This window comes from Priestia megaterium (assembly GCF_041941685.1).
Taxonomy (GTDB): domain Bacteria; phylum Bacillota; class Bacilli; order Bacillales; family Bacillaceae_H; genus Priestia; species Priestia megaterium_C.
The window spans coordinates 2,077,796-2,539,168 of sequence record NZ_CP130958.1 but is presented as its reverse complement, the minus strand read 5'-3'; the positions used below and the strand labels follow the sequence as shown (position 1 = coordinate 2,539,168).

Here is a 461,373-nt window from a genome sequence, read left to right as displayed (position 1 = left end):
CTCAATTTGAAGCTGACAAAGATACTGTTGCGCCAAATAAACCTATTGTTAATAAAGTAGACAATAACGATAAAGTTATAACTGGTAAAGCGGAAGCAGGTTCAACTGTAACTGTTAATGTAGGTAAAAAACGAATTGGGTACGCAAAGGCAAGTTCAAATGAATCATTCTCTATTAGTATTCCAGTTCAAAAAGCAGGCACTACGCTGAATGTAACTGCTAAAGATAGTGCGGGAAATGTAAGTAAACTTACCTATATAACAGTTGTAAAGGCTGACGTTACTCCACCAAATAAGCCAGCAGTTAATAAAGTAGATGATAATGATAAGGTTGTGACAGGAAAAGCAGAAGCTAACTCTACCGTAACTGTTAATATAGGGAAGAATCGAATTGGGTATGCAAAAGCAAATTCAAAGGGATCATTCTCTGTTAGTATCCCTGTACAGAAAAAAGGAACTAAATTAAATATAACTGCTAAAGATGCTTCGAATAATGTAAGTAAAGTTACGTATGTAACGGTTGTGAAACATTAAAATTGATGAACTGTTTAGATTATCTGCGATGCATTAAGTGGTAAATCAATCCAATAATAATCACAAAAACTAAAATCAGACTGTTAGGATAGCAGGATAGATAATATTATAAGCAGACCAATTGTGTCTGCTTTTTTATTTAGTGTAAAATACATAATTCCGTAGTAAGTACACTTATTTAGACCTAATTGAGGCCTAAAACTTTATTATTAATAAGGGAAGATTATAATGATGATTCCGTTCTTGAGGGTTTATAGAATGAACGGGAACAAAGGGATAAGGAAAGAGCTAAATTATGTACCAAAGAGAACGGATTTTCATCCTCTCTTTAAAGAAAGCTGGTTTAAAGGGTATAGAGTGCTCTCATCTAAAATGATAATTTTCGATGAATATTCGAGATGTTCATTATAACAAAGCAGCAAATTATGATAAAAATCCAGTAAAAGACCGACATAAAAACCATTTTCCTCCGAAAACAAACCAGAGCGATTGATAAGAATATTTTCGTGTTTTTTAACGATTCTTTGAGTTCTCTTTATAATTTTTACCGCATCTTTCATTTTATACATTTCATTTAACTCTTCCGCAAATATGTGGAGGTCTTTTTGTATGGTCTTTCTAAGCGCTGCATTCATTTCTTTAATATTCTGCGGTACTTCTTCCAGAATAAATTGCTTTATCATCTTCCGCAAATATGTGGAGGTCTTTTTGTATGGTCTTTCTAAGCGCTGCATTCATTTCTTTAATATTCTGCGGTACTTCTTCCAGAATAAATTGCTTTATCATAATGAAATCAGACTGTACTGGCTCGTGCAAAAAGCTTAGGTAAATACGAAGAGTGTTATACGCATCATACATCGGATTGTGCTTTTTACCCTCAAACTGCAAATTATATAAAGCTAACCCATTTTCTACTGATACGTTATTTTTAGAAACACGCTTTGTAAAAATCGCTTGAAAATCAACATAACGCTGTTCTATTTTTTTTATAGTAGCAAGAGAGATTTCGTGCTTTTCCGCATCTATTTTTAAACGAGATAAATCGCTGGTAGACCAAGAGAAAAAACGGGATTTTTTAATTCCGCCAATCCAGGTTAAAAAGTCTTCAAAAACATTTTTAAAATTACTTGCACCGACTAAATCAGTATCTTTAATACCGGTTAACTCTGTGCAGAAGCGGCTTAAGGACACCCGTTTTGTCGGTTGAATATAACGGTCAAAAAACTCAATGTCTTCTGTCTCGATATTGTACTTCACCGCGCCGAGCCGAATGGCTTCCATATCTTCAAACGGCATTCCTTTGTTTGAACACAGCATTTCAAAATCAAAAAAAATAAATTGTTTTACATCTGCCATATTCTATGCTCCTCTCTCTAACAGGTTATTATAAGGGAATAGCGGTGAAAGAGAAAGAACCAATAAATTCCAAACGTTGAGAATAACAATAAATTATTTCAAAAGGCTAGGGGACGCTTATCAGTTTCTAGGTAGCGGAAAAGTTTTTGAAGCTCTTCGAGGGACATATAAACAGGAAGCTTTTTGTCTGATTTTGGCGCTTGGATGTCAGCAGTGAAGTCTGACTTCATATAATTTTCTTTTAAACGATATTGACTAAGTAGCTTGATATATGGCGTTGTAACGTTCTAGGCTTAATTCGATGATTAATTACTTAATTCTGTACAAAACGACGTATGCTTGAAGATGTAAGGTCATCCAAATCAAGTGAGCGATTATTTTCTTATAGGAAGTCTTGATAAAGCCTTAAAGCAAACGAGTAACCAAGACAAAGCAATAGGTGATATGTATTCCAAGGATCTAAGAGCAAGGGAGACCCTAACGATTTTATTTCTTTTTCTAGTTTACATAATATATATTCTAGGAACCAATAGATAAAACAAAAATTCTGTCTCGTTATAAAAGTATACTTATGATAGTGAGACAGAATTTAAAAATGAGATAGGGTTTGTGTTTATATGTTTTAACTTACTAAACTAATTATCAGCAAGGTTTGTTCAATTAGAACAAATCTGAATATGATTTTATAGAATGCATATTGATTTCACCAGATTGTTTTTAAGTTTGATCAGTTCGATTTATATTTATAGATTTTGAAAAATAAATGAGTTTACTTGTAGGATTTAGATTTTATACTCATTTATTTTTTCTCATCGTATTCTCAATGAACTCTTTGCAAATTGATAAAATCTGTTTACGTTTAATCTTTTAAGGATTTATTTGCTACAGAACGTATATTTTTCATTTAGTACATATGTTTGCATTAAATGGATTTTTATTCATTCACAAAATTCAAAACCTCGTATTTTCTGTAATAAAATACATAAAATAGTATTTTTATTCTATCTGATTCCTTGTTAAAATCACTGAAAACCCCTTTCTTATCAGCTTTTTAGTGATTTTAGTTGTAGTTTCCTTTTTCATCGGGTATAATATTAAACAAATAGATGACGGTATAAATTGGATGTCATTATCCAGTTTTAAAGGAGCGATACTCATGAACATTACAATTTATTATGGAAATCATGAAGATAAAACAATTCATACAATGGATTGTCACGTAGATATCGATTTAGATGATGAAGATATGGTAGCTTTAACAGAAGCTCGTTAATGAATATATAAAAGGCTGTGGATGCTTTTCATCTGCAGCCTTTTATTTTTTGCTCCCCCTCTCCTCTTTAACTTCTACTAACCGCTACGTTTTAGAAACCTTAGTTACTTTTATTATAAAATTTTAAATTCTCCGTTAACTTCTCTTTACTTTTCGACATTTTTTTTGTATCATTAGATAAGAACGTATGTTCGATTTATTTTTTATCGTATTGATGATCACAAGGAGTGTTTTTGAATGACGGTACGAAAAAGAAAAAGAAAGAAGCTCCCTCCTACCCTATCCAATACAGGCTTTATTGGAGCAACGTTTGCTGATACAGATGAATTAGCACGCAACGAATATCACTTTCCTCGTAAGCAAATGAAAATTACCCATCATGTCTTAGATGCCTTGCTTCAAGGGGCAACGCACTTATTTCAACAGCATAAAGTTGAAGCCGCTATCTCATGCGTGTATCTGCCTAAGTACAAGAAGATTGGTTTAGTCCTTTCTAAACAGCCTTTTGGCCGCAATGAAGGCATTGGGTATTTTATTAATTACTTAAAGGAAATCGGACATATTGAGTGGGATGAAAAAACGAAAGACTACGAAATACATAATACGAGTTTTATCGGCGTGGTATTTGCAGATCTAGAAAAAATTGCTAAGTTCACCTTCGACTTTGAGCTGGAATTGCTGTCGAAATTCGTTAAAGACTTAATTATTCCTGCCAAAGAGCTGTTCTTGCAGCATAATGTAAAAGCGTATCTCTCAGGCGTTGAAAATGAAGATCAGCATAAAGTAGGGTTTGTTTTATCGATCAAGCCTTATGATGAACGTAAGGAAGCAGACTTATATTTTGTGGAGTATTTAAAAGAACGTGGTTTATACGAAGAGGACGAGTCTGAAGAAGAGCTAGTACCTATTCATACAAAATGGAGCTTATTTAAATAACATACGTTATACCCGCTGTCTTAATAAGACAAGCGGGTCTTTTTTTGCTTTTTTACTAAAACCCAAAACAAATTAGTAGCAAGTACTAATAGTTAGTAATATAATAATAGTAATGATAAAAAATCATTGATATCTATAATATAAGGAGTCGTTTTTATGATTCAACTAAAAGATTTAGTTCCAAGTGAACATTACAACTTAACAGAGGAAATTGAAAAACATGCATCCGATCAGCTTGCGTTAAAGTGGCAGGACGCTGACGGTGTGCGTGAAGAAATTACATATAACCAGCTGTTAGCAAAAGCCAATAAAGTGGCAAACGGGTTAACAGAGCTAGGTTTAACAAAAGGCGATCACGTTTTAGTTATTGCGCCTCGCCTTATTGAATCGTACGCTATTTACTTAGCATGCTTAAAAGCAGGTATTATTGTAATTCCTTCTTCAGAACTATTACGCGCAAAAGATATCCAATATCGTTTACATCACGCTGAAGCAAAAGCGATTATTTCTTACCATCCTTTCTGCAATGAGATCGATAAGATTGAAAACTTCCCTACTTCTCTACAACATAAAATTACGTTTGGTGCTGATGTTACGTCATGGACGCGCTTAGAGTCACTTACGGTTGATGCATCAGAACAGTTCCAAGCAGCTAAAACAACTAAGGATGATACGGCATTCCTTCCTTATACATCTGGTACAACAGGACAGCCAAAAGGCGTTGTTCATACTCATGGATGGGCTTATGCTCACCTTCGTATCGCAGCTGCTGAATGGTTAGATATTAAAAAAGGAGATACGGTCTGGGCAACAGCAGGTCCTGGTTGGCAGAAATGGATTTGGACTCCGTTTTTATCTGTGCTTGGACAAGGTGCAACAGGCATTATCTATAATGGACGTTTTGAACCTAAAAAGTTTTTAGAAATTTTACAGGATGAAAAAGTAAACATACTGTGCTGCACGCCAACAGAATACCGCTTTATGGCTAAAATTGATGAGCTTGAACGTTTTGACCTGTCTCACCTTCATAGCGCTGTATCTGCCGGAGAACCGCTAAACGAAGAAGTGATTAATGTGTTTAAAAAATATTTTAATATCCAAGTACGCGATGGATACGGACAAACGGAAAATACCCTTTTGATTGGTACTTTAAAAGGTGTAAAAACGAAGATTGGTTCAATGGGTAAACCGATGCTTGAAGGATTTGTAGAAATCATTAATGAAGAAGGCCAACCTTGTAAGCCTGGAGAAGTTGGAGACATTGCCGTTCGCAGAGACCTCCCTTCTCTTTTCAAGCACTACTATAAAGACATGGAGCGCACTGAGAAAACGTATAAAGGAAACTACTATTTAACAGGTGACCGCGCTTCTAAAGATGAAGAGAACTATTACTGGTTCCAAGGACGCGGAGATGATATCATTATCAGTTCCGGCTATACAATTGGGCCATTTGAAGTTGAAGATGCATTAACTAAGCATCCAGCGGTGAAAGAATGTGCCGTTATAGCTAGCCCAGATGCTGATCGCGGCCATGTTGTAAAAGCGTATGTTGTTCTTGTCGATCATGTAAAAACAACAGATGCAGGTTTTATTAAAGAGCTGCAAAATCACGTAAAGACTTTAACTGCACCTTACAAGTATCCTCGCGTAATTGAATTTATTGATGAATTGCCAAAAACTAATTCAGGTAAAATTCGACGTGTGGAACTTCGTGAACGCGAGCAACAAAAAGCATAATAAATGAAAAAAAGACGTATCTGTTAGGATACGTCTTTTTTTATTAGATAGCATGCTGTGAAGTACGAACATCTACCGTTAAAACACCGGTATTTATGTTTGCGTACGCTTTAATGATGACAGGGTAATCTTTGTTGTTTGTGAACTTAAAATCAGGTCCTCCCCACGATACGGTTGCATCTCTTCCTTCAGGTACATAACCTACATGTTTTGAATGGTGAGACCTAGCTGTCACTTGAAGACCAGCGCCGTCAATAGCATTGAATAGCGTAGAAGATGTTTGGCAGATCCCTCCGCCAATTCCCATCACCAGCTGTTTGTTGATAATTTCAGGAGCAGGCTGATAGCCTCTTTCTGCTGTGCGCTCCCCAACTGTTTGATTATAAGAAAATGAATCTCCTGGACCTAATACAACGTTATTAATCGCTTCTGCGGATAGCTGAACATTTCTGTTTCGACTTGTATCACTTGGACGAAAACGTGTAGAATACGAAGCTAGCGATACATCAGCGATCCCTTGAGCAGATGCTGCCGTTACATTTGGAGCGGTTTCGTAAATCGGAACCTTTACATCCAATTGTTTCGTATTTAAGTTCTGCAGATTTTTAACAAGCTCTGCTTCTTTTAAAATGATTTGTTTGGACCCGCCGGTTAACGATCCATTTGCATCCATTTTTATGTTTTGCATAGGCGTGTCGATCCCTTTTGCCAGCTCAGAGGCTAATTGCTTAATTTCTCGGTCGTATACGTCTTTATCCTTGTAATGAACCGGCTTGAATTCTTTCATTACTTGTCCTGTGCGGGAATCTTTCAGCTGATACGTCAGGTCTTCGACTTTAAGGACTGGTTTTTTCTTTTTCTCAGTCTTTTTTTCTGCTTTTTTCGCTGCTTGTTTTTGTTCTATCGCGGCTGTTTGCTTTGCAGAATGATTGGTATACATGCTGTACGCAATAAACGCACTAACAATTGTCGCGCCAAGCAAAAGCGCCCCTAAGACTTTCTTCATGTAATTGAATCCCCCCATATCTCGGCTTTACCTCAATATGTTTTTTCTATAAAAATATGTATACATTCATTTTATACAAACATCTTATAAAAGACGACATGTCAAAGCGAATAATCACCATTTTTTATATTTTTTTCTTTGTTCAACACATGAGGTAAAGCGGAATGATGTTCATAGACCCCATTTTTTCTTATGAACTCAATAGAAAACAAATGTTGTATGCGTTTCCTATTATTACTATTCTTATATATAATAGCACGAAAACAAGGATTTTTTAACGAATTATGGTAATTATTTTTAAATTTTTCTGACAATTTTCGCAGTGTTGTTCATTTTTCTATGGGCATTATACATGGTATAATGGTAAAAATGGAATTTGTTTTATGAGGAGGATTTACGCTTGACTGAACGTTATAGCAAAGAAGAGATTAGTCATCAGCTAGAAAGTATAGATCATGTAAAAGAAGCTCTTTTAAAATATAAAAACACCGTAATCGGTGAGAAATATGATTTGCTTCCCTACCATTTAACTTCAACAAAAGAGGCAATCTTAAAGACCATTCACGATAAAAAAAGCTGTATTGTTAGCGATATCACAAAAGTACTTGGGCTCTCACCTGGTGCTATCACCATTGTATTAAATCAATTAGAAGATGATGAGCTTGTGAATCGTATTTATAAAAAGCAAAACCGCCGAAGCGTGTGGGTAGAGTTGACGGAAAAAGGCGAAAAAGTTGTCGAAATATTGCAAGCTACTCGTGTCGATTTTTGGTCAGATTTACTTTCACACTTATCAGAAGAAGAAAGAGATCAATACTTTCACATTATGAAAAAAATATCTCAAAAATTACAGCAATAAATATAAAAAAAGCGGCTATAAAGGCCGCTTTTTTATTATGCGTGTGCTAAGGCTTGTTTTTTCACTTCGTTTTTCAACACTTTTCCTACACTGTTTTTAGGAAGTGATGAAACAAATACAACAGTTGGCACTTTATATGGTGCTAATCGTTCTTTACAGAAGTTCACTACATCTTCTTCAGTTAAAGCAGATGCTTCTTGTTTAACAACAAATGCATATGGAACTTCGCCGTACACATCATCAGGCATGCCGACAACTGTCGCTTCTAACACACAATCTGCTGCTAGGACAACTTCTTCTACTTGATCTGGGTAGATGTTGTCTCCTCCATATACAATTACATCTTTATAGCGTCCTTCAATATAAAGAAATCCGTCTTCATCTAATCGACCTGCATCACCCATCGCTAACCAGCCATCTTGTAAGACACCGTTTGTTGCTTCTTCGTTTTGCCAGTAGCCTTTGAAAAGATAAGGGCTTCGTACAAGTACTTCACCTTTTTCTCCAGTTGGTACTTCTTGACGTGTATCCGGATCTACAATTTTCACTTCTACATATGGAGCAGGTTTTCCAGCAGAGCTTACTTTCTTCCATCCCATTTGAGGATGCCATGAACTGATAATCCAAGCTTCTGTGCTTCCGTACCCTTGAGCTAAAATCATTCCGTTACGATCATATTGTTCGATTAAAGACTCAGATACTTTTGTTCCGCCTGACACAGCAAGTTTTAGAGGGAAATCATAGTGATCTCCTTTTTCAAGCTCTTCTACAATGTACTTTAATGCCGGTGGTAGTGCAAACAGCATTTTAATGTTTTCTTTTTCAATTACCTCAATTACTTTAGCTGGATCTGTTTCTTCAGAACATACCATTGTGTTTCCTGTGTTAATGCACATGAATAAAATGCTCATCGAACTCATGTGAAAGAATGGATGAACAAACAAATAACGCATGCTTTTATCAATATTTGCACGTTCTTCCTGTCCGCCAGAATTTAAAAAGGCACTTACTGATCCGTGTGCAATCATACATCCTTTTGACTTACCTGTTGTACCTGATGTGAACATCATCAATGCTAGATCTTCAGGAAGTACTTTAGGAAGTGCTTCTGGTGTGTTTGTGTTATACCCTGAGAATTGAGTTGTAAATTCTTTTGCATCCTCAATTTTTAACGTAAAGCTAAGTCCATCCGTTTGTTCCGCTTTTTCTAATACAGACGTAAATTCATTGTGGTGGATAATCGCTTTTAACTGTCCGCTCGTAATAATGCTATCAAGCTCATAAGGTGTCATACTCTTACTTAATGGAACAACGACTGCTCCCACTTGTAAAATCCCCATTGTAACGACTGGGTAAGCAATGCTTGTATGAGCTAAAATACCAATACGATCTCCTTTTTGAATTCCTTTCTCTAAGAAGTAATGAGACAATTGATTTACTTTTTCATGAAATTCATTAAATGTATAACGTTCATTATGTTCAACTAGTGCTTCATGTTGAGGAGAAATCTCTGCACGTTCTGCGATTAAGTATTGTAATGTGTTCATTTTATCCTCTCCTTTGTCCGCTCGGACTAAATATTTCGTTCGTGAATATTTTAATGACTAAAACATAATAACAAAAATTTTTTCCGAAGTAAAAGTTTAAAATTATCAAAATGTGTTTATATAGGTTGTATCGGGAAATGTTAAAAGAGATACTGTTTTTAAGAAGTGTTGTATTACCAAGGGTTTGAGAAAATTTTACAAAATTTAAATAGTTCAGACACTGGGTTTAACGAACTATTTTTTTCCTTTTTTTGTTTGTAAATTAGTTTTTATTTCTTGTTTTTCATTTTTTTAATATATTTTCTTACTTTCCCCTTATTCACCGGATTTTGAGCTCATTTATTGAATGAAAACGGTGAATATGAAACAATAATGTATAAGTATTTGGATTTGAAAGGAGCAAATTTAGATATGAAAGTTCTTGTAATTGGTGCGAATGGTCAAGTAGGCAAACATATTGTAAACATTTTGAATGAAAGTGATGTGCACACTGTACGTGCGATGGTTCGTAAAGAAGAACAAGCAAAAGAACTTGAGGCAAGAGGTATCGAAACGGCTTTTGCAAGCTTAGAAGGCACTGTACATGAAATTAAGGAAGTGATGAAAGGCTGTGACGCCGTTATCTTTAGCGCAGGATCAGGCGGAAATACAGGCCATGATAAAACACTTTTAATTGATTTAGACGGTGCGGTAAAAGCGATGGAAGCTGCAGAAGATTTAGGTATTAAACGATTTGTGATGGTAAGCGCACTTCAAGCACATCACCGTGAAAACTGGAATACTTCACTAATTCCTTACTATGTAGCCAAACATTACGCAGATAAAATCTTAGAAGCAAGCGGATTAACATATACAATTGTTCGACCAGGCGGATTGTTAAACGAACCAGGAACAGGACGTGTAGATGCTGGGGAGAACAAAGAGCGCGGATCCATTCCTCGCGAAGATGTAGCGCGTGTGGTAGTGGAAACGTTAAGTGAAGATCATACATTCGGACGTTCTTTTGATTTAGTTTCAGGCGATACGCCTATCGCAGAGGCTATTCAATCTATTTAATATAAAAAAAGCAGCGAATACGTATTCGCTGCTTTTTATTTATCATTTAATACATGTACTAAATGATAAATCACTTTTGCTGTCAGTCCCCATATGACTCGATCTTCATAGTAATAAAAATGTTCTTCCATCTCTCTTGTTTGCCAATTATAATTTTCACCACCAATAATCGCGTCATAAGGAAAATTATGTTCGGGTTCTACTCTGAAATGGATATTGTGTATATCAGGTTCGGTACGCTGAAAAAAAGAAAGAGGCACGGTAAATACTTCTGCTACTTCCGAAGGATTCGGTCGAAGTTCAAGCGACTCATCAATAAAACCTACATAAGGATAAATGATTGTTCCGAATTGAGAAACAATATAATCTAAAGCTTGTACTTGCTGAATAGATTCAGGCGTAATCCCTAACTCCTCGGATGTTTCACGGATAGCCGTTTCTTTTTCGTCTGCATCCGTCTTCTCGACACGCCCTCCTGGAAAACAAATTTCTCCGGGCTGTCTTCGTAAATCGAGCGCTCTTACCTCAAATAAAACATGTAGTTCCCCTTGTTTTTCAATAAGCGGAACAAGAATACCGAAGCGAGAAAACTGCTCCATCCCAAGAATTGCCGGTATCCGATTTTCTAACTTAGCTATAATACGGGATGCATCCATACGTTCACTTCCTTTCACAAAATGAATTATCAAAAGAATAGCGAGTTATAAGCTACGATGTCAACTAACCTGCAAAAGAAAGCTGTTATCTTTAGTATATGAAGAGATCCATTCAATTGACACTACAATTGATAAAAATATATAACATGAATATAAATAAAAACAGATAGCATCGGCTACCTGTCTTTTTGTTTTGTTTTTAACAACCCATAAATAAGTAAAAAGAATGCAACCACACTGATAAGCAATCCTCCTACTTGCTTATCAGTGAGTCCAAAACGAAGCTGAAGCCAAAAGATAACCAAGCAAATCAAAATGACGCTGGTAGCTAAATAAAAGTAAATGCTGTAGAAAAACGGATTCGTTCTTTTCCGTTTGTAGACAAGTAGTGAGATGCCTATATACGTACCCAATAGTGTGAGTAATACAACAACTTCCGTTAATGTTCTCACCGCATTCTCCCCTCTCCCTTTTTCTTCTATACCCCGTTTCTTCTTTCATCAAAAGGAAGTTTGACTAAGGTATTTACAAAAAAACGCCCTTATGCCATAAGGCGGTTTCCTTCAATACGCTTTATCCTGGTTTGTATCATATATCAAGAGCAAAGGTAATGACTGCTTCACAAGCTAACTCGCTGTCTACAAATGCTTTTCCTTTTCCTCTTACAATCTTTCCGCGCTGCTTGAGAATCTCAAATTCTAAACGCAGTGTATCTCCTGACCTTACTTGACGCTTAAAACGACATTCGTCTATCCCCGCTAAAAAAGCAAGTCTTCCTTTTGGTTGGTCATCCGCAGCCATGGCAAATCCACCGAGCTGAGCAAGAGCTTCGACAATAAGTACCCCTGGCATTACCATATAGTCGGGGAAGTGGCCTTGAAAAAAAGGTTCATTTGCTGTTACTTGTTTAATTCCTATCGCAAGCTTTCCTTCTTCTTGCTCTAAGATGCGATCAACAAGTAAAAAAGGATAGCGGTGTTGAATGGTATGTTTTATTTGTTTTATATCTTTCATATGTATCGCTCCTTTTTCTTATAATAAGGGGTCCTTGCCGTCAAATGCAGGAAACGTATCTGGATGGAGGAGCGGCGCGAGTTTTTTTAACCCTAACAGCAACCTAGGTGAAGGACGACAATACAGCCATTCTTCTAGTACATATACGCGATGTTCTTTTATGGCAGACATGTCAGACCAGTTCGGTCTCTTGTGTAAAATCGTTGGATTCACTTTGTTTGTCTGTACGCCCACCCAAGCCAAACACACATGAAGTGGATTTCGTTTGAGCACTTCTTCCCAATCACTCTGTACATTTGCTTCTTTATGATCAGCAAATATATTTTCTCCTCCTGCTAATTCGCTAATTTCAGTCAGCCAGTTTGCTTTTCCAGGAGTAAAAACGGGTTTTGGCCACCATTCCCAGTATACAGTGGCTTTTTCGTCAATTTGATTTGCAATCCCTTTATATGTAGAAAGAAACTGATCATAACGCTTTAACAGTTCAGCTGCTTTTGTTTCAATGTTTAATCGCTGACCTAAATCCTGTAGATTTTGACGGATATCTTCTAGCGAATTAGGATTATATACGACGTAAGGAAGCTTTCGTTTTTTAAGTTCTTCAATATTTCGCTCCATTCCAGGAACGCTTAATGATGCTAGGACTAAATCTGGTTTAGCTTCTTCCACCGCATCCATATTAATAGATAAATCGGGACCTAAACGCGGCAGACCTCCAATAGACTGCGGCCAATCGGAATAATCATCTATTGCTACGAGCAAATGCTCACATTTTAAATACGCTATTAGTTCTGTATTGCTTGGACAAAGCGAAACAATTCGCATAGTTCCCCTCCTGCATTCATTTCTTTTTTTCTATTATACAATAGACCTAAATGTAAAAAGCAGCGACTTTCACTGAAGCCCCCGCTTGTGGTGCTCTTTATCCGCCCATTGCATGATAAAAGAAATAAAAGAAACCTAAACAGCCAAGTGAACTAATGCTTGTAGTTAAAATGCCGATTGAAAGCAACACCTGTCCGTCTTTTTTTTGTTTGTATCGCAGCATATAATAAAAAGCTAAACAGGTGCCAAGAAGTAAATAAATAGCCCATATGTAAGGTAGATTCTTTAGCTGAAAGATGTATCCTTGATTAAATAATAAACAGTAAATAAAAAAAAGATTTACGATAAAAAATATAGGAAGTACACTTTTCTTCATCTATTAAACCCTCTTCTATTCTTTATTTTCTGCTATAGTTGCTCTGTTTTGATTTCTCAGTTCATCCCTTATTTCACGTAAATATTGATTTCTCTCTTTCATTCGCTTTAACACTATAACGATAACAGCTATAATACCAGCAATCATTCCTATATAAAGAACTCCAAACACTAAGATAGGTACTACACCCCAAAGCTCCATCCCATTCCTCCTACTTTTTAGTTATTACCTTATTTTACCGTATTTTGTAAAGATGTCACGTCTTTTATCCATGAAAAAGGGAGTTTGAATATACATTCAAACTCCCTAAAGAGATAATAAAAAATAATATTTATTATAGCGCTTTGCTTTTGACACTCGCTCCCGTTCCGAAAAACTTATCAAAAATTTGATAAAGAGCAGACAGGCCAACTAACCAATAAATCGTTGTTACTAACCAATCCCAAGAGCCAAATAGCTCTTCTACTACATTCACGCCTAATGCTACAGCTAACCAATTTAAACCGCCTAAAATCACAAGAAGAGTCGTTAAACCTGAAAGAAATTTCACGTTGTCACCTCCTTGCGAACTGCATTAGGAAAAGCAGCTCATGTTAGATCTTATGCGCTGTATAGATCAGTATATGCATAGGCGCTATGTAAAATAGTTATAAAGAATATGTGATTTATTCTTTTTTATTTCCTTATTATTGTGCAGCTGCAGCTTTCCCGACTTGCTTAATCGTTTCTACATGCATCGCTTCGTGATAGAAGCTGAATAAAAACGTTTCGCCAACTGTTGTAAAGTTGATGCCGGCTTTGTTTGTAAAAGGTGTGATCAACTGCTTATCAAACTGCCCGGGCATGAAATCTTTAATACGATGTGCTTGATCTTTCAACACATTCGCAATTTCTTCAAGAGAAGGAGCAGCCTCCGTCCAATCGGCAGGTTTTGTTCCTGCGCCGAAAAAGCTTTCATAACTCTCGGGCGTTTGCATCGGTTCACCAGCTAATCCAAACACAAGCTTTTCTTGAATAAAGGCAATGTGCCCAAGATTCCAGCGGATATTGTTATTGAATCCTTTTGGTGTGATGTCCGCTGCCTCTTCTGTTGTTTTCTGGAGGATACTAATCGTAATTCCTCTTACAACGTCCATATGTTTTAAAATCATGTTTTCCATCGTCTAATCTCTCCTTACGTTGTCGTATTAGATAAACTATTTGATGTCTATTGTGCACAAATTACCTCTTAAATGCCACTCATAACATGTAAACCTTGAAATAAAAGAAAATTCAAAAGAAACATCCCCCTATATAAAAACTAGGGGGATGTTTTAAGCAGAAGACTTCAAATTTGAAACAGGTCCTTTGTTTGGCTTCGGTTTTAGCTGACCAAGCTTATTTTTCAGATAATCTTTTAATGCGCTGCGTTTTCTCTTGCGTCTTTTATCACGATTTTTAATGGTAATCTCCTCCTTGCCTTTTAGTTTTAAGACCTGTGTATTAAATGGATTCTTCTTTTATACATAAAATCCTTTTGAATTCTCAAATTTACTTTCATGTAATTCTTTCCTTTTTATGAAAAAAGACCAAAGTAGCAAACTTTGATCAATCAAGCTACATACGTAATCGATCCAATAGTGGAAATAATAGCGCTGTTTCTGTCGTACCAAACAACAGGTTCGTATCTAACGGCAAAATAACTGAGATGAGGGGTGTGAAGCCTCACAATTTCATCTGACAGGTAAGCTGAGCGCTTTGCGTCGTCTTTTCGCTTTGAATTTAACACTTCAATAATTCTTTCCTTCGTCGTAATTCCAATTCCATGACCAAAATATAGAGTCTCATCTAATACAATGGTGTTTTCACCTTTCCACTGAGGAGTATCAGGGTTATAATCAGGATTTTTAAAATATGCACAGTCTCCTGGCAAGTAGTCAGACCCTTTATAACCATGAAGTTCAAGATCTTCATCGTATTGCCAATCGTGTAAGTAAAGATCAGCAAAAAGCCGGTTAAAGTTTTCTTTTCCAATATTGTTCAATACGGCTTTATAAAAGATGATAATAACAGCCATCGCGCATTCAAACGCATATTCGTGCCCGTTGTAAAAAATATCATCAATGGCTTTATTCGGAGAAACTGTAGGCAATAGCTGAAATCCTCCATCATCGGTTCGTTTCCAATACTTTTCATTGCACCTAGAACGTGCAAATGTAGCAAACCTGGCGCCGCTTTTGCGCAGCAACACAGACGATTCAATAATTTGTAATTTAACAGATACATCAAAATCAAGCTGGTCAAATGTAGCATACTCATACACTTCCCTATAGGCATCCATCTGTTTTAAAATGTCTGCTTTTTCTTTTGTTAACGAACTATTATTTAGATCACTTATTTTCACAATTTGTTGGTTAACTTTAATCATAGACGTTCTCTCCTTTACAGAAAATGATATCAATCACTTTCTCTAACAGGATATTGATAAAAAATTTTTTTGTGTATCTTCATTTATTTAAAATCGTGAAGATTAGAAAAAACGATGAAAGAAAGTAATTTAACCAATAATCTTTTCCTTTGTTCCTTTTTGTCCTTTTGTAACCTTTTTAAATATAAAGCGAGCAACTAACAAGTACATTGGTAACACAATAATGACGGCAATAACATTTAAAATCCAAGGTATTGTCCCCATAAAAACGTTTGAAGATGCTTTATCATACCAGCTCACAATAAGTATTAAAAAGAAAACACTGGATATAAAAGTACTTATATATCCCTTCTTATAGTTTGTACTTATCACAGCAACAACAAAGCCAATTACCAATGAAATGCCTGCTGCAATTAAGACAAAAATCAAAAATAAGTTTGCTACCTTTTGAACGTCCATTACTTCCCTCTTTCTTGTGGAATTTTCAATTAAAACAATAGTTTCTTAATTTTATTAGAAACATATGGAAGGTGGTTATAAGAGTGACATTTAAACTATGTTGCTAAGTAAAAAGTGATAAAAAACATTTAATGCAGGTCGGTTTATACAATGTACCGTTATGCATCTACCACCTTAATAATTATTACATTATGTATGTATACTCATTTCACCAAATGATTTGGGGCTCTTCCTCTCAAGCAATAACATTTATCGTAGGGCCTCCGCATACAACCGGATAATGTATAAACGGTGTATCAGGATGAATTTTTTTCAGTATAAGTTGTAGCTCATCTAAGATTTCAAAGACACAGAGATTGTCTTTACTGCATCTTTGAACTATTGTAGTTTTTTGCGGCAAAGAACGTAGAGCACACAAGGAATACCGTTCCTATTCCCACTGCAATTAACATAGCATATTTAAATGTATTGCTTAATGCTAATCCTCCCGCAATAGATACGACAAAAAGCATAAGAAATAGTACCGTATAGTTCTTTTTCATTTAATCACCTCCTCATTACCATTATTATACTATTCAATGTATCTTTTAACATCCTACTTTGAAGAAATGTTTTATTTTATCCATATATGGATTATTTTAACTATTTATATTAAGATTAAAATTAAAGAAATTAATAAAATGGGGGTTTGTATGAAAAAGTTATATTCTGCATTACTCGCACCTCTACTGTCAGCAAGTATACTAACGGCTTGTTCAGAAACGAACGTAAACGGTAAAAAAGACGTGGAATTCTATTCTAGTGAAGATGAAGCCTTTGAAAATGCAAAAAAAGAGTCTACAGGAATACAAGATATTATCGGTGAAAGTAAATATGTAGATAACGAAAAGATTGTTATCTATACAATTAAAGAAAAATCGAATGTAGGTGTAGGAACAGCTACATTAACTCAAAAGGATCAAAAAATCCGTTGGTATTTTAATGGGAATCCAGCTATTATCAAACAATCAAAGGGAAATACAGATATCACTAGTGAAATAACGACTCCAAAAGGTGTAAAGTACGATTTTTATGCCGGTACTCCCACAAAATCAAATATGACAATTGAAACCCGTACCGATACTGAAGCAGTCCCTCATCCAAGAAATTAAGCAGCAATTTTTTTACTAGTCGCAGCTAACTAAGGGGGACATTATATATGAAAGTGTTTATAAAATTATCTCTGTTTACGTTTATTATCGTTGGATTATCAGGGTGTATAGGCGAGGAATATGACTTCTCTCCCCCTACGGTTACATTATCGGTCAATGATGTTGTGGATGTTGAACTGAAAGAAACTAATGTAGATTGGCGCGGCGAAGAAGGAAAACAGTACAGAAAGGAAACAAATACAAGGAATGGTATAAATAGAGCTAAAAAGCAGCAACAGCTAACTGTAGCCCCTGAAACACAAGGAAATTTAAGGTTTGATAGCGAAGATTTTCTTGTTAATGACATTACTTCTTATACAATAAGCACTAGTAATGCGAAGCAAGACATTAGAATAAACGAACAAGATAGAACTTTTACGTTCCCAAAGAAAAAAGGGAATTATGTTTATGTGCTAGAACTTCAAACTGATAAGGGCTACGCACAATATGTAGGGAATGTTGTTGTTAAATAAATAACATAGAAGCTAATAAAACCCAATCTCTTTGTAGAGATTGGGTTTTATTAATACTATAGTATTCTACTATATCTACGTGAGAAGTCACTTATTATCATTAGTAAGCTCTATAGAAAGATCTTGTCCAGATATTTTTCGACTTACGTATGAGAATAAAAAAGTGCTAACTACAAGCATTGATACTACTACAGAAAGAATTGTTTTATAATCTATAACAAACTTCCCTGGATCCATTAATAGCAGAATTAATGTCACTAAAAGTCCCATTACAATTCCACATATTACTCCAATTGTAATATATAAATTCACCTGTGAAAGAATGACTTTACGAATGGATTTTGGCGTCATGCCCATCGCGCGTAAAACAGCAAATTCTTTTCGTTTTGAATAAATATTATTTGCCAATGAATTAAATACTCCTACCATGGTAGAAACAACCAATGTGACAATAACAACTATAAAAATTCCCCAGCGCTGATAAAACATTTCGTTTGCTTCCTTAACAGATTGATCATAGCTGCTTACCTTTAATTCGGGATAGTGGCTTTTTAAGCCTTCAATTTCTTTTAAAGCGGCCTTTACATTCTTTGAATCCACATATAATCGATAGAACTCTAAATCTTCAAAGTTATTCTTTAAGTCTAAAAATGCTTGGTTATGGTTAAGAAGGTGATTAGGTGTAGCGGATATTACGTAATCGCCTTTAGGTATTATTTTTTCTGTTATATAAAATCCGTTTTGATCTTGTGCGTATAATCCTAAATATATTGTTTGTCCTAATTTTAAGTTATTCTTTTCAGCAAACTTTTTTGAAAGTACAACCCTGTTATTTGAAGTTGGTTTTTTATTGTAAGGAAACTGTTCTAACAGACCTTGTTGTTGTAACCTTTTAATATCGACTACCGAGTAATTAACACCTTTGTTGTTTTCTGACGTTAGAAGTCGAGCTGTACTTTGAGAACTAATATTACTAACACTCTTTACATTAGGTAACTCTTCTACCTTTTTAGTCAGTTCTTCGGTATCTATCTTTAAGTTGTCAGAACGAGTTTCCACAATAATGGGCATTACATATTCTTTTTTTAAGTAGGTTAGTCCATTAACCTGAATGGTCCTAAATGTAATTGACCCAAATACAGTAATGATCATTAATCCGCATATTATTAAGATAATCATTGTGTTTTTTTTAACTTGGGGAATTAGGTTTTTTACCGCAATATAAAATTCTTTGCCAAATACTTTTTGTCCATATGGTAAAAACCATTTTAATTCTTTAGTCACTATGATAGGAAAGATTAGTATAAAGGCAAGCAAAACTAAAATAACTGTAATTAGTAACATCCCAGGTCCGTATGTGCCTCTTGTAGGAAATACCTGGCTTCCTATAACTAAAAATAAGGACAGTGCTAATAGTACCTTAAAAACTACTATTCTTGTCTTGGAAAAACCATAGTTAATTTTCTCGTTCTTCTGCATTGTTTTTAGCGGCAATACTTTTGTACTTCGATAAGCTGGAACGAGTAAAAAGAATTGAATAATAACAAACATTACAACTGTAATGATAATGGCAGTACCTACGTTAAAATCAGATAGAGAGGAAGATATTTTTGACACTGTTCCTAACCAGCTGTATAAGTACCTTTGACTGCAAAAGGTTAGCAAAAATCCTACACCTGTACCTACGGTGTTTATAATGGTGCTTTGAAGTGTGATAATCTTGCTAATCTGTTTAGCAGTGGCTCCTATTGAACGCATAATGGCGAACTGATTTCTCATCTTATAAAGCAAAAGCTCAAAGTTTGAAATGAGAATAAGAGACGTGATAATTAACACCAATGCCGATAAAACAATAATAAATGTATGTAAGGATTGTAAATTATTTTGCACACCTGCATCTTGTTCAGCTATATCAATACGTAAGTCCTTGCTATAAGATTTTATACGATCGGCCAACTTTAAGGCGCTCTCATTCTTGTGTGCCTTTATTAATAAATAAGTTGCTTCTGCACTGCTTTTTTCTTTTGCTTGAATATAGCCTTTTACGTTTTTTTGATTAAGTATTAGCATATCCGGTGCTACTCCAGTAGCGGATAAATCTTTTACCGTTTCTGCTAATGTATATGTTTTATTTTCTATAAGAACTTTATCTCCTACTTTTGCGTGTAAATCTTTAGCTAGTCCTTTGTTCATTGCGACAGAATCCTTATTCAGTGGTTTGGAAAAGTGATACCGACTTTTAACTAAATAATCATTTTCAACACCTACTGTATAGACAGAGGTATTTAGTTTATTTAGATTCAAATGAGCAATAGATACTTTTGATACCTTATCTACCATTTTATCCTGGTGAATTTCTTCCACTAAAGTTGATGTCAAAATTTTGCCTTGATCCATATCAAACCCTACGGACAAATCCATCTCACCGTAAGTTTGTTTTAATTGACTTTTTAATGTGTCCTGCGCATTAAAAGAGAATAAAACCATACTAAGTACAAGCATTGTAGAAATAGCTATACTTACAATAGACGAAAACACTATAAATTTATTGGACTTAAATAAACGAAAAGCTAAACCTCGTAGTGTTTTCATATCTTAGGAGTCTCGACTTTTGTAATAAGCTTAAACTTCTCTAGTATATGATCCAAATCACTATTTCCGCTACAGATATACGTATCGACAATAGAGCCATCATGAAAGAATAGAACGCGATCTGCATAAGTAGCTACATTAGGGTCGTGAGTAACAAGAAGTATGCTTTGGCTAAGTTCGTTTTTTGTGGTTACCAGTGTGTCTAGTATGACTTCGGAAGTATTAAAATCAAGGTTACCTGTAGGCTCGTCTGCCAGAATAATAGGTGGTTCAGTTATAATTGCCCTTCCTATAGCTACGCGCTGCTGTTGTCCACCTGACAGTTGTACAGGGCGGTGTTTTTTCCAAGCTGTTAAGCCCAAGAGCTCAACAACGTTATTTACTTTTAAATCAATTACATCCGATGTAAGTCCCTTTAAAACGAGCGGCAGAGCTATGTTTTCTTCTACAGATAAATCCTTTAATAAGTGGAATGATTGAAAGATAAATCCAATATTATCTCGTCTGTACGCTGAAGCTTGAGGTTCTTGGAACATATCTTTTGAAAGCGTTCCTTTTAATTTAATCGTTCCACTAGTTGGTTCATCAAGTGCTCCTAAAATGTTCAGCAGCGTACTTTTTCCTGAACCACTTGTGCCCATAACAGCAACCATTTCACCTCTCCTCAACTGAAAGGATATATCATTTAGTGCAGTAACTTCATAGCCCTCTCCTCTATAAACTTTAGTTAAATCTTCTACCTCTAAAATATATTGATTTTTCACGTCTTCACCTCGAAGTAAGTTTCTTTTTCTGTAGTAACAAAAGTAGTTCACGCTTTTATTACGTCTACCTCCTAAATTTCTACTATATTTAGTACGTTTCAAAACAGGAATGGTTTTACATTTTGAAAAAAAAGTAAAAAAGTTTTAATTATTTACAAGAAACACAAAAAAGTAGAAGCTTATTAGATGATCCGCTACATTCAAATTTAAAAGAAAACAGAGTCATATTTGACTCTGTTTTCTTCTTTCAATTAACTTGAATTTACGTAAAACATCCCCATATTTAACCTTATGTCTTGTGGTCCAATACGTAAACTATTACACTTATTTTAGTAAATATTCATAAAAAAGGAAGGAGGGAGAAGTCATGCCCCCAAACCTATCACACCATCCTATTATTCTATTTGATGGTGTTTGCAATCTCTGCAATCAATGGGTTCAATTTGTCATCAAGCGGGATTCACGTGCTCTGTTTCGTTTTGCATCGCTTCAATCCGATACTGCGGGAACCTTGCTGAGTCAGCATAACTATGAGCATCCACCACTTCAATCGGTCATTCTTCTTATGAACGGGAATCTTTACACAGAGTCTACGGCCATCCTACATATTGTCCGCCGGCTTCGGGGGCCCATTCAACTGATGGCGTGTTTCCGAGTTGTTCCCGCATTCATTCGAAACCAACTCTATCGTTTCATTGCACGTAATCGGTATAAGTGGTTTGGAAAACAAACGTCATGCATGTTGCCAACCCCTGAAACTAAAATGTGATTTTTGGATTAAGCATACAAATGGAGGAAAACAATGCGTTTATCAACAAAAGAGAAATTTCGTTTAAGTATTCTTGCGACCCTAAGGTGGACCATGGCCATTACGTTTCTTATTTATGGAATGGCCAAAATCTACCCAGGACAATTTATAACAGGCGATTTCGTGTTCGATTCAACAAAAGATTCTGCGATGAAACTGGCGTGGTATTTCTTTGGGTATTCCGATTTCTACAACTATTTTATTGCCACTGGCGAATTATTAGCTGCATTGTTATTGGTGATTCCGCGTACCGCAACACTAGGGAACATTATTTTTCTCCCCATTATTGCCAACATCACCGTCCTTAACTATTGTTTCAACATTCCTGCCAAAGTGGTGTGTGTTCCGCTGCTGGCAATGAGCTTGCTATTAGTATTGATGGAATATTCAAAGTTAAAAGGCATCTTCTTTGTTAACACTGCTACCCCAATGCAGAAAGTAGACGTTCAATCATCCGAAAGGAAGGTGACCGTTAAATGATTGTCTTTGTTTTGCCGCCCATTATCTTCGGTTTGGCATGTACCTATTATTTTGGTCTTCGGAAAGAAGACTGAACACAGACAATTCCTATTTTGTTTTGACTAGTAGTTACGAAAACCAGAGAAGTTCTCCATAAGATACTAAAAATAACTGCTGCAGGTAAGCTAATAAAAGCGCAACTTAATGCCACTCTCAAAAACAATAAAAAAGGCAGCAGCTCAACTTATGAGCTGCTGCCTTTTATTTATAGAAACACAGGAAGAAACTTTTAACGATACCAAATCGTTTTATCTTGATATGGAATACGTTTTGATGAAGCTTCTTTATTAGGATGTCCGACGTAAATTAAGCCTAAGAGCTTATCGTCTTCCTCTAGAGATAAAAAGTCATTCAGTTCTGTCTGATAAACAATTTCACCGGTTCTCCAAATTGTAGCCAAACCTTGTTCTTCCGCTACTAATAGCATATTTTGTATGCTTGCCGCTACGGCAGAGATTTCTTCAATTTCAGGCACTTTTCCAGAAGGACTTACTGCTACAGCAATAATGACAGGAGCGCGAAGCGGTCCTTTTTTTGCTTTTGTTGTTTTTTTCAACGCTTCTTCGTCACTTAAGTGAGCAGTTTTTTGCTTCATAATACGTTCCATTTCGTCTCCTAAACGAACGCGTGAATCCCCTGCAAACACGCGGAACTTCCAAGGCTCTGTCTTTTTATGGTTAGGAGCCCAAGTGCCGGCTTCTAACATAAGGTTAATAGCATCTTCTGATACGTCTTTGTCTTGCATGGCCCCAATCGTTCTTCTGGCTTTAATAATATCTAATACGCTCATGCTTTTTGTCTCCTTTTCTACATTCAATTTATTAGTATAGGTATGTATATATCTTATATATAGAATAATTGAAAATCATTCTCACTGTCAATTGTTTTGCCCTCATTCAGGTCGCGATGAATAAATATGCCAATTTTTTAAGCGTGTTTGTTTTTTTAGCAGTTTTTCTTTTAATTATTTGGCAGTTCCGGTAAATAAAAAACGATTTGGAACATAGAGTCCAAATCGTTTTTTCATCTTATACCCAGCCGCGGAAACGAGAAGCTTCAGCTGATTTTTTGATTCCTGCCATGTAAGCAGCAAGTCTCATATCTACGTCATTTTCTTGAGAGATTTGATAGATCGTTTCAAATGAATCCACCATTACCTTGCGTAATTTGTAAGCTACTTCTTCTTCAGACCAGTAGTAGCCTTGATTATTTTGCACCCATTCGAAGTATGAAACCGTTACGCCTCCAGCACTGGCTAAAATATCTGGCACTAAAAGCACGCCTTTTTCATCTAAAATGCGCGTAGCCTCAAGCGTAGTCGGTCCGTTCGCTGCTTCTACTACAATAGAAGCTTTAATGCGATGAGCGATGCGAACCGTAATTTGATTCGAAATGGCTGCGGGTACTAAAATATCACATTCTTTTTCTAATAGTTCTTCGTTTGTCATCACATTTGTAAATAAATTCGTTACGGTACCAAAACTGTCGCGTCGATCAAGCAGGTAATCAATATCAAGACCAAGCGGATCATAAAGAGCTCCGTATGCATCTGAAATGCCAATTACTTTTGCTCCTGCATCATGCATGAACTTAGCGAGAAAACTGCCGGCATTTCCGAAGCCTTGAATAATAATTCGCGCTTCTTGCAAGTTAAGGTTTTTCTTTTTAACAGCTTCTTCTATACAAATGGTTACTCCTTTAGCCGTTGCAGTTTCGCGTCCTTGAGATCCTCCGAGTACGATAGGTTTTCCAGTAATAAAACCAGGAGAATCGAACTCACGCAGTCGGCTATATTCATCCATCATCCACGCCATAATTTGAGAGTTTGTATAGACATCCGGTGCAGGAATATCTTTAGTAGGCCCAACTATTTGACTGATGGCTCTTACATAGCCGCGGCTGAGTCGTTCTAGTTCACCAAAAGACATGTTTCTTGGGTCACATACAATTCCGCCTTTACCGCCGCCGTACGGAAGGTCGACAATTCCGCATTTTAAGCTCATCCAAATGGATAATGCCTTCACTTCCTCTTCATTTACTTCAGGATGAAAACGTACTCCTCCTTTAGTAGGCCCGACAGCATCATTATGTTGAGAGCGGTAGCCGGTGAAGACTTTTACCGATCCGTTATCCATTTTAACCGGAATGCGAACCGTCATCATGCGCAGCGGTTCTTTCAATAAATGGTATACTTCTTCACCATAACCTAGCTTTTGAAGCGCTTCTTGAATAACCGTTTGAGTAGATAAAAATAAATTAAGTGATTCCTGTTCTTGCTGCTGTTCTTTTTTTAATTCACTAGCTGTTTTTGTAATGGACATTCTGTTCACCCCATATTTAATCATTGAATTTTCTCAACGATTTAACATGCAATTCCTGTGCCAATTTCCGCTGCTTTACAACGCTTTTATATTATAAATAATCTGCATTAGCAAGCCTTATATTCCCTGCATAGGCTGATATTAGTATATACTTAAAGAAATAAGACAAACTATTTATACTGCAAAGGAGGAAAGTGCTATGTTACATGAAAGAAAAGAACAAGAACGAAACAATCACTGTATAGAATGCTGTTCCATCTGCGGAGAAAGGCTAACATCTTTTCAAGAAAAAGAAATCTTCACATGCGACAGCTGCTTTGAACAGAAAGTCAACGATGTGCTTTCTGAGCTGTAATCAGGTACTCTATTTTTTAGAAACAGGTGTCACAATATTAAAGTTTGGATCGATAGAATCCTGACAAGACAAAAAGAAATCCCATTTCGATTTATCTCCTTGAACAAATATGACCGAGGTATAAGAGTGATCATTTGTAGTTGTGAGTCGATATAAGGTATCTTGCCACATCGTTACCGTCACCTCAGCTTTCTTTCGCGTATCTCCAAGATACCTAAAGATTCCATGCTTAAGTTCTGTGAGAGCTACTTCATTACGATCGGGTATCACAAACAATATACGATAGTTACATGCACCTGCCTTTAATCCATCTACGCGAATGCTAAATAGTTCTAAAATATTTTTCAAAGGAAGTGTATCCCATACTTCTTTTGTGATAATGTTGGCAGGCAGCGGTATATTACCTAAACGAAGCTCTTTGGCTCCTGTTAAATACTCATTTCGCCAAGGGCCAGATTCAGCTGTATACCCTAATTGTTCAAGCGCGTCTGCACATAAAAGTTTTGCCTTTACATGGTGAGGTTCAGCGTAAATAACTTGTTTGGTCACTTCAGCTACCCATTGATAGTCGCCTTGTTGAAAACAGCGCTGCGCTTTTTTGACAATGTTGTCCGCTCCCCCCATATACTCTACATACTTCTTAGCTGACTCTTCAGGAAACAGTTTATTTAAATCTACAGGATTGCTGTTATACCAGCCCATATAGCGCTGATAAACCGCTTTTGCGTTGTGGTTAACCGTTCCATAAAAACTGTTGGTATACCACTCGTGAGATAGGATTTCTGGCAGCTTCATCATTCGGCCGACGTGATCAATGGTATATCCTTGATTCATGAGCCTTAATGTCTGATCATGAATATATTGATAAACGTCTCGTTGATTTTCGATATAGGTAATACACGACTCGTTTCCGAACCTTGGCCAATTATGTACCCCAAATACAGTTGTTAGTTCTTGGCCAAATAAATCGATTGCTTGCTGCAAGTACCTTGCCCATGCTGCTGCGTCTCTTACTTTTGCTCCTCTGAGCGTATAGAGGTTGTGCTGAGTAGCCGTACAGTTTTCTGCAATACACAGAGACTTTTCACTAGGAATATAAAGGGAGGGAAAATAGAGTCAACAAAAAAGAAGATGCGCTTAGCACGCATCTTCTTTTTTATACTGAATGTTATGTTTGAATAGTCGAGTATTCTGTCTTAATTAGACAGCCTAGCACTTAGTATAACGATTGTTTACCAATGTGCCTTTTGTAATCAAAACAAATCTTCCTTCTAAGGTGCTCAATACGTTTCTTGAAGTCGCTGTAAAACAATGCATGTGTACAGTCTCTCCTTTCTTGTATTGGCCTTACATAGAATGTATACCCTCGGAAAAATAATTGAAACCTAATTGGGAGATTTTTTCAAAAAATAATAAATCCATTATGGTTAGGCTCTTTTGTCTCTATTTTTTCACCCAGTTGTCATTATCATCTTTTTTGTACTTCGTTTTCACCGCGTTCCAAGCAACTTTGTGAGCGGTAGCTTCTTCTTTGTATTCATCACTTGCTGAATTGAATGCTTCTTTATAAATTTCCTGAGCGTGATGAGGAAGATTATCTTTTACTCCATCCGGCAGTTCTTTTAATGAATTGTAAGGCATGATAGTATTCCTCCTTGAAAACATCTTTTACTACTGATTTACCTGTTTTCAAATAACATAAACATTTAATAAATATAGTCCCTATACAAGTCGGACTGAGTGACCTTTTTATAAGCGAGTCCGTGTTTTTTAGCAAGGGCTTTTACTTCATCTACACAGCTTTGAGCGCTTCTTGGGGATACGTAAATTTCATTGATAAGCTGATGCAAATTACATGTAAGGAGGTTGCCATGCTCGTGAGAAAACTCATACGATCTTTTTTCAAGGATATCCATTCGTTTTTGCCATTGATTTGGGGAAATACCTTGAATTTCGAATAGCTTTTGCAGCTTCCAAGCGTGTATACGACTTGCTACAATAACAAGCCTCAATTCATTTTCATGCTGATAGGATTTGCGCTTGTAAAATAACGTGTCATATACAGAGTGACTGATCATTTCTTTTTGGAAGTCTATGTACTGCACTTTGCCAGAGAAGATTTTATAGCGCAAATCTTTAATACTGCACAATAAATTTTCATAGGTGGTTTTAATAGCTACGCCATCATTCCCCTTTAAATATAGATCCCACATTCCAGCGGCTTCGTAATCATTGATATGCCAGGATGAAACAGCAGAAAATTCATGGATTTTTCTTATATAGGTTCTAGAGGTACGGTTATGACGTTCGCCTTTTTTTCTTAACTCTTCTATGTTCCACATTGAAGAGCATCCTTCAAGGGGGTCCGAAAATGCATCAGGTTTTGCGAAAAAAAGCGCATTGGTTTCCAGTAAATCTTGAAAATCAGACAGTGGCATAAATCGCCACACCGTCGGATTATTGTGCACCTTATAGCGTTCATCATAATCGTCATAGCTAGATTCGAATCTTTTGGCATATTCGTAAGCTTTATCTCTATAAGCTAAATCCATTGGTTTTCCTCCTCTGAATGCATATTCATACTTGAATTATAGCACTTAATTGTTGTAATTTTCAAAATTATCCACCTGTATTAAGAGAGTTCTGTTATCAGAAAAGAAGACACGCCTCAACATCTGCAGCGTGTCTTCTTATTTAATGAAATGAATGTTTTGCTTAACACTTTCACTTTCTGGCTGATTTAATTCCAATAAATAAATTTTATCCGCTCGAAAATCAGTATTCTTCATTTCTTTTTTCAAGGTACGAATAAAGGCAGCTGAACTTTTTCCGTAGGCTTCAAAATAATGAAACGTGTGTACAACAAATAGAATCGATGCTCCACTGTAATCTTTTTTGCTCTTTTTTTGGATGTTTTCTAGCACTTTTTCTATATACTCTTCTACAGAACCTTCCGTCTGGATACGAGGTAGAGCAAAATTTCCTGAATTCACCCTCTGTGCATCTTCAAATTCCAGTTTCCCATCTTTGTAAGAAGTAATTTCAATTCGTTTTTCAGTACCATCCGGTTGAAGAATTAATCCGTCGTATCCTTGACTTCCAATAATAAGCTTCAATTTTGAATTCCTCGGACAATAGGAAGATTGGCTGAAGCAATAAAGCGGATAAAACTCTTCAAAAAACTTTTTGAAACGCCCTTTTTTAAGTCGAGCTAATTTTATATATTCTCTGTTTTGATGAATCATTTGCTGCGTATGTTCAAAATACTGCTTCATTTCTTCTTGCGTCCTGTACACATCAAGATCTTTAAATAATTCATCCATCTTTTTCACCTTCAATCCCACCCACTAAAAAAGTCTTCTTACTTAGTAGATACATATTCATAAATGTGTGTGACAATTTTCTTTTTTTAAGATATAGCTTTTTTAAAACAAAACGTGCACACTTTTCATTTTTTTGCATATCCTGTTATTCGTGCGTTCAATCATGAGCGTACATTTCAGCCTTTAGTTGTAAAAGATGAACCGCAAAGTTACAGCTGATGGCAGATGATATGCGTCTGATTATTTCATAAACTATAACAAACAGGAAACTTAACAATAATTGAGGTGTTGAAAATGTTTGATAATGATTACGTAGTTAAAACCATTCACGATTTACATGTAAAACATACAGAAAGCAAATTAAAAGTCTTCTTAACTTATTTTTGTCATAAAAGATAACATGTATTTATAGGCAGTAATATATAGTCAATTGTTAGTTGGAGTTTTTTATAGGAAGAAGAGTTTGATACAAATAAAAAGGAATAGTGGGTAATCCGCTATTCCTTTTTACTATACTTGCAATTCCCGAATAAGTTCAGCAAGAATTTTAATGCTTCTATCGATATCTGGTAAAGAAGCATAGGCGTAAGAAAGCCGAAGATAACTGCCGGTTTCTTGTGCATAGATACTTCCGGAATTAAGCAATATTCCTCTTTTTAAAGTACGAGAGTATAAAGATTTCATTGAAATAGAAGGTTGAATATGCACCCATATAAAAAAGCCTCCTTCAGGATTCGTCCATGTCGCTACATCTCCTGCATATGTTTCTAAAGCATTCAGCATAACTTTTCTTCTTGTTCGCAATTCGGTTCGTACCGTTTCCATATGCTGTTGATATAAGCCATGTTCAAACCATTCTGCTGCTACTCTTTGAGACAATGAGCTGGATCCATAATCCGTTTGCATTTTAATATCCGCCAAACGCTCAATGACTGGTTCTGGGCCGACTATCCATCCGATACGTAATCCCGGGCTTAATGTTTTAGAAAGACTGCTAACATATAACACGTGTCCATTTTTATCTAAAGCTTTTAATGGCAACGGAGGCTGTTTATTTAGCCATAATTCGCGGTATAGATCATCTTCAATAATAGGAAGCTGATGTTCCTCACATTCTTTCAACAAATCATAACGCCTTTTTTGAGACATTAATGTTCCCGTTGGGTTATGGAAGCATGGATTTGTATATAAAATAGCTTGCCCTTCTTGAGGGTCAGCGCGTTTTATAGCTGTTACTTTTATTCCTTCCTCATCCATAGAAAGACCTTTGAGTTTCATTCCGGCTGATTGAAATACATGTAAGGAGTATAGATAAGAAGGTTTTTCTAGCAAAACCGAAGAGTTCTTTTGCAGCAGTCCAATTGAAATAAGCTGAAGAGCTTGAAGAGCGCCGGAAACAATTAAAATAGAATCTGGAGAAGATTCAATCCCCATTGCTTTCATATACGCACTTAACTCTTTTCGTAAAGGAAAATACCCCTTTGGTTCTTCGTATCCCAGAACCTCCATGTTTTTTGCTACTTTTTCCATAGCGTATTTCATTTTATCTTTAGGGAATATGTCAGGTGAAAGCTCTCCTTTGCTTAATTGAATAAGGTTTGAGTTAAATTCGGATTCATTAATATCTTGGACCATTGCTTGACTCGGACGATGCATCCCTGATTTCACATGAACATTCCAATCGGGCGGAGTCGTAGCCAAAAGCGTCCATGTATTATTTATAACGATTGTTCCCTTTCCCATTTTACCTTCAATTAAACCGTCCGCTGTTAATTCCTCTAATGCCGTGATGACCGTACTTCGGTTAACGTCAAACATAGCAGCAAGCTTTCGCTGACTAGGAATTTTACTTCCAATCGGCCATTCTCCACGCGCAATTTTCTCTTTCATAAAATCAATGATTTGCTTGTATTTTGGATAACTCGAGCTGTTCTCTTGATTCATACATTTACTCCTGTTTTTAAAGTGGTTGGGTTAATTGCTTTTAAACTGGTTGAAGACATTTTATCAAATGTTTATTAACATGGGAACCACAATAGATACTGGTTGGATTCAAAATGAAAAATGGAGATGAATAGCATGAAATTAACGTTTAGTTTGGTGTTCTTACATATACTGATGATTAGCTTATGGGCTTCAGCATTTCCAGTTATTCAAATAGGGCTGGAATCGTTTTCTCCTCAGCACCTCGCTTTTGTTCGGTTAAGTATTGCTTCTGTAGTGCTGTTAGTTATTGCAATAGCCACACGCATGCGCATGCCTGATATAAAAGATATTCCACTTCTTTTAGCGCTCGGTTTTTTAGGTTTTACCGTATATCACACGGCATTAAACATTGGAGAAAAAACGGTGAGTGCGGGTATTGCAAGTTTACTGGTCTCGACTACTCCTATTTTTTCTTCGCTTTTAGCTATTTTTCTTTTTCAGGAGGAGTTCGGAAAAAGAAAATGGATTGGATCTGCAGTAAGCTTTGCGGGTATTGCACTTTTAACCTTCAGCAAAGAGAATTTTGTACACTCAGTTAATGGAATCTTACTGATTCTGCTAGCTGCCCTTGCAGAAAGCATCTATATAGTACGTCAAAAAAATTTATTAAAAAAGTATGGTTTCCTTTCTTTTGTGACGTACAGTATTTGGGGAGCTACAATTTCTATGCTTGTTTTTTTACCTGGGTTAGAAACAGAACTTGCACATATCTCTGTCAGATCAGCGATAAGCGTGATATATTTAGGATTATTTCCAACCGTTATTCCCTATATGGTACTCGCTTATCTAACATCGCGTATAGGTTCTGCTGAGGCTGCCATTTCTCTTTACTTAACTCCTGCGCTGTCCTTTTTCTTAGCGTGGCTGCTTTTAAAAGATATCCCGAGTGCAGCTTCCATTGTTGGAAGTATCATTACGTTATGCGGCGTGTTGCTTACACATAGTAAAAGAAAAGTAGTGATAAAAGAGACAAAGTTCACAATGCAAAGGTAATGTGTATGCTTTAAGGAATTCTCTTAGATGATATGTTTTTTATTTATATATTTTATTTAGAACATACTTTAATTTCTTCTTTTTGCAATTTAATTAATAATTAATAAAAAAGCGCCTTTCTTTAAATCTTAAACCAAGATTAAAGAAAGGCGCTTTTTTATGTAGTTTCTAATTCTGCTTTTATTTTTCCAGCCACTGCGTGAGTCAGCTGCTGAAGATCGTAAATCTCTTCTCCTGAAAGTACTACATGTCCGTTTAAAACGTGGTTATGTTTATATGCTCGATACGTCACTTCGATACTTTTTATCGCACGCTCTACTGCATCATTCACCATAATACTTTCATAGTGATAGGATAGTGTTTCAATTCGAATCTGCGTATTTTTCATATTCATTCACCCTCCATGAGCCGTTGACTAAAAATATGACTGTTAGAGGTGAACTATACATAGAAACTTTTTTGTTACCATCTACTTTGTTATTTAGAACATATTTTAATTAATTAATTGATCTCTGCTATTCTTTTTTTACAAAATAACAAAATAAACCCCCGCTCTTCGGAGCGGGAGTTTATTGCTTGTAGTACCAGCCTTTTTTATCTAAAAACTGCTTAACTTTTACAAAATCCAGTCCTGCTGCGGTAAGTTCAGCGGACGGATTACCTATTGTATGTACGTTTAATTCACTGTCAATTCCTTCATTTTTTAAGAAAGCACGAAACTCTGTTTCCATGTCTTTACTTAATCCGCCTGTTTTAATTGTAATTGGGATAGGTTCTACGTCTTTCATTTGCACAAATCCGCCTGGAACAGCCCATGCTGCATTCGTATACCCATATACGCTAAATACCGTGCCTTTTTTTATAGTTCTGAAATTCTCTGTTACATTCGCATATTTGTAGACTCCGATATCCTTCTTCGCTTTTACTTGAAAAGAATATTTATCTCCGAGTGAAGTAACCTTTGGTAATGATTCTTCTATAGGATTACTTACACCCTTAAGTAATTCCATCATTTTAGCTAATGTTTTCTCATCAGCTTTTCCAGTTGACGTTAATCCATACTTTTCTTGAAGAGCTTTAACAGCTGCAACAGTTTCGCTGCCATATTGACCATCGGTTCCTTGCTGGGAAAGCTTAAATCCTAATTTAATTAAGTTTTGCTGCAGTTCTTTTACAGCTAGTCCGCTATCACCTGGTTGTAATTGTGCTGATGGCTTATTATTTTCCACCACCGTCACGCCTGTATTAATACTATTAAAGAAATCCAGATCCATTTCATTGATATCAACATTGCCTTTAATCCCGTTTACTTTTCCTTGATCTGTATATTGAAACATAGACCATCTATCCCAAATCGCCGTATCACCTGGGTTAGCAAATCCCTTAGAACGGTTGCTTCCACTGTAACGAGCTATCCATAGCGGATATCTTGCCACAGCGCTTGTGAAATTGGATTTAATAAAACTATACCCCGTGTAAAGAATAGGCGTAATGCTTGTTTTCCTTTCAATGTACTCCATCCATCTAACTGCAAAGGCTGTGACCTGCGCTTTTGTTTTCCCTTTGTTTTCTTCCAAATCTAAGCAATGAGGCAAATCAACCTTCATGCTGCCTAATTTATTTAAAAAGAAATTAACTTCTGCAATGGGATCATTATCAGCATGAGCAAAGTGATAAAAGCCTACACGTAGACCTGCATTTTTTGCACCTATATAATTATCATATGATTTTTTATCTAAGAAGGTTGTACCTTCTGTTAATTTAATATACGCGCCTTTTACACCATCCGACGCCACTTTTGCCCAATCAATTGTTCCGTTGTGATGAGAAACATCAATGATCTTAATATTTTGTTTATTACGGTTTTGCATTGCTATCACTCCTTCATACAAACTATGAATAAAAAAGGAAATGGCAACTGATACAGGCCTATTAAATAGATATTAGGCTTTATAAAAAAACTACAATAAGAAGGGATTTTGGTAGCCTTTCCTTATTATAAGAAATGAATTTGTGCAATTTTATAAAGTGAGGAAAGCCATATTCGTTTATACTAATAATATGAAGATATACTGAATAAAAAGTGGAGGAATATGATGTCTTTAATAAAAGAAGCACGTAGATATGCAGAACACGCTCATAGCGGCCAAATGCGCAAGCTGTCCGATATACCTTATATTGTTCACCCTATTAACGTAGGTAATATTTTAGAAAAAGCGGGTTTTAGTGAAGAAGTAATTGCAGCAGCTTATCTGCATGATGCTGTAGAAGATACAAGTGTAACACTCGAAGAAATTATACAAAGATTTGGTTTAGAGGTAGCTGGTATTGTTGAAGCTCATACAGAAGACAAATCAAAAAGCTGGGAAGAACGTAAACAGCATACAATTCAAATCGTGAAAACTGGTTCTCTTGAAGTGAAATCTTTAATTGTAGCAGATAAATTAGACAATTTACGGTCTTTAAAAGAAAGCTACGATCAGCAAGGAGATACGATTTGGAATAGCTTTAAAAGAGGATTCGAAAAACAGAAATGGTACTACGAATCCATCAGCAAATACGCTGCAAAAGGATTGGAACCAAGCCAAATTCCAAGTTTTTTTATACGTACAAACAAGAAGTAAATGATTTTTTTAGAAGTTAATATTCATATGAAGAAATTAGAAAACACTGAAAATAACTATTGCGAACGCGCGCCATACGTATTAGAATATAGTAGAGTCAACACGCAATAAAGGCTCTACATAATCGGGACTGTAGTTCAGTGGGAGAATACTTGTCTGGCAGACAAGGGGTCGTGGGTTCGAATCCCATCAGTTCCATAAAACCAGTCGTATCAAGAGTTTAAAACACTTTAAAACTCTGCAGGATGGAATGGTTGCAATACTATTTCATCTGACCTCTTCATGATTTCCATGAAGAGGTTTTTTATTTTCTTTTTACGATTGATCCTCATGATTTTTATGATTATTCTTTTCACTGCTCCTACTGACAATTTCTCTAAGTTCGCCCTCGTCGCCTTTTGCATTGATGATTTCAAAAAGCTGATTCAGCCCTTCACTTGTTTCATCATTTGGTTCTTTGCCCATTCTATCCCCTCCTTTTGCTTCTAGGATGCCCATTTTTTTCGCATTGTTTCATGTAAAAAGCAATTCATCAATATTAATCGGCCGTAAAAGTATACCTTTACGAACCTTGTACGATTAATGGTTATACAGATATAATCAATCAATTCTTTAAATTTTGCAGCGTTTTATAGGGCTTCTAATACTCATCTATAATGAAATGATCATCACAAACTTCGTTAAAATCGTTCTCTTCGTGGAGATCTACTTCTTTATCTTTAGATATCTCGGTTTCTGGTGTAAATAGTTTAAAAAGCTTGTTTAGCATTGTTCCACCTCATATCTTTCATTAATACATTCAGTATGATTAATTTATATGAAGCCAGTATGAATTGAAACTTAAGATAACGTAAAAAGATAGACCCGGTACTGAGCCTATCTTTTCCTATCGCTTTTACAAAATGAAATTTCCCCTTGGCCTTTTCCTTACTAGTGCCCTCGTCGACTACTGGTGTATAAACGGATTGTTTTGTGACTTTATATTCCGATGCTTTTTTAATACTTCTACTATCACTTCTTAAAGTAGTAATCACCTATTCTTTTGTAGTCATAAAATGAAGAATCCTTACCTTTTTTTCACAATATTCAACAATTTTATAACAGGTTGTGAGGATATCATGTCTAGACAGTTCTATTTCATCAAATACAAACTTTGAAAGCTGCTTCTGCAGAACCTCCAGCTTTTTGCTGTCTTCTTCATCGATCCATGGTCCTTCCGTAATACACACATCTGCTAGTTTGTTAATAGATTGAGCCGTCCAGTTTAAGCCGGCTGAAGAAACGGTTTTTGTAAGTAAATCATTTTTTATAGCTAGAATAACTTGACACACATGGGTATAGGCATCAACTTTCTTTTGGATAAATGCTTTGCGAAGCTCTTGTTTGTATTGCTCTTTCGACATCACTATAGCTACGACAGACGTAATGAATGTTCCTGCCAGCGCGATGAGCGACCCTATCAAAATTCCTATCAGTTCTCCTGACAAAACGTTCACCTCTTTAAAGGTATTTCTATATGCTATGAGAATAAAGGAAATGATATGAGGTAAACACCATGTAAAAACAGCCCTAACTTAGAAAAGTTAGGGCTGAAACACTAAAATATGATGGGAACCAAATTAGATAATACGACTTGTAATAATTCCTTCAATTTGACCAATTTTTTCTTCTAGCTCAGGCACAATCTCATCACTTACTTGATTGTCAATATCGATCATTGTATACGCATATTCACCGCGGCTTCTGTTCACCATATCTGCGATGTTTAAATTGTAGTTTGAGAATACTTGTGTAAGTTGTCCTACCATATTCGGCACGTTGTGATGGAAAGCAGCTACGCGTTTTTTCCCAGTGTAAGGAAGAGATGCATTCGGGAAGTTCACTGAGTTTTTAACGTTTCCTGTTTCTAAGAAATTTTTCACTTGACGTGCTGCCATTACCGCACAGTTTTCTTCTGATTCTTGAGTTGATGCCCCTAAATGAGGAATTGGCACAACATTTTTCATGTTCAAGACATTTTGATTTGGGAAATCTGTAATGTATCGGCCAACTTTTCCACTTTCAAGAGCAGCTTTCATATCTTCTTCGTTTACAAGCTCACCGCGTGAGAAGTTCAAGATATGAACATCTGGTTTCATGATACTAAACGTTTCTTTATTGAAAACCCCTTTTGTATCGTCCGTTAATGGAACGTGAACCGTAATATAGTCAGATGCTGCAAATAGTTCTTCTAGAGACATTGCACGCTGTACGTTGCGAGACAAATTCCAAGCTGTATTAACAGAAATGAATGGATCAAAACCAATTACGTCCATATCTAAATCAAGCGCATCGTTTGCTACAAGAGCACCAATTGCACCTAAACCAATAACGCCTAATGTTTTACCTTTGATTTCTTTTCCAACAAACTGTTTTTTACCTGCTTCAACTAACTTAGGAATTTGATCACCTTGGCCGTCTAATCCTTTTGTCCATTCAACTCCAGCAAATAAGTTACGAGAAGAAGCCATAATTGTAGTTAAAACCATTTCTTTTACTGCGTTTGCATTAGCCCCTGGCGTATTAAATACAACGATACCTTGCTCCGTGCAAGCGTCCACCGGTATATTATTAACCCCCGCTCCAGCTCGTGCAATAGCTTTTAAATTTTGGTCAAATGCCATGCTGTGCATGTTAAAGCTACGCACGACAATCGCATCTGGGTTTTCGCTGTCGTTGTCAATTTGATAACCTTCTTGATTAAAAACATTTAGACCTTTTTGTGCAATGTTGTTTAATGTTTTGATTGTTTGTACTTTTTCTAATGTTAATGTGCTCATTTTGTACTCTCCTCTGATTATCATCGTAGTTTTACATGTTTTTTACCCTTGAATAAAGGAACTTCAATTTTAATTTTTTTAAAAGTCTGGTTTTTCAGCCTACATGTCTGGTAACTTCCATATCCTCTCCCCTTAAACAGAAAGAGGTAAGAGATATGTATTAATCCCTTACCTCTGCCCAGGCGAACGGCTACGTCACTATATGCTTCCTCACGGTTATCCGCGTTTCGCCAGTCACATATAGTCTTTGAAATTAAGTATATTCTAGCAAACTCTTTCAGAACGTTCAACCTTTTTTTAAAAGTTTGCTTTTTTCAGTCTAATTTTCAATCTCTTTAGTTAATCTCCTAATATGTTGACAAATATCCTAATACATGTTAAATAAGAAGAGTGATTAGCACTCTATCCACTCAAGTGCTAATTATTTTATAACCCCTATTTGGAAAGGAGAACTTCTTATGTCAAAAAAAGAATTCAAAGCCGAATCAAAGCGATTATTAGAGATGATGATTAATTCCATCTATTCTCAAAAAGAAGTGTTTTTGAGAGAACTTCTGTCAAATTCAAGCGATGCAATCGATAAAATTTATTACAAAGCTTTAACAGACGACTCCTTGCGTTTTAACAAAGAAAGCTATTACATAAAAGTAACACCAGATAAAACTAACCGTACCTTAACCATTACGGATACTGGGATTGGCATGACGCAAGAAGAGCTTGAAAGCAGCTTGGGCACAATTGCGAGAAGCGGTTCTCTTGCGTTTAAAAACGAAAATGAAACAAAGGATGGGCACACAATTATTGGCCAATTCGGCGTTGGGTTTTACGCAGCGTTTATGGTGGCAGATGTCGTAACGGTGATTAGTAAAGCGTTAGGCAGCAATGAAGCCTATAAATGGGAATCTACTGGTGCTGATGGTTATACAATCGAACCTTGCGAAAAAGAAACGATTGGAACTCAAATCATTTTAAAAATTAAAGAAAATACAGAAGATGAAACATATGATGAGTATCTAGAAGAGTATCGTTTAAAAGAGATCATTAAAAAGTATTCAGACTTTATTCGCTACCCGATTAAAATGGGCATAACGGAAAAACGTCCTAAAGAAGGTTCTGATAACGAGCTAGAAGATTATACAGAAGAACAAGTTATCAACAGTATGGTGCCGATCTGGAAGAAAAACAAAAATGAATTGACTTCAGAAGACTATGAGCAGTTTTATTCAGAAAAGCGCTACGGATTTGATAAACCGCTCACTCACCTTCATATTAATGTGGATGGAACGATTCGCTACAATGCCATTTTATTTATTCCAGAAAATAGTCCGTTTGATTACTACTCAAAAGAATTTGAAAAAGGACTTGAACTGTATTCAAACGGCGTCTTAATTATGAATAAATGTGCAGATCTTCTTCCAGATTACTTTAGCTTTGTAAAAGGCATGGTAGATTCTGAAGATTTATCTCTTAATATTTCACGTGAAATTTTGCAGCAAGACCGACAGCTTCAGCTGATTGCCAAAAACATCGGCAAGAAAATCAAAAATGAATTAAAAAGCTTGCTTAAAAACGAACGTGAAAAGTACGAGAAGTTTTATGAATCATTTGGCCGCCAGCTGAAGTACGGCGTTTACAGTGATTTTGGCAGCAACAAAGATGTATTAAAAGACCTGCTTTTATTCTATTCTTCTACAGAGAAAAAGCTCGTAACACTAGATGAGTATGTATCGCGCATGCCTGAGGATCAAAAGTATATCTATTATGCATCAGGCGAATCGTACGACCGAATTGAAAAACTTCCTCAAGCAGAATTGGTTGCAGATAAAGGGTACGAAATTCTATATTTTACAGAAGATATCGATGAATTTGCGATTAAAATGTTAATGACGTACGAAGAAAAAGAATTTAAATCTGTTTCAAGCAGTGACTTAGGGATTGAAGCAGAAGAAGAACAGCTCAATGAGTCTGAGGAAAGAGAAAATAAAGAGCTATTTGACTATATGAAAAAAGCTTTGGCGGGAAAAGTAGGAGATGTGCGTGCGTCTAAACGTTTAAAAACACATCCCGTTTGCTTATCAGCTGATGGTGAAGTAACGATTGAAATGGAGAAAATTTTAAGTGCTATGCCTGACAATCAGCATGTAAAAGCAGAAAAAGTGTTAGAAATTAACGTAAATCATGATGTATTCGCTTCTTTAAAAGATGCATTTGAAAATGATAAAGGGAAATTAGACCTTTATACAAATTTATTATATAACCAAGCTCTTCTAATTGAAGGCTTATCTATTAGTGATCCCGTTGAATTCACAAATGATATTTGTAAAATCATGATATAAAAATCAGGCGCAGAATCATTCTGCGCCTGATTATATGTATGGCATAATAAAATTAGTTATATAGTAAGAAGCGATAAAAATGGGTACGGGCAGTTCTTCTGTTACTCTTATTGAGTGTTTGCCTTCTTTAAAATGAAAAAGGTCTGATTTAAACTCTGCGACTTTTTCTCTTTTTTGATTAAAAATACACGCTTCCTCTACAGCTTCATGACTGCTTAACATGTAGACGTTACTTCCCCATCTAATTTCTTGTGCTCTTTCGTTTTTAATTATTTCTTTACCTAATAGATCTCCCACTGTTTTTCCATTTTCTTTTATCACCCACCGGTGTTTTTTCACGTAATCAATAAACATCGTTCTTCCTTCCCATTGAACTTGTAAATGTACCTTTAAGCCGCAGGAAAAGATAGGAAACCAAGAAATAGAATCTAAAACTGGAAGTCCATCACGAGTTAAAAAATCAATACTTTTCGTCCACATATTTTTATGCATTCTCTTAAGCTGTCCGACATTTTCTCCATTTTCATTTGTAACTGCTACGGTCTTCCCCGCTGATTTAAAATAGGGAAGATAAAAAATATATTCTTGCATATAAGCCTCCAAAGATTCTGCACTTCATATTAATAGCGTGTACATAGTTATGTTTCTATCTTTCATATATTTCGTTTGTTTCTTTTGATTTCTTCCTTTGTTTAAATTGGCTTTGATTTTCTTTTAAATGCTTTAGTAAAGCAACAATCAAGAAACTAACAATCACAAGAAGAAGCCAAGAGCTAATTTTACTTATATGAACCATTGTCCACTGCTGCTGTTGATCTGGATACTGCCATGCTCCGAAAAATGTTGCGATATTTTCAGCGATCCAAATGAAAAAGCCAATCAGTACAAAAGACAATACTAAAGGCATGCGATATGTACGTTTGTTAACCGTAAAATATACAAAAGTTCGATAAAAAATAAGTAAAGTAAAAAGTTTTAAAAACCAGCGGAAGTCGTAAATAAAATGATGCGTGAAAAAATTAAGGTAAATAGCCATACTTAGTATACTGACGATCCACGTAGAAGGCCAATTCGCAAGCTTTAATTCAAGCCTTCTCCACACTTGGCACATGTAGCTGGCTACACTAGCATACATAAATCCGCTGTACAGCGGCACTCCCCAGACTTTAGTAAAAGCTTTTTCCGGATAGCTCCATGAGCCCATATGAACTTTGTAGAGTTCTAGCGCTAGTCCAATTAAATGAAATACTGCGATGACTTTTACTTCATCAAGCGTTTCTCGTTTAAACATCACCATTAAAACTTGAGTTCCTAGACAGACTAACAAAATAAGGTCATATCTAGAAATAAACGGTACTTCAATTATTTTTGTCATAGCCAATGTAAGGAAAATAATAACAGGAAAAACACAAGATTTTGCTTGTTCTAAACCAAAATAGATTAATTGCTTCATTGTAACATCCTATCTTTATAGTATTCCTTAGTATTTTCACAGAAATGATTCCCTGAAAATTATTGCAGATTTTTCAAATTTATTCAATAAGCATCTCCGCTGTTTTTGTAACTAAACTATCATACCCAGCGGAGATTCGTTTTCTCCGTTAACTTTTCAAAAAATCAGTGACTCTCTGTACATAGCACTCTTTATCGTAAGATAAGTACAGATAACTGGTTAACTGTACAGGCTCTCCAAAGAAAAAACGTTCATACAGCGTTTCTCTTGTGCCAAACGGACTCATAGTTAAATCCCACGCTAGTCGAAAAAGCTTAATTCGATCTTCTGCCCCTCTCAATTTAGCTTGCAAATAACGCGTAATATCTTCTTTAACCAATGAGCGCCACGTATTTTCTGTTGGTATTGCCATTAGTCCGCTTGCACCTAAAAGCTGGATAATCTCTGTAAAGGCTGGATAATCTCTGTAAAGGTAGGATATGTTTTTGAAAATATATTTGCGGCAATACGAAGTGTAGTTTCATTCGGACGCATGTATCCCCATGGATCAATCTCCGCTTCTTCTTCTGCTTTCATCACGAGAGCTTTCATCGTTTCTAACGCAATAATAAGCTCCGTTGCTTTTTCTCGTACATGCGGATAGTCCTTAATGTTAATCGTTTCAATTAGAGATTGTACAATCCCTAATACAAACTCTGTTTTGACAATTCTCCTTGAAGTTACTTGATGCAGAGCAAAAGCTGAGAAGGAACTAGAAGAAAGAAATGTATTTGATACGTCTACATTTTCATAGAAAAACACGCGGTTCCACGGTACTAATACATGGTCAAAGACAACAATTGTATCCATTTCTTCAAATCTAGAACTCAATGGATAATCAAACGTCGAATCTTTTCCTGCAAATGATTCTCTACAAATAAATTTAATTCCTTTTGTATTGCTTGGAATCGAAAAAGCAAATCCTTTTTCTTTTCCTTGAATGCCCGCTGAAGACAGTACGAGTAGCTCATCCGTCATTCCACCCTGTGTAGCAAGCAGTTTCGCGCCTTGGATAACGATTCCCTCATTGTTTTTATCAACTACTATTGCTGCTATCGGTTAGTCGTTTTGCTCGTAATAAAATGGGATTCGATTGACTTGAGGATCGATGAATGTATGAGTGAGCGATAAGTCGTGCTCTCTCACATATTCATAATAAGAAATGATGTTTTCAGGAAAGCAATTTTCTGTTCCTCTCAGGAGTTCTGCAGAGGATGTAAAAGCCATCAATACGGTATTCATATAATCTGGACTTCTTCCCATCATACCATGGGTTAATTGCGCCCATTGCTGAGTCATCTCTCGTCTTTTTTTTAACTCTTCTTTTGTTTTAGGCTGTAAATAAGATGTACCAAAAAAATCCTCAGAATCCGGAGATTGGTATGTCATGATATCTTTAATTTTTTTATCATGCTGAAAATCATAAAGTTTAGCTTGACTGTTAATGGCTCCTTTAAAAGCCGGATGTTCTGATATATCGCCTGTTACGAGCTTGCCATCAACCCATACATTTGCTTTTAATTGATTAATTCTCTCTACATATTGCTTCCCATTAATTGCTGACATACTCCCACTCCCAGACTTTCGATAAATATTTTTACCTATTGCATTTTTATCATATTACGATGTCTTTTCCATGTTTCCTTCATACATCACAGCTTTGAGCATAAAAAAAGAAGGTTACAGTAACCTTCTTTTGTTATGAGTTATTTATATTGAATATCATTTCTTAGGGATTCAACTTTACTTAATGCTTGGTCAATATCAGGCTCTTCAACATTAAAGTGAGCAAGTGCATCGTGAAGATGCTTAGCAATTGCATTAAAATGTTCGGGTTGAATATTCATATTTGCATGTGCTTTGGCCATCGACTTTCCTGAATATTGATTCGGGCCACCTAAGGCAAAACTTATAAACTTGGCTTGATGCCGACGCTGTTTATCCATGTCCGTATGCTCGAAAAAGTGACTGACCGTTTCGTCTTTTAATACGAGTTCAGAATAAAAATAATCAACTACTTTTTCAATAGCTTCTTGTCCGCCCACTTTTTCATACAATGTTTGTTCCAAAACAATTCCTCCTTTTGTACCTTTCCCCATTATTACCCAATAAAAGTGTTCATATTCTTTAAAAGGCTTCTCTATGGAAATTCGTTGTCCACATATTTTATTCCTCTTCCTCATAAAGAATAAAATGTAAAGAAGTGAACACAATGTAAAGGAATTGTAGAAGCTGCTTGTAACATCTCTCGTTACTGGGCTTTAGGAATCATTACATTTTTACAAGCGCTTATCTAATATACGTAAGTATAAGCCGGCACGCCTTTTACTCCTACTCGGCATGAAAAAAGAGAGCCGGCAGCTTCTTCGTATTTTTCTTCTTCCTTAGCTGTGGTGATAAATAAGGTTTGTAAATCGTCTCCTCCAAATGTACAGCAGGTTACATTGGAAACAGGAAGATGAATAGATTCTATAATTTCTCCTTTATCTGGATCTACACAAATAACTTTCGAACCTCCCCAAAGCGCTACCCATAATCGGTCGTGTTCATCAATTGTCATTCCATCAGGAAACCCGTCCATATCTGAAAGGTCAATCACCACTTTTTCATCTTCGAGCCTGGTTGTTTCTTTCGAAAATGAATAAGACATAATTTTATTTTTCGGTGAATCAACCAGAAAGAATTTGTCTCCTGTTCGATTCCAAGCTAGCCCGTTTGACACGCTTAATCCTTCTTTAGCGCTCTTAATGACACCTTTTTCATCTACTACGTACAGCTGGGCTTTTCCTTCTTCATCTTCTTCACTCATCGTTCCAATCCAAAAGCGATTATATGGATCACATTTCCCATCATTAAAACGCATGGTTTTTTCAAGAGTATCTAAACGGATATACTCTTCATGATTCTTTTTGTTTTTATCAACTAAAAGCAGCTGATTACGGGTGGAGACAATCAATTTTGAATGATTGGTTTTAGAAACACTTGTAACGACTGAAGGAAGAGCAATACCTTCTAAAGTTGTCGTTTTTGGATCGTACGTAAGAAGCTTGTTATCTAAGATGTCTACTAGCACTAATTTTTGATTTTCTTCATCCCATAGGGGTCCTTCAAGCAAACGGCCATCGTACTTTTTTTCAATTTTCGCTTCCATTTTCAAGCTCCTTTTTCGTTTTTATGTACAACCTTTTTTATAATCGCTTTCTCAAAAAAATATTCTTTTAAACAAATAAAAAAAGCTAGGAATATCTTTCCTTTTTCATAAATACCCGTTGTATGACATTCTTTAAACACCAGGTTCTAAGAGAATCTTTTCATAAAAAAAGCAGCACGCTTTGTATAGCGTGCTGCTTTTTTTATTATAAAGTTACGTGTTCTTTTTCAAGCGCTTTAACACGTGCTGCAAACTCTTCTTCTGTTAAACCGTGTTCTTTTACATAGCGGTTACGAGGGCTCACTCGGCATTCATGTGAACAAGCGCGTAAATATTTGTGTTCATTTTCTTCAGAAGCTAAGATTTTCTTATTGCATTCTGGATTTGCACAGTTAACATAGCGTTCACAAGGCTCGCCGGTAAAGTGGTCTTTTCCGACAATCACATGCTCTTTTTGGTTAACTGGTACGCTGATGCGCTCATCAAATACATAGCACTGACCGTCCCATAGTTCACCTTGTACTTCCGGATCTTTTCCGTATGTTACAATACCTCCGTGAAGCTGGCTTACATCTTCGAAACCTTCTTCAAGAAGCCATCCAGAGAATTTTTCACAGCGAATACCGCCTGTGCAGTACGTTAAGATTTTTTTATCCTCAAACTGATCTTTGTTGTCGCGAATCCATTCAGGAAGCTCACGGAAGTTTCGAATATCCGGACGCACAGCTCCTCGGAAATGACCTAAATCGTATTCATAATCGTTTCGTGCATCAATTACGACCGTATTCTCATCTTGCATCGCTTGATGAAATTCTTTTGGGCTTAAGTAATTACCCGTTACACGAAGAGGATTCACATCTTCTTCTAATCGAAGAGTTACTAATTCTTTGCGGTGACGCACGTGCATTTTTTTGAACGCATGTTCATCTGCTTCGTCTATTTTAAATACAATACCTTCAAAACGAGGATCATTTTTCATCGTTTCCATGTATTTATCTGTTTGTTCAACTGTTCCTGATACCGTTCCATTGATCCCTTCAGCCGCAATTAAAATGCGTCCTTTTAATTCAAGCTCTTTACAAAATGCCAAGTGCTGAGCTGTGAACTCTTCAGGATTTTCAATTGGAGTGTACAAATAATATAGTAGTACTTGATATGGTTTTCTTTCAGTCATGTTGCTTCTTCCACCTATCTGTTTATATTTGCAAGATATAATGCATGTAGGTCGGTTATTGTGAACCGAATTGATGGTAACAATTCATTACTTAAAGGTACATTACGACAAAAACAACATCCTTTTTATAAGGATGCTTCTATCTAAAAAGTATTACAGTGAATGATTGTTTCAAAAACATACAGTATTTAAGCCTGTAATAGTATAACATATCAAAGCGTTCACTTCTAGGATTTGTTCTTCAATAAAAATTTTATTGACGCGATACGTTCTACATGAATGTTCCCGCGCATACATGATGAGATATAAATCTTTGAGATTGGGGGCGAAAATGATGCCTTTTTATACATTAAAAGACGGTGCAACTTTGTACTATGAACAACAAGGGGAAGGAACACCTATTATTTTCATTCACGGAGTTTGGATGAGCAGTCGTTTTTTTCATAACCAGCTTTCTTTTTTTCAAAACAGTATCAAACTATTCTTTTGGATTTAAGAGGACATGGAAATTCAAGTCATACTCCATACGGCCATACAATTTCCACTTATGCTCGTGATGTGCATGAGTTTATAACCACTCATCAATTAAAAGACGTCATATTAGTAGGCTGGTCGATGGGTGCTTTTGTTGTGTGGGAATATTTGAAACAATTTGGTCAAGAAAATGTAAAAGGAAATATTATTGTAGATGAAATGGCTTCAGATTTTAAATGGCCCGACTTTCCGATCGGTGCATTTGATTTACCTGCGCTTATTTCGCTCATGCAGGGTATTCAGCTTGATCGAACAAGTACATTAGAAAATTTTATTCCGCTTATGTTTAAGGATGAATTAACTGAAGAAGATAAACATTGGATTATGAAAGAAGTAACGAAAATGCCTGAGTCGATAGCCAGTGCTATTTTGTTTGATCAATCCATTGTGGACTATCGAGATTCTCTCCCGTTTATTACAATCCCTACCTTACTGTGCTTTGGAAAAGAAGAAAAGCTCATTCCGGTAGCAGCTGGAAGACATATTCAAAAGCTGGTTTCAGGTTCTGCACTTGAAGTTTTTGAGAACAGCTGCCACTGCCCTTTTCTTGAAGAAAGCGACCGATTTAACAAAGTTGTAAGCGACTTTATCGAACATATCTAATTTACAAATTTAAAGAAGCAGCGCTTTAGCTACGCTGCTTCTTTAAATGAAACCTTTTATGCGTTTATGTATTGCTATACTTAGGGTAATAAAATCTCGCGTCCGTCATAGGCAAAGCTTACGTTTTCATCTGAGAGCATCTCAGCGTGCTTTCGAATATCGATATCATGTGATAAATGAGTAAACACCATGTTTCTTGCCTGTAGCTTCGCTTTGATCTCCATTGCCTCTGTCACGTCATATACGGATCTTTTTTCTTTTTGAAGATATTCTTTCCAGAAAGATGTACCAAATATCAGTAAATCTAAGTGGTAAAAGGGCTGCCACTGTTCTTTTGTCACATTAAAAGAATCGGATACATATGCCCAGCGTTCGCCTTGTTTTTGATGAACCACAATGCCGTAGGAATGACCGTTAAATCCGTGATTTACTTTATGAAACGTAATGGTTGTTTCTCCACTATCCCATTTTAACGTTCCTTTAAAGGTAAGCCCTTTTCTTTTTGCGAGATAAGGAAATCTTTCGGTTAACTCGCTGATGACTTCAGGTGCTCCTACGACTTCTGTATTTACATTATTCCAATAGCATAAATCAGCTAAATCTCCTAAACCAGCCACATGGTCATTGTGAGGATGAGTAATAAAAACGGTAGAAGGGATTTTTTATTGATGTTTAAAATCAGGTGATACGTCAATCAAAAACACGTTACCGTCCATTGTAAACTGTGCACTAGGCCTTGTGCGCTGATTTAATTGATCTTTTTGTGTACATACTTTACAGTCACATAATAATCGAGGCACTCCTTGAGCATCGCTCGTCCCGTAAAATAAAAGCTTGTTCATTGCTCTGTTTCCCCCTCTTTTCTTCTAAAGGTCTATCTTTTTATTTCAAGAAATGTCCTATGTTGTTCTGCATCTTTCTTTTATTTGTCCTTCTAGAATAAAATCAGCTTTTATGTAAAACAGCCAGTCTTTTTAACGACTGGCTTTGCTATATTCCCTATAAAAAACGTTTTTATGCTTTTTCTATTGATTTCTTTCTTCATCTCTTTCAACAATATGCTGAAGAATAGATAATTTGTTCGTCCAAAATTGCTCGTAGTAAGAAAGCCAATCTTGTACTTCTTTTAAAGGCTCTGGCTGAAGATAATACACTTTTTCTCTGCCTTTTTTCTGTCCATGGACTAAGTCTGCTTCTGAAAGTATATGAAGATGCTTGACAATAGCGGTACGGCTTATTGAAAAATGAGACGTTATTTCTGATATAGGCAATTCTTTTTTAGAAAGCAGCTCAAGTACTTTTCTTCGAGTAGGATCAGCAATGGCTTGAAAGATATCATGCTTGGCAGCTGATGAAGTCATTTAGTTTTCAACAACCTTTCGAAGTTTTTCATTTACGAGACTAATCCACCCGTAGCTCATTCTATCTCGTACCACTGAACTCTTTTCGTTTGCTTTTTCAAGAAGTGTTTCAGCTTCTTTCCACCCGCTATGAATAAGCGTAAATTCAGTTTGATTACCCATTTCTTTTAAGGTAAACGAAACGACCCATCCATCCGTATCCCAAGAGAAAGAAAGATAGTTTGGTGCATCTATTTCTAATACTTTACACGGAGATGGTCCAAAAGGCGATTGCAAATGAAATTCATATCCTACCTGAGGCTGAAAATCATTAGGCATGAACCATTGTTGGAGCCCTTCTGCGGTTGCTACTTTATCCCAAACTTTTTGAATCGGCGCATTAAAGATTATCGTCTGTTTTACATCTTCTACTACACTTTTATCATTCATCGTTATCTTCATTCTCCTTTTTTAAAAAATAACACCAAAAGGTTGTATAAAAAATAATATAACACCTTTTAATTTCATGTCAATTCCTCTTTTGAAAAATGAAATCCTTCAATACATTTCCGTTCTTTGATAAAGAGATTTGTTATGATGCTGAATGAGTGCATTTTGTTATATTTCAAATATATCTTTTAAACGATGCTTCGTCCGCTTTGTGCCAATGCATAATGAATGCCGTGCTGCAATGTTTGAAAACAATCATATTTTGATAAATCAATATGGGTCTCTGATATAACTAAGCCTAAGTCAGCAGAAATTCCTACTAAAATTGTTTTCGTACCAATCAAGGACGCTGCTGCACCTAATTTTTCAATAAGACTTGCCGTATATTCAGTAAGTTCTTTATCCAATCCGGTTAAATCCAGCACAAGATAATTAGCCTGATGTTTTGGGAGGTTATTTAATGTATTGACAATCAAATCTTCAGTTCGATCCTCGTCGTATTTGCCAATCAAAGGAACGACGACTATGCCTTCCAAAACCGGAATAATAGGAGAAGAAAGCTTTTTAATAAGATCTTTTAACTCTACTGTTTTTTCTGCTACAATGTTTTGCAAATGTTCTATTTTCTGCGCTTCTTTTCTTCTGGCTAATTGATGAATATTTTGAGTGATATCAATGTTGGAAGGGAAGTATTCTACTGCAGTGCATTCATGCCCTTCTATTTGATGTTGAATCACCTTGTACCAAATATTTGTTCCGAATAGTCCTGTAAAAATCCCTGCATAATGGGCCGGAAGAAAATTTCCTCCCTTTGTTTTCTTTTGCGCAACGTTAATTTTATGTTCCCAACTGTCTTTTAATTCAGCAGATAGAGTTTTACTTTCAGGATTTAAATATTTGATAGTAGTTTTTCCCCATCCAGCCGAAGCGTATGTATTTGTAATTAACTCAGCCGCTTCAAAAACCGTTACGCCTTTCATATTTTGAAAGTACTCTCCTACTACTAATCCCTGTCGGAAACCAGTGGTTTCCAGTACTACAGAAGCTGCCTCTTCTCCAGATATTTCTTCGATTGTGTCAAACAATGTTTTCATCGCAGAAGAAATCCAAAAAAGGATCGCATCTTCTCCTTCAAAGCTAAATTGTCCTTTTTCTAAATCCCAAGCAAAACTAAGACCACCTATATCAATCTTCTTTTTTTCACCCATGGCGGAATCTCCTTTTTATAAAGTTCTTACCTTCTTTATAATTTATCTTATGTTGAAGAAGCTGGTAATAAAAATTGTTGCATATTTTCTATTGCTTGTCTAACCATTACCCATGTTTTCAATTAATGAAAAAGAAAGGTGAATGCTATAGAACTTTGAATTCGCCAACCTTTCTTTCTTTTGTATCAAACATACATGATAAAAAGGAAGGAAAGCAAATTGTAATATAACATCACATTACGTTATAATATAATTATATTCAAAAGAAAGTATTTAGGAAAGAGGAGGAAAAAGATGAAGCTAAATACTCATAGCTCTACGCCTTTATATATGCAGTTAAAACAGGCTATTACAGAAGATATTAATAAAGGAGTTTATACTCCGGGTGAAAAACTTCCAATTGAAACGGATTTGTGCGATATATACGGAGTAAGTCGGATTACGGTAAGAAAAGCCGTATTAGATTTAGTAGAAGAAGGCCTTCTGATACGTCAGCAAGGAAAAGGAACCTTTGTTCAATATCCCAAAGCTAAGAGAGAGCTGTTTGCCGTTAATGGGCATACAGAATATATGTCGGAATTAGGGAAAGTACCGCAGACTAAAATTTTGTCTTTTGGTATAAAACCTGTAAAAGCTCATGTGGCAAAGATGTTATCAATCCCTCCAGAAAGTGAAGTCCTTGAACTGCAGCGCATCCTGTATTATGACGACCAGCCTCTTACCTTAGAAATTTCTCATTACTCCTTAGAATTGTTACCACACTTAGATCAGCACGTCCATAATTCAGTTTCAATGTACGATACTATAAAAAATAAGTACAATATTGCTCCGGTTCATAATAAAAAATTATTGAACATGGTATTTGCAAATGTGGATGAAGCAAAACATTTAGAATGTGAAGTCGGAGAGCCGCTGTTTAAAGTGGAAAAAGTGGCGTATGATGCAAAAAAAAGACCGATTCATTCATCTTTTCTACACTACCCTGCGAATCGCGTTACGTTCACTATAGACAGTTCTAATTCTTAATAAAATAGCGCCTTGCTTTAAAAGCAAAGGCGCTATTTTATTCATTTTAAAACTATCGCACAGTCTGCGTTATATTCTTTTCCATATCCAAATGCTCCGTAATTCTGACAGGTTTGTGATGCCACCAATGCTCCATTATGGAGGGCTTTGGCTATGTTTTTTTCTGGTAGATAAGAAGAAAGAAAACCAGCTATAAAAGAATCTCCAGCCCCAAGCGTATCCACTACATTTGTAGGAATTATAGGCTGTTTAAATAATTGATTTTCGACTGATAATAACGCTCCCTCTTCTCCTCTTGTCACGCATACGACACTGGTTCCTAACAAGTGTACTCGCTTTATTAAATTCATACACTCTTCTTCTGGCAGGCTGCTTCCTGAGAAAAATGCATAGCTGATATATGGACATACTTGCTGTAAATATTCCTCATCGTATCTCGTAGAAAAATCAAAGGAAATATCAATGACTTTATGTAACAGTGGAAGGTCAGATTCTAAATGACTAAAAACGCTCGTATGAAGAAGATCGTGCTGACGAATATAGGTTAAATCCGATTCATTCAGCATTAGTTTTAATCTAGATTGAACGCCCCCTTTATTTGATCCTACAAAAATTCGATCACCTTGTTCATCAAGTGTTACAACCGCCATTCCATTCTCTCCTACAGCTCTTCTTACTCTGCTAATATCCATCTTTTCTTGCTGCAGAGTATTTACTACATGCTCTGCCGATTCGTCATTCCCCACGATTCCCATATAGGAAGAGTGATGATTGCTCAATCTATTATAAAATACGGCCACATTTAGTGCGTTGCCGCCTGGATAGATCTTTCCTTGGTCTTTATAGTAATCTACTACATTATCCCCTACTCCAATTAGTTTCATCTGCTTATCCTCCTATTATTTAACACTTCCGTTAGCAATGCCACGGATAAAATATTTTTGCATAAATAAAAACAACATAACAATCGGTGCTGCTGAAATGGTCAGTCCAGCTAGTAATACCCCCAATCTGTTTGCAAAGCGTCTCTAAATTGCATTAATCCTGCTGGGATTGTACGCAAACTGTCGTCGTCGATAAAGATAATGGCAAACATAAATTCATTCCATGTGTAGTAAGCTGTCAAAATTGTCGTTGTTAATAAAATGGGCGTGCTCATTGGAATGAAAATTCGAAATAAAATCCCCAAGCTTGTACATCCATCTAACCGAGCTGCTTCCTCCAGTTCTTTTGGAATCGAAAGAAAATAAGCTCGAATTAACAAGATGGTTAAAGGAATTCGATAAGCAACATAAGGCAGAATCAGTGCCAAGTGTGTATTATAGATTCCAAGTTTTTGAATAATGCTATACAAAGGAATTAAACTTACCTGAGGGGAAAGCATAAGCCCTCCAAGACATATAATAAGGACAAAAGCTTTTCCTTGAAACTCAAAGCGTGATAATCCATAAGCTCCTAACGCACTGACCAGGACCGTCAAAAAACAAGACGCGCCCGTGACGATCACACTGTTTAAAAAGTAAGAAGATATTCCGCTTTTCCACGCTGTCACATAATTTTCAATTAGCCAAGTATGCGGCATAGACCAGCTGTGAGTAAAGATTTCATCCGTGCTTTTAAAAGAACTTATAATCATCCAAAGCAAGGGGTACGCAATGACGATAAAATAGACAATCAATCCGACATATACTATCGTTATACCTGTGTACCTCTTCTTTTTTCTTTCTTTAGTGGCTGTATTGACAACATTAGGTAAGGTGACATTTGTTTTAGGCATCTGCATCAAGCGTCTTCCTTTCCTGTTTTAAATGCTTTCATTTGAACAAGAGAAATCAACAGCGTAATAATTAAAATGACAGTAGCAATTGAGGAAGCGTAGCCCATCATATCTTTCGAAAAGGCTGTTTTGTATAAATACGTACTTAGGACTTCAGATGATGTACCCGGTCCGCCTCCAGTTAAAATATAAGGTTCATTAAATACTGTAAAAGCACCAGTGAGCGTTAAAATAACGGCAACAAATGTCATTTCTTTTGTTTGCGGTACAGTAATATGAAAGAACATTTTAAATTTATTAGCGCCGTCTATCTCAGCTGCTTCATACAATTCAGGCGAGATTTTTTGTATCGCTACAATATACAGCATGGCGATATAGCCGGTAGACTGCCACTGAGATACAGCAATAACTGCATAAATAGCTGTATTACTGTCTCCTAGCCAAGGTTTTGCCAATGCGTCTAATCCGATCATTTTGAGCACTTGATTTAAAAGCCCTACTTCAGGGTTGTAAAAAAAAGTAAACAACAAGGCAATAACGGTCATCGAGACGACTACTGGTAAAAAATAAACCGTTCGAAAAAAAGGAGAAAACTTTCGAATAAGTTTATCTTCTAAAACGGCAGCCACAATTAGACCGCCACCCACTTGAAAAATAATTGAAATAACCGCATAAAGAATATTATTTTTGAGTGCCTGATAAAAGACAGGGTCTTTAAATAAGTGCACATAATTATCTATTCCTACAAAAACTTTGTCTGGTGAAAATGTGCTCCACTCATAAAGACTATCCCAAATATTCTGAAAAATAGGGATGTACACAAGTAGTAAAAAAGCAAAAGCAGGAAGAAGATATAAATAAGGGGTTAGCTTATTGCGTTTTAACATCGCTTTTTCACTTCCTTATTTTTTAGATTCAGCACGAACACTCGCTGCAGCTTTTTGCACATCTTTCATTACTTCTTTAGGTGTTTTATCACCATTTAGCATAAGCTGAGCCCCTGTTAAATAAGCATCTGCAATTCGAGCATCGATTGCCATATCAAACCATGGAGCCATCTCTTTGGCTTGTAAAATATTATCTACTGCTTCTAATTGCTCTGGTGTTGAATTACTGCTGTTAGCTGTATCATTTACTGCACTGTATTTCCCTACTTCTTTTACTAGCTTTTCACCCATTTGTTTTGATGTTAAAAATTCAAGAAATTCCATCGCTTCTTTTGGATGCTTGGTTTTAGAAGAAATCATAAACCCTTCAGGTGATCCAGTTAAATTAGTAGCATTTCCTTTTCCATCCTCTAATTTAGGAAAATTAAACATGCCAATCTTAAATTTCGTTGGACCGAAAAGCTTAATTTCAGCGGTTTCAGCATAAAACATAGCTGCTTTTCCATTTGAAAATTGTTGTCTTGCATATTCATGATCAATCGAGTTTGTATTTTTATTAAAGTAAGGAACTAATTCTTCTAATTTTTCTAGAGCTTTTACATAGCCTTTATCCGTGAATGTCCCAGTTTTTGAATTATAGTCTTTTGAAAGAACGTCACGTTTTACCATGCGCTGATTCAAGGTTCCTACGTAGTGAGAAATGGTCCATGTATCCTGGCTTCCAAATTCTAAAGCTGTATAATGCTTCTTTTTTAACACGCTTAAAACATTTAGTAGCTCGTTCCAGTTTGTAGGCGCTTTTAATCCTAATTTATCGAAGATATCTTTGTTGTAAAAAAACATTTTCCCATCCATCGTGACAGGAACACCGTAAATTTTCTTATTAACGGTATATGGTTTAATTTGAGATTGAACAAGCTTGGAAGACCACGCTGAATCCTTCTTATAATAAGAGGTTAAATCTAAGGCTTTGTTTCCTCTGACAAATTGTCTAGCAAACTCATCGCTCCAAGAAAAGTACACATCAGGAGGGGTATTAGTGCCTGTCATAACTTTAATTTTGTCTTTATATGAATCGTTTAAGACCGCTTCTGTTTTAATATCAATATCAGGGTGCTGTTTTTCAAATTCTTTTACAACTTCTTCAAAGTAGCTTTTTTCAGGTTCTTTTGGCCATCTGTGAAAGAATGTTAATGTTGTCTTTCCTGTGTCTGAGTCTGAAGACGTTTGTTTTCCAGCACACCCCCCGAGCATTAAAGAACAACTTAAAAGTGAGGCTAAGATTAAATTTGTCTTTTTCATATAGAAACCCCCTTATTGTAAGTGCTTTCATATATAAGTTATACTATAATGTTTTATAACATTATAGTATAACTCGTAAGGAAAATATACAGATTTCTATCTTTATTAGAAGATTATTAATATTCTACTTTCCACATGTAGCGTCTTTTACTTAAAGGATGATTGCGTGCTTCAGCTAATTCTTCGGCATACTGACGCAGTACACGGTTTAATACAAGAGGAGCAATATACCCTTGCACATCTTTATCAATTCCTTCGAAGTCATATGCTTTTGCATCTAGAACAGTTAATTTCTTTCCATATCGTTTAGAGAATGATAAGGCGCGTTCTTCTAAAGGTCTCGTTTCATCTAGTCCAGCTAGGATGATAAACGGTACGTTTTCATCAATAATTTCGAATGGACCGTGGAAATACTCTCCAGCGTGAATAGCGTGAGAATGAATCCACTGCATTTCCATCAAGATACAGATGCTGAATGAATATGCTGCTCCATAGTTCGAACCGCTGGCCATTGTATAAATAACCGGTTCAGACTTATGTGATTCAGCAAATTTTCTTGCGTTGCTCGCTTCGTATTCTAGAGCTTTTTCATAAACAGACTGTAGATTTTCTAAGCTAGTAACTAACTTTGCAAATTTATCATTTTTTTCTGCTACGTATAAGAGACCAAATACAAGCTGATATAAAACGCCTAAGTTTGTTTCAAAAGCATCGATATCATTGCCCCATTCATACTTAATAAAAATATCTGCGCTGTGTGCTAAAGGTGAAGTAGGTTCATTTGTTAAGGCTAAAGCATAAGCGCCTTTGCTTTTAGCGAACTTAGCTGCTTCTGTAGTCTCAGGAGTTGTTCCTGACATGGAACATAAAATAACTAAGGAGTCTTTTCCTAGCTGCTGCGGATTGCGGTGGATAAATTCGTTCGAGCTATACAAATCGGATGTAATATGTTGAGCTTCTCGATCTAGTACATACTTAGCTGGATACATGATCGCAGAAGATCCTCCACATGCGACGAAAAACACATTACGAATTTGCTTGCTTTTTAATTCGTTTAATACGGCTTGCACATCACTTTTTACATTCACTACTGTTTTGCTCATTTTCCCCACTCCTCAAATAAAATATGATATACAACATTATGTAATGTTATATATTGTTATATTAAACCGCAAGCGTTAACTAGTCAATACATTTATCAGAATATTTAACTTTTTTATCTATATTTGTAGAAATACGCTCTTCTGTTTCTCCATCAAAGAAATGCACGTAGGTTAAATTCAACGAAAAAGCGCTTTTGTCCCCTGCTTCAAACTCACATAAAAGAGGCACTCGAGCCACAAACGTTTGCTTTTCTAAACTAGCATATAAAATTGTTTCAGCACCTAGTACCTCTATCATATCTAGTGTCGTAGTGAAGCAAAACTCATTGTTCAACTCTCTCTTACTATCCTCTTTATTATATACAATGTGTTCAGGACGCGCACCCATTATGACCTTTTTCTCATTATAACCTTGAGAATGTAAAGCGTATATTAGAAAATCAGGAAGCTGTATTTTAGTTTTTCCCATTATAAAATAAGTGCCTTGGAGATACCCCCGAAAAAAATTCATTGCGGGCGATCCAATAAAACTGCCTACAAATACATTCCTAGGATGTCTATAAATATCTTGAGGAGTTCCGATCTGTTGAATAATCCCGTCTTTCATAACAACTAGGCGAGTAGCCATTGTCATAGCTTCCACTTGATCATGCGTCACATAGATTGTTGTTGTTTGCAGCCTTTGATGCAGTTTAATAATTCAGCACGCATCTGTACTCGCAGCTTCGCATCCAAATTAGATAATGGTTCATCCATTAAGAAAACTTTTGCTTCTCGAACAATAGCACGACCTAAAGCAACTCGCTGACGCTGCCCTCCGGATAAAGCTTTTGGCTTTCTATCTAAATATGTTTCTAGACCTAATGTTTTGGCTGCTTCATTTACACGTCTATCAATTTCATCTTTCTTTATTTTTTTTAACTTCAAACCAAATGCCATATTTTCTCGAACAGTCATATGAGGGTAAAGAGCATAATTTTGAAAGACCATAGCAATGTCACGATCTTTTGGAGCTACTTCGTTCATATGATCTCCATCAATGTAAAAATCACCTTTTGAAATCGTTTCTAGACCTGCAATCATTCGCAGCGTAGTAGATTTACCACAGCCTGAAGGTCCAACAAATACAACAAACTCTTTCTCTCCAATCTGAAGGTTAAAATCATTTACGGCGATATTTTTTTTATCATATATTTTATATACTTTATCTAAACGTAACATTGTCATCTCACCTCAGCTCCTTATATTTAAAGTTTGAGATACATTATTGCAAGTTACGAGTCTCTTTTTCCTTCATCCTTTCCTCCTTTTTATGTAAATTGTTAACTTGAGACATTAAAGTAACTTAATAACTATACTAATCGAATCTAGTTAGGCAGAAAATAAATATGTAAAGTTTTCTAACACAAAACATACAAGCAACCGTTTATCCTCAAAAAATAAAAACCTTCTCTAAAATAAGAAGGTTTCACATCATAATCTGCATAGAGACTGCCTTTGCCTTACTTGTGAAGATTTTATTACATATCTTCTTTGCCTTGACAGCTCGGACACTCATAAACATGCACAAAATAAAGTCCAATATGGTGAAATCGTTTCCCTAAGCAATCTGGACATGTTCCTGCTTCGCGCATTTGTTCCCGGCGTTTGTCTCGCTGATTAGCTAAGAAATTTACAAATTTCATAAAAAAACCTCCCTCATGTTTTTGACTATAGGTTTTCCTGATGGGAGGTCTTTTATTCGACTAGGTGTATTTATAACAGCACCTGCTTGATTGTGCTTCTAAACTATAATGACGTTTTCCAATAATACAAAAAGGATAGATAGAGCAGTCTTATGACGCTCATCTATCCTTCATTTTTATCATATATAATGTTTAACGCTATACAGGCATCTATCACTATTTCCTAACAAATATCTGATTTTTGATACAGCTATCAAGTTATTCTTCTACTTTGTATTTTTCTTTTTTCGAAGAAACGGCCACCAGTTTCCTTCTCCAAGCGTTACGACAATCGCTGGCATAAGAAGCGGAAGAATAATAAGGCCATAAAGTAAAAGACCAATAATAACGACCGTTGCTACATGAACAAGTGTTAATACACCTGATGGCATCATAGCCCCAAACGTTCCGGCTAAGATAATAGCAGCAGTAATAATAACCGATCCCATCTTACTCATGGACGTAACCATCCCTTTTGCTACGCCGCTTTTCACTTCTTCGTTAAAACGGTCTAACAAGAAAATAGAATAGTCAATTCCAAGGGCAACTAAAATAACAAAACTAAAGAATGGCACGGCCCAGCTGATTCCGTCATTCCCCATTATATCCACGAATAGAAGCTCTGAGATTCCCATTGCAGTATAATACGTAAGCAGCAGTGAAGCAATCATGTATACAGGTATTATCATTGAACGGAATAAAATGGTCAGCACAATAAACAGTCCAATCATCATAATAACCATTGTGCGTGAAAGATCAGTTGTAGATAAATCTTTTAAATCCGCATTTGAGCTCGATACCCCTCCGTACACAATTTCTGTATGCTCAAACGGCGTATCAACGACTTCGCTTGCCACCGCTTTTTCAATATTTTTTACGGTTGAAATGGCTTCTTCAGAATATGGATTTTGATCGAGCACTACGCTGAGCTTAACTCCTTTTCCACCTGCAAAAGAATAGTTATCGATGGATTGTTTAAACCCTTTATCTTTCATCACTTCTGCTGGAAGATAAATACCCGTATCTCTAACTGTTGAGCTGTCACTCATGTTATCAAGCATATCTGTTGCTTTTGTTAAGCCATCTGAGATCTTCGTCAGTCCGTCATTCGCACTTTTAACTCCTTTTGCCAACTGATTGATACTGTCTGATAACGTTCCAACTTGACCTTGCTGAGCTGAAAGATTCTCATTTGCTTGTTGGAGACCGGTTTGAATGGTAGTAAGCTGTTTACTGATTGCAACAAGCTGCGGAACCGCTTGCTGCACATTTCCTGTTGTAGAAAGCTGAGTGCTGACAAGCTGCAGCTGTTGATTAATTTGAGCTAATCCGTCTGCAGCAGGTGCAAGCGATCCTCCAGATTTCTCTTTAGAAGCAGAACCTGTTTGGTCAGCTATTTGATTTAGCCCTTTTTCAACATCACTTAATCCTTTTTGTACATCTCCGATTCCTTTAACAGCATCTTTGATTCCGTCTGATACAGAGCCTAGCTGTGAATTAACATATAAATCATCAATCTTTTCTCCGGTAGGCTGTGTGATAGCCATAACAGAATCCACGTGATCCACTTTTTCAATCGCTTTGCTTATATTTCCTAAATAAGGAATAACATCCGCCTTTGTTAACTCTTTATCTCCTTTAATAATAACATTGACAGGAAAAGCTTTTCCTTCTCCCAGTGCATCACTGATAGCATTTAGTCCTTTTATAGATTTATAATCACTGCTTATTTCAGCAGTAGAGTCAAACGATACTTTTGAGTCGTACGTTACAATAAAAGGCACGGTAATAATCGCTGTAATGACTAAAAACACGAACGGTCGCGCCACTGCCTTTTTTCCTAAAAAGCCCCACAGCTTATTATCGCTATGTGAAGCCACTTTTTTAGACGGCCAAAATAATTTTTCTCCAAGCGTAACCATAAAAAGTGGAAGCAGAGTAAATAAAATGACTAGCAGTACACCTACGCCCACTGCTACACCGACAGCCGACTGGAAAATGGCAAACTTGGCAAATCCGATGGCTGCAAACCCAATAAATACGGCAATTCCGCTGATAAATAGCGTTCTTCCTGCTGTACGATAAGCCGTGATCGTGGCTTCTACTTTATCATGTCCGTTTGCCAATTCTTCACGGAAACGATTAAGTAAAAGAATGCAGTAATCCGTACCAATTCCAAACAAAATAGCTACTAAGAACGTTTGTGTGAACGTTGAGATTGGAAAATCGGCATTTTTAACTAAAATCCCTAGTAACGATTGACTGATTAAGTATGTGATTCCCACAATTAAAATAGGAATAAACGGCGTCACGACTGAACGGAAAACGAGTAAAAGCAAACCTAAAATCAAAAAGATAGTAATAAACTCGGTTTTCTTTAACCCTTCTTCTGAACTGTGTGCAAAATCCTGATTAATAAGAGATGCACCTGTTACATATGCCGTAATGCCTTTTGGCACGTTATCATAAATCTGATTCGCTATTTTTTCAACTTTTTCATCCGATCCACTGACAGTAACCGGAACTAAAACGGTTTTTTTGTCTTTAGACATTAATTGATTACGAACATCTTGATCATCTGTTAAAGGCGTTGTGACATCTTTTACACCTTTAATTTTCTCTGTCTTATCAATGATTTTCTGTATTTGTTTCTCACTATCTTTATCTAATGCGTTATCTAGCTTGATAACCATGCTGATGGTATTACTGTCTTCTCCGGCATTTTTTAGAATTTGGCTGGCTCTAGATGAAACGGCATCGGCGGGAAGCTGAGACTGTCCTTTTTCACTTGCGAGCTTTGTTAAATTTGGTGCCGTTAGCATCAATATAACCGTTAAAGCTAAAATAAAGGCCGCAATCACCCATTTAAATTTCACAATAAATTTCATTCTTTGCTTTCCCCTTTTATAGTTAACTTTTCTTTTGCCATTGTAAGAATTTCAATAAATGTATCTATTTTTTCTTCTTCTACATCATCAAACAAATTCTCAATGATACTAAAACAAGCGGCATTTCCTTCATTTATTACCTTTTCGCCTTCAGCCGTAATCTTAATAAGCTTAGAACGTTTATCGCTCTCTAGTTCATTAGTGTCCCACTCCACAAGCCCTTTTTCGAGCAGTTTTTTGATTCGATTCGAAATGGCACTTTTATGAACACCTTGCAAGACTGCAAGACTGCCAGGTGAAGACGGACCTTTAATCATTAAACTATTTAACAAATCAAACTGCTGCCTAGAGACATGTTCAAAGAGGTTATGGCTAATCTCTCTGTGAATTACTTCTGTTCCTATAAACAGCACTTCTTCAAAAAGTTCTACAGCTTGATATAACTTGCTTTTCTTCACTTCTTTCCCTCCTTCACTCATTTAGTTTATAGGTTTAAACTATTCAACTTTAAAAATAGTTTATAGGGCTAAACTTTATTCTGTCAATAAATTTATGTCTGACTGTCTTCATATATGATAAAGATAAATAGAAATCCCAAAAAAGATACCGCTTACATTATCTTTTTTGGTTGTCAAAGCTCCATCACTTAAGTATTATTAGTAATTGACTTCTTTTCAAGGAGATATAAATTTTATACACAGAAAGGGTGATCACACATGAATACAATGCATGCTAATGAGCAGGTCAGTAAGAAAGATTCCTTTCCGATTGCTCTCATCTCGTTGACTCTTGGGGCTTTTGCTATTGGAATGACGGAATTCGTTATTATGGGGATACTGCCTAACGTTGCGGAAGACCTTCATGTTAGCATTTCGACTGCTGGTCAGCTAATTACGAGCTATGCGTTAGGAGTGGCGATCGGTGCGCCAATTTTAACCATTTTTACTCACCGACTTCCTCAAAAGCTTCTGCTTTGTTTACTTATGCTTCTATTTATTCTCGGAAATGCGATTGCTATTATTGCACCTAGCTATGGAATTTTGATGGGAGCTCGTTTAGTTACGGCATTATGTCACGGTACTTTCTTTGGAGTAGGCGCTGTTATTGCTTCACGGCTCGTGCAGCCCCATAAACGTGCAAGTGCTGTCGCAACGATGATGGCGGGTTTAACCATTGCAAATATCATCGGGGTTCCTGTGGGAACATTCATTGGGCAACACTTAGGCTGGAGAGCTTCGTTTGGGGCTATTACGATCATGGGGATTATTGCATTTATTGGTATTATTCTGTTTATCCCAAAGCTTGGTCAAGACAAATTAACGGGTCTAAAACAGCAGTTTGCTGCTTTTACTCAACCAAAGCTTCTTGTGATGCTTCTTTTAAGCGCAATAGGATGCGGCAGTTTATTTACTGTTTTTACGTACATTACACCGCTTCTTGAAGATGTTACAGGAGTAAGTGAACATAGCGTTACATGGATACTTGTATTATATGGATGCGGCGTTACGCTCGGAAACGTTGTTGGAGGCAAGCTTGCAGACTGGAAGTTAATGCCTTCGGTTGTAGGTATATTTGCTTTTCTTTGTATTGTGCTGACTATTTTTACGTTTACTGTTAAAAGCCCAACAGCAGCAATTATCACGCTGTTTTTCTGGGGAGCAGCAGCATTTGCTGTAATGCCTGGTATTCAAGTGAAAATTATGAACTTAGCACAGGAAGCACCTGCTTTAGCTTCTACTTCGAATCACTCGTTTGCTAACTTAGGAAATGCTTTTGGCGCCTTTTTCGGAGGCGTAATTATTAACCATATGGGTCTTACTTCACTTCCTTGGGTTGGCGCCATTTTTGTAGGAACGGCTTTTGTTATTAGTACTTGTCTTTTTATTGTGGAAACACGCAAAAAACATAGTGAACAATCGTCCTAACTGTCTAACAACTGAACAAAAAGAAAAAAAGAGCCTTTCTTTGATGAAAGGCTCTTTTTTTGTTTCTAACTCGCTTTTTTCATTTCTTTGCTTGTTAATCGACTGTGCTTACGAGAGTAACCTATATACACAATAATACCAAGCACAATCCATATGCTAAAATACAGCCACGTTGTTTTAGGAAGGTTAATCATTAAAAATAAACAAGATAATACAGATAAAATTGGCAAAACCGGCACAAACGGCATTGTAAATCCACGTTTTAAATTTGGATGCGTTTTACGTAAGATGATAATACTGACGCCCACCATGCCGAAAGTTAAAAGAGCTCCGATATTTGCTAAATTCGCAAGTTCTTTCAAATCAATAAATCCTGAAATTAACGCTCCAATAACGCCTACTAGCCAAGTAGAAAGAGTTGGAACTCCTGTTTTCTCATTTGTTTTAGCAAATGCTTTTGGCAGCAAGCCGTCGCGGCTCATGGAGAATAAAATGCGTGTTGCTGCATAAATGTAGGCGAAAATAACAGCCATGATTCCAATGACAGCTCCTGCAGCAATAACTCCTGCCACTGCATTTTGTCCTACTGAATGAAGAACATAAGCCATTGCCTCTGGAACATTGAGTTCCTTGTACGAAACAACTCCAGTCATAACAAGGCATACTGCTACATAAATAATCGTGCAGATCACAAGTGAACTAATAATTCCTATTGGCAAATTGCGCTGCGGATTCTTTACTTCTTCTGCTGATGTAGATAAAGCATCAAAACCTAAAAAAGCGAAAAATACCGCTGCTCCCCCTGTCACAACACCTTCAATTCCATAAGGCATAAAAGGTGTCCAATTAGACGGCTTCACATAAAAAGCCCCTACAATAATAAAAAGCAGGATAATGAATAATTTAACAAGCACCATAAAATTATTTACTTTTTTACTTTCTTTTGTTCCTCTTGAAAGCAGCCATGTAATAAGAAGCGTAATACAAATAGCAGGAAGGTTCACTAGGCCTCCATTTGCAGGGATCGTAATTAATTCTTTTGGCAGTGAAAAACCAAAGCCTTCTAAAAAGTTGTTAAAATAAGAAGACCAGCCGTTTGCAACTGCTGACATTGTTAATAAATAGACGGAAAGCAACGTCCAACCCATTAAGTGTGCTACTACTTCTCCAATAGTTGCATATGTATAGGTGTAAACGCTACCAGATACAGGTATAGTTGAAGCGAACTCCGCATAGCACAGCGCTGCAAAACCGCATACAATAGAAGCCAATATAAAAGAAAAAATAACGGCTGGTCCAGCATCATTAGCAGCCACCAAGCCTGTTAACACTAAAACCCCCGTTCCTATTACGGCTCCAATACCAAGAAGAGTCAAATCGAATGCTCCTAATGTTTTGACTAGAGATTTGTTTTGACTTTGTTCTAATAATTGCTCGATGGACTTCTTTTTAAATAGTTTTCCCATTGCACTCTCTCCTCTCTGTTGCCACTCATCCCTTAAAAAACTTAAAAATGACGTTTTTCCCCATTTGGCTGCGCGTTTTTACTTCAGATACAGAAGTAATTATATAGAAATAATTACTAACTTGTCTATTAGTATACTAATATCATTATATATATTTCAAGAGTTTTTGTAAGCGATTTCTTAATATCGCTTCATTTTGGATTTATAAACTAAATAAAGAGATTATCATTGTGCTTATGTATAATAAGTTTGAATAAAAATAATATTCTGAAAAATTATTTTATATGTTTTTAGATAACTTTTTTACTAACTATCTTCAGATGTGAATTTCTGACATAGAGATTATTTACAGAACGATGAATGTTTTATCTTACCGGGTGTTATAATGATGAAAACTGAAGTGTGTGAAGGGCGGAGAGATGCTTAACTTATTTATTGGCTGTATTTTACTAGCATTAGGGGTGTACTTTATGTTTAAATTTCTTTTTTACTCTCCTTCTAAAAAGAAGCGAGATCAGCAAAACATAAACAAACCATCAGATGAGGCTTCAGCTTCCTCCCGTACAAATGATTCGAATGGAATAAGATAAATTTTTTTATAAAATACCGGCGTTTGTCTAAGGCAAAAGTTATACTGCTGATATATATTATCTTATACCCTTCTAGTTCAATATTCCCTTCATTTTGGTGTAAGACAAGATGAAGGGAATCACTATCCGACTTAAAAAATCGGATTTTTCTATTTAGTAAGGTAAATAGCTTCAATAAACTCTGTTTGAATTCTTTTCTTTATTCAAGTGTACAGCTGCCTCTTTCACACTTACTGTTCCTATGTTTTTCTTCCCGTGCTTTCGCATAGCAAGCGATTCATTTTCCACTTCTTTATCTCCTATCACGGCCATATAAGGAACTTTCAGCATTTCTGCTTCTCGAATTTTCAGCCCTATTTTTTCAATGCGATCGTCTACTTCAACACGATACCCTTTTAACTCCAGCTCGTGTTTCACTTTATATGCATATTCCACATGCGGCGGTGCAATAGGCAATAGTTTGAGTTGAACAGGAGCCAGCCAAAGAGGAAATTGACCTTCATAATGTTCAATCAAGATGGCCATAAATCGTTCAACGGAACCGTATATAGCGCGGTGAATCATTACGGGACGATGAGGTTTATTGTCTTCTCCAATATACATACAGTCAAACTTCTCTGGCATTAAGAAATCAAGCTGAACTGTTCCGCACTGCCAGCTGCGACCTAAGGAATCTAAAATATGAAAATCGATTTTCGGCCCATAAAAAGCTCCGTCTCCTTCATTCACCTGATAGTCTAAGCCTTTTTCACTTAACACAGATTGAAGCGACTTTTCTGCTTGGTTCCATGTTTCAATATCTCCCATGAATTTTTCAGGTCGTGTGGATAGCTCCACTTTGTAATCGAAGCCAAAATGTGAGTAAAAGTCATGGATAAACGCTAAAATGCGGCTAATCTCAGCTTCGATCTGACTAAGTTCTACGAATAAATGAGCGTCGTCCTGTGTGAATGAACGGACTCTTAGCAATCCGTTTAAAGACCCAGAAAGCTCGTGACGATGAACTAATCCAAGCTCTGCGTATCGAATCGGAAGTTCTCGGTAGCTTCTTCGCTTGCTGTTAAACAATAAAATGGCTCCCGGACAATTCATCGGTTTAATCGCATAGTTTTGTTTGTCAACATTTGAAAAATACATATTCTCATGATAGTGTTCCCAGTGCCCTGATTGTTCCCAGAGTTCCTGTTTCATCATGATGGGTGTTTTTATTTCTTGATAGCCTGCTTTATAATGCTTTTGTTTCCAGTAGTTCTCTAACTCGTTTCGAATAATCATTCCGTTAGGTAAGAAAAATGGCATACCAGGAGCTTCTTCCATTGACATAAACAGCTCCAGTTCTTGACCTAATTTTTGATGATTTCGCTTTTCTGCTTCCAATTGTTTTGACATGTTCATTCCTCCAATATGTTTTTATTCAACAAAAAAACCGCACTCATCCCTAGTAAAGGGACGAATGCGGCCGTGGTACCACCCTAATTCCGTAAAATAACCATACGTATTTTACGCTTAAAAAGATAACGGTTTTACCGGTTGCGGTTTCAGTGTATACACATTCCCCGCCGCAGCTCCAAGGTGGTAAATTCATTTCGTTTTCTAAGGGTTCTCAGCCAGTGACCCTACTCTCTGTAAAGAAAATTCAAAAATGATTCATGTCCTTTTCATTGCTTGTATATTTTTTTCTACATAAAAAACCGCACTCATCCCTAGTGAAGGGACGAATGCGGCCGTGGTACCACCCTAATTCCGTAAAATACCTATACGTATTTCACGCTCAAAAAAGATAACGGTTTTACCGATTGCAGTTTCAGTTATGCACGTTCCCTGCAATAGCTCTAAGGTGGTAAATTAGATGATTTCTTAAGGGCTCTCAGCCAGTGACCCTATTCTCTGCGAAGAAAACAGCATCTAATTCGTGTCCTTTTCATTGCCAAATACTGTTTATTAGTTGTTAAAAGCGATTATAGTGTATAAATTTAACAGAAGTCAAGAAGTAATTTTTTATTTTTTAATGGTATAGAATTACTTTATGCTTGAATTATTGAAAAGTTACTTAAGAATACACAGACTTAAAAAGTTTTTTATTATACTATTAACGACTACATTCCATTCTTATTTTTACCTTTTTTTCACAGCAATAAAGCGCAAAAGAAAGATACCATAAGTCCTTATTTGTTCTATCTAAGCGGTATTAACGAAGTTAAACCCAATACTATCCCAAATCAGAACAAGTAACATGGCAGAAGCATTATCAGGTTTTTTATTTATATACTAAAATATTAAATACATCTTTTTCTGCTCACCCAAATAGTTGACTTCAATCCGCAGAAACTATTTTTTATCTATCTTTAGAGGGAAGCTCATCATGCATGCTTCCACTTTGCGGAAAAATCCGTTTTTTCCTGATTTGTTCTTTAAGAATAACATCAAGCTGCCGCTGAATTTTCCTTGTTTCATTTGTCGAAAAATACGGGTGAGCCAGATTTACTGTTTCTAACGGATCCTTGGTCAAATTGTACATTTCAATTTGATCGGGAACACGTGTTGTTTTAAGGGTAGTAAAACTTACAGGGTAACCTTCATATTGCTCTCTTGGATGTTATTGTCTTCTTCAAACAATCTTTAGCTTATAAAACTGAGCCTTTTATGATTACGTATTAGTTGCACTTCTAAATCTTAAACAAATTATCTTTTTTCTGTTTGAAATATAAAGTTTGAACTGTATATTTCCTTAACTACTGAAGAAAGAATATCAATTCCTTTCTTTAACTCCTCATCTGCAGCAGTAAGACTTATGCGAATGCACTCCCGGTTGTGAGAAGAAGATTGGCTGCCGTGAAAGAATGATCCGCCTGGCACTACAATCAAGTTTTCTGCTTTTAATTTATTGTATAGATCACTATCACTGAAAGGCAAACCTTCTAACCAAAGCCAACCAAATAACGAACCTTCCGCTTTGTGCAAATACCAAGGAATATCATCCGGCATACGTGTAGTTAAAAGTTTTTTTAAATAGTCATGTTTTTGTTTATAATGAGTTCTTATATAGTTAGCTGAAATTTCGGCTAACTGCCCGCTCTTTAAGGTGTTAACCACCATCCGCTGACCTAACCTAGAAGAGTGAATCAAAATATTTGATTGAAATGCTTCCATTACTTTTATGAAGTCACCTTTTCCTATAGCAATTCCTATTCTCTCTCCAGGCAATCCGGCTTTAGAAAGACTCATGCAGTGAACGATATTATCATGTATGATTGGATCCATTTCAATAAAATTAATAGCAGGAAAAGGCGGTGCGTAAGCTGAATCAATTAGCAATGGAATGTGATAGTCCTTGCACACTTGGGATATAAGCTGTACGGCTTCTTCGGAAAGAATGTTGCCGCTTGGGTTATTAGGCCTTGATAATACAACAGCTCCGACGTCTGGGTCCTGAGCTATTTTATCTTTAAATGCTTGTTTGTTAAATTCATAACGAAACGTATGATGATCAAGCTTTGAGAGGATAGGAGGAATTCCTTCTATTACACCTTCCTCAAGCGCGACTCCACTATACCCAGCGTAATCTGGCAGCATAGGTATTAATGCTTTTTTTACTTTTCCTTCTTTACTTGTACCGCAAAACGAATTTAAAGCTAAAAAAAGAGATTTTGACTTCCCGAAGTGATCAAGACTTGTTCTCTGTCCAGTTTAATACGATAATTCGTAAAGAAGTAGTCTCTTATGCAATCAATTAATTCATGCGTACCGTAACTAGAACCATATTGGCTAATCAAATTTTTTAATTGTTTGTCGTTCACAATATCTCTTAAAGCTTCTTCCCACATTTCATAAACTTGAGGGAGGATGGCGGGGTTGCCAGCACTTAAATTCACATATTGATTAAGATTGGAATTGAGCACTTCTTGGATGTCATGCATAATAGCGCGAACGCCTACTTTATTAGTCATTTTGTTTCCTATTTTACTTAAATGCAAAGCAGTCACTAGTGCACCGTCTCCTTAAAGATTATGATCATCGAATAGTAAGTATGGAACTTCAATCTTCTTATTTTGCTGATTAATAAAGTAATTGTCCGGGATAATAAATTTATCACCGTTCTCACTAGGTAATAAGTATTTTCGAACATAATGTTCAGCTTCTTCTTTATAGTCAAGGTCACTTTGAATCGTTTCAAGTTCTTCAATTTCTTTTACTAAAAGATCCAGTTCTTTTAAGCATATGTCTAAATCTAAATAAGCATGGTCTCCTTTTCGGGATAGTGAACGCCCATTTGCAACTAACCAGCTAAAAAGAAAAAATCCTGTTCCAGAATCAAAGTTTCGGGGTGCATTATGCTGACTAGGGTATCTTAAAAGGCGTTCAAAGAGAACAAATTCCGTTATTTCTTCCCAAAAAGGATATTTTCTTTTATGAAGAGTCAGCACCGTCTGGCAATCTACTTTAACTTCTTCTAGTATGCCTGCAAAAAAATTCATTTTCGCCTGTATATGTTGGTCAAAAGGTTTATTTCCGCAGTGATGGTAATAATCATGCAGATATCCCCAGATCACCCTTGCCTGATAGGTGTCTTCTCTATTCATAGCGCGAGATTTAAGGTTAAAATCAGGAAAGATAGAATACGCTCTTTTTAATGTATCCTCATTGTATATGCTGTGAAATTTATTAAAGAAAAATATCGCGAAGTTTTGACTTGTTACCTTTTCTTTTGTTTTTACATTCTCAGGGAAAAATACAATACACTTCCCTTCCATAAATCCTTGAGTACCAGCCAACAGCTTTAAAGATTCACATCCATTTTTAGGATGAGGAAGGTCGGCTTCAATGGATTTCATGATTTCAGGTTCATCGCGAACGGCGATAAAGGCTTCTAAATAAAACCCTCTTTTTGTAGGGCCATTAGGCGTTACAATCGGTCCTAAAAAGAACGTCGTCTCCCCGTTTGCAGGCGGGCTATAAGCAATTAACGTTTGATCAAAATAAGGAGCTTGATCGAGTCCTCTTTCAATCCAATCACATACGTCATTTTTTAATGCATTCCACACTTCAGGTAAATTTAAAGAGTTATATATTGTTTCAGTTTCAGCAACTACTTTTAATAAGAGCTCTCTAGCTTTTTCGTAATTTCTTTTGACCTCTCCATTTGGGCCCTGATATTTTCTTATCTCATATAGAGCAGGTACTATTTTATCGTTTAATAACTCCACTAAACTTTGAGTATGATTTTTTGTTAACATGATTAAAACCCTCCTTTTTTAGAACAGCTACTTAGCAGAAATATTTTTAGATGATTTAAGAGTAGAGTTATTTGTGTTTTTCTCTATTTGCTTTTTCAAGTTAATAAATATAACCCCTGCTATTACAAATGCTGTACCTATATAGACCTGTTTGTTTAATGTTTCACCTAAAAAGACAAATCCTACATATAAGGCGATAACCGGTGAAATAAATAAATGCGCCGTTGCTTTTGATATATGCCATTTTTTTAATAAATAAATATTAATAGAAAACCCCAAGACCGATCCTATAATGGCCAAGTATAATAATGAGATAAGACTAATCCCAGAGAAAGTACGGTTTCCATTTTCTACAAATAAACTAACAATCAGTAAACAAGCGCCTCCACTGAGCATCGAAAAAGAATTAAAGGTCATAATAGGCAAGGATCTTATGCGAGATTGAACTTGAACAGTTATAAAAGCAGAACCTAGCATAGCCATTAAAATGACAATCATTGCTACTATTTGAATAACATTTCCCTGTATAAACAGCTGATTTCCAAATACAACGCTCATACCAATTAAGCACATGACTACACCTATCTTTTGTCCTTTTGTAGCTGGTGTTCCTTTAAATAAGCGATTAAATAAAAGAGCAAACACTGAAATGCTGGCAGCTAAAACGGAAACAAGCCCGCTTGGCAAATAGACGGATGCCCAATAAACAGAACCAAACGGTAGAGCAAAGTACAAAATTCCGTTTAATGCTGAAATGATTACTACTTCTTTTGAAACGGCCATTTTTTTTGTGAATAAGAGGTAGAGGGCAATTATTAAACTAGCAATTAAAAACCTCATACCTGCTGACCATAGAGGCAAGCTATCTTTTAATCCAGTCTTTTGAAAAGCCCATGTCGTTCCCCCGATGACGGCTAATAGACAAAACAAAAGATGTACATGAATACGGGTTAATTTAGAAATCACTGTTTCACCTTATTTCTTTTTTAAAGTTAAGCCTATTTTCTTCCGTGGAGCGTAAAACACATCGGCACTTCTCCAAAATCTTTTACAACTGTTAACCCCTGCTCGTTAGCAGCTTTACTCGTTGTAATACATGCGTCTACCTTTCCTTCTAAGCAATCAATCGCCGCTTGAGCATTACTATTTACTAACTGAACATTAGGACTGATGGAATGAGCTAAATCAACAGGGGCAGGATGTGAAGCAATTAACAGGTTATTGTTTGTTATCACCTCTTCTTTTGAGGCAAGCACCATGTTATACGTTGGCATAATAAAGCTATCTACTAGCTCTAAACTAGTTAAATTTTTGAACACAATATCATGTAAGTAAGGATATACCGCGCAGCCTAGAAGAGCAGAACTCTTTGTTTCTTTCACATGAACTAAAGCTTCTTCCAACGTTTGATGCAAAAAGACCTGACCTTGTATGCTTTGGCGTTCGAACCACAAATAGCCTGCTTTTTCACAATTTGTTCCTTCAGGCCCTAAGGTATGGATAATGCTAATTTTTTGAAGCTGGTTATTTTTCTTACTAGACGACTCTGCAACTATCATAGCCTTTGATACCCCCTATGCGTTTACTTTATTTTTATAAACGATTTTTACTTTGTTATCTAAATAGCTGTAATACCGCTCACAGTCGGAATAAGAGTCATGAGTGGTTAAAATAAATCCAGGGTAACCTGAAAAGTGCGGATATGGTAAAATGTCTGTCCCTTTAGTTATAAATTGAATAACCCTTTTTACTTCAGTATCTCTACGCACGTCTTCTAAGCCTCGAATTTCTTTAAAAACCCCACGGCCTTGCACTGGGATAATGTAGTTACCCACCACTTTCTTTCGTTTTCTTTCATTTTTTAATACAGGAGGTTTTAAACCTAATACATAGTAAAAAACTAGCTCCATATAGTTAATACCTGTACTTTCCTTTACGATATAATGAGAAATTCCAGATCCTCCAATGCGCGCTCCTATTTCAATTACATAAGGTTTTCCCGCTGGATCCAGGCGTAATTCAATATGAGCCGGGCCATCCTCAATTCCTAAAGCATTTGCTGCTCTAGCTGCTTCTTGTGCAATAGATTGCCAAACGTTTTCTTCTAGCTGAGCTGGAGCTATATAAACACCTTCTTCAAAGAAAGGTCCTTTGGAATTTCCTTTATAACCTATAGAAAGTACATAAACTTCTCCTTCTACAGAAAACGTCTCAATAGCAAATTCTGGTCCGTCTATAAATTGTTCAATTACCATGCCCGTTTTATTTTTTGTGAATTTACTTAGATCTTCTTCATTTACGCGTCTCACTTTTTCTATGCTGTCAATCAGTTCCTTTTTATTATTCGCTCGCGATACACCTTGACTGGAAAATCCGTTAGAAGGTTTTACTACGACAGGATAAGGCAGTGAAAGATTCTTTAATTCCTCCGTATTTTCAACCTCTTTAAAATACGGAGTGTTAAGATCATTATCTTTTAAAACCTCTCTCATCTTCTGTTTGTTACGACAGTTACTAATCACAAACGGTGATAAGCCCGGTAAGTTTAATTCTTCTGTCAGCTGAGATACAAACTCTAACGCAGGTTCATATAATGTCATAATGCCGTTAAAAGGATTTTTCTGATGCTCTGCTTTAATAATCTCAAGAGCTTTGTCTGGGCTGTGAAATAAATCAATGGGTATGAAATTTTGTACGCTTTTAAGATGCTTAGGTTCTACCTCTTCTTGGTTATAAAAAAACGTCACTTTAATTCCGAGAGCTTCTGCTTCTTCAAAAATAAACGGTAGATATGTATTTTGTAACACAACTGCTAGATGCTTATTTTGTAACGGCATTTACTTCCCCCCTACTTTTAAACAGCTCTTCACTGTTCGATGACTAAATTCTAATGACCGCTTCATATATTTGTCAATTTAATTTTATATAACATTAGGAATATATAGAATATTTGATATATTAGTAAAAAGTAAAGAAAAGAATGGTTTATAGGGTTAATACTATAGCGAAATTAAAAGCAGGAATTTTGCTATTTGATTATAAAGATATTGTTAGAAAAAATTTAATGAGAATTTTTATAAAAAAAAGAAAAGGGATTGAGACTTAACTAAATCAATAGACGAATAAATTGGATAAAGTAGCTAGTATAAATCACTCATTAAACCGCGTTGCTTTCCGTGCCAGACTTCGCTTTCCGCGGGCGGCCGATGAGCCTCCTCGTCACTTCCGCTCCTGCGGGGCCTTATCTATTCCGCTTTTCCCATAGGAGTCTTCGTCTTGCCCTTCAATCACCAGCTAGAAGCACCTCCACACATGAAATCTACGTTCATCCTAACCATAAAAAAATCCGAACGATTCATCGTTCAGATCTTCCATCAATTAAAATAATTTTATCCCAGCCTCTTTTCGACTTAGCATTTATTTCATAGCCTGCAAATGATTATTAGATTTTTGTTTTGCATCACGCTGAACGAAAAAAATGATGCAAAGCGCCAGAAGATATAAACATGCAAAAGCTGTTATGTACCAAAGTGCCGAGGTAATTCCGCTTTCGTCCATAGTAAAGCCAATAAGTGCAGGAAAAATAGCTCCTCCAAGTCCTGAAAAACCAGTAATTAAACTTGTTACAATACGAGCAGATCCGGTAAATGTATGATTAGCATATACCATCGTAATCGAATAGATACCTGACATTGCAAGCCCTAAAAACCCTAATAAAATATAGCCTGCAACAGCTTCTTTTAATACGATAAACAGCAATAAACTCACAATTGTTCCTCCAATGCTGCCAAAAAGATAGCGTTCGTATGTAACGATTCGAATAATCCATCCAGTAGCCACTCGTCCCATTAGCATAGCCACCCAAAAAACGCTTATGCTCAAAGTAGCCTGTGACGGAATTACATCTAGATACGTGATAAAAATAGACGAAAGAAAATTATTCATACTGCTTTCTACTCCGGCGTACATAAAAATCATCACACTAAAAAGAGCAAGTATTTTCCACCTTTGACTTTTAGCAAGCACAGGCGCAGGTTCTGAGCTGGCGTCTGAAGCGTCGCTTTCTGAAGTAGAAACAGTCTCTTTTTTAAAAGGAATCATTTTACAAACTACAACCATTAGTAAAGCTAATACACTTGTTATAAAAAATGAAAACCTCCAGCTGTTCTGTGAAATCAATAAGCTAGCTACTAACGGCATCAACAGTGCACCTAGACCAAATGATACTTCTAAATAACTCATAACAATAGCTCTTCTACCGATAAATACTTCCATCATTAAAGTAGCTACAACTACTTCCAATGCGGCTACACCAATACCGTTTAAAAAATTGAATGCAATAATCCACTCAAATGGAGGCAATAAAAGCATACCTATTTGTGATAGCGCTATCATTAGTGCGGCAATTGTAAGTAAATTCATTTCGCTGAAGCGTCCTAATAGAAAAGAAGATAGCGGAACTCCTATCAAAAATCCTAAAGAACCTAATAATACAAGCTGCCCCCCGACCGTATAGGACACATGATAATGTGTTAACAATTGCGGTAAGACGGACCCAACGGCTGTAATGACTAATCCGCCCAGCAAATAAAGCGCATATGAAGCTAGCGCAAACTTTTTCATCTCCCCACCCCCTTAAATTCTCTAAAACTTTCTTTCTGTACTTAATTATAAAGCTTTTCCTTTAGTTGTTAACTGAAATTTTTAAAAAAACCATTCTTCCTACTCTACTTAATTTCCAGTCATTTATAAGATAAAACAAAAAGAAGAAGACGTATGTCTCCTTCTTTTTGTTTTTCACTTTACAGTGACGCTTTTAAAATAGCTAAAATATCATCTTTATTTAGTTTTTTAAAGTTACCGAAACCTCCGTGCTCCATTTCACGAGCAGCAATTCCAGCAATTTCGTCTAGTCGCTCTTCTCCGATATCGTAATCTGCTAAGCGAGAAGGTGCACCAAGGCTTGACCAAAAAGCGCTTAGTTTATCGATTCCTTCTAACGCAATTTCTTTGTCGCTTTTACCTGCAGTTTCAATATCGAACATGCTTGTCATTACACGCTTCATACGAGTTACATCTTGATCTACAACGTGTCGCATCCAATTTGGGAATAGGATTGCTAAACCGCCTGCATGAGGAATGTCATATACCGCTGATACCGCGTGTTCAATTGTATGTGAAGCCCAATCGCCAAAGTAGCCCATTTGAAGTGTTCCGTTTAATGCGATTGTTCCGGAATATAATATCGTTTCGCGGTGCTCGTAGCTTTGCAGATCTTCTAGTAATTTCGGTGCTGTTTCAATTACTGTTTGTAATACGGAATAGCACATACGATCTTGTAAAGGCGTGTTTTTCACGTTATGGAAATATTGTTCGAACACATGGCTCATCATGTCTACCATGCCGTAGATAGTTTGATCTCTAGGAACAGACATCGTGTTCACAGGATCTAGTATAGAAAATACAGGGTGCGTAACGGCGCTTCCCCAAACGTATTTTTCATTTGTTTCCCAATTCGTAATAACAGAATCAGGATTCATTTCAGAACCTGTTGCTGCCAATGTTAATACCGTTCCAAACGGCAGTGCTTTTGTAGCCGTTACTTTTTTGTTAATAATATCCCAAACGTCTCCTTCATACTCAGCTCCGGCAGCGATTGCTTTTGTGCAGTCAATAACACTTCCTCCGCCGACTGCTAACATGAAGTCAATGTTTTCATTTCGGCAAATTTCAATTCCTTTTCGTACCGTAGATAGCCGAGGATTTGGCTCTACGCCCGCTAACTCATGTATATTTACGTTTAACTCTTTTAACAGCGTAAGAACTTGATCGTATAAACCGTTTTTCTTAATGCTTCCTCCGCCGTAAACAAGCAAAATATTTTTTCCGTATTTCGGGAGTTCTTCTGATAATGCTTGAAGCTGATCCTTTCCGAAGATTAATTTTGTGGGATTATGATAAATGAAATTTTCCATACTATCTGTATACCTCCTAGTTGAATATAAAGTAAGTTGTCGCATTACGCGAACAAGAATGTAAGTATAAATGTAAAACAAAAATTTTTCAAGAGTTAAGTTCTCAAATCGCGTACTTTATTTTATTGAGTAATTAAAATGAAGAAAATGGCTTCTTAGATATAAAAAAGAGAGCAAGTAAATGCTCTCCTTAAAGTTCTTTATAAGCCATTTTTCTATACGTAACAAATCCTTCTTTTTCGTAAAAGCTCTCGGCAATCGTATTGTCATTCCAATAATCTAACTCAATTGTAGTGATCTCTTTTTCACGAGCAATGCTATAAATTTCTTTCATCAAACTCGAACCAAACCCTTTGTTTTTATAGGGTTCTGCGATATTTATTTGATGAACGTAAATTGACTCGTAAGCTTTTTTAAACACGGTCTCTGAATACTGCTTTATTTCTAGCCAAGCGAATCCCACATGCTGTCCTTCGTCTTCTGCTAAAAGAAAGATAAACCTATCGTCTTTCATCACTTTCTTAAAAAATTCATGTACCTGATGAAAATCATATGTTTGAAAATGCTGCGGGTATAATTCTACATGCAGTTGATGAACAGACTGATTAAGAATGGCAATTGTATCAGCATCGAAAGTACGGCTAATCTTCAATTTTCTCTCTCCTATATATCTCGATTTAGTAGTGGTCGTTATGAATTTATTTCGTTTAATATAGCCGGTGCGTTTGAGGTAAATAACAGATAGTTTTTATTGGTCGTTTTTATAAAGATGCGGTCAGTCGTTCCGTACGGAGGGCCAATTCGAATGGCGTTTGCTTCTTTACCTCCATACGTGTCATCTTCCGTTACTTCAAGAATGTCTTCTAACGGAATCGTAAAGTGTGAAAGCTGCCATTTTATAATGAGATTATCATTTATTTTTCGGACACTGATAGTTGGTGTAAACATTTTATACATCCCCTTTGGTTTCTATTTTCCCTTACTTGTTCTAGCAGAAAAAACAAGTTCATTTCCCCTTAACTTTCTCCCTGTGTTGTAATGTGTTCTTTTATCTTTAAAATCGCTTCTTTCGGACAGCCTTGAAAATACCCTCCATGATAACAAATAATATGCTCAATGTCGTAGTGTAAGAATTTTTCCAGTGATTGAACTGCTTGATCCATATTTAAGGTCGTTTGTTTAACAGGTCCCATTAGTCGTCCATTTGCCAATACTAAAGCATCTCCAGCAACCAGTGTTTTTGATTTTCTTAAATAAAAACTTACATGCCCAGGTGTGTGTCCAGGGGTAAAAATCGGTTCAATCCCTTCACAGTATGGGAGCATTTGACTCCCTTTTAATACTATATCTACGTCAACTTTTGGAGGGTTTTTATACAAATATTTTATTTCATCAGGTATAGCTGCTAGTTCTTCGTTACTCATTCGACTCGCATTCGTTTTAATAAGCGGAAGTTTCCCTTCAATATACGGCTTATCAAATTCATGAGCATATACGATGATATTTTCATTTGATTTTTTTTGTATATCAGTCGCACACCCTATATGATCTAGATCTTGATGTGTTAAAAGAATTACTTTTAGCTGTTCAATAGATATATTCAATTCACCCAAGGCCTCTTTCAGTTGATTGGTTTGCCCAGGCATTCCTGTATCAATTAGAATAGCTTCATTGTTATTCCAAACTAACGTAGGATTTAATATTATGTCTTGGTCAAAAGCTCTGGCATTCAACTGTAGCATTTCAACACCTGCAGAAATTCTCATTACAAACCCCTTTTCTTATTAAAGTACAAAGATTTTTAACCTCCATAATCGCTTAGCATGCAGTGGTATTCTTGAATTTTATCAATAAACAAAATAAAAACCAGACTGGAAAAAAATCACTTTTTATGCTATGATATCTATAAAATAAAGCTTACTATGATAGATTTTTATAAATAAAAAGGTGAACCTTGTTGTCCAAGGTTCACCTTTTTATTTATCGTTAGCCGTATAGCTTTTTTATTTCTTATCTTCTCTTTGAATACACTCATGTAAAGGTACAACCTTGGTTTTCTTTGCTATTTTATATCCCCACCACGTCGCTAAAAAGAGAGGCAGACCGATGTATGAGACCGTCAAGCCATACCAATCAATTTTGTCAGAAAGTACCGCTTGATAATTCTGTCCTAGAATAACGATGAGGCACATTCCAAATGCAAGAACAGGGCCTAGAGGAAACCATTTTGCTTTATACGCCAGTGCATTTATATCCCGTCCTGAAGCAACATATGCTTTTCGGAAACGATAGTGACTGATTGCAATACCAATCCACGCAATAAATCCGCTCATGCCTGAAGCGTTTAAAAGCCACATATACATTTGATCGCCAAAAATTGATGTTAAAAAGGCAAGACCGCCAATGATAGTGGTTAAAACAAGCGCGTTTACTGGAATTCCTCGACGATTAATTTTTCGAAGCGCTTTAGGCGCTTGCCCTTCATTGGCCATGGACCATAACATTCGCGTAGAAGCATATAAGCCAGAAGTTCCGGCTGATAAAACCGAGGTAAGAATAACAGCATTCATCACTGAAGCAGCTGCAGCAATTCCTGCTTTTTCAAAAACAAGCGTAAATGGACTAACAGCAATGTTATCCACATCTCCTCCTAGAAGAGATGGACTTGTGTAAGGAATGATAAGCCCGATTACAGCAATGGCTGCAATATAAAATAGAAGAATGCGCCAAAAGACTTGGCGAATGGCTTTGGGTATATTTTTTTGAGGGTTTTCACTTTCCCCCGCCGCAATGCCGACTAGCTCTGTACCTTGAAAAGAAAATCCCGCGATAAAGAAAATGCTTAGTACGGACAGAAATCCGCCGTTGACCGGCGCTTCTTCTAATGTAAAGTTTTTAAAACCGATATATTCACCGCCGAAAATGCCAAAGATGGTCAGAAGGCCCACTCCGATAAACACAATGATGGTTACTACTTTTACGAGAGCAAACCAATATTCAGATTCTCCATAGCTTTTTACAGATAGGAAATTAAGTAAAAAAATTAAGCCTAAAAACAAAGCGCTCCAGATAATACTTGGCACATCAGGGAACCAAAACTTCATGATAATAGCAGAAGCAGCTATTTCTACAGCGAGCGTAACAGCCCAGTTAAACCAGTAGTTCCAACCGAGCGCAAAGCCGAGAGCTGGGTCTACATAATGACTTGCGTACGTTGAAAAAGAACCTGATACCGGCATAAACGTAGCCATCTCTCCAAGACTAGTCATGAGAAAGTAAACCATAATTCCAATAGCCCCGTAAGCAATCAGCGCTCCTCCAGGTCCAGCAGTTTGGATGGATGATCCGGTAGCTAGAAATAAGCCAGTTCCAATTGACCCTCCAATGGCAATCATGGTCATATGGCGTGCTTTTAAATGGCGTTTTACATGCTTATCGTCCTGCTTCTTTTCTTCCTCATTACGATTTATATCGACCGCTTCCATACTTATCCCACCTTTATAAATGAACTATGCGAACATGTTTAACGTAAAGCGTATAAGAATATCCATCTCCCACAAAAAGCAGGAGATGGACCCTTCATTGCTTACTTTGAAAAATCAAAGTAGTTTCGTTTTAATAGACGAGGCAGGCTCATAAGCTGTTCGTACGTTACACTTTTTTCTAAGGCAGAGGTGTTGATTAAAAACAGTTGATCTTCAATGTGTCCAACCGTTTCATCTGTTTGATACGTAATTCCGCATTCTGAACATGTAATGGAAGGCGTCTCTTTAATTTCTATAGCTTTTGTGCCGTCAGGAAGCTCCCAATAAACTGTTGCATCCGCCTCTTTCGCTTCACAGGATTCGCACCATTGACATTTCAATATTATTCCTCCTTCGCTCCCGCCGTTTCGTATTTTTTCATTTGCGTTTCAAATTTTTTCTCTTTTAATTGATCGCGCTTTTCACGCTTGTCTTTTAAAGAGCTATGCTCTGGATTTTGGTCATACGTTTTCCGGCGGTCAAGACGGTTTAGACCTTCCGGTGTTAAATTGAACTTTGTATCATCAATAATCGAAAGAACACCGTTGCTTTCAAATTTTTCAAACACTTCAGGATATACTTTTTTATAAAATTCTTCTGCGCTTCCACTTTGGTAATTTTGCGGCTCCGGATAAGATGTAATAACACCTTCAAAGTTTCGAAGCACCACTTTATTGGAGCTTTGAGAAATAATATAGTTTGGCTGCAGTGGAATTTTACCGCCTCCTCCAGGAGCATCCACGATAAACGTAGGAACTGCATAGCCGGACGTATGGCCGCGAAGTCCTTCCATAATTTCTAGCCCTTTACTAATCGGCGCACGGAAATGGCCGATTCCTTCTGATAAATCACATTGATAAATATAATAAGGACGAACGCGGATTTTTACTAAATCATGCATAAGCTGCTTCATGATTGGCACGCTGTCGTTAATTCCAGCTAAAATAACCGCTTGGTTTCCAACGGGAACTCCTGCGTTCGCAAGCATTTCACAGGCACGCTTTGATTCTTCTGTAATTTCAATTGATGTGTTGAAGTGCGTATTTAGCCAAACCGGATGATATTTCTTTAAGATATTGCACAGGTTTTCTGTAATGCGCTGCGGGAACACCACCGGTGCTCTTGTACCGATACGAATAATTTCTACGTGCGGAATATCGCGCAAATTTTTCAAAATATATTCTAAAATATTGTCATTGATTAATAGGCCGTCTCCTCCGGAAATTAATACATCACGGATTTGAGGGTTGGCTGCAATGTAATTAATAGCTGTATCCAGCTGTTTTTTAGGAACGCCCATGCCAATTTGTCCTGAAAAACGTCTTCTTGTACAGTAGCGGCAGTACATAGAGCATTGATTTGTAACTAAAAACAGTACGCGGTCGGGATAACGGTGCGTTAAGCCAGGAACCGGTGAATCTTCATCTTCATGAAGCGGATCTTCTAAATCATACCTTGTTTTATGCAGTTCTTCTGAAATAGGGACAGACTGCATTCTGATTGGACATTTCGGATCGTTCTCATCCATTAACCATGCGTAATAAGGAGTGATGTTTAACGGAATCGTTTTGGTTGCAATTTTAACACCTTCTTCTTCTTGAGGTGTTAAATTGATAACTTTCTTTAAGTCTTCCAATGTTTTAATCGTGTTTGTCAGCTGCCATACCCAGTCATTCCACTGCTCGTCCGTTACATCTTTCCAAAGCTCGATTTCTTTCCAGTGTCTGCTTGCTTTATATAATGTATTGTTCATTTTATATTCCCTCCAAAGTTCATTTTTTGAATAGATGTTCTACTAAGAAATTGACCGCACCATATAATAGCGATCTTCTCCTTCGCCAAACTCTCCTGCTCGCCTTTCTTTAATGGTAAAGCCCATTTTTTTATACAGCTTCACGGCGCCTTCGTTTTTTACATTCACCGTCAAACAAACGCTTTGGAAATTATCTTTTTTTAGAATCGAAAATATTTCTTCTAAAAACAGCTGTCCAATTCCGCTTCCTTGTTTATCAGAGCGGACGTAGAACCCAAAAATATAAGCTTTTGTGACATCTTTGTAATCTCGAAGCAGCTCGCAAATGGCAATTGGCCTTGTGTCATTTTCCTGGAAATATTGAATAAGCTTGCCGTAGCGGGCTAAAGGTACAAGCGTCTGTTCATCAACGGCTCCCATGCCCGGAAACGCATCTTTTTCAAGTTCAATCATCATCTTTTGCTGCTCCGGATTTAACGATTCCGGCACTTCGATATAATACTGCTCTTTTAATGCATCCATTTTTCTTTCCTCCTTTTTTCACTTTCATATTTGACATCTTGCAGCGGCCAGATTGGATTTGGAATGTGCTGGTAATTAAAGGTCGTTAAGCGATTTGATGCTACGCCTGGTGCATCCACATAGATAATAGATCCTACAAGAGGTTCAAAAGCGGCTCTGAAATGATTTTTAGCTTTTAAACCGATGATTTTTTTCGTCGCTGGCTCAATACCGATATGGCGAAAAAGTTCAGGATCGTTTGCTGATGCCGGCCTTCCAATCAGCAAAACATCCAATTCTCCTACTCGAATATGAGCTGCACCTTTTACATTTACTTTCAAATGCTGATTAAACGGTCCCGAATTGTAAAACTCACCTTCTGATAAGCCAATGACCTTTGCTTCAACTTCAACGGGCTTTCCAAACTCAGGAGAAACTTTTCCTCCTAAGGAAAGCGAGACGTAATTCCCAACTCCCGCTTGCACGCATTGTTTAATAGATTCAGGGTCATAAAGACCTCCAAACAGTGTCCCCGGCATATTTAGCTTCAGCATGTATTCCAAAAGCTCTGTTGTATCGCCGCTTCCGCAGCTTAAAGGATTGTCTGCTATATCAGCGAGTACTGTCGGCTTTGTGTTTGATAGTTTTAACGCTGTTTGCAGACCTTCTTCAACGGTAGGCAAATCCACGATAAACTCTTCTTTTATACTCCAAAACTGAGAAGCTAGTTTCTTTGCCATTTTTTCTGCTGTTTCAGGATTCAAAGCTATTACGAGCACGCTTGCTCCGGCAATTGGAATATCAGAATACGGAAAGCCTCCAAAAATGGAAACATTGTATACATCTGCTTCTTGCTCGGCTTGTTTAGCAAGATCAATCATTTTTTTCATTGGTCCTTCTGCTGTTCGCATATTAATTGACGGCAAAAGCATAGGCAATTTCTTTAAAGACGCATAATAGATAGCGCTTTCTTTTATTTGTGTTAAAAGCGCTCGCGCAGCGTTCACTCCTTGTTGGTACATATCAACATGAGGATATGTTTTAAAACCAAAATGAAGCGGCGTGTGCGTAAGCATATCTTCACTGATATTTGCATGCATATCGAGCGTAGTAGAAATAGGAACGTTGCTTCCTATACAGCTTCTTATCTGATTTAATAAATGAGCTTCAGGATCGAAAAGATGTTCTACAACCATTGCGCCGTGCAAAGCGATTAACAAACCATCTAGCGGTCCCGCATGAGTAAGTGAGTGCAGCATTTGCTTTTCAATTATGTGATAAGCTTCAGAAGATACAATTCCGGACGGAACTGCAGCTGCACAAACAAGGGGAACGATTTCTATCTGCTTCTCTTGCTTTAATACATCTAAAAATCCCCCTACTTCTGTTTTGGTTCCTGAGTATGCTTTATATATTTCCGTTCCAACAAAATAGCCTTCTTGTACAAACTGTTCTATTTCTGTTTTTAATGGACTAAAGCTGTGAGATTCATGATAAAAAAAGGCAATGCCAATGCGATATGAAGACATGTGCTCCTCCTTTTCGCTAAGGTGCGAGATTAATAGTTGGTGTAGACAGACTTCCATTCTGTCATCACATCAAATGCATGATGAGAAACTTCCCTGTGACCGTTTCCAGACATCTTCATTCCTCCGAATGCTACCCCCATTTCAGCATTAGATGTTCCATTATTGATATAGACTAATCCGCTAACAGCGTCTTTTGCCGCTCGGCTGGCATAATGTAAGCTGCTTGTATAAATAGAAGTGGAAAGTCCATACATCGTTCCATTATTAACGCTCATTGCTTCTTCGTAGCCATCTACTTCAATAAAAGCAAGCACGGGACCAAAAATCTCTTCTTGAGCAATTGTGTGGTTCGAACGGACGTTATCAATGATCGTAGGCATGTAATAACAAGTCCCTAACTCTGATAGAGCATGACCTCCGAGCGCAATATTCCCGCCTTCTTCTACCGCTTTTTGCACGTAATCTTCTACTAAATGGCACTGCTGTTCATTTACAAGCGGGCCTATTACAACCCCTTCATCAAGACCATTTCCAATCTTCATTTCCTTTGTAAGAGCTACTACTTTTTTCAAAAGCTCTTCTTTTACTGAACGTTCTACAATCACTCTGCTAGCTGCGGTACAGCGCTGCCCCGTTGTTGTAAATGCTGATTTGACAATTCCTTCTGCTGCTTTATCCAAGTCCGCATCTTTTAACACGATAACAGCGTTTTTTCCTCCTAGCTCTAAAGAAATTCGTTTTAAGGTTCTGCTGCTCATTTCTGCTAACTGCTGACCAACTTCCGTAGAGCCTGTAAATGAGATGATTTTCACTTCAGAGTGCGTAGCAAGCTTTTGTCCGACGATTCTGCCCGATCCTGTAAGCAAGTTAATTGTTCCTTTTGGAAGCCCCGCAGCGTGCAATACTTCCATAAAAATCTTCGCTGAGAGCGCCACTTCTGAAGCCGGCTTCCAGACAACGGTATTGCCAGCGATTAAAGCGGCAAACATTTTATAAGAAGCGAGAGAAACAGGAAAGTTCCAAGGTGTAATACATGCCACAACTCCAAGCGGTTCGCGAACCATTTTTATATCTCGGTCAGGAAAGCCAGCGGGCACTATTTCGCCAAACAAACGTCTTCCTTCTCCCGCCATATACTGAGCTGTGGCAATGACGACACCAACTTCGCCTATGGATTCTGTCAGCGGTTTTCCCATCTCTTTTGTCATCACTTGAGCTAGCTCTTCTTTTCTGTCTTCAAAAAGCTCAGCTGCTTTTGTTAAAAATGCTGCACGTTCAGGAATAGATGTATTTTTCCAGTGGCTGTAGGCTGTACTAGCCGCTTTTACTGCATCATCGACTTGACTAGCCGTAGCGGCCGCGCACGTTCCGACGAGCTCTTGTGTTGCAGGGTTTATACTTTCAAAATAGGCTTGCTCCTCTTCACTTACCCACTCGCCGTTAATATATAAATTTCCTTGTAACAGTTCGGTTTTAGTCTGACTCATATTGTTACCCTCCTTTTCATTTTAAAAGCTAGTTAATTGAAACTGCTTCTGTGATGACTTCTTCTAGTAAAGACAGCCCTTGATCCAGCACGTCTTTATCAATATTTAGCGGCAGCATTAAACGAATAGTTTGCCCTTTGACTCCACAGTTCATAATAAGCAGTCTTTTTTCCAGCGCTTTTGATTTAATAACAGGGACATAAGCAGCTGCTGTTTCAACATGAAATTCAATACCAATCATCATACCAATTCCTCTAACCTCTTTAATAGCCGCTAAATGTCCGATAGAATGCTGAAGGCGTTTAACAATATCAGCGCCTACTTTTTCACTGCGCTCTACAAGCTTTTCTTCTTCAATGATTGAAATATTGGCTAAAGCAGCTGCGCACGATACTGGATTTCCTCCAAAAGTAGAACCATGTCCAGCTGTTGGCCATTTCTCATGCAGTTCTCGGCTTGCTACAATGGCTCCTAATGGCATGCCACCCGAAAGAGCTTTTGCTAAAACTAAAATATCTGGTGTGACTCCAGCATGTTCTGCCGCAAACATTTTTCCAGTGCGCCCAAATCCCGTTTGCACTTCATCAAAAACAAGCAGAATGCCATAATCATTCGCTATGTCTCTCAGTGCGCGTAAAAAGCTAGAAGGAGCAGGGTAATAGCCTCCTTCGCCCATGACTGGCTCAATTACAATCGCTGCTACGCGTGAAGGATCCACTCGCAGTTCAAACAGCTTTTGCAGTTGATTTAAGCAATATGCTTCCGCATCTTCCTCGTCAATATTAGGAAGCTGACTTGGATACGGATAAGGAGCATGATACACTTCTCCTAGAATCGGCTCGTAGTAGCTGCGGTATTTTGAGCTTGAAGCCGTAATAGCTGTAGCTCCTAGTGTACGGCCGTGAAAAGAACCTTCAAAAGCAATGATCGCTGGTCTGCCAGTGGCCGCTTTTGCTAATTTGAGCGCACCATCAATGGCTTCTGCGCCTGAGTTTGAAAAAAACACCGTGTCTAAGTTTCCAGGCGTAATTTGCGCAAGTTTTTCTGCCAAATTAACTGCTGTTTCGTAATAGCCGTAGTTTAAGCCTAGGTGAAGCAGGTGATCTGCTTGTTTTTTTATCGCTTCTACCATCTTTTCATGCGTATGCCCCACTGCATTGACAGCTACTCCTGATACAAAATCAATGTATTCCGTGCCATCAGCTGTCCAAAATTTCGCACCGTGCGCTTTTTCAATAACAAGCTCTGTTACTCTTGTCATCACCGGTGATAAATGTTTTTTTCCTTTGATTTGAAGCTCTTCTGTTTTATTTTGCACTTTCATATGACTCATCCTTTCTTATGTGCTGATGAAAAATAGAAAACGCATGATCTAGCAATCTCACTATTTCATCAACTTCTGATTTCGTTATATTTAAAGGAGGACTGATAATGATATGTTCTCCTTTATGTCCATCTATAGATCCGGATCCTGGATAAAAGACGCCTCCAAGCTCCATACAAATTTCATTGAGCTTTTCGCTGGCTGCTTCACGTGGCTCGAAAAATATCTGTTGATTGGCGTCTTTCATTAGTTCTAATCCAATTAAAAGTCCGCGGCCGCGAATATCTGAAATATAAGGATGCTTGCGCTGCAGCGCTACTAAATATTCCATTAAATACGCGCTTTGAGTTTCAACGTTTTGAAGGATATTTATTTCTTCGTACATATCCAAAGCAGCAAGACCTGCCGCTATTGAAACAGGATGTCCACTGTACGTATAGCCATGAAGAAATTTCCCGCTGCTATTTTCTAACAGACCTTGAATTAGACGGTCATGGACAATCATTCCTCCTAAAGGAGCGTACCCAGCTGAAACTCCTTTACCAAACGTTAGGATATCCGGTTCGATTCCGAATTGTTCCACTGCAAAATCAGTTCCTGTTCTCCCAAAGCCTGTCATAACTTCATCAACAATCAAAAGAATGTCATAGCGGCTGCACAGCTCACGTACTTTTCTAAAGTAATCAAGCGGAGGTACAACAGCTCCTTGCTGACTTCCTACGATGGGCTCTGCAATAAAAGCTGAAATGTTTTCTGGACCGAGCTCTAAAATGGTGCGTTCAATATCGGTGATGCAGCTCCAGTTTTGATTTGCCACGCAGTCTTCTTGATTGCGATTATACGGACAGCGATGACAATACGGCGAATAGACGTGCGCAAAATGTAAAAGGTTGGGTGTGTAAGGATATCGTCTTTTTACATCTCCTCCAGCTGATAGTGCGCCTATCGTATTTCCGTGGTAAGACTGCCACCTTCCGATTACGATGTGTTTTTGCATCTTTCCGGCATCTCTGTGATATTGCCTTGCTAATTTTAATGCACTTTCATTTGCTTCTGATCCTCCTGATGTAAAATAGACTTTGTTTAAATGAAGCGGCGCCATTTTACCAATTTTTTCTGCAAGTTTATGCAAAACATTCGTTTCAAAACGTAATGTATGAACAAACGCCGCTTTTTTTGCTTGCTCTGCCATCGCCTCGGCTATTTTTACAATGCCGTGCCCTAAATTTGCCGCCACGGCCCCGGAGCAGCCGTCTAAATACTTTTTTCCTTGTTCATCTATTAAGTAGCTTCCTTCACCATGGGTAATCATTGGATACTTTTTTGTTAAATCTCTATGAAACACATAGTCTCTTTTTATTTCGTCCATCTTTCCACCACCATCGCCATTCCTAATCCTCCTGCAACGCAAATAGTTGCGAGACCGTATCGTCTTTTTTGCTGTTGGAGCTCATGACACAGAGTTGTTATGATTCTTGCCCCGGAGCAGCCTAAAGGATGGCCAAGCGCAATTGCTCCTCCGTTTACATTCACTTTTTCTGATGTGATATTCCATTCTCTTAAGCAAGCAATACTTTGGGCGGCAAATGCTTCGTTTAATTCAATCAAGTCCATATCACCTAAGCGTAAACCGACTTTATTTAAAGCAATTTGTGAAGCAGAAACAGGGCCAATTCCCATTTCCTTTGGAGAGACACCGGCCGCGGCAAATGACACAATTTTTGCCATAGGTGTTAATCCAAGCTGCTCAGCTTTTTCTTCCGACATCAACAGCAGCATCGAAGCGCCATCGTTTCTGCCGGATGAATTTCCAGCTGTCACCGTTCCATTTCTTTGAAAAACAGGTTTAAGCGTACCAAGCTTTTCTTTGCTAGTAAGACGAGGAAATTCATCTGTTGCAAAATGCTTCATTCCTTTTTCCCCTTCTTTTACAGGTACCGGGATAATTTCTTCTTCAAATAAATCAAGTTCTATAGCCCGCCTAGCTTTTTCCTGACTATAAAAAGCAAACTCATCCTGCTCCGCGCGGCTAATGCTATATTTTTCAGCAAGCCACTCCGCCGTCTGTCCCATTGTAAATGTTCCGTATAACGTTTCAGGCTGTGATTTTGGCTGACTTTCTGTATTAGAGTCATAGAGTGTTAAATCACCAACGCGAAAACCGAAACGAGTGCCTACCGTATAATGCGGTGCTTGAGACATGCTTTCCACTCCTCCAGCTAATACCACTTCGGCTTGACCCGATAAAATGGACATGGTTCCATTCATTACAGCCTGCATGCCTGAGCCGCACTGGCGGTGCACCGTATAAGCTGGAATACGTTCAGAGAATTGAGCTTTCAGTCCAGCTACTCTTGCTATATTAGGAGCATGAGCGCTTTGTTTCGTTTGTCCGACGATAATTTCATCAACAATCTCTGACGTATATCCGGCTGAAGACAAATTGTTTTTCATCACAAGAGAGACTAGTTCTTCCGGAAGCGTATCTGCAAGCGAACCGCCAAACTTTCCAATAGGAGTTCGAAATGCATTTACAATCACTGCCATTATGCCGTCACCCCATTGTCTTTACTAAACAATTTAGAAACGTGAAAAGAAGCCTGTGTTTTTTGTTTTACTTCCTCTAAAGAAACACCCGGAGCTGTTTCAAGAAGTTCAAGACCAAGGTCCGTTACGGAAAAGACAGCTAATTCCGTAATAATCATATCGACTCGTCGCTCTGAAGTGAGAGGATAGGTCAACTTCCCAACTAGCTTTGACTCTCCTTGACTATTTGTGTGAAGAGTCGTCACAATCACTTTTTTTGAGCCTTCTAATAAATCCATTGCTCCTCCTACGCCAAGAACGCTTTTCCCAGGAACAGCCCAGTTCGCAATTCGGCCTGCTTCATCTACTTGAAGCACTCCAAGAATAGATACATTCACATGGCCTCCGCGTATCATGGCAAAGGAATCCGCACTGTTAAAAAATGAGGAACCTTCCAAAACCGTGACGGGCAGCTTCCCAGCATTCACAAGTTCTGGATCTACGTAGGCTTCTTCAGGAGTAGGCCCAACGCCGAGAATCCCGTTTTCTGAATGTAAAAACACGTGAACATCGGGTGAAATATAGTTAGCAACCAGAGTAGGAATGCCTATTCCTAGGTTCACTATATCTCCGTGACAAAGCTCTTTTGCAGCACGCGCAGCAATATACTGTTTGACGTTCATCTTAATTTTCTCCTTTCACTACGATATAAGTAACGTATAAATGAGGAGTTACGATTTCTTCAGGAGAAATCTGTCCAACTTCAACCACTTCTTCTACTTCTGCAATGACGATATCAGCGGCTGTTGCCATCATTGGATTAAAATTTCTTGCTGATTTGCTGTAAATAAGATTTCCCAGTCGATCTGCTTTTTTAGCTTTTATAAGAGCTACATCTGCGTGCAGCGATTCTTGCAAAACATATTTCTTTCCTTTTAATACTCGTTCTTCTTTTCCTTCCGCCAGCTGGGTCCCTACGCTCACAGGCGTATAAAATCCTCCGATGCCTGCTCCTCCTGCCCTAATAGCCTCGGACATTGTTCCTTGTGGGATGAGCTCCACTTGGAGTTCTTGTTGTTGATAAGCGTGTACAACTTCAGGGTTGGAAGTAAAATAAGACCCTATGGCTTTTTTTACTTGTTTTTTTTGAACCAATACACCTAATCCTTTTCCAGGTTCACCGAGGTTATTACTAATAATCTCTAAATCTTTAAGGTTTGATTTGGCAATCGCTTCAATCAGACTAAGCGGGCTTCCAACAAGACCAAATCCACCTACCATAATGCGTGCGCCATCTGTTATTTTTTCTATTGCTTCTTCGCGCGTGATGATTTTGTTCATTTTGTTTCCTCCTTTTCTTTTTATATTTCACAGCGCTTTACGCGAAAAAAACCAAGCAGGACACAATGACTCCCCAAAGAAACAGGGATGTCCCCACTCTTTGTAAAGTGTGTGTGTCTGCTTGGTTTTAATAAGACCATGAAAAGAGGTTGTCTTCTCACTTTATTCTAACCAAACGCTATGTAATTTTTTGATTCACATTATCCCAGTAACGTTGGATTGCAGCCTGAAGCGCTACGATAATCGCCTGTTGAGATGGAGCAAAATAATAATTTTGAATACGTTCAATAAGAGGTTCAATTCCATCTGCAAGGCAGTAACCAATAAGCAGCTTCCGGAAAAAATTTTGCGTCAGCTCCGTAATAAACGTAAACTCAGCATTTACAATTTTATGCTCTGTCAGATCCACTTCTAGTACAATTCCCGCATGCTTATACATTTCATACATGGAAGTTCCCTGTGGAGCTTTTGCATATCCTGTCACAATGACTGTATTCAGTATTTGCATGCCCCTTAATCTCCTTTTAAAAACTATTTAATTACTCCGCACTTTTACAATAATAATTCTGAAAGGTCAAATGAGATTAACTCATATGCTTTTAGTTATGTAAGTGCTTTCATTTTTAAAAAGATATGTTCTTACACAACTAATATTTCGCCTTTTCTAGACAAAATCCTTCTTTTCTTTTAAAAAAATTTTCTATTTTTTTATTTATTCCGCTTTATTGAAATTTATTCGAGTCTCCATCAAACTTTTCATCTGCTATACGGATGGACTCTGTTGGACAGCCTTCAAACGCATCTATTAAATCGTCTTCCAGCTCTTGGGGCACTTCAACCGTTCCTTGATTATCATCAAGTATAACGAACGCAATTCCTTCATCATCATAATCATAAATATCAGGTGCCGCAGCTCCGCATGCACCGCACGCAATACACGTTTCTTTATCGACTATCGTATATTTCCCCATGATCATTCTCCTAACTAAGTTTAAAAGTTATTACTCATTACCAGCCGCGTTCTTGCATACGATTTTCTGGTAATAATGATGAAATTTCAATTCCTTTCATTGCACTTCCCAATCCTTTTGACAAGTTTGCAATAAGTTCATAGTCTTGATAATGCGTTGTTGCTTCCACGATTGCTCGCGCAAATTTTTCAGGATTGGCTGATTTGAAGATTCCTGATCCAACGAACACACCGTCTGCTCCAAGCTGCATCATTAACGCTGCGTCCGCGGGTGTTGCTACGCCGCCTGCTGCAAAGTTTACAACCGGTAAGCGGCCTTCACGTTTAATTTGCAGTAATAACTCATAAGGTGCGCCTAATAGTTTAGCTTCTGTCATTAACTCGTCTTCATCCATGCCTACAACTTTACGTACTTGAGCGTTTACTTGGCGCATATGACGCACTGCTTCCACGATGTTTCCTGTTCCTGGTTCGCCTTTTGTACGAAGCATCGAAGCACCTTCACCAATTCGTCTTGCTGCTTCCCCTAAATCACGGCATCCGCATACAAATGGAACCGTAAATGTACTTTTGTTAAGGTGATATTCCTCATCAGCTGGAGTGAGTACTTCACTTTCGTCAATGTAGTCTACACCCATTGCTTCTAGCACGCGTGCTTCAACAATATGGCCAATACGAGCTTTCGCCATAACTGGAATGGATACAGCGTTCATCACTTCTTCAACAATTGTTGGGTCTGCCATACGAGACACGCCGCCTGCTGCACGAATATCAGCGGGAACACGCTCTAACGCCATAACAGCAACAGCGCCTGCTGCCTCTGCAATTTTTGCTTGTTCTGCATTGATCACGTCCATGATAACGCCGCCTTTTTGCATTTCTGCCATTCCCCGCTTCACGCGGTCCGTTCCATTTCTCACCATATTCAATTCCTCCTTTATATGTTCAAACACTTATTATGCAACTTCCATGCCAGTGTTAAAATATAGAAGAAATTAGTAAAAAACATTGATTTTCATGCCAAATTATTAAGCGGTTTTTAAAAAATTGGCAGGTGAAAGCCAATTTTTTAAACCAAAACAGCTCCCATCCCTATTAGAGACGGAAGCTGTTTTGTTAAGGAACTAACACTAATTTTCCGGTCGTTTTTCTTCCTTGAAGCAGACGATGCACATCTGCCGCTTCATCAAGTGAAAATGTGCCGCCCAGCATTAATTTTAACTGACCAGAATTCACGTGGTTTAATAGCTCATGCAGACTTTGCTGATAAAGCGTTGGTTTTGCCATCATTTGAGGTAAGAAAAAGCCTAGAACCGATTGATTTTTTTCCATCAGGCGGGCAGGGTTAAATTTTACAGGTTTTCCGCTAGCCATTCCGTAAAAAACGAGGCGCCCAAATGGTGCAAGACATTGAAGAGATTCATAGAATATATGCCCTCCTACCATTTCTAAAATAATATCGGCTCCTTTTCCTTCCGTTACTTCTAAAATTTGTTTTTCCCATCCTGTTTCTGTATAGTTAATCGCTTCGTCAGCTCCGAGTTTTTTTGCAAGCTCAAGCTTTTCTTTGGAGCTTGCTGTAGCAATAACTTTTCCAGCTCCAAAAATTTTGGCAAGCTGGACAGCTAAGGTTCCGACACCGCCTGCTGCCGCATGAACGATGACGGTTTCTCCTTTTTCAAGGCGACCCATTGTTTTTAAAATATGATAAGCCGTGAGTCCTTGAAGAGGCAAAGCAACCGCTTGTGTTAAATCCACATTCTCCGGCAACGGAATAAGGCCTCTTGAGTCAGCCAGCGTGTACTCAGCGTATCCTGTTGCTCGATTAGATCCTAGCAGCGTCACAACTTTTGTACCTACTTTTATCCCTTTTACATCCTCGCCTACTTCAACCACTTCGCCCGCTACTTCAGAACCTGGGATAAAAGGCAGCGGTGTTTCGACTACGTATGCTCCTTCACGCCGCGCAGCATCGGCGTAGTTAACGCCGATTGCCGCAACTTTAATGAGCACATCTTTCTTTTTTGGTACAGGGCGTGCAATATCGATAACTTGAAGAACATCAGGTCCTCCGTACTGCGTAAATTGAATGGCTTTCATCTTATATCCCCCTCTTATTTCCCTTGAAATAGTGGCTTTCTTTTTTCTTTAAACGCAGATATTCCTTCTTGATGATCCCTCGTTTCTACCATAAGAACTTGCGTTAGCCTTTCTTGCTCAAGGACTTGTTCTAACGTTAAATGAAAGGAATTGTTGACAATTTTTTTCATTTTCCCATACGCTTTCGTTGGTCCTTGTGATAAGCGACTTGCAAAGGATGTGACCTCATCTTTCAGCTGATTTAACGGTACTACACGGTTTAAAAAACCAGTTTTGTAAGCCGTGTCCGCATCCATAGGCTCTCCTAAAAATAACAGTTCCTTAGCTCTATGGGGACCAACGACCTTTGTAAGAAAGTAAAGGCCTCCTCCGTCTGAAATCAATCCAACTTGAGAAAAGCTTAATACGAACCGACTTTCTTCTGACGCAATGATAAAGTCAGAAGCGAGAGCTAAATTAAAAGCCGCTCCTGCTGCAAATCCATGAACTGCTGAAATAATTGGCTTCTCTAGATTTTGCATCGCTAAAATACATTCATTTAAACGGCCGATATGTTCATAAACATCAGATCCAGATGCTTGGCCCATCGTTTTTACATCGCCTCCGGCAGAAAACGAGCGCCCTGCTCCATTTAATATAACCACTTTAATAGACTCATCGCTTTGTGCCTGTTTTATTTCAGATGTTAACTTTTCAATCATTTCCTCACTGAATGCATTTAAACGCTCCGGCCGATTTAACGTTAAAGATAAAATAGTCCCCTGCTTTTCTACTACTAAATCACTCATAATTCGGATTCCCTCCTCTTTAATTTGCATTAAACGATAAGCCACCCGCCATCTACTAATAAATCACTTCCCGTCATATAAGATGCCTCTTTAGACGCTGCAAAAGCAATAACATTTGCAATTTCATCTGGCTTACCTACACGTTTTAAAGCCGTATTTTTTTCGATTGCCTTAGTGAAGCGCTCATTTTCAAGTCCAGGCTGCGTTAAAGGTGTTTCTACGAATCCAGGAGACACAGAGTTTACTCTGACTCCACGGGGAGCTAACTCAAAGGCCATTGCTTTCGTAAAATTAATTAAAGCAGCTTTAGCAGCGCTGTAGTGAGGAATTTGTGCCCCGGCTTTATGTCCTGAAAGAGAAGCGATGTTAACAATAGATCGATTTTCTCCTATCTCTTCAGTTAAAAAAGGAATCAAATGTTTTGTTACAAGAAATACGCTTGTTAAATTGACGTCCTGCACGTGTTTCCACTGTTCAAGCGTTGTTTCTTTGATTGTTGAATTAACTGATCCGCCTGCGTTATTAATTAATAAATGAATTTGTCCGTACTTTTCTTTTATAAACCCAGCCAGCTCTTTGACGTCTTCTTCCTTCGTTACATCAGCTGGGAAAATATCCGTGCATTTTCGTTCACACCGTGTGTCAATAGCCGATGCAGCCTGTACTAGTTTTTCTTTCGTTCGCCCGACAAGAATGACGCGAGCTCCTTCTTTCGCCATTCTCTGAGCGGTCGCTTCTCCAATACCGCTTCCAGCTCCTGTAATAACGGCTATTTGCCCTTCAAAACGCATAATATCCCTCCTTATACAACATATCGCCCGCTGTCGATAAATTCACGGGCGATGTCTCGATTGCGCGTGAACTCTCCTTCACTTTGCAAATCATTCATCCATTTTCCAAGAATTGTGCGGTACTGTCGGTGTTTTTCACCCGTTAACATCCCGTTTATTAATTGTCGAGCCTGCTTTTCAATTTCAAAGAGCGTTTCACTAACAACCGTTGCTGTCAGCTTGCTTTTTAACTTTTCTTTTTCTTCTCCATTTTTGTTCACGGCTTTTTCCACGCGCAGCACAGATGACTCTATGGCAAATAGTCCAACAGCAATTTCTGCGAGCTTCATCAGCGTTTCTTGTTCTTGTGCTAGATTGGCGTTAAACGTTTGGAATGCTGTTCCTAACAAAGCAAGAAATAAATGTCTTGTGGTAATAACCGCCTGCTTTTCTCTTCCTAGAAGTTCATTTGAAGATATTTCCCACTGACCGCTCATCAATTCACTAACAGCATGTTCTACTTGTTTGCTCAGCTCTATTTCTCCTTTGCCTGCTTTTTTTAGAAGCTGAGTTGGAAGCAAAAGGCGGTTGATTTCATTTGTACCTTCAAAAATACGATTGATGCGTGAGTCACGATATACTTGTTCTATTTTATATTCTTGAATAAACCCTGCGCCGCCATGAAGCTGCAGCGATTCATCGGCAATTAAATCAAGAGTTTCCGATCCATACACTTTACAAACTGAACATTCCATTGCAAATTCAGCCAGCTGTTTAGCTACTAACTTATGATTTTCACTTTCATATAAGCCACCAAGCGCCTCTTCTAGTAAACCAGCTGTACGGTACTGAATAGATTCAGATGCAAAAATACGAGCCGCCATTTTTGCTATTTTTTCTTTTGAAGCATTAAATTCCGCAATAGCCGTTTTAAACTGCTTGCGTTCTTTTGTATAAGCTAAAGCAAGTTCAAACGCATATTTCGCTGCGCCCATACATGCAGAACCTAAGTTAAAACGTCCGAGGTTTAAGACGTTCAACGCAATCAAGTGACCTTTTCCTACTTGTCCAAGTACGTTCTCTACGGGTACTAAGCAATCTTCATAAATAACTGGACGAGTAGATGACCCTTTGATTCCCATTTTCTTTTCTTCTGGCCCGAGAGACAGTCCTTCAAAACCTTTTTCTACAATAAAAGCGGTAAAATGTTCACCGTCTACTTTTGCATACGTGATGAACGTATCTGAAAAGGCAGCATTGGTAATGTACTGCTTCGTTCCATTTAATATATAATGCGTTTTTTCAGGATTTAATACGGCTTTTGTTTGGGCTGCAAGAGCATCAGAACCTGCTTCTGGCTCTGTCAAACAGTAGGCCCCAATATATTCGCCGCTTGCCAATTTAGGCAAGTATTTTTCTTTTTGCTCCTTGGTGCCAAAATACGTAATAGGAAGTGTCGCAATGCATGTATGATTAGAATGAGTGACTCCATATCCGCTTGTCCGGCCAATGATTTCACCGACGAGTCCTTTGCTTACTTTATCAAGACCTAGTCCTCCATATGTTTCTGGAATACTGTGAGCAAGAAGTCCAAGCTCGCCTGCTTTAAGCATCAATTCTACTACTTTATTAAAATCCTGCTGCTCAATGTCATTATGGTAAGGGTCTACTTCTTTTTCAATAAACTGCTTTGCTGTCTGAGCAATCATACGGTGCTCATCCGTTAAGTCTTCGGGTGTATAAACGTGATGCGTAGATGTTTTTTTTAGTAAAAATGATCCGCCTTTTGCTTCTGTTTTCATTTCAGACATATCGTTTCCTCCCCGTTTACTAGCTTTTTTTTCACTACCTTAGGAACTACGGAATAGACGTTTTTCCGGCTTACAAAGCCAATTTCGTCTAGAAAGCCATACTGAGTGAGCATTTCTCCTACGGCTGAGCGCTTCAATATTTCAACAGGTGAATGCTCATAAGCCTCATACAAAAGCAGTGCGGCTTTTGCAGCATCCGTCAAATGAAATGTTTTTAGTTGCAGCAGACAGCTTATAAAATACCCCGCTCCATACAAATCTTCTAGACAGAAGCGATCGGATGAACCTGAACAAACTAATAAAACAGTTTCATCTTGACCTTGCTGACAAACAGCACTCGCAACCGCTTCTCCGTTTAACAGTGAAGCTGCATATACATGTTTTGCTTTCTCGGCGTTATGGATGGCTACCGTTCCATTAGTGGTAGACAAAATAACTGCTTTGTTTTGAACATGCTCCTTTAACGTGCTGGGGTTTGGATCAAAAAAGCCTTCAATCGTTTTCCCTCTATACTCGCCTACAAGCGCAATTTCGTCAGGCTTATACGTTTTTGCTTTTTTACGCGCTTCTTCTTCATTTTTTACCGGAATAACTTCTATTGCTCCTTGCTGTAAAGCAGCCGCAATTGTTGACGTAGCCAATAAGACGTCAAATATAACAACCGTTTTTCCTTCTAGCTTTTTGGCAAAAAGCTCTTCTTTTTTGAGTATTACGTGAATTTTTCCTTTCATATATGTCCTCGTTCTGTGTGCAGAGCATGAATAATTAGTGTTTTTACATAATCTTCAAATTGTGAAAATCGTTTATCATTTGTTTGGCCTTTTTTATAACGGTAATAAATTTGCTGACAAATGACAGCAAGCTTGAAGTACGCAAATTTCAGGTAAACGTCAATGTGTGAAACATCCCGTCCACTTTTTTTAGCGTATGCTTCTACAAAATCTCGACGGGAATAAAAGCTTTTTTGCACAGTAACAGGTGGATTTCCGAGTCCTCTTTTCAAAAGTTCAGGATCGTTGTCTTCCATCCAGTAGCTCAGCGCCACTCCCAAATCAGCAAGCGGGTCTCCAACGGTTGTCATTTCCCAGTCAAATAATCCTACAATTTTATTTCCATCCGGTGAAAATAACGTATTGTTAAGCTTATAATCATAGTGAATAATGGTCGAATGCTGTGAAGTGGGGATGTGTGTGGTCAACCATTTTTTTAGGGCTTCTACTTCCGGTATGTCACTTGTTTTTGATTTTTCATAGCGATGAATCCAGCCGTGTACCTGACGTTCTAAAAATCCTTCGGGCTTGCTGATTTTTTCAAGAAGCGTGCCTTTATAAGGAACATCATGAAGTTGAGCAAGGACATCCACCATTTGTTCTGAAATACAACGGCAAAGTTCGCTAGTTCCTTTCACGTCTTCTGGAAACGCTGTGTCGATGAGAACACCGTGCTTTCTCTCCATTAAAAAAAGGATTTCCCGACCACCGTCTCATCTTCACAAAACACATACGGCCTAGGAGCGAGAGGGAAAGACTTCGATAAAACAGATAAAATCTTGTATTCTCTTTGCATGTCATGCGCTTTTGGCGCAACTGGCCCAAAGGGAGGGCGTCTCAACACCGCCTCCCACTCTCCGACTGAAAGAGCGTAGGTTAAATTGGACGCACCTGATCCAAATTGCTTGATTAAAAGAGGCTCTTTAGGTAAATCAGGAATCGAAACACGGAGAAACTGATGCAGTTTTTCCGTGTTTAATTCCTCTCCTTTTCGTACAGGAATGATTTGTGACATTCTTTTACCACCTGCTTTTTTATAGTTAAACAGCTACTTTATAATTCATCAAAAACTGCTTAATGTCCGCTGGAATAGACACGCTTTTTTCTGCATCAAAATCAAAGTACACGATGACAGCTTCTCCTTTAGCAATCAGCGATCCCGTCTTGCTGTCGGTAATTTCATGTCCAATTGTAAAGCTTTTATTGCCGACATTAGATACAAAGGTTTTAATCATTAGCACTTGATTAAAATAACCTTTCGCAACAAAATCACATTTAGTAGACGCTAAAATATACTCCCACTTTTTTGTATGCATAGATGCTCCCATTTCTTCAAAAAAAGCAATACGGGCCTCTTCTAAATAAATGAAATAGCTCGTATTGTTAATGTGACCGAGTGCGTCTGTTTCGCAAAAGCGCACTTTGACCTGTGTTTCATACATGATCTTCTCCTCCTTTACTTATGTGAAAAAACAGCGGGACGCTTTTCAATAAATGCTGATACTCCTTCTTTAATATCTTCTGTTTGAAAGACTTCTTCAAACAGCTCTGCCTCAAGTTCAAGACCTTCAGATAATGTACGATTCATTCCTTCGTTTACCGCTGTCTTAATTCGAGAAAGTGACGGAAGAGAGTGACGGTTAAATTTCTTAGCCAGCTCTTTTGCTTTTTCGAGCCCTTTTCCTTTAGGCGTTATATGGTTGGCAAAGCCTGCATGAAGCGCTTCTTCTGCAGAAACAGGACTGCCGGCAAACATCCACTCTTTAGCTTTAGAAGCGCCGATTACGCGTGGAAGACGCTGAGTTCCGCCGCCTCCAGGAAACAATCCGAGCTTCACTTCCGGAAGACCGATTTGAGCATGTTCTTCGGCAATGCGTATATCAGCGGTTAGTGAAAGTTCGCATCCTCCTCCAAACGTTAAACCGTTTAACACGACAATTGTTGGTTTTTCAATGTTTTCAAGTTTTTGCAAAACACGATGGGTTTTCATAAACTCTTCTTTAATGCCGCTTTGCCCCATTAACTGAGGAAACTCTTTAATATCAGCTCCAGCCATAAACGCCCGGTCGCCCGCTCCTGTTAAAATGATTGTAATTACATCAGGATCTTTACTAAGCTCTTCATACGTTTCTTCAAGCTGCTGCACAACAGTCTGGCTCATTACATTTAAAGGCGGGTTATCAATGGTTACAATTGCCGTTTTCTCCTCTTTTTCAACACGTATAAATTTTTTCATCATTACTTCACTCCTTGTGTGTGGTATGTGTAAAAACCTTTTCCTGTTTTACGTCCAAGCTCGCCTTTTTGAACTTTTTCTTCAATACACGCAGCTGGCTTGTCCTCTGGATCCCCTGTTTCGCTATAGCGCTGCTGCATCACAAAATATCCGACGTCAATTCCCGAGAGATCCATCAATTCAAAAGGACCGATCGGGTGATTGAGCGCTTTTTTGCAAATCGTATCAATGTCTTCAAAATCTGCGTATCCATTTTCATAAAGGAAAACGGCTTCTTTTTGCAACGCTCCTAAAATTCGATTAGCAATAAAACCTGAGATTTCTTTTTTCAGAAGGACTGCTGTGCGATTAATTTGCTTGCAAACTTCCATTGTCGTTTGAGCTGTTTTTTCACTTGTCTTTTCACTCATCACAACTTCTACGCAGTCCATTACAAGGGGAGGGAAAAAGAAATGCATGTTAACGATTTGCTCTGGACGGTTTGTTGCACTTGCAATAAGCGAGTTAACAATTGTTGAACTATTCGATGCTAAAATGGCGTGACTTGGTGCGTACTCATCTATTTCTTTAAAAACACTTTGTTTTACATCTAACTTTTCTACCACAGCTTCAATTACAAAATCAGCACTTGAAACCGCTTCCTTTAATGTGTTTGTAAAAGACAATCTTCGAAATGCGGCTTCTTTAGCCTCAGAAGAGATTTTTCCTTTATGAACCCACTTGCCTATAATTGCTTCCAGCTTGTTTTTTGCATCAATGAGTGATTGTTCATTCATATCTTGAATAATTGTTTCATATCCTCCGAGTGCACAAAGCATACCGATTTGATGTCCCATTTGTCCTGCTCCAATAACAGCAATACGCTGTATATCTTTACTATTCATGTTTTAGCCTCCTTTTGATATAAAAGGAGAGAAAGAGCTTATACTTTCCCGCCTTTTACGAGCACTGTCTAGCCTAGCAGCTACTATGACTCAATACCTTTCATCAGCATCTTATAAAAAATAGCCGCAACTTCTCGATCTGTCTTTTCACCATCCGGCTGAAACCAAAAATAACTCCAATTTGTCATTCCTAATATGCCTAGCGTCACGATATCTGAAGGCAAATCTGAATGGAACTGCCCTGCTTCCATTCCTTTTTCAATAATTTCCTGTACGTTTTCTTTAAAACGATCGCGCTTTGGAATGATTTGTTCTAAGTGTTCTTCACTCAAATGACGCATCTCTCGAAAAAACACTTTAGCTCGAAGGCCTTCTTTTTCAATATCATGAACAAGTTTAAAAATAATGCTGTGCAGCTTTTCTGGATAAGATGTTGTCTTATCTGCAAGAATCGTCTCTTGGTTTTCTATTAATCTTTCAATATATTGAAGGTGAATATCCATTAAAAGCTCTTGTTTGCTTTTAAAATAATAATAAAACGTTCCCTTTGTGACGTTTAATTCATTTACAATATCTTGAATAGACGTTTCTTTGAAACCTTTTTGAGCAAAAAGCTGAATGCTTCGTTCCATCATCAAATCTTTCATCGTCAAACCCTCTCTGTCTTTTCTCATTTTCACAAATTATACCATGGCTTAGAGGGAGCTTTTGAAAAAGTTTGTTTATGTTCAGCTTATTTACATCGTTTCTTTCACCACTTCTTCTCGTAGTGCCCGTCGCAAAATTTTTCCTACATTGGTCTTAGGAAGCTCAGGGCGAAACTCAAAGATTCTCGGAATTTTGTAAGCTGCAAGGTGATGTCGACAATAAGAAGTAAGCTCTTCTTCAGAAAGAGATTTCCCTTCTTTCACTACCAAAATCGCTTTAATTGTTTCTCCTCTGTAAGGATGCGGCACGCCAATTACAACGGCTTCTTTAATGTGGCTGTGTTCATATAAAACTTCTTCAATATCTCGAGGGTACACATTAAAACCACTCGCAATAATCATATCTTTTTTGCGATCAACAATGGATAAATACCCGTCTTCATCTATCTGTCCAATATCTCCTGTGTACAGCCAGCCGTTTCTAAGCGCGTGAGCCGTCTCTTCAGGTTGATTCCAATAGCCCTTCATAACTTGAGGGCCTTTAATCACTATTTCTCCAAGCTCTCCTCTTGGCAGTTCTTTTGTTCCGGTAGCCACGTCTACAATTTTATAAGCAGTTTGGGGAACGCCAAGTCCGACTGTACCTGGCTTTCTCTCCCAAAACGGCAGGTTGCAATGCGTCACGGGAGATGCTTCTGATAAGCCGTACCCTTCTAACACTTTAGCGCCCGTTTTTCGTTCGAACTCTTTCATCAGCTCAACAGGCATCGGCGCACTGCCGCTGTTGCAGATGCGAATACTTTCGATGTTGTATTCTTCTGCCCGCGGATGATTGGTAATAGCAACATACATAGTTGGCACGCCAGGAAAAATACTAGGCTGCTCTTTTTTTATTGTATTTAGTACTTCTTCCAAATCAAAACGCGGCAATAGCAATATTTCATTTCCGCAAAGAATCGATAAATGCATACAGGAAGTCATGCCAAATACGTGAAACAATGGAATAACGGTTAAGCATTTTTCTTTTCCTAATTCAATATCATGCTTAAATATTTCGTATGATTGAACTGCGTTTGTGTAAATGTTTGTATGTGTAAGCATCGCACCTTTAGATGGTCCGGTCGTTCCTCCCGTATACTGAAGAACAGCAATATCGTGTGCTGGATGGATGACCGGCTGATTAAATTCATGTTTTATGGTTAAAAAATCTAGGAAGGAAAGGTCTGGTGATGTAGGAACAAAAGGTTTTTGCAAGCTGACAGTTATCGCTTCTTCTATATCAACGCGGTTTCTTATCTCTTGAAGCCTCGTATAAAAATCATCGAGCAGAATTATTTTTTTTGCCCCGGAATCGTTTAAAATATGCTCTAGCTCTTGTTCGACAAGCATAGGGTTGACCTGAGTAACAATGCCGCCCGCTGCTACAATGCCGAAATAGCTTATTATATATTGCGGACAGTTTGGCAGCATAATTGCTACACGATCTCCTTTTTCAATTCCTTTTTTCTGTAGTGCTCCTGCAAATACGCGAACTGAGTGATACACCTCCTGGTACGTTAACGTATGCTGATACATGCGTGTTGCCGTGTGAGCAGGATAACGTTCGGCTGTTTCTTTCAGCATATCAAATAGTGAAATATCTTCGATGTGAATGTCATGAGTGTAGGCTTCTGGATAAGGTGTAAACCATTTTTTAACGTCTTCCATCAAGTTACTCCTTTCTTATTCACATAGCATGAACTCCACCGTCTACTGTCAGAATATCTCCCGTAATATAATTAGACGCCGCAGAAGCAAGAAAAACAGCCGCTCCTTTTAAATCAGCTTCGGAGCCAAAGCGCTTTAAAGGGGTTTGACTTAGAAAATAATCTTTGCCTTGTTCCATAATCGCACCTGACATTTTAGTAGGGAAAAATCCCGGCGCAATCGCATTAACTTGAATATTATGCTGTCCCCATTTGACAGATAAATCTTTCGTAAACGTAATGACCGCTCCTTTACTCGTGTTGTACCCGATTGTATCCATATACTGAGGATCTGTTCCTCCAAGACCGGCAATTGAAGCAATGTTAATAATCTTGCCAGCTTTTTGTTTAATCATTTGTTTCCCAGCTTCTTGGGACATTAAAAACGTTCCTGTAACATTAATATTCATCACTTTTTGCCATGCTTCAAGAGGCATTTCTTCAACCGGAGCACCCCACGTAGCTCCGCTGTTATTAATTAAAATATCAATACGTTCAAATGTTTCAATCGTTTGATGCACGACATTTTTAATATCTTCAGGCTGACTGATGTCGCATGCTAAAGCGAGGGTTTTTACGCCCATGGTGGCCAATCGATCGGCCACTTGCTGACATGCTTCTTTTTTCTCGAACATAGGACAATATTTGCTCCTGCCTCTGCAAGCCCTTCTGCCATTTGTTCTCCTAATCCTCTGCCTCCGCCGGTAATAATAGCTGTTTTCCCAGTTAAATCAAACAAATCATTTATGTGCATAGGTTTCCTCCTTTTCTTGATAGGGTTTTAATTCAAGTCTTGCAAGCTGTGCTTTGTGCACTTCGTCTGGACCATCAGCGAGGCGAAGAGTGCGGGCATTCGCCCAAAGTGCCGCAAGCGGCGTGTCTTCTGAAACACCTGCTGCTCCAAATGCTTGAATAGCGCGATCAATGACTTTTAAAGCCATAGCAGGAGCCATTACTTTAATCATAGCAATTTCTTTCCGCGCTTTTTTATTTCCAACTGTGTCCATCATATAAGCAGCTTTTAATGTTAATAAGCGAGCTTGCTCAATTTCAATACGCGATTCTGCCACCCATTCTTGGATAGCCCCTTGCTGGGAAAGCAACTTATTAAACGTAGAACGACTTTGAATACGCTTACATAATTCTTCAAGCGCTCTTTCCGCTGCTCCTATTAAACGCATGCAGTGATGAATACGTCCAGGCCCCAATCTGCCTTGAGCGATAGCAAATCCTTTGCCTTCACCTAAAAGCATATTGGACGCTGGCACACGCACATTATCATAATGAATTTCAGCATGTCCATGAGGAGCGTGATCGTATCCAAAGACTGGCAGCATTCGTTCAATTTTAACTCCAGGAGTATTTAATGGAACTAAAATCATAGACTGCTGTTCATATTTAGATGCGGTAAAATCGCTTTTTCCCATGACAATAGCAATTTTGCAGCGAGGATCTCCCGCACCTGAAGACCACCATTTTCTTCCGTTGATTACATATTCATCGCCTTCTCTTACAATACTGCACTGAATGTTTGTGGCATCAGAAGAACCTACATCCGGTTCTGTCATAGAAAAGCAGGAGCGAATGTCTCCATTTAACAGCGGCTTTAGCCATTTTTCTTTTTGTTCGGGCGTTCCGTATCGAACCAGTACTTCCATATTGCCGGTGTCAGGAGCTCCGCAGTTAAAAACTTCTGGTCCAATAATAGAACGGCCCATAATTTCGCAAAGGGGGGCATATTCGACATTTGTTAGACCCGCTCCGTATTCGCTTTCTGGCAAAAATAAGTTCCATAATCCAGCTTGCTTTGCTTTTTCTTTTAACTCTTCCATGATCGGAGGAACAGCTGACCATCTAGATGTCTGTTCATTCAGCTGTTGTTCGTATAGCCGTTCATTTGGGTAAATATGCTCTTCCATAAAAGAGGTCAATTCTTTTTGCAGCTTCACTACTTTGTCAGAGTAAGAAAAATACACGGTAGTCCCTCGCTTTCATTTACTTACTAACCGGTTGGTATGTTACATATTCATCATAAATGAAGGGGAATAATTCAGCAAGATATTTTTAGAAAAATTCTAAATATTATATTATTTAAAAATAAAAAAAGAGAGGTTTTAACCTCTCTTTTTACGCGGATGTCATTTCCTCAAATACTGCTGATACCTTTTCAAACTCATCATCATCTTCAATTGAAGACCATTCCCCGTCATCTTCAATTTTCAAAAAGAAAACATCAATTTCTTCTTCTGTTTCAATTAAAACTTCTTCCACAAACGCAACAGCAATATAATCGTGCCCTTCAATCGTCATTTTTCCAAGCACTTCAATATCTTGCTCTTGATCATTTTCATCTAAAATTGTAAAAATCTCTCCCGTTTCAATACGTTCCATCTTATTCCCTCCTATTTTAACCTCATTATTCGTTCACTAACATGTATTCCCCTTTAGAAAAGGTTTCATGCTTATAAAAGTAGAATCTACTTTTTAAAAGGCAAAAGAATGTCTACAGTAGTTCCTTTTCCAAGTTCACTTACAAAGTTAATTTCTCCTCTATGTTCTCGAATGATCTTATAGCACACCATCAGTCCAAGCCCCGTTCCTTTCTCTTTGGTACTATAAAAAGGTTTTCCTAAATGCTGCATTCTTTCCTGCGTGATGCCTGGCCCCTCGTCGCTAAACCGGACAACAAGGTTCTCCTGATTAAACCTTTTTAGTTGAATCGTTACGGTTCCTCCACTTGGCATAGATTCGACTGCATTTTTAAATATATTGCTAAACACCTGTTTCAGCTGATTTTCTTCGCATAATACGAGAGGAAGATGAAGATCAATTTCTTTTTTTACGTGAATTTTCTCTGTAATCCCCTGCACCTCAGCTAGCTTTAAAGTATTCTCTAAAATATCTTGAACATGTTTGTCTTTGTAGGTTTTCGCCTGAGGCTTTGCAAGACTCAAGAACTCATCGGTAATCAATTCAATTCTATCTAACTCATGATTTATCATTTCTACATAGTAAGGCTGAGCGCTCGTTTCTTTTAATAACTGCATAAATCCTTTTACTGCCGTCAGAGGGTTTCGAATTTCGTGAGCAATACCAGCCGCTAACTGTCCGACTAAGGAAAGCTGAGCGGATTCACGCAGCAATTTTTCAGTTTTTTTACGTTCTGTGATATCACGAAACAAAACTTGAATGGCCTGCTTTCCCATATAGGGAATAGGAAAGGCAATGGTTTCGGCATCAATCGTATGACCGTCTTTATGAATAAACTTTTCTTCCTGTAGGTCTACAGATTTATTTTCTGTTTTCATTCGATAAATTCGCTGTTTTACAACATCAGAGTAATCAGGGTGAACAAACTGATAAACACAAGCTCCTAATACGTCTTGAGGACTTTTGTATCCTAGCGCTTTGGCTCCTGCAGGGTTGATGTAATCAATTTTCCCTTCACTATGAACGATAATCGCTTCCGGCGATAACTCAATCAAGCTTCGGTAGCGTTCTTCACTTTCTTTTAAAGCCGTTTCGGCCTGCTTGCGTGATGTTATATCTCGATAGACAAAAGCAATGCATAGCGGCCAATCATTCATATTTTCAACGCGGAATAGTGTGACGCTTACATTAATTAAATGACCGTCTTTATGCTGTCTGACCGTCTCAAATTCCGTTTTCGATTCACCTGATTGAATGGTCTTATGAAGTTCGCACACTGGCTCCTTTAAAAACGAAGGTATAATTGGAAGAGGCTTTTGATAAATTTCTTCAAACGTCCAGCCAAATGTATTCTCAAACGCAGGGTTCACTTGAAGCGTTTTACATTCTAAGTCAACAACAGCAACAGCATCTGCGTTATGATAAATAAAAGGCTGAATCTGTTCTTTTTTCTTCTGATAACTAGTTATATTCACGCAATGTCCCATAATTTCAGGCTTTTCTGTGTAAGATAAAGGGGTTAAGTTTACTACATAGCGTTTATCATTTATTTGAAGCTCGTACATAAGCTTTTTCTTTTTATTTAGTGCTTCGAAAAAATGCTCATACGAGACCCATTCTTCTAGAGGTATTTTTTGCTCATGAACGCTTTCACCTTGATACATACTGTAAACAAGATGGTCATCTTTTTGTTTGTAAGCAAATATGATTCCTAGCGCCTCAGCTGAATGATTTTCTGCATGTAATCGGACTATTTTTTTATTTTCGTTCATCGTTCATATTTACCTACCCCTCACTAACATCTTTCCTACTCGTTCTCATTCTCTTAATTTTACATGAGGATTTTAGAATTTACTAGATAAAGAAGCGGATATTTTCCATTCACTCGCATAAAAAAAGCGCCTGTAAAGGCGCTTTTTTTATGTGAATAGGAATTACTTTGAATGATGCATTTTATGACAGTGTCGCTTTGGCACAAAACCATTTTGCTCCATATGCTGATAGCGATTTTCCATATGTGAAGAAATGTTTTGACTCTCCGTTTTGCTTAGCACGCCGTACTCGACATATTTTGAAAGTATTTCTTTCTTTTTTGCTAGCATTTCTTTGTACAGCACGGACAGTTCCTGCTTTTGCTGAGACGTCAGCTGCACGCCTTTTGTTTCTGGCTGAGGATTGTTTTCCGCTAATACAGGCGTCGCGCTCATAAATAAAAAAGCTGCTGCTGCACTTACCATAATCTTTCGCAAACAATCTACTTCCTTTCATCATATAGTAGTTATAGCTTGCGAACTTCTATTTGTTTTCATTCATTCTATTTGCTTAAGACTCGATAGCTCCTCTTACATCATAGTCACTAAGATCAATTTCCATTTCCATTTCAAGTGCTAATTTAGCCAGCTCTGAACCAAGATAAGGGCCCGACGTTAAGCCTGAAGCTCCGAGACCATTCGCTACTAGTATTCCTTCGTAAGGCGGAAGAGCCCCAATGACTGGCAAGAAGCCTGGAGTAAATGGTCGAAACCCTACCCTTGTTTCTAAGACTGTGCTTTCTGTTAAGCCGGGAGCAATTGATAAGGCCTTTGAAAAAATCTCATGAAGCCCCCCAGCCGTTACTCTCAAGTCATAACCCGTGTCGTTTTCATGTGTTGCTCCAATGACAATTTGACCTTGTTCAAATGAAAGAATATATTGGTCGCTTGGAGGCATCACAACGGGCCAGTCTTTTGTATCTAAATCAGGGAGATGCAAGTGGACAATTTGCGCTTTTTGAAAGCTTGCTAAAAATTTCACTCCAAGAGGCTCTAGTAATTGATTTGCCCACGCTCCTGCTGTTACGATTGTTGTACTTGCTAGAAGGGTTTGTCCATTTACGGCAACGCCCGTTACTTGATTATTTTCATAAAGTAGTTCTGCGTTTCCTTCTATTATTTTTGCACCGTTTTTCTTCGCTGCATTCACAAGTGCGTTTCGAAGAGCTCTTCCGTTAACGCGAGCGGCTCCACTAATATGAACTGAACTGTATTCTTCCGAAAGAACCGGAAACAAAGCCTGTGTTTCTTTAGCGGATAAACGTGTAATCTCGCCTATTTCAGGAGCTTCTTCCCGACGCTTATATGCTCGCTCTTCCATTTTTTTAAGCTTTTGTTCATCAGTATGTAAGCTAATTGCTCCTACTCGCTTATATCCCGTATCCGTTTCTCCATCTTCTTCTAATTGCTGAATTAATGTTTGATAGTACTTGGCGCCGCCTTTTGCTAAGCGGTACCATGCTTTATTTCGACGCTGCGAAAGCCATGGACAAACAATTCCTGCTGCTGCATCAGTAGCTTGACCAGCATCCTTGCGGTCTATCAATGTCACATCTGCTCCTGCTTTTGCTAAATGATATGCTGTAGAAGCTCCAAGTATCCCAGCTCCAACTACGATGTATGTTTTCATACCAAAACACCCTTTTCTTTCTTCTAGTATTCTCATGCTATATGTACGCAATTTTAGCATAGCAAAAAAAGAAGTCACATACTAGGCGAAGCTATTTTAAGCTTATTTTTGAGTCTTGCTGACTTTGACATATAGCTCCTTTCATTGTAAACAAAAGCGCAATAAGTTCTGTTACGGAGATTATAGTGAGATGAAGCAAACCACAAATAGTGATCGCGCATATTTAACACTGCGCTTACCGCTTTTTTATTATGGTTTCTGAATAAAAAAATGAAAGAATAAAACCACTATAATATGTAAATAAAAAGAAATAACCATTAATTTAAGGAGAGCGTATGCAATCTTCATTTGTATTATTTTTCATCATTCTTGGTTTACTATTTGGCAAGTGGCGAAGGTATCAAGAATACTATCCTACTTTGCTGTTTTGGGTCACGGGGAATTTGCTTTATGAAGTGCTGCTGTTTCATCACCGCGTATGGGTATTTCACCCTGTTGGTGTTGATCACCTTGTTCTACCCGATCACCTAATGGTTTCTCTTGGAATAACCTTAATTATTTATCCGTTTGTTATACCGGTTTTTTTAGGAAGGCTGCCGCTGCATGTAAGCGGCCGGCTGTGGTGGATTCTTTTGTGGGCGCTTTCATTTACTATGATTGAGTTCATTGCTTATGTTAATCATAGTATCACTCATCATTATGGATGGTCGCTGCTGTGTTCTTTTCTCTTCAATATTGTCACGTTCTGACTTTTAATCATTCATCAGAAGACAGCACTGGCTGCTTGGATTCTATCTGGAAGCTTCATAGCTTTCTTATTTATTTTTTTTGATATTCCTATGCCTTAACTTTTCATTGACTAGACGAAGTAAAAGGAAATATAATAGGAATTACATTTAAATATAATTTTCCTCTCTGAGAATAGAGGTGCATGAAATCAAGAGTCACTTATTGGAGACTAATGGAGTCTGTGAAGATAAGTAAAAGGGATTTCGTGCCGAAGTATATAAACATCCATTGTGTTCATATACTGGTTCAGTATTGAATAAATGCTGAGCTGTCACAAACCATTTGGTTTGTGGAGAGCTATTGAAGAGATGTTGATGCCTAGAATGTAATAATACTTTATTATTATGAAACCAAGACGCGTGAACATCACTTCACGGGTCTTTTTTGTGTTTTTCTACTGACCATCAAAGTTCAAAGTTATAGTTGAATGATTTAAATGGAGGGATACGGATTATGTACTTACATGGAACGAGTAAAATTAACAGCAGCAATCATTTAGAAATTGGGCAGTGCGATACGGTCGAACTGAAAAAACAATACGGCACTCCCCTATACATCTACGATCAAGAATTAATTGAGACGAAATGCAAGGCCTTCCATTCAGCCTTTCGAAGAAGCGGATTTTCATATCAAATCGCCTATGCAGGGAAAGCCTTTCTTTGTATGGAAATGGCTAGCCTTTTAACGAAGCTTGATATGTCCCTAGATGTGGTCTCAGGAGGCGAATTATTTACAGCGCTTGAAGCTGGATATCCAGCTGAACGCATTCATTTTCACGGAAATAATAAAACGATTGAAGAAATGGAAATGGCTCTTGATGCGAATATTGGCTGTTTTGTTGTTGATAACTTTACCGAACTTGAAGTTTTGCATGCCTTAGCAGCTGAGCGCAAACAGAAAGCATCTATTCTTCTGCGTGTTACTCCAGGGATTGAAGCCCATACACATGAGTATATTATGACCGGACAGGAAGACTCCAAGTTTGGATTTGGTCTTTCCAATGACCAAGCCATGAAAGCGGTAAGTTCTGCGTTAGAAAAGCCTTACTACGATCTTTTAGGCATTCATTGTCATATTGGTTCGCAAATTTTTGAAGTAGATGGTTTTTCTCGCGCCATTGATATTTTAACTGATTTCTTATTTAGCATTCGTGATAAAATGGAATTTGAAGTAAAAGTTTTAAACGTAGGTGGTGGTTTTGGTATTCGTTATACCGAAAGCGACTCTCCTCTTCCAGTTGAGTATTATGTAGATGCACTGACAGAAAAGCTAAGCCGCACGTTAACTGAACAGAATTATACCCTTCCAGAAGTCTGGATTGAGCCTGGAAGAAGCATCGTAGGAGAAGCAGGTACAACGCTTTATACAATTGGATCAACGAAGGAGATTCCAGGTGTACGAAAATACGTAGGAATTGACGGCGGTATGACCGATAATATCCGTCCTGCTCTTTACGATGCAAAACATGAAGCTGTCTTGGCTAATAGAGTGACGGATAAAAAAGATGAAACAGTATCAATTGCGGGTAAATGCTGTGAATCAGGAGATATGCTTATTTGGGATATTGATTTACCGCGCGTTAATCAAGGAGATTTATTAGCAGTGTCCTCTACAGGTGCCTACAACTATTCAATGGCTAGCAATTACAACCGTATTCCGCGCCCTGCTGTTGTATTTGTAAAAAATGGAGAAGCTCGTCTTGCTGTAGAACGAGAAACATACGAAGATTTGGTGCGTAAAGATGTAAAGCCAATCGTTACTACGTATGCAATGAGCAAATGATAGCTGTTCTTGCGTAGTAAAGAAGCTATTGTTGTTTGGAGGAAATCTAACTATGGTTTTAAGTGTATTTAAAACGTACAGATCATCGCTTATTCTGCTTCTCGCTATTTTAATTGGCGGGATAGCAGGATATGCTATTGGACCCGATGTGGCAGTCGTGCAGCCTTTTGGTGATTTGTTTCTTAATTTGATGTTCATGATTATCGTTCCCCTTGTCTTTTTTAGTGTTGCTTCGGCGATTGCAAACATGAACGAAATGAAACGTCTTGGTAAAATTATGCTAGGTATTGCCGTTGTGTTTGTCGCCACTGCTGCTGTTTCAGCCGTTTTAGGCTTTTTAGGGGCATCACTTTACAATCCTCTACATAATGTAGATACTTCTGCCATTAAAGAATTGATGGGTGACAGTGAAAATACAGCTGAAAAAATGACGCTTTTAAATCAGCTTGTTAGCACATTTACTGTACCTGATTTTGTTCAGTTATTTTCGAAAGAGCATATTTTACAATTAATTGTCTTTGCCGTTATTTTCGGTATTGCTACCACAATGGCCGGTGAAAAAGGACAGCCTATGGCGAAATTTCTGACTTCGGGTCAAGAAGTATCGATGAAGGTTGTTAAAATTGTGATGTACTATGCTCCAATTGGTTTAGGATGCTATTTTGCTACTGTAGTAGGAGAACTTGGACCAAAGATCTTACAAGGGTACGCTAGAGCATTTATTCTTTATTTATTAATTGCAATCGTTTACTATTTCGGTTTCTTTACGCTATACGCATGGATTGCTGGCGGTAAAGCAGGAATTAAGCTGTTTTGGAAAAATGCAGCTGCTCCTTCTATCACCGCTATTGCTACTTGTTCTTCTGCTGCATCTATTCCGGTCAATTTAGATGCAACAAAGAAAATGGGTGTGCCGCTGGATATTGCTGAAACGGTGATTCCATTAGGAGCAAACACACATAAAGATGGTTCTGTTATCGGTGGTATTCTAAAGATTGTTTTCTTATTCAGTTTGTTTGGCAAAGATATGACGTCTGCTACGAGTATTTTGAGCATTTTAGGCGTAGCCTTTTTAGTTGGAGCCGTAATGGGAGCAATCCCTGGAGGCGGTATGATTGGCGAAATGTTAATCATTACAATTTATGGATTTTCGCCAGAAGTTCTGCCCATTATTGCGGTCATTTCCACAATTATTGACGCCCCTGCTACGCTTTTAAACAGTACGGGAAATACAGTAACAGCGATGCTTGTTACAAGGTTTACAGAAGGAAAAGACTGGATTAACAAAATTATCACCACCGATAAAGTCGCTTAGTAAAAAAGCAAAGGGAACAGTCTTAGGGACTCTCCCTTTGCTTTTTTCGTGTGCAGTAATATCGATAGCGGTGTATAAAGTCTGTAAATACGCACATTCTATAGGTATGTTTCATAACCAGACTGGAGGTGTCGTCTAATGAGTAACGCTGCAGGAGGTTCAAAGAAGAATCAACCGAATGATGCGAATCACGTAAGCGCAGAAACAAAAGCTCATCAAAAACGTCTCACTGAGCAAAATAAACAAGAGCATCAAGCTGAAGAACGAAAATAAAATTACGTCAAAGAGCGTTTGGCACAGGCCCTGCGTTCTTTGACGTAATTTTATTTTTAGAGGGAGCTTCATTACGCCGCTTGTTATAGGTCTATCGTACAACCTTCTTTTAAACTTTTACATATTCTATTAATAGGTTTGTAAAAGGAGGAATGACATGGTGTTTTCTTGGCTAGAGATTACAGCCGCAGCCTTTGGACTTTCAGTTATTTTGATAAGTTTTGCATTTTTGCCCGAGCGCACATGCAAAAATCTTTATATCCCCCATCAGCTAGTAGCAAAATCTATGTTTCTCTATAAAAAGATTATTCGTTTTATAAATCAATTTCGACAGAAACTTTAGTTCATTTCCTTTCCCTGTTTTTATTCATTGGATATATCCTCCCCCTTTTTAATCAGCGCATTTACAGTAAATAATTTAGTGGTTAAAATAAAGAGTAAAGAAAAAGGATAAGCAGTTTGCAGAAATGGAGTTTCACATGGAAATCAGAGACTTAGAATACTTTATAGAGGTAGCGAATCATAAAAATTTTACAAAGGCAGCGCTGCAAGTTCATTTGTCACAAACGGCTTTAAGTAAAGCCGTCAAAAAAGTAGAAAATGAACTAGGATTTGAGCTTCTTGATCGTTCAACAAGAGAATTAAAGCTAACCGATGGAGGAGAAGTCGTGTATCATCAGGCAACTAAAGCTCTGTCGGTGTTAAAAGACATGCCTCACTTGTTGGGAGATTTAATGAACTTGCAAACAGGGCAAATCAAGATGGGAATCCCTCCGCTCATCGGGACCTTGTTTTTCCCGAAGATTGCAAAAGCATTTAATGAACAATACCCTAAAGTATCTCTAGAGCTTATTGAATTTGGAGCAAAAAAAATTGAAGCACTTGTGGAAGAGGCTGGTGTAGATATGGGGATTGTTATGCTTCCTCTTACAAGTGGTCATGATGAACATTTTCACGTATACCCGTTCGTTAAGGAGAGATTCCTTTTATACGCGCATAAAAACCATCCTTTAGCGAAACGTTCTTCCGTCTGGATGAAAGAATTGGAGCATGAAAAATTCATTATGTTCAGTGAAGAATTTACGCTGCACGACCGGTTAATTCAAGATGCTTTAAATTCAGGCTTTGTTCCTTCTATAGCGTATAAAAGTTCTCAATGGGATTTAATTATTGAATTAACAGCGGCAGAACTAGGTATTGCTATTTTACCCGAATCGCTTTATGCCAAAGTGAAAGATCCCAATATTACTACCATACCTATTGCAGATCCTGAAATGATGTGGGAACTTGGAATTATTCTGTTAAAAGAACGCTACAGTTCATTCGCTGTACGAGAATTGATTAATTTTTTAACCGAAAAACAAATGACAGATAAATTGGGGCCTATTTAAAAAGAGTCTGGAACAAAAGTATGTTAGTTGAAGGACAATCCGAACAAGTTTGGTTGAGAATCCAACTCGTTCGGTTTTTTTTAGGGTGATGATGAACGTAGGTTTCATGTATGTATTTGCTTCTAGCTGTTGATTGAATGGATTTAGTTATGTCTCCGTCTCTTTTTATGTGTAATACAAATTTTATCATTCAACAATCCCTACAATGAATCCATCATAGCCTTTGCTTCCAACCGTTTGTATAGCCGTAGCGCTGATTCGTTTTTCTTGAGCCAGAGCATTCATAAATTGACGAATTCCCTTTACATTTTCATCTTCACTTTCTGAGTTCACCACATGCCCTTGACGAACAACATTATCACAAATAATCGTACTTCCTCTTTTCGATAATTCTAGAGCCCACTTTAAGTAATTTGGGTTATTCGTCTTATCAGCGTCAATAAAGATAAGGTCAAACGGCTCTGTTCCCTTATCCTTTAACACAGCTAATGTATCAAGCCCGGGGCCGACAATGACTTCTACTAAATGGCTTACTCCCGCTCTTTTTAAATTAGCTCTTGCTACTTCTGCATGCTGAGCGCTTAATTCGAGCGTAATCAGCTGTCCGTCTTTCGGAAGAGCTCTGGCTAGCCAAATCGTACTGTACCCTCCAAGAGTACCAATTTCCAAAATGCGTTTAGCTCCTTTTAATGAAGCTAACAAATGCAGAAACTTTCCTTGACTAGGCGATACGTCGATGGCAGGTAATCCAGCCTCTTGATTTGCCTTCAATACCTCATCAAGAATAGGGTCAGGTTGTATAAGCTTATCATTCATATAAAGATCCACTTCATTCCAAATTTCATATATAGACATTTTCATACTCCTCCACATAAGTAATAAAAGCTTTATTATTTCAAAGATACAAATATGTTTTTCCCATATCCAGATTGTTGCCGTAATGGTTCGTATTATGAATGTGTTCTAGCTCTCTAATAAACTATCCTGCTCGCTCTTAAAAAGAATTGTTATATGTCCATAAAAAAAGACCTTCAGAGAGGTCTTTTTTATCTTTAGATAATCGTAACTTTACTAAGATCTATCTTGGCACTTTTTAAAAAGTTATATGTCAGTTTATCCATTTTTGCACCTTCAAAATCCGATTTCTTTAAATCTGATCCTCGAAACTGTACATTTAGCAAAGTTGCGCGGCGAAATGAGGCTTTTTTTAATGATGTTCCTTCAAAAATTGTTCCGTTAAATGTTTCTTCGTCAAATACAATGTCTGTTAAATTACATTGCTTAAAGTACGTGTTGTCATAGATACAGCCTTTAAAACTGGCCTGTTTAAAATTTGCCCATTTAAATTGTACGCCTGTTAAATTAACGTGATGAAATATTGCTTTCGTTAAATTGCTGCTTTTAAACATGCTGTCTGTAAGATCTGCGTGGCTAAAATCAGATTCATTCAAATTACTGGCATTAAATTTCCCTTTATACACCGATACAGAACGAAAATCAGATTTTGTAAGCTCGGTCTTTGAAAAATCCATAGGGACGGTTTGCTTTAATTCCTTTGTTTCTACATTCATTGATTGAATCAGTTCTGTGATATCACCGATAGAATTGATTGTCATATAATAAGCCTGTTCTTCATTATGCCCGTCTTTTTTGTAATCTGTAAATTTTTCCTGCAAGTTCTGTGATAGTTCTTCTTCTAGATCTTGAACATTTTCTACAACCTGATAAGGAGCCAAAATGTTATGCACATGATTTTTTATTTTTTCGTTCATTTATAACATCGTCCTTTCTTACAACAATAAATCAATAATTTTTTTCGCTTGCTCCCAATTTTCTTTGTTTTGTTTATATACGCTTTTTCCTTGTTCTGTAATTTTATAATATTTTCTGCGACCGCCTTGTACAGCATCTCCCCAGTAAGAAAGAATATGGCCGTCTTTTTCCAGGCGCTTCAAGCTTGAATACATTGTGGCTTCTTTTAATTCATATTGCTCTTTAGAGTAGGTATAAATAAGCTTACTAATTTCATAACCATACTTATCGCCGCTGAGAAGTAATTTCAAAATCATTGTATCTGTATGTCCCCGAAGTAAATCTGAAGACATTTTTGCATATACCAAATTATCACCTCTTTATGTATAATTTAAATCATATTACTATGACAGTCAAGGTATTATATTGAGTAAAATAAACTAATATATAATTGGACATATGTAAACAGCTTAACCAGTAGAAAATAGCCGGTAGAAACGTACCGGCTATTTTCTAGTAGACACCTTATTCTTCGTTATAACTGAGCTTAAATACTATTGGCGTGCGTTCTGCCGATATTTTCCAAACCATGTGATGATACCCCTTGCTCCAGTAATCTTTTATTAAATAATCAGGGATTCCAAATATGTTTTTCCATACTTCCTGAGCATTTTTGTATCCGCTGTCCAAACAAATTTTTTTAATTTCTCTGCTTTGAAGTGTAAGCAGCATAGTATGTAAAAGCAGTGTCCCTACACCTTTTCTCTGGTACTTCGGATGAACAAAAACTGTGCCGATTTCAATCCATCCTTGCAAATCTCCTTTTGTACACGCCGTAATTAATTCACTAGCAGGACCATATTCAATACAGCCAATAATCTTATTGGTGCACGCATCTATTCCGAGCCAAAAGAATCGATGTTTTCCATCGCTATCAAGGTCACTTTTTAAATATTGTTCTTTACTTTCAATTTCTATTTGTATATCGTTCACCATGTCAGATAGACCCTCTTTCTGAAAGGTATCTGTGATTACTTCATTAAAAAGCTCATGAAGTTCTGCACGGTCTTCTATTTTTGGTCTTCTTATTTCAATATGATGCAATGTTCATTCCTCCTTGTTATTTCATCTCCGAATATGAAGCTTTACCACTATTATTTATCCATATATGTTGATAATCCTTTTCTCTTTCTACAGTTTTTCCAATAAAAAAGCACGAGAAACTTTGAGTTCTCGTACTTTTTTATAATATAGATTCTACTTTTCTATTGGGAACTGTTAATACTGATTCACAAAGCTCTGGATTTTACATACGAATTCAGAAAGATTCTCCTTTATCTCTTTATCCTCTGTTTTCTCTACTTGCTCCTGTATGACATCAATCATTAAACGCGCTCTTTTAGGATCTATAGAGGCCGGCTGGCTGCTATTGTTTGATAGACTTTTCAAAATTTGATTAGTCATTTTGTTTTTATCATGAATATAAAATAATATTTGAGGAACTTGATTAATTAACAAATTTACGTATCTGCGAAACTCCTCTATCTCATATAATTCTCTTGAATTGCCTTTAAAGCCATCAACGGAAAGCATAAGACTCTGGTAGCCTTTATCAGTGCGTTGATTAAGTGCTTTAATCACTTTCAAAAACCGATCGAACTTTAGATAGCGTATTTCGTCTTTCCTTAATTCTAAGAATTCAATTTCTCCTTTTTCCAAAAAGGGATCCTTGATAAGACTATTATCATTCATATACATTCTCTCCCTACTAATTTATTAGTTGCAGAGCTTGTTTTGAATTCATTTGTCTATCGTTTTAGTAATTGTTTACCCCTTTTAGGCCCGTTTTAAAACCTTTATTTGTAAAGCGCTTACATAAATGTTCTCAATTTCCTGACGTGTTGACGGAATTCTGCTTATTATCTGATAAATGACGAATGAAAAAGAGCTCCTTTACAGAAGCTCTTTTTTTAAAATTATAGGGATGCTGATAACTTTATATCTTATTTGCTTCTTTCAATACTGCTAATAAGTATTCCCATGTCTTAATAGTAGACGGAATGCTCAGGTGTTCATCAGGTGTATGAACGTCGTACATATCGGGTCCGAGCGAAATAGCGTCTAATCCAGGGATTTTTTCTAGGAAAATACCGCATTCAATTCCAGCATGGATGGCGATGATCTCCGCCTCTTCCCCATATTTTTCTTTGTAAACCTTTTTACATAATTCACGAATTTTTGAATCTCCATTGTACGCCCATTCAGGATAATTACCTTTTGTTTCAACTCTTCCTCCGACTACTTGAGCAAGTATGTGCACTTGACTTACTATTTTTTCTTTTAAGCTTTTTACTGAGCTGCGGATTTCATTTTGAAAAACAATCTCAGACTCTGTCGTCGTAATCACACCTAGGTTGGTAGAAGATTCTACTAATCCTTCGATATTCATACTCATGCTTTGAACCCCGTTTGGTGTTAGCATAATAGCTTGTACAATTCGTTCTGTCGTTTCTTTTGTAAAACATTTTTCAACGGAAGAAGATTTGTTTATTTTTACATATACGCTCGGATCAGCCGCTTGTAATTCATTTTTTACTATTTCGTTCCACTCACGAATCTTATTTTCTAGCTTTCCTACCTCAGAAGGCTCAACTGATAGAATTGCTTCTGATTCACGGGGAATCGCATTTGATTTTAATCCTCCACTAATGCTGCTTAAAGAATAGGGAAGTTCTTGTTGTAAATCATATAAAACTCTCCCTAGCAGTTTATTAGCATTTCCTCTTTCTTTATCAATTTCCATTCCAGAATGTCCGCCGCGCAATCCACCGATGCTTAAGCTATATGTTTCTGAGTTATTGGAAGGCGATTCCAAGTTTACGGGAATACGAAGCACGCCTTTTACCCCGCCCGCGCTGCTGACAAGCAGCTTTCCGTCCTCTTCTGTATCAAGGTTAATAAAGATTTTTCCTTCAAAATGAGCTGGATTTACAGCAATGGCTCCGCCCATAGTTGTTTCTTCCTCAGTAGTAATGACTACTTCAAGAGAGGGGTGATCTATATCATGAGCATCTAGTAAAGCCAGTGCATATGCAACGGCAATCCCGTTGTCAGCTCCTAGCGTAGTACCATTTGCGTAAAGCATCTCTTCCACAATTCGCAGTTGAAGCGGATCTTTTTCGAAATCATGGACAGTTCCTTTATTTAACTCGCATACCATGTCCATATGCCCTTGCAAAATGATGGCTGGGGCATGTTCATATCCTTTAGTTGCCGGCTTTTTAATAATTACATTTAAAGCCTCGTCTTGTATAACTTCAAGGCTTCTTTCTTTTGCAAAAGAAACTAAATAGTCACTAATTTTCTTTTCATTTCCAGATTCTCTAGGAATAGCTGAAATTTCGTTAAAAAAATAAAAAACCGGATGTTTAATTAATTCATTTACTGTTTGCACCATATATATCATCCTTTCTAATCTGTAGGCTTTTTTATCATACTATTTATCTTTACAGGAGAAATAGTATAAGGCTTCTTTTATGTATAGCCTAGTTATATTTTAACGTTGATTAACTCGATAGAATAGATATAACATAAAAAAGCATAAAGGAGCTCATTAGACTCCTTTATGCTTTTAATGACTTATTCTATTTTTTATTGAGCTGTATATCCGCCGTCCATTACTACCGCTTGACCAGTTACACCTTTTGCTTTATCACTCGCTAAGAAAATAGCATAGTCAGCAATTTCGCTCACGTCTAGTAATCTTTTTTGAGGGACTAAAGGATAAATAACTTCTTCAAGCACGCTCTCTAATGGTACATTTCTTGTTTTAGCTAAACCATCTAACTGACCTCTCACTAGTGGTGTATCCACATAGCCAGGACAAAGTGCATTCACCGTAATACCGTGTGCTGCGCCTTCAAGAGCAGCTACTTTTGTTAGCCCAATTACACCGTGTTTAGCACTGTTATAAGCTGCTTTGCCCGCAAAACCGATTAAACCGTTGATAGAAGAAACGTTAATAATACGTCCGAACCCTTGTTTTTTCATAATCGGAAACGCGTGCTTAATCGCCATAAATGGAGCGATTAGCATAATTTTAATCATTAACTCATATTTTTCAGTTGGAAACTCTTCGATTGGAGAAACATGCTGCAAGCCAGCGTTATTAATGAACGTATGAACCGCTCCAAAATGTGCGTTTGCTGTTTCAATTAAATGTTTGATTTCTTCTTCTTTTGTTACATCAGCTTTGACACCAAGCGCTTCAAATCCAGCTTCATGAAGATTTTGTGCTGCAGCTTCTACAGCAGCTTGATCAATATCGGATAACACAATTTTTCCTCCGTTTTCTGCGAATCGTTTACCTATTTCAAACCCAATTCCTCTTGCTGCTCCTGTGATTACAATTACTTGATTTTCAACCATGTGTATTCTCCTTCTGTTTTTAAATAATACCGGCTGCCGCTAATGCGACTCCTGCATATAAAGCGATTGTCGGGATGATAAATGCAACAACAAATACGTCTTTATACGTTTCTTTATGCCGAAGACCAGTTACGGCTAATAGCGTTAACAACGCACCGTTATGCGGTAAAATAGTTGCACCTGACGCAACACTTCCAATACGGTGAAGAGCATCGGCACTTAAATTCGTCGTTTGAGACAAGTGATACCACGTATCTCCTAATGCTTGAAGCGCAATACCCATACCACCGGATGCTGAACCCGTAATCATCGCTAGCACTTGAACGCTTAACGCTTCTGAAACGAGCGGATTACTCGAAATGTTTAGCAACACATGCGTGACATCTTTAAACTCTGGAACTGCTGTAATAACCGAGCCAAAACCTACTGCTGCACTCGTGTTAATAACAGCCATCACGGATCCTTTTGCTCCTTCATTTATAGAAGAAATAAATGTCTTATAGTGTTTAAAATTAATAAGTAAAATAGAAAAAATACCAATTAATAACGAAACGATAGGCTCTCATTCTAAAACGTTTAATGTCACGACAACGACAATCAGCGGTAAAATAGCTAATATTACATTCATCGAGTCCTCCCCTTCACTCGCTGCGACTGATGATTCATTAGGCTCAGTAAACCCTTGATTTTTAGCTTTTAATTTTTTATCGCGATAAGCTAACCATAAATATCCTCCCACCGCCATAATAAGACCTGAGACAATTCCAATAATCGAACCCGACATTGCATTGGTTTTAAATGTAGCAGTCGAGATCAGATTTTGAATTTGAGGCGTACCTGGAATCGCTGTCATTGTAAACGTAAATGCTCCGAGTGCAATGGTTGCTGGGAGTAAATTTCGCGATACGTTAGCTTCTCGAAATAGCGCGATTGCTAAAGGATAAATCGCAAAGACAACAACGAATAGACTCACTCCGCCGTATGTCAAAATGGCTGAAGCAATCAGCACCCCTAAAATGGCTCTTTTACTTCCAAATAATTTAGCAATACGCTGCGCCAACGATTTAGCTGCGCCTGTATCTTCCATTAGCTTTCCAAAGACGGCTCCTAATAAAAAGATGGGGAACCATTTTGCAGCGAAATCTACAAATCCTCCCATATACACATCTGTATAAGTAGGCAGTACTTTTAAACCGCTAAAATAAGCAACGAACGTGGCTACAACAGGTGCCACCCAGATAATAGACCATCCTAGATAAGCAAAAAACATCAACAATAACAATCCTACAATAATAACCACACGGTAACCTCCTTTCCTTTTAATACATATACATAATGGATTATTTCACAACACAACAAGTTTACACCCGTTATTTTTATAAGTAAAATGAATAAAAGGAATCAAAACTATGAATAAAAGTCGTAGTTTATTTAAAAATTCACACTCAATTATTTTCCCTCTATAATTTTACTTTGAGTAGAAGCTATAAAATACACTTCCTTCCTTTTTCTTTGTACAAGCTAAGTTTTTTCTGTCACATCTCGCTTTCTTCCTTTATTTTCTTTTCTTTTATAAGTTTTTCCGAACATATAGATGGGTATTTGAATGTTATGACACAGAAAAAGAGGCGATCTTATGCTACATTTCATAACAGACTTACTGAAACAATTTGGAATTTGGGGACTTTTAAGCGGACTGGCCATTGAGGCTTCCTCCCTGCCGTTTCCTGGTTCTCTTCTCACCCTTACCTACGGATACTTATTAAACATGCACATAGTAAAATTATTATTAATTGCTCTTGCAGGAAGCGCCGTTTATACAGCTTTTAGTTTTATACCGTATGGGATAGGCTATAAATTAGAAGATAAGGTAAAGAAAAAATTATCAAAAAAGAAAAAAGCATTTGAGAAATCACAAAAATGGTTTAAAAAATGCGGATTATGGAGTATTGCGATTGCTCGTCCTTTAGGGCTCGGCAACTACATTTCCTACCTTTCAGGGCTATCTAAAGTGAAACCTATGCCGTTTGCTCTACTTACATTTCTTGGTATCTTTCCTTTGAATATTGCCATGCTTTGGTTAGGACAAATCGGAAACTTTAAGTCCATTCAATCTTTTATCTCAGATGCACAAACCTATATTTTAATTGCAGCGGTGGTGGCTGTATGCGGATTTTTAATTTATAAGTTCTATTTTAAAAAAAAGCAGCTGCAGCGAACAGTCTAGTTCAACGTAAGAGTATAAAAAAAGACCCTTCGGGGTCTTTTTTTATCAAATAGAAATAACACCTAAAATTAATGAAGCTATTGTCATCACTGCCGTAGTTCCTAGCGCCCACTTAATTAAAAAGCGTTGCAAATCACTAAATTCAATTCCTACCATTCCAATTAATAAGTGAGCTGCTGCTACCAAGGGACTTATTACATGAACAGGTTGTCCTAAGATAGCAGCTCTTCCAATTTCAGCTGCGCTAATGCCATAGCTTTCGGCAGCTTGAGCAATAATCGGCAATACGCCAAAATAAAAGGCATTATTAGACATAAAAAATGTAAAAGGAGCACTTAAAAATGCTACTACAACTGGCAAAAAAGGGCCCATTGCATCTGGGATTATTCCTACAAGTGTATTTGCCATAGCATCAATCATCTTTGTTCCAGACATAATTCCTGTAAAAATACCTGCTGCAATAACAATTGAAACGACGGCTACCGCATTATTTGCATGAGATGAAATTCGCTGCTGTTGATCTTTGATGTTTGGATAATTTATTAATAATGCAATAGCAAACGCTACCATGAATAAAAGCATCAGCGACATAAAGTCCATAATTAAGCACACCATAAGACTAACAGTAAGGAAAAAATTAAACCATACTAACTTAGGACGTCGATAGTCTGACTGCTGCGCTGTTCCCTCTAATTCATGTGCATGTGCAATTTCATTTGCAGAATGTTTAATATTGATAACTCCTAACCTTTTTCTTTCCCTTCTTCCAAGGACAACAGAAACAAACAGCACCCATAGAAGCCCAAAACCCATTACAGGTATTAAAGGCAAAAACAACTGAGACGAATCTAAATTTAATGAACTCATAGCCATAGCAGAAGCACCTCCCCACGGAGTCATATTCATTACTCCCATAGATAGCATCGCAACTCCTGCTAGGATAAGCGGATTCATTTCTAGGCGTTTATATAATGGAAGCAAAGAAGAGACCGTTATCATATAGGTAGTAGTTCCATCGCCATCTAAAGCAACCATCATTGAAAGAACAGCAGTTCCGACGACGATTTTTAGAGGATCTCCTTTTACAACCTTTAAAATGAATGAAACGAGAGGATCAAACAATCCTGAATCAATCATTAATCCAAAATATAAAATAGCAAATAAAATCATAATAGCTGTAGGAGCAATATCTTTTACACCCTCTAGCATCATAGGTCCCATTCCACTAGCAAAACCACCTATTAAACCAAATATAATTGGAATAAGGATAAGAGCAACCATTGGGGTAAGTCGTTTTGACATAATTAAATACATGAATACTGCAACCATTAAAAATCCTAATAAAGAAAGCACGGATATTTTTCCTCCTTTTTTGATAACGTTTTCATTTTTGTTTGCTACACGTTACTAAAAAGGTATCACTTGTTAAAGCAAGTTCATAGATAACCACCATAAGTTTAATATCTTTTATAAAAGTAATTCTTTTCATTTTTTTCATGCATCATTTCTACATAAAAACGAGATAGCGGTTCTTTGTCCGCTATCTCGTTTTTATGCAAAATTAGTTACTCGGTATTTCCGCTCAGGCCTCCCTACACTTCCATACACTATTTCCACCTGCATTTCTTTACAAGATACTAAATACTCTAAATACCTTCTCATTGTTGAATAACTGATACCTACTAGTTGAGCAAACTCATCTACATTCAAGCTCTGCTGAACTTCGCGGACTTTATCTCTTACTAAACGAAGAGTATGTTTATCAATCCCCTTAGGAAGTTCTGTTACTGCAGCTGCTGATTGAGTGCGGCGGTTATGATGTGTTCTAAATAAGTGGTCTATTTTGTCCTGGTTAATCATTTTATTTTCGGTTAATTCTATTCTCGTAGACTGATAATGTTTTAAAGTAGATAAAAATTTATCAATAATTACAGGTTTCACCAAATAACCAAATGCTCCTCCTCTTATTGCTTCCCCTACTGTTTCAACATCATTGGCTGCCGTTATTAAAATAATATCGATTCCTCGATACTTCTTTCTGATTTCCCATAGCAGTTCCACTCCGTTGATATCTGGTAAAAAGACGTCTAATAAAATTAATTGCGGGGTAAATATTGTTAGTAATTCTAAAGCCTGTTCTCCAGATCCTGCTGTCGCAACAACAGTGAAATGCTCTAGTTTCTTAGTAAACTGTTCATAAATTTGTGCAGCTGTAGAATCATCTTCTATAACCATGACATTAATTTGATTTTCAGTCATATCGATTCTTCCTTTTCATTATTTAATAGCTTTGGGATAACTAATGTAAATCTTGCTCCTTGTAACATACTTTTGCTTATGTATAGTTCACCTTTAAGCAGCTCTACAGATCTTTTAACAATAGTCAATCCAATTCCGTGATTTTCACCTTTTTTCGTTGTGTAACCATCTATGAAAATCATATTTTCTACTTCTTTTGATATCCCTTGTCCATTGTCTTCAACTTCAAAAATCAGGTCATTTCCTACATCTGTAAAAGATACCATCACGTTCCCTTTATGTTCTCGCACAGCCTCGAGCGCATTATCAATTAAATTCCCCAAGATAGAAACAACGTTTTTTGCGTCTTCGATATCTAAAGTACTTGTTAAGTTACTATCTTGGTCAATTTCTAAAGTAACATCTAATTCTTTCGAACGATTGATTTTTCCAAGTAAGCATGCCGCAATCAAAGGATCCTTTACAGAAGACATTAAAAAAGAAATAATATCTTGGCGTTCCTTTACCTCTGATGAAATCATTTGCATGACATGCTCATACTTCTTTAACTTTAACAATCCATAAATCACGTTCAGCTTATTTAAAAATTCATGATTTTGAGCACGTAAATTATCAGAAAACATTTTAATTTTAGAAATCTCTTCTGTCAATTCTTCAATTTGAGATAAAGTTCTTATAGTAAGGACGATACCCTGCACTTCTTTTTTCTTACAATAGGAGATAAATCTAAAATATACTGCTGACCATCTAGTACAAGGGACTGGTTAGAATACACCCACTGCTTTTCTATCGCTTGATCAATTAGCTGTCCTAAACGGGCGTTCTTTATCTCTCCTCCTATTTGAAGATGACCAAATAGTTCTCTAGCCCTTCTGTTCATCGACGTTACATATTTTTCAACATTTACAGTAACAGTAGCATCTCGAATAGATTCAAGGGTAGCCTCCTTTTCTTTAAAAAGAAAGGAAATCTCCTCCGGTTCCAGTCCAAATATTAGTCTTTTTACCCGCCTTGCAATGAAAAAAGCTCCAAATGCTCCAATAAGAAAAGGAATACAGGACAATTTAATAATTTTTATTCTATAATCATTAATCTGTTTTTCTATATTGCTTACAAGAAATCCTACTGACGAAACGCCTATTACGTTTCCTCGACTATCCCATATGGGGGTCTTCGCTTTAATTGCAAATCCTGAAATTCCTTTTCCTTTATAGATAATGGATTGATGCTCCTTTAAAGAAGCTTCGTTGCTTGTTTTGGTATGTTTTCCAATATAGCTACTATTGGGATGAGAATAGCGGATTCCTTTATCATTAGCGATGGTGACGTAATCTGCCCCAGTAGTTTTTCTTATTTTTTCTGCAACAGGCTGGATGTGCTCAGAAGGATTTTTATTCTTAAAAGCTTTTACAATCATTTTGTCTTCAGAAGCTAATTTTGCTACTGTCATAGCTTGCTTACCTACATATTTTTCAACAACTTCATCTATCATTGCAGAAAATAAAATGCATACAAGGACGGTACTCACAAGAATAACTACCGTAATAAGTAATGTAATTTGGGCAAGTAAGCTAGGTCTTCTATTCACATTGAGAAAACGCATACATTCCTCCTTTTAATGAAATGAAATTTCGGCTGTTGTTTCAAGTGTAGCATAAAAGCAAAAAAGTTTAGCACCCAACTTCAAATGTTTATAAACAGACTTCTAAAGGGAAAAATAAATCGAATAAACGCTTGACTTAAAGTATACTTTAACAATTATAATCAATTCGAAAACATCGAAAATGGATGAATCAACATGAAATATACAGTAATCACCGGCGCAAGTTCAGGAATTGGATATGAAACAGCTTTAGCTTTTGCAGCACGCGGAAAAAATCTTATATTGGCTGCACGTAGAGAGGACAAGCTAGAAGAGTTAAAAGAAAAGATTGAAGAACTGAATCAAGATGTAAAGGTTATTGTCCAAACGGTTGATTTATCCGTGGCAGAAAATGCTCATACGTTTTATGAGTCACTCAAAGAGTATGAATTAGAAACTTGGATTAACAATGCTGGATTTGGAAACTTTGCTTCTGTCGGCGAACAATAGTTAAATAAAATTGAAACGATGCTTCATTTAAATATTGAAGCCTTAACTATTCTTTCATCTTTATTTGTAAGAGATTATGAAAACGTTGAAGGTACACAGCTTATTAATGTCTCTCCGGGAGGCGGCTATACCATTGTTGCTGATGCAGTCACTTATTGCGCAACAAAATTCTACGTTAGTGCATTTACAGAAGGTCTTTCTCAAGAATTAAAAGGAAGAGGTGCAAAAATGCAGGCTAAAGTTCTAGCTCCAGCTGCTACTGAAACAGAATTTGCACAGCGTTCGATGGATATGGATGATTTTAAATACGAAGGACGAGTACCTAAGTTTCATACGTCAAAAGAAATGGCTGCTTTTATGCTAGATCTTTATGATAGCAATAAAACGGTAGGACTTGTAGATGGAGTGACTTACGAATTTCAATTAAAAGATCCTATCTATCCATACGCAGACAGAGCGACAAGCTCAGATTCTTAAACAGAAAACACCCTGGCAAGGGTGTTTTTCGTTTAAATGAGTAACTATCTTGTTTACGTAATGAAGATACTTAAAGATAATCTTTTCCTATTTATTTTTTGGCCCTTTACTTCCTAATTTTTGTTTTGCTTTTTGCACATACTAACCGAACGGAGGTGACGAAAATGGGTACAAAAAAATCTGCTAACCGCGGTCAAGTAGCTCCTGGAGTTAACCCTCAAGGACACGGAAAAGATGTTGAATTTTCAACAGAACCTAAAAGTGAACTTGAAAACAAAGCGAAAAAGTCAAATACAAAAATTTAATTAACAAGGAGAAGACCACTCTTCTCCTCTCTTCCTCTTAATTACTTTTTCGAAAACGAAACTCCCCAGATTGTTGACTCCTTTCTGCTTCTTATGAAACTGCATCAATAGTATAAAAAAGTATACTATACAACAAAAATGTGCGTACTTGTTAGAATGATTTATATGATTTATGATAAATCTGCAAACGGATTTTATGACAAATTGTATGTTAACAGTTCATCACTACATATTTTTTACAGAAAGGTTGTTTACACATGAACAATACAGATAAAAAACAAGAAATTTTAGACGTATTTAACTTTCGTCATGCTACAAAAGAGTTTGATCCAACGAAGAAAATTTCCGATGAAGATTTCCAATTCATTTTAGAAACAGGGCGCTTATCTCCAAGCTCAGTAGGTTATGAGCCGTGGAAGTTTTTAGTCGTTGAAAATAAAGATTTAAAAGAAAAATTAAAAGCTGTTTCTTGGGGAGCACAAGGTCAAATTCCTACAGCAAGTCATTTTGTTATTATTCTTTCTCGTACAGACGCAAGATATGACTCTGAATATGTGTTGAATCTTCAAAAAAACGTAAAAGAAATGCCGGATGATGTATTAGAGACATTAATGCCTCGTTATAAAGATTTCCAAGAAAATGATTTTCACTTGTTCGAAAGCAAGCGAGCACTATTTGATTGGGCTAGCAAACAATCTTATATTGCACTAGCTAATATGATGACATCAGCTGCTCAAATTGGTATTGATTCTTGTCCGATTGAAGGATTTAACTATGACCAAGTACATGAAATTCTAAAAGAAGAAGGATTACTAGAAGACGGTAAGTTTGATATTTCCGTTATGGTTGCGTTCGGCTACCGAATTCATGAACCTAAACGCGGAAAAACAAGAAGAAGTATGGATCAAGTTGTACAGTGGGTAAAATAAAAATATAAAAAGCCGCTGTCTTTTGAAACACATTTGTAAGAAATGTCCAATACGTCATTAATGTGAAAGCAATCGTTTTGTGTTTCAATACTATCAGCGTATAAGCACATGTCTTTTGAATGCTGAATCGTCACCTTTTGTGTTCGTTTTATTTTTCTTTCAACGTATGTATAAGGAATCATAGAAATAATGCTCATAGCACCGCTCAAACCCCTTCCTCATGAATGTTTTTCTTTTAAAAGTCAAAGCAACTTGTTAACAAAACTCTATCACTTACCAAAAAACAATTCCAGAAATACTCTTTCTGGAATTGTTTTCAAGATTTCTGCTCTTTATTTTCTTCGCCTTTACAAAAGTCGATATTACTGTTTGTCATAGAGGCAATAGCAGGAGAGCCGTTTCCAAACGAAAAACAAGCTCCTACCGATTTTGTATTTGCCGTGTGACTATTTTGTACAACACAGCCTACGCTTACGTTCGAATTGTCTTTTAACCCGTTAGTCACGATATTCTCAATGTTAATAATACAGCCCATTTTAACACCTCTTTCGTTTCTATTAACGTATGTCATCTCTGCATATATGTATAGGATGTTCGCCTATTAATGATAAGTTGTTTGCTACAAAATAGAAAAAAAGAATCTTCGTATACCCTTTAAGCAGAGAAGACACTAAAATGATGTCTTCTCCTTAAGTGAATTTAACTTTTTACAGCTTTTTCCAGTCTGATGCAAATTTTTCAATTCCTTGCTCTGTTAACGGGTGTTTTACTAATTGTTCAATTACGGCATACGGAATTGTAGCAATATGAGCCCCAGCAAGAGCTACTCGTGTGACGTGATCTGGGTGTCTGACTGACGCTGCTATAATTTGTGAGTCAATGTGTTGAATTCGAAATAGCTCTGCAATTCGAGATACCAGATAAACACCGTCTTCTGAAATATCGTCTAAGCGTCCTAAAAATGGCGATACGTATGTGGCACCGGCACGAGCTGCTAGAAGCGCTTGATTCACTGTAAAAATTAACGTTACGTTTGTTTTTACACCTTTTTTAGCTAGATAACGGGTTGCTTCCAATCCAGCAATGGTCATAGGAAGTTTAATCGTTATATTTTTGTCTCCTCCATTAATTTTTATAAGCTCTTCTGCTTGAGCAATCATGTCATCTGCTGTTACTGTGTCGGGCGTGACTTCTGCTGAAACGGATTCTACTTCCGGGACGGTTTTTAAAATTTCTTCGATGCGATCTTCAAACTTTACGCCTTCTTTAGCTACTAGCGAAGGGTTTGTGGTAACACCTGACAATACCCCAATTTTATATACTTTTTTAATATCTTCTAGGTTAGCTGTATCAATAAAAAATTTCATCATGTATTCCTCCACTCGTTATGGTAAAAACAGCTTTTCAGGGGCGTTTTTGCATGACTTTATGTTCAAATGGAATTGCCCTCTTCATATGGTCTTCATAAAATAAAATTTATTTCCTTTCAAATGCTGTATGTTTTTCTCCAAGTTTTCCCTTCCTTAAATTCATCGGAATAACTTTTATTTGCATGTATCATACTAATGGTGTTGAAAAACCCCTCATCTACTCCACTAAAAAACCTTCAGCATTTATGCTGAAGGTTGAGATACATTCTATTCTTAATTTTTTAGTCCTCTATAGCGAGCTGTTTTTAATTCTTGAACGTAGGGTTCAAAGTCTGGCATCTCTACAGCTCTCGCCAATTCGATAGCCTTTTCAATATCGTATGGAATACGTACAAATTGAATAGAAAATGCTGAAGGACTTTCGTCTTGATCCTTTCCTTCTAAGATAAGGTAGGAAGCTTGTGGTAAATCAAGCGGGTTTCCTACACTTCCTACATTACATAGCGTTTTCCCTTTAATATGTTGAATAAATGCATTATGTACATCTCCGTAACAGATGACATCCGGCTCTCTTGATCCTTTTATATTTTCCGTATATTCCGTATTAGCAAATAGACTAAGGCGCTTTTCAAGTAAATCCCAGGGTTGAATTCGGTCATAAAGACTTCTAGGTGAAGCATGAAACATTCTAATTAATTTTCCGCTCATCATAAACTCAACAGAAAAAGGAAGTTCCTTTAAGTATGCCTCTTGGGCTGAACTTAACTTCTTCTGATGCCATTTCAACGCTTCAAATTCCGCAGGCTTTGTAATGAAGTCATCCCAGTTTCCCATTACTGTTACTTCGCACTTTTCTTTTATGATATCAATCGCTTTACTTGAATCCGGTCCTTTTCCTACTAAGTCACCTAGACAAATGATGCGATGGATATCTCGTTGTTGTATGTCAGCTAAAACTGCTTCTAATGCAGGAAGATTTCCGTGGATATCTGAAATAACAGCAATTTTATCCATTGATTCCTCCACTCCTTTTTCATATGTATGTATTTAATTCTTTTCTTTATTATAACATTTTATAATAAGACCGTTTACTAAAACGGTTCCTCTTCATTTAACAAACAACGGTATAATTCGAATGGACATAAAAGGGAGGAATAAGACGTGGATTTTTATAGATCAAGAAGAAATCTGTTTTCCTTATTTATTAACATAAAATAAAGGAGTACTGTAATATATTTATACGAGTACTCCTTTATTGGTAGTAAGGTAGTATAGAGAGTCGTAAGATATTTCATTTATCTTGCGACTTTTGGTTTATAACTTATTGAACACCGACTGCGTCAAATGATTTACCTACTGAAATTACTTCTTGAGAGCCTGAACCGTATAGATCAGCAGCAGCTTGTACTAAACCTGTACGCGCTTGGCTAAACGTTGTAGACTGAGTGAAGTATAGCGTATTAGCACGGTAATAAATTTTTCCTAGCTTATCTCCGCCGATGCCTGTTACAGTAACCCCGTAATGCGTTCCTCCGTTAGCTAGCAAGTAGGCAGCTTTGTTGATGATACCGCTGTTTGTATGAACTCCTCCGTTGTCACTAGAACCTGTATAGCGCTTTGAATAATGATCTGGATCTCCATATTTTGCTGGGTTGCTCATTGAACGAAGGGCATCACCGCTTGTTCCAGGCGTATAAATATCTTCTCCAATTTCCCAATCTGGATTGCGGTTGTCATAGTATTCTACCAATGTTCCGAAAATATCGGAAATCGCTTCGTTTAATGCACCTGATTCATATTGATAGATTAAATTAGAACTTCTTTCTGTGACCGCATGCGTCAATTCATGTCCGATAACGTCTAATCCTCCTGATAGGGGAACAAAAGTAGTTCCATCTCCATCTCCATATACCATTTGAGAGCCATTCCAAAACGCATTGTTGTACCCGCTGCTATAATGAACAGTCGATTTTAGCGGAGCTCCTGCATTGTCATAGGAGTTGCGGTTAAATTTATTTTTATAATAATCATATGTCACGCCTGCATAATAGTGAGCATCTACTGCAGCTGCATCGCGGGTTGCATTGTACGTATTATCGGTATCTGCCCATAGTGTACCTGGAAGAGATGTACGATTTTTTGCATCGTACGTATAGATTGTGGCCCCTCTTGTATTATCTTGTAAGTAGTAAGTAGAACTAGATAACGTTGTCTTTAAGGATTTAGTATCTCCAAGCACTCCTTTACCTGAGCCAATAGCATTTGTGCCTGTTACAGGTTTCGCTGCCGGCTTTGCCGCTTGCCTCGCATCGGCTTTTGGACCAGCTACGGAATCAATCGTATTGTACTTATCTAGCACTTTACCGCTAAGAGCATCAACAAAGTAATAATAATTGCCTGGTTCAGGATTTAAGAAATTTAGATTTACTACATAAGCATATGTAGTGTCTGAACCATTTTGATAAATATACAGTTCAGATGAAGGAGATTTTTCATACGTCGGCTTAAATCCTAAGTCTTTTTCAGCTGCTTGAATCGCCTTTTTGCTGTCAACTTGCTTCTGGCCTTTTAGCTTTTCCTTTTTATCTAAATCAGGAGCTACTGTACCTGATACAACTTTTAAGGTTCCATCTTTCGCTACGTGTGCTAATTGAGTAGATCCCCAAACAGGAATATTATTATATACCTGCTGCAAGCGTACAACGGTTGCTTGTTCAACGGGATCTTTCACTACTTCTGTCACTTTAAATGAGTTTTGAGCATTTTCGTTTCCTAATTTATATTTGTCTTTATTTGTATTCATATAGTGAAATACGACGTCTTGAGCTTTCTGTGATGATGGGCCTGAAAGCTTTCCAGAAATAAACTCAGGAGATTTAATTTCTTTGTTATACTTTTCGGTTGAAAGTACATTATTTGGCGCGGCACTGCTCGTATGTGCAAAAGCAAATGATGAAGAAAGGATACCAACTGATAATAATACCTTTAAAGCCTGTTTTTTCTTTTTCATAGTTTTTTCTCCCTATCCCTAGTAAATTTAATCACCACGATTTTTCTGTTAATTGTGATAATTAGCAACATTATAGCAACTAAAAATTACTACGTCTATATATTATTTCAATATTCCTATTGTTATGAAAATTTAAAATAAATCTTTTACAATAAGTCTTTTCTACCTATTTAAACTATATGAAAATCATTTATGTTGATTTTCATATAGTTTAAATAATTCTTCTAGTCAGCTGATAAAAACTAGCGGCCTATGGAGTATTATTCGGTCTTACTATCAGTCCTGAGAAGCATTTTACAAAAATTACTTATAAGGAAAATTATAAATTTCAGACCGTTTTTGAGGCTTAAATCAACTCTTCCTCTTCATTTTTTTATTTTTTTAATCTATTAATTAAATTTTTTGTATGTTTTTTATGTACGTGTACAACATTATTTTATTATAGTACTGCCCTTCTTATGAACATAAAAAAGCACGAATCTACTAAAATCTTTGCAAATCCGTGCTTTTTCTGTTTATTTCAAGCATGTACAACCAACGATAACTAATAAAACAAATAGTACAACGATTAATGCAAAACCGCCACCGTAACTACCGTAGCCGCCGTAGCCATAACCACCGCCGTAACCCCAGTTACAAAATCCCATTTCACTTCACCTCCGTAGCCTGTTTACTCTATAGCATATGTACAGGCTAGAAAAAATGCTCGCCCATTTATCGCCCTTTTATAACGATAAAAAAGAGACGAGACATAACGAAATCACTCCAATCAACCGCTAGAAGCAACCAGCTAGATTAAACCCATTTTCACCATAACAATAAAAAATCCGAACGATGAATCGTTCGGATCTTTCTTTAACTAAAATCCTTTTGTCACAGCCTCTTTTAAGATAACAAATATTAACTTATTTACTTTTAGAAGCTTGTTCTTTAAAGCGAAGTATGTAATAAGGAACAATACAGATAACCGCCAAAACAAGAGCCGTTAAACTGACTATGCGGGGATTATTAAGCCCAAAAGAATAGTCTCCAAAAGATGCTCCAATCGCAATAATAGCAAAAATAATATACAGAATACGAAATATGTTAATCCACTTTTTCTGTTTAATCGTAACCACTCCTTTGCTTATTTTACTCCAACATAGAATATTATAACTTTACTAAACAACTTGTTGCAAAATTTCTTCTTCCTTTAACTGATTACCTTTTATTCTAACGGTAAACAAATTTCCACACTCGTCCCTTTGTTTACTTCACTTTCAATACTAAGAGTTCCTTTATGCTGTTGGATAATATTAAAGCAGATCATTAACCCTAACCCGATTCCGTCTTCTTTAATACTGTAAAATGGTTCACCTAGATGTTTGATGCGTTCTTTTGAAACTCCTACACCTTCATCAATAATTTGAATATGAATATGATTGTTGTCCTTTTTTTCAGCTCAACTTTAATTTCTCCTCCGTAAGGCATTGCTTCAATCGCATTCTTAAGAATATTTATAAACACCTGTTTCATTTGATTGCTTTCACAATATACAAAAGGCATTTCTCCATATGAGTTAAGTTCAATAAAGATGTTTTTCATGGTTGCTTGAGGCTGCAGCAATAAAATCACTTGTTGAATTAACAGCTGCAAATCAATCGACTGAAATGTTACGGCCTGTGGTTTTGCCACAGACATGAATTCATCTGTAATCATTTCAATACGCTCAATTTCAGAGGATATAATGTTCAAATAGGTTAACTCTTCTTTACTCGCTTTTTCAGTTAATAGCTGCATAAACCCTTTGATGGCCGTTAAAGGATTTCTAATTTCATGAGCAATAGCTGTAGCAAGCTGCCCGACCGCTGCTAATTTCTCAGATTTCTGCAGCAGCTCTTCTGTTTTTAAATACTCTGTTCTGTCTCTTGAAACAATAAGAAGCACTTTTTTGTTTTCTATATTGAACAACTTTCCACTATATTCCAGTTTTTTTATTTCGCCAGACTTAAATGTAAACTGTGATTGCAGCGTAAAAGAAAGATTTCCGTTGCGAATTTCTTCGACTGTTTTTTGAACAATGTCAGAATCTCTAGGTATAATATCGTGGCAAGACATGGATAAAAGCTCTTCTCTCGTACATCCAAAGCGCTTACATCCAGCTTCATTTACTTCAACAAAACGAGAAGGAAAATGATCCGATCTTATTTCAAGTAAATAAATTGCGTCGTTTGCGTACTCAAATAACGTGCGATATTTCAACTCACTTTCTTTAAGCCTACGATGCAGCAAGTCAAGCTCTTCCTTTGCTTTTTTAGCTTCAGATATATCCACACATACTCCAGACAAACCTATCAACTCATCTTTCCCATTAAAATTGGAGAAATGGTGATGCGAAGGTCTACTAAACTTCCATCTTTACGAGCTCTTACAACTTCTACTCGATTGATTGCCTCTTTTTCAGCAACAGTCTTTTTTATATTCTCATGTACATCCTTACTAAAAGCTCCTGCTATATCGTAATATTTTTTCCCAATGACTTCATGGGATTTCCAGCCATATACTTTTTCATAAGCTTCATTAACTCGCAAGATTAGCCCTTCTAAATCAGTTATAATAACCGCATCCATGTGATGATTAATAAAAGACTCCAACTGTTCTTTTGTATATTCTAGTTCTTTTTTTATTATTCTGACAAAAAAAGAATCTTCTTCATCCTTACATGAATCTGATCCAGCATAAGCAGCTTCTTCTGCTACAGCGTAAAATTTACGATAAAATTCTATCGTCGCTACGGCTACTCCCAGTCCGAGAATTCCGAACACTAAATATTCTATTTCGCTATAAAACGGCAACTGAATAGGTGTATTCCAGAAATAATTTGTCAGTAAGACATGAACGATAAAATGAATAAAGAAACAAAGAAGAGATTGTTTTAATAAAGAAAACCGCTTTCTATATCGAATAAGAGGAAGGGAAAACAAAAAGGTAAAGATTAAAATTAAGATAGTCAGTAACCAATGACTTTCTAAATAGATACTACACACAGCCATAGTGATACCTGCAACTGCACCGGCTCTATAACCAAAGTATAGAACGGTCAAAATAAGAGGAAGAAAACGTAAATCATATGTAATCTGTTGATACGTAACGCTATATACCATAAGAATAGCAGAAACAATACTTGCATAAATACCACTCATCCATTTGTATTTATGGGCTAGACGCTGTAACAAAAATATTCGTATCGCAATCATAATACTGACAAAAAACGAAAAAATACATAAGTTAACAAATAATCCGCTACTAATCACTCCTTCTATTCCTCCTTTACTTGTAAATATGCGTAAAATAGTTCCCTTATATAGAGAGTGTAACATGAATAAGCGCTACTATTTATAAAATTAATAAAAAAACTAGTCCCGCCCGAGGCAAGACTAGTTTTTTATTATCTATGCTGATCTTGATACATAGGTCCTTCTGAAATCATATTGCTTTCAGAAACGTACGTAGGATCTGAATGTGCATCTTTATTTAGGCTAGCATTTACCTGCTGTTTTTTAGATAAGCTTGAAAGTTTTACTTTGGCACTTCGAACAAGTCCTTTTACTTTTCTCCGTTTCGCAGCATCGCTTAATATATAAGACGTAATGCCGACTCCTACCGTTGATAGCGTAATACCTGATATCAATGCTTTTTGTTTTCGTTTTCTCATAATAGCTCCTTCCTTGTACCTTTTTGAATCTTACAGTAACTTTTCCCCCTCAGGTAATCTCTCAAACCAGATTATTCAGATTATTCACTTCTTTAACAAGACGCGGCAGTGTGTCCGCTCCTGCTATCCCATCTGGAAAAAGGCCATAACGATTCTGGAATTTTTTCACTGCAGTGATTAATTCATCTCCATAGAAACCGTCTGCTCCAAACTTCGGAAGAGAAAAACCTAGCGCAAGTAAGTTTTGTTGAATTTGTTTGACTCCTAACCCTCTATCACCTTTGGAATACACAAAGGGGCCTTTTGTATTATTCGTCATAGAGAGATTTGTTGTGACTTCTTTAAAAAATGAGCAGTCCATTTCATTTATATCCACATTTGTAGAAATTCCTTTTACTCTGCCAGAATCCGTATACTGAAACATTGCCCATCGCTGCCACTGACTTAGCTCACCAGGGTGCTGCATACCGCCTTGTCTGTTGGCTGCACTATATCTTGCTACCCACAAAGGATACTTACTTATTTCGTTTGCAAAAAAAGTTTTAGCAAAATGATAATTCGTATATACGATAGGCTTAATCCCTGTTGTTTTGTGAACATGCTCGAGCCAGCTTACGGCAAAGCGAGAAACAAATTCTTTGGACTTTTTCTTATCTTCTTCTAGATCCAAACACGGCGGAAGGTCTAGTTTCATTTGTCCAAGCTGAGCAATAAAAAAAGCAGCCTCTTTTTCCGGACTATTTGTACAGTGAGCATAATGATAAAACCCTACTCTCAAGCCCGCATTTTTAGCACCTATATAATTTTCATAGGATCTAGGGTCTACAAAAGTTCCGCCTTCTGTTAACTTTATATACACCCCTTTTACTGAGGTGTTTTTTATTTTTTTCCAATTAATGATTCCTTGATGATGAGAAACGTCGAGAATAATAGGATTATTTGAATGTCGCCTTTGCATAGTTTTCACCTCTTTTGCTAGCTTCCTTATGTATACGACGAATCTTTCAAAACCCCTGTCTTTTCCGGATCCTGATATTCTTTTATAACGATGTGTAAAACGTTGCTCATTTGAATAGCTAAATAAGCTTCGTGTTTTTTGTCATAATAACGATACCATCCTTGCGTATGAATAATAGACTCCTCAAGCTCTTTTACATTTTCTGATTCAATCAATGTACTGATTGATTTTTCATTTCCAAAATAAAACTTCACTTCGTACGTCACTTGAATCCCTCCTTTATAAAAATGTAAATACCCTAATCGTATGTACTTGAATCTAGTATAAGGTAGTGTAAAATTTCTTTTAATCCGCAGTTTCTTTTTATATGTTTATTTAGAACAATGTTTATTTTATTAAAAAACAAGAAGCCAAGCAGCTCAGAATGCTTGGCTTCTTGTTTTATTTTGATGGATGAATCATATTAGCAGGATTTACCCATTGCTCAAATTGTTCTTCTGTCAGAAGGCCTGTTTTCACCGCTGCTTCTTTTAAAGTCGTTCCTTCCTGATGAGCCAGCTTGGCGATTTTAGCCGCATTTTCATAACCTATGTGCGGATTTAACGCTGTTACAAGCATAAGAGAATTTTCTAGATTATGCTGAATCTTTTCTTTGTTGGGTTCAATTCCTACTGCGCATTTATCATTAAAAGCCTGCATGGAATCTGTCAGCAATCTGACTGATTGTAAAAAATTATAAATAATAACCGGCTTAAATACATTTAATTCAAAGTTTCCTTGACTAGCCGCAATGCCAATCGTCACGTCATTCCCAAGCACTTGTGCAGAAACCATTGTTAGAGCTTCACTTTGAGTTGGATTTACTTTTCCAGGCATAATAGAACTTCCTGGTTCGTTAGCAGGAATCGTAATTTCGCCTAGTCCGCTCCGAGGACCGCTTGCCAGCCAGCGTACGTCATTGGCGATTTTCATTAAGTCAGCTGCTAAGGCTTTGAGTGCACCGTGGGCATAAACCACTTGATCGTGACTTGTTAATGCATGAAATTTATTAGGTGCTGAGATAAATGTTTTTCCAAGCGTGCTGCTGATTTCTTTCGCTACTTCATCGCCGAAGTCAGGATGTGCATTTATCCCCGTCCCAACAGCTGTACCGCCAATAGCTAGCTCCTTCATATACTCTACGCTTTGTTTAATCATTTCTTCATTCTTTTCGAGCATATGATGCCATCCGCTAATTTCTTGTCCTAGTGTTAGCGGTGTAGCATCTTGTAAATGGGTTCTGCCTATTTTAATAATATCTTTAAACTGCTCTTGCTTCGCAGCGAACGTTTCTTTTAATGTTTTTAGAGCAGGCAATAATTGATCTTCGACTTCTAGTACAGCTGCAATATGAAGAGCTGTAGGAAAAGTATCGTTAGAACTTTGTGACATATTCACATCATCATTTGGATGGAGCGTTTCGTCGCCATTTATTAGCTGGTTTCCTCGGTGGGAAATCACTTCATTTACATTCATGTTTGATTGCGTTCCGCTTCCTGTCTGCCATACCACTAAAGGAAAATGTTCATTCCATTTCCCTTCAATAATTTCGTTAGCAGCTTGTACGATGGCTTCCGATTTCCGTGCTGATAGTTTGCCTAGTTTATGATTACTAATAGCCGCACTTTTCTTCAAAACCGCAAAAGCGCGTATTACTTCAATCGGTATTTTTTCAATCCCTATTGGAAAATTTTCTTTACTTCTTTGCGTTTGCGCTCCCCATAGTTTATCTTCTGCCACTTTGATTTCTCCAATTGAATCTCTTTCGATACGATAGCTCATAGTTAGAACTCCTTTTCAATATTTTCTTTACCTATTAGTATTGATTATATGGATGAATTTCATGACATAATAACAATTATTCACTGTTGAAAATTCCCTTTATTTTATTTTTTAAACGGCATTAAATACTTTGATTATTTAGCTCATAGTTTATTTTGATTTTCTAACATAAAAAAAGATCCGAAGAGTACGCTCTTCAGATCTTTTTTGAATACGTCTAATTTTACTTATGAATCCATACAGTACCAGCTGAATTGTCTTTTGCTTCACCAATTACGTCTAATTTTAATCCGTTTTGAGGAAGTAAGCGGCCCGCATCTTTAATTCTTTCATCTAAATACGATTTTTTGTCGTTGAAACTTGTAACTCCATTTGATTCTTTAGATGAAATAGTTCCCCACGTTTTATGAGAATATGACCAAGCAGGTGATTTATCAAATGAGAACGCCGCATCTGCAATTTGATATCGGCTTGAATTTGCTGTAGTGCTAATACCATTGACATTAAAGTAAAGAACTTTATGAGCATGTGAATCAACTACACCAAGGAATCCTTCACCTGGATGTTGTCCTACCCAGTTATCAAGATAGCTTTCATCTGCGTACCAAAGCAGCATGCCTGTATTATATTTGGCACCGCGCGCGAATTGAAGTGCTTTATCGCTGCCTGCATAGTTTCTCCACTCAAGGTAATAATAGTTGTCTTTATAGCTGATGCCATTTGTCTTTTCAAATCCATCTAACGTTACTTTTGGCGCTCCTTCAGCATCATCCGTAAATACCGTTTTTCCATCTACCACTAAACTGGCATTATCAAGCGCAAATCCTTGAAGAGCAAGTCCTCCGTCTGTTACGTATTCAAATTGAAGCTTGATTTTTTTACCTAAAACCTTCGTTAAGTCATAGCTTTTATCTTCCCATTTTCCGCCGGAAGTTTCAGCAGAACCGTCTGCATTATTCGCTTTATCACCAATTGTATCTAACAGAACTTTTGAACCGTCAGGAAGAATCGCATTTACATATAAATAATCGTATTCTGCCTCTACTTCATAGAACGCCTTATAATTGAACGTCGCTGTTTTGGCCGTTGTTAAATCAAACTCAGGCGTCGTCATTGTCGTATGCAGATCGTCTCCGCGTTTACTGTAGTAGTAATTGCTTCCAAACTCAGGCTTAATCCCTTGAACAGCTTTTTTAGGTAAATTAATCTTCACAATACCCGGTCGTTTAGATTTTGTCACGCTTTGATCAACCACGCTCACAGATCCGGATTTTGTAATGTTTTTGCTGTCGATTTGTTGAATATTTGCCCAGTTTCCACCCATATTTGCTTGAAAAAACTCTTTATTTTGCGGGGAGAAACTTGTCGGTTCTGTTCCAGCTACTTCACCAGCCCAGCTCCCTCCGCTCATAATTGACCAAACGCCTACCGGCTCACCTTGACCCGTATACTGTGTATCATACTCATCCGGCAAACCTAAATCATGGCCAAATTCATGAGCAAAAACGCCAACTGCTCCGTCTTCTGGTTCAATTGTATAATCATAAGCAGCCATGTTTGTTCCAGGAACTTTATACACTTGTCCCAAAGTAGAGCGATGAGACCAGATAGCATCGTTTCCTAGTTTACCTCCACCTGCTTCTTGCCCAGTTCCAGCATGAATGACCATTAAGTGGTCCACTATGCCGTCAGGCTCATTGCGGTTGCCGTCTCCATCGATATCATATTGATCGAACTGATCATAATCTGAAAGGTTAATGCCGCTTTTTGCTGCTGCAGCAAGCGCTTCTTTTACAAGATTACGAGGCCCTTTAGATCCAGGCGCATTATCGTTTCCTCCCGCGGGATTATCTGCTCCGTATTCTTTTGCGTTTCCAGGTACAGTTAACCAGTCAGAAACCGTTCCATCTACTGTGTAACTACCTCCAGACTGTTCTTCATAATATTGTTTAAACGTTTTAATTTTCTTTCCGTTAAATAGCGTAAAGTCTTTCTTTCCAAACATTAATTGCTGATAGTGATTTCGGTTAAAATCTTTTGCATACATGTAACCAGGTTCTTGAACGACATTGTTGTGCTTAAAGTCTGCGTATTCAACTAAAAGAACAAGAACTTTATCTTTTCTCACTTTTCCGTTATATTTGGCCTGAGCTGCAGGTTTAACGTTTACCCCGTTCCCCGAATTGTTTCCTTGAGACTTAATACTAGCAAATTCGCCTCGTTGAAACTTTTCTTTTTGTTTTGTTTGCATTTCTTTCGCTTTCAAATCAATTTTGCTAGCTTTATGTCCCTTCATGCTCTCTTTATGTGCATCTTTTTTGTTTATGTAAGAAGTAACGGCTTTCTTCACTTCTTGCGGTGTTGCACTTTGAGAAATAACTCCTTGGTTTTTCAGTGCGTTAGCCAATCTTTCTTCCGGTACTGTATTCATATCAATTGGTGAACTTGGAAGTTCCTCCGATTGTGCGGTTTTAGCTGAAGCAGTACTTCCATTCATAAGTACTGGTCCCACTCCGCTTAATGTAACAGTTGTGGCAAGAAAAGATGTCCCCAAAATCTTTTTCCAGCTTTTCAAGTAAACCCCTCCATTTTAGAATTTTCAAACTATTAGCAAGATTTATTTTATATTCTAAAACTAGGAAGGTCAACTACATTTTACTATATTATTAAAATTTTTTAATTCTAGTAGATAATGTAAAATAGTTTTATAGTATGTAACTAGTTTTCTTTGACTGACAATTAAAATGTCTGATAAACCCTTCTTACATATGCAAATTCTATACCAAATCGATAACCAAAACTAAAAATATATGAAGCGTATTTTTTAGGAAATTAGAACCACCTTTTTCGTATTACTATTATATAAAAACAAAAAATTTCCCATTATGGATACAGAAAGATAAAAAAATCACTTCTCAATAGACGAGAAGTGATAATTTCTGTATGCAAGTAAATTTAAGAATGTTCTTTTTGATGCTGCAGCAAGATATGATAGAGCGACATGCTCCAAATAGACATATTACGCGCTGCGATTTCATAAGGTTTTTCATCAATTTTAAACAAGAAATCCCCTTCATAACTCACGGATTTCCCTTGCTTTTCCAGCTCTTGTTTAACAGCTTCAATCCATTCTACTGCATTCGTATAATGCTTGTTCAAACGAACTTTAATAGTTTGATTCCTGTAATGAATAAAAGATGTAATTCCCCAAAAAATTAAGACAAGAAAAAGTACCATATACAGCAATTGCATGATAACGATCCCCTTCTTCCTTCATTTCATTATTTTCAATGAAGACTTAATTTAGATGAGTAAATATTACTATTCTCCTTTCCTATCGTCATCTCCTTTAAAAAAGTAAATTCCTTTTCCACGTGGGCGTATAAAATAAATCCATGTACGTGCTCCCTCATCTTTTTTACTAACGTTTTCTGTTGAAAAATGATAAGCTAATAGAATGATAAATAGAAAGGGAGGGCGACCAGTTGTCAACTGAACAAGTGAAATTAGCAGCCGTTTTAGATGTTGAAACAACGGGATTAAGTGCTCAAACATGCGATATTATTGAACTAGCAATTGCTGTTGTTTCTTATGATTCCTCTACCGGAGAAATAATCGACATTGTAGAAGAATATGAAGAATTTAATATGCCTTCAACTCCCATTTTCCCGTATATTACAAACTTAACGGGAATTACAAATGAGATGGTCAAAAATAAAACATTAGACGATAAAAAAGTGGAAACGCTGTTAACTAGCGTTTCGGCTATCATCGCTCATAATGCTTCTTTCGATCGCAGTTTTCTTTTAAAACGGTATCCATCTTTATTTAACCAAAAATGGCACTGCTCTATGCGTGCTGTCAAATGGAAAGAGTACGGCTTTCCTAATAAAAAACTAACAACGCTCCTCGATCATCATAATATTGAGAGAGAGCACGCTCACAGAGCTATGGATGACGTGAAAGGAACCATTGACTTGCTCAGACAGCAAAATCCTAGCGGAGAGCCCTATTTTTCTGAAGTATTAAAAAAAGCAATGAGCAAACCTAAAAGAACAGCGGCTTCCACTCGTTTTTAACTCAACAAAAAAAGCGCAGCTTCTGCGCTTTTTTTGTTTTTATTCGCATATTTCTTAAGTGTTGAGTTATATGTTTGAGGAGTATGATTGGAAACAGCGAGGCTGTAAACGCACCGGAAGAAAAAGAAAAGTGCCTGCTTTCAAGCAAAAAAAGCCGCGGAGGAACAAACTGAACAGCTGGTGTTTACACACGTATACGAAATCAGCTGAATTTCTAATAATCTGGGAGATTTCAATTATGCTTCTCTTACCTTTTGGTTTTGAAGATCTTGATGCGTTTGTTCTAGTTCACTTAAATTCAATTCGTACAAATGTCTCCCGTCTTCTGTTTTAAAGTAACCCGATTCAATAATTTGATTCATTAAAAGATCTTTCTTTTGCTCAAATGCTTTTTCAGATGTCATGTTATCATCTCCTTTTTTAGGTAAATATCTTTCATAGAAAAGACGTACACCGCTTGTGGCATACGTCTTGTTGCTTTTCACACTCGTTACCTATGTTTAAAAACAACGCAATCGTTACATTTTATCGAGAAGGCTGCTTATATCTTGCAGCCATATTGAACATTTTGGTGATGCACTACTTTTATACCCTTCATGATGTTCTTAAAACGCAATTGGAAAAAGATTTTCACAAAATTTGTTTTCCATCTACTGCCCCGCTTTCAAAATGCGGCTGTGCGGCGATTTTTTTCGTTGCTAAACTGACCACCATTAATACAACTAAATTAATAAATAAAGAAATAACGCCGACATTTGTATCTTTAATGATTTGTGGCAACGCAGGAAACAACGTGCCAAGCGTTGTTTCAGTAATCGTTATATACATCACAGACGCAATGCCGGCAACAATACCTGCACATGCCCCGTATTTAGTCACGATATTGTTTTTCATTAAACTAAAAATAAAAGCAGGAAACAGCTGCGTCACAATGCTGTAGCCCATTAGTAAAAGCGTTACAATCGTATTCCCTCCATGAAGTGTAAAATAGACTGAAACAAGCGCAATGGCCGGTACGAAGCATTTAGCCAGTATCGAAATTTGTTTGCCCGTCGCTGAAGGAACAAGAACGCCATAAACGTTTTTAGATAGTGACGTAGAAGCTGCCATCAAAAGCATCGATCCAGGAACAAGTGCTGTTAATAAACCAGCTGCCCCAATAAAGCCGACAATCCACGGATCAAATGTTTGAATGGAAAGATGAAGCAGTGACAAGTCCGCTTCTGCGCCTTGTAGTCCAGGTACCTGCATAAGAGCAGTAAACCCTACAAAAAAGACAAAAAGCAGCATTAACGTATAAATAGGGCTTATAATAGAATTCTTTCGAAATACATTCTCGTTTTCAGCTGAATACGTTGCATTAAACGTATGCGGCCACATGTAAAATCCTAATACGGTCAGCATGACTGTAGAAATAAACCACGAAATACTTAGACCTGTCTTGGGAAGAGTAAGAAACGTTGGATTTGCTTGATGCACAGCCTCAAACATCGGCTGTAAGCCTCCGTAGTAATGAAACGGCATATATATTCCTAAAAATAAGACAACAATAAAAATCATAATATCTTTAACAATAGCCGTCCACGCGGAACCATGTATGCCTGATATCATTAAGTAAACCGTTAATGATATGGCTCCAATCCAAATGGCTGCGGTTGAAGAGATAGAGCCATAAGAAGCTTCAGATACAATAATACCTAAGCCTTTGAACTGTAAAATAATATAAGGAACAATTGCCAGCACACCTGCGCAAGAAACAACGATGCCGAGAAACGGGCTGTTGTATTTTGAAACAAAAAAATCCGGCTGAGACATAAGCTTATGCTGCTTCGCATACCGCCATATTTGCGGACCAATCCAATACCCTAACACGTACGCTAAAGAAATGTAGGCTAAAATATAAAACGCTGGCCCTCCTTTTCCATATGCCCACGCGCTTCCTCCTAGAAACGTAAAAGTAGTATAGATTTCACCCGCCATTAAAAAGAAGATAAAAACAGTTCCAAAACCTCTGCCGCCTACGCTCCACTGTTCTAAATCCATTTTTTTGCCCCGCGTAGCTCGAATTCCAAGATAAATAGCTAAAAGTAAAAAACCAAAAATAATAATCAAAGCGGGATTCATTATTTATCTCCTCCTTTAACAGCAGGATCGAGCTTGTACACAATACCCATAATAAAAGACGTAAGGATTACCCACATAACAATCCAAAAGAGAAAAAAAGGCATCCCTAAAATAAACGGCGTTACTTTGTTAACAAAAGGCAATAAACCTAATATTCCTACAAACGGAAGCAAGCAAAGAAGATAAATTATTTTCATAGAACTCCTCCTTAATCACACGGCTTATCAGTACTTATCTAAGACTTTAACTATCTCATTATGTACTTCTCTTATTCTTCTCTTTACACCTCCATTCTTGAGCTAAACGAGACGTTTGGCATAGAAAACCGCCGTTTATTTGTTCCTTAGTATCTTCCATTTGTCCCCATGTGAAAAGGAGTTTGTAAGGCATGCTTACAAGATTTTGAATGCAGCAGAATATAGAAAAACAAAAAGAAACGGAACTGAAAGTAAAGGTCTCAGTTCCGTTTCGATTTAGCATTTCTATACTTTATTCTTCTTTTTTCTTTACACCAAGCGAAGACAGAGCTTGTTTTAAATGCCCAAACGTTTCAATTTTATTAAAACTAATTCCTACATTAACAGCCGTCTGAGCCATGTCAGGACTCACTCCTGACATAATCGCATGGATGCCTAGCAGCTGCAAAATGTTAATCAAATCAAAAAATTTGTGAGCGACATACGTATCTACATAATTTACACCCGATAAGTCAATGACTAGATGCCTTATATGTTTTTCTGCACACCTTTTTGGAACAACCTCGATAATAGAATCACCTTTGATTTCATCAATAAGCCCTACCAAAGGCAAGACCGCGATGTGATCTACAATTGGAATGACAGGAAAACTCGTTTCGTCGATTAGCTCTTGCTGAAGACTTATTTTTTGCCTTGTGATTTTATAATACTGTTCGGAGAATTCATTAATGAGTTTATCAAATGTTGTATGATAAACTTCACTCCAAGACAGTATATCTTCTTTTGTAATAGATGAATGTATCAGACTATATGTTTTGACATACGTCCAAATAATTTTTCTTGTTTTGCTTAGCGCTTCTACTACCTCGTAAATCGGCGTATCAAATTTAATTCTGCTGTTTACTACTTCCGTCGTCCATTTCACCATACGTTGTTTAAAAATCTCTTGATCGTCAAGAAAGCCGCTCGCAATTGTTTCGATCGTATAAAGATGCTGCTCGCGCAGCTTTTTCTCAACTGAAGCGTCTGCGTCCTTTGAGTAAATCGATCCTTTAATATTACTTCTTTGGCGCAGCCATTCTTCACTGATAGAGGCTGAACTCTCTAAAATATATTCAAAAAGACGTTGATTTTGTTCACTCACTACTGTTTACCCTCCGTTCACTTTCTCCTTCTATCCAATTACTTACAAAACGTACCTTATGATAAATTCATGCTTCATATTTTTTCCTCGTCCATCTCTATCATACACGATAACCGCTTTGCATACTTATAGAGAATTAAATACAAACAAGCAGGTATTTGATTATCTACATAGATAAACTGCCGTGTATGATGCAACTATCATTTATTTTCACATGAAAGGATGTTAATTGTATTGAAAAAATCAATTATTTTGTTGGGGATTCTCGCTACAAGTATTGGATTATCCGCTTGTTCAAACAATACAACAACTTCTTCTGCCACAAACTCTTCTGCACATTCAGGTCATGAACATCACAAAGCTGCAGTTGCTGATATTCGCGAAGAGACTCCGGGAGCAGATGTTTTACCACAGTTTTTGAAGAACCAGTCTAAAGATATGAAACTAGTTTATCTATCCGTTGCTAAAAATCGTGAACTACTTGAAAAAATCCCTTGCTACTGCGGATGTGGCATGGAAGTGAATCACAAAAATAGCTATGACTGCTTTATTTTTAAAAACAAAAGAAATGGAGCAGTTGTCTGGGATGATCATGGAACCAAATGCGGATTGTGTATAGAAATTGCAGCTAAAGCTATGCTCGACTATAACCGAGGCAAATCAATAAAAGATATCCGCAAAGACATCGATGAAAAATATAAAGAAGGCTATGCACAGCCCACTCCTACTCCTTCCTTGTAGAACATTGGCAGTTTTTAAGTAAACATTCGCGACAGGTATATATAAAAGTGGAAAATATCAAAAACACGTTCTTTTTTAGCGTTTTGAAAGCTGATTCATCTTTGAAACAGCAAAAAACACTCAAATAGCTATTTGAGTGTTTTTTGTATACTATTCTTTCACAAACTCTTTTGTACTTCTTACTGTATCAATCGGACGCACGAGCTTCTCAATTTCTGCACGTTTTGGCTCTAAAAACGGAGGCAGTGATAATTTTTCTCCGAGCGTTTCGTAAGGTTCATCTCCCATAAATCCTGGTCCATCTGTCGCAAATTCAAATAAAATTTGTGGGGCTACTCTTGCATACAACGATTCAAAGAAGTGACGATTCACATAACCAGACGTATGGAAACCAAAGCTTGGCATTCGGTTAATCCACTCTTCAAGAGCCTGTCGATTTTCTACGCGAAAAGCAACGTGATGAACCGTTCCAAAACCTTGCTGAGCCTGCGGAAGTTTTTCATTGTGTTCGACTACTACTTGCGCACCGTTTCCTCCTTCTCCCACTTCAAATAGGTGAAGATCTCCTTCTTGAGCAATCTCTTTAAATAAAAGGACTTTTTCCATCATTTCTTTAAAGTAATTAAACTCAGCAATACGAATAAAGATAGGCCCGAGTCCCGTAATAGCGTATTGAAGAGGGACAGGGCCTTTTTGCCAAGGAGTACCTGATTCAACTCCTTGATTTCCTTCATCGGAAATTAACTGATACTGCTGATCATCAAAATCAACAAACGAAAGCGTCTTTTTCCCAAATAGCTCTTGAATCCCCGTATGCTTTACTTCTAAGCGATCAAAGCGCTTTACCCAATAGTCTAAAGCCTCATCATTTGGAACGCGGAAAGATGTTTTTGAAATTTCATTTGTTCCGTGAAAACCTTTTGGAATGCCAGGAAAATCAAAAAAAGTCATGTCCGTTCCGGCGCTGCCTTTATCATCTGCAAAAAACAAATGATACGTTTGAATATCATCTTGATTGACCGTTTTTTTAACTAAGCGCATGCCTAACACATATGTGAAAAATTCATAATTCTTTTCTGCACTGCTTGTAATAGCCGTTACGTGGTGTATTCCTTTTAAGTGGTTCATTCTACATTCCTCCGGATAAATCGTCTAGTTTATCATTCATCATTTATCTTTAATTTAAATATCTTTAATTAAAGATAATATACCATGATTAATTTTCCTTTGTCAATAAAGTATGGATGATCTCGGAAGGAAATATGTATATTTTTACATTTAACCAAAACATTATAAATGAGGACGAGCCAAATCGGCAATAAAACATCGTATAAACAAAGAGCTTTTGAATTGTAAAAGCTCTTTGTTTATTCTTTAATTTTCAATATGCTTGATTATAACTGCAGGATTGCCTCCGACTACCACGTTATCAGGAACATTTTTTGTCACAACGGCACCCGAAGCAATTACCGCATTGTTGCCTATTTTCACTCCAGGATTAATAACGGCTCTTCCCCCAATCCAGACGTTATTTCCTATTTCTACGCGTTTTCCAAACTCAGCTCCTGAAATTCTTTCAAGAGCATGCAAAGGATGAATTGCTGTATAGATATGTACACCTGGTGCAAGAAAACAATTATCTCCTATTCTTATTTCACATACATCTAAAAGTACGCAATCAAAGTTAGCATAAAAATTTTCTCCAACATGAATGTTAGAACCGTAGTCACAGCGGAAAGTAGGCTCTATGCAAACAGAATTCCCCGTAGACCCAAACAGTTCTTTTAATAAGTTTGTACGTATTTCTTCTTCCGTTTCTGTTGTTTGGTTATAAAGCCTTGTTAATCTTCGAGCGTTTTCACGTTCTTTCATTAATTGCGGATCAGCGGAAAGATATAATTCTCCATCCAGCATTTTTTGTTTTTCTGTTTTCATTTTGCATCCCCTTTTTTGTAGTTCCTTCTCTAACCTATACTGATTTATTCTCTTACACGATATCATGTTTTTAAAGCTTTGTCCGGTATTCGCTGAGATTATCACCCACCAGTCAAACATTAGTTAATTTAATAACTCCCGGAAGCTAATTTTTTAATCTTTTTATATAAAAGGAATAGTAAGAGAAAACTTCATCACATATACTATATAAATTTATATAAAAGGCAGGGATATCATGAAAGCACAGCGCTTGGTAGATGACCAAAAAGGAACATACAGCAAGGAGGTTCAGAAGCACTTTAAACTAAAAATAAATGGAAAAATTTACACCCAACCCTCACCACAATCACCTTCCTCACCCCCTATACAGAAGAAAAATCTTAAATACAAACCTCAAAATAAAGTTCTACGCACGTATGATAAAAAAGATAAAACATTAAATGATACACAAGAAAAGCTCATAAAATCTGCAAAAACTAGATTAACTAAATATGAAAAGCTTCTATTAAGCAATCAGCTTTCAGAATCTGGGGCTCTTTACTCGCCTTTTGGGTTAGAAGAACTGGTACGAATGGCTAGTAGAGAGGAGTGAACGATTTGTGTTGGGTGAAAAAGTAATCATTGATACAAACATTTGGGCTTCACATGCGCTTAATTATCCAGAAGTTGTGGAATATATTAATGAACTTATTTCAAATAATGCGGAATTTTTAATGCCTACCGTTGTACAAATGGAACTTCTGTCGCATTGGGAAGTAGAAACAAATCCTCAAGTCAAAGCAGTAAAAAATCATTATATTTACGATATGACAGATAAAATTGTAGACGTTACAAGTGAAATTGCACAGCTAGCGGCTCAAATTCGCAGAAAAGCCAAAATAGAATCCAATAAAAAAATTAAAGGCCCGGATGCGATGATTGCCGCATCTGCTTTTATACATAATGCGAAACTGATTTCCAACAATAATAAAGATTTTGCTTGGATTACATTTAATTTCAGCTACCGAGGTCAACCATTATCTTATGTAAATCCTATTAAAGACACGATTGCTTACGCTTCTTTTATTAAAAGCTTTGAACTTCCCAACCTTCCCGATGCTGATAACTTACCAGAAAACGAGAAGGAAAGCTAATTTGTTTTTATTTTCAAAATACTCCTTGTCTCCCGCCTTTTTCAAATTAAAAATTTGATGGGTACATACTCCAATTCTTTCTATAATGAATACAGTAAAAAGCATAAAAACTTAGGCGGTGAAAAGAGTGAATTATCAATATTACCCGGAACAACCTTTAGAAGAATATCAACATGGCTATGATTATTATTCGAATCCCCATGAAACTGACGAAAGATTCCCTTATGGTTATTATCCATACCCTCGCCCTCGTCCATTTTATCCTTACCCTTATCCTCGTCCTATTTTTTACCATCCCCCTTACTTTTACCCTCGTCCTCGTCCATTTTACCCACACCCAGTGTATTGGAGATAAAAAAAGAAGAGCTATCAGCTCTTCTTTTTTATTTCTTGATATTTAGACATCTCTTCTTTAATAATGGTCACAAACGCTTCATTTTGCTCAATTTCAAAAACAGTAATAGCTTTTTCTAGGTAGGCTATTCCTTCTTTAAGCTCACCAAGCTGACAGAGTGCTTCTCCAATTTGATAGTGCAGTTCTCCTAATAAATAAAGCGTCTCATGCTGAATACACAGCTCAAGTCCTGCTTGTGCATATTTAACCGACTTTTCATAACGTTCCATTTGCAAAAGCGCACGCGATAATCCATATAAAATTCGAATTTTGACAAGAGGATCTTTTAACTTAGGAAGCAGAGCAATATGCTGCAATCCTTCCATAAACGTACTGAACGCTTTTTTTAAATGACCTTCTTCTTCATAAATAATGGCAATACTATTTAAAATAGCAATCTCTTTTTCTGAATAAAACTGTTCGCTCGTACGCGTGAACGCAATAGCTTTTTCCAATTTACGAAGCGCTTGTTCAAATTTATTTCCAATATAATAATCACATATGGCTTCGTGCCATAGGAAAAATTGTGCGTGAAAAGGATCTTGAAACATAGGATTATCTTTTTCTTTGTTCACCATATGTAACACGGTTTCATAATCGCGTTTTCGTATATAATGCCTAATGGTCGATTTAATTTCTTTTGAATAATCGTTTGGCGTTAGCTCTCCTGCTTCAAAGAAATAATTCATCGGAACCCCTAAGCGTTTCGATAAATGATAGAGAACTTCACTGCTTGCATGAATTTCACCTTGTTCAAATCGATGTAGCTCTTCTTCTGTACAAATTCCTTCTGATAACTCGACAGTTGTCATTTCCGCAATCTTTCGCAGATCTTGAATCAGCTGACCTACTTGTTTTTTATCATTCAAAAAATCACCTTACTTAATGTCAATAAACCCTGTCAAAACAACGTTCCATGATATAATTATAAGTATATTGTACATTTAGATAGTTTTTTTATCAATAGAATAAAGAAAAATATTCCAATTATTTTTTTCAAATTATAATTAAATTATTTCAAACAACCTCCAGCCTCATCTTTAGACATATCACCCCTTTGCACAGCAGTCATTACTTGATCACAGTAATATGAAGTTTTACTGTATCCTTCCTCATCAATCTCTTTTCGAATTTGCTCTTTTGCTTCATCAGAAAAATTAGCATCTTGTTCTGCGATTATTTGTTTTTCGTATTCTTCTTGCTCTTTAGCCAATTTTTCTTCCTCTTCTTGATTTAACTGTTCCTCGATCTCAGCCTCTTCAGCCCATGTTTCAGCTTGATTTGCTTCATAATTATCGATTGTTTCTTGACTAACTGGAGCTTCCGCTTCTTCTTTTGCTGTTTGCTGTGCTAATTCCTTAGCCTTTCTTTCTTCTTCAACTTTTGTAGCGTACGCACGTAAATCTTTCTGTTCATCTTGAATTTGTAGAGATTCAGATTTCTTATTTAATTCTCTTTCATTAGTCTTTTTTTCTGGCTTTACAGCAGTTTCTTTCTTAGAAGTCTCAGCGTTCTTCCCTTCCCCTTGGTCACATGCTCCCATAGTTAAACTCAAAGACAACAAAATGCTACCAACTAACAACTTTTTCACAACATTCTCCCCTTAACTTTTCTCTGTATAGAGTGTTACATTAAACTGATAAACTAATTTGACTAATTAATTTTTCTAATTCAATGATTAATTCTTTAGGGCTGCAACTATTGTTCATTACGTTATTACATATCTTTAGAAGCTCAAGTTTAATTTCTATGCTAATTTCCTCAGATTTCAATTGTTCATTCACAACACACAGCTCCTTTAATAAGAAAATAATACCATATAAAAGGTTATTTTTGTTATAATTTCAATTGTTTTTCTTCTTTGTTTTTCGATAATTTTCTTTTGGAATCATCCCCATTCTCTGCATCTTTTTCTTTATAATTAATGTAATCCACCATCATACTTTCTATAACTTTTAATAATTCTTTTCCTTTCTCTTCTGTAGATGAGCATTCTCTCATAGATTCTCTTACCTTCTTAATCTTCGTGTATTTCTTACCATCTACTCCAAAGTGAATCTTATGATGATGTGCTTTACAAACACTTTATAAGTTACTAATAAATAAACGTTTACTCTAATCCTCTTTCATTTCCATAAGGTGATAACAGGAGTAAGCCTGCCTCCTTCAAGACAGACTTCACATAAAGGATTTAACCTCTTCTTCCTATTGCGTAATTTAATCCATAGGCTACTAGAATAACAGGCTTGCTCTTGCTCTTTCTTATCTACTCTCTGTTCCTTGTACTCTTTATGAGTATCTTTTTTGCACTTGTCACAATATGTATCATAAGCTAATTGACGACATTTCTCTGTGTTACATATCTTAGGTGACTTTTTAGGCATGTTGTTTAGCTACCTTTTTTACCCTTTATTATTTAGCACATATTTTAATTTCCATACTATAGACATAATAAGAAGCCACTCATCAGAGTGACTTAGCATTAGATTTATTCTTTACTTCTTCAGGTACATAATCTAAAAGTGTAGATATTATCATATTAAAATACCATGGAGTAAGGTTATTTCCAGCACTTTCTTTCAATTCATTTCGTAGCTTTTCACCCCATACAGGGTATCTGTCATTACTTTTTGCTTCTTCTAACATATGATCTACAACATTTAATACCTTATAATACTCATTTTCTTTTGCACTAATATAATAATTCTTCTGTTCATAATTCATAACTCCACCTCCTTTTAGTTACCTATGATTTTCCCTGTTTTAACCAAATTAGACTTGTTAACTCCCTAAAATAAAAAGCCGACCTTATGACCGACTTTCCTTACTGAACTAAATATCATCTCTTCCAGGCACTTTAAATACTGCTTTAATTTTGTATATATCTTTCTTACCTTTTAAGGCAGTAACCCTTGTAATCAGTTCAATAGTAACCCCTGAAACTAAAAGGTATGGCAGGTCCTGAAATAGGCGTCTGTCCCCCACCCAAAAATTTTGGAGCTTTAGCAGGATACCCTAGTGGATAATTCCCCCACCAACTTTCAACTTCACCACTAGAATTCAGTACATATCCAGTAGGACGCCCAAAGGAAGGCATGAAATAAGGATAGAAAGCATAGTTAAAAGGAGTATAAAAATTAGAATAGAACATTTAATCACCTACTTTGTTCCAGCATGTAAAAAAAATCCTTCATTAAGGTATGAGAGCTTTTCTTTTATTGTGAATCATCATTTTCAACAACTTTTTATTATTTGCACAAAATAAAAAACACCCAAGCTATGGGTGCTTTTTATACACTTAACATGTTAAAGGAGAAAACGATTCGTCAGCAAAAGAAGTACTGACCATTAATATTATGCTCGAATGTGAATTTACCTATACTGTGCGGTTCTCATTTTTTATTATAAAGCTTGCTAGTCCAATATCAAGAACTGTTCTTTCATGAGATTGTATGTCCCATAATTGTTGATGGTAATCTGGTATATATACACTTCCGTCATATTGAGCTTTAATAACACGTCGGAAATTCTCACTTGAGCATTGCACAATGTAGGACTTTACGCCATTTTCCTCTACAACATTTAGTACTTTAAAATCAAATTGAATTTTCATTCTCTAACCACCGGCTTTCTACCTAATAATTTCTACAAAAAGTGTAATAATCCTTCTCTATATATTACTAAAAGAATATTTTTAGCTGTCATTAATCAATATAACTTTTAGCTGCTCCATACGAAAAACCATAAACTCCAACTAACCATAATCTCATTTCATGCCTTTGCTCATCAGTTAACTCTATGTCCGTATCTTCTGGAACGTCTTCATATTCAATATTTCCCTCTAACAACTGTTCGAAGAGTACTTGATTCATTAATATTAGCTCCATTCTTAATAATGATTTTATGTTTCAGCATATTAACTTCTACAAAATAAAAAGCCACTCTAAATGAGTGACTTAAACTTATAAAAATATTAACTTTCACCTCAGCTCTACAAGTAAATAACTTAGTGCCCTATCTAATGCTTCAGGTATAGTTTCAACCTCTTCAATCAACTTTGAACCAGTTTTTAGTTGATAAGTTAAACCTGTATCGAAAATTTTAATTCCACCAGCAACTTGATTGTTAGATTTTAAAACTTTACTCAAACTCAATATAGAGCCTTGAACTTTTAAAAAAACTGAACAATCTGGAAATGAAATTTTATTTTCCTCTTTAATAAATTCAACTTCTGGTTGTTGGTTTTCATTTAATTTTACATTTAACATGTCAATAAAAGAATCAATGACACTTTGAACCGATAACAATTCGAAATGTTTTCCTGAAACTTTAGAAACATAAGCATCCATCCAGTTTTTACTTTTCCCCATTAATATTCCCACCTTTTGTGTAGACTATTTTATTCTACAAAAGGCTAGTTATTCTCAATTTTTTAAATATTAATCAATTTTCAAGATTCTTTCCGACATAGGTAAATCTGAATTCAATTTATGAAGTTATAACAATAATAACCTCGCCTATTTCTCTAGCCCGTCTATACATAATTGACAAGCTAAACATATGTTAGTATATATTCTATTTCTTCATCAATGAAAGGATGAGAACGTGTGGTAGCTAAAATCAATTCACTTACGATTGGTAACATTTCTGGAGGAACTTTTATTTTTGGAAATGTAAATCAAGTGTGTCCCGTTACAAGTACAGAATCCAATTCACAAACAGGTTTGGGATCAAATGCAAGTCCTAATTCAAGTTCAGTAACAGGCTCTCAAAACACTTCTTCTCAACAGTCACCTAGTTCAACACCTACTCAGACGCCTACTTTAGGAAGTGGAAATACAAATACACTTTGAAAAGCATCTCTACGTATAAGGATGCTTTTTATTACAACATTTAATTTACATACACTTTTGATAGAATGTAAACTAATAATTGATATATTCAAAAGTAACTTGATAAGCTTCATTCTTGGTTAAACCTTGTAAACTCATTAAATACTCAACCAACATTACTCGTTAATTACTAGCTAAAGGTTCATCATCTCCTTCACTAATACGTAATATTTCTTCATCACTGAGTTCTCCATCTAATATTTTCTGATAAAATTCATCGATTATTATACAACCAACCTTTCTAGACATTATTAAAAGTAGATACTATGTTCTAATTTCACAATGAACTTAATATCATTTATTGTATTTAAGACAACGGGAGATGATACTGATGAGCAAATTTGATATTGAAACCTTAAAAAAGATTCGTGATGATTTACAAGAAATTCACTCTACTGCTATTTCTAATTATCATGACTATCCAGAACTTATGGATACAATTGATCATTTAGCAAGAGTTGCTAACATGTTCGCAAATGATAAAATTGAGAACCTTGTGAATAATAACTTGCGTGCTGACCCACAAGGTTACATTGTGTCAAAATTATCGTCTGCTTCTTCACGTATGAAAAATTATCAAAAAGGCATCGGCAAGCGTGAAGTAGGTTCTTATGAAAATTGAATACACAGGCTGGAGATTTTATGATGACTATACAGAAATTTATGGTAGAAACTACTTAATTCATCATGCTGGCTCAATGTTGGTGCCAGTTTCAAGAATAAAAGGCTTGACTCATGATAATGTTTTGTCTGTAGAAAAGTTAAATCGTCTTCTTAAATCGATTGAGAATCACGGATATGTAACAACTAGTTCCTCTCATATGGATATTAATCTAACATTATTTCCAAACGGTGATTTCTGCGTTAGCAATGGAGGTAATCATAGACCATATTTAGCAAAGAAGCTAGGTATAACTATTATTAGAGCCGTTGTGGATGTGTGCATTCCACTTAATCTTTTGACAGATGAACAAATTCAATATTTTGAGTCTATAGGTTCTTACGATTTACCTAATAGCCCAGAATTAAAAGATGTAGCATATGCCCTAGAACTAATGCCTAGCCAACAACTTGCTAAACAAACTATAATTCATATTCAATAAGCACCTAATAGGTGCTTATTTTTTATTAGCTAAAATAATAAATATACTGACGAATATATCAGAATCCTTTAATTTATATCGTTCAGAAAGTCATAAGTTTTAGACAGAGATAAACCGTTTTAAAATGTATACTTATATGGGCTATTTTAAGTAGTTAGTGCTCATAAAAGCAACAATGTTATCCCCATGATACAAGCGAGCTCTTTGATACAATAAGGGAGTTCGCTTATATTTTTAGTTATTGTGGAACAACTATAGCTTTTAGCCCATACCAGGGAATCCACCCATACCAGGGAATCCACCCATACCAGGGAATCCACCCATACCAGGGAATCCGCCCATACCAGGTGATCCGCCCATACCAGGGAATCCACCCATACCAGGTGATCCACCCATACCAGGGAATCCACCCATACCAGGGAATCCACCCATACCAGGGAATCCACCCATACCAGGGAATCCACCCATACCAGGGAATCCGCCCATACCAGGGAATCCACCCATACCAGGTGATCCGCCCATACCAGGGAATCCACCCATACCAGGTGATCCGCCCATACCAGGGAATCCACCCATACCAGGTGATCCGCCCATACCAGGGAATCCACCCATACCAGGTGATCCGCCCATACCAGGGAATCCACCCATACCAGGTGATCCGCCCATACCAGGGAATCCGCCCATACCAGGTGATCCGCCCATACCAGGGAATCCACCCATACCAGGTGATCCGCCTATACCAGGGAATCCACCCATACCAGGTGATCCGCCCATGCCAGGTGATCCACCCATGCCTCCATGTCTATCAAAACTTTGTCTTGTGCTATCCATATTATCTCTCCTTCAAATAGGTTACAGTCTAGACTATGTAGAAACAGTAATAAGGCATAGACATATACCTATTCCCCCAAAAAAATAATGAAATTCCCAAAAATTTATTACTTATATTTATTAGATAACGTATTGGATTAAAGAATAACAATATCATAATTGCTAAATATTTATATACCCCACACTTTTAACGCCTTCATCACATCATCATTTTCACCTGGTGGTCAATTGTTTCGGTAATATTGAGCAGCAAGTGACACAACACTTACTGTTCTTTTTTATTTAAGTTATTTAAATAAATAATTTGTCGTCATTTCATCACAATAAATAAGTTCAACCTAAATTAACCTTGAAAGACTAACTTAAGTTGAACTTATTAAGATATAAAAGCACCTTCGAAAGGATGCTCTTTTTTTCGCAAAATAATTTCGTAAGAGTACAAATCGCTATATCTTCGTTCTAAATCACCGAATTGAATAGTACTATTTAGTTCTTTACCTTTTTGGATTAATTCAAGCTTCTTCTTTCCTACCTACCTCTATTTTTGATAGCAGAGCATCTATTTTAATATTAACTTGACTATTAATAAATAATTGTAATTATTTATTAATTCTTTTCCCTTCAGTTTTTTCTTTTTCGTAGACTGTGTCCCTAAGGTCATCAAACTTCTCAACTAAATCTGCTCTTCCTAATTTTATTAAAGAATTATACCACTCTTCAATAGAAATTAATTTTATGTCTTCATTTCCATGGTTGAATTTATGACCTCTTAAATATAATAGCCAAAGTTCTCTACATTCTTTTCTAGCTGTATACTTTTTTACTGTATCGTCTGTGAAATAAGCAAATGGGGATAATTTAGCATCAATCCAAATATCTTCATTTATAATAAAGTCGGGTCTAACATTGTCTATCCATTTATTATAAGAAACCTCATTGAATAAAAGCTCAATAGCTTCTTTTGCTAATTCTTCAAACTGCAGCCCATAAGACCACAATTCCTTGCCTAAATGCTTCATATTAGCAAATTTATCCTCCATATTATATTTCACAAAAAATTCTTTAAGCCCACCATGTGTTTTAATAATCCAATCTCTCATTCTAGTTAATTTATAAGTAACAAAGTCGGCCGAAATAAGCACTTGCCCCTTTTCTTTTAGCATTTCATTTATTTTTTCTAAAACAAGTTCATCTGAATATATAGTGTTATTAATCTCAACGTAATCTTGCAAATCAAAGGTATTTAAAAACTCTTCAAAACTTCCATGTTGGTTATAAATATATGCATAAGCCCCCTCATATTTGCCCTTTATTATTTCTGGGTTAAATACACCACCATTTAATATGAATTGTTCTTTAATCAATCGATAGCATAGAGCATCATTCCAGTTATATTGAGCGTAATAACTCTTATTAAAGGCATTAAAAATTCGCTTTATTTCATCTACCGTCAATGTTTCAACCTTATGTTTTTGGAACTTTACATTTCTAATTTCATTAAAGACATTCTCTGATAAAACTCCCTCACGTTTTAAGATATTAAAAGCAGCACGTGTCTTTTGAAGGTAGTTATTAACGCTAGATGCCTTTACTCCTTTTCGAGCAACCTGCTTAAAGCGGCTACTTGTATCAGACTTTTCATGAAGCAACCAATTAATAAAATCTCTCGCATCATCCAAGGTAATATCAGAAACCTGTTTGCTGGTTTCGAAGAATGTAATTAAATCGTTAAAAATGAAATTGTATTGATTTAAAGTAGATTGAGCCATGCCTTCTAAAGTTTTAATCTTAATAATTTTCTCTTTAGCTTGTTTAAGATTTATTTGAGTTACTTTTGCTCCCTTTCTTATTCGCTTTGCACACAAAAAAGGCAACCCCCTTTGAATATGGAAGTTGCCTTAACAGTTCAGGTAGTTTTTTTATTATAGACAATTTTTAGCCTTCATGACTATTTACCTACCCTCTAAAAACCTTATTATATCAACGTTTAGTAAGGATTTCGCAGATCTTGAACCAGCTGACCTACTTGTTTTTTATCATTCGAAAAATCACCTTACTTAATGTCAATAAATGTTTTTATCCTACTTTTCTACTATACTCCAAACAAAATGACTTTAAAAGAGATAATGGGCTATTTTTTGAAACTCTTGTCAATCTTTTCTCCCTATCAATAAAGAAAAACAGCACATCAATGTGCTGTTTTTCTCAAGTTTGTATGATTTATGACACTATATATCCTTAAATAGAATCAAATACTTGACGCAGTTGAGCTGCGCTTTTATTGATCGCCTGCTGAGCGAGTGGGACAAATTCATGAAACCCTAAAAATCCGTGAATCATCGTTTCATAATTTTCATAGGTGACGGGAACACCGTGATTTTTTAATGCGTCCGCGTAGTCTTTTCCGCTATCTCTTAGAGGATCATACTGTGCTGTAATAATGGTAGCGCTCGGTAGACTCGATAAATCTTCTAGTAATACCGGAGCGTTATAGGGATGCTGTTCTTCTTCTTTATTGTTTAAGTAGTGAAGACGAAACCAATCCATAAGATCTTTTGAAAGAAAATATCCTTCCCCATTTTCTTTCATAGAGGCAGGGTGCTGATTTTTAAATCCTACAGATGGATAAATAAGCAGCTGATGAACAATAGACGGACCCTGCCTTTCTTTTGCTAAAATGCTCACAACCGCAGCAAGGTTGCCACCGGCACTGTCGCCACCGACGGCAATTTTATTTGAATTGATATTTAATTGAGACGCATGAGCTGAAATCCAATCCAGGGCGTCATAGGCATCGTTTACTGCAGCGGGAAATTTATCTTCGGGAGCAAGACGATAATCAACAGAGACCACAATACAGTTTGCTTCATTTGCATACGACCTGCATATAGAGTCATGAGTATCCAGGCTTCCTAATACCCAGCCTCCTCCGTGGTAGTAAACAAGAGCGGGAAATGGCCCTGTTCCTTCAGGTTCATACACTCGTATAGTGAGCGTACGTTCATTTAATTCAATTTCTTTATTATATACTTTTTTAACTGCTTCTTTGGAAGGAGTTAAAGACATCTTTTCCATTTCTCTCAGCTGCGGGGGTGTAACGTCCTCTAAAGAAGGACGGGGCATTTCATTATATTGATTTAGAAATATTTGAATATGCGGATCTAACGGCATTCTTCTTCTCTCTCCTTTCAAGGTAACTCTATATGTAATGATGAATGAAATTTCAGAAAAAATCCAATATATTGTCTTCTCAGCAGACTTTTGTTTGTTTTAATTAAAAATGGGTATAACAATTAAATAAAGAGGATGATATTCGTATATATTTTATTCTCACCTATATAAATATAAATACGTACAAAGGAGGCACACCGATGATTATTGTTTATATAAGCTTAGCTGTTGTTTTGGCATCACTTGCGTATCTTATTTACGCAGGCGTATCATTTAATAAAAAAATCAAACCAACTGTGAACTCTGTAAATGCCACTTCTCAACATCTTCAAAACGAAACTGATCATATCAAAGAAAAAACAAATCATTTAAAAGTAACACAAGCAGCGATTAAAACGGATGTACAGTACAAAAAAGATTCGGTCAAATATACAGCCAACTCATTTAAACAGCTTGTTAATAGCTTTAAACGTTAAAAAAGGAAACCTCTATAAAGGTTTCCTTTTTTATTACATCGCCTGAGACGTATCTTTAGGAGGCGCAGCCGTTTTGTTTCGGTGGTAAATAGCGTTAATCTCTCCTCCAATAACGAGAATTAACCCCGTTAAAAATAGCCAAAGCATCAGAACAATCACGCCTCCTAAGCTTCCATAAGTAGCAGAATAATTGCCAAAGTTGCTTACGTAAAATGAGAACCCTAACGATGTCAGCTGCCATAACAGCGTAGCAGCGAGCGCTCCGGGCCATACATGAGCAAAAGGAAACGTTTTGTTTGGAGCTAATCTGTATAATACGGATAAAACAAGTACCATAATGCCGACACCGATAATCCAGCGCAGAATATTTAAAACCACTGTTGTACCTGAAGGAAGAGAAAACCATTCGCTTATCCAATTTAACAAAACCCCTCCGAACACTGGTAAAAGAAGCGATACAACAATTGTTACAATTAATCCAATTGTTAAAAGAATGGACAAGCCTCTTACTTTAATAAACGAGCGCTGTTCTTTCACGTCGTAGGCTTGGTTCATTGCACGGATAAAGGCGTTCATACCGTTTGAAGCAGACCAAATGGTTCCTAAAATCCCTACAGTCAGTAACCCGCCGTTTGGTTGGCTTACAAATTGAGCTACGTTATCTTTAAAGATTGCAGCTGTTTCTCCCGGCATAACGCTTTGAAGGACATCGATTGCCTCTTCCGGTTTAATAGATAGATACGGAACGATGGATATCAGTAAAATAAGCATAGGGAATAATGATAGCATATAATAATAGGCTTGCTCAGCCGCTAGTCCCGTTGCTTGGTCTTCTTGAATTTCTTTACCAAGACTTTTTCCAAATGATAATAGCTTTTTCATGATAAACCTCTACTTTCTCTTTTTTTTGTTCTTTTCCCATTTTATGCACCTTTCAACCTTGAAAGTGGAGAATTTCAAGCGAAATCTCAAATCAAACGACCAAGAGAAAGTAGAATGATGTTTCCTACAAAAAAAAAGTTCCAGCTCAAAAGAGCCAGAACTTTTCATCAGAGTATTTATGTAGAGCAGACTAGCGAATGTGTCCTTGTGCACCACTTAATTGCTGTTGCGCCATTGCAACAAGATGCTTCGTCATTTCTCCACCAACGGAACCATTTGCACGAGCCGTTTGCTCAGCTCCAAGCTGAACGTTAAGTCTTCCCGCGATTTCCGTTTTTAACTGATCAAGAAGCTGTTCAGCACCTTGAACTAAAATAGGATTACGATTTGCCATGTTTATCACTCCTTTCCTTCAACAGCTTATATAGGTTAATGTTCCTTTCACTTGAAATTTTATACAACATCCTTCAAAAAAAAGATCCCTGGCTATCGCCGAGATCTTTTTTCTTTTTAAGCTTTTCTACACTCGTTCAAGAGGCATTGTGCAGCAGCGGAAAGAACCGCCGGACTTAATAATTTCAGATATATCAACTTCAATTACTTTATAGCCTCGTTTCCTTAACTCTTCATTCACTTCTGTATTCATTGGCAGGCTGATCACCCGTTGATTACCGATTGATAATACATTGGTTCCCATCGTAAACTGCTCTTCTTTTGTTACTTCAATTAAGTCATATTTCATACGAAGTAAATTTAATTCTTTCTCATGTAAAGCTGGTGAAAATACAAGCGCTTCTGTAGGTGATAAAATATTTAACACACAATCAAGATGAAGATAAGACCGATCAATAGGAATCGGAACAACCTCATACGCCGGAAGCAGCTCTTGGATATGCTCCACGCCTTCTTTACTTGTACGGTCGCTGAGCGCAATAAAAATAGCTTGTCCATCAATCAGCACATCTCCACCTTCAATGGGATGGTCCGGTACCTGATGGAAAGGAATACCTTGCTGCTGCAGCCACTCTGCTAGCACTTGTTCTTCTCCACTTCGAATTTCGCTGCCCATTTTCGTGACAATAACGGTGTCTCCGAGCGTATAGCCAATATCCCGCGTAAATACTTGTTCTGGAAATGGCTCTTGAGCAGATAGCCCGATGACCTCCACTCCTTCTTTTTGAAGGCATTCGACAAATTGACGGTGCTGCTTTGAAGCCAAGCTCTCATCAATATTTTCGTCCGCATAATGCTTTTGTGTTTCATTAATAATTTCTTCAATTTTCATATATGTAGGCGGGCAAACAATCACACGTTTTAATGTATCATATTCATTTTTACACCCATAACTATTCGTCATTTTAGCTGGCTGTTTCATTTGCATCTTTTTAAATCCCCCTTCGTGCATTTATGTACAGTGTTCCCTAAATCTCCTGAAACATAAACACGATTTTACTGAGGAAACACCCCTGCGCATCTATCTAAAAAGCTTTTTCAGGCAAGAAAAACAAAAAAACACAATACTTCTTCTAATTACAATAACTGTTAGTATAAAATAGTCTAGTAACTGTACAAAAAATTGGAGGTTAATATGAATAAAGTAGCGAACGCATTATATGCGGGCAGAAAAATTTTATTAATACTGTGGATCATCCTAATTGTCGGATTTGGCTTTTATGCGGCTAAGCTTCCTTCTGTGCTGGGAGGAAACGGATTTGAAATGAAAGGAATGTATAAAGATACCGAGCAGCTTTTAGTTAATAAATTTGATGTTAGCGAAGCTCAGATCATCGTTTTGTTTGAAAAAAAAGACGGAGTTTCTGACTCGAAATTCCAGCAAACGATCGCTCAGTATATGCAAAAAGCAAAGGACAAATCAGACGCGTCGAAAGTTGACATACCAACGGCTTCTAACAAGATGATAAAAGGAAGCACAGCGTATGGAATTATCCACTTTAATCACGATGATGGAACGATGGATAAACGAGTGGAAAAGATCAGAACTCTTTCAGCCGAAGAAAAAGAAGTTAGTGTAAAATTAACTGGTGGTCCTATTATTGAAAAAGATATGAATACAGCAAGCCAAGCAGATTTAGCAAAAGCAGAAGCTATTGGCATTCCTGTTGCTTTAGTTGTGCTTCTTCTAGCTTTTGGCGGCGTGGTAGCCGCTGCAATCCCTCTGATGATAGGAATTGTAACCGTCGTTACCACCATGGGTGTTGTCTATTTCTTTCATCCCTACACAGAGCTGTCCATCTTCATTTTAAACGTGGTTCCAATGATTGGATTAGCTCTTAGTATTGACTTTGCCCTTTTATTTATTAATCGCTTTAAAGAAGAAATCCAAACAAAATCAGTAGAACAAGCAATCAAAATTACCATTCAAACAGCAGGACGCTCGGTCATCTTCTCAGGATTATGCGTATTTATTGGATTAGCGGGAATGCTGTTTATTCAAGTGGATATTTTTCAAAACGTCGCTCTTGGAGGAATGGCTGTTGTTTTTATTGCTGTGTTTTCAGCTCTTACGCTGCTTCCTTCCATACTGGCTATATTAGGTACACGCATTAATCGTTTACGCATCTTAAAAGTCAGTGAACAAGGCGGTCAGTCTAGGTGGCGTTCATTCGCTACATTTGTTATGAAAAAGCCTGTAACTATGACTATTGTTTCTCTTATCATTCTGTTAGTAGCACTTATTCCCGTTCGAGACATGCATCTAGAAATACCGTCTTCAGAAGCGCTGCCAACAAAATACGAGTCTCGTCAAGCTTTTGACACGTATAACGATACGTTTATAAATAAAAACACGGCAGACGTTTATTTTGTGCTAGAAGCTAAGCAAGATATGCTGAATGAAAAGCCTTTAACAAATGCCTTTACTTTTATAAAACAATTAAAAGAAGATTCGTTAGTTAAGCAAGTCGATTCTATTTCTACCGCTTTAAATGTAAAATCGAGTGATCAGCTTCAAGCTATGCTGGAAAACCCACAGATAAGTGCGCAGACAAAGCCAGCTGTAGATTCGTTCATTAACGGACATTATATGCTTATAAAAGCTACGCTAGATACAGACCAAAATTCAGATGAAGCAAAAGATTTTGTTCGAAAATGGAAAGACAAACGTTCACCTTTCACCGTTCATATTGGCGGCTATCCAAAATTTGAACAAGAAATATTCGATGAAATTTATGAAAAAGCTCCATATGGTTTGGCTCTTGTTTTATTTTCAACGTATGTCATTTTAATGATTGCTTTTCGTTCTGTCCTCATTCCTTTAAAGGCTATCATTATGAATATTTTAAGCTTAACAGCTACGTTTGGTTTACTTGTATGGCTGTTTCAAAATGGCCATTTAGGTCTTACCCAATCTAATATTGCTTTAGTGCTGCCGGTCTTTGTTTTCGGCCTTGTATTTGGGCTCAGCATGGACTACGAAGTCTTTTTGATTTCGCGCATCCACGAAGTGTATCATCAAACCCACGATAATAATGTGGCAACGGTAGAAGGCTTAGCTTCCACTAGCAAAATTATTACGAGCGCTGCTTTAATTATGATTGTGATTACAGGAGCCTTTGCTTTTACAGATGTAACGCCTGTTAAACAAATGGGTGTAGGAATTGCTTTAGCTATATTTATCGATGCAACGATTGTCAGAATGCTTCTTGTCCCTTCTCTTATGAAATTGCTCGGAGATGCCAACTGGTGGTTTTTCACTAAAAAACGCGATAAGTCCAGTTCCAATGAACAGTTAAAATCATAATAAAAAACCCCGCTCACTTGAGCGGGTTTTGCATTGAAGATTTCTTTATCGACTTAATTTTGCAAAAGCGATAATGCCTTCTTCATCGTCTAATTCCAGTTCTAGTCCTGCTGCGTATGGGTCTACGTTCATTTCCGTATCCAGCCAAAAGCGCAGCGCTTCAATAATGTTCAAAGTAATATGAACCTGCTTACGATCATGCACGTATGACTCTGCTGAAAAACCGTAGTCATCATCATACATTAGCTCAATCTCTACTTCTTGAGGCTGAACTTGTTTTTTTTCTGCGATATATAGGCACATCGCATTGATAATATCTTGTTCAGAAATTTTTATTGTCTCCAAGATTTCACTTCCTCATTTTTACGCTTGTTGCTACGTACGCTTTGGAATAACTTTACTACAAGAAGGATTAAAGCTACAATCACAAGCATGTTTACCATAAAGCCTAAAATTGGGCCTAATGGTCCTAAGCTAGATAGTAAGCTTCCGAATAATAAGCCCGCAATTCCTCCCATTAAAAGACCTTTCATTAAGCCGCCGCGCTTTGAGCTAGCCGCTGTACTTTTAGATGATGAGTTTTTAGACGTATTGTTTTGCTTAACCGAATTACTGTTATTGTTTTTAAATAAGCTTGATTGGTTATTGCTTCCGCTGTCAAAAGAGCGCTTTCCTGATTTATACCCTTTTGCGCTTGCTACGTTTGAACCGTCATGAATAAGTGATCCACCAACTGGTGAAAACACAACCGCTAATGCGATAAATGCGGCCAATAATTTTTTTACCATTGCTTTCCCTCCACTAAATGACTAACGTCACATATGTTTTTTCATATATGATTTCCATATATGTTCCTACGTTTTATCATACCAAAAGGTTTCACTTTTTTATATAAAAATGCATCAAGCTCCATCAAATGTTCACAGGATCAAACTTTTGCACGTATTTCGTGCTTATATAACATCATTTAGATATAAATCAAAGACATTCATAAAACTAACAAAGGTCCTTCATCTTCATTAAATACAGCTTATTTTACACTTTCCTAAAAATATTATCTAAAGTAACTGTTGTAGAGTTCTTTGGTTTTTCCACTTCTTTAATAATGTCTTTATAGGCTACCTTTGCCTTTATTACTAATTAAAGGATATAGGTGCTTATAGGACGAATACCATACAGGAAACAGCGCCTCAAACATATAGTACAATGCATTAAAAATTGGCTCTGAAAGCTTCTAATGCTGTACGTTTGCAGTTAATTGATGGTCAATGCTTCACGTTATCTACTTGCCTTTCATAAATAAGAGTTTTCTCTTATATGAATATGTATAGATAGACTAAAGTTAAAAAGGAGAGATACGATGTTGAATGAACAGCTCCCATTATCAACAGCAAATTTATCAGATGCAATGGAAGGTGCAAACCACTTAGACTTTTCTATTAAGCCATTGCAGCGTCATTACAAACTATTTGGACCGGCTCTTACTGTAGATACGCCTGCTGGCAATAATTACTCAGTGCTTGAAGCGATTCGACTAGCGGAGCCCGGAAGCGTGCTCGTCATTGATGGAAAAAGCTACTGTAACCGTGCCTTAGCAGGAGATTTCGTAGTAGCCATGGCGAAGCTTGTTGGAATAAGCGGTATTGTACTAGATGGTGTTATACGAGATCAGGAAGACATTGAAAAGCTCAATTTCCCCGTATTTTGTAAGGGCTCTACGATCGCAGCAAGCAGCAAAAAAGAAAAAGGGATAGTAAATGGAACCATTTCCTGCGGAGGCGTAAAAATCCATCCTGGTGATTTTATTGCAGGTGACGACGGTGGAGTCATTGTCATTCCTAAGGAGGAAACCGAAGAAGTATTAGCAAAAGCACGAGAAAAGTGGCAAAAAGATAAAGATAGAGAAAACGAAGTATTAATCAGCAAAGAAACTGTGTATACGTATTTAGATAAAGCTCTAAAATAAAAGACCTCCGCTTGGAGGTCTTTTATTTGTCATATTGTAAAAATTCTAATCGATTTCCGAACGGGTCGTGGACAAAAAAACGCTCTCTCCCTGCAATAGGCTCTTCTTCAGAAAGAGTGCATCCTGAATGTGTCAGCTTACGTTTAAGCGTATTGATATCTTCTACAACAAAAGCAGGATGCGCTTTTTCAGCAGGTATGTAGTCATCTTGAATACTAATATGCACTTCTTGAGTTCCACATTGAAACCATATGCCGCCTCTGTGCCTTAGATTTTCCGGCTTAGGCACAGTTTTCATTCCTAAAAGATTTTCATAAAAATTTCTTGCTTCTTGCTCGCATCCTTCTGGACCAAGAAGCTGAACATGATCAATTCCTAGAAACATCCACAAACCCCTTTCCAAACACGTCTTCCTAGAAGTTATTAATCAATGACTCTAGGATTGTGAATAACCTGCAGCTCTTTTACAGCTTGCTTCATTTCGCTTTTACAAATTGGACAAATTGGCTGATCTCCGCTTTTGAAATTATCTCGAACCCAACAATTACACGTATCTGATGTACATTCCCAAACTTTTGTTTCTTCAATAACAGCCGGCTCTAAATTTTTACGATTATACATACACATCGTCTCCTTTAAACAGTACTTTTTAAGTGGATAATAAATGAAGATTAACTTAGCGTGTAAATGTGGTAAATGGTGCAAGATAAAGTGATACTATACATCCGTAAATCAATCTTTGAGGAATACATACGGCGTCTTGAAAGACTAAAATATAAGTGAAGTCATAACAAAGCAGATAGCAGTTGCTATTCTTAAAACAACGGGATAGTCTGAAAAGAACAAAAATGAAGATCACAAAAATTATATATTTTACTATTATAACAGAGTTTATATTTTTTTACAAATCAGCTTCCATTTACTTATTTTTCTTTGCATAAAAAGAAAAAAAGCGAGCAAATAATTCTGCTCGCTTTTCCATTTTTATCGAGTTTGTCCGTTTCCACTCATAATATATTTAATTGTCGTAAGCGCAGGAAGTCCCATTGGACCGCGTGCATGGAGCTTTTGAGTTGAAATACCAATTTCGGCGCCAAATCCTAAAGCTCCTCCGTCAGTGAAACGCGTAGAAGCATTATGATACAATGCGGCTGCATCCACTAAAGACATAAAGCGTGATACGGCTTGTTCATCTTCCGAAATAATGGCTTCAGAGTGTTTTGTACCGTATGTTTCGATGTGGTCAATCGCTTCGTCCACACTTTCTACTACCTTCATCGCGATAGCTAAACGCAAATACTCTTCAGCCCAGTCTTTTTCAGCCGCTGGCTTTGCTCCAGGAATTTCAGCCACTGCTGCTTCGTCACCGTACACTTCAATATTATGATCGTTGAATGCTTGAATTAATTCATCTTTATGAGAATCGAGCCAGCTCTTGTGCACAAGAACCGTTTCCGCTGAGTTACACACCGCAGGTCGATCTGTTTTTGCGTTAATTAAAATTGGAATGGCCTTTTTAACATCAGCTTGTTCATCGATATAAATATGGCAGTTTCCAACTCCCGTTTCCAACACGGGTACCGTTGCGTTATTGACGACTGCTTGAATCAGTGAAGCTCCTCCGCGCGGAATTAGCACGTCAATATGCTCTTTCATGGTAAATAATTCTTGCGTAGCCGAACGATCCGTACTTGAAATAAACTGTACCGCTTCTTTAGGAACCGGCGTTTCATCAAGAGCCTTATGGATAATGTCCACGATAGCTTGGTTAGATGAAATAGCTGAAGAGCCACCTTTTAACACAATGGCATTTCCAGATTTCAATGCTAGCCCTGTTGCATCTACCGTTACGTTTGGACGTGCTTCATAAATCATTCCGATAACGCCAAGAGGCACGCGTACTTGCTTTACATCTAGACCGTTATCCAATGTCCAGCTTGATAAGATATCTCCTGTTGGATCGTCTAGCTCAGCAACTTCACGAAGGCCGTTGGCAAATTCTTTTACACGTTCCGCTGAAAGAGCAAGGCGGTCCATCAGCGCTTCGTAAAACCCTTTTTCTTTCCCGTTTTTTAAGTCTACTTCATTTGCTTTTAAAATATACTCCGTGTTGTTTTCAAGTGTAGAGGCAATCGTTAACAGCGCATCGTTTTTTTGTTCTGTTGTTAGTAAACTTAATTGCTTAGCTGCTTTTTTTGCTGAAATAGCTTGTTCTTCTACTGAATACTTTTCATTTGTTTGTAACACCAAATCACTCCTGGATTCGTTTTAGTTTTGTTTGATTTTAAAGTGTGAGGCATAAGAGGTAAATGCAATCATGCAAAGAAAAGGAAGGGCTCCTTTTCTTTACAGCATGTTTGCTTACAAACCGACCGGTACTGGAATTTCTAAGTGACACACTAGACCTTCGCTGTCTACAATCGGTTGATCAATTGGCTCATTCAGTGCAAGTTCATCAGATGAATAATTTGTCACGCCAAGAGCCAGCTCATTTTCGTCTTTATCTAGAATACGTACAACTGCTCGTTCACTAAAGTGGCCTTTAATATATTTAACGTGCTCGCGAAGTAAAGGCTCTTTATCTTCAATAATTGCACGTTTCGCGGCGTCTTCGACTACTATTTCCCCTTCAGGACCAGAGTTAAACGCAATCCACTGCTTTTTCTGATTAAGGTTCGCAGAATTATCTTCAGATTCAAAATACGTTCCTGTTGCATCTCCATCAACCGCTTGTGTTAAAATGTTTGGCACGCCAGCTCTTCCTAAAAATGCTGGGATTCCTGACGCCATAGCGATTTTGAACGCGTCAATTTTCGAGCGCATACCGCCTGTTCCAACTGAACTTCCTGAATCTCCTGCAGATTCTTCGATTTCTTGTGTGATTTCCCCTACGTGAGGAACTAATTTTGCATTTGGATCCTGGCGAGGGTCCGCGCTGTATAAGCCATCGATATCCGATAAAATAATAAGCAGGTCGGAATCCACTAGTCCAGCAACTTTAGCTGAAAGTGTATCATTATCGCCAAATTTTAATCGATTGATGGTTACCGTGTCGTTTTCATTGACAATTGGCACAATGCCGCGTTCTAACAGCACGTTAATTGTATTTCGTGCATTGTTGTAACGATTTTCGTCTGAAAAATCATCTCTCGTAATTAAGATTTGAGAAGCAACGTATCCATGTGATAGAAACAGTTCTGAATAAGCCTCCATTAACAGTCCTTGACCGATTGAGGCAGCTGCTTGTTTTTCAGGTAAAGAGCTAGGTCGCTCTAAGCAGCCAAGCTTGCGGTACCCTGCAGCTACAGCTCCTGATGAAACTAATAGCACTTCATGACCGCTATCTTTTAAGTCTACGACTTGATCCACAAGGCGCTCGAGCTTCCGTCTGCTGATTTCACCGTGTGAACTTGTTAATGAACTACTTCCAATTTTAATTACAACCCGCTTCTTATTGTCGGGACTCATCAAATCACTCCTAGTGTGTTCTGTATGTTTTCTTGTTTATGATTATTTTTTTGTGGTGAGGAATTCACGAAGAAGATAAGTGACGAATTAATTAGTACTTGCCACTTTTTGTAGTTGAGCACTCATTTCTTTTGAACGCTTTGATGCTCCTTTGACTGCTTGCATCATTGCTTCTCCGCCGCCGTGTTTAGCTAAGGCGTCTAAACCAGCCGCTGTTGTACCGTTTGGAGACGTCACATTTTCACGAAGCTCCGTCGGCGTTTCATCTCTTTCCATCATCATTCTTGCTGCACCGTAAATGGTTTGGGCGCCAATTTCACGTGCTAGCTCAGGATCGAGACCTTCTTCTTTAGCTGCTTTTTCGATATGCTCCATAAGGAAATAAAAATAAGCGGGTCCACTTCCGGCAATTCCTGTGAAAATGTCCATTTGAGGCTCATCAATCACGTATACCTTTCCGATTGCAGAAAGCAGCTCTTTTGCTGTTAGCACAGCATCCATTGCAGCATATTGACCTGGAGATATAGCCGTTGCTGATTGCTGAATCATACTTGATGTATTCGGCATCACTCGAATGACCTGCTGTTCATCATGCAATAACTCTTCCATGTAAGAAGACGAAATCCCTGCAAGAACAGATAGGACAAGCTGGTCTTTGTTGATTTGAGGCTTTAATTCGTTTAATGCCTCTTCAGCGCCTTTTGGCTTCATCGCTAGAATAAAAACGTCAATGTCATCTGTTTTCAGCTCGCTGCGCTTTACTGCTGTGATACCATATCTATTTTCAAGTTCATGCAGTCGCGCATCATTGCTTCGATTTGTTACGATAATATTTTCAGCAGGTAATTTCTCTGCATTGACCATACCAGAAATCATCGCTTCTGCCATTGATCCAGCACCTAAAAAAGCAACTTTTTGTTTTTGATCCATCAAATCTCCCCTGTCATTTGTTCGTATTTTTGTTCTCGTTTCTTTCAACGGTTCCTATAGTAACATGCTGAAAAAGAGTGTCAAGTTGAATTTAACCGTTTTTTTCCTCCTTGAGCGTATAACCTTATGCATATGTAAGCGTAAACAAAACTTTTTTTAAATATTTTTTTCTGCAAAAAAAAACGATTTTTTTTATAAAAATACGTTTATATAAAGAAAATCGGGGCATACTATATAGTTTGGACTTTAAAATTTTTTTTGCAAAAAATAGAGGAATTTTGAAAACGTTATTTGAACAATATAATAGGTTTGCTAAAATGAACCTATGTACCAGCATCTTGGTTTTTTTAAAAAAATTTACTTTTGATGTAAACCACGCTGTGCTGTCGACATTAAAATAAACAAAACGACATACAGTCTAGGAAGTGTCTAAACATTATTGGAGGTTCTATTATGAAGAACAACTCGTTTTCTACAGTTCCATCGTCTTCAGAAGGAATAGAGAAACAGGATTTACACGTTGTGGGAATTGGCGCTTCTGCCGGAGGGTTAGAAGCTATTGAGCAGTTTTTCGCTAATATGCCTTCACCAAATGGAATGGCGTTTATTATTGTGCAACACCTTTCCTCTAAGTATAAAAGTTTTATGCCAGAACTTTTAGCAAAAAAAACAGGAATGAATATCAAACTGACACAAGACGGGATGACTTTACAAGAAGACACAATTTATTTAAATCCTCCCCATCATTACGTGACCGTTGTTGATCATACTCTTCGCCTTCGTCCTTATGAAGAAAATGATCAGGTAAAGTACCCGATTGACGCCTTTTTTCATTCTCTGGCTGCTGCAAAAAAACACCGGTGCACAGCCATTATTTTATCGGGAAAAGGAAATGATGGAACAGGAGGAGCAAAAACGATACGAGAGTATGGCGGAACTGTACTTGTACAAGATGAAAGCACAGCAAAGTACAGGGATATGCCCCTAAGCGCTATTGATGCACACCTTGCTGATTATATTCTTTCTCCTGCTGATATGCCTGACCTTGTGCAAACGCATGTCAGCCAAACTGAATTTACATATAATGAAGAAACGCTGCAATACATATATTCATTAATAAAGAAGAAAACAGGCATCGACTTCTCTATGTATAAAAAAAACACGGTGCTGAGACGACTTGAAAAGAGGATGGCTTTACTCGATCCGCCCTCTCAAACGATGGAAGAATACCGGGACTATTTATGTAAAGAAGCCGAAGAAATCGTCGAACTGCAGCGAGACTTGCTGATTGGAGTGACACAATTTCTTAGAGATAAAGAAGCATTCTCTATTATTGAAGAACAAGTCATCCCTCAATTAGATGAAATCCGCATCTGGGTAGCAGGTTGTTCTACTGGTCAAGAAGCATATACATTAGCTATTTTGCTTCATGACTATTTATCAACAATCAACCGTTATTTCGATGTCCGAATCTTTGCTACGGACATCGATCGTCATGCAATCAAAAGAGCTAGTCAAGGTATTTATGAAGAAGCGGAAGTTCATTCCTTCTCAGCAGCTCAGATTAATGAATATTTTGAGCAAACAAAACACGGGAATTATCAAGTTAAAAAAACAATCCGCAAAATGATTGTTTTTGCCCCGCATAATATAGGAAAAGACTCGCCTTTTGTAAACGTTGATTTAATTAGCTGTCGAAATATGATGATTTACTTCCAAGCTGAACTGCAGCAGCGCATTCTGTCTCTTTTTCATTTTTCTTTAACAGAAGAAGGCGTACTTTTTTTAGGACCTAGTGAAACAACGGGAAACTTGTCTGATTTGTTCCGCCCTATCAACAGTAAGTGGAAAATATTTAAGCGTTCCGGGCAGCCCAGCCGACAAATTACGGGAACTTTTAATCTTTCGAAATCCAACTTGCATGAAGGTGATTTTTCTAGCGTGCCGCTGCCAAGTCAACTTTATAAGCCTCTTCCTTCACTTAAATTAGATGAGATGTATCAGTCAATGATTGATCACTTTATGAGCCCTTGTCTTGTATTAAATGAATATAACGAAGTGATATTTTGTTCAAAAGAAGCGACTCAGCTTATTAACGTTCCTGTAGGGAAAATTAATTATACAATTTTCAAAATGGTTCCAGTTCACGTCTCTTTAGCCATTGGAGCAGCTATTAAACGCGTAAAAGAGCAAGGTATGAGCGTATGCTGTCAGCACATTGAGTTTGTCATAAACAACGTGCAGCGCCGTTTTAATATTACGATATCTGCCCTTCCAACAAATCACTCTCTTTACTTACTTATGTTTGATGAACAGACAGATGGTGCCATTATTGATAAGGAAGAGCCCATGCTTCTTAATCAAACAAGCTCTATTAGTGAGCTTGTAGTAGATTTAGAGCAAGAGCTTCATTACACGCAGCAGCATTTGCAAACGACGATTGAAGAGCTAGAAACAGCAAATGAGGAGCTAAAGTCCACAAACGAAGAACTGATTGCTTCTAACGAAGAACTGCAGTCTGTTAATGAAGAGTTAATTAGTGTTAACAATCAGTACGAGCGAAAGATTGAAGAATTAACGGACTTAAACAACGATATCGATAATTTATTAATCAGTACAACTATTGCTACCATCTTTTTAGACGAGCAGCTGAATATTAAATTATTTACGCCGAAAACGAAAACAGTGATCAACGTTCTTCATCAAGATATTGGAAGACCTTTCTTTCATATTTCGCATAACTTTAGATATGACCATCTAATCGAGGATGCAATGCACGTTTTAAGAACAAATAACACCCTTCAAAAAGAAATTCAAAGCTACGATAACCAATGGTACAGCATGAAAATGATGCCTTATCGTACAAATGAGAATTTAATTAACGGTGTAGTTATTACGTTTATTAATATTACAGAAATTAAACGATCAAATGAAGAATTGGCTATTACATCATTTGCAGTCGCTCACAGTCCTACGGGCATTTTTATTACCGATCATCAAGGTAAAATTAAGTACATTAATCAAAAATTCATGGAGCAAAAGCATGCGCCGCAGGAAGTATTTGGGTTACATCTCTATGACTTATATACAAAAAAGCTGGGGGTTAAAAGATTTCCCAAGATTTGGAATGAAGTATACAGAGGAGAAAAATGGAACGGAGAAATTTCCTACGTTCAAGAAGACGGAGAAACCGTTTGGGAACAGTTAGCCTTAATGCCTGTTAAAAATGATCAGGATGAAATCATCCATTACATTGGGTTAAGCGAAGACATTTCACAGCGCAAACAGTCGGAAATGATGCTCAAAAATTCAGAGATGCTGTCAGCACTTGGACAGCTGGCTGCTGGCATTGCCCATGAAATACGAAACCCTCTTACATCATTAAAGGGCTTTTTACAGCTTATGATGCAAGAAGAAACGTATAAAAAAGAATATATGGATGTCATGATGTCCGAGTTTAACCGCTTAGAACTAATCATTAGCGAACTGCTCATTCTAGCCAAACCCAAAGTCGTAAAATATGAAAATAAACAGATAAATTTAATTCTTCAAGACGTATGTACGCTGCTGCATACACAGGCCATTCTTAAAAACATTACTATTTCAACAGATTTTGAAGAAAAATTACCTGTTGTTCATTGTATTGAAAAAGATATGAAACAAGTATTTATCAACATGGTGAAAAATTCTATTGAAGCGATGGATGACCCCGGGTCTATTCTGGTGGTATCTAAATTTGATCCAGATACAAATCAAGTAGTCGTCCAAGTGATAGATGAAGGAAAAGGCATGCCGAAAGATCGATTAACACGAATTAGCGAGCCTTTCTATACAACAAAAGAAAAAGGAACAGGATTAGGATTGATGGTGAGTCACAAAATCATTAGTAATCATAAAGGAAGCATTTCGTATGATAGTGAAGAAGGAAAAGGAACAACGGTAGAAATCCGATTGCCGCTTTCTTAATGTACTTTGTTCTTCTGCCTTAAACATTCAAGCTCCTGATTAATTACATCTTGGATGTCAAACAAATGTGTAGAGACCAATTCAATATATTCTCCTTTTCCTGCTTCAATTACGTCGGAGCGGATAATACTTAGGAGGTCTTGAATGGTTAGCACATTTGTTTTCATTTCTCGAAAATGACGCTGAAGATCAACTAGCTGCATTTTTTTCGCCGTTTCTACATCTGTTTCCCTGACTGAAAAATCTTGGTTCACTTGTGATGAGTCTTGCATAAGTATAGAGCGAAACTGTTGAAGAGTTGATTGAACACTTGTCATATGCTCATGAATAGGATAACAGAAAACAGCGTGCAGCGAATGATAGGCTTCAGGCTTAAAATGAAAATCAAAAAGAGCAACCGGATTAGAAAACGTGCGCATATTTACTTCGATTTGCACTTCTTCCTTTCCCTGGAGTGCTCTTTTTACTTTTTCTTGGCTGTCTTCATCAACTAGATCTAAAAAGTTCTGAAGAGGCGGGAAATTTTTCGTGACGCTTGGTGTAAATTCAATTATTTCGTTGTCTTTATTGAGTAAAAACATTGGAACCGGAATGTGTTGAATCGCAAACTGATCATATTTCTTCCCCCATTGCTAACATTTTATCTTGCGTCGAACTTTCTTTATTGTTGATTAGAAGCCCGTCTTTAAAAGTTTGAATATGATTAATGAATATGGTTCTTGAAGATCCTGAAGCCGACAAATCGTGCTTGTTGAGAAGCCTGCTGCCTACCAATACAAGTGGGTGTTGCGACATGCTTTCAATCTCAGCAATATACTTTTGTAAATCCGGCAAGAGGTGTACTTGCGAGACAGACAAGCACACTACATCAAGGTCCCATCTTTCAATGCTTTTTAGAGCAAACGGCAGCGGCAAATTTGCTCCTAAATTTTTAACTTCCCATCCCTGTTCTCTCATAAGTCCTGCAATCATTTTAATGCCTAAGTAATGCTCTTCTCCTTCAATGCAAAAAAGAAGTGCTCGATGGCGCTGAGGCAATTGATGCTGTGATAGCTGAAAGCGAGTTAACATATAGTCACAGGCTGCAGTAGCCAAATGCTCGTCCGCGACTGAAATTTTATTTTCTTGCCACCTTTTCCCTATCTCGTACATTGCTTCTGTCAGAAACGTGTATACGTCAGTTGAAGAATGGCCTTCTTCTATATACATAGCAATGAGCAGCCAGCTTTTTTGAACGTCTCCTTCTAGCAAACAATCAGCTAAAGCCACTACATTACGAGAGTAAACGATAAGATCACGCCCTTTTCCTAAAGTTACAATAAATCTCTAGGCAAAACTTCCTTTTTGCAAGATGGACAACATGCATAGACGCCTTTATTTTCATCATACTCTACGTTCATCGGCTGCTTGCATGCTTTACATACAGCATGTACGTAGTTTAAATATTTTTCCACTAATAAACGTGTTGCTCCACTTGTTTTCCCGCAATAATAGCAAATAAACCTTACTTTTCCTTTTTTTGTTATCTCTACTTCTCGCATATGCTGACAAGATTCACAGCGATCCCAGCTGCGAAGGTAATTGCTCAAAGAATATTGTGGTTTATTTGTTTCTATATACATTTTCGTTTCTTGATTTCTTGTTTTATCTTCGGTAAAGTCAATTGACCGAATAAGCTGTTTAGCGCCTAGCTTTGATTCAATTCTAGCTGCCATAAATGCTTCATTCTTTCCGCCATAAGGCATATTAATCCATATAGTGGATTCATCGATTATAAGCAGTGACATCGGAACAGCAGATGAAATGACATGAGCACCGTCAATTCGAACTTTTGTTGGTTCACGAGTAAGAACGGTCACTTCACCTTTAAGCGAATTTAACACATCCCGTATTTCTTGAGGAACAAGGGAAGCATAAGGAATACACAATAAAATCTGCTGCCGAGCTTGATATAAGTCTTTTTTTAACTGACTGCTGTTCGATGGATGGTACCAAATCAATTTAGGATGCTGAATGACTTCTTTTAAAAATTGCTGAGGTTGATATACTTTTTGATTTTCGTTAAAGTGGTTGACCAACTTCCATAACGCTCGCTCCTTTGGCACATGCTGCTGGGCAAACGACTCGTCTGAAAGCATAATAAATTTTCCTTTTGAACGCGTCACCGCCACATTTACCAATCGATCGCTATTTTCATTTGTTAAAAGTAACCCTGGTTTTGACTGCGGCTTTGTATCGACCGTATCAAAAATCATGATATCTCGTTCCGCGCCTTGAAATTTGTGTACGGTTGCTGCAATTATATCGCTAGCTGGTTCAATATCTTGAAGAAATGCGTTGATCAATTTAGCTTGAGACTTATAAGGAGTTACATAGCCAAGAGTAGCCGAAGAAGCTTTGCGTGCCCGCAGCATCAAACTTACCGCCAAAACAGCCGTTATCACATTGTAACGTGAGCCGGAAGCGACATCTCGCATAGCGGAAGAATGCAAATGACCAATGTTAAGCATAAACGCTGCTTCATGAGCAAACGGCCGGCTGCCTGCTACCACTTCTCGACTTGTTGTGACAGATGGATGATCTGCTACTCGATTGCTGTAAATATAGCGATTTGTAAAAGCTGAGATATCTTTATGCATTCTTCTTTGCTTCGTCAACATAAAAAGATGCGGGTGTATCTCACCGCTTTCTACTTGCTCTACAAGACCCGTCTGCTCAAATAAATCTCGCTGCAGCCACTTCTTCACTTCAGCATGAGAAGATTGAGATACCGGGGGAAGCTGTTTAAAATCGCCGCATACGACAATTCGTTTTCCTAACGTAGCTGCAAAAGCAATTTGCGGTGCATATGCCATGCTAATTTCATCTACCACAACCATATCAAATTCACTTTGATAAAGTAATCGGTCAATAGCCGCTTTTGATAAAGTAGTGCCTACAATATACGCTTGATCAAAAACATTTTTCTCCGCTTCAATCCACTTGTTACGAAGGGCGTTTAGCTTTTTGTTAACTTGCTGAAGCTGGTGAGCTCTATTGGGATACCTGCTTAAGTAAACTCGTTCTTCTTGTAAATCACGCATCTCCTGAGCTAAATCCGGATCATCTTCTCCAATGACTTCTTCTACTTTTATATTTTCTAAGCCGCTGCTTTTTGTTGCTCCGTATCGAATGAGTTTTCCTTTTTTCCAAGCTTCTTTCTTTTTTAACTGACGCGCAGTTTCTTGCAGCAAACCGTCCACCGCTGCATTACTGTGAGATAATAAAAGGATCCGCTTTGATTTCCGGTAATAGCTTGCCGCGATTTTGGACAGCGTGTATGTTTTTCCTGTTCCAGGAGGCCCCCAAATATACGTAGTACGGTTATAACGCGCTCGCATCAACACTTCATGAAGAGCATTCTTAGACGTATACTCCTTATGACGAACAGGACTATCACCTCTCATAAGACGTTTGATTCTCACTATTTTTTGCCTGTAATCTTTTGCTTCCGTGAGTCTATCAATGAGAGCCTGCAATAATTCCCATGGTTCGTTATATATATCGAGTTCGTCTACTTCTTGTCCAATAAACGCATCTATTTTAAGGTACAAATCAAACCCTTCTGTTCCGATAACTTCTCCTTTACTTTCTTTATGCTGGTGGACAAGGCGTACCTGAGCTCCATCAAAAAGGTATAAATCGGCTGTGCGTTCAAACCGGTAAAGATACGCATCCTCCTGCTGCCCTAAGTACTCTCCTTTTCCTACCGTATACTTTTCTCCGCCGTGTTTCTTCATATAATTAATCTCAATTGAAAGTGCGCGCACCCATGCTTTTAAATATGAAGAGATAGAGCGTTTTTCCATAGATGTCTAACTCCCTTTTTATCCGTTCATTTCTAACTTGTCTATTCTATCATGTCATTTGAATATAGCATAGCTTCTTTCTTCTTCATTTTTATAAAAGCAGAACACCTTTTTTACTATTCTATCTCTACAGACAAATTAAGACTTTTTTCATCATAATCGTAGAAAAACCGCGTTTTTTCTATAACTTTAGACGTATTGTTACAAACTTGTAATATAAAACCTACCATTTTGTCATGAGTTTGTTACATATTGCTGATAGAATAAGAGACAACTATTGGAAATAAAGGAGAAATATTAGATGAAAAAACACATTTTTACATTAGGGGCTACAGCTTTAGTATCAATTGGAATTGCAGACGCAGCATCAGCTGACACAGACACGCATAAAGTAAAAGCTGGAGAAACGTTATTCAGCATCTCACAGCAGCATAATGTAACAGTTGAAGACTTAAAAAAGTGGAACGGTCTTTCTTCCACATTAATTTATGCAAACCAAACATTACAAATTGGATCTACATCTACTGACTCTTCATCTAGTTCAACTCCAACTACGACATCTTCAAATCATACATATACAGTAAAATCAGGCGACACGCTTTATCGTATCGCTAAAAACAACGGTACTTCTGTACAGCAGCTAAAAGAGTGGAATAACTTATCTAGTCATTTAATTTATGTGAATCAAGTACTAAAAATAAGCGGAACAGGGACTGTTTCATCATCACCTTCAGCACCTGTACAAGAAAAAACAAACGAAACGCAAGCATCCCCGGCTCCTAGCAACAGTAAAAGTTACAAAGTTCAGCCTGGAGATACAATGTGGAGCGTAGCACAGCGACACGGCATTTCAATTTCTCAATTAAAACAGTGGAATAACTTATCGTCTAATACGATTTACATTAATCAAGTGCTACAAGTAGGCGGACAAGCTGCAGCTCAGGCGAAACCATCAACGCCATCACCTGCTGCTCCTTCAACACCGTCGACTTCAGCACCGGCACCTGCTCCAGCGCAAGAAAGCAAGTCGGTTTCAAAAGAGATTACGGTTGAAGCAACAGCTTATACTGCTTACTGTGCGGGCTGCAGCGGAATCACTGCTACAGGCATCGACCTAAGGTCCAATCCTAATCGAAAAGTAATTGCAGTTGATCCTCGCGTGATTCCATTAGGTTCTCGTGTATACGTAGAAGGTTACGGAGAAGCAATTGCTGGAGATACTGGCGGTGCCATTAAAGGCACTCGCGTTGATTTATTTATGGCATCTCAAAGCTCAGCTTTAAATTGGGGACGCAAAACGGTAAAACTTCAAATTTTAGATTAATCACTAAAAGCAGAAGCGTGTTAGTCGCTTCTGCTTTTTAATTTTTTTTCAAACATAATCATATCGATAGCTTGCAAGCCATTCTCGTAAATCGGTGGAACGTACTGCAAAAAGAAATTCTTTTTGACACCACTTTGATAAAAGCCTGCCTTTTTATAAAATGCTATGTTTTCAAGACTGGAGTCCGCTGTTCCTACAATCATTTTAGAATAATGGTTACACTCATACAATGCTTCTAACTTTTTAATGACTTTGCTGCCGATTCCTTTTCTTCTGTATGCTTCTTTTAAACCGATATTCTTTACTTCTACTGCCGATTCCTTTTCATCGGTGAGGCACTGCACAACTCCTATCTCCTTCTTTTCATACACAATGGTAAATAAGGAACCTTCATTTATATACGACTTTACCACTTTTTCGTCTTCATCCCCTATTAATAGCAGGTTCAAATAGGAAGCGCGCCTATCTTTGTGGATTTCAATAAGGTCGATACTCATCTTTATCCTCCAAAAAATAAGTCAATAATATTGCTGCCTCTTGAAGATGATTTATTATATAGCTCTGAATATCCGCAGTTCGTGCAATATACCACTGTAAAGTGATTGTGCTGAACATCTAAGTATCTAGACAGTCCCGTTCCCGTTGTAGCAATTTCTTTTGTTTGTGCTTCTGTATGTCCGCATTTTACACAACCGTTTTTCCCCATTGTCATACTCCTTTATAAATAAAATAATTTCTTATTTATATAAACGGATAGAAAAGGGAAAAGTTTCATTTAATTGATAAATAAAGGAATCAAGGAAAGAGGCTGGGACAAAAGTAGTTTAAATGAAAAAAATCCAAATTATTAATCGGAATTCTCGATTGATAATTTGGATTTTTACGTTGTCATGGTGAACCTAGGTTTTATGTAACTGCTTCTAGCTGTTGATTGGAGGACAAGGCGAAGACTCCTGCGGGAAAAGCGGAACAGGTGAGACCCCGCAGGAGCGCAAGGGACGAGGAGGCCCAGGGACCGCCCGCGGAAAGCGAAGCCTTGCACGGAAATCAACAGCGGTGTAACAAGCTATTTGTACTAGCTCATGCATCCAATTTATTCGTCTTTAGATGGGATTGACTTAGTTATATCTCAATTTCTTCTTACTTTAATATCAACGTTCTAACTGTACACTCGATTTCTATGACAGCATTTCTCTTTTCATAATTTCAACGTTTTTTTGATGACATTGTGCGGTGAAATCAGAGGGAAACGCCAGTTTATCATTTAGCTTATCGAGCGCTTCTTTACTTTTTTCTTTCACTGCCGCTTGCAGTTCATCTAAATAAGAGCTGGCCATCTCCACTCGCCTTTGAATTTCAGCTCGGTAATGTGTCGTTTTCCCGTGCCCGGGAACTAGCGTTAGATTTTGGTGCTTAGCTAAAATGTGTCGCGCAGTGGCAAGTGTGTCGCGGTAATCGTTTACACTTTCATATATGTACGGATATTCAAAATCCGATAAATAATCCCCTGCAATCCATATTGAATCATCGACAATCATAAATAGGCCATCGTTTGTATGACCTTTTGCAAAATAACAGGTAATGGATGTTTCACCTAAAGTAATATGCTGTTCATTTTCGGTTACAACAATATCCAACTCTGGGAATATAATATCATGAGATCTTTTTATATAATAGTCATGATCAAACTGCTTAATCATTTGAACTTTTTCTTCTTTGTCCGGATGATGTTCTAAAAATTTGCTGCCGATAAAGGTGGCATTTAATTCTAAGAAAGCCCCATACCCAATGACGTGATCAAAATCTCCGTGAGTAAAAAACACATACAGTTTGCGGTGGTTTAAGATCTCTTGAACATGCTGTTTAATTTCATTAATTTCGTGAGGAAGCCACGTTGGATCGACAACAATGACACAGTCTTTTGTTTCAATCACTGCAGATGTTGTTTGAAATAGCGCGCTTTCAAAAACCGTCATTTGCTCCGTTTTATATTGAATCATGAGAACAGCTCCTTATTTTTTCTATCACCTTTATTATAGCGGAAATAGAGAGATAAGGGCGCGTATGACGGTTTATAAAACGAAACTATGCAAGATGTGATAAAATGCGGAACCAGCCAAACAATGAAATCCAAATAGGAATACTAAATAAGGTTCCCCAAAATAAACCTTTCAAAAAGTTCCCTTGATTCATTCTGATATTCCTCACCTTCATCGTATGTTGGTTCTTAGTCTAGCGCAGCTTAATGAAATTTTAGTGAAAAATAAAAAAAGAAGCAGTTGCTTCTTTTTTTATTTATTATAAAATTGGTGATCATACTTAATTTTCGGCAGCTCGCGTACTTCCTGCGACATTTCCGTTCCGCACATCGGACAGTTATAATCAACCGTAACAAAATCTTCTCTCATCCACCCATTACATGATTCAGATTGACACGCATATACAGTCGTATCCATCATTTGATCTACTTCTTCTTCTACGGCTTTTTTTGCAAAATACATGTGCACAGCTCCCTTTTTTCTTAGTATATGTAAAATTCCCATTTTTTATTTACAGCTTGATTACTTTTTCATCCGGCGTTATTGGACACCACTATTTAATTGTGTATAATTAAATAAAAAGCAATAGACTGGAGGCAACATGAATGGAACAACTTTATAAGCAGCTGCAGCTAGAAAATCAGCTTTGTTTCTCAATTTACGCCACGTCTCGAGAGATTACAAAGGTGTACAAGCCGCTGCTCGATAAATTAGGAGTAACCTATCCGCAGTATTTAGCCCTTCTTGTTTTATGGGAACATGAAACACTCAGCGTAAAAAAAATGGGCGAACTTCTGTATTTGGATTCAGGCACCCTTACTCCTATGCTAAAAAGAATGCAGGATCAAGAATTAGTGATTCGTCAGCGTTCTCATGAAGATGAACGCGTCGTTTTTATTAGTTTAACCGAAAAAGGAAAAAAATTACGTGATAAAGCTTGTCATATTCCAGAAGAAGTTTTTAGTATGACGAATAAGTCGCAAGGAGAATTAGAGAAGCTGAAAGAAACTCTGCAGGAATTATTGCAATCACTGCATACGTACAATCAAAAATAGACCATATAAAATTGCACATAAAAAAACGCCTGGATTCAAGAAAAATCCAGGCGTTTTTTATTTACTCAGCCGTTGTATTTAACGTTACGTTAACATTTCCACGCGTTGCTTTAGAATACGGGCAGAATTGATGTGCATCTTCTACTAGCTTCTCAGCTACTTCTTGTGAAACGCCTTTAATATGAGCGTTTAACACCACTCCAATTTTAAAGCCATCATCAGTGTGGTCTTTTAGTAGACTTACCTCTGCAGTAATAGACGAATCAATGTCTTTTTTTGTTTCTTAGCAATTAAATTTAAAGCACCGTCAAAACAAGCAGAATATCCTGCTGCAAACAGCTGCTCGGGATTTGTTCCTTCTTCTTTGTTATTTGGAGAAGGATTTACAAGGGTTAAATCAATAATACCATCATCTGATTTAACTCGACCATCTCGGCCTCCTACCGCTGTTGCTTTAGATGTAAATAGTACGTCTGACATAAGATCACCTCATAGATTATTTTATGTAATTTCATTGCAGACAATCAAAAAGTCGCAATCAAATTCATTTTGTAATCACTTTGATTACCGTGATAGTAATGTACTTCCCCTTCTATAATGAGTGTAAACCTATTATTTTATACAAAAAAAGAGAGTTACCTCTCTTTTTTTCCTCTTTGTTTTTTTAAACCGCTTTGAATAATGTTATCTCCATATTTTTCACGCAAACTTTCGACCGCTTTGTATAAAGGCTCTTTTTTTGCTTGCTCTCCATATGTAAACAAATCTAACTGTTCTTCTTCCTGAAGATGGTGGCTCACTTGAAGAGCAGCTACGCCTAATAAACGAATCGGTTCTCCGTTCCAATGCTTTTGAAATAATACCGCACTGTAATGAAAAAGATCGTTTGGCTCGCTAATTGCTTTTGAAATAGTTTGGCTTCGAGTAATGGTTTTAAAATCACTGTATCGTATCGTTAATTGAATCGTTTTGCTTACAACTTTTTTCGCTTTCATACGAGAGCTTACAGAATGCGATAGTTTATTTAAAATAGGGAGAACTTCATGTTCATCTACTGCATTTTGAGATAGGGTCGTAGAGTTTCCAATAGATTTAAACTGTGATTGGCGATCAGGGTTCACCTGTCGATCATCTTGGCCCCATGCTCGTTCTTTCATAACTTCTCCTTTTACTCCGAGAGTTTGTTTAAGAAGACCGGGAGCGGCTTTTGCTAGATCACCGATGGTCACGATCTTAATCGCATTTAGCTTCTCAGCTGTTTTTTTACCGATTCCGTGCATTTCCTCTACGGCTTTTGGCCAAAGAACTGTTTGGACATCTCTTTTTCGAAGGACGGTAATCCCTAAAGGTTTTTGCATATCACTTGCCGTTTTGGCTAAAAATTTATTCGGCGCGATTCCAATTGACACAGGAATTTGCAGCGTCTGTATTAAATGCTGCTGAATTGACTTTGCTATGTCAAGAGGAGAGCCTAATTCAGCACAGTTTGTAATATCCAAATAGCCTTCATCAATTGAAGCAGGCTCTAAAAGAGGTGAAATGGTTACTAAATAATCAAACATGTTTTTGGACACTTGGCGATATAATGGAAAATTAGGTTTTATAACAACCAGCTCAGGGCATTTTCTTTTCGCTTCCCAAAGAGGCATTGGCGCATATACTCCGCGTTTACGAGCAATATAGTTACAGGTTACAACAATTCCTCTTCGTTCCTTTGGATTGCCAGCAATAGCAAGAGGCTTATCTTTGAGCGTATGATCATGTGCGGTTTCAACAGATGCATAAAAAGCATTGGCATCAATATGAAGAATAACTTTGCCGTTTTTAGGGTACATCATTTTCATACTATCACCTCTTTCTGTATAATTAATCCCCGAAAGAAGAACGTACATTCTTATTTATTATAACTCTTTTTTTCTAAGTTGTGCGTACCTATACTTTATTTTTATTTTAAGCGAACACTGTGTGTCACTCTCTCGTATTCTAATGAAGAAAGGAGGAAGAAAACGTGATTGATCAGCTTATCGGAGCCATTAACCAATTAGGCTACGGATATTTCTTTTTTATCATTTTAGTTGGAGCCAACCTTACTCCTATTCCTGACCCAGTATATATTATGCTTGCGGGCAGTCAGGCTACTTCTCCATCCGTTCAGTATATTCCAGCTTTTATACTTACCTACAGCGGCATGATGATTAGCCTATATCTTAAGTTTTTGATAGCCAGTCTTTTTTCAGCTCAGTCGCTTGCGCTATTAAAACGCCCGCGATGGGAAAAAAATGTGATGAAAGTCGAGCGAACGATTCAAGAATATGGATCTCACGCCATCATCGCAAGCTACTTTTTACCAGGAATGCGACATGTGATGCCTTTTTTTCTCGGAGCAAGCGGAATGAAGCATGGGCATTATATTAAAGTCTCATTTTCTTTCGGTTTTATTTGGACGCTCGCTTTATTTATTTTCGGTTCCTTTTTTAATACGACATCTTCTTATACTGACGTGATTGAGATCACTTTAGCTTTTTGTGCGATCAGTTTGATTATCTATGCCGTCCAAAGAAGAAAAATACGAAAAAAACAGCAGTAGTTTGTGTAAAAAGTTCTTTTTCACAAACTGCTGCTGTTTCATTTATATTAAATGACTTCATTATATCCCTTTACAAAGTATTTGCGCGCGCGGTAAAGAGCTGATTTTAACGTAGTCATCTGCATATTTAATAACTCCGCAATTTCTTCATATTTAAATCCAAATCCATATTTTAATAGAAGCAAATTGCGATACTTAGGATTCAATTTATTTAAAATCGCCTGACATTCAGCCGCTTCTTCCTTTCTAAGCACCTGCTGAATAGGCGTATACATAACGGGCTCTTCTTTGTAAGAAGACGTATAGCGGTCTTTCACTATTTTACGCCTTCCTAAATCACACCGTTTATTTAATGCGACGCGAAACATCCAAGCTTTTACTTTTTCAGGATCGACCATTTCTTGTTTTTCTAAATATTTTAATGCTACTTCCTGCGTAATATCTTCGGCGTCTTGTCTATTCACGCCATTTTTCAATAAATAAGCCAGCACCTGATTTAAATAATCTTGCAATTCCTCGCCGCACATAATAAGTTCTCCCTTGTTATTTTAGTTTTTCTTTTAGTTCTGTTGGAATCATGTTAGCATCAAACATTTGAACTTCAGGACTTGAATTTTTATAACGGAAAACAACTATATAACCCCCTTGTTCTTGAATGGTTGTATGCGAAAGAAAATAATTGATTTGTTTGGAATCTTTAATAGTTAACGCACCTTTTCTTTTAGTTAGAATAGAGGGCGTGTCTACCCATGCATTATGAAGAATTTCGTGATCTTTATTCTTTAAAACTACAATATTTGAAACGTCTTCTGGCATTACTCGAGCATCTTCGAACATTTTTTCTTGCTTGAGCCACTTTTCAACTTCTTTATATGATTTCTCAAAAGGTATGGAGTCTACACTTCGTCCATTTCCGTCCATAAAGTCAATGCTAGACCAGCTTTGTTGGTTACTCTGAGTATCTTCATACGTTTGATTTTGTATGGATTTTCTTATTGCCTGTTTTAAATCTTCAATTTTGTTTGGATCTTTAATTACAATAGGTTCGCCACTTTTATACATTGCATTAATTTGAACTTCTTTTACATACCTCATATTTTCATTATCAGGTTCTAAAATATAAAAAGAATGTTTTTTGTACTCAGGTGTTTCTATAATTCGTTTATAAAAAGCTTTATAATCAGCTTCCCTTATCGCATATTGTCGAACAACTTTTTTATCATTTTTTAAATTGTAAGCAAATGTTATTTCACGAGCATCTCCAGACTGTATTTCTCTTTTAGAAATATTAGGCTGATCTTTTATAATTTGTTTGTGCAATGCTCGTATAAAATTAACGGTATTTTTATCAGAATAATAGTAAGGTGGTCTATAATAGTCACCATTCTCTGGATCATGACTTTTAGGTTTATCTGTTAAGGAGTAATCATCTTCATCAAAATATACAGACTGAATATTTTCTTGATTTGGTAAGTAACTAGAGTGACCAAAAACATCCACTTTCAAGCCTATACCTATAATGATGACTGCTGCCACAAACAATAAGTAGCCCTTCCATTTATTAAACACACGCCATGTTTTAGCTAAAATCATATGTCCAAGGATATACCCTAATAAAGATCCAAAAACATAACCAAAAATAAGCCATTTAAAAGAATCCTTTATCTCTCCGAAGTACATCCCCCATAACAATAATGAGCATGTGGTCAGCCCATAGATAAAAATAGGTTTTAACCAATTAAAAGCGATTGCATGCGTAGCGATTTCTAAACTTCTCTTTCGATATGCAATAAATGCAATGAAACAAAGTACACAAGCTACAATTGCATATATTACTAGACTTATATAACTTTCTTTTCCACTATCTAATAGATCTATAATGTGGATAAAAGGAACCAAATCTTGTAAGTTTTTCCCTGAATAATATGTTGTAGCAAACCCATACCAATAAAACTTAACATTCATAATAAAAAACTGAATGAGCGCAGCCGGAAGAATGAATAATATATATATAAACGCACCTTGCAGTATTGACATACCTGTGAACATACCTGCAAATACCGTCCCAGAAAAAACAAAGATATTAAAAATAATAGTATCAATAGCCCATCGTAAAATTAATTTTATCGTATATAAATCGTCAACATTTACTGAATCTTTAATAAGAAAAAGGACGATGGCTGAAATAATAACAGGTAAAACTAATGATACAATTCCTAATAATACGTTTTGCCAAAATAGCACACCTCTGCTTATTGGTAAGCTATGAATATAATCAGCGGCTGATTTTGTTTGGATATATCGAAATAAAAATATAGCTAGCACTACAGGAACAGTAAACATAAACAAGAATTGAAGGCTTCCAACAACTTCAAACAGAGTCTTTAACTTTTCTGTATACATTCCATTTTCGTTAACTTCACCTGTATACCTCAGAATAATTTGAAGTGGCAAAATAAATAAAAGAACAAGTGTATATAAAGCACCAATCCATCCCACGTTTCTCATAGATTGAATCCACATGCCTCGGTTAAACGATGATGTTTTCGATTGCATAACCCACATCCCCCATTTCATAAATAAAGATTTCTTCTAGCGTAAGTGGCAAGATGTCAAAAATTAAAGGCTTATACGATCGAACTTTGTTGACTAAGTGATTTTCTTTTCCTCGAACAATACAAAGCAAGACGCTTCCTCGTTTTTCTTGATATAAAATGTCTAGCGTGTCATAAAGCGCTAGCGGCACATCTCCTTCAAATGCAACTTGAATTTTGTGCACGTCTGATTTTAAATCATCCAGCTCTTTTTCAATTAATAATTGACCGTGATGCAAAATGCCTACATGATCACAAAGATCTTCCACTTCTCGCAAGTTATGTGATGAAATTAAGATCGTCATTTCCCGTTCTGCCACGTCTTGAACAAGAAGGTTTTTAATTTTTTGACGCATTACCGCATCTAACCCATCGAGCGGCTCATCTAAGATAAGTACATCAGGCATAGCAGACAGCGCTAACCAAAAACCTACTTGACGCTGCATTCCCTTGGACATTCTATGTACTTTTTTATGTAATTGAATTGGGAAAGCTTCTTTTAATTTTTGAAACCGCTCTTCGTTCCAAGTCGGATAGACACTTCTATAAAAAGACGCTAATTGCTTAATCGTTGTTTGAGGGAAAAAATAAAGAGAATCTGGCATAAAAATAAGACGTTCTTTTAAGCCAACGTTTTCAAATACTCCCTCGCCGTCTATGGCGATTTTTCCGTGATCTTGCTTGTAAATACCTGCAATGATTTTTAATAGCGTTGTTTTCCCTGCCCCGTTGGAGCCAAGCAGTCCGTAAATAGATCCTTTTTTTATAGAAAGTGTGACGTCTCTTAGAGCTTCCATTTCTTCAAACTCTTTTTTTATCGCCTTCAGTTCAATCACTATCGCTTCCTCCTTTTACTGCTTTTTCAGCCTGTGAAATAAGTGATAGAATTTCATCTTTATCCATCCCTAAATACATAGCTTCTGCCAACAGTTTTACTAATTCTTCTTTCATCTTTTTCACCTTCTCGTTATTTAGTGTATCAACTTGAGGCGTTACAAAACTTCCTTTGCCTGGAACTGAATAAATATAATTCTGATGTTCTAGTTCACGATACGCTTTTTGAATTGTATTTGGATTAATCGTTAATTCTTTTGCTAACAGCCGAACAGATGGAAGCTTTTGATCGGCCTTAAAGACTTCATGAATAATAAGCTCTTTCAATTTATCTACTAATTGCTCGTATATCGGCTTGCGACTACGAATATCTAAATCGAACATAGTCTGCCTCCCTTCATCTACCCAAAATCATGATGTGTGTACTAGGTGTATTAACTGTATTACTCATCGCATTACAGTTAATATTATAGTATATTTTTTGGAAAAAACAAGTACTTTTTTTACTTTTGTTACAAACAGATGACAAAAAAGTGTTTAATAGCTTTATAGATAAAATGCAAATAACTGTAACTAAATACGTGTGCTACCTTCGTTATAAGTCAAAGTACTCCTTTAAATCAGCACCTCGTTTTATTTTTCTTACCCAAGTGCCTCTAGTTATTACAATAGTAATGTTTTATAATGTTTATAATTAATTTTTTTAATATAAAAGGAGCCATACTCTATGTACTATGATGCGTTAAAGACGTTTGTTTCTGTTGTAGAAGAGCAAAGCTTTACAAAAGCTGCGGAAAAGTTAATGATTTCACAGCCAAGCGTAAGCGTACACATCAAAAATCTTGAAAAAGAATTTCAAACTTCCCTGTTCCTGCGTTCACCTAAAATGTTAAAAATCACACCCAGCGGCGAAATTTTATACGATCGTGCTAAACAAATGATTCAGATATATGAGCATACGAAACGAGATATTTATGAACATCATCACCGTGTCAAAGGAATGCTAACGATTGGCGCCAGTTTCACGATTGGCGAATATATTCTCCCTTCATTTTTAGCAAAGCTTCGTGAACAATATCCTGATATTGATGTAGAAGTGACTATCGGTAATACAAAAGAAATCGCTCAGCTTGTTCGTCATTTCAAAGTCGACGTAGGGCTTATTGAAGGTCACACAGAAGAATCCGACTTACATATTCAGTCCTTTATGGACGATGAGCTTGCCATCGTTGCGTCAGTGGATCACCCTTTAGCTCAGCTTAAAAAAGTAGAAATTGATGATTTACAAAATCAGCGGTGGGTAGCGCGTGAAAAAGGCTCTGGAACAAGAGAATATTTAGATCACGTTTTAATGTCCAACGGTTTAAAAATGAAAAGCATGCTAACGATCAGCAGCAATCAAGGAATTAAAGAAGCCATCGTTCACGATTTAGGGATGTCTGTGCTGTCGCTTTGTGCTATTAAAGAAGATGTAGAACAAAAGCACCTATCGATTCTCAACGTTAACACCGCTCCTTTTAAGCGCCGTTTTTCTTATATCTATCCTGCTAACAGCGCTCATAAAAAAGTAGCCGAGCTTTTTATTCAGCTTTTAAACTAAAAAAAGACTTTCCACACTGAGTGGAAAGTCTTTTTTAAGTCAATAGCCATACATGTCTTTACATTCTTTTTTAGTGAACATGCGTCTGCTGAGCCGGCATTTTTGACAAACGAACAGCTAGGAGAAAGGCTGTTGTCAGAAACACACCAATTAAAGCAATAACACCTTTCCAGCCGTACGCACTCCAGCATAAGCCAGCCACCGTCCCTCCAACGCTTGATCCTGCATAGTAAAAAAACAAATACAAAGACGAAGCCTGAGCCTTGTCATGAGTGGCTCTTCTTCCCACCCAGCTGCTTGCGATAGAATGACTTCCGAAAAAGCCAAAAGTCAGCAGCAAAAGCCCGGTAATTTTTATCCATAAAACCGGATGCAGCGTAACAATTGAACCTATAAGCGTAACAGCAATCGTACATAACAGCACTTTTTTCCGGCCGTATCGATCCGCCAGCGTCCCCATCCAGACCGAGCTGAATACTCCCACAAAAAAAATAACAAAAATAAAACTTACAAGCGTATGATTCCAAGAATACGGAGGAGCGGATAAAGCGTATCCAATATAATTGTATAAAGCTACGTTACTTCCAAGCAGTGCAAAACCAATAGCAAAAAGGCAAAGCATCCCTTTATCTTGAAGATGACTGCGAAGAGAGCCGGTAAGCTGACGAAGTTCAAAGGACCGGGAAGTAAAGTTTTGTGAATCTGGCAAGTTCATAAAAAAAACAAAGGTGGCCAGTAAACTGATTGCGCTTACAACATCAAGAGCTACGGACCAGTTGAAATATTCCGTGAGCACCCCTGTCATAAGCCTTCCCGCTACGCCTCCAAAGGCGTTGCCGCTTATATAAATCCCCATCGCTTTTCCTAAACTCCCTGGTTCAATTTCTTCTCCTAAGTAAGCCATGGCCACAGAAGGCAGCCCTGCTAAAACGATTCCTTGAATGACGCGAAAGACTAACAGCGTTTCAAAGGTAGAGCTAAATGCTGTCATGATGCATAACAATGACGCAAAAATTAACGATAGACCCATCAGTTTCTTTCGTCCCCACACTTCTGATAAAGAACCTAAAAAAAGCATACTAACCGCAAGCGTGATGGTTGTTAACGAAAGAGACAAGCTGGCAAACGCCGGAGATATCTCAAATTCTCTAGAAAATTCGGGTAAAATGGCCTGTGTACAATATAAAATCGAAAATGTGTTGAAGCCTGCTGCAAAAAGCGCAACATTTGTTTTGCGAAAAGCTGATGTTCCAATTACGGTATAACTCACAGTTGGTCACTTCCTTTTTTCTCTAAAAAAAGCATATCACGGTTTTTTTATTCTGTATAATTCATTATGTAAATCGTTTTCATGCATTTCGGTAATGAGTAAAGTGAAAATAGGAATGGACAACAGCCTGAGTATTTTCAAACGACTGTATGCAAGACTGTTATGCTTTCCTGTTTTACACAAACATTAAAAAAGTTGAGCCAGTTTTTCATGGCTCAACTTTTTTAATCTAACACATAAGATGCTAATACTTTTTGCACGTCGTAAATGCTTTTATCTTTACGAAATTCTTTTGAAATCGGTGCACTAGAACCCGATACCCAAATATTTAATTCGGCATCTAAATCGAACGTTCCAGCCGTTTCTACGCTAAAATGGGTAATCGTCTTATAAGGAATGGAATGATAATCTGTTTTCTTTCCCGTCACTCCTTGCTTATCAACGATAATTAAGCGTTTCGTCGTAAACACCATTAAATCGCGAATGACTTTATACGCTTGTTCCACTCGCTCGTTGGCAATTAAGATATTTTGTAAGTCTTTTTCAGTTCCTCTTATATCTGCTTCTGATGCATTTCCTAATAGTCCATCTAATATACCCATGCTGATCACTCCTTTATATCTACACTACCGCATTTTGTTCTGTCTGGAAACCCAAAACGTGTTTTTAATGAATTAATTTACTTTCACGCGCTTTTTTTGTTAATTTTGCACTCGTTTTACTAAGAGGCTTATGAAGAAAAATGCCAACGAGCAGCACGCCAAGCCAAATGCAAAGAAGCACCGTAACGTCTTTTCTGACAATATCCGCTAACATGCCTCCTACCACTTCTCTCATCATGCTTATTGCATAGGTAAATGGTAAAAATGGATTGATTGCTTGGAAAAAAGCAGGCACGACTTGAATCGGAAATGTACCGCCCGCAGCGGAAAGCTGAAGCACAAGTAAAACAATCGCCATCGCTTTTCCTGCATTGCCAAATATCGCAACAAGCGTATAGACAATTGTCATAAATACGAAGCTGCACAGCAAGCCCAAAAAGATAAAAGGCACTTTATCTACGACATACGTTTTGATTATAAATAAATCTCCTAGCGTCACAATAAAAGCTTGCACGAGAGCAATAGACAAAAACGTTAAGAGTCTTCCAAGATAGACTTCATAGCTTTTGAATCGCTCTTCATCCGCTACTTCTACGCTTAAAATCGAAACTAACAGCAAAGCTCCGACCCACAAGCAAAGCGTTGTATAAAACGGCGACATAGCCGAGCCATAGTTCGGAATCGGGTAAAGTCTTTCTTCTTTCAAAAGAACCGGCTTAGCAAAAAAATCACTTTCTTTTTGCACGTCGTTTTTTAGCAAATTAATAATATCTTCAATATTTTCTTTTTGCTGAAATTCTCGTATTTTATCCGCTATATTGTGTACGTTTTGTTCAATTCGCGGAAAGTCTTTTGCTATTTTCCCAAGCTCCTGCTGCCCAAGCAAGATGCCACTGGCTGTTTTAGACAGGACGTTAGAAACATCCGGCATGCTTTTATTGGCTTCATCAAGCAGTGAGTTTGCTCTTGCCGTTTTATCTTTCGCTTCTTTGATTGCTTGTTCAACAGCAGGCACAATCGTAGAAGAATACGAATTCGTTAACGCATTTAATCTAGAAACAGCTTGGTCCGTACGAGAGCTGAATCCATTAAGTACGCTTTGATTTGGAGCATTCCCATTCTTTGTTTGTTGCTGCATACTGTTTACATCGGAAAGCTGCTGCTGTAAAAGCGTGTTTACATCTTTTACGTCATTAATAACAGGTGAAAGAACTTTTTGTTGAGATAACGCATTTAAATCTGTAAGAAGCGTAAGAGTCTCTCCTGTGTCAGCAATTTGTTTTGTTAACTGCCCTTTTAGCTGTTCCGCTGCTGCGCTGACTTCAGCCGGTGCTATATCTTTTTCCATCAGCTGATTCTTCAATTCTTGAACTCGGAGAGCTCGTTGCTGAACCCGATGCAGTGTTTCGTTAATCGTTGGCTCAGCGTTTTTTAAAACTTCATCGCTTTTAGTTAAAAAAGTGTTTAGCTGCTGAGTCATCTGTGCGCCGTCAGCTGTTAGTCTCTCTACTTCAGGAAGAGCGGCCTGAGCTTTTGATACAATAGCTCCAGCTTTTTGAGTGGTGTCATTCGCTTCATTAATGACTTTTTCGATTTCAGGAAGACGATTTTCGAGCTCAAAAATCCGTTGTTCAACTTGTTGAATGGTCGGCAAATCCCGCTGCAGTGTAATACCTAGTTCGTTAAACACTGAAAAAATAGCTCCATTCGCTGTTTTGACGAATTTTTCACTGATTTGTTGTGTTAAGCTGCTGGCTCCTTTGCTTGTAATTTTAGGCGCCACTGCGTTTATTTTTTCGTTCACTTTATAAATAATGACCGGTTTTTCCAAACGATCTTGAAGAACGGTACCAAGCTTTTGTGAAAAATCTTTTGGAATAACAATACTTGCATAATAGTCACCGTGCTTTACTCCGTGATCAGCTTTTTCTTTGGAAACAAACGTCCATCCAAGCGTTTTATTTTTTTTAACGTTGCAATAATATCTTTTCCCACGTTCACGTGCTGCCCTCTTATCGTAGAACCTTCATCTTCGCTCGTTACTGCAATGGCAATACCTTCAGTCCGCCCGTATGGATCCCAAGATGCTTTTATATTAAACCATGCGTAAAAAGACGGCAGAATCATAAGCGTCAGCACAATGATAATCATCGCCCAATTGGTGAAAATTCTTTTTAAATCCCTCGTATAAATATAAACAGTATTTTTCATATGTCCCACCCAGTTTTATTGTTACAAGTTAGCTTATCCATGTTCGAAGAAACATATTTCTGATACTATAGAAAAAGTTAGATATGGTTTTACTAGAAAGGATGATGAATATGACAGAAAGACTTTATTATAGCAATCCCTACATAAAAACATGGGAAACTGAAGTGATAGAGACGCGCTCTCTTTCAAATGGTTACGCATTAACGTTAAAACATACCGCTTTTTATCCAGAAGGAGGCGGACAGCCTTCTGACTACGGTAATATTGCCGGAATCGACGTAAAAGATGTGTACGAAGAAAATGGAGAAGTATATCATATCGTTGATACACTCCCTGAACAAACGAACGTCACATGTGAAATTGACTGGCATCGCCGCTTTGATCATATGCAGCAGCATAGCGGACAGCACTTGCTTTCGGCTCTATTAATCGATACATATGATATTTACACCGTTAGCTTTCACTTAGGAAGCGAAGCAGTCTCTATCGATTTAAATGTACCTCAGTTATCTCATGAGCAGTTATTACACATTGAAAAAGTTGTAAATGACGCTATTTACAGCAACCGTCACATTAAAACGTACGAAGTGAAAAAAGAAGATCTACATACTCTTGCGCTTCGCAAAGTACCCGACCTAGAAGACGAAGTGGTACGCATTGTGGAAATTGACGGCATTGATGTTTCCGCCTGCTGCGGTACTCATGTGAACCAAATTGGAGAGCTTGGCCTTATTAAACTTACGAAAACAGAAAAGCAGCGCGGCAATACACGCCTCTTTTTTAAATGCGGTATGCGTGCATTAGCTGATTATCAGCAGTCTCAAGAAATCGTAGCAGAACTTAGCAATAAATTCAGCACAAGCCGTGAATTAGTTGTAGAATGCATTAAAAAATTGGAGACTGAACAAAAAGAGCTGCAAAAACAACTAGAAGAATTAAAAAATGAAAATGCAGCTTATTTAGCAAGTGAATTAGAAGCAAAAAAAGAAGGTTCATTTCTATGCCATCACTTTGAAAACCGCACACTAAAAGATGTGCAAGCTTTGACGAAGCAGCTTCTTCAAACACCTGATACAACGCTTCTTTTTGCTTTTTCAAGTGATCAAAAAGTCTTGCTGACTCACAGCGGCAGCGAAGTAAAATGCGGAGAGCTTTATAAAGAGCTGCTTCCACTTTACGATGGAAAAGGCGGCGGCGGACCAAAACAAGCTCAAGCCAGCTTTTCATCTTCTGAAAATATGAACGCATTTATTAGCGCAGTAAAAGAAAAAATAACTGGAGCATAACAAAAAGCCTGTCTTTTTAAAGACAGGCTTTTTCCATTCAATCAGCTTACTAAATAGCCAATTAATAATCCAATTGATAAAGTAAATCCAAAAAACGTATTTGTTTGCGCAGTTGCTTTCATCGCAATAAGCTCTCCGCGTACAAATGCTTGTACGGCTTGAATTGGCTTAGGTGCACTAAGAAACACTAAGAAAATCCAAGGGCTAATATCGAAGAATACCACTAATGCAACGGTCCAAATATACGCAATGCCAAACAAAGTAGCTAAAAATCCAATCGCATTTTTAGAACCTAATAAAATGGCTAGCGTACGACGTCCGCCTTTTGTATCTTCTTCTATATCACGAATGTTGTTAGACAAATTAATCGCACCTACTAAAATCGCAATCGGAAGTGAGACAAAGATGCTTTCAGACGTTACGGTATTCGTTTGAATAAAAAATGAAATCAACACGAACATCGCGCCCATGCAAAGACCTGAAAATAATTCTCCAAACGGCGTATACGCAATCGGAAGCGGTCCGCCCGTATACAAATAACCAATCGCCATACCTACTAATCCAACTAAAGCAAGCCACCAGCTGCTGTTTGCACATATATATACACCTAAAATAAGAGCAATTCCATAAGAAATCAGTGCTAAATTTAATACCGTTTTCGGTTTCATGCCGTGTCTAACGATGGCTCCTCCGATACCTACGGAGTCTTCTGTGTCTAACCCGCGTTTAAAATCATAGTACTCGTTAAATAAGTTCGTCGCAATTTGAATCCACAAACATGAAAAAAGCATCGCAAGAAACATCCAAACGTTCACATGGCCATAAAACATGGCTAGAACTGTTCCAATTAAAACCGGTACAAACGATGCTGTTAGCGTATGAGGACGGGTTAATTGCCACAAAACCTTCCCTTTACTGTACTGCTCGACTGCAGCTTTGTTTTCTTTGTTATGACTTGTCATCATCCTCTTCCCTTCTATTACGAACCGTATCTCTATTTAAAAGTGCTGCTTTTAACATAACGAATGATAGCAAACTTACTCTAATACAATACACGTCCGCCCAACAAAAAAATCACGGAACTCTTTAAAATATAAGTTCCACTCTATATCATAATAATTTATTGGTCTTTTTACAAGATGACCGCTTATACATTTCCGATTTTTTTCTACAAAAATCTCCTTTGACGCAGAAATTCATAGGAAAAAGATAAAAAGCCTATACGAAAAATAAGATTGAGACATAAAGAAATGAATCCAATCTAAAGACGAGTAAATGGGATGCATGAGCTGAACCGCCTGTTACACCGCAGTTGATTTCCGTGCAAGGCTTCGCTTTCCGCGGGCGGCCGCTGAGCCTCCTCGTCGCTTACGCTCCTGCGGGGTCTCACCTGTTCCGCTTTTCCCGCAGGAGCCTTCGCCTTGCCCTCCAATCAACAGCTAGAAGGAACGAAACACATGAAAGCTACTTTCACAATGAAAAAAAGCCGAACGAATTGGATTCTCAATCGAAAATCGAACTCGTTCGGACCTTCCTTTAACTAACATACGTTCGTAAAAGCCTCTTTTTTATCACTACATCTTATTAATTAAAATCGTCGTCTCCATATCTTCTGCGGAATCTTTTATGAAAACACGAATCGCATATCGCATGATCATGATTCCAAGGAAGGTCTTTAGCACATGTACTGCACGTTCTTTTAAATTTTTTCATATCTTTTCTTAATACGTTATGGATTTTATCGGTAAGCTCTTCTCGGACACGTTCCCAGTAAATAGCTTCTGGCCTTCTGTCCATTCGATATAAAAATAAAAGATGCAGGCCAATCGCCTTATAAGACAGCTCTAATTTTTCCAGTGAACCTTCTATCATCCGTGGTTCAGGTAACTCTTCTCTGTTAACAATCGTATTCATGCTGGCAACCCACTGCTTTTTCAAAGAGCTTTCTTTGGCTGAAAAAGGCAGCTGCAAGTAGCCATATAAATCAACAATTGGCATTTTCGCTTCAATCAGGGTGTCTTTCACTTCCTCATAAAGCTCACGTTCTTGTGCAAGGTTTGATTTTTGTGTACCTTTTGGATTTTTAAATTTAGCCCACATGTCAAAAAACGTTCCGAGGTCATGATGATATTCTTTAAATCTTCTTAGCATATCTGAAGTAGGCGCAATTGAAAATTTGCTGATTTGCTCGTCTGTTGAAAATAACAGTTCTCTCATTTGCTTTGCATCTTTAGCGAATGCAACTTCTCCAACATTGTAGAGGCCCTTCCTTCCAGCACGACCTGCAATCTGCTTTAACTCTTGAGAAGTCAGCAATCTCCTCTTTTGCCCGTCAAACTTCATGTTTTCTAAAAGCACAATTCGTCTAATTGGAAGATTTAACCCCATTCCAATCGCATCTGTAGACACAATGACATTTGTTTCTCTATTAATGAACTGCTCAATTTGTTTTCTTCTCGTTTCAGGCGGCATACTTCCATAAATCACGCTAACTTTATGACCATCTTTTTCTAGCTTAGCCGCTGTCTGCAGAACTTTTTTACGGGAGAAAACAATTAAAGCATCTGCGGGTTTTACTTGTTCAATTTTGAACTTTCTAAGATCTACTTTTAAAGGTATATCTCTTTCATACTCATGAATTTCTGAGATCACACCGTCTAACATCTCTTCTAACATACTTCTAATGCTTAAACTCCCGATAACATGAACTTGTTTGGCATTGGCTCGTGTGATGGCTTTATACCATGAAAACCCTCGGTCTCTGTCTTGAATCATTTGTGCTTCATCAATTACGGTTACATCGCCATGTTCCAATTCACTAAACATCTCTACGGTACCGGCCATATGCTGAGCATCTTCAACAATCTTTTCTTCTTCACCTGTTTTTAACGAACAAGGGACTCCGTCTTTGTTCAGCTTTTCAAAAACTTCTAAAGCTAACAGGCGAAGCGGCGCTAAGTAATTACCCGAAGCAGCTTTTTTTAATGACTTTAATGCGGTATACGTTTTTCCTGTGTTTGTATCACCGAGATGAAGGATGTATTCCGTTTCTTTTCTTGGGTCCATTTCGTATTCTGCACCAAAAATATAATTTAACTGTCGCTGTTCTTCTTCAATCAGCTTTTTCTTTTCTTCACGTTCACGTTCTTGTTGTAATCGTCTTTCTTCCAGCTGCTGTTGATATCTCTCTTGATGCTCTTCAATCGTCAAGTTGTGATCTGAAACTTCTAGCACATCGGAAAGCTTTTCTTCTACGAGCATTTTTTTATATTCATAGACCAAATCCGATAAATCACTTCTAAGTGCTTTTATAATATCCATTCGTGTTACCGAAGCATTTGTATAAGATTTATATTCTTCTTTAAATGAAGTAGGAAGGTCATCCATAATCATAGTTGGAATGATTTCATAAATCTTATCGGTGATAAATACCTCGTATACATCTTCATATGTTTCAAACAAGATAATCGTTGAATATCTGTCTAATTCTGAGCTTACGCCGCCGGTGAGCTCTTGAAAAAAGTCATTAACCGTTTCATAATCATGACGTGTTAAATCACCGTTTGTTATTAATTCATCTTCAAGTTCAGTATGCGGCGCATAGTTTTCAATATACTTTGAGTTTGTTTTAATGTCTTTTGACAGCTGATGTGAAAGCTGTTCTCTTATATGTAGATAGTACAGCTCTTTGTTTACTTCCAAAATAGGAGCTGCTTCTAAGTTTAACTGTAATTGATATCTGGCTTTTCGATCATTAATACTTTGCTGTCTTTCTTTCTCTTTTCTTTCTTCTTCTTTTTCGGCGAATTCAGCTCTTGCTTCTCCGTATAGTGATAGCCACTCTGCTTTATTGCCCTTTCCGTATTGCTCTTCTAGCCAAGAAAAAGAATCAAACTCTATACCTTTTCTCGTTTCTTTAGCAAATAACTTATCTATAGCTTGAGGTTTATACCCTTTCACCTCAAAGCCTTTCTCTGTTAAATATGACTTTCTGCTTTTTTTAGATACAGAAGAAACAACTGCTTTTCTCCACGTAGTCCCCCAGGCCTTTTTAATAAAAGAGTGCCTGTCTGTTAAATAAGTCTCAAAATCTGGACATTCGTCTTGTTCACCTATTACGCTTTTTATATCCTGTAGTAATGTATGTTTAGTTTTTTCAATGGCCCTGCTTTGAATAGCCTCTAATTCGAGCATAAAATTCTCCTTTGGAAAGTTTTCCTACATTTATTATAGGAAAGACCCCTGACAGAATCAAATACATGTTATTACTTTATTTTTAGCTAGATCAAGAACCTCTCTTCTTCCTGCTTTTGCTTATTTCTTAGCTATTTTTAACACAAAAAGCTCCTCTAAATAGGAGCTTTTTGGTTATTTTTGATAATTCAGTCTATTTTAAATATATATCAAGCATTTTTGTCGATTCCCTTTGAGTAAGGGATTGAAAGCTGTGAAAGTTTGGTTAACAATACATGTAAAACACCTGTAAATAAAAAAGCTAAGATCGTTGCGCCTGTGGCTAGCGGGTGAACGTAGGTAAAATAGTAGGCAAATACAGCCCCCACTATGTAAGATACATACACATGAAGGTTAAAGCCTTTTGTATACCAGTACAGTTTATTTTGTTTTTCTAAAATAGCTGAAACGTCATAGTGTTTTCGGCGAATGATATAATAATCAACAAGAACAATCGCAATAATGGGAATAAATAATACGCCGATCATAAGCAAAAAGCTTTGAAAATTTGTCATCAACCACTCTTTTAATAAAGAACCTAGGACTGTGACAACTCCCATGGTTAGTGCCGGTATCCAGAACCTCTGCTTTGGAAAAATAGATAAATAAGACATCGTCGCGCTATACAATACCATTACGTTGGTTGACAGCACCGATAAAAAAATTACGATGGCAGCTACTAACCCTAACAGCGGACTATATGCGCCAATTAAATTTACCGGGTCATACGTTTGCGTCATATTTCCGAGAATTGAAAAACCAGAAACCGTTGCGCCTAACCCCATCGCAATTAAAGTTGCGACGTTATATCCTAAATAAGTTCCCGCAATGCCCGTTTTTTCAGATTTACAGTTTCGGTTATAATCGCAAACAATGGGAATCCACGTAAAAGCTGTAGCTACTACAATATCAAAAGCTAACATTCCTGTAATACCAGGATTTTCGCTTGCTTTCATTTGAATTAATTTTGCTGCATCAAATTCGATAAACAAATAGCTAAACACAACGGTTGCTAAAATGACCATAAGCGTAGCTACTAATTTTTCCGTTGCTTCAATGCCTTTATGTCCGTATATAGAAATAGCTACTACCAACACTTGAGTAAGAATTGTAAATAGATTGATATTGCTGTAACCGGTCAAAAAAGTAATGGCATGATTTAAACTTAGCCCTGCCATGTAGGCTTGAATCCACGCCCAGCCGATCAGTGTAATAAGATTAACAGCAGCAGGAAGCATAGCTCCTCTTTGTCCAAAAGCTGGTCTCATCAAAACCATGGTTGGAAGACCGGTTCGAGTTCCGATATTTCCCATCAACACGAGCGGTATGGCACCAACTAAAGAGCCAAGCACAATAATAAATAATGCCTTTAAAAATGTCATATCGGGTACAAACAGCATTCCGGTAAAAACGGTCGTTACCACCACATTGGCTCCTATCCACATGGAAAATGTAGAGAAGAAGCCCATACTTCTTTTATTCATTGCAATCGGCTGCACATCATCATGGGCGAGACCACTTTTTGTTGTCATTCCTATTCCACCTTTCACTTTTATTGATACCAATTGGCTCGAGCTAGCTTGGAATTTGTATTCACATGTTTTGTTTCAGTAAAAGCAGCTAATCCTGATGGACCTAACTCCCGGCCAATGCCGCTTTCTTTAAAACCGCCCCACACCGTTTCAATATGAGGCGTATGGTAGCCGTTGATCCAAATCGTTCCCGCTTGAAGATGTTCAGCAACTCGCTCTGCTTTCATTAAATCATTCGTTAAAATTCCTGCAGCTAAACCAAATCTCGTGCCGTTGGCAAGTGCTATGGCTTCTTCTTCACTTGAAAAAGATTGAACGGTAATAACGGGACCAAATATTTCTTCTTGTACGACTTTCATATGCTGCTCCACATCGACGAGCACAGCCGGCTTTATATAGTTTCCACCTTCGCAGTCAATTAACGTTCCTCCTGTTAATAAATTCGCGCCTTCTTCTTGACCTAACTTGATAAAATGCTGTATTTTGTTCAGATGCTCCTTGCTAATAACCGGACCCATCTCCGTTTCTTCTCTTAAGGGATGACCAATTTTTATAGCAGCAACAGCCTCCGTAAGAGCAGAAAGAAACGGCTTATAAATAGATTCATGTACGAGTATACGCGATGAAGCTACACACACTTGTCCTTGGTTAAAAAATGAGCCAAACATTGTCCAGTCTACTGCAATATCAATTTTACTGTCTTCAAAAATAAGAAGCGGAGATTTCCCTCCCAGTTCAAGCGAAACTCTTTTCATCTCTTTTGCGCACTGCTGATAAATACGTTTGCCTGTTTCTAATCCTCCTGTAAAAGAGACTTTGGCTACGTCTTTGTGTTCAACCAGTGCACTTCCCACTTCACCGTCTCCTGTAAGTAAATTAAACACGCCTTCTGGTATACCAGCTTTTTCACATAATGAAGCTAACTTTAAAAAAGAAAGTGGCGTTAATTCTGACGGCTTAAACACTACCGTATTTCCAGCTGCTAAGGCAGGAGCCAGCTTCCACATACCAAGCAGCAAAGGGAAATTCCAAGGAACGATTAGCGCGCATACGCCGATAGGTTCTTGAATGATTTTACTGTTTGTATCGTCGAACATGTCTTTTGTCCACGGCTGATTTTCTTCTATTAAATTTGCGTAATATCTTAAACAATTAATCGTATCTTCAATATCTAACTGCGCTTCTTTTATCGGTTTGCCAGTATTTAATGTTTCTGTTTCAGCGAATATATTCGCTTCATTTTCTAATAAATTTGCTAGTTTCTTAAGCACCTCTACACGCAGTGATTTATTTTTCTTCCATTCACTCTGCTCAAAAGCCTGCTTTGCTTTACCTACCGCTTCCTCTACTTGTTGAAGCGACGAATCAAATACTTTCGCTATGATCTTATTGGTTGCTGGGTTGAGTATTTCTCTTTTACATGGTTTTGCTCGTTTTTTATCTACTGTTACATTTACTTGCTCGTTCATAGTCCAACACTCCCCATAGAGAACTCTTATATAAAAGTGGGAAGATAATAGTACCTTCCCACTTTTACGGTCTTGCTTATATTCAGTCGCGTGCTTTCACTAACAGCGCTTCTTCTTCTTTTGCTTTTTTCTTAATGCAATAAGCGTGATAAATTCATAGACAATGTTAGCAGCCGCTGCTGCTGTAATTTGGCCATGGTCATAAGCTGGCAGTACTTCTACTAAATCAAAACCGACAAAATCAATATTTGTTAAGCCTCGAACGAATTGAAGCGCATCGTCAATACTTGCACCCGATACTTCAGGCGTTCCTGTTCCCGGTGCGTAAACCGGATCTAAAAAGTCAATGTCAAACGATAAAAATACAGGTCCTTCTCCTACACGCTCATGAATAATTTCTAGCATTCTTTCAACGCCCAGTTTTTTATATTCATTTGTCGTATACAGAGCTAGACCTAAGTTCTTTGCATCTTCTAAATCTTCAATGCCGTATAGACCGCCTCGCATACCAATTTGAATGGAGCGCGACACGTCAATTAGCCCTTCTTCAATTGCTCGTCTAAATACCGTACCGTGATTGTATTTTTGTTCAAAATAGCTATCCCACGTATCAGAATGAGCATCAAACTGTAAAAGCGCTACGGGTCCGTGCTTTTTCGCGATGGCACGAAGTTCACCAAGCGTCATTGAATGATCACCGCCTAGTGAAATAGGAATAATTCCTTCATTCACAACCGGCGTTAACCCTTCTTCAATTTTTTTATATGTTTCTAAAATATATCCCGGAACAACTGACAAATCGCCGTAGTCCACGCCTGAAATGTAATCAAAAATATTAATCTTTTGTTCTGGGTTATACGGACGAAGCAAAATGGAGAAATCTCGAATAGCTTCCGGTCCAAAACGTGCTCCTGTGCGAAAAGACTGCCCTGAATCAAATGGAATACCCGTGACAATAAAATCCATATCTGAATTTACTTGTTCTACATACGGAAGTCTCATAAACGTTCGAGGTCCGCAAAAACGCGGAGATTCAAATGAATTTTTCGGCTGATATTTTGGCATGATTTATTCCTCCTAATGGGTTTCATTCATTAGCGCCGTGTCAACATGTTAGATACTGACGCTTTTTATTTAGATACTTTTTATTAATGCAAAATGCATGCCAAATTTTATCACCCTTTTTCGTGTAATTATGGACGATTTTTAATTCATAATAGAATCAAAACAAAAAACCGATTCAAAATTGAATCGGTTAATTCATTTTGAATTAAATTTTCCTTATTTAATATTGTACTTTCGTAAACGTCTTACAACCGTAGGCTGACTAATTCCTAGTGCATTTGCCATTTCATACGTTGTTTGACACTGACGATAAGCGCGAATCAGCCAGTTTTTCTCCACTTCTGCAAGTGCTTGCTGAAGCGTCATTCCCTGAGAGGTTAACGTATCAAGAGTCTCCCATTCTTCTTTTTCTCTTCTGATATTTTCTGAGTAAAACGGGAGGTCTTGAGGCGAGATGCTGTTTTCATCTGTTGTTAACACGAGGCGTTCAATTGTATTTTCAAGCTCGCGCACATTTCCGGGCCACGGATATTCAACCAATTGATTTAATGCTTCTGCATGAAAAAATTTCTTCATTTTATATTTTTCATTTTGTTTATGTAACACGTGATAAAGCAGTGCCGCGATGTCTTCTTTTCGCTCGCGAAGCGGAGGAATTGTAATCGGAATAACGTGTAGCCGATAAAATAAATCTTCGCGAAAGGTTCCTTTTTTAACCATTTCCTCAAGCGGCTGATTTGTTGCTACAATCAGCCTGAAGTTTACGTGCTTGGCTCGTTCACTTCCAATTTTGGTGACTGTTTTTTCTTGCAGCACTTTTAACAGCTTCACTTGCATATCAAGAGGCAGCTCTCCTATTTCATCTAAAAAAAGCGTGCCGTTATGAGCTAATTCAAACTTTCCTATTTTTCCTTTTGTACTTGCACCTGTAAAAGAGCCTGCTTCGTATCCAAACATTTCAGATTCAAACAAACTAGCTGGAATGGCTCCGCAGTTGATTTCAATAAACGGCTCTTCTTTTCGTTCACTTCCATAGTGTAAAGCACGAGCAAAAGCCGTTTTACCAACACCCGATTCACCTAGCAACACAACCGTTGCATCGCTGTCTGCCACGCGATTAATAATCGACCATACTTTTTTCATCGATTCACTTCGTATGACCATATCATTTGACTGCTGTTCCCGAAGCTCTTCCACTTCTAGCTGATATGTTTTCATTTTCACTTCAAGCTGCTGATAATCTTCTTTTAAGCGCTGAAGCTCTGTTAAATCATGTGAAAAGCTGATTACTCTTTTCATACACTGATATTCATCATACACGGGAATACCGGTTGCCATTACAACTTTACCCGTTTCTGTTTTTTGCATCAGCTGTACTTCTTTCTTTTTCTTTAATACTTCAATCGTAACGGAAGGTGAAAATATCCCGCGTTCTTGCAATTCGTATACGGTTTGTCCCACTAACTCTGACACGTCATACCCGTATATATCACGGCAGTTTTGACTCGCTCGTAAAATACACCCTTTTTCATCAGTGATGACGATATTGTCGTTAGAAGCATGCAAAATAGCTTCAAGCTCTCGTTCAATCATCTCAGTGCAGTACTCCTTTTCATTCAATCTGACTTTTCAAATATTTCTTTCTTCTATTTTATCAATAAACTCCCTTATTCAACACAAAAAGCTCCTTTAATAGGAGCTTTTTGTTTAAGATAGCTGCTTCATTTTTTGTTTAAATAACGCTACTTTAATCATAAAATAAGTAATGTTTTCAGGTAATTCTTCTTTGATTGGCTTTAACTTTTCATCGCCTACTGACGAAGCAGCTTGCAAAATAAGCTGTTCGCCTTCATCCGAAAGAAAAGATGACCAGTCAATTTCTTTTTCTTCTTCAGCGCATTTAAACAAGTGATTTTCAATGGTAATGCGGCTTAATTCACGTTCTTCAGCAATTTCATCTAACGATTTTCCTTGCTGAAATAGCTCATACGTTATTAAATGAGACCCTTCTTTTGATGACGCTCTTGCTTTTTTCGGAGCAGGCGCAGATACTTCTCGCTTTCGATCTGGATTTTCTTCACAAAACTGTTTGATTTCAGCTGTGAATCGTTCTCCGTATCGCTCTTGTTTTTGCTCTCCGACTCCTTTTACAGTGGCGAACTGTTCAAGCGTTACCGGAAGTTTTGCACACATATCATGAAGAGTATCGTCTGAAAAAATAACAAAAGGAGGTACGCCGGCTTCGTCTGCCAGCTGCTTTCGAACGGAACGCAAATGAGCAAACAGCTCGTCATCTTGGACAATTTGCTTCACTTCCATTTGTTCTTTTCTCATCACTTTTTCCGTCCCAAGAAGCACGCCTTTTCCTTTGGCCGCTACGGATAAGGTAGGAAATGACCCTTGTCCTACTAAAATAAACTGCTCGGAAATCAAATACTCAATAAAATCGCTCACTTCTTTAGCCGATCGGTCGCTCATGACGCCGTACGTTTTTAGTTTGTCAAAACCAAAATCAACTACTTTTTTATTTCGTGAACCCGTTAATACTTGAGCAATCATCATTTTACCGAAGCGTTCGCCCATACGAATCATACAAGATAATACTTTTTGCGTATCGACCGTTACGTCTATTTCCACACGATCATCCGTACAGTTGCTGCAGCGGCCGCACTCATGCGCTTCACTTTCTCCAAAATAATGAAGAATATACGCTTGCAAGCAGCCTTCTGTATGACAGTAGTTCACCATACTTTGCAACTTTTCAAGATCTTGAAGCTGCTTTTTAGGATTCGACGTTGACTGTTCAATCAAAAAGCGCTGCACGCGAATATCCTGAGGTGAATAAAGCACGATACACTCACTTGGCAGCCCGTCACGACCGGCACGTCCTGCTTCTTGATAATAGCTTTCCATATTTTTCGGAAGCTGATAGTGAAGAACAAAGCGAATATTGGATTTATCGATCCCCATTCCAAAGGCAGAGGTAGCCACCATCACCTGCACATCATCTTGCAGAAAGCGGTTTTGCTCTTCATCACGGCTGTTCGCATTCATACCAGCATGATATTTTGATACGTTAACTCCTGACTTTTGCAATCTAGCATGAAGCTCTTCAACATCTTTACGCGTAGCGGCATAGATGATTCCTGCTTCTTGGTCATTTTTACGAATATACTGCTCGATATAGCTGATTCGATCCTGGCCTTTTACCACAGCGAACGATAAATTTTCACGTTCAAACCCAGTCATCACCGTGTACTCTTCGTTAATATGAAGAGCTCGGCAAATATCTTCACGCACTTGAGGCGTCGCAGTAGCCGTCAGCCCCATCACAATCGGAGCGTTAGACAGCTTGCCGATCAGTTCATTGATGCGCAAATAACTCGGTCTGAAATCATGGCCCCACTGTGAAATACAGTGCGCTTCATCTACCGCCACAAGCGGAATAGGAAGCATTTGAAGCTGTTCCAAAAATTGCGGAGACTCCAGGCGTTCCGGCGCTACATAAAGTAACTTATACTCCCCAAGCGCCACTTCTTCTAAGCGCTGCTGTACTTCCGTATGTGTCAGCGAGCTGTTAATATATGTGGCTGGAATACCAGCTGCGTTCAGCGTGTCCACTTGGTCTTTCATCAAGGAAATCAACGGAGAAATAACCAGGGTTGTTCCTTCTAAAAGCAACGAAGGAATTTGATAACAAAGCGATTTCCCTCCCCCTGTTGGCATAATACAAGCGGTATTGTGCCCTTCTAAAACATAACGAATCGACTCTTCCTGTCCTTTTCGAAACGAATCATAGCCAAAATAGGACTGTAAATGTGTTAAAGCTTGTTCAAAATACAAAATAGCGTCCTCCTTTAAAATAAGTAGAAATAGTAGTTGAGGGATCCATTGGAAGGATTTGAGACGTAGGGTTTTATTTTATCAAACATTAAGGGATGTTGCACAGAATTCGTTGATTTAAGGATATAACAAAAATGATAAGCGAAAAGCCCTCAATTTATAACTCTCTTTCCTATCACAAACAGTCTTTTTATGTATGTCAGGACTCCTTTCCTAAAAATCTTTCCCCATTCCATTCTTTTTTCCTGTATACTTAAGAATAGGAAAGAGGTGCTTACCACGAGACATCCTGTAGAAACGATTTATTATTTAGAAAATCCACAGCGTAATATTTCAACATATGCTTCCACAACTCAGTTAACGGTTGAGTCTGTTGTGAAAGATGTGTTTGGTGTTGCTTGCGTAGCAGATATTAAAATTATGCTTCAATATAATAAAGAATTCCGCAAAAGTATTAGTCAATTACACAATGCAATGGACGATGATCTTACGTTAGAAATGGTTTTTCGAGTTGCTTCAAAAGAAGATTTGCTTCGATTTAAAAAAAGTTTACTTGAAAGTAGTTTAGATGACGCAGAAACGTCAATAGACTGTCCATTCAGCGCAACCATTCAATTACAAGATGGTCGATATACATGGAACGAGTCTACTTCTGTTTATGAAAAACAAAAAGAACGTCTTTCATCTTAAATTTCTCTATTTTTATGTATGCAAAAAGCCTAGATCTTAGCTGTTTAAGATCTAGGCTTTTTGCAGTTTGTACTGTACCTTAAAAGATCAAAAAAAAAACCGATGCAGGAAAAAGGATGGCTAAAGCTTCTTCCCGCTTATTCTTCACCAGTTTCTCCTTAAAAATAACAGCGCTGCTTCCCCTTCTTCTATGTTAGGCTTTTTAACTCAATTTCATGAAATAGGTTTTATCACTTCCAATAACGTGTATACACAAAACAAGGAGGTAAGTTGATTAAACTTCTCTTCATTACTCAACGTATTCAAAAAAGTTGTCTATCATACAAGGAGGTTTTTTGAAATGGTAAATGTAAAAGTAGTTGAAAATGGCGTACAGGCAAAAGATACAATTGAACAATTTTTGCGTGAAGGATTTACAAAAGACGAAGTTTATTTACTTGCACACCATCAAGATCGCTCCGAGGATTTAACAGCTGCAACAAATACAAACAATATAGGTCTTTCTGAACAAGGTGTTTTTGATGCGATTGCGAATGTATTTCGTTCTCGAGGAGACGAGCTTCGTGCCAAAATGCGTTCATTAGGATTATCACAGCCGGAAGCTGAACGCTATGAAGAAGAATTAGATCACGGTAAAGTAATCGTCGTTGCATCAAAAGTTGCTTAATCTAAAAGCCCTACAGCAGGGCTTTTTTATTTTTGTCTTACTCCCTTACTACGCTTTCATTAAAGAAGTCATTCATACATATGATTATGAAGATAAGAGTTACTACGAGGAGTGATATATTTGATTATAGGAATTGAATACACAAAACGTGTAAAAGATGGATTAGTCGTTAAAAATATTCCTTACAAGATACACGATAGACCTTGTGATGAAGGCTGCTGTAAAAATGATAAAACGATAGGCCCAAGAGATAGATTGAGGGTTAATTGGCTGTTAAATGTTTTTATGCCTAGCAAAAATATAACGGTATTTGATTATAAATATTGGTCAGAAGAACTAACTTCGTTATGGAGAGAGCACCGAAGAAAAACTATATAATACATCTGATAACAAAATCTCCTTAAGAAATAAGGAGATTTTGTTATTTACTTTATCTTCGCACCAATCTATTTACCAAGCATTTCAACGATTTTATACCTTTAGATGGGGGTACCATCACCATTATAAATTGCTGCGTGAGATGCTTTTTCTTCCACTCATCATAATCAATTTTATATGTAACATTTCTTAGCTGTGTTTATCCTTTTCTGCTGAAGGTAATAATGAAGATGCATAAACTATATAAAGGGTGAAAAGTTATGATTAACGTCATTGAGACACTACTTGATTATATAAAGAACTCTTCTACAGATGATTCGCCCCCTCGCCCACATATCGGTGAGACTATGGGATGCTGGCTGTATTTTACTGCTTTAGCGGAAGAGATACCTGCCTTAGAGACCTGCCTTAATACAACAACCAACAGTGAACTACTTAAGCTTACTCAAGACTCAAAAACCCTGGCTGAATCTCAAATTGATACACTAAAAAAATTAATGATTAAAGAAGGAATTCCACTTCCTGAAATACCGGCTACCAAGCCGAAATCCGACCCTAACAGTATTCCATTAGGAGCAAAAGCCACGGATTCTGAAATCGCTAACTTAATATCTGTAAAAATCGCCTCTAATATCGTCATGTGCAGCACGAATATGGGACAGTCTATTAGAACCGATATTGGATTAATGTGGCTAAAATTCCATACTGAAAAAGTCATATTGGGATCAAAAGTGAAAATTCTAATGCAGCAAAAAGGATGGCTTAAAATTCCTCCTTATTATTATCCACCTGGAGCCCCTCATAACTAATTGAGGTGTTCTAAGGTAAGAAACCTAGATAACCTTACATCTAACACATTTAACGAGGTGCTTGACCATGGATTTCCCTACAATTCATACAAATTTTTGGGACGCGGTTATTGGTGTTCCTGTCGTATTAATCGTTACGCAGCTGGTAAAATTGCTTTTTCATCCTAAAAAGCAATATGTGCCGACTATTGCTTTAGCTGTCGGCGTGCTCTTTTCAGTATTTATTAGTCATCCCCATCATATTATTGCCGGATTGTTTATGGGCTACTTTTATGGATACGCGGCTATTGGCAGCTATGCCGGTCTTAAAACAACATGGAGAACGATTAGAAAAGATACGTCTCCTTATTCGTCAGACTAAAAAACCAGCGCAATATTCGCTGGTTTTTAGTTTTCACTACTTATTTCTTCTGCTCCTAGCTCTTTGGCTAAGTGAACAACCGATTGATTAATTTTCCATACGTAATAAATGTTATGCAGCAGCTGCAGATGCTGTAAGTTTCTTGATTGAACGGACGTATCAAAATAATCTAAAGATTGTTCAATCTTTTGTCTTACATCTTCAAGTGTGTATACATACGTCCCTCGCTCTCCTCGTAAAGCTTTTTCAAGCTGAGTGAAGTTGCTTGCCACTTTCTCTTCCACTTCCTTTATTACGCCATGAAATTCCACTTCTTTATAAAAAGCCTCGTTTCTAGTAGAAGATGCTACCAAATGCTTGGCGTAATAATTAATGGCGGTAAAAACGGTCAAAAATTGCTGAAGACGTGAACGGCCAACGAAACCTTTGATAATAGGATCTGAGTCGACCTGAAGCTGTTTTAGCTTTTTTTCTAATTCCATTCCTTTATCAGCTAAATTGGCAAACAAATACTGATTCGTAAAACGATACAAATAAGTGTGAACAAATTCTTTTAAGGCCGCTACGTATTCTACTGAAGTGTCGGTTATTTTATCTCTTGTTCGTTTAGGAAACACAAGAGCAGATACGGCTAAGCCAATTCCAACTCCTACGACTGTATCTAACACGCGAGCTAGCAATAAGCTCTCTGAAATTCCGCCAAGAAGCATGTCATACATAAAGGCTAGCATCATCGTAATCCAAAAGCTCATAAACGAATACGTAATAGGAAAGAAATAAAAAGCCATGAACACACAGATAAAAAGCAGCGTTACTTCTAGTATTCCGGGGGAAACATAGCTTGCGACAACAAAGCCAACCGCTGCTCCTAAAAGCGTTCCTACACTTCTCTGGACTGCTTTTACAAACGTACTCCCTATTGTTTCTGTGCCAAGAAGCACTAAATAGCCTGCTAACAGCGCCCAATATTGATGCGATGGAGATAAAAAAGAGCCAAATATTAATGTCGCAACTGCAGTGATGACCGCTTGAATAGACTTTTTCGTAGATGGTTTTAATCCTTTTTCTTCATCATTGTCCTCTTCGTCTTCTTTTTCTTCCGCTTCTTTTTGGGGCTGTTTTTCTTGTTTCACAATTGCTTGCTGCAGCTCATAGGCTTCATCAATCACGTGATTTGATATCGTTTCGATACGGCGGATTAAGTAAAGCCAATCTTTATACCTTTTATCCTGAGGTTCGAGTTCACTTAATTTTTGGCGCAGCTCTTGCAGATGCTGAGCTGCATCCGTTAAGGAATGAGTAGGATTTTCATTTAATACTTCTGCTTCGCGAATCGATTCCACTAGCTTTAACAGTAGCTGCTGAATATCAAAATGATTAAATGCTTTTAATTCACTGAGCTTTCGAATCGCCGGGGAATATGTCTGAAGCAGCATAACTGTATCAAATACATAAAGGCGCATCTGTTCAGCTGTTACGCCAGGCCATATGTCGTGGGGATCTGTATTTCCAAGCTCTTCTGATGCTACACGGGCATACTCCGCTAGTTTTTTAATATTGCGGTTATATTGTTTGATTTGAGCCGGTTCAATTTGTTTCTTTTGAATTAACTCAATAATTAAATCAAGCACCAAATTCACTTGAATATGAAATGATTTCATTGAAGACCTCAGCACGTTGGCAGGTCGGTCTTTAAAGATGACAAAATTATAGATAAATGCACAGCAGGCTCCTACTACAACTCCAGCTAACAGCCACGGCAGCTGAGAAAACGTAACGTGTAAAATAGAAGCAAAATAAAAAGACATAAATGCTACCATCGATAAAGAGAAATAGCGAATACCAAATTTTTGTAAATAAAAAGACATAAACGCCAACAGAACGAGAAAAATATTTTCTGCTTGTCCATATCGTGATAGAAACGAGCCAATGCCGAGAGAAACGGCGCTAGAAAGTGCTACTAAGCCTGTGGTAACTTTTTTTGCTTTCGTTGTTTCATCATTTACAACCAATATACCCATCAGGCCAATTACGCCTGCTAAAATAGCAGCGGTAATTTGTGAGCTTCCCGCTGCTTTTAATACGATAAGCATAATAACGACTGCTGTAATTACGCTGATCGTAGCTTTAGAAGCCGTTTTGAGCCTTTTTCGTCCAGGATCTGCAGCGACTAAGCGACTAAACCAATATGAAAAAATAAACACCCTCTCCTTTCGTGCTGTAGAGTTCTTTGTAGAAAGAGTAATATTATTACTTATACCCTTTTTTATTCTTTTCTATCGTATGTAAGCACGTTTTTCCACTATAACATTGCGAATGGCTAAAGAGCTAAACAAATGCTTAAAAACACATCTGCTTTCTGTCAGATGTGTTTTTAAATAAATAATCAGCTATTACAATGTAAGAGAAGAAATTTCCCACCCTTTTGTTAACGAATTTCTTTTTAAAGTAAAAACCATCGTTGTCTTTTGAGCCCCTTTATCTTCGTAATAAATAAGGCAATCTACGGCGATTTTCTCTTTTGTTTTATACTTTTTTGCATGAAATAAGTCCGTTTTATAATAAATAGTCGAGATCCTATGCAATTTTGCCCATAGCTTATGCTCTTGTTTCACGCGCAAAACCTGCTGCATTAAAGCATCGTCATCTTGCTTTAACCCTGTTAAAAACATATTTACGACTTCTGCCGGCTCAGCTTTTAATGCATATTCATCAAGTTTTCCTCCTGCTTTTAATACCATTAACTGATGACCTGGATCCACATTTTGAGACTTGTGAGTCGTACTTCCTGCAAAATGAATGCAAAAATGACCGGGGAACCCATTTTCAAGCGCACCGGCTCCGTGAGGCATTCCGTTCATGGAAGCTGCAAGCATTTGGCCTTTAAACGGAATGAGAACAGCTCTTCGGTTCCAGCTCCATTTCCCATTATATAAGTGCTTCATTACTTTCGTATCTTGACGTGTAAGCGGCTGAACATCTGCATGGTGTGAGCCTGCTCTTCGCTGCACGTAAAAGTAAAAACCGGTTTCTACATCGATAACTTTAAATTTTTTCCCCTTCGGCAGTAAACTTTCTACACGTTTCCACTTTAATACTTTTCCTGTGTCACTTACTGGAAAGTACGTAAGGTTTTCTTCTGCTTTCATCTTTTGGGGATGCACAAAAAAACTAATAAGCATAAAGACTAAAATCATTAATTTTGTCATTGTCTACCCTCATTACCTTGTAGTTTCTCTATGTAATATGCGAAAGTACACATACAATTATAAATAGAAATTTTTACACGCTCGACTTATGGAAAATAATACAAAAAAGAGCTTGTGAATCCTATACATTAAACGGTTCATTTTATTCATACTAACAGGTGAAAGCGAGGTATATGATATGAATTTCACTTGGATGGTTGGACTTTTAATGCTCATTCAACCTCTTTCTACACAAGACCACCTATCTATTACTCATGACGGTAAACCAATTGAACGGATTGAACGGGACAAAGTGGCCGTGCCTCTTCTTCCTGTACCTATGGTTGATCATGATCAATACAATCTTCTTCTAAAAGAATTGGATAAAAAAACATATAGAGAGCCCATAAATGCCCGCATTGACAAAAGCGGACAAATTGTCCCTGAGCAAGTGGGTGTCAAACTATATCATAAAGATTTTGCGGAGAAATTTTATACTTATTTTTTTAACGGCGGTACGTCAACATTAGAAATCCCGACGCTTCCTGTTCCGCCTCGCGTGGATAAGGAGCTGCTTGCAACGATTCGAATTAAGCAAATCGGTCATTATCATACGGTATTTAACCCTCATAATAAAAATCGTTCTCACAATATTTCTCTTGCGGCTGAATCGCTAGACAGCAGCGTCATATTTCCTGGGGAAGTTTTCTCTTTTAATCAAACCGTTGGAAAAAGAACGGCAGCAAAAGGGTATATGCGTGCGCCAATTATTGTAAAAGGAGAGTATTCTGAAGGAGTTGGAGGAGGAATTTGCCAAGTTTCTTCTACCTTATTTAACGCCGTCGATAACGCTGGCGTAACGATTACGCAGCGTTACTCACACAGTCGCAGTGTTTCCTACGTACCTCCTGGGCGAGACGCTACCGTCAGCTGGTATGGACCTGACTTTCATTTTAAAAATACGTATAGTGATCCTTTGCTGATTCGAGCGCAGGTACACGGAGGAGTCGTAAGCGTGGCCGTTTACTCTACTGATGCGATTGAATATAAGCCTCGGCGCGTGCCTTGGGCTTCTATTGATCAATTGCCGAAAGGGAAAAAAATTGAATCGCATGTTGATACTGAGCCTGCCGATTAATCATCTCTTCCAGCTTTTTATAATGAACATAAAAAAGCCTAAAGGGTATCCTTTAGGCTTTTCAGTGATATAATTAGCAGCCGTAGCCGCCACCGTAACCACCGCTATAACAACTACATCCGATAATTACTAATAGAATAAATAATACAACTAATAAAGCGAAACCAGAACCGAATCCACATCCAGCATTAGACATACAAGCACTCCCTTTCAACGTAATTTTCTGTTGCTAAAACAAAGAAGGTTCAAACATGGGGTGTTTCTCATGGATAGGTTATTGTATGTCTGCCTAGACGTTTTGGTTTGCTGTTCTGCTCATTTTTTTAAAATTGGGCTTGTTTTCGTCTTTACAACTCGGAAAATGTAATTCTGTAAAAGTAAAGCTCATTTCCACTCTTCCTTTAAAATCGCGTAATAATATTCATCCCACCATCCTTTTTCAGTTGGAATACATTTTTTAAAATACCCTTCTCTTCTCATCCCGATCTTCTCCATAACACGATAAGAAAACGTATTCTCAGGTTGACAAGTAGCAATAATCCGATGCAGTTTCATTGTGTTAAAACCATAGTCCACTATTGCTTTTGCCGCTTCTGAAGCATATCCTTTCTGATGATAGAGAGAATTAAATACCCAGCCAATTTCATAAGTATGGTACCCAAAATAGTTAAAAAAGACGATATGACCAATTAGAATTTTTTCGTCTTTTAATACAACTGGAAAATTCCTAACATTTCCTTTCATATTTTCATTTACAAATTTCTTCGCATCATCCTTACTAAAAAGACCTTCTGGTATGTACTTCATGACATTAGCATCAGATGTATATGCGTAGACATCTTGCCAATCTTCATATTTAAATTTGCGTATTAGTAATCTGTTAGTCTTAATGTCCATGTGGTTCTCCCCTATCTCTAAGCTATCTTTCTATACGCTTGTTTCGATAGTGAAGATATAAAAACCTCTTTGCCCTAAGTTACTATTGCTTTTGTTGCCGCTTCTTTAAAACAAGATAAAGTGACTCTGCGAAAAAGAAAAACAAAAGAGAAAAAAGGACAAATAATTCGGCCACTTCCATTACACGAAACGGGCTTAAAGCATTGTATAGTGCCTGCAGTACCTTCGTTCCTTGAAAAAGATCAATTCCTACAGAAAGAGCGATCACAGATCCAAATAGCAGCAGGCTAACTCCAATAATTCTCATCATTTTCCCTCCTCACCTAATCATTACTTACCTCATAGGGTCGTCATTTTCATTTACCGTCATGCAAAAGATATTTTGTTAAAAATTACATAATTATACGGTTTTTGTTCAAATTAATAAAAACTATAGTAAGGGTGTTTTCATTTATGCCTTCGTTCTTTAAAAATCAAAAATCTAAAAATAACCTTCCACCTCAGGCAGATCAAACAAGCAGCGAACAAACAGCTTCTTCTCTTAAGAATCTGCTGTCTGAGAACCTTACCCTCATTAAAGAGAAAACTGGAAACAGCTCAGAGATTGTGATTCGTCATTTTAAAATAGACGTCAATAACAGCTTGGCTGCTGCTATCGTCTACATAGAAGGGATTGTAGATAACCAATCCATTCAAGATTACTTACTGCAGTCTCTTATGAAAGATAATCAAAAAACCGAACTAAACGATCAAAATGCATTGGAGTTAATTTCCGAAGACATCGTAACAATCGGCAACGTATCGTTTGCAGACAACTGGAATGATTTACTTTCTTCTTTAATGTCAGGAGACAGCCTTCTTATTGTCGACGGCATAAGCCGCGTACTCAGCGTAAGTACACAAGGGGGTGAAAAGCGTTCCATTTCAGAATCTACTACCCAAATGGTAGTGCGGGGACCAAAAGGTGCCTTTACTGAGTCAATTGGCACAAACTTAGCCATGGTGCGCCGAATTATTAAAACACCTGACTTATGGCTAGAGTCTATGAAGATTGGCCGGGTAACTAAAACGGATGTCACTCTTATGTATATTCATGGCATCGCAAACGATAAAGTTGTAAAAGAAGTTCGAAAGCGATTAAAAAACATTGATATTGATAGTATTTTGGAATCAGGTTATGTTGAGCAGCTAATTGAAGATCAAACGGTCACTCCATTTCCAACTATTTATAATACAGAAAGACCCGATGTGGTGGCGGGTAACCTTTTGGAAGGAAGAATTGCTATTTTTGTGGATGGAACTCCTTTTGTACTTATTGCTCCAGCGTTGTTCATTCAATTTTTCCAATCGGCTGAAGATTACTACGCACGCTTTGATATTGCGACGTCCATTCGTCTTTTGCGGGTGTTTATGTTTATGATTTCACTTATCGCTCCTGCTACGTATGTGGCGGTTACGACATTTCATTAAGAGATGGTACCCACCACGCTTATTGTAGCTCTTGCGGCACAGCGAGAATCCGTTCCATTTCCCGCGTTCGTGGAAGCTTTTTTTATGGAAGTCACATTTGAAATTTTGCGTGAAGCAGGGATTCGATTACCAAAAGCTATCGGCTCGGCTGTATCGATTGTGGGAGCTCTTGTTATTGGGCAAGCAGCGGTTCAAGCAGGTATTGTCTCACCAGGTATGGTTATTATCGTATCGATTACAGCCATTGCTAGCTTTGCCACACCATCTTTCGATATGGCTATTTCAGCGCGTTTAATTCGTTTTTTATTTATACTAGGAGCGGCTACATTCGGTTTCTATGGTATTAATGGGGGTTGGACACCTGTGCAGCTTACGTTCATTTGATGTTCCTTACATAACGCCATTAGCCCCCTTTATTCCTGCAAGCAATGAAGATACATTACTGCGGTTACCTTGGTGGACGATGAGAAGAAGACCTAAATTAATTAGTGATAACAAAGTTCGTCAAAGCAAACATCAAAAGCCTGAGCCTCCTTCTTCACGAGGCATGATTAATCAGGAAGTTGAAGAAGGTGATCAAAATGAAACGTAAAAGTTTATTTTTACTGTTAATGACCATAATGATGGTATTGCTTACGAGCTGCTGGAGTAAAAAAGAGTTAACGGATCTTGCATTTGTATCAGCAATGGGTATTGATAAAACGAAAGAGGGGCGGTATGAGCTCACCTTTCAAATTATTAATACTGGAAACGTAGCTGGCTTACAAGGAGGCGGCGGTACTCAAAGTCCGCCTGTTACTATCTATTCTGCTTCTGGCGATAATTTAGTTGAAGCAAGCAGACGCGCTTCAGCTAGAATTTCTCGAAGACTTTATTTTGCCAATACAAACTTAGTCGTGATTGGCGAAAAACTAGCACGTGAAGAAGGAATTAATATCCTTATTGATTCTATTGATCGCGACCCTGAGTTTCGAATTACGACTTCCTTAGTCATCGCAAACCAGTCAAGCGCTGCTGATTTGGTAAAAGCACTAACGCCTGCCGATAAAATTCCAGCTAACAAAATTATGAAAACGCTGGAGTTCACTCAAAGAAAATGGGGAGAAAACTTAAAGGTTTCCTTTCAAGAAGTGATGAGATCTCTTGAATCTCCTGGAGGGGAGGCACTAGTTTCAGGTTTTCGTTTAGTTGGAAACCCTCAACAAGCAGAAAAATTAGATAATCTCCAGCAAAGCGCACCAGAAGCTACCCTTCGTGCTTCTGGCATTGCTGTTTTTAAAAATGGAAAGTTAATCGACTGGTTTTACAATAGTCCAGCCAGAGGCAGCGTTTGGATCCTTGATAAAATACAAGGAACCGATATTAATGTAGATTGGAAAGGAAAAAAAGAAGCGCTTGCCTATCAAACAGTTCGTCAAAAAGCGCAGGTATCTGTAAAAGTGATAAAAGGAAAACCTTATGCGTCCGTTCATACTCGCGTAGAAGGCGATCTTGGAGAAGTGGAGGTCCCTGTTAATACACGTCAACCTGCTGTAATCAAAAAAATGGAAAAAGCTGCAGGTAAAGAAATAAAAAAAGAATTACAAACAGCTATTAAACAAGCTCAGACAGACAAAGTTGACATTTTTGGGTTTTGAGAAGCGCTGGAACGCAAGCGCCCCAATCAGTGGGAAAAACTCAAATCAGAATGGGATGACGTTTACTTTCCAAAATTAGATGTAGACGTTACGGTAGAAGCTTATATTCGCCGAACAGGTCTGCGCAATAAATCATTTCTTTCTAGCGTAAAAGAAAAACAACACTAAGATAAGGAGGTACTGGGTATATGGAAAAAGCAAAAATTAGCGCCACTCAATTATTTATTCTCATGGTTTTATTTGAACTGGGAAGCGCTCTATTAGTCCCTCTTGCAATGGGAGCGAAACAAGATGCGTGGCTAGCTATTTTAATTGGAATGCTGTGCAGCTTTCTTTTCTTTTTAGTCTATCATAAGCTCTATTCCTACTATCCGGACCTCCTGCCTACAGAGTATATGCAGAAAATTTTAGGGAAGGTATTGGGAACCCTTCTTGCATTTGTATACATTGTCTATTTTTTATACGATGCATCACGAGTTCTAAGAGATTTCGGAGAGATGCTTCTTACTTTTGCTTACCCCGATACCCCTTTATTTATTGCCAATGCGTTATTAATGCTGGTCATTATCTATATTACCCGAAAAAGAATTGAAGCCATAGCGAGATCAGGAGAGCTTCTGTTTATTTTTATGTACTTTCTGGCTGTTGCAGGCTTCATTTTAATTATTAGCTCAGGATTAATTGATTTCAAGAACTTACAGCCGGTATTAAAAGAAGGAGTACTCCCTGTTGCTAAAGTTGCTTTAACCGAAACGCTGTATTTTCCTTTCACAGAGGCTATTGTATTTACCATGCTTCTTCCTTACTTAAGTAATCCTAAAAAAGCAAGTGTTACCATGATATGTGCAACGGGATTAAGCGGAATTAATTTAATTATTACGATGATTATTAATATTAGCGTGCTTGGAGTTGATTTGACAACAAGATCACAGTTCCCTCTTCTTAGTACTGTACAAACGATCCAAGTAGCTGATTTTTTAGAGCGTCTAGACGTATTTTTTATGTTCGCGATGGTTATTGGAATTTATTTTAAAGTTAGCATCTTGTTTTATGCCTCTATAGTAGGTACAGCTACTTTATTTAAAATTAAATCTCCTTCACAGCTAGCTTATCCTTTAGGCATCATTGTGTTATTTTTGTCGATTACAATCGCTAGTAATTTTCAAGAACACCTTTATGAAGGATTACACGTTGCGAGATTTCTTTTACATATGCCACTATTTTCTATCATACCTGTACTGCTTCTGATTATCGTATTTTTAAGGAATAGGAAGAAGCAGCACGGATAGTTGTATCTCTAATAAATAGAAAAAATAGCGTTAAAATGATCGAGGTGATGTTCGTGTATATATGGTTTTATGATCATTTTGTTAATACCATCTTATTTCCGCTTACTTGTATCATGCTAGTGTGCGTATCATTAGGACTGTATGCATACTTTAAGCTAAAAAAAATGAAAAATTGATACTAGATGGCTATTTCCCTCATTCAAAACAAGAAAGATACAACAAGATAAAAAGCAACTGTTATTCCCGCTGCAATTAAAGCTGGCTTTAATTTATACTTGGCATATTCAATAACAGATAAATCTAATATTTTGGCGATGGTATTCGTATCGTCGCTTAAAGGTGAAGAAAATGCTCCAAATGAACCGCTTGCAAATACTGCACCGATAATCAACGGCAAAGAAAGATCTGCAGAACTTGCAAGCGATACGCCAAGCGGCATTAAAATCCCCCACGTCCCCCAAGCAGATCCGATAAAATAAGAAATAGCAGCTCCAAAGATAAACATGAACGGGGTGATGAACATATGAGGAATCCACTTGGAATGTGCGGTCACAAAGTTGGAAAACCCCAAGTCTTCTGTAACAGCAGATAATCCCCATACTACCGATAACAACAGAATAACGGACATTAAGTCATTGCCTCCTGTGATAAAACCATTAAGCAAATTCTGTAAGGTAAAGCGCTGAAATAAGAAAAAAATAAGGGTAATTAATATAGTTATAATTAAAGCTACTACCATCGCTTCTAGCACGTCTGCTTTAATAAATGCTTCAAAAAAAGTGTGACTCTTATGATGTCCACTCCACCATGTTAAAAATAAAGTGAGCGAAATCACAACAAGTAAAGGCACTAACAGATTCCAAGGCTTAGAAGGCAAATCCTTCGATACGCAAGGATGACAATCATGCCAATCTTTTTCGTCTTCTTCCTCAAGCTTCATAGGAGCCGTAGATGTTGAATGATGAAAAAAGCTGAAATAAATCCCTACTAAAATAATCACAATTGAAAAGAAATTATAAGGAATGCTTTGAATGAATAAAGAATAAGCGTCTTGCTTTATGCCTTGATGATCAATCGCCATTTGAATGATTGATACCATATATCCGACAAATGCGGTTGCCACGGGAATTAAGACGATAACAGGAGTAGCAGTTGTTTCAATAACAAACCCTAGCTCTGCTGTCGTCATTTTCACTTTTTTCAGCAGCGCTCTCATGATGGGCGCGATCGTAACAAAACGAAATGTCGGAGCACTGAATGTCCCAATGGTTGAAACATAGGTTAAAATAAGGGCTTTTTTTCTTGTATCAATTCTTTCAGCAGCTTTTTCCACAAAACCTTTAACTCCTCCAGCCATCTTAATCATTCCGATAAGCCCTGAAAACGCGTATAAAAAGACGACGATTTCTATATTACTTTTATTTCTAAGAGCTTGTACAACGTAGTGAAGTAATTTTTCAACACCTCCGATAATCGAATGATCAATCAAATAAGCGCCTATCAATAAGCCTAAAAACAACCCTGGCAGCACTTGTTTGGTGAAAATAGCTATTGGAATAACAATTAAAAACGGTATAATTGAAAACCAACCAGATTCCATAGGACTCTCCCCTATCTTAAAAACCATATTAGATGTCTTCACGTATCGTTCATTAGCTTTTAATGTAACCCCAATATTATGTGTATATTCACGAAAACAACACGTATAAGCAGTACTGCTTGGATAAGATATTTCTGATTAAAAACAGCATAATAAAACTCTTTATTTCTACAACAAAAAAAGCAGTTTGCACATGCAAACTGCTTTTGAAAAGAAGCGGAAGACGAGGTTCGAACTCGCGACCCCCACCTTGGCAAGGTGGTGTTCTACCACTGAACTACTTCCGCGCGTATATGAAAGTAAAGATGCGGGTGAAGGGACTTGAACCCCCACGTCATAAGACACTAGATCCTAAGTCTAGCGCGTCTGCCAATTCCGCCACACCCGCGTGTGAATTAAAAGATAACTCCAAAATGGCAGGGGCAGTAGGAATCGAACCCACACTGACGGTTTTGGAGACCGTAGTTCTACCTTTAAACTATGCCCCTAGAAATGATTTCTTCAAAAGAACCTCGTTTATTAACGACGCTATATCATAATAAAACATATATGGAATTTCGTCAATAGGTCTTTTGATGAATCATAACTAGTACTAGCGGTTTCAAAAAAACTGTGAGGCATATCACAGCTTTTTACACATTCCCTTCACCAGCTGCAGTCCTCTTTAATCTCCGCTATTTGTTTTTAGAGACTCTGCTGTAACAACGTACTATACAAAATGTCTCCAAAATCGTGTAAAGACCGAAAGAATATGTAGCAGTGCAGATTTTATAGGAGGCACGTTTTTTTGAGAATCCGTATTAAAATCCACAGGTTCTCCCTCATTTCCCACAAGCGTACTGTAAGAAATTTTAGTTTCAATAGCTCCTGTTAACTCGGCTGCAAATTCTTCACTATCTATCATAACCATGGATTCAGTATTTAAAAATGCAGAACGTGAATCTAAGTTAAAAGAACCAACTGCACTTAAACGCTGATCATAAACAACAGATTTCCCGTGAATTGAATAGGGCTTTTGATATTCATAAAGCTTTGAACCAGCTTTTATGACGCGATTCTTCACTCCCAAGTATGCAGAAAAAGCCATAGCATTTGGAGTGGATGTAATAGAATTAGTTAAAATAATTCTTTGCACTTTTGGTTTTACTTGCTTATCTATATACTGTTCCATCTCTTTTGTTGGTACGATATAAGGACTTTGAACAACAATGGATTTTTCAGCTTGTTGCGAAAGCTTAATAAATGTTTTCCATATAAAAGGACTTTTATTAATTCTTTGAATAGGATTTGTAATAAAAGAAACTTTTCTTGTAGGCATCGTTGATTCTCTCCATACAATATAAGGATGGACAAAAGGTTCGTTTGCTTTTTTGGCCTCTTCGTATTGATCTATCAACAATTTTTTTCCTGAAAGACCACGAAATTGTTTAGTTTTCTTGAGCTTTGGAAAAGCTTGGCGTGTATACGGATGATTCCATAATTTCTCTATATACTTCTCCATTGAGAGAATGACACTATGACTTTCTTGCTTTGTGTTATAAATCAGCACATCACGGTCATAGACAAAATTTTTATCTGGTTGACTGGCCAAGTATTTATCTCCAATGTTTCGTCCTCCACTAATACCTAATTGGCCATCGACTACTATTATTTTATCGTGAAGACGATTATGCCATGTCCAAGGTTTAAAAATAGTAAAGGGCTCATAGTACTTTAATTCAATATTATTGTGGAAAGCTAGAGCATAAAGAACATTTTTTCTCTTACCTTTTAACCCATGAGAGATCCCATCTAACAGCACGCGAATACGTATACCTCGATCCGCAGCTTCGAATAAAGCGCCCATAAGTAAATCCGAAGAACGACCTTTACCGATGGAAAAATACGCAATATCGATTGTATGCCTCGCTTCTTGAATCATCTGCATCCGAACAAGCCCTGAAAAATAACCATTTTCCAAAAGCATAACTCGGTCTGTGGATTCTTTCTTCCCGTAAAAATTCTCAGTATTCATTACTTTTAAGTCTTTTCCCTTATGCAAAGGGACATAAAACAGTACCACTGCAGTTACGAATACATATATGAAGTACAATACGACAATCATTATTAGTATGTTTATTAGCATGTTTCCTGTCACAATCCCTTTCCATTCTTATCGTTCTGTTTTTATTAGGATTCTTACTTTTTTAACTTCTATACCTTTTAAAATAAGAATGGAATGATGGATTATTTGTTACATCACTGTTGATTTCCGTGCAAGTCTTCATCTTGCCCTCAAAACAACAGCTAGAAGCAATTATATACATGAAACCTACGTTCACACTACCAATAAAAAAAGCAGAAGTTCATTATCTTCTGCTTTTACAATTTATACTCTCTATTGTGAACCTGCTCTAAGTAAAACAGCGGCTCTTTTATTGATTAAGGTCGTTTTCCATATCTTTTATATCTTGCTGAAACTCTGTTAAACGCTGACGCTGTGTTTCAGAAGCATTTTCAAGCGCATTTTCAATTTGCTGAGAAGCTTCATTCACTTCACCTATCGCTTGCTTCGCTTCATGGCCGTACGATGCATCATTTTTAGCTTCATTTGCCTGTTCATATGCATCTACTGCCTCTTTATGCCCCTGCTGTGCTGCTTGAAACGATTGTTGTTTATCTTTATTGTATGGGTATTTTTTCATCATAGTGCTCCTTTCCATTTGTTCACTCTTTAGTGTGGCATTTTTCTACTTATTCATACGACGCTTCAATAGGTTAAAGCTAATTGAATATTCCCCATAACAAATCCTTCAATCATTTAAGAGCCCTAGAAAATATCTTCTATCTCCTGAAATAATTTCTATATTTTACAAAAATGTACAATCACTTTCTTTGGCGGACATCATACGAATAGCTTATCTGAACGAAAAAATGTATTGGGGTTGACTGCATGCACTTGTTTCTTTCCTTCTTGATCATTTGTGCAGGGATTATATGGATGGAAATAAAAAGATTACCTCAACACTCTCATAAAAGAACAGAACATTTTTATTGTGTTCATGACAATCAGTATCATAATCGCTCTTGCAAAAATCTTTCGGCTGCCTCTACCGAATCCTTCTGATTGGGTAGAAGTAATGTTTCAACCTTTAAGTCACTTATTATTCCGTTGGATCACTTAATTAGTGTATATGGCAAAAGGATGTGCTCATTTTGCTTAATGAAATCAATATTTCAGCTGCGCAGTTTCGCAAATTAGTAACTTTGTATAGCATCGGAAGCACAATTATTGTTGTACCTGCCGCTATTACAGCTGATGCTCATCAAGATGCCTGGATTGCCGCACTTTTCGGTGTAGCATCAGGCATTGGCTTAGTTTTTCTTTTTACCTCACTAGGAAAAATGTTTCCAACGCTTACGCTGATGGAAATGAACGAAAAAATTTTAGGCAAACTATTTGGAAAGATTGTTTCTGCTGTTTTTGTGTTATCCAATTTATTTATCAGCAGTCAAGTTCTTTACTATGTAGGAAATTTTCTCACTACACAAATTCTTCCCTACACGCCGCTTACAGCCATCCACATTGCATTTATGGGTGTGGTCATCGTAGGAGTACGCCTAGGAATAGAAGTTATTGCACGAAGTGCCGAGATTTTATTTCCTTGGTTTGTCGGATTATTCGGACTTCTCTTTTTGTCTATGATCCCTCAAATTAAAATAGAGCATATTCAGCCTGTGTTCGAAATCCATCCAAAAGCTTTTATTCGTGCTGTTTTAACGTTTTTAAGCATGAGTTCTTTGACTTATACCATTCTGCTTATGATTTTTTCTTCCCATACACCAGACACAAAAAAGGCAACTCAATCCTTTTATATAGGTAATATAGCCGGCGGACTAGTGATGGTTACGTTAATCTTACTCGGAATTTTAGTAGTTGGTCCTTATTACTCCCAAATCACCATGTTTCCAAGCTATGAATTAGGAAGAAGAATTGATGTAGGAAACTTTCTTCAAGGAATTGAAGTAGTCATTGCTATTTTGTGGTTCATTACTCTCTTTTTTAAGCTTTGCATTTACTTTTACGCTACTCTTTTGGGGTTTGCCAATGTATTTCATATAAAGGACTACAAGCTATTTTCTTTTCCAGTCGCACTCATCATGATTACCCTTTCCCTTATTGTGTATCCAAGCGTTTCTTATCAAAAGGATTGGGATACAAAAACGTGGATTCCCTACAGCTTACTTGTAGGCATCTTATATCCACTTTTTCTTTTAATTGCGGGGTTTATTCAAAACAAAAAGCGGCGTTCTAGCAATGGATAGAAACTCACAAACCTTTAATAAAGAATGCACCTTCAGTATAAGTAATTATTTTTCAGGAAAATATAACACTAATTATTCATGTATAGGAGCTAGTGTATGCTAGGGGTATTGGGGTTACTTATTGTTTACACGCTCATCATTTGGTTTGAAGTACCTAGACTACGGCAAAAAAAAGCGAAGAAAGAACTGTGGCTATTCTATACAGTTCTTGCAATCGGAATGGTCGTAAGCATCTGTAAAGCACTTGGTTTAAATGTTCCAAATCCTTCTGATTTATCAGCCGCTATCTTCAAGCCAATCAGCATATTTTTACTTTATTAGTTTTTTCGTAGGGGCTTTTTATCCTTTTATTCTCCTTATTATAGGCTGGGTCCGCTTTAGACCTGCTAAAATAAAAAAGATAATAAAATCCACATAAAAAAAAGCAGGTAGTCACCTGCTTTTTTATCCTTGAAGCGCTTGAAGACCTGCCTGATTTAAGAAGTGCCAAGGCTTATTAAAATGCGGCTGAAAGAAAAAGTCCATAAATCCAAGCTCATCGATGGTCATTTCCTGTTGTACGCATACAGACAATGTATTGATTGCTTGAGTAGCATCAATTTTAGAAATAACCTGTGCGCCTACAATTCGTCTTGTTTCTTCTTCATATACTACTTTTAACGTAATATTTTCGTACGTTGGCATGAATTCTGGTCGGTTATTCTCTGATATTGTGATACTTTTCACATTCATATCAAAAAGAGAAGCTGCTGTTTCTGTTATGCCGGTAGATGCAACATTGTAATCATAAATATGCAAGCCTGATGTTCCTTGTGTTCCCATATACTTAATCGTCGGCTTAACAAGGTTTTGAGCTACTAATGTTCCCATTCTAACCGCATTGGTAGCAAGCGGAATATAAGCATGTTTCTTAATGGGATTGTAGTAAATAGCACAGCTGTCTCCGGCAGCAAATATATCTTTTTTGCTTGTTTGCATATATTCATCAACCACAATTGCGCCGTTTGGAAGCATGTCTACTTGTCCTTTTACTAAGTCTGTATTTGGACGGAAACCAACACACAGAATAACAAGATCTGCTTCGTATTCGCCTTCAGTTGTCACTACTTTTTCAACAGATCCCTCGCTGCCTACAAATTTAGTAACTGCTCGGTTTAATGCTAATTTAACTCCTCGATTTTCAAACTCAGTTTCCATTAAATTCGTAAATTCTGGATCAAGATATTTATTTAAAATGCGATCAGCACTATCAATAAACGTGACTTCTTTTCCATACACTTCGAATGCTTCTACTAATTCTGCACCAATATAGCCCGCACCGATTACGGCTATTTTCTTCGCTTGCTTCGCTTTTTCAATAATGTGATTAGCATGCTGATAGTTTTTACAAAGCACAACATTATTTAAATCGATGCCTTCAAGGTTTGGAATAATCGGCCATGATCCAGTTGTCATCACTAATTTATCAAATGTATCTTCAAATTCTTCGTTGGTTTCTAAATTTCGTACAGCTATTTTTTTACCATCTGTGTCAATATTCGTAACTTCATGTTTCATTTTCATATTTACACCCATCTCTTGCAATTCAGACGGTGAAGAGTAAAATAAACCATTTGCATCTTTTACGACTCCGCCTACATAGAGCGCAATTCCACAAGACAAAAATGAAACATTATCATTTCGCTCATAAACTGTAATTTTAGCTTCTGGATAAAGTTCTGCCATATTTTTTACTGCTGCCGTTCCTGCATGTGTACACCCTACTACTGCAATTTTCATAGATGATATCCCCCTTAGGATTATAGAAAATGTGATATTGTGAAGTTTTTCACATATATTGTGAAATGTTTCACATATCTTTTACAATTCTTATTATACAAACATGTTTGTCCTTTTTCAATAGATATGTGAAAAAAATCACATACTTTTTTTAAAAAAATATGTTACAGGGTTCTTTAAATAGCTTTGAAGCTTGATATGATGCGCTTTTCTTGCTGATGCGCTGCGGATGTTACAAATAGTACTCTATTCAGTCTGGCACTCTTCATTAAAAAAATGAGTGTCTTTGAAAAAAGCTCTGTGATAGAGCCAAATACAAAAATTAAAAATAGAAATAAACATATGGCCCAGTAGGACTCATATTCCACTCCACCTTACTTACTTACTCATCACTTAATCCATATTATACGAAAAAAAGTGCGATACCGTGGTATCGCACTTTTTTACGTTACTTATCTTTTTTATCTTGAAGGGCTTGTTTCAAAGCATCACCCAAGCTTGAACCAAATGCTCCGTCATCGTTATATTTGTTAAGGAGCTTTCGTTCTTCTCGTTTTGAAATCTTTTTCTTTTTGTCCTCAGCTTTTTCCACTACTTGACATGAACGGCATTGGAAGTACGTGCCTGCTTTTCCTGAGTGAATTTCCATTCGCTTGTGACACTGCGGACAGCGTCGATTCGATAGTTTAGGGTCTTTTGCCCGTCTATAGCTGCACTCCAGGCTTGAACAAACAAGCACTCTTCCTTGCTTTGTTTTCTTTTCTTTTAAGAAAGAACCGCATTCCGGGCACTTAGAGCCCGTTAAATTATGAGGTTTGTACGTTTGATTACTCGTTTTCACTTGCTTAACTAGCTTTTCTGTTTGTTCGCGAATATTTGTTAAGAACTCTTTTGCATTTCCTTTTCCTTTAGCAATTGCTTCTAAGTCACGTTCCCACTTAGCCGTAAGCTCAGGCGACTTTAACTCATCTGCTACTAGGTCAATCAGCTGCTTCCCTTTTTTGGTTGCGTGCAGACGATTGTTTTGGCGATCAATGGATTCATTTTGCAGAAGTTTTTCAATAATATCTGCACGTGTTGCCGGCGTACCTAAATTATGTTTTTCCATTTGTCCAAGAAGATCCGCTTCTGTATAGCGCTGCGGCGGCTCTGTAAATGCACTTTTCATCGTTACATCTTTAATGAGCAGCTTGCTGCCTTCTTCCATATCAGGCAGCTTCACCGTTGCTTCTGAGTCTCCACCAGAAACTTTTTTGAAGCCTGCATTCACGACTTGCTTTCCGCTTGCTACTAACTGTTCCCCATTTACTTCAAGCTCTGCTTTAACCACTTCATACTCATATGCAGGATAAAATAATGAAATAAATCGCTTTGCAATTAAGTCATACAGTTTTCGTTCATCAGCTGATAAATCCTGTAGAAACACAGGCTGATCCGTTACGATAATAGCATGATGATCACTTACTTTTTCGTTATTAACCACTCGCTTTGGCAACTGTGCATTTCTTAAAATTGGACGAACCTCTTCTTTATATACAGCAGAGATGCTTTCCAAACGCTCTTTCATAGTAGAAACCATATCTGTTGTTAAATAACGAGAATCTGTACGTGGATACGTGACTAACTTATGCTGTTCATATAACTTTTGAAGTACATTCAATGTCTTCTTAGCAGAGAAGTTAAAGCGTTTGTTAGCATCGCGCTGCAGTTCGTTTAAGTCATAAGGAAGCGGCTGCGCTTCTTTATGCATCTTGCGCTTAATTGTTTTTACAACTGCCTCACCTGATAATTTTGAGTGCAGCTCTTTTGCACGTTTTTCATCAAAAATGCGCTTTTCATTGCCCTTTTGCCAAGCCGCTTCAAAAGATGAAAACTGAGCTGTAAGCGTCCAATATTCACTAGGTTTAAATGTATTGATTACCTGTTCACGCTCAATTATCATCGCCAGCGTCGGTGTTTGTACCCTTCCTGCCGATAATGGTTCTTCGTATTTAGTCGTTAACGCTCTCGTCACGTTTAAACCGATAAGCCAATCGGCTTCTGAACGGCAAACCGCTGAATCATACAAGCGATTAAACTCTTTTCCTGGTTTTAACTGTTTAAACCCGTCACGAATTGCTTTATCCGTTTGAGACGAAATCCAAAGGCGTTTAAACGGCTTGTTCCAGCGTACCTTTTCCATAATCCAGCGTGCTACAAGTTCTCCTTCACGCCCTGCATCAGTCGCAATAATTAACTCTCCAATATCCTTTCTTTTTGCTAGATCGGATACTGTGTGAAACTGAGAGCTCCCTTTACGAATTACTTTTAATTTCATTTTCTCAGGCATGATTGGCAGATCTTCTAATCGCCACGTTTTATATTGGTTATCATAATCCTCTGGTGTTTGTAATTCAACTAAATGACCGAGTGCCCATGTTACGACATACTTTGGTCCTTCAATATACCCTTTTTTTGTTTGGGTGCTGCCAAGTACGCGCGCAAGATCACGTGCTACACTTGGCTTTTCTGCTAATACAAGTGATTTCATTTTATGTATACCTCCAATTCACTTGTTCCATTATACATGATTGTATACTTTTTGTACGACTTCAAGATTAAGTTTACATAATAATATTATAATAAATAAAGCTGAAGAATTTCTCTTCAGCTTCTAGCTACTTCTTATAAAATAGTCGCGAGATAATTAAACCGATAGCTCCTAAGACGATAAATAACAAGGCCCGTATAGCCATTGGGATAAAAGGTAAATCGTATAAAACAAGTTTAAAAAGTGTTAAGAACAAAATTCCCACGCCGATATACGTTGCTGTTTTAAACGTTTTAAGTGATCCTATTACAAATGCTGCAATGGAAAGCCCTAACCAAACGGCCGTCATAATAAGCGTTTGCGGATTAGCGGAAAGATGATTGGTGCCAGCGGCCGTAACTTCCGTAGCAAAAATTAAAGAAAGAATAGAAAAAACAATACTTCCTCCAACTTTGAACGTATCGTGCTCATCCTGTTCTGTTTTTTGAATGCTGATCCATATAAATACTAGAATAGAAGCTAACACAACAACCTAATTTAATGCCGGAAGAGACAGCACTTGTTCGATTGGTGTAACTAAGATATACGTTGCGCTCAGTATATAAATCGTATAAGAAAATAGTTGATGAAGTAGATTTTTATACGTCATGGCGATATAGTAAACAGCAATTCCTTGAATCACATATAAAATGACTCCTTCTCTTAAATCGACGAGCTGATGAATAAAAAACGCTACTGCAACAATTAAATAGGTAATAAAAAATTCAAATTTCTCTTTAGAACTTCTTACTGCGTAAACACCTAATGCGTAAATAATAACTAGCGCAAGCATCACCATTGTGATCGTGCCATCGTCAAAAACGGCGAGCAGCCACCCGTACGTAACTGCTAAACTCGATAGAAGGGTAAACGCATATACTTGGAGTACGGACTGTGATAGAAAAAAACTAGAAATTAAGCATAAATGCTGAATAAGAATCGCCATACCTAATAACTCTTTTACACCATTATCACCAACAAACGAGTAATAAATTAGTAGCGTAAGATTTAATAATACTGCGGAAAGAACATATAAAATTGAATATTTTTGTTTGATTGCCACATATAAAAAGGCAATATACAGAAGCGTTTCATAGCCAATGAAAACGGGCGCATTAGGCGAATTACTTTCAATAAGAAAAGGAACTAGTACGCCTCCAACCGCGCTAATAATACCTAATGCCTGTGAACGATAAAAGACTGTCGCGATAATCCCTAGGATAATCCAGCTCGCATTTAGTATAAAAGCAAGCGTTGGTCCCGCTAAATGATACAGGCTATGCATCGCAAACGTCGTTAATATGAGAATAGGAATAGCTCCTCCTACAAGTACTTGCCCGAGCACCAACCTGTCCTTTTTAATTTGGAAATGACCTGTCACAGCAAAACCTATTGAAACAACGAAACCGAGAACAACTTTTGCTTTTTCATTCATTAACCCATAGTCAGAGGCTGCTTTAAATCCCCATAGTACGCCAATAATAAATACAAAAATAAAAATTCTCGGCAGCCATGTTTGAAAAAGGACTTTTTCCCAATCAACAGGTTCTTCTATTGCCTGTGAGCTTTTAGCTGCTGTTTGAGCAGGACGTTTAGTGGTCTCCTCGCGCTGCTCGGGAGGAGCGTGAACTGTTTTTGATCTTGGAGAATTTGTTTTATATACGAGCGACTTTAGCCTGGCTACGTCTTCTTCTAAACTGCTTATTTTTCGTTCAAGTTCTTCTATTCTTTCTTTTTCCATATTTCCTCACCCCTTCTCTTTAAAGTATTTGTGATGTTTATATGTGTATCTTACAGTGCTTAACTATTATACCATTAAAAGGAATATCTCTTAGAAACATTCTATTTTTAGCAAAAAAAAATACAGCGCCCTTTTCAAAAGAAAAGTTCGTTGTATAGGATGTGCTGCATTTTTTATGTCACTTTCTCGCTGTATGTACTATGAAATCCCGCTTCGATGTGGGCTACTTGAAAGCTATGGTGACCAATTAAATATTTAACAATATCCACACGGTCAATTTTACCGGGCTTATTGTTCATTGCTTCTCGCACCATAGATTGAAATGTTTCTTTGCAAAACTTCTTTTCATGAAGCAGAATCGTTTCACAATACTCTTCATGGTCTCCCTCTGAAATACGATAATAATGCATTTCTTTCACCCCTTTTTAATGTTATACCTATTACATACCCCAAATATTGCTATTTTAACAAATTAATTTTATTATTCTTTATTTTTCCATATATATGGTTTATAGGGCAACGTTTCGAAACTCGTCGTTATAAATGCTAATTTGAAGCCGCTGAGAAAAACGTTCTTGTTCGATATATGTTTCAGGCATTAATCCAACAGGATATACCTTAGGGTTTTCGCCACTGCCTAATATGTATACATACATCTTTCCTTCGCTTGTATATCGAACTTTCGTCGAAATACCCCCTTGCTCTTGAAGAGGCGCATAAACAGCTCTTACATTATCTCTTATTTCTTGTACAAACCCATGTAGTTCAATATCAGAATCATAATAATGGTTTGCTTCATACAAGCCGTAAATACGAGACTTATCGATATCACATAATATGTTCCAAAATTCAGATAAATCTTCTTGAAACAACACTTGAATAAAATTTCGTGCAGCTTCTTGCTGTTCGTTTGTTAATTCTTTTGTTAGCGCAAACTCTTCATTTTTTAACATCTCAGTCACCTCCCTTTTGTATGTAATACGACAAGAGATAAAAATAACCTCTTTTTTTCAACTTATTAGCAAGCAATTTATTTTTTTACATTAAAAATTGAAAAGTTATTTTGACTAAGGCGTCAGAATAACTTTTCAATTACTGTAGAATAATTACGTAAAATATTCGATTTTTGCATTCGGAAAATACTGATCAATGTAATATTCTAATGTTTCTCTTAATTCTTGTTCTTCATCTTTTGCGTATACATATTTTCCAATTCCGTAACGTCCCCATTTGTAGCGGCGCTCCTCTTCATTCATCTCAAGCTTTGTTTTCGGATAATTTTTCTCGATTACCCGCTTGGCCGGCTTGGTAAAGCGATGCTGAATCATTTCAAACGTAATATCATCTCTTGACTCCTCAGGTATAGAGGCGTCAAGCTTTTCAAACAACTGACGGTATCCCTCTTGCCAACCTTCATGAATGTAAATAGGCGCCACAATAAAGCCAAGTGGATATCCGGCTTTTGCAACTTTATTAGCAGCTTCAATCCGGTAATCAAGAGGAGATGTACCAGGTTCAAAGTTTTTTATAACATAATCTGCATTTATGCTAAAGCGGAAGCGCGTGCGACCATTATGTTTAGCATCCAATAAATGATCCACGTGATGAAATTTAGTCACAAAGCGCAGTTGACCTAGTTCACTTTCCCCAAAATATTCAATCGCGCGCTTTAATGAATGTGTTAAATGGTCAATTCCTACGATATCAGATGTACAAGCCGCTTCAAATCGCGTTATTTGAGGGGCTCTTTCCTGCATATATTGCTCTGCTTGACCTAGTATTTCTTCAACATTCACGTATGTGCGAATATATGGTTTGCTTCCCATTGTGGTCTGCAAATAACAATAGTGACAGTGCCCCATACACCCTGTTGCAAACGGTATTGCATATTCAGCTGACGGTTTAGATGTATCAAATTTCAATGTTTTACGCACGCCAACTACTAAAGTCGACTTGGCATTGCGGTATTTTTGCAAATCATTTTTTCCCGGTATATTACGCACTTGATTATGAGAAGTTGTTTGACGAATCTCAATTCCCATCTTCTCAAATTTTTCTTTTAATTGAACACCAAGCGAGTACTCCATCGCCCCTGGCTCAATATATACTAATTGAGGTACAAAAGGTTTTATCATCATCTACACTTCCTTTTTTCTAATACTAATAGCGTTTGAAAAATAAAAAGACTCTATCCTTGGTAATTATTTTTCAAACAAAAAAGACTCTCCGTTTAAGAGAGCCTTGCGTCAGTCATATTGTTCATAATCAAATATCTTATTATACATTTTTTCAGCTTCTTCATACGTTGAATACACGGCATCATCTTCAGCTAACAAATGATAAGACTCATGTAAAAACAGCGCCTTTTCACCTTTGTTTTCAGGATGTTCAACAATTTCAGCTTGATTAATATTCGCAACGTTTGCCGTATGAGGATTTCGGTAAATAACAAATACTTGATCTCCCACTTGATATTCTTTTTTCTCCACGATCATCATCCTTTTCTTCTTTCTTTACTCGTATGATGTCCGCTTTTGCTCATTTTATCCGGTAAAAACACTTCATGGCATCATCAAGAATTCATACGCTTTTACGCTCAATAAACCGAAAAGGGAGCTCAATTTTCTGAGGAGCCTTGCTTCCCACTAATGTAAAAAGCGTTTCTCCCATTTCCCTAAGAGGAAGTTCGATCGTTGTTATTTGTAAATAAGAAGAAAGCGGATGATTATCAAAACCAATGATAGCTAATTCACCAGGAACTGAAATACCCGCTTGTTCGCACTGAGCTTTTATTCCGATAGCTACTTGATCGTTTGTTACTAAAAGCGCCTGAGGCCGATTTTTCATCTGCACTAGTTTTTCCACCACTTTTTCACCATCTGTCACGTTCAAACAGCCTTGAAAAACCCATTCCGGATGATAAGGCTGATTTATTCTTTCTACATATTCTTTGTATGCTTGTTGCCGCTGCAGGCTATTTGTACCCGTCATTCTTCCAATGCAGTAGCCAATATCCGTATATCCTTTTTCGTTTAAATAAATAAGGGCTTGCTTAAAAGCTTCATAATGATCAACGTATACGGAGCGAATAGAACGATTCTGTACGTTTTCGCACACGGCTATCGGCCCGTACTGCTGATAATATTCAATCATGCTCCAGCTGCTTGCTCTAGAACAAATAATCACTCCATCAACTTGCTTTGTTTTCAGCATATGAAGCGCTTCTTCTTCTTTTTTTACATCATAGTTCGTCTGACAAATAACAAGCTGATACTGCTTTTCTAACGCGTGAGATGCCACTCCTTCTAAAAGCAGACTGAAATACGGATGATTAATAAATGGCAAGACGACGGCAATCATATTTGTTTTCCCTTTTGATAAGTGAACGGCATTAATGTTTTGTTCATAATTAAGTTCGTGAATAACCTGCTCTACCAGCCGGCGTTTTTCTTCTTTTACATACGGATGATGATTTAGCACCCGGGATACAGTCGAGACAGATACACCAGCTTTTTTTGCGATATCTCGGATATTTGTCATGTTTTCACCTTTTTCTCTTGCGCTGAAACGCGTTTCATACTTTATTCTCATTATAAAGTGAAACAGCAAGAAGCTAAACCCGTTACCATCGTGTTTTTATTCATTTATGTAAGGAGGTCATTTCATGGGTATTTTATTATTCATTTTATTATGCGGAATTGAAATTGGAGGAGCGGCTTATGCACTTAAACAAAATGAGACGCTTTGGAAGGAGTTAGATGAAGAAAAGCCGACTGATTTTTTCAAACAGTAAAAAGCCCTTAAAAAGAACATCCTTTTTAAGGGTTTGATATTACGCAGCTTCTTTAGATGACTTAGACTTTTTATTTAAACGAGGAAATCCAATTACAATCGCAATGATTCCGCAAACCGCTGTTAACATTGGATAGAATGTAAATGGAATAATCTCAATCGGTGAAACTTTAGCAAATCCTGCTGCGAGAAGCATTTGTGCGCCGTAAGGGATAAGCCCTTGAACGCTGCATGAAAACAAGTCCAGCAGACTGGCTGATTTACGATTATCAATTGAATACTTATCAGAGATTTCTTTTGCTAACGGACCTGCTGTAATAATTGAAATCGTGTTATTAGCCGTTGCTAAATTTGTTAAACTTACCAGTCCAGCGATGCTGAATTCTCCGCCTTTTTTTGTTTGAATGCGTCGTGTTAATAAATTCAATAAGAACTGAATACCGCCGTTATAGCGAATAAGCTCAACCATTCCGCCGATTAGCAGAGATAGAATAATTAACTCTGACATTCCGCCGATACCTTCTGTCACAGTTTTAGCAAGAGAAGAAAGCGTATAGCTTCCGTCGGCTAATCCGATCACGCCGGCCAATACAATTCCTCCGGTTAAAATACTTAATACGTTTGCACCAAATATGGCAGCAGCTAGTACGCCGACATAAGGCAAGATTTTAAACCAGCTAAAATCTTTAATTTCTACTGATGACGTGTTGCCTAGCGTCATTACAAGCAATAAAATTACCGTAACAATCGCTGCAGGAAGTACAATAAAAAAGTTCACTTTTAACTTATCTGACATATTTGTTTTTTGCGTACGAACTGCTGCAATGGTCGTATCAGAGATTACGGATAAATTATCTCCAAACATTGCACCACCAACAACGGCAGCAATTGCCAATGTAATGGATACATGCGCTTGCTCACTGATCCCTACAGCGATAGGCCCTAGCGCAGCGATTGTTCCCATTGACGTTCCCATCGAAATTGAAATGAATGCGCCAATAACAAAGATTCCGACTACCACTAAGCTTTGCGGAAGCACAGACAGAGCTAAGTTTACCGTTGAATCAACAGCTCCCATGCCTTTAGCGACTTCTGAAAAAGCACCTGCTAAAATAAAAATAAGCACCATAATAATGATATCAGGATGCCCTGCTCCTTTAGCAAAACGCTCCACTTTTACATTAAGTGAATCTTTGCGGTTCATAGCCAGCGCCACAATGGCTGCAATGATAATGGCTACTAATACAGGCAGCTTATAAAAATCTCCCGTTATAATTCCTGATCCGACAAACAGGACTAAAAAGACGCCCAGCGGTAACAGCGCCCAGCCGTTTCCTTTTTGTTGTTCCATTCTTAACACCTCTTGTTTACGTAATAAAAAAAGACCTCTTCTTATTGATAAGAAGAGGTCTCTTATTTGTATCATAAGATTACCCTTCTCATCTTCCAAACGAAACATCGTCTGCTGGATTTGGCACCGCACTGCGTACAGCCAGTTGCCGAGACATCATAGGGCCAGTCCCTCCGTCTCTCTTGATAAGAAGTTTATAGTTGTTTTAAAAATAGTCTTTCACTACTGTAAGCTCTTTTTATTTAATTGTCAAATGCTATTTTAGAAAAATATATAGTGCGAAAATTCTCACATCAATTAGCTACGTCTCGTTTCAAAAACGCTGCCCATGCCACGCCCATAAAGAAGACAAAATGCGCGACCAAGATAAAAATTGAAAATGGAATTGTCATTCCGTCAAACATCGTCTTCATCCCGTCCATATACTGCACAAAGTTCGTGTTGGCGAACAGCAAAAATTCCCCCCACCATAACCCAAACTCTGATACTAGTCCTGTTACAGCTTTCGCGCCGATACTTACGACAATAGCCAGACTGGAAGCAAGCGCGCTGTTTCTAAATAAAGACGACAGCATGAATGCGAACGTCATCATCATAAAGGTTTCCATATACGCACTGTCATACGTAAGCGTAATATTTTTAAGCAGCTGCGCATCTCCTTCTAGACTGGTAAATCCAAAGAACAATGCTCCCCATACAAACGAAAAAAGCAAATAGCTCAGTAAATAATACAAGCTAATTAAAATGAGGGTTAGGTACTTGGATGCTAAAATCGTTGAACGTCTAGCAGGGCGAATTAAAAGAAGCTTAATGGTACCTGCTTCAAACTCTTTTGCAACCATTGACCCTCCAACAGCAAGAGCGAAAAATTGAACAAGAATCAGCATACCTGAACTAAATGACAGGAAGTTCAAAATGTTGTCTTCTGTTCCTGCACTGTTTGCTACTTTTTTCATTAATAGAGCCATACAAAGAGTTAAAATACCGATGGTAATAAACGTGACTTTTGTACTTCTTTTGTGAAACCATTTCATATGTTCATTTTGAATTAGCTTAAGCATGGTGCTCTCCTTCCGTAACGGACATAAACGAATCTTCAAGCGTCTCATATACAGGGGTAATTCGATAGACTAAAATATCGCTTTCCACTAATTTTCTATTTACAGCTGGAATTTGTTCTTTTACAATCGCCACGTCGATAATATGTGATCTCATCGTTACTTCAAATTCTTGTGATAAAAGATCCGCTGCTTTTTGCGCGTCAGACACCTCAAATTCTACGTACATTCCTTGATCTTGACGATTTGGAGATAGGTCTTGAACGGCTTTTAACTCGCCGTCTTGAATAATGCCAACGCGGTCACATAATGCTTCTACTTCTTTTAATAAGTGACTCGCGATTAAGATCGAAATTCCTTCTTCCCTGCAAAGCGTTTGTAAATATGTACGAAATTCTCTCATTCCCGCTGGGTCTAGACCATTTGTGGGCTCGTCTAGTAAAAGCAATGCAGGCTTATGTAAAATAGCTTGAGCTACTCCTAAACGCTGTCTCATCCCAAGAGAATACGTCTTCACTTTTGCATGAATACTGTTTTCAAGCTTTACTAAAGCAATCACTTCATCCAAGCGTTCTGATGTAATCCCTTCATGCATATTCGCAAAGTGTTTTAAATTTTGATAGCCCGTCAGATAATCATAAAACTCAGGGTTCTCAATAATCGCTCCAATTGATTTCATAGCTGATGTAAACTGTTCCTTTAAAGGAAAGCCGTTAACGGTAATCGTTCCCTCTGTTTCTTTAATGAGTCCTACGACGGTACGAATTAGCGTTGTTTTTCCAGAGCCGTTTGGGCCAAGCAACCCGAAAATCTCACCGCGCTCAACCGATAAGGATACATCATGCAAAATGGTTTTCTTCCCAATTACTTTACTGACATGATCTACTTGTAGCACTGTTTCTGTCATCATGTACATCCTTTCTTTAATTAGCAATACGCCTTCTATTGTTTCTCTTTTTTAACTATTTGTCTACTATAACCTTATTTTTGGAAAAGTAGCCCATTCAAATTATTCGTATTATCCGCTTACATTTGATAAAATAAAACAAACTTTAGTTAGAGGAGGACTTCTACATAATGAACTTAACCGTATACCTTGCCGGGCAAATCCACGATAACTGGCGAGACGAAATTAAAAACCAAGCAGAACAATTAAACCTTCCCCTTACCTTTGTCGGTCCCATGACAGATCATGACCGCTCCGACAACATTGGAGAAGAAATTTTAGGAAAACAGCCTAATGCTGTCTTAAAAGATGAAGCTGCTTCTCAAATTAATAATTTACGTACGCAGGTGCTCCTTAAAAAATCTGATGTGGTTATTGCTTTATTTGGCGAAAAATACAAGCAGTGGAACAGCGCAATGGATGCGACGACAGCCATTGCATTAGATAAACCGCTAATTTTGGTTCGCCCTGAAAAACTGCATCACCCGCTTAAAGAACTGTCAAACAAAGCCCAGGTTGTAGTCGAAACGCCAGAACAGGCTCTTCAAGCATTAGCTTATATTTTTGAATAACAAATAAGAGCTGTCGGTTCTGGACAGCTCTTATTTTTCATTTATCCCTGAAGCTCATTACTAGGGGAAATATTTTTTTAGCAAGCTAAGGCTATTCCTTTTAGTTTCTTTCATTTTCAACATCAAAACAAGCAAAATTGTACTTAGCTACTCATTTTTTTGATCCTGACGTTCCATAATCTTTAATCATTAATTTTACATCATAGTTAATTGGAACTTCACTAAATGTTTGATCCCAATTGTCTTTAACCCTCATCCATACTCTAGGCCTCTTAATTCTCAATTGATTTCCGAACCCGGCCACATCGACTTTATATTCTTTTTGCATTTTTTCTACCGTGTTTCTTACGAGGTGCTTCACTTTTTTTTCTGAGTTTTTTTGCACCTTCTGTAAAAATTGATTTTCTAAAGGATTTCCTGAGACCACCCAATTTTCAGATAGCCTCCCCTCGGATTCAATATGCACATTGAAGGAGATGCTGTTTCCTTTCACATGAGGTTCAATATGACTTTTCATAGATTCTATTTCGTATACAATCAGCTGACCGGTCTTTTTATCAAAGCTTTTCACTAGCCCGCCTTTCCCTTTTCCTGTGATCCAAGTCAGACCATCTAGTTCTTCTTCATTCAAAAAACCAATCATTTTGTTTGTTTTCCCTTTAATTATGGCAGCACCAGCAAATTTGATTTCCCCATTTGCTGATAATACATTTTGCAATAGAAAACTAGTCCCTGATTCAATATTGCTCTCTAATTTAATGAGCGACGTGGGAGGTAAAATTCTCGTTGTTCGATAGGCATTTTCCACCATTCCAGCCAAACGAAATGCCGGGATTTCTCCTGCTGTATTCGATTCTAGCCCGTCGCTAGCTCTCCCTTTACTAATAAGTACAAGACAGCTTGGTCTAATCTCATTATCACGAAGAAACTCATTCACTAATTTTCCTAAGCTATACGTTCGTGCAAGAGCCTCGGCAATAATAATTACTTTTAGATGTTGGCTGGCAATGGATGTCTCTCTTCTCAATGATAATTCACGGGTCATTTGATGAATAGAATCTCCCGTTTCAGCCATATTCACGTAAGCCTTCTGCTGAGATCCTCCTTGGACAGTTGTTGAACTTGCTACTTGCGGGGTGATCAGTTGGTAGGTTGACGTAATCAAGTTCCTTTTGGGATACTCTTCTTGTTCATCAAATTCTTTTTCAGTCATGGACTTGTTAGCTTTATCAAGAGCCATACCTACTCCTAAACTTCGTTCTTCAATTTCATGACTGCTCCAACAGCCCGCCAGAGGAAAGAGCAAAAAAACAGAAAGCAAAACCGATAAGAAGAACCGTACGTGATTAGAGGCTTGTCTCATACTTTTTCCCCTTTATTTTTGAAATGATAAGAAGCAGTACCGGTAAAAAGCCAAATAAAATCAGGGCAGCATTGCCAACCATATCTCCTAATTTAAATACATCATTGATATTTCTAGGGATCATGGAAATGAGATAAATAACCGGAAGCACACCATACATAAATGGATGGATATTTTTTTTAAAAAGCTGAGACAGTCCTAATGAAGCAGCGTAATGGTTAACATTAAAAGAAGTAAACATTTGCATAATCCATACCACCAGCAATAAGGAATCAAAGCGTTCAAAGATTAACCCAGTTAATTCATAACTTCTTATCAAATCAAGCGTAGGCCATGTTCTTGTAACCACTCCATCCACTGAGAACGCTCCGATAACCATCACGACGGTAATAACATAAAGAAGCAAAGGAATGGCAGTACCAACTAGTACAGCTTTTACTGCTTTGTTTGGTTCTTTCATGAATGCCAATATTAAAAGCATGAATTCAGGCCCAGTAAACGCAAGAGCTGTTGTCCTTATCCCTTTTAGCACCGGCGTAATACCTGAACCTAGTACCGGGCGCAGATTATCCACTTCAAATATTTTGATACTCATAAAGGCAACAAGTAAAAAAAGAATAACCGTAATAGGTAATATAATCTCAAATATACGGGCAATTGGATTTATTCCCCCTCTTATCAGATAGAGGCTTGCCCACATAAATGGCATGATAATAGCCCATTTTGGGGTTCCTTCCAGCAATAGATATCCAGTTACCTCTGCCAATGAACGAGCATGAAACCCACCCAGTGCCAAAAAATAACCTATCATGAGGAAACTAAATAACTTGCCTATCCATTTCCCTACAATTTCTTGGCTGTATTGATAAAAGGTTTTTTCAGGGAAGCGTTGACTTAATTTCACCATGATTACCCCTGCTATCATGGTGATTATCCCCCTAAAATAACAGTTAGCCAAACATCTGGTGTTTTCACTTTTTCCGCAGCTGCCCGGGGCAAGGTAAGAATCCCTGTTCCAAGGATAAAGTTGGTAATAATAATAGTTGTTTGAGGCGTCGTAATACGATCTTTTGAATTTATCATTTCTAACGGCCCATTTCCTTTCATCATAAGCTACCCTTTTCGCAGAGGATCTTTGGTGTGCATCATCTTTGGACGTCGTTTCATCATCATCAGAGGTACACGAACTACCAAGTCTTTCCATTCACTTAAACGATAAGGAACAGCTGGACTCATATAAGGTACGCCGAAACTTTTTAGTTTCACTAAATGGCTCATCATAAAAAGGAAAAATAAGATGACGCCATATAATCCAAGTATGGCAGCACAAAGCATGGCTACAAACCGAAGAATACGCAATGTGATTCCTACACTATATTGCGGAATAGAAAACGATGAAATGGCAGTTAAAGCCACTACAATCACCAAAATAGGGCTAACGATTCCTGCCTGCACCGCAGCTTCTCCAATGATTAACCCACCGACAATGCCCATTGCTGGACCAATTGGTTTCGGCAACCGGAGTCCGGCTTCTCTCAAAATTTCGATCGATAATTCCATAAATAAGGCTTCGATAAGGGCGGGAAACGGAACACCAGACCTTGATCCTATAATAGAAATAGCTAACTTAGTCGGAATTAATCCTGGATGAAATGAAATAAATGCAATATACAAAGCCGGTGTAAAAAGGGAAAGAACCACTGCAATATAACGAAGAAAACGAATGAATGTACCGGGAATCCACCTTTCATAATAATCTTCCGGGGACTGTAACATCATGCTAAACGTAACGGGGGCAATCAAAGCAAAAGGCGTCCCGTCTAATAAAATGGCTACTCTCCCTTCCATCAAAGCAGCAATTACACGATCCGGACGCTCCGTATTCTGTACCTGAGGAAAGGGACTAAGGTAATTATCTTCAATGAGTTGTTCAACATATCCTGACTCCGGTACATTATCAAGATCAATTTTTTTAATTCGTTTTTCTACTTCTTCAACTAGCTCTGGATCAACAATCTCCTTTATGTAAGCAACAACTAAGTCTTTTTTGGAACGCTTTCCTACTTGAAATTTCACCAGCGACAAATTTTCAATATCTCCGCTTCCTCTTAATAAAGAAGTATTATCACTTAAAGATTCAGTGAAGCCTACTCTTGGCCCTCTCACCAATGCTTCTGATACGGGCTCTTCAATCGTCCTTGTTTTTACTTTGCTTGTACCAAGAATTAAGGCAGATGATAACCCGTCAATCAAAAGCGCCGTAGATCCTGTTAAGACCTTTGATATTACTTCTTTAATGGAATGAACCTCTTCTACATCACCGATTGATAATACTTGGCTTTTAATAAACTGTTTTGAAAGGTTTTCTTTTACGTAAAGCTGATCCTGTTGGTATTCTTTTGAAAAATCAGCCATCAATGATGACAAAATATGTTTTTCAATAAGATCTTTATCTGATAGCCCCTCTACAAAAATAATAGCTGCCTGAATGCCGGTGCGCCCTATAATAAACTCCCGAAAATGAACGTCGGAGTTATGACCAATTTCATTTTTAACTACTTTTAGAGTTAAAGCTAAGTGATCCGTAACATGATTAGATAAATTTTGAGGTGTAAATTCCTGTTTGTGTTCCTTCTCGTTCGCATGGTTTCCTATTTTTTTTACTATTGATCTCCATTTTTTCACTTTCATCACTCTTCCTCTGAATTACGAATCCCGCTGAATAATTTGTAGATTATATACGGGATGAAAAACACCAGAACTGCTTGTATAAAAACTGGCCCTTCTGGAAGATAGGAAACAATTAATTTCCGCATGATAATCACCCTATTTATGTCTATAACAAAGCAATTCTAGAAATAAGCATCCGTAAAACATCATTGTTTACTTCATAGAAATTCTTTTATTTACCAGGTAGTATTATTCTTCTTTTTGTTTCTTATACAAAGGAATACAACATCCATCTTAAAAAAGAAAAAGAGCTGATTACTGAAGGCTTAGACATGCTGGTTTGCCGCTCAATGTTTTGGTGAATGCTAGAATAATCAAGTTTTACCGCTCAAAAAATCCCTTAAATGGTTGACGAGTGCTTAAAGTGTCGGTTACACTTTATGTTTGAAATATTGTATTCATATCGCTCTTATCTCAAAAGAATGGTATAATTTTATAGATATTGAATTTGGAGGACTGCTCATACATGATTACAGTTAGTAATGTAAGTTTACGATTTGGCGACCGAAAGTTATTTGAAGATGTGAATATTAAATTCACGCCTGGTAACTGTTATGGATTAATCGGCGCAAACGGTGCTGGAAAATCAACGTTTTTAAAAATTTTATCTGGTGAAATTGAATCTCAAACTGGTGATGTACATATGGGCCCTGGCGAACGCCTTGCTGTCTTAAAACAGAACCACTTCGAATATGAAGATCAAGAAGTTATGAAAACCGTTATTATGGGGCACGCTCGCCTTTATGAAGTAATGCAAGAAAAAGATGCTATTTATATGAAAGCAGACTTCACAGATGAAGACGGAATGAAAGCAGCTGAGCTTGAAGGTGAATTTGCTGAATTAAACGGTTGGGAAGCAGAATCAGAAGCAGCTATTCTTTTAAAAGGATTAGGTATTTCTGAAGATCTTCACGCAAAAAAAATGGCTGAACTAACGGGTAGTGAAAAAGTAAAAGTGCTTCTTGCACAAGCTTTATTCGGAAAACCTGATGTATTACTTTTAGATGAGCCTACGAATAACTTGGATATTCAAGCAATTCAATGGTTAGAAGAGTTCTTAATTAACTTTGAAAACACAGTCATTGTTGTATCTCATGACCGTCACTTCTTAAACAAAGTATGTACGCACATTGCTGACCTTGACTTCAGTAAAATCCAAGTCTACGTTGGTAACTATGATTTCTGGTATGAATCAAGTCAATTAGCACAAAAAATGGCGTCAGATGCGAACAAGAAAAAAGAAGAAAAAATTAAAGAGCTTCAAGCCTTTATCGCTCGCTTTAGCGCAAATGCATCGAAATCAAAACAAGCAACGTCTCGTAAAAAATTGCTTGATAAAATTTCATTAGATGACATCCGCCCTTCTTCTCGTCGCTATCCGTACGTGAACTTCACGCCGGAACGTGAGATTGGAAATGACGTACTTCGCGTTGAAGGTCTAACAAAAACAATTGACGGCGTAAAAGTGCTTGATAACGTAAGCTTTATTATGAATAAAGATGACAAAATCGCTCTTGTAGGCCGCAACGAACTTGCAAATTCAACATTAATGAAGATTTTAATGGGTGAAATGGAAGCAGACAGCGGTACGTACAAATGGGGTGTGACAACTTCTCAAGCCTTTTTCCCAAAAGACAACTCCGAGTACTTTGAAAACGGAGATTTAAACTTAGTAGACTGGCTGCGTCAGTATTCACCTAATGACCAAAGCGAAAGCTTCTTACGCGGTTTCTTAGGCAGAATGCTATTCTCTGGTGAAGAAGTGTTGAAAAAAGCCAACGTTCTTTCCGGAGGAGAAAAAGTTCGCTGTATGCTTTCTAAAATGATGCTAAGCGGTTCAAACGTTCTTTTACTAGACGATCCTACGAATCACCTTGACTTAGAATCAATTACAGCACTAAATAATGGACTTATCAGCTACAAAGGTTCAATGATTTTCACATCTCATGACCATCAGTTCGTTGAAACGATTGCAAATCGTGTAATTGAAATTACACCAAACGGAGTAATTGACAAGCAAATGACATACGATGAGTATTTAGAAGACAGCAACTTGCAAAAACAAGTAGCTAGCATGTACGCTTAATAAGAAATCCCCTTTCTCTATAGAAAGGGGATCTTTTATATACGCACCTCTTGATTTAGCGATGTCTTCGGAGAGTACGTTAAAAACGCTAAGCTAGCAAATACTAATGCTGCTCCGCATATGTTCACCAAAGTTAGAGATTCTCCTAAGAAAAAGACGCCAAGTAAAAAAGCGGTAACGGGCTCTGCTAACGATAGCGTCACGGCGGTAGACGCATGCACCGACTTGAGTGCTGTAGAAAATAATACATAAGCAAAAGCCGTCGTAAGTATTCCTAAGTGAAGAGCGATGCCTATTCCATTTAAAGAAACTAGCCAGCTCATATCATACATAAACCAGCATGGGATTAGTAGAACAGCAGCGGCTGTGAACACAAGAGAAGCGCCTACTTGCGGATCAACATGCTGAACAATGCTTTTATTAACCGTGGTGTAGCAAGCAAAAGACGCCCCTGCTCCTATCGCCATACCCAACCCTATCACGTCGATTTGACTATCTTTTTTTAACAACAAGCAGCAGCACCCTATAATACCCGCAAACGTGGCAAGCAGCCATTTTTTTGTAGGTTTCTTGCTGTACACTATGTAATCTAACACTCCTGACAAAAGCGGCGCACTCCCAATTGCCACCATTGTTCCTACTGCAACACCCGTTTTGATAACTGCTGAAAAAAATAACGGCTGATAAGCGGCCATACTTGCTGCAGCAACCGTAAGAGGCAGAATAGGAAGGTGTCTTACGTCCACTTTCTTTTTTTGAATAAGACAAGCTGCAAGAAGCGACAGTCCCCCTACAGCTAAACGCACCGCTCCAATTGCCACGGAATGCGCTTCAGCAGATGCTAAGGCTTGGGCAGTCCCTGTTGTTCCCCATAGTACAGCGGCACATAATATAAGTATTTTTGATAATGAAGTATTCATATTTCCATCTCCTTTCTTTTATCATAGCTAAAAGAAAGAAAAAAGTTTTTCCGCTTTTATGATATTATTTGTCTGTTTTTAAGGTACTTCGATAATGAGTAGGTGAGACTCCTTCTTGTTTTGCAAACCATTTAGTGAATGAAGACAAGCTGTGATAGCCGACTTCATGCGCAATATACGTTACCGAGTAGCCAGTCTCTTTTAACAATTCTTTTGCTTTATTTAAACGTATACGCGCTACATAGCTTTTAGGCGAATAACCCGTTTTTTGTTTAAACCAAGCAGAAAAATAGGCAGGATGGTAATTTTCCAGCCTAGCAAGACTTTCCATGTTTAGCTCTTGATTAAAGTTAGCATGAAGATAATCAATGGATTTAAACGTTTGTTTCTTTGGTAAATAATGCTGAACGTAACGGACTAAATCTTCAAGCGCCCCCCTGTCAGTGCTTTTTTGAAGCCCATCAAGTAAAAGGTAGCGAATTGCTTTCCATGTTGAATTCCATTGAATAAACGCTGCTTGTTGAGAAAGATGCGCACTTTCTGTAAATTTCAACGGAATATCAACAACCAAACATTCATTTGTATTTTTAGCTTGATACGTATGAAGCTGACGAGGCGGAATGTAAAAGCAACCTTCTTGCAGCGTTAAGTGCTGCTCACTTGCTTGAATATCAAGAGCACCTGCTAGCGGAAACAAAAGCTGACTGTAGTTATGATCGTGAGTATGAGGTGAATAGCTGTAGGCTCTTTTTTCGCAAATAATTTCACGTAGCGTATCCATTTTGTACTCCTTTCCTTATTTCCTATCTCACAGAAGCTGTTCTATGCCATTCAAAACGGTTTCCAGCGCCTTTAACGATTCCGTGGGAGTATACAAAACGTCCAATGAATGATCGGCATTTTCAATCACTTGAATATTCATTTTGTTTGTTTTTAATTGATAAACTTCTTGAGTATAATAGTGATCACGAGTTCCTATTACAATAAGACCTTTATGAGTGCATTTCAGTAAACTTTTAAACAGTTCTGTTCTTGTTAAAAGCGGCGTCAGTAAAAGCAGCTCTGCGTCTTTGTAGGCTTCATCTTTCATAATTCGCTGAATCAGTGGAATTGTACCAATCGATTTTCCTGCAAATATGATATTTTTATAGTCATTGTGAGATAAAACGTCTTGCAGCACGAGATCAATGTCTTGCATCATAACATCTGCAATCTCATCTGTAGACTTTGTCATCAGCTCTTTTGGGTATGTATAGTGAATATGAACCACGTCAATTCCGTGTTTTAGCATCAGCATCGTTACATAATACAATAGCGGCTTTTCGTACGTATAGCCTAGACCTGAAAACATAAAGCAAATGCGAGAACCTCCTGTTTTAATATGTGTATAGGTAATCCTATGAGTTTGGTTGCTTACGCTTTTCTGATTTACATGCATGTCACTCCTCCTTTTTAAATATTCTAACATTTAATTCCGTAAAAAAACCCCATCTTTTTCTTAAAAAAATGAGGGTTGAGGAAATAGCTCTGCAAGCAGTTCATAAGACTTCTTTTTCGCTTCATAATCATGAATATTTGTAATAATTAAAAATTCGTCGTTATTGTATTTTTGCTGCAGCTCAATTAATTCTTGTTTTACTTCAGCTGGATTTCCTACGATCATACGAGGGCGATTGGTGCTTATTTTTTTAAGTTCTTCTTCTGAATAAGAACGATTGTGCACTTCTTCTATCGATGAAATTGTTGTATCCCCGCTTTTTGCCACTTTCAACAGCCAATCATCTAGCGTTTTGGCATGCGCCTCGGCTTCTTCTGTTGTTTCTGCACATACAACAAATACGCATACGTTGGTTTTAGGCTTTGATTGATACGAAGAAGGGATAAATTCTTGTTTATAATGACGAATGGCTTCTTGTCCTCCAACTGAATAAATAAAGTGTCCAAATGTAAAAGAGATGCCCAGCTCAGCAGCAGATCTTGCTCCTCTTTTATTAATACCAAGATGCCACAGTTCTGGCTTTGTTTCACTTAACGGATAAGCCGTCACGCCGTAATACGGATGATCAGGCGGCAAATTATGCTCAAGATGTCCTTTTAACACCTGAATTTGACACGGGAATTCATTGAGGCTTTTACGGACTCCATCTGTCAGCGCAAGCCGAGTCAGCGCATCTCCTCCCGGTGACCGTCCAAGACCTAAATCAATTCGATTAGGAAACAGATTTTCAAGCAGCTGAGCATCTTCTGCTACTTTATACGGACTGTATTGAGGAAGAAGAACTCCTCCAGATCCAATTCGAATTCGGCTCGTTTGAGAAGCTAAGTGCGTCATTAAAAGTGTCGGAGATGAGCCTGCAAGACCGTTCGTATTATGATGTTCCGCTACCCAAAAGCGATGGTAGCCCAACTCTTCCGTTAATTTAGCAAGCTCTACCGTGCGTTTCAACGCTTCCTTTGGTGTTGATCCGCTTGAAACAGGAGACTGATCCAATACGCTTAGCTTAATCATAGGTGATTCTTCCTTTCGATTTTCAATGTCTATTGTCTCTATTATAGGAGAAAAATATGAATTCGTCTTGAAATTTGCTTCACGCTCATAAAAAAGAGGTTGAGATATTAACAAAATGAATCCAATCTAAAGGCGAACAAATAGGATACATGGGCTGAACCACTTGTGATACCGCCGTTGATTTCCGTGCAAGAATTCGCTTTCCGCGGGCGGCCGCTGAGCCTCCTCGTCACATACGCTCCTGTGGGGTCTCACCTGTTCCGCTTTTCCCGCAGGAGTCTTCGCCTTGCCCTCCAATCAACTGCTAGGAAGACCTACACACATGAAAGCTACATTTATCCTAACCAAAAAAAACGAACCGCTCATCAAACATGTTGATCAATGGTTCGTTCTTCACTTCGTCTAACTTCCTTTTGACTCAGCCCTTTTCTTATTTTGCTTCGTGCATTTCTTTCACACGCTTATCGCTCGGCAACAGCCATGTTAACAGCCCGAGGATTGGAAGATAGCTGCAAAACAGCATAATAAACTGAAGGCTGAACACATCGGCTAATTTACCGAATACAACAGCTCCTAAAGCTCCCATTCCAAAAGCAAGCCCTACAATCAAGCCGGAAACCAAACCAATTTTCCCCGGCATCAGCTCCTGAGCGTAGACGACCGTGACGCTGAAACTTGACTGAAGAATAAAGCCGATTAGTACTAAAAGAGGTGCTGCCACTCCTAGAGAAACATGAGGGAGTAATAAAGTAAACGGTACTGACCCTAACATAGAAAACAATAAAACATTTCGTTTTCCGAAACGATCGGCAAGCGGACCTCCAAAGAATGTTCCAAATACCCCTGCAATCATAAATAAAAAAACGTAAAGCTGAGCACTTTTGATAGGCAAATTAAATTTTTCAATGATATAAAACTGAAAGAAATTAAGGATGCCTGCTCCGTACCATGAACGTGCAAAAACAAGAAAAATTAAAAGTCCAACCGCAAAAATAATTTGCTTGTTCATCGTAAATGAAGCATCTGACTGCTTTTTCTTCAAGTGTTGACGAGTAGCTAACTCCGATTTATACCATTTAGAGACGCTATATAAAACCACTACGCCGATACCGGCAATTAATGTAAACCAAATTGTTCCAAACTGACCAAGTCCGATAAAGATAAATGCCGTAAATAGCGGAGCCATCGACTGTCCTGTATTTCCGCCAACTTGATAAATAGACTGCGCCAGCCCCCGTTTTCCTCCTGCTGCCATATACGCTACGCGAGAACCTTCAGGGTGAAAAATAGCTGAGCCAAATCCTACAAATAAGACAGATATAATCACAAAATAAAAATTTGGCGCTAAAGCGAGCCCAACCATACCAATCATGCTTAAACACATTGCAATTGGCAATAAAAATGGCGAGGGACGCTTATCGGCAAATACGCCGAATACCGGCTGCATAATCGATGACGTCATGTTTAAAGCAAAGGCAATCCAGCCGATTTGCGTGTAGTTTAAATTCATCGATTTTTCAAGAACAGGAAAAAGTGCCGGTATAACGGACTGCATACAATCATTTAAGAAATGTCCTAAACTAATAGCAAATAAAATACGATAAATTGTCGCCGGCTGCGCTTGCTGCGTTCGTGCTTCTGCTTGCATTCATAACCCTTCTTTCTTATTTAATTCTACATTAAAACTGTTAAAGTCTTACAATGTCTTTTTCTATTATACAGTGAAAAGTAACATTGTAGTTGTTTTCTTTTTTATAAAAAAGGGAAAATTGCCTGTGAGGTGAGAACAGTGAAAAAACATGTGCATATGATTGCAGACGGACGCGTTCAAGGGGTTGGGTTCCGTCACTACACGCAGCTAAAAGCAATGGAATGCTCTATTAACGGATGGGTACGAAATCGAGACGATCAAAAAGTCGAAATTGATGCTGAAGGTGAAGAAAGTAACATCCAAAAATTTATTGAAGAAATTAAAAAAGGTCCCTCGCCGTTCGCTTCTGTTAGCAATGTGGAAGTAAAGGTAGTAAACACCCCTTCCCACACCCATTCTTTTCGCGTAAAGTACAGTTAAAAAACTCGCTAAATCAAGATATTTTTTGATAAAATGGAAAAGTAAGCGATTTTATATCATCTACATATAAGGGGGAAAAAACGATGGTTGAAAACAAAATTGTGTTAATTACAGGTGCAGCTCAAGGTATTGGTTATCAAATTGGTGAGCGCTTCGCTGAAGATGGAGCGACTGTTGTCTTAACTGACTTGAATGAAGATGGAGTTAAGAAAGCAGCAGACAAATTGAAGACAAAAGGCTACGAAGCATTAGGCATTAAAGCAGATGTGACAGATGAAAGTGATATTGAACAAATGATTGCTCAAACGGTTGAAACATATGGCCGCCTTGATGTATTAATTAACAATGCCGGCATGCAATTTGTTTCCCCGCTCGAAGAATTTCCTACTGAAAAATTTGAACTTTTAACGAAAATTATGCTTGTTGCACCTTTTGTTGCGACTAAGCATGCGTTTCCTATTATGAAAAAACAAAAATTCGGCCGCATTTTGAACATGTCTTCCATTAACGGATTGATTGGTTTCTCAGGAAAAGCGGCATACAACAGCGCTAAGCATGGCGTGATTGGCTTAACGAAAGTGGCTGCTCTTGAAGGTGCGGAGCACGGCATTACGGTAAATGCGATTTGCCCTGGTTATGTTGATACGCCGCTTGTTCAAAATCAATTAAAAGATTTGGCACGTACGCGAAATGTAGCGCTTGAAAAAGTACTAGAAGAAGTCATTTATCCTCTTGTTCCTCAAAAACGCTTGCTTGCTGTCGATGAAATTGCCGATTATGCAATGTTTTTAGCAAGTGATTTAGCAAAAGGCGTAACCGGCCAAGCTGCTGTGATCGATGGTGGATATACGGCTCAATAAGAAAAGAGTGTCAGTTAGACTGGCACTCTTTTTTTATTTATTTAATTTCGAATTCTCCTAAAGAACCTGTCGTCTGACCTGCTTTTACTGCTTCTGCGTATAAATAATACGTTCCCGCTGGAAGAGCTTCACCAGTAATCTTTCCGTCCCACGTTGCGCTAGAGAATCCTTTTTCTACATTCGTATACGAACTTAACAATTCCCCTTTTTCTAACGTTGCATCGTAAATGTAATAGCTAAGCTTCTCTGCTCCTCCTGGTAAATAACTGCCGTATTCAAATGATCCATTTCCAAGTACATCTACATATGCAGAAGTAACGCGAGGATAATCCGGCTCTTTTACAAATAAGATGGTTGGAACATCGTACGTTTCTTTATTGTTACTTACGGTAATTGTCCCTTCGTAATAGCCAGGAGATAATTTCCCTACGTCTACTTTTACATTCAGGTTTACTTTTTGCGTTTTTCCTGCATTAACCACTAAATCGTTTGTTGATTTAACGTCAATTGCCTGATGGCTTTTCTTAAATTTTACTTTGACCGAGTATTTTTGACTGTGATTTGATAGATTTTTAATCTTAAAGCTTTGTTTTTCTACTTGTTTCCCTTTATCTTTATAAAAGACACCGTACGAGTGACTTCCTGGTGTAATAAGCGTTTTTGCTTTAATTGCATCTACTACGCGCATGCTTCCTGCACCTTGCGTATTATGAGAATAAACCAGCCCGTTGCGGTCGCGAAGCAGTTCCGTTGTATTCATTAAAGATGCTTTTACGTCTTCTACTTTATAATTTGGATGCGCCTGTAAAATTAACGCTGCTGCTCCTGCTACGTGCGGCGCGGCCATACTTGTTCCTTGTTTTGACCCATATCCATGAGGGTTGCTTGGATCATTGGTTGGTACTGTGCTGATGATATCGACTCCCGGTGCCGAAATGTCCGGCTTAATCATCCATGTATCGACAACCGGTCCGCGAGATGAAAAGTCAGCCATTGTTTCATCAACTGTCTGATCAAATGTTGCAGTAAAAGAGCCCGTAACGGATCCTTTTGCTAAAGAAGCTACCAAAGCTTGTCCATCGGCTTTTGATAGGCGAATACTTGGCAAAGATGTGCCTGGAATATCAGGGATTGTCCCTTCTACGTTATTGTAAATCACCGTTGCAACAGCACCGGCTTTTTTTGCATTGTCAACTTTATCTACAAACGCAATGTCGCCGCGAGAAATAACCGCTACTTTTCCTTTTACATCCTTCCCTTCAAAGTCTTCTGGTTTTCCGAGTCCGACAGGTACAAATTCATACTTTTCACCACTTGCATCTAGTAATGCCTTGTCATTTGGAAAGCCCATTACTTCAGCTGAAGCATAGCTTGCGTTATCTACAGTTAATGTCGTTTTATACAAATTGTAAGGAAGCTGAGTCGCACCAACTGAAATAGCTTCACGAGACGTCCCCGGAGAGCCTACTGTCCAGTTAGCTGGTCCACTGTTTCCATTTGATGTAACGGCAACTACTCCTTCTTCCATTGCCCAATCTAATGCAATACTCGTTGCCAAGTCTGGATTATTAATCGTATCTCCAAGCGACAGATTCATTACATCCGCTCCGTCTTCTACCGCACGTTCAATACCGGCGATCACGTCTTCTGTTGTACCTGTTCCTCCTGGCCCTAGTACACGATAAGCAAGTAAATGAGCATCAGGAGCTACCCCTTTAATTTTCCCATCCGCTGCAATTGTTCCTGCTACGTGCGTACCGTGCGTTGTCGCTTCGCCTTTTGGATCTCCAGCAGGCGTTTCTTGAGGATCTTTGTCATCATCTACAAAATCCCATCCTTTATATTTCTCAAACGCTGACTTTAAATCCGGGTGGTCGTAATCAACGCCTGTATCGATAACGGCTACGGTCATATTTTTACCTGTATATCCTGATTTCCACGCTTGATCTGCTCCCACATAGTAAATGCTTTTATCCATTTCAGAACCGTATTCTTCGGCGCTCACTTCTTTCGATTTCACTTCCGTTGTATGATATTCAACGCTTGGATAAATAGCTTTTACTCCCGGTAAACTTGCTACTTTTTCAAGATCATTAGCCGGAAGTTCCGCTGAAAATCCAGAAAATACTTGGTCATATTCCCGCTTTACTTTTGAAGTTTTAGAAGCTTTTGAAAGCTCTTTTTTCACTTCATCACGCGCTTTTTTAATCTTTCCTTTATTTTGCGCTACTCCTTTTTTCTTTGCTTCCGCTACAGACTCTTCATTTAATTCAACAATAACTTTTACTTTTTTGGCTGATTTTAAGTTATAGTCTCCTTGAATTTTAACTAAAGACGGTTCAAGAGCCGGCTTTGAATTTCCGTTAGCGGATGCTCCCATTGCAAAAGAAGATAAAGCAACCGAAAATGCTACTGTACTTAATACAGACCGAATTGATACTTTTTTCATTGTTTTTTCCCTCTCCATTTCTCTCTATACTTCGTGCTACTATGTATGCCTTCATCCCCAGAACATACGCATCTTTTCCTTAGCTAGTGAGCTAACAACTAGAATAGTATGGAAGTTCTATATATTACTATAAAATCCTTGAGTCTATGGAATCATTTTATATATTCATGCAAATTAAGCACTAATGCTCAAAAAATGAAGAATTTTGTCTATTTCTCGTCTTTCCGTAACTTTTTTATTCCTAAAATTATGAAGAGATTAGATGAATATACAAGAATACTGACGAATTTCTGTTAATTTAGCTATCTTTATCAGGGACTCACCCCTACTTTCCCTCGTTTACTTATAAGGTTTTTTTATTATTTTAAGAAAATTGTTCTTATAAGCGCTTTTTATTTTATAACTTATTATTTAGAATATAGTTTAATTTAATATAAAATATTGCACTTAATTAAATGAAATTTTAAAAAATTACGAATAATAAAGGGAGGTCTTGCAGATACTAACGTCAACGCTCGCACAAAGGGAGGCATGATTATGATAGATTTAAATTTCATCCTACTCATCCTTGATCTTCTCTCATCTCTTGTCACTATTGGCATCTACTTTACAACCAAGTGAGCACCTAACCTTCTCTTTACTCTTCTAGCGCATGTACTTAAGCTATTACAAAAAAGAAGCAAGCCAATTTTTACTGGCTTGCTTCAGCTATATAATAAAGTAGTTAAAGTGGAAGGGATTTATCCGCGTCTTCCGCCTCTGCCACCTCGTTTTGATTCAGTGCTGCGTTTTAGTGTAGATAAATTATCTTCACTATCTTTTAAGAAACGCGCCATTTTTTGTTCGAAGTTTTCCTTTGGTTGGAAGTTGCTTTTAGAACGATTATCATTATTTCTTGCCTGACGTGGCGGGCGTTGTGAATAAGAAGATGAGGGTCTTTCAGGTTTATCTATTGCTTTTTTAATCGATAATCCAATTTTTCCGTCTTTCTCATTAACGACTTTCACTTCAATTTCTTGACCAACTTTAAGGTGGGCATTAATGTCTTTTACATAGCTGTCAGCTACCTCACTAATATGTACAAGCCCAGTTTGACCTCCAGGTAATTCTACAAATGCTCCAAAATTAGTAATACCTGTTACTTTACCTTGTACCTTGCTACCTACTTCAACTGCCATAAAAAATGTTCCTCCTCAATAATATTAAAAGCACTTCATTATACCAAAGTGCGTAAGAATAACAAAGTGTGTATGAGAAAACAATTTGTTAAATTACACTTTTTTCGCCTCTTTTTTGTTTTATGAAAGAAATCAGTCAAAATAATGCCCATATTAGATATACCTAATATGGGCATTGCTCTCATTTCCACCATTCATCAAATATTATAATTGCATTAGAACTAAGAGGATAAATTTAACAAAATCCTTTAATATCAAGCTTTTAAATAAAAAAGAAAAAAACACCCTCCGTTAATTTCAGATTATTTTTGAAGTTTAGGTGGGCAATTGGGTGGGCAATGAGGACAATCTTTCTCAAACATCATCTAAATAAAAAAGAAAAACAAAAAAGCACAGCGTGTATAAGTAAGTGCGCGAACACTCTTATACCGTCCGCCTAGCTAAGATAGGCAAACACTTGCTGTACCCTCATTTGTATTTTAATACATTATGGGTTCTCTTTGCAACGGTTTGCTATCAATGGTGAATCGCTGCTTTTTTTGTTTCAAAAGGAGACAGGAACCCATGAAGAAATTATACACTGCATATAATAATGACGTTCAAAAATACATGACTGGAAACGACTTATCATCAGGTAAGAAAAAAACCATCATCGAGCACATTGAAAAAACTGTAACGTTAGCTGGTGAAAGCTTCGAACGTTTATTTCCTACGCGAACTAAACGAAAAGATGTAATGAATGGATCACATCATCTATTTATTGAGCGGAAATGGCATTTGTAAGGTCTCAGCTACTACATTAGCTAAAAAGACAGATTGCTCTGTCAGAACAGTTAATAATGCTGTTAGTGCACTTAAAAAGACTGGTGAGGTACTTGTAGGTGGATTAGCTGACGGGAAGAATAAATATGTATTTGTTTTGAAATCACACAAAAACTTTAAAGCTATAATGAAAGATGTTTTTTATATAAATGCAGACCTGATTACAAAACAAGATGCAGAGCATTTTGCAGAACAGGAAAACTCTGAAACCCTTGAGGCTCTAAGCGTAGATAGTAAAAAAACGGTTTCTAACATTAATAACTCTTTTAACTCTATTAATTCCTTAAAACAAGAAAAAAATAATTATAAAGAATCCATCAAAGATTCTATTGAAAATGAATTAAAAGAATCACAAAATGATGTACAGAAAGAGTTTGAGAGAATCAACGAATACTATGTAAATGAGTACCAGGAGATGATGTACTACACAATTAAGTCTAGCTCTTTTCACTATGATCTAAAAATGAACGCCTCTTTAATTGGCTTTCGTGTAGGTAGTAAATGCGATAAAGGTATGTTCAATATGGCATTAAACGCAGTTGGTAAAATTGATAGATTTTTAAAAAATGGTGGAACCATTTCAGACTCCGTACAAGCCTTGTTTTCGAAAATTTATGAAGATAATACCAAAACATCCCGAAAAGCTAATACAAGCAAATCTGAAAAATTTGGTGGCTATGCGAGGAAAATCCCTTTCTACAATTGGTTAGAAGAAGATGGTTCTAAAGTGATATTGGATGATAAAATTACAAATTTAGAAGCTGATGAAATGGGGTTGTTTTAATGAAAAAGATTACTAAAGAAGATTTATACGACAAACGAGAAATGAAAACAAGAAGGAAAATATATCCAACCTTCACTTGCCCAACATGTAAAGAAATAGTAAATATCAAAACTCACACATACTTTTATCTAGTCTCTGAACACGTAACTCATCCCCTAGCTGATGCAGGACGATTCTGTTCAACTAACCCATATGGTTCCATCTTCTTTATTTTTATAAACTACAAGTCCGCGTTCAAAAATACTAAATGTAGCATAATCATCATCAATAGATGCATCAATTGCAGGAATCACTCCAGTTCCCACAACCGGTCTAACCAAAGAAGAAAATTGAGATTTAAATTTTTCAGTTACATCATTATAGTTTTTGATATTTTCACTATAAAGTCTAGTCCTAATTTTACTTTGCAATTCTTCTTTCCAATTATTCATATTATCACCTCCCCGTCTAACAATACGACAAGGTGTGACAAGTTACCTGTTTTAAAAATAAAAAAGACACTGACGAATCAGCATCCCTTTTATAATTATTTAACTGTACTAGCTAAAGGCTCTTTAAAAGCTTGCTCTAGGTAATAAGTTAATAACTCCTCATTTAGTGGTTTTTGTAGTCTAGTAGTATAGTATTTCATCTCATTATCATGGAAATACAAAGTATCCTCGTAACCATAACCATAAGGTAAAATTTTAACTTTAATTTCACTATCTTTATAATTTAATTCTAAACGTGAATCGTTTAATTTCCTTACAATAACTTTATAACCTGAACCAGTAGCCCTAATTTCGAAATTGTTTTTAGCCACATCTAAAACTTCTTCTAATTCAGTTTGTAAAGATGTAAAAAAATCATCAATTAATTGTCTTGCTTCTTCCTGAGCCTTACTTTTAGCTAGTTCTTTTTCAAACAATTTTGGTGCTAGTTCTATAAATTCATCTCTAAAACTCATGTTATCACCTCCCCAACTAACAATACGACAAGGCATGACAAGTTACCTGTTTTAAAAATAAAAAAGACACTGACGAATCAGCATCCTTTTTAACTACTTCGATATAGAATTTAATCCACTAATAGATACCTAAGTACCTCATCTATTAACGGTTCACCAAAATCAAAATATCCTTTTTCTGTTTGTACAAAGGTAATTAAGTTTCGGTCACTAATAACAAGTTCAGCTTGTGTTTGTAAGCCACCTACTTTATCTTCTTTTACAAAGATAATCTGCTTTTTATCAATTTCAAATGTAACCTTACAGTCTGGGAAATCAATATATGTGTCTTTAATTTCCGCGTTTCTAACATGAACGTTATTTAAGTGGTTGTTAATTACTTTAATAACTTCTTCTAAGAGTTGCTTTACCTCTTCTTCTACAAAGGTAAAATGTTCATTTTTACGAGCATATAACTTCTTCCAATTATCTTCCATCAGATTCCACCCCCTGTCTTATTTAATTATATCGGGCAAGAAAGGATAATTAACAGATTTTTTCAAAATAAAAACACCCGTGAGGGTGCTTCTTGGAAAAATTCTCATTTAAAGGAGAAACGATTCGTCAGCAAAGGGAGTCGCCGACTACTGATAGTATGCGTTCTTTTTTCAAAACTATACTGTACAAAAAATAAAAAACACCCACAGAGGAGGGTGCTTTTCAGAGATATAAAGGAGGATCTATTTACCATGTGCTTCTCCCCGTCCTACTAGTAGGAACTTAAACTACTAGTCGGTATTCACAATATGCCCAATTAATCATTTGTTATACTAAAGATTATTTATTTTTTATTTCCTTTTCATCGCCCCGCCACGGCCACGCTTCAAAGTCTGTCTATTTGTTCCCATGATGTCCTTCCAGTTAACCTTTTCTTTACGTTTTCCCATCTTTTCTAGGTGTCTTAATTGATCTGTATTAAGATGATTTTTAACTTTCATTTCAATCACCTTCTTAATGAAATTTGACCTTTCAGATTCACTCGTATAACGTTTCAAATAGTTTCGAATAAAATCATTCAGACACAGAAAAAGCGCTCCTACGACTCAGGAACGCTCTCTCTTTGATACTTTCTTGATAATATAAATTTATCATTTGTTAAAGCAAGTACCACGACTTATTTTCGAGTTTTTTTCGATTTATTTTAGGAATATTTTTCCCATTACTAACTTTTAATAACGGCTAAGTTTAGATTGAGAGCTAATTTATAAAAAGCCTTCCATCGAATCTTTGAGTATGTCTTTTCAGAAATAGGTGGTTGGAACTTAAAACTATACACATTGTAGTCTGTTAAATATTCCGTTTCTAAGGACATGTATCTTTCTTCGATTAAGAATCTTTCCATCTTCGGTAAACGACTCACAGCTCTTTCCACACGAAAGCAGAAATCTTTTCTCATCTTTTCTTGGTCCACATTATAAACTGCAATGGAACCTGTTTGGTCACTAGTTTGATTCGTTGGACTATGATAACGAATTTCAGAACTAGCAGTAATGGAAGCTTCTCTTTCTTCAAAAGATAAGTACTTAAATAATCTATATTGTTCCAAAGCATCTTCTACTGCTTGTTGTGTCTCTTTTCTGTCTATTTCAGGAAGCATAAATGATAATTGGTTTCCCACCTTTGGATCCCTCCTGTGTTAAAATATAAGTACGGTGATCAAGAGAAATCTTGGTCTTTTTTTATGAAAATACGGTATAATATTTTTGAACACACACGTTAAGTTCACTCTACTAAAGGATGCTCTCTCCAGGGCATCTTTTTTTGTTCTAAACTATACATATTGCTAATACCCTTTACAGACCCGTTTTTTCATCACTTGAAAAATTGACGCTCTTAGCTGGGCGCTTTTTTATTACCAAAACATTTTTTATTATTTGCCGAAACCATTATCTAAAATTTCTATTTTTGAGGTAGTGACTTTTACAGAGTTCTTCGTTTGCTCCACTAATTTAATAATGTCTTTATGTGCCTGTTTAGCACCTATTATTAGTAAAGGAACACCGATTACATTAATTTTTAACCTTCTTGAAAAGAACCCTCCTATTGTCATAGCTAAAGGTACGGTAGGAGACGTATTCGAGAAAAGTATTTTTGTTTGTAACTCTCCTTTTTTATTTAGCAAATCGGCTAAATCATACATAGCAGGAACCACTACTTTCGAAGACCCTCTCCCTAATGTGTATACTTCGTTTTTTTTCTCATCATATCCATGAAAAATTAACTTCCCCATATCCTTAGAAGTCAATTTATTAAAAACATCAATGCTTAAAATTTCTTTGTCAGTTGGTTCTCTATTAAGAGGTAGCTTTTTCAGATGGTAAGCAGCTGCCAATGCTGATGAATGTGTGCCTCCGTAACAGTTATAAATATAGATCATCTTGTCATCTCCTAAATAACTAAATCTCTCTTCATTATGATCAATATTTCTCTGCCCCATTCTAGGCTTTGCTAAGGGAAAATCTGTTTTTCCCCACTAATATCCTTACAAATTAATTATTTAGTTTGTAAAACTCACCACTTTGAGTGATAATTAGGCTATTAATATAGAAGAGGTGATAAAAATGGTAACGAAAGGTTTAACTTTCTCCGCTTTAGTTAAAGACTTAATTGCTTTACCTACACCTTGTAACGATGTTGTCTACTACCCTGCTAACTTATCTACCTTAGGAGTTCAAGAGAAATATGCTGTTTTCCAAACTTCAAGTCGTAAAAGTGGACTAGCTTATATGACTATCATCCACCCTGATAGAGCTAAATTTATATTAGCTAGTTCTAGAGCTTCAATGCATGAAGTATATAAGGCTATTCCTTGGCCTGAATTTGATCTAGGATATGAAGAAGGTACCTTTTATTACAAAATAGCTCCTTCTTTACAGGAAGTAGAATTTTACTTTAACAACCTGAAAAAACAATAATTTACTTTGTGGATAGCTCTTTTTTATTCTATAAGAGCTATCTTTTTATTTAATTGGCTTCACCGACTTCAAAGCCTCGAAGATCTGCTCTTTTACGCCGGCTACATGCTTTTTCAATCCATCAAGACTACTTACATCACTGTCTTTAATTTCTTTTTCTATCAAAGCGTTACAAGCTGAATGGATGGTGCTGTAATAGCCGATTATTTTAAATGCTTCACCATTGACATTTCCCTCTTTATCCTTTTGATCATATCGCTTATTTAAAATAACGTTTAGTGTATCAGACGTTATTTTGTAATCTTTACCGATCATGATTTCCATGTGTCATTGCCTCCTTCAATATAACCAATGTAATTAGCTCACCTCCGTGACCATCTAATATAAATATGCTTATTTCACGATTTGGTGTATTTGTGTTCAGTAACTTCAGGCGTTCTCCACTTGTAATTACATTTACTACAAACTCCTGTACATTTCACTGTACGAAGATACGAACAACTATCTATCACTTTGCTATCCGTTAATAAACCGCAGTGTGGACGTTTCACGTTTATCCCTCCAAATTGTTTACAATAAGCTGAATCCTCTCGTTTTTTGAAACCTTTTCCAATTTAAAACGTAGTTATTAGAAAAGGAGGTTTAGAATATGAAAGAATACCGGTTTGAAAAAGTTGAACTAAAGTCCTTCACGCGCGATCCTAAAGAAGATTACCATGAGATTATTCATGAAGCTGCAAAGGATGGATGGGAATTAGTTCAGATATTTGCTCCTGGTACTGCTTCGTATGGAACTGCCGCATATTTTGAAATCATTTTTTCTAGAGAAATGGATTAAATTGATAGGAAGAGATAATTAAATTTATCCCTTCCTTTCCCCGTTTCATTATTATCTTTGTTTTTGAGCTTTGTAGGTTTCTTCTAATTCACTTAACGTTAATTCATAAAGCTGCCGTTTATCTGGTGTTTTAAAATAGCCCATTCTTAGCAACTCATTTTTCAGCTCATCCTTACGCTGTTCAACAGCTTCTCGAAGCAAATTACGGTTAATACTCATAGCCAACCCCCTTTTAACAATTCACGCGCCATATACAGAAAGTGATGATATATGTAATTTCCTGTTGTACTGTTTGATATGAACACAGTAGAAAAGTTGTAACGTACCTCAAATGTTTTTAAGCTACCTAATAAAGCTTTAGGTTCGTATTTACTGCGGTACATTCCGTTCAAGATTTTTTGATAACCTTCCAGGTCTTCTACAATTAAAGTAAAAGGGTGTTTGGATCCCCGGATTAATTCATTTTCAAAACGTGTACGATCTTTAATGGACTCGACTAATTCATCTATACCATTTTTCCGTTCAATCACAGCGTTTAAATAAATGTCCCTTGTAATGCCGAACTCCTCATTACGTGGAATCATGGCTGAATAATCCCCTGTTTTCATCGTTTTAAATTTAATTGGCACGTCTTTTTTGCGTAAATAGTCAAGTACATGCTGATTCTTTTGTTCTCTGGTATCCACAGTAATGACTAATGTTTTTAAGATTCTTACTAATTCCGTTTTGGTATATGAGTAATGAATAATACTCATCAATTAGCCCCCTTTAAAGTACGACATCGCACGTTCGAAAATTTGACTGGAAAGGGTATTGGTTATGTGATTTTCATAGTTAGCAATAGGGTTAGAAAACTCAATCCATCCGTTATTCCACAGTTCAATGAATAATTGATTAACAATCATATCCAATGCCTCAGCATCATGATTAAGCCAGTTTTCAATTTTTTTATTCATGGCTTGTTCTATTCCTAAAAAATAATGAATAATCTTTTCTATAGTCTGTTTTATTGAATGGTCCTTTGGTGAATACTCACCTTTTAAATATTGAATGATTCGTTTTTTATAGGTTTTAACGAATTCTTCAAGTTCCGGATAGACATTCTCAGGATTTTCAATATATAAATTGCTGCCATCTAGAACTAAAGGAGATCCAATGGAAGCAAAATCATCACATATTTGTTTTGGATGCATATAACACCTCGGTTTCTAAAAAAGGGTTATCGAAGGGTTACTGAATTATTTTTTTAGTAACCCAACATAAACTCAGTCATATCAAGGCTTCGAGCCCTATTTTGGATTACTGGGTTATCGAAGGTTACCTATTTTTCTATTAAAGCTCTTATATATATATTATTTTTTTATTTATTTATTTTTCGTGGGAATGGAACAGAGAAATTCAGTAACCCTCAGTAACCCCAACAAAAAATAAATAAATTTATAAACTCAACAAATCCTTATATATCAAGGCTTCAAAGCTTCTTTCGATTAATTGAAGTTACGTTATTTTGGGTTGCTTTTTGATTTATTTCAGTAACCCCTTCAGTAACCCGAGAGGCTTCACTTCGGAATAAGTTACCATTGGCGAACTGATTTAATGTAATTCCATGGAAAAAGGTCTTGTTTTTTGCACCTTTTTCTTTTTTATATCCTCTTATTTCTAATTGGCGATAAAAAGCACGGTTTTTAAGTTCCATTTCATTATTTTGAAAGCACCATTTTGTGTAATTTTCATAAATGGCTTTTGCTTCAATTTTTACTGAAGGATGAACAGCACAATTTTCTTCAATGAATGGGCCTAAGATATCCATATCCTCACGATAGTTATCTGTTGCTTGTTTAACAGCTTTTGGGTCTTTCAATCCTTCACTCTGCCACTTCAAACAACCTTCAACCATCCAATTAAGAATGCCAGGCATTTCTCTTTTTAATTTTTCAGGTAAATCCGCATCCACTTTCTCTTCTGGAATTGTCACTGTAAAAGGCACTAACTTAATCCTGCGCCAAATGCCGTTGTCCCCACCTTTGACAATTGGTTTATGGTTAGTCGTAAAGAAAACCTTAAATTCCGGTGTAAACTCAAAATATTCTTGCCGTAAGAAACGTGCTGACATTTTTTCTCCACCAGTAATCTGCTTAACAAGTGCCTCTGACAACTGTTGCCCCTCTTCACTCTTTACAGCTGACACGAACCTAGCCCCATCCAAACGAGCAACATCGTTGTTAATTCCATTGTCGTTTTTCTTTTTCAAGAAAGTTTCACTATTTGTTTGCCGAGCATAATCTCCAAGAATGTCCTGGATTACATTAATAAAAGTTGATTTACCATTACGCCCATTTCCGAAAAGGAAAAACATGATTTGCTCTTTGGTCACGCCGGTTAACGAATAGCCAATAGCCTTTTGAAGATATTCGATTAATTCTTCATCTGGATCACCTGAAGGAGTAAGAAAAATACTTTGTAAAAAAGCTATCCAATTCGGACAATCTGCATTCCTTTTATATGGGATAGGTGAAATTTTCGTTAGTAACAAATCTCTATCATGTGGAAGGAGCTCACCCGTTTTCAGGTCAATTACTCCGTTATCACAATTGAAGAGAAACTTATGAGAATCAAAATCTTTTTTTCTAACGGAAACCATTGGACGGGCATCAAGTATGCTATTAATGCGAATGGCTCGCCTTTCACACTTCTTAGCCCAATCATTCAATAGTTTTGCTCTATACTTATCCTCTTCTGCCTTTGCTTCTGCATATAAACCACGCAACGTTTTTGCAGTTAAAGCTTCAATCTTTCGTTTCCTATCCTCTTGCCACTGTTTGCCGTTCCAGATAAGCCACTCCAGCTCATTGCAATACTTAAGGTCTTGACCATGATAATAGACAATTCTTTCCGCGTTACCTAACTCTGTAAGGTGGAAGCTTGGTGTCTTATCAATTATTTCTTCTGTATCTTCAATCCCTTGATCATCAGAAATATATATTTCATACGGCTTTTCTTGTGGTGGTTCATAATCAGCGACCGTTGACGGTGTTGAAAGAATAGCTGTTTCGATTGTCATTTCTCCATATGTTCTACCATCACTAGAATGAGGTTTGTCCCATTTCTCGCGAAGTAAAGCTGATTCTCGAAACATGGAATCCATTTTGGCTGCATCTTTATCTGTCCAGAAAGCTAAATAATTGCATAGGGCCATGTCTGTAGATGAATGATCACCATTAATCAAAATCCCTTGAAAAAGGTCTTTTATGTTGCTACCACTTTTACTATTGAACATTCTCTCCCATATTTCTGAATTAGGAAGACTACTAATGTTCACTTTCTCAAACTCTCTTGTACTAGCTTTTGCTCCCGGCTTAGGCTTTTCTTTTAGATATTTATCAAATAAGGATTTAAACTCTTCTGTCCGTTCTTCAACAGGTGTTTTTCCTAAACTGTTTCCGGTAAAGGTGAAATATCTGCCATGCCTATATATTTCTAAACCAATAGAAGGATTTTTTCTACCTGTGCCAGGTCCTTTTAACGGCAGCTTCCCTTTTGCAATAATGTGGATACCTTCACCACTTGGAGAATATTCGGTATAGCTTTGAATCGTTTCAATCACGTCTTCAGCTAATTCTGTAAGAGCCCCCTCACTTACACAGCGATCAATATCAACACCAACAAAAGGATCATCCTTTGAAAACATAAAGCCTATACCGTCATATTCACCTTGCTCATAAAATTTAATAATTGTCGGAAAGGTTGACCAGGTACGCTTATTATTTGATTGAGCCAGCTCCCCATTAATTTGATATGGAACTTTCGTTGGCTTACCATCACGCTTTTCTGAACGCCATAGAATCCAATGAGGAGTGTTTTTTAATTCATTTGGTATATTGTGAAAGTTATGGTTCATTTGATTACTCCCTCTTTTGGAAAGGGAGCTTATCGCCCCCTCCTAATCATTGAATCTATTTTTATATTTTTAGAATGGTACTTCTTCATCTGAAACTGTAATTGGACCCGGTGCTTTAGCTTCTGACTCTTTAAACCCATTCACTTGTGCGTATTTTTTTCCGTTATGTTCACGCTCTCCAACTACTAGGCGCAGAGGTTTATTTAAAAGCTCATCAGCCCATTCTTTATAGCTTTTGAATGACTTACCACTTGGGAAACCAGCTGCTTTTGAATGACTTACCACTTGGGAAACCAGCTGCTTTTGATGCTGCATGAAATCTCCACATTGCTTTTTCTGTTACTGTGAAGTTGTCATAAAGAATTTTTTGACCTTGGCATGGTTGATCTACATCACTACGAATTTCATAATCTACTACAACCTGATTGTTACCTGATTGAGCTGTTTTCAATTCATAATTAACCACTGTTACTTCATATTCTCCTGGCTTGATTGGTTCAAATCCTTTAGCTTGTTCGTGATCTACTGTAAACATTTAAAATTCCCCCTAGTTTTTTTGAATTAATTCATTTTGTAGACAACCTTTTCGGTCATCAAGCTGATTTTTTGCGTAAGTACTGTTACTGGCACTTAAAACAAATCCTCGTTCACCATCAGTATTAACAAGAATTCTGCCAACTACGTCACATAATCCAAGTACGTTATTCAGAATCTTTTTGTTAATTTGTGGATAACTTCGGTTATATTGCTGACCACTGCTATCCGTGTATAAATCATCTGTTTCCCAAGCAGTCCAGATAAGATTTGCTTCTAGATTCTTTAAATATCTTAAGCTATTAACGACTCTAAACTGCATATATTGATAGTCAACTTGTGACGGCACACCTTTGTTTTTACCTTTACTACCAAGATCTGAAAGTAAGCAACGTTCTAATTCACTGATGTTATCCACAACAATGTTGTTGTATTTATTTCTATAGTGCTTGTCTAAATCAAGGATAATTTTTTCCCACTCTTCCCAAGTATTCGTGTTACTTACATAAGCAATATCAATATCAGGTTGCCCTTTTAATACCTTTGTTGTTCTGTCCACATCAAGGACAAGGGTTTTGCCTGGAAAGAACTTAATAGACGATGTTTTCCCCATTCCAGGAGGTCCATAAATTAGGTACGTTGCTTGATTATTTTGTATTTCTGCAGCACTTGTTATCTGCATAATTACACCTCCACTTTGAAGCTCAAGCTTGCAGGTTCGATTTCTACGCCTTCCACAATTGTCCCATTTTCATCGATAACCACTGGCTGGCCATCCACTTCATGAATGTGAAGTACCTTCTTCAGGTCGCCCCATTTGACTTCTTCCTTGATAAATTCAGTCATGCCAGTTTCTTTCACATGCTGCAGGAGCTTGTCCTTGTCAACAGCTTTAGGTTGCTCTTTTGTAGCACGACTTTTTGATTTACCGTATGGTGTAGAAATGGTTTTAGCTTTTGGATTTCCTTCTAATTGCTTAGCATGATAAGCCGATACAAGACTTTCAAAGTAATTTTTATCACTGTGGAGAGCAATCAACTCTCGGTTTTCCCAATCGTTAATTCTTGCACGTTCCACATCAGCCAGTTGTTTTACATCTTTTTCTTTCGCTAATAACGCAGAAAGCTTACGGAAAACCCAGTTTAAACTTTCTATATCATTAACCTGAAAAGATTCTTTTTCAGATTCTTCAGTGTTTTCAACCTCTAAAATTTCCATTTGTTGAAGTTGGTTCATGTAAAGAACATCCCTTCTATATTGAATTTTCTCCCTAAGTATGGTAAAAATAAATTGTCATTGAAACGAGTCCACTCTGCTAAGTGGGCTTTTTTTATTGTTCACCTGCTATTTTTCTAATTGAATCTCTTCTTACATACTTTGCTATACAAATCGAATCATCATGAAGATGAACAGTACTCCAGTCAAGCATTCCCTGACCTTCCACAATGTTGTGATTGCAGCCGTCACATACAGATATAACTTCAGGCTCTTTCTCCTGCGGATCTGCAATACCATATCCATTTTTTAAAACCATCGGATTTTCAACTTCAGTCACTTTACCACCTCCTTTAAGGTAAAGGTTCCAGTATCGCTCATGCTGCTTTCTAGCGAATTCAGCGATTTTTGCACGCCCACCAAGAACCATATTCATTTCAACTTTTATAAAGAAATTAGAAAGCTCTAATGCGCCCATGTTATTCATATTGACTAACTCCCTCCTTACAATTCATCAAAATATTTATTTAAGAACTCTTTCATATCTTTAGCTTTGAATAACCATCTACCGTTCTTTTGCTTAGAGAAATTTCTGACTCTTGGATCGTATATCACATATTCCATCAGCCAATCATATGAACGACTTGTTTCATATTGAAGTCTTTTCATATCCCACCAAGTACCAATTCCCAAATCAATTAAGCGTTCATTTACTTGGCGTTCAACTTCTTTTTCCAAATAGCTGCTGTCGATAATAACTTGAACAGTTGGCTGCATTTATACCTTCTCCTTTTATCCAACTTATTGATTTCCACGTTCCATAATGGGTAAGATACCTTTTCGGCTTTTTAGTAATTCATAAATGAATAATCGCCCTTTTTGAGTCCAATAAGTATGCATCTTACTTTTCTCTGAATCAATTGTATGTGTCTTGCTTTGCGTATAACCTTTATCAGCGTACCGTTGATATAAAAGCCAGCAATCTCCTTGTCTAAATTGAACGCCTAATTCATGAAGAAGTTTATTAAAAGTTCTTGCACTCATTCCGTAATCTTTCGCTATTTTACTTACGGATAATAGTGACTTGTTTTGCAATACTAAATCATAATAAGTTGCTTTCGGCTGTAACTCATTGATAATTTGTTCTTTCTGAGCATTTTGAAGTTTCAATTGCTGTTTCTCTTTCTGTTCAATAATCCATCTTTCAGCACGCTGAATTGGATCATCAATTGTGTAAGATGACTGATTAAGATCGAAGAGCTGTTTTTCCATTTCTTCGAACTTCGTTACATAAGTAGCTGTAAAAATAATTCCTTTTTTACCAATTAATTTATTAGCTACCATGTCACAACCTTTACGCGTTAGTAGGTAACAAGGCTTTTCTCGATTTAACTTATCTTTATATGTGCTTTCTATAAAGAAATCACATGGGCGGAATTTTCCGCTCATTAAATGTTCGACATACACTCTAATTGTTTCAAGTAAATCTTTATGTCGCTTTCCAACCATATCAGCTACATCTCTGCTATCTGTTAAAAGTTGACCGTTAATGTTTAAAATTTGCAATTCCATTTCTAGCACCCCACTTGTCATTTTGATAATTTAATTATCAAACGGTGCAAAAAAAGAGATAAACTTATTGACGATAATATTTTTATCTAATATAATGAGTAATAGATAATTTAATTATCTCTTTAGACAAACTTAATAGACGAATTTTTCAAAGTAATCCGGAAACAGTTTTTCTACAGGTTCATTGAAGTAAGCTGATAGTTGAAACATCAAATCTCTGCCAGGAGTAAATGTACCATTTTCTATCATTCGTAAGTAAACTGTAGAAATGTTATTATCTTCAGCAACCTTTTTTTGAGTGCCTTTATTCTTACGACACTCTGAAAGAAAAGATCGTTTAGTAGCCATTTATTGAACACCTCCTTACTGTACTTCCGATTATATTTGATAATTTAATTATCGTCAAGCAGTTTTGATAAAAATTTTATCAATGTTTTGGAGGAGAATTTATGAAAATAGGTAAAACCCTTACTACTCTAAGAAAAAAGAGAGGAATCACCCAAGATCAAATAGCTGATATTTTAGATATAAAAAGAGCCAGATATAATTCATGGGAAAACGACATTGCGAAACCAGGTCTAGAAATGTTAGATAAGATTGCAGATTTCTACGGAGTAAATACCGATTATATTCTTGGACGTGATGTTAATAGTAATAATGATCAATTATCAGATATTGACGAAGAAGTTCGTGTCTTAGCACGAGATATACAAGATCTTGATTCAGGAGATAAAGACTTACTTAAAGATTTAATTCATACAATGCGTCAACGTGGAAAAAAGGCGTTAGATGAGTAATGAGGTTTCCTGTAAGAGCAAGATATGACCAAGCAATGACTAATGTTAATAAATTTTTCGTTAATGAGAATATTACTGATTTTCCTGTAAATCCTTTCGAGGTTATAAAAAATAATAAATGGGGACTAATTACATATTCTGAACTTGCAGAGATACATCAAACGGATATTTCTAATATAGTCAGTGCTTATCAAAGTGAAGATGGCTATACCATGTATGATGGTGAAAATTATACCATTGCTTATAATGATACTATAGCCAGCCCTGGAAGAATTCGTTTTACTTTAATGCATGAAATAGGTCATATATATATGAACCACCTTATAGATTTTGAAGCAACAGTACTATTTAAAAGCACACTTACCCACACCGAATATAAAATATTAGAAAATGAAGTAAATGCTTTTGCGAGAAATGTTCTTGCTCCAGCTATTATTGTTCGCAACTTACAGTTGAGAAAAAAAAATCAATTAATAAGTTACTTTAAAATTTCTCGAGCTGCTGCAAAAGTTAGATTAGAAACCTTAGAATTAGATTTGCAATATTTATTCACTCCATTTATAAGAGTTCAATTAAAATATTTTAAAAACTTCATTCATAATAAAATCAATTCCAACCAATGTCTTAATTGTAACCATTCTTTTGTTTATGAAAATGCTATTTTTTGTCCCGTTTGTGGACAAGGTCAATTAATTAAAGGAGAAGGAGACAATAAAATCATATATTCAGGATACGATCTTGACGAAAATGGTCGTGCAAAGATTTGCCCAAGATGTGAGAATGAACAACTAGAAAATGGAGATTACTGTAAAGTTTGTGGTGTATACACTATAAACAAATGTGGTAATTATGAATGGTTTAACAATGCAGTCTCATGGGAATGCGGAACTATCCTAGATGGCAATGCACGTTTTTGTACAACATGTGGGCACAAAAGCACTTTTTTTGAAAATGGTTTATTGGACTCTTGGGATGTAGAAAAAAGAGAACGGGAAGAGGAAGAACATTATAGACTTATGGCTAATAATGGTGTGCCTTTTTAATTTTTATATTATATTAAATTACTAGAAATAAACAAATTCTTTTTATACATATCAAATCGAATTCCTATTACAACTAGAGGTGACTTACTTGAAATTTAAAGACGTTACAACAGAAAGAACAATAGTATTTTCTATGTTAAAAAATCAAAGTAGCAAAAATAAAATAGTGAAAATTTTTAGTAATGGTGCTACGAAAATAATTTATAGGAACAATGGGATAAATGAACATGTTAGCCTTTCAAATCTTAAAAGGGGCGTTAAGAAGCGTGAAATAGATTATGCTATAAAGAACATCCTAAAGACCAATCCTAAATCAACAAAAATTTCTCTTAAGTCTAACGGAGTTGTTAATATTTCTAAAAATATTTAAATAAATTCAGTAATCTCTAAAAAACATTCATAAAAAGAGGTGATTGAATGGCTAGTTTCAGAAAGAGAAGCAATAAATGGGAGTACCGTATTAAATACACGGACCCAGCAACCAAAAAGAAGAAGGAAAAAACAAAAGGCGGTTTCAAAACAAAAAAAGAAGCTCAACTTGCTGCTGCAGATGTTGAAAGCAAATTGTTTTTTGGTGGACATACTCTTATAACCGGGCAAAAGCTCTTAATAAAAGACTGGCTTTCAGAATGGCTAAGTGTATACGGTAATAAATGCAGTGCTAGAACGTTAGAAAATAGAGAAACTCATATAAATAAACACCTAGTTCCTAATCTAGGATATTACAAATTAAGCGAACTATCACGACTGGACTACCAGAAGTTTATCAATGAATTAGCAAAAAAATATTCAAAAGAGTCTGTGAGAAATATTCATACCACATTCAATTCAGCAATTAATAAAGCTGTTGAGCTAGAAATGATTACGCATAATAAATATCGAAATATTTCTATTCAAAAAGCAAATGATATTGCTCATACAAAAACAAATTATTTAACAAAAGAACAAGTTAAGGTCTTTATGGATAAGGCAAAAAAAGCTAAAATCCATCATTACATTGTTGCAAGCCTTTTATTACGTACTGGGATGCGTAAAGGTGAAATGATCGCTTTAACATGGAATGATATTAATTTTGAGCATAAAACAATTAGTATTACTAAAACACGAGATGATTTTGGAGAGAGACCACCTAAAACAAAAAAAAGCATTCGCACTATTAGTATTGATGATACATTAATTGCTGATTTAAAAAGGTATCGTACTTGGCAGAAAGAATATAGGCTAAAGAAAGGACCTAATTATAAAGAGAAAAAATACCTATTAGTAGGCTTATATGGCGAGGAACTTACTAGTAGTACAGTAAATAAAATTATAACTTCGATAGCTAAAAAAAGTAATCTACACCATATCTCCCCTCATGGTCTCCGCCATACACATGCAATCATGTTACTGGAAAGTGGTGCAGATATAAAATTTGTCAGTGACAGATTAGGACATACCACAGTGAAAATGACTGCTGATGTCTATATTCATATTACAAAAAAATATGAACAAGAAAACATTCTAAAATTAGAAAGTTACTTAAATAATTAAATTAGGTGGGCAAAAGGTGAGCAGTTCACCCACCAATAGCTTGCAAAATCTTTAATATCAAAGATTTTTTTCTTGCTTCCACCACTCATCAAACATGCTAGCTGGTAACTGACGCTTATGTTCAGTAATACGATAGCGCTGTTCAATTTTTTCAGCGGCTTCTTGTGATACTTCTTTTCCTTCCAAATAATCGTCTAGTTCATCATAAGAAATTCCTAGTTCCGTTTCATCAGATTGACCAGGACTATTATCTAACAAGTCAGCTGTGGGTACTTTTTCATACAATCGTTTATCTGCACCTAATTCTTTTAGCAATGCTTTTCCTTGACGTTTTGTTAGTCCCGTTAGAGGCAGCAGGTCTGCTCCGCCATCTCCGTATTTCGTAAAAAAGCCTGTTACTGCTTCTGCTGCATGATCGGTTCCGATAACTAAAAGGCCGTTTTCTCCTCCGATTGCATACTGTACAATCATACGCGTACGTGCTTTGACATTTCCTTTATGAAAATCAGACAGCGCTATATCTGTCGCACCTGTAAACGAACTTTCAAATGCTTCCACCGTGTTTTTAATATTAAACGTATATGTTTCATTAGGTTTAATAAATTCTAGTGACGCCTTCGCATCCGCTTCATCATGCTGTGTGCCATGAGGCAAGCGAACGGCTACAAATTTTGCTTCATATTCTTCTTTTCGCAATTCGTCTACAGCAATCTGCGCTAATCGTCCAGCTAAGCTAGAGTCCTGCCCTCCGCTTATACCTAATACAAAGCCTTTTGCATTTGCTGACTTTAGGTAGGTTTTGAGAAAATCAACGCGGGCACGAATTTCTTGTGCTGGATCAATTTCAGATTTCACATGTAGCTCTTTTCTTATTTTTTCTTGCATGTCTGACATGATACATGCTCTCCTTCCATTATATGTAGATTTCTTACTGATACAGTCCATGTTTTTTACTATAAAAATAACAGAGATCAGGCATTAAATATCTTGGTTCTCCGCCCCGGGCAAATTCTTGACGGATATAAGTAGAGCTGATTTCCATGGCTAACCCTTTATCAAGAAGCTGAAACCGGCCGTCGTCATAATTTCGAAGCAAAGGAGAATGACTAATAGCTTTCAACATGTCTATTCCCTCTCTTGCCATGATGATAAACTGGTTTTTACTAATAAGTTCATCTGCTTTCTTCCACTTGCCTTCACCAATATCTTGCAGTAAGTCCGCTCCCATAATAAAAAATAAGTCAGCGTATGGAAGCAATTTTTTAAAGTGCTCCATAGTGTAGTATGTGTAATGATAGCCTGGCAATACGTCTAGCTCATACGTATCGAGCAAAAATTTTGGGTTGTCTTTAATCGCTAAGCTAACCATATTTACACGGTGCTCATCCGACGTCTGGAGCTTTTTATCTGTTCGTTTGTGCGATGAAGGCAAAAAGATAATAGCATCTAACTTCTTTCGATGCGCAACCGTTGATGCCGTCCAAAGATGAACATTGGTAACCGGATCAAAAGAAGAACCATAAATACCAATTTTCGCTCCTTTTTCTAAAAGCTTATCTATTTTTTTATCAGGATTTAGCTGTTGAAAATAAGCAAGCGTATCTGACATGTCTCCAGCTCCCTACTATTTTTTATTTAGGGCTTCCGCTACTTTTTGTTTTACGTACGCAATTTGACGCGTTTTATTTTCCCAACATTTTTCGCTTAAATCTACTGGATATTCTTCAGGATTGCGCGTGCGCTTATATTCATCCCAAAGCAGCTCTAAATTATCTTTTACGTACTGCTGAATTTCCTGAAGTTCTTCTGTTTCATACACAAGCTCTCCGTTTACAAAGATATCATGATGGAGTTCTTTTGCTTCAAAATTTGTGACGAATTTACTGATAAACGTATGAACAGGATGGAACATTTTTAAACGTTCTTCGCTTTGAGGATCTTCGTCTTCCATCGTGATATAATCCCCTTCAGATTTCCCATTCAAATTATTAATAATACGATATACGCGCTTTAGCCCTGGTGTACTCACTTTTTCAGGATTTGCGCTAATTTTAATCGTATCCATCATCTCGCCATTTTCTCCTTCAATAGAAACGAGTTTATACACTGCTCCAAGCGCCGGCTGATCATATGCAGTAATGAGCTTAGTACCAATTCCCCACATGTCTATTTGTGCCCCTTGCGACTTTAAATGCATAATCGTATCTTCATCTAAATCGTTGGAAGCAACAATTTTTGTCTCTGTAAACCCTGCTTCATCTAACATTTGACGAGCTTTTTTAGACAAATATGTTAAATCGCCGCTGTCTAAACGAATCGCTGTAAAATTAATTTTATCGCCCAATTCTTTTGCTACTTTAATGGCGTTGGGAACTCCTGATTTTAACGTATCGTACGTATCAACTAGAAACACGCAGTTTTTATGACGACGAGCATATTTATGAAATGCAATATATTCGTCTTTATAAGCCTGCACCATGGCATGAGCATGCGTTCCTGCAACTGGAATTCCAAATTTCTTTCCTGCTCGCACGTTAGAAGTAGCACCAAATCCGCCAATATAGGCTGCTCTTGTTCCCCAAATAGCAGCGTCCATTTCTTGAGCGCGGCGTGTTCCAAATTCCATTGCCACTTGATCTCCTACTACATGTTTGATTCGAGCTGCTTTCGTCGCAATCAGCGTTTGGTAATTCACAATATTTAAAATCGCTGTTTCTACAAGCTGAGCTTCAATTAATGGTGCTTCTACACGTAAAATTGGTTCATTATGAAACACAAGCTCACCTTCACGCATACATCGAATCGTTCCAGTAAAGGTGAGGTCTTTTAAGTAAGCTAAATAATCTTCTTTAAAACCTAATTCTTCGTGCAAGTAGGTTAAATCTGATTCGCTAAATTTAAATGCTTTAATATATTCAATAATTCTTTCTAATCCAGCAAAAACAGCATAGCCATTCCCAAAAGGAAGTTTGCGGAAGAAAACTTCAAAAACAGCCTTCTTTTGATGAATATTATCTTCCCAGTACGTTTCTCCCATATTAATTTGATATAAATCAGTGTGTAGCATTACGCTGTCATCTGTAAACATATTCATTGATTTCCTCCACTTTTATGTCCTTAAATAATTTTTGCTCCGAGGCAAGATTTAAAATGTTCAAGCGCCCACTCATGACCTTTTTGATTAAAGCTTGCTACGGCTTTTTCATAAATATAAATAGCAAATCCTTTATTATAGGCATCTACTGCTGTATGAAGTACACAAATATCCGTACATACACCTGCTAAGTAGACATCGGTAATTTGTCTTTCTCTCAGTTTAATCTCCAGATCCGTTCCAGCAAATGCGCTGTATCTCGTTTTATTCATCCATTCTACATTTGGCTTTGATTGATACACATTATATAAATCATTTACCTTTCCGTATAGCTCTCTTCCTGCAGAACCTTCAACATTATGAGGCGGAAACAGCGCTGATTCTGGATGCAAGGAATCATTTTCTTGATGAAAATCAATGGCGAACACCACATACTCGTTTTGCTCAATAAATTGACGCGTAATATCGCTTATGGATGTTTCAATGTGTCTCCCTGGTTCTCCGCATGTCAAAGCTCCGTTTTCAGCTACAAAATCATTTGTATAATCGATGTTAATCAGTGCTTTTTTCATTATGTTTCCCCCTCATAAGTAAAAATTAACAGTTAACATATTGTTAATTATTTGAATTGAAAGTTTTTCTTTTAATAGCGTGCTGTATAGATTGGCTTCATCACATTCATTTCAACAAACCGGTAGAGCTTTGTTGGTTTTTTAGACGTTCTCGTCGTTGTTTTTCCATCTACTTCTTCAATAAATGGCAGCATTCTTATTTTTCGTGCAAAGGCCTGATCACTTTTAATCGCTGCATCATCCGTTACGGTAAGCAGCACAGCCTGCAGCTCAGAGTATGTAAACTGAGAAGGCAGAAACTTCTGGGCAATGGTCGTTTGCAATAAATCTTTCTTAATTTCCTTGATTGCATCTCGAATGATGATTTCATGATCAAAAGCTAAAGGCAATGAAAAGATTTCATCTATTTTAAATAATTCAACTCGAGCAGCATCATCATTCGCTTTTCGCTTTATTAGACTATCTTCTGGGACGATTGCATAATGTGCGTTTGTAATGACCCATCCTCTATCGTCCCTGCCAGGCTCATCATAGACACCATAGTGTTTTAAATGAATATCTTTTACGCCCGTTTCTTCTTCGAGCTCTCTTTTGGCCGCTTTAAAAGCTGATTCATCAGGATGGACAAATCCGCCGGGAAGCGCCCACTTTCCTGCTTCGCTGTTCTTTTCTCCCTCTGCATTCACCATTGCTCGTTGGATAAGCATTAATTTCAAACTCATTTTAGGTGGTTTGTATGGTTCTTTTTCTTCCGTTACAATCGTAAATACAGCAATATCTGACGTATAGCCATAGGGTTTAGGATATTCTTTTTTCGTTTGATTCGTCATTGCTTTTTTGTTCGACATTCATCATTTCTCCTGATCACTCTTTTTACAATTAACAATATGATTAATGTTAATTATATTTGTTTTATGGAAAATGTCAATACTTTTCCCACTAATTATAAAGAGAAGGTAATTTATGTTGTAAATAACGTTAGGTTTCGTATTTTTTAGATTTTATATGCATAAAAAGCTGAGTGAAGAAGTTCTAATTCGCCTCCCCCTCAGCTTTTTTTCCTTTTAATTAACGTGCTGCTAAACCAATCATCATGTTACCGTCTTTAAAATACTCAATTACATAGTCAACAGACGGACAGTAAATAAATGCTTCTTCTGTAAGATTAGCTGTCTGTTGAAAAAACAGTAAAGCCTGAGCTAAATCGACGCTTACAGCTTTAGTTGCTCGTTTCCAAAATAAAACAACCTGATATTCTTTTATATTCATCTCTTGAAGCCATTTTTTAATTTCTTCAATATGGCGGGTGGACTTTTTAATTAATACTTTTCTCCAATTAATTTGCATGATTGTTAAAAAAGGAAAGGTGTTTGAAAGTTTTTCGAAGTAAATGCTTGTCTGTCTTTTTGTTAGTAAATCTGCACTGTTACCCAATGTTTGAATATAATGTTCTATTTTTTTCATAATCATCCTCCAGTCGAAATTGGAGTTTGCTAGAATTTTCAGAGACGCTCTCTACTCTTCTTGCTAAAAATCCTGCAGCTTTCCAACCGTGCTTTTTCTCAACAACTTTGAAGTGTCACCTTTTTATACAAATTATTCAAAATAATTTGTGTATTTTAGTTTACCATAAAACTTAATCTTTGACTTTGATTATGTAAAACCTTATTTGTGTTTTGTCCAAAGAGCGAAGTTCATAGAAGAAAAGCTATAAAGAAGTTGACATTAACATTTATAAAAGTTAATATACTTACTAAAAGTAACTTAATTGCATATAACAAACAAGGTGAAGAAAATGAACTATCAAACAGATGTGTGTATAATAGGAGCCGGACCAGGCGGTGCTCTACTAGCCTATCTACTGGCTAAACAAAATATATCAACTATACTGATAGAGAGATCTGATAAGCTTGGAAAAGAATTTCGAGGCGAACATTTAAATGAAGATGGAGAAATGATTCTTAAGAAACATCATATATTTGAAGAAATTGAAAGCTTAGGCCTCCTTCGAATGTCTAGGGTCGAATACTGGAAGGATGGACATGTATTCAAAACGATAGAATCTGAACTTGGACATGCAGGAATTCATGTTCCACAGCAGCATCTCCTTCAGTCTATAAATAGCCAAGCAAGCATCCATCCCTCCTACAAGCTTATGCTGGGCACAAAAGTAACGGAGCTAATGCAGAATGAAAAAGGACACTATACTGGAATAAAAGCTCAGCAAAAAGGCCGGGGTGAAATAATAGTTGAAAGTAAAATCATTATTGGAGCAGATGGTCGATATTCAACTGTTCGCAAACTTGCGCACATAAAAAACAATATTCATAATCATGGATACGATTTGCTTTGGGCAAAAATTCCCGCACCTGCCAATTGGGAGCCTTCTATTAAATTTGCACTTGTGAAGCAGCAGCAGGTGGCGCTTTTTTCTCAAGCAAAAGGCTTTGTTCAAATCGGATGGAATATTGAAAAAGGCAGCTATCCTGCTCTTCGAAAACAATCGTTTAGACCGTTTATTCAGCGTTTAATAGACGCTTTCCCTAGCTTAAACCTTTCAATAGAAAGGTTTATTACGTCGTGGTCAGACTTTACGCTTCTTTCTGTGCAAAGCAGCATAAGCGAAGTATGGTTAAAGCATCACCTGTTATTATTAGGGGATGCTGCTCATACGATGACTCCTACTGGCGCTTTTGGATTAAACGAGTCATTAAAAGATGCTGACTTACTGTCTGACTTACTGCATCAAGTTTTTTATCAAAACAAAGAAATTTCAAAAACATTGAGACAGTTTGAACAGAAAAGAAAGCCTAAATTAATAACTCTTGAACGTATTCAGTTTCAGCGAGAAAAAGAATTCCCGTCCCATTTTATTTCTTCTTAAGCCTAAAAAAAGAGATTCCATAGATAAATGGAATCTCTTTTTTGTAATCATGATTTTTTAGCAGTTGTTCTATGTAAGTTCTCTTTTATGTATATTCCGCGAAGTTACTCTTGCTTTGCCCGCTGCCATTTTTGAAATTCAAGAAATTGTTTAAACTGCTCTTTGCTTATTCCTGACTCCGCTGCTTCTTTTGCTAACTCAAGCCACTCATCATCAATATCCAACGATTCAGATTTATCCATAGGCTCATGAATCAATCTATCAATACTCACGTTCAATGAAGTAGAAATTTTGTTTAGAAATTGAATAGATGGGTTGAGCTGAATTCCTCTTTCTACTGAAGATATGTACGATTTAGCAACACCCGCTCGGTTTGCAAGTTCTGTTAGCGATATTCCCTGTTTCATTCTAAGATCTCGAATACGTTGGCCAATTGTCATTTTAATCACCCTTACTAATGCTTACTTATCGATAATAATACCATAATTTCACTTTACCGTGCATTATAAATAAACGTTCTTACTGTAAAGGGATGATTATACTTCTAGTGGACATAGCTTGAGACTTGCTATAAAGGTTATCTATGCTTAGAGAATTCTTTATTTCCTTACTAGTGTATTGGCTAAGAATTTGAGCTAATACTTTGTAAAAATTGTCTAACTTCCTCGATGCTTATACCTGTTTGTTTTGCTTCCATTATAAGTATAACCCATTCTAAGTCTAACGCATTTTCGTCTTTAAAATTCATAATTCTCCTCCTTTCTTCTTTTTTCGAAATTGATAACGTTTTCTTTTTGCTGTTTTCGGGCATTCTCCCTTATTTCTCACTATGGTTTTACAGTATAATGGATATTACTAGAACATTAGACATTTTTTAATTACTAAAAAGCACCTATTTTTTGAAATTTTTGTCTATTCTTATCATAATAATTTTACCGTTACACAAACGCTCCAGTTAGACACTAGGAGGATTGTTTTTATGCCTTTTCTGCATACGGCGACAGAAAAAATTTACTATGAAGTTCATTCGCCCGTATTCACTGACAAGACAGAAATCATTGTGATGGTTCATTCTGTTATCACTGATCATACGCTTTTTGATTCTATTACTGCAGAATTAACCCAACATTATTCTGTTATTCAATACGATTTGAGAGAGACAGGAAATAGCGCCTCCGCTACAGGAGAGATATCGTTTGAGGCTCATATTGAAGATCTTTTCCACTTATTACATACGTTACATATAAAAAAATGTTACTTAGTTGGAGTGGGATTTGGAGGACAAATCGCTGTTAAATTTGCTGCTCGCTATGAATTTCTTATTGAAGGACTGATACTATTGTCTCTTCCTTTTTATTCAGATAGCACCCTTCAAAAGATTAAGAGATGTTACAACGAAGAAAGTAAAAAGCAAATACCGGTAGATAAAATTTTCGAATTAGGCAAACTAGAGAGTCTGGAACCTACAAACATACAACAGGTAATTGAAAGACTAAAAAAAATGGATCCCGGTGTATATTTCCGCTTTCTTAAACTATCTATTACAGACAATCTATTTAAAGAGTTGACTAGCATTTCACTTCCTGTACTCACTTTGTCTGGCCAACATGATTTTCTGTTCTCATCTCAGTATCTGATTTCAAAGACGATGTTTTTAAAAAACTACAGTCATATGACCATACCTAACGCACATTCTTTATTTTTAGTAAAAGAAAAAACAGCTTTACTCAAAGAAATTGCCGTAGATTTTATTAAAAGTAACAAAACTCAGCCGTCTTCTTTAAGAAATGACTCTATGAAAATACTTAAAAACTGGGAAAGTGATACGGCTATAGACATACAAAAAGACTTCCATGCCCACACACCCTCTCTTAAAGTAGATTTCTTATACTCTTTTTCCGTTTATGTAAATGGCCAGCTTATTACAGAGGGCTGGAATAAGCGCTTTGCTCAAGAAATTTTACTATATCTTATTTTTCGTCATTCTATCAGCAGAGAACAGTTATGCGAAGCGCTGTGGCCTGACATACCTTTAAGCAATGCCAAAAAGAATTTACGCGTCTACTTGTCTCATTTAAAAAAGTTATTGAACGCAGAAAAGGAAGAGCCAGTTTTACTTGTTAACAGGCAGCTCATTTCTTTAAACGCAGATGTCTCAAGCGATGGATTAGACTTACTAACTGACCTCCAGTGGATTACCGAACAGTCTGACCCGGCGTTGAAATTCAAGGAAGCTGAACAGCGACTGCACCAATTAGTTCCTCATTATTTAACAACAATTTATGACGATTGGTTCCTTGATATCCGAGTAAAAATAGAGATTATTCTTCTTGACTTATTAATCTGGATGAAAGAATGGCTTTGTGAGAATGGAAAAATTTCAAAAGCCGTATTTTTACTCATTAAATTTATTGATTTAGTAGAAGAAAAGGAATTCATTTATGATGAAATTGTCGATTGCTATATCAAGCTCGATAACACTGAAAAATCAGAGTACTGGCTCGATCAAAAAATGCGGTATTTATTTGAATAAAAAGGATGTGAATACATGAATTCGTACTGTGAGATGGTGTTTAATCAAATAAACGTTAATATCCATTCCCTAACCGCAATCATTAATGACGTTACAGAAGAAGAGCTTGCTTATCGTCCCCTCCCTCACAAGCGGTCTATTCAAGAGCTGCTGCAGCATTTATGTCTCATTTGCAGTGCAGACTATTATATTTCCTTGGGCTACTCAGCAGATAAAATGAATGACTTTTATCTGCAGCATCCAGCTTATACAAAGCTTGAACTCAAAGCAGCTTTAGTAGAGGGCTTCAATCAGCTAAAAGCAGTTTACTCTTCTTTTGACGAACGAAAGCTATTTTCACTGCAGACATCCTATTGGGGATGCACGTATACACATTTTGAGTGGCTGCTTGAAATTCAGTCTCATTTGTACCATCACCGTGCAGAACTGTACACTCTTCTAACCTGTTACCGCAGGAACGGATTGGATGTAGTGCTTTTTGAGTGATATAATCAGAAACAGAAAAAAGCAGTGAAGCTATAGCTTCACTACTTTTTCTTACTCTCTATATTAAATAACCTTTATTTTTGTTTTAATTGTATAATATGTATCTGCTATTAGTCCTACTGCAAGTCCGCTAATCATACCATACGGTAATACACCTGGTACATTTTGATAAAAAGTGCCGATTAACATTGCAGCTAGGATGCCGAAAAGTACGCCTATCACAATATGCGAACCAAACTTCACCTGTTTTACGGTATACATTCTTCCTCCTCCTCACTTTTTTTCCATTATATCACAACAGCATCGTTTATTTAATGATAACTGAGCGAGGAATGCGAATGTAATAAAACTGTAACCTTATATAACTATTTTAATACTACTCTTTTAGCGAATAAAATGTCATATGAGGCTTTTCTTCTTGGTAATACGCTAAACGGTCTTGGAGCGTACCGGTGTGAAATTCAAATTTATGACCGTCCGGATCCGTAAAATAAATGGACTTTTTGTCTCTCTCGTCACGATTTCTTCCAGGTAAGATGGTTACATTATGCTGTTTTAACAGCTCTCTTGCTTCGTCAAAGTTTTCAATAGAAATAGAAAACGCTAAATGAGTATACGAATACTGAATGTCTGATCTAGGAATATTTTTTTCTTCGTTTAACGCCAGCCACAATCCATTCAGACTAAAGTAAGCGGTGGATTTTCCTTTCACTAAAAGTTCTGCTCCTAGCACTTTCTGATAAAATGTGATGGATTGTTCTAAATTTGACACAGAAAAGCACATATGATTAATTCCTTGAATCATCTTTTACCCTCGCTTTCTAGAAAAAATCACTTCTTTCTATTACATAACTTTCCTTTTATCATCTATTTTACTGAAAAAAGATACTTTTTGCCATGTAAAGAGCTACTCCCCAAATCATACATGCAGAAGCCTTATTGACCCAAATCATTATTTTTCCATTTGAATCCATTTTTCCTACTGCTTTTCCTGCAAAAGCTAAGGATAAAAACCATATCCATGAAACGCATATCGTAACCAGCGTAAAAACCCACTTTTCTTTTCCGCTGTACAGTAGAGAATTTGTTCCGATTACGCCCATAATATCCATCAGCGCGTGAGGATTTAGCAGAGATACAGAAGCAGCAAATAAAATTTGTGCTTTTACCGTCATCCCTTCCTTTAATGACGTTTTTGAAGGTTCGCTCTTCCACGTCACAAAGCCCATATACGCTAAAAAAAGAAGACCTATTCCAAAAATAAGCGTTTGAAAAAATGAAAAAGCAGCGGCTACTGCTGAAACTCCCAGCACTGCTACTAGAATTAAAATCGTATCACAAACAGAAGCCGTTACCACTACGGGAAGCGCCTGTTTGACCGTTCGTTGATTTGCTCCTTGATTAAAAACAAACACATTTTGTACCCCTAAAGGTAAAATCAAACCGAATGCTAACAATAAAGCATGCATAACCACTGTAAACATGTTGCTCTCTCCTTTCTCTTTCATCATACAATTGACCTCCCCTGTTGTCTCCATCCAAGTTTTGATTTATAATACCAACCAAATTATAAAAAGGTAGTCTCACATGAACTGGACTCCAGATCCGGCTGATAAAAAGCCAATGCACAAACAAATTCAAGAGTATATGAAAGAGAAAATCATAAATGGAGAGTGGCCTATTGGAACTAAAATTCCTTCGCAGCGCCATTTAGCTGCTAGCTTTTCTGTAAATAGAAGCACGGTGGTGACAGCAACTGAAAACTTAATTGCTGAAGGACTGCTCAGCGGAAACAAAGGTGGTGGCACCAAGGTCATTAACAATACGTGGAGCTTACTAGCATCAGGTTCTCACATGAACTGGAATTCGTATGTAGAAGCAGGAATATACCAACCAAATTCTCCGACTATCCGCCATATTAACGAAGCTGAATTTCAACCGGGCATTATTCGTTTAGGAACTGGAGAGTTAGCACCTGACCTGCTTCCTTCCCATCAGCTTTCGGAACTATTTAGCGGAATTAATCATAGAAGCGTACACTTGGGCTACGAGCACCCAAGAGGAAATGATGAACTCCGACAAGAGTTAGTGAAGCATGTAAAAAAACGAGGAATTGAAACTTCTCCTTCATCTATTTTAATTGTATCCGGTTCACTTCAAGCCCTGCAGTTAATTTCAATCGGCCTGCTGCCTCCAGGTGCCAATATATTAGCTGAAAAGCCTTCTTATCTTTATTCTCTGCCGTTATTTCAGTCCGCACAAATGAAAATAACGGGCGTTTCGTTAGACGGAGAAGGAATGCATTTAGCTTCATTAAAAGACCAGCACGAAAAAGAAAAAGGCACAGCTTTATATACAATACCGAACTTTCATAACCCCACCAACGTGACGATGAGTGAACAAAGGCGCCAAGAGCTGCTTCGCCAGTGTGAAAGAATGCATTTGCCTATTATTGAAGATGATGCTTACGGAGAGCTTTGGTTCCATTCACCGCCTCCACTTTCATTAAAAGCTCGAGATAAAAATGGAATGGTTCTTTATTTAGGAACGTTCTCTAAAACATTCAGTCCAGGATTTCGAATTGGATGGATTGTAGGGCCTGAACATGTAATTGAGCGATTAGCCGACCTTAAAATGCAAGTTGACTACGGAGCCAGTTCCTTATCTCAATGGGCCGTTGCTGAAGCTCTTAAAACCGGACTCTATGACAAGCATGTGGCCAGCGTACGCTATAAATTAAAAGAAAAATCTCAGCAAACACTGGCTATTCTAGAGAAGTATTTGAAGAATCTCGCTGTGTGGAATGCTCCGAGCGGAGGTTTTTATTTTTGGCTTACGCTGCATAAGCCTGTTTCGATGCGGAAGTTATTTAAGCACTGTCTCGACGAAGGAGTTCTTTTAAATCCAGGCGCATTGTATGACCATGAGACATCACAGCATATCAGAATATCCTTTTCTTATGCGACGCTTGCAGAATTTGAATACGGCATAAAAATAGTCGCAAAAAGCCTTAAGAATCTTTACAAGTGATTCTTAAGACTTTCTTGTGTGAACGGCAGCTTTATAAAAAAAGTGAGCTTATTATGCTGATGATCCGCTCGTATCTCTCCTTGATGCAGCTGAATAATTTGTTTTGCAATAGCCAGTCCTAAACCTGAACCATTCGCGTCCGTTCTTGATTCATCACCTCGATAAAATCGATCAAACAACTTTTCCACCTCAATTTTTTCACTGATGTTAATGCTGTTCCTAAAGGAAATAACTATGTAACCCTCGTAAATCTCCAGATTCACCTCTAATACGGAAGGCTTTTTGCTGTATTTCTTGACGTTTTCGAGCAAGTTTTGAAATACTCTTACCATTTTTTCCACATCAATAAATGCATTCCATTCACAAGCAAAGTTAGTCTGAACGTCAATGCCTTCTCTTGTTAAAATTGGCTCGTATTCTCCTATTACCTGTTGAAGCAAACGTTTCATATCGACCTCATTTCGTTGAAGCTGAAGATCAGGACTCGTTAATTTTGTATAGTCAAACAATTCTTCTATTAAATCAGTTAAATAATTTGCTTTTGAATCAACGATATATAAATAGCTATCTAATGTTTCATTATCTATATTTTCTCTTTTTTTGATTAAATTGAGATATCCCACAATAGACGTTAATGGCGTACGCAAATCGTGAGACACACTGGATATTAACTCATTTTTTACTTGTTCGATTTCTCGTTCCCGATCAAACTTTGTACGAAGCTGCGCAGACATTTTATTAATATTTTGACTTAATTCAGCCAGTTCATCTTTTCCTCGTACATGGATGGTTGCGCCTAAATTTCCATTTGAGATCTTTTGAACTTGTTCAGAGATTTCCTTAAGATAACGAATATGGGAACGAATAAGTACTAAAAAAACAAAAACAAAGACCACAACGGCGATAAAGAAAAGTCCAAACGCCAATAAATTATATGCAGGGACATTCATTTTCTCTTCTTGTATATACCTGTTCAAAATAAGCCTAGCAATTAAAACAAAAATTAAATTGGTAGCCAAAAAACTTATAATGACAGCAAAAAGAAGCTTTACACTTATTCTTCTCATATCCTGTATCCTACGCCCCATATTGTTTTAATATAAATGGGCTTTTTCGGATCGTCCTCAATTTTTTCACGAATCTTTGTGATATGGACCATTACAGTATTATCCGATTTAAACGCATCTTCTTGCCATACGGCTTCATATATTTTCCCTATACTCATCACCGTCCCCTTATGGCGTGCCAGCAGCTCTAAAATATCAAACTCTTTTGGTGTTAAGCGAATCTCTTGATTGCGCACAAAGACGAGGCGGGTACTGCGGTTAATTTCCAAATCGCCGATTTGAATAATTTCACGCTCAGTACGTTCGTTGTATTTTTTATAACGTCTAATTTGTGATTTAACTCGTGCGATGAGCTCGAGAGGATTAAATGGTTTTGTTAAGTAATCATCTGCGCCTGCTGTTAAACCAGAAATCTTGTCCATATCTTCTGACTTAGCCGACAGCATAATGATGGGCATATTTTTTTCTTCACGTATTTTAAAAGCAGCATCAATTCCATTCATCTGCGGCATCATAATATCTAATATAATTAAATCTACTTCTTGTTCCTCTAAAAGCGCTAATCCAGATACAGCATTAGAAACTTTCAGCGTTTCAAACCCTTCATTTTCTAAGTAAATAGCAATTAGATTAAGAATTTGCTCATCGTCATCAATAATTAAAATTCTGTCTTTCATTTACAAACTCCTTATATCTCATTCTTTTCGCATGTGAAAATGTATGCGGGAGGAACGTTTCTCCACTCTTTTTCCGCTTCAATCTGCGGGAAAAACGTGCGGATCAACTCTTTTTTAAAATTCGTATACTGAAACGTAATAAATTTCCCTTCATCAGCTAATACACTTCGCGTGTTTTGCAAAATACAGCCCGACACTTCAGACGTCAAAGAAGCAAAAGGAAGACCTGATAATATGTAATCTACTTTTGGAATATCATACTGTATCAAGTACTTTTGAACATTTTCAGCGGATCCGTGTATCACATACACATTTTTTTCATCTCTTACTTGTTCCTTTACTTTTTCGTAAAAATGCCGGTTGTATTCGATAAGAAGCAAAGTTGTACGAGCGCTTCGTCTTCTTATTAATTCACGGGTAAAAACTCCTGTTCCCGGCCCGTACTCTACTATACAGGCTGCATGTTCAAAATCAATCCCTTTTACTATTTTTTTCGCTAAGTGCGTAGAGCTTGGCAAAAGTGCTCCTACCGTTCGCGGCTGGTGAAAATATTGATACATAAAAGCTAAATTCATTTTCTATTCCTTCTTTCTACTCTTTCTTTCTAGAATAGAAAAAAAATCTAAAGAAACGTTAAGTAAATTTCTTAAGAATTCTTAAGAAAACAAAAAGGAGGATGGGACATAACGGAATTAACCCAATCTAAAGACGAGCAAATCGGATTAATAAACTCATATGGATTGCTCTTGACACCGCTGTTGATTTCCGTGCAAGACTTCGCTTTCTGCGGGGTCTCACCTATTCCGCTTTTCCCGCAGGAGTCTTCATCTTGCCCTCCAATCAACAGCTAAAAGCGGTGAAACCAACGTCCATAATAACAGTAAAAAATCCGAATGGTCAGTCAATAATATCGATTGATCATTCGAATTTACCTTTAACTAAAATATTTTTGTCCAACCTCGTTTACTCGTTTAAAAGATAATTTATCGTAAATAACATCCGCTATTTAAATCAAAGGTGGCTCCTGTATAATGTTTTGCTTGAGGGCTCAGTAAAAAAAGAACCGTATCTGCCACGTCTTGAGGCGTAACAAAGCTTGGAATCAGCTGATGCGCGATGTATTCATTTTTGCGCCACTCTGGAATTTTTTTCATCATATCGGTATTTACCATTGTAGGTGCTACGGCATTCACCCGGATATAAGGAGAAAAATTCATCGCACAGCTCTTGGTTAATCCTAGTATTGCTGCTTTAGACATTCCATATATAGCATCGGAGCTTCCTTCCATTCCTGACACCGACGATATATTAATAATCGCTCCTTCTATCTCCTTTTTCATTAACAATTCGCCAAAGTACTTGGAGAAATAAACATATCCTTTAATATTAATATCCATCACAAAATCTATTTCGTTTTCTTCATAATCCAATAAATTTTTCCCTAAATACACGCCCGCATTATTAACCAACCCATACAAACTTTTATCTTTTATTTGATAAAAAAGATCTTTTACATTCTTTCCTTTTTTAACATCTACTACATACGTTTCAATATGGCCCTTTGTATCTTCAGCTAGCTGTCTCAAAGCTTCATCATTAATATCACAAGCAATAACTGAATAGCCCAGCCCTTCGACATACACTCTTTTACAATTTCTTTACCAATTCCAGAACCTGCACCCGTAACGATTATCCATTTTTCTTTCATCTCGACACCTCTTATTTACTTCTGTTAGACATACTTGTTAAGTAAATATCCAAACATTTATTATACCATTATTTTCTATATAGACATCCCTTTCTTGCGCTCTTTTTTAGCTTATCTGACAAAGCGCGTATAGTTTTTTATAGGAGTGATAACGATAAGACAGTACATTATTTCAAACAAGAAAGAGATGATAAGACGTGGCAAAAGTACTTTATATTACAGCTCATCCTCATGATGAGTCTCAATCATTCAGTATGGCAACTGGAAAAGCATTTATCGATGCTTACAAGGAGCATAATTCAAGTGACGAAGTTGTACATATTGACCTTTATAAAGAAAATATCCCTCATATCGATGCGGATGTATTTAGCGGCTGGGGCAAACTTCAGTCTGGTTCGGAACTCTCTTCTCATGAACAGGAAAAGGTCAATCGCCTTGCAGAATTGAGCGAACAGTTTGTAGCAGCGGACAAATATGTTTTTGTAACGCCTATGTGGAACTTTTCGTTTCCGCCGGTTATGAAAGCCTATTTAGACTCTGTAGCCGTAGCGGGTAAGTCATTTAAATACACGGCAGAAGGTCCTATAGGGCTATTAACGGATAAAAAAGCGCTTCATATTCAAGCACGCGGAGGCATTTATTCTGAAGGTCCTGCAGCTGATATGGAAATGGGGCATCGTTATATTGGGATTATGATGAATTTCTTCGGAGTACCTTCGTTAGACGGCATTTTTGTGGAAGGGCATAACGCAATGCCAGATAAAGCCCAAGAAATTAAAGAAAAAGGAATAGCAGAAGCAAAAAAACTTGCCCAAACCTTTTAATATAAAGAGCCTGTAACAAAAATATTTTAATTGAAGGAAGATCCGAACGAGGACTCGAGACTCTTAATGGAGCATCAACTTTGTTCGGATTTTTCTGTTGGTAAGGTGAACGTAGCTTTCGTGCATGGTGGCTGCTTCCAGCAGTTAATTGGAGGGCAAGGCGAAGAGTCCTGCGGGAAAAGCGGAACAGATGAGACCCCACAGGCGCGTAAGCGACGAGGAGGCTCATCGGCCGCCCGCGGAAAGCGAAGCCTTGCACTGAAATTAACTGCGATGTAACAAGCCATTCATACTAGATCATTTATCCCGTTTGTTCGTCTTTCGATGGAAGTGATTTCGTTATGTCTAAGTCTCTTTTCTACGCAAAAAAACTTTCTCTTTCCCTTTCGATCCACCTGTCCATTTCTCTATCACTTTTTTCTACAAGTCTGTTAACGAGAATATCATGCCAAATATAATTTTCAAGTAAATTAATGTTGACTGCGTTATTTGTATAGTACGCCATTTCTTTATGACCATAAATCATTTCACTGCTGTCAACAGATATAATAAACCAGTTTTGATTCCCAATGTTTTCGGTATAGCTTGTATGACGGTGCCGGTCAAATTCCTCCATCGCTTCATCTTGTTCAAACACAATTCCTTTTAGTGTAATACTCTCCCTTAGCTGTAATAAAAGAGGCTTCAACTCATTATAAATATCGGGCCAAAGCGAGATGACAATTTTATTTTTTGCTTTTAACAATAGCGACTCACAAAAAGCAAGAATGGCTCTTTCTCCTTTCATCGTCATAACCCGGCTTTCTTCTACAGACTCTGCAGCTTCAAGACGTTTAAGCGTTTCGCTAACGTCTTCATACGTTTCGTTCCATTTTTTTTGCAGCGAATGCAAAAAAGCATCGACGGGCAGCGACGTGTACTGGGTGCCATCATTACTCTCTTCTTTTAACACCATGCCTTTTTCCTCTAGTGTTTGTAAAATATCGTATACACGCGCTCTTGGCACACCTGAATGTTTACTAATGCTATAAGCAGTGGAAGATCTTTTTTTGACAAGCGTCACGTATACTTTTGATTCATACTGATTAAATCCAAGCGACTGCAGCTGCTGAATAATATTTTCCATAAAGGAAACCTCCCTGTTTTTTAAGTTATTTGAAATTTTCATCATTTACATATTTACAACTGCTTTTTATATAGTTACTATTTAAGTAGTCACTATATATTATGACATGAGGAAGGTGCTTTATGGAAGAATTAAGTTTACAGATTGTTCTTTTGCTTTTACTATTTGGTTTTTTAGCCGCATTCATTGACTCTGTAGTTGGCGGAGGCGGTTTAATTTCAACGCCTGCCCTTTTATTTTTAGGTCTGCCTCCCGCTGCTGCCTTAGCTACAAATAAATTAGCCGGAACGATGGGCGTATTAACGAGTACCATTCGATTTGTCAAATCCGGAAAAGTCGATTTTCGCGTCGTAGGTAAATGGTTTCCTTTTGTATTTATTGGTTCTTTAGGAGGTTCAATCACCGTTCATTTTCTATCCTCTGCTTTTTTGAAACCGGTTATTTTAATTCTCCTTGTTTTGGTCGCTATTTATACGATTTTCAAAAAAAACTGGGGTACCACGTCTACGTATAAGCCACTGTCTATTAAGAAACTTATTTTCTTTACCGTACTTATTTTTATTATTGGCTTTTACGATGGATTTTTAGGAGCAGGCACAGGTTCATTTATTTTATTTGCTTTTTTATTTATGGGATTTGATTTCCTGCAGTCAGCAGGCAGCGCAAAATTTTTAAATTTCGGCAGTAATTTAGGTGCTTTACTTGTATTTTTATATTTTGATTCTGTTGTATTTTCTTACGGATTAATTATGGGGTTTGCGATGATCTTGGGTTCTTTTGTCGGATCAAATGTCGCTCTATCAAAAGGCGTGACGTACGTCCGAACGCTTTTTATTCTTGTCACTTTAAGCCTTATTAGCAAAAACATATTCGATTATTTGAATCAGTACAAATAGATTAATGGTTTCTTTAGAACCATAACATTGAACCTATATATCTATTAGATTAATAAAACTACCTCTTACTATTTTCCTATTTTTGGGTAAATATGTAAAAAACACTAAAATTGTTGTATACTGGTCCATGTTGTTTTACATAATTTAGAAATATTATACAGAGGTGAACATTTTGTTTAAGAAATTCAGGTTTTTATGGTTTGTTTTGCTGATCTTTGCACTTATTTTTGTCAAAAATACGTTCTTTTCTTCTTCAGAGAACGCTGCTGAGACTCTAGCAACGTCAGATGTTCCACAAGCCGCAGCTACTTTCAAAGAGGGAAACAATCAGCAGGACGGAGTCATTATTCAAAAATATCGCAAGCAGCTAGATGCAGCGCAGAAAAAAAGCGACGAAAAAGCTACTAAAGAAATATAAGAAAAAATTTATGAAGACGGCAGGCAAGCGGCACTAAACTTTTTACCGCGCAATAAATTTCAAAGAGCTTTTTCTCAGCCTTCTAAAAAATCGGCCGATGATATTTATAACTTTCTAATTGCCCAAGTGGGGTTTGGAGGATATGATTCTCTTTATCAAGAAGCAATAGCCGCAAAAAAAGAAGCAGCTTCTTCTACTGATGAATTAAATATGAGTGGCATTCAAGCTAAAACCGCTGCACTTACATACGGCACACTAGCACAAAGAGAGCAACTGCTTGTTACAAGTCTTGCCTATGACTTAAGCAGCATAGGCGTCATTTCTTCCGATACAGCTAAAGATATTGATAAAAAAGCTACTCATATGCTAGAAATTAGAAAAGAAGGAATAAATGCCGCGATGCAAGAATAGTTTTGCGAAGTGAAAAGCAGCAGGTAAAAACTGCTGTTTTTTTATTCTAACGTTCAGGTATTTCACTATTTTAATAGCCGATCATTTAATAACGATGGTTATAGCTTTCATATAATGATATAAAAATGGAGGTAATTTCTATGAAAGAAGCGATTGTTTATCAATACGATGCGTTCAGCACGCGCCCTAATAAAGGAAACCCTGCAGGAATTGTGTTTAACGGAGATGATTTTTCAGCTGAAGAAATGCAGAGAATTGCTTATCAAGCACAGTTTAACGAAACTGCTTTTATCATGGACTCTTCGCGTGCTGATTTACGAATTCGATACTTTACGCCCGGACAAGAAGCAGATTTGTGCGGTCATGCAACCGTCGCTTCTCTTTATGCTTTACATAGTGAAAACAAACTTCAAAAGACTACATTTACAGTGGAAACAAATGCTGGAATTTTGCCGATGACTGTACAGAATAGAAATGGACAACCTGTTATCACCATGAGTCAAGCTTCTCCGCAGTTTCATCCGTTTTCAGGTTCAAAAGAAAAACTGGCAAAAGCTCTTAATCTTCATATTGATGACCTTGATCAAAGACTTCCTATTGTATATGGAAGTACAGGGAACTGGACGCTTATTGTACCTTTAAAAAATTTGGATGCCTGTAAAAAGATGAAGCCTAATCAAGAAGATTTCCCTCATATTTTAACAGATATGCCAAAAGCATCTATTCATCCCTTTTGTTTTGAAACGATTCACTCAGAAGCCGATATGCACGGAAGACATTTCTCTTCACCATTTTCAGGTACGGTAGAAGACGCTGTAACTGGAACAGCATCAGGCGTAATGGGCGCCTATTATGCAAGATATGTGGACCAGCAAGATAACGACCGCTGGCAATTTGTGATTGAGCAAGGACAGGAAATAGATAGAGATGGCTTCGTTCATGTAGAAATTACAAAAAAAGAGAATACGTATGGTGTGGTAATCGCAGGAGAAGCTGTCTATGTAACCAAGCAAATCGTTTCTCTTTCCTAATAAAAACGTGTCCGCCTATTTGGCGAACACGTTTTTTTGTTTAGTAAATAATAGCCTGTACGCTCATTATTGTAACGGTTAAAATAAGAATCACGTTCCCTATAATTAACCACGGCTTTGCGCTTCCTCTTCTACCTTTAACAGCCGTGATTAGTCCAGCAATGGGCAATAAAGCCATAACGATGACCCAAATTTTACGAAGAATGCTGGAATCCAAATAAAAACCAAACTGCATCATCGCAAATAACACGACTGTGATAAGGAAGAAAAGTGTAGGCACAGCTAAATGAATGCCTCTTGGTCTCATTGAGTAGTACACAACATCACTTTCTTTCTATGTAAAATCTTACGTAAAATAACGTTATCATTTACAAAGAGTTTTGACAACTTTTTGAAGGATTTTGTCAACAAATTTTAATAATCTAGAAGAAATTACTTCTCACTCAGCTGACCTAAGACTGCCGGCAGTGCAGAAATAACGTCGCTTGCTAACATATCCATCATTGTATGCCCCTGATCGAGCAGCACATCCGCTGCTTTTCCGTGAACATATACCGCATTACTGATTGCTTCTTGAAGAGAATCATGCTGCATAATAAAAGCGAGGATGATCCCTGTTAACGTGTCACCCGTTCCGCCTTTTGCAAGTCCCGCGTTTCCAGTGGTATTTACGTATTGTTTTCCGTCCGGTGTTGTAACAATCGTATTTGGACCTTTTAATACAAGGTACACACCATTTTCTACTGCGTATTGCCTAGATATTGAAAAGCGATTTGCTTCTACTTCGGCGATAGTTGTGTCCACGAGCCTTGCCATTTCTCCCGGATGAGGTGTTAAAATCGTTGCATGTTCTCTTTCTTTTACTTCTGTTTCTAAATGGGGAAGATGAAAAAGACCATCGGCGTCCACCACAACAGAAACCGGCTGGTGAAGCACTTGTTCGACGACTTTCTTCGTTTCCTTCGTTCTCCCAAGCCCTGGTCCGACTGCAATTGCATCATACTTCCCTTCTTCTAAAGGAATCTCGCCTGCAAAAAAGCCATCTTTGCTTGGACATGGTTTATACATCACTTCCAACATGTGAGCAGCTGCAATCGCATGAATATCGCTCGGAAGCGCAAGCGTTAAAAGCCCTGCTCCGCTTGTGAGCGCTGCTTTTGACGTTAACATCGGCGCTCCAGGTGTTTGGAGTGAACCTCCTATTACGATTCCTTTTCCGTGTGTACCTTTATTGGACGAAGCGTTTCGAATGGGAAAAGATTGTTTAATATGCTGAGTTGACCATACCTCCTTAAGAGATGAACTTTTTTCAATTGCTAGCGGCGGGATGCCAATATCTACTACAATCAATTCACCGTAACTTTCTTTACTCGGGTATGTAAATGCCGTGATTTTCGGCTGCTGAAGCGTAATCGTAGCATCTGCACGTACCGTAAGCTCTTGCTTCTGTTCCATTACTCCACTTGGGACATCGATGCTGTATATGTAAGCCTTAGAGTCGTTTATTTTTTTTATAATATCATCGTAAGGAGATTTGATGCTGCCTTTTACTCCTATCCCTAGTAGACAGTCAATAATCACCGTATACTTTTTTACAGAGAAGTTATCTTCCGCCGATTGCCACGTGAACCCAGCATTTTCATAGATAATCATGGCTTTTTTAGCCGCACCTTTTATTTTTTCCCGTGCAGGAACTACCCAGACGTCAACTTCATAGCCTTTTGACTTCAAAGCACGGGCAATAACAAAGCCGTCTCCTCCATTGTTTCCCGTTCCTATAAGCAGCCCTATGTTTTCATGTTTTTTGATTCGCTCACTCAGCGCGTTTGCAGCAGCCTGCCCGGCATTTTCCATAAGGGACTCTTCACTCATCCCAATTGTATTCATCATATAATCATCTACTTGATACATCTCTTGATTCGTTACAATTCTCATTATGCTGCTCCTTACTGAAACGGAAATGGTTCATCTGTATTTACCGTTCCTTTTATTTTCGTTATAGTTAATTGTTCTCCTTTCACCCAATCTTCAAACGAGAAAATGAGAGGCTTTGCTTTTCGTCCAATCCCCACAATAACTTGCAGCGTCTCCGGTACATATGCTACTGTATGAAGCGTTCCAGCAGAATTCCGGTAATCTTCTTTAAAAATACCGTATTCATCTTCATTAAATAAAGAAAAAGCTTTAAGAGGCGATAGTTTTTTTTCAATATGATCTCGAATATGATCGAGCCTTTCCTTTGACTCTACCAAATGATGACGATTTTCTTCGATTAGCTGATTAAAATGGTTCGTACACCCCATCATCGTCCCTCTTTGTACATGAACGCCTCGTCCAGATGCTTCGACTACTGCTCCCTGTCCGCTGCGGTCATAAATGGAATAATTAAACGCATGACGATGCGGTGCTCTTTCTAAAATAGCAACAGCCTCTTCTGTCGTTTCACATGTTTCTAAAATAAACCGAGCGAGCGTACAGCAAATAAATCCGTTTGTTTGACGGCGGCGATTAACAAAATGATAGCCAATTGCCAGTCCTTTTTCATTCATTCCATCCATTCGCCCAATCATTCTCGTTCCAAATCCGACGCTTGCATATCCTTCATTTGGCTGAAAAAGCAAAAATCGACCTTCGTACGTTTTAGGATGATAATCGTAGTTTCTCACATACACGCCGTGCTGCATAAGAGCCGAACATCCCGTTTTCTTCCACTCTTGCTGATACCCGCTGTACTCATGAATAACGTCTTCAAGAGGCCAATCTAAGCCTTCTGCTAAGCCCACTAGCTCATCCCACAGTCCGGGAGCAAATAAGTCGTAATAATGACGAGCTTCTTTTGCTATCGTTTGATAGCTTCGTAATGAACGTTTTCTTCTTTTTTGATGATTTTCAAACAGCTTTGTTCCTTTATGGAATTTCCCTTGCATTTCACCAAGCTCTCGGTAAGAGCCTCGTCCTTGAATGACTTCTACCTGTATTTCTTTCACTTCTATCACTCCAATTTTCCAGTACCTTTATTGTGCAGCAAGCGCTCTATTCTTTGCAACTTTCTCCTCTCATAGAACTCTCTTCCTTTGAATACAGTTATAAAGAAACAGGTCGAAAGATTGAAAAGCATTATCATAAGAGGTGATCATATTGCTAAAGGAAGTTCAGCTAGAGATTCAGCGAAGAATCGCCTATCTGCGCCCAACACAAAAAAATGACGGGTCATTTCGCTACTGTTTTGAAACAGGCGTTATGCCTGATGCGTTTTTAATTATGCTTCTTCGCACCTTTGATTTAGATAAAGAAGTGTTGATTAAACAATTAACCGAACGGATTGTTTCCCTTCAAAATGAAGATGGTCTGTGGACGTTGTTTGATGATGAAGAACATAACTTATCCGCCACTATTCAAGCTTATACAGCTCTTTTATATTCAGGCTATTACCAAAAAAACGACCGGATCTTGCGAAAAGCAGAAAGATATATTATAGATTCGGGAGGCATTTCGCGCGCTCATTTTCTCACAAGATGGATGCTTTCTGTTAACGGCTTATACGAGTGGCCAAAGCTATTTTACCTCCCGCTTTCTCTTTTGCTCGTGCCTACCTATGTACCGCTTAACTTTTATGAATTAAGCACCTATGCCAGAATTCACTTCGTTCCGATGATGGTAGCAGGAAACAAAAAATTTTCACTTACTTCTAGGCATACACCTTCTCTTTCTCATTTAGATGTAAGAGAACAGAAACAGGAATCTGAGGAAACTACTCAAGAATCACGCGCTTCTATTTTTTTAGTCGACCATTTAAAACAGCTGGCTTCTTTACCTTCTTACATCCACAAGCTTGGTTATCAAGCAGCGGAGCGTTACATGCTAGAAAGAATTGAAAAAGATGGAACACTCTACAGCTACGCCACCTCTACTTTTTTTATGATTTACGGTCTTTTGGCTCTTGGCTATAAAAAAGATTCATTTGTGATCGAAAAAGCCATTGACGGGATTTGTTCACTACTTAGTACATGCAGCGGCCACGTGCACGTAGAAAACTCCACGTCAACCGTTTGGGATACCGCGCTGCTCTCTTACGCTCTACAAGAAGCAGGTGTACCGCAGCAAGATCCCATGATTAAAGGCACAACTCGCTACTTAAAGAAAAGACAGCATACAAAGCTTGGAGATTGGCAGTTTCATAACCCAAATACAGCACCTGGAGGCTGGGGGTTTTCCGATATTAATACGAATAACCCTGACTTAGACGATACGTCTGCTGCTATCAGAGCTCTTTCTAGAAGAGCGCAAACCGATACAGATTATTTGGAGTCTTGGCAAAGAGGCATTAACTGGCTGCTGTCCATGCAAAATAAAGACGGGGGTTTTGCTGCATTTGAAAAAAATACCGACTCTATTTTATTTACTTATCTTCCGCTTGAAAATGCAAAAGATGCAGCGACGGATCCGGCTACTGCCGATTTAACCGGTCGAGTGCTTGAGTGCCTCGGAAACTTTGCTGGTATGAATAAATCCCACCCTTCAATTAAAGCCGCAGTAAAATGGCTGTTTGATCATCAATTGGATAACGGGAGCTGGTACGGCCGGTGGGGAGTTTGCTATATTTACGGAACGTGGGCCGCTATTACAGGACTCCGTGCTGTAGGGGTTTCTGCTTCTGATCCGCGTATCATCAAAGCTATCAACTGGCTCAAAAGCATTCAACAAGAAGACGGTGGATTCGGAGAATCATGCTATAGCGCTTCTTTAAAAAAATATGTGCCACTATCGTTTAGCACCCCTTCTCAAACGGCTTGGGCTCTCGATGCTTTAATGACAATATGTCCGTTAAAAGATCGAGCCGTTGAAAAAGGAATTAAATTTTTACTGAATCCAAATCTTACAGAGCAGCAAACTCATTACCCTACGGGAATTGGTCTTCCTGGACAATTTTATATTCAGTACCACAGCTACAATGATATTTTTCCTCTTCTTGCACTTGCCCACTACGCAAAAAAACATTCTTTGTAAAGAGGCTGGGACAAAAGTGGTTTAGCTGAAGGAATATCCGAACGATGAATCGAGATTCTTGCTTGAGAATCCAACTCGTTCGGATTTTTTCATTTGTAGGGTGAACGTAGGCTTCATGTATGTAGAGCAGTTAATGGAAAGCCAAGACTAAGGCTCCTGCGGGAAAAGCGGAATAGATGAGTCCCCGCAGGAGCGCTCGCGGCGAGGAATCTCATCGGCCGCCTGCGGAAAGCCAAGTCTTGCACGGAAATCAACCGCGGTATAACCAGCACTCCATACTAGCGCATTGATCCCATTTGTTTGTTTTAAGATTCGATGGACATAGTTATGTCTGAATTTCTTTTTATACATAAAAGCAGGTTTTTTAGGAAACAAGTGGAATACCTTTTTAAATGTTAGGAAAGAAAGGATGCATCAAATGAATAATGTTTCACCACTTTTAAAAGGAAAAAATGTGATACTAAGAAAACCAAAAGACAGCGATGTAAATGACTATCAAGCATGCAAACAAACAAAAGAACTTATTCGCATGTACGGAGGCGATACCCGAAACTTAAAACCTCTTACATTACAAGATGCCAAGCGGCACGTCGATTACATAAAGTCTCAAAAGCTGAATTGGTGTATTGAATATGAGCAGCGATTTGTTGGAGAGGCCCGGCTGACCGTTAACGAGTACGACCGGCGCGCACGGTATGCAATTGGTTTATTTGATTCTTCCGTTTGGAATCAAGGGCTCGGCACTGAAGTTACAAAATTGGTACTTGCGTACGCATTTGAACACCTTCACTTGCACAGAGTCGATTTACGAGTGCTTGAGTACAACCATAGAGCCATTGCTTGTTATGAAAAATGCGGTTTTGTAAAAGAAGGAATAGAGCGTGAAGGCGCTTTTATTGAAGAAGTATTTCAGACAGATATTATCATGAGTATACTCGAACAAGAATATTATCAGCTGTAGAAAAGAGAATCAGCTGTCATCATCTTACTTCTTTAAAAGTTCGTATAGCCCAAGCCTTTTGTGAATAAAGTAACATAACGATATAACCAAAGGAGCCAACGATGACAGCTTATGATTCCTCTTCTTTTGTATTTGTAACCATTGATAAACATGACATTGCTGCTTTTTTACTAATTGATATTATTTGCAGCACCACTATTTATGTAGCATGTAAACATTATCTCCACAATGAGCTTGCTTCCATTGCAAGCAGCGCTCTTTTTCCCATGGTATATAAGAAGGTTTCTCGACGCTAGCTCAGCTTTTTACCGGTTCTTTTAATGACAGCCAAGTGCGTTCCTTCTGCTGCTGAATCTCTACGGCGTGATTAAAAAATTTAGAAAGATGCGGCTCAGTGAGCTGGTCTTTCGTTTTTCCAGAAGAAAACACTTCTCCTTGGCGCATACAAAGCGTATGGGTAAAGCAAGGCAAAATTTCTTCTACATGGTGAGTAACATAAATAAGCGTAGGCGCTTTTGGCTGCTCTGCCATTTTTGCAATCAGCTGAAGAAGCTGTTCTCGGGCCATTATATCTAGACCTGTACATGGCTCATCAAGTATTAAAAGCTTTGGTGAAGCCATAAGAGCTCGGGCAATTAGCACTCGCTGGCGCTCTCCTTGAGAAAGTGTTCCGTACGCCTGATTTTGTAAATCTTCGCAATTTAGCAGCTGCATTAATTCTATGGCTTGGTTCATATCTTTTTGCTCCACTTGTTCATATAAACCAATAGATGCAAATTTGCCGCTTAAAATCATTTCTAAAACCGTATCGTCATCTCGAAACCGCTGCTGAAGCGAAGAACTTACCCATCCAATTTCTTTTCTGAGCTCAGACAGATTTGTTTCTCCAAATTTCCTTGAAAGAACTTCTACTTTACCTTTTGTAGGCCAGATATATCCGTTGATTATATTTAAAAGCGTCGTTTTTCCGGAACCATTTAACCCAAGTAAACACCAATGTTCCCCTTTTTCCACTAACCACGACACGTTTTTTAAAATTTCTTTTTCTGCTCGTTTTACCGAAACGTTCTTAATTTTGATCATGCTACCACTCCTATACTCTCATTTTTCATCATATATACTATAAAAGAATAATGATTTGTCCCATTTGTTAACTTGCTTTTCTTTTTTCATGCCAATTCTTTCAGCCACTTTAATCGATGGGTAATTGTCAGGATCTATCAATGATATAATTTTCTGAAGTTTCAGCGTATGAAGTCCATAATCTAAGCAAGCTTTTGCTGCTTCACTCGCATAGCCTTTCCCCCAGCGGCTGCGTAAAAATAAATAACCAAGTTCTGGATCTACCTTTCCGTCTACTTTTTGAAGAACCATGCCGCACTGCCCTAGAAACTCTCCTTTCTGTTTATCCTCAGCGATCCACATGCTAATGCCGTACGTTTGATAATGCTGCTTCATCCATTGAATCCAGCGGCGTGTGTCTTGTTCGCTTTTAGTAGAAGAATAATACTTCATTGCTTCAGCATCCTCAAAGATTTTCAGTAAATTTCCTGCATCGCTTTCAGCCATGGCTCGCAGCGTCATTCGTTCTGTCTCAATAATCGTATGAATCCTCTCCTTTCTTACATTCCAACATCTACTATCTTTATTATCCGCTACTATTTTCTTTTCGTAAAGTTTTCCTTTTTTTATTTAAATGAACCAGAAAAAACGCACCAAAAAAGGCTGCTACACACAGCCCTTTAATCTGGATCACACGTTTTCCCGTACCGTAATACGTTATATATAGCACGTCCATCACTTGCAGATGTCTCTGTATATTGAATTGGCAGCAGTGAGAAAATAACATAATAGACTGAAAAATAAACAAATTGATAACAAAATATATCTTCAGGTAGAATATTAGCCATAATTAATCCATTCATTATAAAAATAGTAAGCAAATTAAACAGTACACCACCTGCATATACCACTGCATGAGAAATGCGGCTGTCATTCTTAAGATTTTCATATTTACAAAACGAGTCTAAAAAATAGACTGACTTAATTTTAAACTTCCCCATTTTAAGAATCGTTTTTCCTCGACCAATAGTAAAATCGACCTTCCCTCCGAAAATAATTGCCATGACGGAATGCCCCAGCTGATGAATAAATGATACAAGTGGCAATACAAGACAGAATGACCACACAAACTTTGGAAGATCATTTAACCCAAACACGTTTATCCCTCCTTTTTGTTTCTTCTCTCTACTTTTCCTCCCCGTTTTCACTTAAAACTATATTTAAATTCTTTTTTAAAAATCATATGAAATAACTAGTATCCTAGGTAGGTCTTATATTCTAAATAAAATTCATGTATGTACCTTATGAAAAATACATTTTCCGAAAAACAGTTGGGGTAACGTTTTCCTGTTCTTTAAACCGCTTGATAAAATAGCTTGGATGTTCATACCCTACTTGTCTTGCTATATCTTGTACAGAGATTTGGTTGTTTTTAAGCAGCAGTTTCTTTGCTTTTTGAATCCGCACGCGCGTTACGTATTCAAATGGCCGGATGCCAAGAGATTGTTGAAAAAGCAAACACGTATACTGCTCCGTTACGTTGAGCTGCTGCGCCAGTACTTGTAGCGTTAACGGCTGATGATAATATTCCTCGATATAACGAAGGACTGGGTTTAGCTGAGTAATTTGCTGCAGGCGACTTTTACTTTCTATATATATGCTGTCTTGGCGAAGTTTTAAAATGACGCTATATAGTAGTTCAGAGCACTGCATGGTGCTAGAGGTATGATTTTCTTCTAATCGATTCATTAGTTCTTGAAGCATCCTGTAAAGACTTTCGGCATTTGTAAGGACGATTTTTCCCGAATTAATAAATTGAAGAGAAAGCATGATATCATCAATCACACTTCCGTTAAAAGAAACCCAGCATACTTGCCATTCGCTTGTAACGGGGTAGTATTCGTGCGGAACGTGCGGCGCCAGAAACATCCCTTCATTTTCTTTTATAATATAAACCTCGTCATTTACCCGAAGCTCGCCTCTACCTTTTATACATTGAATCCATTGATAATCAGGAAACTCTCCCTGACGTTTAATATGCGTTTGATGCCTCCAGCTTCCAGCGCTTGTAACATAGAATGGCAGTTTCATATCTTCATCTGAAAGAGCTGGAAAGTACATACGGTCCACATTATTTCCCCCTTTTTATGTGAATATAGTTATATTATCATGAAAATAATTAGATTGATAAGGTTTTTAGAAAACGTTATCATTTTCATATAAACTAATAACCTAGTACTTTAGAAATGAGGGATCGACATGTTAAAAACCGGCAAGAAATTTAATTATACAGCACCTGCAAACGGATACCCTGAATGGAATAACAACCCTGAAATTTTTCAATTGAACCGTTCAAAAGCACACGCTTTACTCATGCCTTATCAAACAGTCGAAGAGTCCTTAAAAAATGATAGAAAATCTTCTGTTTACTATCAAAGCTTAAATGGCAGCTGGTATTTTCATTTTGCTGAAAATGCAGATGGCCGCGTCAAAAATTTTTTCGCTCCTGAGTTTTCATATGAGAAATGGGACTCTATTTCAGTTCCTTCACACTGGCAGCTGCAAGGATATGACTATCCTCAATATACAAACGTGACATACCCTTGGGTTGAAAACGAAGAGCTCGAACCTCCTTTTGCACCGACTAAATATAATCCTGTAGGTCAGTACGCACGTACTTTTACACCTAAATCAGAATGGAAAGATCAGCCGGTGTACGTCAGCTTCCAAGGCGTCGAATCTGCTTTTTACGTATGGATTAACGGTGAGTTTGTTGGATACAGCGAAGACAGCTTTACTCCAGCTGAATTTGATATAACTTCTTACCTTCAAGAAGGTGAAAATACGATAGCAGTAGAAGTATATCGCTGGAGTGACGCAAGCTGGCTTGAAGACCAAGATTTTTGGCGAATGAGCGGCATCTTCCGAGATGTGTATCTCTATTCTACTCCACCGGTTCACATCTATGACTTTAGCGTTCGTTCGTCGCTTGATAACAACTACCAAGATGGTGAACTTATCGTTTCAGCTGATATTTTAAATTACTTTGAGCACGATACTCAAGGTCTAACATTTGAAGCCATGCTGTATGACGCGAATGGCCAAGAAGTACTACAAGCTCCGCTGCAAACAAATTTAAGTGTGAGCGATCAACGTACAGTCTCCTTGCATACACATATTAAAAGCCCTGCAAAATGGAGCGCAGAAAGTCCTAATTTGTATACGCTTGTACTCAGCTTAAAGAATTCTGCTGGTTCTATTATCGAAACAGAAAGCTGTAAAGTCGGCTTCCGTACGTTTGAACTAAAGAACGGTCTCATGACAATCAACGGCAAACGTATTGTACTTCGAGGAGTGAATCGCCACGAATTTGATTCAGTAAAAGGCCGGGCAGGCATCACGCGCGAAGACATGCTTCACGACATTTTACTGATGAAACAGCATAATATTAACGCCGTGCGTACATCCCATTATCCTAACGATTCAGTATGGTATGAACTATGTGATGAATACGGACTGTACGTTATTGATGAAACCAATTTAGAAACGCACGGAACGTGGACTTATTTACAAGAAGGTGAGCAAAAAGCCGTTCCAGGAAGCAAGCCAGAATGGAAAGAAAACGTATTAGATCGCTGTCGTTCCATGTACGAACGTGACAAAAACCACCCTTCTATCATTATTTGGTCGCTTGGAAACGAATCATTTGGCGGAGAAAACTTTCAGCATATGTATACCTTTTTTAAAGAAAAAGATTCTACACGAATTGTTCATTACGAAGGAATCTTCTATCATCGTGACTATGATGCTTCTGATATAGAAAGCACGATGTACGTTAAGCCAGCAGATGTAGAGCGCTATGCACTAATGAATCCGAAAAAACCTTACATTTTGTGCGAATACAGCCATGCGATGGGTAATTCTTGCGGAAATCTGTATAAATACTGGGATCTGTTTGATCAATATCCAATCTTGCAAGGAGGTTTTATATGGGACTGGAAAGATCAAGCTCTTCAAACAACAGCTGAAGACGGTACTTCTTACTTAGCTTACGGCGGAGATTTTGGGGATACGCCTAACGATGGCAACTTCTGCGGAAACGGCTTAATCTTTGCTGATGGGACAGCTAGCCCAAAAATTGCAGAAGTAAAAAAATGCTATCAGCCCGTAAAGTGGACAGCAGTCGACGCTGCAAAAGGAAAGTTTGCCGTTCAAAACAAACACTTGTTTACAAACTTGAACGCCTATGATTTTGTTTGGACTGTTGAAAAAAACGGTGAACTCGTTGAAAAGCATGCGTCTCTTTTAAATGTAGCTCCTGATGGTACAGAAGAACTGACGCTTTCTTATCCTCTTTATGAGCAAGAAAATGAAGCTGATGAATTTGTTTTAACTCTTTCTCTCAGATTGTCCAAAGATACAGCTTGGGCTTCAGCTGGATATGAAGTGGCATACGAACAGTTTGTACTGCCTGCCAAAACCGCTGTACCTTCAGTAAAAGCTGCTCATCCTGCTTTAACCGTTGACCAAAATGAACAAACGCTTACGGTTACAGGAACTAACTTCACGGCTATTTTTGATAAGCGAAAAGGACAGTTTATTTCTTACAACTATGAGCACACCGAGCTGCTTGCGTCGGGTTTCCATCCGAATTTTTGGCGTGCAGTAACCGATAATGACCTCGGGAATAAACTGCATGAAAGATGTCAAATGTGGCGTCAAGCAAGCTTAGAGCAGCATGTGCAAAAAATAAGTGTTCATCAGCCGCAAATTGACTTTGTGATCATTTCGGTTGAACTAGCTTTAGACAACTCTCTTGCTTCTTGCTATGTAACGTATACGCTATATAACGATGGTGGAATGAAGATTGAACAATCTTTAGCACTTTCTGAGACAATGCCTGAAATTCCTGAAATCGGCATGCTGTTTACGATGAATGCAGCTTTTGATTCTTTAACGTGGTACGGAAGAGGACCTCATGAAAATTATTGGGACCGTAAAACTGGCGCTAAGCTGGCCCTTCATAAAGGCAGTGTAAAAGAGCAAGTTACACCGTATTTACGCCCTCAAGAATGCGGAAATAAAACGGACGTTCGATGGGCCACTATTACAAACGATCAAGGACGCGGCTTTTTGATAAAAGGTTTGCCAACAGTCGAGCTGAATGCTTTGCCTTACTCGCCTTTTGAACTGGAGGCTTACGATCATTTTTACAAATTACCGTCAAGCGATTCAGTAACAGTGCGGGTTAACTACAAGCAAATGGGCGTTGGCGGAGACGACAGCTGGGGAGCTAAAACACATCCTGATTACACACTATATGCTAACCGCTCGTATACAAACACGTTTATGTTAAAACCTCTATAAAAGTAAAAAGGACTTTCATTTGAAAGTCCTTTTTACTTATGATGTCACCTCTGGCTTTCGCTGAGAAAGTAAAAATACCGTAGCGATAATAAGAATCGTACCTAACCACTCCGTCCATCCAAAGGTCACATGAAGCCATAGAACAGAGAGCGCCGCTGCTGATAAAGGCTCTGCTGACGCAAGAACAATGGCTTCAGAAGCGCTAATATGCTTCAAGCTTTCCAAATAGCAATAAAATGCAATGAGCGTTCCGAAGATGATTACAAATAACACCGCACACAGAGACAATAGCGACCACTCACCTGCTATATGCCACGGCGGGTGAATAAATGAAAAACTTACGCCGCCTATCACCATTCCCCAGCCTACTACTTCAATTGAGCTCCATTTCGCAAGAAGGCGTTTAGGCTGAAGCGTATAAAAAGCAGACGTCACAGCTGCCCCAATCCCCCAAAACAGCGCCCATCCTGTAATAGACAGCTCGTTAAAATTTCCGCTTGTTGCAAGAAAAAAGGTCCCCGTTATGACGAGCACAACAGAAATCATTTCTACTTTCACCGGCCACTTTCTTGCTTGCACAGCTAAATAGCCAATAATAAATATTGGCGACGTATATTGAAGCACTGTAGCTGTAGCAGCGTTTCCTGCTTCAATAGCTGCAAAATATGTATACTGCACGCCGAGCATACCGATTACACCAAACAAAAGCAGCGAAGTCCTCTCTTCTTTTGTTTTCCAAATTGCAAAAATATTGCGCTGCTTAGAAGCTATTGCCAAAAGCAATAATCCGGATACTAACATACGAACGACGACCAGCCATTCTGCGTTAAAACTTTTATGCTGAAATAAATATTGAGCCACCGTGCCAGATACTCCCCACATTGTGGCACCAATGATTACAAGCAGCAGCCCCCATGCTCTTTTAGATGACGTTTGAACTCCTTCCACTTGCCATTCCTTCTCTCTTATATATATATATTTAACTTACCTCGCTCTTCTTTAACGGTCAATAGCAAAAAAAGTCGAAGCAATATGCTTCGACTTTTTTAAATGCTTTTATGAAGTAATTTCTTGAGTAAAGGAAATAGCACATCGGGAAGTTCTTCGATGTTTGGTACTAAAATACTATATTTCCCGTACATATTTTGAATGGTTTTCTTTTGTCCTTCATCAATTTCCCCATTGGATAAAAAGACGTTGATGACTTCAATTCCGTGCTTGCGTGCTTCTAATACCGCTTCGTGCGTATCTACAATACCATTTTGTTCATATCCCATAGCGGCTGGTTCACCGTCTGAAAACACAAGTAAAAACTTCTGCTGTTCAGAACGCTGAAGCAAGCGGCGTGTCATATGGCGAATGGCAAATCCATCACGGTTGTCTTCTTCAGGCTCAAGCTGCATAATTTCAGGACCGCTTTTACGCTTTAACGATGCTTGAAAGTCCATAACCGTCTGCAGGTAGTTAGGCTGGCTCGTTTCGGTGGCATCATTTGTATCTTCCCAAAACCCTACAATTTGATGAGGCACCATAACAGACTTTAACGCTTCATGAAATAGCGTAATCCCAAGCTTCGTTTCATCCATTTTGTCGTACATTGATGCGGAACAATCAACTAAAAGAGAAAAGACAGCATCAATTTGCGCAGAATCTTCATCTTTTTTATAAAACAAACGAGGATTGTCATCTGTCCATAGTTTTAGAAGCTTTTTATTTAATCGGCCAAAGTGCAGCTCGCTTCTAGGAAGGGTTTTTTTATGTTCAAGCGTTTTTTCAATCATTTGCTTTAATTTCTTTTGATACGATGCAATAATTTTTTTATTCTCATCATACTGAACAACGTGATCGTCGTTCGGAAGTTTAGAATCTATAAAAACAGCATAGGCATGCTTATTTTCTTTGCCATACTCATAATCCGCTTCCCCGTCTTTTTCCGGATGCGTTTGCTCCATGGCTTCGATTTGAGAATAATCGTTCCGCGATGTTTTTTGAGAAGACCCTTGCACCATGCCCATTGCTTGATCTCCATCGTCGCCTTCACGAACACCATCGCCTAGCATGTCTGTTTTCGAGCCTTGATCCATATCAAACTGTAGAAAACTTTGCGTCGCTTCGCTTGTCTCACGATGCCACATTTCCATTTTCTCTTCGTGAATGTCTTCATCTCCGTCTTTTTCATGCTCTAAAATATCATCGTTCACTAATGAATCTTTGCGTTTTAAATCTTCAAATGTTAACCCTTCTTCTAACTGATCATACTGAAGTTCAGCCAAGAAGAAATAAGTATTAAGCATATCTTTTTCAATAATATCATCAAAAACATCTACAAGTTCAAGACAGATGCGCGATACATCTTTTGTTGTTTTAGCTTCATATACATTTGTTAGCTGTCTGCGAATAAAAGGCATCGCTAAATTAATCGATTCACTCATTGAAGGAATTTCTTCAAATGGATTTTCGGCCGTCAATAGCAAGTAGATGCCGTTAAAAAGTGCATCCGTATACACGCTTTTTGTTAAATTTGCGCTCATTTGTGTAGCAAAATATTTTCTGTAAAGCTGTCTTCTGACAGCGAAGGCTTTTTTCGTTCCAGGACGTTCGCGTTTGCATACTTCTTCTAAACGAATATCTTCAAACAGCATAAACAGCTGCTTAGCTAAGCTAGGTACCGAGGTTTTATTTATTTTCTTTAAATATGCATTAATTTCTTTGAAGTTTGATTGCTTATAGCTTCCAATACTTCTTAAAAACACATCACTTTTTAAGCCGTACACTTTGTCTTCTTCTGGACGGTTATCCCAAAAGTGACTGAGATAAATAATGCCGTGTACAGGATCATAATAAGAAGAAACACGATACTCTACTTCAATTTCATCATTTTTTGTTAATGTTTTCGTTAAATCTGCCAGCTCCATATAGAGAAAGGAATCTACATTTTTGTCGTTAAATTTAATAAATCGCATAGCGCCACTCCTTACTCAAATAATGTTTCAGCAATATTTTGAATGGCGGCTTTTTCCCTTTCATCTTCTAGCTTTTCAATAATACCGCGTTTAATCGCGCGAAGAGGCGGCATATAAAGAGCTAAATCACACGTATCGATAAGCGCACGAATAGACGCAGCTTCTTCTGATACATGGCCGCTTTGAACTTGAGTAATTAAATCTGCAGAGAGCGTGACAAATTTATCAATTAATTTTTCGTCTTTTAACTGAGACTGAGACATCAGAACTTGCTTTAAGCTGCCTCCTTGAATATATGGCACTTCAATAACAACAAAACGATTTTTTAACGCTTCGTTTAATGGAACAGTACCAACATACCCCTCATTAATAGCCGCTACTACGCCGAACGTTTGCTGACCGCGTACTACATCTCCAGTGAATGGGTTCGTAATCATTTTTCGGTAATCAAGAACCCCGTTTAAAATAGGAAGCGTTTCAGGTTTAGCCATGTTAATTTCATCAATATATAGTAAATGGCCTTTTTTCATTGCCTGAATAACAGGTCCTTCCACAAACTCAATACCTGTTTTTCCTTCTTGTTCAGCAATTGTTTTAAAACCAAGCAGCGCTTCTGCATCTAAGTCAACCGAGCAGTTAACGCTATGCATCGGCTGAGAAAATAAATGCGACAGCGTTTCAGCCAGCTTTGTTTTCCCTGAACCTGTTGGCCCTTTTAAGAGTACGTTTTTCCCTAGTGACAAGGCAATAATGGCATCTTCTAAAATATCTGCTTCTTCTGCTGTATAGCCGCCTTTTCCAATTAATAGCTGATCAGCATCTGACAAATTTTCATATTTACGATTCGCTAAAAGCGAAAGAACCTCTTGTGGTAATGATAATTGTGATAGTTGAATTGACATAACAAAAATCCTTTCTTTCTGCATACTTTCTATAGTTTACTAAAAAACATTCTTCTTCTCAAAGAATTGCTTTACCTACGCTCTTTTCTAAGATTTCTGATAGAAAGATCGCAGTCTTTAAACATATATTCAGTAAAAAAAAGTAGGTTATTCACCTACTTTTTTACGATTTTATAGTTTTTATGATTAACGACTGTTTTCATGGATTCGCCGGTTTCAGCATCTTTCCCAAAATCTACGATAACCGAATTGTCTCGCACTACCATAACAATTCCTTTAAATCCTTTATAGTCGCCTTTTTTTGGCTGAATCGTATCGCCAACTTTAGCTGCTTTGACTTTAGGTGCTTGTTCTTCTGTACCTTGTGTATTTTCTACGTCCATCATGACCCCACCTTTTCCAATTTACCGTGTTTTTTATAAGTGAAAACACAATTTAATTTACTTTTTGTTGAAAATACTTAGTTTATTTTCCCACAAACATCCTTGGTTAAACACCATGTGTTTGTCCATTTTTATTTTGCAAACAAACGCTGTATTTTTTATTATGTATGTAGCTGTTTTTTGTAAGAGCACATCCTTGTTCTATCATAACATTTTCTGTTTCCTTCGAACACCAATTACCCTTTAGTTTTTTAAAAAAATGACAAATTACGCGGAATTATGTCGAATTTCATATGGTTTTCTTTTTAGTATGATAAGCTATATATCGTATTTTAAGCATCTTTTATCTATTACATACGATTTTTGATAAAAAAACCGAAACTTTTATCCACAAATTGCGTTGATTAAATGAAAGGGGGAGAAAATGGCACAACAGCATAACTTTGAACACATTTATAAACAGCACATGCATGATTTGCTGCGCTATCTTCTCTCTCTTACTCGCAGAAAAGAATCAGCGGAAGATTTAATGCAGGAGACCTTTTACCGGGCACTTTTACACTTAGAAACATATAAAGGCGAGGAAGTGAAGCCTTGGCTGTTCAAAATTGCTTATCACGCCTTTATTGACTGGTATCGAAAAGAAAAAAAACGCCCTACTGTCGAAATAGAAGAATGGCACTTTACTCCTCAGCCAAGTGCTGAAGAACAAGTGATGATTCAAAGTGAAATCGACGGCTGGCTTTCTGATGTATCTGCTTTGCCTCCGGCTAAGCAGAATATTGTACTGTTACGAGATTATCACGGCTTCACATATGAAGAGATTGCAGAAATGACTGGCTATACTCTGTCAAAAGTGAAAATGGACTTGTATCGTGGTCGTCAACAATTGAAAAAAAGAAAGGAAGAGGACGGATGAGCTGTCAAGATATGAAGCATCAATGGGAAAAATATAAAAACGGCACTTTGACAGACAAAGAAGCAGAAACACTTGAAGAACATACGGAAAATTGTGAAGCATGCTCAGCTCATTTGGAGCACTTGCTAACCGAAGATGAACCGTTATCGCCAACTTCATCAGCTACTTCACTAAGTGACGATACGATGTTGGATAATAAAAAAGTTAAAAAGTCCATTTATATCGCCAAATGGAAGCAGCGCCTTTCAAATGTGACAACTGTCATTAGTTCTGTCGTTCTGCTATGGATAATCGGCAACTTTTTATCTATTGTATATTATCATCAATCAAAAACCGAATACATAAACAGCGTGAATCAAGCGGCTATCGAATCTGCTTTTCCGAACGTTCATATACGTGAAACCACTTCTGATACACAGTCCTTTTTCCGCATGCAGTCGCAAATGGAAGCTTATAAGCAAATCGGACGTGAAGAGCAGGCCATTGGGACGTTTACATTTCATCAGCTGTTTGATAAAACAAGCGGTGTAGAAAAAGAATTTTCTGGCGGCAAATACGACCTTAACCTTTCTTTTGTCTATCCTGATCCCAAAAAACTAAAACAGCATGCAAAAGAGTATAAGGAATGGACAAACGAAACATGGAAAGCGTTAGAAAATCTACCAAAAGGAACGGTAAGCGAAGTGGCTATTTCTTTTGATGATACGTATTCGCTAAAAGAAGTTCAGCAAAAAATGAACGCCATCGACAGCCGTGATTTTTCTACCTCTTGGTACGCGCTTAATACAGGACACGAACAAAAAACAAGCACAAAAGATGAGCCATTAATTGACTTAACGTCAACATTTGGCTTTCCAGAGTTTTTAGACTTACCTTACGATCACAAAGGAAATCAAACTCACTCTACTAGCAAGTCGAACGTTTTAAACATGATGAAACTATTAGCCGATAATGAAGAAACGGTCCAAAAAGTTCGTCAGCTAGACCATTCCGATCTGTTGCTAAAGCAGCGATATTCTTATGTGAAAAAACATGGCGTCGGTGTGTACGGCGTTGTGATTACAGGGCCTACAAAAAAACTTCTGAAATTAAAAAATGATCCGTCGATCACATATGCGTCACTTGGAGATGTAGAGCTATGGAATTGGTTCAACCGCCCTTCATCCGGTACGTTAATGAATCAGTAACAAGCACTTGAAAGCAAGTGCTTGTTTTTTATTTCTTCGTTAATTCTTCAAACCTTTTTACCGCTTCGCTTTTATCAAATGAACTAAACCATCGATAGTCTTGGTCATCTAAAATGCGATAGTGCTGACTAATCATATTTTGCTGCAGACGAAAAGAGCCTTCTTTCTGAATTTCTTTCCACCATACTCTTCCTCCGAGCGTTTTATCTTTTGGAGAAGATACGCCGTTATGAGCAATGATTTCTACTACTTCTAAAGGAACATCTCCTAAAACCGATTGAAGGATTTCACTGTCACCAAACAAACCGCATACTGCAACAGTGGTCGTCCACCCTGCTTCCGTGCGCCCTTTTTCAATTTGAACCAATGTTTTTTTTGAAATACCAATGACTTCAGCCATTCTGTCTTGTGAATAGTTTCTTTCTAAACGAATTAATCGTATTTTATCCGATACTGATTTAGTCACTTCTTGTTTATTCATTTTCACAGCCCTTTCTTTCTATACACGCACATTTCTTTAGTGTAATATTACACCTAATTAAAGAAGAGTTTCAAGCGTTTCCCTTCGTCACAAGACGGGGAAATATACTGAAAGGGTTTTTACTAAAACAATTAAAAGGAGTTGAGAATATGTATATCATTGTATGGGCTATGCTTGTACTATACACCTTGCTGCTAGCTCCGGGAGCAAGCGCCGCTAATGATTTGCTGTTTAAAAACCTTATCACAGGAAATTTCCAACAGGTAGATCCGCTCGTGGTTATGGTATTCTCTTTTTTAGGACTTTTCCCAGTATTGTTTATGGTAATGATCTGTAAAAAGATACATACAAACTGCCTGGATGGCCATTTTCTCTTCTATCATTTGCGCTTGGAGCTTTTTCTCTTTTGTTCTATTATCATTGGAAAGGACAAAAAGTTCGAACACGTTCGCGTATTTCTTCACGTTTCATTGCTATCATTTCTTCTCGTCTATGGATTGGACTATGCTTAGCGCTCACGTTTGCAGGTTACGTATACGGACTATCCGTAGGTTCAATAAAAGCTTATGGAGATGCTTTTATGCAGTCACAGCTTGTTAGCGTGATGACCGCTGATTTTTTTGTTTTGACGTGGCTTTCTTACTCCGTTATGACAAAAGAAAGGATAGCATCCCGGCCTTACCTTCTTTTATGTTTCATTCCAGTTGCGGGCCCTTTTCTTATTTTGTTACTGCTTCCCCGCCAAGATGTTAGAGAAGAAAAACTTTAAATAAAAGTGTTGCGTTCCATTCATTATTCCGTTATAATCATTTCTTGTACGATGAAAGTTGATTAATTAGAAAACATTTATATATCGGCATCTTATTTACATTTGTTATACATACCTGCGCTGTGCGTATACTCATGTTGTCTTAAACCTTTGAGTGTTAAAAGGGAGCTCAAAATTTAGCTGCAGATAGCACGCCCTTCCTGGGACGCTAAACCCGGCTATGAGGGCACCCACCTAGTAGATCTGGGTATTTAAGACACTTAGGGTTACGGCAGTGCGGGCTTATTTTTTAGTTAGCTGTAGCTAGCTTTTTTTATTTTTCATTTTACTAGTTTACATAATTATTTTATTGTTAACTTATATTTTTTTTAGACATGTATGTTTTATTTATCTTCGATTGAGGAACATAAAAAGTAATAAAGGAGATGGATAAAATGAATGAACAAAAAATTGCTAAAAAAGTAAACGAAGTATTAGAAGGAAATCGTGTAGGAACATTAGCTACAGTTGTAAACAACAAACCCCACTCTCGCTATATGACATTCTTTAGCGATGAAGATGGTATCGCTCTTTACACACCAACAAATATCAATACACATAAGGCAGAAGAAATCGAAGCCAATCCGAACGTGCACGTACTATTGGGCTACAGCGGCGAAGGATATGGGGATCAATACTTAGAATTATCTGGTACAGCTGTTCTTCGTACTGGTGATCAATTAAAAGGTCGTATATGGAACGATCACATGAAAGAATGGTTTGACGGTCCAAATGCCCCTGAGTATGTTGTTCTTGAAATTACGCCGAACGAAATTCGCTTCATGAACGAAGGCGAAGAAACTCCTCAAACTGTTCAGCTATAATAAAAAAGCGCACAGTGTGCGCTTTTTTTATTTTTCTACCGCTTCTTTCAATTGAGCTGCTTTTTCTTTTGGAGACGCTGCTAAGCTAATCGCGGTAATAATAGAAACGCCATCTGCACCTGCCTCTACTACTTGTTTGGCATTTTCAGGCGTGATGCCACCGATTCCTACAATTGGAAAGTCAATATTCTGGTTTCGCACTTCTTCAATTAATTTTGTACCTTGCACTGCTTTTGCGTCTTTTTTTGTAGAAGTAGGAAAAACAGGTCCCATTCCTACATAATCCGCTCCGTCTTTTATCGCTTGCTGCAGCTCTTGTACATTATGAACAGAGACGCCCACAATTCCTTTTCCTATCTTCTCTCGAACAATATGAGCTTTTTCATCTTCTTGTCCAATATGAACGCCATCTGCTTGTAAGCGGATCGCTAAGTCAAGATCATCATTCACAACAAAAGGAACGCTGTGCTGCTGACAAATTTGCTGAAGTTCCTTCGCCAGCTGATATTTCGCTTCTCCTGTTAAGGCACCCTCGCCTTTTTCACGGAATTGAAACACGGTAACGCCGCCTTCAATTGCTTCTTTCAACACTTCTTTCGGATCTTTTTTACAGTTATTGCTGCCCATTATAAAATAAACTTGCAGCAGCTTTTTGATTTCTTCGTTTGTCATTTTCCGGCTCCTTTTAACGTTGATGTACTCTTGCATATGATTCAATATCCTGCCCTGATAAAAGATGAAGCTGGTTTAACAGCTCAATTTGAAAGCTTCCCGGCCCTTCTTCACCTTTTTTCGCTGCGGCGATCTCACCTGCCACTCCGTAAAAACTTAAAGCAGCAACGCTTGCCTCGACATATTCTTTTTCTACAGCAGCGAAAGCTCCTATAATTGATGTCAGCAGACATCCAGTACCCGTCACTTTCGTAAATAACGGGTGACCGTTGTCTACTGTATACGTTGTGTTTCCATCTGTGATTACATCTTGTTTACCCGTGATAACAATCACTGTATCTAATTTGTTCGCTGCTTTCTCAGCAAGTTCAATGACGTCTCCTTGCCCTTCTAATGAATCAACGCCTTTGATGAGCCATGACTCGCCTACTACATTCGCAACTTCAGCAGCGTTACCACGAATAACTGCAATATTTAATTCTTCTACAAGCTGACGTGCTACTTCTGTACGAAACGGTGTCGCTCCGGCTCCTACAGGATCGAAAATAACCGGCACGCCATTTTCATTTGCTGATTTTCCTGCTATTCTCATCGCTTCTACTTCTTGAGCCGTCAGTGTACCCATATTTAAAACAAGCGCTCCGGCGATTCGTGCCATGTCAGCCACTTCTTCCTTCGCATAAGCCATAACAGGTGAAGCTCCTAGTGCAAGCAGTCCATTTGCAGTAAAATTGGTTACCACAACATTCGTAATATTATGAACAAGCGGACTTGTATCTCTTACTTTTTCTAATTGAGCTGAAATTTTACTAATATCCATATTCTCTCACTCTTTTCATTTAGTTTTAACACTGCAAAAAAAAAGACAAAAAAGCACCTTGCATGCGCAAAGTGCTTTGGTATGTACTCACATTCCCTGCGCTGGCATTATCCAACAGGTTCAAATGGTCAACAGGCGTCCCTGTACTCTCAGCCTGCCCCGCGCAAGCTCCCATACTATTCTTGTTACGTTTAAAGTTTACTATTAACCTTTTTTATTTGCAACCATTTCACTGTTTTGCCGATAAAATAAAGCTTCTCTATAGGCTGAGTGGCGTTGTGAACCTTACACATTTCCTAAAAAAATAATCAAAAGACCTCTAGTAAGCTACTAGAGGTCTTCTATTCCCTAAGAATTCTATCATTTTTTCCTTATGGTTATTTCTCTTGAACCGCTTGATTTCTCACAGCTGTTTTTCTGTCCTTCCCTGCTCTTAAAGATAAAAGAAAACAAAGCAGCAGTACAAGTGCAGCTGATACGTACGGGTAATTAATGTTTATATCAAAGAGAAAGCCTGCTACAACGGGTCCAATAATATTCCCAAGACTTGTATAAGCAGAATTTAGTCCGGCTACATACCCTTGGTCGTCTTGTGCCATCATCGACATTTGCGTGCTGATTGCCGGACGTAAAATATCTGTTGCTAAAAAGACGATGAATGTCACAACAATAATAAGCCAGTACGTGTGCACAAATAGCGTAAGTAAAATAAAAAGCCCCGTCATCATCAAGCAAAACGAAATCACTCTTTTTTCACCAAACTTATTTAAAATCCAGCCAAAAATCGTAACCTGCACTACAGCCCCCGCAATAGAGCCAAACGTAATAACAAACGCAATATCTTTTGGCGTAAAGCTAAATTTATGATCAACAAATAGTGAAAAAATCGTTTCATAATTGGATAATCCAAATGATGTCACAAAAACAATAATTAAACTTAAAAAATAAGGTTCTTTATAGGAATTCATAAGCTGCAGTAGCAGCCCCTCTTCTTTTGGATTCTCATTGTTTGAAACAGCATGATTTTGTACAGGACGAGACTCTGGCAAAACAAAAAGCGTAATCACAGCAGCCAAGCCTCCTGCTACTGCGGCCATATAAAATGGTACACGCATGCCATATTCAGCTAAAAAGCCGCCAATACCGGGTCCAATAATAAATCCTGTTGTAATCGCCGCCGTCACATAGCCCATTCCTTTAGCACGTTCTTTAGCAGACGTCACGTCCGCTGTATAGGCCATAACAGCAGGCATAATAAGCGCGGCCCCGACCCCGCCTAACATTCTCGATACAAATAATAAAAGAGGTGTACTCACTGAACCAAAGAACCATTCAGACAAGGCAAAAACAATCATTCCCGCTACAATAATTTTCTTTCTCCCTAACGAATCTGATAACCGCCCCGCTAAAGGTGAAAACAGAAATTGAGTTAGTGAAAACACCGCTACTAAAAGCCCCATCACGCTGCCGTTGATATGAAGCTCTGTCATATATGTTGGCATAATTGGAATAACGAGACCGATTCCTGTAAAAATAATAAAAATATTTAGCATGAGCAGCAAAATCGCCGCTCGATTTCTTAACAATAATGACATATAAACCTCCTGATTACAAAAATACTGAACGTTCGGTCTATAAAAATACAAAATAATGAGGGATTACTCATTACCGCAATAAGCATCCCCGATTATTTAAGAAGACCTTGCTATAATTCCGTTTAAAAATACATCGATCGCTGAATGGTAAAGCTGCAGGGCATTTTCCGTGTTCGTTTTTCGAGACATGCGGCTCATTCCAACAAACAGCCCTTCTAAAACTACTGCAAGCTGTTCTGCATTTTTAGGAGAAAACTCTCCTTCATCAATGCCTTTTTGCAAAAGTTCCCGGTTAAACTCCACGTGTCGTTTCACCATCTCATCAATTCGCTCTTCGATGTCGCTGCCCTTTTCCTCGTTGTTAAAAAACTCATCGGCGGCTTTCGTAAGAGGATGATTCAAATCATCTAAAATGATTTGCTCCGCAATTCCAAAAAGCTTATCTCTTGTTGTTTTGTAAAGAGACTCTCTTTCTTTCCAGTTTCGTTCCCACTCAAGATCCCATTCGTCTATTAAATAGAGAAAAAGCCCTTCTTTGCTTTTAAAATGATAATAAATATTCCCTTTACTGCTTCCCGTAGCTTCTACAATTTCCTCAATAGATGTAGCTTTATAGCCTTTTTGAGAAAACAATGCTTTAGCGGCATCTGCCACTTTTCTTTTTGTTTGTTCACTTTGAAGCTTTTTTTTATTCAAGCTATTTCCACCGCCCCGCACATTTATTATTTATACTGAACATTCGTTTTGTATTATCTGACACCTATACTACATAGGAAAAACCTTTTTGTCTAGTGAGAAAACCTAGTTTATACCTTTTTATATGAATTAGGACAAAACAAAAAACAAAGAGGTTGAGACATACACCATAACCATGAAAAAATCCGAACGAGTTTGATTCTCCATCAAGAATCTCGATTCCTCGTTCAGATTTTCCTTCAACTAAAATACTTTTGTCCCATCCTCTTTTAATCATTCAATTTCTTTGTCATAAATACACTGTATGGATCTTCTTTGTAGGTAGAAAACGGTTCGCACTCGTAAAATCCAAAACTGGCGTATAGCTTTCTAGCCGGTTCAAAAGCAGACGCGGATCCTGTTTCTAAGCTTAAGCGTCGGTACCCTCGTTTTTGTGCTTCATTTATTATGTACTGCAGCAGCTCTTTAGCAATTCCTTTCCGCAAATGGGCGGTAGCTGTTCGCATCGATTTAATTTCTCCGTGGTGCTCATCTAACTCTTTTATAGCCCCGCACCCTGCTAGCTGGCTGTCTTCCCACACGCTCCAAAACGTAATATCACGTTGTTTTAAGCTTTCAATATTTAGAGCATGAATACTTTCAGGGGGTGAATGTAAGTTCATTCCTTGAAGGTGAGAACTTACTAGTTCAATAACTTCATTGTTCGTTAAGTGGTCTCTTGTTATTTTAATCATTTTCTCTTCCTTCCTGCTACTAAGGGGTGCTCAACTACAAACCGACTTATGAATAAATTCACTGCCGACCTTTAAAAATCCTTTTATACACTCCCTTCTTTTTCTCCAGTTATTAAAACCGACTTTGCCAAGCAGATGTTTCATACATTGTTAAACGGAGGTGAAATTCATTGAAGAAGGTTTTATTTTGTCTTGTCCCTCTTTTGTTTTTATTATCCGCCTGCTTTAGTGATCCTGTTCAAGATGATTTAATCGACTATAACAATCAAGATTTAAAAAAAGCCGCTCAGCTTGAAAAAGAAGCGATTGACGCATACGATTCTGTCACAGGCGCTAACTACACAAGTGACGCGGTGATGTATGATACGATGACGAGTGAAGTCATTCCTACTTATCGTAAATTTGTTGACGAACTGGAAAACATTGATGTAGAAACCGACGATCTTCGAAAGGTTCATGAAGGCTATATAAAGGCTGCCAATACCCAGTATAACGCTTTTATTAAAATTGTCAGCGCTTTAGAAAAGCAGGACCGCAACCTTATTGCTGAGGCAAACGCTATGCTTGATGAAGCACGAAAAGGCATACGCGATTACAATGCAGCTATTAAAAAGCTGGCTAAAGAACATGATGTAAAAATTGAGGAACCAAAAACACTGCTAGAAAACAGCCTATAGTTTTGATGCGAAAAGAAGGTCTCTAAAAATAGTAAGAGACCTTCTTTCGTATGCCGTTTCAATTTCTCCACGTTCATTCGATAAATGAAGAAGAGTATTAGGAAATATTGCTTAACGATGCATAATAAGAAGCAATAATTTCTTCATCAGAATGCGGAATTTCGTTGCCTTTTACAAGCTGAGCGCCGTTAATACAGCCGCTTGTAAGTAAAATAATATCATTCGGCTTTCCTAAAGAAAGCGACTTTAATACTCCTTCTATTCGAGTAGGGGCGCGGTGAATATTAGTTGCGCTTGGATTTGAAAAACCCGTCATTACTTGATCTACAATTACGTTCGGATCATGATGACCTGGATGATCAACCGTTACGACAATTTCATCAGCTTTTCCTTCAATGACACGCGCCATTTTAGGCATTTTATTAAAATCTCGAATGCCGATTCCTGCAATCATGACAATTAGCTGGTTATACTCCATCTTTTTTACTTCTTCTACTAAACGCGTAAGGGCAACAGGCGTATGGGCATAGTCTAAAATCACTTTTTGGTTATTGGGACCTTCTATCACTTGAAAGCGCCCTTCTGGACTTTCCAATTGAGGAAGCACGCTAATAATATCCTCAATGTGGTATTCAAAGTGAAGAGCTGTACCAATGGCTGCTAGCACGTTAGCAATGTTGTAATCGCCATATACAGGCGCTGCTACTTTGTATGACTGTCCTTTATACAGTAAATCAAAGAAAGAGCCCCCTTCTTTGACAGTAATGTTTTTTGCTTGCAGAGTTGCCTCCACATTATTTAATATGCTATACGTGACTTTAGGTCCTTCAAATAGCCTGCTTAAGTCTTTACCCATGTCCTGATCATCTATATTAATAACGGCATGTTTTGCCTGCTGAAATAATTTCATCTTGCATTTTTTATAGTGCTCAAACGTTTTATGATACTCTAAATGCTCTTCCGATAAGTTGGTATGAATGGCTACATCAAAATAAATATTTTCTACTCGCTGCTGATCAATCGCAATTGAAGATACTTCCATCACTGCCGCTTCATCGCCTCTTGTATACAAATCATAAAAAACTTTATGCAAGTCTACCGATTCAGGTGTTGTAGGCGTACTTTTTTTATAAACTAACTTCTTCTTTGATGACCAAATGCCGGTCGTTCCAATCGATCCTGTCGGCAATTTTAAAAGAGTTAAAAGCGACCTTACGTAAGCTGCTACGGTTGTTTTACCATTTGTACCTGTAACGCCAATTGTCTCAATTTTTTCATCCGTATAATCAAAATACATTTTAGAAAAAGACGCCATTACTTTACGAACGTCGTCAACAGCTAAAAACGTACAGTGAGAATACTGAGTGCTCAAGAGACGCAGCTCCTCAATGCTTGTCCCAAAGACTGCTACGGCTCCTCTAGCTATAGCTTCTTTAATATATTGATGTCCATCTTCATTTTCACCTTTTATACTAAAAAATACTGATCCGTCGTGAACCTGCTTTGAATGATATGTTAGATGGTTGATCGTTTGAGATGCAGGCCCAAAAATATGTTTAATTGATAAGTTCATTAATGTATTAAAGTGGATGTTCATAGCTATTCCTCACAGTGTATAAATTTTATTTTTAATATGTTCTAAAATCCCTTAAATACTCTTTGAAGGATATTATTTCTTTATTTCCATTTATAAAGAACTTTCTACAATTCAATCTTTTTATTTTGCTTTCATGTGTAGAACGAAAATAAAGAAAAGGCGGATCACTATTTTTTAAAACTAAAAGCATGTAAAATATGGATGAACTGTGTATATCATACCAGCAGTAAAAGCGAAGCATTGTAGTAAAATATTCCCCCTACACGTCCAAAACGAAACCATTCTTTAAAATAAAATAATTTCATAGAGTGAGTTGAATCATGATAAATACTTGAACGTGGGATAAGAAAGATTACTGTATTAATCAGTCCCTCCCTTTGCAAAATAATAAAGAAAACATCATAATAAAAGGTGCGCATAACAGCGTGAATGACTCTGTTTTGAAAGGATGGACTACAGCAAATGACGCGTTCTCTTTTAGCGATTGAACCACTTCCTCTTTTATTTTATCAACAGCCTACACTTGAATTAGCTCAGTCGCTGTTAGGATGCCTTCTTGTTCACGAAACGGCAGAAGGAACTGCATCTGGGTTTATTGTAGAAACAGAGGCTTATAAAGGGCCTTTCGACCGAGCAGCTCATAGTTTTAATAACCGGCGCACAAAAAGAACGGAGGTAATGTTCGGTCCTCCTGGTCATGCCTATACGCATACAATGCATACACATTGTTTACTCAATGTTGTAAGCAGCGACATCGATTGTCCAGAAGGCGTCCTTATTCGAGCTATTGAGCCTTTTAGCGGAAAAAATTTGATGAAAAATAGACGTAGAGGGATAGAAAACGAAACAAATTGGACAAACGGTCCTGGGAAACTAACAAAAGCACTAGGGGTTTCAATGGATTTGTACGGTCATGATTTAACCAGCCCTCCTCTTTATATTGCTCGTGGCTTCACTCCTTCAGAGATTTCCGCCGGACCTCGCGTTGGCATTGATAATTCTGAAGAAGCGAAGGACTACCCTTGGCGCTTTTGGGTTACCAATCACCCGTTTGTATCGAAATTCAGGTGAACAAAAGGCGAATTGATTTATTAACGAAAATAAAAGAAGCACCTCTTTTTAGAGATGCTTCTTTTTTGCTTACGCCCACCACATTTGTGAGGGAGTTTCTTCAATTAATACACTTTGTAAGTTTGTAACCGCGCGTTTAAATCCTTCTTCAATCGACATGATTGGATCTTCGTGTTCAATGCTGACTACGTAATCGTATCCGTATGTGCGAAGTGCACTCATCATATCAGACCACTCTTTTACATCATGTCCGCATCCTACGGATCTAAACGTCCATGCACGCGTTTGGACTTCTCCGTATGGCTGCATATCCGTCAGGCCATACATGTTAATATTATCCTGGTCCAAGTACGTATCCTTTGCATGGAAATGATGAATTGCATTTTCTTTTGCTAAAATTTTAATAGCTCCTACCGGATCAATTCCTTGCCACCATAAATGACTTGGATCAAGGTTAGCGCCAATCGCTGGACTTGTTTTTTCGCGAAGCTTTAGGAGCGTATACGGAGTATGAACTAAAAATCCGCCGTGAAGTTCTAAACCAATTTTTACATTATACTCCTCCGCTAGTTCTCCAATTTCTTTCCAATAAGGAACAAGCTTATTTTCCCATTGCCAATTCAATACGTCTCCATACTCGTTAGGCCAAGGAGTAACAGGCCAGTTTGGGTACTTCGCTTCTTCGTGATCTCCTGCTGTTCCAGAAAAGCAGTTAACCACTGGAACATCTACTAATGATGCTAGTTGAATGGTCTTGCGAAGCGTTTCGTCAGATTCTTTTGCAAAACTTGCCTCAGGTGAAATAGGATTGCCGTGGCAGCTTAATGCGCTGATTGTAAGTCCGCGGTCTTTTATCTGCTTCATATATGCTTCTCTTTTTTCTTCATCTTCAAGCAGCTCATCTAGCGGACAATGGCTGTTTCCCGGATAGCCGCCCGTTCCGATTTCAACAGCATGAAGACCTGCTGCTTTTACTTTATCTAACATCTCTTCAAAAGAAAGATCCGAAAATAAGACCGTGAATACTCCAAGTTTCATTTTAATTTCCCCCTGTACGATATATTTCGTCAATAATAGCTGAGACTTGAAGCGCTTCTTGTGGCTTTACCACTAATTCAGCATTTCCTTTACACGCTTCAACGAAATTTTTAGCCTGACTTAGGCTGTAATCATCTTCTCCATCTATCCAAGGTGACGTACTGTTCATGAGCATACCGTTTTTAGACGTGTATAGTTCAAACGGAAACACGCTTAAACCGCCCTCTACCCCTGATATGCTTACGTGCTCTTCATCATCTTCGATATTAGCAGCCCAAGAAGTTTCTAAAAGAAGCGACGCTCCATTTTCAAATTTAATATAGGCCGTTACATGATCATCCACGCTGAATGTTTCATGATCAAATGCTCCCCATTGATTTAATTGGTTAGGCGTTTTACTCAGGTCATTATATGTACTTCCCAGCACTTCAGTATGCTTTGGGTTTCCCATCAGCCAAAGCGTTAAATCAAGTAAATGGCAGCCGTAATCAATTAAGCTGCCTCCTCCTTGAAGATCTTTGTTCGTAAATACCCCCCAACCGGGAACCTTTCGGCGACGCATTGCTCTGACACGTGCAACTAATGGGCGCCCTACCTCTGTCATCATTTTTTTCGCAGCCTGCGCTTCTTTCATGAATCGGTAATGATACGCAATCGCTAACTGCTTACCTGATTCTCTAGCAGCAGCAAGCATTTCTTCACCTTGCTCTTTAGACATCGCCATTGGCTTTTCACATAGGACGTGAACGCCTGCTTTTAACGCTTCTACTGCAAACTCGGCGTGAAATTTATTTGGTGTACAAATACATACAGCATCCACTTCTTTAAACATATCTTTGTAATCAACAAATACGTGAGGGATATTATGCTCATTGGCTACCTCTGTGGCTCTTTCACTATTAATATCGCTAAGCCCCCAAATCACACATTCATCACCCAGTTGTTTGAATGCTGGGATATGCCTGCTTACAGCAATCCCTCCTGCTCCGATTATGCCAATTCTCACGTTTTTCACCTCTTACACGCGCGTAATTTGTTTCGTTTGACTTGATTTTAAAGCTGCTAAAATAACAGCAAGTGATTTTAATCCTTCTTCACCAGGAACAGGAGATTCTTTATCTTCTGCAACTGCATCTACAAATTGTTCAATGACGTGAGAATTACTTTGTCCGCCTTCATCGTTCGACTGGATTTTCCCTAATTCATAGTTCACCACTTCACCCGTTGCATATTGTGCAACTAATGAATACGTCGGATCGTCCTCTAAACGAAGAATCCCTTTCTCTCCGTAAACAATCGTGGAGTTATCTTCTTTTCCATTGTAAGCCCAGCTTGCCGCAAGCGTCCCGATAATCCCGCTTTCCGTTTTTAATACGCACACAGCATTGTCGTCTACATTTGCAAAGTCTTTTGCATTGCTTTCTACAAATGCACCCACTTCTACAATTTCTTCATTCAATATGTAGCGTAGCATATCGGTTTTATGAACGCCTAAATCCCCCATAGCCCCAATAAACGCTTCGTCTTTTTTGAAGAACCAGCTGTCTTTTCCGTCCACGCTCCAACCTTCAGGGCCACCGTGGCCAAAAGCCGTACGGAAACTATAAATTTTACCGATTTCCCCTTTTTCAATAAGTTCACGAGCTTTTTGATGAGAAGCTACAAAGCGCTGATTATGTCCGATCATTAGTTTTTTACCGTTTGTTTTTGCTGCTTCAATCATTGCTTTCGCTTCTTCTTCTGATGTTGCCATCGGCTTTTCACATAGGACATGAACTCCGCTGTTTAACGCTGCAACCGAAATAGGCGCATGAAGATAATTGGGCGTACATACGCTCACTGCTTCCACTGTACTGCTTGCTAAAAGTTCTTCATAGTTTGTGTAAGCTTTTACACCGTACTGCTGTGCTACGCTGTTTGCACGTTCTGTGTTTATATCGCAAACGGCTACTAATTCTACTTGTTCATTCATCTTATATTCTGGTAAGTGACGGTGTTGCGCAATGCTTCCGCACCCAATAACGCCAATTTTTACTTTTGCCATCTTTCCTATCCCCTTTGCTTAAGCATTATTAATTAGTTTTTAACAGCGATTGATTCAAGCGGTTGCGCATTGCCGTAAACAGGACGTTTTCTCTCTGCTGGCTTCGCCCATTTAATAGCATTCATAATGACACGCTGAATGTCTTTGTTATGGTATGTTGGATATGTTTCATGTCCAGGTCTGAAATAAAATACTTTTCCGTTTCCGCGTTTGTACGTGCAGCCGCTTCTGAAAATTTCTCCGCCTTCAAACCAGCTCGTGAAAATCAGTTCATCAGGTGCTGGAATATCAAAGTGCTCTCCATACATTTCTTCGCGCTCAAGCTCGATAAATTCACCAATACCTTCCACAATCGGATGACTTGGTTCTACTACCCACAAGCGCTCTTTTTCATCTGCTTCACGCCATTTTAAGTCGCAGCTTGTGCCCATTAACGTTTTAAAAATTTTAGAAAAGTGACCTGAGTGTAAGACAATAAGCCCCATACCGTCTAGCACGCGCTGCTTTACTTTCTCAACGATGTCATCTTTTACTTCGTCATGTGCTAAATGACCCCACCATACTAAAACATCCGTTTGATTTAATACTTCTTCAGTCAACCCGTGTTCTACTTCGTCTAATGTTGCGGTGTGTGTACGAAACCCTCCTTCTTCTAAAAAAGAAGCGATGGCACCGTGAATGCCTTCAGGGTAAATTTCTCTTACAACCGGATTTTTCTGTTCATGACGATTTTCATTCCATACTGTAACATTAATCATTTTCATATCCCCTTTTTTTGTGAATGCTAACATATATCCCCTTTTTTTATAAATGCTAAACTTTGGTTAACCGGTTAACTTACTCTGATTCACCCGCGCCTAGCAGTCGAATCTCGAATAATAAGTTCAACCGATAATTTCACATGCTGCAGCGTGCTGAAACGGTGTTCAATTGCTTGAATAACAGACGTCGCGGCGACGACTCCTTTGTTAAATACATCTTGACGAATTGTTGTTAGACTTGGAGATGCATAGCTACTAAACGTTATGTCATCAAACCCTACGATTGAGTAGTCCTGCGGAATTTTTTTCCCCTTTTCTTGCAGTGCTTTCATAATTCCAAGCGCCAGCGTATCAGAGGATGCAAAAACCGCCCGAATATCCTTATGATCTTGCAGCAGCTTGTTCCCTAAATTGTAACCGTTATCAAACGAACTTTCGTTCACTTCAAAAACAAACGTCTTTGATGGTGTAATGCCCGCTTCTTTTAATGCTTTCTCGTAGCCTATATACCTCTTTTTATCCACTGGACTATTGACGAGGTGATGAGCAACAAAGGCAATTTCTTTGTGACCCAAATTCACTAAATGTGTTGTAGCTAGATATCCTCCATACTCATCGTCTACAGAAATATGATGATAATCACGTTCGTACCTTTCGTATGTATCTACTAGCACAATCGGATTCGATAACGCTTTCATTTTCTCATACAATCGATGCGGGAAGGCTCCTAAAAACAGAAGACCATCAATATTTCTCGTTCGAATCCATTTTAGGCAATCAGCTGGGCTACTCGCTCCAGATATGACTAGATCATAACCATGCTTACGGATTACATATTCAATTCCACTAATCATTTCGCTGTAATAATGGTTATCTTTAAATATAGTAGAAAGTGAATCATCTGTAAGCGGGAACATAACGCCAATCATATTTGACTTTTGTTTCGAAAGACTAACGGCGGTTAAATTTGGTTCGTAGTTTAATTCTTTTACCGCTGTTAAAATTCGCTCTTTTGTTTCATCGGATACTTTGTTAATTCCGTTTAAGACGTAAGATACTGAAGCTGCAGACACCCCTGCATGCTTTGCTACATCACGAATCGTTATCTTTTCTCCCATAAAATCTCTCCAGTTAAACGGTTAACTATTTACTCGTTCATTATAATTCACTCCTTTATTATCAGTCAACGTATTTTTCAAATTATCTGTTAACTATTATAATATCTTCCTAGATTGGTATGTTTTAAGCAGTGACAAGATGTATTGACACCTGTTAATCTTTGAAACGTACATATAAAGTTCGGTGCACAGCACGCACCGATCCGTGATAAAAGGGGCGTTCAAAAGGATTTCAGGAGGTACTTACTTTATGTTTAAGAAACTAGCAATTATTGGAGCACTAGCAGTTCCTATGTTCGGCATGAGTCACGGGGCAAATGCCGCTGAAACAACCCATCGCGTAAAAGCCGGAGAGACTCTTTACAAGATTGGCGCTGAATACGGCGTTACGGTTAAACAGTTGAAAAAAGCGAATCACAAATCTACCGACTCTATTAATGCAAATGAAACATTAACAATCCCTAACTCTATTAGCGAAAGTGATAAAGAATTGTTAGCTCGCCTTGTACAAGCTGAAGCAAAAGACGAACCTTACGCTGGCAAAGTGGCTGTAGCAACAGTTGTCTTAAACCGCGTGGATAGCGATTCTTTCCCAAACTCTATTCATGATGTCATTTATCAAGGTACACAGTTTACACCTGTACAAAACGGTGAAATTAATAAAGCAGCGGATGCTGAAGCAAAAAAAGCTGTAAATGAAGCACTAGCTTTTAGAGGTCAAGGAAAAGGTTCGTTATTCTTCTTTAATCCAGATAAAACAAGCGACCAATGGCTTCGTCAAAAACAGGTTACGATTACGATTGGAAATCACGTTTTTGCAAAATAAACAAAAAAAAGCACTCAGATGAGTGCTTTTTTTAATATGCAACAAGTAAGCTTAATAGAACAGCTATAATAATAATAGGCAATACGTATTTAACTAGAAAGAACCATGCGTTGAATAATTTAGCGCCTTTTGTACTTCCTGAAATAAACTCTTCATACACGGCTTCTTTTTTCATTTTAAATGTCACAAAAATCGCAATGGCTAAACTTCCAAGAGGCAGCATTAAGTTGCTCACAAAAAAGTCAGCTACGTCAAATATACTTCTGCCAAAAAGTGAGACATGTTTTAGTACACCAAACGAAAGCGCTGATGGGATACCTACCACAAACACAAGAATCCCTGATAAAGAAGCGTAGCGAGTTCGTTTTGTCTGATCGTCTTTGGTTAAAGCAGCTACGATAATTTCCAGCAGTGAGAAAGCAGACGTAAGCGTAGCAAATAGAAATAAAATTAAAAACAGTGCTAAAAAGACGGTACCAAACGGCATTTTCTCAAATACTGTTGGCAAGACCACAAACAAAAGTCCAGGTCCTTCAGTTGGCTTTAATCCAAATGAAAAAACGGCTGGAAAAATAGCCAAGCCCGCCAGCAGGGAAACAAACAAGTTCAAAATAGCAATGGTGCCAGCTGAACGCGTCAAGCTTACTTTTTTCCCTAAATAAGAGCTATATGTCACCATGCAGGATAATCCCACGCAAAGCGAGAAAAACGACTGACCGAGCGCATAGAGAACAGATGACCCTGTAATGGCTGAAAAATCCGGTTTTAAAAAGAACTTTACTCCGTCCATTGCTCCGTCTAATGTTAAAGAACGCACCACGATAATGATAAAACAGATAAATAACAGCGGCATCATGTATTTATTAGCACGCTCTATTCCTTTTTGTACGCCTTTTGAAATAACAAACACTGTAATTAATAAAAACAGCGCCTGTGCACCTAATACTACATAAGGTTGGCTAATGACGGCATTGAACAACGGGCCGTACTCTTTTCCGTTTAGCATACCGGTTACGCTCATAATCGTATATAAAATCACCCAGCCGCCAACGACGCTGTAAAAGGAAAGCAAAACGACACAGCTTAGTACTCCCAGCCTGCCAATCCATACCCAAGCGGATTTTGGAGCAATTGCCTTATAAGCACTAATCGCTTCTTTTCCCGTATGTCTTCCAATGATAAATTCTGCCAACAGAAGCGGCAATCCAATAAAAATCGTAAATAAAATAAACAACGCAAAAAACGCTCCACCGCCACTGGTTCCCGTTACGTATGGAAACTTCCATATCGCTCCTAGACCAATTGCTGCCCCAGCAGATGCTAAAATAAAACCGAGGCGTGAAGACCACTGATTTCCTTTACTCATATAATGTTACTCTCTCCTCTTCTAAACTCAAAACTCACCTGATTAGTACTGTACCATAAATGCAGAAGAAAATCATTCCCGTTTTACTTTTTTCTATAAAACGATATCTATATAGAATAGAAAAAATGAAGAAGCAGCTGCTTCTTCATTTTAAGGTTGGTGTTTCTATTCAAAATTTATTCTCTATACGATGATTCATCTCCACGGTAGGCTTCTTGATTTGAAATTTCTTCAATATGCATATGCCCTTCTCTCTCTAAACGAAGGACCGTACGCTCTGCATCCTCATAACTCTCGCACGTCACTTGTTTATACTCCATATCATCTTTATCTGTGTAAGCAACTAAATATGTTTCCATTTTAACTCCTCCTATATAACCTGTATGTAACGTATGTTGCCTTTTTCGTTTATTTCTAAACATATAGGCTCCAAACATAAAGCCTAGCATACTATAATAGCGGAACTTCAATTTAAAAAAGTTGAATTTTTCATTATGCACCGATGCAACATGGAGGTTACACTTATGACATTTATTTTATCATTCGTACCAATTGTTGTTCCTTTTGGTATTTTAATTAGCTTAATTGCTTTTACAGCTGCTTTTTTACAATCAAAAGAGCATCATAAAAAGCTCTAGCTTACAAAAGCTAGAGCTTCTTTTTAAAAACGTCTATAGCGTTTAATCAGTCCCACAATAATGGCAATTGCTAATAAAACAACCGAAATGATGACAGTAATGACAATTGGCTGATTTCCACTTTGCTTCACTGCAATGGCAATATAAGCCCAAATAAAAACAAGCGGATAAACAGCGTCTCGGTTTTTTAATGTAAACATAATGCCCAGCGCAGCTCCTACCAGCAGCATAATAATCGTCCATGCTAACTCGTTTAGGCCAAGCAAGTGCTGTATTCCATTTGCTTGAAATACGACAAACATATTGACAATAGTCGCAACAGAAATCCATCCAAGATAAAGCGAAATCGGCAGACGCATAAACCATGTCGTCATCCGAGAATTCTGAATAATGGAATATACAATCATTAATGTGCCTAAAATAAAGAGCATAACTAAAAGGGATAACTTATAGTAATCGTTTTGGAAAATAAAGATCCACGCACTATTTAACAAACAGTTTAGAAAAAACCAAATGCCGATACGTGCATATATTTCCTTTTGATCTTCTCTTGCAAAAAATTGGCGTATAACCCAAAAGGTTAATAACAAATAAATAACGCCCCAGATAGCAAAGGCATAACCCGCTGGTGTAAACAACGTAGGAACTTGCGCAGAAGCCTCTGCCGTTGTTTTGCCTCCTATTGGAATGGCATTTGCTAAATAATTCACAAGCAGTGTAATAGCCAAGCCTACTGTATTTAATACAGCATACAAACGAAATTTCGCCATTTTGTTCTCTCCTTTCTTCTATTTATATGGGAATGTTTCGGAGACGAAAACGGCTCTTCCCTTCATTAATACCTCTTCTTCCCTAAAAATATGCGTTTTTAAACAAAAATGATTAAAAATAGCTCTAAGAAGCTTCCTCTTTAAGAAATAAAAACGGTTAGCGCACATTTTCCTATAACGCTTTCTATTTTTCAGAATATATGGTAAGTTAAACATAGATTAATAGGAAGTCCACTAGGGGTGCCCACCGGCTGAGACAAGTTTTCTTGATCCCTTTGAACCTGATCTGGCTCATACCAGCGTAGGAAAGTGGCAATGTTCAGTTTTTTACTGTTCTTTGCCACTCCGTTTATAAACGGAGTGTTTTTTATTTCCTTTATGTGCTTGTTTGTGACTTCCTCATAATTAAAGGAGGATTTTGATGTCATTTTCATCTCAATTAAGACAAGAAGCAAACTATATTTACGAAGCCATTTTTAACCATCCTTTTATTAAAGGAATTGCTGAAGGAAACGTGCCAAAAGAAGCGCTTATTCATTACGTTTCTCAAGATTACGAATACTTAACAGCATTTGTTCGCATTTACGGCGCTGCTTTAACGAAATGCCGCACGCGTACCGAAATGGAGGCCTTTAATGCCGGCATTTCTACGGTATTACATAGTGAAGTACACCCTCACAATAATTTTTGTGAAGTAGCCGGCGTACGTTATGAAGACCTTCACACTGAGGCGCTTTCACCGACGGCCAGCCACTACATTAACCATATGACAAGTGTTGCGCATACAGGCAGCTTAGCGGAAATTATTGCAGTACTTCTTCCATGTCCATGGACGTACGTTGAAATTGGCCAGCGCATTACAGAACAAGTAAATCCATCTCCTTCTCATCCTTTTTATGAATGGATTCAGTTTTATAATAATGAAGAAATGAATGGCACAACACAATGGTTTTGTAACAAGCTTGATGAACTCGCCGAACAAGCGACTGAAGAAGAACGTAACCGTATGAAAGATCACTTCATCAAAAGCTGTGAACTCGAGTATTTATTTTGGGAAATGGCATATACCCAAGAAAAATGGCCGCTTTCTCAGCTTTCCCTTTCAAAATAACGAAAAAGCCTCCTATCAGGAGGCTCTTTTATTTCAATAATTTTTTGATCATTTTCAAGTTTTGTTTTTCCGAAGGATAGCGGAATGACAAATCAAACTTGGTTGTTTGAGACAGCATGCTTTTAAAATGAGTAAATGTCTGAAAGCTGTCTTTTCCATGATATTGACCCGTGCCGCTTTCTCCCACTCCGCCAAACGGCAAATATGGCGTAGCGATATGCATAAGCGTATCGTTTATACAGCCTCCTCCAAATGAAAGACGCTCCGTTATGATGTTTTGCACATCTTCACTTTCTGTAAATAAGTAAAGAGCTAACGGCTTAGCTTTTTCTTGAACTTTATGAATGACTTCGTCTAGTGTTTCATATTCAATCATAGGAAGAATAGGCCCAAAGATTTCTTCTTGCATGACATCTGATGTCCAGCTTACTTCACTTAACACCGTAGGTTCTATTGTTAGCGTGTTTTTATTGTACCCGCCTCCAACTATAGCATTTCCGTCTTTTAAAAACTCAACTAGCCGAGTAAAATGGCGCTCACTGACAATACGGCCGTAGCGGTCGCTTTCAAGCGGATTACTACCGTAAAATTGAGAAATCGCTTCGGAAAGTTTCTCTACCAGCTGCGCTTTCACTTTTTTATGGACGAGCAAATAATCAGGAGCAACGCACGTTTGCCCTGCATTCATTCCTTTGCCAAACATAATTCGTTTTGCTGCAAGATCTAGATTTGCATCTTCATGTACAATGCACGGACTTTTCCCGCCTAGCTCAAGCGTGACTGGAATAAGCTGCTTCCCTGCTTCTTGCATAATAATTTTCCCTACATTTACACTTCCCGTAAAGAAAATATAATCAAGCGGCTGTTTTAAAAGCAGGCTTGTTGTGTCTACAGCGCCTTCAATCACCGTCACAAATGCTGGATCAAAAGCCTCAGCTAGTAATTCTTGTATAACGCGAGATACGCTAGGCGTTAATTCAGAAGGTTTTATAATCGCCGTGTTTCCAGCGGCAATCGCTCCTACTAAAGGAGACAGTGCTAATTGAAATGGATAGTTCCACGGAGCAATAATTAACGCGACTCCATACGGTTCAGGAACAGTTTTCCCTTTAGATCCCAGGTGTGTTAAAGCGGTTTTTACTTTTTTAGGCTTCATCCATTTTGCTAAATGTTTAAGCGTAAATCGAATTTCCTCTAGTAAAATCCCAATTTCCGACGTGTAGGCCTCTACTTCAGATTTATTTAAATCTTGTTTTAAAGCATCCATAATTCTCTGCTCGTTTTGTTTGACTGCGTCTCTTAGCTTATTCAGCGCTTGAATACGGCTGTTGATACTCTTTGTCTTTTGCACATGGAAATACTGCTTTTGTGTAGAGACAATATGTTCAATGACCGTTTCATCTGTGATATAGAATCGCTCGTGGTTCATCTCATTCATCTCCCTATAAACATTCGGCTTCAACTGTAGCAAGCAATCTTTTTAATAGCTCAACTGCCTCACTTAAAGCTAGTGAATAATATCTCTGCGTCCCTTTTTGCTCAATTTGCACAAGCTTTTGATCGCGTAAAATTTTTAAATGATGAGAAATTGCCGGTCGTGATAGAGTAGACTCGTTTGCAATTTCATTAACGGTTAAAGGCTCTTTTTCGGCGAGCAGCAAAATAATATCTTGTCTTGCTGAATCACTTAGAGCCTGAAAAATAGGAATGCTGGCACGAAATAACTCGACTGCTTTTTCACTCATATAGATTCTCCTTTATTTAATTTCTTGTGTTCTTCGGACAACGGATGTAAGCCACTTTCTTGGCACGAAGCGCGGGATGAACGTAGCAAGACGAAACTGTACTCCTGGTACGATAACCGTCTGCCCTTTCATAAATTTTTTATAGCCAACTTTCGTTACTGTTTCTACATCCATTGCACCGCTTTGAAAAAGCTTGGAGTTGCTTAGCTGGGCTCGGTCGCTAAAACCAGTTTTAGTTGTACCCGGGCATAGAGCACTTACCGTTACATTGGTACCTCTTAATTCATTTTCAAGAGCCTCTGTGAAAGATAACACGTACGCTTTCGTTGCGTAATATACCGTCATAAGTGGACCTGGCATAAATGCAGCAACAGATGCAATGTTTAAAATTTTTCCGCGATTTCTTTTGACCATATCCGGTAAAAATAATTTTGTTAAATGAGTTAATGCTCGAATATTTAAATCAATCATGTTTAACTCTTCCTCTAAAGCTGTTTCAATAAATTTGCCGTATAGTCCAAAACCAGCATTGTTCACTAAATAATCAACGTGCATTTTTTTATTTTTAAGTTCTTCATATAATGACTGTATCTCTTCTTCTCTTGATAAATCCTTAAAAACCGTTACTACGTCAATATTATAAGTAGATTTTAAATTCTCTCCAATAGCTGTTAGTTTATCAGCGCTTCTGGCAACTAAAATTACAGGATGCCCATCCTTTGCGAATTGCTAAGCTAACTCTTTACCTATTCCTCCCGACGCACCGGTGATGAGCGCATAATGCTGTGACATAGTGTTCACTCCTTATGTTTATATGTTCAAGAACTTAAACATTTAAACTTATCTTATAGGATTCATTTTTTCCCGTCAACTGTTTTCTATACTCTCCTTTTCTTTTGTGTTTTCCATTTTTTCCATTTGCGCATTCTGTACATTTTTTTACAAAATATGCGTTTTCTTTACATAGAAGGCTAATGTCGTCTAGTTTTGACAACCTTTGTCACCTAGCAGGAAAACAAGTGAAGATATGGTGAATACAACATACAACAAATAATCCATTACATAGTTGGATGAAAATAGATAAGGGAGGAAATGAAAAATGATGGAGACATATACAATTAAAAAAGTAAGTGATCAATTAGAGGTAGAAAAGAAAACGCTAAAACAATGGGAAAAATTATTGGGCAGCTATTTAACAATTGAACGAGTAGATGGGGCCCGTGTCTATACAGAGGAACAAATTGAATTATTTAATGATATTAAACAGCTGTTTGATGAACAATGTACGTTAGATGAAGTCAAAGAATACGTTCAGCTGCTGATAAAGGAACAAGAAGAACAGGAGCATTTAGTGATGGAATCAGAGGCAGCGGTTTCAAAAGAAGAAGAACCGGCACAGCTGAAAACTGCTAAAAAAGAAAACGTCATTGATTTTCAAGAACATTCCAATAAACAAATGAAGCACGAAAAGAAAAAAACTGCTGAAAAGCAGGAAAGCATTTCAGAAAATAAGCAAGAGAAGACCCCTCCTATACCTGAAGCACGATTAGCTACTGAAGAAGAAAAGCAGGCTATTTCTGCTTCTATTGAAGAGCCAAAACCAAACGACCTTGTTGTGAATGAAAAAGAACTGCTTCAAGGGGAATTAGTAGAAGCTGTTCGCCGCTATGAAGATGTGTTTGAGGTACTTGATACATTTAAAGCTGATTTGTTAAAAGAAATGCGAGAAGGTATGCGAAATGAAGTTCGCGAAGAAATTGTCGGAGAAGTAAAAAGAGAGCTTGAAAAAAGTGCTACCCAAACTGTAGAAATGGTGGAGTCGGTCGGGGCATACATCTCTGAGTCTTCAGAACGCAGCGCAAGAGATGTAGAAAATATGTCTAAAAAAATTATCCGTTCTAACGAAAAATCGTTTGATGAAGTCACTTCTTTGATTGAAGATTATTCAACAATCGCTGAAGAGAAAACCGAGGATATGCGCCTGTTCATGAAAGATGTCATGGAGAATGCGGATGAATCCTCTAAAGAAATGCAGTATTTATTAGACCGATTCTCAAGCAACTCCACCGTTGCGATGAATCAAGTAAAATTTATGGTTGAAAAATTAAACAATTCTTCAACTAATACAACAGAAGAGCTTCGTGATTTAATTGATTCAATGAATGAGGAACGAGTCTATTATTTAAAAGAAATGGAGAAAGAACGTAAGCTTCATCGTCAAAGCGTAGCTGAACGCGAAGAGATGTTTAGTGATTTTGTCCAAACCTTTAGACAAACCGCCGCTGCTGATATGAAGCGAAAACGGAAGTGGTGGAAGCTGTTTCTCTCCTGAAAACACCGGCCCTATGGTAATGGGGCCGGTGTTTTTAATGGTATGAACAATAGTAGTTTGTATGTAAGCAATGTTAAGGTAACGTATGGCGGTGAGACGTTATACTTTGAAACACATGATAGCCGCTTACCGATACGCCTATAGTTCCTGCTCCCGGAAACACTGTATCTCCGCATAACCACAGTCCTTGTAAGCCAGATCGATGCGAAATACTGTTAAACAAGGCATGCTCTAACGTTTGCGGAAATCCTCCCACTCCGCCGTTTGGACGAGAAGTAAATCTTTCCCACGCTTTAGGAGCCCCTGAAATTTGATGCTCTGCTTTTTCAATGCTAGGAATAATTGTTTTAATGCCTGCTATCATTTTTTTCTCAAGAACTTGTTTTTGAAGATCATAGGTTTCTTTGGTACTCCACTCGCTAAGGTCAATGTGAGTAGATGCTGTAATTGTACGCTTGCCTTCAGGCGCACGAAAACGATCGTCAGGATGAGAGACTGAGATAAATAAATGATTTCCTTCCGTCATTTCTCCTCGTTCGGATTGAAGTACTTGCTGAAACAACTCTACCTTTTGCGGCAGATCTCTTTCATCAATCGCAAAATACATCGAAAACGTTCCCCACTGCGGAAGCTCACTTTTTTCTTTTGCGCGCTTATGAACATGTTGGTAATCTTCATCATGCAGCAAAGACTTTAAGCTTTGAACAGGGGCGTTGCATACAACGTCTGATGCACGGTAACGGTTACCTCTATGATCATGCACTATCCACCCGTCATTATCACGCTCTATCTTTACTACTTTCCTTCCTAGAGTCGTTTTTCCTCCGTTGACTTTAATCGATTTTTGCAGCGCTTCTGCGACTTTGTATAAGCCGCCATTCACATAAAAAGCTCCTTCGTGATAAATATCCAACGCTAAACATCCAATAAGCATTGAACAGTTCTCACTCGTTGTCTGCATGCTGTCTATTAATTGACCATCAACAAAATGAAGAAAGTCCGCTTCGTCTAGCAAGCTGTGTTTTTTCAGTAAATAACTAAACGATTGATAAAAATAAGGCAACAGCTTCACAGAACCAAAATTCAACGAACTTACCAGCCTGCTCCACTCACCGACTGTCAGAGGAGGAAGGACCGGCAGAGACTGCATAAGCTTGCGAATTTCTTTTGCAATTCTAAAAACATTCTCATAAAAGCTCCTAATATTTTTTGCTTTATGAGGAAATTGTTTTTGAAGATAGGAAATATGCTGATACCGGTCTTGATAATAAATCAGTGTACGATGAGGAAGATGAACTTTCATGATTTTCTCAAGAGAAACCTTTTCAATTTCTAGGCCAAGGTACATGCCGATTCGCTCATGTATCCCTCCGTGCTCAAATCCCATTCCAAGCGTCGCTCCAACAGGAAACGTATACAAATGGCGCTGAAATTTCCCTGCACAGCCTCCCCATTCTCGAGAAGCTTCTAAAACCGTCACTTCATAGTCATGTTTAGCTAAAAGCGCTCCCGCTGTTAACCCACCTATTACGACAACTTGCTTATGCATGTTTTCACCTTCTTTAGCTCTTTCTTCTATTGTGCAAAAAAAGAAGCTCACCGCAATTTAGAAGCGGCTCGTTACTGAAATAAAAAAGCCGTGAATGATTTCACAGCTTTTTGGCTTATTTTGTAATCACTCCACAAACAATCCGATCTCCTGAGTTTCCTGAAGGATCCGTTGTGTAATCGTCGACTTTATCATGTATCACTAATGCCGATCCATCCATATCCAAAAGAGAATTCGGCTTTCCTTCTTGCAGCGTGACAAGAGAAGCAAAAATTCCTGTGTCTACTTTGCCATTTGGAGCAACTTCTAGATTGGGCAAATCACCTGCATGCGGGCCTTTTGTATTTTTAAAGCCGTGTTCACGTTTAAAAGGATTAAAATGGGCACCCGCTGTTTTAAAATCCGGCACCTCACATTTTCCTATTTCATGAATATGAAATCCATGTCTTCCCGGTGAAAGACCTTGAGCAGTTAATTTAATGTGCACGCCGTTCTTTGCTTCTGACAGGGTAGCCTCTCCTACTTTTTTGCCCGATGTATTCGTTAAATCCACTTTAACAGGTTCTACCGATACTTCGCTTGTTTCTTTCGCTTCCTCTGTTTTCAGGTGGTTTTCATGAGCGTTATTTTGCTCTTTTACCATGCTGCATGCTCCTAACAATAACAGAACAAAGACTACGCATCCGTTCATTATCAACTTTTGCATCCGTGATTCCTCCTTTTTCTTATTTATCACCATCCTTTCACTATTTTCCTTTTTTTAGACATCAAAAATAAGATTGAGACATACGTTCACCTTACCAATGAAAAAATCCGAACGAGTTGGATTCTTAATGAAGAACCTCGATTCATCGTTCGGATTTCCCTTCAACTAAAATACTTTACTTTAACGTCTTACTTTTGTTTAAAGTTGTATTCTTTTTCCGTTCCGTTTGAAAAACGAACTTCTAATTCAAACGACTGAAAATCTTTTTTTAGACCAAACGCATCGATTACTTCCTTTTTTACATCTTCATCGGGCGTGCGCTGATCAAAATTTAACTTTTTAAATTTTGAAGATAATTTATTAAAAGCTTTGTCTCCGTTCAAGTGCTCATCGTTAATATTATCATCCACTTTGGCTTCTATCTCATCATTTTCATTTTCATAGTCAGCTTCATAATCATTGTTGAGCCCCTTATAGTCTACTTCTAAATCAAATTTTGAAAAGTTAAAAGATGTGTTTTCGCTTTGATTATCATAGCTCATCGGCGTTCCGCCATTCGTCACGCCTTGTTTATTTTGAGCTTCTTTTGCCGGTGCTGCATCATCATTGTGGCATGCTGAAAGTACGCTAATACCTATAAGGGAAAAGAATATGAAAAAGGGTCGTTTCTTCACTGTATTTCCTCCTTTGACTTCACTCTTCCTTCCCTTTATGTCCACAAATTTGATTTTTATACGCCTTCACTAGAAAACCCCACTCTCTAAAAAGAAAGCGGGGTTTTTCGTCTTGTTTATTTTACATTCGAATAAGAAATACTGTACATGCTGTTAAAATACGTATTGTAAAGAGCTTGAACAGCACGGTCTAAAGCATCTGCTTTCACACCAAACATCATGCTCACCTCAGAAGAACCTTGGTTGATCATTTCAAGATTCACTTCAGCACGAGCAAAAGCTTCTGTAGCTTTTGCAGCAATTCCTACTGTGCTATTCATTCCTTCTCCTACTACCATAACCATAGCAAGATCACGTTCAATAAAGATTTCATCCACTTCAAGTTCTTTTTCAATTCGAGCAAATACACGCTTTTCCACATCTGGCGTAAGCTGATGCTCGCGCATGATGACAGAGATATTATCAATTCCTGAAGGGGTATGTTCGTATGAAATACCTTCATCCTCTAAAATTTCAAGCAATCTTCTGCCAAAACCAATTTCACGGTTTAATAAGTATTTGCTCACGTGGATGTTGCAAAAACCTTTATCCCCAGCGATTCCAACTACCGGCGTATCGCCGTGAGGACGCTCAGCTACAATGAATGTACCCTTTGCTTCAGGATTATTTGTATTCTTTACACATACAGGAATGCCTAGTTTATAAACCGGCTCTAGCGCTTCATCATGGAAGACAGAAAAACCTGCATAGGATAGTTCACGCATTTCTCTGTATGTTACTTCTTTCATTTCATGAGGCTTTTCCACAAGTCTTGGATCTACGCTATAAATAGCATCTACGTCGGTAAAGTTTTCATACAAATCAGCTTTTACTCCCGCTGCTACAATTGAGCCTGTGATATCTGACCCACCGCGCGAGAACGTAACCATGTTCCCTTCTTCAGAGTAGCCAAAGAATCCTGGAATCACCAAAATGCCCGAACGCTCTCTTAGCTGCGGTAATTTTTCATAAGACAGTGGAAGCACTCTTGCTCTTCCGGGTTCATCAGAAACAAAAATACCTGCTTCTTTTGGATTTACATAATGAGCTTCAAAACCTAAATGGTTTAAATAAGAAGCCATTACCTTTGCGTTATTATCTTCTCCACTTGCTTTTAGGCAGTCTAATAAGCGAAATGGATCGTTTTTATGTAAATCAATAAGTGATTGTAAATTCGTAATAATGTCAGTAATAATCGTTTCTGGCATAGACAAGTCCACAACGATTTCACGATAGCGATCAATTACTTGCCCAAACTCATCGACGTAATCTTCTCCAAGCTGTATTTTGGCAGAAAGTGCGATTAGCAAATCTGTCATTTTTGTATCTTCTCCGTATCGCTTGCCCGGAGCTGATACAACCACCAGCTTTCTCTCTTTATCAGACGTTACAATATGCGCAACCTGTTTAAATTTCTCTGCGCTTGCAACTGAACTCCCTCCAAACTTCGCAACCTTCATGTTTGAGACACTTCCTTACTTTGTTTTTAATATTCGATTATTGTACCATATTTTATCAAGTAGAAAAGCTTATCTATCTAACTTTTCTAAAAATTAAAGGAATACTACCGTAATTGTACTCTCATAAAGAACAAATGTCTACCACAAAAATACAAAAAGACTGATTTTACATCATGTAAAATCAGTCTTTATTTGTTATTCTGCTTTTGGCTTTTTTAATACACCTACAAGGACCGCTGTCACAATTGCACCAATTAAAATTGCTAGTGCATATAAAAGAGGATTTCCTTGTACAATTCCGATAACGAATACGCCGCCGTGTGGTGCTGGTAAACCGATGTGGAACATCATTGTTAAAGCACCTGCTACTGCAGCACCGATAACCGATGCGGGAATAACACGGCCTGGGTCAGCTGCTGCGAATGGAATCGCACCTTCTGTAATAAATGAAAGACCCATTACATAACACGTTTTACCTGTTTCACGTTCTTGGAGAGTAAATTTGTTTTTGAACAAAGTTGTCGCAATAGCCATACCTAATGGTGGAACCATACCGCCTGCCATAATCGCTGCGTGTGGTGCATAGTTTCCAGCATCAATCATTGCAATACCAAATGTAAAGGCTGCTTTATTAATAGGACCACCCATATCAATCGCCATCATACCGCCTAAGATAATACCTAATAATACTAAGTTACCTGTACCAAATCCACTTAACCAGTGCGTTAATCCTTTGTTAATTGCACTAACTGGCTCATTTACAACATAAAGCATAATCAATCCTGAGATAAAAATCCCAAATAGCGGATAAAGAAGAACTGGCTTAATTCCATCAAGCGCTTGCGGTAAACCGCTGAATAATTTCTTTAACCCCACTACTACATAACCCGCTAAGAAACCAGCGATTAAACCGCCTAAGAAACCGCCTCCGCCAGAAGCTGCTAGAAGACCTGCCACCATACCTGGAGCTAAACCAGGACGATCAGCAATACTCATTGCAATGAACCCTGCTAGTACTGGTACTAGTAAGAAGAATGCATTATCTCCACCAATAGTTTTTAATGCCGCTGCAAATGCATTATACGTTGGATCTTTCGGCTCTGCTGAGTGAATGCCAAACATAAATGAAATGGCAATTAAGATCCCGCCCCCTACAACAAACGGAAGCATTGCGGATACACCGCTCATTAGGTGCTTGTAAAACCCTGTACGCTCTGATCCTTTACTTTCTCCGCCTTCTTTGCTGCCACCGCCGCCGCTGTATACAGGAGCATCTCCTTTTAACGCGCGGTTAATTAATTCTTCAGGCTTGCGAATTCCTTCAGCTACTGGAACTTGAATGACTTTTTTACCTGCAAAACGTTCCATTTCTACTTGCTTGTCCGCTGCAACTATAATAGCGGTAGCGTTTTCAATTTCTTCCTTTGTCAACGCGTTTTTAACCCCGCTGGAACCGTTTGTTTCAACTTTGAGCGTGACATTCATGTCTTTCGCTTTTGCTTTTAAGCTGTCCGCTGCCATATATGTGTGGGCAATTCCCGTTGGACAAGCCGTTACAGCAAGCACTAATTGATCTGAAGCTGTATCTACTTCCTCTTCCGGCGCTTCATTTTCAGTTTCCTTATCATCAATTGCTTTAATGACTTCATCGATTGATGATGCTGTTAGCAACGTTTTTCGGAACGATTCGTCCATTAATAACGTAGACAAACGAGATAGTGTTTCTAAGTGAGCATTATTCGCTCCTTCACTCGCTGCAATCATGAAGAATAAGTGTGCAGGCTGTCCGTCTAATGATTCATAATCGATACCTTCTGTTGAGCGTCCAAATGCAATGGCCGGTGTTTTTACCGAGCTTGTTTTCGCATGCGGAATGGCAATGCCTTCTCCAATTCCGGTTGTACTTTGAGATTCACGATTTAAAATTGCTTCTTTATAGCCAGCTCGGTCGCTTAAGCGACCAGCTTCGTCTAATTTTCCAACTAATTCATCAATAACATCAGCTTTTGACGTGCTTTTTAAATCAAGAATGATTGTATCTTTTTTTAATAATTCAGTAATTCTCATTCTCGTTTCCCCCTACTCTACCTTTGTGATTGACACTTGTTCACGAAGCGTCTTTACATCTTCTGCTGTACATAATTCAAGTGAGAATGCTGTGGCACTTCCTGAAGCTACTCCTGTTTGAAAAGCTTCTAATAAATCCCCTTGTTTTACATAAGAAGCAATAAATCCAGCTACAAGTGAATCTCCAGCTCCAACAGAATTTTTTACCGTTCCTTTAGGGACTGTGGCACTGTAGACACCGCTTTCGTTAATAAGAAGTGCTCCATCACCTGCCATAGACACAACGACGTTTTGCGCTCCTTGTTCCACGAGCTTCTTACCGTATACTAGCGCATCTTCTGCACTGTTTACTTCTGCATCAAACAATTCTGCAAGTTCATGATGATTCGGTTTGATAAAAAACGGCTTGTGGGACACGACGTCTAGCAAAGTTTTTCCACTTGCATCTACTACAACTTTTACTCCGTTCGCTGCTGCTAGTTCAGTTAGCGTTTTATACACAGAACTTGGAAGCGTTTTCGGTATACTCCCCGCTAATACGAAGATATCGCCTTCAGTCATTTGCTTTACTTGAGTCAACAAAGACTGAAGCGCTTCGTCTGTAATAGCAGGTCCTTGACCGTTAATTTCTGTTTCTTTTTCTGTTTTTAACTTTACGTTAATACGGGTGTCTCCCTCAACTCTTGTAAAAGCTGTTTCGATATTCTCCGCTTTTAAGTAGTCTTCGATATAGGTTCCTGTAAAGCCGGCTACAAAACCGAGGGCTTTATTATCAACACCTAATCGCTTTAAAACGCGAGAGACGTTAATGCCTTTTCCTCCTGGAAACTTGGCTTCATTCGTTGTGCGGTTAAGCCCGCCTTCTTCGAATGCTGAAACATGTACTACGTAATCAACGGATGGGTTCAACGTACATGTATAAATCATGATTTCACAACCTTTATGTCTGTTTTGTTTGCATACTGTATAAGTACATCGCTAGGTACGTCATTTGTTATAATTTTTGCTTCATGTAAATCGGCTATTTTCGCAAAGCTTGTTTCAAAAAACTTAGTGGAATCTGATAAAATATAAGATTCCCTAGACAGCTTCATTGCCGTTTGCTTGATCAATGCTTCTTCTGGATCAGGAGTTGTATATCCATATTGATGATGAATCCCATTCGCTCCCATAAAGCACTTATCAAAACGATATTGCTCAAGACTTAAAAGAGCTCCATTGCCAATTAAAGCGCCCGTTTTATGTTTAACAGATCCCCCAATTAAATAGAGGGTGATGCCTTGTTCTAGCATCGGGTTTAAATGCATTAAACCATTTGTCACGACAACTACATCTTTTTGCTTTAAAAAAGGAATCATTTCATACGTTGTAGTTCCTGCATCTAAAAAAATACAGTCACCTTCATTTATAATGGAAGCCGCATACTCTGCAATGTTTCGTTTATCTTGAACATTTTTAGCAGATTTTTCGATAACGCTCAGTTCGATTCGTTTACTGCGAATAAGCGAAGCGCCACCGTGAACACGTTTGAGCATTTGCTCTTCTTCTAGTTGACTTAAGTCTCTTCTAATGGTGGATTCCGAAGCGCCTGTAACTTCGATAAACTCTTGCACTTTTACAAGTTCTTTCTCTTTTAAAAGTTTTAAGATTAGTTGATGTCTCTCCGGCGTTAACATGTTCTAGCTCCTTTTTCAAAAAAGCGTTTTCATTTATTTCATGTACTTACTTTATCACGGTTTACATTCAAAATCAATCATAAAAAATCAAAAACATTCATTTTTTTAATTACAAAATAAAGTTTTTTGAACGAACAATTAGATTTGCATTTGGTTTAATAATAGTTCATACAAAAGGAAATATGCTGGTAATTCAAGAATTTGTCTACTTTTCTCATTATATGTAAAGGTTTTCTTCTACTCAATTAGCTATGACTGTTTTTGACTATTTCTTGACCGATTGAATTTTTCTGACTGAATCAGGCATAGGTTGTCCTGACTTCATAAAAGCCTACACAACAAAAAAGTTGTCCACCTTTTTGGACAACTCGAAGTGACCCATCATTTAAATAAAAACAGAAACATATATAATATGGAAGCAAGGGCAGAAGAAATAGCTAAACTTGAGATAAAACGAACAAGTCTTTTCTTAATGAACTGCGTTAATTCGATTTCTCTTACTTGAGTTTTTTCATTTTGCATACAATAATCCCTTCTTTAATTAAAATTTCCTAGTAGCTAGAAGTTACTACTCGCAGAATATGCTTTTATGTATTGTATGCATGCGTTAAAAAAAAGATACAAAACGAACAAAAAAGCTACTCTTAGCTAGAGTAGCTTTCATCTTTCCATACATCTGCTTCAATTACTGCATCCGCTCGAATCGAATATGTATAACAAGGGCCTGTAACCATCAGCGTATTCGACTGCAGCGAGACTTTATCGATCGTCACTCGTTCATACATTTGAATATGTCCTGCTTCATAGACGTGAAGCGTTACTGGATGATGCTCCGAGTAACTGTTCATAATGACATTTTCAATATGCTCAATCTTTTCTTTTTTCAACCCTAAAGACTGCTTATGCGCCTCGGGACTATACATTTTCTTCATTTTCTCTAAATGCTCGGGCATTACTAACTTCGCATACTGTTTTAATTCATCTTGATACACGTTCATTCTCCCCCTTGACTCTTGCTTCTATTTTACCGAACGAACATTCTCATTGCAAAACTTTTTAATCAAAATAAAAGCAAACAATTCATTTTTTCATACTCCATAAAAACTGTCAAAAGATTTTATGTTAATAGCAGAAACTGATTTTAAAAAAATAATAACATCCCATCTTTAATTCGGTCTCTAGAGTTGGTATAATACATTGTCATGACTGTGTTTTCGGAGTTTTTGATGATTGGAGGTAACGTTCATGATTAATAAAATAAAAGAAATTATCCTCATTATTCTAGGGAGCCTCATTTTCGCACTGGCCATTAATTACTTTGCTATTCCAAATGAATTAGCAGAAGGCGGCGTAACTGGTGTAACAATGATTACCTATTATGTATTAGGCTGGTCTCCGGGTATCACAAACTTTATATTAAACGGGTTGCTGGTACTGATCGGGTACAAATTGCTTCATAAACGTGTGATTGCTTACACAATTATATGTATCATTTTCACGTCTCTATTCCTACATATAACCGAAGGACTGGGAAATCCTCTTGACGATACGCTACTAGGGGCTATTTTTGCTGGTATTTTAGCTGGTGTAGGACTCGGCCTTGTGTTTAGAGGCGGCGGAACTTCCGGAGGCTCTGCAGTTATTGCCCGCTTAGCTAATCAATATCTAGACTGGAATATTAGCAAAACGATGCTGGCAATTGATTTATTAGTTGTAGCAAGCGCTTATTTTGTCATCGGTGGAGAAAAAGACGATGTATACGGTTATTTCTCTTTACATCGGAACGAAGGTGCTTGATTATATCATTGAAGGACTCAACCCTCGCAAAGCAATCACTATTATTTCACACCGTTCAGCTGAAGTAGCCGAACAAGTCAATAAAACGATGCAGCGCGGCGTCACTGTCTTTTCTGCTCATGGAAGCTATACAAAAGAAGCAAAAGACGTATTGTACGTAGTTGTGAACAAACAAGAACTGCTAGAATTAAAGCGCATTATTCATAAAGTCGACGAACAAGCTTTTGTGGTCGTACACGACGTGCGCGACGTCTTTGGAGTAGGTTTTACCATTCCAAAAGCCAGTTGAAAACCCGCTGTAAAAAAGCGGGTTTTTTCTATTATATATGTTTGCGCTGAAAATACAGTAAACCTGCTGTTATAAAAAGAAAAAACTTTCTTATAACGACAATAAAAAGCTCTGTAATGAAAAAGAAAAAAGCTAAAAGGCAATGCCTTTTAGCTTTTTTCTTTACACGTCCATTTAATTAACAAGCCGCAGTGCGTTAATCCTCCCCCAAACCCATAGAGAATAAGGAGGTCATTATCCTGTACTTTTCCTGTCATTATTCCTTCGTTTAAAGCAAGCGGAATAGAAGCTGAAGATGTATTTCCGCAGTATTGCACACTCGTTAACGTTTTATCCATTGAAACACCTGTTTTAGCACAAATAGCTTCAATCATTCGAAGGTTTGCACTATGCGGAATAAACCAATTTACATCAGAAAGAGAAATGGAAGTATTTTTTAATAATGCCTCTACTCCTTTTGGAATCGTTCGGACAGCAAAGCGGTATACTTCACGCCCGTTTTGAACTAAATTCCCGCTCGAGTTAATTTCTTTTCCTGAAAGAGTATTAGATAAGTTAGAACGATATAAATTTACCCCTCCGCTTCCGTCCGTTCCGTAGTGACATCCTAAGAAACTTGGATTATGCTCATCGTACTCTACAAGCATAGCTCCCGCTCCGTCACCAAACAGCACGCATGTGGCCCGGTCCGTATAATCTGTAATTTTCGACATGACTTCAGCACCAATAACTAAAATCTTTTTATGCAATCCCGACGTCACTAAGCCGTTCGCCACATGAAGTCCATATGTAAAACCGGCGCATGCGGCACTTAGATCAAATGCAGCAGCTTGATCAATATGAAAGTAATCCTGAACCTGACATGCTACGCTAGGAAAAAAGTGATCAGGCGTTGTTGTCGAAACAATAATTGCATCTACATCTTCTATTTTTACATCATATCTGTTAAGCAAATTTTCAACGGCTTGATTGGCAAGCGTGGACGTGTATTCGCCTTCTCCTGCAATTCGTCGTTCTTTCATTCCCGTACGCTGTACAATCCATTCGTCACTTGTATCAACCAGTTCTTTTAAATGGTCGTTCGTTAATTTTTGCTTTGGTGTATATATCCCCATTCCCGTAATTCTAGCTTTTGACTGTATCATTTCTCCACCTCAAATCAGTTGATACTTAATTATAACACCTACCTTTAATATCTGGTACTAATTTATTGTTAGATAAAAAGCGCAAAGGCATACCCTTTACGCTTTTTATTAAATAGAATAATCTTCTGGAATAAATACTTTTAGCTGCTTAGGCTTTACATACACCTGCTCTCCCACTTGAAGGCTGAGGACTTTATAGTGCTCTTTGCTCAATTCAGCTTCTAAAAATTCTTCTGCATCTTCTCTTTTTAATTCAATTTGCACGATAGGCCCTATCACATGAATATGGCTAACGGTTCCAGAAACGGCATCTGCGCTTGTTTTCACCTTTTCAAGGTGAATATCATGAGGTCGTACATATCCAACAGCTGCTTCTTCATTTCTTCCGCTAAATTCTGGAACATCCATTTCAAAGCTTCCTTGTTTTAGTCTGCCTTTATGAATGCGGCCCTTGAATAAATTGACGTTCCCTAAAAAATCGTACACAAATGGACTATTAGGATGATCATATACTTCCTCAGGACTTCCAATCTGCTCAATTTTCCCGTTGTTCATCACAACAATACGATCGGCCACATCTAAAGCTTCTTCTTGATCATGCGTAACGAAAATACTCGTAATATGAAAATCATTATGCAATTTACGCAGCCTTCTGCGCAAATCCTTGCGAACTTTTGCATCCAGAGCGCCGAAAGGTTCATCTAGTAGCAGTACTTTCGGTTCTACTGCTAAAGCTCGAGCAAGCGCTACTCGCTGGCGCTGTCCGCCCGATAATTGAGAGGGATAGCGATTTGCAAGCGGCTCTAGTTTAACAAGCTGCAGCAGCTCGGTTACTTTCTTGGTAATGTCTGTTTTAGAAGGCCTTGTTTTTTTAGGTCGTACTTTTAAACCATACGCAATGTTATCAAACACAGTCATATGCCTGAACAAAGCATAGTGTTGAAAAACAAACCCTACATTCCGCTCTTTTGGATTTACGTGCGTAGTTTCCTTTCCATCAAATAAAATAGCTCCTTGATCAAGATGTTCAAGACCGGCAATGATACGAAGCAAAGATGTTTTTCCAGAACCGGACGGACCGAGTAAAGCTACTAATTCACCCGTTTGAATATCAATGTTAATAGAATCCAGCGCTTTAAAATCACCAAAGTTCTTTGATACGTGCTTAATATGGATACTCATCTCATAAGCTCCTTCCTATTTAAATATGTTTGGCTTTCCACTCAATAATATTTTTTACAATTAATGTAAAAATAGCTAAAACTGACATTAAAGATGCTACCGCAAACGCTGCTGCAAATTGATATTCATTGTAGAGAATTTCAATATGAAGAGGCATCGTATTTGTCATTCCTCGAATGTGCCCAGACACAACGGAAACAGCTCCAAACTCCCCAATCGCCCGCGCATTACATAAAATAATGCCATATAATAAGCCCCATTTAATATTAGGTAACGTCACTAGAAAAAAAGTTTTGAAACCGCTGGCTCCTAACGTTAACGACGCTTCTTCTTCAGCTGACCCTTGAGCTTGCATGAGTGGAATCAATTCTCTGGCAACAAACGGAAGCGTTACAAAAAGAGTAGCTAATATAATACCGGGAATAGCAAAGACAATTTTAATATCTTGATTAAACAACCATTCTCCGAATAACCCTTGTGCACCAAATAATAAAATAAAAACCAATCCAGCAATAACAGGCGAAACAGCAAACGGCAAATCAATAAGCGTAATTAAAATATTTTTTCCTTTAAAATCAAACTTTGTAATTAACCATGCAGCTACCACGCCGAAAACGGTATTTAAAGGAACAGTAATAAGCACCACAATTAGCGTTAGTTTAATAGCAGCCAAAGCATCCGGATTCGTAATCGCAGCGAGATACGTTTCCAACCCTTTTTGAAAAGCTGTCATAAAAATGGTGATGAGCGGGAGCACTAAGAATAGAGCTAAAAAAGCCAGTGCAATAAATGTAAGCAGCCACTGGACGACTTTGGGCTCTTTTAAACTAGAATGATTAAGTTTAACAGTCGTTTTTGCATGCTGCATTGGAACATGTCCTGCCAATGTCATCCCTCCTTAACTATGTACAAATTTACGATTTGTCCACCATTGAATAATATTAATAAGTAATAACAGAAAAAATGATACAACGAGCATGACTGATGCAATAGCAGTAGCGCTCGCATAATCGTACTGCTCGAGTTTTGTCATAATAATAAGCGGCGTAATTTCAGTTTTCATCGGCATATTTCCGGCAATAAAAACAACTGACCCGTATTCTCCAAGCGCTCTTGCGAATGAAAGAGAAAAGCCTGTTAGAATAGCAGGCACCAGCTCTGGAAAAATAACTTTTCTGAACGTTTGCATTCGGCTGGCTCCTAAACTAGCAGATGCTTCTTCGATCTCTGCATTGAAGTTTTGCAATACTGGCTGCACCATTCGGACAACAAACGGCAGACCAATAAACGTCAGAGCGATAATAATTCCGATAGGCGTAAATGCGATTTTAAACGTAAATATTTGACCAATCCATCCTTTCGGGACGTAAAGAGTGGTTAAGGCAATGCCGGCAACAGCCGTTGGTAAAGCAAACGGCAAATCTACAAGTCCATCAATAAACCTCTTTCCAGGAAAATGATATCTCACTAATACCCATGCAATAATGGTTCCAAAAATAACATTAATAATCCCTGCTGCAAATGCTGCTCCAAAACTTAATTTATACGATGCTACTACTCTAGAGTCTGTAACAGTTTTAATAAACTCGCTCCATCCCATAGATGCCGTATTTAAAAAAATCATAGCTAACGGAAAAAGCACAAGGATACTTGCATAAAACATCGTAAAACCTAAAGAAAGCCCAAATCCAGGTAAGATGCTTTTCTTTTTCTTCTGTCGTTGTAACACACTCACGTCTTACACCTCTCTCTGCTTTCAAGATACATGTACACAGAAGATACGAATTACCATTCGTATCTTCCTCATTTACTTTTTTTAATGCATCATATTACTTTGGCTGATAAATCTGATCGAATGTTCCTCCATCGTTAAAATGAGTTTCTTGAGCTTTTTTCCAGCCGCCAAAATCTTTAATGGTGACTAGGTTAAGAGACGGAAATTGATCTTTGTGTTTCTCTAATACTTTTTCATTTCGAGGACGATAGTAGTTTTCCGCTGCGATTTCCTGACCTTTTTCTGTATATAGATATTTCAAGTATGCTTTTGCTACCTTTGTTGTGCCTTTCTTTTCAGCTACTTTATCTACTACAGCAACAGGCGGTTCTGCTAAAATACTTAATGACGGTGTTACAATTTCAAATTTATCTTTTCCTAGCTCATTTAACGATAAGTAAGCTTCATTTTCCCATGCAATTAACACGTCTCCAATACCCCGTTCTACAAACGTAGTTGTCGCTCCGCGTGCGCCTGAGTCTAACACTTCGACATTTCCATAAAATTTACTCATGAAGTCTTCAATCTTTTTGTTATCTCCGTTATATTTATTCTTCGCGTATGCCCAAGCCGCTAAATAATTCCAGCGTGCGCCTCCAGACGTTTTTGGATTTGGTGTAATAACGGATGTACCTTTTTTCGTTAAATCATCCCAATCTTTAATTCCCTTTGGATTTCCTTTACGAACTAAAAAAACAATTGTTGATGTGTATGGTGTAGAATTATGAGCCAATTCTTTTTCCCAGTCTTTGTTTAATAATTGGCGAGTTTGAGCGATTTCATCAATATCGTAAGCAAGCGCCAGCGTTACTACATCCGCTTCCAAACCGTCAATAACTGCCCGGCCTTGCTTACCAGATCCACCGTGTGATTGCTGAATGGTAACGTCTTGCCCTGTTTTATCTTTCCAATAAGATGCAAAGCTCTTATTGAACTCCTGATAAAGCTCGCGTGTAGGATCATATGAAACGTTTAAAAGCTCTACTGGTTTTTTTGAATCGTTTTTACTCGCAGAACTATCTTTCCCTGCTGTTTCAGTAGATTTCCCATTGCCGCAACCTGCTAGCACGACGAGCAGTGCTGTTAGCACCATTAAAAACTGAACTGCTTTTTTCTTCATGTTTTACTCCCCTTTTTATAAAAAAATACAAAAAGGCCGCTATCTCTTTGAAAAGAGAAGCAGCCTTCAGTTAGTCTGATCAGCGTATATGCTCTTAAATTATTCTTATTAAATTTATTCTTAAGAATAAAAAGAAGATACTTTCTGAAAAGACAATTTATTCTTGTTTTTATAATAAACACACTTTACCTATTAGTCAACTAGGTTTTTAATCTTTTTTACACTTATTTTAGTTCTTTTTACGTGTTTTCCTTACTTACTGCGTGCCTGATACTCTTTTTCTAAGTCAGAAAGTGTGAGTTCAAAAAGATGATGGTTTTCTTTTTTGTAAATCCCTTTTTTCAATAACTCTTCAATGAGGTATTGTTTTCTTTGCCGCACCGCTGCTCGTAATAAATTTTCCATCTTCTCTCCTCCTATTATATTGATTTAAGAATACAAAAAAGACTCCTAACACAGGTCAGAAGCCTTCGGTAATCCGATCAGCACAGGGATGAAATTGCCAGATCTTTATAATTTTAAAAAGTATAAAGCTGCTTCTTTAGCAGCTTTACGTTTCTCATCGTCATACTCATACAACCTATAACTTAATTTTAATTCGAAAAATTCTAACTTTTTTACCGGAAAGAAAGTCAATTTTTTTCGAATACGTACGTTTTCTATATTTAGTACAGTACTTGCTTGCCCCGCCGTCAAGCATTCGCTAGCTAGGCTGGCCCTTCAGTTTCTCTAAATACGTATTTAAATAGGCTTATTTGTGGCTTGCTACTTTGCTTTTAGCTAAAAAGCGGTTTTTTTCCGTGCTGTCAACTTGAGTAATTTGTCCGTCGTGAAGAGTAATTAGTACAGATCCATAGTTGATTTCAGTTAGTAATTTAACAATATAATCTAATTTTTCTTGTGTAATTGAAGCCATTTTATCATTCTCCTATTCATAGATAAATTTATATTTTAGTTGCAGTTGAATAAACAAAGCGAACAACATCTATAAGTACTTGTATAATGTGCAGAAGATAAATACATGGTAATCCTCCCCATATGTTCAATTGAAGATTGAGATTTTAATGACCACAACCAATGTACAGAAAAGGCCCACACTAGTAGCGAACAAGTATGAGCCTTCGGTTGACCGATCAGCTTCTTTAGCATCCCAATTTTTTCAAAAGATTTATAATATCTATATTATTTACACTTTACCTATATGTCAAGTAGGGATTAAAAAAATAAATAGATATTATTAATTTTTTTTATATCTTTGACCTAATAAAAAAGACTCATCTGCATGAACTTACACAGACGAGTCTTTTTTAGCCCTATTTTTTTGGATAGGCAGAGTTACCGTAAAAATGCTTCCTTGTTCTTTTTTGCTTTCAACACGTATTGCGCCCTCATGCAGCCGAACAATTTTTTTTGTAATGGCTAGACCGAGGCCGCTTCCTTTTAACGTTCTCGATTTATCTACTTTATAAAAGCTTTCAAAAATATATTTTTGATCTTCTTCGGCAATACCAATTCCATTATCCTTTATTTTCACGTCTATTTCTTCGTTTTTTAGAGAAATGGATATTTTCACAAATCCATTTTCAGGCGTATATTTAATAGCATTTGTTACTAAATTCAGCCAAACTTGCTCTAACAAATCTTTATCTGCTTCTATTTGAACATTGGATAAATCAAGGTCAATTTCTATGTTCTTTTTTGTCCACTGAGGTTCTAAAGCCATCACCACATGCCTGATTTGTTCATCTAACCGGTATTGCTGCAGCATTAGCGTTTGATGTTCAGAGTCTAGAGAAGCAAGCTTTAGCAAATTGGAACTAAGCTGAGAAAGTCTTGTACTTTCTTTTTCAATAATCGTTAAATATTGTATCTTTTTATCTTCACTGACGATATCATCTTTAAGTGCCGCTGAAAAACCGCGAATAGAGGTCAGCGGTGATTGAATCTCATGCGAAACGCTAGCAATGAACTCTTGCCTCATCGTTTCTATTTTGTTTAATTCTTTAGTCATTTGATTAAAATTTTTAGTTAACAGACCGATTTCATCATTCGCTGCGTGCTCGACTTGCACATTGTATTCGCCTTGTCCGACAACTTTCATCGCTGTACTGAGACGCTTAATCGGTTTAATAATAATCGTTGAAACATATGCAAATAATACAATACCTACTAATAAAATTGTAATAAGCTGGATATTTTGAACATCTTGAATAACTGAAAATTGCCGCTGTGGATGTGACTGAATAAATAGAGCATACGACCGTCCATTTTCTTTAAAAGGAAGACCCACTACGTTTGGCTGTGGACGATCACCTTTTTCCTCGTTTAAATTAGAATAACGCTTCCCGTCTAATACTTGATCTACTTCTTGCGGTGTAATTGGAATAGGCGGTCCTGGCTGTCCTAATACTTTTTCTTCATGCTGATCATCAATAATAATAAACGAAAAATGAATGAATGATGAATTAGATAAAAACCTTGCAGCTTTGTCGGAGTCTTCTGCTCCGTACAAATCGATAAAATCTTCTCCCATCTTCACCATATCCTGACCTAATCGCATTTCGAGCTTCTGCTTGCTAAGAAATGTCGTGACGACAACGGTAATCACAACGCTCAATAAAATTGTAATGATGAACGACAGAACCAGCTTTACATAAATTGATTTCACGTTAACACCCTTCTGCTCTATAGCCTAGTCCGCGAATTGTTTTAATTTCCATACCGACGTTTTTCATATGATTAAGCCTCTCTCGCAGACGTTTTATGTGAACGTCTACCGTGCGCTCATCGCCTTCATAATCATATCCCCAAATTAATTGAATAAGCTGATCACGAGTAAAAATCTTTCCTGGAGAACTAACTAACGTAAACAGTAATTCAAACTCTTTTAACGGCAGCTGTTCGCTTGTTTCTCCTGCACTCATCTCTAATTTGGTACGGTCTAGTTTTATATTCCCCATATAGATTACATTGTTAGCTTCTACTCGGTACCTGCGTAAAAGAGCCTTTACACGAGCAACCATTTCCTGAGGATCAAAAGGTTTCACGACATAGTCGTCTGTTCCAATATCAAATCCTTTTAGCTTATCATGCGATTCGCCTCTAGCTGTTACCATTAAAACCGGTATATCAAAATACTCCTTAATTTCCTTTGTTAGTTCCCATCCGTCTTTAAATGGCATCATGATATCAACGACCGCTAGATCAATTCGAAACTCTTCCATTTTCGCCCACGCTTCTTCACCATCTGCTGCTTTTATAATTTTAAATCCTTGATTTTCTAAATATAATGATATCAGCTCTCGAATATGTTGATCATCATCTGCAACTAATATTTGAATCATACATGTCTCTCCCTATTCCTAAGTTTGTCCAGCTTTTACGCACAGTAAGCTCTCTGTTTATAGTAAACAGAGAGCCACATAAGATCATACAATGATTTTATACTTCAAATATGAACTGAATATGAACAAACTGATTAACTCTTATTAGCTGAAGTTGTTTGCTCGTTCTTTTTCTACAATTCCTTCCAAATACGATAAAAATGTTTGACGTAAATCTTTACGCTTTATCGCCACTTCTACCATTGCTTTCATATAGCCTATCTTATCTCCAATGTCAAAGCGCTGTCCTTCCAGTTCAAAAGCAAACAGCCGCTCTTTTTCACATACTACACGCAGTGCATCTGTTAATTGTAATTCATTTCCTACCCCTCTTTCAATCGTTTTCAGATAAGAAAAAATAGAAGGGTTTAAAATGTAGCGGCCCATAACGGCAATAGTTGACGGAGCTTGTTCTATTGATGGTTTTTCGATCAAGTCACTCACTTCATGAAGGCTACCGGATTTATTTTTTGGCTGAATGATTCCGTATTTCGATACCTCTTCAACATCCACTTTTTGAACTCCGATAACTGATTGATTAGTCGTTTCATACGCTTGGATCATCTGTTTGAGCGCAGGTTCTTCAGAAGTCATAATATCGTCTCCAAGAAGAACGGCAAACGGCTCATCTCCAATAAACTGTTCGGCACAAAGAATAGCATGACCGAGTCCTAACGGCTCTTTTTGACGAATATAGTGAATGCTGGCCATTGATGAGATCGTTTGTACTTCTTTTAGCATTTGGAACTTGTGTTTTTCTTCAAGCATTTGCTCTAACTCAATTGATTTATCAAAATGGTCTTCAATTGATTTTTTGTTTCGTCCTGTAATAAAAATAATACTTTCAATGCCTGATTTCACAGCTTCTTCTACAATATATTGTACAGCAGGCTTATCGACAATTGGCAGCATTTCTTTGGGCTGCGCTTTTGTCGCTGGCAAAAATCGAGTTCCTAAACCGCCTACTGGAATAACTGCTTTTTTTATCGTCATATATGAATCCCTCTTTCTTTTTTAGTAGTAAATACAAATAATTTAGTACCAATAAAGTTGATACCGACACTTGCGATTGTAATTAAAAGTTTACTGATTAGCAGCGGTATACCCCATTTATTATATAGAACAGTTAATAGAAATGATGTTAGGGATAAAGTGATCAAATTTACGATCACGAATAAAATCACTTCACGCTTACTGCTTTTTTCTTTTCTCTCAAACGTCCATTTGCGATTCATGACATAACTGTTTAAAATGCCCGCACTGTATGAAATCCACTGCGCTAGTATGTAGTTAACACCGATTGTTGTTAAAAGTGCGTATACTACAAAATCAATCAGTGTATTTACAACTCCTACTAACGCAAATTTAATAAAAGATATCCATTTGTTAGTCACGAAGTGATACTTCCCTGCGTGTTTCAAGCTGATACTTTTCACGGACAATATAGAGTGGACGATTTTTTGTTTCATCGTAGATGCGGCCAATATATTCTCCAATCATCCCAAGAATAATTAAAATGATGCCGCTAAAGAATAGCTGAATGACAATTAATGACGACCACCCGGTGATGGTGCTGTCTGTAAATAACTTCAAATACAGCACCACTAAAAGATAAATAAAACCGATACCAGATAGAGTTACACCAGCATAGCTAGCTAGCTTTAATGGTTTATATGAAAAAGATGTAATGCCATCCATTGAAAGCTTCAGCATCTTTTTCAAAGGGTATTTCGACTCCCCGGCCAAACGCTCGTCTCGCTCATATTCTACTGCTATTTGCTTAAAGCCAACCCAGCTTACTAATCCGCGAACAAAGCGATTTTTTTCTTGAATGCTATTCATTTGATTGCACACTTTGCGATCTAGCAAACGGAAATCCCCTGTATCAAGCGGAATATCAATATCGGTCATCGCACGTAAGAAGCGATAAAACATAGCAGCCGTTTGTTTTTTAAAGTATGTTTCTCCTTTTCGCTTTGTACGCTTAGCGTATACAACGTCAAACCCTTGCTTCCATTTTTCAATCATCTCTAAAATCAATTCGGGCGGATCTTGCAAATCAGCATCAATCACAACGACCGCCTCTCCTCTTGCATAATCCATACCAGCTGTAATAGCAATTTGATGACCAAAGTTACGGGCAAAATCTAATAAAACAACCGCTGGGTCTTGCTCACTGTACTCTTTAATGATTTCTGCTGTTCGATCTCTACTGCCGTCGTTCACGAAAAGAAGCTCGTAAGCTTCTTTCGTTGAACGCATCACTTCTGTGAGACGGCGGTAGGTTTCATGAATCACTTCTTCTTCGTTGTAGACAGGAACAACAATAGAATATTTAACAATTGAACTCATGCTCATGCCCTCCTTATTTAAGCGTTATTTCGTATAGTGTTCCGTTTCCAGATGGCCCTTGCTGAGCACTTGATGAAGTAGACTGCCATTTGGAAGAAGGAATCTCCTTACTATTTTCTTTAATCCACGTGATAACGTCAGATTGACCTCCCTTGCCCATTCCAGACAAGTAGAAATATTTCACTTCACCTTTTTTAATCATGGCTTTTAATTTACTTACCGTTAAAATTGGATCTGAACCGCTAAATCCACCCATTGCCATTACTGGCTTGCCCGTTTTGATAATGTAAGGCGCAGCTGAAGTTGAATCCGTTGTGGCAAATAAATATTTTTCACCTGTATTATTTTTTGTTAAATAGTTTAGTAGCTTTTGGTTTACTTCTGCGTTCATCCCTCCACTTTTTCGTTTTAAAGATGATGATTTGCTTGAAGAGCTATTTGGCATTTGACTATTATTGGATAAACCGCCTGGCATTTGCATTTGACCACTGTTTGAAGAACCGCTTGGCGGCTGCATTTGACCATTATTGGACGAACCGCCCGGCATTTGCATTTGACCGCCGTTCGATGAACCGCTTGGCGGCTGCATTTGATTGTTCGATGATGAATTGCCGCTAGAGCTTCCTGGAGGCTGCATGCCGTTAAAGCCAGACTGTTTGCTATTTGTAGCTGTGCTTGGAGGTCCTCCCATACCGCTTGAAGAATCAGGACCTGCTGCTGGAAGCATGCTATTTCCACCATAAATAATTGGTGTCATCGCCCAGTACGCCGGCATTGCAAGTAAGACAACCATCGCTGCGGCTCCTAGGTAATTCGTCAACAAATTTTTACGCTGTTTACGAACAGCTAAAACAAGAGCTAAAATGACGCCCAGTGCTCCTACCCCTGCAATTGGCGCTACGCCGATTGAGCTGACATAAGGAGACATAATATATACTTGAAGTGCTGCTGTTGTTAAAATACCACCTGGCAGCAGCCATGATTTCCAGCCATTACGCTGTTTGTACATGCTCCATAAAGCTACTGCTCCCGCTCCGGCAAATGCAGCGATTGGAGGTGCCAGCATAATTAAATAATACTGATGGAAAAATCCTGCGATACTAAAAAAGACAGCTACTGGTAGCAGCCACGCTAACCAAAATAAACTTTCTTTTTGTTTTGTCGTGTAAGACCCTTTAAATTTTACTCCAGCAAATAGACCCACGATTGAAAAGATTACAAATGGTAATAACCAGCTGATTTGATCTGATAACCCTTTTTGGAATAGTCGGAATGGACCAGGATTCCCCGTGTTGAACATTCCGTTTTGATTCCCTCCGCCTGAAGCCTGCATCTTTTGAGAAGAGCTGCTCTTTCTTTGATTTGAGCTTTGTGAAGAATCAGCACTTGAATTACTATTTTGTTTTGTTTCACTGCTTGCTGTTTGCTGCTGAGTTTGAGCAGGCTGTTTATGACTGCTTCCCGTCACGCTTGTATTTCCAGTTAAACGATTAATACCGTTATATCCGAAAGCAAGCTCTAGAACTGAATTTGTTTGACTGCTTCCCATATAAGGTCGCTTATCAGCAGAAGTAGAATCTACCACAACTGCCCATGAGACAGAAACGGCGAGCATTAGTGCAGTCGCTGTTGTTAAAAAAGCAATTTTCTTTTTCCAAGTGATTTTGGTTGCCACTACATAGAAAACATAAAATGCTGGTAAAACCATGTATGCTTGAAGCATTTTCATATTAAATGCAACACCAATCATCGCAAAAGCTGCTAACACCCAGCCAAATTTAGCCGTACGCACAGCACGAAATAACATCCATGTTGCTACTAGTAATGTAAATACAAGCATACTATCGATATTATTTGTTCGGCTTACCGCCGGTACAATGGGCGTTAGAGCCATGGCAAGAGCAGCAAATCTCCCAGCCCATACGCCAAACGTACGTTTTACGAGTACGTATAGTAAAAGGACTGAACCGATGCCAGCTAATGCTTGCGGTAGAATGACGCTCCATCCGTGAAACCCAAATATTTTGGCGCTAATTGTCTGAATCCAAAACACAAGCGGCGGCTTATCAATCGTTACATAGCCTCCTGGATCAAAAGATGCGTAAAAGAAATTATGAAAACTTTGAAGCATACTTTTGACAGCTGCCGTGTAATAAGCGTTGGCGTATTCATCTGTCCAAATTTTAAATAAGTTCAAAAATGCTGCAATTAAAACAATGGGAACTAAAAATAAGTCTATTCTTTTTTTATTTGAAGTTCGTTCTTCTTTCACTTCACTGTTCATGTGTTTCATTTCACTCCTTCGTAATTTCTGACTTTAGTCTAACAAGCATATGTGAACTGATTATGAACAGTGAAAATAATTTTTTATTTTTTAAAAACCCATTTGACCTCTTACGCTCATCAATGAAATATTTTACAATTAAAGAATCAAGCACATGAAATAGAAAGCATATTCTTGGAATGCTGCAGCTTCTATGAAACATTATTATTAACACTTCATCCACTTCTTGCTGAGAAAGGAGACAACTTTATGATTCAAGTAAAAGATATATACGGAAATTTACCCACACTAGAAACGGAAAGACTCCGCTTGCGGAAAGTTACTAAAAAAGATGTGCGTGACATGTTTGAATATGCCTCAAATGAAAAGGTAAGCAGATATGTAAATTGGGAAAAGCACCGAAAGCTTCAAGATACAAAAGAGTTTGTTTCCTTCGTTTTAAAGCAGTACAGCAACCAAACCATTTCTCCTTGGGCTATAGAAATCAAAGCCTTGAAAAAATGTATTGGCACCATTGACTTTGTCACTTGGAACCCTACTCATCGTATTGCGGAAATTGGCTATGCGATTTCTGAAACTTATTGGAATAAGGGATTTGTTACGGAAGCAGCTGAAAAAGTAATTGCGTTTGGATTTGAAGAAATGGATTTAGTCCGCGTTCAGGCGAGGTGCTTTGTTGAAAATGCTGCATCTGAGAAAGTAATGAAAAAAATCGGTATGTCTTATGAAGGAACGATTCGAAAAGCCATGTTTATTAAAGGAGCTCATCAAGACTTAAAGTTATATTCAATCTTGCGAGAAGAATATACACGCAACGCGTAGAAAATGTATAAAATACTTTCCATAACATAGGCTAACTTCAACACTAACTCTTCCTTTTGAGGTGAACAATGGTGGAGCAAGCAATTCAGCATTTAGACTTATCTGCACATGGTTTGTGGTTTCCGATTACCGTTAGTTTATGTTTATTTATTCTTGCCCTTGTTTTATTTAAACGACAGCTAACTTGGCGAGATTTTTATATCACGTTTTGCGTAGTTGGATTTGTCGGATGGCTTTGTGATGTTATCATTACGCGTGTTTTTAACATGATTGATTTGGGAGATCCAAAAGTTACAGGACTTGGTGATATTCTAAGCTATACATTTATTCCACCTTCTCTTTCTGTTTTATTTTTGACTTACTTAACAGCTAAAAATAAATGGGTTTTATCACTTCTCTTTTGCGCTGGTTCACTACTCATAGAATACGGAATGATTAAAAGTGGCTATATGCATTTAAACGGCTGGTTTTTTATCTATTCAATAGTGGTATACTTCCTCGTTTATGCTTTTGTGCTACCATGGCATATGGCATTTATTAAGTAAAAAAGCGGATGTTGATTAACATCCGCTTTTTTACTATGCGCTTACTTTCTATCTGCTGAAATTCATATTTCATACCGACGTTTAGAAGAATGAATATCTCCATTGCATGTTCATAGCCGGTCATTTTATGCGCCGTGATGACACATGCGCGCGGCTATGTTCTTCAGGACGTCTAAACCCAATTTTTAAAAGCGCTGCTTCTAAATTTGCTTCTGTTTTAATTTGATTAAAATTAATTCCCAGTTTCACTACCGTTTGGGCAATTTCCGGTCGTATCCCTGTTATAATAGCTTCCACTCCTACTAATTTGAGAGATCGATGAATTTTGAAAAGATTATCTGCTACCATTGTATCAATAATCACGACACCTGAAATATCCAAAATAAGATAGGATAATTGAAGGCTTGTTCCTTTTTTCAAGCAAGTTTCCATAATAACTTGCGAGCGATGAGTATCAATTTCTCCAATAATCGGCATAATAGCGATACCTTTTGTGACAGGTACGAGCGGAACTGACAGTTCTTCTAGTGACGTGTAAGCTAAATTCATCATATATCGATTATGCTCATCATAAATTTGACCAAAAATACATGTTACCGTATCTAAAAGCGGATCAATTCGCTCACTGACATGCAGCATGGTAATTGCAGCAAACTGATGCTCCTCTAGTTCTCTTGTAAATACATCCCAAATAACGCTGCGATAGATTGGGAGGATACCGAGTGCTTTTTCTAAAGGAATATTTTTTTCTACTGCATACTTTCCCGTGTCAAGTGCCCATTCTTTAACAAGTTTAAGTATAGCCTCTTGTTCTTCAAATAGCGCTCTTCCAAAGTACTCCATAATTGACACTCGCCATTTCAAAATTTTCTTTTCTTTTAATTCCTCTATACTTAGCGTATGTGTAGAATCTAAACGTTCGGCTAATTTTTCTGACAAGCTATATTTATGTTCAAGAATCTTTTTTCCTATATACACGAGCTCCTCTTTCATAAAATATGTTCAGCTCCTCTTTTCTGCTATTTTTACTGCGTATATAACCTTGACTAAGCCTACTTACCCATCCGACAATTGACTAGCCTTCCTAAAAATAACAAAAAAGCGGTTATTTTATGAATTTTCTTTCTTTTCATTATAGTACCAGAGTAAGAGCCGCACAACTGAAAGTTTGCTGCGAATAAAATTCGTAATTTGACATAGAAAACAATCCTGTTTGAACTCAAACAGGATTGTTTTCTATATTTACTTATCTCACTTTACACTTGGAATAGCCAGACAACAATCGGCCCAAAAACCGAGCCCAGTACAGCGCTTAACGTCATTGATACTGAGCTCATCGATACCGTTAGTTCACCGTATTCAAATGCTTTAGAAGTTCCTAGCGCATGAGAAGCGCTGCCTAGTGCAATTCCTTTTCCTAAAGAACTTTTAATACGAATCCACTTTAAAAGTAAAGGTCCAAGAATTACTCCCGAAAAGCCTGCAATCATAACAAATACCACAGTCATCGATGGAACCCCTCCTAGTCCCGTGGCAATTTGAATTGCAACGGGAGTGGTAATAGACTTAGGAACAATAGATAAAATCAGGCTTCGGTCAATGCCGAATACTTCAGCGAACACAAGTCCGCTAATCATGCCTGCAAATAATCCTACAAACACTCCTCCAATAATAGGAATGCTGTATTTCACTAGCATCTCACGCTGTTTATACAGTGGATACGCTAATGCAACAACCGCTGGCCCCAGAAGTGAATTAATCCACTTGCCTCCAATCATATACTCGTCATAGGAAATATGAAAAGCAAGCAAAAGAAGAATAACAAATACGGTTGTAGTTAAAACTGGAATAAGAATTGGGTAGGAGAACCGTACGTATACTTTCGCCATGACTAGATACAGAGCAACTGTAGCTATGATTATAAAGAGCGCGATAAAGAATTCTTGCACTGTTGTTTCTCCTTTCGTTTGTTCGCTTTCTTTTCTAAAAGTTGGCTAGCAGCCCCCGCGGCAGCCATCGTAATGATTGTACTAAGCACAATAATTACAAACAAAATCGCTCCGCTGCTTGAAAGAAGCGAAGGATAATTCATCACTCCTGCCATAGCTGGTATGAATAATAAAGGTAAAAAAGATAACAAGAAGCTTGCTCCGTCTTCAATCACTTTGATGGGAACAATTTTGCACGTTAAGCAAATGAGCATTAAAATTAAGCCTATAATACTGCCTGGAATAGGCAGGTGAAGTATGTGGTGAACAGCTTCACCAATCATAGAAAAAGCATAAAGAATCGCGATTTGTAAAATGATTCGTATCACTTTCATTATAGGTCACTGTCCTATAGATAAAGAACAGCTGTCCTCCTCTCTTTATTTTGTCATGTTGTCTAACATTTAACTATATAAACACCCTTTACTTTACCTACTTTTACTTGTACTATACAACTATATATACATTTGTATTATACAAGTATATATTTCTTTGTCAATGAATGATTTTGTAAGGAGAGATTATAATGCAAGAAAAAAATTCAATTGAATTGATTGAATATGAACTTACTACCTTTATTAGACGAGCCCTCTATCTTGATAATTCTGAAAATAAAATAGGAAATCTAGAAAGATCAGCTTATTTATTATTGCGGCAATTAGATGAATTTGGACCAGCTCGTGTAAAAGAGCTAGCAGAAGCATTTAAACTCGACATTTCAACTCTGTCTAGACAAGCTGCTGCTTTAGAAAACAAAAAGCTTATTTCCCGCTCTTCTGATCCTTCGGATGGACGCGTCAGCCTATTTGACATCACACCACGTGGAAAACGCATGCTGCAAACTGATAAACAAATGCGCCTTGAACGCTATCATAGTATGTTAAAAAAATGGTCAAGTGAAGAAAAGGAGCTGTTTGGCAAACTACTAATGCAGATGAATGACGCATTTATCGATTAAATAGAAATTCATAAAAATTAGGCTGCTGCTGCAAGGTGTTTGTCCCTGTCTATTTTCTCTTTTTTGCATTTAATGTAAAGAGACTATTGAAAAGGATGTATGATTATGTCTGTTCCGAACAAACGGAAAGCCACGCCCTGCCTCTTTCCCGGCTATAAATGGTGTGGTCCCGGATGCAGTGGTCCTGGATGTCCTGTAAATGATGTAGACTGCTGCTGTAAATACCATGATTTATGCTATGAAGATTATGGATCATGCCGCTCATGTGATGAGCAATTTCTTGACTGTCTTTGCTCCAAAGCAAATCCGTACAGTTTAAAAGGAAGACAGGCATACGCCATGTATACCTATATGCGGCTGAAGTTAGCTTTAAAACAATATGACTAAGCATAAAAGAGGAGAATTGAAAAATTCACCTCTTTCTTATGCCATTTTATCTGTATGAATCCAAAAACGTTGAACAACAGCTCCGTCCTCTTCTATATAATCCTCGTCTTGTATACCACCGTTTGCCAGAATAGTTCGACGAGAAGCGGTGTTCCAATCATCACACACAACTAATGCCCGTTGAACTCCCAGCTTTTTAATTTCTTGAAGAGATAACTTCAGTAGCAGCTTCGCATATCCTTTTTGTCTTTCGCTTGGCCGAATACCATAACCTATATGTCCTCCGCTGTTTCGAAGTATTTCACTTAGCTCATGGCGGATATTAACTACGCCTATTACTTTTTCGTGATGCATTAGCCAGTAGGTGGAATCGGGTACATATCCTTTTTTTAATCCGATCCCTTTTTCTGCATCTAACAACTCTTGAACCATTTTTTCAAAGTAAGCAGGATCTTTAGCAATTACCCACGGAATCATTTTTTCTCCGCTTGCTTTCCATTCATTATAAAAGCTCATATAAGCCTTTTTATAAGCTGCATCTGGTTTCATTAAAACGGCAGTTTCCACGTACCTTCCTCCTTTTTGTTTATTATGTTTATACTACCAATTTTAACCAGTAAATAAAAGGGGATAATTTACATCATGTGACAAATGTGTTTATTCACTTATTTATAAGATATGTAACAAAAAAGCACTCAATGGTATATCCATTGAGTGCTTTTTGTTCTACTGCCGGTTGTTTAAATAAATTCCTTAAAAAACCTCGTCACTTTTGCAAGGGCGTATAGGAAGGTTCGCTTCATAACAGGTTCTTCTTTCTTTTGGGTGTCAGGAGATTTAATCCATCGCTTATGGTTGGCAATAAGGATACTTTTATCCATTTTGTTTTCCATCGCCATCGTCAACTTTTTTGCAAATTCTTGACTATCGATAATGACCATTGATTCATTATTCAAAAATGTAGAACGAGAATCTAAATTAAAAGAGCCTACGGCGCTGAGTCTTTGATCATAAATCACAGACTTTGCATGGATCGAATAAGGTCCTTGGTATTCGTAAAGCTTTACACCTGTCTTCATAATCGTATCACGCATACTTATATACCCGGAAAAAGCCAACACATTGGGCGTAGATGTAACTGAATTTGTGAGTAGCGTCCATTGAACAGCTGGATTCTTTTTCATTGCTATATACTTTCTCATCGCATTGGTTGGCACCACATAAGGACTTTGAATAAGAACAGAGCGGTTAGCTCCTTCTGCCAAGTTAATAAACGTTTTCCACATAAAAGGTCTTTTATTAAAGCGTTCAATTGGATTATGAATAAAAGAAACACGGTTTGTAGGAACAGTGGAAGCATTCCAATTAATCTTAGGCGTCGCAAACGTTTCTCCTACTTGCTTAGCTTTATCATATTGCTGCAGCAGCAAAGCTTTCATCCTCTTTCCCTGATCGACCTGGTACTGTGTGAGATGATAAAAGGCTTTTTTAGTGTAAGGATGAGCCCATAATTCATTTATATAATTTTGCATTTGAGTGATGACGCTATCTTGTTTATGTTTGCTGTTTGTAATGAAGACATCACGATCATAGACGAAGTCTGGAGGAGGCTTTTTAGCCAAATACTTGTCCCCTATATTCCGTCCCCCTATTATGCCTAGCTGTCCGTCTACAATCATTATTTTGTCATGCATACGATTTTGCCACGCCCAAGGTTTGAACAATTGAAACGGTTCATAATACTTCACTTCAATATTAGGATGTGATGCTAATGCGTAGAGCACGCCTCTTCGGTTTCCCCGCAAGCCGTTAGCTATCCCGTCTAAAAGAACGCGAGTATGGACGCCTCGATCAGCTGCTTTAAAAAGAGCGGCCATAATTAAATCAGTTGACTCTCCTTTTCCTATTGAGTAATATGCAATATCAATCGATTTCTCAGCTTCTTGAATCATTTGAATACGAACTCTTCCTGCCTGGTAACCATCTTCAAGAAGTCTCACTCGGTCCGGAGACTCACTGTGACCAAAAAAGCTAGCCGGTTTAATTGAGGTCGTTTCCTCTCCAGTTTTTAAAGGTACATAAAAGAGAACCACCGCGGTTATAACCACGTACAGAATATATAAAGATAAAATAATAAGTAATCCTTTGAATGCTATTTTTATCATCGCAACTCCAGCTTTTTGTCTTTTTCTGTTATCGTTCACAAATAAGGATCATTACATGCAAGAAACTGCTTCTTTGATTGCTTTGCGCTTTGTCTTTTTGACACATTTATTTTTTCTGATTCACTATTTGTATAGTATGCTAGTACATATCATAGAAAAAAGGATGATGGTGATGGAGGAATATTCTTTTCGTTTTCATATTACAGATTCTTACCCTTTGCAAAATGAAAACGATAAAATAGAAGCTGTTGTACGCACCAAAATCAAACATGCGGAGCGAGGATGCTTGTATGAGGGTTATCTTCGTGTTCATATAACTAATATAGGGGTATTTCCTGTAGCAAAAGATATTGCTGAAGCAATTAGCGTTCGTTCGCTTCGTCAGCAGTTAGCGGCCGAATTAAAAAGATACGTACGGCCGCACCGCAATTTTTTATAACTTTATCCAAACATTTGGCCAAGTGGACTTTCATCTACAATAATATCTTGAATAGCATAGATAGAAATGGGAAAGTAAGGAATTCCGTATACGTAAGGAGCCAGGTCATACAGCTGATAGAATAGCACAAGCGATTTATCAGCGATATAAAAATCTTGATCTGGTTTAATGCCTTTATATTCTCCAAGAACCATAATATCGCGCTCTTTTATTTGCTCTCCTACTATCTTAGACAAAACACTCACGTAATCACTTTCTTTTTTAAATAAATCTTTTAGTTGATACGTTTGTCCAGTCAGCATATTAAAGGTTAACGGAACTACTACGGTCAGCCCGTGCGCTCCACCAGAATAAGCAAAATTGACAAGCGTTAAGCTGAGCACATTTCGCTCGTTTGTTTTTAACTCATAATAACCCGTTTCTTCTGTATTCGGATTTTCTCCATATCCCTGCTTACGAATTAATTCATTCGTGCGCTGCAAAATTTTACTGTTCACGCTGTGCTGAACAGCTTGATTAGTCAAATGTACAACTGGATAATAAACGTTTAACTTTTTCTTCACCATTTGTTGAGAATATACCGTTGCAGGTAACGTAACCATCGCTTCCTCCTCTTTCTATACAGGTTGTTACATTCTATTCTTGTAGCGTTCATTCCATTACTGAAGCAAAAAAATCCCGTGCATATACGCACAGGATTTTTAACTTTTTATTATTTTACGTTATTAATTGTTTTAGCAGCGTCTACCGTATTTTTTAATAACATTGTGATGGTCATCGGACCAACTCCGCCTGGTACTGGTGTGATATAACCTGCAACTTCTAAAGCCGCTTCGTAATCAACATCACCAACGAGTTTACCATTTTCCATTGTGTTACCTACATCAATTACAATGGCACCCGGCTTAATATCATCTGCTTTGATAAGTCTAGGTTGTCCTACAGCTGACACAAGAATATCAGCTTGTTTTGTTAAAGCAGATAAATCTTTTGTGCGAGAGTGAGCAATTGTTACCGTTGCACTTTCTTGAAGTAACAGCATGGATACTGGTTTACCAACAATATTGCTTCGTCCAATTACTACCGCATGTTTACCTGAAATTTCTTCACCTGAACGTTTAATTAACTCAACGATACCGTGTGGTGTACATGGTAAATAGCACTCATCGCCAATAACCATATTCCCTACGCTTACTGGGTGGAAGCCATCTACATCTTTTTTAGGAGATACAGCATTTAATACTGCCTTTTCATCAATATGTTTTGGTAATGGAAGTTGAATAAGAATACCATGAACAGATGGATTTCCATTCAAGTGATGGATTTCGTTTAAAAGCTCTTCTTCCGTAATCGTTACGTCACGTTTGATAATTTCAGATGCAACACCGATTTCTTCACAAGCCTTTGCTTTTGCTTTTACATATGATTGGGACGCAGGATTTTCACCTACTAAAATCACGGTTAAACCAGGAACGATACCTTTTGTTTTTAATTGAGCTACCTCTTCTTTTAATGCGGCGCGCAGTTCTTGCGCTACTTCTTTTCCTTTAATTACTTTCGCTGTCATGATGTTTTTTGCTCCTTTCAACTGTAGCCATTTAATAAATGTACGAATTATAGTTATTAATCTAACACAAAAGTTCGGTTTTGTTCAATGTTTTTATTATTTTTATTTTAAATAGATGAAAATAAATAACAAATAACGTATATTCCGTTCTTATCGCACTATAATATTTTGTATTCACCAAAGCTGTTTTTATTCAAACGTTGCTTTTCCAAATTAAAAACCGCACCTTCGGCACGGTTTTCGACGATTTATTTTTCTGTTGATATGCTTTTCTTTGTAGTCAACGGCAGCACGTCTTCCCCTGTTTTTAGATCCTTTACATGCATTTCCTTGAGAGGCGCACTTATTTTCTTATTTTTCGGAGGTTCTTCAAAATTCTCCACCCAATCACATAGCAATTCAAATCCTTGATACACATAAGGCAGGAGAGGCTGAAGCTTTCGATCTGGGTCAATTTGATGATTCCATACTAAGCTATCAATGTGGTTTCCATTTTCAATTACATAGTGACGATGAAGGTGCTGCTTACCAGAATCTTTTACCAGTTGTTCATAAGGATAAGCATGAATATCCGGAAAAATAAGAGCATCTAACGACCCTGTAATGCTTATCAACGGAACGGAAATATCACCTGTATTTTCAATTTCACGAACTCTTTGCTTTACATCTTGGGGTCTTTCTTGATAATCATACTTTTCAAAAATAGAATCTAACGAACGATCTCTAACTCCGTTTTCAAAAAGCGTCAAGTATTTTTGCCATGGAATTCTTCCAGGTGCTTGACTGTCAAACTCATCTCTATATATATTAAGCGTTAAAAACCAATAATACTGGTCATGATATGGCCATAAAAACTCAGATCCTTTTGGCAACCCTGCCTGATACAAACGGTGCAAAGCTTCTTTTTGCGATTCACCTACCGTGTACAGTGCTTCTTCGGCATGATTTACAACAGGTGTTAAGGAAGTAATCAAGTTATCGTGATCAGCTCGCCACATAACCCCTTCCCATTCAACACCCCCATTAAAAAGCTGAGGCTCTCCATTTTTTCCATCGTTTTCTAAAGCATAACGAACAACATAACCCCCGTTAGAAATACCTAACGCATACGTTTTTATATCAAAATATTCTGTCACTTCTTTTTGAAGTTTGTGACGATAATTTTCAAACAAAAATCTCTGAGCTATTTTTGTCACTTCTCGGTATTGAATATGCCATTTTCTAATGGAGTCTTCTTCTTTGACTAGAGCGTTCTTTGCTTTAGCAAATGGATCATCTCGCACTTCTTCTCCCTGAGTTCCTTTATCAGAAGCAGCAAACGCAAACCCTTTTGCCAACACATAGTCGCTGAATAGTAAATCCGTTGATTTCTCATCTCGGGTAGCTGGGACTCCCGACATAACTAACTTTCCATTCCAATCATCAGGAATTCGAATGAGAAATTTACCACCGTCAACTTCACCTTCTACTTGAACGCCCGTTATTTCTTCAGGCTGATACATGTAATACCATCCATTTTTTTCTTCTTTTGTTCCCCAATAGATAGGAGCCAGCCCAATGTTCCCATAGGCAGTCGCTGCTTGAAATTGAAGAGGGTTTTTAGTCGTTAGCCAGTTTCCATACTTACCGTCAAACGTTGTGATATTCAAGTGATAACCTCCATTCACATTTGCTTTTGAAGACACTCTTGGGGACTGTACACGCATCATTTTAGTTAAATATTACCATCCATTTCTCAAAAAGTACATCAAAACGCCTTTCTTACAGAAAGAAAGTAGACATTTATCACAACTGAGCCCATAGCGCCGTATAATATTGAAATTTATTCAAAAAAAGGAGTGTCAATGACTATGAGTTCGTTTAATTCTTCAAAACTTTCTACGACTCTTATTCCCCCTGCTACTTCCTCCTATCCGGTTTCCGGAAGAAAATATACTCTTACTCATTCTGATACAACCGGTCAGCTTTTTTTAAGCATCGGATGCTCATATAACAACAAGGCGATAGATAAAAATATGCGTGATGAAGTACTGGCTGCTCTTCACGTAACAGACCGACAAGCAGTTATTCAAGGCGAAGTTTTTGTTAGCGGAGGTGAGTTCAGTCGCGAGCAAGCGCAGCTTCGTTATCAGATTTTCCGTCGTGAACTCCCTCTTGCTTTAGAAGCAATGTTTTACGGAGACCAAGCGTTTTTTCAACATTATCCCGACTTGCTAAATACACCGATTTACATTTATTCTATATCGACTTATCAAGAATTTAGGGGATGGTCCTATTATCAAACTCCTAAATTTTATTTAAAACAAACATGCAGCAGCTAGCACGCTAGTGCATAAACTAATGGGAAATGAACGAGGAAGGTGTGAATGTTTCATGTACAGTCAATGGGTTTACCCCTATATGCCGCGTTATTACCATCCAGTGGTTCCTACTACGAATGAAAATTATTTAGAACCTTATAGATACAATGAAGACTTATTTTCTTATATCCTGCATGAAGAAGAGGAAGTTAGATCTACACGCGATGTAGACAGAGTGATGAAAATTTTAAAACGCCAGTATCAGTCCATCTACAGAGATGCTCAACGAGGCGGGATGGATAGCAAACTAACAGAATACTTATTTCGTTCCATTGTAAGATTTGTTGATGATAACTATAACAATTACAGCGGATCTATTAACGAACGCGTCGAAAAAGCCGCGCGACAGCTGAAAAAACGTGACCCCTGGATATTTGAACTTTTTAACTTATACAGCGTTTCCCCCGCTTCACAAGTTCGAATTACCAATACGATTTTAACCGTTTCATTTGAAAATTTACGTAGAGGAAATGAAGTGCCAAATCCTAGATAAACAAAAAACCGCCACAATTGTGACGGTTTTTTGTTATGGTAATACAGTTGCTCCCATTAGATGGCTATCAACTTGTTTAGCTACTTCACGACCTTCATGAATAGCCCATACGATTAAACTTTGCCCACGACGAGCATCACCAGCAGCAAAAACACCTTCAACATTTGTTTTGTAATTTCCATACGCTGCATCTACGCGACGATTTTTCGTTTCAACACCAAACGCTGATAGAACCGGATGCTCTGGACCTTCAAACCCAATCGCAATAAAGACAAGCTGAGCTGGCCATACTTTTTCTGTTCCTGGAATTTCGGTAAAGATGTACTGTCCATTTTCACCTTTAACTTTTTCCATTTGAACCGTATGAAGTTCCTTTAGATTGCCTTGCTCATCTGCCACGATTTTTTTCGTTTGAATTGAATATTCACGTGGATCGTCCCCAAATTTTGCCTGTGCTTCTTCATAAGCATATTCAAGATTAAATACATGTGGATATTCAGGCCACATATTATCTGCTGTACGCTCAGCAGGAAGCTGAGGATGTTTACCAAACTGAACAACGCTGCGGCATTTTTGACGAAGAGCAGTAGCTACACAGTCAGCTCCCGTGTCTCCGCCTCCAATAACAATAACGTCTTTTCCTTCAGCATCAATAAATTGACCATCTTTGAAGTTAGAGTCTAAAAGGCTTTTTGTTGAAGTTGTTAAGTAGTCCATTGCAAAGTGAACTCCTTTTGCTTCACGACCTTCTAATACTAGATCTCTTTGCTTCTGAGCTCCTGTACACAAAATTACAGCATCATATTGTTCTTTTAACTCTTCAGCAGTAATGTCTTTTCCAACTTCCGTATTCGTTACAAAATCAATACCTTCTTGCGTCAATAAGCGAACACGTCTTTCCACTACTTCTTTATCTAGCTTCATATTCGGGATTCCATATGTTAATAAACCGCCAGCACGATCTGCTCTTTCATATACCGTTACTGAATGACCCGCTTGGTTCAGCTGATCTGCGCTTGCTAAGCCTGCTGGCCCAGAGCCAATAACAGCAACTTTTTTGCCTGTTCTCTTCTCCGGAATACGCGGAGTAATCCACCCATTCTCAAAGCCTTTATCAATAATAGCGCGTTCGATATTTTTAATCGAAACCGCTGGATCTGAAATAGCAAGCGTACAGGAACCTTCACACGGAGCAGGACAAACTCGTCCTGTAAACTCCGGGAAGTTGTTCGTTTTCATTAAACGCTCTAAAGCTTCTTTCCAGCGTCCTTTATAAACTAAATCATTCCACTCTGGAATTAAGTTATAGATTGGACATCCAGAAGTAAAAGCATTAATATCCATTCCCATGTGGCAAAAAGGTGTGCCACAATCCATACATCGTGCCCCTTGACGGCTTAGCGCTTCATCAGATAAAGGAGCAGCATACTCTTTCCAATCACCTAAACGTTTTAACGGGTCACGTTCCTTCCCTTTTTCACGTTTGATTTCCATAAATCCTGTTGGTTTTCCCATCGTACTCTCCCCTTTCTTACTGAGCTACCGCTTCTTGTTGTTTTGCCGATGTTTTCTTTTCTTGTTTTGCATTTTCCTCAAACGCACTCATAGCTGCTTCTTCTTCCGTTAGTCCAGCTGCTTTTTGCTCTTCAATGCGATTCATCATGCGTTTATAATCATTCGGAATCACTTTTACAAATTTTGAAAGTGATTGTTCCCAATTTTCCAAGACAAATGCTGCTTTATGACTGTTCGTATATTTCAGATGATTTGAAACCATCTCTTTTACTTCTTCTGCTTCTTCGCCTTTTAAGCTCTCAAACCCAATCATGTCTTTATTACAAAGGTTTTTGAATGCTTCTTGATCATCAGCAAATACGTAAGCAATACCGCCTGACATTCCTGCACCAAAGTTTTTACCTACATCGCCTAATACGACAACACGTCCGCCAGTCATATATTCACAGCCATGATCGCCAATTCCTTCAACCACTACGTTCACACCGCTGTTACGAACTGCAAAACGTTCCCCTGCTAGCCCGCTAACATAGGCTTCACCGCTTGTTGCACCGTAAAATGCAACGTTCCCAACGATAACATTCTCACCTGACACAGCTGTTGTTTCCTTAGGTGGAGCAACAATGATTTTACCTCCTGATAAACCTTTTCCGATATAATCATTTGCATCTCCAGTTAGATACATAGACATTCCTTTTGGAACAAACGCACCAAAACTTTGTCCTGCAGAGCCAGTGAATCGAAGAGTAATCGTATCTTCTGGCAGACCTTTCTCACCGTAACGTTTTGTAACTTCACTTCCCACAATTGTTCCAGCTACACGGTTAATATTAGAAATTGGAAGTTCTAACTCGACTTGATACTTATGCTCGATTGCTTGCTGTACCGCAGGCAAAATCTTTTGCATATCAAGAGATTCGTCAATTTTATGATTTTGAGGTGTTTTAAAGGTACGTACACCTTCAGCTTGATATAAAAGAGTTGTTAAGTCTAAGTGCTGAGCCTTCCAGTGATTTTTTGCACGTTCGCTAACGCTTAATACGTCTGTACGTCCAACCATTTCATCCACTGTTTTAAATCCAAGTTCAGCCATAATTTCGCGCACTTCTTGTGCAACAAATTTCATATAGTTAACGATGTGGTCCGCTTCTCCCAGGAACTTTTTACGAAGCTCTGGATTTTGCGTTGCCACTCCAACTGGGCATGTATCTAAGTGACACGCACGCATCATGATACAGCCTAAAACAATTAAAGGCGCCGTAGCAAAACCAAACTCTTCTGCTCCTAGAAGTGCTGCCATGACTACATCTTTACCCGTCATTAATTTCCCGTCTGTTTCAAGCACTACTTTTTCACGAAGACCGTTTAACATAAGCGTTTGATGAGCTTCTGCTAAGCCAAGTTCCCACGGTAGTCCAGTATGTTTAATACTTGTTTTTGGAGATGCTCCCGTACCTCCGTCGTAACCGCTAATGACAATAACATCCGCTACTCCTTTTGCTACTCCGGCAGCAATCGTTCCTACACCTGCTTTTGAAACGAGCTTGACGCTGATTCGTGCATCACGGTTTATATTTTTTAAGTCATGAATAAGCTGCGCTAAATCTTCAATCGAATAAATATCGTGGTGTGGAGGAGGTGAAATTAAGCCTACTCCTGGCGTTGATCCACGCACATCTGCCACCCATGGATATACTTTGTTTCCTGGAAGCTGACCGCCTTCTCCAGGTTTTGCACCTTGTGCCATTTTAATTTGAAGCTCATCCGCATTCACAAGGTAGTGACTTTTCACCCCAAAACGCCCAGAAGCGATTTGTTTAATCGCACTGCGGCGATTATCTCCATTCTCATCCAGAGTGTAGCGGCTAGGATGCTCGCCACCTTCTCCACTGTTGCTGCGTGCCCCTAAACGGTTCATCGCAATCGCTAATGTTTCATGAGCTTCTTGACTTAAAGATCCAAACGACATAGCACCTGATTTAAAACGTTTTACAATCGAATCCACGGATTCCACTTCATCAATGGAGATAGATGAACGCGATTCATTAAACGAGAACAGGTTGCGCAAGAAACCGATGCGTTCTTCATTAGCCGATTCAGAGAATTTTTTAAATAAGCTGTAATCTCCCTTACGGCAAGCCCACTGCAGCGTGTGAATTGTTTTTGGATTAAACGCATGATGCTCGCCCGTGTGTCTCCACTGGAAGTCACTTCCTGATTCTAATGTTTGCTCAATTGTTTCAACATAAGCATTGTCATGACGCGTTTTTGCTTCTTTTGCAATAACATCTAAACCGATACCGCCAAGCTGCGAGGCAGTACCTGTAAAATATTGCTCGATAACCTCTGCACTGATTCCAACTGCTTCAAAAATTTGTGCACCCCGATAACTTTGCACCGTTGAAATACCCATTTTAGACATTACTTTTACGACACCTTCAGTAACGGCTTTTACATATTTCTCAACAGCATAATCATACGATACGTTCAACGTACCTGCGTTAATTTCATTTTGATATGTTGCAAAAGTAAGATATGGATTAATTGCGTCTGCGCCGTAACCAATCAGCGCTGCAAAATGGTGCACTTCACGCGCTTCTCCCGTTTCCACTACAATGCTCGCCTTTGTACGGTTTCCTTTTCGCACTAGGTGCTGGTGCAGCCCGCTGACCGCTAATAAAGCTGGAATAGCTACGGATTGAGCTCCCGCTTCACGGTCTGTCAGAACAAGAATGCTAGCACCTGCGTTAATTGCCGCTTCAGCTTCAGCAAATACGCGATCAAGATCTGCTTTTAAATCATTTATAAATACAGCAGATATAACGGCACTTTTGAAATCCGGATGAATGGCAGACTTCAGCTGATCAGTTTGATCGTTTGTTAAAACCGGCGTCTCAAGCTGAATTCGATGAATGTTTTCTTTGGTTGGATGCAGTAAATTCCCTTCTGCACCAAGCAATGTCATTGTCGATGTAACCAACTGTTCACGAATAGCATCAATCGGTGGATTCGTTACTTGAGCAAATAGCTGCTTAAAGTAATTGAACAGCGATTGAGGACGATCAGACAACACGGCTAATGGAGTATCGTTCCCCATTGAACCAAGCGGATCTTTTCCTTCTGTAATAACTGGAACTAAATATTTATGAATATCTTCATACGTGTAGCCAAATGACTTCTGGCGAATGACCAAATCATCGAAGTATTCAGATTTTTCACCCTGCACTTCTGGCAATGTTACCAGCTGTTCATCTAACCACTCTTGATAAGGCTCAGCCTGTGCCATTTCAGATTTAATTTCTTCGTCTGAAATAATTCGGCCCTCCTCTAAATCGATTAGAAGCATTTTACCTGGGCTTAAACGATCTTTATATAATACATTTTCATCTTCAACATCAATGACGCCTACTTCTGATGAAAGTATGATGTAATCATCTTTTGTAACATAATAGCGAGCTGGACGTAAACCGTTACGGTCTAAAATAGCACCGATTTGCTTTCCATCCGTAAACGAAATAGCAGTCGGACCATCCCATGGCTCCATTAATGCGCTATGATACTCATAGAAAGCACGTTTTTCTTTTGACATGTGCGGATTCTCAGACCAAGGCTCTGGAATAAGCATCATCGCTGCATGCGCTGGCTTGCGGCCGGCCAATACAAAGAACTCTAGCGCATTATCTAACATGGATGAGTCGCTTCCTTCAGCATCTAAAATTGGAAGAACCTTCGGCAAATCCTTACCAAATGCGTCCGAAACAAACTGCTGTTCACGTGCTCTCATCCAGTTTTGATTACCGCGAAGCGTATTGATTTCACCGTTATGAATTAAATAACGGTTTGGATGTGCTCTTTCCCAGCTTGGGAACGTGTTTGTGCTAAAGCGAGAATGCACTAAAGCAAACGCTGAAGTAAAGTCTTCATCTTGTAGGTCAAGATAAAAAGCATCAACTTGCTCAGGCGTTAATAACCCTTTGTACACAATTGTTCTACTTGAAAGACTCGTAAAATAAAAACGGTTTTGACGCGCCTGCGCCCAATTTTCCGCTTGCTTACGAATAACATATAGCTTGCGTTCAAACGCTAAGTCATCTTGAATACTGTCATTTGCCCCAATAAATACTTGTCGTACGTACGGACAGCTTTCTTTTGCAACTTTTCCGATTTTTCCGACATTTACAGGTACAGTTCTCCAACCCAGTAACGTTTGTCCCTCTTCTTCAATTAATTTATTAATATAAGCTTCGATTTCTCGACGCTCGTCTTCGTTATTTGAGAAAAAGATCATTCCAACTCCATAACGACCTTTTTCTGGCAAGTTCAATTCAACGCATGTCTTTTTAAAGAACGCGTGTGGAATTTGTACCATTAATCCAGCTCCATCTCCTGTTAGCGGATCGCTTCCCTGTCCGCCTCGATGGTCAAGCTGGCAAAGCATATTTAGTCCTTTTTTAACGATATCATGTGACGCTACGCCTTTCAATTGAGCGTATAGTCCGATTCCACATGCATCGTGCTCAAATTCAGGACGGTAGAGACCTTGAGCTTTTGGCATTTGATTGTATGTCATCTTCTTCTCCCCCGTTCGTTTTCTTTATCTTTTTAAGATCACCTGTTTACATTGTAAGTTTTCAAATCAATATAAACAATATATAATTTAGATGAAACTAATCTAATTTTGATATATATAGATGGAGGATGCCTATGGAACTGCGTCAATTACGCTATTTTATGGAAGTTGCAAAAAGAGAACACGTATCTGAGGCGGCAGAATATCTGCATGTGGCTCAATCAGCGATCAGCCGTCAAATCGCGAACCTGGAGTCTGAGCTAGGTGTTAGTTTATTCAAACGCGAAGGAAGAAATGTCAAGTTAACAGCAATAGGAAAAGTCTTTCTTGAGCATACGGAGACGGCTATGAAAGCTATTGACTATGCGAAAGAACAAATTGATGAATACCTGGATCCCGAAAGAGGAACGATTAAAATCGGATTTCCAACAAGCCTTGCCAGTCACCTTCTTCCTACTATTATATCAGCCTTTAAAGAAGAACACCCAAATGTTGCTTTTCATCTTAGACAAGGTTCGTACAAATTTTTAATTGAATCGGTAAAAAAAAGAGATATTAATATCGCTTTTTTAGGCCCTGTACCTGTAGAGGACCAGAGTATAGAAGGGCATATTTTATTCACAGAAAATCTTTTAGCCCTTGTTCCTTCTCATCATCCGCTCGCTGAACGGGATAACATCCGGCTGCGGGATTTAAGAAATGAAGATTTTGTGCTATTTCCAAAGGGATTCATTTTACATAAAATGGCCTTTGACGCTTGCAAACAAGCAGGATTCATGCCCAATATTTCATCTGAAGGAGAAGATTTAGATGCGATTAAAGGTCTTGTATCCGCAGGAATCGGCGTCACGCTTCTTCCTGAAAGCACAGTGTCTGAAACGACTCCTCGTTTTACGACTAAACTTCCTATTCATACGCCGCAGCTTCAGCGTACAGTCGGGATGATTATTCCTAGAAATCGTGATTTAGCACCTTCTGATAAAATTTTTTATAAGTTTGTCAAAACCTTTTTTGAACGGTTGGAGCAGTATAAATAAGAGAGGCCCCCTGCCTCTCTTATTCTTTGCTTTACACACTATTTCTCAGCTGATCAATTGTTTAAATAGATCTTCTTCCCCTAAAGCTAACAGGCATTGACGCTTACCGGACTCTTTCTTATACTGAAGTAACTGACTAAAAAGAAACAAGGTGACTGCTATGGATTTTAAAATTAATTTTTTATCATTTTACGTAATACAAGTAGAAGGAAAAGAAGAACAAGCCTCTAAACAATATAAGCATTTTCAAACGCTTGATACGGAAGAATATGAAGAAAGTTCCATTAAAGATTTTTTAGACGGTGAATTTAAAAAAATTGTAAAACGCAAAGTAGAACGACACCCCAAAGCAGAACAAGTGCCTACAAAGCTCGGGTATTTTATAGTTGAACCAGGACACGCTCTCGACTCAAACCCTAATTATAATTTATTTCACCGCACTCGTTTTGCCACAACCAAAGAAGAATTTGAAGAAAACAGCGAGCAGTTTATCAATGCGTACCTTGATACTGTAGCCGTTCGAGGAGGAGCATTTTTAGTTGTATCTGCTGTTCCAAGAAAATATTTTGATCATGCTTTTGTGTTTATTTTAAAATGTGACTTTGAACCAAAAGTGGCTTCAATTTCAGATGAATCAACTCTTATTCGCCACGTAGAGATGGCGATTACTACTAAAAACATGAAATCTATTCAATACCCATACATGCCTGAAGAAGGCATGGTCGAAGAAAGTGAACTCGTCATCCACCAAGCGTCACACGCCCGTTACTTTGAAGACTTCTTAAAATTCATTGACTATAACGAGCCGATGCCTGAAATCATGAAAACACAAGTGATGGATATGGTGCGTGAACATGTCAGCGAAACGTTTGAAGCGGAAAGCGTAGAACTCGAACAGTTTGAGTCAGATATGGAACTATGGGCAACAAGTGAAAAGCGTGAGCTTCAAGAACGTTTAGATACGCATCAAGTCATGGAAGCTGCTGCTCATATCGTCGAGCATACGCCTGATGCCGAGCTTAAAATGAAGCTTGGCGAAACAGAGATTAAAGGACTGTTAGCTGATTTCGGGGAAAATATTCACTTAGCGAAAGTGAACGGACGCTACTTGGCTTTAATTGAAGCGGAATCGATTCTGTTTGAAAAAGGCGCTTCTCCGATTGAGTTTCATAAGCCGGGTGATTTGCACGGGATTATTGAGAAAATCAGCAGTAAGAAATGGGAAGAATAATAAAAGCCAGAGAGCACAATGCAGCTCTCTGGCTTTTATTTAACTGAAAAAGTAGCTCTATTTATCCACCTTAATTCTCTACTAATTGGCTCACGGAAACATTTTGTTCATTCTCCGGCTGACCTAGCGGATAAATTCTTACCGTGTCATTTTCTTCGCTTACATGTTGAATATAAACGGCCGTATCGTTATACGTAACGTTAGCCATAACGGGTGAATCAGCAATTTGTTTTGCTCGCTGCTTGTCCACGTTTCTTCCCCCTCTATGCTGATATACATATAAGGTTTGCTTAAAGAATAGATGCTATTCGCCCCCTAGAGCAGTTCTACCGTTTTTTAGCGGTGCGGTAGCCAAGGTAAAAAACGAAAGAAGTATAGGTAATAAATGCAGCTCCGGCCAACAAGAGCATTTTGTGATGATGCCAAAGGACCGCATATGTTTTGATGAAGATTCCCTTTGTGAGTAAAATATATTGATACACAATAAAAGCAACCACTAAAGCAAGAAACAGCACTCGAAACAAACGAATGAAATCAATGTTAGATAAAACTGAAGCAGCTTTTACCCAGGGTGATGTAGGAGGCTGCGCTTTTTTGGTGCTCCGGCTCTTCGACTTTTGTTTCTTTGCAGGCGGAGCTTTTGATTCTTCTATTTTAGGTGCTGGTTTTTGTTTCCCTTGAGCCATCGGTCGCTTTCCCTCTTTCTTAAATAAAGTGTCTAAAAAAGAAGCTTTTCTATTTTGCATATTCAAGAAAGGACCGGCTATCTCCTTTTCGCTTTTAAAAATACTTTCCTTTTTTAAATACAGAATGTCTTTAGGTATGTGCCTATAGCATTTTTCTTATCTTCGCATACGTTATATCGTGTTTGATTTGAAATTACTATTTAAAAGGAGCGATGCCCTAATGAACCCTTATTATTTCAACCCTGGATACATTCCTCAGCAAGTTGATTACTCAGTTCAACAATATTATCCCCCTTACGTACCACAGCATGAAGAATACGATGAAAGACAGCAGCTTCAAAATCTTGGAGGATTTGAACGAAGAATTCGTGCCCTTGAGAGACAAAATGAGGAGCAAGTCAGAGAAATTACTCGTTTAAATCGAGTTGTGGAGCGACATACTGACCGTATAAACAGATTAAATCAGCGCTTACGCAATGTAGAAAGAAGACTTAACATTCCATTTACAGCAAGCCAGGACGGATTTTAAACTCACCTTAAGCATTCCCGTTTCTTTTGAGCGAGAATGCTTTTTTACATGTCTTCCGTCGTTTTTGATAGCACAAAGGATATTTGATTAAACTTTACATAAAATAAAATTTGACTATGAAAAAGAAAAGGAGAAAATCACATGAAATCCCCTGTTGTTATTTGTCCTAACTGTCATTCTCAAAAAGAGCTTGCTACCGTTTTAACTGCTCAGTCCAATCAAAACGTTATCTATACATGCTCAGCTTGCAGCTATAAGCTGACAAACATTAAAACAAGCAAAGGATAATCAGTATCTCTCACCTCACTTAGTACCTATACTCAATACGTTCTTCTGTCCACATACAAAAATTAACGTTTACGTAAATGTTATTAATTTTGTATACTAATAGTATTATGGGAAAGGGAGTTGAAGAAGTTGAAGTTTAAAATGAAGGAACGCGGGCAGCTGCATTTGAGTCCCGAAGGAAAACAATTGATTTTAGACTTGTACGAATCAAATATGATGGAATCTGTAAATGAAGCTTTGGATGCTGAAACAAGAAACTTTCACAGTGGAAAAGCCGATGGGATACAGGCTATTCTACTTCTTTTAGGAGTACAGCTAGAAGAAAACACTTCACAATCATAAATGAATGCCCTATAAAAACCGTAAAAGCAGACGCACTCTTCTGGTGAATGCGCCTGCTTTTTATGATTCTTCCTGCTCAAATTTTACAATTGCAGTCTTAGCACGATCTCTCAGTGACAGAAGGTCAGACTCTACTTTTAAGATATTTTTCTTTTTCTGTTCAATCAGCTTGAGCTGCTCTTCTACCGTATGTAACACTTGCTCTAACTTTTCTTTTTGTTGACTTGTTCCTTTCACTTGCCTATAATCCATCTTTTGTATTTCAAGAGTATCACTTAAAGCAAGAAATTCCTGTAATTCTTGAAGTGAAAAGCCCATGACTTCTTTGGCATTCGTAATTTTCTTTAAAAATTCTACATGTTCTTCGGTGTACAGACGAAATCCACCTTCACTTCTTGGAGGTGCTGGCATCAGTCCAATTTGTTCATAATAACGAATTGTACGTTTTGTTAAACCGCTTTGCTTCGCTACATCATCTATTTTTAGTTCACTCATTTTTAAATCCCCTTTAATCAATTAACAATGTCAACTTTTCATACTTGTTACTATTATACACTAACGCTAGATATCTCAAAACAAATCTGAACAGCTGTGCACTTATTTAAAAATAAATAAGCAATTTCTTTACCCTTTTTTAGAGTAAAAAAATTGCTTATACAGTATATGCTGGGTTCTTTTCTCTAAAACCTTATCATAAGTGCCGTTTTTGTTAATTTACGATTTAGCATACAAATTAATAAATTTGTTTTTGAGAGTTCTTATTTCTATCCACTAAATGTTTATTAACTTGTATGTAGCCTTCTCTTTCTGTACTAGCCCCGCCTGCGCTGAGTACACCGATAGCCACGCATGCTATCCAACCTAATTTCATTATAACAGAAAGCGCTTACATAATAAAGTGTTATGCTTTAATTTCTAAAAAGTTATAAATAAAATCAGCAGGTATTTTTCCACCTCCTGCTGATTTGTTAAATAGAACCGGCACGATACAGCTTTATCAAACAGTAAATAAGTCATCTTAATAAGCTACTTTATAAATCAAAAACCGTTCATATGGGTTTTTACGATCCAACTCTGGCAGCATTACTTCTTCTTTTAAAATGAAAGAAGGGTGTTTTTCGAGATGATGAAGATAATCCTCCGAACTATAATATAAAATCAAATCAATCTCACGCTTATTCTCTTCCCACGAAAGCAAAATATTGTTCACTACTTGGATAAAGATTTGAACTGAAAAAGGATTAAAAAAATAAAAGCAGTTGTCTAGTGGGTGAACCTTATATTCCTGAGCTAAACAACACTGAAAATGAATATGATTTTTGCGGCCCTTGGCTTTTTTCAAATAGCGCCTCTGATTATCTATGGCCTGCTCATAAAAGTGCTCGTTCATTTCTACCCCTACAGCAGTAGCATTGCACAGGTAGTTCACGTAAAAATTTAGCCTTCCTTTTCCACACCCGAAGTCGACAATTCTATCGCTGCTTGTTAGCTCATACTGAGTGAAAAGTGTTTCTAATGCACTATAAGGCGTGGGTTCATAACGATGGTAATGAAATGAATTATTAAATCCCTTTTGTTCTCCCGTTGTTTTTATATTTAATAAAGCGTCATAATATTGCTCATTCATGGCCAATCTCCTGTTTATAGTTGTTGAAAAAGAGAAGGACAGATGTCCTTCTCTTTTTTCTCACTCTACTTTCACACGCATTTCTGATATTTTAAGACCAATCTCTTCGATTAACTGCACAGCTTCCGCTCGTTTTTGATCATCTAATGTGCTGATTCCCCGTACGTCTACGCTTTTTAAATATCGATAAGAGGCTTTAAGAAGTTCTAATGTATCCTCTTGGTCAAATGTTTTCATGATTATCTCCTCCAGTATATGTAGTTACTATATGTATACCACAAACATGTCCGTAATAAATCTAACCTGTTTAATAAATACTAAACGTATCTGATTTATCTAAGAGGAAATGCACTTCTAATAGCTGATATATACTCAAAAAATTCCTGGGTTTTCGAATTTTTACGTTCATTTCTCGTATTAGTTGCAAAAAAAGCTTCTCTTTGCGCTTTACTTATCTCAATTTGCACACCCATCCGCCTAGCTGTTTTATTGGTTATATTTCTAGGGCTTGTACCGGAAAAAGGTTCTTGATCTGATAAAATTTCTGCACTAAAACCTTTGGAAACAAGCGCTTCATGTACCTTAGACCTTAACGCTTTGTCAGCACCGCCGATTTTAGTGTGTTTTTCACTTTTATCATTGTATCCATGAAAAGATACTGCATAGTCTTCTTTCGATATAATAGTTAGCGCATGAGGTTCATCAAAATGAGTGGATGTGATATGAAGATCGGCATTCCCTGCTTTCTTTAACCCTTCAAATATATAGTACGAGTATTCGTTTCCTGCTAGCCCAACAGCAAGTTCGGATGTTCCAGTTTCGATACCTCCGCCGTGTATCGCGAGCATAATAATGTTAGAAGGTCTGATTTCAAATTGAATTTTATAGTCCTGGTTGTATACTTCATAAGAGGCAAGTTCAGAGAAGCTAGCATATTTATCTGGCATCATATATCCTCCTTGTGAATAAGACATAGTAAACAAACTTATTAGTTCTTTCTTTAATGTACCACATCTTTTCTTTCATCACATACTATGTGATTGCAATTACCAATAAATATGGTACGATTAAGTTCGAGTTTCTTGCTCGTTAAAAGTTCACCAGATAGTCAAAATTTTCATTTTTAAGCATTCCATTTTTATCTTATAATAAAGGATGTACTTATTTTTAATTGGTAATCCGACATTTTTCTTTGTTTTTTTAAAAAGTTCAAGGAATGTTAACAAATTTTACGAGCAACCTTGATGTAATTACGATTTTTTTTTGTTAAAATAGTTTAGTTGATTAATAAAGATTAGGTTTATTCATGCAAGAATAAGCTCAAAAAGGAGAATTGCTGTGAAAAATACCGAAGTTATCACAAAGGAATCACTTCCTATCAATCAGTATTTTTCCCGGGAAGTAATCAGTGCTATTATAAAAACTGGGATTATTAAATCGAACTCACTAGGAATGGTTGCTGGGCTTTGTCTCGCAATTGCTGTTAATGACTTAAGCTTTGTGACACAAATTCCTATCATTATTTTGGCTTTAATTGGGACATCCTTTGTCGTAGGAGGAGCTGGGGCAGTTAATAACTTCTATGACCGTGATATTGATGCGATCATGAAACGTACGAAAGACAGACCGACGGTAACAGGAGCGGTCAACCCAAAATTTGCTCTATGGTTAGGACTGGCTTTATTTGTTATTGGTGTAGGTATTTTATTTTTAGTTTCTAACATGGCCGCCATTATGGGTATTTTAGGATTTTTCTTTTATGTAGTGCCTTATACTATGCTTACAAAGCGTACAACCATTTATAATACCGAAGTCGGAAGTATTTCTGGAGCTATGCCTCCAATCATTGGCTGGGCCGCTATTTCACCAGACTTATTTCATCCGGTAGCAATTGGATTGTTTGTATTTATGTTTTTATGGCAGCCTCCTCACTTCTACGCTATTGCGATTAGAAGACTTGAGGAATATAAAGCCGCAGGTGTCCCAATGCTTCCTGTAGTAAAAGGTATCCGTCGTTCCAAAGTCCAAACGCTTGTATACCTAGTTATTTTGCTAGCGGCATCTTTCTTATTTTTGTCGTTTAGTAAAATTATCGCATTTACAATGTTCGGTTTAACACTAGTGTGGATGCTTCTTGGGATTGTTGGATTTAAAAAATTAGAAGATACAAAATGGGCTACTTTAATGTTTGTGTTCTCATTGAACCATCTTACGATTATTTTTGCCCTTATGATTATACTGTCATTTTTTAAATAATAAACGTTCAAAAGCAGGTAGCTATCAGCTACCTGCTTTTATACTAGATACATCTTTTGCTTTAAGCGAAATTATTCCTCCGTACCTTGCCGAAACTGTTCCACCTAACGCGTTAGCAAAGATTGTGTACTGCTTCTGTGACTCCTCACTTTCAGGTAATCCTTTTTCGTGAACACACCATAAAATTCCTGCCATAAATGCATCACCCGCTCCCGTCGTGTCTATCGCCTGCACTTCTTTTGCACTCACATGAAGCGTTTGATTTGCAGTAACGGCTGCTGCGCCATTTTCTCCCTGAGTGACCCATACGTACGGAATATGATACGCTCTCAGTTTTTCTAGGCTTTCTGTCAGGTCTGCTGAATTCATCAAAAATAGGAGCTCATCTTGAGAGATTTTCAAAATGTCTGTTTCGGACAAAAACGGTGTCAGGATATTTCTACATGCTGCTTCATTTTCCCATCTTTTCATTCGAATATTTGGATCAAACGCTACAAGCAAACGATGTTTTTTTGCGAGCTTCACAGCTTCTTTTGTAGTTTCCTGAGAAATCGGGTGAAACAACGTACCTGATCCAAAATAAAAAATCGCTGCCTGCTCAAATAAAGCTTCCTGCAGCTCATGTTTATACACTTGCTCATGAGGTGTAGAATCTATGTAGGAATGAAAATAACGATCTCCTTCTTTACTTTTATGTACATACACTTCACAAACTTTTTTAGCCTCCGATATTACACAGCCGCTTTGATTCACTCCTTCAATTAAAAGGTTCTTTCTTACAAAATCACTTGTTTCATCACTGCCTAACTTGCAGATATAATATGCTTTTGCTCCTAACTTCTGAACTCCAACTGCTACATTAACGGTTGTGCCTCCTAAAAAAGGGTCAAAGCTGGTGTTAAATTCGTTTTTAGCAATATAATCAATAAATGCCTCACCGTATGAAATAATTCCTTTTTTCAAGTTAATCCTCACCTTCTTTCTTCTGTCTCCCAACGCATTTGACACATACACACGCTTTTCCTCTGCTTTCTAAAGGAATTTGTTTAAACAGCTCAGGAGTAAAAATTTTCTGCATGCACCAACACTTTTCTATTTCTCTGCCTTGTACAGAAGCACAGTTATTTTTTTCTCCGCAGATAGGACATCTGCTATCATCGCCTGAAAATGGCATGAATTCCCCTCCTTTTTTTCTATGCAATTGTGTAGATTATCTTTATTAGTATACAAGAGGTGGTTAAATTGTGCTTTTTGCTTTTTGCTTTTTGATATTTTCGTTTTCAACTTCTTCTATTCTTGATACTATACATATAAAGGAAATAACATATTGCGAAAGGAGCCTTTATGACGACACATTTATTTCACCAAAAACCCCTTGCTACATGGATGCATGAATATCCTTTATTAACACCTTTAATCAATAAACAGGAAATACTTTGGATAAATCCTTATATAAAACCTGCTCAAGGAGCACTTTCTTCACTTTCTTTACATACCAAAGATATAAAAGATGCAAAAGAACGACTTTCTCGCTTTTCTTCTTTTCTTCAAATAGCTTTTCCGGAGCTGAAAGCATCAAAAGGAATCATTGAATCACCTCTTCAAGAAATTGCATACATGAAAGACTATTTAAATCAACAAATGAATAACATGCTGCAAGGAAAATTACTGATGAAATGCGATCATGATCTTCCCATATCAGGTTCTATTAAAGCAAGAGGCGGCATTTATGAAGTATTAAAATTTGCTGAAAGTCTTGCTATCAAAGAAGGACTGCTTACCGAGGAAGACAGCTACGCTCTTCTAGCTGAAGAACGATGTAAAAAGTTATTTTCTTTTTATTCTATTGCAGTAGGATCTACCGGTAATTTAGGTTTAAGCATTGGTATTATGAGCGCTACTCTCGGCTTTAACGTCACCGTCCATATGTCAGCGGACGCTAAAAAATGGAAAAAAGATCTGCTTCGTTCTAAAGGTGTAAACGTTATTGAATATCAGTCTGACTACGGAAAAGCCGTGGAAGAAGGACGAAAGCAAGCCGAAGCAGACCCCGCCTGTCATTTTATTGACGATGAGCAGTCTAGAGATTTATTTCTTGGTTATTCCGTCGCTGCTTTACGTTTGAAAAAGCAGCTAGCCGAGCTGCGGATTCAAGTAGACGCCGAACACCCTTTATTTGTCTATTTACCTTGCGGAGTAGGCGGAGGTCCTGGCGGTATTACGTTTGGATTAAAAGCAATATACGGTGATCACGTTCACTGCTTTTTTGCTGAACCTACTCACTCTCCTTGCATGCTGCTTGGATTAATGACCGAGCTGCATGATGGCATTTCCGTTACGGATATTGGACTTGATAATGTAACAGCTGCCGATGGACTAGCTGTAGGGAGGCCATCTAGCTTTGTAGGCGAAACGATAAAATCGCTTATTAGCGGAATTTATACCGTAGAAGATGATCAGCTTTTCCGATTTATTTATGAGCTAGCCAATCGTGAAAATATGTATATAGAACCTTCAGCAGCGGCTGGTTTACAAGGGCCTCTCCACCTGATGGAAAGCGGGTCTTCCTATATACAAGCGCAAGAACTAGAAAACGATATGTCAAAAGCTACTCACCTTGTATGGTCAACTGGAGGCAGTATGGTGCCAGTTGAGGTGATGAATAGCTATTACGAGCAAGGGAAAAATTTAATGAATAGATAACGTCAAAAGGCATGTAGAACAATGATGTTCTTCATGCCTTTTTAGACGAAGTAGCTTTCAGAAAGATAGGATGCCAAATCTCAAATGGAAAGTATCCCGACTTATAGCTGCCGCTTGTACCCATAGTTGCAATTTTTATTTTCCTGTATCCTTTTTTCCATAAAAAGGTGCCTGCAAACACTTCAATTTCTTCCACTTTTTTCTTCTAATAATCGTTGTTTTTCGTGTTAAAAACTGCGACCGGATACTGATAAAGACCTCATTCATCATCAAGCCGCCTTGACGATAGCCCAACCAGTGAATAAGTACATATGCAAGGCACAGCACAGCAATAATCCACACAAACATTGATTTCCAAAAGCTGATGCCAATCCCTGCCGCTGCAAATAACAAGAGCGGTACTAGTAATGGGTACCATGCATATTGAATAGCTGTATTTCTTGGACACTTTATATATTCATAGTGCGGCACATATACGTTCATTAATGCTGAAATCTCTTTTTGTTGGATAAACGGGTGCAAATAGACCTTTTCTTTTAAATCAGAGGTTACGACATTTAACGAAACGGAAGACCATCCAAATAAGCGTCGAACCAACCCTTCCTCTATCGTAACAGCCTGTATTTTATGAAAAGGAATCGTAAGGGATTTCTTATTTAACAGTCCATATTTAATATGTAGATAATGATCGTAGCGTTCTACTGTAAAACCGCCAAATCGTATCACATATAAAACGATAGACAGCAAATAAGCAAGCGCCACAATTACAGCCACTAATACAAATAAACCAAGCATTGATTGATGAATTACTTCTTCGTAAGCTGTCTTGACCCAGCGGTTTATATACGTATCAATATACTGATAAAGAAAACCAAGAGCAGCAAAAATATAGCCGAAATTCCCGGAAAACGCAGCAGCCAACGCAAGCTGTTTTACCGACACTTTCATCGCTCGTTCAGGAATTTTTTCTCTTACTTCCGGCTGACTTCCTGACAGCTTTAACGTATCTTTAAGGTAGTGTGCTTCTTTTAGTGAAATGCCGGATAAATCAATTTCAGCATCCGTACCGCTGCTGGCCGTGTCGATACGAAGCCGGGCTAAGCGAAGAATCCTAAAAACAAAAGGCTGATCTAACTGAATCGATTGAATGCGATTTCGTTGAATAAATCGTTTTTCTTTTTTAAAAATCCCTTTGTACAGACGCACTTCCGTTTCCGTTACTTCATAGCGAAATTCTCTCCAAGTAAAAAAAGCAAATAAAGCAACTACGCCTCCCGCTAATAGCGTGGCCCACCAGTATGTAAACAATAAGTGCCGATTGACTATAAATACAAACACAAAAGGTAGAATATTGTTTTTTATATGTTCAATAAATGCAATTGCAATATATAACGGATGCAGCCGCTTACTCATCTTCATCATCTACCTCTGCTAGTCTAGCAATATACTCCCGCAGTGCTTCAGCATCTCTTTGTCCGAGTGCAGGAATTTCAACACTTCCAGCTGCTGTGATGATTTTAACAGATGCCAAGTCAAATTTTCGAAAAATCGGCCCTGTCAACGTTTCAACGTGCTGCACTTTCACAAGCGGAATTTTCGTATGATACCAGATGAAGAGTCCTCTTTGTACATCAATTTGAGTATCTGTTACTTCATACGAATACACATTCATATATACATTCGGAGCTATAATTGTATATATAATAAAGCTAACGACTAATAGTCCAACGGATATCCACCCAATGATTGACCACCAATCAAAAAAATGAACGAGTAGAAAATAACCTGCTGTTGCAAGAAGCCACAGGCTATGCGTAAAAATGGATTGCCAGCGCATTGCTTTTTTAGCCTCGACGGGCAATTTGCCCTTTAAATGTTCGAACTCCATAAAAACTCCTTTCTCTACCTTTTTTACTAGTTCTATTACTATATTACGCTAAAAAAGGAAAAAAGTTTCATAGTTTGCTATTTTCTTAATATTTTTTGATAAAAAACAAGACCGCCTAAACATAGGCAGCCTTGTTTTATCGATAAACGCTGTCTTTCTCTCCGTATACAGCAGCGGCTCTTTCTACTGCTTCAGATACCGCTTCATGTACAGCCAGATTAAGAGGATGAGGAACTAAATCACCTGGACGCGTCGAATTTGCAATAGCTTCAGCTGCAGCAACAAGCATCGTGTGGGTAATATCGCGCACTCCCGCATTTAATACTCCTCTGAAAATACCTGGGAAGCCAAGTACATTATTCACTGATCTTCCGTCAGTGGCGTAAATAGCTCCTGCTTCAAGGGCATCTTCAGGCTCGATTTCTGGCTTTGGATTGGAAAGCGCTAGGATGATTTGCCCTTTTCGGATCCATTCTTTTTTTATTAAGCCAGGTACACCCGTTGTCGCAATGACAATATCACAGCTCTCCATAAGCTCTTCTAACGAATCCGCTACTTTTCCGCCGTAGTTAACTAAGCGCTCATTCGCCTCGGGAGACTTATCAGCTTCTATCACTTGTTCGACACCGTAAGCCATGAACATTCTGCATGTAGCGATACCGGCAGCTCCTAAGCCGATTTGTCCTACTTTAGCTTCTTTTAAATTCACACCCGTGCTGCGGCAAGCTGAGATAGCTGCTGCTAGTGTCACCACCGCTGTTCCGTGCTGATCATCATGCATAACTGGAATATCGAGCTCTTCTTTTAAACGTGCTTCAATTTCAAAGCAGTGAGGTGACCCTATATCTTCTAGTAAAATACCGCCAAATCCCGGTGAAATATTTTTAACCGTTTGAATGATTTCTTCCGGCTCATTTACATTCAACAAAATAGGGATAGCGTTTACATTGGCAAGTTGATCAAATAATGCTGCTTTTCCTTCCATAACGGGCATTCCTGCAACTGGACCAATATTTCCTAATCCTAGTATAGCGGTACCATCTGTTACAATCGCAACCGTGTTTCCAATGCTCGTATAAATCTTCGCTTTGTCGGGCTGCTCTTGAATAGCACGGCAAACGTTTGCTACACCAGGGGTATATACTCTTCTTAAATCAGCAATTGACTCAATTTTCATTTTGCTTTTCATTTGAATTTTGCCGCCTTCATGCGCATGAAGAACTTCATCTGATACTGTATGTAAAGTAATACCTTCTAAACTGCGAACCGCTTCAAGCAATTCTTCAAGCTGATCTTCACTTTCTACTTGAACCGTAATGCTTCTCATCGTGTAGTTATGTCCTACTTTGACAGTTTCAACTTCGCCAATATCTCCTCCAACATTTCCAATGGCTGTTGCTACTCTTCCTAACTTTCCCGGTACAGTCGGTGTTTGTACCATTAACGTGCGTATTAAATTGTTCATCATTTCCCCATATCCCCCTTGTCTTAATCCCGCAAGTACGTATGCTTACTAAATGAAGCGTTTAAAACGGTCAAATTTTCTATAAGTTCATGTTATCTACTTATCTTACAAGTAGATTTATACGTACTGTCTTTTCCATTAAAAGAAAAACAATAGATAACGCTTTCAAACAGACGTTTCGCTTTGATTATAAGCAAAGTTTTTAGAATAATCAAGCAATGACATTGTGAAAATTCATAAATCATTAAGAAGGAATTTGTTCTTCACAAACAGAAAAGACTTATATAGAGAAGAAATAAAGGAGTGAATCAATTGAAATCAATTTGTGTGTTTGCAGGATCAAGCGCTGGAATAAAAATGGAATATAGAGAAGCGGCGGTATCGCTAGGACGTTACATGGCCAAAGAAAACTACCGGCTGATTTACGGAGGCTCACGAATGGGACTAATGGGAGAAGTGGCAAATGAAATGCTTGAACATGGAGGCGAAGTTATCGGCATTATGCCCCGCGGTTTATTTAGCGGTGAAATTGTTCATACCGCGCTAACAGAACTCATCGAAGTAGAGAGCATGCATGAGCGAAAGGCAACTATGCACGAGCTAGCTGATGCTTATATTGCGCTTCCTGGAGGTTTTGGGACATTTGAAGAGTTGTTTGAAGCTCTTTGCTGGGCTCAAATTGGTATACATAAAAAACCAGTGGGGTTATTAAATGTGAACGGCTACTACAACCCGCTTATGCAAATGGTTCAGCATGCCGTAGATGAGGGGTTTTCTACCGATTCTGCTATCCGTCTCATCAACATTTCTGATACTCCTGAACAGCTTATCTCTTCAATGGACACCTACACGTCTCCTTCAGAAGACCAAAAATGGAACACTGAATGCTAAAAAGCGAGCGCATAATTTGCGCTCACTTTTTAAGCTTTATTAAAAGTAATCTCATATTTTTTTACGCCAAAAACAAAAGGGCTGCCTATTGGCTTTAAAGACTGATTTTGAACTTTCGAAAATTCTCCTTTTTCTAGTAACTTAGTAAAAGCAATTTTCCCTTCCATTCTTGCAAGCGGCGCCCCTAAGCAAAAATGGATGCCAAACCCAAAGCTCACGTGAGGATTTGTTTTACGATGCACGACAAAAGTATTGGGACGTTCAAACTTAGCTGAATCTCTGTTTGCACTTGCTGCCCAGCTAATTACCTGCTCTCCTTTTTTAATCTTACACTCTCCCAGTTCTATATCTTGAGCAGCTATGCGTCCAATCGCTTGAATAGGAGGATAATAGCGAAGAGTTTCTTCCACCAGGTTCGGAACTAGCGATATGTCTTGACGAACTTCATTCTGCACGTCTACGTCTTCTGTCATATACCGAACTCCGTTCGTAATTAAGTTTGTTGTGGTCTCATTACCTGCTACTAGCAATAAAATACAAAACCCCAGTACTTCCTCTTCTGTTAAATGCTCGCCGTCAATTTCTGCTTCTAAAAGAAGCGAAATGAGATCTTCTTGTTTATTTTGCTGACGCTCAGCGATAATTTCTTTAAAATACCCTTGTAAAAAAATCACGCCTTCATTACGCTTTTGCATCATTTTCGCAAAAGCTTCGTCTGAATTATTTTCAGCACCGCTCACTAAATCATCAGAGTACTTTTTAAACAGCGCTCGGTCTTGTATAGGTACTCCTAGCAGCTCTGCTATTACAATAATCGGGAGTGGTCCAGCAAAGTCTTCTACTATATCAAACTGTTTTTTACTGCTCACTTCATTTAATAAATAATCTGCAATCTCTTCAATATGACCCTCCAAGTGCTGAATAGCTCTTGGCGTAAACGCTTTGTTTACTAAGTTTCGTAACTTTGTATGTTTTGGAGGGTCCATCATTAAAATACTTTCTTGGCGCTCTTCCATTGCTCGTTTGGACGAAAAAAGCGATGGGTTTTTTAAAATATACTTTACTGTTTCATAATCAAATACATCCCAGCAGTTTCGGCTTTCATCGTAACGAATAGGTGCCTCTTGACGCAGACTGTTATAAATATCAAATGGATAAAGCTGCTGTTCAACTGATTTAATTTCTTGCATAGGAATCAAGTTAGCATAGCGATTTTCTCTTTTTACTGCTTTTGAATTCATCTCGTATTCCTTCTTTCGTTTAAAAGTGACCTCGTTAAGTTTTTTAATCTTCTACAGGTGAAAAGAATTTTTTTCATCTTTATATCTTTTGATCAGACTATCACAAGGTTTTTTCACTTTCAACGGACATAATCAGAAAATTTTGTCAATTATACAGAAGACTTATTTTATTTAAGGTCTAAATCAATGATTATTTTCCATTTTTTTAGTTCATTTATCTTATTTCATAATAATTACATAGATGGTTACACTACAAATAAGTACGCAAGAAAGTAGGGATCTCATGTGATAGATGCCCTTATGTGGGGTGGTGTCTCAGGCTCGGCTGTATTAATTGGAGCTATTATAGCTATTTTTGTACCTTTAAAAAAACAGTTGACTGCTTATATTATGGCTTTTGGCACGGGCGTTTTGTTAGGAGCTGCTGCTTACGAGCTCATTCAAGATTCGGTAAAAGAAGCAGGAATTATTGCTTCTTCTTTAGGTTTCTTAACAGGCGCAGCACTTTTTACTCTTCTTGACATATCCTTAGCTAAAAAAGGCGCTCACAAAAGAAAACGTTCGGACCACCTTGTCCCCGCTAGCTCGGGACTAGCCATTTTTATTGGTACCATTATGGATGCTATACCTGAGTCACTGATGATTGGCGCAAGTTTGATTGAACAGCACCACGTTAGCTGGCTGCTTGTTGTCTCTATTTTTATCAGCAATATACCCGAAGGAATCTCCGGGACAAGCGGACTACTAAAAAGCCAATATAAGCAAACGAAAATTTTTTCATTATGGCTTTCGGTCTTCTTTATATCAGCTCTTTGTTCTTGGATTGGATATCTATTTCTTCAAAATGCTACCCCAAACATGATGGGCTTTATTGCCTCATTCGCCGGTGGTGGAATTGTAGCCATGGTTGCTTCTACGATGTTGCCAGAAGCTTTTGAAGAAGGTGGTCCTGTTATTGGTTTTATTGCTTCATTAGGGTTATTAACTTCTATTATTTTGGATTATCTGTCTTTTTAATGAATAAACTTATATTTTGTATGAAACAAAATATATAGGTCTTTCGTCTTTACAAGTAGATATAAATAAAAGGAGTTACAATGATGAAAAAAATATATGCTTCTCTTACACTTTGCACAGTGCTCACTTGCCTATCAGGGTGTGCTTATGCACCTCATAATAATCTGTCTGCCGAAAGAGTCTCTGCTTCTTCTATTCAACATACTTCTTCTTCAAAACATGAGGCTTCAGTAGAGGAAATTACAAATAAGCTTCCAGGACACGTTTATTTAAAAGGTATAACCTTTCAAGATACGCAAAAACCTTATTACTTAGCAATTAATTACGCTGCAATAAATAATCAGCATACGTTTGAAAAAAGCTGGACGTCTGTGAAAACTAAACGCATACTTTTACATAACGCAACCATCTTACTTTCTGCCGTACAAAATGCTGACAGCGTTCACTTTACTATTAATACGACTGTTCCTCAGACAATCACCATTACTCGAAAAGAGTTAACAGACTTCTACGGAATAGATCTGGGGAATTATAATGACGTGAAACAAGTATGGAAAGAAAAATTCGAAGGACAGCAAGAAAAAATCGAGGAATTTTATGATGCACATCCAATTACGGAAATGCAGTAAAAGCGGCCCATGGCCGCTTTTTAAAGTTGTTTTTTCATAAACACCTGCTCAAGTTTGATTCCTTCATCTGTATATAAATCTTGAAAACCAAATGATTTTAACATTTTCACGAGTAAGCTATTTCTTTTTTCAGGTACATTATATGTATTGTAAGCAATTGGTCCATACATATTAAAAATGGTTGCTAATAAAAAGCCGAGAACGTCCTCTGAATTTGAGATATTTTCCTTAACGCCTACTTGATAAAAAGTAACGGAATTCACGATGCCTATGGAAGAAAAATTCTTTTGAAATAACAGATAGCCAACTTCTTCGTTTTTTTCATTCAACGCAATAAACGATTCTCCATCATGAATACAGTCAAATTGATTTTTCTACGGAACGTCGTATGTATAAAAAGATAGGTTCGAAATATCTTTTGCAAGCCTTCGCTTTAACGAATACGTAAGCTGATTCTTCTTTTTAAGTAAAGAAGCGTGAAAACTACCTCTATGCTTTAAAAATAAAAGCGTATCTACAATCTCATATCCGTATTTCTGATAAAGGTGAATGGCTTTTTCATTCACTTTAAATGCTTCCAGACTGGCTTCCACTACTCCTTGCTGCTGGTATCTCTCAAGTGTAGCTTTTAGTAAGGCTTCTCCAATTCCCAGTTTCCGGTAAGGTAAGGCTACGCTTGTACCTCCATTCCAAGCATGTTTTTTTCCCTTGACCTTTTTTATTCCATTTAACATAATTCCAGCTGGTGTATTATTATAAAAAGCCATAAAAGAGTAGTCGACAGATAGCTGATCCAAATCAAATCTACAAGTGAATTGATCTAGTGACAGCTCAATCGGAAGATAATAATCTTCAAAACCTTTATTGAATGCTTGTAGTGCATCAGAAAAAGAACACTGGCTTAGAGGCTTAATTATAATCATGGGACATTCCTTCCTTTTTTAAAAAGATAATAAGCTAGAAAATTATTATAAGAAAACATCATTAATAACCTTCTGAATTTTTGTGGCTTTTAAAAGAAAAGAAAGAGACATACCGTTTAAACACCCTGTCTCTTCCTTTCTTTTAACACTCGATTCTATTGTCTTTTAACCTCTACATCCGACGCTTTCACAAACGCATAGCGGTGATTAAAATAAATTTGATAATATTCATCTGTTCCATCAATCATTTTGTGATCGTTTGAATTTGTTGTAAAAGTGGGTGCATAGTAATAGTCACTCCTTACTTTTTCTACCCCCACGTACACCTGCTCTGGAGAGATTGTATACTGAAGTGGAATTATATCTTTAACCGGTATATTAGAAGGATAGGCTGAAGCTTCAGGAAAAGCTCCTCCGTATACTTGAATGCTTTCTTTTCCTGGTTTTGGCGTTAATAATATGCCTGTACCTTTACTTGTATTTTTATTATGCGGATTATAAAACCAGGCTTTTTGTCCTCCGTACCAAATCGCTGTCCATTCTCCTTTTGTCTCAGCTACTGCATACGTTTGGCCAGTTACTGCTTTGCTTCCCCAGTCTAACGTTTGTTTCGTTCCCGGCCCTGAAGCTGCAGGCTCATTCAGTAGCGGTGAATCATTGCTAGGAGCTTGATGCAAATACACAAAGTTGGCCGGCTGCTTTGGTGCATCCGATACCTCTGGCTGATTATTTTGAAAGACTGGATTAATCGTAACGGCTAGTTTGTTTGTGTGCTGGCGCTCAACTGGGCTTCCTACCAAATCCATGTAGTGTCCCCAATCCCAAAACGGCCCGGGATCTGAATGCATACCTGATTGAGCCTTAGAAGACAAGCCTGGCACCTCGTCATGACCAATAATGTGAGCTCGGTCTAATGGAATATTATATTCTTTGGCAAGGTGGCGTACGAGTCTTGCCGAAGAACGGTACATTTCTTCTGTAAACCAAGTAGATCCTTCAAGGGCGAATCCTTCATGTTCAATTCCAATACTGTGCGTATTAAAATACCAGTTTCCTGCATGCCATGCTACGTCTTTGTTATGAATCATCTGTGCGATGTGACCATCACTTGAACGGATTACATAGTTTGCAGCGGCTCTATTAGGGTTAGCAAACAAATCAATCGTTCCATCATAACTTACTTCTGTATCATGAATAACAATATAGCGAACATCTGATTTTGGGCGATTTGCAATATCATAGTTTCCATAATCTGAAGGACTTTCGCTGAATTTCCCGTAAAAAGCAGGGATGTATTCACATTTTAAAGATGCCGGACAATCCGCTTTATTCGTATTGGAATTTTCAGCATGAGGAATCGACATATCTATATTTTGAGGGGAAATTTTAAGATGCTGTCCGTCTGACGTTGTATGCTCTGCTCCTTTTTCCAACGTTTCATATACATCATCGGCAAATACTTGAGCGTTTTCCTTATCCTGAGAAGCACTGTAAGCGGCGACTGCATCGTACCATTTCTGATCAGTGGACGGTATGTTTCCATTTTTGTCTTTTGCGATAAAAGCTAGCACAGCAGCGCCACCGCGAATATTTTGCACAGGATCTTTTTTTAATCTTTCTTTATCTGAGTTAAGCAGCTTAGCAGCTAAGGAGAGCGTTTGCTGTTTGTCATATGCTGGTTTTGAAGGTGCAGCTCCGTTTCCTTTTCCATCTTCTAAAGAAGGGATGTCTGTTAAATGCATAAGACCGTATCCCCCGGCTGCACTAGGTTTTCCATTATGATTTTCCCAGCGCGACTTGTTGTAGGAAATTGCTTTTAAAAGCGAAGCTGGCACACCAAATTCTTTAGATGCTTGTGCAAATGCTAGCTCCAAAGAATTTGTCTGATTCTCTGCAGCCAAAGCGACTACAGGCGCTTGTAGCGTATGAATAGATGTATAAGCTGTACACATAACCCCGGCCGCAAGCATGGCTACCCCTATCTTATTTAGTTTTAATCTTTTTTTTAGTTTCAAACGTATTCCTCCCCCGTAAAGTATGTAAATGAGGTCAATAAAGACATGATATGACTTTACCTCATTCTCAACCATTTCGTCTTCTTTCTTTCTATTCCCTTGAGACAATAGTCTAGAAGATTCGACAGAGTTACTAGGAGGAAAGATGTGGTACGAGGAAAAATCATAAAAATCATCCCTCTTCTTTAAAGCTGCGCTCTCAAAAATGGTTGAGTACAACAGCGGTCCATTCATCCCTTTTGCTGCCTTTTTAATAAAGCAGCAATATTGTAGATAATGACATTCCTTCTATAATTCAACTATTACTAAACCAAATTTCTTAATTTACCAGTTTTTTAACAGACTGTACGTTCGACATTTTAGTAACTTTTCACCATAGTTAACCATGGAAAAGGTTGCTATTATTAAAGACAAGAGAATGTTTACATATGATTGAACGCAGCAAGAACTGCTCTTGAAAGGAGATACCTTATGAGAGGACACAGCATTCCAGCAATTAAGTTGAATGAAGAAGAAAAAGAAAAATTAGAGGAACTTATTGAACACTATAATTTAAAACGAACGTCTCTCATTCGAAAATTTATTATGGATGGAAAAGTTAAGCCTCCTTTAATCGGCAAAGAAGCAGGTGTGGAACTATTGGTTAACCTGCGAAAGATTGAGTCTGAACTAAGCCGGCTAAGCAATAATATGCATCAAATTGCAAAGTACTTACATAAACCAAAAGATAAACAAAACCATTCACAGAATCTTGAAGAAATCCTACTAGAAATGATGAAAAAACAAAAACATGTACAAGAAGATGTAGAGACTATTTCAGAGCAGCTTAGCGATCATTTATACGTTAAATAGAGAAAAACGCTCTTTTCATTTCAGAAAAGAGCGTTTTTTATAAAGAAGTAAGGATTTAAATGCTTTTTTTCATGCCGCACTTTGCGCATGTACGGATAAAAATAAAGTCTTTTACTAAGCTTTTAAATTTCACATGTCCACAGTTATCGCATCTGCCTGCAACTTTATCCGGAAACTCCTCATATACATATACTTTTGTTAAATCAATCGCTTCTTGTTGCTCTTCCATTTCCATCACACCTTTATGCATCTTTACGATTCAGCTCTTTATATTCTATCAAAAATAAGTAAAATTACTAGGGTGAAAGCTTCAAAAAACAAGCAGGTTTTTTCACTATTTTTTTATCCGTTCAGCTTTGTACCACCATTTTTCTCTATCTAAAAATGCTTTTACATTCAGTATTTTTTTATCGCGAAGGGTAATGATGGCTACCGCAGCTCCTTCTTTGGAAAAGGTTACGGCTGTTTCTAATTTCTCTTTTGTCACAAACACTTTTAATGTTTCCATATTCTCTTTTGTTAATTCCGCAGTTGTGATGGTTTCTCCTTCAATGATTGTATCTTTTTTTTCAATAAAATGTTGTCCAGCAATCACCCAGGCTGCACGTGTTTCACCATAAACTTGAAAGAAGGTATTCTTTTTTAAATAACCTGTTCTCTCTGACATATTTGCATCCTTGTACGTCTCCGTATCCTCGGTTGTTTTTATCCATAAAGGTTTATATAAAAAAGTAGGCTTTGGAAAACCTTCCTCGTCAGAATCTCCCACAGGATTTGTAGATTTAGGCTCCAAGTTTAAAAACTGCGCAATCCCTTTTGCATATGCCACCCCCATATCTTTTAGAAATTGAGGATTTTTTAAAAGCTTTGCATCGTGTTCTGTATCAATAAACCCAATTTCAGTTAGTACAGACGGCATATATGAAAGCCTTAACACACTATGATTAGCTAATTTCCTGCCTCGGTTAGAGTGATTGTATTTAGTGAGAACAAATTTCACATGATCGTGAATATCGTTTCGTAACACAATGGTTTGGTTATTTATATTTTTGCTATAAATAAAATCTTCATATCCCGTTTCGCCGCCTGAATTTATATGAATAGATAAGTATACATCAGCACCCCACGCATTGGCTTTGTTGACCCGTTCATTTAATGACAAAAACACATCGGTTGTACGCGTTGTACAAAGAGAAAATCTTTGATAGTGAGTAGAAAGAAAAGAGATGATGTACTGTTGAACAGCTAACACTAAGTCTTTTTCATATAGCCCGCTGGCGACAGCCCCTAGATCTGCCCCTCCGTGACCTGCATCTAAATAAATTTTTTTCATATAACCTGTCTCCTCCTTATCCGTAGCATATGCATGAATAAGCGAAGACGTTTGTTATACAAAACTACTTTTATGTATAAAGCTTTTTGCTATGGCTCATTTAGAAGTCTTTACAACTGATTTACCATAGCTGGTAACATCAAAATATGTATTTGATCCATCGTCTTCATTGATCACAACATCTAAGTCATGAAAATAACGATGAATTTCTTTTAACAGTGCTTTATCTTTCGTCTGCTCTAGCTGTCCAGCGAGCTTTTCCATATGCTTAAAGTCTTTCTTTAAAACAGAATCTTTTACTTCAATCGTGCCAATCGTATTTTTAATGGCTGCTGCTTCTTCTTGTACGGCAGGCCAGTCTGGGTGCTCAATGGCACCCCACCCCGTCAAATCATTTAGTACATCATGATGTTCAGCAATAAAATCTTTTGCCTGCTGATCGCTGCTTTCCAGCTTATCAACTTTTTGTTGATTCACTTTAATGGCACTTGCCTTTATACTTTGCTGTGATAAAAAAGGAATTTTTCCGTTTTGGTACAATATCCATCCTGTCGCTCCTCCCCCGACTAAAAGAACGGATAAAGATATCGAAATGATCATACGCTTTTTCTTACTTTTATGTCTTTTTTCCATTTGACTCCTTTCCGGGTATTCAAAACCCTTTAGGCCTTATGAACTGAAACGAATAACCTACAAAAAGAATTTTACCATATTTTTAATATTAAAAATATTAAAAAAAGAGACTCCTTCGAGTCTCTTTGAATCCACTTCAGTTAACTTTGACCTGTGTGTAGCGATTTTTAGGAACATTCAACTGCAAGTTACTTCTTAACGTACTCCCTTCGTATTCTGTACGATACAGGCCTCTTTCTTGCAGTATCGGTACAACGTGTTCAACAAAGTCATCTAAGCCATGGGGAACGCTTGAATGAATAATAAAGCCGTCAGCTCCTTTTTCTTCAAACCACTGTTCCATCAAATTAGCGATATGCTCTGGCGTCCCAATAAATTGTGTTTTAGGTGTAGCAATTCGTAGCGCTGCTTCTCGCAGTGTCCACTTATATTTTTTGGCGTTTTCTTTAATTTTGTCGGTTGTACTGCGGAAACTATTACTTCCTATATCTCCTAAGTCAGGAAATGCATCATCTAATGGAAACTGTGAAAAATCAAAATGATCGAAAAAGCGTCCTAAGTAGTTTAGCGCATGTTCAATTGTCACCAATTGAGAAAGTTCTTCATATTTTCTTTCGGCTTCTTCGTTTGTACTACCAATTATAGGACCAATTCCCGGAAAAATTAAAAGTTCGTTTTCATTGCGTCCTTGCGCTACGGCTCTTGATTTTACATCTTGGTAAAAAGCTTTTGCTTCTTCTAAATTTTCTTGCCCCGTAAACACTGCGTCAGCCGTTTTTGCTGCTAGATCTTTGCCGCTTTCAGAAGAGCCTGCTTGAAACACTACGGGCTGCCCCTGAACTGAGCGGCCAATGTTTAACGGGCCTTCTACAGAAAAAAATTCGCCTTTGTGATGCAATCGGTGCAGCTTTTTCTCCTCAAAAAATTGTCCGGTTTCTTTATTTCGAATAAATGCATCATCTTCCCAAGAATCCCATAATCCCTTTGTTACTTCTAGAAACTCTTCAGCTATTCTATAGCGTTTGTCATGAGTGGGGTGCTCTTTTCCATAGTTAAGCGCAGATCCTTCTAATGGAGATGTTACAACATTCCATCCCGCTCGGCCGCTGCTAATATGATCAAGCGAAGCGAATTGTCTAGCCACCGTAAACGGCTCACTATACGAAGTCGATAGAGTGCCGACTAAACCAATATGAGAAGTGACAGAAGCAAGTGCTGATAGAATAGTAAGAGGTTCAAAACGATTCAAAAAATGCGGAAGCGATTTTTCATTAATATATAACCCATCGGCAATGAACACTAAATCAAATTTTCCTTCTTCCGCTTTTTGAGCCTGCTGCTTGTAAAAACCGAAATTAACGCTGGCATCTGACAAAATTTCAGGGTGTCTCCACGCCCCCATATTTCCTCCGACTCCATGAATAATAGCCCCTAGCTTTAATTGTCTTTGATGTGTCATATTACCATTCTCCTTTTTCATACCCATTCATAAATTCTCGTAATTGATTGGTTAAACCGCCTGCTCCAAAGCGAAGGACTCCTTCTTTTTCTGTCTTTCTTTCATTTGCTTCTTGTGCAAATTGCAAAAAAGCGATAACGTGAACTCTTCTAGGGTGAATATTTTCAATTCCTTCGTCATAAAACCATTGATCAATTGTATTGTAAATCCCTTTATTGACTCTGAATTGACTGTGGCACCAATTAAAAAACTGGAGATCCGGCAAATTTAAATATCTCGCTTGCCCTAGCTTGGAAGCTGTAGCTTCACTAGATACATAGCCCATATGTTGAAATCTTTGCTTTGCTTGTAGCGTATCAGCTTTAATTTGATGCTTTAAAAACTCAATAGAAGGGAACTTTTTCTCTCCTCGCACTCGAAAGATTACGTCGCATTGAACTGTCTCTCCATAAATAACGTCGTTAAAATCCAAAATATGAACCTCAAATGTTTTAGATAGTTCCGATCCAAATGTCGGCTTAACCCCTACATTCATAACTCCTATATGTTCAAGTCCCCGCAGGTGAACGAGGACACCATATACGCCATTTTTTAATTCCTCATGCTGAGTATCTATATTAGCTGTTGGAAACCCTAAGTGTCTTCCTTGCTGCCTTCCAGGTACAACCTGGCCTTTTACAATAAGTTTTTTGCTTGTTTTAGCTTTTAATGCTCCTCTATTCACTACGTTCACCCTTCTTCCCTTAAGTCTAGTAAAAAATAAAAGGTTCTTTGCACAATGTCACACATTGTGCAAAGAACCTCTAGTGATCTAGTCGGTTTATTTAATTTGATGATTTTATCATATACTTATTATTCCTATGAATCAAGTTTGTTTTTAATTAAAATATTAGATTGTTTTTTCATAAATATAAGAGTAAGGAGAATGCGTTGGGTTAATACGCTTGAAAAATTGCTTTGTTCGTTCTTCTTTTGGATTTGAAAATATGTCTTCAGGATGACCTTGTTCGACAATCTTTCCTCCGTCCATAAACACCACGTGATTAGAAACTTCACGGGCAAAACTCATTTCGTGCGTAACAATGATCATCGTAATTCCTTCTTCAGCAATTTTACGAATAACAGACAGTACTTCACCCACCAGTTCAGGGTCCAAAGCAGACGTCGGCTCATCAAATAAAATGACTTCAGGATTTAAAGCAAGCGCTCTAGCAATGCCCACTCGCTGCTGTTGACCTCCTGATAACTGACTTGGATAAGCATTTGCTTTTTCAGCAAGCCCGACTTTTTCAAGAACGTCTAAACTGCGTTGTTTCGCTTCTTCCTTTGGCAGCTTTTGAACAATAACTAGCCCCTCCATAATATTTTCAATAACGGTTTTGTGTTTGAACAAGTTGTATTGCTGAAAAACCATCGTTGTTTTTTGTCGAAGAGTTAAAATGTCTTTGCGGTTTGGCTTTTGGCACTGAACCGTAAATTGATCAATCGAAACTTCTCCTTCATCTGCTTTTTCTAAGAAATTAATGCAGCGTAAAAACGTAGTCTTTCCAGAACCACTCGGTCCTAAAATGGTCACAACGTCGCCTTTTTTAACAATTAAATCAATACCGTCCAATACTGTATTATGACCAAATGTTTTTTTTATATTTGTTAGTGCAATCATACAACCCCTCCTCGATTATAAACAGTTAATTTTCGTTCAAGCAGTGCTGTTATTCCTTCTATTAACATCGTCAGCATCCAATAAATAAGAGCAGCAGCAATATAGGCTTCTAAAAACTTGAGATTATTCGAAGCTACGATATTAGCAGCACCGTTTAGCTCTTTTTGCGATACGATGAATGCGATAGAAGACGTATGCAAAAAGCCGATGAAGATATTACATAGATTCGGTAAAGACAAAGCAAACGCCTGTGGAAAAACAATTCGTTTCATCGATTGAAAACGATTCATTCCAATGGCATACGCAGCCTCAATTTGTCCTTTTTCTACAGCTAACAAACCCGAGCGAATAATCTCTGACATATAAGCTCCCGCTGTAAAAGACAAAGCGATTAATACAAATACGACAATAGGAATGCTGTTTGCATTGAAGCCCCATCCATAGTAACTCGATAGTTTATTAATATATAGCGGGAACCCTAGGTAAATAACCATAATATGAAGAATAGCAGGCGTTCCTCGGAAAAATGATACGTATACGTTGGCAATTGGCGTTATTATTTTCACTGAATTGATTCTCACAGCCGCAACAGCAATACCAATAAGCAACCCGCCTAGTAACGGACCGATGGTAATAAGGAGCGTTAAAGGTAATGCCTTTAAAATTTCTACAAATGCTGTCCATATAAACGGTACGTCAATAATCATGTTTACACCTCTTTTATTAAACTCGTTTTATACATGAACAGGCTGATCATGTTTTTGCAGCTTCTGTTCTGATTTCACAAAAAATTTCTCTAATATAATCGCCATCAAATAATAAATAATGGCAAGTGCAATATATACCTCCACTGCATGAGCCGTTGCAGCGATAATGGTATCTCCTCTTCCCATCATATCTATCACACCAATGGTAAAGGCTAAAGACGTATCTTTTAAGGACCCAATCACAAGATTTCCAAAGTTAGGAAAGGCTACAACAAGAGCTTGCGGCAGCACAATTCGAGTGAACGTTTGTTTTCCGGTCATTCCTATACTATAAGCTGCTTCAGTTTGCCCTTTATCTACACTATTAATGGCACCGCGCATCATTTCAGAAAAAGACGCCGCCGTGCTCAGTGAATACGTGATAATAACAAATACGAGCGGAGCCATTCTAGAAACGTCAATATGAATCAATTGTAAAAGGGCAGGTATCCCGTAAAAAACTAAAAATAATTGAATTAAAATAGGCGTCCCCCTCATAAAAGAAATATAAACTGCTGCTATTTGACTTAACACAGGTACTTTATAAATACGAGGCAGGGCAATAAACAATCCCAAGGTACTGCCAATCACAAGTGAAGCAATCAAAATCCAAATTGTAATATGCAAATAAGATAATAATTGAGGAATAGAGGTGAAAATCAGCTCTATATCAAATGCTTTTCCCATCTTTTTCTCTCCTTTGTTTCCCTCTACAGGTAGCGAAAGGACCCAAGTTTAAGGCTTGGGTCACATTAAGTGCTTTAGTTATTTCCAGCTGCTTTTGTATAATCTTCTCCCAGCCATTTTTTACTTAATTTTGTCAATGTTCCGTCTTCTTTTATTTCTTTTAACGCTTTATCAACATCTTTTTGTAAACCTGTTTCATTTTTGCGAAGCATAAAATATACTTTTGAATTTGAAATAGCAGGTCCTACAACTTTTTGCTCTGCGTCCGCTTGTTTATTGACAAAGTCAACTGCAAACGGCGTACTAATCGTGGCATCCGCACGCCCTGTTTTCAGCTGCGTTTTTGTATCATCAGATCCTTGGCCTGAATAGACGATATTAATTTTATTTCCATGTTCTTTATTATACTTATCGATTAAGTTAGCAGAATTACTCGTTGCTCCTACAATTACCTTTTTACCGCTTAAATCTTTAATTGATTTAATGGACGTGTTTTTTTCGTTTACAACTACATGTAGCGGAAAGATATTATAAGGTTCTTTATTAAAAAGGAACTTTTGTTTTCTCTCTTCATTCACTTCCATCTGATGGGCTACTAAATCAATTTTGTTCGATTCTAAGCTCAAAAGTAAATTAGAAAAATCCATTGTCTTAAATTCGAACTTATAGTTTGGAAGACGTTTGTCTATTTCTTTAACAAGTTCTACGTCATACCCTGTTAGATTTCCTTTATCGTCAAGAAAGCAAATGTTCGGAAATTGCGTACCCGTTCCTACAATAATTTTTTGTACTTTGTCTTTGCTTGCGTTAGCCGCTGTTTCTTTATTTGGTGTTCCGCAAGCTGCTAACAATAAAAGAAGTGTTAAAAAGATAGCTGTCAGCTGTAGTTTTTTCATGTGTTTTGTCCCTCATTATGTCTCAAAATAATTTATTGTTTTAATGAATTAATAAAATAGATGTTCCAGCTATTTAACGATTGGTGAATAGCCTTCAATCAATTTTTCTATTTGTTCATAATCTTTTTCAATTACTCCTTTAAACTGCCCCTCGTCTCCAATTTCAACGACCGGTACATGGCGAATACCGTATTTAATTTCAAGTAAATCCCGCAAATAATCTTTTCCTTCTACATCGATACTTTCATATTGATATCCTTTTTCATGAAAATATGCTTTTAGTTCCTCGCAATGATGACAACCTTTTCGATTCCATAATAAAATCTTTGCTGACATGGTTTTTCCTCTTTTCTTTTAAATTATTAATTAGCTTTTTGTAACTCCTTGTGTTTTTCTAACTCGTATCTTTCAGGATGTAAGATTTTTCTTAAGAATACACCTTTTCCTTCTTCTCCTTGATCGACTTCAAAAAAACGTTCATACCCTTTCCTTTCATACATAGGAATCAACCACGGATGTCGATCAGAAGTAGCCAATGTAACGGCAGGTTCCCCCAATTGATCTCGAATAATTGTTTCTTCAACCCATGTTAAGAGTTTAGAACCTACTCCTTTCTTTTTAACCAAAGGATCTACCGCAAACCACCATAAGAAAGGCCAGTTCGTTATTTCTTTATACGTTCTTGCTGTAATCGTAGCTACGATTTTTTTATCACTTTCCAGTACGTAGCAGCGGCTGTTTTGAATGTTTTCTTTGACAAGTTCAATCGTTGCCGTTGCGGCTGGAAACTTAATTCCTAGCTCTCGAATCGGCTCGTATGCTCGAAGTGTTAAATTCAACAGTTCTTCAGCATCTTCTATGGTTGCTAATCGAAATAATTCACTCATTTTCTTCACCTCATTTTATAAATGTTTGAAGAGATAGATCGGCTTTATAAATCAGCTCATCCACAGCTTCCTTTAAACGACTTTTGGCATTCGCATTGTTGATGCCTGTAAAAGAAACATATTCATGCAGCAGAAAAAGACTGCTGAGCCAATAAGGTCTACCTAAAAAAGACGCTAAAAGTTTTAAATCATACTTAGCTTTTAGTAAAGAATTCACATTTTCACCAATAAGAATTGGCAGAAGTATTTTTTTATGCAATAAATCTTCTGGCAATATTTTTGTTAGCCGTTCAAAAGACTGTACGTATGTTTCATTTACTCCAGATAACAGAACGACAATACTTTTAGCTTGGTTCACTTTTGAAATAAATGCCTTTACTTCTTTCTGTGCTTCCTGCTTCAAAGCGTGTACATCATGATACAAAATAGTTTCTGCGTGCACTCCTTTTGAGGTTAAGCAAGCTTCTAGCTCATCTTTCACTGAGGCTATTTGTTGATAATTATGAGAGCTTCCGTTATATAAAATACATACATCGCTCACTTTCTTCCCCTCCTTTTTATAGCAAAAAGGCTCCTGGAGTTTCCTCAGGAGCCTTTGGTAGACCAATCAGCTTTAACTGTTTCTTTGATAAAACCGGAGAATGAAGTGAAGTGTCTTTGAAACATACTCACTTAATTCTTATTTATCCAAGTTGTTTTATCGGCTTTTCTGTTTAATGATTCAACTATATAGCCTCAAAATGGCAAAGTCAACTTATTTTTCAAAAAATATTTTTCTTTAAAAAAACTCTTTTCATCTGGAAAATCCTTTGCTAAAATTAATCCCAATTATTCTTACCTTTTTTATCAACTTTAAGGAGTGTTTTCAGTGAAATTAAGTATTTTAGATCAAAGCCCACGTTATGAAGGTGAGCGTGCTGAAGATGCATTTCAGCATACTATACAATTAGCTCAGCTAGCAGAAGAACTTGGCTACCACCGCTTTTGGGTAGCAGAGCATCATGACTCTGAACATGTTGTAGGATCATCACCTGAAGTGTTAATTTCTCACCTGCTCGCTAAAACTCATCATATCCGTATCGGCTCAGGCGGTGTTATGCTTCAGCACTACAGCCCTTATAAAGTAGCAGAAAATTTTAATGTTTTAGCCTCATTATCTCCAAATCGCATCGATCTTGGAATCGGTAGAGCACCAGGAGGACTACCTCATTCTACTCAAGCCTTGCAACAAAACTCTCAGCCCACTAAGTCCTTAACAGACAAACTGATAGAACTTAAACAATACCTAAACGATACGCTGCCGGAAGATCACCCTCTTTACGGTTTAAAAGCCTATCCAAGGCCGGAAAAATCAGCAGATATGTTTTTACTGGGAGCAAGTGCTTCAAGCGCAGAGCTTGCGGGTTCATTAAACCTTCCTTATGTATTTGCTCAATTTATTAATGGTGATCAAAAAGTGCTAGAAGAAGCGATTTCTGTCTATAATCAGCACGTTTCATCTCGCGCACGCTCGCTTGTCGTTGCCCTTTCCGTCATCGTAGCGGATACCGTAGAAGAAGCAAAAGCATTAGCATCCAGCACAAAAATATTTAAAGTATACTTACAAAATGGTAAGTCCGCTACATTAGGCTCCAAAGAAAAAGCTGAAGAATTTGGTCAGCAGTCCAAAGAAAGCTATCGAATTGAAGAAAAAGAAGCAAACGTTATATACGGTACAAAAGAAACCATTCGTCAAAAGCTCCAAGCTTTGAAACAGGAATTTTCTATTGATGAATTTATCATACTTACTGCTATTCAAAATTTCGAACAAAAAAAGCATTCTTATACGCTCTTAAAAGAAGCATTCAATGAAGGAGATGTGCAGAAAACTAATCAGACTCTAGCTGCTTACTAATCCAGAAGTTGAGATAAAAGTATTTTAGTTGGAGTAAAACACGAACTAATAATCATAATTAAGGATTATTAGTTCGTGTTTTTTATTGGTAAGATGAATGTAGCTTTCATGTGTTTAGTTGCTTCTGGCTGGTGATTGGAGGGCAAGGCTCATCGGCCGCCCGCGGAAAGCGAAGCCTTGCACGGAAATCAACAGTGATGTAACAAGCCATCCACACTGGATCATTTATCCCATTTGTTCGTCTATAGATTCGAGTGATTTAGTTATGTCTCAATTTCTTTGTTTTATCTACTTACCAGCAGTTCAAACAAAGTATACGCATACCTCTCATTTTTTCAAAAAATCATTAAATTGAAGCAAACGTTTTTTTATAGTACCATATGAAGATATGAGTCTAGTAGAAGAAGGGAATTTAAAAATATGCCTTACAAAATGATTGTTTTAGATTTGGATGATACACTATTATGCGATGATCACACTATTTCTCCGCGCACAAAAGAAGCATTAATGAAGGCGCAAGAATCGGGAGTGAAAGTCGTACTTGCTTCTGGACGACCAACTTACGGAATGGTTCACATTGCGAAAGAGCTAGAATTAGAAAAATACGGAAGCTTTATTTTATCGTTTAATGGGGCAAAAATCATTAATTGCCTAACAAATGAAGAGCTATTTAGCAGCACATTATCTCCGAGAACCGTGGCACGTCTCGACGATATTAGCCGCGAAGAAGGCGTTTTAATTCATACGTACGTTGGAGATGAAATTATAACCGAAGTAGAAAATAAATTTACGGATATTGAAAGTGACATTACAGGTCTGCCGATCCGTGTTGTTTCATCTTTTACTGATGCCGTTACAGAACCTGTTGTAAAAGTACTCATGCTTGCAGAACCGGAAATGCTGGTTCACGTTGAAAAGAAACTTCAAAAGCAGCTTCAAGGAGAGCTAAGCGTAATGCGCTCTAAACCATACTTCCTTGAATTTACAGAAGAAGGCGTCACAAAAGGGACAAGTCTCCACTTATTAATTCAACAGCTTGGCATTACACGCGATGAAGTGATTGCCATTGGCGACAGTTATAATGATCTTGCCATGATTGAATTTGCAGGACTTGGGGTAGCAATGGGAAATGCTCCTGAAGATATTAAAGAAAAAGCCAACCACGTAACAGATACAAACATGAACGACGGTGTGGCAAAAGTTGTGGAAGAATTTATCTTAAAACCTGTTAGCGTTTCATAAAACAAAAAAAGCAGCTCGTCCAAACCGAGCTGCTTTTTTGTTTTGATTTTATACTCCTAAAAGTTTCATAAGAAGCGTAGCTAAAATAACAGTGGAAGCGCCTCCAAGTCTTGTTGCTACTTGAGCAAATGGCATAAGCGACATACGATTGGAAGCTGATAAAATCGCTACGTCTCCCGTACCTCCTAAACCGCTGTGACAGCCTGTTACAATTGCAGCATCCACTGGATGCATTTTCATCATTTTACCTACAAAATAACCCGTTGCTACCATAGCAATAACAACTGCTGCACATACGACTACATAACCTGGTGTAACAATTTTCACTACATCTTCAAGAGGAATATACAAAATTCCTAGCCCCACCATTAACGGCCATGTTAAGCTCGTAGAAATGAATTTGTACATATGGTAAGCACCTTGCTCCATCTTATCAGGCATTACTTGTAAACATTTGACTAGCGTTGCCGCTACGATCATTAAAACTGGACCTGGAATTCCTAAAAACTTATGTGCTAAGCCTCCGAAAATAAAGAAACTACATGCAATTAAAAGACCTGCGCCCATTAACGAAAAATCTACTGGTTTCTTGATATTTGTATCTTCTGAGATGCCATCTCCGCCTTTTGTCTTCACAAGAACTCCATTACCTGTTAATTCTGGCTTTTTCTCTCCTAGACGTTTCATTAAGCCAGCACATACGATAGCAACGATGTTTCCGATAACAGCAGCTGGAATCATTTGCGACACAAAAGATTCTGCTGAACTACCTAAAATTTGAGAATAAGCAAGTGAAAGTGGTAAAATACCTTCACCAATCCCTCCTCCAATAATTGGTACAACAATATAGAAAAATGTATGTTTTGCTCCGTAACCAAATAACATCCCAACAGCTACGCCTGCAGCTACAGCGGCTAGCGTACCTAATACAAGCGGTACGAACATACGTGTAAAGCCTTGAATTAAAACTTTACGGTTCATACCAAGAATACTTCCGGCTACCAAACAAGAAATATAAAGGTATAAAAAGTTTGATGTTTTCATCAAAGTTGTTACCGCTTCCATAGATGCGGGATTTAAAACATTATAAAAAACTAATACGGAAGGTACAAGCAGTGATAAAATAGCTGGTCCGCCAATATCTTTTAAAATCGGAATTTTTAATCCTAAATCACCAAGCAGCATTCCCATTACCATAATAATCGCAAATCCGCCAATCATATCTGGAGGAAGCTCGTTGTAAACGGCCGCGCCATATACAATTAATGCAAGTAAAACGTATAGCGGCAGAGGAATAACTCCTATTTTAATATTGTTGATTCGGTTCCAAAAACCCTTATTTTCAGGCTGTGAATCTTGAGTAAACGTTTCCAATTTACGTGCTGTATTCATCTCATAACCCCCTGTGGTTCTAATATAGAGAATCATACACAAATTTCAAAAAACTATATACGTTATGTAACTTAAGAATTCTTTTTGTAACTAAAAAAAACACAGCTTCTTTTTTCCGAAGCTGTGTTTTTTCTATCTAAAAATTAAGCATTTACTGTCTCTAAAGCTTTAATTTCTTTGTATGTTGGTTCCCACATTGCTGCTTTTACTGCCGCTTTAACATCTGTTGGAACTTCTTTTGCAACGCCATCTTTAATTGCTGCGTTAGCAACCGCTAAAGCAACTTTATATGATACTTCACGCAATTCTTCTACGCGTGGTAGTAATGAAGCACCCGGCTTGCTGCTGTCTACCATTTGAGCTACAGCGTGTGCACATGCTGCAAACATGCTATCTGTAATAACTTCTGCTTTTACCACGATTGATCCAAGACCAAGACCAGGGAAAACAAAAGCATTATTAGATTGACCAATTTCATATTCCACACCATCGTAGTTAACTGGTTCAAACGGACTTCCAGTCGCTACAAGCGCTTTTCCTTCTGTCCAATTTAATAGGTTTTCAGGAGTAGCTTCCGCAAGCGGAGTTGGATTTGACATCGGTAAAATAGCTGGGCGTTCTACATGCTTCGCCATTTCTTTTACGATTTCTTCTGAGAATGCGCCTGCTACACCAGACGTACCAATTAAGATTGTTGGCTTAATTTGTCTGACAACTTCCAAAAGAGAAATTTTGTCTTCTTCACGGTTCCAGTCCTTCACTTCTTCTGCTTTTCGTGCATAAGGCGTTTGGAAACCTAATAAGTCGTCCATGTCATCTGTTAAAAGGCCTCGAAAATCAACTGCCCAGAAGTTTTTGTATGCTTCTTCTTCTGTAATACCGTCTAATACCATTGCGTCACGAACTTGATCTGCAATACCGATACCTGCTGTACCCGGTCCAAAGATTAAAACGCGGTGGTCACGAAGTGGCATTTTAGACACTTGAACTGCTGAGAAAATAGCGGCAAGCGTTACAGCACCTGTTCCTTGGATATCATCATTAAACGTTAGAATTTCTTTTCCGTACTTGTTAATAATGTTACGAGCATTTACATTACCGAAATCTTCCCAGTGTAACAGTGCATTAGGGAATATTTCAAGAGATTTTGAAATGAATTGATCTACGAAATGATCATAGCGCTCACCGCGGATACGTTCATGACGGTTTCCGATATATAAAGGATCATTTAATAATTTTTCATTGTTTGTTCCTACATCAAGAACAACTGGAAGTACTCTGCTTGGATCGATTCCTGCTGCAGCTGTATATACCGCTAATTTACCGATAGCAATATTAATACCGCCAACGCCCCAGTCGCCAATTCCTAAAATACTTTCTGAATCTGTAATAACCATTAAATCAATGTCTTCACTATTTGCATCGATATTTTTAAGAGCTTCTTCAATGCCTTCTACATTATCGATTGACAAGTATACGCCACCCGGACGGCGATATTCGTGGCTGTACTCTTGGATTGCTTGTCCAACTGTTGGTGTATAAACAACTGGAAGCATTTCTTTTAAGTGATCTTGCAATAAACGATAGAATAATACAGCATTACGGTTCTGTAAATCGTTTAAATACACATTCTTACCAAGGTTATCTGCCTGAGCTAAAAATTGCTCATATGCACGTTTTGCCTGCTCATCTAAAGTTAAAGTCATTGGAGGAAGTAAACCTTCTAATCCTAACGTTTTACGCTCTTCTTTTGTAAAAGCTACTCCTTTGTTTAACATTGGAGCTCCTAAAATTTCTTTCCCGCGTAAAGTCGTTTCAATTGTTTCATTATCTGCAAAAAATACGTTGCGCATACGACTATCTTCCTTTCTGTAGACTTGTATGACAAGCATACAAGTTGGTTAGATTTAAGTAATTAATACCTTATATGAATATTACTCATATTATTCAAATGTCCGTTAACTTTTTATGAATAGCTTGCTAATTCATTTGACAATAGTATATTTTATGCCTATCTATTTCTGCTGTCAACTATTTTAGTAGAGCAATTTTTTAGTTATAAAGAGGTAGAAATTTCTGAATTTAATATCTTTTATCAATTTTCTTCTTATATAGGTACTAAGAACCCTCTTTATTCTATTCATCTCTTTTTGAAAGTCAAAATAATCCTTTAATATGGAAAAAATGTTTAATTATAAAAAATTTATTTTGAAATAATTTTAATTTACCTCTAAAAGAATATTTTTTATTTTTTTGTCTATGCTGATTAGTGAATTACTATGAATATTTTTTCCTTTCTATCTATACATATAAACTACATAGTTCTTTTTTATAATAATGGAGGTTATTGTATGTTAAAACCAGATACAGCTATTATTTTTGGATTTCTTATCGAAGAAGCAGCCAGTCGATTAGACGATCAAGAGATTAAAGAAATTGCGGCTAAAGAGCTAGAAAATGGAGAATTGGTGTTTGAAGAAGCGAGTTATTTTTATAAACGCTTTTTTATCCCTGCTTCCTCTGAATTAAGACAAGCTCTTCGCCGAGAGGTCTTATCGCTTCATTTAACATTAAATCAAATCAAAAATGCTCATGGCAACGGATCTATGTCTAAGATTGCTCATATGCATCAAATTATTGCAGAAACTGAAAAATCAACAAACGAACTTAACAGACTTTTAAATCTTGCGTTCTATGAGGGTGAGGACGATCAGACGTACGCCTCCTTCATGAATATTTTTTCAAATAAATCATAAAAAAAACCGTCCTTAAGGACGGTTTTTCTTATTGAACACCTTTCATTAAACGCTGAATTTTTGGAGAAATCATTAGCACAATTACACCTAAAATAACCGACACTCCGCCCAATGCAGCAAAATAAACAACTTGCGAAATGTTTTCATAGTATTGAACAAGCTGAGCATTGATTGCCTGCGCCGCTGCGCTTGTTAGGAACCATAAACTCATCGTCTGAGCAGAAAACGCTGCAGGTGCTAGTTTTGTTGTAGTTGATAACCCTACTGGTGATAAACAAAGCTCTCCAACTACGACTAAGAAGAAGCTTAGCACTAGCCATAGCGGGCTCGCTAACGTTTCATTTCCATGAATGCTAGCCGGGATAACCATGACAAGGAAAGAAAGCCCTGCAAATAAAAGTCCTAATGAAAACTTCTTTGGTGTAGAAGGCTGTCTGTTTCCTAATTTTACCCAAATCACTGCAAAAACTGGCGCAAATACAATAATGAATAGCGGATTTAAAGATTGGAACCAGCCAACTGGAATTTTAAAACCACCATACGTTAGCTGCGTATGATCTTTTGCATACGTTGCTAAAATTGTTGACCCCTGCTCTTGAATCGCCCAGAACATTACTCCAGAGATAAAAAGAGGAATGTACGCTAATACGCGTGAACGCTCATCAGCTGTTGTCTTGGGGCTCTTATACATAACAACAAAGTAAATAATAGGAATAACAATCGCTAAAATACTTACAAATAAAATAACACCTTCAACGGTTAAAATACCCGCTAAAGAAGTCAGTACAATAAAGATTGCCAGTACAACTACAACAAGTGCAATGGTACCAAAAACTTTTTTACGTTCTTCTGGTTTTAAAGGGTTTGGAACTTGTCTGCCTGCACGACCTAGGTTTTTGCCTCGTGTAGCCATAAATACGATTAGACCTAAAAGCATTCCTACTGCTGCGATTCCAAAACCTAAGTGATAATTATATTTTTCACCTACTGTTGAAACAACTAGCGGCGCGATAAATGCTCCTGCATTTACACCCATATAGAAGATACTAAATCCAGCATCTCGACGGTTATCAGTCGGGCTATACATATCGCCCACAACGCTCGAAACGTTTGGTTTTAATAAACCTGTTCCAATGATAATTAAGAACATTGAAATAAACAGCGCTGTTACACCTGCCGGCAACGCAAGCACTAAATGCCCCAGCATAATAAATATACCGCCGTAAAACACCGTATTAGACGTACCTAAAATGCGGTCTGCAATCCAACCGCCAATAATTCCAGACATATAAACAAGGGAACCATAAATAGAAAAGATCGCTAAAGCGGTTCCTTGTTCCATTCCTAATCCACCGTTTGCAATTGTATCGTACATGTACAATACAAGTAGCGCACGCATTCCATAGTATGAAAAACGTTCCCAGAATTCTGTAAAGAACAAGGTAAATAACCCCTTAGGATGTCCGAAGAATCCTTTTTGAGGAACTGTTTCATACACTTTTTCTCTCTCTACCGACATATTCCTTAACCTCTCTTTCAACCGTAAACCACCATAGACAAAACTGTCAAAAAATTATGATGATATAAAAAAATAGAAACAAGAAAATTTTATTCTTATAAAATGATTCTGTCAATATCAGAATTTTACAATGAGTGCATAAAATACGGTTTTCCATTATAAAATTGCACCTATAAAAAGCTTTAAATCAAGATTTCTTTTCTTAAAATATCTTTTTGAAAATTTTTTTATACAAAACCCTTGATTACAAAGCATCTGATTATCTACTTTTCATACAACCAGATAATATTTTTCTTTTTGGAAATTTTTTCTCTAAATTAAAAAAGAAGCTTTATTATTTTTTCATTCTGCTTCCCTCAATCGAAAATATACTTTTTCAGAATAATAAAAACCTCTTTAAAAATTTCTCTTTTGTTATAGTAGATACTCATTTTTCTCCTATGTATTACCTTTAATATAAGTCATCCTCATTTTTTTATGTAAAAAAAGAGATAAAAGGTTTATTTTTCACCTCTTTTTTCACTGTACCTACAATTTTACGTATTCACCGTTTACCATTTGTCCTTTGTGAAGAGGAAACACACCTTCTTCTTTATTGTATACAATCGTTCCTCTATTAATGGTAGTTAAAATAACGCTATTAAATACCGTTCCTTCATAAATACTGTGCTTATGTTTGAAAACCATTCCTTCTTTTGTCACTTTTTCAGTTTGATCCAGATCAACGATAACCAAATCCGCATCGGATCCCAGCAAAATGCTTCCTTTTTTAGGATATAAACCGAATCGTTTAGCTGGATTGGTTGATACAAGCTTTGAAATGTGAGAAAGAGAAATCCCTCTAGTGATGGCTCCTTCACTAATCATTGCTTGTAAAGAGTACTGACCGCCTGATATTCCACCCCATACTTTAAATAAATCATTCTGATGAGCTGTTTTTAACTCAATCGGGCAAGGAGAATGATCTGAAGAAATCATATCTACTTCCTCTGATTGGATACGAGCCCATAATTTTTCTTTTTGACTCCTGCTGCGAAGAGGAGGTGCACACTTAGCCGTTACGCCAATTTCTTCAAAGTCTTCCTCTGTAAAAAGTAAATAATGCGGACATGTTTCTAGCGTAACATTCATTCCATTCTTCTTTGCTTCCGTAATAAGCTGCACTGCTTCAGAGCTGCTAATGTGTACAAAGTGAAGCGGACATCCCGTTTCTTCACCGTACTCAAGCGCTTGCTTTACTGCGTTTACTTCTGCTACAACCGGTCGCGTTTCTAAATAATCTTTAATAGCAGTTTGCTTTTGCTTCTGTTTAGCCTGTTCAAGCTTTTGTATTAAGTCATTTCTTTCAGCATGCAGGGCAAGCACTTTATTTAGTTTTGCAATCTCTTTCATTCCTTCATATAATGTGAGGTCATCTGAGAAATCAAATTCAGAACCGGCTTCTGACATAAATGCTTTAAAACCTATTACACCCGAATGAGCCATTTTGGCTAATTCTTCTTTATTACCAGGAACCAACCCTCCCCATAGACCATAATCTACTACTGACTTTTGATCAGCCAGCTTTTTCTTTTCCCACAGCGCTGCTTCTGTTACGGTAGGAGGAACTCCGTTTAAAGGCATATCAAAATATGTAGTGCAGCCTCCCGCAGCCATAGATGCTGAACCGTAGTCAAACCCTTCCCAATGGTCTCGGCTCGGTTCATCAAAATGCACGTGAATATCAATCATTCCAGGCAGAACATATTTGCCTTTAGCATCTACGTATTTTTTTGCCGGTGTGCTAACACCTTGCGCTATTTCTGCAATCTTTCCTTTTTTAATCCCTATATCCGCTTTTACTATTTCGTCTTCTAATACGACCGAACCATCCCGAATAATTAAATCGTACATGTTATCAAACTCCCCTTTATTTAACTACTCCATCTTCTTATTAAACGAAGCAGTCTGCTATTGTTCTATCATGCACTGTTTCCTTTAAAAAGTCTTTATCCTTGTAAAGAAAACTGACACATAGACTGGTTATTACGCTAGTAAATATAACTGAATTATCTGATTTTTACACTCACCATTTTGTCTAAACTTTTCTTTTTTATTTGGTCACTTTCACTAACTAAAAAGAGATTGAGACATAAATAAATGAATGGACGAACAAATTGGTATAAAGGAGCTAGTATAGATCGCTTGTGACACTGCTGTTGATTTCTGTACAAGCCTTTCGTTTCCGCTGGGTCTCACCTATTTCGCTTTTCCCGCAGGAGTCTTCGCCTTGCCCACCAATCAACAGCTAGAAGCAACTACATACGTAAAACCTACGTTCACCCTAACCATAAAAAAATCCGAACGAGTTTGATTCCCCATCAAGAATCAAACTTGTTCGGATCTTCCTTCAACTAATTTTGTCACAGCCTCTTTTAACTCTTTTTCACTTTTTGTGACATTGGCAACCTTACTGTAAATGTACTTCCTTTTTCTTGTTCACTTTCTACGTCAATTTTTCCTTTATGTGTTTCTACAATCCATTTAGCAATTGCTAGGCCAAGCCCATGACCTCCCATTTGACGGGATCGGGATTTATCAGCACGATAAAAGCGGTCAAAGATTCGATCCTTTTCTTCGGGATGAATTCCAACCCCTGTATCACGTACTTTTAATATACATTCACTCCCATGCTGAACCACTTGAATGTTTACACTTCCATGAGGAGTCGTATATTTAATCGCATTATCTAACAAAATGTAGATCAGCTGAGTTAGACGCTCTTGATCTCCAGTTACCACTAATTTTTCCGGCGTATCCAGCTGCAAATCAATATGTTTAGAAATCGCTAGGGTTTCAACCGATTCCATTACCTTTTGCACCGCGTCTGTAATATCAAAGGGCATCATTGCTTTTTCTACTTTATTAGAGTCTGAGCGTGCAAGCGTAAGCAGATCACTGACGAGACTCGTCATGCGCTTCACTTCAGCTTTCATATTATTGATTAATTTTTTAGAAAAAGGATCTTCTGTTACTTCCTCCTGCATTTCTAAAGCATTGATAGAAGAAAGCATAACGCTAAGCGGCGTTCTTAACTCATGGGATGCATCCGCCACAAACTCTTTTTGCTTTTGAAAAGCTGTTTCAATTGGGACCATAGCCCGTTTTGACATTAAGCGGCTGATATAAATGGCTACTCCTACAAACAGTACGGTAAGGCTTAACATAATAATAAGGAGCCACTTTAACAGCTGATAAAGAAATGAAACGTCTTTTCCAATATAAAGCATCCCTAAAAATTGACCTTTATAAAAAATAGGTTCACCCGCCATCATCAAATCAATATCTATTTTGCCTTCCCCGTTTTGCCCTTTTACTCCTTCAATGTGTTCGAAACTAGGACGCGGGGCTTTTATTCGTTCTTTCCTCACTTCATTTTCAATAGGGATCCACCCGTCAATTAAATCTAATAAGTTAGAGCGAAGCCGCTCGCTCGCTTCGTTTCCCATAATAAGGTCCCCTTCAGGACTGATTACATAATAAAAAAATTGATCTTCACCGGCTACGACAATGTTTTTGTACTCTTCTTTTGACTGTTGATTCGAGCTGTTTATCGCTTGTTTAATTAAGATGCTTTGGACAATTCGGGACTCTTGCTTTAGCATGCTATTTAAGTTTTGCTGCTGACTATTGGATACAACCACATATACCAATGCATAAACAATAAACACGAATAATAGCAGAAACAGCATTAGTAATGCGCTATATCGGAATGTTAAACGATTTTGCGTCTGGCTGAATAAATCTTGCTTTACTTTTTGTTTTACTTTCTGTTTAGCTCTTGTAAGGAGTTTAGCTTTCAATTTTGTAGCCTACTCCGCGAATGCTTTGAATAAGATCCTGTTTGTTAAATTTCTCTAGTTTTTTTCGCAAAAGTTTAACCGTCGCATCAATCGTTTTAATGGAAACATCTGATTCATATCCCCATACCCGGTCTAAGATAATATCTCGAGAAAGAACTTGTCCTTTGTTTTTCACTAAAAAATCTAGGAGTTGAAATTCACGAGGACTTAATTGAATAAACTCCTCGTCAAACTGCACGGTTTGACTTGCTCTTTTTAATATCATGCTGGCAATCTCTACTTCTTCTTCTAAAATCGGTGCATAATTACGACGAGACAAAGCACGAAGCCTTGCAAGCAGCTCGTCAATTTCAAATGGCTTAATAACGTAATCATCCGCTCCCGCATCTAAGCCTTGTATACGATCTTGAACCGCATCTTTTGCTGTTAACATAAGAATAGCTCCGGCGTATCCTTCTTTTCTTAGACGTTTACATACATCGATTCCGTCTCCATTGGGCATCATCCAGTCAAGAATTAACACATCATAATGCGCTTCAGATGCATAATCATATGCATCATTCCCTTCCGTCACCCATTCGACGTTATAGCCTCCTTTTTTCTTTAGCATATAACTAACTAATTCACCTAGCTGCAAATCATCTTCTGCTAGCAGTACATTCATTCCGCGTAACTCCTTCCTTTGATACATGTCGCTGCATCCTTTTGTTTACTTTATTATACAAAAAGAATCAGCAGAAACAAGCTGCCTCTACTGATCTCTTTTCATTTTAAATTCCCTTAGCTATACTCAGCACGGGCGCAAACTGCTGTCCAGCAGTTTGCGCCTTTTGTACTCTTTATGAATGCCTAACGATTTGATTTGAATATGAAGGATTTGATCCATTAACAGTTTCTGTGACCTTTACAACACGCCGACATATCTCAGCTCGTACACCTCTGTGCTTCAATTGTTCGACGATTTTTTCTAACTTACTATAAGACGCTGTTTGTTTCATATCCATCCCCTCATTTCGTTAAGGTATTATTTATGAATCAAGTTTGTTTGTAATATCATACTTTTTCTTTAGCTTTTGTAACCATGTTGGATACTCTGTTTGGTATTTTTGATCAAGCAGCGTTTGCTTAATTTTTGTTTTGCTATTTTCATATGTTGCTTTTTGCGCTTCTTTTTTGCCTGTTACTTTAATAATGTGATAACCGTATTCTGTTTTAACAGGATCACTTACTTCATTTACCTTCATTGAAAATGCTTTGTTGGCAAAAGCTTCGACCATATCGTCTTTTTTGAAGTATCCAAGGTTTCCGCCATCTGATTTAGAAGCTGTATCTGTTGAATATTCTTTTGCTAGCTTCGCAAAATCTTCTCCTTTATCAAGCTTTGCCTTTACTTCTTTCGCTGTCTTTTCGTCTGCTACTAAGATATGACTAGCTTTCACCTGTGCTTCTGTAGCTAGTGAATCTTTATTTTGATTAAAGTACGATTTCATTTCACTATCTTTAATATTAATAGTCGACTCGACCATTTTTTTTGCCTCAATATTCGTCTTTAAATCTTTTTTCAGCTCTGACAATTTTACACCGCTAGATGCTAATGCTTGATTTAATGCATCTTCTCCCCCGTACTGACTTTTAAGGTTTTCTAATTCAGCATTAATTTCTTTATCGGTTACTTTAATATTTTGTTTAGCTGCTTCTTTTGAAATGACTTTTTGTTCAATCAGTGAATCAAGGACACTTGATCCTCCTTGAGCAAGAAGAGCATCGTACAGCTGATCTTTTGTGATTTTTTCATCACCAACGGTAGCAACCACCTTTGATTTATTCATTGCTACGGCACCAATAGCTACTGCAGCAATAATCACAACGGCTGCAATAATCATAATTATTTTGTTTTTAGACATCGTTAAACTCCTTTTCCATTTCTCATTACTTACCTAAACTTAAACTTTTGCGCCTTGGTAACGGTTTAAGCTCAATTAAAGGTCTTGCAATAGTAGATACGTATTTACTCGACAACAACCACGCCACTCCACAAGCTCCAATTAGAAGAATACTATATCCTTGTACACTTTCTATCCAGTCTCCAAAAGAAGATAGGCGGATATATTTAATCAGAAACCCATGTAGCAGATATACATAAAAGGTTTGAGCACCTCGAGATGTAAAGGACATCGTTTGTGTAGGGATCAAAGCTAGAAAGGAAATCGTCATTGCTAAGCTGATGCTATAAAATAGCGTACGAATGGTCATTCCCTCTAATTGATTTACACCTAAAGAGGCATAAGATTTTGAACCAAATAACCACTCTTTCTCAAAGTCCGGTGCTATATACTGGATCCATAGAGCAATAATCAGCAAAGTGCCTCCAGCTACTTTTTTGCAAGAAACAGACGTCAACTTTTTAAAATGTTCTTTTTTCATATAAAACCCTGCTAAGAAGAAGGGAAAGAACACAAAGGTTCTAGAAAGGCTTAACGTTGTTTCCAGCGGTTCACATAAGCCAATCATAATTCCTAAAAATGCCGCAACGGCTAAAGAATATTTGATTTTTGTAAAAATGAACAACATGGCGTTCCAACAAAATAAACTTAACAAAAACCATAGCGACCAAGCTGGCTGAAACACTGAAACTTCGAATGTGGATTCATCATACAGTTTATAGTCGTATACCGCATAGATAAGTTGAAAAATAATATAAGGAAGTAATACTTTCTTCGACATCTTCCACATATATCCTTTTTTTCGGTATCCCTTTGCAAAATAGCCGCTTATTAAAATAAACGCTGGCATATGAAAGGTGTAAATAAATATGTAGAGCGTTCGTAGCCACTGTTCATCATTGATGAAGGGAGTTAACAAATGGCCAAACACTACTAATACAATTAAGATAAACTTCACGTTATCAAAATACGCATCCCGCTTAGCCATTTGACCTCCTCCTTTCTTTCGCGTTCTACGGATCTGTACGACGTGCTGCTGCGAATATCTTTTCTTTACATTCCTTACTATACATAGTGAAAATGAAAAAACAGTGAAAACCTTGCTTACTTCTATTTTTAAGTAAGGCGCGGCTAAATAAGTTTGACAAATGGCTCCTCTTTCTCTACTATATAGATACGCACCCTATCCAATTCAATTTCGCTTGTTGCGGGACACTTAACCAGTACGGATGGATAGGGTGTTTTTGTATGCAAAAAAAGCAGAAGACCTAGGTCTTCTGCTTTTTATTTTGCTATAGGCTGACTTTCGTTTTTTCTGTTTCCTTTTTTATTTTTCAAATAATAAAACAAGTAACAAAAAAGGACAAACGGGATACCGCAGTATAATGCGATACGCTGACTCTCATCAAAAGCCAGTCCTACACAAGCAGCAAAGCATAAAACAAACGCTAAAATAGGTACAATAGGATATAAAGGAGCTTTGTAAACAAGCTTCGATACATCATTCCCTTCTTTAATATAGCGTCTTCTGAACATAAAGTGAGAAGCTGCAATAGCCATCCATACAGCTACAACCGCAAATCCAGAAATAGAAACTAATACTAAGTAAACAGTTGTTGGTGCAACTACGCTTGACAGCAGGGAGAGACATGCCACTCCCATGCTGATAAGCAACGAATTAAATGGAACTCCTTTAGAGGTTACTTTCCCTAACCAAGTGCTGACCATTTTTTGATCAGATAATGACCATAGCATTCTGGAACATGCATATAATCCTGCATTAGCGTTTGATAATAAAGCTGTTAAAATAACCAAGTTCATGATATCTGCTGCGTAAGGAATACCTATTTGATCGAATACCGTCACAAAAGGACTTTCTAACACTCCTGCTTGTTTCCATGAAATCAACCCAGATAGTACAAACATGGCGCCAATAAAAAAGAAGAACGTACGCCAAATGATATTTTTAATTGCGCGAGGTATGTTCTTTTCCGGATCCTCTGTTTCCCCCGCCGTAATACCAATTAATTCTGTTCCCGAAAAAGCAAAGCTAACAGAAACCATCGTAATTAATACAGGCATAAGTCCATTTGGAAATAAACCGCCCTCTCCTGTAAAATGAGAAAGCATCGGCGCTTTTTCATGACCGCTAAGAGGAATGAATCCAAACATCGCTGCTGCGCCTAAAATAATAAATACAATAATCGTTAATACTTTAATACTTGAAAACCAAAATTCTGTTTCGCCGAAAAAACGTACAGATGTTGCATTTAAACCAAATAATAAAAGGGCAAACAGCGCGCTCCATATCCAAACCGAAACGTCAGGAAACCATCTTTGCATAAGCAATCCAGACGCTGTAAACTCCGAACCGACAGATACCACCCAAGTCAGCCAGTAGAGCCAGCCAACCGCAAAACCAGTTCCTGGCCCGATAAACTTCGTAGCGTATACTTGAAATGATCCTGACACAGGCATTGCTACGCTTAGTTCCCCTAGACATATCATGACTAAATACATAATTAATCCACCGATTAAATAAGCAAGGAGTGTTCCCCCAGGACCTGCTGCATTAATTGTGTAGCCTGAATTAAGAAACAGCCCCGTACCGATAACACCGCCAAGAGAAATCATAAATAAATGACGGCTTTTCATTTTTCTTTGTAACTGATTCATAGATGTTGTATTCTCTCCCATTATGTACCTCCTTTTTATAGTAAACCCATCCAAAAACTTGGTTTATTTACATATTCTCTATAGTCTCTTCTATGCAGGAGTAGGCTCTATTTCTTCGATATGTACGAATTTTGTATATTGTATACAATATACACTTCTTAAATCTTTTTACGATTATATCATTTTTCAGATTTTTTACAACAATGAATAGTAAAAAATATTTCAATAATTCTATTTTTTATATTCTAACTAAGATTAAATGAAGTGATATGATATGATTATTTTTACACCTGTACGTTCTTTCACGCTATTTTTATACTTTTTCATCACCATGACATGAAGAGAAAGAACGGCTGATGCGATATTTATTTTAGGGGGAAACAATGAACAAGGGGCCTATGATTTATCATTCATTAAAAGATCATGTATATAACTACATAGCAAGTCAAATTCAAGACGGTACACTGCTGCCTAACGACAAAATAAATGAAGCCAGTATTTGTTCTCAGCTGAATGTCAGCCGAACGCCTGTGAGAGAAGCGCTTATTAAACTGGCTTCAGACAATCTATTAGAATACAGACCACGCAGAGGGTTTACTGTAAAGGAAATTGACACACCAAAAAAACTAGAAGTATTTGAAATCGTCGGTGCTTTAGATGGTCTTGCAGCTGCACTATCGATTGATCACTTAACGGAAGAAGATTTTACGAAGATGGATGAGCTTATTAAAAAAATCGATGTTTCGATTGAATTAGAAAATTATCAGGATTATCAAAAATATCAAACGTATTTTCATCGAGTATACTTGAACCGATGCGGTAATGTGACCTTAAAAGAACAGCTTATGTCTTTACAAGACGGATTCATCAGACAAACGTACTTTAGCAATGACAATAAAGAGCTATACGCCATTTTACATGTGATGAATGAACATCACCGCCATATTCTAAAACTTCTGAAACAGAAAAAAAAGGCGGATGTTCAGCTTTACCTTCAAAATGTCCACTGGAAAATCGAATATCCAGAAATGATTTGATCAAAAAGAACTCGAGACATAACTAAATCAATCCAGTCAACAGCTAGAAGCAACGAAATACATGAAACCTACGTTTATCATACCAATAAAAAAATCCGAACGAAGTTGATTCTCCATCAAGAATCTCAATTCATCGTTCGGATCTTCTTTCAACTAACATACTGTTGTCTCAGCCTCTTTTATTTCGCTATAGAAGAACGTTGTTTTTCTTCGGTTACGTACCAAATGAATTTCCCTGTATATCCGTAAATAATCGCCAAAATAATAGAGACAAAGCTTAGCCACATAAACGGCAGATAAGCGAATGTAGAAATCCCAAGCGTTGTAGCTAGAAATACACCGTTGTCCGTCCACGGAACCATTCCTGAAGTTAAGGTTCCCCCTACTTCTGAGTTACGGGCAAGCACTAGACGCTGTATTCTTAACTTGTCATAACTTTTCTCCATAATTTTCGGTGTTAAAATTAATGAAACATACATTGCACAACCAAATATATTCCCTAATAACCCAACGAAAATAGTAGAAGCCGTAACGTTTCCTGAATTGACAAGAATTTTTTCGAATTTAGATAGTAGGACTTCTAAGACGCCGAGCTCATCTAATAACCCGCCAAAGCCTAGTCCAAAAATAATGACAATAATGGAACCGACCATGCTTAAAATTCCGCCACGATTTAACAGCTCACTTAAAAATGTGTTGTCAGTATTAATTTTAAACCCTTCATAAGCCGTATTAAATGCGCTCGCCACATCCATATGTTGAAAGACAACTGCCCATATAATTCCTAATAATGAGCCAATCGCAATTGCTGGAAGAGAAGGTTTCTTGAATGCTAAAAGGACAATGACAGCCAAAGCCGGAATCAGCATCCACCCGCTGATATGGAATGTATCCAACAGCGAAGATTTTAATCCTTCTACCCGTCCAGCATCAAAATCTTTTCCTCCATACATAAACCCTGTTACCGTAAATAATACTGCCGTAATGAGGTAAGCAGGAATATCCAACACTAACATTGCTTTTACGTGATCAATAACGTTCACTCGAGCCATTGACGCAGATAAAATGGTACTGTCAGAAAGAGGAGAAAGCTTGTCTCCAAAATAAGCTCCTGAAATCACAGCTCCAGCTACTAAAGGAAGCGGCATGCCTAAGCCTTGTCCGATTCCCATCATCGCGATTCCGGCTGTACCAACCGTTCCCCAAGATGTTCCTGTTGAAATCGAGGTAATAGAGCAAATGATAAGTGTAGCAAGTAAAAAGAATGTTGGATTAATAAACTCTAATCCAAAATAAATAAGAGAAGGAACAACTCCTCCGGCAATCCATGTTCCAATTAACGTACCGACAGCTAATAAAATTAAAATAGCTTCTAAGCCGTTTGATATTCCTCTTGTAATGGCCCCTTGCAGATGATTATACGTATACCCAAGTCGTACTCCTAGCGCCATAACAATAAACCATGAAATAAATAAAGCGAGCTGAATAGGTAAATCAAATACAGTTGCAAATGAAATAACAACTGCTAAAAATAAAGCAAGCACAATCATTATTTCCCACATAGATGGTAAACGGGTTGTGTTCAAACTAGCTCCTCCTAAACTGGTATGTAGATTCTGGAATGTGGTATCGTTTAAGAGTAAAACATCCTTATTCTATTCTTTAATTGTTCCTCTTACTGCTTGAACCTATGTACTTCTTTGAATGCTTAAACAATAAACTGCATCTTTTTAAGAACATAAAATAAGGATACTCGTGTAAACAATAAGCCATTTTTCTTTTATCCAGTGGTCATAATACCACAAGAACGTGCTTTCTTACAAGACTAGTTATAAAGCGCTTTCTGGTTATTTATACATTTTAATACATAAATATATTTTTATTTATTTCATTCAACGAAAAGAGGTAAGTAACGTGAAAGAATATGCAACATTTGCGGGAGGATGCTTTTGGTGCATGGTCGCTCCTTTTGATCAGCTTCCAGGAATCAGCAGTATCCGCTCGGGCTACGCTAAAGATGAACAAATCACTTCTGAAGCTAAACAGGAAAGCGAATACGTAGAAGCAGTACAAATTGTATGGGATCCTTCTCATATTACGTTTGAAGAACTGCTTAACCTGTATTGGCAGCAAATTGACCCTACGGATTCCGGCGGACAGTTTTCAGACCGCGGACCGTCATATCGAGCCATTATTTTTTATCACAACGAAAAACAAAAAGAAGCGGCTTTTGATTCTAAAAAAAAGCTAGCCCAAAGCGGACGCTTTAAGCATCCTATCGTCACACCTATTTTACCTTTTTCTTTTTTTATGAAGCAAAAGAGCAACAGCAGGATTATTATCGAAAAAACGCATTTCACTATAAATTATACAAAGAAGGCTCGGGGCGAACTGATTTTCTGACACAGCATTGGCCAAAGGACCGCTCCTATCTAAAAAAGGTCCTAACGCCCATGCAATATTTTGTTACGCAGGAAAACGGAACCGAACCTCCTTTTACAAATTTATATTGGAATAACAAAAAACAAGGAATTTACGTTGATCTTCTAACGGGAGAAGCACTGTTTAAAACGTCAGATCAACTCCCTTCCCATACAGGGTGGCCTGTTTTTAAACGCCCTATTTTATACGGAAATATAAAAAAGGTTCCGATGCAGCATGAAACAGCACTAAAAAGCAAAGAAGGAAATAACTATTTGGGTTTACTATTAACCGAAGAAAACAGCGAATACTATCAAGTAAATTCCGCCGCTTTGCGCTTCATTCCAAAAGAGAAGCTTAAAGAAGAAGGGTATGAAGACTTTTTAATTTTGTTTTGATACTTATACTTTTTTAAAAGGATAAAAATAAGCCGTGACTTGATTTGCATATTGCACAATTAAATCGCGATTGTCCGCCGGACGCAAAAAAGGCTGAGTAATAGAATCATCTCTTATTTCACACTCGCCTTTTTGCAGCTCCCAAGGATCATGATAAAGGTCTCCTCTGTAGACATTTCCTTGATGAGTGGTAAATAAGCAGTAGCGCTCTGTAAGCCAATGAGCTAATTCTCCTTTTCTACTACGATAGGACGGAGAAGTACCTCTATATGTAAGCTTTACTCGCTCTTTTTGTGAGTCTCTGTGCGTTCGAACTGACTGAAAAGAAATATGGTTCTGAGTTTTGTTGAATGTCATAGCAGCGTGGTAATAAGGTAAATGAAAAAACTGACGAGCAATCCATACCCCTAGCGGATTGCTTGCGTCTAAACTAAAAAAATAAACGCCTTTTTCCCCTTTATATGTAACATATGTACGCAAATTCAGCTCATATAGCCGTGAAAAGATGGGAACTGGGGGCGTTCCTTTAAATCGAATGTCTGTCATCGTAAAAGGCACAAGTGCAATCCATCCTTGACCATCATAGGTGTCAGGCTCTAACTGACTAGGCAATAAAGAAGCCAAAAATGCCGGATCTACAGGCCAATGAATAAACAGTAAATCTTTCCACGTTTGTTTCATTATCCAATTATTTTTCACTTCTTGGTCCCTCCTTTTTCTAGCTGTTCTTTCCCATTAATTCAGCGGCTGCCGATTTCCCTGACAAATATGCGCTCTCTAACCGTGAGTGATTTGTCTCGTCTTCCCTTCTTAAAAAAGCATCTCCTGCCACCAGTAGCGACGGCATAATTTTAGCAAAGGGCTGATGAAGAACTTGTTCAACCTCTGCATAGCGCCATTTCTTTAACTGAATGCTTTTAATATGATTTGCACCTATCCATTCTTTTATTTCATTTTTTATCGCCCGCAGCAACTCATGTTCATGTTCATCAAAATGTTTTTCTGACCAGTCTTTATTCATATATATGCTAAGAACGGGCGTCTTTGATATTCCTTTTTGCTCATGATTAACGATTCTTTGGATTGTGCTAGATGGATTCGTGATTTGACCATGATCACCATACAGCATCTCTGTGTAAAGCTCCACGATAGCAACCAAGCAGGGACTAAATTTCAGTGTATTAAGAATTGATTGGTCCGCTTGCAGCTTACTATTATTAAGTACCTCAATAACCTGAGGCGACGGAGGTGTAAGAATGATATCAGTCGCTTCAAAAATCTCATTTTCTTCTGTATACAGCTGATACCTTCCGTTTTGAAAATCAATGGCTTGAACTTTTCGATTCACGTATATGCGTAGATCTTCAGCTAAATATTTAGCTAGCGCATTCATGCCATTCATACTTTGATACCGAGGGTGATGGTCACCAAACCACTTCTTAACCTTTGTATCAGCTATCCATTTATTTACGTCTTGTTGAAATTCATCGGATCTCACTGTAAAAAATTGAGCTCCGTGATCTGCTTTTCCATCCCCTACTCTTCGGGTAGCCATTCGTCCCCCTACACTTTTACCCTTATCAAGAAGAAAGACCTCTATTCCTTCTTTTTGTAATTCAGCCGCTGCTGTAAGGCCCGTCATTCCAGCACCTACTATTCCTACTCGTCTCATTTTTTCCTCCTTATTTAACGCATTTACTTACAGTATAAAAAAAGCGGAATGATTGAGCTAATTTAAACTGTCTTTTTCATTTAACTGCGTTTCTGCTTGTCTCAAAAAAATAGTCTACGATTCCATTCAGCTGAGTATACTTGTTGTATACAAATATATCTTTACCTACTAGCACGTCTATAGATAGGAGGACTGTCACATGATGCTCTATGATATTAAGCACAAAGTATATTACGAAGTATTTAATACAGCTCGCCCTAAAATGAAGGACGCTCACCAAGGACGAAGCTGGGGATATGTTTATAAAAATCTCAATGGACAACCTACAAAGTTTTGGATTGATTTTACGCACGGACGTTTTATGTACTTTCAAGTTGAAGACAAGTGGTATCGCGTGCAATATTTGCAGTCCAACGATAAGAAAAAAACAGCGGATGTCTTTAAAGGTGCTCTCATTGACTTGATTTTAGATGGAATGGATCTCAAGTTAGTACGAGGAAACTTTGAAAAGAGAAGACTCTTAGCTTTATAACACATAGAAAAACAGCCGTAAAAGCAGGACTGCTTTTACGGCTGTTTAATTGTACGAGGAGTAATCAATATTTCAACCCTTCTATTTTTCGCTTGCCCCTCTGCTGTATTGTTAGATGTCACCGGTTTGAACTCTCCAAATCCTTTTGCACTGAACATGCTTGGATTAGCTTATCGTTTTTTAAGATAACTTTCATAAAGTTAACTGCTCTCATCACGCTTAACTCCCAGTTGGATTCAAAACCAGCGTTGCGAATAGGTACGTTATCGGTGTGACCGCTAATAATAATATTACGAGGAGGATCAATCACCAAAAGCTCTGAAATATCATTTGCGATTTTTGTATCTTCACTCCGAACTTGTGCTCTTCCCGAATCAAACAATACATTGTCTCGAATGGAAATTAAGAGACCTTCCTCGGTTAGCGAAGTCTGTAATTGATTTGTTAAGTTTTTCTTTTGAATATACGCATTAATTTTAGATTGAATTTGCTGAAGCTCTTCTTGATCAGCTTCTCGAATGGTTTGCTCCTTTTGTTCGCTCGTTAACGATTGTGAAGAAGCAGGAGACTGATTGGGGGCTGTCTCCACTTCATTTGTTTTTTCCGTACTTTTAGCTGCAGGAGTATTTGAAGGCTGAACCGCTTCTTCAGATTCCTGCAGAGCTTGAAATTCCATCACGCCCGTTCCTCCAACGAACGCTTCATTAAATGCGCGAGAAAGGTTCTTAAATTTTTGCGCATCCACTGAGCTCATTGCAAACAATACAATGAATAAAGCAAGTAAAAGTGTAAGCAAATCTGAGTAAGGAAGCAGCCAGCTTTCGTCAACATGGTCCTCTTCATGCTTTCGTTTTCTGCGTCTACTCATTTATGCCCACTTCACTTTCTTGAAGAAGCTTTTTACGTTCCGCTGTTGGCAAATAAGAAGCCAGCTTTTGCTCAATTACTTTTGGTGTTTCTCCTTCTAGGAGTGAAAGCACTCCTTCGATCATCATATACTTTACCTTTACTTCATATTTCGATTTACGCTTTAGTTTATTTGCAAACGGATGCCATAGTACATACCCAGTAAAAATACCAAGAAGCGTAGCAACAAACGCCGCGCTGATCGCATGTCCTAGCGTATCTGTATCTTCCATGTTCCCAAGCGCAGCAATTAACCCTATAACAGCTCCAAGTACACCCAGAGTTGGAGCATATGTACCTGCTAAAGCGAAAATACTTGCACCCGTTTGATGTCTTTCTTCCATAGCATCAATTTCTTCAGACAACACGTCTCGTATATAATCCGCACTTTGACCATCAATAGCTAAATTCAAACCATTTTTTAAGAAAGGGTCATCTACATCAATAATTTGGGCTTCAAGTGATAGTAACCCTTCTTTTCGAACAACTTGTCCCCATTCAGAAAACATGGATACTAAATCAACGGGCTGCAGCATTTTTTGTTCTTTAAACAGGACACCAAACAGTTTTGGGACTCTTTTGATTTCATTTGAAGGAAATGCAATCACTACTGCTCCGACGGTTCCGACAATAATAATTAAAATAGCAGCCGGATTTCCCAACACAGATGGATTAACCCCTTTGAAAAACATACCTACAATAAGAGAGGCTATTCCTAAAATCAGTCCAATAAAAGATGTTTTATCCATATGTAATTCTCCTATCCTTAACTTCCTGTTCTTTCTTTTTGTGTATTTTATCCTCATCTTTTATTTCGACTATTTCATAGAATTTTTAAGCCTTTTATGAATCATATTTACAATTACAGCTTTTCTCTATTATAAAAACACTTTTTTCAACTTTTCATACAGAATATCTGAAGGTCCAGCTATAATCGCTACAATTTGATTTTCCACATAAATAGCAGCCGTCATCTTATTATCAATATCAGCTAAAATTGCAAATCCGACGTTAATGTTCAACTTTATTCACCTCTGTCACGTTCTTGTTTATTCAACATATAAAAAGAACAGTCTTACCATTTATTTTTCCGTGTTTTATTGACATTTGTAAATTTTATATTAAGATTATGTAAATGAGTTGACAAAATGGAGGTGATATTATGCTACTAGAAAAATACTGTAAAGACACTGATTTAATGATTATCCAGTTTACAATCGAACTAACAAAAGACATTCACGCTAAAATCTCCGCACGTACTTTATTTTATGAAGAACAGGTGATACGTTATGCTGAAAAAAGAATACGTTCTTTCTTACATCCTCTTTCCCTTAAACATACGCTAAAATTTGTCTATCAATCTGAAATACTGCAAACCATTCGATTCAAATTAAAACCAACTTTTGAGCAGCAGCATGTATTGCGCTGTATTTCATCTTAAAAAGGAGTTCCCTTTAGCGGAAACTCCTTTTTGATTTGATTCTACGATATAGACGATATGCTTTTCTGATAACGTTTAAAAGCGGATACGGCAAGCGGATGTGGTATTTATCAATAAACGGATAAAAGGTGTAATAAGCTTTTACAAGGTCTGTCCATTTTTTATCAATACCTTCTTTATAAAAGTCAGAGATATCCACCACATACCCTCTTCCATCTTTCATCATGACATTTTTACCATGCACATCATACGGGTTTAAACCTTGGCTTCTTGCATAGTCCAAAGCTGTGTTCACATCTTTTATGACTTGTTCTGGAATCTTTATGCCCCGCTGGGCGGCATCATACAAGGTAACGCCTGTAAGTCTTTTTAAAATCAAGTACGTCTTTCCCTCATGAAAAATTTGAGAATAAGCTGGGTGAACGCCCAGCTTTCTATACACTTGCGCTTCTTTTTTTACACCATAAATTTCTCTTCCGTATACTTTCACGACAAATTCAGGATAATTTTCGTGCGTAAACACACCGGCATAGTTTCCTTTACCAATAAGTACCCACTCTTTTGTTTTGTTCGTAACTTCAACTGGATCATAGTCACTTTCACTTTGAATCGTAACTTGCGTTAGTAATGATGTTTCAACTAGCGACACCAACTGCTTAATTGTTTTATCCATAGTCCCCTCTAAAAATCCTTCAGTAATCTCTATCAAATATTACCCTATGATAAATCTCAATGCAGGATGTGTCAATAAATTGACAGCCTGATATAAAGAGGAAAAGTATTCCCGTTCATTCAAGACTGCGTGTGAACTTTGTGAACATTCACATTCAGTTCTTCTTTCATATTCAGCATTACGCCCGCCATCGGAGCAATAGATTCGGGCTTAGTCAGCTGAAATAAAAAGCGCTTTGTCATTTCTGACAGAAAAATGGTTACTATTTCAGTGATATAGTCCATGCCCCTTTCCGCTTGATGCTCAATCCCAAGCGGCATATACATATAGCTTGGGACATCAATGGACCCTCCTTTCTCAAAACGGTCAGGTAAAAATTCACTTGGCTCTAAAAAATAATCTTCATGGCGATGCATCATATAAGGGCTAATTAACATAATCTCCCCTTTTTTAATACTGTAGCCATCTATTTGTATATCTTCACGTGCTTGACGCCCAAATAGCCAAAGAGGCGGATATAACCTCATGCTTTCAGCAATTATTTTGCGCATATAGATCAGATTTTTGGTTGAAAGTGATTCGCCGCTAGCATAGGCTTGAATTTCTTTATGCAGCTGAAGGTGCTCCCTAGTATTTTGAGACAGTAAATGAATAGACCAGCTGCATACGTGCGTAATCATTTCATACATCGAAAGGAATATAGAATTTAGCTGTTCGTATATTTCTCTTTCATCGCTGTCTTCTCCGTAAGAATTCAATATATACTGCAGTAAATCATTTCCTTCGGTTTTGTTTTGAACACGCATTTGAACGCGTTCAAAAAGGAGTTGTTCTAGCTGCTCATCTGAGTCAGGCTGGTGCAAAGGTAGACGAATATAAATTTTGCCTAACTTTTCTTTTTTTCTCATAAGCGCTTGAACATAGTGAATTTTATCTTTATCCTGAATCGAAATGCCAAATACCAGTTGAAGGAGTACAGCTACGACTATCTGTCTTATGTCTTTTACTATCGTTCGAAGCTGCCCTTCTTCCCACTTTTCCGTATGCTTTTCAATTATTTTTGCGATTGCTTCTTTATTATAAGTTAGATGTTGTTTTAGTTGTGAGGGTTGAATGGGGCTCATATATAATGCTTCATCTGTCCATAACATTTCTTCACCTAGCAGCGTTTTAAACATATGCGTTAGTTTAATTTTTTGAAATGCCTTGCTGTTTGTAATGACTACATCTTTAATAAGTTGAGGGTCTCTCGTTACATAAAAGCGTTTGTGCGCAACTCTAAATGTTGCAATTTCTCCATACTGAGTCAAGTTTTCCAAAAAACCCAGGGGGTTTTCTCTAAACTTTTGCAGGTGACCGGTAAGCTTATACGACGAGGGGCCCTGTATAACCGGCAATGTTATCACTCCTTTTCTAAAAATGCGGGACTTAAACAAATAAAAGAGTAGTCCACTAAAGACTACTCTTTTTCACACAAAGATATGCTATTGATTTTCACAAAAAATCTTACTTATTATTCCATATTGATCCATACGCTTTTCACTTCAGTGTAGTTATCAAGCGCATAGCTTCCCATTTCACGACCAATTCCCGACTGTTTATAGCCTCCAAACGGGCTTGCTGCATCAAATACGTTGTAACAGTTCACCCAAACTGTACCTGCTTTAATACCATGAGCAATATAGTGTGCTTTCTTTAAATCCTGTGTCCAGACGCCCGCTGCTAGACCATATGCTGTATCATTTGCTTTGGCAATCAAATCATCAAGATCGTCAAACGGCATAGCAGCTACAACCGGACCGAAGATTTCTTCACGAGCAATCGTCATCGAATGATCGACATCTGCAAAGATAGTCGGTTCTACGAAATAGCCTTGATCAAATGGAATGTTTCCTCCTGCGAGTACTTCCGCTCCTTCTTCAATTCCTTTATCAATATAGGTTTTCACTCGTTTTTGCTGCTGCGCAGATACAAGCGGACCCATTGTTGTCTCATCTGCTAATCCATTTCCTTGTTTAATAGATTTCGTTTGAGAAACTAAATCGGCTACGACATTATCATATAAGCTTTTTTGGACATACAGACGACTTCCAGCACAACATACTTGTCCTTGATTAAACATAATACCTGAAAGCGCACCAGGAACTGCTTTTGTTAAGTCTGCATCCGGGAGGATAATGTTTGGTGATTTACCTCCAAGCTCTAACGTCACACGCTTTAAGGAGTCGCTAGCTTGCTTCATAATTGCTTTTCCGACAGCAGTGGATCCCGTAAAAGCAATTTTATCGACAAGATCATGATGAACGAGCGGTTCACCTGCTGTTTTCCCGTAGCCTGGCACAATGTTTAATACGCCTTTTGGGAACCCTGCTTCATCGGCTAGTCGAGCTAAGTAAAGTGCAGAAAGAGGCGTTTGCTCTGCTGGCTTGAGCACAATTGTACATCCAGTTGCCAAAGCGGCTCCGAGCTTCCAAGCGGCCATTAAAAGCGGGAAGTTCCATGGAATAATTTGGCCAACAACTCCTACTGGTTCATATCTTGTATAGTTAAAATACGCTCCTTGCACAGGAATAGTTTGTCCAACCATTTTAGTTGACCACCCAGCAAAGTAGCGGAAATGTTCGATTGCTAATGGAATGTCTGCATTTGATGTTTCACGAATTGGTTTTCCGTTATCAAGCGTTTCAAGCTGCGCAAGTTCCAATTGATGTGTTTCCATTAAATCAGCTAATTTATAAATAAGTCGGCTTCTTTCAGCTGCTGACATCTTTGTCCAAGGTCCATGATCAAAGGCTTCTCTAGCCGCTCTGACGGCACGATCAATATCCTCTGGATTTGCTTCAGCTACATCTGCCAACTTTTCACCCGTTGCTGGATTTACTGTTTCAAATGTTTTTCCTGAAATAGAGTCTACCCACTCGCCGTTAATGTATAGTTGTTTAACTCCTTTTAAAAACTCCACTACTTTCGGACTCATTTCAACTTTTTTCGCTCCAAGATTTTGCATCAAATACATACCTCCCCACGAATTTTGAAAATGCTAACAATGAATATTTTACCATGTTATCTAGTAAAATCAACAATTTTGCATACAATATTCTGAATTTTTCTACATGCATTCTAGCTATCTAAAACTTATCTTACTAGTACAAATGTCGAAAGAGGCGAAACGTTTACTGTATTTCCTTTCACCGTACGAAGCGTTTTTGTTCCTGCCTGCTCGCCGTCAACAAGTAATCTCCATGTTCTGTTAGAAGGCAGATGAACCGTTTGAGCTTGTTTATTTGCATTATGAATCACCATTATTTCGTTTGCTTTATCTTTATTGGCTTTAGCATTTAACGTATAACCTACTACGTTTGCTGGTGCATCAACAAAGCGTAAATTTTGATGAATAGCCTGTGCACTTGTCATTCTAAATGAGGAATATTGCTTTCGAAGCGCAATAAGTCCCTTCATGTAATCTACTTCTTGGCTAAAAGCTGCTCGGCGTTTCCAATCTAGCTGATTGACAGAATCGGGTGACTGATAGCTATTATGATCTCCGCCTTTTGTTCTCATAAACTCTTGACCTGCATGTATAAAGTTCATTCCTTGAGATGTTAAAATAATAGAAGAAGCAAGCTTATGCATCTGCTTTCTCGTTTGCTCAGTGTCAGCAGGGGTCGTCAGCTGAAGCTTATCCCATAACGTATGGTTATCGTGTGCTTCTACATACGTCACAACTTGATCTGGATCTTCATACGTGGCAGTTGAACGATCATAATCTATTCCAGCTGCTATACTTTGCTGTATGAGCTTTTCTTGACCCTGTTTTCCATTAACAAATCCGTTGTCACGATCAAAAAACACGCTGCCTTTAAGACCATCTCGCATACCGTCATTAAAGTGAGCGATGCGCTTCATATCCTGAGCGTTTTTCTGATTAGCTTTTAGCTTAGCATCAAGCTCGGTTCCTAGATCCCAGCCCTCTCCTAAGACGATAATAGAAGGATCAATTTCATCTAACTTCTTTCTCACTTCATTCATTGTCTTTGTATCGTGAATCCCCATTAAATCAAATCGAAACCCGTCAATGTGGTACTCTTTTGCCCAATACGCAACAGAATCTACAATAAACTTCCGAACCATCTTCCGTTCAGACGCCGTGTCGTTTCCAACACCTGTTCCGTTGGATAGAGTTCCATCTTCTTTATAACGGAAGTAGTAGCCTGGAACTAATTTATCAAAGCTATGCTCACTCACTGCATACACATGATTATAAACAACGTCCATTACCATACGAAGCTGCTTGTCATGAAGCGTTTGAATCATTTGTTTAAGCTCAATAATTCTCGTCTTAGGATTATATGGGTTTGTTGAATAGGAACCTTCTGGGACGTTGTAATTTTTTGGATCATACCCCCAGTTAAACTGCGGCTCGTTTAATTTCGTTTCATCCACCGTACGATAATCGTAAATAGGCAGGAACTGAACGTGCGTCACACCTAAATCTTTAATATGACTGAGTCCTGTTTTTACTCCATTTGGTCCTTTCGTATTCCACTCCGCTACGCCTAAATATTTTCCTTTATTTTTGATACCGCTCTCTTTTTGAGACGATAAATCTCGTACGTGCAGTTCATAGATAATCGCATCTTCTGGATTTTTAAATTTCGGCTTATTTGTACTCCACTTTCTCGGATTTGTCTTAGCCAAATCTACGACAACTCCGCGATCTCCATTCACCGTTGTTGCTCGTACATATGGATCAACCGCTTCGCTCCAGCTGTTCCCAATTTTTACTTTGTACGTATAAATTAGTTCATCTTGATTTCCTTTTAACTCCGCTTTCCACGTTCCTTTTTCACTTTTGGTCATAGAAATTTCTTTTACAGCTTTGGAGTTCCATGACGAATAAGTCACTAGCTTGGCTGCACTTGCGGTTGGAGCCCATACGCAAAAATTCGTTTGTTTCTTAGAATACGTGTTTCCTAAATCGTTTCCGCTATATGCATACTTTTCGTCAAATTCTTTCGTGCGAACGACATTTCCATTGACTACATCAGCTGAGCCGTAGCCTTTTTGCTTAACTCTATACGTTTTTGTAACATCCAAAGGCTGTTTTGTTATGATTTTAACTTTAGTAGTAGCAGCGTCTCCTCCCTCTTTATAAGGTATCACTTTCTCAATTTGAGCTCCGTCAATTTCAATGTCTCCTACACTCTTAGAAGAATCAAACGGCACGTTTGTTTCTAAGGTGATTTGATTAAATGTGTCCATAGTCGCTTTCGTGATTTTCCGAGTGATATCTACTCCAGCTCTATCATAATAAATTCGATTTTGTCCTTGAACAATCCATACTTCTACATTCCCATCTTTACCAACCTTGGTAATAAAGCGGTCTCCTCCGTCTTTATTTTCCCAATCGCTGTCACTAGTAGAATGGCGTACAATAAAACCAATTTTGTCAAATAAATTACCGCTTCCACTATTAATGACGTAAGTCGCTCTCTTCCCAAAATTCGTGTCTTCCGTAAATTCGATTTGCCTGCCTTCTTTTTCATCACCTGGCCATGTCCAAATGTTCCACCCGCTGTAATCTCCGTCGTACCGATGATAATTTAAGGTAACGTTTACTTTATCAAACTTCGGTAAATCTCTGTATTCACCGTCAGGAGGAGACGTATATGTATGTTCATCTCCACTTTTCACCCATACTTCTCCTTCACCGTTCTCCACTGAAACGAAGCGGTCTCCTCCATCTTTTTCCCACGACTCTGTTCGAACAATAAAACCTACTTTGTCATAAGTACCGGGTAATTCAACTTCCGCTACTTTTCCAAATTGATCTTCCCTTGTAAATGCGTAAGGCTTCCCTTCTCCTCCTTCAGGAAAAACCCATAATCCCCATTCCTTTGTATCATTTGGAGCAGGCTGATAGTGAATCGTGATTTTTGTTGCATCTGCTGCATATGCAAACGATTGCATAAACGGGCTAAAAAAAGAGCTTACTAGTAAGAGTAAAGCCGTCAGTACCATTGCATATTTAATCCAACTACGTTTCAATTAAAACCCTCCTGTAAAATAGAGTACGTACACATTTTTCACTATAACCTTTTTCGAAAGCGTTATCATAAGCATTTTTTCCTATTTTATGTGAATGAAGAAAAAAATCCATAGTTAACAATGTTAACTACGGACGCCGTGTTTCTTTTACACTTCTGCTGTTTCAGGAGAGATTGTTTGATCATTGTATACGCTTGTATCCAGTTCTTTTGTTAGTTTACTAGTTACGACTCCGGCTGTCATGCTTCCACTTACATTAAGCGCTGTACGTCCCATATCAATCAATGGTTCTACTGAAATTAATAAGCCTGCTAGCGCTACGGGCAAATTCATAGAAGATAATACAAGTAAAGCTGCAAATGTCGCTCCTCCGCCAACACCTGCTACGCCAAACGAACTAATTGCTACAATGGCAATCAACGTGAAAATAAATGAAGGCGTTAAGGGATCAATACCTACCGTTGGTGCAATCATAACGGCTAACATAGCTGGATATATTCCAGCGCATCCGTTTTGACCAATTGTAAGACCAAATGAACCTGCAAAATTCGCAATTCCTTCTGGAACCCCTAACTGTCTTGTTTGTGTATTAACATTCAAAGGTAATGCTCCAGCACTTGTACGGGAAGTAAAGGCAAAAGCCAATACAGGAAATACTTTCTTAACATATGTGATCGGATTTACACCGATGATTGTTAGAATAACTAAGTGAACAATAAACATAGCTGCCAATGCGACATAGGATGCTACAACAAATTTTCCAAGTTTAACAATTGCATCAATATCACTCGTTGCTACTGTTTTGGTCATAATTGCGAGTACCCCATAAGGAGTTAACCGAAGAATTAGCGTCACTACACGCATTACAATTGCATAAAACGTATCAATAATTTTTGAAAATAACGCCGCTTCCTCAGCCTTTTTACGCTTCACGCCTAAATACGCAATTCCAACAAATGCCGCAAAGATGACAACCCCAATCGTGGAAGTTGAACGTGCGCCTGTTAAATCAAGAAACGGGTTAGCAGGTAATAATTCTACTACTTGCTGCGGGATTGTTTTTGCTTCTAAACTAGATAAATTGTTTTCTAAGTCCTCTCCGCGCTGAAGTTCCGCTTCCCCTTTTGTGATTTGGACAGATTCTAAATTAAAGCTCGTTGTTGTAAAAATACCAATTGCAGCTGCTACCGCTGTTGTGACAAGCAAAATCCCAATAATTAAACTACTAATCTTTCCAATATTGCTCGTCAATTTTAAGCGAGTGAATGCCGCTACAATCGATACAAATACGAGCGGCATAACAATCATTTGAAGAAACTTAACATATCCGCTTCCTACAATGCTAAACCAATCGGCGGTCGTTATCGTTACTTCATGAGTCGGACCATACACCCACTGAAGAGCAAAGCCAAAAATAATCCCTAGTCCAAGTGCCGTAAACACACGCTTTGAAAATGATACATGTTTTTTCTGCATCATAAACAGCCCCGCAAGCAATGCGAGCATAATAAGGATGTTTAGAATGACTAATAAGTTATTCATAGATGTTCCCCCTGTAATTTTTTCCATAAATTATGTCTCTATTACTTATAATATAACAATACCAATAAGTCAACTAGGTTTTATGTTTTTTCTTGAAGACAGTTTTTTTGAATAATTTTGACAAAACAAAAAAGCTAAGGATTTTCCTTAGCTTTCTATTTTACGCTTGTATGTACTTCAGTGGTCTTTCTTTCATCACACCGGATGTACTACAATTCATATATAGGATTACATTTCATATAATTCATTTAGCCATTTTACAAACAAATGTCTCGGTAATTCTAGTTCGTGAAGCTCGACATATTGAATATCAGATAGCGTCGTCCCTCTAGCCATATAAAAGTACCACTGCCAGCCAATATCTTTAGCAATGGCATAGGATTTAGCTAGATCTTGCCTATTATCTGTCTGCTGCATATCATTCATCCACTGCGTTTCATCCGCTTCATACTCATAATAATGGAGAGTATATTTATCACACCAATACGTAAGGTCCTGATGGGAAAACGGATTTTCTCCGTCACATACTTGAAGCAATAGCATTCTTAAATTTTCCGGTGTATACGGTAATATAATTTTTTGATCTGCACGTCTCATTTTGCTACCTTCCTGACATGTTCGTTTCTTTTATTACATCATGTACGGCTGCGTTTAGCAATAAGAAATGGATGACGTTTTCATTACTTTTCGTTTACAACATTTCATTTGCTTGCAAAAACCACCGTATCTTCGACATACAGAGGCAATCGGATTTTAACAATCGTCCCTTTGTTCTGTTCACTCTCAATCTGCAGGGTACCGTGATGATCATGAATAATTTTGGAGCTGATTGTTAATCCAAGCCCCATTCCTTTTTCTTTTAAAGTAAAAAACGGTTCTCCTATATGTTCTAGCCGGTCTTTAGAAATTCCTACTCCTTCATCTCTAACTTCTATAAAAATATGGTTATCCTGCGCTGTTTTGATTGTAATGTAAATATTTCCAGGCCTATTCATGGCTTCAATTGCGTTTTTAAAAACATTAAGTAATACTTGAATAAGGTGATTTTTATTTCCATACACACTAGCGTTATTTGTTTGTTCATCGTATAAGAAGTCAATGTTTTTCAATAAAGCTTCATGGGAAGTTAAACTCATTACATACTTAACCGCTTCTGTAAGAGAAAACACGCGAAAATGTTCACTTTCAGGTTTTGACAAAAGGAGCATTTCACTGACAATACCATTAATTCGTTCCAGCTCATCAAGCATGATGTTAGCATACCCTATTGCGGATCGGTCTGTTTCTTTCATGAGCTGAACAAACCCTTTAATACTCGTAAGCGGATTTCTAATTTCATGAGCAATTCCAGCAGCTAATTCGCCTACTACAGAAAGCTTTTCCTTTTTTATCAGAAGCGCTTCTGCAAGCTTTTGCTGAGTGATATCTCGTCCAATGGTGATAAGAGCTTTTCTTGAGCCATCATCAAAAAACACAGGGACTTTAATAACATCAAATGTTTTGACCTCGCCGTTTGGTATTTCAAACGCTTCTTCCGTACGTACCTTTTCCTTTTTTCTCCAAGCTTCTTCATCCGATGAAATACAGTGTAAGAAAGCGGCTTGAAAGAAAGGCACAAGCTCCCCAAGTTCTGCATCGGTTTTACCCCTGTAATCAATACCCTTTAAATGATAAAGTTCTCTTCCAAAATCATTCACCGCCACCCATTTGCCAGCTCCATCTTTAAAACAAATAAAATCCGGCATTGAATTTATTAATGTAGCAAGCTGATACTGTTCATCAGACACCTGGGTATGAACCGAACGCTTATGAAGTAAATAAAACGTGCCAGCCGTTACGCCCACTAGTAAACTATCTTTTATCAAACTGCTAAGAGCATATGCTCCTTTAAAAAATGCCATTGTTTGAAAGACGATGTACACCCCTACAAGCAGAAGACCCGCTACCGCCGCTGCTTTTCGTACACGCTCCCTATTTTTTATCAATATTTCCCACCAGCCTTTGTTTTTTACGTGAATACTCTCTATGTCTCATCAATTAAGTTCTGAATATTCTTCTTACTTTTAAACTAGTTTACCTTATTTTTTTATTCTTATCTAATACCTTTTTTTATTACTTTTGACTCAGTTTCTTTTATCCTCTTTATTTGTTTCCGCATTTTCATTTTATTTGAATTATTTTCTCTATCAAAATAGGAATTTAGATACGGAATATACTGGAACATTTAGGTAATAATACTCTTTTTTGTATTTTCTTAATATTGTAAATTCTAGTAGTACCAACTACATCGATAAATTTAGGGGGATTTTAATGAAAAAAACCGTGATTTCTTTGGCTGTAGCAACAAGTTTGACTTTATCTTTTACAAGTGTACAAGCTTCTACTTCTGCAAATGCTTCTCACCATCAAAGTTCTGAACAAAAAGTATTAAAAAAAATCAATACTGAGAAAATTTTCCAATACATTGCGTATCTCTCAAAAAAACCTCGTGTGGCAGGAACTGAAGCTGAACGCGAAGCTACTACATTTGTTCAAAAGCGTTTGTCTAAACTAGGCTATGAGAGCGCAGTAGAGCCTTTTACCTTTACCGGTTACACACCAGCAGCTAGTTTTTCACTAAGCGTAAACGGTACCAGCTACTCTCCAACAACTTTTACTTATAGCACCAATGGAAATGTCACCGCTGAAATTGTAGATGGAGGGCTGGGTACAAAAGATAATTTAGCAAACAAAGATGTCGCAGGTAAAATTGTATTAGTTCAGCGAGGCACTATTACTTTTGGTGAAAAAGTATTAAATGCTGCTGAAAAAGGGGCTGCAGCCGTCATTATTTTTAATAATACAGACGGTGAGCTAAACGGAACGCTTGGCGGCGCTAATAATAACTACATTCCGTCTCTTGCTGTTACCAAAGAAGAAGGTGAAAAGATTCTTACTTCTATTCAAAAAGGCGAAAAGCCTTCAGGTACAGTAAAAATTGAAGGAGCTGTCGTAAGTGAGCGAACATCTTATAATGTAACCGCTACTAAATCTTCTACTTTTAAGAAAAAAGGAACAAATGATATTATTGTAGTAGGTGCTCATCATGACTCTGTGGCCGGAGCGCCTGGGGCAAACGACGATGCTTCTGGAACAGCAATGGTGCTTGAATTAGCTCGCATATTTAAAACTCTTCCTACTGATACAGAACTGCGATTTGTTACATTCGGAGCTGAAGAAGTAGGCTTACTAGGATCCGAGCATTATGTTAGTGAGCTATCTGAAGATGAGAAAAATCGTATTGTTGGAATGTTTAATTTAGACATGGTAGGAAGTCGAGATGCGGGAGATTTGGTGATGAATACAGCTGATGGAACACCAAATCTTGTCACAGAATTAGCTCAAGCTTCAAGTACAAGATTAAATGGATCACCTACGCCATTTCAAGCTGGCGGCCGCAGTGATCACGTTCCTTTTGCAGAGGCAGGAATACCGGCTGCTCTATTTATTCACAGTCCGTCTGAACCTTGGTATCATACGCCTGAAGATACCCTTGATAAAATAAGCAAAGAAAAACTTCAAGGTGTGGCTGAGATCGTTGGAACAGCTATTTACGATCGTTCCCGTCCCGACCAACAAGGTTCTTCAGTTAAAAAGAAAGCAACATTTAAAGCTCCTCACCTTTATCACGAGCAAGATGTTAAATAAGAATCTATCCCTGTTATTCATACATGATCAAAAAAAGAGATATTTATGCATCTCTTTTTTTGATAAGCAGATTTCTCAAGGTTTTAAATCCATTATGCTACAATTATTATAGAAGAACCTCACTTATTGCTTACATAAAAAATTTCGAACAAAAGAGGTGTATTTTTGGGGTTTTACGGTAGACCATTCAATTCTTTTATTATCTATTCTCCTTGTCATAGGGGTACTTACTGCAAAGTTCTCTACTCGCCTTGGAGCCCCTTCGCTCGTACTCTTTATTATTGTAGGAATGGTTGTTAGCCACTACATCTACTTTGACAATGCTCTTTTAACACAAGGATTCGGAATATTAGCACTCATCATTATTCTTTTTGATGGGGGTGTGCAGACCAAATGGAAAGATGTTAAACGCGTTGTTCGCCCTTCCGTTTCATTAGCTACTTTCGGAGTCCTCATTACGACAGTTTTAACGGGTGTACTTGCCAAATATATTTTAGGTGTTACTTGGCTTGAAGGCTTTTTATTTGGGGCAATCGTTGGCTCTACAGATGCTGCAGCCGTGTTTTCTGTACTAGGGACACAGAATATCCGCCAAAAATTAAACTCCACGCTAGAAGCAGAATCTGGTTCCAATGATCCGATGGCCATCTTCTTAACCGTTTCTATTATTGAATTAATTCAACATCCGGACTCTCCTATCCTCTCATTAATCCTTAATTTCTTTTGGCAAATGGGAATCGGACTGTTACTTGGTTTAGTACTTGGAAAAGCATCCGTTTGGATTATTAATCGAATTAATTTGGATTCTTCAGGACTTTACCCTGTGCTTACATTGTCATTGGCCGCCTTAACCTATGGAATTTCTACATTTGTAGAAGCAAGCGGTCTACTTGCTGTATATGTAATGGCAGTGGTAGTAGGAAATGCAGATCTAACTTATCGTCACACAATTGTCCGCTTTAACGAAGGTTTTGCATGGATGATGCAAATTTTAATGTTTATTTTACTCGGCCTTCTTGTGTTTCCTAATCAACTGCTAGATATCATTTGGCAGGGTATACTGTTATCTCTTTTACTTATGTTTGTCGCTCGTCCACTCGGCGTATTTCTTTCGATGATGTTTGCTAAATACTCATCCAAAGAAAAACTGTTTATTTCTTGGGCCGGTTTAAAAGGAGCTGTTCCAATTGTATTGGCTACTTATCCTATGATGGCAGGTTTGGAGAACAGCACGCTCATTTTTAACGTCGTTTTCTTTGTTGTCTTAACTTCCGCTCTTCTTCAAGGAGCAACAATCGCTCCTTTAGCCAAATTTCTAAACCTTTCTCAAGGTGAAAAAGAGACGGTTCCTCACAGTCTCGAGCTTGTTTCGATGGGCAAAACCAAAAATGAAATGATTGAGTTGAAGCTCGTGGAACATGCAGATATATCAGGAAAATCGCTTGAAGAACTTCACCTCCCTGAAGACATTTTAGTGACTGCTGTTATTCGAGATGATAAACTACTTACCCCTAGAGGAAATACACAAATTTTTGCAGGTGATACATTATATATTCTTATTTCGAAGAAAAAACGGGATAAAGTAAAAGCATTTTTCCAAAAAAATACGTCTGATGGGGACGAAAGAGAAGGAAAAACCAGTTAAAAAATTTGTTAAAGCCTTTACTAGAAAAACAGCACCCGATTATTGAACGGGGTGCTGTTTTTGCTGTTGCATCAAATAAAGAGATTTATAATTAGGGTGATGTTTTAAAAGTTCTGAGACCGTTACAAATTTATACCCCTCTTCCTTTAACTCCGGTAAAATTTGTTTTAATGCTTCAATGGTTTGGATTCGATCTCCTCCAGTATCATGAAACAATACAATATCTCCTGACCTGGCATGATTAAGCACTTGACTTACAATTTTACCTACGCCTGGATTTCTCCAATCAAATGTATCTTGATGCCAAGACCAAAGAATAATGGTATACTGCTGATTTTTAGCAGCTTTTACTACCCGATCGTCATAATAGCCAGTAGGTGGACGAAACAGGTAAGGTTTTATTCCTGTAATAGCTTGTATACGTTCATCCGCTTTTTCAATTTCTTGTTCAATTCTCTCTACTTCCTGGCCCCTTACTTTCAAATGGCTATATGTATGATTAGCAAGTTCATGACCTTCGCGAACTTCTCTTTGAGCAAGCTTGGGAAACGACGTTATTCGATCGCCGACTACAAAAAAAGTTGCTTTGGCACCGTACTTTTGCAATAAATTTAAAATGGTCGGCGTATATTTCGGATCTGGTCCATCATCAAATGTAAGCGCAATCAACTTCTCATCTTTCATGGGAACTTCCCACACGATATCTCCTTTTTTTTCATAATAAAATCTGCTCTTCTTTGCAGCGTCCGCCTGAATACCATAGAAATTAATGGAAATAATAATGATAATTGACAAGCACCATTTCACTCAATGACCTCCTTTTTTATCTAGGTGTGATTCATGCGTATTGTCAATAAACGCTTTAATACCAACTGCAAATAATCGTTCATCACCCAAACACACGCGCTGTTGACGGCGATTAGCTGCAGAAGTTGATTTACGGTTTTTCATAGTCTTCTCTCCATTACTAATTGATTGTGTTTTTAGCTTTACCAAAAAGTCAAAAATAAACCTACAGGTTCTAACATGGCGAAAACATTTTTATATAGTAACTACACGCTGTCTAGCGTTTTGAATAGGAGATATATACATGCGAAAATTTTATTTAGCTTTTCTGTTAATAATAAGCGCAACCATGGTTATACTGCCTTCTGTTAAAGCAGTCAGTGAAAGCAATGAAAAACATCAGCAGCTCACCGTAAGCGAACAAGGATATTCTCTTTCATTGCCCAATGAATATACGCTTCAAAAAGAAGAGGATGGAAAAGATATTCTTTTTTCAACCAAGACTCCCTATACGTGGATGCGAATTGAAGTCCTTTCCGGGAAAGAAAGTACAAGCAAATCATATCTAGATCGTTCAAAAGAATTGTTTGATGACCAGTTTGGAAAATCGTTAAAAATTTCTTCTACATCTCTATTTATTCAACCCGTTGTATTTGCATCTACATCCGGGAGTAAAAAAGAAACGGCAAAGCTATATGTACTAAGGGAAACAAAGGGGCACCCTCCTTTAAAAATCACGATGGTTACAGCTAAAAATTCTAATGATGAAAAAAAGTTAATTTCAATTGTTAACTCAGTAAAAACGCACGAATGAAAATAGATAAGGAAGCCAGCTATGAAAAAAAAGATATTTCTTGTTTGGTTTATATGTTTGATGAGTGGCTGCTCAACTGCTTTTCGTGAAGAGCTTATTAACACACAGGAAGAAATTCCAAAAGAACGCTTGCCACAGCAAGAATTCACCTATCCTTACAAAGGAAGCAGTAGAACAGATGTGGGTTATCTTAAAAGAAGCATCAATCAAAACTATACGCTTTACGTACTAGAAGGATACGAGTTTACAGAAGAAGAGCCCCGAAAAGATGTCATTTACAACAAAAAAAATGATGCTTTGTGGATGCGGATTGAAGTGTTTCCCTCAAATAAAAGTGTAGAGGAGCTCAATAAAGAAACAAAAGAAATTTTAAAAGCTGGCTTTTCGGAAGTGGCTTCCCTTGATACGCACCTCATTCACCATAACTTAGAGATAGAAGCTGCGTACAAAGCATCAGATGATAAAAGTAACGCATACGGTTTTCTCTTTCGAAAGCAAAATCAACACCCCCCTTTCCGGTTAACGATCTTTGCTCCTAAATCTGAAAAAGATTTAACTCCGTTTTTAGAAATGGCGAGAACGCTTCAAAATGCATAAAACAGAGAAAAAAGCCGGTTTACAAAGTGTGTAAACCGACTTTTTCTTTATTTTATATCTAATAGTTTAGTTTTTAAATCTTTTTCCATTTGATACAGCTCTGATTCTGCCTCGGTGCGCTTCGTACGTCCTTCTTCTTGTATCTTTAGCACTTCTTCTAACGTGGTAATCAAATCGGACTGCGTTTTTTTCAATGTTTCGATATCGACAATCCCCGCCTCGTTTTCACGAGCTACTTCAATGGTATTCTGCTTGAGCAGCTCTGAATTTTTAGTAAGCAAGTCGTTTGTTGTCTTAGATACTTGCTTTTGGGCTTCCATTGCTTTCTTTTGGCGTAATAAAGTGGTTGCGATTACTACTTGATTTTTCCAAAGTGGAATAGCTGTTAAAATAGAGCTTTGAATTTTTTCAACAAGGGTCTGATTGACTTCTTGAATTAATCGAATCTGCGGCGCACTTTGAATGGCAATTTGACGGCTCAGTTTTAAATCATGCACTCGTTTTTCTAGCCTATTGATAAATTGATTTAAATCATTGACCTCCTGAGCCATCAAGTAGTCATTTTTTTGAGATGCTGTTTGCTGAAGCTGGGGCAGCGTTTCATTCTGCAGCGCCACTAACTTGTATTCTGCCGCTGCAATGTAGACGTTAAGCGCCTCGTAAAACTGTTTATTTTTATCATATAAGCTATCTAGCATCGTAATGTCTCGATACAGCATTTGTTTTGAGCGCTCTAACTTATCTGCAATTTTATCAATTTCAACATTAATGCTTTGATATTTTGTTAATAAATTTTGAATAGGCCTAGAGACTCCTGAAAATAATCGACCGATGACTCCTTTTTTCTTTGCAGAAAAATCATCGGGATTCACTTGGCGAATCTTACTCATTAAATCTCCTATAACGTCTCCTACTGGTCCCGTATCTTTCGTTTGAACATGCTGTAGTACAGATTGAGAAAACTGAGATAGTTCTGACTGAGCTGCTACCCCGTACTGTAAGATAGCCTGCTGATTTTTATAATCAATTTGATTTGCGATTTTCTGTGCTTTTTCCTGATATTCCGGTGTCAAATCATCGTATGTGTTTCTTTTTGCAGCGCGAGAGTCCGATTGTACCTGCGGGGTAAGCGACGCAAAAGGATCATCAAGCAGCGCATCTAACGATTGATTTTGATTATATTCTTTCATCATAAAATCCCATCCTTTGCATTTACGTTACTTTGTGCGATTAGTAGCTGTCGGTATATACGGCTGCTCCTCTTCAAATGCTTGTTTTAGCACTTTAAGCTCTACATCTAACGTCAGCTTATCTTGTGAAAGAGCATTTGTTAATAAATGCTCATACTTCCCTGATAACCCGCGCAGCATGTCTTCCGCTTCATGAAGACTTTCTTTTACTTCTATGCTTTTCGTTGGTTTTGATAATAAAAACATATACCTTTCAATGACGGTAACCGTTGATTGTAAGTAGTTCGTAAAAAAGGGCTGAACATCTTTATATCGCGCGGGCTCTTTTTCTACCATTTCAATGATGCTTTTACCTACTTTGTATAGTTTAGAAAGTTCTGTCCACATATGAACAGACCGAATTTTAAAACGATAGCTTCCAATGGTTCTTAATTGTTTTCTTGCCTCTTTTACTTGATGACGAACGTATGCAATTTCTTCTCTATACGGATTTTGATAATGACGTCGAGCACTGCTCATAATAAAAAATAGGCTCATCACGACCATTACTCCTATACTAATGCCAAAGGATTGAATCATCGTGGTACTAAATCCAAAATAGCTGACCGGAACGGCTACTGCTCCTGTTACCCAAATGGCAAGAATCTTTTTTATGATTCGAACGACTTTCATCGCTTTCACTCCTATCTCAAATGTGACCGAACTTTTAAACGTATACATATTATACCATTGTCTTCCCGTCTCTTAAAACGATTACTGTTATAATTTATATACGGATAAAACCTTTAAAGGTTTCATAAAACAAAAAAACAGGCAGCTATTAAAAGCTGCCTGTTTTTTATTGATCTTCGCGCTTGTTGTAATCATACTTCGAGCGTTCAATTGGTTTGAACCCTTCTGGTGTATGAAAGCGGAGTAAATCTCCGTAAACAAGTTTATCTGATAGTTCTAGCTTTTTCTTAACTAGTTCATCATACTTATCATACTGTTTCGCTTCCTTATCTGAAAGCTGCTTGCCCGTTGCGTTGTCATACACTTTCTGATCAACTTTTGTTACTTTAGGTGTAACAAAATCACCGTTACGGAAAGGTACAACTTGCTGATGTTCTTTTGATAATAAGTCTGTACCAAAGTCAATATAGTCTTTTGTATCAAGACCTAATAAATGCATCACTGTTGGACGAACATCTACGTCTCCGCCATACGTATGATTTACGCCGCCTTTAAGGCCTGGCGAAGTAATAAATAATGGTACGCGCTGCAGTTGAGCTTGTTCAAAATCATTGATGTTTTTACCCATTACTTTGCCCATTGCACGCTTATGGTTTTCAGAAATACCGTAGTGGTCACCGTACATCACGACCATCGTATTGTCTGCTAAACCAGAGGCCTGTAAATCCTCAAAGAATTGCTTGATTGATTCATCTAAATAACGAGCCGTTTGGAAGTATTGGTCAACTGACTTATCTCCCGTATTGTGAGGTCCAATCGTTTGGTCTTCCTTATCTAGCGGATAAGGGAAGTGGTTTGATAACGTAATGAACTTCGCGCTAAATGGCTGCTTTAAGCCTTTTAGGTACGGCATTGATTCTTTAAAGAATGGTTTATCTTTTAAACCATAGTTCAGCGTATCTTCGTCTGACATATTGTAATAAGCTGAATCAAAGAATTTTTCTACACCCATTGATTTATACATTTCATCACGGTTCCAGAACGATTTTCCATTTCCGTGGAACACAGATGTTGTATAGCCTTGCTGATCTAGAATACCAGATAGCGACTGATAGGTGTTATTTGCTTTTGTTGTAAATACAGAACCTTGAGGTAAGCCGAATAATGAGTTCTCCATCATGAATTCAGCATCTGACGTTTTACCTTGCCCTGTTTGATGGAAGAAGTTATCGAAATACATTGTGTTCTGATCTTTTAATAGTGAATTTAAGAATGGCGTTACTTCTTCACCATTTAACTTATAACCAATCATAAATGACTGAAGTGACTCTAATGAAATATAGATGACGTTTTTGCCTTTTGCTTGCCCGAAATATTCTTTGTTCGGCTCAGCATATGTTGCTTTTGCATAGTTCTCTACCTCAGCCACATCACTGCTATCTGCTAGCGCGCGCTGTGCTGAAGATTTCGAGCTCTGGATGATGTCATAGATCGTATAGTTATACGTTCCTAAATATTTTACTAAATAGTTGCGGTCAAATGTTCTTGTTAATAGTTGAGGACGATCCATTTCCGCTAGTGCGATGTTGGCACTTAAGAATAAAATCCCTGATAAAAATACACCTGTCACAGTACGTCGACTAATTGTTGCTGGTAAGTCAACTTTTTTCCATAGTACTAAAACTAAAAGAATAAAGAAATCTGTGAAGTATAAAATATCAGTTGGGCTAATTAAAGCCATGGCACTGCCGCCTAATTGACCAAAGTTGTTTGACTGAGTCAATACAGGAACAGTAATAAAATCATTAAAGAAGCGATAGTATACTACATTTGCGTACAGGATGAATGAAAGTAAAAAATTCATTCCAAGCAGTGCTCGTACTTTTCCGCGCCCTTTAAATAGTAGTGCAATGGCAAAAAAGAAAATTGCCGAACCAATTGGGTTTATGAAAAGTAAGAACTTTTGCATAAAATTATCTAGCCCTAAGTTAAATTCGATACGATAAACGGTATACGTTTTAATCCAAAACAACAAAACTGCAATTAGAAATAACGGCAGCTGTTTCGAAAAAATATTTTTACCGTTTGTCATGAGCTGTTTCATATTCCCACCTCTGTCTCTATTGAAATTTAAGCTCACTTTTATTTTTATAGTAAATGTAAAAAGAAATCTCCCTTACAAAAAATGTAAGAGAGCTAATCTGTTCTTTCACATTTTAACTCTTTTAAAAAAATTGTCAACACCGCTACGTATAATTTTCACCAAACGTGAGAAAATAACTGCTTTCTTATTCCCAGCTCTATCGGCTTTCAAACACAAATGTATCCTGTGCTTTTTTCTTCTCACTATTTAATACGGACAGCTTCTCTTTAGGTTTCACTATTTTATATTTATTTTTTATTTTGTCCACTATACATATAAATTTAACACTTGCCTTAGTTTTCCTTCTACTTTACAAGAGAATGCATAAAAGCACTTGTGAATATTTGTTATATCAATACCTCTTATTTTCTTTTCTTTCTACAGTAAACCACATATTTTGAGTTATTTCTTTCTTTAAATATGAAAAAAATGTGTCAGTTTGCATCGAAAATTTTTATTTTTTTACCTTTTTGTTTATAATATAAATTATAAATATTATTTGAAATTTCAGATCTCTTTAACGCCTGATCTAGAAAGTGCACTTTTTATATAAAATTGGAACGAGTACGGGCTATGTATGCTTGTATACCTAGAAGTTTAAACGTCTTACATTTTTATAAAGGAGAAAAAATGAAAGAATGTATTGTTTTCATTACAAATATTATTAATGTATTGCATGACGGATTAATTTATATTTTTTATTTACTAGGATTTTCTCTTTCAGATAAAGAACTTCACTTCTGGATTATTGGCATTATTGGACTGCTCACGTTTTTAAGCGTTTATATGATCTTTAAATTATTGTCAAAATGGAAATTTAGTATTACAGCTATTTCTTTTATCTATACCCTTACCGTTATGCTTGTCTTAGTTTTTGCCATTGAAATTCAGCAAGGAATTACCACTCGAGGCAATATGGAATTTGATGATGCCATAGCAGGTTTATGGGGGTTTTTAGTCTTTTTTAGTATTTATATCGCCTTTGCTTCTTTTTTCCTTTTATCCAAGAAGTTATTATCTTCGAATAAAGAGAAAAAAATAAAAACCGAGGCCCCTACTCGGAGCCAAAGGCACGTGAATTAATTTCGTTTGAGTTTCAAAACGACTTGATGGATCCGTATTCGATTATATCGTTGAACCAAAATAAACGGTACGTTTGCAACAATCGCATAAATAACCATCCAAACACCTATAGAAGGAGAGTTCCATATAAAAAAAAGAATAGAAGGAAGTATGCTGATCCAGTGAGTTAACTCTGCTCGATTTGTTTCGATTAAAAAAAGCTGTGCATATTCCTTCGTTCTACTCTCCCATTTCTTTTTATAAAATCCTCGTTTAAATAGCTTTCCTGCATCAGGAAGCCACGTTTTCCATCGGTGTACCCCGAATTTTTTATATATCCCAACTGTTTCCCAGCTTTGAACCTTAAACAGCGCAAGGTCCTTCTTTAAATAGAAGGGAGAAATTTTTGTGCATCTGTAGGCGATGAACATGTGAATCACAAACCATGCCATGATATTAATTAAGAGCTGAGCACCTGTCATTTTATTACTTTCTTCTTTTCTTCTTCTTCTATAGATATGCTGCGTTCTTTCCATTTAACTTTCTTTCTCACTGCTGTTTGGATGAAAGACCATAGGAATAGACCCAGAAAAAACAGCACATGAATAGGAAATAAGCAGAAAGAAAAAAAAGTAAACGAACCTATTTTTCTTAAGCTATTAAATAAGAGACTTACATAGCAAACATAGCTGCTAATTGCCAAGCCTGCATGTTGATTCCATAGAGTAGGTAAAAAAAGGACATAATTAATCATGCTAGTAAGCCACAAACTTACTAGAAATAAATAAATGGCTTCCGTTTTCCCCGCACCTGAAGCAAAACTTTTACTCCACCCTCTTATAAGGCTTTTCATACCATTTGGATACATGCGCATGGAAAGAGCTCCCTGTCCGTTCATACACGTAATAAATTCACCTTGTTTGTTCATTTTTTCAACCAGCGCCATATTTTCAACCACTTCTTTTTTTATCCCTTCGTGGCCTCCGCTTTGAAAGTAGGAGGCTGCGCTGCAAAGCAAGCACTGCCCGAAACCGACAGAAGGACTTTTCCAATTTTTAAAGGGGTGAAAAGCGCCAATCGATGCAAACGTAACATAGTGAAATAAAGCAGAAAACATTTCATAAGGCCTCTTAACAAGATGATAAGGATGAACCAACAGCCCCCCCCTTGCTGTTGATAGTAGAAAAATACTTTTTCAATTCCGTCTTTCTCTACTGTAATATCAGCATCTAAAAATAAAAGCACCGAGCCTTTTGCTTCTCTTACTCCATTCCAGCATGCCCATGACTTTCCTAGCCACCCAGCTGGAAGTGCTCCCGGGTGCACTACTTTTACGCCAAATGCTTTGGCTACCTTCTCAGTATTATCTGTTGAGTTGTCATCTACAACGATCACTTCAAAGTCAGCGTTCTTTAACTGGAGTGACTGCAATAAAAAGGTAAGGTTTCTTTCTTCATTTCTAGCTGGAATAATAATGGACAAACATGACATATCGGTTCTTACTATTTTTACACGTTTAAATGTAGGGATAGTGATGACAAGCGTACCTGTCAAGACAAGAGCAATCAGTAAAAAAGACATCCTTTTCTCCTTTCCTTCACGTATGAAATTGAGCGAACTGGACAAAATAAAAAGTTGTAGACCTATTTTTATTTTGCGTGAAGTCATTTTATACACATTGTTGACAACTCGCTTTTGTTTTATAAGGAGGAAAAAGATGAAAAAGAAAGTAATTGTTGTAGGCGCAGGTTTAGGTGGTCTGTCAGCTGCTATTCGTCTGTCAGCTGATGGATATGATGTCACAGTTGTTGAAAAAAGCGAGCGAATTGGCGGTAAGTTAAATATTCGCAGCGGCAAAGGATTTTCTTTCGATACGGGACCTTCTATTTTAACAATGCCGTGGGTGCTAGAGCAGCTGTTTGAAAGTACAGGCCGCAATATCCACGACTACTTAACAATAGAACGAATTGAGCCTCAGTGGAGAACTTTTTTCCAAGATGGAACACAAATTGATTTGACCAGTGACCTTCCTCGCATGCTTCAGCAGCTTCAAGAACTTGCTCCAGAAGACATTGAAGGTTTTTTTGACTATTTATCTTATGCTAATAAAATGTATGAATCGAACTTAAAAAGTTTTTATAAAAAAAGTTTATCTGGACTGCACGATTTACGAACGATGCACACGGTAAAAGAACTGCTTCAAATGGATCCAATGAGATCTATGAATGCTACTACACGCAAATATTTTTCAAACAAACATTTGCGTCAATTGTTTAATTTTTTAATTATGTACATCGGCTCTTCTCCTTATCATGCACCAGCTGTATTAACACAGCTTGCTCACGTTCAGCTAGGATTAGGTATTTATTACGTAAAAGGCGGAATGTACAAAATTGCTGAAGCGATGGATAAGCTCCTTCAAGAACTTGACGTCACTGTGCATCTAAATACGCCGGTAAAAGAAATCACAACAAGCGGAGCAAAGGCAACTGGAATTACACTAGAAAATGGCGAGAGTCTATCAGCAGATATTGTGGTATCTAATCTAGAAGCAATTCCAACTTACCGCTATTTATTAAAAAATCATGCGCAAGCAGCTAAGCAAACTCAGGAGCTTGCAAAATTTGAACCTACTGTTTCTGGCCTTGTTCTTTTATTAGGGGTTAACAAACAGTACAAGCAGCTTCAACATCATAATTTCTTCTTCTCAAAGGATCAGAAAGAAGAGTTTGATACAATCTTTAACAAAGGTCAAGTAGCCATGGATCCGACAATTTACATTGGCGTATCGTCTAAATCAGACCCTACGCAAGCTCCTGAAGGAAAAGAAAACCTGTTCGTTCTTACTCATGTACCTCCTTTAAAAGAAGGCGACGACTGGGCTTCATTAAAAGACCGCTACCGTGATGTCGTATTGAAAAAGCTTGAGGCAATGGGATTAGAAGACTTACGTTCAAGCATTGAGTTTGAATATACGTTTACTCCTAACGATATCCAGGAGCTTTACGGTGCTAACGGCGGGTCCATTTATGGCGTAGCAACTGACCGTAAGAAAAATGGAGGTTTTAAAATCCCGGCAAGAAGTCAGCTTCTTTCTAACCTTTATTTTGTAGGCGGCTCTACACACCCTGGAGGCGGCGTGCCAATGGTGACATTATCAGGTCAGCTAACAGCGGACGCAATTAATGAAGATTTTCAGATTCCTCGTATGCAAAAAGATATTGGGTAATGAAAAAGTGCAGGAAATTCCTGCACTTTTTTTAAAAGTTCATTTTTGACTGTCCACCATCTACGTTTAACGTCGCACCCACTATCCATGAAGCTTGAGAAGATGCTAAAAAAACAACGGCGTTTGCCACTTCTTCCGGCTCTCCAAAGCGCCCTGCTGGTATTTCATTTTCAACAAACTGCTTAATCTTTTCCGGATTTTCATCCATTCTTTTTTTCCAATTACCCGTTTCATGCAAAATGCTTCCCGGCGCTACTCCATTTACACGAATTCCTTTAGAAATCATTTCATCTGCAAACGACTTTGTAAAGCTGATAAGCGCTGCTTTTGCGTTATTGTACGTGACTTTCCCTCCACTTTCTCTCCCGAAAATAGACGTAACATTAACGATTGCCGCATCTTTTGTCATACGAGCTGCTGCTAGCTTGCTCAAGTGGACAGCTGAAAAGTAGTTAAGCTCCATCGCTTCTTTGAAAAGGGATAAATCTGTTTCCATTGCCTTGCTTCCATTACTTCCTCCAGCGTTATTAATTAAAATATCAATGCTTCCGAAGTCTTTAATGAACTTCTCAATTAATGCAACTCTGTCTGATTCGTTTGTTAGGTCTGCTGTATATGTACGTACGTCTTCTAATTCTGACTGTGCATCCTGTAACGCTTCCTCTCCTCTTGCCGCAATTCCAACATTTGCTCCTTCTTGAATAAACAAGGCAGCAATAGCCTTCCCGATTCCTTTTGACCCACCGGTAATAAGTACATTTTTATTTTGCAACTGTAAATCCACACGTATCCCTCCACGTTAAATGATAATTACTATACTTTCTATCATAGCTCACTGCATGTCAAAATTAAAATCATATACTGTTTTACCTTTTTACTCCTTTTAAATCCCTGCGTTTTATGGATACGTTCTTTGAATTTATTGTCAGAACTCTTAGCAAAAACAAGCCACGGCGTGATATAATGCTTTTTGGTGTAAATGTTTTCAAATTGGGGGTTTTTTAATGCAACAAACGTTTTCAACGTCTCAAAAAGTTAAGCAGTTCGTTTTTATTTTATTTCCGATATTGGTCACCCAGTTTGGAATGTTTTCAATGACTTTTTTTGATACGATGATGTCAGGAAGAGTTAGTGCAGATGACTTGGCAGGGGTAGCAATTGGTTCGAGCTTGTGGGTACCTGTTTTTACAGGGCTAAGCGGAATTTTAATGTCTATTACGCCAATTGTTGCACAGCTGGTGGGAGCTAATCAAAAGAAAAAAGTTCCGTTCTCTGTCATTCAAGGGCTTTATGTCTCCATTTTAATGGCCCTCGTTATTATTTTAATCGGCTTTTTTGTTGTTAGTCCTATCTTAAAAGGAATGCATTTAGAAGCAAACGTGATGCGCATTGCCAAACAGTATTTAATTGCTTTATCTTTTGGTATAATCCCGCTTTTTATTTATACGGTTTTACGAAACTTCATTGATGCTTTAGGGCAAACTCGTACGTCTATGCTTATCACCATTTTAGGGCTTCCGATTAATGTGGCTTTAAACTATGTATTAATCTTCGGTAAGCTGGGCTTCCCTCACTTGGGTGGAGTAGGCTCCGGTTATGCAACGGCCATCACATATTGGTGCATACTTGTCATATCGATTTTAATTATTCATAAAAAAGAGCCTTTTTCCAGCTTTGGTTTATTCAAAAAATTTCACCGTATCTCTTTTGCTGCGTGGAAAGAAATATTAAAAATTGGTTTACCTATCGGTTTTTCGGTATTTTTCGAAACAAGTATTTTTTCAGCTGTCACGCTGTTTATGAGCTCGTACAATACCATTACGATCGCTTCTCACCAAGCAGCTATTAATTTTGCCTCATTTCTCTATATGATTCCACTGAGTATTTCTATGGCTTTAACAATTGTTGTAGGATTTGAAGCGGGTGCTAAACGGAATCAAGATGCACGAAGCTATAGCAGAATTGGTATAACAATTGCTGTTGGCATGGCCTTTGTGTGCGCAGGTCTTTTATTTACTCTTCGAGAATCTGTAGCATCTTTATATACAAAAGATGCAGAGGTACTCGCATTAACTTCTCAATTTTTGATTTATGCAATTTTCTTTCAGCTTTCTGATGCTCTTCAAGCTCCTATTCAAGGCGCTCTGCGAGGGTATAAGGATGTAAATGTTACCTTTTTAATGTCCTTGGTATCTTATTGGGTAATTGGTCTACCTTTAGGCATTGTTTTAGCAAAATACACCGATTTGCAGGCGTTTGGCTATTGGGTTGGACTAATTGCGGGGCTCGCTGCAGGAGCAACAGGACTTGCGTATCGTTTGATAAAAATACAAAAAAAGCAGCTGCTAGAGGAGGATAAATCTTCTCGAACGGCTTAATCAAAAAAAGAACGTTCTCAAAAGAACGTTCTTTTTTGGTTTAAAAATGGATTGATACTCTTCCTTATACTAAGACTTAAAACTTCTTATTTATTTAAGGTACGCTCTAACTCTTGTAAAAGCTGTTCCGCACCTTTTTTACTTAACACAACGTTTCCATTCCCAAAGGTTAAGTTTTCACGCGTAATTTCCCCAGTTACTAAGCAGGCACCGTACGGGCTATACTTTTGTAAAATAATAATATCTTCATCAACATATATTTCTACTGGATCACCTGTGTTGATATTTAAAATACGGCGCAATTCAATAGGAATTACTACGCGACCCAATTCATCTACTTTTCTTACAATTCCTGTAGACTTCATAAAATCCATTCCTTTCATAGTAAACAAATAATATCTTCTCGATAC

At 37.6% G+C, this 461,373-nt stretch carries 461 protein-coding genes, 4 tRNA genes, 1 other RNA gene, 19 pseudogenes, 5 riboswitches and 1 other annotated feature (1 of these 491 running past the window's edge); of the genes and pseudogenes, 125 read left to right on the top strand and 360 right to left on the bottom strand.

Annotated elements, in window-relative coordinates:
* Window positions 1-533: the final stretch of an Ig-like domain-containing protein gene (locus Q5794_RS13115; protein WP_214988097.1), read on the top strand. It extends 634 nt beyond the left edge of the window; only the last 533 of its 1,167 coding nucleotides appear in the window; the start codon falls outside the window, past its left edge; it ends in the stop codon at window positions 531-533.
* Between the two features lie 317 nt (window positions 534-850).
* On the opposite strand, the gene Q5794_RS13110 is transcribed toward Q5794_RS13115, so the two are convergent.
* Both Q5794_RS13110 and Q5794_RS13105 read right to left on the bottom strand, forming a co-directional pair.
* Window positions 851-1,168, bottom strand: coding sequence for a hypothetical protein (locus Q5794_RS13110; protein ID WP_374989187.1), 318 nt, complete (start codon window positions 1,166-1,168; stop codon window positions 851-853).
* Window positions 1,169-1,172: 4 nt separating this feature from the next.
* Window positions 1,173-1,889, bottom strand: a complete 717-nt coding sequence (locus tag Q5794_RS13105; RefSeq protein WP_374989186.1) for a 3'-5' exonuclease — start codon at window positions 1,887-1,889, stop codon at window positions 1,173-1,175.
* Between the two features lie 1,510 nt (window positions 1,890-3,399).
* Between Q5794_RS13105 and Q5794_RS13100 the strand changes: the two genes are divergently transcribed.
* Both Q5794_RS13100 and mbcS read left to right on the top strand, forming a co-directional pair.
* Window positions 3,400-4,098, top strand: coding sequence for a hypothetical protein (locus Q5794_RS13100; RefSeq protein ID WP_025751830.1), 699 nt, complete (start codon window positions 3,400-3,402; stop codon window positions 4,096-4,098).
* A 156-nt stretch (window positions 4,099-4,254) separates the two neighbouring features.
* Window positions 4,255-5,835, top strand: coding sequence for an acyl-CoA synthetase MbcS (gene mbcS / locus Q5794_RS13095; protein ID WP_374989185.1), 1,581 nt, complete (start codon window positions 4,255-4,257; stop codon window positions 5,833-5,835).
* A 43-nt stretch (window positions 5,836-5,878) separates the two neighbouring features.
* Here mbcS and Q5794_RS13090 read toward each other — a convergent pair whose 3' ends face one another.
* Entirely contained in the window at window positions 5,879-6,841 is a 963-nt protein-coding gene (locus Q5794_RS13090) for a VanW family protein (RefSeq protein WP_214988091.1), read from the bottom strand.
* Between the two features lie 400 nt (window positions 6,842-7,241).
* Here Q5794_RS13090 and Q5794_RS13085 point away from each other — a divergent pair, with 400 nt between their 5' ends.
* The gene (locus Q5794_RS13085) at window positions 7,242-7,700 is read left to right on the top strand and encodes a MarR family winged helix-turn-helix transcriptional regulator (RefSeq protein WP_013057155.1); all 459 of its coding nucleotides are present in this window, start codon (window positions 7,242-7,244) and stop codon (window positions 7,698-7,700) included.
* A 35-nt stretch (window positions 7,701-7,735) separates the two neighbouring features.
* On the opposite strand, the gene Q5794_RS13080 is transcribed toward Q5794_RS13085, so the two are convergent.
* A complete protein-coding gene (locus tag Q5794_RS13080; protein WP_374989184.1) occupies window positions 7,736-9,247 on the bottom strand; it encodes a class I adenylate-forming enzyme family protein in 1,512 nt (503 codons plus the stop codon).
* Window positions 9,248-9,658: 411 nt separating this feature from the next.
* Here Q5794_RS13080 and Q5794_RS13075 point away from each other — a divergent pair, with 411 nt between their 5' ends.
* Entirely contained in the window at window positions 9,659-10,303 is a 645-nt protein-coding gene (locus tag Q5794_RS13075) for an SDR family oxidoreductase (RefSeq protein WP_013057153.1), read from the top strand.
* A 35-nt stretch (window positions 10,304-10,338) separates the two neighbouring features.
* Here the strand turns inward: Q5794_RS13075 and Q5794_RS13070 are convergent, their stop codons facing one another.
* The 11 genes from Q5794_RS13070 to Q5794_RS13020 all read right to left on the bottom strand — a co-directional run bounded on the left by Q5794_RS13070 (window position 10,339) and on the right by Q5794_RS13020 (window position 16,582).
* Window positions 10,339-10,959, bottom strand: a complete 621-nt coding sequence (locus tag Q5794_RS13070; RefSeq protein WP_374989183.1) for an NUDIX hydrolase — start codon at window positions 10,957-10,959, stop codon at window positions 10,339-10,341.
* A gap of 176 nt (window positions 10,960-11,135) precedes the next feature.
* Window positions 11,136-11,411 carry a hypothetical protein gene (locus tag Q5794_RS13065; RefSeq protein ID WP_016764214.1) on the bottom strand — a complete coding sequence of 92 codons (276 nt, stop codon included), beginning with the start codon at window positions 11,409-11,411 and terminating at the stop codon, window positions 11,136-11,138.
* Between the two features lie 136 nt (window positions 11,412-11,547).
* A complete protein-coding gene (gene fabZ / locus Q5794_RS13060) occupies window positions 11,548-11,973 on the bottom strand; it encodes a 3-hydroxyacyl-ACP dehydratase FabZ (protein ID WP_214988086.1) in 426 nt (141 codons plus the stop codon).
* A gap of 18 nt (window positions 11,974-11,991) precedes the next feature.
* The gene (locus tag Q5794_RS13055; RefSeq protein ID WP_115653987.1) at window positions 11,992-12,798 is read right to left on the bottom strand and encodes a cobalamin-binding protein; all 807 of its coding nucleotides are present in this window, start codon (window positions 12,796-12,798) and stop codon (window positions 11,992-11,994) included.
* A gap of 97 nt (window positions 12,799-12,895) precedes the next feature.
* A complete protein-coding gene (locus Q5794_RS13050) occupies window positions 12,896-13,174 on the bottom strand; it encodes a hypothetical protein (protein WP_013083263.1) in 279 nt (92 codons plus the stop codon).
* 15 nt (window positions 13,175-13,189) lie between these two features.
* Window positions 13,190-13,375: a hypothetical protein gene (locus Q5794_RS13045; RefSeq protein WP_192993336.1), complete on the bottom strand. Its 186-nt coding sequence runs from the start codon at window positions 13,373-13,375 to the stop codon at window positions 13,190-13,192.
* A gap of 133 nt (window positions 13,376-13,508) precedes the next feature.
* Window positions 13,509-13,724, bottom strand: coding sequence for a DUF378 domain-containing protein (locus Q5794_RS13040; protein WP_013057146.1), 216 nt, complete (start codon window positions 13,722-13,724; stop codon window positions 13,509-13,511).
* 136 nt (window positions 13,725-13,860) lie between these two features.
* Complete coding sequence (locus Q5794_RS13035; protein ID WP_214988084.1) at window positions 13,861-14,334, bottom strand: DinB family protein; 474 nt, start codon at window positions 14,332-14,334, stop codon at window positions 13,861-13,863.
* 431 nt (window positions 14,335-14,765) lie between these two features.
* The gene (locus Q5794_RS13030) at window positions 14,766-15,581 is read right to left on the bottom strand and encodes a protein-glutamine gamma-glutamyltransferase (RefSeq protein WP_214988082.1); all 816 of its coding nucleotides are present in this window, start codon (window positions 15,579-15,581) and stop codon (window positions 14,766-14,768) included.
* A 129-nt stretch (window positions 15,582-15,710) separates the two neighbouring features.
* Window positions 15,711-16,040, bottom strand: a complete 330-nt coding sequence (locus Q5794_RS13025; RefSeq protein ID WP_214988080.1) for a hypothetical protein — start codon at window positions 16,038-16,040, stop codon at window positions 15,711-15,713.
* Between the two features lie 362 nt (window positions 16,041-16,402).
* On the bottom strand, window positions 16,403-16,582 hold the full coding sequence (locus Q5794_RS13020; protein ID WP_057236494.1) for a hypothetical protein: 180 nt from the start codon (window positions 16,580-16,582) through the stop codon (window positions 16,403-16,405).
* Window positions 16,583-16,732: 150 nt separating this feature from the next.
* On the opposite strand from Q5794_RS13020, the gene Q5794_RS13015 reads away from it, so the two are divergent.
* Window positions 16,733-17,191 (top strand): hypothetical protein, encoded by a 459-nt coding sequence (locus Q5794_RS13015; RefSeq protein ID WP_374989182.1) that lies wholly within the window; start codon window positions 16,733-16,735, stop codon window positions 17,189-17,191.
* A 47-nt stretch (window positions 17,192-17,238) separates the two neighbouring features.
* Window positions 17,239-17,703 carry a hypothetical protein gene (locus Q5794_RS13010; RefSeq protein WP_374989181.1) on the top strand — a complete coding sequence of 155 codons (465 nt, stop codon included), beginning with the start codon at window positions 17,239-17,241 and terminating at the stop codon, window positions 17,701-17,703.
* 87 nt (window positions 17,704-17,790) lie between these two features.
* On the opposite strand, the gene Q5794_RS13005 is transcribed toward Q5794_RS13010, so the two are convergent.
* Both Q5794_RS13005 and Q5794_RS13000 read right to left on the bottom strand, forming a co-directional pair.
* Window positions 17,791-20,295, bottom strand: a complete 2,505-nt coding sequence (locus Q5794_RS13005; protein ID WP_374989180.1) for an FtsX-like permease family protein — start codon at window positions 20,293-20,295, stop codon at window positions 17,791-17,793.
* The gene (locus tag Q5794_RS13000) at window positions 20,292-21,059 is read right to left on the bottom strand and encodes an ABC transporter ATP-binding protein (RefSeq protein ID WP_374989179.1); all 768 of its coding nucleotides are present in this window, start codon (window positions 21,057-21,059) and stop codon (window positions 20,292-20,294) included. The genes Q5794_RS13005 and Q5794_RS13000 overlap by 4 nt, the downstream gene beginning before the upstream one ends.
* Window positions 21,060-21,426: 367 nt before the next feature.
* Between Q5794_RS13000 and Q5794_RS12995 the strand changes: the two genes are divergently transcribed.
* Entirely contained in the window at window positions 21,427-21,828 is a 402-nt protein-coding gene (locus Q5794_RS12995; protein WP_374989178.1) for a thiol-disulfide oxidoreductase DCC family protein, read from the top strand.
* A gap of 33 nt (window positions 21,829-21,861) precedes the next feature.
* Window positions 21,862-22,347, top strand: coding sequence for a hypothetical protein (locus tag Q5794_RS12990; RefSeq protein ID WP_025751851.1), 486 nt, complete (start codon window positions 21,862-21,864; stop codon window positions 22,345-22,347).
* A 268-nt stretch (window positions 22,348-22,615) separates the two neighbouring features.
* Here the strand turns inward: Q5794_RS12990 and Q5794_RS12985 are convergent, their stop codons facing one another.
* Both Q5794_RS12985 and Q5794_RS12980 read right to left on the bottom strand, forming a co-directional pair.
* Entirely contained in the window at window positions 22,616-23,176 is a 561-nt protein-coding gene (locus Q5794_RS12985; protein ID WP_374989177.1) for a nitroreductase, read from the bottom strand.
* A gap of 238 nt (window positions 23,177-23,414) precedes the next feature.
* A complete protein-coding gene (locus Q5794_RS12980; protein WP_374989176.1) occupies window positions 23,415-24,707 on the bottom strand; it encodes a Glu/Leu/Phe/Val dehydrogenase in 1,293 nt (430 codons plus the stop codon).
* A gap of 199 nt (window positions 24,708-24,906) precedes the next feature.
* Here Q5794_RS12980 and Q5794_RS12975 point away from each other — a divergent pair, with 199 nt between their 5' ends.
* Complete coding sequence (locus Q5794_RS12975) at window positions 24,907-25,062, top strand: hypothetical protein (RefSeq protein ID WP_013083248.1); 156 nt, start codon at window positions 24,907-24,909, stop codon at window positions 25,060-25,062.
* A gap of 9 nt (window positions 25,063-25,071) precedes the next feature.
* Here the strand turns inward: Q5794_RS12975 and Q5794_RS12970 are convergent, their stop codons facing one another.
* The 5 genes from Q5794_RS12970 to Q5794_RS12950 form a co-directional block, all read right to left on the bottom strand.
* Entirely contained in the window at window positions 25,072-26,046 is a 975-nt protein-coding gene (locus Q5794_RS12970) for an alkyl sulfatase dimerization domain-containing protein (protein WP_251034224.1), read from the bottom strand.
* Window positions 26,047-26,505: 459 nt separating this feature from the next.
* Window positions 26,506-26,703 carry a ChaB family protein gene (locus Q5794_RS12965; RefSeq protein ID WP_025751855.1) on the bottom strand — a complete coding sequence of 66 codons (198 nt, stop codon included), beginning with the start codon at window positions 26,701-26,703 and terminating at the stop codon, window positions 26,506-26,508.
* A gap of 65 nt (window positions 26,704-26,768) precedes the next feature.
* Window positions 26,769-27,614, bottom strand: a complete 846-nt coding sequence (locus tag Q5794_RS12960) for a DUF2971 domain-containing protein (RefSeq protein ID WP_144633831.1) — start codon at window positions 27,612-27,614, stop codon at window positions 26,769-26,771.
* A 138-nt stretch (window positions 27,615-27,752) separates the two neighbouring features.
* Window positions 27,753-28,385, bottom strand: coding sequence for a hypothetical protein (locus tag Q5794_RS12955; RefSeq protein ID WP_025751857.1), 633 nt, complete (start codon window positions 28,383-28,385; stop codon window positions 27,753-27,755).
* Between the two features lie 510 nt (window positions 28,386-28,895).
* On the bottom strand, window positions 28,896-30,329 hold the full coding sequence (locus Q5794_RS12950; protein ID WP_374989175.1) for a PLP-dependent aminotransferase family protein: 1,434 nt from the start codon (window positions 30,327-30,329) through the stop codon (window positions 28,896-28,898).
* 135 nt (window positions 30,330-30,464) lie between these two features.
* On the opposite strand from Q5794_RS12950, the gene Q5794_RS12945 reads away from it, so the two are divergent.
* Window positions 30,465-31,364 carry a DMT family transporter gene (locus tag Q5794_RS12945; protein ID WP_374989174.1) on the top strand — a complete coding sequence of 300 codons (900 nt, stop codon included), beginning with the start codon at window positions 30,465-30,467 and terminating at the stop codon, window positions 31,362-31,364.
* A gap of 157 nt (window positions 31,365-31,521) precedes the next feature.
* Here Q5794_RS12945 and Q5794_RS12940 read toward each other — a convergent pair whose 3' ends face one another.
* Complete coding sequence (locus Q5794_RS12940) at window positions 31,522-31,752, bottom strand: hypothetical protein (protein ID WP_226897250.1); 231 nt, start codon at window positions 31,750-31,752, stop codon at window positions 31,522-31,524.
* A gap of 181 nt (window positions 31,753-31,933) precedes the next feature.
* On the bottom strand, window positions 31,934-33,235 hold the full coding sequence (locus Q5794_RS12935) for a GH25 family lysozyme (RefSeq protein ID WP_374989173.1): 1,302 nt from the start codon (window positions 33,233-33,235) through the stop codon (window positions 31,934-31,936).
* 222 nt (window positions 33,236-33,457) lie between these two features.
* Here Q5794_RS12935 and Q5794_RS12930 point away from each other — a divergent pair, with 222 nt between their 5' ends.
* Together Q5794_RS12930 and Q5794_RS12925 are read left to right on the top strand one after the other, a co-directional pair.
* The gene (locus Q5794_RS12930) at window positions 33,458-33,988 is read left to right on the top strand and encodes an HD domain-containing protein (protein WP_374989172.1); all 531 of its coding nucleotides are present in this window, start codon (window positions 33,458-33,460) and stop codon (window positions 33,986-33,988) included.
* 126 nt (window positions 33,989-34,114) lie between these two features.
* Window positions 34,115-34,186: transfer RNA gene (locus tag Q5794_RS12925), tRNA-Ala, on the top strand.
* Window positions 34,187-34,303: 117 nt separating this feature from the next.
* Here Q5794_RS12925 and Q5794_RS12920 read toward each other — a convergent pair.
* From Q5794_RS12920 to Q5794_RS12910, 3 genes are all read right to left on the bottom strand, one after another.
* Window positions 34,304-34,453: a hypothetical protein gene (locus tag Q5794_RS12920; RefSeq protein WP_013057122.1), complete on the bottom strand. Its 150-nt coding sequence runs from the start codon at window positions 34,451-34,453 to the stop codon at window positions 34,304-34,306.
* Between the two features lie 569 nt (window positions 34,454-35,022).
* Window positions 35,023-35,484: a hypothetical protein gene (locus Q5794_RS12915; RefSeq protein WP_328246222.1), complete on the bottom strand. Its 462-nt coding sequence runs from the start codon at window positions 35,482-35,484 to the stop codon at window positions 35,023-35,025.
* A gap of 123 nt (window positions 35,485-35,607) precedes the next feature.
* Window positions 35,608-36,807: a phosphoglycerate dehydrogenase gene (locus tag Q5794_RS12910; protein WP_013057119.1), complete on the bottom strand. Its 1,200-nt coding sequence runs from the start codon at window positions 36,805-36,807 to the stop codon at window positions 35,608-35,610.
* Window positions 36,808-36,976: 169 nt separating this feature from the next.
* A riboswitch (ZMP/ZTP riboswitch) is annotated at window positions 36,977-37,055 on the bottom strand.
* A gap of 210 nt (window positions 37,056-37,265) precedes the next feature.
* Between Q5794_RS12910 and htpG the strand changes: the two genes are divergently transcribed.
* On the top strand, window positions 37,266-39,143 hold the full coding sequence (gene htpG / locus Q5794_RS12905; protein WP_374989171.1) for a molecular chaperone HtpG: 1,878 nt from the start codon (window positions 37,266-37,268) through the stop codon (window positions 39,141-39,143).
* A gap of 30 nt (window positions 39,144-39,173) precedes the next feature.
* Here htpG and Q5794_RS12900 read toward each other — a convergent pair whose 3' ends face one another.
* From Q5794_RS12900 to Q5794_RS12865, 8 genes and pseudogenes are all read right to left on the bottom strand, one after another.
* The gene (locus tag Q5794_RS12900) at window positions 39,174-39,734 is read right to left on the bottom strand and encodes a hypothetical protein (protein WP_374989170.1); all 561 of its coding nucleotides are present in this window, start codon (window positions 39,732-39,734) and stop codon (window positions 39,174-39,176) included.
* Between the two features lie 55 nt (window positions 39,735-39,789).
* Entirely contained in the window at window positions 39,790-40,596 is an 807-nt protein-coding gene (locus tag Q5794_RS12895) for a DUF817 domain-containing protein (protein ID WP_214988017.1), read from the bottom strand.
* A 148-nt stretch (window positions 40,597-40,744) separates the two neighbouring features.
* Entirely contained in the window at window positions 40,745-41,008 is a 264-nt protein-coding gene (locus tag Q5794_RS12890) for a 4-hydroxyphenylacetate 3-hydroxylase C-terminal domain-containing protein (RefSeq protein WP_374989169.1), read from the bottom strand.
* Between the two features lie 14 nt (window positions 41,009-41,022).
* Window positions 41,023-41,445 (bottom strand): 4-hydroxyphenylacetate 3-hydroxylase C-terminal domain-containing protein, encoded by a 423-nt coding sequence (locus Q5794_RS12885; RefSeq protein WP_374989216.1) that lies wholly within the window; start codon window positions 41,443-41,445, stop codon window positions 41,023-41,025.
* Window positions 41,446-41,451: 6 nt separating this feature from the next.
* A pseudogene (locus Q5794_RS12880) lies at window positions 41,452-42,201 on the bottom strand (4-hydroxyphenylacetate 3-hydroxylase N-terminal domain-containing protein); the annotation flags it as partial.
* 140 nt (window positions 42,202-42,341) lie between these two features.
* Entirely contained in the window at window positions 42,342-42,704 is a 363-nt protein-coding gene (locus Q5794_RS12875) for a group 1 truncated hemoglobin (protein ID WP_025751868.1), read from the bottom strand.
* Window positions 42,705-42,928: 224 nt separating this feature from the next.
* Window positions 42,929-43,786, bottom strand: a complete 858-nt coding sequence (locus Q5794_RS12870) for an SMP-30/gluconolactonase/LRE family protein (protein WP_214988015.1) — start codon at window positions 43,784-43,786, stop codon at window positions 42,929-42,931.
* Between the two features lie 205 nt (window positions 43,787-43,991).
* The gene (locus Q5794_RS12865; RefSeq protein ID WP_192993206.1) at window positions 43,992-44,960 is read right to left on the bottom strand and encodes a rhodanese-related sulfurtransferase; all 969 of its coding nucleotides are present in this window, start codon (window positions 44,958-44,960) and stop codon (window positions 43,992-43,994) included.
* A gap of 334 nt (window positions 44,961-45,294) precedes the next feature.
* Between Q5794_RS12865 and Q5794_RS12860 the strand changes: the two are divergent.
* Window positions 45,295-46,097, top strand: a pseudogene (locus Q5794_RS12860) (alpha/beta fold hydrolase).
* A gap of 80 nt (window positions 46,098-46,177) precedes the next feature.
* On the opposite strand, the gene Q5794_RS12855 reads toward Q5794_RS12860, so the two are convergent.
* From Q5794_RS12855 to Q5794_RS12835, 5 genes are all read right to left on the bottom strand, one after another.
* On the bottom strand, window positions 46,178-46,738 hold the full coding sequence (locus tag Q5794_RS12855) for an MBL fold metallo-hydrolase (protein ID WP_374989215.1): 561 nt from the start codon (window positions 46,736-46,738) through the stop codon (window positions 46,178-46,180).
* A 21-nt stretch (window positions 46,739-46,759) separates the two neighbouring features.
* Window positions 46,760-46,939: a hypothetical protein gene (locus Q5794_RS12850; RefSeq protein ID WP_374989168.1), complete on the bottom strand. Its 180-nt coding sequence runs from the start codon at window positions 46,937-46,939 to the stop codon at window positions 46,760-46,762.
* Window positions 46,940-47,122: 183 nt separating this feature from the next.
* Window positions 47,123-47,458, bottom strand: coding sequence for a helix-turn-helix transcriptional regulator (locus Q5794_RS12845; protein ID WP_192993200.1), 336 nt, complete (start codon window positions 47,456-47,458; stop codon window positions 47,123-47,125).
* On the bottom strand, window positions 47,459-47,887 hold the full coding sequence (locus Q5794_RS12840) for an SRPBCC domain-containing protein (RefSeq protein ID WP_097823383.1): 429 nt from the start codon (window positions 47,885-47,887) through the stop codon (window positions 47,459-47,461). It abuts the gene before it with no gap.
* A gap of 188 nt (window positions 47,888-48,075) precedes the next feature.
* Complete coding sequence (locus tag Q5794_RS12835; protein ID WP_192993198.1) at window positions 48,076-49,095, bottom strand: STAS domain-containing protein; 1,020 nt, start codon at window positions 49,093-49,095, stop codon at window positions 48,076-48,078.
* A gap of 294 nt (window positions 49,096-49,389) precedes the next feature.
* On the opposite strand from Q5794_RS12835, the gene Q5794_RS12830 reads away from it, so the two are divergent.
* Complete coding sequence (locus Q5794_RS12830; protein ID WP_214988011.1) at window positions 49,390-50,121, top strand: GntR family transcriptional regulator; 732 nt, start codon at window positions 49,390-49,392, stop codon at window positions 50,119-50,121.
* 41 nt (window positions 50,122-50,162) lie between these two features.
* Here the strand turns inward: Q5794_RS12830 and Q5794_RS12825 are convergent, their stop codons facing one another.
* The 9 genes and pseudogenes from Q5794_RS12825 to Q5794_RS12785 all read right to left on the bottom strand — a co-directional run bounded on the left by Q5794_RS12825 (window position 50,163) and on the right by Q5794_RS12785 (window position 60,260).
* Window positions 50,163-51,005, bottom strand: coding sequence for a fructoselysine 6-kinase (locus Q5794_RS12825; protein WP_214988007.1), 843 nt, complete (start codon window positions 51,003-51,005; stop codon window positions 50,163-50,165).
* A 15-nt stretch (window positions 51,006-51,020) separates the two neighbouring features.
* Window positions 51,021-51,904: pseudogene (locus Q5794_RS12820) on the bottom strand (carbohydrate ABC transporter permease).
* Window positions 51,904-52,785 (bottom strand): carbohydrate ABC transporter permease, encoded by an 882-nt coding sequence (locus tag Q5794_RS12815; protein WP_374989167.1) that lies wholly within the window; start codon window positions 52,783-52,785, stop codon window positions 51,904-51,906. The pseudogene Q5794_RS12820 and the gene Q5794_RS12815 overlap by 1 nt, the downstream one beginning before the upstream one ends.
* A 15-nt stretch (window positions 52,786-52,800) precedes the next feature.
* A complete protein-coding gene (locus Q5794_RS12810) occupies window positions 52,801-54,087 on the bottom strand; it encodes an ABC transporter substrate-binding protein (RefSeq protein ID WP_192993192.1) in 1,287 nt (428 codons plus the stop codon).
* Between the two features lie 116 nt (window positions 54,088-54,203).
* Window positions 54,204-55,190 (bottom strand): SIS domain-containing protein, encoded by a 987-nt coding sequence (locus Q5794_RS12805; protein ID WP_374989166.1) that lies wholly within the window; start codon window positions 55,188-55,190, stop codon window positions 54,204-54,206.
* Between the two features lie 79 nt (window positions 55,191-55,269).
* A pseudogene (locus tag Q5794_RS12800) lies at window positions 55,270-56,417 on the bottom strand (ABC transporter ATP-binding protein).
* 293 nt (window positions 56,418-56,710) lie between these two features.
* A complete protein-coding gene (locus Q5794_RS12795) occupies window positions 56,711-56,875 on the bottom strand; it encodes a hypothetical protein (RefSeq protein ID WP_016764155.1) in 165 nt (54 codons plus the stop codon).
* A 266-nt stretch (window positions 56,876-57,141) separates the two neighbouring features.
* Window positions 57,142-59,802 carry an MMPL family transporter gene (locus Q5794_RS12790; protein WP_374989165.1) on the bottom strand — a complete coding sequence of 887 codons (2,661 nt, stop codon included), beginning with the start codon at window positions 59,800-59,802 and terminating at the stop codon, window positions 57,142-57,144.
* Window positions 59,799-60,260, bottom strand: a complete 462-nt coding sequence (locus tag Q5794_RS12785) for a MarR family winged helix-turn-helix transcriptional regulator (protein WP_214987997.1) — start codon at window positions 60,258-60,260, stop codon at window positions 59,799-59,801. The genes Q5794_RS12790 and Q5794_RS12785 overlap by 4 nt, the downstream gene beginning before the upstream one ends.
* Window positions 60,261-60,518: 258 nt before the next feature.
* On the opposite strand from Q5794_RS12785, the gene Q5794_RS12780 reads away from it, so the two are divergent.
* Entirely contained in the window at window positions 60,519-61,727 is a 1,209-nt protein-coding gene (locus tag Q5794_RS12780) for an MFS transporter (protein WP_013057095.1), read from the top strand.
* 65 nt (window positions 61,728-61,792) lie between these two features.
* Here Q5794_RS12780 and Q5794_RS12775 read toward each other — a convergent pair whose 3' ends face one another.
* From Q5794_RS12775 to Q5794_RS12565, 43 genes and pseudogenes are all read right to left on the bottom strand, one after another.
* Window positions 61,793-63,193, bottom strand: coding sequence for an amino acid permease (locus Q5794_RS12775; RefSeq protein ID WP_192993184.1), 1,401 nt, complete (start codon window positions 63,191-63,193; stop codon window positions 61,793-61,795).
* A gap of 761 nt (window positions 63,194-63,954) precedes the next feature.
* Entirely contained in the window at window positions 63,955-65,172 is a 1,218-nt protein-coding gene (gene thrS / locus Q5794_RS12770) for a threonine--tRNA ligase (protein ID WP_374989164.1), read from the bottom strand.
* A 53-nt stretch (window positions 65,173-65,225) separates the two neighbouring features.
* Window positions 65,226-65,454, bottom strand: a binding site (T-box leader).
* A gap of 1,011 nt (window positions 65,455-66,465) precedes the next feature.
* Window positions 66,466-67,766: pseudogene (locus Q5794_RS12765) on the bottom strand (valine--pyruvate transaminase).
* Between the two features lie 15 nt (window positions 67,767-67,781).
* Window positions 67,782-69,017, bottom strand: coding sequence for a DUF6421 family protein (locus tag Q5794_RS12760; RefSeq protein ID WP_192993178.1), 1,236 nt, complete (start codon window positions 69,015-69,017; stop codon window positions 67,782-67,784).
* Window positions 69,018-69,044: 27 nt separating this feature from the next.
* Window positions 69,045-69,983, bottom strand: a complete 939-nt coding sequence (locus Q5794_RS12755) for a DMT family transporter (RefSeq protein WP_214987986.1) — start codon at window positions 69,981-69,983, stop codon at window positions 69,045-69,047.
* 32 nt (window positions 69,984-70,015) lie between these two features.
* Window positions 70,016-70,576 carry a hypothetical protein gene (locus Q5794_RS12750; protein ID WP_268575836.1) on the bottom strand — a complete coding sequence of 187 codons (561 nt, stop codon included), beginning with the start codon at window positions 70,574-70,576 and terminating at the stop codon, window positions 70,016-70,018.
* A 15-nt stretch (window positions 70,577-70,591) separates the two neighbouring features.
* Window positions 70,592-71,854 (bottom strand): ATP-grasp domain-containing protein, encoded by a 1,263-nt coding sequence (locus tag Q5794_RS12745; protein ID WP_374989163.1) that lies wholly within the window; start codon window positions 71,852-71,854, stop codon window positions 70,592-70,594.
* A 580-nt stretch (window positions 71,855-72,434) separates the two neighbouring features.
* A complete protein-coding gene (locus tag Q5794_RS12740) occupies window positions 72,435-73,640 on the bottom strand; it encodes a sugar MFS transporter (protein ID WP_214987977.1) in 1,206 nt (401 codons plus the stop codon).
* Between the two features lie 179 nt (window positions 73,641-73,819).
* Entirely contained in the window at window positions 73,820-74,992 is a 1,173-nt protein-coding gene (locus Q5794_RS12735; RefSeq protein ID WP_214987975.1) for an iron-containing alcohol dehydrogenase, read from the bottom strand.
* Window positions 74,993-75,182: 190 nt separating this feature from the next.
* Window positions 75,183-75,644, bottom strand: a complete 462-nt coding sequence (locus tag Q5794_RS12730) for a GNAT family N-acetyltransferase (RefSeq protein ID WP_214987973.1) — start codon at window positions 75,642-75,644, stop codon at window positions 75,183-75,185.
* A 38-nt stretch (window positions 75,645-75,682) separates the two neighbouring features.
* Window positions 75,683-75,940 (bottom strand): hypothetical protein, encoded by a 258-nt coding sequence (locus Q5794_RS12725; protein WP_034652033.1) that lies wholly within the window; start codon window positions 75,938-75,940, stop codon window positions 75,683-75,685.
* Window positions 75,941-76,008: 68 nt separating this feature from the next.
* Window positions 76,009-76,758 carry an MBL fold metallo-hydrolase gene (locus tag Q5794_RS12720; protein ID WP_374989162.1) on the bottom strand — a complete coding sequence of 250 codons (750 nt, stop codon included), beginning with the start codon at window positions 76,756-76,758 and terminating at the stop codon, window positions 76,009-76,011.
* 237 nt (window positions 76,759-76,995) lie between these two features.
* Window positions 76,996-78,477, bottom strand: a complete 1,482-nt coding sequence (locus Q5794_RS12715; protein WP_192993160.1) for an amino acid permease — start codon at window positions 78,475-78,477, stop codon at window positions 76,996-76,998.
* Window positions 78,478-78,578: 101 nt separating this feature from the next.
* Window positions 78,579-78,857 (bottom strand): YokU family protein, encoded by a 279-nt coding sequence (locus Q5794_RS12710; RefSeq protein ID WP_192993158.1) that lies wholly within the window; start codon window positions 78,855-78,857, stop codon window positions 78,579-78,581.
* Window positions 78,858-78,859: 2 nt separating this feature from the next.
* The gene (ablA, locus tag Q5794_RS12705; protein WP_013057075.1) at window positions 78,860-80,269 is read right to left on the bottom strand and encodes a lysine 2,3-aminomutase; all 1,410 of its coding nucleotides are present in this window, start codon (window positions 80,267-80,269) and stop codon (window positions 78,860-78,862) included.
* Window positions 80,270-80,311: 42 nt separating this feature from the next.
* Window positions 80,312-80,791, bottom strand: a complete 480-nt coding sequence (locus Q5794_RS12700) for a GNAT family N-acetyltransferase (RefSeq protein ID WP_374989161.1) — start codon at window positions 80,789-80,791, stop codon at window positions 80,312-80,314.
* Window positions 80,779-82,299, bottom strand: coding sequence for a M81 family metallopeptidase (locus Q5794_RS12695; RefSeq protein ID WP_374989160.1), 1,521 nt, complete (start codon window positions 82,297-82,299; stop codon window positions 80,779-80,781). Before Q5794_RS12695 ends, Q5794_RS12700 begins: the two co-directional genes overlap by 13 nt.
* Before the next feature lie 29 nt (window positions 82,300-82,328).
* Window positions 82,329-83,786, bottom strand: a complete 1,458-nt coding sequence (locus tag Q5794_RS12690; RefSeq protein WP_374989159.1) for an aldehyde dehydrogenase family protein — start codon at window positions 83,784-83,786, stop codon at window positions 82,329-82,331.
* 28 nt (window positions 83,787-83,814) lie between these two features.
* Window positions 83,815-85,110, bottom strand: coding sequence for an aminotransferase class III-fold pyridoxal phosphate-dependent enzyme (locus tag Q5794_RS12685; RefSeq protein WP_214987961.1), 1,296 nt, complete (start codon window positions 85,108-85,110; stop codon window positions 83,815-83,817).
* Entirely contained in the window at window positions 85,094-86,479 is a 1,386-nt protein-coding gene (locus Q5794_RS12680; RefSeq protein ID WP_374989158.1) for an aspartate aminotransferase family protein, read from the bottom strand. Before Q5794_RS12680 ends, Q5794_RS12685 begins: the two co-directional genes overlap by 17 nt.
* Window positions 86,467-87,657 carry a thiolase family protein gene (locus Q5794_RS12675; RefSeq protein ID WP_192993146.1) on the bottom strand — a complete coding sequence of 397 codons (1,191 nt, stop codon included), beginning with the start codon at window positions 87,655-87,657 and terminating at the stop codon, window positions 86,467-86,469. Before Q5794_RS12675 ends, Q5794_RS12680 begins: the two co-directional genes overlap by 13 nt.
* Entirely contained in the window at window positions 87,657-88,319 is a 663-nt protein-coding gene (locus tag Q5794_RS12670) for a 3-oxoacid CoA-transferase subunit B (RefSeq protein WP_192993144.1), read from the bottom strand. Before Q5794_RS12670 ends, Q5794_RS12675 begins: the two co-directional genes overlap by 1 nt.
* A gap of 1 nt (window position 88,320) precedes the next feature.
* Window positions 88,321-88,977, bottom strand: a complete 657-nt coding sequence (locus Q5794_RS12665; protein ID WP_013057067.1) for a CoA transferase subunit A — start codon at window positions 88,975-88,977, stop codon at window positions 88,321-88,323.
* Window positions 88,978-89,155: 178 nt separating this feature from the next.
* A complete protein-coding gene (locus Q5794_RS12660; RefSeq protein ID WP_013057066.1) occupies window positions 89,156-89,485 on the bottom strand; it encodes a DUF3870 domain-containing protein in 330 nt (109 codons plus the stop codon).
* Window positions 89,486-89,699: 214 nt separating this feature from the next.
* Window positions 89,700-89,948 (bottom strand): ferredoxin, encoded by a 249-nt coding sequence (locus Q5794_RS12655; RefSeq protein ID WP_013057065.1) that lies wholly within the window; start codon window positions 89,946-89,948, stop codon window positions 89,700-89,702.
* Between the two features lie 37 nt (window positions 89,949-89,985).
* Complete coding sequence (gene pdxS, locus Q5794_RS12650; protein ID WP_162257806.1) at window positions 89,986-90,870, bottom strand: pyridoxal 5'-phosphate synthase lyase subunit PdxS; 885 nt, start codon at window positions 90,868-90,870, stop codon at window positions 89,986-89,988.
* Between the two features lie 193 nt (window positions 90,871-91,063).
* Complete coding sequence (locus tag Q5794_RS12645; protein ID WP_214987957.1) at window positions 91,064-92,047, bottom strand: quinone oxidoreductase; 984 nt, start codon at window positions 92,045-92,047, stop codon at window positions 91,064-91,066.
* 14 nt (window positions 92,048-92,061) lie between these two features.
* Window positions 92,062-92,835, bottom strand: coding sequence for an enoyl-CoA hydratase (locus tag Q5794_RS12640; protein WP_311590551.1), 774 nt, complete (start codon window positions 92,833-92,835; stop codon window positions 92,062-92,064).
* 29 nt (window positions 92,836-92,864) lie between these two features.
* Window positions 92,865-93,626 carry an SDR family NAD(P)-dependent oxidoreductase gene (locus tag Q5794_RS12635; RefSeq protein ID WP_214987953.1) on the bottom strand — a complete coding sequence of 254 codons (762 nt, stop codon included), beginning with the start codon at window positions 93,624-93,626 and terminating at the stop codon, window positions 92,865-92,867.
* Window positions 93,627-93,637: 11 nt separating this feature from the next.
* Window positions 93,638-95,416 carry an acyl-CoA dehydrogenase family protein gene (locus tag Q5794_RS12630; protein WP_374989157.1) on the bottom strand — a complete coding sequence of 593 codons (1,779 nt, stop codon included), beginning with the start codon at window positions 95,414-95,416 and terminating at the stop codon, window positions 93,638-93,640.
* Window positions 95,404-96,147 carry a 2-phosphosulfolactate phosphatase gene (locus Q5794_RS12625; protein ID WP_214987949.1) on the bottom strand — a complete coding sequence of 248 codons (744 nt, stop codon included), beginning with the start codon at window positions 96,145-96,147 and terminating at the stop codon, window positions 95,404-95,406. The genes Q5794_RS12630 and Q5794_RS12625 overlap by 13 nt, the downstream gene beginning before the upstream one ends.
* Window positions 96,144-97,201, bottom strand: a pseudogene (locus Q5794_RS12620) (phosphotransferase family protein). The gene Q5794_RS12625 and the pseudogene Q5794_RS12620 overlap by 4 nt, the downstream one beginning before the upstream one ends.
* Before the next feature lie 25 nt (window positions 97,202-97,226).
* The gene (locus Q5794_RS12615; RefSeq protein ID WP_214987945.1) at window positions 97,227-97,628 is read right to left on the bottom strand and encodes a thioesterase family protein; all 402 of its coding nucleotides are present in this window, start codon (window positions 97,626-97,628) and stop codon (window positions 97,227-97,229) included.
* A 14-nt stretch (window positions 97,629-97,642) separates the two neighbouring features.
* Window positions 97,643-98,425, bottom strand: coding sequence for an enoyl-CoA hydratase (locus tag Q5794_RS12610; RefSeq protein ID WP_214987943.1), 783 nt, complete (start codon window positions 98,423-98,425; stop codon window positions 97,643-97,645).
* On the bottom strand, window positions 98,425-99,306 hold the full coding sequence (locus Q5794_RS12605; RefSeq protein ID WP_214987942.1) for a 3-hydroxyacyl-CoA dehydrogenase family protein: 882 nt from the start codon (window positions 99,304-99,306) through the stop codon (window positions 98,425-98,427). The genes Q5794_RS12610 and Q5794_RS12605 overlap by 1 nt, the downstream gene beginning before the upstream one ends.
* An 83-nt stretch (window positions 99,307-99,389) precedes the next feature.
* Window positions 99,390-99,953 (bottom strand): TetR/AcrR family transcriptional regulator, encoded by a 564-nt coding sequence (locus tag Q5794_RS12600; protein ID WP_192993124.1) that lies wholly within the window; start codon window positions 99,951-99,953, stop codon window positions 99,390-99,392.
* Between the two features lie 90 nt (window positions 99,954-100,043).
* On the bottom strand, window positions 100,044-101,660 hold the full coding sequence (locus tag Q5794_RS12595) for a long-chain fatty acid--CoA ligase (RefSeq protein WP_214987941.1): 1,617 nt from the start codon (window positions 101,658-101,660) through the stop codon (window positions 100,044-100,046).
* Window positions 101,661-101,679: 19 nt separating this feature from the next.
* Window positions 101,680-102,452 (bottom strand): annotated as a pseudogene (locus Q5794_RS12590) (SDR family oxidoreductase).
* Window positions 102,439-103,674 (bottom strand): acyl-CoA dehydrogenase, encoded by a 1,236-nt coding sequence (locus Q5794_RS12585; RefSeq protein WP_215054668.1) that lies wholly within the window; start codon window positions 103,672-103,674, stop codon window positions 102,439-102,441. Before Q5794_RS12585 ends, Q5794_RS12590 begins: the two are co-directional and overlap by 14 nt.
* Before the next feature lie 151 nt (window positions 103,675-103,825).
* Complete coding sequence (locus Q5794_RS12580; protein WP_013057050.1) at window positions 103,826-104,089, bottom strand: DUF1292 domain-containing protein; 264 nt, start codon at window positions 104,087-104,089, stop codon at window positions 103,826-103,828.
* 86 nt (window positions 104,090-104,175) lie between these two features.
* A complete protein-coding gene (locus Q5794_RS12575) occupies window positions 104,176-105,900 on the bottom strand; it encodes a PAS domain S-box protein (protein ID WP_374989156.1) in 1,725 nt (574 codons plus the stop codon).
* Between the two features lie 162 nt (window positions 105,901-106,062).
* A complete protein-coding gene (locus Q5794_RS12570; protein WP_214987934.1) occupies window positions 106,063-106,377 on the bottom strand; it encodes a YckD family protein in 315 nt (104 codons plus the stop codon).
* Between the two features lie 73 nt (window positions 106,378-106,450).
* A complete protein-coding gene (locus tag Q5794_RS12565; RefSeq protein WP_214987932.1) occupies window positions 106,451-107,569 on the bottom strand; it encodes an FAD-binding oxidoreductase in 1,119 nt (372 codons plus the stop codon).
* Window positions 107,570-107,904: 335 nt separating this feature from the next.
* Between Q5794_RS12565 and Q5794_RS12560 the strand changes: the two genes are divergently transcribed.
* The 6 genes from Q5794_RS12560 (at window position 107,905) to Q5794_RS12535 (ending at window position 113,119) form a co-directional block, all read left to right on the top strand.
* Entirely contained in the window at window positions 107,905-108,318 is a 414-nt protein-coding gene (locus Q5794_RS12560; protein ID WP_374989155.1) for a CBO0543 family protein, read from the top strand.
* 165 nt (window positions 108,319-108,483) lie between these two features.
* Window positions 108,484-108,666, top strand: a riboswitch (Lysine riboswitch).
* Window positions 108,667-108,811: 145 nt separating this feature from the next.
* Window positions 108,812-110,140 carry a diaminopimelate decarboxylase gene (gene lysA / locus Q5794_RS12555; protein ID WP_374989154.1) on the top strand — a complete coding sequence of 443 codons (1,329 nt, stop codon included), beginning with the start codon at window positions 108,812-108,814 and terminating at the stop codon, window positions 110,138-110,140.
* Between the two features lie 52 nt (window positions 110,141-110,192).
* On the top strand, window positions 110,193-111,455 hold the full coding sequence (locus Q5794_RS12550; protein ID WP_192993109.1) for a dicarboxylate/amino acid:cation symporter: 1,263 nt from the start codon (window positions 110,193-110,195) through the stop codon (window positions 111,453-111,455).
* Between the two features lie 138 nt (window positions 111,456-111,593).
* Window positions 111,594-111,728 carry a hypothetical protein gene (locus Q5794_RS12545; RefSeq protein WP_013057043.1) on the top strand — a complete coding sequence of 45 codons (135 nt, stop codon included), beginning with the start codon at window positions 111,594-111,596 and terminating at the stop codon, window positions 111,726-111,728.
* A gap of 157 nt (window positions 111,729-111,885) precedes the next feature.
* Complete coding sequence (locus Q5794_RS12540) at window positions 111,886-112,071, top strand: hypothetical protein (protein WP_057243619.1); 186 nt, start codon at window positions 111,886-111,888, stop codon at window positions 112,069-112,071.
* Window positions 112,072-112,207: 136 nt separating this feature from the next.
* On the top strand, window positions 112,208-113,119 hold the full coding sequence (locus Q5794_RS12535; RefSeq protein ID WP_214987928.1) for a LysR family transcriptional regulator: 912 nt from the start codon (window positions 112,208-112,210) through the stop codon (window positions 113,117-113,119).
* A 186-nt stretch (window positions 113,120-113,305) separates the two neighbouring features.
* Here the strand turns inward: Q5794_RS12535 and Q5794_RS12530 are convergent, their stop codons facing one another.
* From Q5794_RS12530 to Q5794_RS12495, 8 genes and pseudogenes are all read right to left on the bottom strand, one after another.
* Window positions 113,306-113,992, bottom strand: coding sequence for an O-methyltransferase (locus Q5794_RS12530; protein ID WP_214987926.1), 687 nt, complete (start codon window positions 113,990-113,992; stop codon window positions 113,306-113,308).
* 179 nt (window positions 113,993-114,171) lie between these two features.
* Window positions 114,172-114,891, bottom strand: a complete 720-nt coding sequence (locus Q5794_RS12525; protein WP_214987923.1) for a pentapeptide repeat-containing protein — start codon at window positions 114,889-114,891, stop codon at window positions 114,172-114,174.
* Between the two features lie 18 nt (window positions 114,892-114,909).
* Window positions 114,910-115,239: a PadR family transcriptional regulator gene (locus tag Q5794_RS12520; RefSeq protein ID WP_013057038.1), complete on the bottom strand. Its 330-nt coding sequence runs from the start codon at window positions 115,237-115,239 to the stop codon at window positions 114,910-114,912.
* Window positions 115,240-115,396: 157 nt separating this feature from the next.
* A complete protein-coding gene (locus tag Q5794_RS12515; RefSeq protein ID WP_214987921.1) occupies window positions 115,397-115,975 on the bottom strand; it encodes a GNAT family N-acetyltransferase in 579 nt (192 codons plus the stop codon).
* A 174-nt stretch (window positions 115,976-116,149) separates the two neighbouring features.
* Window positions 116,150-116,623, bottom strand: coding sequence for a hypothetical protein (locus tag Q5794_RS12510; RefSeq protein WP_374989153.1), 474 nt, complete (start codon window positions 116,621-116,623; stop codon window positions 116,150-116,152).
* Window positions 116,624-116,867: 244 nt separating this feature from the next.
* On the bottom strand, window positions 116,868-118,328 hold the full coding sequence (locus Q5794_RS12505; RefSeq protein WP_374989152.1) for an aminoacyl-histidine dipeptidase: 1,461 nt from the start codon (window positions 118,326-118,328) through the stop codon (window positions 116,868-116,870).
* A gap of 194 nt (window positions 118,329-118,522) precedes the next feature.
* On the bottom strand, window positions 118,523-119,299 hold the full coding sequence (locus tag Q5794_RS12500) for a 3-hydroxybutyrate dehydrogenase (protein ID WP_214987917.1): 777 nt from the start codon (window positions 119,297-119,299) through the stop codon (window positions 118,523-118,525).
* Window positions 119,300-119,318: 19 nt separating this feature from the next.
* Window positions 119,319-120,599: pseudogene (locus tag Q5794_RS12495) on the bottom strand (GntP family permease).
* Window positions 120,600-120,935: 336 nt separating this feature from the next.
* On the opposite strand from Q5794_RS12495, the gene Q5794_RS12490 reads away from it, so the two are divergent.
* A complete protein-coding gene (locus Q5794_RS12490) occupies window positions 120,936-121,526 on the top strand; it encodes a DedA family protein (RefSeq protein ID WP_214987916.1) in 591 nt (196 codons plus the stop codon).
* Window positions 121,527-121,571: 45 nt separating this feature from the next.
* Here the strand turns inward: Q5794_RS12490 and Q5794_RS12485 are convergent, their stop codons facing one another.
* The 4 genes from Q5794_RS12485 to Q5794_RS12470 all read right to left on the bottom strand — a co-directional run bounded on the left by Q5794_RS12485 (window position 121,572) and on the right by Q5794_RS12470 (window position 125,388).
* Window positions 121,572-122,879 (bottom strand): CitMHS family transporter, encoded by a 1,308-nt coding sequence (locus Q5794_RS12485; protein WP_214987915.1) that lies wholly within the window; start codon window positions 122,877-122,879, stop codon window positions 121,572-121,574.
* A 198-nt stretch (window positions 122,880-123,077) separates the two neighbouring features.
* Window positions 123,078-123,785: a response regulator gene (locus Q5794_RS12480; protein ID WP_214987914.1), complete on the bottom strand. Its 708-nt coding sequence runs from the start codon at window positions 123,783-123,785 to the stop codon at window positions 123,078-123,080.
* Entirely contained in the window at window positions 123,782-124,483 is a 702-nt protein-coding gene (locus Q5794_RS12475) for a sensor histidine kinase (RefSeq protein WP_374989151.1), read from the bottom strand. Before Q5794_RS12475 ends, Q5794_RS12480 begins: the two co-directional genes overlap by 4 nt.
* A complete protein-coding gene (locus Q5794_RS12470; protein ID WP_374989150.1) occupies window positions 124,459-125,388 on the bottom strand; it encodes a hypothetical protein in 930 nt (309 codons plus the stop codon). The genes Q5794_RS12475 and Q5794_RS12470 overlap by 25 nt, the downstream gene beginning before the upstream one ends.
* 195 nt (window positions 125,389-125,583) lie before the next feature.
* Here Q5794_RS12470 and Q5794_RS12465 point away from each other — a divergent pair.
* The 3 genes and pseudogenes from Q5794_RS12465 (at window position 125,584) to Q5794_RS12455 (ending at window position 127,588) form a co-directional block, all read left to right on the top strand.
* A pseudogene (locus tag Q5794_RS12465) lies at window positions 125,584-126,354 on the top strand (SDR family NAD(P)-dependent oxidoreductase).
* A 164-nt stretch (window positions 126,355-126,518) separates the two neighbouring features.
* Window positions 126,519-126,659 (top strand): small, acid-soluble spore protein L, encoded by a 141-nt coding sequence (gene sspL, locus Q5794_RS12460; protein ID WP_013057030.1) that lies wholly within the window; start codon window positions 126,519-126,521, stop codon window positions 126,657-126,659.
* Between the two features lie 257 nt (window positions 126,660-126,916).
* Entirely contained in the window at window positions 126,917-127,588 is a 672-nt protein-coding gene (locus tag Q5794_RS12455) for an NAD(P)H-dependent oxidoreductase (protein ID WP_192993093.1), read from the top strand.
* A gap of 316 nt (window positions 127,589-127,904) precedes the next feature.
* On the opposite strand, the gene Q5794_RS12450 is transcribed toward Q5794_RS12455, so the two are convergent.
* The 15 genes from Q5794_RS12450 to Q5794_RS12380 form a co-directional block, all read right to left on the bottom strand.
* On the bottom strand, window positions 127,905-128,123 hold the full coding sequence (locus tag Q5794_RS12450; RefSeq protein ID WP_016764090.1) for a spore germination protein: 219 nt from the start codon (window positions 128,121-128,123) through the stop codon (window positions 127,905-127,907).
* A gap of 172 nt (window positions 128,124-128,295) precedes the next feature.
* Entirely contained in the window at window positions 128,296-128,955 is a 660-nt protein-coding gene (fsa, locus tag Q5794_RS12445; RefSeq protein WP_214988303.1) for a fructose-6-phosphate aldolase, read from the bottom strand.
* A 276-nt stretch (window positions 128,956-129,231) separates the two neighbouring features.
* Complete coding sequence (locus Q5794_RS12440; RefSeq protein WP_374989149.1) at window positions 129,232-129,972, bottom strand: metallophosphoesterase family protein; 741 nt, start codon at window positions 129,970-129,972, stop codon at window positions 129,232-129,234.
* A 307-nt stretch (window positions 129,973-130,279) separates the two neighbouring features.
* The gene (locus Q5794_RS12435) at window positions 130,280-131,968 is read right to left on the bottom strand and encodes a M4 family metallopeptidase (protein WP_214987907.1); all 1,689 of its coding nucleotides are present in this window, start codon (window positions 131,966-131,968) and stop codon (window positions 130,280-130,282) included.
* A gap of 515 nt (window positions 131,969-132,483) precedes the next feature.
* Window positions 132,484-132,615, bottom strand: coding sequence for a YjcZ family sporulation protein (locus Q5794_RS12430; RefSeq protein WP_074681316.1), 132 nt, complete (start codon window positions 132,613-132,615; stop codon window positions 132,484-132,486).
* 258 nt (window positions 132,616-132,873) lie between these two features.
* Window positions 132,874-133,086: a hypothetical protein gene (locus Q5794_RS12425; protein WP_013083131.1), complete on the bottom strand. Its 213-nt coding sequence runs from the start codon at window positions 133,084-133,086 to the stop codon at window positions 132,874-132,876.
* An 89-nt stretch (window positions 133,087-133,175) separates the two neighbouring features.
* Window positions 133,176-133,337 (bottom strand): ATP-binding protein, encoded by a 162-nt coding sequence (locus tag Q5794_RS12420; RefSeq protein ID WP_374989214.1) that lies wholly within the window; start codon window positions 133,335-133,337, stop codon window positions 133,176-133,178.
* Between the two features lie 17 nt (window positions 133,338-133,354).
* Window positions 133,355-134,281, bottom strand: a complete 927-nt coding sequence (locus Q5794_RS12415) for a histidine kinase dimerization/phospho-acceptor domain-containing protein (RefSeq protein WP_374989148.1) — start codon at window positions 134,279-134,281, stop codon at window positions 133,355-133,357.
* A gap of 20 nt (window positions 134,282-134,301) precedes the next feature.
* Window positions 134,302-135,261, bottom strand: coding sequence for a PAS domain S-box protein (locus tag Q5794_RS12410; RefSeq protein WP_374989147.1), 960 nt, complete (start codon window positions 135,259-135,261; stop codon window positions 134,302-134,304).
* Window positions 135,262-135,395: 134 nt separating this feature from the next.
* Window positions 135,396-135,662 (bottom strand): hypothetical protein, encoded by a 267-nt coding sequence (locus Q5794_RS12405; RefSeq protein ID WP_014460133.1) that lies wholly within the window; start codon window positions 135,660-135,662, stop codon window positions 135,396-135,398.
* 61 nt (window positions 135,663-135,723) lie between these two features.
* Window positions 135,724-136,620: a GH25 family lysozyme gene (locus Q5794_RS12400; RefSeq protein WP_214988585.1), complete on the bottom strand. Its 897-nt coding sequence runs from the start codon at window positions 136,618-136,620 to the stop codon at window positions 135,724-135,726.
* Between the two features lie 26 nt (window positions 136,621-136,646).
* On the bottom strand, window positions 136,647-136,886 hold the full coding sequence (locus tag Q5794_RS12395; RefSeq protein WP_192993081.1) for a hypothetical protein: 240 nt from the start codon (window positions 136,884-136,886) through the stop codon (window positions 136,647-136,649).
* 175 nt (window positions 136,887-137,061) lie between these two features.
* Window positions 137,062-138,441, bottom strand: a complete 1,380-nt coding sequence (gene fumC, locus Q5794_RS12390) for a class II fumarate hydratase (RefSeq protein WP_374989146.1) — start codon at window positions 138,439-138,441, stop codon at window positions 137,062-137,064.
* A gap of 223 nt (window positions 138,442-138,664) precedes the next feature.
* Window positions 138,665-141,016: an immune inhibitor A domain-containing protein gene (locus tag Q5794_RS12385; protein ID WP_374989145.1), complete on the bottom strand. Its 2,352-nt coding sequence runs from the start codon at window positions 141,014-141,016 to the stop codon at window positions 138,665-138,667.
* Between the two features lie 380 nt (window positions 141,017-141,396).
* Window positions 141,397-141,693, bottom strand: a complete 297-nt coding sequence (locus tag Q5794_RS12380) for a hypothetical protein (protein ID WP_192993076.1) — start codon at window positions 141,691-141,693, stop codon at window positions 141,397-141,399.
* A gap of 233 nt (window positions 141,694-141,926) precedes the next feature.
* On the opposite strand from Q5794_RS12380, the gene Q5794_RS12375 reads away from it, so the two are divergent.
* Window positions 141,927-142,520, top strand: coding sequence for an exonuclease domain-containing protein (locus tag Q5794_RS12375; protein ID WP_192993074.1), 594 nt, complete (start codon window positions 141,927-141,929; stop codon window positions 142,518-142,520).
* A 236-nt stretch (window positions 142,521-142,756) separates the two neighbouring features.
* Here the strand turns inward: Q5794_RS12375 and Q5794_RS12370 are convergent, their stop codons facing one another.
* The 4 genes from Q5794_RS12370 to Q5794_RS12355 all read right to left on the bottom strand — a co-directional run bounded on the left by Q5794_RS12370 (window position 142,757) and on the right by Q5794_RS12355 (window position 145,985).
* The gene (locus tag Q5794_RS12370; protein WP_192993072.1) at window positions 142,757-142,924 is read right to left on the bottom strand and encodes a Fur-regulated basic protein FbpA; all 168 of its coding nucleotides are present in this window, start codon (window positions 142,922-142,924) and stop codon (window positions 142,757-142,759) included.
* 226 nt (window positions 142,925-143,150) lie between these two features.
* Complete coding sequence (locus tag Q5794_RS12365; RefSeq protein WP_374989144.1) at window positions 143,151-144,644, bottom strand: sodium:solute symporter; 1,494 nt, start codon at window positions 144,642-144,644, stop codon at window positions 143,151-143,153.
* Window positions 144,644-144,841, bottom strand: a complete 198-nt coding sequence (locus Q5794_RS12360; protein WP_013083119.1) for a DUF3311 domain-containing protein — start codon at window positions 144,839-144,841, stop codon at window positions 144,644-144,646. The genes Q5794_RS12365 and Q5794_RS12360 overlap by 1 nt, the downstream gene beginning before the upstream one ends.
* 292 nt (window positions 144,842-145,133) lie before the next feature.
* The gene (locus Q5794_RS12355) at window positions 145,134-145,985 is read right to left on the bottom strand and encodes an STAS domain-containing protein (protein WP_214988582.1); all 852 of its coding nucleotides are present in this window, start codon (window positions 145,983-145,985) and stop codon (window positions 145,134-145,136) included.
* Window positions 145,986-146,219: 234 nt separating this feature from the next.
* Here Q5794_RS12355 and Q5794_RS12350 point away from each other — a divergent pair, with 234 nt between their 5' ends.
* A complete protein-coding gene (locus tag Q5794_RS12350) occupies window positions 146,220-146,726 on the top strand; it encodes a PCYCGC motif-containing (lipo)protein (RefSeq protein ID WP_192993066.1) in 507 nt (168 codons plus the stop codon).
* 150 nt (window positions 146,727-146,876) lie between these two features.
* Here the strand turns inward: Q5794_RS12350 and Q5794_RS12345 are convergent, their stop codons facing one another.
* Together Q5794_RS12345 and Q5794_RS12340 are read right to left on the bottom strand one after the other, a co-directional pair.
* Complete coding sequence (locus Q5794_RS12345) at window positions 146,877-147,854, bottom strand: ring-cleaving dioxygenase (protein WP_013057008.1); 978 nt, start codon at window positions 147,852-147,854, stop codon at window positions 146,877-146,879.
* Window positions 147,855-148,100: 246 nt separating this feature from the next.
* Window positions 148,101-148,661 carry a maltose acetyltransferase domain-containing protein gene (locus Q5794_RS12340; protein WP_374989143.1) on the bottom strand — a complete coding sequence of 187 codons (561 nt, stop codon included), beginning with the start codon at window positions 148,659-148,661 and terminating at the stop codon, window positions 148,101-148,103.
* A 235-nt stretch (window positions 148,662-148,896) separates the two neighbouring features.
* On the opposite strand from Q5794_RS12340, the gene Q5794_RS12335 reads away from it, so the two are divergent.
* Window positions 148,897-149,253, top strand: coding sequence for a hypothetical protein (locus Q5794_RS12335; RefSeq protein ID WP_214988579.1), 357 nt, complete (start codon window positions 148,897-148,899; stop codon window positions 149,251-149,253).
* 7 nt (window positions 149,254-149,260) lie between these two features.
* Complete coding sequence (locus Q5794_RS12330; RefSeq protein WP_215054666.1) at window positions 149,261-149,794, top strand: PIN domain-containing protein; 534 nt, start codon at window positions 149,261-149,263, stop codon at window positions 149,792-149,794.
* Window positions 149,795-150,163: 369 nt separating this feature from the next.
* On the opposite strand, the gene Q5794_RS12325 is transcribed toward Q5794_RS12330, so the two are convergent.
* The 8 genes from Q5794_RS12325 to Q5794_RS12290 form a co-directional block, all read right to left on the bottom strand.
* Window positions 150,164-151,057, bottom strand: coding sequence for a helix-turn-helix domain-containing protein (locus tag Q5794_RS12325; RefSeq protein WP_214988576.1), 894 nt, complete (start codon window positions 151,055-151,057; stop codon window positions 150,164-150,166).
* A gap of 143 nt (window positions 151,058-151,200) precedes the next feature.
* The gene (locus Q5794_RS12320) at window positions 151,201-151,779 is read right to left on the bottom strand and encodes a hypothetical protein (protein WP_374989142.1); all 579 of its coding nucleotides are present in this window, start codon (window positions 151,777-151,779) and stop codon (window positions 151,201-151,203) included.
* A 40-nt stretch (window positions 151,780-151,819) separates the two neighbouring features.
* Window positions 151,820-151,972 carry a hypothetical protein gene (locus Q5794_RS12315; protein ID WP_192993047.1) on the bottom strand — a complete coding sequence of 51 codons (153 nt, stop codon included), beginning with the start codon at window positions 151,970-151,972 and terminating at the stop codon, window positions 151,820-151,822.
* A gap of 52 nt (window positions 151,973-152,024) precedes the next feature.
* Complete coding sequence (locus Q5794_RS12310; RefSeq protein WP_164798102.1) at window positions 152,025-152,189, bottom strand: hypothetical protein; 165 nt, start codon at window positions 152,187-152,189, stop codon at window positions 152,025-152,027.
* 465 nt (window positions 152,190-152,654) lie between these two features.
* Complete coding sequence (locus Q5794_RS12305) at window positions 152,655-152,912, bottom strand: hypothetical protein (RefSeq protein ID WP_192993043.1); 258 nt, start codon at window positions 152,910-152,912, stop codon at window positions 152,655-152,657.
* Between the two features lie 652 nt (window positions 152,913-153,564).
* On the bottom strand, window positions 153,565-153,801 hold the full coding sequence (locus tag Q5794_RS12300) for a hypothetical protein (protein ID WP_016764066.1): 237 nt from the start codon (window positions 153,799-153,801) through the stop codon (window positions 153,565-153,567).
* Window positions 153,802-153,892: 91 nt separating this feature from the next.
* Window positions 153,893-154,060 (bottom strand): hypothetical protein, encoded by a 168-nt coding sequence (locus Q5794_RS12295; protein ID WP_170943798.1) that lies wholly within the window; start codon window positions 154,058-154,060, stop codon window positions 153,893-153,895.
* A 108-nt stretch (window positions 154,061-154,168) separates the two neighbouring features.
* Complete coding sequence (locus Q5794_RS12290) at window positions 154,169-154,558, bottom strand: hypothetical protein (protein ID WP_013083109.1); 390 nt, start codon at window positions 154,556-154,558, stop codon at window positions 154,169-154,171.
* A 237-nt stretch (window positions 154,559-154,795) separates the two neighbouring features.
* Here Q5794_RS12290 and Q5794_RS12285 point away from each other — a divergent pair, with 237 nt between their 5' ends.
* The 3 genes from Q5794_RS12285 (at window position 154,796) to Q5794_RS12275 (ending at window position 156,183) form a co-directional block, all read left to right on the top strand.
* Window positions 154,796-155,041: a hypothetical protein gene (locus tag Q5794_RS12285; protein ID WP_013083108.1), complete on the top strand. Its 246-nt coding sequence runs from the start codon at window positions 154,796-154,798 to the stop codon at window positions 155,039-155,041.
* Between the two features lie 370 nt (window positions 155,042-155,411).
* Entirely contained in the window at window positions 155,412-155,702 is a 291-nt protein-coding gene (locus Q5794_RS12280; protein WP_374989141.1) for a hypothetical protein, read from the top strand.
* Window positions 155,692-156,183, top strand: coding sequence for a hypothetical protein (locus tag Q5794_RS12275; RefSeq protein ID WP_043982406.1), 492 nt, complete (start codon window positions 155,692-155,694; stop codon window positions 156,181-156,183). The genes Q5794_RS12280 and Q5794_RS12275 overlap by 11 nt, the downstream gene beginning before the upstream one ends.
* A gap of 261 nt (window positions 156,184-156,444) precedes the next feature.
* Here Q5794_RS12275 and Q5794_RS12270 read toward each other — a convergent pair whose 3' ends face one another.
* From Q5794_RS12270 to Q5794_RS12260, 3 genes are all read right to left on the bottom strand, one after another.
* The gene (locus tag Q5794_RS12270) at window positions 156,445-157,014 is read right to left on the bottom strand and encodes a hypothetical protein (protein WP_374989140.1); all 570 of its coding nucleotides are present in this window, start codon (window positions 157,012-157,014) and stop codon (window positions 156,445-156,447) included.
* A gap of 599 nt (window positions 157,015-157,613) precedes the next feature.
* Window positions 157,614-158,879, bottom strand: coding sequence for a phage integrase SAM-like domain-containing protein (locus Q5794_RS12265; RefSeq protein WP_374989139.1), 1,266 nt, complete (start codon window positions 158,877-158,879; stop codon window positions 157,614-157,616).
* Between the two features lie 373 nt (window positions 158,880-159,252).
* A complete protein-coding gene (locus Q5794_RS12260; protein WP_074895752.1) occupies window positions 159,253-160,185 on the bottom strand; it encodes an alpha/beta hydrolase in 933 nt (310 codons plus the stop codon).
* A 200-nt stretch (window positions 160,186-160,385) separates the two neighbouring features.
* Between Q5794_RS12260 and Q5794_RS12255 the strand changes: the two genes are divergently transcribed.
* Window positions 160,386-160,661, top strand: a complete 276-nt coding sequence (locus Q5794_RS12255) for a hypothetical protein (protein ID WP_025752355.1) — start codon at window positions 160,386-160,388, stop codon at window positions 160,659-160,661.
* 33 nt (window positions 160,662-160,694) lie between these two features.
* On the opposite strand, the gene Q5794_RS12250 is transcribed toward Q5794_RS12255, so the two are convergent.
* The 3 genes from Q5794_RS12250 to Q5794_RS12240 all read right to left on the bottom strand — a co-directional run bounded on the left by Q5794_RS12250 (window position 160,695) and on the right by Q5794_RS12240 (window position 162,924).
* Window positions 160,695-161,543, bottom strand: a complete 849-nt coding sequence (locus Q5794_RS12250) for a YihY/virulence factor BrkB family protein (RefSeq protein ID WP_043982400.1) — start codon at window positions 161,541-161,543, stop codon at window positions 160,695-160,697.
* A gap of 190 nt (window positions 161,544-161,733) precedes the next feature.
* Complete coding sequence (locus Q5794_RS12245) at window positions 161,734-161,937, bottom strand: alpha/beta-type small acid-soluble spore protein (RefSeq protein ID WP_013056997.1); 204 nt, start codon at window positions 161,935-161,937, stop codon at window positions 161,734-161,736.
* Between the two features lie 126 nt (window positions 161,938-162,063).
* Window positions 162,064-162,924 carry a dimethylarginine dimethylaminohydrolase family protein gene (locus Q5794_RS12240; protein ID WP_195694002.1) on the bottom strand — a complete coding sequence of 287 codons (861 nt, stop codon included), beginning with the start codon at window positions 162,922-162,924 and terminating at the stop codon, window positions 162,064-162,066.
* A gap of 207 nt (window positions 162,925-163,131) precedes the next feature.
* Between Q5794_RS12240 and Q5794_RS12235 the strand changes: the two genes are divergently transcribed.
* Window positions 163,132-165,303, top strand: a complete 2,172-nt coding sequence (locus Q5794_RS12235) for an MMPL family transporter (RefSeq protein ID WP_374989138.1) — start codon at window positions 163,132-163,134, stop codon at window positions 165,301-165,303.
* A 45-nt stretch (window positions 165,304-165,348) separates the two neighbouring features.
* Here Q5794_RS12235 and Q5794_RS12230 read toward each other — a convergent pair whose 3' ends face one another.
* Together Q5794_RS12230 and Q5794_RS12225 are read right to left on the bottom strand one after the other, a co-directional pair.
* Window positions 165,349-165,648: a YxcD family protein gene (locus Q5794_RS12230; protein WP_013056994.1), complete on the bottom strand. Its 300-nt coding sequence runs from the start codon at window positions 165,646-165,648 to the stop codon at window positions 165,349-165,351.
* Window positions 165,636-166,091 (bottom strand): hypothetical protein, encoded by a 456-nt coding sequence (locus Q5794_RS12225; RefSeq protein ID WP_013056993.1) that lies wholly within the window; start codon window positions 166,089-166,091, stop codon window positions 165,636-165,638. Before Q5794_RS12225 ends, Q5794_RS12230 begins: the two co-directional genes overlap by 13 nt.
* A gap of 572 nt (window positions 166,092-166,663) precedes the next feature.
* On the opposite strand from Q5794_RS12225, the gene Q5794_RS12220 reads away from it, so the two are divergent.
* Window positions 166,664-167,269, top strand: a complete 606-nt coding sequence (locus Q5794_RS12220; RefSeq protein WP_214987004.1) for an RraA family protein — start codon at window positions 166,664-166,666, stop codon at window positions 167,267-167,269.
* A 22-nt stretch (window positions 167,270-167,291) separates the two neighbouring features.
* Here Q5794_RS12220 and Q5794_RS12215 read toward each other — a convergent pair whose 3' ends face one another.
* From Q5794_RS12215 to proC, 5 genes are all read right to left on the bottom strand, one after another.
* Window positions 167,292-167,654 (bottom strand): VOC family protein, encoded by a 363-nt coding sequence (locus tag Q5794_RS12215; RefSeq protein ID WP_214987005.1) that lies wholly within the window; start codon window positions 167,652-167,654, stop codon window positions 167,292-167,294.
* A gap of 38 nt (window positions 167,655-167,692) precedes the next feature.
* Window positions 167,693-167,890: a cold-shock protein gene (locus Q5794_RS12210; RefSeq protein WP_214987006.1), complete on the bottom strand. Its 198-nt coding sequence runs from the start codon at window positions 167,888-167,890 to the stop codon at window positions 167,693-167,695.
* A 363-nt stretch (window positions 167,891-168,253) separates the two neighbouring features.
* Entirely contained in the window at window positions 168,254-169,516 is a 1,263-nt protein-coding gene (locus Q5794_RS12205) for a glutamate-5-semialdehyde dehydrogenase (RefSeq protein WP_214987007.1), read from the bottom strand.
* 114 nt (window positions 169,517-169,630) lie between these two features.
* On the bottom strand, window positions 169,631-170,737 hold the full coding sequence (gene proB, locus Q5794_RS12200) for a glutamate 5-kinase (RefSeq protein WP_214987008.1): 1,107 nt from the start codon (window positions 170,735-170,737) through the stop codon (window positions 169,631-169,633).
* A gap of 87 nt (window positions 170,738-170,824) precedes the next feature.
* Window positions 170,825-171,667 carry a pyrroline-5-carboxylate reductase gene (gene proC, locus Q5794_RS12195; protein WP_214987009.1) on the bottom strand — a complete coding sequence of 281 codons (843 nt, stop codon included), beginning with the start codon at window positions 171,665-171,667 and terminating at the stop codon, window positions 170,825-170,827.
* 453 nt (window positions 171,668-172,120) lie between these two features.
* On the opposite strand from proC, the gene Q5794_RS12190 reads away from it, so the two are divergent.
* Window positions 172,121-175,633, top strand: a complete 3,513-nt coding sequence (locus tag Q5794_RS12190) for a CheR family methyltransferase (protein ID WP_374989137.1) — start codon at window positions 172,121-172,123, stop codon at window positions 175,631-175,633.
* Here Q5794_RS12190 and Q5794_RS12185 read toward each other — a convergent pair.
* The 3 genes from Q5794_RS12185 to Q5794_RS12175 are packed head-to-tail and all read right to left on the bottom strand — an operon-like array spanning window position 175,630 to window position 179,481.
* The gene (locus Q5794_RS12185) at window positions 175,630-176,214 is read right to left on the bottom strand and encodes a hypothetical protein (protein ID WP_214987011.1); all 585 of its coding nucleotides are present in this window, start codon (window positions 176,212-176,214) and stop codon (window positions 175,630-175,632) included. The two genes, Q5794_RS12190 and Q5794_RS12185, sit on opposite strands and share 4 nt — an antisense overlap.
* A 31-nt stretch (window positions 176,215-176,245) precedes the next feature.
* A complete protein-coding gene (locus tag Q5794_RS12180) occupies window positions 176,246-176,902 on the bottom strand; it encodes a B12-binding domain-containing protein (RefSeq protein ID WP_374989136.1) in 657 nt (218 codons plus the stop codon).
* Window positions 176,903-176,946: 44 nt separating this feature from the next.
* Window positions 176,947-179,481 (bottom strand): AAA domain-containing protein, encoded by a 2,535-nt coding sequence (locus tag Q5794_RS12175; RefSeq protein ID WP_374989135.1) that lies wholly within the window; start codon window positions 179,479-179,481, stop codon window positions 176,947-176,949.
* Window positions 179,482-179,782: 301 nt separating this feature from the next.
* On the opposite strand from Q5794_RS12175, the gene Q5794_RS12170 reads away from it, so the two are divergent.
* The gene (locus Q5794_RS12170) at window positions 179,783-180,805 is read left to right on the top strand and encodes a LysM peptidoglycan-binding and 3D domain-containing protein (RefSeq protein WP_214987014.1); all 1,023 of its coding nucleotides are present in this window, start codon (window positions 179,783-179,785) and stop codon (window positions 180,803-180,805) included.
* A gap of 20 nt (window positions 180,806-180,825) precedes the next feature.
* On the opposite strand, the gene Q5794_RS12165 is transcribed toward Q5794_RS12170, so the two are convergent.
* Window positions 180,826-181,302, bottom strand: a complete 477-nt coding sequence (locus Q5794_RS12165; RefSeq protein ID WP_192997392.1) for an N-acetyltransferase — start codon at window positions 181,300-181,302, stop codon at window positions 180,826-180,828.
* Window positions 181,303-181,304: 2 nt separating this feature from the next.
* Window positions 181,305-181,511 (bottom strand): zinc ribbon domain-containing protein, encoded by a 207-nt coding sequence (locus Q5794_RS12160; protein ID WP_013056980.1) that lies wholly within the window; start codon window positions 181,509-181,511, stop codon window positions 181,305-181,307.
* Window positions 181,512-181,732: 221 nt separating this feature from the next.
* Here Q5794_RS12160 and Q5794_RS12155 point away from each other — a divergent pair, with 221 nt between their 5' ends.
* Entirely contained in the window at window positions 181,733-181,867 is a 135-nt protein-coding gene (locus tag Q5794_RS12155; RefSeq protein ID WP_285229690.1) for a hypothetical protein, read from the top strand.
* Window positions 181,868-181,983: 116 nt separating this feature from the next.
* Here the strand turns inward: Q5794_RS12155 and Q5794_RS12150 are convergent, their stop codons facing one another.
* Complete coding sequence (locus Q5794_RS12150; RefSeq protein WP_192997390.1) at window positions 181,984-182,805, bottom strand: MBL fold metallo-hydrolase; 822 nt, start codon at window positions 182,803-182,805, stop codon at window positions 181,984-181,986.
* 291 nt (window positions 182,806-183,096) lie between these two features.
* Window positions 183,097-183,306, bottom strand: coding sequence for a cold-shock protein (locus Q5794_RS12145; RefSeq protein ID WP_013056977.1), 210 nt, complete (start codon window positions 183,304-183,306; stop codon window positions 183,097-183,099).
* 143 nt (window positions 183,307-183,449) lie between these two features.
* On the opposite strand from Q5794_RS12145, the gene Q5794_RS12140 reads away from it, so the two are divergent.
* Entirely contained in the window at window positions 183,450-183,899 is a 450-nt protein-coding gene (locus tag Q5794_RS12140; RefSeq protein WP_013083086.1) for a MarR family winged helix-turn-helix transcriptional regulator, read from the top strand.
* A gap of 61 nt (window positions 183,900-183,960) precedes the next feature.
* Here Q5794_RS12140 and Q5794_RS12135 read toward each other — a convergent pair.
* Both Q5794_RS12135 and Q5794_RS12130 read right to left on the bottom strand, forming a co-directional pair.
* A pseudogene (locus tag Q5794_RS12135) lies at window positions 183,961-184,379 on the bottom strand (organic hydroperoxide resistance protein).
* A 155-nt stretch (window positions 184,380-184,534) separates the two neighbouring features.
* Window positions 184,535-185,743 (bottom strand): DNA polymerase IV, encoded by a 1,209-nt coding sequence (locus Q5794_RS12130; RefSeq protein ID WP_192997389.1) that lies wholly within the window; start codon window positions 185,741-185,743, stop codon window positions 184,535-184,537.
* A 164-nt stretch (window positions 185,744-185,907) separates the two neighbouring features.
* Between Q5794_RS12130 and Q5794_RS12125 the strand changes: the two genes are divergently transcribed.
* A complete protein-coding gene (locus Q5794_RS12125) occupies window positions 185,908-186,486 on the top strand; it encodes a DedA family protein (RefSeq protein ID WP_214987016.1) in 579 nt (192 codons plus the stop codon).
* Window positions 186,487-186,533: 47 nt separating this feature from the next.
* Here Q5794_RS12125 and Q5794_RS12120 read toward each other — a convergent pair whose 3' ends face one another.
* The 4 genes from Q5794_RS12120 to Q5794_RS12105 are packed head-to-tail and all read right to left on the bottom strand — an operon-like array spanning window position 186,534 to window position 190,298.
* Window positions 186,534-187,013 (bottom strand): RNA polymerase sigma factor, encoded by a 480-nt coding sequence (locus Q5794_RS12120; RefSeq protein WP_214987017.1) that lies wholly within the window; start codon window positions 187,011-187,013, stop codon window positions 186,534-186,536.
* Window positions 187,014-187,029: 16 nt separating this feature from the next.
* Window positions 187,030-189,042: a multidrug ABC transporter permease gene (locus tag Q5794_RS12115; RefSeq protein WP_374989134.1), complete on the bottom strand. Its 2,013-nt coding sequence runs from the start codon at window positions 189,040-189,042 to the stop codon at window positions 187,030-187,032.
* The gene (locus Q5794_RS12110; protein WP_214987019.1) at window positions 189,017-189,916 is read right to left on the bottom strand and encodes an ABC transporter ATP-binding protein; all 900 of its coding nucleotides are present in this window, start codon (window positions 189,914-189,916) and stop codon (window positions 189,017-189,019) included. Before Q5794_RS12110 ends, Q5794_RS12115 begins: the two co-directional genes overlap by 26 nt.
* The gene (locus Q5794_RS12105; protein WP_013083081.1) at window positions 189,909-190,298 is read right to left on the bottom strand and encodes a GntR family transcriptional regulator; all 390 of its coding nucleotides are present in this window, start codon (window positions 190,296-190,298) and stop codon (window positions 189,909-189,911) included. The genes Q5794_RS12110 and Q5794_RS12105 overlap by 8 nt, the downstream gene beginning before the upstream one ends.
* A 343-nt stretch (window positions 190,299-190,641) precedes the next feature.
* Here Q5794_RS12105 and Q5794_RS12100 point away from each other — a divergent pair, with 343 nt between their 5' ends.
* Complete coding sequence (locus Q5794_RS12100) at window positions 190,642-191,514, top strand: selenium metabolism-associated LysR family transcriptional regulator (RefSeq protein WP_013083080.1); 873 nt, start codon at window positions 190,642-190,644, stop codon at window positions 191,512-191,514.
* Between the two features lie 70 nt (window positions 191,515-191,584).
* On the opposite strand, the gene Q5794_RS12095 is transcribed toward Q5794_RS12100, so the two are convergent.
* From Q5794_RS12095 to Q5794_RS12080, 4 genes are all read right to left on the bottom strand, one after another.
* Window positions 191,585-192,784 (bottom strand): MFS transporter, encoded by a 1,200-nt coding sequence (locus Q5794_RS12095; RefSeq protein WP_214987020.1) that lies wholly within the window; start codon window positions 192,782-192,784, stop codon window positions 191,585-191,587.
* A gap of 224 nt (window positions 192,785-193,008) precedes the next feature.
* Window positions 193,009-193,386 (bottom strand): PH domain-containing protein, encoded by a 378-nt coding sequence (locus tag Q5794_RS12090; protein WP_014460184.1) that lies wholly within the window; start codon window positions 193,384-193,386, stop codon window positions 193,009-193,011.
* A gap of 64 nt (window positions 193,387-193,450) precedes the next feature.
* Window positions 193,451-195,190 carry a YhgE/Pip family protein gene (locus tag Q5794_RS12085; RefSeq protein ID WP_374989133.1) on the bottom strand — a complete coding sequence of 580 codons (1,740 nt, stop codon included), beginning with the start codon at window positions 195,188-195,190 and terminating at the stop codon, window positions 193,451-193,453.
* A gap of 104 nt (window positions 195,191-195,294) precedes the next feature.
* On the bottom strand, window positions 195,295-195,597 hold the full coding sequence (locus Q5794_RS12080) for a YhgE/Pip domain-containing protein (RefSeq protein ID WP_374989132.1): 303 nt from the start codon (window positions 195,595-195,597) through the stop codon (window positions 195,295-195,297).
* A 110-nt stretch (window positions 195,598-195,707) separates the two neighbouring features.
* On the opposite strand from Q5794_RS12080, the gene Q5794_RS12075 reads away from it, so the two are divergent.
* Window positions 195,708-196,883, top strand: coding sequence for a DHHA1 domain-containing protein (locus Q5794_RS12075; protein WP_214987022.1), 1,176 nt, complete (start codon window positions 195,708-195,710; stop codon window positions 196,881-196,883).
* A 41-nt stretch (window positions 196,884-196,924) separates the two neighbouring features.
* On the opposite strand, the gene Q5794_RS12070 is transcribed toward Q5794_RS12075, so the two are convergent.
* The 8 genes from Q5794_RS12070 to recQ all read right to left on the bottom strand — a co-directional run bounded on the left by Q5794_RS12070 (window position 196,925) and on the right by recQ (window position 209,025).
* On the bottom strand, window positions 196,925-197,845 hold the full coding sequence (locus Q5794_RS12070; protein ID WP_374989213.1) for a 1,4-dihydroxy-2-naphthoate polyprenyltransferase: 921 nt from the start codon (window positions 197,843-197,845) through the stop codon (window positions 196,925-196,927).
* A gap of 339 nt (window positions 197,846-198,184) precedes the next feature.
* The gene (locus Q5794_RS12065; protein WP_264295276.1) at window positions 198,185-198,319 is read right to left on the bottom strand and encodes a hypothetical protein; all 135 of its coding nucleotides are present in this window, start codon (window positions 198,317-198,319) and stop codon (window positions 198,185-198,187) included.
* Between the two features lie 148 nt (window positions 198,320-198,467).
* The gene (locus Q5794_RS12060) at window positions 198,468-201,077 is read right to left on the bottom strand and encodes a helicase-related protein (protein ID WP_214987023.1); all 2,610 of its coding nucleotides are present in this window, start codon (window positions 201,075-201,077) and stop codon (window positions 198,468-198,470) included.
* 209 nt (window positions 201,078-201,286) lie between these two features.
* A complete protein-coding gene (locus Q5794_RS12055) occupies window positions 201,287-202,648 on the bottom strand; it encodes a cytosine permease (protein ID WP_214987024.1) in 1,362 nt (453 codons plus the stop codon).
* A 20-nt stretch (window positions 202,649-202,668) separates the two neighbouring features.
* Window positions 202,669-204,117, bottom strand: coding sequence for an aldehyde dehydrogenase family protein (locus Q5794_RS12050; protein ID WP_374989131.1), 1,449 nt, complete (start codon window positions 204,115-204,117; stop codon window positions 202,669-202,671).
* A gap of 99 nt (window positions 204,118-204,216) precedes the next feature.
* Window positions 204,217-205,182, bottom strand: a complete 966-nt coding sequence (gene speB, locus Q5794_RS12045) for an agmatinase (RefSeq protein WP_374989130.1) — start codon at window positions 205,180-205,182, stop codon at window positions 204,217-204,219.
* Between the two features lie 216 nt (window positions 205,183-205,398).
* Entirely contained in the window at window positions 205,399-206,775 is a 1,377-nt protein-coding gene (locus Q5794_RS12040; RefSeq protein ID WP_214987026.1) for a sigma-54-dependent Fis family transcriptional regulator, read from the bottom strand.
* Window positions 206,776-206,889: 114 nt separating this feature from the next.
* A complete protein-coding gene (gene recQ, locus Q5794_RS12035) occupies window positions 206,890-209,025 on the bottom strand; it encodes a DNA helicase RecQ (RefSeq protein ID WP_374989129.1) in 2,136 nt (711 codons plus the stop codon).
* A 270-nt stretch (window positions 209,026-209,295) separates the two neighbouring features.
* Here recQ and Q5794_RS12030 point away from each other — a divergent pair, with 270 nt between their 5' ends.
* The 5 genes from Q5794_RS12030 (at window position 209,296) to Q5794_RS12010 (ending at window position 211,930) form a co-directional block, all read left to right on the top strand.
* Complete coding sequence (locus Q5794_RS12030; RefSeq protein ID WP_192997378.1) at window positions 209,296-209,715, top strand: hypothetical protein; 420 nt, start codon at window positions 209,296-209,298, stop codon at window positions 209,713-209,715.
* A 340-nt stretch (window positions 209,716-210,055) separates the two neighbouring features.
* Window positions 210,056-210,382, top strand: coding sequence for a general stress protein (locus tag Q5794_RS12025; RefSeq protein ID WP_013056955.1), 327 nt, complete (start codon window positions 210,056-210,058; stop codon window positions 210,380-210,382).
* 120 nt (window positions 210,383-210,502) lie between these two features.
* Complete coding sequence (locus tag Q5794_RS12020; protein ID WP_192997377.1) at window positions 210,503-210,760, top strand: hypothetical protein; 258 nt, start codon at window positions 210,503-210,505, stop codon at window positions 210,758-210,760.
* A 260-nt stretch (window positions 210,761-211,020) separates the two neighbouring features.
* Window positions 211,021-211,569, top strand: a complete 549-nt coding sequence (locus Q5794_RS12015) for a DUF3231 family protein (protein WP_192997376.1) — start codon at window positions 211,021-211,023, stop codon at window positions 211,567-211,569.
* Window positions 211,570-211,636: 67 nt separating this feature from the next.
* Window positions 211,637-211,930, top strand: a complete 294-nt coding sequence (locus Q5794_RS12010; protein ID WP_164798067.1) for a hypothetical protein — start codon at window positions 211,637-211,639, stop codon at window positions 211,928-211,930.
* 26 nt (window positions 211,931-211,956) lie between these two features.
* Here Q5794_RS12010 and Q5794_RS12005 read toward each other — a convergent pair whose 3' ends face one another.
* Window positions 211,957-214,134, bottom strand: coding sequence for an FUSC family protein (locus tag Q5794_RS12005; protein ID WP_374989128.1), 2,178 nt, complete (start codon window positions 214,132-214,134; stop codon window positions 211,957-211,959).
* 189 nt (window positions 214,135-214,323) lie between these two features.
* Window positions 214,324-215,139, bottom strand: coding sequence for a hypothetical protein (locus tag Q5794_RS12000; RefSeq protein ID WP_214987029.1), 816 nt, complete (start codon window positions 215,137-215,139; stop codon window positions 214,324-214,326).
* 178 nt (window positions 215,140-215,317) lie between these two features.
* Between Q5794_RS12000 and Q5794_RS11995 the strand changes: the two genes are divergently transcribed.
* Window positions 215,318-216,256 carry a VanW family protein gene (locus tag Q5794_RS11995; protein ID WP_214987030.1) on the top strand — a complete coding sequence of 313 codons (939 nt, stop codon included), beginning with the start codon at window positions 215,318-215,320 and terminating at the stop codon, window positions 216,254-216,256.
* A 73-nt stretch (window positions 216,257-216,329) separates the two neighbouring features.
* Here Q5794_RS11995 and Q5794_RS11990 read toward each other — a convergent pair whose 3' ends face one another.
* From Q5794_RS11990 to Q5794_RS11980, 3 genes are all read right to left on the bottom strand, one after another.
* A complete protein-coding gene (locus Q5794_RS11990; RefSeq protein ID WP_013056948.1) occupies window positions 216,330-216,452 on the bottom strand; it encodes a YjcZ family sporulation protein in 123 nt (40 codons plus the stop codon).
* 188 nt (window positions 216,453-216,640) lie between these two features.
* Window positions 216,641-217,153 carry a GNAT family N-acetyltransferase gene (locus tag Q5794_RS11985; protein ID WP_214987031.1) on the bottom strand — a complete coding sequence of 171 codons (513 nt, stop codon included), beginning with the start codon at window positions 217,151-217,153 and terminating at the stop codon, window positions 216,641-216,643.
* Between the two features lie 82 nt (window positions 217,154-217,235).
* The gene (locus tag Q5794_RS11980; RefSeq protein WP_214987204.1) at window positions 217,236-217,460 is read right to left on the bottom strand and encodes a hypothetical protein; all 225 of its coding nucleotides are present in this window, start codon (window positions 217,458-217,460) and stop codon (window positions 217,236-217,238) included.
* 146 nt (window positions 217,461-217,606) lie between these two features.
* Here Q5794_RS11980 and Q5794_RS11975 point away from each other — a divergent pair.
* The 3 genes and pseudogenes from Q5794_RS11975 (at window position 217,607) to Q5794_RS11965 (ending at window position 221,549) form a co-directional block, all read left to right on the top strand.
* Window positions 217,607-219,215: pseudogene (locus Q5794_RS11975) on the top strand (spore germination protein).
* Window positions 219,205-220,428: pseudogene (locus tag Q5794_RS11970) on the top strand (Ger(x)C family spore germination protein). Before Q5794_RS11975 ends, Q5794_RS11970 begins: the two co-directional pseudogenes overlap by 11 nt.
* A gap of 20 nt (window positions 220,429-220,448) precedes the next feature.
* Complete coding sequence (locus Q5794_RS11965) at window positions 220,449-221,549, top strand: GerAB/ArcD/ProY family transporter (RefSeq protein WP_214987032.1); 1,101 nt, start codon at window positions 220,449-220,451, stop codon at window positions 221,547-221,549.
* 199 nt (window positions 221,550-221,748) lie between these two features.
* On the opposite strand, the gene Q5794_RS11960 is transcribed toward Q5794_RS11965, so the two are convergent.
* The 6 genes from Q5794_RS11960 to Q5794_RS11935 all read right to left on the bottom strand — a co-directional run bounded on the left by Q5794_RS11960 (window position 221,749) and on the right by Q5794_RS11935 (window position 225,833).
* Entirely contained in the window at window positions 221,749-223,149 is a 1,401-nt protein-coding gene (locus Q5794_RS11960; RefSeq protein WP_214987033.1) for a Na+/H+ antiporter NhaC family protein, read from the bottom strand.
* 215 nt (window positions 223,150-223,364) lie between these two features.
* Window positions 223,365-223,436 (bottom strand) — tRNA-Gly (locus Q5794_RS11955).
* 19 nt (window positions 223,437-223,455) lie between these two features.
* A tRNA-Leu gene (locus Q5794_RS11950) sits at window positions 223,456-223,537 on the bottom strand.
* 26 nt (window positions 223,538-223,563) lie between these two features.
* Window positions 223,564-223,637: transfer RNA gene (locus Q5794_RS11945), tRNA-Trp, on the bottom strand.
* A 221-nt stretch (window positions 223,638-223,858) separates the two neighbouring features.
* A complete protein-coding gene (locus tag Q5794_RS11940; RefSeq protein ID WP_214987205.1) occupies window positions 223,859-225,253 on the bottom strand; it encodes a phospholipase D family protein in 1,395 nt (464 codons plus the stop codon).
* A 310-nt stretch (window positions 225,254-225,563) separates the two neighbouring features.
* On the bottom strand, window positions 225,564-225,833 hold the full coding sequence (locus tag Q5794_RS11935) for a hypothetical protein (protein ID WP_013083053.1): 270 nt from the start codon (window positions 225,831-225,833) through the stop codon (window positions 225,564-225,566).
* A 502-nt stretch (window positions 225,834-226,335) separates the two neighbouring features.
* On the opposite strand from Q5794_RS11935, the gene Q5794_RS11930 reads away from it, so the two are divergent.
* The gene (locus Q5794_RS11930; RefSeq protein WP_311590504.1) at window positions 226,336-227,454 is read left to right on the top strand and encodes an endospore germination permease; all 1,119 of its coding nucleotides are present in this window, start codon (window positions 226,336-226,338) and stop codon (window positions 227,452-227,454) included.
* Between the two features lie 96 nt (window positions 227,455-227,550).
* Window positions 227,551-227,775, top strand: a complete 225-nt coding sequence (locus Q5794_RS11925; RefSeq protein ID WP_214987035.1) for a hypothetical protein — start codon at window positions 227,551-227,553, stop codon at window positions 227,773-227,775.
* A 123-nt stretch (window positions 227,776-227,898) separates the two neighbouring features.
* On the opposite strand, the gene Q5794_RS11920 is transcribed toward Q5794_RS11925, so the two are convergent.
* The 9 genes from Q5794_RS11920 to Q5794_RS11880 form a co-directional block, all read right to left on the bottom strand.
* Window positions 227,899-229,233 (bottom strand): FAD-dependent oxidoreductase, encoded by a 1,335-nt coding sequence (locus Q5794_RS11920; RefSeq protein ID WP_214987036.1) that lies wholly within the window; start codon window positions 229,231-229,233, stop codon window positions 227,899-227,901.
* A gap of 448 nt (window positions 229,234-229,681) precedes the next feature.
* Window positions 229,682-231,763, bottom strand: coding sequence for a DNA topoisomerase III (locus Q5794_RS11915; protein WP_374989127.1), 2,082 nt, complete (start codon window positions 231,761-231,763; stop codon window positions 229,682-229,684).
* 127 nt (window positions 231,764-231,890) lie between these two features.
* Window positions 231,891-232,289 carry a DUF2339 domain-containing protein gene (locus tag Q5794_RS11910; protein ID WP_374989126.1) on the bottom strand — a complete coding sequence of 133 codons (399 nt, stop codon included), beginning with the start codon at window positions 232,287-232,289 and terminating at the stop codon, window positions 231,891-231,893.
* Between the two features lie 6 nt (window positions 232,290-232,295).
* Window positions 232,296-233,543 carry a DUF2339 domain-containing protein gene (locus Q5794_RS11905; RefSeq protein ID WP_374989125.1) on the bottom strand — a complete coding sequence of 416 codons (1,248 nt, stop codon included), beginning with the start codon at window positions 233,541-233,543 and terminating at the stop codon, window positions 232,296-232,298.
* Between the two features lie 173 nt (window positions 233,544-233,716).
* A complete protein-coding gene (locus tag Q5794_RS11900) occupies window positions 233,717-233,953 on the bottom strand; it encodes a hypothetical protein (protein ID WP_013056931.1) in 237 nt (78 codons plus the stop codon).
* A gap of 99 nt (window positions 233,954-234,052) precedes the next feature.
* Complete coding sequence (locus Q5794_RS11895) at window positions 234,053-234,496, bottom strand: hypothetical protein (RefSeq protein WP_192997366.1); 444 nt, start codon at window positions 234,494-234,496, stop codon at window positions 234,053-234,055.
* Window positions 234,497-234,649: 153 nt separating this feature from the next.
* Window positions 234,650-235,678: a spore photoproduct lyase gene (gene splB / locus Q5794_RS11890; protein WP_214987206.1), complete on the bottom strand. Its 1,029-nt coding sequence runs from the start codon at window positions 235,676-235,678 to the stop codon at window positions 234,650-234,652.
* Window positions 235,679-235,789: 111 nt separating this feature from the next.
* On the bottom strand, window positions 235,790-236,038 hold the full coding sequence (locus Q5794_RS11885) for a transcriptional regulator SplA domain-containing protein (protein WP_016764006.1): 249 nt from the start codon (window positions 236,036-236,038) through the stop codon (window positions 235,790-235,792).
* Between the two features lie 85 nt (window positions 236,039-236,123).
* Window positions 236,124-237,083, bottom strand: a complete 960-nt coding sequence (locus tag Q5794_RS11880; protein WP_214987039.1) for a LacI family DNA-binding transcriptional regulator — start codon at window positions 237,081-237,083, stop codon at window positions 236,124-236,126.
* A 124-nt stretch (window positions 237,084-237,207) separates the two neighbouring features.
* Here Q5794_RS11880 and Q5794_RS11875 point away from each other — a divergent pair, with 124 nt between their 5' ends.
* Complete coding sequence (locus Q5794_RS11875) at window positions 237,208-237,336, top strand: hypothetical protein (protein WP_255256027.1); 129 nt, start codon at window positions 237,208-237,210, stop codon at window positions 237,334-237,336.
* A 39-nt stretch (window positions 237,337-237,375) separates the two neighbouring features.
* Here Q5794_RS11875 and Q5794_RS11870 read toward each other — a convergent pair whose 3' ends face one another.
* The 3 genes from Q5794_RS11870 to Q5794_RS11860 form a co-directional block, all read right to left on the bottom strand.
* Window positions 237,376-238,686: a Na+/H+ antiporter NhaC family protein gene (locus Q5794_RS11870; protein WP_214987040.1), complete on the bottom strand. Its 1,311-nt coding sequence runs from the start codon at window positions 238,684-238,686 to the stop codon at window positions 237,376-237,378.
* 85 nt (window positions 238,687-238,771) lie between these two features.
* Window positions 238,772-238,878: riboswitch (SAM riboswitch) on the bottom strand.
* Between the two features lie 101 nt (window positions 238,879-238,979).
* Window positions 238,980-239,747 carry an ABC transporter permease gene (locus Q5794_RS11865; protein WP_214987041.1) on the bottom strand — a complete coding sequence of 256 codons (768 nt, stop codon included), beginning with the start codon at window positions 239,745-239,747 and terminating at the stop codon, window positions 238,980-238,982.
* Window positions 239,740-240,651 carry an ABC transporter ATP-binding protein gene (locus tag Q5794_RS11860; protein WP_214987207.1) on the bottom strand — a complete coding sequence of 304 codons (912 nt, stop codon included), beginning with the start codon at window positions 240,649-240,651 and terminating at the stop codon, window positions 239,740-239,742. The genes Q5794_RS11865 and Q5794_RS11860 overlap by 8 nt, the downstream gene beginning before the upstream one ends.
* Window positions 240,652-240,821: 170 nt before the next feature.
* On the opposite strand from Q5794_RS11860, the gene Q5794_RS11855 reads away from it, so the two are divergent.
* Complete coding sequence (locus tag Q5794_RS11855; RefSeq protein WP_374989124.1) at window positions 240,822-241,262, top strand: YtoQ family protein; 441 nt, start codon at window positions 240,822-240,824, stop codon at window positions 241,260-241,262.
* A gap of 151 nt (window positions 241,263-241,413) precedes the next feature.
* On the opposite strand, the gene Q5794_RS11850 is transcribed toward Q5794_RS11855, so the two are convergent.
* The 3 genes and pseudogenes from Q5794_RS11850 to Q5794_RS11840 form a co-directional block, all read right to left on the bottom strand.
* Window positions 241,414-242,625, bottom strand: a complete 1,212-nt coding sequence (locus tag Q5794_RS11850; RefSeq protein ID WP_214987043.1) for a Ger(x)C family spore germination protein — start codon at window positions 242,623-242,625, stop codon at window positions 241,414-241,416.
* Window positions 242,609-243,735 (bottom strand): annotated as a pseudogene (locus Q5794_RS11845) (spore germination protein). The gene Q5794_RS11850 and the pseudogene Q5794_RS11845 overlap by 17 nt, the downstream one beginning before the upstream one ends.
* 3 nt (window positions 243,736-243,738) lie before the next feature.
* The gene (locus Q5794_RS11840) at window positions 243,739-245,316 is read right to left on the bottom strand and encodes a spore germination protein (RefSeq protein ID WP_214987044.1); all 1,578 of its coding nucleotides are present in this window, start codon (window positions 245,314-245,316) and stop codon (window positions 243,739-243,741) included.
* A 505-nt stretch (window positions 245,317-245,821) separates the two neighbouring features.
* Between Q5794_RS11840 and Q5794_RS11835 the strand changes: the two genes are divergently transcribed.
* A complete protein-coding gene (locus tag Q5794_RS11835) occupies window positions 245,822-247,441 on the top strand; it encodes an ABC-F family ATP-binding cassette domain-containing protein (RefSeq protein WP_013083037.1) in 1,620 nt (539 codons plus the stop codon).
* Between the two features lie 35 nt (window positions 247,442-247,476).
* Here Q5794_RS11835 and Q5794_RS11830 read toward each other — a convergent pair whose 3' ends face one another.
* From Q5794_RS11830 to Q5794_RS11810, 5 genes are all read right to left on the bottom strand, one after another.
* Window positions 247,477-248,361, bottom strand: a complete 885-nt coding sequence (locus tag Q5794_RS11830; RefSeq protein ID WP_214987045.1) for a DMT family transporter — start codon at window positions 248,359-248,361, stop codon at window positions 247,477-247,479.
* Window positions 248,362-248,425: 64 nt separating this feature from the next.
* The gene (locus Q5794_RS11825; protein ID WP_214987046.1) at window positions 248,426-249,142 is read right to left on the bottom strand and encodes an AraC family transcriptional regulator; all 717 of its coding nucleotides are present in this window, start codon (window positions 249,140-249,142) and stop codon (window positions 248,426-248,428) included.
* A 27-nt stretch (window positions 249,143-249,169) separates the two neighbouring features.
* The gene (locus Q5794_RS11820; protein ID WP_374989123.1) at window positions 249,170-249,799 is read right to left on the bottom strand and encodes an alpha/beta family hydrolase; all 630 of its coding nucleotides are present in this window, start codon (window positions 249,797-249,799) and stop codon (window positions 249,170-249,172) included.
* 60 nt (window positions 249,800-249,859) lie between these two features.
* Window positions 249,860-250,870 carry an LLM class flavin-dependent oxidoreductase gene (locus Q5794_RS11815; protein ID WP_214987048.1) on the bottom strand — a complete coding sequence of 337 codons (1,011 nt, stop codon included), beginning with the start codon at window positions 250,868-250,870 and terminating at the stop codon, window positions 249,860-249,862.
* Window positions 250,871-251,300: 430 nt separating this feature from the next.
* Entirely contained in the window at window positions 251,301-252,518 is a 1,218-nt protein-coding gene (locus Q5794_RS11810; RefSeq protein ID WP_214987049.1) for an MFS transporter, read from the bottom strand.
* 141 nt (window positions 252,519-252,659) lie between these two features.
* Here Q5794_RS11810 and Q5794_RS11805 point away from each other — a divergent pair, with 141 nt between their 5' ends.
* Together Q5794_RS11805 and Q5794_RS11800 are read left to right on the top strand one after the other, a co-directional pair.
* On the top strand, window positions 252,660-252,941 hold the full coding sequence (locus tag Q5794_RS11805; protein ID WP_214987050.1) for an acylphosphatase: 282 nt from the start codon (window positions 252,660-252,662) through the stop codon (window positions 252,939-252,941).
* Window positions 252,942-253,024: 83 nt separating this feature from the next.
* Complete coding sequence (locus Q5794_RS11800) at window positions 253,025-253,801, top strand: 3-hydroxybutyrate dehydrogenase (RefSeq protein ID WP_192997352.1); 777 nt, start codon at window positions 253,025-253,027, stop codon at window positions 253,799-253,801.
* Between the two features lie 37 nt (window positions 253,802-253,838).
* Here the strand turns inward: Q5794_RS11800 and Q5794_RS11795 are convergent, their stop codons facing one another.
* Window positions 253,839-256,250: a S8 family serine peptidase gene (locus tag Q5794_RS11795; protein WP_374989122.1), complete on the bottom strand. Its 2,412-nt coding sequence runs from the start codon at window positions 256,248-256,250 to the stop codon at window positions 253,839-253,841.
* A 740-nt stretch (window positions 256,251-256,990) separates the two neighbouring features.
* Complete coding sequence (locus Q5794_RS11790) at window positions 256,991-257,428, bottom strand: S1 domain-containing RNA-binding protein (protein WP_214987053.1); 438 nt, start codon at window positions 257,426-257,428, stop codon at window positions 256,991-256,993.
* A 564-nt stretch (window positions 257,429-257,992) separates the two neighbouring features.
* Here Q5794_RS11790 and Q5794_RS11785 point away from each other — a divergent pair.
* Complete coding sequence (locus tag Q5794_RS11785) at window positions 257,993-258,211, top strand: hypothetical protein (RefSeq protein WP_374989121.1); 219 nt, start codon at window positions 257,993-257,995, stop codon at window positions 258,209-258,211.
* Window positions 258,168-259,034, top strand: coding sequence for an HTH domain-containing protein (locus tag Q5794_RS11780; protein ID WP_374989120.1), 867 nt, complete (start codon window positions 258,168-258,170; stop codon window positions 259,032-259,034). Before Q5794_RS11785 ends, Q5794_RS11780 begins: the two co-directional genes overlap by 44 nt.
* Window positions 259,035-259,213: 179 nt before the next feature.
* Here the strand turns inward: Q5794_RS11780 and Q5794_RS11775 are convergent, their stop codons facing one another.
* The 6 genes from Q5794_RS11775 to Q5794_RS11750 all read right to left on the bottom strand — a co-directional run bounded on the left by Q5794_RS11775 (window position 259,214) and on the right by Q5794_RS11750 (window position 262,396).
* Window positions 259,214-259,465, bottom strand: coding sequence for a hypothetical protein (locus Q5794_RS11775; protein WP_214987054.1), 252 nt, complete (start codon window positions 259,463-259,465; stop codon window positions 259,214-259,216).
* A 95-nt stretch (window positions 259,466-259,560) separates the two neighbouring features.
* Entirely contained in the window at window positions 259,561-259,980 is a 420-nt protein-coding gene (locus Q5794_RS11770; protein ID WP_214987055.1) for a hypothetical protein, read from the bottom strand.
* Between the two features lie 110 nt (window positions 259,981-260,090).
* Window positions 260,091-260,456, bottom strand: a complete 366-nt coding sequence (locus tag Q5794_RS11765; RefSeq protein WP_214987056.1) for a hypothetical protein — start codon at window positions 260,454-260,456, stop codon at window positions 260,091-260,093.
* 351 nt (window positions 260,457-260,807) lie between these two features.
* Window positions 260,808-260,957 (bottom strand): hypothetical protein, encoded by a 150-nt coding sequence (locus tag Q5794_RS11760; protein WP_214987218.1) that lies wholly within the window; start codon window positions 260,955-260,957, stop codon window positions 260,808-260,810.
* Window positions 260,958-261,181: 224 nt separating this feature from the next.
* Window positions 261,182-261,637 carry an ArpU family phage packaging/lysis transcriptional regulator gene (locus Q5794_RS11755; RefSeq protein ID WP_374989119.1) on the bottom strand — a complete coding sequence of 152 codons (456 nt, stop codon included), beginning with the start codon at window positions 261,635-261,637 and terminating at the stop codon, window positions 261,182-261,184.
* Between the two features lie 252 nt (window positions 261,638-261,889).
* The gene (locus tag Q5794_RS11750; RefSeq protein WP_214987057.1) at window positions 261,890-262,396 is read right to left on the bottom strand and encodes a DUF3189 family protein; all 507 of its coding nucleotides are present in this window, start codon (window positions 262,394-262,396) and stop codon (window positions 261,890-261,892) included.
* A 184-nt stretch (window positions 262,397-262,580) separates the two neighbouring features.
* Between Q5794_RS11750 and Q5794_RS11745 the strand changes: the two genes are divergently transcribed.
* Window positions 262,581-262,934, top strand: a complete 354-nt coding sequence (locus Q5794_RS11745) for a hypothetical protein (RefSeq protein WP_214987058.1) — start codon at window positions 262,581-262,583, stop codon at window positions 262,932-262,934.
* Between the two features lie 45 nt (window positions 262,935-262,979).
* Here the strand turns inward: Q5794_RS11745 and Q5794_RS11740 are convergent, their stop codons facing one another.
* Window positions 262,980-263,258 carry a hypothetical protein gene (locus Q5794_RS11740; protein WP_214987059.1) on the bottom strand — a complete coding sequence of 93 codons (279 nt, stop codon included), beginning with the start codon at window positions 263,256-263,258 and terminating at the stop codon, window positions 262,980-262,982.
* Window positions 263,259-263,583: 325 nt separating this feature from the next.
* Between Q5794_RS11740 and Q5794_RS11735 the strand changes: the two genes are divergently transcribed.
* Window positions 263,584-263,772: a DUF4177 domain-containing protein gene (locus tag Q5794_RS11735; RefSeq protein ID WP_214987061.1), complete on the top strand. Its 189-nt coding sequence runs from the start codon at window positions 263,584-263,586 to the stop codon at window positions 263,770-263,772.
* 51 nt (window positions 263,773-263,823) lie between these two features.
* Here Q5794_RS11735 and Q5794_RS11730 read toward each other — a convergent pair whose 3' ends face one another.
* The 11 genes and pseudogenes from Q5794_RS11730 to Q5794_RS11680 form a co-directional block, all read right to left on the bottom strand.
* The gene (locus tag Q5794_RS11730) at window positions 263,824-263,991 is read right to left on the bottom strand and encodes a Fur-regulated basic protein FbpA (RefSeq protein ID WP_214987062.1); all 168 of its coding nucleotides are present in this window, start codon (window positions 263,989-263,991) and stop codon (window positions 263,824-263,826) included.
* Window positions 263,988-264,527, bottom strand: coding sequence for an ERCC4 domain-containing protein (locus tag Q5794_RS11725; protein WP_214987063.1), 540 nt, complete (start codon window positions 264,525-264,527; stop codon window positions 263,988-263,990). The genes Q5794_RS11730 and Q5794_RS11725 overlap by 4 nt, the downstream gene beginning before the upstream one ends.
* A gap of 3 nt (window positions 264,528-264,530) precedes the next feature.
* Window positions 264,531-264,965 carry a hypothetical protein gene (locus Q5794_RS11720; RefSeq protein WP_214987064.1) on the bottom strand — a complete coding sequence of 145 codons (435 nt, stop codon included), beginning with the start codon at window positions 264,963-264,965 and terminating at the stop codon, window positions 264,531-264,533.
* Between the two features lie 278 nt (window positions 264,966-265,243).
* A complete protein-coding gene (locus Q5794_RS11715; RefSeq protein WP_374989118.1) occupies window positions 265,244-267,670 on the bottom strand; it encodes a phage/plasmid primase, P4 family in 2,427 nt (808 codons plus the stop codon).
* A gap of 69 nt (window positions 267,671-267,739) precedes the next feature.
* Window positions 267,740-268,205 (bottom strand): annotated as a pseudogene (locus Q5794_RS11710) (DUF669 domain-containing protein).
* Between the two features lie 12 nt (window positions 268,206-268,217).
* On the bottom strand, window positions 268,218-268,886 hold the full coding sequence (locus Q5794_RS11705; protein WP_214987066.1) for an AAA family ATPase: 669 nt from the start codon (window positions 268,884-268,886) through the stop codon (window positions 268,218-268,220).
* A 2-nt stretch (window positions 268,887-268,888) separates the two neighbouring features.
* Entirely contained in the window at window positions 268,889-269,440 is a 552-nt protein-coding gene (locus tag Q5794_RS11700) for a host-nuclease inhibitor Gam family protein (protein ID WP_214987067.1), read from the bottom strand.
* A gap of 94 nt (window positions 269,441-269,534) precedes the next feature.
* Window positions 269,535-269,906 (bottom strand): hypothetical protein, encoded by a 372-nt coding sequence (locus Q5794_RS11695; RefSeq protein WP_214987068.1) that lies wholly within the window; start codon window positions 269,904-269,906, stop codon window positions 269,535-269,537.
* Between the two features lie 17 nt (window positions 269,907-269,923).
* Window positions 269,924-270,196: a DUF771 domain-containing protein gene (locus Q5794_RS11690; RefSeq protein WP_374989117.1), complete on the bottom strand. Its 273-nt coding sequence runs from the start codon at window positions 270,194-270,196 to the stop codon at window positions 269,924-269,926.
* A gap of 24 nt (window positions 270,197-270,220) precedes the next feature.
* The gene (locus tag Q5794_RS11685; protein ID WP_214987070.1) at window positions 270,221-270,991 is read right to left on the bottom strand and encodes a phage regulatory protein/antirepressor Ant; all 771 of its coding nucleotides are present in this window, start codon (window positions 270,989-270,991) and stop codon (window positions 270,221-270,223) included.
* A 132-nt stretch (window positions 270,992-271,123) separates the two neighbouring features.
* Window positions 271,124-271,339: a helix-turn-helix transcriptional regulator gene (locus tag Q5794_RS11680; RefSeq protein WP_214987071.1), complete on the bottom strand. Its 216-nt coding sequence runs from the start codon at window positions 271,337-271,339 to the stop codon at window positions 271,124-271,126.
* A 101-nt stretch (window positions 271,340-271,440) separates the two neighbouring features.
* On the opposite strand from Q5794_RS11680, the gene Q5794_RS11675 reads away from it, so the two are divergent.
* The 4 genes from Q5794_RS11675 (at window position 271,441) to Q5794_RS11660 (ending at window position 274,364) form a co-directional block, all read left to right on the top strand.
* The gene (locus Q5794_RS11675; protein WP_214987072.1) at window positions 271,441-271,788 is read left to right on the top strand and encodes a helix-turn-helix domain-containing protein; all 348 of its coding nucleotides are present in this window, start codon (window positions 271,441-271,443) and stop codon (window positions 271,786-271,788) included.
* The gene (locus Q5794_RS11670) at window positions 271,788-272,831 is read left to right on the top strand and encodes an ImmA/IrrE family metallo-endopeptidase (protein WP_214987073.1); all 1,044 of its coding nucleotides are present in this window, start codon (window positions 271,788-271,790) and stop codon (window positions 272,829-272,831) included. Before Q5794_RS11675 ends, Q5794_RS11670 begins: the two co-directional genes overlap by 1 nt.
* An 88-nt stretch (window positions 272,832-272,919) precedes the next feature.
* Entirely contained in the window at window positions 272,920-273,201 is a 282-nt protein-coding gene (locus Q5794_RS11665; protein WP_214987074.1) for a DUF1827 family protein, read from the top strand.
* A 47-nt stretch (window positions 273,202-273,248) separates the two neighbouring features.
* Complete coding sequence (locus Q5794_RS11660) at window positions 273,249-274,364, top strand: tyrosine-type recombinase/integrase (RefSeq protein ID WP_374989116.1); 1,116 nt, start codon at window positions 273,249-273,251, stop codon at window positions 274,362-274,364.
* 57 nt (window positions 274,365-274,421) lie between these two features.
* Here Q5794_RS11660 and nadE read toward each other — a convergent pair whose 3' ends face one another.
* The 6 genes from nadE to Q5794_RS11630 form a co-directional block, all read right to left on the bottom strand.
* Entirely contained in the window at window positions 274,422-275,258 is an 837-nt protein-coding gene (gene nadE / locus Q5794_RS11655) for an ammonia-dependent NAD(+) synthetase (protein ID WP_214987076.1), read from the bottom strand.
* 34 nt (window positions 275,259-275,292) lie between these two features.
* Window positions 275,293-275,973, bottom strand: coding sequence for a nicotinate (nicotinamide) nucleotide adenylyltransferase (nadD, locus tag Q5794_RS11650; RefSeq protein ID WP_192997349.1), 681 nt, complete (start codon window positions 275,971-275,973; stop codon window positions 275,293-275,295).
* A 15-nt stretch (window positions 275,974-275,988) separates the two neighbouring features.
* Window positions 275,989-277,458, bottom strand: coding sequence for a nicotinate phosphoribosyltransferase (locus tag Q5794_RS11645; protein ID WP_016763992.1), 1,470 nt, complete (start codon window positions 277,456-277,458; stop codon window positions 275,989-275,991).
* A 23-nt stretch (window positions 277,459-277,481) separates the two neighbouring features.
* The gene (locus Q5794_RS11640; RefSeq protein ID WP_214987077.1) at window positions 277,482-278,030 is read right to left on the bottom strand and encodes a cysteine hydrolase family protein; all 549 of its coding nucleotides are present in this window, start codon (window positions 278,028-278,030) and stop codon (window positions 277,482-277,484) included.
* Between the two features lie 71 nt (window positions 278,031-278,101).
* Window positions 278,102-278,878, bottom strand: a complete 777-nt coding sequence (locus tag Q5794_RS11635; protein WP_214987078.1) for an NUDIX domain-containing protein — start codon at window positions 278,876-278,878, stop codon at window positions 278,102-278,104.
* A 220-nt stretch (window positions 278,879-279,098) separates the two neighbouring features.
* Window positions 279,099-279,494 carry a hypothetical protein gene (locus tag Q5794_RS11630; protein ID WP_214987079.1) on the bottom strand — a complete coding sequence of 132 codons (396 nt, stop codon included), beginning with the start codon at window positions 279,492-279,494 and terminating at the stop codon, window positions 279,099-279,101.
* 331 nt (window positions 279,495-279,825) lie between these two features.
* Here Q5794_RS11630 and Q5794_RS11625 point away from each other — a divergent pair, with 331 nt between their 5' ends.
* On the top strand, window positions 279,826-280,914 hold the full coding sequence (locus tag Q5794_RS11625; protein WP_214987080.1) for an FAD-dependent monooxygenase: 1,089 nt from the start codon (window positions 279,826-279,828) through the stop codon (window positions 280,912-280,914).
* A 104-nt stretch (window positions 280,915-281,018) separates the two neighbouring features.
* On the opposite strand, the gene Q5794_RS11620 is transcribed toward Q5794_RS11625, so the two are convergent.
* Together Q5794_RS11620 and Q5794_RS11615 are read right to left on the bottom strand one after the other, a co-directional pair.
* Window positions 281,019-281,354, bottom strand: a complete 336-nt coding sequence (locus tag Q5794_RS11620) for a helix-turn-helix domain-containing protein (protein ID WP_057243725.1) — start codon at window positions 281,352-281,354, stop codon at window positions 281,019-281,021.
* Window positions 281,355-281,536: 182 nt separating this feature from the next.
* Complete coding sequence (locus Q5794_RS11615) at window positions 281,537-281,662, bottom strand: anti-repressor SinI family protein (RefSeq protein WP_214987081.1); 126 nt, start codon at window positions 281,660-281,662, stop codon at window positions 281,537-281,539.
* Window positions 281,663-281,893: 231 nt separating this feature from the next.
* Between Q5794_RS11615 and Q5794_RS11610 the strand changes: the two genes are divergently transcribed.
* Together Q5794_RS11610 and Q5794_RS11605 are read left to right on the top strand one after the other, a co-directional pair.
* The gene (locus Q5794_RS11610) at window positions 281,894-283,447 is read left to right on the top strand and encodes an alpha/beta hydrolase (RefSeq protein ID WP_214987082.1); all 1,554 of its coding nucleotides are present in this window, start codon (window positions 281,894-281,896) and stop codon (window positions 283,445-283,447) included.
* 15 nt (window positions 283,448-283,462) lie between these two features.
* Window positions 283,463-283,933, top strand: a complete 471-nt coding sequence (locus tag Q5794_RS11605) for a DinB family protein (protein ID WP_374989115.1) — start codon at window positions 283,463-283,465, stop codon at window positions 283,931-283,933.
* Between the two features lie 63 nt (window positions 283,934-283,996).
* On the opposite strand, the gene Q5794_RS11600 is transcribed toward Q5794_RS11605, so the two are convergent.
* From Q5794_RS11600 to Q5794_RS11590, 3 genes are all read right to left on the bottom strand, one after another.
* Window positions 283,997-284,194 carry a hypothetical protein gene (locus Q5794_RS11600; protein WP_057236884.1) on the bottom strand — a complete coding sequence of 66 codons (198 nt, stop codon included), beginning with the start codon at window positions 284,192-284,194 and terminating at the stop codon, window positions 283,997-283,999.
* A 115-nt stretch (window positions 284,195-284,309) separates the two neighbouring features.
* Window positions 284,310-284,738, bottom strand: coding sequence for a metallothiol transferase FosB (gene fosB, locus Q5794_RS11595; protein WP_057236887.1), 429 nt, complete (start codon window positions 284,736-284,738; stop codon window positions 284,310-284,312).
* Window positions 284,739-284,805: 67 nt separating this feature from the next.
* Window positions 284,806-285,417, bottom strand: coding sequence for a LysE/ArgO family amino acid transporter (locus Q5794_RS11590; RefSeq protein WP_214987209.1), 612 nt, complete (start codon window positions 285,415-285,417; stop codon window positions 284,806-284,808).
* A gap of 103 nt (window positions 285,418-285,520) precedes the next feature.
* Between Q5794_RS11590 and Q5794_RS11585 the strand changes: the two genes are divergently transcribed.
* A complete protein-coding gene (locus Q5794_RS11585; protein WP_374989114.1) occupies window positions 285,521-286,963 on the top strand; it encodes a PLP-dependent aminotransferase family protein in 1,443 nt (480 codons plus the stop codon).
* Here the strand turns inward: Q5794_RS11585 and Q5794_RS11580 are convergent.
* The 4 genes and pseudogenes from Q5794_RS11580 to Q5794_RS11565 form a co-directional block, all read right to left on the bottom strand.
* Window positions 286,954-288,030: an ATP-binding protein gene (locus Q5794_RS11580; protein ID WP_374989113.1), complete on the bottom strand. Its 1,077-nt coding sequence runs from the start codon at window positions 288,028-288,030 to the stop codon at window positions 286,954-286,956. The two genes, Q5794_RS11585 and Q5794_RS11580, sit on opposite strands and share 10 nt — an antisense overlap.
* Entirely contained in the window at window positions 288,027-288,707 is a 681-nt protein-coding gene (locus tag Q5794_RS11575; protein ID WP_214987085.1) for a response regulator transcription factor, read from the bottom strand. Before Q5794_RS11575 ends, Q5794_RS11580 begins: the two co-directional genes overlap by 4 nt.
* An 11-nt stretch (window positions 288,708-288,718) precedes the next feature.
* Window positions 288,719-289,282, bottom strand: coding sequence for a class I SAM-dependent methyltransferase (locus Q5794_RS11570; RefSeq protein ID WP_192997339.1), 564 nt, complete (start codon window positions 289,280-289,282; stop codon window positions 288,719-288,721).
* Between the two features lie 408 nt (window positions 289,283-289,690).
* Window positions 289,691-290,415 (bottom strand): annotated as a pseudogene (locus Q5794_RS11565) (SDR family NAD(P)-dependent oxidoreductase).
* A 197-nt stretch (window positions 290,416-290,612) separates the two neighbouring features.
* Here Q5794_RS11565 and Q5794_RS11560 point away from each other — a divergent pair.
* Complete coding sequence (locus Q5794_RS11560) at window positions 290,613-291,239, top strand: FMN-dependent NADH-azoreductase (protein ID WP_029714642.1); 627 nt, start codon at window positions 290,613-290,615, stop codon at window positions 291,237-291,239.
* A 66-nt stretch (window positions 291,240-291,305) separates the two neighbouring features.
* Window positions 291,306-291,518, top strand: a complete 213-nt coding sequence (locus Q5794_RS11555) for a hypothetical protein (protein WP_049817100.1) — start codon at window positions 291,306-291,308, stop codon at window positions 291,516-291,518.
* Between the two features lie 79 nt (window positions 291,519-291,597).
* On the opposite strand, the gene Q5794_RS11550 is transcribed toward Q5794_RS11555, so the two are convergent.
* Complete coding sequence (locus Q5794_RS11550; RefSeq protein WP_374989112.1) at window positions 291,598-292,365, bottom strand: TrmB family transcriptional regulator; 768 nt, start codon at window positions 292,363-292,365, stop codon at window positions 291,598-291,600.
* A 122-nt stretch (window positions 292,366-292,487) separates the two neighbouring features.
* Here Q5794_RS11550 and Q5794_RS11545 point away from each other — a divergent pair, with 122 nt between their 5' ends.
* The 4 genes from Q5794_RS11545 to Q5794_RS11530 all read left to right on the top strand — a co-directional run bounded on the left by Q5794_RS11545 (window position 292,488) and on the right by Q5794_RS11530 (window position 295,121).
* Complete coding sequence (locus Q5794_RS11545) at window positions 292,488-293,261, top strand: TSUP family transporter (protein ID WP_214987088.1); 774 nt, start codon at window positions 292,488-292,490, stop codon at window positions 293,259-293,261.
* Between the two features lie 172 nt (window positions 293,262-293,433).
* Window positions 293,434-293,679: a hypothetical protein gene (locus tag Q5794_RS11540; RefSeq protein ID WP_251034111.1), complete on the top strand. Its 246-nt coding sequence runs from the start codon at window positions 293,434-293,436 to the stop codon at window positions 293,677-293,679.
* 126 nt (window positions 293,680-293,805) lie between these two features.
* Complete coding sequence (locus Q5794_RS11535; protein ID WP_251034112.1) at window positions 293,806-294,090, top strand: hypothetical protein; 285 nt, start codon at window positions 293,806-293,808, stop codon at window positions 294,088-294,090.
* A gap of 140 nt (window positions 294,091-294,230) precedes the next feature.
* On the top strand, window positions 294,231-295,121 hold the full coding sequence (locus tag Q5794_RS11530) for a PhzF family phenazine biosynthesis isomerase (RefSeq protein WP_214987089.1): 891 nt from the start codon (window positions 294,231-294,233) through the stop codon (window positions 295,119-295,121).
* A gap of 40 nt (window positions 295,122-295,161) precedes the next feature.
* Here the strand turns inward: Q5794_RS11530 and Q5794_RS11525 are convergent, their stop codons facing one another.
* The 3 genes from Q5794_RS11525 to Q5794_RS11515 all read right to left on the bottom strand — a co-directional run bounded on the left by Q5794_RS11525 (window position 295,162) and on the right by Q5794_RS11515 (window position 298,108).
* Window positions 295,162-295,440 (bottom strand): hypothetical protein, encoded by a 279-nt coding sequence (locus tag Q5794_RS11525; protein WP_311590515.1) that lies wholly within the window; start codon window positions 295,438-295,440, stop codon window positions 295,162-295,164.
* 113 nt (window positions 295,441-295,553) lie between these two features.
* A complete protein-coding gene (locus tag Q5794_RS11520; protein WP_214987090.1) occupies window positions 295,554-297,056 on the bottom strand; it encodes an NAD(P)H-hydrate dehydratase in 1,503 nt (500 codons plus the stop codon).
* Between the two features lie 11 nt (window positions 297,057-297,067).
* A complete protein-coding gene (locus tag Q5794_RS11515; protein WP_374989111.1) occupies window positions 297,068-298,108 on the bottom strand; it encodes a C45 family autoproteolytic acyltransferase/hydolase in 1,041 nt (346 codons plus the stop codon).
* 142 nt (window positions 298,109-298,250) lie between these two features.
* Between Q5794_RS11515 and Q5794_RS11510 the strand changes: the two genes are divergently transcribed.
* Window positions 298,251-300,128: a prenyltransferase/squalene oxidase repeat-containing protein gene (locus tag Q5794_RS11510; protein ID WP_192997335.1), complete on the top strand. Its 1,878-nt coding sequence runs from the start codon at window positions 298,251-298,253 to the stop codon at window positions 300,126-300,128.
* Window positions 300,129-300,275: 147 nt separating this feature from the next.
* On the opposite strand, the gene Q5794_RS11505 is transcribed toward Q5794_RS11510, so the two are convergent.
* Window positions 300,276-300,503 (bottom strand): hypothetical protein, encoded by a 228-nt coding sequence (locus Q5794_RS11505; protein WP_374989110.1) that lies wholly within the window; start codon window positions 300,501-300,503, stop codon window positions 300,276-300,278.
* 43 nt (window positions 300,504-300,546) lie between these two features.
* Here Q5794_RS11505 and Q5794_RS11500 point away from each other — a divergent pair, with 43 nt between their 5' ends.
* Together Q5794_RS11500 and Q5794_RS11495 are read left to right on the top strand one after the other, a co-directional pair.
* A complete protein-coding gene (locus tag Q5794_RS11500) occupies window positions 300,547-301,089 on the top strand; it encodes a GNAT family N-acetyltransferase (RefSeq protein ID WP_214987092.1) in 543 nt (180 codons plus the stop codon).
* Between the two features lie 101 nt (window positions 301,090-301,190).
* A complete protein-coding gene (locus tag Q5794_RS11495) occupies window positions 301,191-301,385 on the top strand; it encodes a hypothetical protein (protein ID WP_029714651.1) in 195 nt (64 codons plus the stop codon).
* Window position 301,386: 1 nt separating this feature from the next.
* Here Q5794_RS11495 and Q5794_RS11490 read toward each other — a convergent pair whose 3' ends face one another.
* The 4 genes from Q5794_RS11490 to Q5794_RS11475 form a co-directional block, all read right to left on the bottom strand.
* On the bottom strand, window positions 301,387-302,172 hold the full coding sequence (locus Q5794_RS11490; protein ID WP_192997331.1) for an ABC transporter ATP-binding protein: 786 nt from the start codon (window positions 302,170-302,172) through the stop codon (window positions 301,387-301,389).
* An 18-nt stretch (window positions 302,173-302,190) separates the two neighbouring features.
* Complete coding sequence (locus Q5794_RS11485; protein ID WP_214987094.1) at window positions 302,191-302,673, bottom strand: GNAT family N-acetyltransferase; 483 nt, start codon at window positions 302,671-302,673, stop codon at window positions 302,191-302,193.
* A 158-nt stretch (window positions 302,674-302,831) separates the two neighbouring features.
* Window positions 302,832-303,308, bottom strand: coding sequence for a site-2 protease family protein (locus Q5794_RS11480; RefSeq protein ID WP_144645086.1), 477 nt, complete (start codon window positions 303,306-303,308; stop codon window positions 302,832-302,834).
* A gap of 145 nt (window positions 303,309-303,453) precedes the next feature.
* The gene (locus Q5794_RS11475) at window positions 303,454-304,272 is read right to left on the bottom strand and encodes an AraC family transcriptional regulator (protein WP_226897647.1); all 819 of its coding nucleotides are present in this window, start codon (window positions 304,270-304,272) and stop codon (window positions 303,454-303,456) included.
* A 138-nt stretch (window positions 304,273-304,410) separates the two neighbouring features.
* Here Q5794_RS11475 and Q5794_RS11470 point away from each other — a divergent pair, with 138 nt between their 5' ends.
* Entirely contained in the window at window positions 304,411-307,518 is a 3,108-nt protein-coding gene (locus Q5794_RS11470; protein ID WP_214987095.1) for a glycoside hydrolase family 2 TIM barrel-domain containing protein, read from the top strand.
* Window positions 307,519-307,554: 36 nt separating this feature from the next.
* Here the strand turns inward: Q5794_RS11470 and Q5794_RS11465 are convergent, their stop codons facing one another.
* The 4 genes from Q5794_RS11465 to Q5794_RS11450 form a co-directional block, all read right to left on the bottom strand.
* Window positions 307,555-308,466: a DMT family transporter gene (locus Q5794_RS11465; RefSeq protein ID WP_214987096.1), complete on the bottom strand. Its 912-nt coding sequence runs from the start codon at window positions 308,464-308,466 to the stop codon at window positions 307,555-307,557.
* A 98-nt stretch (window positions 308,467-308,564) separates the two neighbouring features.
* Complete coding sequence (locus tag Q5794_RS11460) at window positions 308,565-310,481, bottom strand: nitric oxide reductase activation protein NorD (RefSeq protein WP_214987097.1); 1,917 nt, start codon at window positions 310,479-310,481, stop codon at window positions 308,565-308,567.
* An 11-nt stretch (window positions 310,482-310,492) separates the two neighbouring features.
* Window positions 310,493-311,407, bottom strand: coding sequence for an AAA family ATPase (locus tag Q5794_RS11455; RefSeq protein ID WP_013056870.1), 915 nt, complete (start codon window positions 311,405-311,407; stop codon window positions 310,493-310,495).
* A gap of 131 nt (window positions 311,408-311,538) precedes the next feature.
* Window positions 311,539-311,769, bottom strand: coding sequence for a YkvS family protein (locus Q5794_RS11450; protein ID WP_013056869.1), 231 nt, complete (start codon window positions 311,767-311,769; stop codon window positions 311,539-311,541).
* 421 nt (window positions 311,770-312,190) lie between these two features.
* On the opposite strand from Q5794_RS11450, the gene Q5794_RS11445 reads away from it, so the two are divergent.
* Complete coding sequence (locus tag Q5794_RS11445; protein ID WP_016763958.1) at window positions 312,191-312,685, top strand: RNA polymerase sigma factor; 495 nt, start codon at window positions 312,191-312,193, stop codon at window positions 312,683-312,685.
* Window positions 312,682-313,872, top strand: a complete 1,191-nt coding sequence (locus tag Q5794_RS11440; protein WP_374989109.1) for an anti-sigma factor — start codon at window positions 312,682-312,684, stop codon at window positions 313,870-313,872. The genes Q5794_RS11445 and Q5794_RS11440 overlap by 4 nt, the downstream gene beginning before the upstream one ends.
* A gap of 28 nt (window positions 313,873-313,900) precedes the next feature.
* On the opposite strand, the gene Q5794_RS11435 is transcribed toward Q5794_RS11440, so the two are convergent.
* The gene (locus Q5794_RS11435; protein WP_192997325.1) at window positions 313,901-314,353 is read right to left on the bottom strand and encodes a helix-turn-helix transcriptional regulator; all 453 of its coding nucleotides are present in this window, start codon (window positions 314,351-314,353) and stop codon (window positions 313,901-313,903) included.
* 406 nt (window positions 314,354-314,759) lie between these two features.
* On the opposite strand from Q5794_RS11435, the gene Q5794_RS11430 reads away from it, so the two are divergent.
* The 3 genes from Q5794_RS11430 (at window position 314,760) to Q5794_RS11420 (ending at window position 315,985) form a co-directional block, all read left to right on the top strand.
* Window positions 314,760-315,122, top strand: a complete 363-nt coding sequence (locus Q5794_RS11430) for a hypothetical protein (protein ID WP_251034114.1) — start codon at window positions 314,760-314,762, stop codon at window positions 315,120-315,122.
* 109 nt (window positions 315,123-315,231) lie between these two features.
* Window positions 315,232-315,409: non-coding RNA, 6S RNA (gene ssrS / locus Q5794_RS11425), on the top strand.
* Window positions 315,410-315,556: 147 nt separating this feature from the next.
* Window positions 315,557-315,985, top strand: coding sequence for a pyridoxamine 5'-phosphate oxidase family protein (locus Q5794_RS11420; RefSeq protein WP_374989108.1), 429 nt, complete (start codon window positions 315,557-315,559; stop codon window positions 315,983-315,985).
* Between the two features lie 27 nt (window positions 315,986-316,012).
* On the opposite strand, the gene thiE is transcribed toward Q5794_RS11420, so the two are convergent.
* From thiE to Q5794_RS11395, 5 genes are all read right to left on the bottom strand, one after another.
* Window positions 316,013-316,657, bottom strand: coding sequence for a thiamine phosphate synthase (gene thiE / locus Q5794_RS11415; protein ID WP_192997324.1), 645 nt, complete (start codon window positions 316,655-316,657; stop codon window positions 316,013-316,015).
* Window positions 316,658-316,670: 13 nt separating this feature from the next.
* Window positions 316,671-317,477, bottom strand: a complete 807-nt coding sequence (gene thiM / locus Q5794_RS11410) for a hydroxyethylthiazole kinase (RefSeq protein WP_013056862.1) — start codon at window positions 317,475-317,477, stop codon at window positions 316,671-316,673.
* 76 nt (window positions 317,478-317,553) lie between these two features.
* A riboswitch (TPP riboswitch) is annotated at window positions 317,554-317,662 on the bottom strand.
* 192 nt (window positions 317,663-317,854) lie between these two features.
* Window positions 317,855-319,072, bottom strand: a complete 1,218-nt coding sequence (locus Q5794_RS11405; protein WP_328245128.1) for an MFS transporter — start codon at window positions 319,070-319,072, stop codon at window positions 317,855-317,857.
* A 96-nt stretch (window positions 319,073-319,168) separates the two neighbouring features.
* On the bottom strand, window positions 319,169-319,768 hold the full coding sequence (locus Q5794_RS11400; RefSeq protein ID WP_057236932.1) for a TetR/AcrR family transcriptional regulator: 600 nt from the start codon (window positions 319,766-319,768) through the stop codon (window positions 319,169-319,171).
* Window positions 319,769-320,037: 269 nt separating this feature from the next.
* Window positions 320,038-320,502, bottom strand: a complete 465-nt coding sequence (locus tag Q5794_RS11395; RefSeq protein ID WP_214987099.1) for a GNAT family N-acetyltransferase — start codon at window positions 320,500-320,502, stop codon at window positions 320,038-320,040.
* A gap of 170 nt (window positions 320,503-320,672) precedes the next feature.
* On the opposite strand from Q5794_RS11395, the gene Q5794_RS11390 reads away from it, so the two are divergent.
* Window positions 320,673-321,179 carry a hypothetical protein gene (locus Q5794_RS11390; protein WP_374989107.1) on the top strand — a complete coding sequence of 169 codons (507 nt, stop codon included), beginning with the start codon at window positions 320,673-320,675 and terminating at the stop codon, window positions 321,177-321,179.
* A 97-nt stretch (window positions 321,180-321,276) separates the two neighbouring features.
* On the opposite strand, the gene Q5794_RS11385 is transcribed toward Q5794_RS11390, so the two are convergent.
* Entirely contained in the window at window positions 321,277-322,776 is a 1,500-nt protein-coding gene (locus tag Q5794_RS11385; RefSeq protein ID WP_214987100.1) for a UDP-N-acetylmuramoyl-L-alanyl-D-glutamate--2,6-diaminopimelate ligase, read from the bottom strand.
* Between the two features lie 462 nt (window positions 322,777-323,238).
* Between Q5794_RS11385 and Q5794_RS11380 the strand changes: the two genes are divergently transcribed.
* Window positions 323,239-323,847 carry a DNA-3-methyladenine glycosylase gene (locus tag Q5794_RS11380; RefSeq protein ID WP_214987101.1) on the top strand — a complete coding sequence of 203 codons (609 nt, stop codon included), beginning with the start codon at window positions 323,239-323,241 and terminating at the stop codon, window positions 323,845-323,847.
* Window positions 323,848-323,916: 69 nt separating this feature from the next.
* On the opposite strand, the gene Q5794_RS11375 is transcribed toward Q5794_RS11380, so the two are convergent.
* The 5 genes from Q5794_RS11375 to Q5794_RS11355 all read right to left on the bottom strand — a co-directional run bounded on the left by Q5794_RS11375 (window position 323,917) and on the right by Q5794_RS11355 (window position 328,808).
* Window positions 323,917-324,885 (bottom strand): sugar phosphate isomerase/epimerase, encoded by a 969-nt coding sequence (locus tag Q5794_RS11375; RefSeq protein ID WP_214987102.1) that lies wholly within the window; start codon window positions 324,883-324,885, stop codon window positions 323,917-323,919.
* Between the two features lies 1 nt (window position 324,886).
* Window positions 324,887-325,891, bottom strand: coding sequence for a Gfo/Idh/MocA family protein (locus tag Q5794_RS11370; RefSeq protein WP_013056853.1), 1,005 nt, complete (start codon window positions 325,889-325,891; stop codon window positions 324,887-324,889).
* Between the two features lie 12 nt (window positions 325,892-325,903).
* The gene (locus Q5794_RS11365; RefSeq protein ID WP_192997316.1) at window positions 325,904-326,929 is read right to left on the bottom strand and encodes a Gfo/Idh/MocA family protein; all 1,026 of its coding nucleotides are present in this window, start codon (window positions 326,927-326,929) and stop codon (window positions 325,904-325,906) included.
* A 32-nt stretch (window positions 326,930-326,961) separates the two neighbouring features.
* Window positions 326,962-327,687 carry a ThuA domain-containing protein gene (locus Q5794_RS11360; RefSeq protein ID WP_013056851.1) on the bottom strand — a complete coding sequence of 242 codons (726 nt, stop codon included), beginning with the start codon at window positions 327,685-327,687 and terminating at the stop codon, window positions 326,962-326,964.
* 89 nt (window positions 327,688-327,776) lie between these two features.
* The gene (locus Q5794_RS11355) at window positions 327,777-328,808 is read right to left on the bottom strand and encodes a LacI family DNA-binding transcriptional regulator (RefSeq protein WP_057236946.1); all 1,032 of its coding nucleotides are present in this window, start codon (window positions 328,806-328,808) and stop codon (window positions 327,777-327,779) included.
* 250 nt (window positions 328,809-329,058) lie between these two features.
* On the opposite strand from Q5794_RS11355, the gene Q5794_RS11350 reads away from it, so the two are divergent.
* Window positions 329,059-329,634, top strand: coding sequence for a cell wall hydrolase (locus Q5794_RS11350; RefSeq protein ID WP_374989106.1), 576 nt, complete (start codon window positions 329,059-329,061; stop codon window positions 329,632-329,634).
* A 31-nt stretch (window positions 329,635-329,665) separates the two neighbouring features.
* Here Q5794_RS11350 and Q5794_RS11345 read toward each other — a convergent pair whose 3' ends face one another.
* From Q5794_RS11345 to Q5794_RS11335, 3 genes are all read right to left on the bottom strand, one after another.
* Complete coding sequence (locus tag Q5794_RS11345; protein ID WP_214987105.1) at window positions 329,666-331,000, bottom strand: sodium-dependent transporter; 1,335 nt, start codon at window positions 330,998-331,000, stop codon at window positions 329,666-329,668.
* A 176-nt stretch (window positions 331,001-331,176) separates the two neighbouring features.
* On the bottom strand, window positions 331,177-331,359 hold the full coding sequence (locus tag Q5794_RS11340) for a hypothetical protein (protein ID WP_013056847.1): 183 nt from the start codon (window positions 331,357-331,359) through the stop codon (window positions 331,177-331,179).
* A 302-nt stretch (window positions 331,360-331,661) separates the two neighbouring features.
* Window positions 331,662-332,408, bottom strand: a complete 747-nt coding sequence (locus Q5794_RS11335) for a TspO/MBR family protein (protein WP_374989105.1) — start codon at window positions 332,406-332,408, stop codon at window positions 331,662-331,664.
* 226 nt (window positions 332,409-332,634) lie between these two features.
* A riboswitch (TPP riboswitch) is annotated at window positions 332,635-332,733 on the top strand.
* A gap of 96 nt (window positions 332,734-332,829) precedes the next feature.
* Here Q5794_RS11335 and tenA point away from each other — a divergent pair.
* Window positions 332,830-333,519, top strand: coding sequence for a thiaminase II (tenA, locus tag Q5794_RS11330; RefSeq protein WP_192997312.1), 690 nt, complete (start codon window positions 332,830-332,832; stop codon window positions 333,517-333,519).
* A 28-nt stretch (window positions 333,520-333,547) separates the two neighbouring features.
* On the opposite strand, the gene Q5794_RS11325 is transcribed toward tenA, so the two are convergent.
* The 3 genes and pseudogenes from Q5794_RS11325 to Q5794_RS11315 form a co-directional block, all read right to left on the bottom strand.
* Entirely contained in the window at window positions 333,548-334,948 is a 1,401-nt protein-coding gene (locus tag Q5794_RS11325) for an aldehyde dehydrogenase (protein WP_374989104.1), read from the bottom strand.
* Window positions 334,949-334,961: 13 nt separating this feature from the next.
* The gene (locus tag Q5794_RS11320) at window positions 334,962-335,264 is read right to left on the bottom strand and encodes a helix-turn-helix transcriptional regulator (protein WP_192997310.1); all 303 of its coding nucleotides are present in this window, start codon (window positions 335,262-335,264) and stop codon (window positions 334,962-334,964) included.
* A 12-nt stretch (window positions 335,265-335,276) separates the two neighbouring features.
* A pseudogene (locus Q5794_RS11315) lies at window positions 335,277-336,056 on the bottom strand (SDR family NAD(P)-dependent oxidoreductase).
* 307 nt (window positions 336,057-336,363) lie between these two features.
* Here Q5794_RS11315 and Q5794_RS11310 point away from each other — a divergent pair.
* Window positions 336,364-337,596 (top strand): helix-turn-helix domain-containing protein, encoded by a 1,233-nt coding sequence (locus Q5794_RS11310; protein ID WP_214987109.1) that lies wholly within the window; start codon window positions 336,364-336,366, stop codon window positions 337,594-337,596.
* Between the two features lie 73 nt (window positions 337,597-337,669).
* Here the strand turns inward: Q5794_RS11310 and Q5794_RS11305 are convergent, their stop codons facing one another.
* From Q5794_RS11305 to Q5794_RS11270, 8 genes are all read right to left on the bottom strand, one after another.
* Window positions 337,670-339,145, bottom strand: a complete 1,476-nt coding sequence (locus Q5794_RS11305) for an NAD(P)/FAD-dependent oxidoreductase (RefSeq protein ID WP_214987110.1) — start codon at window positions 339,143-339,145, stop codon at window positions 337,670-337,672.
* Between the two features lie 115 nt (window positions 339,146-339,260).
* A complete protein-coding gene (locus Q5794_RS11300) occupies window positions 339,261-339,851 on the bottom strand; it encodes a superoxide dismutase family protein (RefSeq protein ID WP_214987111.1) in 591 nt (196 codons plus the stop codon).
* A gap of 188 nt (window positions 339,852-340,039) precedes the next feature.
* The gene (locus Q5794_RS11295; RefSeq protein ID WP_013056838.1) at window positions 340,040-340,525 is read right to left on the bottom strand and encodes a YusW family protein; all 486 of its coding nucleotides are present in this window, start codon (window positions 340,523-340,525) and stop codon (window positions 340,040-340,042) included.
* A 116-nt stretch (window positions 340,526-340,641) separates the two neighbouring features.
* Window positions 340,642-342,024 carry an aspartate kinase gene (locus tag Q5794_RS11290; protein WP_016763932.1) on the bottom strand — a complete coding sequence of 461 codons (1,383 nt, stop codon included), beginning with the start codon at window positions 342,022-342,024 and terminating at the stop codon, window positions 340,642-340,644.
* A gap of 195 nt (window positions 342,025-342,219) precedes the next feature.
* Window positions 342,220-344,091, bottom strand: coding sequence for a PTS fructose transporter subunit IIABC (locus Q5794_RS11285; RefSeq protein ID WP_214987112.1), 1,872 nt, complete (start codon window positions 344,089-344,091; stop codon window positions 342,220-342,222).
* 12 nt (window positions 344,092-344,103) lie between these two features.
* On the bottom strand, window positions 344,104-345,018 hold the full coding sequence (gene pfkB, locus Q5794_RS11280) for a 1-phosphofructokinase (RefSeq protein ID WP_192997304.1): 915 nt from the start codon (window positions 345,016-345,018) through the stop codon (window positions 344,104-344,106).
* Complete coding sequence (locus Q5794_RS11275; protein WP_013056834.1) at window positions 345,015-345,767, bottom strand: DeoR/GlpR family DNA-binding transcription regulator; 753 nt, start codon at window positions 345,765-345,767, stop codon at window positions 345,015-345,017. Before Q5794_RS11275 ends, pfkB begins: the two co-directional genes overlap by 4 nt.
* Window positions 345,768-346,411: 644 nt before the next feature.
* Window positions 346,412-346,765 carry a YolD-like family protein gene (locus tag Q5794_RS11270; RefSeq protein WP_214987113.1) on the bottom strand — a complete coding sequence of 118 codons (354 nt, stop codon included), beginning with the start codon at window positions 346,763-346,765 and terminating at the stop codon, window positions 346,412-346,414.
* Between the two features lie 247 nt (window positions 346,766-347,012).
* Here Q5794_RS11270 and Q5794_RS11265 point away from each other — a divergent pair.
* Window positions 347,013-347,853 (top strand): annotated as a pseudogene (locus Q5794_RS11265) (YitT family protein).
* Between the two features lie 149 nt (window positions 347,854-348,002).
* Here the strand turns inward: Q5794_RS11265 and Q5794_RS11260 are convergent.
* The 13 genes from Q5794_RS11260 to Q5794_RS11200 all read right to left on the bottom strand — a co-directional run bounded on the left by Q5794_RS11260 (window position 348,003) and on the right by Q5794_RS11200 (window position 361,102).
* The gene (locus Q5794_RS11260; protein WP_374989103.1) at window positions 348,003-348,998 is read right to left on the bottom strand and encodes a ketoacyl-ACP synthase III; all 996 of its coding nucleotides are present in this window, start codon (window positions 348,996-348,998) and stop codon (window positions 348,003-348,005) included.
* A 108-nt stretch (window positions 348,999-349,106) separates the two neighbouring features.
* On the bottom strand, window positions 349,107-350,180 hold the full coding sequence (locus tag Q5794_RS11255) for a sulfate/molybdate ABC transporter ATP-binding protein (RefSeq protein WP_374989102.1): 1,074 nt from the start codon (window positions 350,178-350,180) through the stop codon (window positions 349,107-349,109).
* Between the two features lie 19 nt (window positions 350,181-350,199).
* A complete protein-coding gene (gene cysW / locus Q5794_RS11250) occupies window positions 350,200-351,066 on the bottom strand; it encodes a sulfate ABC transporter permease subunit CysW (RefSeq protein ID WP_214987116.1) in 867 nt (288 codons plus the stop codon).
* Window positions 351,067-351,078: 12 nt separating this feature from the next.
* A complete protein-coding gene (gene cysT / locus Q5794_RS11245; protein WP_214987117.1) occupies window positions 351,079-351,915 on the bottom strand; it encodes a sulfate ABC transporter permease subunit CysT in 837 nt (278 codons plus the stop codon).
* Window positions 351,916-352,009: 94 nt separating this feature from the next.
* Window positions 352,010-353,074 (bottom strand): sulfate ABC transporter substrate-binding protein, encoded by a 1,065-nt coding sequence (locus Q5794_RS11240; protein ID WP_374989101.1) that lies wholly within the window; start codon window positions 353,072-353,074, stop codon window positions 352,010-352,012.
* 252 nt (window positions 353,075-353,326) lie between these two features.
* Window positions 353,327-353,479 carry a Fur-regulated basic protein FbpA gene (locus Q5794_RS11235; protein ID WP_013056825.1) on the bottom strand — a complete coding sequence of 51 codons (153 nt, stop codon included), beginning with the start codon at window positions 353,477-353,479 and terminating at the stop codon, window positions 353,327-353,329.
* A 346-nt stretch (window positions 353,480-353,825) separates the two neighbouring features.
* A complete protein-coding gene (locus tag Q5794_RS11230) occupies window positions 353,826-353,990 on the bottom strand; it encodes a YezD family protein (RefSeq protein ID WP_013056824.1) in 165 nt (54 codons plus the stop codon).
* 372 nt (window positions 353,991-354,362) lie between these two features.
* Window positions 354,363-355,742 (bottom strand): HAMP domain-containing sensor histidine kinase, encoded by a 1,380-nt coding sequence (locus Q5794_RS11225; RefSeq protein WP_214987119.1) that lies wholly within the window; start codon window positions 355,740-355,742, stop codon window positions 354,363-354,365.
* Window position 355,743: 1 nt separating this feature from the next.
* Complete coding sequence (locus Q5794_RS11220) at window positions 355,744-356,418, bottom strand: response regulator transcription factor (protein WP_013056822.1); 675 nt, start codon at window positions 356,416-356,418, stop codon at window positions 355,744-355,746.
* Window positions 356,419-356,562: 144 nt separating this feature from the next.
* Complete coding sequence (galU, locus tag Q5794_RS11215) at window positions 356,563-357,450, bottom strand: UTP--glucose-1-phosphate uridylyltransferase GalU (protein ID WP_374989100.1); 888 nt, start codon at window positions 357,448-357,450, stop codon at window positions 356,563-356,565.
* A complete protein-coding gene (locus tag Q5794_RS11210) occupies window positions 357,447-357,851 on the bottom strand; it encodes a GtrA family protein (protein WP_214987121.1) in 405 nt (134 codons plus the stop codon). The genes galU and Q5794_RS11210 overlap by 4 nt, the downstream gene beginning before the upstream one ends.
* On the bottom strand, window positions 357,844-358,809 hold the full coding sequence (locus tag Q5794_RS11205) for a glycosyltransferase family 2 protein (protein WP_374989099.1): 966 nt from the start codon (window positions 358,807-358,809) through the stop codon (window positions 357,844-357,846). The genes Q5794_RS11210 and Q5794_RS11205 overlap by 8 nt, the downstream gene beginning before the upstream one ends.
* 13 nt (window positions 358,810-358,822) lie before the next feature.
* Complete coding sequence (locus Q5794_RS11200) at window positions 358,823-361,102, bottom strand: glycosyltransferase family 39 protein (RefSeq protein ID WP_374989098.1); 2,280 nt, start codon at window positions 361,100-361,102, stop codon at window positions 358,823-358,825.
* Window positions 361,103-361,342: 240 nt separating this feature from the next.
* Between Q5794_RS11200 and Q5794_RS11195 the strand changes: the two genes are divergently transcribed.
* Window positions 361,343-361,915 (top strand): GNAT family N-acetyltransferase, encoded by a 573-nt coding sequence (locus Q5794_RS11195; protein ID WP_192997288.1) that lies wholly within the window; start codon window positions 361,343-361,345, stop codon window positions 361,913-361,915.
* A 68-nt stretch (window positions 361,916-361,983) separates the two neighbouring features.
* On the top strand, window positions 361,984-362,460 hold the full coding sequence (locus tag Q5794_RS11190) for a hypothetical protein (RefSeq protein WP_374989097.1): 477 nt from the start codon (window positions 361,984-361,986) through the stop codon (window positions 362,458-362,460).
* A gap of 120 nt (window positions 362,461-362,580) precedes the next feature.
* Here the strand turns inward: Q5794_RS11190 and Q5794_RS11185 are convergent, their stop codons facing one another.
* From Q5794_RS11185 to Q5794_RS11175, 3 genes are all read right to left on the bottom strand, one after another.
* Window positions 362,581-363,453: an STAS domain-containing protein gene (locus Q5794_RS11185; RefSeq protein WP_374989096.1), complete on the bottom strand. Its 873-nt coding sequence runs from the start codon at window positions 363,451-363,453 to the stop codon at window positions 362,581-362,583.
* Window positions 363,454-363,716: 263 nt separating this feature from the next.
* Window positions 363,717-364,409, bottom strand: a complete 693-nt coding sequence (locus tag Q5794_RS11180; RefSeq protein WP_013082941.1) for an LrgB family protein — start codon at window positions 364,407-364,409, stop codon at window positions 363,717-363,719.
* Complete coding sequence (locus Q5794_RS11175) at window positions 364,379-364,783, bottom strand: CidA/LrgA family protein (RefSeq protein ID WP_214987125.1); 405 nt, start codon at window positions 364,781-364,783, stop codon at window positions 364,379-364,381. Before Q5794_RS11175 ends, Q5794_RS11180 begins: the two co-directional genes overlap by 31 nt.
* A gap of 191 nt (window positions 364,784-364,974) precedes the next feature.
* Here Q5794_RS11175 and Q5794_RS11170 point away from each other — a divergent pair, with 191 nt between their 5' ends.
* Window positions 364,975-365,406 (top strand): MarR family winged helix-turn-helix transcriptional regulator, encoded by a 432-nt coding sequence (locus Q5794_RS11170; protein ID WP_374989095.1) that lies wholly within the window; start codon window positions 364,975-364,977, stop codon window positions 365,404-365,406.
* Window positions 365,407-365,505: 99 nt separating this feature from the next.
* Entirely contained in the window at window positions 365,506-365,793 is a 288-nt protein-coding gene (locus Q5794_RS11165) for a phospholipase (protein WP_306385328.1), read from the top strand.
* Window positions 365,794-365,829: 36 nt separating this feature from the next.
* On the opposite strand, the gene Q5794_RS11160 is transcribed toward Q5794_RS11165, so the two are convergent.
* Complete coding sequence (locus Q5794_RS11160) at window positions 365,830-366,342, bottom strand: GNAT family N-acetyltransferase (RefSeq protein ID WP_214987211.1); 513 nt, start codon at window positions 366,340-366,342, stop codon at window positions 365,830-365,832.
* Between the two features lie 191 nt (window positions 366,343-366,533).
* Entirely contained in the window at window positions 366,534-367,958 is a 1,425-nt protein-coding gene (locus Q5794_RS11155; RefSeq protein WP_192997411.1) for a phosphatidylserine/phosphatidylglycerophosphate/cardiolipin synthase family protein, read from the bottom strand.
* A 172-nt stretch (window positions 367,959-368,130) separates the two neighbouring features.
* Here Q5794_RS11155 and Q5794_RS11150 point away from each other — a divergent pair, with 172 nt between their 5' ends.
* Window positions 368,131-368,397 (top strand): diaminopimelate epimerase, encoded by a 267-nt coding sequence (locus Q5794_RS11150; protein ID WP_192997286.1) that lies wholly within the window; start codon window positions 368,131-368,133, stop codon window positions 368,395-368,397.
* A 2-nt stretch (window positions 368,398-368,399) separates the two neighbouring features.
* On the opposite strand, the gene Q5794_RS11145 is transcribed toward Q5794_RS11150, so the two are convergent.
* From Q5794_RS11145 to Q5794_RS11135, 3 genes are all read right to left on the bottom strand, one after another.
* Window positions 368,400-368,999 (bottom strand): DUF3298 and DUF4163 domain-containing protein, encoded by a 600-nt coding sequence (locus Q5794_RS11145; RefSeq protein ID WP_214987127.1) that lies wholly within the window; start codon window positions 368,997-368,999, stop codon window positions 368,400-368,402.
* Between the two features lie 110 nt (window positions 369,000-369,109).
* A complete protein-coding gene (gene folD / locus Q5794_RS11140; protein ID WP_028408722.1) occupies window positions 369,110-369,964 on the bottom strand; it encodes a bifunctional methylenetetrahydrofolate dehydrogenase/methenyltetrahydrofolate cyclohydrolase FolD in 855 nt (284 codons plus the stop codon).
* 248 nt (window positions 369,965-370,212) lie between these two features.
* Window positions 370,213-371,613, bottom strand: coding sequence for an alpha/beta hydrolase (locus Q5794_RS11135; protein WP_192997284.1), 1,401 nt, complete (start codon window positions 371,611-371,613; stop codon window positions 370,213-370,215).
* Between the two features lie 201 nt (window positions 371,614-371,814).
* Between Q5794_RS11135 and Q5794_RS11130 the strand changes: the two genes are divergently transcribed.
* Together Q5794_RS11130 and Q5794_RS11125 are read left to right on the top strand one after the other, a co-directional pair.
* Window positions 371,815-372,285, top strand: a complete 471-nt coding sequence (locus Q5794_RS11130; protein ID WP_214987129.1) for a staygreen family protein — start codon at window positions 371,815-371,817, stop codon at window positions 372,283-372,285.
* A 52-nt stretch (window positions 372,286-372,337) separates the two neighbouring features.
* A complete protein-coding gene (locus tag Q5794_RS11125; RefSeq protein WP_016763905.1) occupies window positions 372,338-372,817 on the top strand; it encodes a hypothetical protein in 480 nt (159 codons plus the stop codon).
* 33 nt (window positions 372,818-372,850) lie between these two features.
* Here the strand turns inward: Q5794_RS11125 and gltD are convergent, their stop codons facing one another.
* Together gltD and gltB are read right to left on the bottom strand one after the other, a co-directional pair.
* A complete protein-coding gene (gltD, locus tag Q5794_RS11120; protein WP_192997282.1) occupies window positions 372,851-374,332 on the bottom strand; it encodes a glutamate synthase small subunit in 1,482 nt (493 codons plus the stop codon).
* A gap of 16 nt (window positions 374,333-374,348) precedes the next feature.
* Window positions 374,349-378,902, bottom strand: a complete 4,554-nt coding sequence (gene gltB / locus Q5794_RS11115; protein ID WP_214987130.1) for a glutamate synthase large subunit — start codon at window positions 378,900-378,902, stop codon at window positions 374,349-374,351.
* Window positions 378,903-379,036: 134 nt separating this feature from the next.
* Here gltB and Q5794_RS11110 point away from each other — a divergent pair, with 134 nt between their 5' ends.
* Window positions 379,037-379,939 (top strand): LysR family transcriptional regulator, encoded by a 903-nt coding sequence (locus tag Q5794_RS11110; RefSeq protein ID WP_013056801.1) that lies wholly within the window; start codon window positions 379,037-379,039, stop codon window positions 379,937-379,939.
* A 160-nt stretch (window positions 379,940-380,099) separates the two neighbouring features.
* The gene (locus Q5794_RS11105; protein ID WP_374989094.1) at window positions 380,100-381,170 is read left to right on the top strand and encodes a DUF3900 domain-containing protein; all 1,071 of its coding nucleotides are present in this window, start codon (window positions 380,100-380,102) and stop codon (window positions 381,168-381,170) included.
* Between the two features lie 70 nt (window positions 381,171-381,240).
* Here Q5794_RS11105 and Q5794_RS11100 read toward each other — a convergent pair whose 3' ends face one another.
* Both Q5794_RS11100 and Q5794_RS11095 read right to left on the bottom strand, forming a co-directional pair.
* A complete protein-coding gene (locus Q5794_RS11100; RefSeq protein WP_013056799.1) occupies window positions 381,241-381,420 on the bottom strand; it encodes an H-type small acid-soluble spore protein in 180 nt (59 codons plus the stop codon).
* A gap of 76 nt (window positions 381,421-381,496) precedes the next feature.
* Window positions 381,497-381,916 carry a hypothetical protein gene (locus Q5794_RS11095; protein WP_251034371.1) on the bottom strand — a complete coding sequence of 140 codons (420 nt, stop codon included), beginning with the start codon at window positions 381,914-381,916 and terminating at the stop codon, window positions 381,497-381,499.
* 160 nt (window positions 381,917-382,076) lie between these two features.
* On the opposite strand from Q5794_RS11095, the gene Q5794_RS11090 reads away from it, so the two are divergent.
* The 3 genes from Q5794_RS11090 to Q5794_RS11080 all read left to right on the top strand — a co-directional run bounded on the left by Q5794_RS11090 (window position 382,077) and on the right by Q5794_RS11080 (window position 383,015).
* Window positions 382,077-382,385 carry a flagellar hook-associated protein FlgK gene (locus Q5794_RS11090; RefSeq protein WP_013056797.1) on the top strand — a complete coding sequence of 103 codons (309 nt, stop codon included), beginning with the start codon at window positions 382,077-382,079 and terminating at the stop codon, window positions 382,383-382,385.
* Window positions 382,386-382,526: 141 nt separating this feature from the next.
* Window positions 382,527-382,673, top strand: a complete 147-nt coding sequence (locus Q5794_RS11085) for a hypothetical protein (RefSeq protein WP_097823584.1) — start codon at window positions 382,527-382,529, stop codon at window positions 382,671-382,673.
* 129 nt (window positions 382,674-382,802) lie between these two features.
* Entirely contained in the window at window positions 382,803-383,015 is a 213-nt protein-coding gene (locus tag Q5794_RS11080; RefSeq protein ID WP_192997279.1) for a hypothetical protein, read from the top strand.
* A 60-nt stretch (window positions 383,016-383,075) separates the two neighbouring features.
* On the opposite strand, the gene Q5794_RS11075 is transcribed toward Q5794_RS11080, so the two are convergent.
* The 4 genes from Q5794_RS11075 to Q5794_RS11060 form a co-directional block, all read right to left on the bottom strand.
* On the bottom strand, window positions 383,076-383,510 hold the full coding sequence (locus Q5794_RS11075; protein WP_013056794.1) for a MerR family transcriptional regulator: 435 nt from the start codon (window positions 383,508-383,510) through the stop codon (window positions 383,076-383,078).
* 523 nt (window positions 383,511-384,033) lie between these two features.
* Window positions 384,034-384,642, bottom strand: coding sequence for a methyltransferase (locus tag Q5794_RS11070; protein WP_214987134.1), 609 nt, complete (start codon window positions 384,640-384,642; stop codon window positions 384,034-384,036).
* A 60-nt stretch (window positions 384,643-384,702) separates the two neighbouring features.
* On the bottom strand, window positions 384,703-384,879 hold the full coding sequence (locus tag Q5794_RS11065) for a hypothetical protein (RefSeq protein ID WP_214987135.1): 177 nt from the start codon (window positions 384,877-384,879) through the stop codon (window positions 384,703-384,705).
* Window positions 384,880-384,974: 95 nt separating this feature from the next.
* Window positions 384,975-385,592: a poly-gamma-glutamate hydrolase family protein gene (locus tag Q5794_RS11060; RefSeq protein WP_214987136.1), complete on the bottom strand. Its 618-nt coding sequence runs from the start codon at window positions 385,590-385,592 to the stop codon at window positions 384,975-384,977.
* Window positions 385,593-385,980: 388 nt separating this feature from the next.
* Here Q5794_RS11060 and cyoE point away from each other — a divergent pair, with 388 nt between their 5' ends.
* Window positions 385,981-386,898, top strand: coding sequence for a heme o synthase (gene cyoE, locus Q5794_RS11055; protein WP_013056789.1), 918 nt, complete (start codon window positions 385,981-385,983; stop codon window positions 386,896-386,898).
* A 24-nt stretch (window positions 386,899-386,922) separates the two neighbouring features.
* On the opposite strand, the gene Q5794_RS11050 is transcribed toward cyoE, so the two are convergent.
* Window positions 386,923-387,861, bottom strand: coding sequence for a carbohydrate kinase family protein (locus Q5794_RS11050; protein WP_214987137.1), 939 nt, complete (start codon window positions 387,859-387,861; stop codon window positions 386,923-386,925).
* Window position 387,862: 1 nt separating this feature from the next.
* Window positions 387,863-388,072 carry a cysteine-rich CWC family protein gene (locus Q5794_RS11045; RefSeq protein ID WP_192997273.1) on the bottom strand — a complete coding sequence of 70 codons (210 nt, stop codon included), beginning with the start codon at window positions 388,070-388,072 and terminating at the stop codon, window positions 387,863-387,865.
* A 170-nt stretch (window positions 388,073-388,242) separates the two neighbouring features.
* On the opposite strand from Q5794_RS11045, the gene Q5794_RS11040 reads away from it, so the two are divergent.
* Window positions 388,243-389,601 carry a D-serine ammonia-lyase gene (locus tag Q5794_RS11040; protein ID WP_374989093.1) on the top strand — a complete coding sequence of 453 codons (1,359 nt, stop codon included), beginning with the start codon at window positions 388,243-388,245 and terminating at the stop codon, window positions 389,599-389,601.
* Window positions 389,602-389,736: 135 nt separating this feature from the next.
* On the opposite strand, the gene Q5794_RS11035 is transcribed toward Q5794_RS11040, so the two are convergent.
* The 3 genes from Q5794_RS11035 to Q5794_RS11025 all read right to left on the bottom strand — a co-directional run bounded on the left by Q5794_RS11035 (window position 389,737) and on the right by Q5794_RS11025 (window position 392,957).
* The gene (locus Q5794_RS11035; protein WP_374989092.1) at window positions 389,737-391,014 is read right to left on the bottom strand and encodes a PH domain-containing protein; all 1,278 of its coding nucleotides are present in this window, start codon (window positions 391,012-391,014) and stop codon (window positions 389,737-389,739) included.
* Window positions 391,007-391,489, bottom strand: coding sequence for a PH domain-containing protein (locus Q5794_RS11030; RefSeq protein ID WP_192997270.1), 483 nt, complete (start codon window positions 391,487-391,489; stop codon window positions 391,007-391,009). Before Q5794_RS11030 ends, Q5794_RS11035 begins: the two co-directional genes overlap by 8 nt.
* A 136-nt stretch (window positions 391,490-391,625) precedes the next feature.
* Window positions 391,626-392,957, bottom strand: coding sequence for an NAD-dependent malic enzyme (locus Q5794_RS11025; RefSeq protein WP_374989091.1), 1,332 nt, complete (start codon window positions 392,955-392,957; stop codon window positions 391,626-391,628).
* Window positions 392,958-393,266: 309 nt separating this feature from the next.
* On the opposite strand from Q5794_RS11025, the gene Q5794_RS11020 reads away from it, so the two are divergent.
* Window positions 393,267-393,845: a TIGR00730 family Rossman fold protein gene (locus tag Q5794_RS11020; protein WP_374989090.1), complete on the top strand. Its 579-nt coding sequence runs from the start codon at window positions 393,267-393,269 to the stop codon at window positions 393,843-393,845.
* A gap of 29 nt (window positions 393,846-393,874) precedes the next feature.
* Here Q5794_RS11020 and Q5794_RS11015 read toward each other — a convergent pair whose 3' ends face one another.
* Window positions 393,875-395,086 (bottom strand): cytochrome P450, encoded by a 1,212-nt coding sequence (locus Q5794_RS11015; RefSeq protein ID WP_374989089.1) that lies wholly within the window; start codon window positions 395,084-395,086, stop codon window positions 393,875-393,877.
* A 285-nt stretch (window positions 395,087-395,371) separates the two neighbouring features.
* On the opposite strand from Q5794_RS11015, the gene Q5794_RS11010 reads away from it, so the two are divergent.
* Window positions 395,372-396,103, top strand: a complete 732-nt coding sequence (locus Q5794_RS11010; protein ID WP_192997266.1) for a ZIP family metal transporter — start codon at window positions 395,372-395,374, stop codon at window positions 396,101-396,103.
* An 80-nt stretch (window positions 396,104-396,183) separates the two neighbouring features.
* Window positions 396,184-396,732 carry a DUF4825 domain-containing protein gene (locus tag Q5794_RS11005; protein ID WP_251034117.1) on the top strand — a complete coding sequence of 183 codons (549 nt, stop codon included), beginning with the start codon at window positions 396,184-396,186 and terminating at the stop codon, window positions 396,730-396,732.
* A gap of 20 nt (window positions 396,733-396,752) precedes the next feature.
* On the opposite strand, the gene Q5794_RS11000 is transcribed toward Q5794_RS11005, so the two are convergent.
* From Q5794_RS11000 to Q5794_RS10990, 3 genes are all read right to left on the bottom strand, one after another.
* A complete protein-coding gene (locus Q5794_RS11000) occupies window positions 396,753-397,061 on the bottom strand; it encodes a hypothetical protein (protein ID WP_374989088.1) in 309 nt (102 codons plus the stop codon).
* 45 nt (window positions 397,062-397,106) lie between these two features.
* Window positions 397,107-397,655 carry a GNAT family N-acetyltransferase gene (locus tag Q5794_RS10995; RefSeq protein WP_251034119.1) on the bottom strand — a complete coding sequence of 183 codons (549 nt, stop codon included), beginning with the start codon at window positions 397,653-397,655 and terminating at the stop codon, window positions 397,107-397,109.
* 155 nt (window positions 397,656-397,810) lie between these two features.
* Window positions 397,811-399,670, bottom strand: a complete 1,860-nt coding sequence (locus tag Q5794_RS10990; protein ID WP_214987142.1) for an N-acetylmuramoyl-L-alanine amidase — start codon at window positions 399,668-399,670, stop codon at window positions 397,811-397,813.
* A 471-nt stretch (window positions 399,671-400,141) separates the two neighbouring features.
* Here Q5794_RS10990 and Q5794_RS10985 point away from each other — a divergent pair, with 471 nt between their 5' ends.
* A complete protein-coding gene (locus Q5794_RS10985) occupies window positions 400,142-400,522 on the top strand; it encodes a hypothetical protein (protein WP_013056777.1) in 381 nt (126 codons plus the stop codon).
* Between the two features lie 55 nt (window positions 400,523-400,577).
* Here Q5794_RS10985 and Q5794_RS10980 read toward each other — a convergent pair whose 3' ends face one another.
* The 12 genes from Q5794_RS10980 to Q5794_RS10925 all read right to left on the bottom strand — a co-directional run bounded on the left by Q5794_RS10980 (window position 400,578) and on the right by Q5794_RS10925 (window position 409,367).
* The gene (locus Q5794_RS10980; RefSeq protein WP_025752091.1) at window positions 400,578-400,757 is read right to left on the bottom strand and encodes a hypothetical protein; all 180 of its coding nucleotides are present in this window, start codon (window positions 400,755-400,757) and stop codon (window positions 400,578-400,580) included.
* Window positions 400,758-400,856: 99 nt separating this feature from the next.
* A complete protein-coding gene (locus tag Q5794_RS10975) occupies window positions 400,857-401,855 on the bottom strand; it encodes an N-acetylmuramoyl-L-alanine amidase (protein WP_214987143.1) in 999 nt (332 codons plus the stop codon).
* 96 nt (window positions 401,856-401,951) lie between these two features.
* Entirely contained in the window at window positions 401,952-402,488 is a 537-nt protein-coding gene (locus tag Q5794_RS10970) for a hypothetical protein (RefSeq protein ID WP_214987144.1), read from the bottom strand.
* A gap of 136 nt (window positions 402,489-402,624) precedes the next feature.
* The gene (locus Q5794_RS10965; protein ID WP_214987145.1) at window positions 402,625-403,947 is read right to left on the bottom strand and encodes an LLM class flavin-dependent oxidoreductase; all 1,323 of its coding nucleotides are present in this window, start codon (window positions 403,945-403,947) and stop codon (window positions 402,625-402,627) included.
* Window position 403,948: 1 nt separating this feature from the next.
* Window positions 403,949-404,671 (bottom strand): riboflavin kinase, encoded by a 723-nt coding sequence (locus tag Q5794_RS10960; protein ID WP_192997260.1) that lies wholly within the window; start codon window positions 404,669-404,671, stop codon window positions 403,949-403,951.
* Between the two features lie 165 nt (window positions 404,672-404,836).
* On the bottom strand, window positions 404,837-405,610 hold the full coding sequence (locus tag Q5794_RS10955; RefSeq protein ID WP_214987146.1) for an amino acid ABC transporter ATP-binding protein: 774 nt from the start codon (window positions 405,608-405,610) through the stop codon (window positions 404,837-404,839).
* Window positions 405,607-406,317 (bottom strand): amino acid ABC transporter permease, encoded by a 711-nt coding sequence (locus Q5794_RS10950; RefSeq protein ID WP_214987147.1) that lies wholly within the window; start codon window positions 406,315-406,317, stop codon window positions 405,607-405,609. The genes Q5794_RS10955 and Q5794_RS10950 overlap by 4 nt, the downstream gene beginning before the upstream one ends.
* A 27-nt stretch (window positions 406,318-406,344) precedes the next feature.
* Window positions 406,345-407,043, bottom strand: coding sequence for an amino acid ABC transporter permease (locus tag Q5794_RS10945; protein WP_374989087.1), 699 nt, complete (start codon window positions 407,041-407,043; stop codon window positions 406,345-406,347).
* 74 nt (window positions 407,044-407,117) lie between these two features.
* The gene (locus Q5794_RS10940) at window positions 407,118-407,939 is read right to left on the bottom strand and encodes an amino acid ABC transporter substrate-binding protein (protein ID WP_214987148.1); all 822 of its coding nucleotides are present in this window, start codon (window positions 407,937-407,939) and stop codon (window positions 407,118-407,120) included.
* Window positions 407,940-408,008: 69 nt separating this feature from the next.
* A complete protein-coding gene (locus Q5794_RS10935; RefSeq protein ID WP_214987149.1) occupies window positions 408,009-408,275 on the bottom strand; it encodes a glutaredoxin family protein in 267 nt (88 codons plus the stop codon).
* A gap of 26 nt (window positions 408,276-408,301) precedes the next feature.
* Entirely contained in the window at window positions 408,302-408,826 is a 525-nt protein-coding gene (locus tag Q5794_RS10930) for a GNAT family N-acetyltransferase (RefSeq protein ID WP_214987150.1), read from the bottom strand.
* A gap of 10 nt (window positions 408,827-408,836) precedes the next feature.
* Window positions 408,837-409,367: a hypothetical protein gene (locus Q5794_RS10925; RefSeq protein ID WP_214987151.1), complete on the bottom strand. Its 531-nt coding sequence runs from the start codon at window positions 409,365-409,367 to the stop codon at window positions 408,837-408,839.
* A 327-nt stretch (window positions 409,368-409,694) separates the two neighbouring features.
* Between Q5794_RS10925 and Q5794_RS10920 the strand changes: the two genes are divergently transcribed.
* Window positions 409,695-410,720 (top strand): LLM class flavin-dependent oxidoreductase, encoded by a 1,026-nt coding sequence (locus Q5794_RS10920; RefSeq protein WP_214987152.1) that lies wholly within the window; start codon window positions 409,695-409,697, stop codon window positions 410,718-410,720.
* A 420-nt stretch (window positions 410,721-411,140) separates the two neighbouring features.
* On the top strand, window positions 411,141-411,962 hold the full coding sequence (locus tag Q5794_RS10915) for a Cof-type HAD-IIB family hydrolase (RefSeq protein ID WP_013082899.1): 822 nt from the start codon (window positions 411,141-411,143) through the stop codon (window positions 411,960-411,962).
* Window positions 411,963-412,010: 48 nt separating this feature from the next.
* Here the strand turns inward: Q5794_RS10915 and Q5794_RS10910 are convergent, their stop codons facing one another.
* Together Q5794_RS10910 and Q5794_RS10905 are read right to left on the bottom strand one after the other, a co-directional pair.
* Window positions 412,011-413,354, bottom strand: coding sequence for a 2-hydroxycarboxylate transporter family protein (locus Q5794_RS10910; protein WP_214987153.1), 1,344 nt, complete (start codon window positions 413,352-413,354; stop codon window positions 412,011-412,013).
* Between the two features lie 143 nt (window positions 413,355-413,497).
* The gene (locus Q5794_RS10905; protein WP_374989086.1) at window positions 413,498-415,207 is read right to left on the bottom strand and encodes an NAD-dependent malic enzyme; all 1,710 of its coding nucleotides are present in this window, start codon (window positions 415,205-415,207) and stop codon (window positions 413,498-413,500) included.
* A gap of 498 nt (window positions 415,208-415,705) precedes the next feature.
* Here Q5794_RS10905 and Q5794_RS10900 point away from each other — a divergent pair, with 498 nt between their 5' ends.
* The gene (locus Q5794_RS10900; RefSeq protein ID WP_013056760.1) at window positions 415,706-416,110 is read left to right on the top strand and encodes a hypothetical protein; all 405 of its coding nucleotides are present in this window, start codon (window positions 415,706-415,708) and stop codon (window positions 416,108-416,110) included.
* Between the two features lie 28 nt (window positions 416,111-416,138).
* Here the strand turns inward: Q5794_RS10900 and Q5794_RS10895 are convergent, their stop codons facing one another.
* From Q5794_RS10895 to Q5794_RS10865, 7 genes are all read right to left on the bottom strand, one after another.
* A complete protein-coding gene (locus tag Q5794_RS10895; protein WP_215054659.1) occupies window positions 416,139-417,629 on the bottom strand; it encodes a peptide MFS transporter in 1,491 nt (496 codons plus the stop codon).
* A 528-nt stretch (window positions 417,630-418,157) separates the two neighbouring features.
* Complete coding sequence (locus Q5794_RS10890; protein WP_214987156.1) at window positions 418,158-419,522, bottom strand: allantoinase; 1,365 nt, start codon at window positions 419,520-419,522, stop codon at window positions 418,158-418,160.
* A gap of 521 nt (window positions 419,523-420,043) precedes the next feature.
* Complete coding sequence (locus Q5794_RS10885; RefSeq protein WP_192997249.1) at window positions 420,044-421,471, bottom strand: cell wall metabolism sensor histidine kinase WalK; 1,428 nt, start codon at window positions 421,469-421,471, stop codon at window positions 420,044-420,046.
* On the bottom strand, window positions 421,461-422,135 hold the full coding sequence (locus tag Q5794_RS10880) for a response regulator transcription factor (RefSeq protein WP_013056756.1): 675 nt from the start codon (window positions 422,133-422,135) through the stop codon (window positions 421,461-421,463). The genes Q5794_RS10885 and Q5794_RS10880 overlap by 11 nt, the downstream gene beginning before the upstream one ends.
* 364 nt (window positions 422,136-422,499) lie before the next feature.
* Window positions 422,500-423,375: a peptidylprolyl isomerase gene (locus Q5794_RS10875; protein ID WP_374989085.1), complete on the bottom strand. Its 876-nt coding sequence runs from the start codon at window positions 423,373-423,375 to the stop codon at window positions 422,500-422,502.
* Window positions 423,376-423,400: 25 nt separating this feature from the next.
* The gene (locus Q5794_RS10870; protein ID WP_215054660.1) at window positions 423,401-424,402 is read right to left on the bottom strand and encodes an acyltransferase family protein; all 1,002 of its coding nucleotides are present in this window, start codon (window positions 424,400-424,402) and stop codon (window positions 423,401-423,403) included.
* A 296-nt stretch (window positions 424,403-424,698) separates the two neighbouring features.
* Window positions 424,699-426,111 carry an amino acid permease gene (locus Q5794_RS10865; protein WP_025752074.1) on the bottom strand — a complete coding sequence of 471 codons (1,413 nt, stop codon included), beginning with the start codon at window positions 426,109-426,111 and terminating at the stop codon, window positions 424,699-424,701.
* Between the two features lie 362 nt (window positions 426,112-426,473).
* On the opposite strand from Q5794_RS10865, the gene Q5794_RS10860 reads away from it, so the two are divergent.
* Window positions 426,474-427,127 (top strand): GntR family transcriptional regulator, encoded by a 654-nt coding sequence (locus tag Q5794_RS10860; protein WP_192997245.1) that lies wholly within the window; start codon window positions 426,474-426,476, stop codon window positions 427,125-427,127.
* A gap of 179 nt (window positions 427,128-427,306) precedes the next feature.
* Here the strand turns inward: Q5794_RS10860 and nhaC are convergent, their stop codons facing one another.
* Entirely contained in the window at window positions 427,307-428,713 is a 1,407-nt protein-coding gene (nhaC, locus tag Q5794_RS10855) for a Na+/H+ antiporter NhaC (protein WP_192997244.1), read from the bottom strand.
* Window positions 428,714-429,083: 370 nt separating this feature from the next.
* Here nhaC and msrA point away from each other — a divergent pair.
* Window positions 429,084-429,946, top strand: a pseudogene (gene msrA, locus Q5794_RS10850) (peptide-methionine (S)-S-oxide reductase MsrA).
* Window positions 429,947-429,949: 3 nt separating this feature from the next.
* On the opposite strand, the gene Q5794_RS10845 reads toward msrA, so the two are convergent.
* Entirely contained in the window at window positions 429,950-430,645 is a 696-nt protein-coding gene (locus Q5794_RS10845; RefSeq protein WP_192997242.1) for a YqjF family protein, read from the bottom strand.
* A 19-nt stretch (window positions 430,646-430,664) separates the two neighbouring features.
* Entirely contained in the window at window positions 430,665-431,618 is a 954-nt protein-coding gene (locus Q5794_RS10840; RefSeq protein ID WP_214987160.1) for an NAD(P)/FAD-dependent oxidoreductase, read from the bottom strand.
* A gap of 199 nt (window positions 431,619-431,817) precedes the next feature.
* Here Q5794_RS10840 and Q5794_RS10835 point away from each other — a divergent pair, with 199 nt between their 5' ends.
* Window positions 431,818-432,150, top strand: coding sequence for a hypothetical protein (locus Q5794_RS10835; RefSeq protein WP_013056747.1), 333 nt, complete (start codon window positions 431,818-431,820; stop codon window positions 432,148-432,150).
* Window positions 432,151-432,185: 35 nt separating this feature from the next.
* Here Q5794_RS10835 and Q5794_RS10830 read toward each other — a convergent pair.
* From Q5794_RS10830 to Q5794_RS10820, 3 genes and pseudogenes are all read right to left on the bottom strand, one after another.
* Window positions 432,186-433,018 (bottom strand): annotated as a pseudogene (locus Q5794_RS10830) (flagellar motor protein MotB).
* Window positions 433,011-433,805, bottom strand: a complete 795-nt coding sequence (motA, locus tag Q5794_RS10825; protein WP_214987161.1) for a flagellar motor stator protein MotA — start codon at window positions 433,803-433,805, stop codon at window positions 433,011-433,013. The pseudogene Q5794_RS10830 and the gene motA overlap by 8 nt, the downstream one beginning before the upstream one ends.
* Window positions 433,806-433,934: 129 nt before the next feature.
* The gene (locus Q5794_RS10820) at window positions 433,935-434,078 is read right to left on the bottom strand and encodes a hypothetical protein (RefSeq protein WP_014460421.1); all 144 of its coding nucleotides are present in this window, start codon (window positions 434,076-434,078) and stop codon (window positions 433,935-433,937) included.
* 140 nt (window positions 434,079-434,218) lie between these two features.
* Here Q5794_RS10820 and Q5794_RS10815 point away from each other — a divergent pair, with 140 nt between their 5' ends.
* Window positions 434,219-434,497: a hypothetical protein gene (locus tag Q5794_RS10815; RefSeq protein ID WP_214987162.1), complete on the top strand. Its 279-nt coding sequence runs from the start codon at window positions 434,219-434,221 to the stop codon at window positions 434,495-434,497.
* A 13-nt stretch (window positions 434,498-434,510) separates the two neighbouring features.
* Here the strand turns inward: Q5794_RS10815 and Q5794_RS10810 are convergent, their stop codons facing one another.
* The 7 genes from Q5794_RS10810 to Q5794_RS10780 all read right to left on the bottom strand — a co-directional run bounded on the left by Q5794_RS10810 (window position 434,511) and on the right by Q5794_RS10780 (window position 444,745).
* Complete coding sequence (locus Q5794_RS10810; protein WP_214987163.1) at window positions 434,511-435,170, bottom strand: serine/threonine protein kinase; 660 nt, start codon at window positions 435,168-435,170, stop codon at window positions 434,511-434,513.
* A 119-nt stretch (window positions 435,171-435,289) separates the two neighbouring features.
* Window positions 435,290-436,576 carry a cytochrome P450 gene (locus Q5794_RS10805; protein WP_192997409.1) on the bottom strand — a complete coding sequence of 429 codons (1,287 nt, stop codon included), beginning with the start codon at window positions 436,574-436,576 and terminating at the stop codon, window positions 435,290-435,292.
* Between the two features lie 107 nt (window positions 436,577-436,683).
* Window positions 436,684-438,177, bottom strand: a complete 1,494-nt coding sequence (locus tag Q5794_RS10800; protein ID WP_098333295.1) for an aldehyde dehydrogenase family protein — start codon at window positions 438,175-438,177, stop codon at window positions 436,684-436,686.
* A 128-nt stretch (window positions 438,178-438,305) separates the two neighbouring features.
* Window positions 438,306-441,191 (bottom strand): type I pullulanase, encoded by a 2,886-nt coding sequence (pulA, locus tag Q5794_RS10795; protein ID WP_374989212.1) that lies wholly within the window; start codon window positions 441,189-441,191, stop codon window positions 438,306-438,308.
* A 174-nt stretch (window positions 441,192-441,365) separates the two neighbouring features.
* Window positions 441,366-442,760, bottom strand: a complete 1,395-nt coding sequence (locus Q5794_RS10790) for an L-cystine transporter (RefSeq protein WP_268575393.1) — start codon at window positions 442,758-442,760, stop codon at window positions 441,366-441,368.
* A gap of 228 nt (window positions 442,761-442,988) precedes the next feature.
* The gene (locus Q5794_RS10785; RefSeq protein ID WP_013082877.1) at window positions 442,989-443,357 is read right to left on the bottom strand and encodes a hypothetical protein; all 369 of its coding nucleotides are present in this window, start codon (window positions 443,355-443,357) and stop codon (window positions 442,989-442,991) included.
* Window positions 443,358-443,461: 104 nt separating this feature from the next.
* Window positions 443,462-444,745 carry an ATP-binding protein gene (locus Q5794_RS10780; RefSeq protein ID WP_192997235.1) on the bottom strand — a complete coding sequence of 428 codons (1,284 nt, stop codon included), beginning with the start codon at window positions 444,743-444,745 and terminating at the stop codon, window positions 443,462-443,464.
* A gap of 325 nt (window positions 444,746-445,070) precedes the next feature.
* On the opposite strand from Q5794_RS10780, the gene Q5794_RS10775 reads away from it, so the two are divergent.
* Together Q5794_RS10775 and Q5794_RS10770 are read left to right on the top strand one after the other, a co-directional pair.
* The gene (locus tag Q5794_RS10775) at window positions 445,071-446,447 is read left to right on the top strand and encodes a M28 family peptidase (protein WP_374989084.1); all 1,377 of its coding nucleotides are present in this window, start codon (window positions 445,071-445,073) and stop codon (window positions 446,445-446,447) included.
* A 157-nt stretch (window positions 446,448-446,604) separates the two neighbouring features.
* Window positions 446,605-448,092, top strand: coding sequence for a potassium/proton antiporter (locus Q5794_RS10770; RefSeq protein WP_374989083.1), 1,488 nt, complete (start codon window positions 446,605-446,607; stop codon window positions 448,090-448,092).
* A 39-nt stretch (window positions 448,093-448,131) separates the two neighbouring features.
* On the opposite strand, the gene Q5794_RS10765 is transcribed toward Q5794_RS10770, so the two are convergent.
* Window positions 448,132-448,899, bottom strand: coding sequence for a polysaccharide deacetylase family protein (locus Q5794_RS10765; RefSeq protein ID WP_214987167.1), 768 nt, complete (start codon window positions 448,897-448,899; stop codon window positions 448,132-448,134).
* Window positions 448,900-449,043 (bottom strand): hypothetical protein, encoded by a 144-nt coding sequence (locus tag Q5794_RS10760; RefSeq protein WP_013056734.1) that lies wholly within the window; start codon window positions 449,041-449,043, stop codon window positions 448,900-448,902.
* A 139-nt stretch (window positions 449,044-449,182) separates the two neighbouring features.
* Here Q5794_RS10760 and Q5794_RS10755 point away from each other — a divergent pair, with 139 nt between their 5' ends.
* Window positions 449,183-449,692 carry a hypothetical protein gene (locus Q5794_RS10755; protein WP_214987168.1) on the top strand — a complete coding sequence of 170 codons (510 nt, stop codon included), beginning with the start codon at window positions 449,183-449,185 and terminating at the stop codon, window positions 449,690-449,692.
* A 21-nt stretch (window positions 449,693-449,713) separates the two neighbouring features.
* Window positions 449,714-450,289: a hypothetical protein gene (locus Q5794_RS10750; RefSeq protein WP_214987169.1), complete on the top strand. Its 576-nt coding sequence runs from the start codon at window positions 449,714-449,716 to the stop codon at window positions 450,287-450,289.
* A gap of 47 nt (window positions 450,290-450,336) precedes the next feature.
* On the opposite strand, the gene Q5794_RS10745 is transcribed toward Q5794_RS10750, so the two are convergent.
* The 3 genes from Q5794_RS10745 to Q5794_RS10735 form a co-directional block, all read right to left on the bottom strand.
* On the bottom strand, window positions 450,337-451,482 hold the full coding sequence (locus Q5794_RS10745; RefSeq protein WP_214987170.1) for a toxic anion resistance protein: 1,146 nt from the start codon (window positions 451,480-451,482) through the stop codon (window positions 450,337-450,339).
* 24 nt (window positions 451,483-451,506) lie between these two features.
* Window positions 451,507-452,151, bottom strand: coding sequence for a 5-bromo-4-chloroindolyl phosphate hydrolysis family protein (locus Q5794_RS10740; protein ID WP_050690001.1), 645 nt, complete (start codon window positions 452,149-452,151; stop codon window positions 451,507-451,509).
* Window positions 452,152-452,317: 166 nt separating this feature from the next.
* The gene (locus tag Q5794_RS10735; RefSeq protein ID WP_013056729.1) at window positions 452,318-454,255 is read right to left on the bottom strand and encodes an LTA synthase family protein; all 1,938 of its coding nucleotides are present in this window, start codon (window positions 454,253-454,255) and stop codon (window positions 452,318-452,320) included.
* 669 nt (window positions 454,256-454,924) lie between these two features.
* Here Q5794_RS10735 and Q5794_RS10730 point away from each other — a divergent pair.
* Entirely contained in the window at window positions 454,925-455,377 is a 453-nt protein-coding gene (locus tag Q5794_RS10730) for a hypothetical protein (RefSeq protein ID WP_013056728.1), read from the top strand.
* Here the strand turns inward: Q5794_RS10730 and Q5794_RS10725 are convergent.
* From Q5794_RS10725 to Q5794_RS10715, 3 genes are all read right to left on the bottom strand, one after another.
* Window positions 455,374-455,892, bottom strand: a complete 519-nt coding sequence (locus Q5794_RS10725; protein WP_374989082.1) for a glycosyl-4,4'-diaponeurosporenoate acyltransferase — start codon at window positions 455,890-455,892, stop codon at window positions 455,374-455,376. The two genes, Q5794_RS10730 and Q5794_RS10725, sit on opposite strands and share 4 nt — an antisense overlap.
* Entirely contained in the window at window positions 455,835-456,230 is a 396-nt protein-coding gene (locus tag Q5794_RS10720) for a hypothetical protein (protein WP_374989081.1), read from the bottom strand. The genes Q5794_RS10725 and Q5794_RS10720 overlap by 58 nt, the downstream gene beginning before the upstream one ends.
* Before the next feature lie 92 nt (window positions 456,231-456,322).
* Window positions 456,323-456,937, bottom strand: coding sequence for a glycosyltransferase (locus tag Q5794_RS10715; protein ID WP_374989080.1), 615 nt, complete (start codon window positions 456,935-456,937; stop codon window positions 456,323-456,325).
* A gap of 136 nt (window positions 456,938-457,073) precedes the next feature.
* Between Q5794_RS10715 and Q5794_RS10710 the strand changes: the two genes are divergently transcribed.
* Entirely contained in the window at window positions 457,074-458,585 is a 1,512-nt protein-coding gene (locus Q5794_RS10710; RefSeq protein WP_374989079.1) for a phytoene desaturase family protein, read from the top strand.
* A 31-nt stretch (window positions 458,586-458,616) separates the two neighbouring features.
* Here the strand turns inward: Q5794_RS10710 and Q5794_RS10705 are convergent, their stop codons facing one another.
* On the bottom strand, window positions 458,617-459,369 hold the full coding sequence (locus Q5794_RS10705; RefSeq protein WP_214987173.1) for an SDR family NAD(P)-dependent oxidoreductase: 753 nt from the start codon (window positions 459,367-459,369) through the stop codon (window positions 458,617-458,619).
* Window positions 459,370-459,589: 220 nt separating this feature from the next.
* On the opposite strand from Q5794_RS10705, the gene Q5794_RS10700 reads away from it, so the two are divergent.
* Window positions 459,590-460,963 (top strand): MATE family efflux transporter, encoded by a 1,374-nt coding sequence (locus Q5794_RS10700; RefSeq protein ID WP_214987174.1) that lies wholly within the window; start codon window positions 459,590-459,592, stop codon window positions 460,961-460,963.
* Window positions 460,964-461,049: 86 nt separating this feature from the next.
* Here the strand turns inward: Q5794_RS10700 and Q5794_RS10695 are convergent, their stop codons facing one another.
* Window positions 461,050-461,328, bottom strand: coding sequence for an AbrB/MazE/SpoVT family DNA-binding domain-containing protein (locus tag Q5794_RS10695; RefSeq protein WP_025752053.1), 279 nt, complete (start codon window positions 461,326-461,328; stop codon window positions 461,050-461,052).
* Window positions 461,329-461,373: the final 45 nt, after the last annotated feature.

Coding starts and splice junctions, on each gene's coding strand:
- Q5794_RS13110 (WP_374989187.1), bottom strand. CDS start 1,168: ATGAATGCAGCGCTTAGAAAGACCATACAAAAAGACCTCCACATATTT.
- Q5794_RS13105 (WP_374989186.1), bottom strand. CDS start 1,889: ATGGCAGATGTAAAACAATTTATTTTTTTTGATTTTGAAATGCTGTGT.
- Q5794_RS13100 (WP_025751830.1), top strand. CDS start 3,400: ATGACGGTACGAAAAAGAAAAAGAAAGAAGCTCCCTCCTACCCTATCC.
- mbcS (WP_374989185.1), top strand. CDS start 4,255: ATGATTCAACTAAAAGATTTAGTTCCAAGTGAACATTACAACTTAACA.
- Q5794_RS13090 (WP_214988091.1), bottom strand. CDS start 6,841: ATGAAGAAAGTCTTAGGGGCGCTTTTGCTTGGCGCGACAATTGTTAGT.
- Q5794_RS13080 (WP_374989184.1), bottom strand. CDS start 9,247: ATGAACACATTACAATACTTAATCGCAGAACGTGCAGAGATTTCTCCT.
- Q5794_RS13075 (WP_013057153.1), top strand. CDS start 9,659: ATGAAAGTTCTTGTAATTGGTGCGAATGGTCAAGTAGGCAAACATATT.
- Q5794_RS13070 (WP_374989183.1), bottom strand. CDS start 10,959: ATGGATGCATCCCGTATTATAGCTAAGTTAGAAAATCGGATACCGGCA.
- fabZ (WP_214988086.1), bottom strand. CDS start 11,973: ATGAAAGATATAAAACAAATAAAACATACCATTCAACACCGCTATCCT.
- Q5794_RS13055 (WP_115653987.1), bottom strand. CDS start 12,798: ATGCGAATTGTTTCGCTTTGTCCAAGCAATACAGAACTAATAGCGTAT.
- Q5794_RS13050 (WP_013083263.1), bottom strand. CDS start 13,174: ATGAAGAAAAGTGTACTTCCTATATTTTTTATCGTAAATCTTTTTTTT.
- Q5794_RS13045 (WP_192993336.1), bottom strand. CDS start 13,375: ATGGAGCTTTGGGGTGTAGTACCTATCTTAGTGTTTGGAGTTCTTTAT.
- Q5794_RS13035 (WP_214988084.1), bottom strand. CDS start 14,334: ATGGAAAACATGATTTTAAAACATATGGACGTTGTAAGAGGAATTACG.
- Q5794_RS13030 (WP_214988082.1), bottom strand. CDS start 15,581: ATGATTAAAGTTAACCAACAAATTGTGAAAATAAGTGATCTAAATAAT.
- Q5794_RS13025 (WP_214988080.1), bottom strand. CDS start 16,040: ATGGACGTTCAAAAGGTAGCAAACTTATTTTTGATTTTTGTCTTAATT.
- Q5794_RS13020 (WP_057236494.1), bottom strand. CDS start 16,582: ATGAAAAAGAACTATACGGTACTATTTCTTATGCTTTTTGTCGTATCT.
- Q5794_RS13015 (WP_374989182.1), top strand. CDS start 16,733: ATGAAAAAGTTATATTCTGCATTACTCGCACCTCTACTGTCAGCAAGT.
- Q5794_RS13010 (WP_374989181.1), top strand. CDS start 17,239: ATGAAAGTGTTTATAAAATTATCTCTGTTTACGTTTATTATCGTTGGA.
- Q5794_RS13005 (WP_374989180.1), bottom strand. CDS start 20,295: ATGAAAACACTACGAGGTTTAGCTTTTCGTTTATTTAAGTCCAATAAA.
- Q5794_RS12995 (WP_374989178.1), top strand. CDS start 21,427: ATGCCCCCAAACCTATCACACCATCCTATTATTCTATTTGATGGTGTT.
- Q5794_RS12990 (WP_025751851.1), top strand. CDS start 21,862: ATGCGTTTATCAACAAAAGAGAAATTTCGTTTAAGTATTCTTGCGACC.
- Q5794_RS12985 (WP_374989177.1), bottom strand. CDS start 23,176: ATGAGCGTATTAGATATTATTAAAGCCAGAAGAACGATTGGGGCCATG.
- Q5794_RS12980 (WP_374989176.1), bottom strand. CDS start 24,707: ATGTCCATTACAAAAACAGCTAGTGAATTAAAAAAAGAACAGCAGCAA.
- Q5794_RS12975 (WP_013083248.1), top strand. CDS start 24,907: ATGTTACATGAAAGAAAAGAACAAGAACGAAACAATCACTGTATAGAA.
- Q5794_RS12965 (WP_025751855.1), bottom strand. CDS start 26,703: ATGCCTTACAATTCATTAAAAGAACTGCCGGATGGAGTAAAAGATAAT.
- Q5794_RS12960 (WP_144633831.1), bottom strand. CDS start 27,614: ATGGATTTAGCTTATAGAGATAAAGCTTACGAATATGCCAAAAGATTC.
- Q5794_RS12955 (WP_025751857.1), bottom strand. CDS start 28,385: ATGGATGAATTATTTAAAGATCTTGATGTGTACAGGACGCAAGAAGAA.
- Q5794_RS12950 (WP_374989175.1), bottom strand. CDS start 30,329: ATGAATCAAGAGAACAGCTCGAGTTATCCAAAATACAAGCAAATCATT.
- Q5794_RS12945 (WP_374989174.1), top strand. CDS start 30,465: ATGAAATTAACGTTTAGTTTGGTGTTCTTACATATACTGATGATTAGC.
- Q5794_RS12940 (WP_226897250.1), bottom strand. CDS start 31,752: ATGAAAAATACGCAGATTCGAATTGAAACACTATCCTATCACTATGAA.
- Q5794_RS12935 (WP_374989173.1), bottom strand. CDS start 33,235: ATGCAAAACCGTAATAAACAAAATATTAAGATCATTGATGTTTCTCAT.
- Q5794_RS12930 (WP_374989172.1), top strand. CDS start 33,458: ATGATGTCTTTAATAAAAGAAGCACGTAGATATGCAGAACACGCTCAT.
- Q5794_RS12920 (WP_013057122.1), bottom strand. CDS start 34,453: ATGGGCAAAGAACCAAATGATGAAACAAGTGAAGGGCTGAATCAGCTT.
- Q5794_RS12910 (WP_013057119.1), bottom strand. CDS start 36,807: ATGAGCACATTAACATTAGAAAAAGTACAAACAATCAAAACATTAAAC.
- htpG (WP_374989171.1), top strand. CDS start 37,266: ATGTCAAAAAAAGAATTCAAAGCCGAATCAAAGCGATTATTAGAGATG.
- Q5794_RS12900 (WP_374989170.1), bottom strand. CDS start 39,734: ATGCAAGAATATATTTTTTATCTTCCCTATTTTAAATCAGCGGGGAAG.
- Q5794_RS12895 (WP_214988017.1), bottom strand. CDS start 40,596: ATGAAGCAATTAATCTATTTTGGTTTAGAACAAGCAAAATCTTGTGTT.
- Q5794_RS12890 (WP_374989169.1), bottom strand. CDS start 41,008: ATGGCAATACCAACAGAAAATACGTGGCGCTCATTGGTTAAAGAAGAT.
- Q5794_RS12885 (WP_374989216.1), bottom strand. CDS start 41,445: ATGGATACAATTGTTGTCTTTGACCATGTATTAGTACCGTGGAACCGC.
- Q5794_RS12870 (WP_214988015.1), bottom strand. CDS start 43,786: ATGGAAGCGAAAATTGAAAAAAAGTACGATGGCCGTTTGCTTGAAGGA.
- Q5794_RS12865 (WP_192993206.1), bottom strand. CDS start 44,960: ATGACTGAAAGAAAACCATATCAAGTACTACTATATTATTTGTACACT.
- Q5794_RS12850 (WP_374989168.1), bottom strand. CDS start 46,939: ATGAACAAGCTTTTATTTTACGGGACGAGCGATGCTCAAGGAGTGCCT.
- Q5794_RS12845 (WP_192993200.1), bottom strand. CDS start 47,458: ATGACTTCATCAGCTGCCAAGCATGATATCTTTCAAGCCATTGCTGAT.
- Q5794_RS12840 (WP_097823383.1), bottom strand. CDS start 47,887: ATGAATGATAAAAGTGTAGTAGAAGATGTAAAACAGACGATAATCTTT.
- Q5794_RS12835 (WP_192993198.1), bottom strand. CDS start 49,095: ATGGGTGAAAAAAAGAAGATTGATATAGGTGGTCTTAGTTTTGCTTGG.
- Q5794_RS12830 (WP_214988011.1), top strand. CDS start 49,390: ATGAAGCTAAATACTCATAGCTCTACGCCTTTATATATGCAGTTAAAA.
- Q5794_RS12825 (WP_214988007.1), bottom strand. CDS start 51,005: ATGAAACTAATTGGAGTAGGGGATAATGTAGTAGATTACTATAAAGAC.
- Q5794_RS12815 (WP_374989167.1), bottom strand. CDS start 52,785: ATGTTAAAACGCAATAAGCTAACCCCTTATTTATATCTTCTTCCTGCT.
- Q5794_RS12810 (WP_192993192.1), bottom strand. CDS start 54,087: ATGAAAAAGACAAATTTAATCTTAGCCTCACTTTTAAGTTGTTCTTTA.
- Q5794_RS12805 (WP_374989166.1), bottom strand. CDS start 55,190: ATGAGCAAAACAGTAGTGAATGTAAAAAGTGATGTGCAAGCCGTATTA.
- Q5794_RS12795 (WP_016764155.1), bottom strand. CDS start 56,875: ATGAAATTTGTAAATTTCTTAGCTAATCAGCGAGACAAACGCCGGGAA.
- Q5794_RS12790 (WP_374989165.1), bottom strand. CDS start 59,802: ATGAAATTTATTGTGAAATTTAAATGGGTGATTGCGGCCTTTATTTTA.
- Q5794_RS12780 (WP_013057095.1), top strand. CDS start 60,519: ATGAATACAATGCATGCTAATGAGCAGGTCAGTAAGAAAGATTCCTTT.
- Q5794_RS12775 (WP_192993184.1), bottom strand. CDS start 63,193: ATGGGAAAACTATTTAAAAAGAAGTCCATCGAGCAATTATTAGAACAA.
- thrS (WP_374989164.1), bottom strand. CDS start 65,172: ATGTCAAAACAATTGGAAGCAGAAAAGCGAAATCATCAAAAATTAGGT.
- Q5794_RS12760 (WP_192993178.1), bottom strand. CDS start 69,017: ATGTTAACAAAAAATCATACTCAAAGTTTAGTGGAGTTATTAAACGAT.
- Q5794_RS12750 (WP_268575836.1), bottom strand. CDS start 70,576: ATGATAGTTGCAGAGTCGTCTAGTAAGAAAAATAACCAGCTTCAAAAA.
- Q5794_RS12745 (WP_374989163.1), bottom strand. CDS start 71,854: ATGCCGTTACAAAATAAGCATCTAGCAGTTGTGTTACAAAATACATAT.
- Q5794_RS12740 (WP_214987977.1), bottom strand. CDS start 73,640: ATGAAAAAGTTTGCGCTAGCTTCATATGCGCTTTATTTGCTGGGCGGA.
- Q5794_RS12735 (WP_214987975.1), bottom strand. CDS start 74,992: ATGGAAAATTTCATTTATCATAATCCCACAAAATTAATCTTCGGAAAG.
- Q5794_RS12725 (WP_034652033.1), bottom strand. CDS start 75,940: ATGTTTACACCAACTATCAGTGTCCGAAAAATAAATGATAATCTCATT.
- Q5794_RS12720 (WP_374989162.1), bottom strand. CDS start 76,758: ATGAGAATTTCTGCAGGTGTTGAAATGCTACAGTTGAATGCCAGAGCT.
- Q5794_RS12715 (WP_192993160.1), bottom strand. CDS start 78,477: ATGGAAGCGGTCGATATAAATCGTAATGAGGAAGAAAAGAAGCAGGAC.
- ablA (WP_013057075.1), bottom strand. CDS start 80,269: ATGAACAATACATTATATAAAGCAAGCAGACACTGGAAAGAAATCGAG.
- Q5794_RS12700 (WP_374989161.1), bottom strand. CDS start 80,791: ATGGATGCATTAAAAGAGCAGTATTATATCGAAGTGCCGGAATCGTTA.
- Q5794_RS12695 (WP_374989160.1), bottom strand. CDS start 82,299: ATGTCTTCATATCGCATTGGCATTGCCTTTTTTTATCATGAATCTCAC.
- Q5794_RS12690 (WP_374989159.1), bottom strand. CDS start 83,786: ATGAGTCAGACTAAAACCGAACTGTTACAAGGAAATTTATATATTAAC.
- Q5794_RS12685 (WP_214987961.1), bottom strand. CDS start 85,110: ATGAAAGTGCAAAATAAAACAGAAGAGCTTCAAATCAAAGGAAAAAAA.
- Q5794_RS12680 (WP_374989158.1), bottom strand. CDS start 86,479: ATGGACGAAATAAAAAGAGACTATGTGTTTCATAGAGATTTAACAAAA.
- Q5794_RS12675 (WP_192993146.1), bottom strand. CDS start 87,657: ATGGCAGTGATTGTAAATGCATTTCGAACTCCTATTGGAAAGTTTGGC.
- Q5794_RS12670 (WP_192993144.1), bottom strand. CDS start 88,319: ATGAACGTCAAACAGTATATTGCTGCGCGTGCTGCAAAAGAGCTTTGT.
- Q5794_RS12665 (WP_013057067.1), bottom strand. CDS start 88,977: ATGAACAAAATCATCACGCGCGAAGAAGCAATAGAAAAAATAACAGAT.
- Q5794_RS12660 (WP_013057066.1), bottom strand. CDS start 89,485: ATGCAAATACTGAATACAGTCATTGTGACAGGATATGCAAAAGCTCCA.
- Q5794_RS12655 (WP_013057065.1), bottom strand. CDS start 89,948: ATGGGGAAATATACGATAGTCGATAAAGAAACGTGTATTGCGTGCGGT.
- pdxS (WP_162257806.1), bottom strand. CDS start 90,870: ATGGTGAGAAATGGAACGGACCGCGTGAAGCGGGGAATGGCAGAAATG.
- Q5794_RS12645 (WP_214987957.1), bottom strand. CDS start 92,047: ATGAAAGCCATTCAATTTACGCAGTACGGAGGACCTGATGTTCTTCAA.
- Q5794_RS12640 (WP_311590551.1), bottom strand. CDS start 92,835: ATGAGTGATTTAGTAGTAGAAAAGCAGGGGACTATTTTATCTTTAACG.
- Q5794_RS12635 (WP_214987953.1), bottom strand. CDS start 93,626: ATGCGTTTTGAAGGGCAAATAGCCGTTATTACAGGAGCTGGAAGCGGT.
- Q5794_RS12630 (WP_374989157.1), bottom strand. CDS start 95,416: ATGTCTGAAATGAAAACAGAAGCAAAAGGCGGATCATTTTTACTAAAA.
- Q5794_RS12625 (WP_214987949.1), bottom strand. CDS start 96,147: ATGAAAGGAAAAATTCACGTAATACTCAAAAAAGAAGAGCTTTTTGCC.
- Q5794_RS12615 (WP_214987945.1), bottom strand. CDS start 97,628: ATGTATGAAACACAGGTCAAAGTGCGCTTTTGCGAAACAGACGCACTC.
- Q5794_RS12610 (WP_214987943.1), bottom strand. CDS start 98,425: ATGATGAAAAAATTTATACGTGTTGAAAAAGAGGAGAAAACGGCAATT.
- Q5794_RS12605 (WP_214987942.1), bottom strand. CDS start 99,306: ATGAATAGTAAAGATATACAGCGTATTGCTGTTATTGGAGCAGGACAA.
- Q5794_RS12600 (WP_192993124.1), bottom strand. CDS start 99,953: ATGAAAGATTTGATGATGGAACGAAGCATTCAGCTTTTTGCTCAAAAA.
- Q5794_RS12595 (WP_214987941.1), bottom strand. CDS start 101,660: ATGGAAGACGTTAAAAAATGGTTTACACCTTATCCAGAAGCCTACACT.
- Q5794_RS12580 (WP_013057050.1), bottom strand. CDS start 104,089: ATGGAACGTATTGAAACGGGAGAGATTTTTACAATTTTAGATGAAAAT.
- Q5794_RS12575 (WP_374989156.1), bottom strand. CDS start 105,900: ATGAACGAAAATAAAAAAATAGTCCGATTACATGCAGAAAATCATTCA.
- Q5794_RS12565 (WP_214987932.1), bottom strand. CDS start 107,569: ATGAAAACATACATCGTAGTTGGAGCTGGGATACTTGGAGCTTCTACA.
- Q5794_RS12560 (WP_374989155.1), top strand. CDS start 107,905: ATGCAATCTTCATTTGTATTATTTTTCATCATTCTTGGTTTACTATTT.
- lysA (WP_374989154.1), top strand. CDS start 108,812: ATGTACTTACATGGAACGAGTAAAATTAACAGCAGCAATCATTTAGAA.
- Q5794_RS12550 (WP_192993109.1), top strand. CDS start 110,193: ATGGTTTTAAGTGTATTTAAAACGTACAGATCATCGCTTATTCTGCTT.
- Q5794_RS12545 (WP_013057043.1), top strand. CDS start 111,594: ATGAGTAACGCTGCAGGAGGTTCAAAGAAGAATCAACCGAATGATGCG.
- Q5794_RS12540 (WP_057243619.1), top strand. CDS start 111,886: ATGGTGTTTTCTTGGCTAGAGATTACAGCCGCAGCCTTTGGACTTTCA.
- Q5794_RS12535 (WP_214987928.1), top strand. CDS start 112,208: ATGGAAATCAGAGACTTAGAATACTTTATAGAGGTAGCGAATCATAAA.
- Q5794_RS12530 (WP_214987926.1), bottom strand. CDS start 113,992: ATGTGGAGGAGTATGAAAATGTCTATATATGAAATTTGGAATGAAGTG.
- Q5794_RS12525 (WP_214987923.1), bottom strand. CDS start 114,891: ATGAACGAAAAAATAAAAAATCATGTGCATAACATTTTGGCTCCTTAT.
- Q5794_RS12510 (WP_374989153.1), bottom strand. CDS start 116,623: ATGAATGATAATAGTCTTATCAAGGATCCCTTTTTGGAAAAAGGAGAA.
- Q5794_RS12505 (WP_374989152.1), bottom strand. CDS start 118,328: ATGGTGCAAACAGTAAATGAATTAATTAAACATCCGGTTTTTTATTTT.
- Q5794_RS12500 (WP_214987917.1), bottom strand. CDS start 119,299: ATGGTTGAAAATCAAGTAATTGTAATCACAGGAGCAGCAAGAGGAATT.
- Q5794_RS12490 (WP_214987916.1), top strand. CDS start 120,936: ATGCTACATTTCATAACAGACTTACTGAAACAATTTGGAATTTGGGGA.
- Q5794_RS12480 (WP_214987914.1), bottom strand. CDS start 123,785: ATGACTGAAAATCAAATTAATGTCATGGTTATAGAAGATGATTCTACA.
- Q5794_RS12470 (WP_374989150.1), bottom strand. CDS start 125,388: ATGCGTTTTCTCAATGTGAATAGAAGACCTAGCTTACTTGCCCAAATT.
- sspL (WP_013057030.1), top strand. CDS start 126,519: ATGGGTACAAAAAAATCTGCTAACCGCGGTCAAGTAGCTCCTGGAGTT.
- Q5794_RS12455 (WP_192993093.1), top strand. CDS start 126,917: ATGAACAATACAGATAAAAAACAAGAAATTTTAGACGTATTTAACTTT.
- Q5794_RS12450 (WP_016764090.1), bottom strand. CDS start 128,123: ATGGGCTGTATTATTAACATTGAGAATATCGTGACTAACGGGTTAAAA.
- fsa (WP_214988303.1), bottom strand. CDS start 128,955: ATGAAATTTTTTATTGATACAGCTAACCTAGAAGATATTAAAAAAGTA.
- Q5794_RS12440 (WP_374989149.1), bottom strand. CDS start 129,972: ATGGATAAAATTGCTGTTATTTCAGATATCCACGGAAATCTTCCTGCA.
- Q5794_RS12435 (WP_214987907.1), bottom strand. CDS start 131,968: ATGAAAAAGAAAAAACAGGCTTTAAAGGTATTATTATCAGTTGGTATC.
- Q5794_RS12430 (WP_074681316.1), bottom strand. CDS start 132,615: ATGGGATTTTGTAACTGGGGTTACGGCGGTGGTTATGGCTACGGCGGC.
- Q5794_RS12405 (WP_014460133.1), bottom strand. CDS start 135,662: ATGAGAAAACGAAAACAAAAAGCATTGATATCAGGTATTACGCTATCA.
- Q5794_RS12400 (WP_214988585.1), bottom strand. CDS start 136,620: ATGCAAAGGCGACATTCAAATAATCCTATTATTCTCGACGTTTCTCAT.
- fumC (WP_374989146.1), bottom strand. CDS start 138,441: ATGAGCTATCGTATCGAAAGAGATTCAATTGGAGAAATCAAAGTGGCA.
- Q5794_RS12380 (WP_192993076.1), bottom strand. CDS start 141,693: ATGCAATTGCTGTATATGGTACTTTTTCTTGTCTTAATTTTTTGGGGA.
- Q5794_RS12370 (WP_192993072.1), bottom strand. CDS start 142,924: ATGACATCTGAAAAAGCATTTGAGCAAAAGAAAGATCTTTTAATGAAT.
- Q5794_RS12365 (WP_374989144.1), bottom strand. CDS start 144,644: ATGAATCCCGCTTTGATTATTATTTTTGGTTTTTTACTTTTAGCTATT.
- Q5794_RS12360 (WP_013083119.1), bottom strand. CDS start 144,841: ATGAAAATAATTTATCTTCTTTGCTTGCTTCCGTTTGTAGGAATATTA.
- Q5794_RS12345 (WP_013057008.1), bottom strand. CDS start 147,854: ATGAACCACTTAAAAGGAATACACCACGTAACGGCTATTACAAGCAGT.
- Q5794_RS12340 (WP_374989143.1), bottom strand. CDS start 148,661: ATGAAAACAGAAAAACAAAAAATGCTGGATGGAGAATTATATCTTTCC.
- Q5794_RS12335 (WP_214988579.1), top strand. CDS start 148,897: ATGAAAGCACAGCGCTTGGTAGATGACCAAAAAGGAACATACAGCAAG.
- Q5794_RS12310 (WP_164798102.1), bottom strand. CDS start 152,189: ATGAGAGAATGCTCATCTACAGAAGAGAAAGGAAAAGAATTATTAAAA.
- Q5794_RS12305 (WP_192993043.1), bottom strand. CDS start 152,912: ATGAATTATGAACAGAAGAATTATTATATTAGTGCAAAAGAAAATGAG.
- Q5794_RS12300 (WP_016764066.1), bottom strand. CDS start 153,801: ATGAAAATTCAATTTGATTTTAAAGTACTAAATGTTGTAGAGGAAAAT.
- Q5794_RS12295 (WP_170943798.1), bottom strand. CDS start 154,060: ATGAATCAAGTACTCTTCGAACAGTTGTTAGAGGGAAATATTGAATAT.
- Q5794_RS12290 (WP_013083109.1), bottom strand. CDS start 154,558: ATGGGGAAAAGTAAAAACTGGATGGATGCTTATGTTTCTAAAGTTTCA.
- Q5794_RS12280 (WP_374989141.1), top strand. CDS start 155,412: ATGAGCAAATTTGATATTGAAACCTTAAAAAAGATTCGTGATGATTTA.
- Q5794_RS12275 (WP_043982406.1), top strand. CDS start 155,692: ATGAAAATTGAATACACAGGCTGGAGATTTTATGATGACTATACAGAA.
- Q5794_RS12270 (WP_374989140.1), bottom strand. CDS start 157,014: ATGGATAGCACAAGACAAAGTTTTGATAGACATGGAGGCATGGGTGGA.
- Q5794_RS12260 (WP_074895752.1), bottom strand. CDS start 160,185: ATGCCGTTAGATCCGCATATTCAAATATTTCTAAATCAATATAATGAA.
- Q5794_RS12255 (WP_025752355.1), top strand. CDS start 160,386: ATGATTATTGTTTATATAAGCTTAGCTGTTGTTTTGGCATCACTTGCG.
- Q5794_RS12250 (WP_043982400.1), bottom strand. CDS start 161,543: ATGAAAAAGCTATTATCATTTGGAAAAAGTCTTGGTAAAGAAATTCAA.
- Q5794_RS12245 (WP_013056997.1), bottom strand. CDS start 161,937: ATGGCAAATCGTAATCCTATTTTAGTTCAAGGTGCTGAACAGCTTCTT.
- Q5794_RS12240 (WP_195694002.1), bottom strand. CDS start 162,924: ATGCAAATGAAACAGCCAGCTAAAATGACGAATAGTTATGGGTGTAAA.
- Q5794_RS12235 (WP_374989138.1), top strand. CDS start 163,132: ATGAATAAAGTAGCGAACGCATTATATGCGGGCAGAAAAATTTTATTA.
- Q5794_RS12225 (WP_013056993.1), bottom strand. CDS start 166,091: ATGGTAAAAAAATTATTGGCCGCATTTATCGCATTAGCGGTTGTGTTT.
- Q5794_RS12220 (WP_214987004.1), top strand. CDS start 166,664: ATGTTGAATGAACAGCTCCCATTATCAACAGCAAATTTATCAGATGCA.
- Q5794_RS12215 (WP_214987005.1), bottom strand. CDS start 167,654: ATGTTTCTAGGAATTGATCATGTTCAGCTTCTTGGTCCAGAAGGATGC.
- Q5794_RS12210 (WP_214987006.1), bottom strand. CDS start 167,890: ATGTATAATCGTAAAAATTTAGAGCCGGCTGTTATTGAAGAAACAAAA.
- proB (WP_214987008.1), bottom strand. CDS start 170,737: ATGAGTCCCGACAATAAGAAGCGGGTTGTAATTAAAATTGGAAGTAGT.
- proC (WP_214987009.1), bottom strand. CDS start 171,667: ATGGATCAAAAACAAAAAGTTGCTTTTTTAGGTGCTGGATCAATGGCA.
- Q5794_RS12190 (WP_374989137.1), top strand. CDS start 172,121: ATGAAGAACAACTCGTTTTCTACAGTTCCATCGTCTTCAGAAGGAATA.
- Q5794_RS12185 (WP_214987011.1), bottom strand. CDS start 176,214: ATGTTTTTACTCAATAAAGACAACGAAATAATTGAATTTACACCAAGC.
- Q5794_RS12175 (WP_374989135.1), bottom strand. CDS start 179,481: ATGGAAAAACGCTCTATCTCTTCATATTTAAAAGCATGGGTGCGCGCA.
- Q5794_RS12170 (WP_214987014.1), top strand. CDS start 179,783: ATGAAAAAACACATTTTTACATTAGGGGCTACAGCTTTAGTATCAATT.
- Q5794_RS12165 (WP_192997392.1), bottom strand. CDS start 181,302: ATGAGTATCGACCTTATTGAAATCCACAAAGATAGGCGCGCTTCCTAT.
- Q5794_RS12160 (WP_013056980.1), bottom strand. CDS start 181,511: ATGGGGAAAAACGGTTGTGTAAAATGCGGACATACAGAAGCACAAACA.
- Q5794_RS12150 (WP_192997390.1), bottom strand. CDS start 182,805: ATGATTCAATATAAAACGGAGCAAATGACGGTTTTTGAAAGCGCGCTA.
- Q5794_RS12145 (WP_013056977.1), bottom strand. CDS start 183,306: ATGTATTTTGCAAAAAAAGCCGTAGAAGAAGAAGTAGATCAAATGATG.
- Q5794_RS12140 (WP_013083086.1), top strand. CDS start 183,450: ATGGAACAACTTTATAAGCAGCTGCAGCTAGAAAATCAGCTTTGTTTC.
- Q5794_RS12130 (WP_192997389.1), bottom strand. CDS start 185,743: ATGAAAATGATGTACCCTAAAAACGGCAAAGTTATTCTTCATATTGAT.
- Q5794_RS12120 (WP_214987017.1), bottom strand. CDS start 187,013: ATGTGCGGCGAGGAATTGCAAGATTATTTAAATCAGGTGCTGGCTTAT.
- Q5794_RS12115 (WP_374989134.1), bottom strand. CDS start 189,042: ATGCAATCGAAAACATCATCGTTTAACCGAGGCATGTGGATTCAATCT.
- Q5794_RS12105 (WP_013083081.1), bottom strand. CDS start 190,298: ATGTTCGATTTAGATATTCGTAGTCGCAAGCCGATATACGAGCAATTA.
- Q5794_RS12100 (WP_013083080.1), top strand. CDS start 190,642: ATGTACTATGATGCGTTAAAGACGTTTGTTTCTGTTGTAGAAGAGCAA.
- Q5794_RS12090 (WP_014460184.1), bottom strand. CDS start 193,386: ATGGGTATATTAGATGGACTATTAGGAAATGCATCAGAAGCAGATATA.
- Q5794_RS12080 (WP_374989132.1), bottom strand. CDS start 195,597: ATGAAAAATACTGTTTATATTTATACGAGGGATTTAAAAAGAATTTTC.
- Q5794_RS12075 (WP_214987022.1), top strand. CDS start 195,708: ATGACAGAAAGACTTTATTATAGCAATCCCTACATAAAAACATGGGAA.
- Q5794_RS12070 (WP_374989213.1), bottom strand. CDS start 197,845: ATGACAAGTCATAACAAAGAAAACAAAGCTGCAGTCGAGCAGTACAGT.
- Q5794_RS12060 (WP_214987023.1), bottom strand. CDS start 201,077: ATGCTCGAATTAGAGGCTATTCAAAGCAGGGCCATTGAAAAAACTAAA.
- Q5794_RS12055 (WP_214987024.1), bottom strand. CDS start 202,648: ATGACAACAAAAAGTGGTCTCGCCCATGATGATGTGCAGCCGATTGCA.
- Q5794_RS12050 (WP_374989131.1), bottom strand. CDS start 204,117: ATGAACGAGCAAGTAAATGTAACAGTAGATAAAAAACGAGCAAAACCA.
- speB (WP_374989130.1), bottom strand. CDS start 205,182: ATGCCAAAATATCAGCCGAAAAATTCATTTGAATCTCCGCGTTTTTGC.
- Q5794_RS12040 (WP_214987026.1), bottom strand. CDS start 206,775: ATGATTGAACGAGAGCTTGAAGCTATTTTGCATGCTTCTAACGACAAT.
- Q5794_RS12025 (WP_013056955.1), top strand. CDS start 210,056: ATGGTAAATGTAAAAGTAGTTGAAAATGGCGTACAGGCAAAAGATACA.
- Q5794_RS12015 (WP_192997376.1), top strand. CDS start 211,021: ATGATTAACGTCATTGAGACACTACTTGATTATATAAAGAACTCTTCT.
- Q5794_RS12010 (WP_164798067.1), top strand. CDS start 211,637: ATGGATTTCCCTACAATTCATACAAATTTTTGGGACGCGGTTATTGGT.
- Q5794_RS12000 (WP_214987029.1), bottom strand. CDS start 215,139: ATGACAAAATTAATGATTTTAGTCTTTATGCTTATTAGTTTTTTTGTG.
- Q5794_RS11995 (WP_214987030.1), top strand. CDS start 215,318: ATGAATTTCACTTGGATGGTTGGACTTTTAATGCTCATTCAACCTCTT.
- Q5794_RS11990 (WP_013056948.1), bottom strand. CDS start 216,452: ATGTCTAATGCTGGATGTGGATTCGGTTCTGGTTTCGCTTTATTAGTT.
- Q5794_RS11985 (WP_214987031.1), bottom strand. CDS start 217,153: ATGGACATTAAGACTAACAGATTACTAATACGCAAATTTAAATATGAA.
- Q5794_RS11980 (WP_214987204.1), bottom strand. CDS start 217,460: ATGAGAATTATTGGAGTTAGCCTGCTGCTATTTGGATCTGTGATCGCT.
- Q5794_RS11965 (WP_214987032.1), top strand. CDS start 220,449: ATGGAAAAAGCAAAAATTAGCGCCACTCAATTATTTATTCTCATGGTT.
- Q5794_RS11960 (WP_214987033.1), bottom strand. CDS start 223,149: ATGGAATCTGGTTGGTTTTCAATTATACCGTTTTTAATTGTTATTCCA.
- Q5794_RS11940 (WP_214987205.1), bottom strand. CDS start 225,253: ATGATTGTCGTATTGTACTTCATATATGTATTCGTAACTGCAGTGGTA.
- Q5794_RS11935 (WP_013083053.1), bottom strand. CDS start 225,833: ATGAAAAAATACCCATACAATAAAGATAAACAACAATCGTTTCAAGCA.
- Q5794_RS11925 (WP_214987035.1), top strand. CDS start 227,551: ATGCTAGGGGTATTGGGGTTACTTATTGTTTACACGCTCATCATTTGG.
- Q5794_RS11920 (WP_214987036.1), bottom strand. CDS start 229,233: ATGAAAATTGCAGTAGTAGGGTGTACACATGCAGGAACGGCAGCAGTA.
- Q5794_RS11915 (WP_374989127.1), bottom strand. CDS start 231,763: ATGAAATCACTTGTATTAGCAGAAAAGCCAAGTGTAGCACGTGATCTT.
- Q5794_RS11905 (WP_374989125.1), bottom strand. CDS start 233,543: ATGGAAAAAGAAAGAATAGAAGAACTTGAACGAAAAATAAGCAGTTTA.
- Q5794_RS11900 (WP_013056931.1), bottom strand. CDS start 233,953: ATGCATTATTATCGTATTTCAGAGGGAGACCATGAAGAGTATTGTGAA.
- Q5794_RS11895 (WP_192997366.1), bottom strand. CDS start 234,496: ATGTTAAAAAATGAAGAGTTTGCGCTAACAAAAGAATTAACAAACGAA.
- splB (WP_214987206.1), bottom strand. CDS start 235,678: ATGATAAAACCTTTTGTACCTCAATTAGTATATATTGAGCCAGGGGCG.
- Q5794_RS11885 (WP_016764006.1), bottom strand. CDS start 236,038: ATGATCGTGGAGAAAAAAGAATATCAAGTGGGAGATCAAGTATTTGTT.
- Q5794_RS11880 (WP_214987039.1), bottom strand. CDS start 237,083: ATGACAAATATCCGAGATATCGCAAAAAAAGCTGGTGTATCTGTCTCG.
- Q5794_RS11875 (WP_255256027.1), top strand. CDS start 237,208: ATGGGTATTTTATTATTCATTTTATTATGCGGAATTGAAATTGGAGGA.
- Q5794_RS11870 (WP_214987040.1), bottom strand. CDS start 238,686: ATGGAACAACAAAAAGGAAACGGCTGGGCGCTGTTACCGCTGGGCGTC.
- Q5794_RS11865 (WP_214987041.1), bottom strand. CDS start 239,747: ATGCTTAAGCTAATTCAAAATGAACATATGAAATGGTTTCACAAAAGA.
- Q5794_RS11860 (WP_214987207.1), bottom strand. CDS start 240,651: ATGACAGAAACAGTGCTACAAGTAGATCATGTCAGTAAAGTAATTGGG.
- Q5794_RS11855 (WP_374989124.1), top strand. CDS start 240,822: ATGAACTTAACCGTATACCTTGCCGGGCAAATCCACGATAACTGGCGA.
- Q5794_RS11850 (WP_214987043.1), bottom strand. CDS start 242,625: ATGAGACAAGCCTCTAATCACGTACGGTTCTTCTTATCGGTTTTGCTT.
- Q5794_RS11840 (WP_214987044.1), bottom strand. CDS start 245,316: ATGAAAGTGAAAAAATGGAGATCAATAGTAAAAAAAATAGGAAACCAT.
- Q5794_RS11835 (WP_013083037.1), top strand. CDS start 245,822: ATGATTACAGTTAGTAATGTAAGTTTACGATTTGGCGACCGAAAGTTA.
- Q5794_RS11830 (WP_214987045.1), bottom strand. CDS start 248,361: ATGAATACTTCATTATCAAAAATACTTATATTATGTGCCGCTGTACTA.
- Q5794_RS11825 (WP_214987046.1), bottom strand. CDS start 249,142: ATGGATACGCTACGTGAAATTATTTGCGAAAAAAGAGCCTACAGCTAT.
- Q5794_RS11820 (WP_374989123.1), bottom strand. CDS start 249,799: ATGCATGTAAATCAGAAAAGCGTAAGCAACCAAACTCATAGGATTACC.
- Q5794_RS11815 (WP_214987048.1), bottom strand. CDS start 250,870: ATGATTAAGCTAAGCGTATTGGATCAGTCTCCTGTTTCAAGCGGATCA.
- Q5794_RS11810 (WP_214987049.1), bottom strand. CDS start 252,518: ATGCAAGCAGAAGCACGAACGCAGCAAGCGCAGCCGGCGACAATTTAT.
- Q5794_RS11800 (WP_192997352.1), top strand. CDS start 253,025: ATGGTTGAAAACAAAATTGTGTTAATTACAGGTGCAGCTCAAGGTATT.
- Q5794_RS11795 (WP_374989122.1), bottom strand. CDS start 256,250: ATGAAAAAAGTATCAATTCGGTCTGTATTAAGTACAGTAGCATTTTCG.
- Q5794_RS11790 (WP_214987053.1), bottom strand. CDS start 257,428: ATGGCAGTTGAAGTAGGTAGCAAGGTACAAGGTAAAGTAACAGGTATT.
- Q5794_RS11785 (WP_374989121.1), top strand. CDS start 257,993: ATGAAGAAATTATACACTGCATATAATAATGACGTTCAAAAATACATG.
- Q5794_RS11780 (WP_374989120.1), top strand. CDS start 258,168: ATGGATCACATCATCTATTTATTGAGCGGAAATGGCATTTGTAAGGTC.
- Q5794_RS11775 (WP_214987054.1), bottom strand. CDS start 259,465: ATGAATAATTGGAAAGAAGAATTGCAAAGTAAAATTAGGACTAGACTT.
- Q5794_RS11770 (WP_214987055.1), bottom strand. CDS start 259,980: ATGAGTTTTAGAGATGAATTTATAGAACTAGCACCAAAATTGTTTGAA.
- Q5794_RS11765 (WP_214987056.1), bottom strand. CDS start 260,456: ATGGAAGATAATTGGAAGAAGTTATATGCTCGTAAAAATGAACATTTT.
- Q5794_RS11760 (WP_214987218.1), bottom strand. CDS start 260,957: ATGAAAGTTAAAAATCATCTTAATACAGATCAATTAAGACACCTAGAA.
- Q5794_RS11750 (WP_214987057.1), bottom strand. CDS start 262,396: ATGATCTATATTTATAACTGTTACGGAGGCACACATTCATCAGCATTG.
- Q5794_RS11745 (WP_214987058.1), top strand. CDS start 262,581: ATGGTAACGAAAGGTTTAACTTTCTCCGCTTTAGTTAAAGACTTAATT.
- Q5794_RS11740 (WP_214987059.1), bottom strand. CDS start 263,258: ATGGAAATCATGATCGGTAAAGATTACAAAATAACGTCTGATACACTA.
- Q5794_RS11735 (WP_214987061.1), top strand. CDS start 263,584: ATGAAAGAATACCGGTTTGAAAAAGTTGAACTAAAGTCCTTCACGCGC.
- Q5794_RS11730 (WP_214987062.1), bottom strand. CDS start 263,991: ATGAGTATTAACCGTAATTTGCTTCGAGAAGCTGTTGAACAGCGTAAG.
- Q5794_RS11725 (WP_214987063.1), bottom strand. CDS start 264,527: ATGAGTATTATTCATTACTCATATACCAAAACGGAATTAGTAAGAATC.
- Q5794_RS11720 (WP_214987064.1), bottom strand. CDS start 264,965: ATGCATCCAAAACAAATATGTGATGATTTTGCTTCCATTGGATCTCCT.
- Q5794_RS11715 (WP_374989118.1), bottom strand. CDS start 267,670: ATGAACCATAACTTTCACAATATACCAAATGAATTAAAAAACACTCCT.
- Q5794_RS11705 (WP_214987066.1), bottom strand. CDS start 268,886: ATGCAGATAACAAGTGCTGCAGAAATACAAAATAATCAAGCAACGTAC.
- Q5794_RS11700 (WP_214987067.1), bottom strand. CDS start 269,440: ATGAACCAACTTCAACAAATGGAAATTTTAGAGGTTGAAAACACTGAA.
- Q5794_RS11695 (WP_214987068.1), bottom strand. CDS start 269,906: ATGAATAACATGGGCGCATTAGAGCTTTCTAATTTCTTTATAAAAGTT.
- Q5794_RS11690 (WP_374989117.1), bottom strand. CDS start 270,196: ATGCAGCCAACTGTTCAAGTTATTATCGACAGCAGCTATTTGGAAAAA.
- Q5794_RS11685 (WP_214987070.1), bottom strand. CDS start 270,991: ATGGAATTGCAAATTTTAAACATTAACGGTCAACTTTTAACAGATAGC.
- Q5794_RS11680 (WP_214987071.1), bottom strand. CDS start 271,339: ATGGCTACTAAACGATCTTTTCTTTCAGAGTGTCGTAAGAATAAAGGC.
- Q5794_RS11675 (WP_214987072.1), top strand. CDS start 271,441: ATGAAAATAGGTAAAACCCTTACTACTCTAAGAAAAAAGAGAGGAATC.
- Q5794_RS11670 (WP_214987073.1), top strand. CDS start 271,788: ATGAGGTTTCCTGTAAGAGCAAGATATGACCAAGCAATGACTAATGTT.
- Q5794_RS11660 (WP_374989116.1), top strand. CDS start 273,249: ATGGCTAGTTTCAGAAAGAGAAGCAATAAATGGGAGTACCGTATTAAA.
- nadE (WP_214987076.1), bottom strand. CDS start 275,258: ATGTCAGACATGCAAGAAAAAATAAGAAAAGAGCTACATGTGAAATCT.
- nadD (WP_192997349.1), bottom strand. CDS start 275,973: ATGTCAGATACGCTTGCTTATTTTCAACAGCTAAATCCTGATAAAAAA.
- Q5794_RS11645 (WP_016763992.1), bottom strand. CDS start 277,458: ATGAATATGTTTACAGATGACAGCGTAATGCTACACACTGATTTATAT.
- Q5794_RS11640 (WP_214987077.1), bottom strand. CDS start 278,030: ATGAAAAAAGCACTGATTAACATCGATTATACAAATGATTTTGTAGCT.
- Q5794_RS11635 (WP_214987078.1), bottom strand. CDS start 278,878: ATGTCGAACAAAAAAGCAATGACGAATCAAACGAAAAAAGAATATCCT.
- Q5794_RS11630 (WP_214987079.1), bottom strand. CDS start 279,494: ATGAAAAAAATAGAACATTATATTCAAACATTGGGTAACAGTGCAGAT.
- Q5794_RS11625 (WP_214987080.1), top strand. CDS start 279,826: ATGAACTATCAAACAGATGTGTGTATAATAGGAGCCGGACCAGGCGGT.
- Q5794_RS11620 (WP_057243725.1), bottom strand. CDS start 281,354: ATGACAATTGGCCAACGTATTCGAGATCTTAGAATGAAACAGGGAATA.
- Q5794_RS11615 (WP_214987081.1), bottom strand. CDS start 281,662: ATGAATTTTAAAGACGAAAATGCGTTAGACTTAGAATGGGTTATACTT.
- Q5794_RS11610 (WP_214987082.1), top strand. CDS start 281,894: ATGCCTTTTCTGCATACGGCGACAGAAAAAATTTACTATGAAGTTCAT.
- Q5794_RS11605 (WP_374989115.1), top strand. CDS start 283,463: ATGAATTCGTACTGTGAGATGGTGTTTAATCAAATAAACGTTAATATC.
- Q5794_RS11600 (WP_057236884.1), bottom strand. CDS start 284,194: ATGTATACCGTAAAACAGGTGAAGTTTGGTTCGCATATTGTGATAGGC.
- fosB (WP_057236887.1), bottom strand. CDS start 284,738: ATGATTCAAGGAATTAATCATATGTGCTTTTCTGTGTCAAATTTAGAA.
- Q5794_RS11590 (WP_214987209.1), bottom strand. CDS start 285,417: ATGTTTACAGTGGTTATGCATGCTTTATTGTTAGCATTCGGTTTGATT.
- Q5794_RS11585 (WP_374989114.1), top strand. CDS start 285,521: ATGAACTGGACTCCAGATCCGGCTGATAAAAAGCCAATGCACAAACAA.
- Q5794_RS11580 (WP_374989113.1), bottom strand. CDS start 288,030: ATGAGAAGAATAAGTGTAAAGCTTCTTTTTGCTGTCATTATAAGTTTT.
- Q5794_RS11575 (WP_214987085.1), bottom strand. CDS start 288,707: ATGAAAGACAGAATTTTAATTATTGATGACGATGAGCAAATTCTTAAT.
- Q5794_RS11570 (WP_192997339.1), bottom strand. CDS start 289,282: ATGAATTTAGCTTTTATGTATCAATATTTTCACCAGCCGCGAACGGTA.
- Q5794_RS11555 (WP_049817100.1), top strand. CDS start 291,306: ATGGAGCATCAACTTTGTTCGGATTTTTCTGTTGGTAAGGTGAACGTA.
- Q5794_RS11550 (WP_374989112.1), bottom strand. CDS start 292,365: ATGGAAAATATTATTCAGCAGCTGCAGTCGCTTGGATTTAATCAGTAT.
- Q5794_RS11545 (WP_214987088.1), top strand. CDS start 292,488: ATGGAAGAATTAAGTTTACAGATTGTTCTTTTGCTTTTACTATTTGGT.
- Q5794_RS11530 (WP_214987089.1), top strand. CDS start 294,231: ATGAAAGAAGCGATTGTTTATCAATACGATGCGTTCAGCACGCGCCCT.
- Q5794_RS11520 (WP_214987090.1), bottom strand. CDS start 297,056: ATGAGAATTGTAACGAATCAAGAGATGTATCAAGTAGATGATTATATG.
- Q5794_RS11500 (WP_214987092.1), top strand. CDS start 300,547: ATGAATAATGTTTCACCACTTTTAAAAGGAAAAAATGTGATACTAAGA.
- Q5794_RS11495 (WP_029714651.1), top strand. CDS start 301,191: ATGACAGCTTATGATTCCTCTTCTTTTGTATTTGTAACCATTGATAAA.
- Q5794_RS11490 (WP_192997331.1), bottom strand. CDS start 302,172: ATGATCAAAATTAAGAACGTTTCGGTAAAACGAGCAGAAAAAGAAATT.
- Q5794_RS11485 (WP_214987094.1), bottom strand. CDS start 302,673: ATGACGCTGCGAGCCATGGCTGAAAGCGATGCAGGAAATTTACTGAAA.
- Q5794_RS11475 (WP_226897647.1), bottom strand. CDS start 304,272: ATGTACTTTCCAGCTCTTTCAGATGAAGATATGAAACTGCCATTCTAT.
- Q5794_RS11470 (WP_214987095.1), top strand. CDS start 304,411: ATGTTAAAAACCGGCAAGAAATTTAATTATACAGCACCTGCAAACGGA.
- Q5794_RS11460 (WP_214987097.1), bottom strand. CDS start 310,481: ATGCGATTTATTAAATTTAACGACAAAAATGTAGATTCCTTTCTCTAT.
- Q5794_RS11455 (WP_013056870.1), bottom strand. CDS start 311,407: ATGCAGAAAGAAAGGATTTTTGTTATGTCAATTCAACTATCACAATTA.
- Q5794_RS11450 (WP_013056869.1), bottom strand. CDS start 311,769: ATGATGGACGTAGAAAATACACAAGGTACAGAAGAACAAGCACCTAAA.
- Q5794_RS11445 (WP_016763958.1), top strand. CDS start 312,191: ATGGCACAACAGCATAACTTTGAACACATTTATAAACAGCACATGCAT.
- Q5794_RS11440 (WP_374989109.1), top strand. CDS start 312,682: ATGAGCTGTCAAGATATGAAGCATCAATGGGAAAAATATAAAAACGGC.
- Q5794_RS11435 (WP_192997325.1), bottom strand. CDS start 314,353: ATGAATAAACAAGAAGTGACTAAATCAGTATCGGATAAAATACGATTA.
- Q5794_RS11420 (WP_374989108.1), top strand. CDS start 315,557: ATGAATGAACAAAAAATTGCTAAAAAAGTAAACGAAGTATTAGAAGGA.
- thiE (WP_192997324.1), bottom strand. CDS start 316,657: ATGACAAACGAAGAAATCAAAAAGCTGCTGCAAGTTTATTTTATAATG.
- thiM (WP_013056862.1), bottom strand. CDS start 317,477: ATGGATATTAGTAAAATTTCAGCTCAATTAGAAAAAGTAAGAGATACA.
- Q5794_RS11405 (WP_328245128.1), bottom strand. CDS start 319,072: ATGTCATTATTGTTAAGAAATCGAGCGGCGATTTTGCTGCTCATGCTA.
- Q5794_RS11395 (WP_214987099.1), bottom strand. CDS start 320,502: ATGATTAAAATAACAAGAGACCACTTAACGAACAATGAAGTTATTGAA.
- Q5794_RS11385 (WP_214987100.1), bottom strand. CDS start 322,776: ATGAACATCCACTTTAATACATTAATGAACTTATCAATTAAACATATT.
- Q5794_RS11380 (WP_214987101.1), top strand. CDS start 323,239: ATGACGCGTTCTCTTTTAGCGATTGAACCACTTCCTCTTTTATTTTAT.
- Q5794_RS11375 (WP_214987102.1), bottom strand. CDS start 324,885: ATGAAACTTGGAGTATTCACGGTCTTATTTTCGGATCTTTCTTTTGAA.
- Q5794_RS11365 (WP_192997316.1), bottom strand. CDS start 326,929: ATGGCAAAAGTAAAAATTGGCGTTATTGGGTGCGGAAGCATTGCGCAA.
- Q5794_RS11360 (WP_013056851.1), bottom strand. CDS start 327,687: ATGATTAATGTTACAGTATGGAATGAAAATCGTCATGAACAGAAAAAT.
- Q5794_RS11355 (WP_057236946.1), bottom strand. CDS start 328,808: ATGGGAGAAAAGATAACGATTCGTGATGTAGCAAAGCATGCAGGGGTG.
- Q5794_RS11350 (WP_374989106.1), top strand. CDS start 329,059: ATGTTTAAGAAACTAGCAATTATTGGAGCACTAGCAGTTCCTATGTTC.
- Q5794_RS11345 (WP_214987105.1), bottom strand. CDS start 331,000: ATGAGTAAAGGAAATCAGTGGTCTTCACGCCTCGGTTTTATTTTAGCA.
- Q5794_RS11340 (WP_013056847.1), bottom strand. CDS start 331,359: ATGGAAACATATTTAGTTGCTTACACAGATAAAGATGATATGGAGTAT.
- Q5794_RS11335 (WP_374989105.1), bottom strand. CDS start 332,408: ATGGCGAAATTTCGTTTGTATGCTGTATTAAATACAGTAGGCTTGGCT.
- tenA (WP_192997312.1), top strand. CDS start 332,830: ATGTCATTTTCATCTCAATTAAGACAAGAAGCAAACTATATTTACGAA.
- Q5794_RS11325 (WP_374989104.1), bottom strand. CDS start 334,948: ATGAACCACGAGCGATTCTATATCACAGATGAAACGGTCATTGAACAT.
- Q5794_RS11320 (WP_192997310.1), bottom strand. CDS start 335,264: ATGAGTGAAAAAGCAGTCGAGTTATTTCGTGCCAGCATTCCTATTTTT.
- Q5794_RS11310 (WP_214987109.1), top strand. CDS start 336,364: ATGATGGAGACATATACAATTAAAAAAGTAAGTGATCAATTAGAGGTA.
- Q5794_RS11305 (WP_214987110.1), bottom strand. CDS start 339,145: ATGCATAAGCAAGTTGTCGTAATAGGTGGGTTAACAGCGGGAGCGCTT.
- Q5794_RS11300 (WP_214987111.1), bottom strand. CDS start 339,851: ATGCAAAAGTTGATAATGAACGGATGCGTAGTCTTTGTTCTGTTATTG.
- Q5794_RS11290 (WP_016763932.1), bottom strand. CDS start 342,024: ATGAAGGTTGCGAAGTTTGGAGGGAGTTCAGTTGCAAGCGCAGAGAAA.
- Q5794_RS11285 (WP_214987112.1), bottom strand. CDS start 344,091: ATGAGAATTACTGAATTATTAAAAAAAGATACAATCATTCTTGATTTA.
- pfkB (WP_192997304.1), bottom strand. CDS start 345,018: ATGATTTATACATGTACGTTGAACCCATCCGTTGATTACGTAGTACAT.
- Q5794_RS11275 (WP_013056834.1), bottom strand. CDS start 345,767: ATGTTAACGCCGGAGAGACATCAACTAATCTTAAAACTTTTAAAAGAG.
- Q5794_RS11270 (WP_214987113.1), bottom strand. CDS start 346,765: ATGAACGTGTATCAAGATGAATTAAAACAGTATGCGAAGTTAGTAATG.
- Q5794_RS11260 (WP_374989103.1), bottom strand. CDS start 348,998: ATGATACAGTCAAAAGCTAGAATTACGGGAATGGGGATATATACACCA.
- Q5794_RS11255 (WP_374989102.1), bottom strand. CDS start 350,180: ATGAGTATCCATATTAAGCACGTATCAAAGAACTTTGGTGATTTTAAA.
- Q5794_RS11240 (WP_374989101.1), bottom strand. CDS start 353,074: ATGAAGAAAAAAGCAGTTCAGTTTTTAATGGTGCTAACAGCACTGCTC.
- Q5794_RS11235 (WP_013056825.1), bottom strand. CDS start 353,479: ATGGAAAATTTATTACGAGCAGCGGTGCGGCAAAGAAAACAATACCTC.
- Q5794_RS11230 (WP_013056824.1), bottom strand. CDS start 353,990: ATGGCTTCAATTACACAAGAAAAATTAGATTATATTGTTAAATTACTA.
- Q5794_RS11220 (WP_013056822.1), bottom strand. CDS start 356,418: ATGATTCAAATATTAGTTGCAGATGATGATCAACATATTCGAGAGCTG.
- galU (WP_374989100.1), bottom strand. CDS start 357,450: ATGACGATAAAAAAAGCAGTTATTCCAGTAGGCGGTTTAGGAACTCGA.
- Q5794_RS11205 (WP_374989099.1), bottom strand. CDS start 358,809: ATGAGTTCAATTGTTAAATATTCTATTGTTGTTCCTGTCTACAACGAA.
- Q5794_RS11200 (WP_374989098.1), bottom strand. CDS start 361,102: ATGAAACACATGAACAGTGAAGTGAAAGAAGAACGAACTTCAAATAAA.
- Q5794_RS11195 (WP_192997288.1), top strand. CDS start 361,343: ATGATTCAAGTAAAAGATATATACGGAAATTTACCCACACTAGAAACG.
- Q5794_RS11190 (WP_374989097.1), top strand. CDS start 361,984: ATGGTGGAGCAAGCAATTCAGCATTTAGACTTATCTGCACATGGTTTG.
- Q5794_RS11185 (WP_374989096.1), bottom strand. CDS start 363,453: ATGAAAGAGGAGCTCGTGTATATAGGAAAAAAGATTCTTGAACATAAA.
- Q5794_RS11175 (WP_214987125.1), bottom strand. CDS start 364,783: ATGAAAGTGATACGAATCATTTTACAAATCGCGATTCTTTATGCTTTT.
- Q5794_RS11170 (WP_374989095.1), top strand. CDS start 364,975: ATGCAAGAAAAAAATTCAATTGAATTGATTGAATATGAACTTACTACC.
- Q5794_RS11165 (WP_306385328.1), top strand. CDS start 365,506: ATGATTATGTCTGTTCCGAACAAACGGAAAGCCACGCCCTGCCTCTTT.
- Q5794_RS11160 (WP_214987211.1), bottom strand. CDS start 366,342: ATGAAACCAGATGCAGCTTATAAAAAGGCTTATATGAGCTTTTATAAT.
- Q5794_RS11155 (WP_192997411.1), bottom strand. CDS start 367,958: ATGATAAAAATAGCATTCAAAGGATTACTTATTATTTTATCTTTATAT.
- Q5794_RS11150 (WP_192997286.1), top strand. CDS start 368,131: ATGGAGGAATATTCTTTTCGTTTTCATATTACAGATTCTTACCCTTTG.
- Q5794_RS11145 (WP_214987127.1), bottom strand. CDS start 368,999: ATGGTTACGTTACCTGCAACGGTATATTCTCAACAAATGGTGAAGAAA.
- folD (WP_028408722.1), bottom strand. CDS start 369,964: ATGACAGCGAAAGTAATTAAAGGAAAAGAAGTAGCGCAAGAACTGCGC.
- Q5794_RS11130 (WP_214987129.1), top strand. CDS start 371,815: ATGAGTTCGTTTAATTCTTCAAAACTTTCTACGACTCTTATTCCCCCT.
- Q5794_RS11125 (WP_016763905.1), top strand. CDS start 372,338: ATGTACAGTCAATGGGTTTACCCCTATATGCCGCGTTATTACCATCCA.
- gltD (WP_192997282.1), bottom strand. CDS start 374,332: ATGGGAAAACCAACAGGATTTATGGAAATCAAACGTGAAAAAGGGAAG.
- gltB (WP_214987130.1), bottom strand. CDS start 378,902: ATGACATACAATCAAATGCCAAAAGCTCAAGGTCTCTACCGTCCTGAA.
- Q5794_RS11110 (WP_013056801.1), top strand. CDS start 379,037: ATGGAACTGCGTCAATTACGCTATTTTATGGAAGTTGCAAAAAGAGAA.
- Q5794_RS11105 (WP_374989094.1), top strand. CDS start 380,100: ATGGATTTTAAAATTAATTTTTTATCATTTTACGTAATACAAGTAGAA.
- Q5794_RS11095 (WP_251034371.1), bottom strand. CDS start 381,916: ATGCAAAATAGAAAAGCTTCTTTTTTAGACACTTTATTTAAGAAAGAG.
- Q5794_RS11090 (WP_013056797.1), top strand. CDS start 382,077: ATGAACCCTTATTATTTCAACCCTGGATACATTCCTCAGCAAGTTGAT.
- Q5794_RS11085 (WP_097823584.1), top strand. CDS start 382,527: ATGAAATCCCCTGTTGTTATTTGTCCTAACTGTCATTCTCAAAAAGAG.
- Q5794_RS11075 (WP_013056794.1), bottom strand. CDS start 383,510: ATGAGTGAACTAAAAATAGATGATGTAGCGAAGCAAAGCGGTTTAACA.
- Q5794_RS11070 (WP_214987134.1), bottom strand. CDS start 384,642: ATGAATGAGCAATATTATGACGCTTTATTAAATATAAAAACAACGGGA.
- Q5794_RS11065 (WP_214987135.1), bottom strand. CDS start 384,879: ATGAAAACATTTGACCAAGAGGATACATTAGAACTTCTTAAAGCCTCT.
- Q5794_RS11060 (WP_214987136.1), bottom strand. CDS start 385,592: ATGATGCCAGATAAATATGCTAGCTTCTCTGAACTTGCCTCTTATGAA.
- Q5794_RS11045 (WP_192997273.1), bottom strand. CDS start 388,072: ATGCCATTTTCAGGCGATGATAGCAGATGTCCTATCTGCGGAGAAAAA.
- Q5794_RS11040 (WP_374989093.1), top strand. CDS start 388,243: ATGACGACACATTTATTTCACCAAAAACCCCTTGCTACATGGATGCAT.
- Q5794_RS11035 (WP_374989092.1), bottom strand. CDS start 391,014: ATGAGTAAGCGGCTGCATCCGTTATATATTGCAATTGCATTTATTGAA.
- Q5794_RS11030 (WP_192997270.1), bottom strand. CDS start 391,489: ATGGAGTTCGAACATTTAAAGGGCAAATTGCCCGTCGAGGCTAAAAAA.
- Q5794_RS11025 (WP_374989091.1), bottom strand. CDS start 392,957: ATGATGAACAATTTAATACGCACGTTAATGGTACAAACACCGACTGTA.
- Q5794_RS11015 (WP_374989089.1), bottom strand. CDS start 395,086: ATGAATTCAAAAGCAGTAAAAAGAGAAAATCGCTATGCTAACTTGATT.
- Q5794_RS11005 (WP_251034117.1), top strand. CDS start 396,184: ATGATGAAAAAAATATATGCTTCTCTTACACTTTGCACAGTGCTCACT.
- Q5794_RS10995 (WP_251034119.1), bottom strand. CDS start 397,655: ATGATTATAATTAAGCCTCTAAGCCAGTGTTCTTTTTCTGATGCACTA.
- Q5794_RS10985 (WP_013056777.1), top strand. CDS start 400,142: ATGAGAGGACACAGCATTCCAGCAATTAAGTTGAATGAAGAAGAAAAA.
- Q5794_RS10980 (WP_025752091.1), bottom strand. CDS start 400,757: ATGGAAATGGAAGAGCAACAAGAAGCGATTGATTTAACAAAAGTATAT.
- Q5794_RS10975 (WP_214987143.1), bottom strand. CDS start 401,855: ATGAAAAAAATTTATTTAGATGCAGGTCACGGAGGGGCAGATCTAGGG.
- Q5794_RS10970 (WP_214987144.1), bottom strand. CDS start 402,488: ATGGAAAAAAGACATAAAAGTAAGAAAAAGCGTATGATCATTTCGATA.
- Q5794_RS10965 (WP_214987145.1), bottom strand. CDS start 403,947: ATGACACATCAAAGACAATTAAAGCTAGGGGCTATTATTCATGGAGTC.
- Q5794_RS10955 (WP_214987146.1), bottom strand. CDS start 405,610: ATGATTGCACTAACAAATATAAAAAAAACATTTGGTCATAATACAGTA.
- Q5794_RS10950 (WP_214987147.1), bottom strand. CDS start 406,317: ATGATTATTGACGTACCGTTTATATGGACAGCATTTGTAGAAATTTTA.
- Q5794_RS10945 (WP_374989087.1), bottom strand. CDS start 407,043: ATGGGAAAAGCATTTGATATAGAGCTGATTTTCACCTCTATTCCTCAA.
- Q5794_RS10940 (WP_214987148.1), bottom strand. CDS start 407,939: ATGAAAAAACTACAGCTGACAGCTATCTTTTTAACACTTCTTTTATTG.
- Q5794_RS10935 (WP_214987149.1), bottom strand. CDS start 408,275: ATGTCAGCAAAGATTTTATTATGGAATCGAAAAGGTTGTCATCATTGC.
- Q5794_RS10930 (WP_214987150.1), bottom strand. CDS start 408,826: ATGAGTGAATTATTTCGATTAGCAACCATAGAAGATGCTGAAGAACTG.
- Q5794_RS10915 (WP_013082899.1), top strand. CDS start 411,141: ATGCCTTACAAAATGATTGTTTTAGATTTGGATGATACACTATTATGC.
- Q5794_RS10910 (WP_214987153.1), bottom strand. CDS start 413,354: ATGAATACAGCACGTAAATTGGAAACGTTTACTCAAGATTCACAGCCT.
- Q5794_RS10905 (WP_374989086.1), bottom strand. CDS start 415,207: ATGCGCAACGTATTTTTTGCAGATAATGAAACAATTGAAACGACTTTA.
- Q5794_RS10900 (WP_013056760.1), top strand. CDS start 415,706: ATGTTAAAACCAGATACAGCTATTATTTTTGGATTTCTTATCGAAGAA.
- Q5794_RS10895 (WP_215054659.1), bottom strand. CDS start 417,629: ATGTCGGTAGAGAGAGAAAAAGTGTATGAAACAGTTCCTCAAAAAGGA.
- Q5794_RS10890 (WP_214987156.1), bottom strand. CDS start 419,522: ATGTACGATTTAATTATTCGGGATGGTTCGGTCGTATTAGAAGACGAA.
- Q5794_RS10880 (WP_013056756.1), bottom strand. CDS start 422,135: ATGAATGTACTGCTAGCAGAAGATGATTTGCAGCTAGGTGAATTAGTT.
- Q5794_RS10875 (WP_374989085.1), bottom strand. CDS start 423,375: ATGTCTAAAAACAAAATAATTATGATTATTGCAGCCGTTGTGATTATT.
- Q5794_RS10870 (WP_215054660.1), bottom strand. CDS start 424,402: ATGGCTAAGCGGGATGCGTATTTTGATAACGTGAAGTTTATCTTAATT.
- Q5794_RS10865 (WP_025752074.1), bottom strand. CDS start 426,111: ATGGGAGAGAATACAACATCTATGAATCAGTTACAAAGAAAAATGAAA.
- Q5794_RS10860 (WP_192997245.1), top strand. CDS start 426,474: ATGAACAAGGGGCCTATGATTTATCATTCATTAAAAGATCATGTATAT.
- Q5794_RS10840 (WP_214987160.1), bottom strand. CDS start 431,618: ATGAGACGAGTAGGAATAGTAGGTGCTGGAATGACGGGCCTTACAGCA.
- Q5794_RS10835 (WP_013056747.1), top strand. CDS start 431,818: ATGATGCTCTATGATATTAAGCACAAAGTATATTACGAAGTATTTAAT.
- motA (WP_214987161.1), bottom strand. CDS start 433,805: ATGGATAAAACATCTTTTATTGGACTGATTTTAGGAATAGCCTCTCTT.
- Q5794_RS10815 (WP_214987162.1), top strand. CDS start 434,219: ATGCTACTAGAAAAATACTGTAAAGACACTGATTTAATGATTATCCAG.
- Q5794_RS10810 (WP_214987163.1), bottom strand. CDS start 435,170: ATGGATAAAACAATTAAGCAGTTGGTGTCGCTAGTTGAAACATCATTA.
- Q5794_RS10800 (WP_098333295.1), bottom strand. CDS start 438,177: ATGCAAAATCTTGGAGCGAAAAAAGTTGAAATGAGTCCGAAAGTAGTG.
- pulA (WP_374989212.1), bottom strand. CDS start 441,191: ATGGTACTGACGGCTTTACTCTTACTAGTAAGCTCTTTTTTTAGCCCG.
- Q5794_RS10790 (WP_268575393.1), bottom strand. CDS start 442,760: ATGAATAACTTATTAGTCATTCTAAACATCCTTATTATGCTCGCATTG.
- Q5794_RS10785 (WP_013082877.1), bottom strand. CDS start 443,357: ATGAGACGTGCAGATCAAAAAATTATATTACCGTATACACCGGAAAAT.
- Q5794_RS10775 (WP_374989084.1), top strand. CDS start 445,071: ATGAAAAAAACCGTGATTTCTTTGGCTGTAGCAACAAGTTTGACTTTA.
- Q5794_RS10760 (WP_013056734.1), bottom strand. CDS start 449,043: ATGAAAAACCGTAAATCAACTTCTGCAGCTAATCGCCGTCAACAGCGC.
- Q5794_RS10755 (WP_214987168.1), top strand. CDS start 449,183: ATGCGAAAATTTTATTTAGCTTTTCTGTTAATAATAAGCGCAACCATG.
- Q5794_RS10750 (WP_214987169.1), top strand. CDS start 449,714: ATGAAAAAAAAGATATTTCTTGTTTGGTTTATATGTTTGATGAGTGGC.
- Q5794_RS10745 (WP_214987170.1), bottom strand. CDS start 451,482: ATGATGAAAGAATATAATCAAAATCAATCGTTAGATGCGCTGCTTGAT.
- Q5794_RS10740 (WP_050690001.1), bottom strand. CDS start 452,151: ATGAAAGTCGTTCGAATCATAAAAAAGATTCTTGCCATTTGGGTAACA.
- Q5794_RS10735 (WP_013056729.1), bottom strand. CDS start 454,255: ATGAAACAGCTCATGACAAACGGTAAAAATATTTTTTCGAAACAGCTG.
- Q5794_RS10730 (WP_013056728.1), top strand. CDS start 454,925: ATGAAAGAATGTATTGTTTTCATTACAAATATTATTAATGTATTGCAT.
- Q5794_RS10725 (WP_374989082.1), bottom strand. CDS start 455,892: ATGGAAAGAACGCAGCATATCTATAGAAGAAGAAGAAAAGAAGAAAGT.
- Q5794_RS10720 (WP_374989081.1), bottom strand. CDS start 456,230: ATGCGCATGTATCCAAATGGTATGAAAAGCCTTATAAGAGGGTGGAGT.
- Q5794_RS10715 (WP_374989080.1), bottom strand. CDS start 456,937: ATGTCTTTTTTACTGATTGCTCTTGTCTTGACAGGTACGCTTGTCATC.
- Q5794_RS10710 (WP_374989079.1), top strand. CDS start 457,074: ATGAAAAAGAAAGTAATTGTTGTAGGCGCAGGTTTAGGTGGTCTGTCA.
- Q5794_RS10700 (WP_214987174.1), top strand. CDS start 459,590: ATGCAACAAACGTTTTCAACGTCTCAAAAAGTTAAGCAGTTCGTTTTT.
- Q5794_RS10695 (WP_025752053.1), bottom strand. CDS start 461,328: ATGAAGTCTACAGGAATTGTAAGAAAAGTAGATGAATTGGGTCGCGTA.